Genomic DNA, 461,373 nt, shown 5'->3' with positions numbered 1-461,373 from the left:
AGCCGGTCCTTCTTCTGCGAGTAACGTCACAGCTAGCAGGTATTAACCACTAACCTTTCCTCCTCGCTGAAAGTGCTTTACAACCCTAGGGCCTTCTTCACACACGCGGCATGGCTGCATCAGGGTTTCCCCCATTGTGCAATATTCCCCACTGCTGCCTCCCGTAGGAGTCTGGGCCGTGTCTCAGTCCCAGTGTGGCTGATCATCCTCTCAGAACAGCTAGGGATCGTTGCCTTGGTGAGCCATTACCTCACCAACTAGCTAATCCCACCTAGGTTCATCCAATCGCGAAAGGCCCGAAGGTCCCCTCCTTTCCCCCGTAGGGCGTATGCGGTATTAGCAGTCGTTTCCAACTGTTATCCCCCTCGACTGGGCAGATCCCTAGGCATTACTCACCCGTCCGCCGCTCGACGCCGTTATCGTCCCCCGAAGGTTCAGATAACTCGTTTCCGCTCGACTTGCATGTGTTAGGCCTGCCGCCAGCGTTCAATCTGAGCCATGATCAAACTCTTCAATTAAAAGTTTTTACAGTCACTCTCTATAAAATAGAAAGAACTGACTCAATGAATTCTACTGTCATGCGTCAATTTAAATTGAATGAACAATTCAAATTAACTTGTGTCGTATGAACATCAATGAGTTTTAAATTTTGTGACTCATCAAAAGATGAATCTGTCGAATTTAACGCTCTGTGAATGTCCACACAGATATACTTGTCATATTGTTAAAGAGCATCCCGTTCGCGCTTGGCTCATCGGGTCAGGGCTGCGTATTCTACGCTTTCCCATCTCGGCGTCAAGTGTTTTTTCAAACTTTCTTTTCGCCTTGATTTGAGTGGCTTAAATGCCTTCAAATCAAACTGTCAGGTTCACTGCCTACACCTCGTGTTGGCCGCTGCGCCGTGCCTACCAAGCTTGTTCCAGACAAGCTTTGGCATTCCCTACGTCCTGTAGGTCAGTGGGTGCGCATTATAGGGGGCAGATTTATTTGCGCAAGCCCTTATATGCGATTTTCTTAAAAACACTGCTCAAGCGCGCACAATTTAAGCAACACCAGCCCTAAATGTGCATTACAGCTCCATTTCAGTACTAGCCAGGTACTAAACCATTACTAAAAGAGCCTAGCAAGCTATGCAAAAGAGCACTGAACTCGAGCGGGACAGATAAGCATAGACTAAAAATGACAAGTTATTTTTAGCCTTAGAGCATTACTCTGCTCTCAGATGGACGCAGCGAAGCTAAGCTACTGATTCAGGTAACTTTGCCTTCGAACAATTTTTATTAGATTATTTGTTGGCTTTATTATGCGGATATCCTATGTTGGGATAAATAACAAATAAGTTCATACAACCTGGACGTTACCATGAGCCGACAGCACTCTTTACTAATCAACATCACAGCAGCCTTATTTATCTTTGTAGTTGCAATACCACTCGCCTCTGCAGCAGTGATCTACACTTGGGTCGATGATAAAGGCGTGGTGCACTACAGCGAGCAACCGCCGAAAGGCGTCAACGCAACTAAAATATATAGCGAAGACATTGAACCAGCTAAGGCAGGGTATATTGCCCCAAAGAAACGCGAGCAAGTGCAAAAGCAATCTGAGTTAGAAAAATCAGCCGCTATCATTAACGCAACAGACAAAGAACAAGCCAAAGAGCTTTGCGAAAGTGCTAAGCACAGTTTAAGCGTATTAAAGAGCTACAACCGCCTGACTCGAAAGAATGAAAAAACCGGTGAGATGGAGCAAATGACCGCTGAACAAAAAACACAGGCAATAAACGAGAATGAGCAGAGGGTAAAACTCTTCTGTAAATAGTAGAGCTTGCCGATTCAAATTCTATATACAACAAAGGGAGCAATTGCTCCCTTTGTTGTTTCTATCATTCAGTAAAAAGCACTGAGGCTTCTCCAATAGCTATTGATTAAACATCAGCTGACTATCGACAACATCTACTTTTATCACTTTGCCCGGTACTAACTCACCTTTCAGTAGTAGCTGTGCCAGCGGATTTTCAACTTCTTGCTGTAAGGCACGCTTAAGTGGTCTTGCACCATAAACAGGATCAAATCCGGCTTGGGCAATTAAAGCTAACGCGTCTTTGCTGATCTCGATGTCGAAATCTCGCTCTGCCAAACGCTGCTTGAGATTATTTAGCTGAATACTTGCGATATGGGCAATATGCTCAGCGGCAAGCGGGTGGAATACCACACTTTCATCGACACGGTTTAAAAACTCAGGTCTAAATGAATGCGTCACCACGTTCATCACCTGCTGCTTCATGCTTTGATAATCCAACTGTTCAAACTGCTCCTGAATAACATCTGAACCTAGGTTAGATGTCATGATCACCACAGTATTACGAAAATCGACCGTGCGACCTTGGCCATCTGTTAAACGGCCGTCATCGAGCACCTGCAGCAAGATATTGAACACATCAGGGTGAGCTTTCTCAACTTCATCAAGCAAGATAACTGAATAAGGTTTACGTCTTACCGCTTCAGTTAAGTAGCCACCTTCTTCATAGCCGACATACCCTGGTGGTGCACCAACTAAACGCGACACCGCATGTTTTTCCATAAACTCAGACATGTCGATACGCACCATGGCTGACTCTGTATCGAACAGAAACTTTGCCAAAGATTTACACAGCTCAGTTTTACCCACACCTGTTGGACCGAGGAATAAGAAAGAACCAATCGGGCGATTCGGGTCAGCAAGCCCTGCGCGGCTACGGCGAATAGCGTTAGCTACCGCATCAACGGCCTCGTTTTGACCTATCACTCGCTCATGCAGTGCATCTTCCATGTGCAGCAATTTCTCGCGTTCACCTTCAAGCATTTTTGCAACTGGGATACCAGTCGCTTTTGACAGCACTTCGGCAATTTCAACATCAGTCACCTTATTACGCAACAAGGTCATGTCTTGCATTTCCGCTTGAGATGCAAGATCGAGTTGCTTCTCAAGTTCAGGGATGCGGCCGTACTGTAGCTCAGACATGCGCGTTAAATCACTGGCGCGGCGAGCAACCTCGAGGTCCATTCGTGCTTGTTCCAGATCGGCCTTAATATGCTGAGTACCGGCAAGCGCTGCTTTTTCTGTATGCCAAATTTCATTTAGCTCGTTAGCATTTAGCTCAACTTCTTTAAGCTCTGATTGCAAATGCGACAGACGCTTGCGGCTGGCTTCATCAGACTCTTTTGCCAATGCTTGCTCTTCTAGCTTTAGCTGAATCGCGCGGCGCTCCAACCTATCAAGCGTTTCTGGTTTAGAATCGATTTGTAACCGAATGCTCGATGCAGCCTCATCGATTAAGTCGATGGCTTTGTCTGGCAACTTACGATCTGAAATATAACGGTGCGACATACTCGCCGCAGCAACAATCGCCGGGTCTGTAATTTCCACATGATGATGCAGCTCATAACGCTCTTTCAGACCTCGCAAAATTGCAATGGTCGCCTCAACACTCGGCTCATCGACCACAACTTTTTGGAAGCGACGCTCAAGCGCAGCGTCTTTTTCGACATACTGACGGTATTCATCGAGCGTGGTTGCACCAACACAATGTAGCTCACCGCGAGCAAGCGCAGGTTTGAGCATGTTCCCCGCATCCATCGCGCCTTCGCCTTTACCGGCGCCAACCATAGTATGTAGCTCATCAATAAATAAGATGATTTGCCCTTCTTCTTGGGCAAGCTCATTTAATACTGCTTTCAGGCGCTCTTCAAATTCACCGCGATACTTAGCGCCTGCTATTAAGGCACCCATATCTAGCGAAAGCACGCGCTTATTCTTAATACCCTCAGGTACTTCACCATTAACAATGCGCTGTGCAAGTCCTTCGACGATTGCAGTTTTACCCACACCTGGCTCACCAATTAGCACAGGGTTATTTTTGCTGCGGCGCTGCAGCACTTGAATTGTGCGGCGGATTTCATCGTCGCGACCAATCACAGGGTCGAGCTTACCTTGCTCAGCGCGCTCAGTTAAATCGATAGTGAATTTCTTCAAAGCTTGGCGTTGATCTTCAGCATTAGGATCATCCACGTTTTGTCCGCCACGCATTTGCTCAATGCTTTTCTCCATCAGCTCTTTTGTGGCACCCGATTCTTTCAGAGCTTTGGAGAGTGCATCGTTCCCCTCAAGCGCAGCAATAATGAATAGCTCTGAGGAGATGTATTTGTCTTTGCGCTTTTGCGACAGCTTATCGCATAGGTTTAGCAGGCGGATTAAGCCTTGAGATAACTGCACATCTGCGCCAGTGCCTTCTACTTGCGGCAAGCGCTCCAACTCTTGGCTTAGTTTTGAGCGCAGCGCGCTAACCTGAATCCCCGCTTGAGTTAACAGCGGGTGAATTGAGCCAGAATCTTGATTAAGCAACGCCATCATAAGGTGGGTTGGTTCTATAAATTGATGGTCGCGCCCAAGCGCTAGAGATTGAGCATCAGAAATCGCAATCTGAAACTTATTAGTCATGCGGTCGAGTCTCATACTACCTCCTACTATCTAACATGGCTGCCACTACAAAGTTCTCTTTATTAAAAAGGCTTTTACTAAGAGCATGCGCACCAAAACATTAATCTAGTAAAGAAATGGGGACTGATGAAATAAATTCAAGTCTTCGATACAGCCAATAAACCAGAGTGTAAATGTCGGATATAAAATGGAGACAGAGCGCCAATAGCACAGTGGCTAATCAAAACTAGCTAGAAAGCTAAACAGATCAAGAAAAGCTAAAGAACAATACAAAGGATCAAGCTGACTAGCGTTTACTATCAGACGCTAATGCTTAGCATTCAGTTTAAGACTTTAACCACACAAGCGTCGCTTGGCGGCCAGTTTGCTTTTCGCGGCGATAAGAGAAAAAGTCAGTATTAGAGACTGTGCATTCATCACTACTATAAATAGTGTTAATACCTAGGGCGGATAAGCGCTGCTCAGCTAACTGATAAATATTAGCCAAATACTTATCACCAGATGCAGTAAAACAATTCGCGGCATTTGCATTATGAGCAACAAACGCTTGCTTGACCTCTGCGCCCACTTCAAATTTTTTAGGGCCAATTGCTGGGCCTAAATAGGCAATCAAGTTTTGATAGTCTGCAGCAAACTTATGTGTGGTCTGCTCAATAATGCCATCGCACAAGCCACGCCAACCGGCATGAATGGCTGCGACCTCGCTTCCTTGCTCATCACATAGTACGACAGGCAAGCAATCTGCTGTCATCACAGCGCAAACAATACCACTTCGATTAGCATAACATGCGTCGGCTTCAATCGGCTTTGACGAACAAGAAGGTAAGGCGGGGTTTTCAAGTACATGAGTACCATGTACTTGCTTGAGCCACACAGGCTTAGCTGGTAGCTCAAGCATAGATGTCACTAACTGCCGATTATGCTCAACCTTAGTTGGTGCATCACCCACATGATCGCCAAGATTCAAGCTATCAAAAGGTGTTTCGCTCACGCCGCCATGTCGGTCAGTAAAGGCTACGCCAACATTAGCGGGTACAGGCCAGTTAGTTTGCCACATTAAAGGTACTCGACCGGGTTTTCTTCCAGATCTTTACGCATGGCTTTGGTTAGCTTAACCATGTCATCAGGTATTGGCGCATGCCAGGTCATGATTTCACAGGTAAACGGGTGCGCTAATTCAAGACGCACCGCGTGCAGAGCTTGGCGTTTGAAATCTTTTAAAGTGTCGAAAAATTCTTCGCTAGCCTTTTTCGGCGGGCGCGGGCGGCCGCCATATACAGGGTCACCAACCAACACATGACCAATATGGGCCATATGCACACGAATTTGGTGAGTACGACCTGTTTCAAGGCGCAGACGTAAACGCGTGTGCGCACGAAACTTCTCAGCAACACGGTAATGTGTAACCGATGGACGGCCACCATGAACTACCGCCATTTGTGTGCGCTTAGTTTCATGACGATCAATTGGCTCATCGACTGTGCCGCCCGCTGTCATAGTGCCAGTGACTAGCGCTTCGTATTCACGAACAATGTCACGAGCCTGCAGCGCGGCGACTAAGTGAGTTTGCGCTTCAACGGTTTTAGCCACCACCATCAAACCTGTGGTGTCTTTATCCAGACGATGAACAATACCAGCTCTCGGTACATGTTCAATTTCAGGGTGATGATGCAACAAGGCATTCATTAACGTGCCATCGGCATTACCCGCACCTGGGTGAACCACCAAGCCAGCTTGCTTGTTGATAACTATAATGTGGTCATCTTCGTAAACAATGTTGAGGTCAATGTCTTGGGCTTCGGCATGGACTTCTTCTTCCAGCGTGGCGTCAATTGCAATTTCTTGCGACTCAAAAACTTTTTCGCGCGGCTTATCAACTGTGGTACCGTCAATGCTAACTGCACCAGATAGGATCCATTCTTTGATGCGTGTACGGGAATAATCAGGGAACAATTCGGCCAATGCTCTGTCCAATCTTAGGCCGGTTTGTGTTGCTGTGATCTCGCTTTTTAGATTAATCTGTTGTGTCATAGGAACCGTACCCCGATATTGGGGTCCAAAGTAAATGTGCTATCTGTTACAATCGGATGTTTTCTATTTTACCGTGAAATGGAAAAATTCTTAACTACAACTTATAAAAGAATTGAATTCAAGTATGTATAAATATGCAAAAGGTCTAGCGTTAATCGCAACATTGGCGCTAACTGCCTGTAGTAGCAATCAATCAGAAGAAGAACTCACAGCCAGTAAAGCCTCTCCAGAAGTACTTTATAAACAAGCTCGCACCTCAATGGAGCTCGGCAATTACTCAAAAGCAGTACGTTCGCTTGAAGCACTAGACTCGCGTTACCCATTTGGTGCGCACAAAACTCAAGTACAACTTGACCTCATTTTCGCTTATTACAAAATGGACGATGCAGCTTCAGGTATTGCTAACATCGACCGTTTTATTCGCTTAAACCCAACGCATCCAAACATTGATTACGTGTACTACATGCGCGGCCTAACCAACATGCAGGCTGATAATTATTTGTTCCATCAGATGATGAACATTGATCGCACCGATCGTGACCCTAAAAACGCCCAAGATGCATTCCGTGACTTTGAGCGTTTGATTAAGACCTACCCAAACAGCCCTTATGCAGCTGACGCGCAAAAGCGTATGCAGTTTTTGAAAAACCGCCTAGCGATGTATTCAATCAAGGTGGCTGAATATTATGTCAAAATGAACGCGTGGAGCGCTGCGGCAGTGCGTGCGCAAACTGTGTTAGAGAAATTCCCAGGGACACCTGCAACTGAGCGCGCATTGGAAATCATGACCATCGCTTACGATGAGTTAGGGCAAGACAAGCTAAAAGAACATGCACAAATGGTGATGCAGGTTAACTTCCCTGAAAATGAGTCGCTAAACCGATAAGCGTCATCAAAAGCTAGCCAGATAGAAAATGCCCGCTAACGACATCATCGTGCGGGCATTTTTGTATCTGTAATTCGAATGATTACACAGAACTTAAAATGAACTATTTATGGTGATAAACAAAACCGCCATACAAATACTTGGTCGCCTCTGCGCCGAGCACGGCAACTTTATCGCCCGAAGTTAACTTACCTGAGTGGATCAACCGAGACAAACTCACCCAAATAGCAGCAGAGCCTAAGTTACCTAAGTGCTTAGCATCATTAATTATCCGCTGTGGTTCTATGCCTAACTCTTTTGCCATTAAGCTGTCGATATGTCCATTGGCTTGATGAGGCAAAATATAAGCAAAATCGTCTAACTGATAACCTCGACTTTGCAGCGCTTGCCAGCCTAGTTCAAATAGCTGACTTCCTTGAGCCCGCACCGCAGCGGTATTGTGGTGAAAACGCGCCATGCGTTTCTCACCCACATCGTTTGAACCTGAATCTAGGTAAAATCCAGGCTGTTTGTCATGCCCTACCTGACCAAGATAAATATCGCTAAGCAATGCTAAGTTTGAATTGTCAGTGGCTTGCGGCCCAACAATACAAGCCGCAGCGCCATCGCCCATTTGCACATAATTAACCAACTGCTCAGTGTCGATAAACTCCTTGCTCATATCAAAATAAACAGAGCCAGTTTCAACCCCAACAATGGCGACAGGTTTTGGCGTGGTCGCGCAAAAAGCCGAGGCAATTTGTAGACTATTGGCAAAACCAGTACAAGCCTGCCGCAGCTCTAAATAAGGTCCATGATAAGCAAGCACATCGGCAAGCCAAGCAGCATTAGGTGGTACTTGAGTGTGTGGCGTACAGGTATGCGTCAGCAGGTAATCTAAATCTGCAGCTGTCATATCCGCATGAGCTAACGCCTGAGATATCACCTGCTTACTCAGTTCAATGCTTGATGGATTAGCACTACTTGTCGCTGTGGTTAAATCCCGCACCAAATAACGGCTTTCAATGCCTAGGTGTTTAGTGATGCTTTTAGCTTTACGAGCTGCAAAGCGGCCACATTTTTCTGCTAGTGCAGCAAGTAAATGGGCGTTATCAACACGCTCATTGGGCAACTGATGTGCGATGCCATAAACGGCTAAATCATTAGCGGCGAACTTTACTGCCATTTGTCCTCCAATCTTTGTTTAATGCTATCTAGACAAACACCCATAGATTCAAAAGAGCGCTGCTGAGTTAATAGTAAGGTAAATAGATCTGATGACACGCTCTCCTGCTGCTGAGCAAAATCATCAGCCGAAGCCCCTAGACCAATGGCGTGATGACGGCTCACATACACGTGCTTGGCCTCATCTTTTTTTATCATGGCGCAAAGCTGGCTAAAGCCATGTTCTCGTCCTAAATTGCTGTGCTCAAAACTATGCATAATTTGTGTCACACAGGTATCTAAGGTCGCGATACGCACAAAATGCTGCTGATAATTCTCAACACGACCCAACCCCATATAAAAACGCTTTGCTAACCTTTGCACCTTAGCTATTTCACTAGCAGCATCATTATGCTGAGGCAGGGAGTCGGCAACTTGTTGCAATGCAATATCGTGGCGACACTCATCCGCCTCTACAGCCTGTAGCGTGGCAATGGTACGCAAACGTTCTTTATCTGTGAGTGAAGGTTGCTGCTGGCCAAGGCGTTCAATCTCTTGGTTAAACACCAACTGAGCAGACTGTTCACCACACAGCAACAATGGCAATAAACGAGCTAGATGTTGTTGCTGAGCCTCAGTAAAAACAAGCGGCGACTTGGCTTGCTGCGCTATCCAGCGTGTTAAGCGCTCAGCGTTTTTCCCCTCGGTCACTTTAGGCGTAGCAGCGTGACCAAAACAGCGGCGCTGACTCATAGCGGCCTCCTTAGCAAGTATCGATAGACCACTGGTAAGACGATCACGTCAAACAACCAGGCAAACGAAATCACGATTACTGACAACAAACTCAATTGAATAATCGGCCCAAACTCAGAAATCAAGCCGATACCAAAACCCAGCACCAATGTCATAGTGGTAAAGCTCACCACAGGGATCACTCCTGAGTATTGTTGCCAAAATTGTTCGGTTAAACCTGGCACCTCGGTTTTATCATCGCTGGCTACCGGCAGTTTCAGCATCAAATGCAAGGTGTCATCAACAATGATCCCGAGCATGATCCCTAACACCACTGCTGTACCGATACTGATAAAACCGCCAGTGACTTGCCATAAACCAAACATCCACAGCAAAGGCAAAAAGTTAAGACTCAGCCCAGCTACGGCAAAAGCAAAACTGCGTTTAATCAACCCTAGAATGACCGACAGCAAGCTCAGTGCAATGGCAAACGAAAGCAACATGCTTTTGGCATTATCCAAGCAAAGATGAGCAAACATTAAATTGCTACTGGTGAGTTTACCCACTTGCAGCTGCCCTTGATTTTCACCAAGCCATAGCTCAACTTTCTGTTCAAACTCCACCATTTCTCTGGCCGTTAACGGCTTTAAGTAAATGGTGAGCAAGCTTGACTCAAAACCTGTTGAAATTTCTGCGCCCAAACCAAGCTCGGCAACCGTATTTTCGTGAGCAAGCCGTTTAAGTTGAGATGAAGAAAGACCGGCGCTTTTAACCCAATCACCAATATGACTGACTCGCTTAACCTCATCTTGGGATTGCAAGTAGCGCCCAAAGCGATACAAAAAGCTTAGGTATGCCTTGTCGTAAATGGCATAAGGAGAGGTAGGCACTTGGATGTGCAATAAATTAATGCCGTAAAAGTATTGCTGCACTTTTTGCTGCGAAATTGCCAACGGGTTATCGTCAGCAAAGTAGCTCATAGGGTCATCATTGAGCTTAAGTTTGAACGCACTAGATGCTGCAACCAAACTCAGCAAAACCACCAGAGCCATGACAGCTTTAGGGTAACCACTTATGCGTTTAGCCATTGTAGCGACCTTGCTAAAGCGAGTAACGCGGTCAAACGTCACAGCAGAGATTTGCGCTTTAGCAGCAACCGTCACCAGCAAGGTATGACATAGCAAATAGTGAATTAACACAGCGCAAGCAACCAACACGCCAAACGCTTGAATAGGAGGCGATGGACTCACCGACAGCAATGAAAAGCCAAAGGCCGTGGTGAGCGTGGCGTAAAACAAAGGTTTACGGTTATGTTCAAACGTCGCAGCTATTGCGTTGGTACCTGTGCCATCATCCACCTGGGTGCCAATACGCTGCCAACCAAGATACAAGTGTGCTGAATAGGCCAATGATAAGGTCACGATAATCACAGGTATAAACGCGCTAATTGCCGCCAAGGTTAAATTGAACCAGCCAGCGATCCCAAGAGTGAGCAACAATATCATCAAACAGTTTGCTGCAATTGCCATTAACCACCAGCGACTTTTAATAAACATCAACGCCATAAAAGTGATCACTAACAATAACCCTGGCGCAAACCAACTTAAGTCATGCCTCAATACCTTTGCATATTGCCAGTTAAGCGCTTCAGCCCCAGTTAGATGGACTTCAACTCCTTGCGAGCGCCAATAAAACTGGCTCAAACTCAACACACTATCAATGTGATGCTCCCGCCATAAGGTGGTGTTGCCAAACTTATCCTGATCATCCTGATTTAAATGCAGGGTTAACATAATCGCTTGCTCATCAGCCGATAACACCAAAGGCAAGCGCGGATGCTGCTTATAACTTAAAATGGGGGATTGACGCTGACTCTGATTAACAAACTCCACGTAACCACCTACCTCATCAATCGCCTGCTTACGCTGCAGTTGAGCCACAAAATTCATTAACTGGGTTTGTCGGTGTTCGCTACTCCAAGGCTCATCATTGATTTTTGACTCAAGCAACATCAAAAACTCATCATTGCGCTCAAACGAGTGTTGCATGCGCTTCGCATCAATAAACCTAGGATCATCTTTAGCAAAGTAATCGTTAAAGTTAACGTCCAAGTTCAAACGGGCGACGCCCATAAGCGCCCAAAGCAGTAGTACAAAAATGCCTATGCCCAAGGTGATTGGCGATGCCAGTGATAAACGGATTAACTTTTGTTGCCAACTCAAATGCTAGTTCTCAATTGTTATTAGTTGAAGGCCTTAAGAGTAAGTTAATTTAATAGACCGTAGAAGTGATAGAAAAATTTGCTAATTGATTGAATTAATTTCACTAAGCTTGGATAGTTAGTGTCAAGTGAGTGACCAAGAGATGGTTTAGCTCATTTGCGCTGAATTCCGGTTTCCTCAATTGTGAATACGCTCAATAAGACTGAGCACAACAAAGATTGGCAAAGCTGGGGAATTCTTGCGCAAACACACCAGTAAAAGCAGTTTTTTACAAAAATCGTTTGACTCCAAGCCATAAAACTCGTTTAATAGCGCCCGTCGCCCGAATAGCTCAGTTGGTAGAGCAGAGGATTGAAAATCCTCGTGTCCCTGGTTCGATTCCGGGTTCGGGCACCATATTCTTAAGGTGCTTGATAACTTCGACACCTGAAAAAGCCTCGCAATGCGAGGCTTTTTTGTTTTTGGCGTTTAATCATTCTTTTATTAGCGACTCTTGTATAAGCGACTTCCGTATAAACTATCAGCGCCTCTACCAAACCTCTTCTAAGCAACACAACTAAAAGGCCAACGCAATAACGTTAGCCCATAGAATATTCTCTCTTACTTCGGTGTCCCGCCTTGGTTACATAGGCTCAATATGTTCCACCATAAGTTGCACAGTTTGATTACCGCGATACTCATTTACATCAAGCTTATAAGCGATTCTGGCATGACTAATGGTGGCATCTGGCCAAACCTTTAAATCAATGTTGAATGCAATCGCATCAAGCATTAGCGCGCCGCACTCGGTTTCAACTAGCAGCTTTAAATGCTTCTCGCCAACAATGCGTTGCTGCACTACTCTAAAGTACCCATCAAACACCGGCTCTTCAAACGCTTGCCCCAAGGGCCAGCTTGACGCAGCAGATGCGCCGTCTCCAGATTTAACTCAGCGATAGCAAGCTCACCATCAGATAGCACTTCACCAGCCAATTGCTCTTTATCCAGTGTTTGCTTCACCATGGCATCATAAGCCAAACAAAAATCAGCAAAGCGGTCTGCGTGAATCGATAAGCCTGCTGCCATAGCATGACCACCAAACTTAATGATCATCCCGGGGTTTTGGGTGTTAATCGCATCGAGCAAATCACGCATGTGCAGGCCCTTAATGGATCTCGCACTGCCTTTAATTTCTCCCTCACCTGCATCAGCAAAAGCAATCACTGGGCGGTGATACCTATCTTTAATTCTTGACGCTAAAATACCAATCACGCCCTGATGCCAGTCATCCTGAAACAGTGCGATGCCCCAAGGTAGCTCAGCTTCATTGAGCGCCATCGCATCTAAAAACTTGAGCGCTTCTTGTTGCATGCCAGTTTCTAGCTCGCGGCGCTCTTGATTTAAGCCATCAAGTTCAGCAGCCATTTGCCTTGCTTTCATAATGTCGTCACACAATAAGGTTTCGACACCTAACGCCATTTCATCTAACCGCCCAGCCGCATTTAATCTAGGGCCGACAGCAAAGCCAAAATCAGCTGCAACAAGACGCTGAGGAGTACGTTTCCCCACTTCTAATAACGCAGTGATCCCCGGGCGGCAACGCCCTGCTTTTACCCTTTGCATACCTGCTTGTACCAAGCGGCGGTTATTAGCATCTAGCGCCACCACATCGGCCACAGTGCCTAAAGCTACGATATCCAACAAGTTAGATAGATTTGGCTCGGCAATTTGCTGAGCATCAAACCAGCCTCGTTTAGCAAGGGTTGCTCGCAGTACTGACATTAAATAAAACGCCACACCGACACCGGCAATGGCTTTACTAGCAAACTCACAGCCTTGCTGGTTTGGATTCACAATGGCATCAGCATCAGGTAGCTCACGTCCAGGCAAATGATGGTCGGTTACCACAACCTGCATGCCCGCAGCTTTAGCTGCGCTCACGCCTTCGATAGATGATATGCCGTTATCAACGGTAATCAATAACTGCGCCCCTTGCGCCGCAGCAACTGCAACAATCTCAGGGCTTAAACCATAGCCATACTCAAAGCGATTCGGGATCAGGTAATTAACCTTGGCAGCGCCCATCATTTTCAATGCCAGCATGCACACGCTTGTGGAGGTAGCGCCATCAGCGTCAAAGTCGCCAACAATCATAATGGCTTTATTGGCTTGGATTGCATCAGCAATAATCTGTGCGCCAGCGTCGATCCCCATCATGGTATTGGGTCTTAACAGATGCTTAAGTGAGAGGTCGTGATGCTCAGTGCAAACACCGCGGCGGGCGTAAAGCTGGCGGATTAGACGAGATTCAATAGCTGATAAATGTGAGTCATCAACCTGAGGGCGACGGACAATAGAATGCGACATGGAGACCTATAAAAGTGCGATAACTGAGCAATAAATATGCGATAGAAATTATACCAATTAGCACAAGAACGTGATCATTCTTACTGGTTAAAATCGCTTATAACTTCGTTAGAAGTTTTGTAGGTAGAACAACTAGCTAGCTGCAATTTCCGCCTTGTTTTAAACGATTTTTCCTGCCTAATATCCGATCACTTACTTATCCCAATTGGTATTAAGGCTAAATGTAAGCCAAATAAGCTAGCAACTAACTAGCAAAAGGTAAACAAAAGGTGAGCCTGAGCTCACCTTCAAGTAGTTTATTCACCCAGCTATGTGGGTATGTTTACGGCTGACGATTATAACGCGCGCTGAAGCGTTTTAAGTAAACGTTCTGGCGGCTGATAACCAGGAATAACAGAGCCATTTTCTAATACGATGGCAGGTGTACCTGAAATACCAAACTGTTGACCTAGGTAAAACTGCTTGCTGATATCAACATCACAGCTTGCTGCCTTAACATTACCGCCAGACTTAGCTTCAGTCATCGCTTTTAGCGGGTCTTTTGCACACCAAACGGCTTGCATCTCATCTGCGTTAGCTGAAGGCACGCCACGGCGCGGGTAAGCCAAGTAACGGATGGTAATGCCTAAATCATTGTAGCCTTGCATTTCGTTGTGGAGTTTACGGCAGTAACCGCAATCAACATCGGTGAATACGGTGACCACATACTTTTCGTTTTTTGCTTTGTAAACCAGCATGTCTTTTTCAAATGGCTTAAGCATTTCTAAACGTGGTGCGGCCATCGCAGCATTAAATGCGGTGTCACTTAGGTTTTCCATGTTGTTATCTAACGCATAGATATTACCGTGGATTAACTTGCTACCGTCTTCACTAATGTAAAGCATACCTTGTTTAGTTACCGCCTGGTAAAGCCCTTCGATAGGTGCTTTTTCCATGCTCACTACATCAACGTTTAGCTTATCTACAAGCTGCTCTGTTAGTTTGTCTTCGATGCTGCCAGTTGAGTTAGCGGCCAAAGTAACAGGCGAAAATATCAAACCAGCAATCAACGCCAGCGAAAAACGAACTTTCATGTTTATTCCTATTGAATGAGATCTAACTATTTAGACCTGAGTTGCTGAGCAAAACTTACAGAGAATGCCCAATTAACGCAACTTTAATAAAAAATTTTTAAGGCAAGAGTCACTCATTTAAGTTTCCTAACCCCGCGGGTGGTGACTCTGATGTAAAGATTGAAGCCTGGCTTTAGCCACATGGGTGTATATTTGTGTTGTAGATAAATCACTATGGCCTAGCAGTAACTGCACCACCCTTAAATCGGCACCATGATTAAGCAGGTGAGTGGCGAATGCATGGCGCAATGTATGAGGCGACAAATCAGCGGTTATGCCAGCGCGACTGGTGTATAACTTAATACGATGCCAAAAGGTTTGCCGAGTCATTTGCTTAGCACGTTTAGACGGAAACAATACATCTGATGGTTTATCATTAAGCAAAATTGGTCGCGCCAGTTTCAAATATTGCATCACCTCATCAACTGCAAGCTCGCCCATAGGAACTAGACGCTCTTTACCGCCTTTACCCACAATTTGCACAACACCTTGGCGCAAACTGATCTGCTCCATGGTTAAGCTGACAAGCTCAGTTACTCGCAGCCCTGTGGCATACAGCAGCTCAAGCATCGCCTTATCTCTATGCTCTATTGGGTCTTCGGTATCTGGCTCATTCAATAATGCATCAATTTGCGCTTCTGATAATGTATCGGGAATATGCCGCGCCTGTTTAGGTGACTCTAACAACGCACTTGGGTCATCTTCACGCTGCCCACTGCGCACCAAATAGCGATAAAAACGCCTAACGCTACTCAATAGCCTAGCACTGCTTGATTTGGCGTAACCCTGTTCAAAACGGTGTGCAAGATAATCGCGAATATCTTGAGTACCCGCATCCTGTAGCCTTTGCTTACGCTTAGCGAAAAATGCATTGAGATGGGCAAGATCAGTGCGATAAGACGCGAGCGTGTTGTCGCTTACACCGCGTGATGACCATAAATCATCTAAAAACGCATCGATAACGGGATTGCTTTGTGGCTTGGTGTCGTTTTTTACTGCTGACAATTTCGATTGTTTTGACAAAGAGAACTCATTAAAAAAGCGCTAGGTTATGCAAAACATAACATAGCGCCAATTTACAAGGCTAAAGCTTTATTGATAAACCCTATTGAGCGGTTTGTTTTTTACCAATAAACAAACTGGCAATCATCATTAGCGTTGTTGGGATCACCCAAGCCATACCCTGTGACTGCAGTGGCACCCAATCGAAGAAGTGCACTTCAAAACCAGCAGCTTTAATGCCATCAAAAATACCGAAGAATAAAGCCACAGCAAGTACCGCACGATGGGCAAATTGCTGATTAGGGAACAGGTGTCCAACCAGGGTAACCAATACCAGCGCAATCGCAACAGGATAAATGGTCATCAACACAGGTACGCTAATGCTAATTAGCTCTGCCAGTCCGACGTTAGCAATCGTTGCGCTCACAACGCTGAAGAACACAGCATATTGACTGTAGGTAAAGCGCGGCTGCAAGTCGTTGAAAAAGTCAGAACATGCAGACACTAAACCCACTGCGGTGGTTAAACATGCAAGTGTCACAACAGTTGATAACAACACAGTTCCCATAGTGCCAAACTCATGGGTGACATAATTGGTTAAAATTACCCCGCCGTTATCGGCACCGGCTGCTAAATCACCGGCTGTCGCACCCAAGAAGAATAGAGACACATACACAAAAGCTAAACCACCAGCAGCAATTAACGCTGCGCGAATAAGGTACTTGGTTTGCAGCTTGGTATCTTCAACCCCCTTTTTACGCAGCAGATCGATAATCAACATACCGAACATTAGCGAAGCTAGGGTATCCATGGTGTTGTACCCTTCAAGGAAGCCTTTGGTTAATGCGTTAGCTTGATAGTCGCCTACTGGGGCGCCGACTTCTGAGCCAGGAATAAACATTACCGACAAGGCCAAACCCACAAGTAGGATAATCAAAATTGGCGTGAGCACTTTACCTACATTATCGAGTAGCTTACCTGGGAATAGTGACAGCAGCATCACAATGCCAAAAAACACAATGGAATAAACCAGCTGCGAGATGTTAAACGTCGCACCAGCAATCACAGTAGTGGCATTTGGGTTTGATAAAAATGGTACAGCGCCAATCTCATAAGCCACCAGACCGGTACGAGGCGCAGCAAAGGCTGGACCAATAATAATATAAATTGCCACAGCAAGTGCTGTAGCAGCAAAGACTGGCAAATGCGCCATAATCTCGCCTTTAGCTTTGGCAACAGCAATCAAGCCGACCAATGGTAAACCCACCGCGGTAATTAAAAAGCCAAGCATAGCTAGAGACATGTTTTCGCCGGCCATCATGCCCGCAAAAGGAGGAAAAATAAGGTTACCTGCGCCTAAAAAGAAGGCGAAAGTCATAAAACCCAATCCTAACGTATCGGTTAGGGTCATTTGGCTGGTTTGCACGCTGTGTTTCCTATTTCTTCTTGTAAGTATTTTGTTAACTTAAGTGATTCGTTGCATTTAATCTAGCGCCTAGTTGTTGCAAGATGCGTAAACTAGGCAACCCGCCCTCATGATTCCTTGGCAACAAGTCGAATAGAAAACCTAGTCAAACCCTATGCATATTTAGCTTACGCAAGCAGTCTAACCCAACAGGTTTATTCAAGTTGTAATGCAGTAGCAGACACAAATAACAAAGATATTCGCTGCAAACAAGTTGATACAGTACATCCAACCAAAAACACCAAAAAGCGTTCAACAACCAATACAGAGCAGTAACTATAGCGATACATTAACGCCCAGTTTGCAACAAACAAGCCGCGGCATTAAGGCCCCTAGTTTCAGTTAATAGATAGAGGTAAACTGCGCGGCAACGACCAGCAGCAAATTGAATGCCTGAATGCCTTTTACGTTTAAACAGTTTCATATCGATGATGACAAGTGCGGTATGCGTGTAAGCACAGATGCGGTAGCACTTGGCGCATGGGCACCATTGCAGCAAGATTTGCTTGCGGGTACACCAAGCGATAAGCAAAGCATCAAACGCATTCTCGACATAGGCAGTGGTAGCGGCATATTAAGTTTGATGGCGGCGCAGCGAACTCACGAGTCAGTTGCTATCACAGCGGTTGAAATCGATGCAGCCGCAGCAGCGCAGTCAAAGCACAATGTGGCAAACTCCCCTGGCCCAATAAAGTTAGCGTGCTAAACGCAGCCATAGGTAGCAAGCATGGGCTTGGCAAGTTCGACCACATCCTATGTAACCCACCCTACTTTGACAATGGCCCGCAAACTCAGGAACTCAGGCGCGCTAACGCCAGACACACTAACAGCTTAAGTTTCAACGAGCTATTGCAACACATTCAAACCTTGTTAGCAGAAAAAGGCTTAGCAAGCTTAGTGTTGCCGAGTGAGTCACTTGATGCATTTACTAAGGCTATGGCTAACACTCAGCTGCAACTGGCGCAACGGGTTAATGTTTCCACTGTAAGCCATAAAGCACCAAGCCGAGTTTTGTTGTGTTTACGTCATGAATCTTACGCTGAAGAGCAACGTAATAGCGGCGAATTACCAGCGCATGCTGCTGAGTTATTGCAACAGCATATGCACATCCAGGATAAAAATGGTCTTTACAGCCAACAAATGCAGCAAATTTGCCGCGATTTTTACTTAAAACTTTAGTGAAACACTGCAGATAAGTTATACTGCTCGGCTAGTTTCCAGTGAGACATGTCCATGTTATTTGAAGATTTCGAACTTGACCATCGCCTTCTTGAGTCCCTAAAAGCGATGGGCCATAAAACCCCAACCAGCATTCAGCAGCAAACAATTCCGCTTGCAATGGAGCAGCAAGACATTTTAGCCCGCGCGCCCACTGGAACAGGTAAAACTGCAAGCTTCTTGCTGCCTGCAATGCAGCACCTAGTCGACTTTCCACGTCGCTACAAAGGTCAAGCGCGAGTGCTTATTTTAAGCCCTACCCGTGAGCTTGCTAGCCAAATTCATCGCTACGCCAGTCACTTGGCAACCAACTTAAACCTCGATATTGGTTTAATTACAGGTGGCGTGCCTTACGCACCACAAGAAGAAGCGCTTGAAGGTAACATTGATATCCTTATTGCAACGCCAGGCCGACTGCACGAATATCTGGACAAAAAGCTGTTTGATGCCACATCAGTTGAGCAACTAATCATTGATGAAGCAGACCGTATGCTAGATATGGGCTTTTCTTCAATCGTGCAGTCTATTGCGATTGAAGCTCAAGGCCGCAAGCAAAACATGTTGTTCTCAGCAACCCTTGAAGGTGGTGGAGTAAACCGTTTTGCACGCGAGCTACTAACTGAACCTGTATTGATTGATATTGACGATGCACCTCGTAGCGAGAAAGCCAAAATCCACCAGTGGATCCACCTAGCTGATAATCAATCGCACAAGTTTGCCTTGCTATGCAATCTACTGCAGCAAGAAGAAGTTAAACGCGCCATTGTGTTTGTAAAAACTCGCGAGGTTGTTGCTAGCCTTGAAGGTTTACTGCGCCAAGCAGGTATCCCATGTGCGTTTATGCGTGGAGACATGGAGCAAAAGAAACGCTTCCAAGCTTTAGGTAGCTTTACCAAAGGCGAGGTCAATGTACTGTTAGCAACCGATGTTGCCGCACGTGGTATCGACATTGAAGATATTAGTCACGTGATTAACTATGACATGCCTCGCTCAGCTGACACCTATGTTCACCGAATTGGCCGTACAGGTCGTGCTGGCGCCAAAGGCACGGCTATCTCATTGGTTGAAGCGCACGATATGCGCATAGTTGCCAAGGTTGAGCGCTATATTGAACAACCGTTAAAACGTCGCATCATCGAATCACTGCGCCCTAATAACAAAGAAGCACGCGTACCGACCAAGAAAAAAGCCAAAGGCACGAAGAAGAAAGCCAAGAAGCCTAAAAAGTCGAAAAAATGATTTAACTTTGATCAGCTAAAGACAATCTCAGAATAACGAAGCCTTGAGTAATATAAATTGCTCAAGGTTTTTTGCTTAAAAAGCAACCCACTTACGTCAGTAACAAACTAAAAAATCTAACGAATACATATCACTATACCGCTCTGCATTATCACCCACATTATCGAAGCTAATACCGCTTTGCGCGATTAACACCTAGGACAAAGTCAAATTCACCAACAAACTCACTAATTGAGCTTTTACTCAGCTTCCATTCTCCCCAACAAGCTAGTAACAAGGCGCACTAAATTGTATTAAATTCTGGTAGTTAAATATGTTCAATTCATGCATTTTTTTACAAAATAGCCGTTTTGTATAAACGTATACTCTGCTAATTTATAGAGTCAAATACGCTTGGCTGAGTTGTCAGGACAAAAAGGCCACAGCGACTACACTTTCTAAAAGCGCTAAACTCGTACGGATACATAATTAAGTATGTTAAAAAAACTATTCCGCTTTCTATTACCTTTCTTAATCATCTTTGTGTTTGTTGCTCTAGCAGGGATCTTACTGAGCACAAAACAAGAGCCTGAGAAAAAGCAAGAAACAACCGTGCTACCTGTAGTCGAGGTCATCAGTGTTGAGCCGCAAACAGTGTCCCTTAACCTACCTTCATATGGTGTAGTTCAGCCTAAACACAAAACGCAACTCGTCACCGAGGTTCAAGGACGTATTTTAGAAATTGCGCCTGCTTTTGTTGCCGGTGGCATTGTTAAAAAAGGCCAAAAACTGGCGTTATTAGAGCCTTCTGACTATCAGGCAGATCTAATGCAAGCACAAGCGGGACTCGCACAAGCCAAAGCAATCCTAGATGAAGAGATTGCTCGCGGTGAAGTAGCTAAAATTGAGTTTAAAGACTTCGATGGTGGTGTGGCACCTGAGCTTGGCCTTCGTATTCCACAATTAAAGAAAGAGCAAGCCAATGTTAAATCAGCTCAAGCAGCATTGTCCCGTGCCCAGCGCAATCTAGACCGCACCGTTATTCGTGCACCATTTGACGGTATCATTAAGGCCCGCAGCGTTGATTTAGGTCAGTACATCACTGTAGGCACTAAGCTAGGTGAGCTTTACGACATCGGTATTGCAGAGGTACGTCTGCCACTGCCTAATAAGGACCTGGCTTATCTTGAGTCAATCGAAAAGCCTGAAACCACCGTAACCCTCACAGCATCCCTAGCCGGTAAGCAAGTGAGCTGGTTAGGTAAAATTGTGCGTAACGAAAATGTGGTTGATGAGCAAAACCGTATGGTTTATCTGGTTGCTGAAGTGAATGATCCATACATGCAGCAAGAATCTGATATCAGAAAATTGCCGCTAAAGTACGGCAGCTTCGTTAACGCTGTCATCAAAGGGCGCTCGGTCGATGGAATTGTCAAACTGCCACGCTATGTGGTGCGAGATGACTCTGTGACTATCATTAAAGACGACAACACTGTAGAGCTTCGTGACGTCAATATCGTGCGCACCGACGTCGATAATGTATACATCAAAGGCAGTTTAAAGGTAGGCGAGCGCGTATCGGTTTCCAGCAACAACTCGCTACAAAACGGTCAGCAAGTCAAAGTGCTAGGTGAAGAAGGTCCAGAGGAGTTAATCGAGCAAGTCGCTGAAGATGACGCTGCAATCACTCAATCTGACACTAAAGAAGAGCAAGGTAACGATTAATGGAAAGCCAAAAAGGAATTATTGCCTGGTTTGCCCGTAACAATGTCGCGGCCAACCTGCTCATGGTATTGCTGATTGTCGGTGGTTTGTTTAGCGCGCAAATCATCAATAAAGAAGTATTCCCTACCTTTGAGTTGAACCTAATCAATATTCAGGTTGCCTACCCAGGCGCTGCGCCGCAAGAAATTGAAGAAGGCATTAACATCAAGATTGAAGAGTCAATTCAAGATGTAACGGGTATCAAGAAGGTCACGTCTGTAGCGAGCGATGGTTCTGGTACGGTGACCATCGAAGTCGAAGATGACTACGATGTGCAAAAAGTACTTGATGAAGCAAAGCTGCGCGTTGATGCCATTTCAACCTTTCCTGACAATATTGAAAAACCTAACCTTTACCAGATAAAACCTGAAAACAACGTGATCTGGATTTCTGTGTATGGCGATATGACCCAACACGAAATGAAAGAAACCGCTAAGCAAATTCGCGATGAAATTACCTCGCTACCCGCGGTAACCCGCGCCAAAGTAGCTGGCGTGCGTGACTATGAGATCTCAATTGAGGTATCTGAAGACAAGCTTCGAGAATACAGCCTTACTTTCGACCAAGTTGCGCAAGCTGTGCAGCGCTCGTCTATCGACTTACCTGGCGGCTCTATCCGCGCTGAAGATGGCGACATCTTGCTGCGCACTAAAGGTCAAGCGTATACAGGTGAAGATTTTGCTCGCATTGTAGTCAGTAGCCGTGCCGATGGTAGCCGGGTGATGCTGCCGCAAGTCGCTGATATTAAAGATGGCTTTGAAGAACGCATCGGTTATACCCGCTTTAACGGTAAGCCTGCAGCCATTATTGAAGTATTGAGCATTGACGACCAAAACGCGTTGGCTATTTCTGAGCAGGTAAAAGACTACATTGCCACCAAAAAAGACAAACTCCCACAAGGCGTTGAGCTTGATACCTGGGGAGATCTAACCCACTACCTCGAAGGTCGCTTAAACATGATGTTATCAAACATGTTTTACGGCGCCTTACTGGTATTTATTATCCTTGCGCTGTTCCTGGACCTTAAACTGGCGTTTTGGGTAATGATGGGTCTACCAGTGTGCTTCTTAGGCTCGTTACTGTTAATGCCAACCGAGCCAATTGGTATGTCAATCAACATGCTAACCCTATTTGCCTTTATTCTGGTGCTGGGTATTGTGGTCGATGACGCGATTGTAATGGGTGAAAGTGCTTATAGTGAAGTGGAGAAAAAAGGCCATTCACTAGAGAACGTAGTCGTAGGCGTTAAGCGCGTTGCTATGCCTGCAACCTTCGGCGTGTTGACTACTATCGCCGCCTTTGTGCCTATGCTGATGGTGTCGGGTCCTATGGGGATCATCTGGCAATCAATTGGCATGGTGGTGATTTTATGTCTTGCCTTCTCACTGGTAGAGTCAAAGTTAATCTTGCCGGCTCATCTGGCACACATGAAAGTATCTAACAAGCCAAAAGGCCCAAGCAAAAATCCATTTTCACGATTTAAACAGGGCCTGAACGACAAGCTGCAGTACTTTATTCATAACAAGTACCGCTACTTCCTTGAGTTTGCTATTAAGCATAGGTACGCCACTGTTGCGACTTTTATCGGCGTGTTGATCCTTGCGATGGCATTAGTTGCAAGTGGTAAAGTACGCTGGGTATTCTTTCCAGATATTCCGTCTGACTTCATTCAGGTTCAGCTTGAAATGGAGGAAGGCAGCTCAGAGCAAAACACCTTAAAAGTGCTTCAGCAAATCGAAGACTCACTGTATTCGATGAATATGAAAATGGAAAATGAATACGGAAGCGAAGTCGTTAAACACAGCTTCATCGCCCTTAACTCTCGTAGTTCAGCATTCATTTTCACAGAACTTACCAAGGCTGAAGACCGTGAAATTGATGGAGTAGCAATAGCTGAAGCCTGGCGTAAGCAGCTACCAGAGCTAGCAGCAGTCAAAAAGCTAAATATTAGTGCCAGTACCAACGATCAAGGTGGCGCTCTGTCATTTCGTTTAACGTCAAACGATCTTGATCAATTAGGGCTGGCATCGAAAGAGCTAAAAGCCAAGCTAGCAAACTATGAAGGTGTATTTGATATTTCAGATAACTTTTCATCGGGCAGCCAAGAAATCCGCCTCAACATAAAACCAGAAGCTCAGGCCCAGGGTTTAAGCCTATCTGACTTAGCTCGTCAGGTTCGTTATGGCTTCTACGGCTTTGAAGCCCAGCGTATTTTACGCAACAAAGAAGAAGTAAAAGTAATGGTGCGCTATCCACTTGAGCAGCGTCGCACCATTGGTCACCTTGAAAATATGATGATCCGCACACCTAACGGTGCTTCGGTGCCATTTTCAACGGTTGCTGAAATCGATTTAGGTGATTCGTATGCGTCAATCACCCGTGTAGATGGTCTGCGCGCGATTACGATTAATGCGAACGTCAACAAAGATAAAGTTGAGCCATCAAAAGTGGTAGAGGAAATTCAGGAGCAGTTCTTGCCTGAACTTACTCAGCGCTATCCTGAAGTAGCCTCATCTTTAGATGGCAGCAGTCTTGATGAGCAAAACGCTATGGTAGGTTTAATGCAAGGCTTCTTCTTTGCCATGTTTACCATTTACGCGTTGATGGCTATCCCGCTGAAGTCATACACCCAACCTATAATTATCATGTCGGTTATCCCATTTGGTATGATTGGCGCACTGGTGGGTCACTTTATGCTTGGCCTGTCAATGAGCGTCCTTAGCCTTTGCGGTATTGTCGCACTGGCAGGTGTGGTGGTTAACGACTCATTAATCTTGGTTGATTTTGTTAATCGCGCTCGCGCTCAAGGCGAGAGCATTAAAAAAGCGGCTATCGATTCAGGTTGTTTCCGCTTCAGGGCGATTATCTTAACCTCATTAACCACCTTCGTTGGTTTAGCGCCTATCTTGATGGAACAAAGCCTGCAGGCTCAGATTGTGATCCCTATGGCCGCATCGCTTGCCTTTGGTATCTTGTTCTCAACCGTGGTGACCTTAGTGTTGGTACCAGTGCTATACATCATTTTGGATGACACCAAACATATGCTGAATCGCTTCTGGCATTGGTGGTGGCCTTGGGCTGAAGATTTACCAGCTCAAGTTAACGCTGAAACTGCCGAACTTACCAGTCAAGGCGTGACACTTTCAGCTAAAGACTAATTGCTAAAGACAAATAAGCAGAGCTTCAGTTTTGCCAAGATAAATGGGTTAAGCCAGTAAACTTTAACGGCTTAGCCCTTTTTTATGTATGTTTGAGAGCAAGGCAACAGAACGAGTCCCCGTTAATCGCTATAATTTACGCCTGATATTCGCGCTAAGGCCCAAACATTTAAAGCAGTAAAGTCTAGCTTTTAAATTAATACGCCCACTTTAGTTGTAGCAAAAAGTACATGCCTAATACTCAATCGAACACTGCTGATACCGCGACACTGGTTTACGACATTCGCAACAGTCGCTATCTCAATATTACTGGTCGCTGCACGCTGCGCTGCCAATTTTGCCCAAAACAAAACGGTAGTAAACAGGTTCATGAGTTTGAGCTTAGCTTGAATAAGACAGTGACAGCGGAGGATGTGATCCCGCTACTTGGTGATGTCACTTCGTTTGATGAGTACGTATTTTGTGGTTATGGCGAGCCAACACTCAACCTTTCATGCTTAATCGGCATTGCTCAGGTCATCAAGGCCCGTGGTGGTAAAGTGCGTGTCAACACCGACGGTTTAGGCAATTTGTTCCACCGCCGTAATATCCTACCCGATCTCGCCGAAGTAGTTGATAGCCTGTCTATTTCACTCAATGCTGATAGCGAGCAAAGTTACCAGACTCATTGCCAACCTAAGCTGGCTCACTCCTATAACGCACTATTAGAATTTATAGAGCTTGCACCTAAGTATATTAAGGATGTGCAAGTAAGTGCCATTGAAGGCCTTGAAGGGGTAAACATCGATAACTGCCGTGAAATCGTAGAACGTGCAGGTTGCACGTTTAAGCATCGGCATTTAGATGTAGTTGGGTAAAGATGTTGCTCTATTGAGCAAGTGTTGGCGATTAAACAAATACTAACAGTTAGATATATGGCAAAATTCGTCAATATCTCAACGTCATGTTAGTATGCCGCATATCAATTTGTGCTTGCTGAAATTCCATGTTTAAACGCAAAAAAGCCACTAAGTCGTCTAAAGCACTACTTATTTCATCGCAGAAAGTTCGCTGGACTCGTAAACAGGTCCTGTCACTTGCGAGCCAGCTACTGCTACTCAATATTTCCATTATTATTGCTACTGCCATGTTTATCTCAATTGGTGAGCGCAGCTTGCAAGATGACTGGGCGCAGCAACGTTATAGCGAATTACAAACGGTTGGCACCTTAACCAGTGAACGAACCGACTTTTTTAAATTCCGTACCATTACCTTTTCCCGCGGCGAGCTGCTAAGACAGTATCTTGAAAACCCAACTGCAGACAAAAAGCAGCGCCTTATCACCCAATGGGACTCATTGTCGCGTAACATTCCAGAGTTACTTGGCGTAGCCCTGTTTAGCCCTCAAGGTAAGCTCAAGTTTTCCAGCTCAGACGAGTTTATCGACCTAACATTACCTCCATCAGTGATGGATCCAAACCGCGCCTTTGGTGGGAATGAGATTTACTCATCACCCATGGCGTTTACCCCAATAAATGGGGTGCTTGAACCATATGTTTATCAACTCGCTTGGATAGAAAACCCAGACCAAAGCATTAAAGGGTACCTAGTTACTTACAACTCGATTATTAAAATGCTGCAGTCAGTAAAACCGGCCTTCTTCGACCAGGCTTCACCGCTACTGCTGCTTGATACTAAAGGTTTTTTATATGCTGGCGCCGGTCAACCTAGGCCATTAAAAGGTATGCCTGATACTTTAGGCTCAAGTATCGCCCAGTCTTATCCTGAGCTTTGGCAAAACATGGCGCAAAATAACTATGGCCAGTTCCATAGTAATGAAGCCACTTTTGTGTTTTTAAAAATTGAAGTATCTAACCAGGCAGAGGCTCAGCGCGAGTACTACACCTTGTCGTACATTCGTCATTCCGACATCGCCGATAAGTTCTTTGAATGGAAGTTAGTGTTAATTGCAGTGGGTTTAGTGATTAGCTTATTGTCATCGCTTCTAGTCATACTCAGGCAGCTCTATAACCTTGAAGGGCAAGCCAAGGTCAACAGCATCTACCTTGCCAATGGGTTATTTAATAGTGAAAACTGCTGCATGCTCATCAACCGTAACGGTCGTATTGTTACGGCAAACCAATCGGCATACAAATATGTAAACTTGCCTGAGGAAGAAATTGTTGACCGTACACTGCAGCGTATTTTCAATATCCCAGAGCAGGTATATCAAGAAATTAATACTATCGTGAATAAAGGCGAGAATTGGACTGGAGAGCTTAGGCTTAATAACGATGAAAAGCGTTTATTCCACTTGTGTATTAGTTTGGAGCCTACTAATGATCGCCATTGGATTGTCACCTTCTATGATATGAGCTTATTCGCTAAGAGTCAGCGCCAGGCAAACCGCTATAAAATGCTCGCCGATGCAGCTGTACCTATCGCGCTAACAGATGCTGATGGCAAAATCTTAAAATTCAACCAGCAGTTTAATAAAGTGATGGGGCTAGCAGAGTCACCTGAGCGTAATATTATGGCGTTGCTTGGCCAGGATTTACAAAGCCAATGGCACAACATTATGACAGCATTGCCCATCCAGGGTAGTTGGTCAGCCCAATTATTGCCGTTTTCTAAAGCGAGATTTGACCAAAGCTATCGTCTGACAATCAACTGCCAGTTAAACCAAGACGGTGAAATCGACTATTTGGTATTTACTCTTGAAGAGGCAAACCCAAGTTCTGCCAACAGCAAGGGACAAAACATCATCGGCCAGGTAGGTAACTTTGTCATGCGCATGAGCGACTTTGAAGACAAATTTAATACGCTGTCTGAATCGACTAGAGCCCAGTCTAACTTAATGCTGATTGACATAAACCCCGACGGTTTATTTAGCCATATGGGCGACATCAATCAAATTGAGAAGCGCCAAAAAGAGATTGAACTGGCACTGTTAGTGGATATTCCAAGCCAGTACCAATTAGTAAGCTGGCAACTAGGCAAATTGTTAATCTTCTTACCTGAAACCAACGCCACCCAAACCCATCAGTACGCGATTAATTGCATCAAGCTGCTGGAAGAAAATGAGCTGGGCGAAGGAATTGATATCGGTATTGCCGGCTACCTTGAACCACAGAACTTTGAGCAATATTTAGCCAAAGCTGAAGTTGCACTTAGACGTGCCAAGCAATCGGGCGATCAAAATATTTGTCAGGCGTTTACACGGCCTATGTCGATAGATGGTTAAAGCCATAAATTAAGGGTGTTAATGCAAGCTAGCGTTAACATCCTTCTTATTACTTATCGCTGACATTAAACCGCATTTAACTCATCAGGCAAGCGACTTTCTGTTAACTCGACAATGCTCGAACGGTTCATCGTGATTTTATAGCGGGCGTACTCAACTGACTGCTTACCATCTTTCAGCGCGACCACCAGATTCACCTGATAACGTCGCTCAACAGACTCATTACTGACCTTACCATCTTGCTCACTGTAAATTTTTGCCTTGCCCCGCTCTAGGTGGCGCGCAAAGGGAATTAAGCTAAAAACAACTTGCTCTTGAAACTGAGTATAACCCGCGGCAAACTCCTTAGTGTTCACCTTACTTTGGATACGGTAATGCAGAACCTCAGATTCAACCTTATTCTGCCGATGCCTATGTTTCATAATTAGCGATACTGCATTAGGAATATCTTTAGGCCGCAAAAACTCCAGCCATATCAACTGCCTCGCGACTGGCTTTTTGGTTGAAGTGTCAGTTAAAGTGCGGCTCCATCTTGGTCTACCACGTTGGATGAGGCGCCACATGGCATTGCGAATATCTTCTTTAAAGATTTCCCTGAATGCGTAAATAACTGACAGCGCCATAATGAGCGACAAGGTTAAGCCACTAAAAAAGCCCTGCGCTTTAATAATCAACGCTGACACCACAATCATCACTAGCCCTGTCGCTAAGCCTGTAACAAACTTCTTTAGCCCTACGCCCAGCACTTTCAAATCTTCTTTAAGTACAACCCCTTGTTGAATTAGACGCCTAAGTAACAACATCTTATTCGAGATACGGTTTGCATCTTCTCTAGTGCGTTGTGAATTGTACTTACGCTCCAGCTCTCGGTAATGGTTTTCTTTTCGACAATATTGCACCACTTGATCTTTAATATCGGCAAACTCGGCGCTGCGAGGTCTGGTAGAGAGTGTTTTTAAAAGCTGCTGCTCACAAAACCAAGACAGATAATTGTCTGCATGCCCAAAGTACGACTGCCACTTGTCTTGTTCAGGCTCATTACGGCGAAACTTTTTCAATAGCTGTCGTGCCCTCTCACTTAGCTCCAACAATGCCGGGTAAAACTCTTCAGGCTCAGTAAGCTGCCTTACCTGTTTAGCATCAGTCTCGATCGCTACGGCAAACTGGTAAGCAAACAGGTTTAAATACAACCTGAACTCTTCAAGGGTTCGCTTGTTAAGGCTAACAAAACGTGATTGTACGAGCGGCAAATGCAGAGCATCTGAAAAGTATGAACGCCTACCAATAATATTCGCGTGATAGTACTCTTCTTCGTTTAGGGTATCGGCAGAGATCCCCATTTCCGTGGGAAGGTAAAAATATAAGTCTAGGGTGCGCTGATCCGCCACCGATAGTTGATGGCTGAATTTAATAGATAAGGATTCTTCTTGCTTGATGTTAACTTTGGTCAAAGCTTTCCTCTTGGTTAACCCGCTAGGAACTCTTATTATATCATCGACTAAGCGTAAGCTGTAACCAATTGCTACAGCTAAACCAACTTAGTTTACGTGGGTAAAATCAAGGCTTTTTAGGCAGGTTTAAGCGGGAGCAGGCCCATAAACTTGCGCTTGGGGTAAACTTAACTAGCATAAAATTAAGCTTGCTATCCATGTCTATTACGCTTAAATGCTGAGTAAATTTATAACCATAAGCTAGGCTCTTGTCAGCCATGTCTAGCTCGCTGGTAAGATAGGGATAAAGCTGACTGTTAGGCTGCAAATTCACTTCGATTGCTTCAAAGTCGATTTTATAGGTCATAGAGCCAACCTCTAGCTCTTGCAACTCACCTTCAAATGCCACGAACTCGCGAATGGTCTCTTCAAACGCTGAATAATAAGTCAACACTAAGTGCTGCTCACGCACTTCAAGTTTAAGAATCAAATTCCCTCGAAGCGGATCACCATCAAGCGAAGCGATATCCACTTTATAAGCCTCTGCCTGACATTCAAACTGATAGATTTCGCGGCTATCAGCCCAGCGCTGTAGGACCAAATAAATCAATAGCAAACCTGCGATAAAGCCGACAACCAGCAATATCTTGTCGTTGATTTGCTTTGAATAGCGTGACAAAGTTTTACTCACAGATATTCACCTCTTTTAACCAATCTAGAGTAAAGAAGCGCTCACCTTCCACCTCACGTAAAACCTTCACATTATGGAATTGCCAGCGGTCGTCCAGTACCCGCTTCAACACAAAGTTAATGGTGAATCTATCTTTCGATAAGGAAGCGGCAATGGTGTCCCATGGCAAAGACTCACATTGAGATAAGTGGTCAACAATATTAGCCTTATGAAACTCAATAAATTCGTGATTCGCGGGATCGGTATAAATATGCAATTGAGTAAAAGCGCCACTACGATCATAAATGGGTACGCTAAAATCAACATCATTCGATACTGAACTACGAATACCCGAATACATGTACATCAACGCACACAGCAGCACCATTACAATAGCCACAAACTGACCTAGCGACATAACTGCATTAGGGTTATCCAATACCTTTGTGTGCTGATGGGTATGACGATGATGCAGTACTACCCCACGAGTTGGCATATACTCTAGTAAGCAAATATGCTCATCGCCCAAGTAGTAATGCAATACAGAGATCGTTTCGGCGATTTGCTCCTCGGTGAGGGCTTGTGGGGCATTGCCCGACTCGTCAAGATGTGGATGCTTAAAGGTTGCTAAAGACAAAACTTGGCCGCGACATTTTACCACTTCAGAGAGTATCCAAAATGCTCTATCGTCTAACGACCAAGTTTTCTTATTAATTCGATTATTTAAGGTTTTAGCCTTAATATCGAACCAACAGCCACCAATCTGCATGTTTATTACCTTAAGCCTTTGCTAATACTCTCAAAATAATTTCGTTATTGAGAACATAAGTCAGCTGCTTATACCTATTTATTACAACAATTACACCTTGTGACAAAGTATATCCAATCCTATATATACCAAGTGTGATCAAGACTGAATTAACAAAATTCATTTAGCGTTAACAGCTTTACCGCCTAGCATACTGACAAATTATCTACTACCTTTAATTAACAAAAGCTTTACCTTTCATGCACTAACAATCCGCACAGCTTACTGTTTTACATACGTTACACTTTGTAATCATGAGTAAAAACAGCTGTATAGATTAATATTTAGCCTGTAGAGAACGGCATGTTTACACAAAAAGAAGCGCACTGTTTAAAAAGAATACTAGTCGAGTCAATTAATGCTCAACGAGCCATGATCACCTGCAGCGAAAATGAGTTTGATGAAGAGCAAGAGCAGGTGCTGATCAATTTGGTATCGGTACATAATAAAATCAAAATGATGCTAAATAAGCTCAATAAACAGCCTCACGTAAACTCCATGCCACGAATATTAATAGTGGATGATGCAGACTCAATGCTACAGGTAACGACTAAAATACTTGTAGAAATGGGGTTCACCAAGGTAGATATGGCGAAAAGCGCTGAGCGCGCGTTAACGATGTTGCTCGATGCAGCTAAGAAAAAAGCACCCTATCAGTTAGTGCTTACTGACTGGGAAATGGAAGGTAAAACAGGTTTAGATCTACTTAAAGACATTCGAGTCAGCGAACAACTATTAGAGACCGACGTGTACATCATAAGCTCCCACAATGAACAGTCTCATATCCTGCAGGCTATTCAATCTGGCGTTACTGGCTACCTGCTTAAACCTCTTAACTTTAAAGCGCTAGCGGCAAAACTTACCATCTATCTTCCAGCAGAGGCAAAGCAACAAACCCAGGACAAACAGAGTAAGCGTATTATTACTAGCCCGCTGATCTAATAAACGCGAACAAGCTAACTTCAAGCATTGATTTATCTTCATCAACCCACAAAAAAGCTGACCTTAAAGTCAGCTTTTGTATATCGTTCCCGAATTAGGCAGAGATTAGAACGCGTAAAGTAACGTCATATTCGTTTCTGTATCAGTGCTCTTCTTGCCTTCCACTGGTTTACTGTTGTAACGCACAACAACCGCAAACTTCATCGCTAATGCACCAACAATGTTTGCAGTAATAGAGGTTTCAGAGCGACCATCTAACTTCTCACCCCAGTCAGCAATAAACTCTTGCTTGAAGGTTGAGGTGTCACTAATTTTATGAGAAAAGTTCATGACCGCATGCGCAACTATACTGTCTTTTGACTCAACGCCTTCGGTTATAGCAGACTCATCATCTAAGCGCTGGTAAATGTAACCAGGACCGACTTCAGCTTTAAACAGGGTTGTACCATTATCAACAAATTTATGACCATAACCCGCTGCAGACTTAGAGGTGTAGTCAAAACCGGTGAACGGGTCTTTTTCTAAGTTAGTATTAACAAACACATAACTGTTGTCGTTAATCTGGTAATCACCTTGAATACCGCCATAATAGCGCTCAGCAGTAACGACATCTGTATCTTCTTTATATAGCGCCTCTAGTACGTACTGGTTTTCCCAGTTACCTAGTTCATGCTTAAGACCTAAACGACCTTTTAAAGAAGAAGTGTCAGTGTTACCTGTTGTTAGCGTCGCACCTAGCTCAGCTTCACCAGCCCAAGTTTTGTCACCTTCAACAAAGTCTGCGCCTGCATGAGCAGCAAACGGCATCGCAAAAGAAATCGCCGCAGCAAGTAGCAGTTTTTTCATGTCATCATTCCTTTAATTACAAATGTTTCTAATCGCCCCAAAAATCGAACCGAATACTAACATTTTGAATAACAAATTGAAAAACTACTAGGGCCTGTTGTTCTTTGCTGATTAGAATTTGTTCGAATTAAAAGCACTTTAATCAAGACGCGAGCTATACAGTTTAGTCAACTAAACAAGTGGCTCACAACGCAGAGCTCTTAGCTACGAACGTAAGCGCTTTTAAACGAACCTTTCAGGCAGCGCTTGTTGTCATTTCTACTGCGTTAACGACTTATCATGCGGAACCACCACACATCAAAGTCGTTGCCTTGTATAAATTTCCAACAAGCAGCTGCAAAAATAATCTTGAAAGAGCAACAGGTCCTATTGATAAAGCATACGAATAGGTTATTTACTCTAAACGAATCCACGCTTGCAGCCTTGCTGCAAGCTTAGGCATGAATCAAACTCTTGCTTCGCCATAACCCTGTACGCCAGCGCAACAACATAGCAAGGCCGCGAGTCCACTCATCAATCGCTAGCGCTATCCAAATACCGACTAAACCCATATCGAGGTAAACACCGAAGAAATACGCCCCGGGCACCGCGATACACCACATAGAAAACAACCCCATAAAGAATGGGAAACGAGCATCGCCACTGGCCCTTAGTGCATTTATCACTATCAAATTAAAAGTTCGCCCGGGCTCCATAACCAAGGTGAGCAAAAACAACTGTCCGACCATCAACAAGATGTCGTTATCGTCAATAAATAACGCCACTAAACCGCCACCTAACCAGGCTGCTAATGCGGCAACCAAGGTGGTCAACGCTAAGCCGATTTTTAAAGCACGGTACATCTGTTTCTCGGCGCAGTTGAATCGTTTAGCACCAATTAAGTGCCCCACCATGATCTCGTTACCAATACCAATTGATAAACCAAACAACAAAATAAACATACAGATTTGAAAATATAGCGACTGTGCAGCTAAGGCTTTATCACCCATCAAGCCAACGAATGAGGTCACCACCATAAACTGGAGCATCCAAGACACGTTTTCACCTGCTGCCGGTAAACCGATATGAAACACCTTAGCAAGCATGTCTTTTTTAGGCTGAAGAATCTCATTCAATTTCAACGGAATTTTGGTGTAATACAAGAACAGGTACACCATTAACGCTATGCCCAACAAACGCCCAACTACAGTGCTAATAGCAACACCTGCTACGCCCATTTGTGGTAGACCAAACCACCCATATAACAGCAGCAAGTTACCGCCAAAGGTGACTATATTCATCAGCAAGGTAACCCACATCGCCTGCTGAGTGAAACCATGGGCGCGCATGGCCGCAGCAATACACATCGCCATCGCTTCAGGTATTAAACATAAACCAACAATTTGCAGGTATAACTTGCCATCTGCAATCAACTCCTCAGGCAAATTCATTAGTTGCAAGATAAAACCTGCACCCAGCAATACTCCAGCCGCAGCAGCCACGCCCACCAGCAGGTTGAAACCCATAGCGGAATACACCACCTGACTGGCTGCCGCTTTATTTTTTGCCCCCAAATATTGAGTCATCACAACTGTGGCACCAATACTGACAAAGCTAAACAAGGTAATTGACAGTTCGAGCACCATATTGCCCACAGACAAGGCAGCTACACCTTGATACGACACTCGGCTTATCATCATGGTATTAAGCGCCGCAGTTAGAAAATGCAGCGCAAAATCAATGAACAAAGGCCAGGTTAAAGCGAATAGTGATAATGGTTTATCAGACTGAGGGCGCATGTATCTCTCGTACCAATTCGGGTCAAAAACTAAAGTGCTTATGGCAATTAAGCGCCCATATAAATCTGCTGATTTGTTGAGCGAAAAAAGGGCGGCAATAATGCAGCAATCACATCACCAAGACAAGTGATAATTTCATAGTATTGTTTAGTTTTAATACAGCTTGATGAAGCAGAGGAACCTACAATATGCGGCGAAAAAGGCGTGGGGCAAGCTGCTACTAATCTGATGTCAGTTGTAGATGATTGTAGCTTCTCTAAAAAACAAAAAACCCGCATTTAGCCTGCGGGTTTTCACATTGCTTTTAACTAAAAGCAATCTCAATACACAAACAAGGGTTAGTTGATTTGTGGGTCTAACTCACCAGCTTGGTAAGCTTTGTACATCGCCTGTAGCGACTTAGGCTTGATCTTAGAACCCATACCCGCACAACCAAACGCTTCGTAACGAGTAGTACAAATGTCAGCCATAGCTTCCATCGATGCTTTAAGGAACTTACGAGGGTCAAACTCAGTTGGGTTCTCAGCTAGGAACTTACGTACTGCGCCAGTAGATGCTAGACGTAGGTCGGTATCGATGTTCACTTTACGTACACCGTGCTTGATACCTTCAACGATTTCTTCTAGTGGTACACCGTAAGTTTCAGGGATCGCACCACCGTACTGGTTGATGATTTCTAACCACTCTTGTGGCACTGAAGATGAACCGTGCATTACAAGGTGAGTGTTAGGAATACGCGCGTGGATTTCCTTGATGCGGTCGATACGCAGCACGTCACCGGTAGGCTTACGGCTAAACTTGTATGCACCGTGGCTAGTACCAATAGCAATCGCTAGTGCGTCTACGTGAGTATCAGCAACAAAGCGCGCAGCTTCTTCAGGGTAGTTAGCAGTTGATCGTGGCTAAGTACGCCTTCTGCACCAACGCCGTCTTCTTCACCAGCCATACCGGTTTCTAGGCTACCTAGACAACCGATTTCACCTTCAACCGACACACCACAAGCATGCGCGAAAGCAACTGTACGACGGGTTACGTCTACGTTGTACTCATAAGATGCTGGCGTTTTACCGTCAGCCATTAGTGAACCGTCCATCATAACTGATGACATACCAAGCTGGATTGAACGCTGACAAATGTCAGGGTCGGTACCATGATCTTGGTGAATACATACAGGGATATCTGGGTACTGCTCAAGCGCCGCATTCATAAGGTACTTTAGGAACTGTGGACGCGCGTACTTACGTGCACCAGCAGATGCCTGTACGATTACCGGGCTGTCAGTCGCTTCAGCAGCTTGCATAATTGCACGCATTTGCTCAAGGTTGTTAACGTTAAACGCAGGAACGCCGTAACCATGCTCTGCAGCATGATCAAGCATTTGTCGTAGAGAGATAAGAGCCATTTTTTTCTCCAATAATAGGGTGATTTCTCACCTAGGTCGCTATCGCTTGGATTGATTTTTATATCGATTTAGCGCTTAAAGCGTTAAGTTCCCCTCACCCTTTAAGCGGCTAATCGACGGTTTTTATTTAATTATTATAATTTTGTACTCGTAGCACAGGGTCTATTGACCTTTGCTGATTAGATTTTGTTCGATTTTAAAAGCACTTTAATCGCGGCGTGAGCGATGACGTCTAGTCACCTACACGAACTCGCTCGCAACAAAGAGTAAAGTGCTTTTAAACGAACCTTTCAGGCAGCGCTTGTTGTCATTTCTACTGCGTTAACGACTTATCATGTGGAACAACCACACATCAAAGTCGTTGCCTTGTATAAATTTCCAACAAGCTGCTGCAAAAATAATCTTGAAAGGTCAACAGACCCTAGTTGCCACGTTGTTCTAGCATTGCTACTGCTGGTAGTTCTTTGCCTTCTAGGAATTCTAAGAAAGCGCCGCCACCAGTAGAAATGTAGGAAACTTTGTCAGCGATACCATATTTATCTACCGCTGCTAGGGTGTCGCCACCACCTGCAATTGAGAACGCACTTGAGTCTGCAATCGCTTGAGCGATACGCTTAGTACCTTCACCAAATTGGTCAAATTCAAATACACCAACTGGGCCATTCCAAACTACTGTGCCAGCGGCTTCAATGATTTTAGCCAGTGCTTCAGCGCTATCTGGGCCAATGTCGAAAATCATGTCTTCGTCAGCAACCTCAGTCACGCTCTTTAGTGTCGCCTGCGCCGTTGGGCTAAACTCGCCAGCAACCACAACATCAGTCGGCACAGGAATGTCGCCGCCGCGGCTTTGTGCATTGGCCACTAAGCGTTTTGCTTCATCAACGAGATCGGCTTCAAATAAAGACTTACCCACTTTGTGACCTGCCGCCGCAACGAAAGTATTGGCGATACCGCCGCCAACCACTAACTGGTCAACCTTAGTTGATAGGCTTTCAAGTACTGTAAGCTTAGTCGATACCTTTGAGCCACCCACAATCGCTACCATAGGGCGCGCTGGGTTATCTAGTGCTTTGCCTAATGCCGCTAACTCACCAGCTAGTAATGGGCCAGCACATGCAACTGGTGCGTGTAGACCAACACCATGAGTCGATGCTTGCGCGCGGTGCGCGGTGCCAAAGGCATCCATTACGTATACGTCACAAAGTGCGGCTAATTTTTTAGCTAGTGCTTCGTCGTTTTTCTTCTCACCTACGTTGAAACGTACGTTTTCAAAAACAACCACTTCGCCAACATTTGCTTCAACACCCTCTAGGTACTGCGTCGCTAATGTCACTGGGCAATCCAGGGCATCGTTTAGGTAGTCAACCACTGGCTGCATTGAGAACTCAGCATTGAACTCACCCTCAGTTGGGCGGCCTAGGTGCGACATCACCATCACTGCAGCGCCTTTTTCTAACGCTAGCTTGATGGTTGGTAGTGATGCGCGTAAACGTGCATCACTGGTGACCTTGCCGTCACTCACAGGTACGTTTAGATCTTCACGAATAAGCACGCGCTTATTTTGCAGATCTAAGTCACTCATATTGATAATTGCCATAATTAGCCTTTCCTTCGTAGTTTTAAAATAAAGCTTTTATAACAAAGCGCCGACGTAACGAAGGCGCTTTGTTTTGAATTCATTTTCTATTGGGCTGCTCGTTTAGCTTGGATCATCGCCAAGCTGGTGTCTAACATTCGATTGGCAAAGCCCCACTCGTTGTCACACCATAATAATAGTTTCACCAAATGCCCGGCGCTAACACGGGTTTGGGTCCCATCAACCACACTCGAACGTGGGTCGTGGTTGAAGTCGCACGACACTAGCGGCGCATCTGTGTAACCTAAAATACCGTTAAAGCGGCCATAAGACGCCAGCTCTAATACGCTGTTTACTTTTTCAATATCGACCTGTTTATCTAGCGTGACCGATAGATCAATCGCGGTAACATTAATGGTCGGCACTCTTACCGAAATCGCCTCAAACATGTCTTGCATGTGCGGCAAAATGCGCTCAATACCACGGGCAAGTTTAGTATCTACTGGAATAATTGACTGCCCAGCTGCGCGTGTACGGCGCAAGTCATCATGATAAGCGTCAATCACCTGCTGATCGTTCATTGAAGAATGGATAGTGGTAATCGCACCACTTTTAACCCCAAAGTGCTCATCTAAAATGCTTAGCACTGGTACCACACAGTTAGTGGTACATGAGGCGTTAGACACCACGGTATGCTCGGCTTTGAGTAAGTCATGATTCACGCCATAAACGATAGTGCCATCTACATCACTTGAAGATGGGTGACTAATCAGCACCTGCTTTGCACCTGCTTGAATGTGAGCTTCACAGTCACTGCGCGAGGCGAGCGCGCCAGAGGCTTCATAAACAATATCAATATCTAGCTTGTGCCAAGGCAGTTTGCTGGCATCTGCTTCATTGAACAGTTCAATGACGTCATCGCCAATCACTAGATTATTGTCTTTGAGCTTAACCGGCGTTTGAAAACGGCCGTGAGTGGTGTCGTACTGGGTAAGGTGGCAAATCGCTTCTGGCTTTGCCAACTCATTGATAGCAACAATTTGAATTTGATGACGCAACCCCGACTCATACAAAGCGCGGAGAATAGAGCGGCCTATACGACCATAACCATTAATTGCGACCCGGATCATTCACGTTCCATCAAGTGAGTAAAAATGCAGATAAAAAAACGACCAGCATTTGCATGCTGGCCGCTATTATACAGACTAACGCTAAATTTGCATCAAGCTGTCGCTAACAAAATAAGGCTTTTAGCGATTATTTAGCTTGGCTAATTAGCCTAGGCTTTTAACCGTATTTACTACGTTTTCAACAGTAAAGCCGAAGTGCTTCATTAGCTCGCCGCCTGGAGCAGACTCACCAAAGGTAGTCATACCTACAACCGCGCCGTTAAAGCCAACGTACTTGTACCAGAAATCAACGTGCGCCGCTTCAATCGCCACGCGCTTAGTTACTGCAGCAGGAAGTACAGACTCTTTGTAAGCCGCATCTTGCTTGTCGAATACGTTAGTTGATGGCATAGAAACCACACGTACTTTTTGACCTTGTGCAGTCAGCTCTTTGGCTGAGTCTAGTGCTAGTTGCACTTCAGAACCTGTTGCAATCAAGATTAGGTCAGCTGTGCCTTCACAATCAGCAATCACGTATGCACCTTTAGCTACGTTTGCTAGTTGCTCACCGCTGCGTTGCTGCGCAGGCAAACCTTGACGGCTAAATACTAAAGACGTTGGTGCTTTGCGGTTTTCAATCGCTGCTTTCCAAGCCACTGCTGTTTCAGCTGCGTCACATGGGCGCCATACAGTCATGTTTGGCGTCATACGTAAGTTAGCTAGCTGCTCAACCGGTTGGTGAGTTGGGCCATCTTCACCTTGACCAATAGAGTCATGGGTGTATACGAAGATGTTTTGTAGACCCATAAGCGCCGACATACGTACTGCGTTACGCGCGTACTCCATGAACATCATGAAAGTAGCACCATAGTTGATGAAACCGCCATGTAGTGAGATACCGTTCATGATACCGCTCATACCGAATTCACGTACACCGTGGAAGATGTAGTTACCGGCAGGGTCATCTTGAATACCTTTAGAGCCAGACCAAAGCGTTAGGTTAGAACCTGCAAGGTCAGCCGAGCCACCTAGTAGTTCAGGTAAGATAGCACCGAAGGTGCCAATAGCATTTTGTGATGCTTTACGGCTCGCAATGGCTTCGCCTTTTTCCTGACACTCTTGAATGAAGGCATTAGCTTTTGCTTCAAATTCAGCTGGCAGTTCACCAGTCACTACACGGCGCTTGTATTCAGCCGCTTCTGCTGGGTACGCAGCTTCATAAGCAGCAAACTTGTCATTCCAAGCGCTTTCTGCAGTGTTACCTGCATCTTTTGCATCCCAACCCGCGTATACGTTTTCTGGGATTTCAAATGCGTCATGATTCCAACCTAGGAACTCACGTGCCGCTGCGATTTCAGCATCACCTAATGGTGCACCGTGACAGTCGTGGCTACCTGATTTGTTTGGTGAACCAAAACCAATAGTCGTTTTACAGCAGATCATCGTTGGCTTGTTAGTTACAGATTTCGCCTGCGCAATCGCTTTAGCAATCGCATCGCTGTCGTGACCATCAACGTTAGCAATTACGTGCCAGCCGTAAGATTCAAAACGCTTAGGCGTGTCGTCAGTGAACCAACCTTCTACTTCACCGTCGATAGAAATACCATTGTCGTCCCAGAAAGCAATCAGCTTACCAAGACCTAAAGTACCTGCTAAAGAACAAGCTTCATGCGAGATACCTTCCATCAAACAGCCATCACCTAGGAAGCAGTATGTGAAGTGGTCAACAATATCGTGGCCTGGCTTGTTAAACTGTGCTGCTAGTGTTTTCTCAGCAATCGCCATACCAACAGCGTTACTGATACCAGCGCCTAGTGGGCCTGTAGTGGTTTCAACACCTGGGGTGTAACCATACTCAGGGTGACCTGGCGTTTTAGAGTGCAACTGACGGAAGTTTTTAAGCTCTTCAATTGGCAGTGCGTAGCCAGTTAGGTGCAGTAGAGAGTAGATAAGCATCGAACCGTGGCCGTTCGATAAGATAAAGCGGTCACGATCAACCCACTCAGGGTTGTTTGGGTTGTGCTTTAAGAAGTCGTTCCATAGCACTTCGGCAATATCAGCCATCCCCATTGGAGCGCCTGGGTGACCAGAGTTTGCCTTTTGTACGGCATCCATAGTCAGAGCGCGGATAGCGTTTGCGAGTTCTTTACGAGATGACATGCTCTCTCCTGCTTGAATTGAGGTATTTTCTTTAGCACTAGAGAAAGGACTCCGACATGCGCGGCGATCCTTTCGCTATAGCAATTTTCGGGGCATATTTTCGCCTAAATGCCCTAGTGGACGCAAATTTAAATTTGCCTAATTGGGAAATTTTCACCTAGTTTGTTGAGTTAGCTAACCTTTATCTACGATTTGTCGCCACTAATGCGCACAACCCTCAATAAGATTAACCGTAAGCAGCTCAATTACCGGTTAGCTTCGACTAATTGCAACATATTTTGCTGAGTCAGTCGGTAGCTGCGCATACTAAAATAAACGCCAATGCCACACACTGCTGAAACTAACGTGAAGATAAGCACGATGCCGTGCAGTGCATACGGGGTTTGCTCAGCATTAGCAACATAGCCAAAGTAGCTTAATAGCCAACCTACGGTTGCTCCGCCAATGGCGAGACCAAACTTAATTGCCAGCAAATGGGCTGAGTAGCTCATACCCATGATCCGCCGGCCTGTATTGAGCGCGCCGTAGTCCGCTGTATCTGGCACCATAGAGAACATTAGCGGCACCACAATCATTTGTGAGAACTGTGCAATCATCATTAATGCAAAACAAAGCAGCAGCTGATCGGCTGGCACAAAATACATCAGCGCATGGAACACTATGATGCCTAGCGTCCCCCAATGAAATAGCTTTACTTTACATACTCGCTGACTCAACCACATGGTCGCCAACGCACCCGCTAACGAGGCCAGCATTCCCGAGGTGATGAAGGTGCTGACTAAGTCTTCACGACCTAAAAAGTAAGTCACATAATAGGGCGCAACCGCGCCACGCATCGACACCAGCACTAACAAGAAAAACGCTGCACCCAGTAACATTAAAAACTGCTCGTTATGTCTAAGTGACGCGAGATCTTGCCACATACTGGCAGTAACTTGACTGCGGCTAGTATTTTGCTCAGTACGCTCTTTGGTAAAGGCAAAGCAAACTAGAAAGCACACAACAGCAAAGGCAGATAACACGCCTAGCGCCATAGTAAAGCCATAAGCTTCATCACCATTGCCAAAGTATTCAACCATAGGTAAGGTCAACGCCGTGACGATTGCGCCGCCAGTCATCGCCAGTGCAAACCGATAAGACTGAATCGAGGCGCGCTCTTTAGGGTCATCTGACAACACACCACCCAAGGCCGCATAGGGAATATTGATAACGGTATAAACTGTCATCAAGGCTGCGTAAGTTACATAGGCATAAACTAACTTGGTATTCTCTGATAGATCAGGCGTGCTAAAAGCAAGCACGGCCAAAATGGCATAAGGAATTGAACAATACAGTAAGTAAGGACGATAGCGACCAAAGCGAGAGCGGGTGCGATCAGCAAGCCCACCCATCACAGGATCGGTCACGGCATCTAGCATGCGCACGGCTAACATTAAAGTACCTGCAGCCGCAGCGGAAATGCCAAATACGTCGGTGTAGAAGAACACCATAAAATTGACTACAACCTGAAATACAATATTGCTGGCTGTGTCCCCTAGGCCATAAGCAACCTTTTCTCTGACTGTTAGCATTGATATACCTTTGTTATTGTTTTTTTAGATACTGTGCACCGCTATGCGTGATCTTCTTGATAACTGAAGTAATCAAACTCGGCTTCGAAATCACGCCCAGTTAAATCCTGACAACACATGCCAACAAAGGCGCCAGTAAAGTTTGCTCCCTCGCCTTTTCCTGCTTCATCGCTAACAATGCTGTAATCAAGCTTAGCGACGCTGTGCCATGTATTCCCATCAAGCGAGTAAGCAAACTCCAACTGCATTCCCACAACCACGGCGCTAAGGTGTACCTTCGCGCCGCGCTCAATGGCAATGCGGTCATCAAAAATAGGGAAGTGTGCGCTGAAACTTTGATCGCCCAGACAACTCATCACATCAAGGTGAAAGCCAAGCTGCTCATCAAAAGACAAATACAGATAATGGAATTTATGGCTGTTGTAGTAACACACTAACCCCGCCTGCTGCTGAAAACTGTCAGGGTTAAAGCTAACGCAGGTTTGCGCGGTAAAATTAAAGTGCTGCTGACGTCTTGCGATCAAGGCTTGCTCAAAACTGTTACCTAGCGACTGCTTGCCTTTTAAGATGAGTTTGCTATCTGCAATACGGTAGAAATTCTCAGGATAAGGCGTTCTCAGCCATTGAAAAGCTTGCGGCAGTTGCGAGCCACTGAAATCTTCATAGTGCGAATAGTCACGTGCAGGCGAGCTAGTTAGCCCAGGCGGCGTGAGCTGAGCTAACTGCCCTTCGCTGGCAAGTCTAAACCAACCATCATCTGTGTAACGAATGGCTTCTATGGCTGACTCGCGCCCCAGTGGGCTGCGGCCGTTGGCCAGTGGCCTTGAGGTGAGGTGTACCAAATACCAGTTGCCTTGCTCATCTTGCACTATGTCGCCATGGCCGTTGCGCTGCAGCGGATGGTGCGCCGCATCTTTTGAGGTCACGATATGTTCATTAGGGTCTAACTCGTAAGGACCAAAAATGCTTTTTGAGCGAGCCATAGTACAAGCATGGTTGTAGCCAGTGCCGCCCTCTGCGGTGAGCAAATAGTAATAGCCGTTGTGACGATACAAATGCGGCCCTTCAGTGAAGCCAAGCTCACTGCCTTTAAAAATGAGTTTGCGCTCACCAACCAAGGCTTTAGCTTGCTCATCGTATTGCTGCAATACAATGCCGCCAAAGAAGGTGCGATCTGGGCGGTGATCCCAAATCATGTTCAGCAACCATTTTTTACCATCGTCATCGTGAAACAAAGATGGGTCAAAACCACTGCTATTTAAATAAACTGGCTCACTCCATTCACCATCAATGGTGTCGCAACAGGTAAGGTAGTTTGGCGTGTCTTTAAAATTACCATCAAAGCGTTTTACGTCAGTGTAAATCAGGTAAAACTTGCCATTGTCATAACTCAAGCATGGAGCCCAAACCCCACAAGAGTCTGGTGCGCCGCGCATATCTAATAGTGCGGCGCGATTGAGCGGCCGAGCAACCAGTTGCCAGTTAACCAGATCAGTTGAATGGTAGATTTGTACACCCGGATACCATTCAAATGTAGACACAGCGACATAATAATCCTCGCCCACACGCACTATGCTTGGGTCAGGGTGAAAACCGGGCAAAATAGGATTAACCATCGCTGTTGTCCTTAAAGTGAATAAACCTAATCAATAAATCTAATTGGTAATAACGCCCAATGTTACCGCTAACATTAAGCTTCAAACAACATATTGCACAAATAACATTTCGTCAACATCTTTGTGGTGAAGATAATCGGTTTGAGCTCTTGAGCACATAGAAATACAGGTACAAAAAAAGCAGCCTTCGCTGCTTTTTATCTCTATGCTACAGATGCTTAACTGAGTCTCGCTGCATTAACTGAAACTCAATCACATGGCGCAGATCTGACAAGCGCTGACTTGGCGGCAAGGTAAGTTGCCCTGAGGTAAGCAAATCAATAGCTTGCTCAGCCATCTCAGTAATGGGTTGGCGAATTGTAGTGAGATGCGGCCAAATGGTGGTCGCCAGAGGTGTATCATCAAACCCCACCACACTGAGCTTTTCTGGTACGGGTAAACTCAATGAATTTGCCACCGACACCACAGCGGCTGCCATATCATCATTACTGGCAAAAATCGCGGTCGGTCGTAAATCTTGTTTCAGCATATTCTCAGCTGCCTGCAAACCTGATTTAAAGCTAAATTGCCCTTGCTCGATAAAACTTGGCGGAACAGCAAGTTGCGCTGAGCGCATCGCATCTAAAAAGCCTTGATACCTCAAGCGACTGGCACCTAGGTTTTGATGGCCAACAATAAAGCCAATCTGTTGATGCCCCTGATCAATGAGGTGGTTTGTCATGTCGAATGCCGCTTGATAGTCATCCATACATACAAAGGGTGACACTTCTAAATTGGCATCGGGTGACACGCGCACATAGGGCACCTTCAGCTCATCAAGTAATGCTAGTACCTGTAAGTTATTACAAAATGGCGGTAACAATATCACCCCATCTACACGGGTTTGTTCAACCAAGTCACGAGTAATTTGTAGCTTTTCTTGCTCACTACCTTGGCACTCATCAACCACTAGGTGATAACCGCGTTGACGACAGCTCTTTAACGCCGACAACAAAAACTGGCTTACATAACCCTCACTGGGGTTTTCATACAGCAGGCCAATAAAATACGATTTTGAGCTAGCCAGGCGTCTGGCAGAAATATTAGGCAAATAATTCAGTGATGCTGCAGCTTTTTGCACTTTCTCACGGGTTTTATCGCTCACCTTAGCGTCATTGTTCAACACGCGTGACACCGTCATTTTTGACACGCCCGCTAATTGGGCCACATCCTGGATGGTACTTTTGGTTTTCGCTGAAGCCATATTGTTATCTCAATCGATTTCCTTGATTGAATAAATGAATTATTCGATGTTACAAGGCAACAAGAGTAACCCTTGTAACATCATATTGTAAGAAAAAGTTTTACTCGCATTATCAAACCAGAAAATAACCACTAACAATCAATAAAATAGCGTAAACATACACAGTAATTCATTTTGAATTAGGGTTTAGGTTTGGCCGTATTTCTATTTGAAAACCCATCTTACCAGTAACACATAATTAACATTAGACTTGCTATTGCAATAAATCCATTGCTAAATTGTTACCGCTAACAAGAAATTTTTAAATAAAAAATATCGAAGTGAAAAATATCGAAGCGAAAAGTGTCGACATAAGAAGTGTCAATGTAAGAAAAGCGCATGATGCACTGATTTAAGTGTTCGTTGCTTTTACAATCATGGCAATAACAAGGGGATACCATGCTAACCAAGTTACAGCTTACTGGATTGATAGGATGTTTACTGACAGTCTCTACAAGTTGCGCAGGCACCAAGCCAATTGATGTGGGCGGTAATCATGCAGACAAAACTAGTGTCGCCAGTGCTGTTAACGATACGGCTAAAGCGGCTTTGCTACCCGCGCACACTAAACTATTGCCCGCCGACAATAAGCTGCTACTTTTTGTCGGCCAAGACTCAGACACGATTGCCCAGTATCAACAAGCGATCCCGCAAGACAAATTAGAAGGCGTGACCTTGTACACCACGCTCAAAACCGCTGATGCCAACGTAGCGCTGCCGGCGGTTTATCAAAGCGCTGATTGGAATTCTGGCGAAGTATCATTTAGCAAAACACTCAGTAAAGCACCTAAGGCAGCGTTAGCCATTGGTCTTGCGTTCGATAGCTGTAACGACGTTAACCACAGCGAGAATATTGCATCAGGCGCCTATGATGCCTCAATCGCTAAGCTTGCTGACTACCTCACAAGCCTTGCCCCAAGACAAGTGTTTTTACGCATTGGCTACGAGTTTGACGGCCCATGGAACTGCTATTCACCTAGCAGCTATAAGCAAGCCTTTAAACGTGTTGCCAGTCACCTCAATAAGCGCAACCTAGATAATGTAGCCACCGTATGGCAAAGCGCTGCCTGGCCAGATCCAACGATAGCTGGCGACAATAGGGCGCAATACAGCTTTAACAACAAAAACCATTTAAATGATTGGTATCCAGGCGATGAGTATGTTGACTGGATTGGTGTGTCGGTGTTCTACCGCGACCTAAAACAATGGGCATACACTCCGCCATATACCCCCGACTTTGCTCAGCAACAAATCTTGCAGTTCGCCCGTCACAAACAAAAACCTATTTTGATTGCAGAGGCTGCGCCGCAAGCCTACCGAACGGGCGCTCTGACCCACAGCTATATTCAGAAAAACACCCAAAAACCAATAAGCGCCGAGCAGCTTTGGCAAGACTGGTATCAACCCCTATTCGACTTTATCTACGCCAACCAAGACGTAATACGAGCACTTGCCTATATCAATACCCACTGGGAAACCCAGGGTATGTGGCACTGCGCCGAGGATGCCAGTCCACCCAATGATGACTGCCGCAACGGTAACTGGGGCGACTCGCGCGTTCAAGCAAATCCATACATACAGCAAAAATGGTTAGAACAAATCAGTAATCCACAAAAGTGGATTCAAGCCGAATAACAAGGGGACAGTGATGGATATCCAACAATTAGTCGCGCAGTTTCAACGTGATGGTTATTTAGTGCTAGATAACTTTTTTGATAAACAACTGATGCAAGACTGCAATGAAGCGATCCTCGATCATTTTGGTATGAGCCCAGAATTCTTACATAACGATGAGTTTCTCAGCCAAGCTGATACCGAGGTTATCCCCTGGTTTCCTGAGCGTGAAGGCGTAGCCCTGTTTAGCGAAGTTAATCGCCACGCTTTGCTGAGTGAATTGACCAAAGCCATACTCGGCGACGACTGGTATTCCCAATACTCCATGGTGATGTTTTCCAAACAAGGCACTAAAGGCCAGGCCTGGCACCAAGACTGCCCACCAGAAAACCCTGAGCAATTTAATTTGAATCGCTTGGTTTACACCATGGATATTAGCGAGCACACAGGCGGACTGACTCAAGTCATGCCAGGCAGCCATAAAGCCGGATTATTACCAAGCAATGGGCAACCTATGTCCGAGGATGATATGGTCACCTTAACGCCTAAGGCCGGCACTCTAGTGTTGCTGCACGGCCACTGCTGGCATAAGGTCACACCTGTCACTGGCAAGTACCGCGTGTCGACTAATTACCGCAGCGCGCCTCAGGGAACCCCTGAAGACATCACTGACATATGCGTTTATCGCAATATGCGTTACCGCTTTTCCACCAGCGAAACGATTGAGGTTAGAGGTTAGTACCGAAAACAAAGCCAATGTCATTCACAGCCTGAATCGACTGCTCTGAACTACCCTCCCCTCAAAAACATAAGTCCAGACGAGTTTATTCCCTCGTCTGGGCTTATTGCATCAATCTCTAGGTCCTACTCAGTTCAAACCCGGCAATGACCTACTTCAAACCTAGCGCATACTTAGCCAAAAAAGCTAACACAAACACAGCGCGCGCATTTCAGCAATTCGTTGCTGAAATGCCACCGTGTCCTCGGGAGTCACCACAGCGCAGGTGAGCTTACCTTGCTGGATTTCATCGGTAACAGCAGCAATTTCATACTCAAAGCCATGACCTTGATGAGGCTCGCTGAACTCTTCGAGACATTCATCAATCTGATATAGTGCACATTCACTGGCGCGAAAGAAGTCGGGAATAACAATATAGCCTTGCTCACCAATCAGATAAGCCTTATTACCTAAACGGCATTTAAATGATGTACCTAGCGTCGCTTTGACATCCCCGAAGCGCTGCAAACTGCATACATCATCTTCAACGCCATTTTGCGCCAATGTACTGTCCACTTGCAGCGATTGCGGTGCTTGTTTGCAAAATAGGTGGGTGAGCGCGATAGGATAAATGCCCATTTCAAACAAAGCGCCGCCTGCTAGATTAACGTCATATTCGCGGCGTCTAGGGTGATACTCAATAGGGTAACCAAAATCAGCTTTAATATGGCGTAACTTACCAATACGCCCTTGCTCGACCCAAGCTTTCGCTTTTTGAATTGCTGGCAAAAAGTAGGTCCACATACCTTCCATCAAATAGACTTGCTCGCGCTGTGCTAGCTCAAATAAAGTCTGCGCTTCAAGTGGCGACACGGTAAAGGGCTTTTCACATAGTACTGACTTACCGCCCAAAATTGCCGCTTTAGCTTGCTCAAAGTGCAAGTTATGGGGCGTGGCAATGTACACGGCATCCAATTTGGGATCGTCAAGCAACTGCTCGTAACTACCATAGGCCTGCTCTGCTTGATAGTCATCAGCAAAGGCTTGCGCCCGACTGAGTTCGCGCGCGGCGATGGCATATAGATGAGCGTTATCGACTAAGGCTATATCTGCAGCAAACTGCTGGGCAATGCGCCCTGCTCCAATAATTCCCCAATTTAGTTGTTTCATATTTATTCCTTAGGCGTAAGCCTGCTCGCGAGTCAACCGTTGCTCTAACTGCTCCAATGATACGCCGCGTGTCTCAGGTAAGATTCGGCTTACAAGTAACAAACCCACTAAGGCAAAACCTGCATATATTGCAAAGGTGACACTGGCACCGAGATATTCAAGCTGCCATGGAAATAACAGCTGCACGATATAACTGACGACACTATTAATCACGCCAACCACGGCAATCCCTAACGCACGAATATTATTGGGAAAAATCTCTGACAGCAGCACCCACATCACAGGTCCAAGAGAGATGGCAAATGAAGCAACAAAACCTAAAATGCCGCCCAAGATCAGCCTAGGGTCATATTGCGCTTGTGAGAAACCATAAGCACAGACCGACATGCTCACAGTCACCCCAATTAAGCCTATTATCATCAGGGGTTTACGACCTAAACGGTCTATCAATAACATAGCGATGATAGTAAACACCAAGTTGACTACACCGACCATCGCGGCTTGAGCAAACGCTGCATCTTTACCAATACCGGTTTGCTCAAAAATAGTAGGCGCATAGAAGTACACCGCATTGATACCAGTGATCTGCTGAATAATGCCCACCAGCAAACCTATGGTTAATACCATGCGCATTTTGCTGCTAAACACCTTAGACAACCCCAACTTTAACGGTAGTTGCTCACTACATTGACTGGCGCTGATCTCTTGCCACTGACGCTGCGCCTCCTCTGGCTGCATCATCCTGGCTAGGATTTGTTTCGCTTCTTTTGGACGGTTATTTAACACTAGCCACCTTGGGCTGCGCGGCACAAAGGCAAGCAAACACGCGTAGATAATGGCAGGCACGGCTTCAATACCTAACATCCAGCGCCAAATGTGCTGTTTAAAGTTAACTAAATCAAGTAGGTAAACATCCACTTGAGCCAGCTTGAGTATGAAGTAGTTAGCAAAATAGGCGGCGCTAAAACCAATCATAATATTGAGTTGATTAAGGGAAACAAAACGCCCACGTTTGGCCGCAGGAGAGATCTCAGCAATATACAAGGGCCCTAAAATTAATGATGCAAAGGCTAAACCGCCAATGAAGCGAGCAAGCACTAACATGCTGTAGCTAAAAGCAAAGGCGGATAGCAGCGCTGAGATGGAATATAAGATGGCAATGATGATCAACACAGGTTTGCGCCCTAAGCGATCGCTAAAGTACCCTGCGCCAAAGTTTGCCAAAATCGCCCCGAGTGTCGGTGCACTAACTACAAAGCCTTGCTGCCAACTGGTTAAATTAAACTCTTGCTCAACAAAACCAATCACCCCTGAAATGACAGAGGCGTCAAAGCCAAAGATAAACCCACCCAATGACACAACAAATGCAATGACCCAGCTAGATGAAAGTTTGTCAGTCATCCTTGCCTCCTAATCTAACCTGAACTAGCAGCCTGATTTACAGATAAAAAAACCGTTAAACGAGTTAACGGCTAAGGAAAAATGTACAACTTGGTCAAAATGCTGGCTATAGGGCCTGCTGACCTTTCAAGATTATTTTTGCAGCTGCTTGTTGGAAATTTATACAAGGCAACGACTTTGATGTGTGGTTGTTCCACATGATAAGTCGTTAACACAGTAGAAATGACAACAAGCGCTGCCGGAACGGTTCGTTTAAAAGCACCTACGCCCTTAGCGAAGAGCTTAGGTTGTTGCGAGCCCTGTTGTTAAAACCAATAGGTTTAGGTGACTAGACGTCATCGCTCGCGCCGCGATTAAAGTGCTTTTAATTCGAACAAATTCTAATCAGCAAAGATCAACAGGCCCTAATCATACCAGCATTTTTACTTACATCACCTTCAAATCGTGATACTGACAATATCTAGCGACCTACCTAGTTTGAGGATTGTCAGTACCATGTGACGGAACGTGCAATTAGAAAATGATACGGTTAACGTAATTTTCTAAACGTTCCTGCTCTCCACTAACTGGTTGCGGATCAAGCTTGCTAGCAGTGGCGTAGTCTTTTAAACCTGCCAAATCGACTTTACCAGACAAGATACGCTGCCCAAGCTCACCATCCCAATTGGCATAACGGCTAGCTACATTGCGTGACAAGCTGCCTTCTTCAAACATATCAGCCGCTTTTAATAGCGCCACGGCAATGGTATCCATGCCACCAATATGCCCATGGAATAGATCATTTGGGTTAATGCTTTGACGACGAATTTTAGTGTCGAAGTTGAAGCCACCATTGGTAAAGCCACCGCCCTTAAGGATCTCATGCATGATCAGGGTCATTTCTTCCACGCTATTTGGGAACTGATCCGTATCCCAACCCAGCTGTGGATCACCACGGTTAGCGTCAATTGAGCCAAACACGTCAAGTGCAAAGGCATTGGCAATTTCATGATGGAATGAGTGGCCAGCGAGTGTGGCATGGTTTGCTTCAATGTTGACTTTAAACTCTTTCTCAAGCCCGTACTGACATAAGAAGCCGTGCACTGTTGCCGTGTCATAGTCATACTGATGCTTAGTTGGCTCTTGCGGCTTTGGCTCAATCAACAAGTCACCGGTAAAACCAATTTTGTGTTTGTGCTCCACTACCATCGCTAGGAAGCGGGCAAACTGTTGGCGCTCTTTTTTAAGGTCTGTGTTAAGTAGTGTTTCATAGCCTTCACGGCCGCCCCACAGTACATAGTTTTCGCCGCCTAGGCGCTTGGTCGCATCCAGCGCCGTACACACTTGGGTTGCACCATAAGCAAAGACTTCAGGATCTGGGTTAGTTGCGCCACCCGACATATAACGCTTGTTGCTAAACAGATTCGCAGTGCCCCAAAGAAGCTTCATTCCGGTTTGCTCTTGTTTATGAGCTAACACCTCTTCCATCGCCGCGAAGTTAGCCAAATACTCACTAATTGAGTTACCTTCAGGCGCAACATCCACATCATGGAAACAGTAATAAGGCACACCAAGTTTGCTAAAGAACTCAAAAGCCACATCGGCTTTTTGCTTGGCACGCTCTAGCGCATCACCAGATTCCAACCATGGCCTGTCAAAGGTATTAGCACCAAAAATATCGAAACCATTCCAGCAGAAGTTATGCCAGTAACATGCGGCAAAACGTAGATGCTCTTTCATGGTTTTGCCAAGCACCACACGGTTTTCGTCATAGTAACGGAACGCTAACGGATTAGTTGATTCAGGGCCTTCGTATCGAATTTTGTCAATCCCAGTAAAAAATTCGCTCATTGTTTCCTCCAGGTAATCTTATCTGCGGTGCTGCGCCGCACCTTGTTATTCGTTAAAGTAAATCTTTGGTTCGCTGATATAGCTCGCTGAACTTAATTCGGCGTAATTGGTGGCGTTCATAGCGTGTTTGATCAGCTTGATATTCACCAAGCAGCGTTGGAACTGGACACACATCATCGATGCTAGCGTCAGTAACAGCTAACTGAGCTAACCTTGCTGCGCCTAGCGCTGGGCCAACGTCACCGCTTTCTCGGTACACTAGGTTTTGCCCCAAAATATCGGCAAGCATTTGTCGCCATAGCGGACTTTTAGCCCCGCCACCAATCAGCGATACCTCAGCAGGCATCACGCCTGAGTCATGCAATTTGTCGGCTCCGTCGGCAAAGGCATACCCCACTCCTTCAAGTACGGCCTTGGTCAAATCTGCACGGCTAGTGCTATGGCTCATGCCAAAAAACATGCCTTTTGCATAAGGATTGTTGTGGGGAGTGCGTTCACCACTTAAATAAGGCAAGAACATCACTTCATCACTGAGAGGTTGTTTGTGTGCTTGCAGCTCAAGTAATAAATCAGCCACTGAAGTTGCAGTTAACTGGGCTAACCAGCTAAGGCATGAGGCTGCGCTCAATACCACAGACATAAGATGCCAGGTGTTTGGCAGCGCATGACAAAAACTGTGCACGGCTTGATCAGGGTTAGCGTGGTAACCATCAGAAACCGCAAAGTACACCCCAGAAGTGCCCAGCGATAACATCGCCTGTTCTGGTTTGATGATGCCAACACCAATAGCACCAGCAGCGTTATCCCCAGCACCTGCAACCAGCGGCACAGATTTTATGCCCCAACGCTGAGCAAGCTCAGTCTTGAGGAAACCGGTAATTTCACTGCCTTCATATAGCTTTGGCATGTGCTCGCGGCTAAGGCCTGTCGCCGCTAGCAGCTCATCACTCCAGTCACGCTTGGCAACGTCTGTCCATACTGTGCCTGTAGCGTCAGATAGGTCTGAGGCAAATTCACCAGTTAGCTCATAACGTAGATAATCTTTTGGCAGTAATACCTTATCCACTCGTTCAAACACTGCCGGCTCAAATTGTTTGGTCCACAGCAGCTTTGGTGCAGTAAAACCAGGCATCACCTGATTACCGCAAATCTGTCTGGCGTTAGGGACTAATTGCTCTATTTGCTGACACTGCTCAGCACTGCGGCCGTCGTTCCACAAAATAGCTGGACGAAGCACTTTGCCCTGAATGTCTAACAAGGTTGCACCATGCATTTGCCCTGATAAGCCAATTGCCTGAAGACCATCGAGTGCTTTGTCGAACGCCAGCTTGTCCATCGCCTGATACAGACCGTCAACCCAGCTTTGTGGTGATTGCTCAGACCAAAGCGCTTGTGGACGAGACACCTCTAACGCAACGCTCTGTGTTGCTGTGACACGCCCAGTGTCACCCATCACAATCAGTTTGATACAAGAGGTACCTAAATCGATTCCTAAAAACACGTCAGCTCCTTACACCGCTGCAACAGTAACATTAATTTAACACTAAACTAGCACACAAATGTTACCGGTAACAGTAAAATGTTATACTTTTTTTTGGAATGATAATTAGCAAGGAAAAGCCAATAAAAAGCCACTCCAACCTTGGCTGGAGCGGCTTTGTAGCATTAGCTCATGACTTAGAAGCTACCTCGAACACCGAAGCTGAATCGAGGGCCAAATGACTGTGCGCTAACAAGTTGATTCTCAAAACGGCCATGCATACGCAGTGACTCATCAGTAAGATTCAAACCTTCAACAAACACAGTGAAGTTGTCGTTGATGTCGTAACTCACATTGGCATCTAGCTGGCCGTACTCTTCAGTGAAAATCGGCTCATCAGGCGCACGGAGTTGATCTGTGCTCGATAAGAACTTATCACGCCAGTTGTAGGCCAAACGTGCCTGGAAGCCGTAGTTTTCATAAAAGGCAACCAGGTTCGCAGAGTCACTCAAACCGGTAAGCGCGGTTTGGCGCTCGGTTTTATAAATGTCGTACTCAATATCACCATTTACATAAGTGTAGTTAGCTTGTATACCAAAGCCGGTATCATCAAACAGGTGCTGCACGGCAATCTCGAAACCATCAACTTCTGCAGACTCGCGGTTAACCGGTGTAGTGATCTGCCAATCAATAATTGGTGAATTAGGTACGTTGGTGCCATCACATGCTGGTACATCTTCACCATTTGCATTACAACCTGCTGCCGCTAAATCACCTTGGCTAGGGTCGGTGTACGCGACACCATCAGCGTTGTATAACGGACCTGAGGTGGTTTCGTTAGCAATATAGTTATCAACCCACTTCTTAAAGTAACCAATCGAGGTATAGCTACCCGGCGCGTAGTACCACTCTAGCGACAGGTCTAAGTTGTCAGAGATATAAGGCTTCAGGTTCGCGTTACCTTGGTAAGCTAGGTAAGGACCGTTTGGGCGAGAGTTAGCTAGACTCACCGCTGGGCGCAGCGCCGTTAAGTCATTACGGGTTAAGCTACGACCTGCTGAAAAACGCGCAATCACGTCATCATACACTTCTAAACTGGCATCCAGATTTGGTAAGAAGTAGGCGTAATCACCATCAATCGTGGTTTCACCATATACAGGTACATCATCAAACTGAGAACGTAGCTCAGTTAAGCTTACGTAACGCAGTGCATAAGGTGTTACCTGATTGGTACTGCCCGTCACATCGGTTTGTTCATAACGCACGCCAGTCACGATATTTAGCGGCATGCCGTTAAAATCAGATTGGAAGTTAAACTGCACATACGCTGAAGTCGTCGCCTCGTTTACTTTGTTGTAAACCTCAGGGTTAAAGCTAAAGCCTGCTTGCTCAAGCTCTGAATACATCTTAGCGACATCCCACTGGTAGAAGTGACTAAATAGCGATTGATGCCCTGAGAATGCACTGCCCACGTCACCGCGCTCAACTAGCGTTAAGTCATCAGCATTGGGCGTATAGCCCGCAATACCAGTGAAATTCATGCGCCATGTGGTGTCGTACTGGAAGTCAACATAGCCTGCACCAAACTTGATGCTTGCCAGCGCGTCGTCACTGTCATTAACCCATTCAAAGTCAAGTTGATACTGATCAATGGTGTTTTCTACTTCGTTACCACGGCCAATGACCAAGTTGCCACGTACCACGCGAGGATCGTAAGGGTTGAGCCCTTCATACGGCGTGCCATGAGCATCATAAAGGTGATGAATTAAACCATCAAAACCATGCTCCGCCATTTGTGCTGGGTCGTTTAAGATAGGTAGCTGAGTACCCTGACTGTAATCAAGGGTGAACTGACCTGCATAACATTGATCTGAAGTAGCACAGAAAAAATCTGCGTTAGTAAGTAGAATCGACTTTTCAGATAAGTTGCCATCTGGCTGAGCATGCGACACTGAATGATGATAATCGAAGTTGGCTTTTAGGTTGTCGCTTAGTTGCCAATCAAGGTTGAAACCAATTGAGTCGTTACGGGTTTCTAGCTCATCGTAATAACCAATAAAGTCGGTACCACCGGCGCCATTGTGAATTTTAGCAATAGTACCATTGGCATCCGTTGCGCCTTGAACCCAGTTACCAATCCAGTGCGCGGTTTGGTAACGCTCTACCGTGTTTTGGTAGTCAGATAAGAAGTAGTCAAGCGAAGCGACAATGTTGTCGTTTGGCGCAAACTGCACCACAAATTGCGCGTTTTGACGCACACGTTCGTGGTTACTAAAGTCCATATTGAAGTTCTGCGGTAACCAAATGGTGCCATTTGGGTTAGTGCTAGCACTGTCATCAATTACATTGCCGCCACAGTTATCAATTGAGGTGGTAAAGCCAAGCTCACAGTTACCCGCCGTTTGACGTAACCAACCGTCAGATGCAATGATTTCTTGCCCGGAATCACGGCGAGAGTATGAGTAAGCTGCCAACAGACCTAACTTGCCGTCAAGAAATACATCACTCACCAAGCCAGAAAATTCAGGTGTGACGCTACTGCCCTTATCAACGGAAGTGTCTGCATTGCCTTTTACGCTAAATGCGGATTTGAACTCACCATAATCAAATGGTTTAGCGGTTTGAATATCGACCGTAGCACCAATACCGCCCGATGCGATATCAGCTTTAGCCGTTTTATAAATATTGACGCCAGTGACTGACTCTGAGGAGATTTGGTCAAAGTTGAAGCTACGGTTTTGTGTGCCACCCGCGCCTTCTTGCTTTGGCGAGTCAGCAAACGGCATGCTACGGCCATTTAAGGTCACCAAGTTAAAGCTTGGGCCAAAACCACGCACAGTAACCTGATTACCTTCACCGTTTTTACGATCAATCGACACACCAGTAACACGCTGCAGCGATTCAGCTAGGTTGGTATCTGGGAATTTACCCATATCTTCAGCAGAAATCGCATCAACTACACCATCAGATGTACGCTTGATATCTTGAGCGCGCGACAAACTACTACGAATACCCTTTACCGCAATCACTTCCATTGGCTCGTCAGCTTGAGCTTGATCGGTTGCATCTTGCGCATGTGCCATTGAAATCGTGCCTAAAGCAGACGCAACTGCAAGCGCAGCTATGCTAGGGCTTAGTCTTGTACTTTTTTTCATATCCCCCCACAGGGCTAGGTCATTATTGAGTTTTTATGTTTTTTATCTCAACCGACATAATCTGAAAGCGTACATCAAAATCACTTTATAACACCAAATTGTTATCGGTAACATTTAGCTGTTACAAAAGTTAGCACTCAACAATTTAGTTTGCAACATTATTTAAACATGATTTTATTGTGACAAACGAAAATCAAGCCGAATGAAAGAGGTAACTCACTGTTATAAATAATTTTTAAATTTAGTAGAAAATTGAAAGTTTGAATAAAGAAAAGGCAGTTTAGCAAGCGTTCTCGTTAACAAAATAGCTAACACTTGCTTTGAAATGCAGACCTTTTACTCCAAAAAATACTGGCTAAATAGCTAGGGTCTGTTAGAGGAACTGTAATACAGGGCTGAAGCGATGAGGCTTTTATTCATTGACCTGAGTTCGGGATAAGGAAGTGTCAATAACGCTCTAGAATGGTGCTATACCCAGCTTAATATTTCTAACGAGATAGTTTTGTTTAGTTCAAGGAAAAGCTACGCGTCAATCGCTAGTCTGTTGCAAGTATCTTTAACGCACCCTTTTGCTAAGAGACGGACAAAAATAGCCGTTAGAAACCCATTTATTATCTAGGGTTCAGGTTATTTACTATCCTGAGTTAAGGTTTATTAGCACCCAGTAACGCCTATCCAAAACCATAATCACTGGATTAGTTGGCAACGCTTAAAAGCCAACCAATACTCGAAGACCACCTAGAGCTCTAAATCCAACCAACGCTCTAACCCCAACTAATGTCCAAGGCTGTAAACTAATAATTACCAAAATTAGCCATTTATCCACAAAGACAAAATTTACATTGTTTATTTTCTCGCACACTCACATTGATACGTCCCGTTAACAAAAACACTAACGCTTGTAGAACAAAGACTTATTCAGCCTGCTACTAAAACGCTGTTTTGGCTTAATTTAATTTTTATGCACCATTGCACAATTCTCAGGATTTATTCGTATAGAGGGGGTGTCATCATTGTTAAATTAATCTAGAATAGACGTCTAGATGTAGATACCTCTACACGTTCAAATGATTTAAAACGAGAATTTCCGACTATGGCAAAGCACTTGTTCACCTCTGAGTCTGTATCAGAAGGTCATCCAGATAAAATCGCCGATCAGATCTCTGATGCGGTACTAGACGCAATCCTCGAGCAAGATCCTAAAGCTCGCGTTGCGTGTGAAACATATGTCAAAACAGGCATGGTATTAGTGGGTGGCGAAGTGACCACTTCTGCTTGGGTTGATATCGAAGAAATTACCCGTAAAACCGTTCGCGAAATTGGCTATACCCACTCAGACATGGGCTTTGATGCTGACTCATGCGCTATTTTAAACGCGATTGGTAAACAGTCTCCAGACATCAATCAAGGTGTTGACCGTGCCGATCCAGCCGAGCAAGGCGCGGGTGACCAAGGTCTAATGTTTGGTTATGCAAGCAACGAAACTGACGTGTTAATGCCTGCACCTATTACCTACGCACACCAATTAGTGAAGCGTCAATCTGAAGTGCGTAAAGACGGCACACTTCCTTGGTTACGCCCAGACGCGAAAAGCCAGGTTACCTTCGCATATGATGAAGGCAAGATTGTGGGTATTGATGCAGTTGTACTATCAACTCAGCACAAAGAAGAGATTTCGCAAGACGACTTAATCGAAGGCGTGATGGAAACCATCATCAAGCCAGTTTTACCATCTCAGTGGTTAAACAAAGACACTAAGTTCTTCATCAACCCAACTGGCCGTTTCGTTATCGGTGGCCCTGTAGGTGACTGTGGTCTAACTGGTCGCAAGATTATTGTTGATACCTACGGCGGTATGGCACGTCACGGCGGTGGTGCTTTCTCTGGTAAAGACCCATCAAAAGTTGACCGTAGTGCAGCATATGCAGCACGTTATGTTGCTAAGAACATTGTGGCTGCAGGTCTTGCTGATCGCTGTGAAATTCAAGTTTCTTACGCAATTGGTGTTGCTGAGCCAACATCTATCAGCATCGAAACTTTCGGTACTGGTAAGGTATCAGAAGCCGTGCTTATCAAGTTAGTACGTGAGCACTTCGAGCTACGTCCTTATGGTCTAACAGCTATGCTAGATCTTGCACGTCCTATCTACCAAGAAACTGCAGCATATGGTCACTTTGGTCGTAGCCAGTTCCCTTGGGAGAAAACTGACAAAGCTGAAATCCTACGAGCAGACGCAGGTCTATAAAGACCACTGCCTAGGACTAAAAAAACCGCCTACATGGCGGTTTTTTTTTTGTTGCTGAGATTGTTAACTTGAGCTCGGGATAATAAATCGGTTTCTAACGGCTATTTTTGTCTATTTCTGTGTTGAAGCTACTTGCAATAGGCTAGCTATTGACGCGTAGCTTCGCCTTGAACTTAACAAAACTATCTCGCTAGAAACTTAATGCTAGGTATCACTCAAGACAGAACGACCATTGACACTTCCTTACCCCGAGTTCAGGTTAGTTAGTCCTTTAGGTTAATGAACCGCGCCTGCGCATCACAAGCGCCAACAAACCAAACAGCACCAACCCGAATCCGCCGCTACCGCTGTAGCCTTCTCGGCGCTCCACCTTGGCGACTTGTTCTTGTTTAACACGGGTCTTAAAACGACTGAGCTCGTCTTCTAGATTCACCACCATATCGTCTACGGCAAGGTTAAAGCCCTGCATGGCTATTTCGTCTAAGGTTCTATCTTTACCAATGGCAGTTGAACTGTCTTCAAGCTTGCTTATGCCCGGAGCGCGAAATAGCATCTTGCGGGTTTTAATATCAAATACCGCAGTATCAACAAAGGTTTGCGTGCTGTTTTCATTGCCAGGAATGGTGTACAAGCCAACAATTGTCCAATACAACAGCGCAATATTATTCTCATAGGATTGCTTAACCTGATCGTATGACACTAAAGCAATCACATCTATGTCATATAGCCGTCCAACCTGCTCTAACGCTTCAAAGCCACTGCCTTTAGACAAGTAAACCGACGGAATAATCTCAATGCGCTCAATATACTCCAGACCAACAAATGCCTGCTTAGCTTTATCTAACAGTCTTACCTGCTCAGCACTATTAAGCTGACCGCTCGCCGAAGAAATATTTGCAGGTACGAAGGCTACTCCAACGCGCATGGGTAAACTTAAGGTTGGAATTTCCGGAGATAATTGCTGGCGACTCGCCTCATCGGGATACAGATAATTGACGAGTGAACTAGAGACTTGCTTCTTTGAGCCATGTTCGCTGACAAGACCGCTACAACCACTTATCACAAGGGTTAAAGTTAGTGATAAAATAACTGGCAGAAAACGCATAGATGATCCTTATTCATGCTAGGTACCATCAAGAAAATATCATTAAAATTAATCACTAACAATCACACTTTAACTTAGTGAGACAGGCGAAATCACACTCTTGGTAAACTCAATAACCCATAACTGGTTAACACTTGCAAATAACAACCAATTGCAAACTCAAGCACAAAAAATGCTTTGGTCGCAGCTCAAGCACTTTTATCGTCAGCAACTCGCCTATGCAAAACCGGCGCTGTCAGAACTGATTGCTTTTTCGCTGCTACACCAAGCAGACATGCAACCAAGAATAGTCGCTGCGGTGCGCCTGCGACCATATGAAGGCAATTTACTATTAACTGGTTTAGTCACCCACAAAGACTTTCGCAACCAAGGTATCGCCGGCGAGTTGCTAACCTTGGTGCAGGAGAAGCTGGCCGCGCAGCCTAGCTTTTTATTTTGCTCACCTGAGCTAAATGACTTTTATCAGCGTTACGGCTTTGAGCGTGTAGATGTTGAGCAGCTTAATGCAGAGAGTACAGATACAAAAGAAGGGGCAGAACAAGCGACTCCGAGTGTGATACAACAGAAGTTTTTCACCTACAAAAAAGGTCAAGCTAACTTGACCCTGATGAGCTTCAAAGGCTGTGGGTAATAACCCCAGCACGTTTAACTTCTAACGTGCTGCCAGCTTATTAGCAGTGATCAAAATGCGCGCTTTCCATGCACATAAACTGCAACTGCTGCATATTTAAAATCGGTACTTCAATTAACTGACTCGCCTGAACAACTTCATCATCGGCAATCAATCTCAGGCTTGCTTGATAAGCATTAATCAAACCACAAACAATATGAGTTTGCTGCCAACGAACCAGATAATATCGTTTCGATTCAGTTTCTGACTCATCACCTATAGTGGTGTTATTGACGCTGCTACCGATACTGCCCATAACAAGCTCAGCTTCCATCACCTGAAACGTTTCACCTGCTTCGGTTAATACGGAGGCCACTAGCTTGGCATTATCAAAGGCTGATAGGGTTAAGTCTAAATACGGGGCAAACAGCTTGGTAAATTGGTTCATTTCTCACCCTCAGTATTAGTTGCTCGTGCCAATAGATAATAGTCGCTTTGTTGGTAACTGATGAAGTCAATCACCTGCATATTGGCTTTGTTGGTATGCGCGGCAAATGAGCGCTCATTGTCTTCAGCAATATAAGCCACAAGATAATCATAGTTTGCCGTAAGCTGCAGGCATAAATACTCCACCAGCTTTTGAAACACACCAGCTCCACGAACACTCGGCGCAACCCAAATAGGGCCATACTGACATGAATTGTTAGTCGTTAGCGCTCTGCCATCTAGACTAAGTTCAGGTAACTTTGCACTAATGTACTGATAGATGGATGATTGAGAGCGCTTAGTTTGTTTTTCATTGGCGGTATAAAACGACCAATCCGCAGCAATCACATAACCTATGATCTCGCCGCGCAGCTCAGCTATCGCAATCACATGCTCATCAATCAACTTGGTGAGCTGCACTTTAGTTAGCGCTTGTCCCTGCATCATATTGGCAGCCATTGAGCCGGCTTGCGACAGCTCATCATTAAGGTGTTGCTGCTCAAGTTTTAATAGCTGCGCGATATCGGCAGTCTTGGCATTACGATAGTGAATATTGGAATAAGTCATTTAAATTGTATTTGCGGGCTGTTAGCGGTCTTCGTCATTTGAGGAGTCTTGCGCCTCTTAATCCTGCTTTTGTTTATCTTGCGCCTGTTTATCCTGAGCTTGAGCCCACTCAATAAACAGCGCAACCGGAAAAGGCGACATTAATAATAAACCACCACCAATTAAACTAGCGGTAATGAGCATTCCCTGAGTTTGCAAAGACACGTCACTTAGCAACAGCAAACCTGCGCCAACAAGCAGCATAACGATGCCTATGACATGAAGAATCTTAAACACTTTCACTAAAACTACCCCTGAAGATGGCCTATCGCTCCGTTAGCCACCTAAATTAACATAAATTAAGCTGCTAGTTTGTGATGCCTAGTTACACTTTGGTGCAGCAATCGCTAAAATAGCCGCTAACGCGTGACTTTGATGGATTGCCCTTATGATAAAACAATTTTTAGCTGTCAGTGGACTTGTTGTCGCCTTAACAGCGTGCTCAAACCAACCTACTGCAGTTAATGCCGAGCAGCTATTTGAAACCTTGTCTGGACAATGGTCTGTAACAGATATTGCAGGTGAGCCAGTTGCATCCTACAGCAAGCCTAGAATCACATTCGAACAAGACGGCCAACTGTCAGGCAATAATAGCTGTAATCGTTTTAGCGGCAGGTATGAGTATCAACAGACGCAATTAACTCTACAAAGTCTTGGCAGCACCCGTAAAGCTTGTGTTGATGGGCTAGTGAAGCAAGAGCGGATGTTCATGGACTCACTGCCTAAGGTCAGCCAATATCAATTTGCTAAAACCAAACTGTACCTACTTGATGCACAAGGTCAGGTGTTATTTGAGCTAAATAAATCTCAGTAACATTAACTAAGAATTTACTAGATAAAAACAGACACTCCTGCAAAATAATAAAGGCCGTAATATCGATATTACGGCCTTTGTTTTGAATGCAGAAATCAGAGCTTATTATGCTTAACTGCAACTTTCTAGCGTTAGCTTTCCTTGCTTGATGTATCCGCTTGGTATTGTTGCACGTTCAGCTCATTTTCACTGCGAGCAATAATGGTGGTTGCGGTTAAGTCACCACATACATTAACCGTGGTACGCGCCATATCCAAAATGCGGTCGATACCAGCAATAATCGCCACACCCTCCAGTGGTAGACCAACAGTGGTTAATACTAGAGTTAGCATCACTAGACCTGCGCCAGGCACACCTGCTGTGCCGATAGATGCCAAAGTCCCAGTTAGAATAATGGTGACATAATCAACCCAGGTTAGATCAATACCAAAAGCCTGAGCGACAAACAAAGCGGTCACGCCTTGATACAGCGCGGTGCCATCCATATTGATGGTAGTTCCTAGCGGCAATACGAAACTAGAGATCTTCTTATTTACGCCAAGCTCATTAGCACACTTCATACTAGCTGGCAGCGAGCCTGCCGAACTTGAAGTGGTGTAAGCCACAACAATGGCATTGCTAATGCCTTTGAAAAAGTGCACTGGGTTGAGCTTACCCAGTAAGACTAATGCAGCGCTGTAAAAACCTACGATATGTAAAACACAGCCAATGTAAACTGCAGCGATAACTTTAATCAGTGGAAGTAACATGTCTAGACCATACTCTCCAGCAACCCAAGCCATTAAACCAAACACACCATATGGCGCTAGCTTCATCACCATGTCAGTTAGCTTGAACATAGCTTCAGCTAGACTTTCGAATACTTTAATCGCTGGCTGACCACGCTCGCCAATCAGCACTAACGCAATACCTAACGCAACCGCAAATACAATCACCTGCAGAATTTGACCACTAGCCAGTGCAGCAACAGGGTTAGTCGGCACTATGTTAATCAAGGTTTCCATCAACGACGGCGCTTGCTTTACGGTTTCATCAACGCCCGATTGCACTAAATCTAGCCCAGCTCCTGGCTGCAAAATATGCCCCACAAGTAAGCCAATTGTCATTGCGAACGCGGTCGTGCCAAGGTAGAACACGAAAGATTTGAAACCAATCCGTCCCATTTTGGCGGTGTCTTGCATGGAGGTCACACCAACAATTAACGAGCAGAACACCAGCGGCACAATAAGCATCTTAATAGTGTTAACAAAGATAGTTCCTATCGGCTTTAGGTAAGTTGCACTTTCTCCAAGCCCGACACCAACAGCAATACCTAGCGTCATACCAATAAGAATTTGCATCCAAAGCGGAACAGCCATCCATCGAGACCAAGCTCGCGAAAACACTGAAGGGGTTTGCGTTGACATATGTCTTTACCTTGATTTGTTAACTTGCAAAAAATGACGGGGCGCAAGTCTAGCAAGACATACAAAGGCAAAAGATGATCTACGTCATGTGACGCAGGCTGACTGAGAATTAGTCCACTTTGTAACGCATTTTTGCGACAAAGGTGTACTGCACACGCAAACGCTTGTCACACTTTAGTTAAATCAGTGAATTTTTATTCACCAACAAAGGGGTATTCTTGACTTTGATGCAATTTCTATTCAAAATACAGCGGTTTTTTGAATAACAATCATAAGAAGAAACTAACATTATGCCAGCAACCAAAAATCAGGATGAATTGGTAAGGACCTTTAAAGCGATCCTTAAAGAAGAACGCTTTGGTAGCCAGAGTGAAATTGTTAACGCACTTCAGGCGGAAGGATTCAGCAACATAAACCAATCTAAAGTATCGCGCATGCTAAGTAAGTTTGGCGCTGTACGCACACGTAACGCTAAGCAAGAAATGGTTTACTGCTTACCAGCAGAATTAGGTGTACCAACGGCCGGTAGCCCGCTTAAAAACCTAGTGCTCGATGTTGACCACAACCAGGCGATGATTGTAGTACGCACCAGCCCAGGTGCAGCGCAGCTAATCGCACGCCTATTAGACTCCATCGGTAAGCCAGAAGGTATTTTGGGGACGATTGCTGGTGACGACACCATCTTCATCTCACCATCAAATATCACCACCATTGATGACACGCTAGAGACGGTTAAATCACTGTTTAACTACAGCGAGTAAGTCTGAACACAATTGAGAAAGCCACCCTACTCTAGTCTAAGTGAGTCTAGCCAAGGTGGCTTTTTAGTTTCTAACGCAGGAAAGAGTATCAACTAATGCCGAGTTCTCGCTGGCGATACTCCACTCCAACCACTGTATGCCCGAATAAATGAGTTCGACTCTTTAAACCCAAGCAAGAACGAAATTTCGATTAACGGCAAGTCTGTTTGCTCCAAATAATAATCGGCTAAGTGTTGGCGTACCTGTTTAAGCACCAACTGATAACTTGAATCTTGCTCGGTTAATTTTCGCTGCAAAGTGCGCTTGCTCATTGCCAGCTCTGCTGCAACATCATCAATGGCTGATTTCCCTTGAGGCAACAAATCAAGCAAGCAACTAAATACCAGACTAGAAGTTGAGTCCTTTGCGCCGATAGCCTCTAACTGTTCAACTAACCCTTGCTCGTACATGTGCAACATGGTTTCGTTACTGGTTAAAAACGGCGCCTTAGCATCGCTGGCGCTGAACTTAATCGCGGTTTGCACACCTTGGCGAATACTGCAGCCAAAATAATCTTCGTAAGGCTGCATATCATCCAATTGCTCAGGCACGACTATATCAATTGGTTTAATGTGCTGGCGCGTCGCTAGCCTGGTAAGCTGAGTAAAAAACACCAGCTCAACTAAACTCAGTACCTTAGGCAGCTTACCACTATGGCCATAACAGCGTGTTGATAGCTCTGTATATTGCGCTGTTTGCTCTATGTCCAAAATCATCGGCCCTATTAGCGGTTTAAATTGCTTTAGCCGGCTGGCTGCGGCATTGAGATTAGGGCTGCAAATCGCAGCAAAAATTGGTGCATCAAACTGCTCAAAACTCATAACCTCGGCAAACTTGAGTGCAATATCGATATTAGCGGCCTCTGCGGCAGCCTCGATCCCAATCCATAATTGAAAGTACTGCTCAGGCGTTAGCTGCACCTTTGACCTTTTAAACAAACCAGCAGGGAGTTGACTGAATGCAAGAATTTGCTCAAGCTCAAGCCCTAAATCGTTAAATAGCACCAACCAATTACTCGGTATATTAAATTTACTGGCTGTTTTCATTGCAGTTAGCTCCACGGTTAGCTGATATATTAACTCGACTTTTCCATTGCCTGACGCGAAAACTTAAGCACAAGCTTGCGAGGCAGGAGTGGCATAATCCAGTTGAGCATGAACTTAAGTGATGACTCATTAAAGGCCACCAACTCACCTTGCTGCATAGCGTGATAGCCACATTCAGCTACCGAGCGTGGAGTTTTAGCTTTATCAAAAATCTCCACTCCTTCAAGATCACCAGCTTTAACAAAGCCAGTGGCAACCGCACCAGGGCAAAGTGCTGTCACAGTAATATTGTTTGCTTTAACCTCTTCCGCCAATGCCTGTGAGAACGAGGTTACATAGGCTTTCGTTGCGTAGTACACCGCCTGAAGCGGCCCAGGGATAAACGATGCGGTTGAAGACACATTTAAAACCTTGCCGTAATTACGCTCGACCATGCCTTGTAAGTAAAGGTGTGTCAGGTTGGTCAATGTGATCATATTTACCTGCATCATAGCTTGCTCTGCACTTAACTCTCGCTGATGAAACAAACCGTGGCCACCAAAACCAGCATTATTAATAAGCACATCTACTTGCAAACCTTTTGCCTGTGTTTGCTCAAATAACGCGTTTGCCGAGTCAGGTTCTGATAAGTCGCATGCAATAACCTCAACCTTTATCTGATAGCGCTTCTCTAGCTCGGTTTTAAGTTCAGTTAGCTTGCCTTCGGAGCGGGCCACCAAAATAAGGTCACCTCCCTTTTCAGCATGAATTGTTGCTAACTCGAGACCTATACCGCTTGATGCACCTGTCACCAACGCTGTACCTGCTTTAGATTTTGCTTGTGTCATTTGTTTGCTCTCCATTGTCGTCACCAAGTTGGCATTTGCGCCAATCGATGAGCAAATTTTATGCTATTCATTCACGCCATTTCATATCCAATCACGCCACAGTGCATTCCAATCACGCCAAACTGGTATCTTCAGGCCAATTTACAACTCATGTATCAAGATTTCGCGGCTTCAAGGCAACAAAAAAGCAATGCCTAGGCATTGCTTTATATCTACTTTAAGCGCGGTTAAAAAGGCTTTACACTTTAACCTTGCTCAAACTGCAGTAAAAAATCTAATGATGGCGCGAAAAACGACGAGCCAGTGAGCGCTTTAGTAAAGTTCATTAGGTGGTCAAAGTTACCATGCTCGTCACCGTGCACCATGCTCTTAAGCATCTCTTCAAAATGACTTGGTGTGCGGCAAACTGAGATAAACATGAGTCCTTGTTCTTTTACCGAGCCATAAGGCATGCTTTGACGCAAAATCTCTAACGACTTACCTTCAGCCGACTTCAAGTTCACACGCTTAATGTGGCTGGTAAGAGGCTTGTCTTCGCTTGCGTATTCAATGTTGTCTTCCTTGGTACGGCCAACAATGTCTTCTTGCTTGCGCACTGGCAGGCGATTCCACTTACTTAGATTGTGGGCAAACTTTTGTACATGCACATAGGTGCCTTGTTTGAATGCTTCGTCTTCATCGCCAACTAACGCTACTTCTTGACGGCCGCGACCCTTAGGGTTTTCAGTGCCATCAACAAAGCCTGTCAGGTCGCGGCTGTCCATAAATCTAAAGCCGCGCTCTTCATCAACTAGCTCAACGCTATCTTCTAGCATTTGGTTAATTTCATTGGCAACCAAGTGCAAGATGTCAAAACGGTCACAACGCAGGTGAACAAATAAATCAAACTCAATCGCTGGGGCATCGCGATTATCTTTTTGCATCGATGGAAACGGCTTTAATAATGCAGGGCGACCTTGCGGATAAAAGCTGTCCCAGAAGTTTGCACCAATCGCCACAAAGCCGTTAAAGGCGCTGTCTGAAAATTGATCCGTCAACTCATAAATATATTGAGCTACGCTAGCCAACGATGCACGTAGTTGAGCTTCGGCTCCCTCATTGACGTTAAACATTAAATACACACTGTGCAGGTTACCCTCAGCGCATATTCCAAGTTGTTCACGAGGCATAGTTTGATTATCCATTTTGAGATCTACCACCTTATCTATGTCGGCCTAAGTAACTAAAACTGCAATAATAAAAAATAGGGCTTAACCCAACATGAGAATCTAACTTACCGCTTTTGCTAATACATAGCTATATCTCACACTTTTAACATTAGGACAAACGTCGACTCTAAAATATCACCATGGGCTCAACTTTAGCAGTCAATTGCACTTTTTGTTGCGGTTTTAGGTTCAATTCTGAGCTTCGAACTTCGAATACTTGGTCTTCAACTTCTACCCAATATTGGCAAGCCGTGCCAATATAGCGTCTGTCTCGCACCACACCATTACCTTGTTCACAGGCTTCAATTTGTAATTGTTCAGGGCGCAGCAACAATTGCCCCTTACCAAAACCAAGCTGATTAATATCAATAACTTGGTCTGTGATCATCTCACCTAATACGCTAGATAACCGATGACCGTTAACCTGCTTCACATTAAGGTAATTACTTGCGCCTAAGAACTCCGCCACATAGCGGCTATTTGGTTGGTGATACAAGTCTTCAGCTAGACCAAACTGGGCGATAGCGCCGTGCTCAAATAGCGCTAGCTTGTCTGCAAATACGAAGGCCTCGTCTTTACTGTGGGTGACAAACACAGCACTTACGTTACGCTGCTTAAGGATTTGGCGTATCTCTAACATCATTTCACTGCGCACTTGACTATCGATGTTTGAAAACGGTTCATCTAACAACAACACATCTGGCTCATAAGCCAATGCGCGGGCTATCGATACCCTTTGCTGCTGGCCACCTGAAAGCTCGTGAGGATAACGCTCACCAAGGTCAGTTAACTTCACTAACTCAAGCATTTCATGCAAGCGCTGCTGACGCTGCGCTTTAGACAAGCCATTTACGCCAAAAAGAATATTGTCAGCTACTGTCATGTGTGGGAACAACGCATAGTCCTGAAAAATCATCCCTATGCCACGTTGCTCACTCGGTACAAATATGCCCTCATCGCTCAAGGTAGTACCATTGATAGCAATGCGCCCTTGGGTAATGGGTTGCAAGCCTGCAATCGCTCTGAGCAGTGTGGTTTTACCACAACCACTTGGCCCAAGTAGTGCGACTATCTCGCCTTTCTTTAGGGTTAGATTGAGCTTTTTTAAGATCAGCTCACCATCGTAAGCACTTGAGACATTTTCAATGGTTAACGTAGACATTTAGCTCTTTTGCTCCAGGGAACGATTCAAATAAATAAGCGGAATTAAACCAACCAGCACAATCACAATGGCAGATAGCGCACCTAGCTCTAGCTGCTCATCGGATACATATTGGAAAACATAGGTAGCTAAGTTTTCAAAGCCGATAGGCCTTAGCAATAGCGCTGCGGGCAACTCCTTCATGCTTTCGATAAACACTAACAGCGCGCCAGCAAAGATGCCCTTTTTCAGTAGTGGTAGGTGTACTCGCCACAACAACTGCTTAGGATTTTGCCCCATAGTAATACTGGCCATATCTAATGATGGCGAAATGCGTTTATAACTGTTCTCAATACTGCCAATGGTTATCGCCATAAAGCGCACACAAAAAGCAAATACCAGGGCGAACACACTGCCGGTAAACAACAAACCTGGTCCTTGCGCATCAAAGTACTGATATAAATCATTGATTGAAAAGTCGAGTAAAGTAAGCGGTGATAACACGCCAATGGCTAATACAGTACCGGGAATTGCATAACCTGTGCTACTTAAGCGCGAGGGCAGCGAGTCCATCGAGCGCGGGCTAATACGGCGAATAAACATCAATAGCAACGACAATGCTACACAGATAAAGCTCACAAGCGCAGCGATGTAAAGACTGTTCAAGCTGTACTCGAGAAACTCTGCGCTCCAGCTTTGCTCAAAGTAGTCAAAAGCATACTGGCACAAAATGGCGAACGGCCAAATAAAGGCAAACCATAGTAGTAGCGAACAGTATCCCGTCGCTGCAAACTTCTTCCAACCGGTTAGCAAGTATCTGTCAGCTTCATTAAAGTCAGACTGGCGCTGAAACAGTTTTTGTTTGCGCCTTGCAAAACGCTCAACCCCAACCATCACAAAAATAACCAACAGCATAATTGTCGACAGCTTTGCCGCTGCCGCCAAGCTGCCGTAGCCCAGCCATGTATCGTAAACCGCCGTGGTTAAGGTCGGTACGGCAAAATAGCTCACGGTCGCAAAGTCAGCTGCGGTTTCCATGGCGACTAGCGCAACACCGACAGCCAAGGCTGGTCTTGCCATAGGTAAGGCCAAGCGCCAAAAGCTCTTCCATGGGCTGCACCCCATAATACGTGACGCATGCAATAAGCTAGACGACTGCTCCATAAATGCAGTGCGAGCCAATAAGTAAACATAGGGAAACAGCACAAGCGACAACATAATGGCTGCGCCGCCTAAGCTGCGCACTTCTGGAAAGTAATAATCTTGAGGTGTTTGCCATTCAAACACACTACGCAGCGTGCGCTGCACCACGCCAGCATAATCAAACAAGTCAGTATAAACGTAAGCAACGATATAAGCGGGCATCGCCAGTGGCAGTAGCAGCAACCACTGAAATTGTTTTCGTCCGGGAAAATCACAGCGAGCAACAAACCAGGCTGCGGGAATGGCGATAATTAGAGAGCCGAAACCAACCAATAACATCAGCATCAAGCTGTTGTAAATGTAGGTTGGGAGAACCGTATCATAAAGATGAGAAAAGACTTCCTCATCCGGCATTGCTGCCTGCAGTAAAAGTGCAAAAAGCGGCAAAATAATAATTGCCGCTATCGTATAACCAGTAAGCGACCAGCCTCTGGTTAAGCCTAAAATCATATTGTTATCCGTTTTGCTGGCGCACTATAAAACAAAGTGCGCCAGAATAACTGAGTTTTATTAAACCATTTTTAATTAAAGGGCAATTACAGGTCGAATTTCACTTCATCAAGCAACTTGATTGCCGCTTGATGATTCTCAGCTAATTTGTGAATTGGTAGTGCGTCAGCTTTAAACTCGCCCCATGAAGCAACCAGTTTAGAAGGTTTAACGCTTGGGTTAACTGGGTATTCATAGTTCACTTCTGCGTATGCTTGTTGCGCCACGTTTGAAGTTAAGAACTCCATTAACTTAATCGCATTATCTTTGTTTTTTGAATGCTTAGCTAACACCATACCAGAAACATTCACGTGTGAACCACGGTTAGCTTGATTAGGGAAGTTTAAGAATACCGATTCAGCCCAGCTTACTTGCTTAGGGTCAGCTAGCATCTTACCTAGGTAATAGCTGTTGCCGATGGCAATATCACATAGGCCTTCTTTTACCGCTTTAACTTGTGCACGGTCATTACCTTGTGGCTTACGGGCTAGGTTATCTTTGACGCCTTGCAGCCAAGTTTTCGCCTCAGCTTCACCGTGATGAGCAATCATAGAAGCCACAAGTGCAGCATTGTATGGATGTTTACCACTGCGAGTACAAATCTTGCCTTTGTATTTTGGTGCGGCTAAATCTTCATAGTTGATATCAAGCTTACCTAAACGGTCGCGTGAAGAATAAACATTACGTACGCGTTGAGTTAACGCATACCAAGTATTGTCTGGCGCGCGGAATTGTGAAGGAATATTGCCGTTGATCACGTCACTGCTAACGGGTGCAACTAAGTCCTTTTCAACTAGTTCCATTAAGCGTGAGAAATCTGAAGTCAGTACCACATCGGCTGGCGATAATTGACCTTCGCGTTGAATTCGCTCTGCGATGCCTTTTTTAGAGAACACCACATCCACTTTGATACCTGTATCTTGGGTAAACTTTTCTAGGATCGGATCGATTAAGAAGGCTTGACGGTAAGAATAAACGGTTAAAGACTCAGCTGCATTGACCACACCAGCGACACTCGCTAGGCCTAAAATTGCAATGCTTTTTAAAAGCTTCATTATTAATTACTCCCTTAAATACTCGGTATAAGTGGTTAAATTGGTCCAGGATTATCACCTCAAACAGATGGGAATATCCGTTCGTGTTACCGGGCTGTTTCATTAGCAACTAACACTGAAAAACGCCAGTGTTTGCGCAAGTTCAGAAACCAACCTTATTCAGAAAATCCTAATCAACTTAAACAGTTACTTTAGCAACAGCTTAACCAACTTAAGTAATAATTCAAATTGAAGACCAATTAAAAATGATAACAATTATCAATTCGTGAAGAATAATTGATCCTTGCTTCACTGGCAATAATTAACGGTTAAAAGTTAATAGTATTGATGGTCAATTAAACAGCGATGATAGTTTAAATCCAAAACAAATTAGGTGATTACCAGTATTTTTCTACTGTAATTTGCCCTGGTGCTCGACGTAAATTCTTCGCCAAGCCCCGCTCAAGCAACAAGCTTTGCGCTTCAGAAATCATATCGGGATTGCCACAGATCATTACTTGCGAATCATCTGGGGTAATTTCAACACCTAGATAACGCTCAATTTCACCGCTTAACAAACCTTGAGGAATACGACTAGTTAAGCCATCTGGATTTGGCTCGCGGGTAATGCAGGTAACAAGCTTAAATTGCTGTGGATATTGTAATTCCATTGCCTTTAATTGCTCTAGATACGCTAGGTCATCGATAAAACGAGCGCCATATACTAGCAGTACACGCTCAAACCTTTTCCAGGGCTCAGCTGTTGACAGCATAGAAACAAATGGCCCAACAGCAGTACCTGTGGCTAATAACCATAAATCGCTGCCCTGTACAGCACCACTTGGGATTTCATCGAGCGTCATAAAACCAGTTGCCTTAGTGGAGACTTCAATTTCATCGCCTATTTCTAGCTCATGTAGCTTAGGTGACAACTGTCCATCCTGTACCTCAACAGCAAGCACCTCAACATAAGGCGCATCAGGTGCATTGACCAAAGAATATGCACGCGCTACCCGTTTATCACCTTGCATTTGGCTGAGCTTAATAAACTGCCCGGCAATATAAGGAGCGATATCAACTTCAATACGCAATGAGAACAACTTATCGTTCCAGTTTTGCTTCGCAATTACTTTACCTGTTGTCCACATAAGCGCTCCTTAATCTTATTCTAATGTTTATAGCGCTTTTCAACCTGAGATTAGGCTGTTAACGCTAAGCTTTATGTCTAGGACCTGTTGATCTTTCAAGATTATTTTTGCAGCGGCTTGTTGGAAATTTATACAAGGCAACGACTTTGATGTGTGGTTGTTCCACATGAGTAAGTCGTTAACGTAGTAGAAATGACAACAAGCGCTGCCGGAACGGTTCGTTTAAAAGCACTTTACTCATTGTTGCGAGCGAGTTTGTTTAGATGACTAGACGTCATCGCTCGCGCCGCGATTAAAGTGCTTTTAATTCGAACAAATTCTAATCAGCAAAGATCAACAGGCCCTAGTATCACTGACGAAATCAGATACATAAAAAAGGCATAGTTGAGTATAGTAAGTCTATCTCAACTATGCCTAATGACTTTGTTTTTATTGCGTTTGTCTGTGTCAATCCAATGGGCCATTTCCCCAGTTTGTAGTGGTCAAGTTAAATGGCATAAATGACTTCAGCTTTATGACTCAACGCATTTATGACTCTGTACCGCTACTACAAAGTACAATTACGCTTGGGCATTAGCCTCATCTGCTGGAGCATCATCTACTGGAGTGTCTTGCGAAGGCTGATTGGCTTCGAGAGTTTGCTCTCTAAATTTAGCTAAACCTTGCTGCACCAATTCATAGGTTTGCTCAACGCCTGCTGCAATATCACCATCAAGTACGCTTAAACCATCAAGGATTTCTTTAGCTTCTTCAAAGCCTTGGTCAATTGCACCAGAAATAATCTCCATAAAGCCATCAAGCTGTTCGTTAAACTCTAGATTACTGGTTTGCCCTTGATGTACAGAAAAGAAATTGGTTGCAAAGGAAACAATACGTTCAGCCGTTGCTTCAGGCGTGTAATCGACGCCAGCCTCTACACCTTTTTGAATGGCATTTTCGCCTAAGGTTGGTGCTAGTTCTTCATTAATGGCCTCAATCGCTGCGCGATAAAGTAATGCCATTGACTGATCGCCAGAAGCTATACTCACGCTTTCTTGCGCGGCTAAAATGCTGCTATTTTGCATCTGTTTGGTCACTTGACGTACCGTCTGAACACTCCCAGTTTGCTCGCTTCTGGTAGTCTGCGACGCAGCTGAACTTGCAGCTTTACCGGCATCGGTATCAACATTATTTGTCGCCGATACCTTAGGTTGGTTTGTCTGTTTAATTTCCATGGCTTACTACCTCAATCACTACAACACCTGTTAGGGCGTGTTTTATTACTTAACTCTATTATCGACCAATTTATAAACAACTTTATTAATTTAAATATTTGAGATTTAGCAAACCCTAAACTAAAGTCTAGTTGATACTACTTAAGTTATAAGTTTGTATAGCATGTTAAAACTAGGTAGTAAGAAGTGTGATGTGCTTTATCTAATTTTAGGTAGAACTTAAGTTTAGTTATTGCTCTAAAATGCACTTTCTGTACAATAAACTTTGATGCAGATCACTATTTTCCATTAAGGATAGACCTTGAGCACAAAAACTGACACACCGCTCGTTACAGATAAAGTTATGGGGCTAACTTGCCAAAGTTGTAGTCGCATGTCTGAGCTGGAAGGAGAAAAGATATGTTATGAAAAAGGTAAAATTACCCGGTTAGCGCCGGATAATCGACCTGTTCATCAACAAAAAATTGTGTGTGCTAGTTGGCAAAGGAAGTAGTTGAAGCAAGCTTAATCAAACCAGTATATCTTTTCCATCATCAGCACTTTTAATCACATCACTGCTATCATTATCGTTAATTTTAGATAGAGTTAAGCCGCGAGTCGTAACAATTAAGCCTGCACAAAGCTCATTGTACACATTTTGAATATCTGACGCTGGCACTTCACGTTTCTCAAGCATGGCTTTAATCGCAAACCAGTCTGTCGTAACTTCGTGTTGAGTACCTTCCAAGGCAGCTTTTAATGCAATATTTTGCACCTGTTCCTCCAATCCATGTCAGCAACACTGACATACCTATGTATGACTTTATTATTTTCGGATAATTATACCCATTATCGCCAAAGAATCGAGATGGCTTGTTAAAAATTGCTACAAGTTGTCTGTCAGACATCTCAGCTTATAAGTTAGCGCTCATACAACTACGATTCATTTTGAATTCGCCACAGTTTTGCATATAGACCATCTTGTTGTAATAAACCGTGATGCTGACCTTGCTCAACAATTTGCCCACCACTTAACACCACAATTAAATCGGCATCAACTATGGTCGATAATCTATGAGCCACCACTAGGCTTGTGTGCCCACGCTGAGCATCCTTAATTGCTGATAATATCGCTTGCTCCGAGCGGCTATCTAGTGATGACGTTGCTTCATCAAATACCATAATAGGCGCTTGCTTAAGCACGGCCCTAGCAATCGATACGCGCTGTTTTTCCCCCCAGACAATTTTAAACCACGCTCTCCTACTTTGGTGTCCCATTTATCTGGAAGTGACTCAACAAACTCACTTAAGTGAGCAATTTTAGCCGCGTGCTTAACCTCTTGCTCGCTTGCATCAGGGCGACCATAACGAATATTTTCATAAATTGAGCGATTAAATAACACTGTATCTTGCGGCACAATGGCAATAGCTTTACGCAAAGAGTCTAAACTCATGTCGCGAATATCCACGCCATCAATACAAATACGGCCACTGTTAACGTCGTAAAATCGGTATAACAACTTAATTAAGGTCGACTTGCCCGCGCCGCTATCACCAACAACTGCTACCTTCCTGCCTTTACTCACATTCAAGGTAACCTGCTTTAAAATCTCGCGCTGTTGATAACAAAACTCCACTTGCTCAAAGCTGATCTCACCCTGCTGAATATGTATAGTTTTCGCATCAGCGTTATCTGTGACTTGCGGCGAAATATCCAAAATATCAAACATACGCTCAATATTGGCAAAAGCGCCGCGGATCTCGCGATATACGAAACCCAAAAAGTTGAGCGGCATAAATAACTGCATCATAAATGCGTTAATCAGCACAAAGTCACCAATAGTCATGGTTTCATCAATAACTTCATACATGGCAAAGCCCATCATTGCAGTCATTGCTGCGGCAATAATAAGCGCCTGACCGCTATTTAACACCAATAATGATAAGCGATTTTTACGCTTTGCCTGCTCCCATTGACCAAGCGCAGTGTCATAGTGCTCGGCTTCTCGCTGTTCGTTATTAAAGTATTTAACGGTTTCAAAGTTCAATAAGCTATCAACCGCACGGGTATTAGCCTTTGAATCAGCAATGGCTGCGTCACGGACATAACTTGTACGCCACTCAGTTGCGACAATGGAGAATCCAATATAGGCGGCTACCGCCGCCAAAGTAATAATGGCGTACAACCAGCCATACTGGAAAAAGAAGATACCGATCACCAGGGCTATCTCTAGCAGAGTTGGCACGATATTAAACACCATAAAGCGCATTAAAAAGCTGACGCCACTAGTGCCGCGCTCAATATCTCGTGACAAACCGCCAGTGCGGCGCTCAAGGTGATAACTCAGATCAAGCACGTGAAGGTGATTGAATACGCCAAGACTAAGTCTACGAATCGCGCGCTCTGTTACCCTGCCAAACAAGGTATCTCGCACTTCGCCAATGATGACATTTAGAAAACGTAAACTTCCATAGGCAAAAACTAATGCGATAGGTGCGGCAACCAGTTGAACAGTTGAGGTATCGAGGGAGTCTACCAGCTCTTTTAAAATGAAAGGCAAGCCCACATTGGCAAGTTTAGCGATGACTAAGCAAAGTAGCGCAAGAGTGACTCGCCCTTTAAACTCAATAAGATACGGCCAGAGCATGACTAATACTTTCCAGTTGAGCTTACCTACTGGTCCGTCAATGTATGCCGTTGGTCTCATCCCTATTACCTCTTAATTACCAATATTTACACACTAAGCGTTAAGACCTCATATTACCCCAGTTTAAAGGCACTAACCTTTAACTATTTCAAACAATTATTTAAAAAAACTTTCTAACTAGGTACCTTGATTTAAGCTCACTAGGTAGAAAGTAGCCGATACACCTTTAGACTTAATCCTTTAGTCTGCGTATAATACCTAAGTGCTATTTTTGAAAATTATTTTTCAACAAGGTTAGATTTGCGATGTTTTAGAGTTATCAGTTTTTAAAGAATTTGATACTCTGCAGTCGAATTAGTTGTAGCTTTTGCTCTATGAAAAGCTAAATCTTTGAATCATTAGGAAGCTTTATGTTGGACACCACCAAAGTGCAGTACCCACCAGTTCAATTAATACAAACGTGGGTGTGGATGATGATTGAGTCTGGAAATCCTGAGTTACAAGATAAAGGTCGTAATAACTTGATTTCAGCCTTTGGCAGTTTGGCGAAAGCCAATGAATACTTAGCTGAGCAAACCAAACGTTAGTTTTTGGCAGTCGATGAGTCTAAGAGTTAACTTGTTCAGTTTTACTAGTAAAAAAGGCGCATAATGCGCCTTTTTTATTGCTTTCAAAACGATAAATTAAACGGCTTCACGGCGAGCAATCACTGCATCACTCAATTGCTGCAACAGCTTTTCAGTATCATCCCAACCGATACATGCATCAGTCACGCTTTGTCCGTAAACCAACTCTTTACCCGTTACAATATCCTGACGTCCTTCAACAAGATGACTCTCAACCATCACTCCAAAGATAGAATGGTTACCTTCGCTGATCTGTGCTGATACACTTTCAGCAACTACCATTTGACGACGATAGTCTTTGTTGCTGTTAGCATGACTAAAATCAATCATTATATTGCTTTCAAGCTTTGACTGCTCGAGCTGTTCGGTGATCACCTTAACGTGCTCAGCACTATAATTTGGCGTTTTACCACCGCGCAAGATGATATGGCAATCAGGATTACCCTTGGTTGATACAATTGCAGAGTGTCCAAACTTGGTCACTGACAAGAAGTGATGCGGAGCACTTGACGCGCCAATTGCATCAATCGCAACTTTAATTGTGCCGTCAGTACCATTTTTAAAGCCAACAGGACACGATAAACCTGACGCTAGCTCACGATGAACCTGTGACTCAGTAGTACGAGCCCCAATCGCGCCCCAACACATTAAATCAGCAACATACTGAGGCGTGATCATATCTAAGAATTCACCTGCTGTTGGCATACCACTGTCATTAAGATCAACAAGTAACTTGCGAGCGGTGCGTAAACCATCGTTTAACTTAAAGCTATTATCCATATAAGGGTCATTGATCAACCCCTTCCAGCCAACAGTCGTTCTTGGCTTTTCAAAGTAAACACGCATAACCACTTCAAGCTGGTCTTGATAACGCTCTCGCAACTCAACCAGGCGACGCCCATAATCAAGTGCAGCAACAGGATCATGAATCGAACATGGACCAATCACCACCAGCAAACGATCATCTTTTTTATTCAAAATACGATGAATACTGTCTCTTGCTTTAAAAACGGTTTCAGAAGCATTTTCAGAGGCCGGAAATCGCTCAAGAATCGCCACAGGTGGGAGCAACTCTTTCACTTCATTAATTCTTACATCATCATTTTGGTAATACATACAACAACTCCGGTCTGGCAAATCACTTACTGAAAAAATGCACTTTACCTAAACAGAATACGGCAATTCTGTTAAGTAATAGCGTCAATCTAAACCAGTTATAACAACTTTGGCAATCAAAGATTACTAATAGTAAAAATAAGTTTTTAAAACACTGATTTATTTAGATTAAAAAATCAAACCAAACACTTTATCTCATACTCTAATTGGTGACTCAAATAGGACGTTATTAAGCTCAAACTTATATTTAGCGGTTATACTTGAACTAACAAAGAAACAGTTAGACTAAAACATGCCAAAGCCTTTTTTCATTATTAGCTTACTTTTCATCAGCCTATACCATCTGCCAACTGCAATAACATCAGTTTTTGCTAACGAAGCAACTCCAACTGTCGGCCAAAGCAAATCGTATAGCTTCGCCACGAGTAATAGCATCGAGCCATTTTTCTTTGCTCATCAACACCGAGGGATCCAATACGATCTGTTAGTTGCCGCGCTCAATCAAAAAGGCATCGAATTAGATCACATTGTATTCGCACCCAACCTAAGAGCTTTACGTCTTGTAAACACACAACAAATCGACTGTATTATTAACGCTCCTGCAGATGCAGATGGCCTCCACTTCACTCAAAGCTTAATTGAATATCAAAATGCCTTGTTTTACCTTACAAACTCTAAGCTTGAGGTTGCTTCAATTGAAGATCTATTAAGGTACTCATTGAGCGGATTTCAAAACGCCAAGAAGTTTCTTGGAGAAGAATATGAAAACATGGTGGCGCGGCACTCGAATTATGAAGAGCTCAGCAATCAGAAAGGCCAGGTTGTCATGTTGTTTAACGGCCATGTAGAGGCGATTGTGATGGAAGAGAAAATCTTTAAATACTACAGCAAACTATTAGTCGGGAAACTAGACACCAAGCAACTTGTCACTCAGACAAACCTCTTCAAGCCCGCCCCAGGATTATCGGCTGCTACGACAGCGAAGTCGCCAAACAAATAGATGAGGCGATAACTTTGCTAAAAGCCACGCCTCAATACCAACAAATCTTACAAGCAGATTACTGAACTTGAATGGGCTTTTGCAGTAAGGCCATCCTATTGAGCTCGCATCGCGTTAAGCTTAGTTTGATAACGACTCTTAAACTCGTCATCTCGGGTTAAATCTAACGCTTTTGCCATATTCTTTTTGGCTAGCCTTTGCTCACCCGTTGCCCAATAGGCTCTTGAAAGCCCGAAATAAAACTCATGACGATAATCGGCTTTCGCCACAGCACGTTTATACCAGGTTAGCGCTTCATGATACTGCTTATCAAAGTATGCTTGCTGCGCCATGTCATAATAGTAAAAAGGATTATTGATCCTAGCCAGCTCCAACACTTTATGTACTTGATGCCACTCATCGAGTCTGTCTTGCTCACTTAGAATAAGCGCGAGGTTAAACAGGGTAGTCAAATCTTCCGGCTCCTGAGTTAATGCTGCGCGGTAAACGAGTTCTGCCTTATCATTCATACGCTTGTGGCGATAAATCACCGCTAAAGTATTTATAGAAGGAACATAACTGGTATCTTGACGTATAGCGGCTTTTGCTAGCGCATAGGCAAGGTCATAATCACCATCTACTAGCGCCTCTGCAGCCACATTGTTATAGTACATTGCAACTAAGGTTTGTTTATTAACCGTTGTCGCCTTGTAAGCCCTTACCGCCCGCTCAGGTAAAAAGTCCACCAAAACTTCATTTTCTGAAACCGAAATTCGATTAGCCTTTCTCACTGGCAATAAACGCAAATTCACGTGTCCGTTTACTAAATAAAAGCCGCCCCGTTTATCCCAAATGGGCTGAACTTCAATATCTTGGAATTTCACAGGAACATCGAATTGCTCTGCCAAAGCGGCAGAAAGCACCACTAGTGACATGCAATTTCCCTGACGATTTAAGGCGGTTATTGACGCTTTGCGCGTATAGTGGTCACGATATTCAAACGCGCCTTCTTGGGCTCCAACATACTCTGCTAGCCACTCGTTAGCGGAAAAATTAACTCCTTGCTTAAGCTTAGCACTGCGAAATTCAGAAGTGACTTGTGACTTGAAATCATTGGGTAGGCGAAAAATTTCTTCCACACTAGCAACACTCTGCTCCTCAAAGTGCTCGTCAAAGAATAGTGATTCAACATCCAGATCTGGAGTAGATTTTGCAGTTGACTGACAACCAGAGAGTATGGCACTCGCTAACAGTAAAATGCTTATTGACACCTTCGACGTTGCGCTAGTTATGTGACTGACTGATGTATCAATTAATGAATTGAATTGCTTACAAGCACCGTTTTTTAGACTTGTCATACTGCCTCCCTTGTGAGAAAGCCTGACTTAAGCCTAGTCAACAATCCGATTTATCGCCAAAGGTTACGAGCAGCGCAGTAACACCAACTTTGTTACAGAAGATTAAATGCCAATTTTAACGTTGTGGCCCTGCTTGAACTGGGGGGTCGACTTGTACAAAGTGAGTTATACCTTTGTATTCATAAGGCCGATAAAAGTTAAGCCCACAATGATAGTAACGATAAGGGGTAACCACGGTAATGCAACCCACTGGTAATGATTGAATTACCTTGATTTGCTCTTGAAAGCGGATAGATTCTTTCCATTGATGTAACTCACGAACATGGTCGCGAATAGCGAAAGCATCAAATGGCTCTGAGGATTTACGCACAACCACCTGGCCAGCATAAGCCTTGCTCATGCTCAAGGTCATTACCGCTAACGCGAGGCCAGCCAGCAGAGCAAAGTGCTTACATAGCATCCCATATCCTCCTTTAAACCATCCTAGTGATTAAAAGTTAGCACAAGTATAGGGTAAATATAACCGCCTTCAGGTTTGTAGCGCGTGGTGAGCCAAAGCTCAGTTTGGTGGATAACGCCCTAAAAATCATCCAAGTGAAGAATCCACCTTCTGAAGAACACTAAAAATTACAGTTAAAGGCGACTCGGTGATAACCACCTATTGAAGTAGATGGATTAGGGGTTGAAAACAAAAACAGGGCTATCAATAGCCCTGTTTTCTATCATTTAAGTTTGAAGCGTTAGCCTAACTCGCACCTTTAATGCTTACAAACTCAGGGTACGCATCAATACCACAATCTGATGCATCCATACCTGTGTACTCTTCTTCTTCAGTAACACGGATACCCATGGTCACTTTTAGCACTAACCAAACTACCGTTGAAGCAGCGAACACCCAGCCAAAGATAACGGCTGCACCAAACAACTGACTGCCAAAGCTTGCATCAGCGTTTGATAGAGGTACAAGCATTAAACCTAGGAAACCAGCTACACCGTGAACAGAAATCGCACCCACTGGGTCATCAATCTTAATGCGATCAAAACCAATGATTGAGAATACAACCAGACCGCCAGCAACCACACCAATCACGCCAGCCATTGCTAAAGATGGAGATAGTGGGTCTGCAGTAATAGCAACAAGACCTGCTAGCGCACCGTTTAGAATCATAGTTAGGTCTGCTTTACCCCAAACTACTTTACATACAATCAGCGCTGCTACCGCACCAAAGGCTGCTGCAGAGTTGGTGTTAACAAAGATTTTAGCCACTGCACTTGCGTTTTCAGCGTCAGAAACCAACAACTGAGAACCACCATTAAAGCCAAACCAACCCATCCATAGAATAAACATACCTAAGGTTGCCATTGGCAGGTTTGAGCCTGGAATTGGGTTAACCTGACCATTTGGGCCGTACTTACCTTTACGAGCACCTAACAGCAGTACGCCTGAGATTGCAGCTGCCGCGCCCGCCATGTGCACGATACCAGAGCCTGCAAAGTCAACAAAACCAGCCTCAGCAACAAAACCACCGCCCCAAGTCCAGTAACCTTCAATTGGATAAATAACACCAGTCAGTACTACTGCAAATGCTAAGAAAGCCCAAAGCTTCATACGCTCTGCAACTGCACCAGATACAATAGACATTGCGGTTGCAACAAATACCACCTGGAAGAAGAAGTCAGACTCAAGAGCATGATCAGCGCCTTCAGCTTGCGTACCAATTAATGAGCCAAAGCTTGGTAAAATACCGCCTTCAGCATTATCAACATACATAATGTTGTAACCTAGAATGAGATACATAATACAAGCGATTGAATAAAGACAAACGTTCTTAGTTAAGATTTCAGTGGTGTTTTTAGAGCGAACCAGACCCGCTTCTAGCATGGCGAAACCTGCCGCCATCCACATCACTAGTGCACCAGAAATTAAGAAATAAAACGTATCAAGGGCGAATCGTAACTCAGTTACGGTTAGGCCTAATTTTGTTAGTTCTTCCATTGCTTCCCCCTTAAAGCGCTTCGTTATCGTGCTCACCCGTACGAATACGGATAGCTTGTTCTAAATCAGTCACAAAAATCTTGCCGTCACCAATCTTGCCTGTATGTGCAGCCGACGTGATAGCTTCAACCAAGACATCTAGGTTTTCAGCCTTAGTCGCAATTTCTAATTTTACTTTTGGCAAAAAGTCGACCTGATATTCAGCACCACGATAAAGCTCTGTGTGCCCTTTTTGACGACCGAAGCCTTTTACTTCAGTCACTGTCATACCCTCAATACCCATGCCTGCAATGGCTTCACGGACATCATCGAGTTTAAATGGCTTGATGATTGCGCTGACGAGTTTCATCCCGACCTCCAAAATTAAAATTGTTGTTTTAAATTTATATTCACACTTGGAGTCAACTATTCAATCATTAGACCAATTATGTAAATCAATAATAAATATACAATTTTAATAATTCGCACTGATTTAGAACAAAACTGCAGCACCAATTGAGTGCATAAATTTTCAACAAATGTGATTTTTTGGTGCAAATCGAGAAGAAAACGGCTCATTGGGAACATCTGCACTGACTATGTGCACAGTGTAGGTAGTGAGCAGTCGGATTTAGGACTGACTACACTCGATTAAACCATGAGTTTGGGGCTAAAAATTAAGGGTGTATTAAGAGGAAGTACTAAAAAGTAGGGCTGGCTTCCAAAAGGCTGTCTTATACCGATCAAGATAAATCAGATTTCAGAGGTTTCGCAGAAAAAGCGCCAAGAACAAAGCTGGAATAGCCGCGAGCGAACAACTCTACTCTCAACATGTTTAGCACAGTTACAAGCTATGTTAACAACTAAGAGTTAAACGGTAAGAGTGTTCAAATACATGTATTGGTTAACATTAAATGACACCCAATAAAAAGGCCCTCATGATGAGGGCCTCTTGGTAATCAAAAAACTTTAAAATTTAAAGCTGTGATTACTTGTAAGTTGCTTCGCGTTTTTTAGCTTCCGCATCCCACTTAGGTAACATGTTCTTCTTGAACGCTTCTTTTTCAGCATTCATCTTCTTCATGTCCATACCAAGTGCAGCTTGTGCTTTCGCTTTGGTAGAGATATCAGGTAATGCAACTGGTTGCTTAACACCTTTAACAGCAAATAGCTGAGCTAATTGTAGACGAGCGTTAGCCGCCTTATCTACTGCTGTGCCTAAGATGCGCAGCGCTTCGTCAGCTGCGTGAGCTGCAACACCGTGAGAAGCTGTTGCATAATCCCAACGCCATTGAGCGTGACGGATATCCATAAGGATTGGCTTCATTTCTTTCTCAGTTGCACCAGCATCCCAAGCAGCTTTAGCTTCGAAGTGAGCGTGAACAAGTTGCTTTTCAGCGCTTGCTTTAAGCTCAGCAACTTTGTGCTTGCGCTCTTCAGTCAGGTTAACCATGAACTCTTTGCTTTGAGTGTGACAAGATGCACAAGTCTCTTCGAAGCGGTCGAATGGGTTACCCACTTTATGGTCAGTGAACTTACCTTTACCGTTTGCTTTTGCAACACGTGGCATGTGACAGTCAGTACAAGTTACGTTGTTCTTACCGTGTACACCTAGCTTCCAAGTTTCATAACCAGGGTGCTGTGCTTTAAGCATTGGCGTTTTAGAAACTGCATGAGTCCAGTCAGTGAAGTCCATTGCGTCATAGTAGGCTTCCATCTGCTCAACAGTGGTACCCATATCCCAAGGGAACTTAACAAAACCTTTCTTATCTGCAGTCTTCTCGAAGTAGTACTCTACGTGACACTGAGCACAAACCATTGATTGCTTGTCTTTACGAGAAGCTTTATCAAATGGAGTGCCGATAGTTTCTAATGCACGCTCAGCAAAAGGACGCGAAATGCGTAGTTTTGGTGAACCTTTAACGTGACAGTCAGCACAACCGATAGTGTTTACAATCTCAGCGCCGCCTTTAGCCCACTTACCAGAGAAGTAGCCATCTTCACCTTGCTCTTCGATTACGCGAGGTACGTCAGGGCTCTTACAGCTCCAACATGCCATTGGCATTGGGCCGTCTGTAGCATCTTTTGGTGCACCAGTACGTAATGTATTGCGGACATCTGCTACCGCATACATGTGACCACGTGGCGCATTGTAGTCTTTAGCGAAACCATAACCAGCCCATAAAACGACTAGCTCTGGTACTTCTTCAAGCATATCGACAATTTCTTCGCTTTCGCCAGTAGCGTGCCAAGATTCAAATTGTGCCGAATACTTCTTCTTATATACTTCACTTCTTGGCTCAGTCTTGTCGCTTGCATAAGCGCCTGAAGCCATAAGTGCTGCAGCAATCACTGCACTTAAAGCAGCTTTTTTTGCGTTCATCTTCATCATCACCGTTTCTCCGTGTTACATATTTTTATAACTAATAGCACGTCCATACACTGTCAAAATTATAGTTTTTCTAAGATTTTTATATACCCTAAGGGGTATAGCAGGCGAAACTTGCGCCAGATCAAAATGTAAACGTGTTGTAAATCACATTTTGACAAATCCTTTAACATTCACAAGCGAATGCTAATGTAAGTTACCGCATAAACTACTCTATTTTTGGGGCAAATTTAAGTAAACTCGAGGCGTTAAATTTGTTAATAAAGGCAGTTCATGATTAAACGCGGCAGTCTCACCTCAACTATTTTAGGGTTAATGTTAGTATTCATTTTGCTTTCTTCAAGTTTGGCGCTTTATGCCATCTTAAATTTGTCGATTAGCATTGGTGATGCAAAAGCCATTAACGCCTCAGGCTCATTGCGGATGCAGAGCTATCGACTCATGCTTGCTGCTCAAAACAAACCTGAAACAACCCCTGAAAAAATTATCTTTTTTGAACAAACTCTGCATTCTGAAGCACTGCAGCGCTCACTTAACTGGTATTCACCAGAACAGTTATCTGACCAATATTTGCTGGTAATCGAGCGCTGGCAAAGCATGAGAAAATTCATCGAGACAAAAGATTTAACCAGTTACCGTGACAGCTTAAAAGACTTTGTCGACACAATTGATACTTTGGTATTAAAGATGGAGCAGTTTGCCGCACTCAAACTGCGCTGGCTGGTCATCAGTCAAGTTAGTGGTTTGATATTAATGCTATTAATTGCAATCTTTGCAGTTTCATACACGCGAAAAAAAGTTGTAAAGCCACTAAAGCATTTAATGAACAGCGCTGAAACCATCTCTAAAGGTGTATTTGATGTTGATATGCCTAAAACGGAATACATTGAGCTTACGGCGTTAAGCCGCGCACTGAAAAAAATCACCACAGAACTATCGACTCTATACCGAGATCTTGAAGGTCAGGTCAATGAAAAAACCTTAGCGCTAACTCGTACCAACAACGAGCTCAATTTCTTGTATGACAGCTTAGTCAACCTGCACGCCGATCAACTTGAGTACAAGACGCTAAAAGAGTCACTTGACCAATTAAAACGGTTTGAGCGCATCTCACACTTACGCATTGTGATTGAACACACTGACGAGACCAGCGATGTCATTGAAGCGCAAGGCGGCTGGCCAGAAGATAACAACTATAAATCTGTGGCTTTCCCGCTAATGATTGACCAGAGACAGCTTGGTCAACTTGAAGTGATCTCAGATAAGCGCCCAAACCATCAGTTATTTGAAAACTTCGCCTTGATGCTCACCCGCTCCATTACCATTCACAATGCCACCGAGGAACGTCAGCAGTTGGCGTTAATGGAAGAGCGCGCAGTGATTGCACGAGAACTGCATGACTCATTAGGACAACTGCTGTCATTCTTGAAAATTCAGGTTAACTTGCTGACAAAATCGTTAAAGCGCCACGGCATGAACGAAGAGGTTGAAAAGCAAATTAACGAAATTAACTCTGGCGTAAGCACGGCATACAGCCAATTACGAGAGCTGTTATCAACATTCAGGCTCACCATTAAAGAACCCGATCTTAAACACGGTATTGAGGTCATGCTCGAACAACTAAAGAGTCAAACCAAGGCAGGCATCGAGCTGGATTACAAATTGCCGCCACATTTGATGCAAGCTAAACAGCACATTCATATCTTGCAGATCACTCGTGAAGCCACGCTTAATGCAATAAAGCACGCCAACGCGAGTGAAATCGTCATTCGTTGTCATGTAGATGACAAAGGCAATCCAAACATTTCTATCTGTGATAACGGTAAAGGCATCGAGCATATTAAAGAGCGAGATCAGCACTTTGGCATCGGGATCATGCATGAAAGAGCAAACAAACTTAACGGTAAGGTCAACTTTCATAGTAATATGGAAGGAGGTACAACCGTGAATCTTAGTTTTCCACCGCAGCAGGAGCCACTAAATGGGTAAACCATATTCAGTGTTGGTCGTCGATGACCACCCTTTACTTCGCCGAGGTATTTGTGAACTTATCTCATCCGACGAAGATTTCAACTTGTTCGGAGAAGCAGGCAGCGGGTTAGATGCGCTTAATATGTTGCAAGACAACGAGCCAGATATTGTGCTGCTCGACCTAAACATGAAAGGTATGTCGGGCCTTGATACCCTAAATGCACTACGTCAAGAAGGCGTAACAGCAAGAATTGTGATCCTGACTGTGTCTGACGCCAAACAAGATGTCATCCGCCTACTTCGAGCAGGTGCAGACGGTTACCTACTTAAAGATACAGAGCCGGATCTATTACTTGAGCAACTTAAGAAAGCCATGCTTGGTCATCGCGTAGTCAGCGATACAGTTGAAGAGTATATTTACGAGCTGAAAAACGCGTCAGAAGATGAACAATGGATTGAAAGCTTAACGCCAAGAGAGCTGCAAATTCTTAAAGAGCTGGCAGAAGGTAAGAGTAACCGCGTAATTTCAGAGGACCTGCACATCAGTGAAGGCACGGTAAAAGTTCATGTGAAGAACTTACTGCGCAAAGCAAACGCTAAGTCTCGTACTGAAATGGCTGTGCGTTACTTGAATCACTAAAGTTTGCGCAACATTGGCTAAGGCTCTTAGTTAAGAACACTGACTAAGCTCATACTAAAAAACCGCCTTGCATGGCGGTTTTTTTTGTTTCCTGCGTTATCTAGCGTGGAGCAATTAATCTTGCTCAATAAATGCTTGCCAGCTCAAAAGCACTTGTTCAAAATCTTCCAGTCCACAAAAAGATTCAGACTCAGCGTTGTAAAGTGACATCGACTCTTGAAGTTCAAGCTCCTCATCTTGAGCCATCACATTGGCGAAAACTCGTACCTGCTCTCGGTCTAAATCAATCGTGAGATCACCACCAACATGCCGCCAATGCTCAAGCGAGCCTGATTGCAGTAATAATACCTGAGCTAAAATGTGCTTGATTAAAGCCGCGTCACTGCCTAGCTCTTCACTAAACCAGCGCCCTAATACCACGTGCTCCATGCTAAATTCCGCGAAGACAGTCCCTTCTAAGCGATTACGACGAAACTCATACTCCATGATATATCCAAGCTTAATGTTTTTGATTAAAAGCTGTTAACCGAACTCGTGATTAACCAATACTGTCATTGTAATCCAAATCTACGACACGCGCTAAAAGTCAGTCATTCGACTGTTAACTTACTGCTATTCAATGGGATCAAAAAAGGGCGCTAAGCGCCCTTCATTTAGTAGTAAAGCTCGACTCAATTTAAGCTAATCGAGCTCTTACTAATTACTGCTCAGCCGGTACTTCAGGCTTAGCAACAGAGATTAGCTCAACTTCGAAAACAAGTGTTGAGTTTGGTGGGATAGAGCCACTACCAGTCTCACCATAAGCAAGCTCTGATGGGATAGTGAACTTATACTTAGCACCAGGTGACATTAACTGTACACCTTCAGTCCAACCAGGAATGACACGAGTAAGTGGGAACTTAGCAGTCTGGTTGCGAGAGTATGAGCTATCAAACTCAGTACCATCAATTAACGTACCACGATAGTGAACTTCAACGGTATCTTCTGCGTTCGGCTTATCACCTTCACCAGCTACTAACACTTCGTATTGAAGGCCAGATTCAGTCACTGTTACGCCTTCTTTAGCCTTGTTTTCTTCAAGGTACTTTTGGCTTTCTTCAACAGTTTTTGCAGCTAGCTCTTGTGCTTTAGCTTGACGCTTTTCGTTTAGCTTTTGATCAAGCGCTTGTAACACAGTTTGCATTTCTTCTTCGGTCAGCTTCATTTCGTCGTTCAAACCGTGCTCAAAACCTTTAACAATCAGCTTGCGATCAATAGGCATACCAAGCTCTTCTTGCTCTTTGATATGACCAGAAATGTACTTACCAATTGAGCCACCTACGCTGTAAGCTTCTTTTTGAGCTTCTGTTGTTAACTCTAGTTTAGCTTCAACAGGCTTAGCCGCTTGCTCTTGGTTACACGCACTTAAACCAACAACGGCCAATGCTACTAGCGATAGTTTATAAAAAGGTTTCATTAAAGCTTCCTCAGCAATTAATAGGGTTACTATTTGTTCATACCTCAAATAAATGAGCTATTTAAGTGAAATGTTAATCAGCCACTTTATACTAACTATCAGGCTTATACCAATACGCAATCATTAATATTTGCTAAGGTAAGGGTCCTAAACAACAAGCAGTTTGATTTAATAACTATTTCCAACAAGATAGCTATAAGACACCAACTTGAGGAGCAAGTTCATGCCACGCATTCTTTTGCTTATTTGTTGTGCACTCACACTTATGGCTTGCCAACCCAAGACTAAAGAATTTCAAGCCATCACCACAGATGCTGTCTACAATGCCGACCTATCCCAAGACGCACAATTGCTTTTAATTAGCACGGCAAACACCGGTTTACAGCTGTGGGATCTCAAACAAAAAAGCCCTCGCTACAACTGGAATCACGGTCAAGAGAACCAGGCTAACGACGTTATTGACGTAGCAATTTCGCCGAACAACCAATTTGCAGCATCCATGACCAAAGACTCACTAGTTATTTGGCAGATAAACGACGGACAAGCCGTTGGGTGGTGGAGCCTACCTGCAACAGCACGCAGCATCACTACTGCAGACAATGGCCATACCTTAGTTGGTTTGAGCAATGGCTCAGTCATGTCGCTGTCAGTTGTGCAAAATAAACTGATTGAGTTTTTAGGTCATCAGGAAAAAATCAATAGTGTCGCAATTAATGCCGCTGGCACCCTTGCCCTTAGTGGCGGTAATGATGGCAAAGTGATTTTATGGGAAACCCAAACAGGACAACCACTGCAGGAGTGGCAGCTAGACTCTCGCATCACTAAAGTGCTACTAAATAACGCCGGTACTCGCAGTTTTGCCAGCGACATCACAGGCAATGCCAATATTTGGCAGTCAGGTGATGGTAAAAAAATATCTTCCCTAGATATTAAGCGCAGACAAATCAACTTTAGTGCCGCTAAATTTGTCAGTGACGATAGCCAGTTACTGACAGGAACACCCGCTAAAGATGTGATGCTATGGGACAGCCAAACTGGTCAACTGCTAGGCAAATGGCAAGCTCAAGTGACTAAAACCACGAAAAACCGAGGCGCTGTAGTATACTCTGTAGCAATGACTCAGCCCGACAAAATAATCAGCTTTAGTAGCAAGGGCTTACTGGAAACATTCTCTCCTAAGTAACGGTTTTACATAGAAAGCCGCACAACAGAGACACACTGCACAGACAATAGAGCGCTATTTTTGAGGTAAGCATGCAACAACTGTGGGACAAGCTAGAAGATTTAGAAAGTAAAATCGCCTTCCAAGATATGACCATTGAAGAATTAAATCAGGAAGTGATTAAGCTTAACGAACTAGTGGCAACGCAGCAGCGCCAATTGGTGCTGCTAGTCGATAAACTAAAAACGATGGAACCAAGCAACATTGCCACTCAAGCAGAAGAAACACCGCCACCGCATTATTAAAAATGCTAGTGATGCAGGGTAATATGCTCTGCTGTATTGTTAGCCACTATTTTATTAGCTATTTTTTCGCCCACCCAATTGCCATAAGGACTATTAATGAGACAACTGCTGCAAGTGTGCTTAGCCTGTTTGACGCTAAGTGGCTGTGCCTTCAACAGTATCTTTATTAGTTATCCGTTGCAGATAGCACCATACAAGGCACAGCTAAGTAATGACCAAGCAAGCTCCCAATTGGCCGAGCTTGCCGAAAATATCGACACTAATGACGGCCTTTTGTATGCACAAGAGTCTGGGCGCATCGCGCAAATTTATGGCGATTTTGAGTCCAGTAAGACTTACTATGAGCGCGCAATTTCGGCTTATCGTGATTTTGACGACAGAGCCACCATCAGCGCCAGCGATGTAGGTGCGACTGCCAGTAGTATCATTCTCAACGATAACGCCATTCCCTATCGCGGCCCTGGCTATGAGCGTATCATGCTGCATCAGTACCAAGCGCTTAACTATTTGTTAATGGGCGACCCACAAGGCGCATTAGTTGAGGTACGCCGAAGCAATCAACTGCAGGCCAGTGAGCAAAGCCGATACCAAAAATCACAAGACTCAGTCAAAGCAATGGCAAACGGGACGGTTAATGCTGAGATGAAAAAGCTAAGCCGTGCTTCTGGTACGGTGACAAGTTCATTCTTAAATGCCTACAGCTACTACACCACTGGTCTACTGCACGAGCTTTTAGGCGAGCCAAACGATGCCTTTATTGACTACCGCAAGGCAGCGCAGATCTCCCCTGATAACCAGTTTTTGCAACAAGATTTGGTGCGCCTAGCAAAACAAATGTCGATGCCACAATACGACGAATTTAAAAAACGCTGGGGCGATGCGAAGCTGCCTAAGGCTGGCCAAGGGCAGGTCATTTTTATGGTTGAGCGTGGCTTTGCACCAGTAAAAGATAGCCTAACAGTCCCTTTTACTATCGATGGAAACTTTCAAACCGCATCGATTCCTACTTACAAGCCTCGCTCTGCGCCAACAAGCAAAACTGCAATTAGTGGCCTAGGTACAGTGCTACGCGCAGACACCATCGCCAATATTGATGCCCTAGCTTATAACGCGCTAAAAGAAGAGCTTCCAGCGATACTTTTACGTCAAGCAGCGCACGTAGCAGCCAAAGCGGAAATGAACGCTCGCGCAAACCCTGATGGCAAACGCTACAATCAAACTTCTGATGCCGGTGCGATTGCCATGCAAATTTTTAATGTGATTTCAGAGCAAGCCGATCGCCGTAGTTGGTTAACTCTGCCACAACAAGCACAAATAGCGCGTCAATTTGTTGATGCAGGCGAATATCAAGTGCAGGTTGCCAATGCACCAGCGACAGTTGTCAAAGTACAACCTAACCGAGCAACATTAATTTGGGTTATAGAGACTGGCAATCATACCCGTTTTTATTCGATAATCATCTGATCTAAATGTTTGCTGATTATCACTTTGGTTATTTAGCGTTTGCCGAATAGCCTAATGCAATTAAACTTTGCAATTAACTTAGCCAATTGAATCACCAATGGAATTTATTATGAAACACATGAAAGTCATATTTGTTTTAGCCGCTGTAATAGGCCTAAGTGCGTGTCAATCGAAAGTGGAATACGGTGATGCAACTGAAGTTGAAACGGTAAATGAGAACTTTGGTTCAACTGATCTTCAAGCCATCTCAGCAAAGATGGTTGATAGCATGCTGACCTTCCCACCAATTGTGGCGATTACGCAAAACGAACGCCCAATTATCTTTGTTGATAAAATTAAAAACAAAACTTCAGAGCACATTGATACTGAATCAATCACTGACACCGTCAGCACTAAGCTGCTACGCTCTGGTAAGTTCCGCTTCATCGACATGAGCAAGGTTGAATCAGTACGTAAACAATTGGACTACCAGAACAACTCAGGCATGGTTGACCCAAGCACAGCGATTCAGTTTGGTCGTCAAATTGGTGCCCAATACATGCTATACGGCAACCTATCTAGCATCGTAAAAGAAGCGGGCAGCACCAAAGATGTGTACTACAAAATGACCATGCGTTTGATGGACTTAGAAACAGGCCTGATTGAATGGCAGGATGAGAAAGAAATCCGCAAAGGTAAATCTAAATCACTGTTTGGCCTATAACGCCCGTTAATCTTATAGCGAGCTAAAAAGATTGCTAAAAAGTCGGCCTATGCCGGCTTTTTTTATGTTAATTTGAGGCACTCGAGAAAGAAGCTACACCAGATAAAAGAGCAAAAGCCTTTCATCGCAGCATTACTAATCAGGACGAAAGCCGTGACGCGCCCTAATAATGATAATAATACGCATCGCCAGCAGCACACATATTGCCAATCAAGCCAACAGCCAATGACGGCTAACATCCTTAAGCGCCTATCGATTACAGCAAGCCTTTGTTTTGCCGCTAGCTTACTAACTGCCTGTCAGTCGACCCAGCCAACGTCACCGCTTGAGCGTGACCAAAGCGCCAACATTACCCAAATACAGGCCATGGCGCGCTCAGAGGTAATTAGTAATGTCAGCTACGATTTAACCTTTAATATCACTGACGAAGCGCGCTTTAGCGCAAGCTCCAAAATTAACTTTGACCTTGCCCATACAGACACGCCACTCACTCTGGATTTAACTCAGGCGCAAATCGAATCTTTTGTGATTAACGGCAAGCGCATTTACCCAAACTATAACGGCGCCTACTTCAAGCTAAACCCTGCCTTATTAGCCCGTGGCAATAACAGCATTGAAGTAAAATTCAATCGCGCATACAACACCAATGCTGGAGGTCTGCAGCGCTTTGTTGACCCAGTTGATGGCAAGGTTTACCTACACTCTCACTTTGCACCTGCCGACGCGCAGCAAATGTTTGCGGTATTTGACCAGCCCGATCTTAAAGCGCAATTTACCCTTAGCGTAAATGCCCCTAAAGACTGGCAAGTGATCAGCGCCATGCGCGAAACTCAGGTAATGGATAATGGCAGCAGCAATACCTGGGTATTCCCACAATCGCCAAAGCTTAGCCCGCATAACTTTTCGATGCATGCTGGCCCGTATCGCATCTGGCAGGACAGCAGCGGCAAATACCCAATGCGCCTATTCGCCCGCCAGTCGGTTGCTGAGCACGTACCGCATCAAGACTGGTTTGCGTATACCAAACAAGGGCTCGCGTTTCTTGACGACTATTTTGCTATTGAATACCCGTTTAAAAAGTACGATCAGGTTTTAGTACCAGATTTACCCTCTGATACAACAAACAAAAGCGCGATAAAAAACGCGGCGGTCACCACCTTTGCGGAAGAACATTTCTTACATCAAGGGCAAATGACCAACACCCAAAAGCAAAGTCTTGCTGGCGCAATTATGCAAGGGGTGACACAGCAATGGTTTGGCAACCTCGTCACCATGAAGTGGTGGAATGAGTTATGGCTTAATGAGTCCTTTGCCTCATTCATGGGTACACTAGCGCTGAGCGAAAACGCCGAGTTTAGCAATGTCTGGCGTAGCTTTTATGCTACAGACAAACAAAGCGCATACTTTAAAGACAGCCTAGTAACCGCTAAACCACTGCAAGTACCAGTCGCAGCAATCTTCGACGCGTTTGATAGCACTAATGTATTTACCGACCACAAAGGTGCATCTGTGCTCAAACAATTAAGGTACTTGCTGGGCGAGGAAACATTCCGCCAGGGTGTAAACTACTATCTAAGCCAATTTAGCTACCAAAACGCTACCCTAGATGACTTCATCAACAGCCTGGCAACCGTTGCTAAGCGCGATTTAAGTCAGTGGACACAAGACTGGCTATATCATGCTGGCACTAACACCATTAGCGCTGAATACGTTTGTGGCAATGGCAAAATTAGCGAATTCAATCTACTACAGTACGCCGCAAGTGATGAGTTACCAACGCTCAGAGAACAAAAAGTGCAAGTGGGTTTGTTTAATCAGCATCGACACGGTATTGATAAAGAAAAGCTCATCACAGTCACCTACCAAGGTGAGAGCACTTCAGTACCAGAGCTTATAGGCACTAGCTGCCCTGATTTAGTTTATCCAAATATCAACGACTGGGGTTTGTCAAAGTCGCCCTAGATAAGCGCTCGTTTAACACAGCAACTGCGCAGCTAAGCAATATCAAAGATCCATTATTACGCTCTATGCTGTGGCAAAGCATGTGGGACAGTGTGATTGACGGCCATATTGGTATCGACCGCTACATTAATGTCGCCATGGTCAACGTACCACTTGAGACTGACTACAGTATTCTCAGTCAGGTGGTTGCCAACCTAAAACAAGCAAAAACCTATCTCGATAGAATGACGCCCAGCCACAAAGCATATACCGCCAAAGTGACCAAAGCGCTAGGGCAAGTGAGCCTGCGCATGGTAATGCAGAACCAGCGTGATAGTGATCTTCAACGCCGCTGGTTTAATGCTTACATTCAGTTCGCCCAATACAGTCAAGCGTTGGACCATTTAGATGACTTACTGCGTGGCCATACGCAAATTGCTGGAATAGAGCTAGATCAGACTACTCGCTGGCAAATCATTAAACAGTTAAATCGATTTGCTACCCCAACAAGCAAGCGCTGGCTCGCTCAAGAGCGTAGACAAGATAATTCAGCTACTGGACAAGAAGCAGCAATTGCTGCCGAGGTAAGTCGCCCAGATGCCAATGCCAAACGCCAGTGGTTAGCCCGAATTAAGCACGACAATAGCTTAAGCTTTGCCAAAAAACGTATTGCGATGAATGCGCTATACCCTAGTGAGCAAAAGCACTTTAGTCAGGCGACAGCAGAGCAAAGATTAGATGAGCTAAATGAGTTTGAGCAAAAAGGTATCGTGTTTATGCGTAGCTTCAATCAAAGCTTAATCCCACTGACCTGTAGCTCAGATAATATTGAGCGACTTACTCTAGCCATTAATCACTCCCAGGAGTTGAGCGCAATGACAGTGCGAGCACTTCAAGAAGCAAGACAGGAAGAACACCGCTGCGTTGATATGAAAGCTAAGCTGCAACCTTAAGCTGTAGCTACGAGTTTTACGGCGTATGATTGAAGGGCTTTCTTAAAGGATCTTAATTAATAGCGCTTGATTAAAGGCACTGGAGGACAGCGGCGTTGTGAAAGGCTATTGGTACAAACGCTAGCGCCTAAGCTCAAAAGTCATCATCACCGGAGCGTGATCGGTACTGTCTTTATCGCGCTCATAATCAGGCTTAATCAAATGACGATCAAAGGTTTGATAATCCACCACCTGAGCAAGATTTTGCAGTGCAGCAGGATTAAACTCGCTCGACACTAAAATGTAATCTAACACCGAGCCGACATTACCGTAGTAGTGCGTTGCACTGCGCTGGGAAGCACTATGTGACTCAAGCTGATTAAGCTCATCAAGGCTAGTTTCAAACTCATCCTGCGCCAGAGTTTTATTACATCTCGCTCCTTGGAAATGCAGCTCGTAACTATCAAACACCGCAAACTGCTGCAGACTCGCTTTAAGCTCGGTATCTGACTGTTTAGCAAGGTTTGCATCACTAATATCACTGCGGAAAATTCGCTGCGATTGCCGAAAAGCCGAAAACAAATCACTGGCCAGCTTGTCGTTAAAATCGCCCATCAATACATACGGATTTGTCGACTCAAAACGGCGTGCGAGCATGGCATAATAAAGCGCTGTTGCCTCACTGCCACGCTGCAGGCTTGCGCCCCATTTCCCAAGTACTTGTTTAGCAACAAACTCCGCAGTACCAGTCATCGAACTTCGATATTCGAGGTTATCATCTAATTGATTCCGCTTAGATTTAAAGTGGATAACATAGCAATCAAGCGCGCCAAATTCTGGCAGTTCAACCGTTGCCCTGAGTGGTCTGCGACTAAAGCTAAAATCACGGCTTAATCCCATTAGCTCGCAGGCATCCTTATCAATACTAACCTCGCCAAAGTCGGTGATAGGAAAGCGCGATGCAAACGCCACCACAGGGCTTTTGTAGGTGTAATCATTCACCAATGTTGGCTCATCAATTACTGCAAAATGCGGGTAACCATTGTCTTTTGCCCAGGCTGCTAACGCCTGCGGGCTAAACACTTCTTGAAAGCCAATCATGTCTGGGTTTGCTGACGTTACCCAATCAGAGAACCAGGCTAACTTACCCTGCCACTGCGCTTGGGTATAGATGTTTTCAAAGTCATAAAACGCTGCCGGTGGCTCAATAAAATTAAACAGATTAATACTGGCAACACGGTATCGCTTAGCTGACTGATTCAAACTAGAGTGCGGCAAGGTTATTCCCTTCAACAACATAAAAAAGTTACAAAATACAAGTAACAAAAATCAAGTAACCAAAACCTGATAACAATAAACCAAACAACAAAAAGCTGTATTAAACAAAGGCGATAATCAACAAATTTCAGCAAGTTCAAGTTTATCACAAGCGACTCATTGCTAAGGTTTTTTATTAACTTCAATACGGCCTAATTAACACCTAGATCGAACAAGTATGTAGATTTTTTGAACTTTTCAAAAAACCAAGGCGTATAGATTCCTCGACGATTTTCAACCAATGGCTTAAACAAGCCTTTAAGAGGAATTATCCCATGAAACGGATTTACCCAATTGCACTAGCTGCTTCACTTATCGCGCTTGCAGGTTGTAGCGATGACGACAACGACGTAATTACAATTGAACAAGACGAACCGCAGACAATGGCTTATGTGAGAGTCATTCATGCTGGTAGCGATGCACCAAAGGTCAATGTAAACGTCAATGGTAGTCAATTACTTGCAGATGTCGATTACGCTATGTCGAGTGGACTTATCCAAGTCGATACAGCGACTTATGATATTGACGTAGATGCGATTCTTGCTGACGGAACCACGGCAACGGTACTTGAGACTAATCTAAGTACAGAAGCGGATATGGAATACACCGCCGTAGCTGTTGGTAGTGTGGCAGAAGAAACTTTAGCGTTAAAACTCATCGCTAACCCAATGGCAGCCATCGCTAGCGGTTATGCTCGCGTTCAAGTGCTTCACGCCGCGGCAGATGTTGGTCTAGTCGACATTTACGTAACTGAGCCAGGTGCAGATATCGACATGATGTCGCCAACACTCAGCGCTAACTACATGGACAATAGCGAACAATTAGAGCTAGCAACGGGTGACTATCAAATCCGTATCACGGCTTCAGGCATGAAAGATGTAGTTTACGACTCTGGCACTATTACTCTTGGTGATATGACAGATTATCTCGTCAGTGCCATCACCAATACCTGGTCAGGTGATGCACCAGTAGCCCTGCACATCGCATTAGTTGAAGGCCAAGTTATTGTGAACGATGCAAACAGCGGCGCTGATTTACGTGTTATTCACGCGGTTGCTGATGCGCCTGAAGTTGACGTATTTTTAGATGACGCGACCTCTCCAGCGGTTGATATGTTGGCGTTCAAAGCGTTCACTCCATATGTGAATATCCCAGAGGGCATGCACACAGTGACAGTTGCAGCCGACGCCGACAATAGCGTAGTGGTCATCGATAAAGCGCCAATCGAGCCGATGATTGGCATGAGCTACAGCGCCTTTGCAGTTGGCTCACTGTCTGATGACATGATTGAACCGCTAGTGCTGATGGAAGACACTCGCCGCGTTGCTACTGAAGCTAAGCTTAATGTACTTCATAGTGCTTACAGCGCACCAGAAGTCGATATTTATCTAACAGATTCAGCTGACATTTCAGAGGCGACACCAGCGCTAACCTCAGTACCTTTTAAAATGGCGTCAGGTAGCCTTTCAATTGCACCGGGCAACTACACAATTTCAGTCGCCGTTGCCGGCACTAAAACAGTCGCAATTGGTCCACTTGATGTCACGCTTGAAGCTGGCGGCATTTATGGTGTTGCAGCAGTTGATAACATGGGCGGTGGTGCACCATTTGGTGTGATCTTGCTTGATGACTTTAACGCTGAGATGTAGCTCTAGGAGACTTTTGTAAAGTTCCCTGCTGATGATTATTCAATTTGAACCTTGAGTTAATTTGTTTTGGCGATTGGTATTAGTTTTACTTGATCTCAATGTTAAGTACAAACGTAATAAGTTTTGTTCGCACAGTACTTTTGGTTGTACTCGTCATTAAAGGCAAACTAATACCTCGCTCTGAGCAGACGTCATTAATCATCACCTTTGTGCTTGCCCACCCAGCAAGCACTTTTTTATGTCTGAATGAAACTGGCATTAATTGAAAAAGAGGTACATTCATGAATCCAGTCCACCCTAAAAAACTTCTCAATAGTAAATGGACCGCTTCTAAACCGGTTAACAAACTCAAACACTTCAGTGTTTGTCAGGTTGAATATGACGAAGACCAAAAAGTCAGCTTGTGTATATTGCGTGCAGAGTATAACGCTGAAGAATTAGCAATTGATTGGCGACAACTAAAAGACCCAACCTTATGGCGTCAAGGTTGGGTTTAAGATTAACAATGCGACAGCAAACGATTAAACCAACTTTGGCGCCAATGACTCTATGGTATTTAGCGCGGTATCGATTTGCGTATCGGTGATATAAGGTGCTGTACCTAAACGCAATTGATCGCCGCGGCTATCGGTTAATACATTATTTTGCGCCAGCAGCTTCACCCACTGCGCGGCTTTTGGTGTGGTAAGTGACAAGAAACCTGCGTTATCACCTAGGCTATGTTTTGGCAAAAGCAAACCACTGCGGCTCTCACCGATTGCCTCAATACCCTGCCACAAGCGTTTAATTTGCGCCTGATTAATTTGTCTTAGCTCAATATCATCAAGCTGCTGCTCAGTTAGAAAGTCGAACACAGCCGCTGCGCGGTAGTGACTTGTAGGGTCGTAAGTTGAGCCTGCAAATGCTGCTTGCCCTGCACCATAACCCACTTTGCCAGGCGCTTGATCAAGCACATCAAACTCTGCATACCAACCTGTGATAACAGGGCTCCCCTGATAGTCAGCAGGAATACGCATAAAGCAATTGCCTTCACCCGCCTGACAGTATTTATAACCGCCACCAACCACAAAGGCGCTTTCTAGCTCCCAGGTTTGCAGGTTAAACGGCACCACGTTGAGAGCATGATAAGCATCAACTAAACAAGGAATATTCAGATTGTGAGCCGCTTTAGCAACCTGGCCCACATCATAAAAAATCTGGCTTGAATTAAAGAACACTGCCGATAACATCACAGCATCGGTTTGATTGTCTAGCTTATCAATCACCCGCATAGCCAGTGTGTCACTAGGCTCAACCGGCACAACGTCAATCTGGCAGTTTAACTCTTGTAGACGCTGCAATTGACGGCGCAGCGAATGAAACTCGCTATCTGTAGTGACGATTTTCAGCGGTCGTGAACTGGCTTTGGCTTGCTTGAAATAATCAAGGTCTGACATAAAGCGCAATATCAACTCATGGGTTGATGAGCCTAGCGCAATTTGGCCATTAGCCTCGCCCATTAGTGTGCGATAAAAGTCACGCACTTCATCAGCCTTAGCAAGCGCTGCGCCCCACTTTTCATCAACATGTTTGGCCGCATCGTCATAGCACTGTAGTACACCTTGACGGGCAACATCAGGCCAAGCTTGATGTGAATGGCCTGAGAGTAAAATACGCTCGCTAACATTAAAGTCGCTATAGTGAGCCTGTAGCTGCTCAGCGGTTAATCTTGGCATGGATAATTCCCTATTTATATGGTTCATAGCTATGTGCTAATGGCAGCGATTACAACTGAGTACGCAGCTCAAATAACTCGGGGAAGAAACTGATATCCAGCGACTTCTTCAAGAACTCAACACCCGATGAACCACCTGTGCCCGCTTTATTACCAATAATGCGCTGCACTGTGTACATGTGTTTAAAGCGCCATTGTTGGAAACTATCTTCAATATCCACCAGCTTTTCTGCCAGCTCATACAGTTCAAAATGCTCATCTGCGTTTAAGTACACACCTTTCCAAGCTTCAAGCACTGAGGCATTGGTTTGATAAGGCTGAGTCACATCACGGTTCAATTGCTTATCATCAATTGCAAAGCCTTTTTGCTTGAGAGTTGCAATGCACACGTCATACAGACTTGGGGCTTCAAGCACTTGTTTTAGCTCTTGATAAATGACGTCATTACTCTTGTGCACCTCTAGTAACTGCGAATTTTTATTACCAAGCAAGAACTCGATTTTACGGTAGCCATACGACTGAAAACCTGACGAATGACCTAGAGCATCACGGAATTTTAAGTAATCAACTGGCGTGAGTGTCGCCAAAATATTCCAAGATTGTGTCAGCTGATTGAGGATTTGTTTGACTCGTGAGATCACCTTAAATGCATGACCAAACTCACCGCGCTGCAAGTTACCTACGGCGCAAGTAAGCTCATGTCCGGCAAGCTTTAGCCATAATTCACTCGCTTGATGGATAACAATAAACAGCATTTCATCGTGCTGATCTGACAGTGGATGCTGCGCCGATAAAATTTGCTCAAGACTGAGGTAATCGCCATAAGACATATCGTCTTTAAAATCGGTGTGGATAGAAGCTTCCATCTCACGAAAATTAGCTGTAGGTTGCGAGGCTGATGATGCGGCATCGCTTGTAGGGGCTGACTTATGACCAAGAGGGCACGCCATGTTCTGCTACTCCTTGTAGTATGCGTATAGGTCAATGCGCACCAGATTATTATTTTTGTATTCGCTATTGATAGATAGCTTAAAAGGAATTAGGCGCATTGTTCATGCGCCTAAATTATCACGCACCATGACATCTTCATAACTTAGGCAAACATTGGCTGTCAGCTAAGTTTTACAGGCTATAGGCCTTTTGATGAGTGAAAGCATAGGGGAATTGGCGGTCATCGCTACCAATGACCATGACAAGTACTTAAGCCAAGTACTTAAGACAAGTACTAAGACAAATACCAAAGCAATTAGCGCAAATGATTAAGCGCGTCGACAAGTGAGCTAGGGTTGTTAACGCCTAAATACACCTTGTCGCCAGAGTTAAGAACCAATTCAACATTGGGTGCGCCGGTCAGGTTGTAACGCTTAATACCTTTGCCGCGTTTTATATACTCCTTATTAAGATTAATCTCGGCAATATCTTCATAAGCTATGTATTGAGGGTTCCACACACTGTAACGCACAATCAATTTGTCGCGTTTTAGCGATACCGGCCGCTTGCCTAGTGCGCGATATTCGGCAATAAAAAATACCATACCAATCAAGGTTAATACGCTAACGACTGTGGCAGCCCAAGGCGAAACCATATAGTGAAGTAACAAGTGCACAATTGGCAGCTCAAACAACATAATCATGATAAAACCAAGTTGATTTGATTGAGTACCATCTTTTAAATCACTGTAAAAATGCCACTCACCTTCAAAGTGCTGCGGCTTAACCTTATGAGCGAACAACAGGTAACTCCATACTCTGGTTTCCACCATCAGCAAACGCCCCACGGCCTCTGGCACAGCGGAAAAATAGCGGCAGATAGAATCTTTGATTGCTTGATCTAAATCTTGTTCGCGAATAAACGCAGCTTTGATCGCCCACACCACAGTTGCAATACTGAGCAGTTCTAACAACACAAAACCAGCAACGAGCGCGTATCGCAGTGACTCAAACCAAGGCCAGATACGTTTCTCAGTTTCAGGAATAATAAAGCTACCAAGCAAAACTAGCAGCGAGCAGTATACCAATACCTTAAGGGCTGCCTGCTTAGTGTCACGAATATAAACAAAGCAAACCAAAGGCACAGTAATAAACACATCGACTAATAGCAGCCATTCAGGTCTATCCTGACCAAAGTCATTTAACGCACTATCAGCCAGGTAGAAGTAGCTCCAAAACAGACTTATCACAGCCAAAACTAGCAAAGGTAGCCGCTCTCGGTTATGACTGGTTATCAGGCTTAAGTTCATGACTCCTCCTTGTGGCTCTTGGCTCTTGTTTCTAGCTGCTGACTCTAGCTTTTGCCCCTTGCTTGCCCTTTTAGCTGTGACTATTCCTTATGTTCCCACTGGCTTTATAAGCCAATTGAAACCTGTCACAGCCAACGGCTTGAGCAGCTATAAAAAGTCACAGATTTCTTCTAACGATTTTTTCTCAAGCGCATGTGCTGGCACAGTGGCATCTTCAGCGGGGTAGCCAGCAACAATCAGCATGTATGGGCGCTCATTATCGTTATCGCGACCGCACACTTTCGATAAAAAGCTCATCGGTTTTGGCGTATGGGTTAAGGTGCCAAGGCCTGCATTGTGCAACGCTTGCAGTAAAAAGCCGGTCGCTATACCTACGGATTCATGCACATAATAATTTTGCTTTTGCTCCCCATTATCTTCACTGCGCTTTTTAGTAAACACGGCAATTAACCAAGGGGCATGCTCTAAATAGGGCTTGTTGGCATTGGTGCCTAAAGGCTTTAAGTTATCTAACCACTCTTCACCACCCCGGCCACCATAGAAGGCTTGCTCAATCGCTTCTGCTTGCTCACGAATCTGCGACTTCACGCTAGGGTTATTGATTGCCACAAAATGCCACGGCTGGTGATTAGCCCCATTGGGCGCAGTACCAGCCGCTAGAATACATTGCTCGATAATCTCTTGTGGTACCGCACGATCTGAAAACTTACGAATAGAATGACGACGCTTAACCTGCTGATAGTTTTCCTCGGCACGTTTGATCATTTCATCTTGCGGGTACTCAATAAAGTCCGTTAGCGGTAAGTGTTGTTCACTCATGACAATTCCTTGTTTATCTTGCTTTGTTGTTATCTGAAATCAGTGTTTTAAGTTTGAATGAGCATTTAAATTCACGAATGCGGCTGACCGCGACGCAAGCGCTACTCCTAAGAGCTGCAAGAGCACTTGAGTTTAGTGATAGGCTCTAGATTAAAAGCGTTGCATCTAAGCTAACAAAGCTATTATGAAAGATCATATTTAATTAGCAGCAAACAGAGCTTAAAATTTGCATCTTGAGTACAGAAACACAAAAGGTAATCTATGAATGCGGCAATTGTTGGTGCCACAGGCTTGGTTGGCAGTGCCATGTTAAAAATGCTTATTGAGCTACAGCGCTACAAATGCGTGTTTGTCATAGGCCGGCGTCAACCACAATGGCTATCTCAGTATGCTGAAGCACTTAAACAATCCCAACAAACTTTGGTGGTGTTCATTAAAGCTGAAATAGCCGACTTCCCCAATCTTGAGCTTGATGAGCCGATCGACACTCTGTATTGCGCTTTAGGTACAACCATTAAACAAGCTGGCTCACAAGACGCATTCATTGCTGTGGATAAAACAGCCATAATTGATATCGCTTCACGTGTTATTCAAATGAACCCAAACGCTAATAAACTGGTGCTCGTCAGCGCTCATGGCGCAAGCGCAGAGTCAAAAGTATTTTATAATCGAGTCAAAGGGGAAACGGAGCAAGCTGCAATAGCGCTTGGCTATCAACATGTAGTGATACTGCGGCCAAGTTTACTCATAGGAAAACGCAGCGAAACAAGAATACTAGAAGATATAGGTCAATCAGCATCACGCTACTTTGCCCCAATATTTCGCGGCCCGTTGCTTACAATCAAACCCATTGAGCATCAACAAGTTGCCGCTGCTATGTTGTATTTCTCAATGCACGCCCAGCAAAGTGTAGAAATCGTCAGCAACAAACAAATGCATTTGCTCGCCGATAAGCTGGCGGCGTTTAGTTAAATCATCGGACAACAAGAGTTGAGTTCAGGGCAGACTGTTAAATAGATAATAGAAGCTTTGCTTTAACAGCAAGTAACACTTAGCTTATGTTCTAGCCGGTTTATGTCCAAAAGTACGCTATATGTTTACGTAGCAAAAGTTCATTCAAAAACCAACCACCTTCAGAAACTATTTCCCCCAACCTAGACAAATCTAAAACTCCTATAGCACTCAGTCGCACTGACATTTAAAGTCTTGAAAAAATAGATGCTTTCGTCGATTTTATAGGGATGAGCTCGCTGCGTGCTTTAAATGTCATTGTAACGTGAGCTAATTATTAGAGCTAAAAGCCCTGAAGATAACTGGATATAACAAGCAAAGTCATTTTTGATGATAACCGCCCACTCAAGCCGTGGTTTAGAGGCAAAACAAAAAAGACGACCTAGGTCGTCTTTTTCATTTGCTTTAAGGCTAAGCTCTAATCACCAAAGTCATCGAGTAAGATGTTCTCTTGCTCAACACCTAGGCTTTCTAGCATATTGATAACCGATGAGTTCATGATTGGAGGGCCACACATGTAGAACTCGCAATCTTCTGGCGCTTTATGCTGCTTGAGGTAATTCTCATACAGCACGTTATGAATAAAGCCTGTGTAGCCAGTCCAGTTATCTTCTTCAAGGGATCTGATAGAGCCACATGCCACTCAAAGTTTTCGTTCTCTGCAGCCAGTTTATCGAAATGATCTTGATAGAAGATCTCACGCTTAGAGCGCGCGCCATACCAAAAACTCATCTTACGCTTGGTTTTAACGCCTTTAAGCTGATTAAAGATGTGTGAGCGCATCGGCGCCATACCTGCACCACCGCCAATGAATACCATTTCAGCGTCAGTTTCTTTTACAAAGAACTCACCAAATGGCCCTGAGATAGTGACCTTATCACCGGCTTTTAAGTTAAAGATGTATGATGACATTTGCCCCGGTGGTAAACCTTCTGCTGGCGGCGTTGCGATACGCACGTTCAGCATGATTAGGCCTTTCTCTTCAGGGTAGTTTGCCATTGAGTAGGCGCGCAGCACGTCTTCATCCACTTTCGATACTAGGTCAAACAACCCATATTTTTCCCAGTCGTCGCGATACTCAGCAGGAATATCAAAGTCGCTGTATTTTACCTCATGGGCTGGCGCTTCAATTTGAATATAACCACCCGCCTTAAACAATACTTCTTCGCCTTCAGGCACTTTAAGCAGTAGCTCTTTAATAAAAGTCGCCTGGTTATTGTTAGAAACAACCTCACACTGCCATTTTTTAACGCCGAAGATTTCTTCGTCGACCTCAAGCTCCATGTCAGTGCGCACCGCAACCTGACAAGCTAAACGACAGCCCTCTTTAGCCTCTTTTTTGGTGATATGCTCAAGCTCAGTCGCCAGAATATCACCGCCTCCAGATTTTACAGTTACCCGGCACTGGCCACAGGTACCACCGCCACCGCATGCCGATGGAATAAAGATATTTTTACCTGCTAGCGCACCTAGCAGTTTTTCACCCGCTGGCGTTTGCAGGCTTTTGTCGTCGTCGCCATTAATTCCAATGGTGACATCGCCAGTATTCACCAGCTTACTTTTGGCGAATAAAATCACCGCAACCAACACACATACCACAGTGGTAAACATGCCGATACCAATTGCCATTTCCATTTAATCTACCTTCTAATAATGCATTAACGAGTAAGGCGCGCCTTACAACGAAATACCAGCAAATGACATAAATCCAAGTGCCATTAGCCCTGTGGTGATAAAGGTAATGCCGATCCCCTGCAATCCGTCTGGAATTGCATGGAACTTCATTCTCTCACGCAAACCTGCCAACAACACAATGGCAACAGCCCAACCTACGGCACTGCCGCCAGCAAATACGACTGACTCAGTTAAGTTGTAGTCGCGGTTACTCATAAACAACACGCCAGCAAAAATAGCGCAGTTTACGGTTAGCAGAGGCAAGAAAATGCCTAGCGATTGATGCAGGGTTGGCAAGTAACGCTCAAGGAACATCTCTAAAATCTGCACCAGTGCAGCAATCACACCAATAAAGGTGATCAGCTTTAAGTAGCTAATATCAAGCTCAGCCATACCCGCCCATGCCAGTGCGCCAGGCTTTAATAGGTTGACGTAAATGAGCTGATTCACAGGCACAGCAATCAGCATGACAACAATCACAGCGATACCCAAGCCAAAAGCAGTAGAGACTTTTTTCGATACCGCCAAGAAGGTACACATACCAAGGAAGAACGACAGCGCCATGTTGTCGATAAACGCGGCCTGAATAAATAAATTAATATAATGTTCCATGATTAACCTCGCTTACGCTGAACAACGCGAATTGCCCAGATCATCACGCCAATCAAGAAGAAAGCACTTGGCGGCAAAGTGAACATTTCATTGGCAAGATACCAGCCACCGTTTTCCACGGTTTTGAATATCTCAGCGCCAAACAAGGTGCCTTTACCCAGTAGCTCACGCACAAAGGCAACACCAAGTAAAATCACACCATAACCTAATGAGTTACCTGCGGCGTCAACCAGTGCCAAATGCGGTGGATACTTCATCGCAAAGGCTTCTGCGCGCCCCATGATGATACAGTTGGTGATGATCAAGCTGACAAATACAGATAGCTGCTTTGACAACTCATAGGCCACATCTTGCAGCACCATATCGACAATAATCACCAAAGAGGCAATTACCGTCATTTGCGCAATAATCCGCACACTATTAGGGATGAAATTGCGAATGGTGGAGATGATGAGGTTAGAAAACACCAATACAAAGGTGACTGCCAGCGTCATAACTAGCGCGGTTTGCATTGAGTTACTGACTGCCAGCGCCGAACACACACCCAACACCTGCATAGCAACAGGGTTGTTAGTGAATACTGGCGTGAGCAATAAGTCTTTATTGGTAATCACTTTATTCATTACTGACCTCCCGCACTAGCAAGCTGGTTAAGGTAAGGCTGATAACCCTCTGGCCCAAACCAGAAATGCACCGCCTTTTGAATACCTACGCCGGTACGAGTCGCACCGCTCACGCCATCAACGCCGTGAACATCGCCCTCTTTCGCGCCGCCTTTAATCACTTTAATGGCAACCTTACCTTTGCTATCAAATACTTGCTTACCTTGCCACTTACCTAACCAGTCAGGATCAGTCACAAAATCAGCAATGCCAGGAGTTTCACCATGCTCGTAGAAGGTAATACTGCCAACGGTATTAAAGTCTGGCTCTATTGCCACATAGCCATAAAGAATTGACCATAAACCTTTACCGTAAATTGGTAGCACCAAGCGAGATAACTTGCCTGACTCGTCATACACCTCAAACACACGCACTTGATTAGCGCGGCGCTTGATTTTAGCTAAGTCTTTTTTCGGCTTAGTTGAGGTTTCAGGGTTAATTGCTGCCATACGCTCATCAAAATCAAGAATGTTTTCTTGCTCGCTAAGCTCGCCTGTCTCTAGGGTTAACAGCTTAGGTTTAACACGGTCGGCAAACAGAGTTTGAAAATTGCCCGCATTGCTGTCAACCCCTGCTGCACTAAGCACAATTTGTTGTAGCTCATTGCGTTTTTTCACCAGCTTGCGCTCTTTAAGCACCTCTGCGGTACCTGTGATCATAAATGAGCAAACAAGACTAAGGCTGATAACAAACACCATGGTGCCTAGCACTGAATCTTTATTTAATGCCATGACGTTTAAGCCTCCGCTTGATATTGGCGCGCGCCACTAAGTAGTCGAAAATCGGTGCCCATAGATTGGTAAACAAAATCGCCAGCATAATGCCCTCAGGCAATTTAGCGTTCATGCAGCGAATAAGAATGGTCATGAAACCAATCATGGCGCCATAAGCATATTTAGCATTACGGGTGTACGAGGCCGTCACTGGGTCAGTCGCCATAAACATCATACCGATGGCAAAGCCACCTGTGACTAAATGCCAAGTCCACGGCATCGCGTAGAGCGCGTTTTTGTTAGAGCCAACCAGATTAAAGATAACCGTAGTCGCAATCATGCCAAGCATAACGCCCGCGACAATACGCCAATCTGCCACGCGGGTTAGCAGTAAAATACCACCACCCAACAGCAGTAATAGCGTACTGGTTTCACCAACTGAGCCAGGAACAAAACCTAAAAAGCTGTTCCACCAATTAGCATCACTAAACACGCTGTACCAGCTAGTGTCAGCAAAAATCATCTTCTTACTGGCAGCAGCCATGCCTAAAGTCGTCGCGCCAGAGTAACCATCAACCGCAACAAACTGACTGATAGCAGCGACTTCACTTGGGTAGCCAAAGTAAATAAAGGCATAACCTGCCAGCGCTGGGTTTAAGAAGTTATAACCCATGCCGCCAAACATCTCTTTAGCGACAATCACGCCAAAGGTGACACCAAGGGCAATAATCCACAGCGGTGTTGATACCGGCAAAATGAGCGAGAACAATAGCGCGGTTACGAAAAAGCCTTCGTGCAGCTCTTGCCTTCTTACCCGAGCGAAAACCACTTCCCAGAACAAGCAAACCACTAGCGTGACTAGGTAAATAGGGACATAAAAGCTGGCGCCATAAATGAACTTACTAACAAAGCCAGACTCCGCAGTTAGCTCACCAAAAATGGCGTTAAATAAAAACAGCTGCCAACTTGTTGATTGGCTTGCACCATCAACAATGGCAACCTGCGCTTGCACGCCTAAGTTATACATACCAAAAAACAAAGCAGGCAGCAGACACATGCCGACAATGTGCATAGTACGTTTTACATCAATGGCGTCACGTACATGAACGCGACCTTTGGTGCTGCGACCGTGGGCAATCCACAACGAGCGCAAATAGGCGCGCATTGAGCCACCATGAGCGTAGTAGCTGTCTTGTACGTTTGGTTTTTTATCTTGCTTACTCATTAACCTTCCCTCTCGATAATGTCTAAACAAGCACGTAGCTCTTTACCAAAATCGTACTTACCTGGACACACAAAAGTGCACAAGGCTAAGTCTTCTTCATCCAACTCCAACGCGCCCAATAGCTGAGCTTCATCAGTATCACGCACTACAAGGTCGCGCACTAACAAGGTTGGCAGAATATCTAGCGGCATCACCCGTGCCAGCTGACCAAAGGCCATCATGGCGCGCGCAGAGCCACCAGCATGAGTGGTGAATTGGAATAGTTTGCGGGTGCGGCTAAAGCCAGACATCATCAAGCCAGTTAGCGAGAATTTTTCACTGTCAGGTTTTACCCAAGGTAGAACTTGCTGACCGTAATCTTCTGTCAGCACGGATATTTGCATATGGAAGCGACCAAGGTAGTCATAAGTATCTACTGCAGTATGGCCCGATAAGATAGAGCCTGATACTACGCGAGATATACTATCGTTTAGCTCACCAACAACCAGTTCAGATAGTTTAGCCCCCATTTGCATGCGCACATGACGAGGCTTAAGCACGTTTGGACCAGCTAGAGTAACTACACGGTCGGTGTAAAGCTCGCCAGTTAAGAACAACTTGCCGTAAGCAATAACGTCTTGATAGTTCAAATGCCATACCTGACGTTCAATGCTCACAGGCAGCAGCATGTGGATGTGAGTACCAACAAGACCTGCTGGATGAACACCTGCAAATGGATACAACTCAACACCGTCAATTGCCTGTTCAATTAGCGGCGCGTTATCGTCTTGGCACAAATAAACTTGACCACTGGTAAGCTTGGTAAGCACCTTAAGACCAGCTTCAAACGCAGCTTGCTCTGCAGCAATAATCGGTCTTGGATCAGCAGCCAATGGATTGGTATCAATAGCGGTAACAAAAATGCCAGCGGCTTCAGCGTCAAGTTGCGGAACGCGCGAAAATGGGCGAGTACGCAGCGCTGTCCACAAGCCTGAGTTAACAAGGTTATCAACTACTTGTTGTTTTTCTAGCTTGCTGACATCGCCAATAGCATCAAAGCTCAGCGCCTGTTGCTCACTATCGCAATCAATAACAACCGACTGTAATACGCGGCGTTCGCCGCGATTGATTGCACTGACAACACCACTTGCTGGCGCGGTAAATTTTACGCCTGGGGTTTTCTTGTCTTCAAATAGCAACTGGCCTTTTTTTACATGGTCGCCCTCTTCGACTGCCATGGTAGGTTTAAGACCAACGTATTCTTCGCCAATCAATGCAACTTGGGTGGGTGGAGTTGCCACATCAAGCTGCGCGCTTGGTTCACCCGCAATCGGGATATCCAAACCACGCTTGATCGTGATAACGGGTTTTGCAAAACTCGCCATTAAAATCACCATCCTGATAAAATAGATGGGCTAATTTTAATTCCTTGTTAAAAACTTTTCCTGATCGAGTTCACATTACCAGCGCTTTTTGTAATTTTAATACACCAAACCCCAGCCTAATTGTGACCATGGTCATGCAAAAACGTCGATTTACGGCCATTTTTGTAGTATTAAATACAAAAACTGCTTTATTTAGCAGTAACTTATGTACTTTTGACTGATGTTTTCGCCTGTAAGCAAGCTAAGTCATCAGACACTAGCTTGTAATTGACCGCCGTCCATATGGTAAATCTCATCCATATGCTCTAATGCGGTATGTCTGTGGGTGATCATTAACAAGGTTTTGTGACGAGCAAAGTCTAACAGCAAGGCCATAATATCTCTCTCGGTTGCCTTATCTAACCCTTCAGTTGGCTCATCAAGTAACAACAAGGGTGCATCGCGCAGCAAAGCTCTAGCCACACCAATGCGGCGGCGCTCACCTCCTGATAACTGCCTGCCACCTTCGCCAATCCACACATCCAAAGGTTTGTCAGCCTCTAACAATGTATCAAGGCCAACTTGCTTAAGCACGGCGACAAACTTGTCATCATGGGCTTTGCGCTTCTCGCCTTTTACATAAGGCATAGCTATGGCTAGGTTGTCACGCAATGTACCAGCAAATAGATGAATACGTTGGCTAACCAAAGTCATAGATTGGCGCAGCTGCTGTTCAGTAAACTGCTCGATAGCTTGGTCATTTAGCTTGATGCTGCCCGCCTGCGCCTGCCACTGACGGGTGATGAGGTTGAGCAAACTCGACTTACCACAGCCAGTTTTCCCCAAAATAGCCACCTTGCTACCAACATTAAGCGTTAACGACAAACCGTTTAGTACCTTGTTGTTATCAACTACGCTTTCTAAGTGATTCCCATTATAGGCAAAATGAATTCCGCTTAACTCAAGGCTCACGGCGGGTGAGTTTGTAGAAGCGCTTTTCTCGGTCGATGAGCTAGTCGGTTGCAGGGGAAATTGAATATCACTTTGCTGAGCAGTGACCTGATTTAAGCGTTTCGCAGCCAACACAGTTGACGATAAATGCTGAAATGCGCCAGCTATTGGCATCAACATTTCTAGGGTTGCCATCGCGGCAAACACCACCATCGCCATCATAGGTCCTGGCGGTACATACTCACCTACTCCTTGACTTGCCATAAACAAAATCAAAGTCACAATCGCGCCATTGGCAGCAATTACCATCGCCTGACTTAGCCCGGTAATCGTCGCCATTTTCGCTTGCGCATCAAATAATGCCTGTTGTGATTTGACTAGTTCAGCCTGATAGCGCTTATTGGCATTGAACAAGGTCAGCTCTGCCTGTCCTTGAATAATATCGAGTAGCTTAACGCGGTAGTGTTGACGGCTAGTAATTAACACCTCGCCAGGTTTGCGGCCCAATTGATAGAACACCACGGGCACAATTAGCCACACGGTAAGCAGCGCACTGCAAAGCGCGTTGGCAATGGCCAGATCAAACCAAGCGATAAAGGCGTACAACCCAGCAATCATCAATAGTGATGCCGCCATAGGCGTAAGCAAGCGCAGATATAAGTGATCTAGGGTATCAATATCTGCCACTAGGCGATTAAGCATGTCACCTTGGCGCAGCGACTGTAGGTTTTTATCCGATAGTGGTAATAGCTTTTGCCACGCCCATACTCTTAATTCAGTTAGTAGCTTAAAAGTGGCTTCATGAGTCGCAAGGCGCTCACCATAGCGACTCGCAGTTCGGGCGATGGAGAAAAACCTCACTCCACCTGCAGGTGTGAAATAGTTAAACGCTTGAGCTGCTGCTACGGTTAAACCAGCCACAGCGGTGGCGGATAAAAACCAGCCCGACAACGACAATAAACCTATCCCAGTTACTAACGTGGTAAAGGTCAGCAATAAGCCCACGCCCATCATGACCCATTGACGGCTAAACAGCTTTATAAAAGGCAGTAGAATTCGCATTACACCGCCTCCTTGCCAGCCACAAGCCGCGCAAATAAACCCGCCTCATCGGCAACCAACTCTTGATAACTGCCAGCCTGAGTTAGCTTTCCCTTACTAAGTACCAAAATTTTGTGCATGTCGCTTAACTCATCGAGCCTGTGAGTGACTGTGATGCAGGTTTTAGCGCTAATGGCTTGATTGATCGATTGCATTATTTGCATTTCACTGTGCTTATCTAAACTCGCCGTTGGCTCATCAAGTACAAAGACACTGGCATCTTGCGCAAATGCGCGCGCTAAAGCGATACGCTGCGCCTGACCAACCGAAACACCTGCCGCTTGATCGCTAATAGGCGCATCTAACCCTTGATGATGCTGAGCAACAAAATCAGCTAACTGAGCACGGCTAAGCAAACTCAAAATTTGCTCGTCAGTTAACTCAGGGTTAGCTAGCGCGACATTATCTCGCAGCGTGCCGTGGAATAGCTGTGGGTCTTGCCCGAGCCAAGCAAGATGTGAACGCCACTTAGCCAATGGAATTTGCTTTAGCTCAACACCATTAATCTTTAGTGAGCCTTGATATGGCAAAAAGCCAAGCAGTGCGTTAATCAGGCTAGTTTTACCCGCACCACTTGGGCCAACCACAGCCACATGCTCACCCGTATTCACCTCAAATGACACAGGCCCAAGCAGACACGCACCATCCTGACTAAAGACTTTTAAATCCGTAGCAGTAATCGCAACAGTAGCTAGGTCGATTTGATCCTGCGGCGTGCTCAACATGTCTTTATCTGGGCTACTGCTACTATTCGCTAAATAAGTCTCGGGCGTTTCCAATAGGTCAACTAAGGACTCTGCTGCACCAATGGCTTGCGCCTTCGCATGATAATGTGCACCTAAATCCCGCAGGGGCTGATAAAACTCAGGCGCCATGATCAACACAAACATGCCTGTGAACAGGCTAATTCCAGCCCCATAGTGACCAAAATTGAGATGACCCAAATAGCTAAAGCCAAAGTAAACGGCTAGCACGGCGATTGACACCGCGGCAAAAAACTCCAGCACAGCCGAGCTTAAAAATGCCATTCGCAGCACGGCCATGGTGCGAGTACGAAAATCCTCTGATGCCTGCTCTATCTTGCCAAGCTCAGCTTCAGCACGGTTAAATAGCTTGAGGGTTGCCATTCCCTGCAGGCGATCCATAAAGTGACCGCTTAAGCGTGCCAATGCGGTAAAGTTTTTGCGATTGGCATCAGCTGCGCCCATCCCAACTAAGATCATAAACAGCGGAATAAGCGGCGCAGTTGCCAGCAAGATTAACCCTGCAGCCCAATTGAGAGGAAACACACAGGCCAAGATAGTGATAGGAATAAAACCAGCTAGGATCATTTGCGGTAAGTACTTAGCATAAAAATCATGCAAGTCTTCCACCTGCTCGAACACGATACTTGCCCACGCCCCTGCTGGCTTACCTTTAATGAACACTGGCCCTAAAGCGATCAGCTTGTGCAGCACAGCCTGTCGAATATGCTCACGTAAGCGCCTGCCCGCTTCAAACGACACCCGCTCGCGCCCGAAAGCCAATATCGCGCGCAGGCCAAACAAGCCAATTAGCGAAATAAAATAGTGACTTAATTCAGATACCGCTAGCTGCTGCATAATAACGCCATCGAGAATAGTGGCTAAACAATAAGCCTGAGCAACAATGGCAAAACCGTTGAGAATACCTAATAAGATCGACAGCTTAAGGAAGTGACCACAGGCGCTTTTTTGGCCCCTAAGCCACTGGGTGAGAGATTTTTCTAACGACTTATCCATAACGTCCTAAATAAGTAGGCGGGCGATTATCGCGCAAGTATCGCAATAGTTATGCTGGGTTAACACCAAAAACCACATAAGTGTTAACTAACTCACATAAAACACTAGCTGAATGTGAGAGGTAAGCAGGTAGTCAACATACGAGTTAAGCCTTAATTAAGGTGAAGCTAAACTAGCGACACTATAGCGCTCGCCAAATTAAGAGTCTGCACCTAATAAATTCCTAGTTCAAAGGTGTTTACTCTGACCCAAATTTGACCAGCACGTGCCAGAGTAGTTTGAGGTTTTGTTGTTGCTGCCTGTGTGCGGTGCGCTCTTGCCAGGCAGGAAGATGCTGCTCACATTGAAGTGAAGACTGACCAAGCTTATATGGTGTGAGTATTTGCCGCTCATCGTCATTAAGCTCTTCACTCTTAAGCTCCTCTAAACCTAAGCAGTACGTGGCAACTTGAGGCATATCTGGGCCGCGAAAATCAACCGGCACGTCTGCAAGCGCCATTCGATAGCCGCTGTGGTAAGTCAGCTCAAGTTGATACACTCTTGCAACGGTTGCTAGCTGCTCACCAATTGATGTGCCTTGGTAGCTTGGGTCGACAACCAGTAAATCAATATCCCGCTCCAGAGTGACATCCGCATGCACCTGCGCCTCGATGTAATGGTCTAGGTTACTGCCACCGCCTTTGATGCCTGTTAGCTCACTGCGTTTATCAAGATTACATAAATGCTCAATTAACTGCGCTGGTGTTAATGGGTCTTTACCTATGGCAGATTGACGCTCAAAGGTTTCACTTAAAAGCGCAGCAAGCACGGCATCAAAGCAATTGAGGGTACCCCTTTCTTTTGGCAGTCGATAAGAGTCGAGATAGCAAAAACTGCAGCTATTTAACAGCTTAGGCTTAGACAATAAATAGCAACTGCCAAAACGAGGCGCGGGTCCAAAGCTGCTTAAGCCGAGATCTAGTGCGCCATATTTAGGCCGATGTTTAATGCCAGAATAAGCGTTACCAAACAGCTCGTTCTCCCAATGATCGCGACTACCACCAAGCTCAGGCGATAAATGCCCATTTGAGGTATGGGTTTCGAACTGACTTTTATAGATGCCGTCTTTCAACAATCCTTGCGCCACTGTCAGCCCACGGCTATCGAGTCTGTCAGGATGAAAATGAAATGCAATGCGCCCATGCGCGGCAAGCATTGCCATCGCTTGTTGCAACTGAGTAGATGGCACATTCGACATAGCCAACACGTTTTTAATAACGCTATGGCTTTGCTCGCGCAAACAGGCGACAGCTTTATCTATATGGGATAGCGCAAGCTTATTCATAGTTCGCCTTTGCAGGTTAAATTAACGATTGTAGATTGTTGTTATTTTAATCATAGATAAGATTAAGCTAAATTCACCAAATTATTGAATTAAAGCTAGTTTTCAAACTCAGATAACACTAGATAGCGACAGCAGTTAATTTCAATGGCTAAATTGCAAGCACTGATGTTTTGCGGCAAAGTAACAACTGGAATGACATTACATGGAAGCAAAATGAAGCACTCAACCGTTTTTATTACCGGGCTGTTCCTAGCGCTTGGCAGCCTTTTCGTCGGCTTACAAATAGGCAAAGCACAACTAAAACAAACCACGCCAGCAGGCACTATTCAAGCAATAGCTCCTGAGGTTGATGACAAGCCAGATAGCAGTTTACAAACCCAAAGTATTGCTCTGCTGCAACAGCAAATCATTACCCTGCAGAAACAGCTTGCCGATAAAGATGAACTAATCGCGTCAATGCAATCTTCAATGGGATTGTTAGAACAGCAAGTTGAAATTGCCGTTGAGGAAAACCAACAGTTTAGCGAGCGAGACGTCAGCGCGCAATCACCCTTTAAAGATGAGCCTTACACCTTATCGATAGACAACATAAAACAATGGACACCTGAGCCATTTGCCAATGTGATTGCCAGTCAATCTGGCGACATAGTAAAAGCTTACGAAAAACACCATCTAAGCGAGCGCAATGAAGATTGGGCTACAACTGAAGAAGAGCAAATTTTAGCAGCGATTAACCAGCACCCTCTAAGCGGCGACATTCAAATCGATAGCATCAGCTGCAAACAAAATACCTGCGAAATTCGCGCCTTCGAGCTTGCCCCACAAGCTTGGATGGAAGTGTCTAATGGTTTTCGCAACCTCAATGAAAACCGCAGCACTAGCAGTTGGTCTTATCTTGCAGGCTCTGAGCAAGGCACCTTGATTTATATGCTGACCGAGTACAAAGCCAAAGACGCTCAAGACTCAAGTGAAGATGGTGAGTAACGACTAAGCAAATCATGTGGAACCGGTTTGATAGCGCCGTTCATATAATCAACAATCAAAAGTGGTCATTTCGTTATGACCGCTTTACCAGCGCGATATCCCTAAACGTCGGTGAAAATACGAAAATCAGTGAAGAAGGGAGTATCAGTGACAATAGCCATGTCACTGTAGTGAGAAGCTTTAGTTACTTCGCTCCAAAGCGCAAGATTAACTTTAGCTACCAAGGTCAGCAATATCAGCTATCGATATCCTGGCTGCTCCTATGGCGCAGCCAGTTGCTTGAACACTCAGCTGAATCAACGAGTGTTGTCATCAAAGAGGTGTTTACTAAACGAAGACGCCGCTCAATCACTATCGGTTGCTATGTTGCGCTGCTCAGTGCAATCAAGCTAGGGCTAATGTATGCCCATGCTTAATAAACAAGCCACAGGCCCGAATAACCTTTAAAGCGAACAATCTTAACGCTAACCAGCTTTATACCAATTGAGATAAATAAGTGTTCAGAGATTACGCAGGAAAAATCGCTTAGAACAAGGCTGAAATTGCAGCTAGCTAGTTGCTCTACCTACAAAATTTCTAACGAAGTTATAAGCGATTTTAACCAGTAAGAATGATCACATACTTGTGTTAATTGGTATTAAACAAACCAAGCGCGGAAGGTGCGGTTTTTAAGGCGTCCTTTAGTGATTTTATTGAGCGCGGTTTTAGCCAAAGCTTGTGGCACTGCAACGTACGAGCGAATATCGGTCACTTTAATCTTACCAATCTGGTTACCCGCAATCTCTTTGCCATTCGTTAGACAACCAACAATGTCACCTGGGCGCAGCTTGTGCTTCTTACCGCCGTCAATTTGAATGGTAACCATTTCCGCCTGCAGCGGCTGTTTAGTTAACACGCTCATATCGGGTAACGCTTTTGGAGATACCTCAAGTTTCATGGCATCTTCAATGGCTGTGATCTTGTACATTTCTTCTAGGTTATAGAAGGTGTACGCCACGCCAGTACTACCTGCGCGCCCCGTACGACCAATGCGGTGAATATGCACTTCAGTGTCATAAGCAATTTGATAGTTAAACACGGCATCTAGCTCATCAATGTCTAAACCGCGGGCAGCAACATCAGTCGCCACTAGAATACGCGCACTCTTGTTGGCAAATTGCAGCAGCATTTTATCGCGATCGCGCTGCTCTAAATCACCATGCAGCGCCAAAACGCTAAAGCCTTTGTCTGCTAGACTGTCTGCTACTTTTTGAGTTTCACGCTTGGTATTACAGAACACCACAGCGCTACTAGGCTGCTTGTCTAGCAGCAATAGCTCTAACGCCTCAATCCGATTTTGCCCATCTTGCATCTCAAAGAACTGCTGCTCAATGGTGACATCATCGTGGGTCGTCTCAACCTTAACCATGGTTGGCTTAACCATAATTTGCTCAGCGATAGTTTGAATCTGCTCAGGGTAAGTTGCGCTGAATAATAGCGTCTGTCGGTGCTGCGGCATCTGGGCGATAATGTGGTCAAGATGATCTTGAAAACCCATTTCTAACATGCGGTCGGCTTCATCAAGCACCAACATGTTGACGTTATTTAGGTTCAAACGCCCGCTGTCAAGATGGTCAACAATACGCCCAGGGGTACCAACAATAATATGTGCGCCATGCTCAAGCGAGCCAATTTGCGGCCCCATTGGCACACCACCACATAAGGTCAACACCTTCACGTTGTGGGTACCACGCGCTAGTGTGCGGATTTCTTTAGCGACCTGATCGGCCAGCTCACGAGTCGGGCACAACACAATGGTTTGAATACGAAAGCGTTTTACATTGAGCTTGTTCAGCAACCCAAGGCCAAATGCCGCTGTTTTTCCACTACCGGTTTTGGCCTGAGCAATCACATCTTTACCCGACAAAATAGCTGGCAAGCTCTCAGCCTGAATCTGGGTCATCTGGGTGAAGTTCATCGTTTCGAGGTTGGCGAGTAAATCCGGCTTTAGCTGCAAAGATGCAAAAGAACTCGACGCCGCTTGGTTAGTTGATTGACTCACATATCCCCCTTAACAAAACTCACTTTACCATCAGGCAAAAACAAAAAGACCAAGGCAAATTAGGCTTAGATAGCGCCAACCTTGGTCGTCTACTGCTATTGTAACAAGTCTTAGCAATGAATGCCCGATTTTGATGCCGAGGCTTGAGCTTAAATTCGTAATCGGCAAAACAGTTTGACTGTTGGCAAGCCAATAATTGAGCGCAAGCAAAGTCCTCTGACAAAAGCGCGAATATAAGTTTAAAAACCAAGCAAGCTAGGTTGAAGTTTAGATACTCTAACAAGAAAGTTTGAGGTAATAATTAGGCTCAGCATTAGGGCCTGTTGATCTTTGCTGATTAGAATTTGTTCGAATTAAAAGCACTTTAATCGCGACGCGAGCGATGACGTCTAGTCACCTAAACAAATTCGCTCGCAACAAAGAGTAAAGTGCTTTTAAACGAACCTTTCAGGCAGCGCTTGTTGTCATTTCTACTGCGTTAACGACTTATCATGTGGAACAACCACACATCAAAGTCGTTGCCTTGTATAAATTTCCAACAAGCAGCTGCAAAAATAATCTTGAAAGGTCAGCAGGCCCTTATAACTACAACTCAAAAGCACGCGATTAAGACAGAAAAAACACCTTACCACATAATTAAAACATGATATTTTTTATAAACTTATGGTATTCGCAACCACTGGTTGACAAAAAACCAACTGAGCTTGCTAGTGTGCAACCAATCGTTTTTCTATTGTGATGGCTACATTACTGACCAAGGATAATCACAGATGATATTAGCGGACAAAATAATCAAACTAAGGAAGCAATTAGGCTGGTCGCAAGAAGAGTTAGCTGAAAAAGTGAATGTATCAAGACAGTCTGTTTCCAAGTGGGAGAGTGCAAGTAGCATTCCTGACTTAAACAGAATCATCATGTTGGCAGAGTTGTTTGAGGTATCAACTGACTTTCTACTAAAAGATGAACACGACACCTTTGAGCCAAGCTCACAAAGTAGCCATCAGGATGCCAACCTTCATCAAGTAACAATTGAAGAAGCGACGAGATACGTGGCAAGCAAAATTGAGGTAGCGAACATCAACACTAAAGGCGCCATATTATGTGTTTGCTCTGTTGTGCCGCTGTTTTTTTTCTTGGCAATGGCTGAGACGGGCCGCATGGGCATGACCGGTGATATTGCGGCAGCAGCAGGCGTGGTGGCTATTTTAGTTTTAGTCTCAATCGCTGTGAGTTTTTTCCTTAAAACCAATCAATTTGATAAGGATATTGAGTTAATCGACAACGAGAAATTTGAGTTATCTTACGGCGTACACAGCGTGTTTCAAGAAAAGTTAGAAAGCTACAAACCCGCTTACAACCGCAGATTATCTATAGGTATATTTCTATTTATCATTAGCTTTGTGCCGTTAATGTTGGGCGCTATTCTCAACTGCCAATCCGACACCATTTTAATGCTAATGGTAGTACTTATGATCATGATATCAACAGGCATATTCGTTGTATCACCTGCTTCAGCAACATTTGATGCCTACAATAATATTCTTAAAGAAAGTTTTGCTAACAAAGAAAAGAGCAAGCGGGCTAAGCGCGCCGAAAAACTAGCAGCCTTCTACTGGCCTCTTTTAGTCGCCGTGTATTTAGGTTGGAGCTTATGGACAATGAACTGGGGTATCACTTGGATAGTGTGGCCTGTTGGCTCAGTTTTATATGCCGCCTTGCTAGGGTTAATGGAGTTATTCGAAAAAGAAGACTAACCTGAAAGTGGGCAGATAAGCGTTATCTGCCCTCAACATCATAAAGTTTAAGTTAATCTAGTAAATACAATTGACCCAGTTAATCCAATTAATCAATAGTTCCAAACTTGCCAGACTCATAATCGGCAATCGCTTGCTGAATCTGTTGCTGAGTATTCATCACAAACGGCCCCATGTGCACAATATTCTCATTGATGGGATCACCGGCAAGCACCAGCATCCCAGCGCCATCGTCGGCGGCAACTAGCTCAACTAACTCTGCACTATCGACAACCAACAATTGACCATCAGTAAAACGAGTTTGCACGCCCTGATAAGTTGCGATAACTGCGCCGCTATAGACATAAATACTCACAGCACCATACTGCGATAGGTTCAATTTAGCGCTCGCATTCGCTGCTAAGTTCACATCGGCAATCGCCGCATTTCCTGCAAGCTGTGCAGCTAACTTCCCGTCGTAGCCACTTTGGCTAATGATGGCTGACACTGTTGATTCAGGTTGGTCTGCAAAGCGCCAATCTCCCGCCAGCGGCGTTAAACTTGCCCCATTTTTATTGGTCAAAACTTTCGCTTGTTGCTCACTTGAGTCGCGGTACTGCGGCGCCCGCATCTTATCTTTGGCTGGCATATTCAACCAAATTTGAAAACCATGTAGCCCATGGTCACTATCAGCAATGGGCATTTCAGAATGCACGACACCACGCCCAGTGCTCATCCATTGCACATCACCCGCCTTGATTTGCTTAACATTGCCAAGTTGATCCTTATGCTCAAAACCACCTTTACGAATGTAGGTAAAAGTTTCGATGCCGCGGTGAGGATGCGGTGGAAACCCAGCCATATAGTCCGACTCGTCATCTGATTTAAGCTCATCAATCATTAAGTACGGGTCAAAGCGTGTATTGCCAAAATCGGCAATACGACGAATTTTAACGCCGTCACCATCCATCGCAGCTCGGGCTGAAAATTTAGCAAGTAATTTCATCACTCTTCCTCCTGCGCATGCGCCAACGTAGGCATGCTCAATATTTGCAATGAAATTAGATTAGCAACCACAAATGCGAATAAAAAGCGCATAAAACCGCACTTTTAATTCGTAAAATTCGAATACAAATAGCTGTAACAGTAAAATCATTACTGCAGTTAAAAGGAAACACATCTAATCTGGATTAGTTTCAAACGTGGATCTGGGGTAAAGAAATGCCAATAGCGCTTAACATCTGGGCTAAACCTAGCTTGATGTTTCTACAAGATGCTGCTGTCTGATTAGAGGCATTTTCAACAACGCTTTAGTTGTGATAAAAATATTAATCACACTAAAAATAAAACGAAAACCCAAAAGACCATCACAGCAGTCATCGCTTTTTAGCCAAAGCGCTGTACATACAAAATAACGCAAAAACTAAAAGAAATAGTGCCCAGTTGCACAGAGCAAACAAGCAGTAGAGGTACCTTATGCCAGAAGCAGCTCACGGCGAATTCACCATTCAAGTAACAGGCAATTTAATCTGCACAAAAATGACAGGCTCTTATAACGAAGCTGGGGCTACCGCCTATACCCAAGCTGTCATGGAACAGGTAAAACGACTGAATGGCAAACCTTTTGGCATTGTAGCCGACAACCGCGGAGTATTAGGGGGTACGCCAGAAGCTTACGCAGTATTAGATGAATACAATGTGTGGATGGAAGACAACAATATGCACGCTAAAGCAGTGGTATTTAACGCTAAGATCATGGCTACGATTCTCAAAAATCAATCACCATCTATGCAGGCCGAGAATATTCAGATGTTTACTGATTTAAATCAAGCCAATCGATGGATCGAAAATAAACTTGAACAAATAAAGGCATAACGCTCATCCGATGCACGAACTTAACTGAGCGTAAACCAACTAAAACAAAGCCCCGCTTACTTGCGGGGCTTTGACGATAACAAACAAAAATGAATTAGTCGCAGCATTGCTTTTTACGGCACAATTTAAAATTACGCCAATGCGCCAGCGCGACAATCAATGCGCCAATTAAAGTCGCGATTTTTTCACCGACTTCGCCCAAAAAATCATGACCAAAGAAAGCCGACACCATCAAGACTGCCAACCCTGTTAATGCAAGTAACCACACTTTAGTATCTTTATGGCGCTTACAACCTAAGGTAACCGCCACTGCACTAGTTGGAAGTACTACCCAAACGAGCATTTCATGGAAATGATGGTCAGCAATTGGCAATGCAGACAAAGATGGGAGCAGCACCAGTAGAATCGGTGTGGCGACACAATGCACGGCGCACAGTGCTGAGACACCAATAGCCAGTCTATCCAATGCCAGTTGAGCTGTATTTGTCATGATACTTCCTGCGTCACTTAAAACCTTACTAAAATAATAGCGCTATATTAAACATTAAAAACTTGTTAAATGCTACTAAGTATCATTATCAACAGTAAATTTAATCAGCGAACTTAAGTGTTTTTCTAATCACAGGAATATTTAAATAGATCTTATTCTGTGGGTCTTCGTTATTAAAGCTCGCTGGCAATAGCTCAAAATCTGGCTTGTCGGCATATTCGTAATCACTCTTTGGCAACCAACTCCCCCAAATGTAGCGCAGAGTACTTTCTAGCTCCGCGATAGGTCCTACGTGGGTGAACTGCGCATAGGTTTGCGCCTCAAGTTCACGAGTGATCATCTGCTCAGGCACATCATCAAAGTTACTGACTTCCACCGAGCAAATATATACAAACTGGGTTTTATCATCAGCCTCTTGATACGACTCATATATGCCAAAAAAATCACTTCCTACTCGATTGGCAACACTGTCACGGTAGGGACGAAAGGCCGACCACAACTTAGGCAAGCTTAAATCGCCATCGTCATACTCTGCTGCAATGCCAACAATTTTCATTGCGGGGCGCTGAATTATCTCTGGCTCCATCGAAATACGCGATTGCAGGTAATCAAGATCTTGCTCAGTAAAAGGTCGCCGATACAGCAAGCGATAAGGCTCATTAAGCTTGCGGTACTTAGCTGGCGTCATATTAAACTGCGCCTTAAATGCCCTTGTAAAAGCCTCTTGCGAGTCAAACTGACTATCTATTGCCACCTCTAGTACACCGACATCCTCAGTAAGCAATCGTTTTGCTGCAAGAGTTAGCCTGCGCTTTCTTAAATACTCTTTAGGCGTATCACCCACTAACGCTTTAAAAATGCGGCTGTAATGATAGGTTGAATAATGCGAGGCGGCAGCAATTTGGTGGACACTTATCGCTTCATCTAGGTGTTGTTCAATAAAGTCGATACTATTAAAAAATCGCTGCATTATGCCTCCTAGCCAGGTTATCCATTTCATTAAACAACTGCCGACATTTGACGCGGCTGATGTTCAATGTTCTCTGCATAGTCTTTCAATCCACGCAATAACTTAGCAAAAACTTTTGGAAACATCAGCCTAAGCAAAGGGTACATAGGATAAGCAAACCACTTAAGTTGTGGCGAGGCTGTCCAGCTCACCTCGCATTGAGTCGGGCTTATCTCACGCACAGACATAGCAACATGATTTTGCTTAATGGGAATAATTGCCGGGTTATTAATCGGCAGCACATCAAAACTTAGCGTTCTCGCACTTTCACTATAGTGAGTAATCACCTCTTTAACTTGGGGGCCATTAGGCTTTTCGGTTAAATCACACATCCGCCCCACCATAGGCGCACCAAGCTTGCTGCCACCCGGTGCAATGGCTTTAGAAAATGGGATTGGCGCCATCCATAAATAGGCTTTATCAAAGTCATGGGCAATCAGTTTCCACATCTCAGTTGCTGATTTATTGATGGTGACTTTAGAAGTAATTTTCATGATGCTCTCCTGCAAATGTTTTAATTGCGGCTACCTATAAGTCATGTCTAACCGACATCATTTCTTGGGTAGCCTAGTTGTTTTGTTCACCACAAAGTTAAAACATCGGCAATCAGCATTTTTGATATTTCTTGCTATTGTCTACCCGTTCTTAATAAACCAGTCAACGACTAGCCATTATTAAGCTCAAATAACACAAGCTGACAATCGCCCACAAAAAAGAGCGCCAAAGGCGCTCTATTTGCTAAATCTGCCGTGAAAATTACTTCTCTAACGTCACCACATCGCCAATAAGCGCGACGCCAGCAATAACATTTCCTGCACCACATTTAAAAGTCTCAGCGCTGCTGGTTTGATGGTTATCATAGTTTGAGCGGATATTAACAACCGCATTACCACCTTCTTTTTGAGCGCGCTGCTTCAGCGACTTCATTGCAGAGGCAAATGCCCACTGGCATGCCTTTAAATCACTTTTACCGAACGCATTAGTCTTTTTACTGGTTTTAAACTCGCCGAGAGATTTAACGATGGCGCCATGTTGTTGACCGGCAAAATAAAATTCAACGCCTTCACCAATTGCTGACGAAATCTTATTAATAGCCATAGCCTCATTGATTGAAAAATCTTGGATATCTTCACGTGCAGTTGCCGTAGTTGAAATAGAGCCAAGCAACAGCAACATTAGTAACTTTTTCATTTCTTTTCCCTGAAAAATAAAACTGATATTTAGTCCACTAACTTATAATAAAAACAATCATTTAAGCAGCAGATGAATCAAGATAACAAAAGCGTGTTAATAATATAAGTGACCAAAATCAAAAAAGAGCGCCAAGGCGCTCTTTTTTGATTTTGTTTGCAATAGTCGTGAACTATTTCTATTTACTATTAACTACGCAGGCCAATGCCGCGTGAAATCAAATAGTAAGCAATAAACCATAGCGCACCACAAAAGCCAAGCATAATGGCAATGGACAAAGGCACGCTCATGTCAGCAAAACCTAAGAAGCCGTAACGGAACACGTTAATCACATACACTACAGGGTTTAGCGCAGACACACCTTGCCAAAAATCAGGTAGTAATGACAACGAATAAAATACCCCGCCCAAGTAGGTCAATGGCGTCAAGACAAAGGTTGGAATAATACTGATGTCATCATAGCTTTTGGCAAATACCGCGTTGATCAAACCGCCTAAAGCGAACAGCACTGAGGTTAGAAACGCTGTAAGCAGCACCAATCCGGCATGATGCAAGGTGATATCAACAAAGAACATGGCAACCAGGGTAACGATGCAACCCACCAGCAAGCCACGGGCAACACCGCCGCCTACGTAGCCTGCAATCATCACATAATGCGGCACAGGTGCCACCATGATCTCTTCGAGGTTGCGCTGAAACTTAGCACTATAAAATGATGATGCGACATTGGAGAACGAGTTGGTGATCACCGACATCATGATTAAACCAGGCGCAATAAACTCCATGTAGCTCACGCCGCCCATTTGCCCGATACGGCTACCAACTAGGTTACCGAAAATCAGAAAATACAGCGTCATGGTGATGGCTGGCGGCACCAGAGTTTGCACCCAAATACGGGTAAAACGGTTAATTTCTTTAGTTAAAATGCTCTTAAAGGCAATCAAATACAGCTGATTCATTATTTTGCCTCCTTGGCTTTTTCAACTAGCTCAACAAATAGCTCTTCCAGACGGTTAGCTTTATTACGCATCGACAATACTTCGATATTGGCAGCAGACAATAAACTAAACACATCATTAATGTTGTTATCTTTAGCCACATCCACTTCTAGCGTGTGAGCATCCACCAGTCGGCAACGAATGTCGCCTAAGTCCGGCGCACTGCTAATATCTTTTCGCAGGTCAAGAATAAAGGTTTCCATGTTGAGCTTGCTAAGAAGTGCTTTCATAGTCGTGCATTCCACCAGCATACCCTGGTCGATAATTCCTATGTTGCGACACAGCATCTCCGCTTCTTCAAGGTAGTGAGTAGTCAAAATAATCGTCACACCTTCGGCGTTGATTTGTTTTAAGAAATCCCACATTGAGCGGCGCAGCTCAATATCAACGCCAGCAGTAGGTTCATCTAAAATCAACAGTTTCGGCTCATGCATTAGCGCGCGAGCAATCATCAAACGACGCTTCATTCCGCCCGAAAGCTGACGCGCTTGTGAGTCGCGCTTATCCCAGAGATCTAACTGGGTTAAGTACTTTTTCGCTCGCTCCAATGCAACATCACGTTTAACACCATAATAGCCAGCCTGATTCACTACAATCTGCAGCACTTTCTCAAACTGGTTAAAGTTAAATTCTTGCGGCACGAGACCAATCTGCAGCTTAGCTTGCTCTAATTGTTTATCAATGTCATAGCCAAACACTTGCACACTGCCAGCGCTTTTTTGCACCAGCGAGCTGATCACGCCGATGGTCGTCGATTTACCCGCACCATTTGGCCCAAGCAATGCAAAAAAATCGCCTTGTTCCACCGTGAGGTTGAGGGTTTTAACCGCTTCAACTCCACCTTTATAGGTCTTTTTTAGACCTTCTATTACTAATGCATTGGCGCGCTCGCCCATGAAAATTCCCTCTACTACAACAAACAAAAACTCCCGCATGAGCGGGAGCTTTAACAATTACGCTTTTTTATCACTCTAATGGAATAACTTTGGCAATGTAAGGCAGGTTACGATACTGCTCGGCATAATCGATACCATAGCCAACGATAAACTCATCAGGAATGCTCATACCAATAAAGTCGACAGGTACATCAACTTCACGGCGCTCTGGTTTATCTAACAGGGTACACAAAGTTAAGCTCTTCGGGTCACGAAGCAATAACATTTCGCGCACCTTATTAAGCGTATTGCCTGAGTCAATCAGGTCTTCAACAATCAGTACATCACGACCGGCAATATCTGATTGAATGTCTTTTAGCACTTTAACATCACGTGAACTGGTCATCGAATTGCCATAGCTAGACACAGACATAAAGTCGATTTCAACGTGGCCTTTAATGCGGCGGCATAGATCAGCCATGAATACGACAGAGCCTTTAAGCAGGCCAACCATTAATAGACGCTCACTGTCGCCGTAGCGTTCATTAATACGCTGCGCTAAATCGTCTAACATGGTGTCGATTTCTTGGGTAGAAATCATCTCTTCAATGGTGTGCTTCATATGTTTCTCAGTTTTCAATATCATGAGCCTGAGACTGTCCGTAACCCCAGCGACTCGTCAGTGAGTGTGCGATCCCCAGATGGTCGAGAATTCGCGAAACCATGAAGTCTACCAGATCTTCAACCGATTTGGGATTATGATAAAACCCAGGTGCTGCAGGCATAATGGTCGCGCCGTTACGAGTTAGACTCAACATATGCTCTAAGTGTATGGCACTAAAAGGAGTTTCCCGCGGAACCAGTATTAATTGGCCACGCTCCTTTATCACGACATCGGCAGCTCGTTCTAACAAATTATTGCTCATACCAGTGGCAATGGCGGCTAAGGTGCCAGTTGAGCATGGACACACCACCATTTGCTTAGGTGCTGCGCTGCCTGATGCTGGCGGCGAAAACCATTCATCTTTGCCTAGCACCACCAATTCGCCCAAGCCTTGCTGCGATGGCATATCTTCACTTAAATGCGCCATTAATTGCGCTTGTGCTTTATCACTATTGGCACTGAGTTGCAGCCCATGCTCAGTCGCGAGCACCACGCGCGCAGCGCTCGAAATCATTAAAAACACCTGATAATCAGCTGCAAGCAAACAGCTAAGTAGCTTTAGACCATAAGGTGCGCCTGAAGCCCCTGTCCAGGCAAGACTAATGGCTTTATCGGCTTTTCTATATCCCATGAAATTTCCTGCTTAACGAGACAAGCTCAACTTGAGCCTGCTGTCGCTACTTACTATATTTATACCAGCTTAACTCAAGCGCAGTTACAGCCAACTTGAACTATAAGCTACTAGCTACTAGCTACTAGCTACTAGCTACTAGCTACTAGTACGTAGCAGATAACAAACTAGCTTAATGAGCTACTGTTAATGGCTAAAGTTAATTGCTATTTGCCAGCAATCGCGCTTATCAGTTTTTGATGAATGCCATTAAAACCGCCGTTACTCATCACCACAATGGTATCACCTGGACTCACCTGGCTAGCTACTTGCTCAACAATGGCATCAATATCTGTTTGTACGATAACTGGGATTTCAGCATGCGACATGTGTGCTGCGATATCCCAATCAACATTGCCAGCTTGATACAACCAAGCCTTATCAGCAAGGCGAAAAGAATAAGCTAAGGTGTCTTTGTGAATACCGCGTTTCATGGTGTTAGATCTTGGCTCTAGCACCACTATCACCTTGCTTTTACCTACTTTGGCGCGCAGCCCTTGTAAGGTCGTCTCAATAGCGGTTGGGTGATGGGCAAAATCATCATAAATTGCGATACCATTGACAGTGTCAAGCAATTCTAAGCGGCGCTTTGGCGGCGAAAACTCAGTTAAAGCCTCAATAGCTTGAGCTGGTGCAACGCCCACATGACGTGCTGCAGCAATCGCCATCACTGCATTTTCGACGTTATGCTGACCAATCAGTTGCCAGTTAAGTATGCCTTGAGGCTCACCATCAAACCAAACCTCAAACTCATGACCATCATCTGCGATCAGCTTAGTTTGCCACCCTTGCTCTTGCTTTTGCTGTTCAACTCGAGCGGGAGCTTGGCGGGTATAGGTTTCTTGCTCACTCCAGCAGCCCATTTCCATCACCAGTTTTACTGCATCAACATCTTTAGGCCAAATCACTTTGCCTTGCCCTGGCACGGTGCGAATAACATGATTAAATTGACGTTGAATAGCGGCAAGATCGGGGAAGATATCAGCATGATCAAATTCTAGATTGTTGATCACAAGTGTGCGCGGTTGGTAATGCACAAACTTAGAACGCTTATCAAAAAAAGCGCTGTCATATTCGTCTGCTTCAACCACAAAAAAGGGTGAGTTACCTAGGCGCGCTGACACGCCAAAGTTTTGTGGCACCCCGCCAATCAAAAAGCCCGGCTCGTAACCACAGTATTCTAAAATCCATGCCAGCATGCTTGAAGTTGAGGTTTTACCATGGGTGCCCGATACCGCCAATACCCAACGATTAGGCAAAATATGCTCAGATAAAAACTGCGGTCCAGAGGTATATTTAATCCCGCGATTAAGCACAGCTTCAACACACGGATTACCGCGACTCATGGCATTACCAATAACCACAATATCAGGCTGGTTTTCACCTTCTTTGCCAAGCTGCTGCGGGTCAAACCCTTGAATAAGCTCAATACCTTGCTCTTCAAGCTGGGTGCTCATCGGCGGATACACATTGGCATCACTGCCAGTGACTTTATGTCCCATAGCTCGGGCAAGCAGGGCAAGCCCTCCCATAAATGTGCCGCAAATCCCTAAAATATGTACATGCATGCAATAGCTCTTTCGCTAACGATTAATGGGCTCTATTCTAATCTAACTCAGCTTATGCTGTCAGTTAACTCAGGTTAACTTTTGCATAGGTAGTTCAATCTTATAACTATATCGTGGCGCTATCTTGGTTAAATAGAGGCACAAAAAAGGTGAACACCAAGGTTCACCTACCGGAAAAATGGAACAGTTAGTAACTGTAACTTGTTAACCAGCTTGCTATCACCTCAGATATTTGCGGCCACTTGTAAATAATCGCAGCAATCAAAGCCAAAATCATCGGTGACAGTATGAAAAGTCTCAACAACTTTAAACGTCTATATTGATATTGCAATTGGGCGATATCGCTATCCAATTTCACAATCTGGGAATGATATTCTTTCATCGGGTACTCCTTTACCACACGTGACAGCCTTGTATGACAAGTATAATCAATCTTGCCTAGAGCCTAGCTATTTTCGAACCACAAACAGTTGTCACAAATAAGAACGACATACACTCAAACGACGACTATTGCAGGTTTCTCGCCATAAATAAGTGGTTCTATCCTACTGATTTTCATCGTTAAATCCAGTTGTTAAACTTTTGTGATAATTTAGCGATAGACCAGTGATACCCCTTTCTCATACTTGATTGCAATTAAACACAAGGAGAAAGGTTATGAAACGCACACTAATCAACGCCAGCTTGTTAGCAGCAGGTTTAGTCAGCATGGCGAGCTCAGCTGCAGAAATCGAAGTCAGTGTTACCAACCTCACCCATGGTAATCATTTCACCCCTCTACTTATTGCAGCGCACAACAGTGATAGCCATCTATTCCATGTGGGCGACACAGCTACAGCCGCTCTACAAAAAATGGCTGAAGGTGGTGATGTTAGTGACTTAGATGCCGCAGTTATGGGTGCAAGCGGGGTCACCAGTGCAAACCCTGCTGGTGGTTTACTTGCCCCAGGCATGAGCGTAAATGACGTCATGCTAGATACTGGCGACAACATGTACTTGTCTATTGTCGCCATGCTGCTGCCAACAAACGATGCATTTGTTGGTCTCGATAGCTGGAAAATCCCTACTGAAGCAGGCAGCTACACGTTTTATTTGAATGCTTATGATGCAGGTACTGAAGCCAATGATGAAATCATCAATGGCGGCGGCATGTCAGGCGTACCAGGAATTCCTGCTGCACCAGGCGGTGACGGCGGCGCGAATGGTACAGGTGTAATGGATGGTGCAGGCAATACTTATGTGCACATTCATCCGGGCGTGTTGGGTGATACAGATCCAGCTGGCGGTGCCAGTGACCTTGATAGCCGTATTCATCGCTGGTTAAACCCAGTAGCCAAAGTGGTAGTTACCGTAAAATAAGGAGGCCATATGAAATTTTCACATGAGTCAATCAAACCCACTCTGGCGCTAGCCTTGCTATCTAGCCTACTACTAGCAGGTTGTGGTCACGACGATGATGATGTTGTGGTAAATAATGACCCAGAGCCAACGCCACCCGTGATGCTCTCTTATGAAATCGCGGTAAGTAACTTAACGGCTAATCAGCCACTATCGCCAGTTTTTGTAGCAACGCACAGTGCTGACATGCAACTGTGGATGGCAGGACAAGCATCTTCAGTAGCACTTGAAAAGCTAGCTGAAGGCGGTGACACCAGTGACCTAGCAGCAATTAGCGAGCTCACCAGTAACACAACTGGCGCCGGGGTAATTATGCCGGGCATGTCAGAAACATTAAGCTTTAGCATTGAGCAAGATGATGTCGCGAGCGTGAGTTTAGCCACCATGCTAGTTAACACTAACGATGCGTTTGCTGGGGTAAATAATTACGACTTAAGTCAGCTAGAAGTGAATATGCCAAGTAGCATGACCCTTAGGGTGTATGACGCAGGCACCGAAGCCAACAGTGAAGCCAAAGGCACGTTGCCAGGACCAGCTGATGGCGGTGAGGGCTATAACGCAGCGCGGGATGATGTCGATTTTATCCATATTCACCCAGGCGTTATCTCTATGTATGACGGTTTAGCAGACTCAGTGCTGACGCCATCACATCGTTTTGATAACCCAGCGATTAAAGTCACCATCACCCGAACTCAATAAGCTGACTTTTTACGCCTTAACTAGTGCATTTTCGGCGTGATGAAATCTACCGCTTGGTTTACCGCTTCCCAAAACCAATCGGTTTATTTTTCATCACGCTGAAATTTATTGCGCTCGATACAGGTCTGCTTGTCTATGAGCTTATGCTGATAAACACAGGCCGGAGAGATCGGGATGAACGCAACCGCACAACACGGACACACCACACAGCGCATTTTATTGGTCGAAGATGAGCAAGATTTAGCCCAGCTGGTGCAGCTTAACCTCAAGTCAATGAACTATGAGGTATGTCACGCCAGCACACTAAAGCAGGCAATACAGATACTTGAGAGTAAGCGTATAGATCTTATCCTACTCGACCGCATGCTGCCTGATGGTGACGGGATTATGCTATGTCAGCAGCTGCGCGAACAGAGTAAGGCGATGCCGATTATGCTGCTCACCGCGAAAGACTCAGAAGCGGACGTAGTCCTAGGGTTAGAAGCTGGCGCGGATGACTACCTAATTAAGCCATTTAGCGTGCTTGAATTGCGCGCCAGAGTTAAAGCGCTGCTCAGACGCGGCGTAGTGCAAACAGAGCAACAAGCAGAAGTGGCGTTTAACGGGCTCAGTATTAATGCGACCACCAGACAAGTGACTGCCTTTGACAGTGAGCTCGAACTCACTGCCAGAGAGTTTGACTTATTGCTGTTTTTGGCCAAACACCCGCAACAAGTATTTAGCCGCAATCAACTACTTGAGGCGGTATGGGGTTACAGCTATGAAGGCTATGAGCACACAGTTAACAGCCATATTAACCGCCTGCGTAGCAAACTATCGCAATGCAGCGGTGAGGCAGAGTTCGTTAAAACCGTTTGGGGCGTGGGCTATAAATTCTCACCACCGGAAGCGATGGCTCACTAGTGAAAACGACCTCCCATTAAAACCACTGAAAGCTAGCCTAAAGCTCAGTTCTAGCTTAAATGTATGCGAGCGCGAATATGAACCGACTCTTTAGCCGCTTATTTATCACTGCCACCGTTATCGTACTCGCACTGTTTATGGCGCTATGGCAGTGGTTGCAACTTAACCATGAATTTAGCCGCGATCAGGTGCAGCAAAACCTGCATCGTGAGCTTGCCGATCATATGGCGCACATCAACCCTTTATTGTCCCAAGGGATCACCTCTGACGCCGCATTAAAAGAGGCATTCCATGATTTTATGCTACTAGGACCTAGCTTTGAGATATATACCCTCGACCCAGATGGAAAAGTGATTGCTTACGACGCCAAAGAAGAAAAAATTAAACGTAAACGCGTGGATGTGGGGATTATTCAATCCTTTCTCGCAGGCAGCGAATTGCCGATTTTAGGCACAGATCCGCGTTCACTCGACACCAAGAAAATTTTTTCAGTAAGCAAACTCATCAATCAAGACGGACTGCATAGCGGTTATTTATACGTCATTATTGGTGGTGAAGATTACGACAGCTGGCAAGCCATGATCAGCGCTGAAAATCAGCCCAAGCTTTGGGGTGCAACTATCGGTTTTTGGGTTATCTTTGCATTAGTGCTATTTGTTATGTTGCTACGATACTTCACTCGCCCAATCGACCGTCTAGTAAAAGATCTTAATCACCTGCGCATTCAAGACTCACAAAGCCCAGCTTTAGCACACCAAAGCCTAGAAAATAACAGCCGGGAACATCAAAACTCGGAAGCTAAGCTAGCCCTGCCCAAACGCCATTTAGGTAGCAGTGAAATTACTGAGTTAACAGGCCATATCAATGACTTGCTCGCGCAAATTCAACAAAAACAACAACAAGTTAAGCGCCAGCAACAAGCAAAGCATGACTTTCTGTTGCACCTGTCTCACGATTTAAAAACGCCGCTAACCGCACTACTTGGTTACATAGATACCTGGCTGATTTTGCCAGAAGGCGAGCGAGATACAGCATTGATTCAATATGCGGCTAATTCGGGGCAGACACTTCAGCAATTGCTAGCCCAGCTACTTGAGCTAGCAGCACTTGAAAACGGCCAGATTAACGCCCAAATAAAGCCCGTATATTTGATTGAATTAACCAATGAGCTGCACAGCACATTTACCCCAAGAGCCAACAAACTGCAGATTAGCTTGTTATTTGATATTGAGCCGCAGCAAATTGTCGAAACTGACCCGCAATTAATGCGCCGGGTGATCAGTAACCTTATCGACAACGCTCTACGCTACACACCTAAAGGCGGCGAGATCCGTTTATACACCAAGCACGTTGGCGAGCAGCAATGGCTCACAGTGGAAGATACTGGCTCAGGTATGCATCAACATGAGGTTGAAGCATTAAGGCAATTGTCGCTTTCTCAGCAGCGTAAACAAGCAAGCTTGAGCTTTGAGCAAAACCAAACCCTGCCACAACTGGGTGTCGGACTCGCCATCGTCAGGCAATTATTGCAGCTGCTAAAATGTAAGATTGATATTCACAGCTCACCAGGACAAGGTAGCCAGTTTTTAATTGAACTTAGCAGCCCTAAATCAGTCCTTAGCTTGCCTTAAAATAGCCAAAAAGCTGCGTGCTAAATCTTACTGATTAAATTGAGCAGCTAATAATCTAGTTCTGGTTAGTTAACCACTAAATGCTAGCCACTAAAAAGGGGGCCTTAAACTCCCCTTTCATTGATGCGTCGTTAATTTGAAGCGCTCTAGATGAACTCACCCTTGATAAGCTCAGCCATGGTGAGATCAGTCTGGACCTGATTTAACCTTCTTTATAGCTACGTAGTAATTTCGGCACAAATGGACTAACAAATGCTGCGATCAGTGCGCCCCACATGATGCATATCAGGCCAGCCACTGCGTATTGACCGGTGATGGTGTCACCATAAGCGACATAGACGGTATGGGCACCTCCCATGATTAAACCTAAGAAAACCGCTATACAAACCAGACTAATAATAAGTGGTATTTTCATCGCTTTGTCCTCTCTCAATTTTTGGGTCAACTATAATATCTATAAAATGAAGTTCAATTTATAGTTAGATACTATTAACAACCTTAATAGGTTGCAACTCATAGCCTGCCAATACTCAGCAAGCATTAACGTCTTAATACGTAAAAAAGATGAAAAATGAGCACAAAAAAGCGAGCCTATTGGCTCGCTTTCAAATCACTGCTTTTCAGCAATGATTATCTTTAGTACAGGTTGTTACTACTTATGATACTTAGGCGATAACTCATGTACAGAGTTAATGAATGCGCCAGCGTGCTCAGGATTAACATGCTGGTGAATACCATGACCAAGGTTAAATACGTGACCAGTACCTTCACCGTATGAAGATAAAATTTGGTCAACTTCTTGGTGAATACGCTCAGGTGTACCATAAAGTACAGATGGATCCATGTTACCTTGCAGTGCAACTTTCTCACCTACACGGCGGCGAGCGTCACCAATATCAACAGTCCAGTCTAAACCTAGTGCGTCACAGCCTGTTTCAGCCATTGCTTCAAGCCATAAACCGCCACCTTTAGTGAACAGCGTCACAGGTACTTGACGACCGTCAGCGTGGCGAGTTAAACCATCAACGATTTTTTGCATGTAGCGCAGTGAGAACTCACGGTAAGCGTGGTGAGATAATGCGCCGCCCCAAGAGTCAAAGATCATTAGCGATTGCGCACCGTTAGCGACTTGAGCATTTAGGTATGAAGTCACTGAGTCAGCTAGTTTATCTAGTAATAGGTGCAGCGTTGCTGGCTCTTCGTAAGCCATTTTCTTAATTTTTTCAAACGCTTTGCTTGAACCACCTTCAACCATATAAGTTGCTAGTGTCCATGGTGAACCAGAGAAACCAATTAGTGGCACATCACCTTTAAGTTCACGACGAATCGTGCTTACGGCTTTCATTACATAGCCAAGCTCGTCCTCTGGATCAGGTACAGCTAACTTTTTGATGGCGTCGATAGTGTCGGTTGGACGCTCAAAACGCGGGCCTTCGCCAGTTTCGAAGTATAAGCCTAAGCCCATCGCATCAGGGATAGTTAGGATATCTGAGAATAAGATAGCGGCGTCTAAGTCATAGCGACGTAGTGGTTGCAGCGTCACTTCACACGCTAAGTCGTGGTTCTTACAAAGCGACATAAAATCACCCGCTTCAGCACGAGTTGCTTTGTATTCTGGTAGATAGCGACCAGCTTGACGCATCATCCAGATAGGAGTTCTATCAACAGGTTGTTTTAATAAAGCGCGTAAATAACGATCATTCTTTAGTTCTGCCATTTGGCTTTCTTCCTACTTATTGTGATATCCGCTGGCGCGTAGTTTAGCACTTACGTGATTAATGTAACCACTCAAGCTAAATTTATGTGAGCAATCCCTAAATCTCCCGCGCAAATAGCACACATAGGCTTAACAAGCTCACAAAACCCCCTACTTTTGCGTAAAACGACAAAATTAATCTTTAAACTGTTGCACCACAACAAAGCCTTTGATATAAAAACTGTGCGCTAGCAAGAACAATCAAGAAGCCCGATAAATCGAGCCCAACGTATCTTTACTTGCCCAGTGATAGGCGACTATCACTGGGTTTTTTATTGCCTTAATTCCAACATACGACTTTATACTGCATCATTAGACACATTTGCTTAAACTGTATTTGAGTGATTTTTGCGATAAAATAGTTGATCACTACAGGCATTTTTCAATACATTAGATGTTATGAGAAAGTTGCCGAGCGGGGTGTGTCATGCTGACTAAACTAGAGAAAGCTGAGCAAAGATGGGGCGGTTCAAACAAACTGATTGACCAGTGGCTTAACCACAGGCGTAAGCTGTTAATTCAGTACTTTATGCTTGCAGGCTTAGCACCCTACTCCCGCGATGACAAAACCTTGCCAACTGTAGATGAAGTTAAACAGTTCTGTGCGCAACTGGTTGATTATGTCTCTGAAGGCCACTTTGAGGTATACAACAATGTAGTGTCTGCTTGTGAGAAACATGGCGCAGAAAGCCATAACACAGCGCAACTACTACTGCCCCAGATCAGCAAAAGCACTGACACAGCATTAGACTTTAACGACAAATACTCCGAAATTGCAGACGAGAAAACCCTCTATCAACTTGATGGAGACCTATCTTCACTAGCACAAAGTATGGAATCTCGCTTTGAGCTTGAAGATCAACTGCTGGAGATTTTGCATTCACGCCATTCAATGACTGCGTAAATACGATTAGTTGACATCCCCCCTCATCGCAAAAAGCACACATAGGTGTGCTTTTTTGCTTTTTACTGAGTCATCCTATTGCTTTTTACGCCAGTTGTCGGGTAACTCGACTTGGTTCCATAGGTCATCACACAAGCTTCTTGTATCGTGCCAATCACCAGCGAGAATCCAATTCACTAGTGTATCCCCACTTGAGGGTAATCAATCGGTGCAGGTGATGGCTTTTTTAACCAGCGCTTGAGTACAGTTAAGTCCAATGACGCCATACTCTCAGCTGCAGCCAGTAATTCTAAGGCCGCTACATTAGCATATTGCTCAAATTGCCCAAGAAGAGGCTTAACCAGCAGCTTTTTCCCTAACGCCATGGCTTCACTTGCAAGCTCAAACCCGGCATTACCAATCACTCCACTGCACTGCGCCATATGACGTTTGAAACCGTCACGATCAAACCCGTTCCATTGAATATGTTCAGGCAAGGGTAAAGATGGTTTTTGTTTGTGATAAACAATAAATTCAACGCTGTCGACAGTTCGTAAAAAGGCGACGATTTCATCAGCGCTTTCAAACGGAAGGTAAACTAAAACCTTGTTACTATCACCGACACCTAGATGATCAACGTCAACAAAAGGCGGCAAGATTGGATAACCAAAATGATGCCAGTGACACCCTAACGATACATCCACTGGGGCAAAATGATTAATCAATAAATCATTAAACCAACTAGAGCTGCGCTTAGGTACCGGGTACTTAAGTGCAGCCTGATGACTTATCGCAATCGATTTTACTCCCTGACGTTTAGCCGCCCAGGCAGATACAGGTTCATAATCATTAAGCACTAAATCGTACTCAGATAAATCTAATTGATTCACCTCGGTGCGGATTGGCGACAATAAATTATGCTTACCCGTTTTTAGGTAACTAATGCGACCTTTGTCGCTGACAAAGGTCATGCCTTTTCGAGTTTGGTAATCACCAAAGCACTGCATATCGAAATACTGCGACTCGTCACGACCAGAAAATAGAAAATCGACATTGATATTTTGCTTTGCAAGTGACTTTGCCATCACTCGCGCGCGGCTGATGTGGCCATTCCCTGTGCCTTGAACACCATAGAGTAGATTCATTAACTCGTATTCCTTTTGCTAATCTATTGCTATATGACTGGACGGTTTTATCTATAGATTAATCGTGTGCCTGACCTGCTAAGCTCCGGTCTGCTTGCTAGTGAAACAGGTTATAAGCGCACCAAACTGAGCCCATTCCTAAACTCATACCCGCGACAATATCGAGCGGGTAATGCACGCCTAACATCACCCGTGATATGGCAATCAAGCTAGCCCAAGCAAAAGTAAGTGGTGCCATCACAGGAAAAAACCAATAAACCAAACTCGCCATGACAAACGCCGCAGCACTGTGACCCGAGGGAAGACTGAACTTGTCAGATGGCTCAAAGCTTGCACTAATACCAGCGAGACTATGACATGGCCGCGTACGGCGAATAGCATTTTTAAGCAGCAGATAAAGTGGTAATTCGATGGCAAAGCTCACCATGCCAGCGTAAAAGAACGCGCTGCCTTGCTCATGAATAAGCAGCAGTGCCAGCGCTGCGACAACATAAAGCGGCCCATTGCCGGTTGATGAGATGCGCAGCGCAAGAGCTTGTAAATCACGCATTTGCGCAAAATTAACCGTTTTATAAAACCACTGCTGATCCCAGTACCCTAACTGTTGCTTCATCGCTCACTCCTTGCTTGCAACCTTGCCTGAAGCTTGTGCTTCTTCGCTTGGATAACCCATATTCTGGCTAAATAACAGCAAGCCTTTAGTTATGCTTACAAGATAAAAATGAGCAATGACTAGTAAATGACAGTTTGCCTAAACATTTATGACAAGTGTCCAGTAAATGGTCGAGGGAGAACAACTGGCTCTCACAGAAAATGAGCTAGAGAAAAGACCTAGATAGCAGCAATATGCGACGTTGAAGAAGGCTCGCAGATCAAAAAAGCCCTAACCTTTGCGATTAGAGCTTTAAAGTATTCGTGTAGCGTTTAGCCTCAAGCAGTTTGCGCTTGAGTAAATTTACCGTGGTAAATCTTAGTTAGGTGATAGATGTTGATACAAGCAACAAAGGCGTTCATCCCTGCAACCGGCCATGCATCAATGGCGTAGCCATAGACGGTAAACAGTGCACAACCGATAAAATTAATCCAACGCAGCCAAATGATATCTTTCATCATTAAAGATATTGCTACCATTACCGACGCAAGATAACCCAATAATTCAACGTTATTAATATTTTCCATAAGAACCTCTTTCAGGCTCTCTGCCATCCATAAGCGTAACGAGGGGTCCGTGCCTCTAAAGCAAACTCAAAATTGCCCCCAACAGCATCAACCGCACTGTACCCAGGCAAACCTGTACGTAACTAGAAAACGGATTTAAGCAAGATTGACTGGCGAGCAGAGGCTCAAACCGCAATTTGTGAAAACAAATTACTCAAAAATCACGTTTTCGTCTTAATAATAAAACAAAGAGTTCCAAATAGTAAACAAATAATTAAAACCTTGACCACTAAGCCGTGATTAATACCTCTTTTATTTTCAGCAAAACCTCATATAATTCATTTAACTTTGCCTTATATAGCAGAGGATTACCTCGCTAATCACTAGGAGTTATCTATGGAATACAACACCTCAGAACTATGCGATATGTATATTGATGTGGTCGATGTCGTCGAACCTATGTTCAGCAATTTTGGTGGCTGCAGCTCTTTCGGTGGTGCAATTAGTACAATTAAGTGTTTTGAAGACAACGGTCTTATCGCCGAAGCACTTCAAGAAGATGGTGAGGGTAAGGTACTCCTAGTTGATGGTGGAGGCTCACTGCGCCGTGCCCTGCTAGACGCCGCTATTGTAGAAACAGCCGTTAACAATAACTGGGAAGGCATTATCGTCTACGGCACCGTGCGCGACGTTGATGCATTGGAAGATTTCGATATTGGTATTCAGGCACTCGCCTCTATTCCAGTTGGCGCTGATCAACACAGTGTTGGCGAAGTTGAAATTCCGGTTAACTTTGGCGGTGTGACCTTCCTGCCTGGCGATCACATTTATGCTGACAACACCGGCATTATCTTATCGCCTGAAGCATTAGATATTGACTAACGCTTTAGTTAAAATTGGCGCGATAACGCGGCACGTAAATGATTAAAAGCCAGCTTTGCTGGCTTTTTTTGTAGTGCTTTACACTGTCGCTGAGTACTGCTGCCCCAACGATTAGCTTTGTTTCTATGCAGTGATTTGACAATAACATAGCCCTGACAAAAAACAGCGAGCACAACTCAAGGATGTAACATGCTAATTCCCTATACTCAGTCTGATATCGACCAAGCTCTTTGCAAACGTTCGGGTGAACAGCGACTTGGCCAGCAAGTGCAGTTAATTGATACCAATACAGAGCTTACAAACGCTCTGTCTAATGCTAAAACCCAAGGGGCGCGCTTTGCCATCATTGGTATTGCAGAAGATGTTGGCCCGCAAGCAAACCTGGGGCGCGGCGGTGCCAGTAACGCATTTCAAGCGGCTATGCAGCAATGGTTAAACTTACAATCCAATCGCTTTTTATCAGGTAAACAGTGCTTAATCATGGGTGAAATCCAGCTTACCCCAAACGTAAAGCACAGCGAAGTTAACAGCAGTGAAGTTGAAGCTAATCAGGTGGATGCTTTGCGCGCTGCAACGGCCGAATTAGATAAACAGGTCGAGCCGATTATTCACGCTATTTTTGAGGCCGGTCTTGAGCCAATTATTATTGGCGGCGGCCACAACAATGCTCTGCCCATCCTCAACGCGGCCAAACAGCATTACAATCAAGGGCTCGCCGCAATTAATCTTGACCCACACAGTGACTTTCGTCCTAAAGAAGGCCGCCATAGTGGCAATGGTTTTAGTTATGCCGCGGCTAGCGGCGCATTAAATCACTATCATGTCCTCGGGCTGCATGAGCTAAAAAACAGCGAAGCGACACTAGAACAACTTAGCGTCTTTGGCGGTTCATGGCACACCTATCAACAAATCTGGGTTCGTCGTGAAGTTGGTTTTAGTGACGCACTCAAGCAAGCAGTTAGTAAGCTTAATCAAACGAGCAGTCCTGTAGGTGTTGAGTTAGATGTGGATGCCATTAATAAGATGCCAAGTAGTGCATCAACAATGGCAGGAATTCCACTTAGCGATGCGTGCCACTATCTCTATTACCTAGCGCTAAAATCTCCGGCTGCTTATTGCCATATCGCCGAAGCCGCACCAAGTTGTCATGACGCAGGCGAAGCAGCGGGTACTAGAGATGTAAGCCAAGCACTGAGCGAGTTGATTTATTCATATATCCAAGGACGTGAGCAAGCTAAATTGAGCTAGCTTACGTACAAACATCAGAAGCTACATGCGCTGGATTTTTGCTTGTTGACTGTGGTCTAATGCACAAAATTTAGCGTAACCATTTATGTTGGTGGCATAAGCCAACAAACAAAATAGCGCGAGAGTACACCAAAGTCGGAGCCAAGGCTCACTCATATTGGTTTAAGCACCATTGATTATCATCACAATCTCAATGCACAGAGATTCAGCATCTTGTTACAATGGCATACACTCGCACCACATATTTTTAAAAAAATAGGAAATGACCCATGTCTGAGGGCGATTCAAAAAACACCCACTTTGGTTATAAAACTGTCGAAGCAGAGAAAAAAGCCGACTTAGTTGCTGACGTGTTTCATTCAGTCGCCGCCAAGTACGACATTATGAATGACGTGATGTCATTCGGTATTCACCGTCTATGGAAACGTCACACCATTGAAACCGCCGCTGCGCGCCCTGGTATGAACATTCTTGACTTAGCTGGTGGTACGGGTGATTTAACCGCAAAATTCTCACGTATCGTGGGTGACACTGGCTCAGTGGTGTTAGCCGACATTAACGATTCAATGCTAAAAGTTGGTCGCACTAAACTGCGCGATAAAGGCATAGTGAATAACGTATCTTACGTACAAGCTAATGCCGAAGCACTGCCATTTCCTGATAATCATTTCGACATTATTACTATCGCATTTGGCTTGCGTAACGTAACAGATAAAGACGCAGCTTTGCGCTCAATGCTACGTGTACTAAAGCCAGGTGGTAAATTACTAGTGCTTGAGTTTTCTAAGCCAAAGCATGAAGTCATGCGTAAAGTGTATGACTTATACAGCTTCAAAGTACTACCCAAAATGGGCGCGGCTATCACTCAAGATGCAGAAAGCTACGAGTATCTGGCTGAATCGATTCGCATGCACCCAGATCAAGATACACTAAAGCAAATGATGCTTGATGCTGGTTTTGAGCAAGTGGATTACACCAATATGACTGATGGTATTGTCGCCTTACACCGTGGGTATAAGTTTTAATGGCGTTAAACCATTTCGCGCTGCTCACATGCAGCGCAATTGAAACCGCCTTTGCTGCTCTGCCTACCCAAGCAAAGATGGACTACGCCAAACTAAAAAACCTACATGGTAAGGTGTTTTGCATTCAGCTGAGTCAACTAAGTTGGCCAATGTACTTGGTGTTTGCTAAGCAACTTCAAGTACTTAGCCGCTATGAAGGTGAGGTCGATGTTCGGGTCGATGCCGATGCCTCGACGCTATATCAAATTAAGGAAGGCGCTAACCTCACCGAGTTGATTAAGCAGGATAAATTACGCTTAGAAGGCGATATCCAACTGTTGCAAACCTTCAGCCATTTTGTACAGCACATAGATTTTGATATTGCCGAGCCTCTGTCGAAATATGTTGGTGACGGCCCCACCCATATGCTCACAGAACACAGCAAATGGTTAGCGAAATCGGCGAAACAGGTATTTGGTAAAAGCCTGGATCATATAGGGCAATTAGCAACAGAAGAATTTAAAGTCGCTGTGCACAAAATTGAATACCTGCACTTTTGCGACAACCTTGAAGACCTAAGTAAAGATGCAGAATCGCTAGCTAATAGAGTCACTCTGCTGACCCGGCGACTAAGTTAATTGTATTCAGTTAGCATTGATAATTGCTCGCTAATTTAAGGCTCTTCAAGGACAAGCTACACGATAAAAAAGGACATTCATGACCATTGCAAGTATCAAGCGCGGCTATCAAGTCATCAAAACCATTCTCAATTATGGTTTAGACGACCTCATTTCTAAACACAAAGCGCCTTGGTATTTCCGTATGGCTCGCGCCAGCCTATTCTGGCTGCGCAACAAGCACAAAGACAAAACCTCAGCTGAGCGCCTAAAACTGGCGATGCAAGAGCTCGGGCCGGTTTACATCAAGCTTGGGCAAATGCTGTCAACCCGCAGAGACTTGCTTGATGACGAGTGGGCTTACCAACTCGCTATGCTGCAAGACAGGGTACCGCCCTTTGACTCCGCCTTAGCAAGGCAAGCCATCGAGGAAGAGCTAAAAGCGCCCATTGAATCACTATTCGATAACTTCGATGAGACACCTCTAGCATCAGCATCTATCTCGCAAGTACACACGGCAACCTTAAAGTCCAATGGTAAAGAAGTCGTTCTGAAAGTACTGCGCCCAAATGTGGAACAAAAAATCCGCGCAGACTTACTGATGATGTCTCAAGGCGCCAACATGCTTGAGCGTATTTTGGGTGAAGGCAACCGTCTACGTCCTGCAGAGGTCATTGAAGACTACCAAATAACAATTTTGGGTGAATTGAATCTCAAACTTGAAGCTTTAAACGCCATCAAGCTGCGCAATAATTTCCTCGATTCAGATGCGCTATACATACCTTACGTTTATGAAGAACACTGCTACCCTCGCCTGATGGTGATGGAGCGTGTTTATGGTATTCCTGTATCTGACACTGACGCATTAAAAGCCCAGGGGACCAACCTAAAACTGCTGGCTGAACGCGGCGTTGAACTGTTTTTCACTCAAGTATTTCGCGATAACTTCTTCCATGCTGATATGCATCCTGGCAATATTTTCATTAGCGAGGAGCACCCAGAAAACCCTTATTACATCGGGCTCGATTGCGGGATTATGGGTACCTTAACCGAACAAGATAAGCGCTACCTTGCAGAGAACTTCTTAGCCTTTTTCAACCGCGACTATCACCGCATTGCTCAGCTTTACATTGAGTCAGGTTGGGTATCTGAAAACACCGATGTGCTGGCGTTTGAACAAGCTGTTAAAGTTGTGTGTGAGCCTATGTTCAACAAGCCGCTTGATGAAATCTCATTTGGTCACGTGCTACTTGAGCTATTTAGAACCGCGCGTCAGTTTGACATTGTGGTACAACCACAGTTGGTATTACTTGAAAAAACCTTACTTTATATCGAAGGCTTAGGAAGGCAACTCTACCCACAACTTGATCTTTGGCAAACAGCAAAACCGTTTTTAGAAGAGTGGATGTCGGAGCAAGTTGGCCCTAAAGCTATGTATAATAAAGTAAAAGCCAATATCCCTTATTGGTCCGATAAGCTTCCGGAAATCCCTGAACTGGTTATCGATAACCTGAAAATGGGCCGAAAACTGCTGGGAACCCAGCAACAAATGTTAGATAGATACCTGAATTTCCAACAAAAATCTCACAAAAGCCAATATCTATTAATCACTTCTGCCGTATTGTTGATCTGTGGCACAATATTATTTACTCAAAGCGTTACACTATGGCCAGCTTATGTAAGCATTAGCTTAGGTACGGTGTTATGGCTGGTCGGATGGAGATCTAGACCAAAGAATCGTAAATTTTAGCTAGCACTTATTTATTAGAAGTTCATAATACTTAAATTATTTGGCACTATCATCTTACCCCAGTAACGAAAGTTGCCATTGTTTGACAATTTAAGTAACAAATTACATCTCATTTTTTAAGAGGAAATCTTCATGGGCGGCATCAGTATTTGGCAGCTTCTTATTATTGCGTTAATTGTCGTATTACTATTCGGAACGAAGAAACTACGTTCGCTTGGTGGTGATCTTGGTGGGGCAGTGAAAGGCTTCAAGAACGCCATGTCTGACGAAGACAAAAAAGCACTAGAAGAAAAAGAAGTTGCACAAACTTCACAACAGGCTGAAGAAAAAAAGCCTGAGTCTAAGGATAAAGAACAGGCGTAATCGATTATGTTTGACGGTATCGGCTTTATGGAGCTGCTGCTGATAGGCATATTGGGGCTAGTGGTACTTGGCCCCGAAAGATTACCCGTCGCAGTTCGCTCAATCACAGGTTGGATCCGTGCGATGAAACGCATGGCTAACTCTGTTAAAGATGAACTGGAGCAAGAGCTGCAGATTGAGCAGCTACACTCAGATCTGAAAAAGGCAGAAAACAAAGGTTTATCTAACCTTTCTCCTGAGTTGCAACAGTCTATCGACCAACTAAAAGAAGCGGCTCAATCGGTTAATCGTCCTTACCAAGTTGACGATGACTCATCAGCTACTACACCTAGTATCAAGCCAAAATCTACGGCAAGCGATACTCAGGAAACCTCGAGTAAAAGCGCTGACAACAGCGAGACTAGCTCAAAACCTAACGGATAATTCATGTCGCAACAGCAACCTCTTATTAGTCATTTGCTTGAATTAAGAACCAAGCTGCTAAGAGCAATTGCCAGCGTATTGCTAGTATTCGTCGCCACCGTATATTGGGCGAACGATATCTATCAATATGTCGCAACGCCATTGATGCAATCTCTGCCAGAAACCGGCAGCATGATTGCCACAGACGTTGCAGCGCCGTTCTTTGCGCCGTTTAAATTAACCTTAGTACTGTCATTTTTTGTGGCAATACCTTATGTGTTATTCCAAATCTGGTCGTTTATCGCCCCTGGACTTTATAAGCACGAAAAACGCTTAGTTGTGCCATTGCTCGTCAGTAGTACACTGCTGTTTTATCTTGGTATAGCATTCGCGTATTACGTGGTGTTCCCAGTGGTCTTTGGCTTTTTCACCAGTGTAGCTCCAGAGGGAGTTGAAGTCGCAACCGACATAAGCAGCTATTTAAGCTTTATTTTAAAGCTGTTTTTTGCCTTTGGTTTAGCCTTTGAAATCCCAGTTGCTGTGGTACTACTTTGCTGGGCAGGTGTGACAACACCACAAGAGCTACAAACAAAACGTCCTTACATTATCGTAGGTGCGTTTGTTATTGGCATGCTGTTAACACCGCCTGACATTATCTCGCAAACCATGCTGGCAATTCCTATGCTACTGCTATTTGAAGGCGGTTTGATTGCTGCTAGGATGTACACACCCAAAGGCGATGACGAAGAAGAGCCCACCGCAAGTGAGGATTCTTAATCAGTAATCAGGCTGACATAACAAGCATCGCGTTATCTAAAGGGTGGGTTTCCACCCTTTTTTATGCCATAACAAAAACAACAGGACGGTTTTTATGAAGCTTCGTTGGATAACCACCGCATTTATCACTTCTTTTTGTGCCATGCCAGTGTTGGCAAATACCTCGTTAGAGCAACAACTAATTCAGTGTGGTGGCGTACAAGATAAATTAGATAGGCTAATTTGTTACGACAAGCTAGCAGCTTCAGTGGGCACTATGTCCATTCAACCAGTTGCAAACTCGACCGAACAAGCCCCGCCAGTAGTTGTTGCAAATACAGCCTCGGTAAGCACAGCTTCAGTATCAGAATCAATCACTAGCCAGCAGCAAGAGTTTGGCCTCAAAAAGAAAGTAGAAGAGGAGGTTGAGAAAATCTCCGCCACCATAGTTAATGTAAAAAAAGACCCATATGACGCCTTTATTATTACGTTAGATAATGGGCAGGTATGGAAACAGAGTGAATCTCGCCGCTACAAGTTAAAACCAGGGCAAGTTGTCAGCATTGAAACAGGGATGTTTGGCTCATTTAATCTTGGCGTTGAAGACCGCAACAGCACCACGAGAGTAAAAAGAGTTAAATAGTGGTGCAGCATATCGACATCGCGGTGAACATCCTAAGCCCGCAATTAGCTAACCATATCGACAGTGTGATTAGTGACGCGGCTAATGTGGGTGTGTCTCCCTTGATTGTTATCGGTAGCGATATCGATGAGAGCATCGAGTCTCAACGACTTTGCTCTGCCCACCCCGGAAAACTGTTCAGCACTGCGGGCGTGCATCCACATCATGCTAAAGATTGGGATCAGCATAGCCGCCAAAGCATCATAACCTTGGCGGCAAAACCTGAGGTAGTTGCAATTGGTGAATGCGGCCTGGATTATAACCGCGATTTTTCACCGCGAGATCTGCAGCGAGACGTATTTGCTAAACAGCTTGAAATCGCCTGTGAGCTTAACATGCCAGTGTTAATGCATTGCCGTGAGGCGCACGATGACTTTATTGATATCCTCAAGGACTACCGACCTGAGCTGCCTAGAGCACTGTTACACTGTTTTACTGGCACTCAAGTTGAACTAGAAGCGTGCTTACAGCAAGACTTGTATATTGGTATTACAGGTTGGATATGCGATGAACGCCGCGGCCAGGAATTAGCACAGTTAGTTCCACTGATCCCAAACAACCGCCTAATGGCAGAAACTGACAGCCCTTACTTGCTGCCAAGAAGCATGCGCCCTAAACCAAAATCGAGTAAGAACTTGCCACAGTATTTACCCTATATTGTTGAAACTATGGCAAAGTTACGCGATCAATGCCCTGAACAATTGGCTAAACACTGCTATGATAATAGCCAAGCATTTTTTAATCTTGAAGATACTGTGTTGGAGACACAACGGGTTGAACGCTAAAGGACTTTTTGCGCTAGTTAGTTTATTTATCATCACGATATGGATAGGATTTTTTGCAACTTGGGCACAGGCTACTGCGCCTGATAACATCAATACTGCCAAACATAATGCGGCAAACCAAATCGAACACAGCCCAAAGGTAGCTTCGTCGCCTCAAGCAAGCTTTGTCCCACTGCGCTTAACCGCTGACTCAATCACCAAAATCGATTTACAAGACTGGCTGTATATTCATAAAACCCAAGAAATAAGTAAACTACCCTCCATTTTATCGGAACCCATTAGCCAATGGCAGGCGCTAAAACAAGATGCCAACCACAGGATTGGGGTGAAAAACATCTGGGTCGCCATGAGCATATACAATCCAGATGATGAGATGTTATCCCGAATTATTGCCCTAGATAACCCACTGCTTGATAGTATTAAGCTGTATCATTTCATTGATGGCAAAATCACTAACTTTGAACGCATGGGTGATACCTTGCCTTTCAATCAAAGGCCGCTGCACAGCAACATCTTCCTTTATCCTTTTGACATTGAGCCGCAGCAAACCCACACCTTTTACCTACGTATCGACACCAAAGGCAATATGAACTTGCCGATGACCCTGTGGTCGCCAAATGATCTAACTGAAACCATGGAAAGCAGCAACTTACTCCATGGCATTCAAATAGGTATGTTGCTCGCTATCGCTGTTTTCAGTTTGTTTATCGCACTGGCATCAGGCTCATATAGCTACAGTTACTACTGTGGGTATGTGCTAGGTATCTCATTGATGATCATCACTTTGCACGGGGTTGGTTTTCAATTTATTTGGCCTGAGTCACCTAAGCTGCAACAACACGTGTTAATCATTATATTGCCAATTATTCTGGCATTTTCATTAATGTTCACCGAAAAGGTCCTGCAGCTTAAATACCGTAATATCAATATGCTACGTACCTGTCGCATTCTGGCCGTCAGCTCACTAGCGCTTAGCCTATTACTGCCACTTATCGACTATAGCGTGAGTTTGTATATCGTATTTATCACCATCATGGTGACCCTGAGTTGGATGGCGGGAGTGGCACTCGTGCAATCACTTAGCGGTATTCGCAATGCCACCTTGTACTTTATTGCTCGCTTAGGTTTGCTAACGGGCGGTATGGTTAGCGGCTTATTGTACTTTGGTATTCTCGATCTAAACTGGAAGCTGCAAACACCTGTTACCTTCGGGTTAACCTTTGAAGTCATTATCATGGCGGCAGTGCTGGCCATTCGCTACAACGAAGAGCGTAAAGATAAGTTGCGCATTCAACAGAAAGCCTTAGAGCAAGCCGAGCGTATTCGCCAAAACCGCGAGGAAGCAGTTCGCATTGAAGAAGAGACCAATGAGCGCCTAGAGAATATGGTGCAAGAGCGCACCCTTGAGCTCGAAGTAACTTTACGCGAGCTAAATGACGTCAATCAAAAACTGACAGAGCAAAGCACCACAGATCCGCTCACTGGCGTTAAAAACCGCCACGCCTTTGACAAGCGCCTGGTTGCTGAAGGGCGTATCAGTCGCCGTCAACAAACCCCAATGGGATTATTGATGGTAGATATTGACAAATTTAAGCCTATCAATGATCAATATGGTCACCTTGCTGGCGACAGCACTATTCAAGCAATTGCTAAAACATTATCTGCACAAATAAAACGTCCAACCGATCTGGTGTCACGTTTTGGCGGCGAAGAGTTTGCTATCATACTGCCGAACACGACCAAACAAGGTGCCATGGTAGTGGCAGAGCAAATGCGCAAAGCTGTGAGTGAGTTACAAATTCACTGGCAAGGGCAATCGTTCCCACTGACCATTAGTATTGGCGTATGCGTAGCTATCATTGAAGATGAGACTCATCCAATGCAGCTGCTGGATCAGGCTGATAAAGCCTTATATGACGCCAAACGCAGTGGCCGAAATAAAGTTTGTTACTTTGAGCAAACAACAGAATAAATTGAACAGGAGTCGACAGTGAATCTTATAACTAGTGCTTTCCCTCAGCGCAGAATGCGCCGCATGCGTAAACATGACTTTAGCCGCCGTTTAATGGCTGAAAACCAGTTATCAGTCAATGACTTGATTTACCCAATGTTCATTCTTGAAGGTAACAACCGCACTGAGCAAGTTGCCTCTATGCCGGGCGTGCAGCGTTACTCTATTGATTTACTGTTAAAAGAAGCTGCAGAGCTAGTTGAGCTAGGTATTCCCTTAATTGCTTTATTCCCGGTAACACCAGGTGAGAAAAAGTCATTAATGGCCGAAGAAGCCTACAACCCAGAAGGACTAGTACAACGTGCGGTGCGTGAGCTAAAACATGCCTTCCCAGAACTAGGTGTGATGACCGACGTTGCACTTGACCCTTTTACTACTCACGGTCAAGACGGCATCATCGACGATACCGGCTATATTCTTAACGATGTCACCACTGAGATTCTAGTCAAGCAAGCGCTTTCACACGCAGAAGCAGGTGCTGATATGGTAGCGCCATCAGATATGATGGACGGCCGCATTGGCGCTATTCGCCAAGCGCTAGAAGAAGCTGGACACGTTAATACCCAAATCATGGCTTACTCAGCTAAGTATTCATCAAACTACTATGGTCCATTTCGCGATGCAGTTGGCTCAGCGGGCAACTTAAAAGGTGGCAACAAACATAGCTACCAAATGGACCCAGCTAACAGCGATGAAGCACTTCACGAAGTGGCTTTAGATATCCAAGAAGGCGCTGACATGGTAATGGTTAAACCTGGTATGCCATATCTTGATATCGTTCGCCGTGTGAAAACTGAACTAGCTGTACCAACGTTTGCTTACCAGGTAAGTGGTGAGTACGCAATGCACATGGCAGCAATTCAAAACGGTTGGTTAGCCGAAAAAGCAATTGTAATGGAATCACTACTTTGCTTTAAGCGCGCTGGCGCTGACGGCATTTTAACTTACTTTGCTAAGCAAGCTGCACAGTGGTTAAAAGAAGACCAAGGTTAAGCACGCTAGGACGCAAACTCAAAGAGAAACCATTGATATCACAGTTTTTTAAATAGTGTGATAACAAAATGAAATCAAAATTAAGGGAAGCTGATGCTTCCCTTTTTTTAGTGATACAGCTTACAAATCGTTCATCGATTACTTCTTAATTAGCATGTACAGTGATTGAATAATAGGTAAAGTTTCTTTTAAAGAAGTTGTAGAACTTATGCAAAAAATCACTAAAACTGTTTTCGTTTCCAGCGCTTTACTTTTATCATCCACACTATTCGCTGTACCAAGTTTTGCTGGCAGCGGCTGTGCATTCGACGCAGAAACCAACAAAGGCTTTATTGCCACTTGTAGTGAGGAGACTGAAGAAGTGATTATCACAGGAATTGTTAGCCAACAACAAATTGAGCAGCAGCTACCAGGCTATGCTGAGGAATATCAGCAATACCAAGCTGATCAGGCAATTATTGCTAAGCTAAAGAATATCGATAAACCAACGGACATCGTGGTAATTATTGGTACTTGGTGCCCAGATTGCCACCGTGAGACGCCGCGCTTCATGCGCATTCTAAACGAGGTAAACAACCCGAACATCACGGTAAAATACATTGGCATCGATCGCAGCAAAAAAGACCCAGAAGGTTTAGCCGCAGAATATGAATTCACCCGAATTCCAACCTTTATTGTCCATCAAGACGATAAGAAAATTGGCACTATTGTCGAGAGCCCAACGGACTCTTTAGAAGGTGATTTGTACCAGATTTTAGCTGACTAAAGCTGTAGCGTAAGGCAAAGTAGCCGAAAAAGAAAAAAGCCTGACTTATGTCAGGCTTTTCGATTTTTAGGGCGAACATAGGTTTTGGCAAAACTGCCACTTGAAAAACGAGTAATTCGTTGGCAGATGTTATGAGACTCTATCAGCCAACATCTGCAACACACCTTCACGTAGTGCACCGCCAGCAAGGTCGAGTTGCTTGATATCAAGCAATTCAAATAAGGCAAGCAAGATGGCAACGCCAGCGGCTAATGTCGGTGCTTGCTCAGCATCAACGCCTTCTATTTGCGCTATATCATGCTTACCCTGAGCAATCACTTCATCACGGACTTGCTCAAGTAATGCTGAATCAATTAGCTCTGCATTACCGCGATTTCGCTGCAGCGTCATCAAGGTCTGCACTGCACCAGATGCGCCAAGTACCTGCTGCCAGCCAAGCTCTCGTATCGCGCTGAGCTCATCACCAAGCGCAAGCCTCACAGCCTCTTTTGCTTGCTCAAAGTGCGCAAGTGCATAGGGCTGCTCGGTAAAAATGCTTTGATTAAAGCGCACACCACCCATGGCAACACTGGTTTTAAAAAGCACGTGTTTATCTTCGCCAACAATAAACTCAGTGCTGGCACCACCAATGTCGATGACTAAACACCGCCCCTGAACCTTGGTTGTTGCCGTCATGCCCTGATAAATTAGCTCAGCTTCACGTTGGCCTGTAATGATCTCAATGGCAAATGGGAATATCGGTTTAGCCTTAGTATCGAACTCGTCAGCATTGTTGATACTGCGCAGCGTTGCTGTTGCCAGCACAGCAACATTAGCCGCCTTAATTTGATGCTCATTTGCCTTTTGGGTAAACATGGCAAGGCAATCTAAACCGCGCTGCATGACATCGGCTGACAACGCACCATCAGCGTTGATCCCCTCAGCCAGACGCACCTTTTGCTTATACTTAGCAATGATGGTTGGCTTAGCATCTATGGTCTGCGCTACCAACATATTAAAGCTGTTAGAGCCTAACGTAATTGCTGCATAGAGTTCTGATGACATGGCGTATTCTTGTTCTCTTACCCTTGATACCAATCAGCACAAGTATGTGAACATTCTTACTGGTGAAAATCACGTATAACGTCGTTAGAAATTTTGTAGGTAGAGCAACTAGCTAGCTGCAATTTCTACCTTGTTCTACGCGATTTTTCCTGCGTAATCTCTGCTCACGTATTTATCCCAATTGGTATGAAACAAATTTTTTACGGATATAAAAAAACACTGACTCTAGCGAGGCGAGAGTCAGTGTTATGAGCTAATTATGCTTGGCGGCGACTGCGGTGACGTTGTGGGCGTTTAGCGCCGCTACGATGAGCACCTTGGCTACCTGCACCATCGCGAGTACGCGTGGTTGGATGTTTGCGATGAATACGCACTGGCGGTGGAATATCATCAAGTAAAGCTTCGTGATCGTAATTACTCACTGGGATCGCATGGTCAATGTACTGCTCAATAGCAGGCAAATTAAGCGCATACTCTTCACAGGCAAAACTCACCGACACACCTTTAGCACCAGCGCGGCCTGTACGACCAATACGGTGTACATAATCTTCGCAGTCATCTGGTAAGTCATAGTTATAAACGTGCGACACATCAGAGATATGCAGGCCGCGGGCTGCAACGTCGGTGGCAACCAATAAATCTAATTGGCCTTTAGTGAACTGCTCTAGAATGCGAATACGCTTTTTCTGCGGCACATCTCCGGTAAGCAAACCGACTCGGTGACCGTCACCCTCAAGCCATGACCAGACTTTCTCACAGCTGTGTTTGGTATTTGAAAAGACAATAGCTTTTTCAGGCCAGTCTTCTTCAATCAAACTCAGTAGCAAGCGCATCTTGTCTTCCATCGACGGATAGAACAGCTCTTCTTTAATATTCTTAGACGTCTTTTCAAGTGGCGCAATTTCAACCTTTTCAGGATCGTTCATGTGATCGTACGCCAGTTCTTGTACCTTCATTGAAAGCGTCGCAGAGAACAACATGTTCAAGCGCGCATTAGCGTCAGGCATGCGACGGAACAAGAAGCGGATATCTTTAATAAAGCCAAGGTCAAACATGCGGTCAGCTTCATCAAGCACCACAGCTTGGATATGATTAAGGCTAATTACGCCTTGGCGAACGTAATCGATAATACGGCCAGTCGTACCAATAAGAATATCAACGCCTTTATCAAGCACTTCACGTTGAGTCTCATAACTTTCACCGCCGTAAACGATGCCGACTTTTAAACCTGTATGTTTCGCTAGCAACTTGCCATCTTTAGCAATTTGAATCGCCAACTCACGAGTGGGCGCCATAATGATTGCGCGAGGCTGAGTAGGCGCTCGACCTTCAGGCGCGTCAACCGTAAGCAAGTGGTTAAAGGTGGCGACCAAAAAGGCCATAGTTTTACCGGTACCCGTTTGCGCCTGACCGGCAATATCTTTGCCTTGCAATAAAACTGGTAAAGATAACGCCTGAATTGGCGTGCAAAATTCAAAGCCGTTCTCGTTCAATGCTGCTTGCACTTTAGGATTAAGTGGAAATTCAGCAAACTTCTGTGTCGATAAATGTTTTTGGCTCATGGCACCTAGCTCGTAGCATTATGGCTCATAACCTTTCGTTATGAGCCTTGCCCCCTATTTAGGGTTGCAAAAAAAGAAACTTTCGTTTGAAATAGCGTCATTGTTCATCCGTGCTATTAAATTGCAACAACTTTGTTGCACTAATCGGAATATTTTTAAACATTGTTCCGGTCATTTATAAACGGATATTTCACTTGGTCACTTGAAAAGCGATTTAACTGACCCAATATACATGGTAAGCCATTAATAAACTAGCAATGGTACCAATTCTGGAGAACAACATGAGCGATAAAATTGTAACCTTGAGCGACGATAGCTTTGAAAACGACGTCATCAAATCAGAACTACCAGTGCTGGTAGACTTCTGGGCTGAGTGGTGTGGTCCTTGTAAAATGATTGCCCCAATCCTAGACGACGTAGCTCAAGAGTACGAAGGTAAACTAACTGTAGCTAAGTTAAATGTTGACCAAAACAACGTTTCTCCAGCTAAGTACGGTGTACGTGGTATCCCTACACTGCTTATGTTCAAAGGCGGTGAGCTAGTCGCAACTAAAGTTGGCGCACTTTCAAAAACTCAACTTAAAGAGTTTGTAGACGCTCAAGTCTAATCCCTGTCTCAACGACAAGTTAAAGTGATAAGTAGCGCAAGTTGTGAACAATTTGTGCTACTTTGTCTTTAAAAATCTGGACGTACTACCCAGATAGTGCTAATTTATTCAGCAGATTTTCCAACTAACCCATTTCTCCGCACATCAATCACAAAACTGTTCTATTAAATCTTACTGATTGATCGCGGTAAGCTTTGTCGCGTAACACAAGACCTCCTACTCATGAATTTAACAGAATTAAAAAACACCTCGATATCTGACCTGGTTTCATTAGCCGAAAGCATGAAACTTGAAAACATGGGCCGTTCTCGCAAGCAGGACATTATTTTCTCAATCCTAAAAGCTCATGCTAAAAGCGGTGAAGACATCTTCGGTGGCGGCGTTCTAGAAATCCTCCAAGACGGTTTCGGGTTCTTAAGAAGTGCCGACGGTTCATATCTAGCAGGTCCTGACGATATTTACGTATCGCCAAGCCAAATCCGCCGCTTCAACATGCGTACCGGTGATACCATTTTCGGTAAAATCCGTCCTCCGAAAGATGGTGAGCGTTACTTCGCGCTACTAAAAGTCTCAGAAGTTAACTTCGACAAGCCTGAAAACTCTCGCACTAAAATCCTCTTTGAAAACTTAACCCCACTGCATGCAGAAGACCGTTTGCGTATGGAGCGTGGTAATGGTTCAACTGAGGATATTACCGCACGTATTCTGGACTTATGTTCTCCAGTCGGTAAAGGTCAGCGTGGTCTAATTGTGGCACCGCCTAAAGCGGGTAAAACGCTACTACTACAGAACATTGCTCAAAGCATTACCTACAACAATCCAGAAGTTGTATTAATGGTGCTGCTAATTGACGAACGTCCTGAGGAAGTGACTGAGATGCAACGCCTCGTTAACGGTGAAGTAATTGCGTCAACGTTCGATGAACCAGCGTCTCGCCACGTTCAAGTTGCTGAAATGGTAATTGAGAAAGCTAAACGCCTAGTTGAGCACAAGAAAGATGTAGTCATCCTACTTGACTCAATTACCCGTTTAGCACGTGCTTACAACACTGTTATCCCATCATCAGGTAAAGTACTTACCGGTGGTGTTGATGCGAACGCACTGCACCGTCCTAAGCGTTTCTTTGGTGCGGCTCGTAACATTGAAAATGGCGGTAGCTTAACCATCATCGCCACCGCGCTAGTCGACACTGGCTCTAAGATGGATGAAGTGATTTACGAAGAATTTAAAGGTACAGGTAACCAAGAACTGCACTTATCTCGTAAAGCTGCTGAAAAACGTGTATTCCCAGCGATTGACTTCAACCGCTCTGGTACTCGCCGTGAAGAAAAGCTTACCACTAACGACGAGCTACAGAAGATGTGGATTCTGCGTAAGATCCTTAATCCAATGGATGAAGTGGGCGCAATGGAATTCCTTATCGATAAATTGGCAATGACCAAAACTAACGATGAGTTCTTCACAGCAATGAAACGCGCTAAATCTTAATATTTGCAAAGCGTTATACGCTTGCGCAGCTTTAAGCACTGAACACTAAAAAGCCGCTGTTAGTCAAACTAACAGCGGCTTTTGTTTTAATCCTTACTCTGTTGGCTGGTGTCAATATTACCTAGCGTTCTACGTTAGTAATCACTTACTGCGATAAGTCAATTAATCGTACAGAACCTTCTAGCTGATGTAACTTTGACCGGCATACACTACAAAGTGTCTCAGGGCTAATACCCCTAGAATAGTGCTGCACGATACCGTAACCAAAAAGCCTTTTGAGTGCTTCCAGCTTTGCGGCGCGAATAAACTCGCACTTAAAGGAACCACTAACCCCAAACCAACCACTCCTAGCCAAAATACGCTCGCCCAAGCACCCGAAGTGATTGCTGATGTCGCCGCTTGTGCTGCAGGGCCAGAAAAATTCAAACCGACAAACAACAGCACTAGACAAAGCGCTTCGTTAAAGGCAACCGGATATTCAATGCGATGCACCTGCTCAATACAGTCTGACTCTTTCTTACTAAAGAACAAGGTAGCAACCAGAATATTACCTGCAGAGCCTGCTGATAGCGCCGAAGCTAAAAACAGCGCTGGCAGCACCGCGGTATTGAGGATTGGATAACTGATCATCGCCGACAATAGGAAACCGGTATACACACCAACACATAGCGCTAATGCAAAAATGAGCTTATTTAGACTTCCTTCTAGCGAGCGACAAACCTTGAGCACACCGTTTAGTGCCGGCACGCAGCGACGAATGGGCTCCTCAAATACTAAACCTGCGAATACAAACACTAATGGAATGTAGACCAAAAGCGCTATCACCCCCCATGCCATTACCGAGGTTAAATTGTAATTGAGCAAGATATGATAAAACTCAAATGGCTTAGTTAAATCCAGCACAAGTAACGCCATACCTAAACAGATACTGACCGGCGCTATCACAGCTGCAGCCTTTACCACAGGTAAACCTTCTGTGGGTAAGCCGCGGCTTTGCTTGTACCATTTAAGTCCGATCGCCACCAGCATAGAACCAGCTGACAAACCTGCCATAAATAAATAGACCGCGATTATCCAGTTCCAGACGACTGGATCATATTGCTCCATTGAGCCCCAAATATTGTTCATGCTTTGATCCCTCCTTTGCGGCTAGGAATACGGTAAACCCTTGGTTGAGTACCCAGATTAGCCTTTTGCTGATAATTGGTTTTGGTATCCAATAGCTGGCTGACTTCTGATTGAGGATCGTTAGCATCGCCAAAACAAAGGGCATCGGTTGGACACACACTAACGCATGCTGGAGACTCGCCACGAGCAAGACGCGTTTTCTTACAAAAATCGCACTTATCCGGCACCTTAGTATCAGGGTTAATAAAGCGTACTTTATAAGGGCATGCAGCCACGCAATACAGACAGCCGACGCACTTTTTCTCGTTAATCGAAACTATGCCGTCATCCGCCACATAGGCTGCACCTGTTGGACATACTTTAACGCATGGTGCGTTTTCACATTGCTCGCAAGAAACGCGATTATATTTAAAATGTAAGTTAGGGAAGTTGCCGTGAGGCCCTTCAATACGCACCTGAATTCGGGTCACCGACTCAGGTACATTGTTTTCGCTTCGACAGGCGACATTACAAGCCTGGCAGCCAATGCACTTGTTTTCATCGTGCACAAGAACATAACGTTTAGTCATAATGAACTCCGATTAAAGCTTGGCAATTTTGACGCCGGTTGTGTGTAAATTCATACCTGTCACAGGTGAGATAACATGAGGCAGTAAGTTGCCGCAATGTACGCCGCGCCCAGTAGCACGAGACAGCTCTTTGTTTTTAGAACCAAAGCCCATGTAAGCAAAAACCGTGTCAGGACGAATGCCCGGAGTCACTAGCGCATGGCCTTCTTCGCTACCAGTGTCGTTGTATATGCGGACTTTATCGCCAGAGGTGATTTTTAAATGTCCGGCTGTCACAGGGTGGATCCATACGCCGTTGTTAGACATTAAATTCGCCAACATAGGAACGTTATGAGTAGCAGAGTTGGTATGCACGGCGACTTTACCTTGAATGAAAAACAACTCATCAGCTTTTTTCATGGTGACTTCGCGATATTTGATCACGCCACGCCCTGGCGCCATTTTCTCCACTTTACTTGAGCTCAACTCAATCTTGCCGCTTGGAGTTTTAAACGATAATTGACTGGCATAGGTGCCATCGGCATCAACGGGTTTTGCATTCGGATATTGCGCAGTAAATGCTTTAACCATGCTAGGTTCACGCAGCATCAGCGGCTTACCAAAGCTTACCCAACCATCTTGCTTGATTTTAGAAAGCAAGGCCGCGTCTTTATCAACTTGGAACAACTGCAATGTTTGCATGTTCTCCCAAGGGAAATATTGCGATAAGCCTAGCTGATGGCCTAACTCTTGCCAGATCAGCCAACTTGGCTTGGTATCGCCAATGGTATCAACGACTTGCTGCCGCACATAATAAGCAGGATTCTTACCCGATTTATCTGCGATTTCTTCATCACGCTCGAGATAGGTTGACTCTGGCAAGATGATATCGGCGTAGGCTGCGCTCTCACTAATATAAACATCACAGGCAACCACAAATTCCATCGCCTTAAGCGCTTCAACGACTTTGGCTCTGTCTGTCATGGTTTGCATTGGATTGGTACGACTCATCACCCATGCTCGCAGCTGATAAGGCTGTGCCTCTAATGCTGCGGTTAAAATGGACTGATAAATACCGCCAGATGACCATATCAATGCGTACTGCTCATCGACCATATCGATGCGCTTAGCTTCAATCTTAGGTAAGTTTTTCACCCCTGGTTTCGCTAATACTGGTGCAGCCATTTCACCAGCAAACTTGTTGTAATTTTTAGCCTTCTTACCAAAATACAGACCACCTTTACGCTCAATATTGCCTATAAGGACATTGGCCGCAAACAGCGCTCTGCGCAGCTCAAACTCTTCGGTGGTAAATGTCGCGCGGTGGCCAAAGTCGACAACCGCATGCGGCGCAGCGGCTGCTAATTCATGAGTAATGCGGCGAATATCTTCAGCTGGCACATCACAAATCGCTTCAGCCCATTGTGGTGTGTAAGCTTCGACTTCCTTGGCAAAATCGTCAAATCCCTCAACGTATTGCTCCACAAACTCGCGGTCATACAAATTATCCCGAATGAGTACATGACAGATTGACAGAGCTACAGCAATATCAGTGCCTGGCTTAATTGCATACCACTCATCAGCCTTATCGGCAACAATGGAGAACCTTGGCTCAAATACCACTAGCTTGGCACCCTTGTCGCTCTGCGCTTTCATTAAACCGCGGGTTTCGGTCATATTGATACCTTCATACAGGTTATGACCAAAATTGATAATGTATTTTGAGTTACCTAAATCACGCTTGGCTTTAGAGCCGAACATGGCCTTGGCAGCAACCACATAACCACCAGGGCAAGTCGTTGCGTGGGTAAAAGTATTTGGACTACCAAATGCTTTTGCTAGATGAAAGAAGTGATTTGACAACGAGCCTGATTTTGACGAGAAAGCAACCGACTCAGCACCGTGTTGCTGTTTAATGCGATTAAGATTCTTAGCAATGGTTTCATAGGCTTCTTGCCAATCAATTTCTTGCCATTTGCCTTCGCCGCGCTCACCGACTCGCTTTAATGGTTTTACAATGCGCTGCTTGTCATACAGCAAACTATGGCCAGCACCGCCGCGGGCACATACTGCACCGCCATATGATTTTGCTTTGTCGTTACCAAGAATCGATACGTTTTGCCCGTTAACAACTCGCGCAGAAATAGGACAGCGCGTCGAGCACATCTCGCAAATACTGGCAACATGCTTAGCGCTGCCGCTTACAGGCCCCGCACCTAACGCCGCGATTGAGCCAGGCAAACTTGCTAACATGCAACCTGCTGTGCTCGCTCCTGCTCCTTTAATAAAGGTTCGCCGATCAAGTTTCATACTTTCTCTCCCCATTGACATAAATCTCTAGAAGCACACCAAGCTATGGTTAACTTCTAGGCTTAACTCATTGTCAATGAGGTATGAGAACTTGAATATTGTGGTAAACCACATTTCGTACGTCGTATTATCGCGTTTGTGACTTCATTCACAAACGCGTTACTTATTGAAGGGAAACTAGGCTACAACAGGAGACTGGCTGCCGCGCTTTTTCAATGAAATCTGAGCCTTACAGCCGCGTTCATCCGTGTTATTTGCAAGTAAGAGAACACCCTCATGTTCATTGACCACCTCTTGACAAATTGCTAGGCCAAGTCCTAATCCATTTGCTTTAGTGGTATAAAAGGTAGCAAGTAGAGTGGCAAACTCCTCACTTAGCCCTGGGCCATTATCTTTAATGCTAAGGTCAACCTGCTCGGCTTTAAAATGCATGCCAATCTCAATCATTCCCTTGCCTTTAAACTCAGCATCACTCAGTGCATCTACGCTGTTTTTAATCAGGTTTATTAGTACCTGCAATAAACCAACTCTGTCACCGGTGATGAAAAACGGCTCGCCTTTAAAATGAGTTTTTATCTGAATATCTCGCTGCTCAAGCTCAAGTTTCAACAAAGATAAACTCTCATCTACTAAGGTTAGGATATTGACGTCTTCCATCACTGCTTCTCTGCGTTTAAGCAAACTACGAATACGGTGCACAACTTCCCCAGCTCGTTTTGACTGGCTGTGAATTTTATCAAGCAACAGCAAAATATCCGGAATATCTAACTGCTGCTGGCGCTGTAAACGCATCTTTGCTCCTTCACTGTAACTGGTGATCGCAGCAATTGGCTGGTTAATCTCGTGAGCAAGGCCAGCACCAATTTCACCAATAATGGCTGTACTTTGTAACTTTTCTAGGGCGACTTCCTGCCGCTTTAGCTGTCGCTCGGATTCGACTAATGACTCACTCTTTTGATGAAAGCGATACTCAATCCACAAGTGATATATCGTCGCCACGACAAACAGCAAAATAGCAAACACGCCCCAGTAGCGGTTTTCACCAAGCCACCCCAGAATTACCGACCAATAATTGGGTTTACTTGACTCTACTTGCAACTCACTGAAGAGCTGAATAACACCGAGTTGACTAACAGGCGATGTCCAACCCATAAACTGCGCTTTTATCGCTGCAGGGTGCTCAGCCGATATGCCCATCAAAGCTTGTGTAACCTGCTTAGTGATTTGGGTATCGACCCCCTCAATTACGGCAAATGACCAGTTTGGATACAGCTTAGTGCTGCACTGGCAATCAAAACCTGCAGGCCTACTCGGGTTTAATACCCTAAAGTCCTTTTCATTGATCACCCCCTTTGCAACCATATCTTCAAGGGTACATAAAGGGGTAATGGCGGCATCAACGTTGCCGTCACGTACTTGATACAACAAAGGGTCTAGCGGAAAGCCTAAAAACTTAATCTGTTTGAAAAAGTGTTGTGGGTCCATGCCACGTTTTTGCATTAACCCCACGGTTGCTTGATACCCGCCTAATGCGTGCGGCCCACTGGCGACGATCGATTTACCTTTGAGGTCGTAAAGCGTGCGGTAATCACTGTCTGCACGAACAATAATGGCTGAGCCAATGGCTGATGTTGCGCCGTTATGACGCCTTGAGCGCATAGTGGCCAACCAGGATAAAGGGTATTGATTTGATAAGAATAGATACTGCCCCGGATTGGTGACAATAAACTGAATTTTGCCCGACGCCATCGCGCGGTTAAGCTCTTCAAACTCACCAGGGTAGACATGAAACTGCGTGCCTGGCACTTGCTCGCTCAGGTATTGCATTAGCGGTGACCAACGCTCAATAGCCTGCTGATATCCCCAATTGCCAAGCACACCTACGTATAGATCTCGCTTATCAGCAAACACCGGCAATGCCATTAAAAGCATCAACAACCCAATCAAGGCGCGAACCACTGTTTAATCCCTCAAGTTTAATTAAGTACCCCAAATCAGCTTACTGCGTTCTCAAGCACACCTACGTGACTCGCCTCCAACTTTTACCACATGAAGTCGCGTATTTGTTTTATTTGCGATACTTATCAATTACCTCTCATGAAGTGTTTGGCGAACCTATGAATAACCAAGCTGTTTACCTTGTCGATGATGATGAAGCCATTTTGGACTCAATTAGCTTCCTAATGGAGGGTTTTGACTACCAACTAACTTGCTTTAGCAGTGGCGAGCAATTCCTTGAGCAGATAGATTTAGCTCAAGTTGGTTGCGTAATTTTAGATGCCAGAATGCCAGGATTTAGCGGCCCAGAAGTGCACAAACGCCTCACTCAAGCACAAAGCCCGTTAGCGGTTATCTTTCTCACCGCTCACGGTGACGTGCCTATGGCTGTCGAAGCCCTTAAGAGCGGCGCGTTTGAGTTTTTTCAAAAACCTGTCGACGGGCAAGCGTTAGCAAGCGCGATTACTAAAGGATTAACATACAGCCAGCAGCAATATGATCAGCTAGCTCAAAAAGCGCTGATTGAAGGGTTATCAAAACGAGAAAAACAGATTTTTTCGCTAATTGTAGCGGGCAAAACTAACAAAGAAATGGCCAACGAACTGTGTGTCGCCGTACGCACCATTGAAGTCCATCGCGCGAAGTTAATGCTCAAGCTTAACGTCAGTAACCTTGCTGAGCTGATGCAACTTTCTAAGCTTGCTTAGTCCGCGCTCAACTACAGAAATATTTAGGGCTTCAAAACGAAGCCCTAACGAATTACTGATAAGTTATTAATGAATTACTGATTAACCACCGCAATGCGTTCATGCTCAACCAATGTGGTTGCCATTTTACGGCGTAAATAAGCAATTTGTTGCATGTGGGGTAAATCTTTCGGGCAGTTGTCTTGGCAACCTAATAACGTCATGCAGCCAAATACACCATCTTGATTACCAATAACATGATAAAAATCCTCTGCACTGCGAGCATCGCGACTATCAAGCTCAAAGCGGGCTAGCTTCATCATGCCTACCGCGCCGACAAAGGTATCGCGCATTTGCTTGGTTGCACATGCTGACACGCACACGCCACATTCTACGCAACGTTCAAGCTCATACAATTTTGCTGCTTCTTCTGGTGCCATTGGTTTTTCTAGGCGATGAATATTGGCTTCATCTTGCAAAGGTTGTAGCCATAACTGCAAGCGCTCAGCAAGTTCACGCATAAACTTACCCGTGTTAACCGACAAGTCACCAATTAACTCAAAACCGGGCAGCGGCATGAGTTTAATTACGCCATCGCCATAGTTAGCGGTTAAGGTACGGCACGCTAATGTTGGTTTGCCATTGATCACCATAGCGCAACTCCCGCAAATACCCGCGCGGCAAACAAAGTCGAATTGCAGCGACGGGTCTTGTTGCTCACGCAGTAGGTTTAGCGCGATAAATACCGTCATACCTGGCGCTTCAGTAAGCTCATAAGTCACCATTTTCGGCTTGTCATTTTTATCTTGCGGATCGTAGCGAAAGATCTCAAAACGCAGTTTACGTCCCTGAGCTAACGCCTGGGTTTGATTTGCTTGAGTCATAGTTATCCCTCTGCTAGCTCGTTATCAGACAAACGTTGATTACCTGGGCGCAGCGCCTCTGGCAGGTCAAATGGCATTAATGCCGCCTGCTTTTGGTATTTGTCAGCCTCTTCACCCAGCTGGGCGACAATTTCTGCAATTTGTGCTTCCCGCTTAGCGGTATCAGGGTGAGCAATGGCATTATCAACGCCATAACCACGATATCCTGGCGGTAGCTCCATTTGCATTACATCAAGCTGCTCATAGCTAAGCGTTGGTTCAAGCGCGTTAGCATCTGGCCAGGATGCCAATGTGCGGCATAACCAGTCCTTGTCGTTACGTTGTGGGTAGTCTTCACGGGAATGAGCACCGCGGCTTTCGGTGCGAGCCTTCGCACCACAGGCAACTGTTAATGCAACTTTTATCATTCGCTTAACCCGCAGGGCTTCTACCAGCTCAGGGTTTGCATGACGTTTCTTGCATTTGAGGGTAATTTTACTTGCGCGCTTAAGTAACTCACTCAGCCCAGATACAGCTTGCTCAAGCTCAGGACCATTACGGAAAATCCCAACGCTGTCCATCATAATGCGCTGCATTTGCTGTTTAAGGGCAAATGCAGACTCGCCTTCTTCATGGGTCAATAGCTCAGTGATTTCCTGATCCACTTCTGCAGCAAATTTATCGACTAGATTGGTGTTGATTTCAAGCGGCGTTTGCTCGCAAAAATCTGCTACATACTTACCAATGATCATCCCTGCAACCACGGTTTCAGCCAATGAATTGCCACCTAGGCGATTAAAGCCGTGCATATCCCAGCAGGCTGCTTCCCCAACACTGAATAAGCCTTTAAGTTGCGGGCTTTGCCCTTCAGGAGTGGTACGAATGCCGCCCATAGAATAGTGCTGAGTTGGGCGCACAGGGATCCAATCAACGGCAGGATCAATGCCTAAGAAGTTCTCGCAGATCTCTTTGACTTCACGCAGATTGGTTTCTATGTGCTTACGACCAAGCAAGGTAATATCGAGCCATAAATGCGGCCCGTAAGGGCTATCAACCCCTTTGCCTTTGCGCATGTGTTCGGTCATGCGTCTTGAAACCACATCACGCGATGCCAGCTCTTTCTTTTCTGGCTCATAATCAGGCATAAAGCGATAACCGTCTTTATCTCGCAAAATACCGCCATCACCGCGGCAGCCCTCTGTGGTCAAGATGCCTACAGGCACGATAGCTGTTGGGTGGAACTGCACCGCCTCCATATTACCTAGGGTGGCAACGCCAGTATCTAGCGCTAGCGCCTGACCAATACCTTCACAGATAATTGCATTGGTAGACACTTCATAAATTCGACCATAGCCGCCAGTTGCTATAGTGGTTGATTTGCCAATATAGGCTCGCAGCTCACCTGTGATCAGGCAGCGAGCAATCACCCCATGACAGCGCTCACCATCATGGATAATCTTAAGCGCTTCTACTCGCTCATGAACGGGAATGCCCATTGAAATGGCTTTGTTATCTACTGCGTATAGTAACGAGTGACCAGTGCCGTCAGCGGTATAGCAGGTGCGCCATTTTTTGGTACCGCCAAAATCACGGGCATTAATTAAGCCATGAGCCTGCTCGGCTTCAGTAATCGTTACCTTCTCAGCGTTAACAATCACCTGACGGTCGCCCTTAGTGATGCGCGTCCATGGCACCCCCAGTTGGCTAACTCACGCACAGCTTTTGGTGCGCAGTGGGCAAACATACGAGCTACATTTTGATCGCAGCCCCAGTCAGAGCCTTTTACTGTATCTTGAAAGTGTACGTCTTCATTATCACCCATGCCTTTAACTGTGTTACCAAGGCTTGCCTGCATACCACCTTGGGCAGCTGCAGAGTGAGACCGTTTAGCTGGGATCAGCGACAATACAAGTGTGTCTTGTCCACGCTCTTTTGCAGCAATAGCAACCCTAAGCCCCGCAAGTCCAGCGCCAACAACCAGGGCATCTGTATATATAATCTTCATTACTATGTCCTTGTATTAAACGCCAGAGTAAGGCACAACGGGTAACGCTAAGCCATGACCAATGACTAAATAGGTCACTAGGCTGGCAATGCCTAACGCAATCAAATACACCACCATCACTTTGGCAAGTTTTAGCAGACCTACACGATTGCTAAAAATGCCCCACTTGATGACAACACGGTACAAGCCAAACATGGCGTGAATGACCACAGCAGGTAATAACACCAGATACAATAACCAGGCGTTGTCGTGGTACACCCGCTCGGCCGATAAGTGCGGCCCAATATCTGGTGTGGCGATAAGCGTGAAGAGGTGAACTGGCACTAAAAAGAACAAGATGAACCCGGTTAGCATCTGCCAAAACCAGATTTTGGTGTCTTGATGAGGAATAACATTCATCTGCTCACGCAGCTTGAACCATTGCTTGATTTGTGTGGGGAAGCGTCTCAAGGCAAATAAGGCATGCAGCATCACAATCAACAGCATGAATACAGAGAACACCTGGGTCAGAATAGGAAATCCATGACCCGATTCGCTAAATATACCACCTTCCAAAAATTGAACTACTGTATAAAACGCTTGTTTACCTAGCATAATGCTAGACTCAAAATGCAGGTGCACAATAATAAATAGTCCGAGTAGTAACCCAGTGATACTTTGCGCCCTGTCTGCTCTTGCAGCCCACACCGGATGTGAAAACATTCCGTTATATAAGGGTGCAAATTGATTGTGCTTATGCCTCACTTCCATAGCTGCATGCTCAACGTGTTTGAATTTTAGGGGATAAGAGCATAACAATTCAGCATACTTAATTAGGGCAGCCTTAGTTAAAGCGTGATCAACTTCACCAGTGCAACTTAGACAACAAGACATGGATCACAGACAAATCTGCTTTGGTTTAACCAATTACCCATGAAAATCCGCATTTTATCGCTTATTATTCACCCAAAATGAATATATATGCTACAAAACACTTAACATGCAGTTCACACTTTATATACTCAGTGAAGTGTCTTGCTCTTCTAGGTTTATGACTGGGCTAGCTTACAGTTATTCGAAAGCTTTATCGCTTTAAGGCGCATATCGTTTTTAGGCGCTAAGCCAAAATGGCGCTATAATGCCGCCTTTATCGCAATAACCTTAGTTGCAAAACCTAAATTGCTAACGCTAATCACTAGTAGGAAAAACCATGGCCTGGATCCAACTTCGCATTCACACCCACAGAGATCACGCTGACATGCTTGGCGATTTACTAATGGACCAAGGCTCGGTCGCAATCACTTATGAAGACGGGCAAGATGAGCCTATCTTTGAGCCTAAACTTGGTGAAACCCCTCTTTGGCAAGACACAGTTGTCATCGCGCTATTTGATGCGGGCACAGATTTAGCGCCAACGATTGAGTTTTTAGAATCTATGCCGTTTTTAGGTAAAAACTTCGAGCACAAGGTTGAACAAGTCGAAGACAAAGACTGGGTTCGCGAATGGATGGACAGCTTCCACCCTATTCAGTTTGGTGAGCGTTTATGGATTTGCCCAAGCTGGCGAGAAATCCCTGATGAAAACGCAGTCAACGTTATTCTCGACCCAGGCCTCGCTTTTGGTACCGGTACTCACCCAACCACCGCACTGTGTTTAGAGTGGTTAGATAGTGTTGATTTAAGCCAACAAGAAGTCATCGATTTTGGTTGTGGCTCGGGTATTCTGGCTATTGCGGCAATTAAATTAGGCGCTAAAAAAGTCACAGGGGTTGATATCGACCATCAGGCGATTGAAGCCTCTAAAGCAAATGCTGAGCGCAACGATGTTGTCGACCAACTTGCGCTATATCTTCCAGAAGATCAGCCAGAGAACTTACAAGCAGATGTATTAGTTGCCAATATTCTTGCGGGCCCGCTAAAAGATTTAGCGCCGCTTATTGCCGAAAAAGTTAAACCTGGTGGACTGCTGGCACTATCAGGTTTATTGAGAGAACAAGCAGACGAAGTATCAGAGTTCTATAGCCAATGGTTTGAGATGGAGCCAGCCACTCACAAAGATGACTGGAGCCGACTCAACGGTGTGCGTAAAGCATAATAATTAGTTAGCTAAGTCCAGAGTAAAACAAAGGGCACATTCCGTGCCCTTTATGATCCTCACGCCTTTCAACTTATCAGCCATTACTCTTTAATTTTGCTGCCGCATACCTGTTACTCACTAATTTGAGTGACTCAACAAAAAATAACGCCGGTTTGCTTGTTCTGCGACTTCAATATGCTACCTCACTTAGTAAACTAACCGTTTAGCGTTCCATCCAACAGCTTGGCGCCTAGGTATAAAAGATTAAATTTTGACCAAGCACGCAAATTTCAACTTTGGTGAATAAAAAGTTTTGCTGGTGATTTGGGCGATTTGAGTAACAAATTCAACAAAAAATTCACTCTGCAACGCCCGCCAGCCCTCAAAAGCCAACATATTTCACAAATTGCTCGTCTAATTTCGTCCTCAGTTAAAAGTCAAGCAAAAAAGTTTAATTTAGGTCATTTATTAACCTTTTCAAGCTGGATAAAAACGGATAATATAGCGCCCCTTTGACGAGCAAGGTGAGCTTCACAATGCAAATTGGCCCTTATCAATTGAGCAATCAGTTGATCGTGGCACCAATGGCAGGTGTCACCGATCAAGCCTTTCGAAACCTCTGTTTACGCTATGGTGCAGCCTTAGCAGTATCAGAAATGCTTTCATCTAATCCTGATGTTTGGGATACAGATAAAAGCCGCCAGCGCATGATGCATTCTGGTGAAGAAGGTATTCGCTCAGTTCAAATCGCGGGTGCAGATCCTGAGTTAATGGCTAACGCCGCTCAATTAAACGTTGAGCAAGGCGCGCACATTATTGATATCAACATGGGCTGTCCTGCTAAGAAAGTGAATAAAAAGCTTGCTGGTTCTGCATTGATGCAAAGTCCAGAGCTAGTAAAAGACATTTTACAAGCTGTGGTCGCTGCAGTTGATGTACCAGTAACTTTGAAGATTCGCACCGGGTGGGATCCAGAAAACCGTAATGGTCTTCAAATAGCCCAGATTGCCCAAGATTGTGGCATTCAGTCACTGGCAGTTCACGGTCGAACGCGCAAGTGCATGTACAAAGGCCATGCCGAGTACGACACAATCAAAGCAATAAAACAGAATATCTCGATTCCAGTTGTTGCCAACGGTGATATCGACACCCCAGAGAAAGCCAAATATGTGCTGGATTATACGGGTGCTGATGCCGTCATGATTGGAAGAGGTGCTCAAGGAAGGCCCTGGATTTTTAGAGAAATCCAGCACTACTTGGAAACAGGTAACCATTTGTCGCCAATCGAGATGCACGAGCAGCGCACTGTGATGCTTGAACATCTGGATAAATTATACGACTTGTATGGCGAATTTAAGGGTGTCCGTTTTGCTAGAAAGCACATCGGATGGTACCTAAATAATGAAGATCAGCGCCAAATTCGCGCCGAGTTTAATCGGTTAGAAGATGCCGCTGCGCAACGTTCTCTTATAGAACGTTATTTTGATGAATTAGTTTAGAAAATAAAGAGCAGAATAGAATGTTTGATCAGACTACTAACACAGAAGTTCACCAACTTACCGTAGGTAAAATCGAAACCGCAAACGGTACTATCAAACCACAATTATTACGTGACGCAGTTAAGCGTGCAGTTACCAACTTCTTCTCTCAATTAGACGGTCAGGAAGCTTCTGAAGTTTACGAAATGGTTTTATGCGAAGTTGAAGCACCATTACTAGACATCATCATGCAGCACACTCGCGGTAACCAAACTCGCGCAGCGAACATGCTAGGTATCAACCGTGGTACTCTACGCAAAAAGCTAAAGAAATACGGCATGAACTAAGAAGCAATTCTTAGCTTGCAGAAAACGGGCTTGTCAGCAATGACAAGCCCGTTTTTGTTAGCATTATTGTCATTATACGATAGCGCACACTGGTAACAGTTAGCGGAACAAGAGCTTTCGTACAAAGACAAAAGTTAGAGCTAAAACAACCCTGACAAATCCTGAGTTGCTATCACGCCAATAGCATCTTGCTCTAACGCGGCAACGCGCTCTGCTTCAGTTAATATACCGGTAAATGGGGTTCTGCGTCTTAATTTGCGCATCTTAGGTGAATCTTCTGTTAGTGCGTTAATGAACACTTCACTTTGGTCGATTAACTCCAGCGCGGATACCCAAGTAATATAGTGGCTATAACCTAGCTTGCCCTCTTCACGTTGCGCTTCTAAACGCGCCTTTACCTGCTCTGCTAGCTCAGGCTGTTTTAGCAATTTATGAGCAATAGCACGGTGAATAACAATAATTTGCCTATCGATATTCTCATCTTTAATGCTGGTCTTTTTTATACTGTAAGGCCGATTGCGGCGACTGCTCTTTTGCCTGTTATACATGTCTGCTGTACTCCTACTATCGCAAGCGCTGCTAATGATAAGTGCTGATGGCTAATAATAAGTGCTAATGGATAATGATAAATGCTAATGAAAGTCGCGCGATTTCGTTTTTAGAGATTGCAACTCATGGGTCAAATCAATCAGCTTGCCCGCAATAACATGCACCACCTCGCCTTCGCGCTCTAATATTCCTTTTACTTTAAGGATTTTTGCCGTCATATACGGCTGTTTTTGCGCGCGCGAAGTCGCTGACCACACCACTACATTAATGTTCCCCGTATCATCTTCAATAGTCATAAAGGTAATGCCGCCCGCCGTGCCCGGCGCTTGCTTACCCGTGACCACACCCACTATGGTCACCAGTGACTTATGCTGCTTCGTTTTAAGCTCGCTCATACGGGTAAACTTATCCAATAACCCAGCTTGTTCCATTAACAAAATCGGGTGTTTATTAAGGGTTAACCCAGTAGCGGCGTAGTCTTCATTAAGGGTATCAAACTCACTTGGGCCAAAATCAAACTCATCTTGATTGCTTATTTGTGTAAACAGCGGCATTTCATCTTCGCTATCCATCAACTGCCAGCGTGTTTGATAACGATTGCCGGATATACCATGAAAAGCATCAGCACTAGCAAGTTGTGCAATGGCATCACGTTTAATACCCAGCTTTTTGATATCACTTGCGTATTGATAGCCTTGTGCTGGGCGATATTCAACTAGGCATTGCGCCGCCTGCTTTGAAAAGCCATTAATAATGCGAAAGCCCAAACGCATGGCTTTATCGCCTTGATAATCCACCACTTGATGCTCATATAAGGAAGCATTTACACACACAGGAAGTATCTGAATATTATGACGCTTAGCATCTTGTACAAGCTGGGATGCCGAGTAAAATCCCATGGGCAAACTATTGAGCAAAGAGGTATAAAACACTTCAGGATAGTAATATTTAAGCCAGGACGACACGTAAGCTAGCACAGCAAATGAGGCTGAGTGGCTTTCGGGAAAACCATATTCACCAAAGCCAAGTATTTGATCAAACAAACGATTAGCAAACTCAGGTGAGTAACCCCGCTCACGCATGCCGTCAATCAACTTAGTTTTAAACTGCATTAGCTTGCCGTTTTTCTTCCAGCTTGCCATGGCGCGGCGTAGTTGATCAGCCTCACCACCACTAAACCCTGCTGCCACCATTGCCAGCTTGATCACCTGCTCTTGAAATATCGGTACTCCCATAGTGCGCGCCAACACGGCTTTGACCTCAGGTGTCGGGTATTCAATAGGCTCAATGCCGTCACGTCGCTTTAAAAACGGGTGCACCATGTCCCCTTGAATTGGGCCGGGGCGGACAATGGCAATTTGAATCACTAAGTCATAATAGTTAGCAGGCTTTAACCTTGGCAGCATGCTCATTTGTGCCCGCGACTCAATTTGAAACACGCCTACGGTATCGGCTTGCTGGATCATCCGGTACACGTTGGCATCATCTTGCATCCGGGTAATCCCCGCAATGGACAGCTCTCGCTGATAGTGCTGCTTAACTAGCTGAAAGCACTTCCGAATAGCACTCAACATGCCCAGCGCTAACACATCGACCTTAAGCAAGCCTAGCGTTTCTAAATCATCCTTATCCCATTGGATCACAGTGCGGTCTTGCATGCTGGCATTTTCAACTGGCACTAACTCATACAAGGGCCAGCCGAAATCACAAAGCCGCCCACATGTTGAGATAAATGGCGCGGAAAACCGCGAATTTCATTCACCAGTTGAATAAACAGCTTTCCCTTAGTCGACTCAGGGTTAAGCCCTAACTCAGACACCTGGGTTTGCCAGTCAAGGGAGCTGTCTCGGCGGTTAATGTTTTTAATAAAAAACTCAAGCTGAGTCAGGCTAATACCTAGCGCTTTACCCACTTCACGAATAGCGCTTTTAAGGCGATAGCTGATCACGGTTGCAGCCAGTGCTGTGCGCTCGCGGCCATATTTTTGATAAATATATTGAATCACTTCTTCACGCCGCTCATGCTCAAAATCGACATCAATATCTGGCGGCTCGTCGCGCTCTTTACTAATAAAGCGCTCAAACAATACATCAATCTGCCTTGGGTCAACCGAGGTGATCTCTAGGCAGTAACACACCACAGAATTCGCCGCTGAGCCGCGCCCTTGATACAAAATGCCTTTACTCTTGGCAAACATCACCACATCATGAATGGTCAAAAAGTAAAACGGATAGTCCAGCTCTTCAATTAGCTTGAGCTCTTTATCTATAGTGGCTTGTATATCGGCATCTATCCCTTCAGGAAAGCGCAGAGCAATGCCTTTAGCCACCAGCGCTTTAAGGTGCTCTATTGCACTTGTTCCTTGCGGAACTAACTCTGCTGGGTACTCATAACGCAGCTCAGTGAGCTTAAACTCACACAATCTAGCAATGTCGCAAGACTCAGCCAACCACTGCGGCTTAAACAGTTTGGATATTTTAGAAATAGAGCGCAGCGCCCGCTCTGCATTAGGCAAGCGAGTATGGGCAAGCTCGCTAACACTGCAACCGGCCTTAATTGCCGCGAGTGTGTGCTGCAGTGGTAAGCGACTGGCATTATGAAATAGCACGCCGCCACAGGCAGTAACTGGTAACGCTAGCTCTTTAGCTAAACTCAGACTGTGCTCGGTATAGCTTTGGTCATTATTAAGTAAACGCCGCTGCAGCCCAAGCCATAAGCGACCATCATGATACTTAGCAAGCCATTGTCCCCATTCAAGATCGGCCTTTTTGCCAGTGGGCAGCCATAACACCAAACAGTGCTTCAACGACATCAAATCCCACTTTTGTAGGTCGTAACTGCCCTTGTCACTGCGTCGCCTGGCATTGGTGATCACCCGGCATAGCTCGCCATAGGCCTGACGATTAGGGCACAACAGCACCACTTGTAAGTCGTTATCAAGCCAAAACATGCTGCCGACAATTAACTCAATATCTAGTTGATGCTCTTTAATTGCACTGTACGCCCGCACGACACCCGCAACCGAGCATTCATCGGTTATGGCGAGTGCTTGATAGCCTAAAAAGTGTGCCTGGATCACTAACTCCTCAGGGTGAGAAGCCCCTCGTAAAAAAGAAAAGTTAGTCTGACAAAACAGCTCGGCATAGTGCGTTAAGGGAGAAGTTGGATAGTGCATTAGCTAAACACTCCATGCACAAACCACTGTTTATCTGCATTACGAAATAACCACAGCCAACGCCCAGAATCACTGCGGCCAATAAAGTAATCTCTCACGGCTTGCTGGCTATCCCACCAGCCGGTGACAATTCGCTCAGGATAAGGCTGTAAGGTCACATGTTCATTGAGCGCAACAGGCGTTGCCAACATAACGCTGGGGCGTAGGGGAATATCACCATTTAACTCATTCGATACCGTAAAAGGTGGGCATAGCTGATTTGCCAGCTCAGGGCGATGGTCTTGACCTATGCTAAGTCCTTGCACTCTATCTTCGCCTAATTTAGCAGTTAAAATCGATACTAACTCAGTGGCGCTAAGGCTGCCTTGAGAGCCTTGAAATAAATCATTACGCTCAGCGTATTGATTCACCACCCGACTTGCCTTAACGCTAACGCCAATCACAGGCGCGGCTAGATCAACCGACTCCAGGCACAAATTAGTTAGCTGCCACCACTTACTGGCTTTGTACTCACCTTGCGCCGCAGCTACTGTTAATTGCAGATCATCTTTATCACGCAGATGCAGAGTAATTAATAACTCACAAGCTAGCTTGTCCCTTAGTTTTAAATAGGTTTCGAGTCGCTTATAGAGCTTGGTGATGGGCTTTTCTAGAAACTGTAAATTCGACACTTCATAATAAAGCTCAAGATATTGCTCAAAAGCCTCGGCAGGAATGTAAAACTCAACCTTGTGCTCAACCGTGCCTGTAAGCCGAGTAATATAATTAACCACATTAAGATTAAAACGCTTGGATAAATCAGCCAGCGGTAAGCGCAACAAGTCACTAAATTGCTGCACTCCAACCTTTTGCAAACTGGTAATGGCTTTAGGCTCAAGATCGGACTCAATCAAGGCGCATTTAGCTACCTGAGCGTTAAGCCAGTCTTTATTGTCACTGACCTGATTAACCCCCTTTCGCGCCAACATACGTGCGCCATAAGGCGATAAACCAGTGCAGTAGTGAAACTCCACCGTAAAGTGCTTTAAATGGCTCTGCAACTTTTGCCAGTACTGACCTAAGTCTTTATACAAGGTCAGCATATTACTGACTTTAACTAGCAAACCATTTGGTGGATAAAGGGCAATATCGGCCGTTACCAAATACAGCCAACGGGCGATTTGCTTAAGCGTTTTAGCTTCGGTGGCTTCATCATAAGGTAAGACTTGTAAACTAGTGCACAAGGATGCCGCGCTACCTAAACCCATACCCAGCTGTATGCCCTCTTGCTTAGCCGCGCTCGTTAACTGCACCACCTCATTTTGTCTGCCATCAACAATGATCAACGGCAGCTCGCAATCATGATACAAGGTGTCGCGCTGCAAAGAAGGAAAGTGAAGATACAACCACAAAGCCATAATACTCTCGCAATACTAACCAGTTTGCACTTGCGGAAATGGGATTAAATTATCTGGCAGTGCTTGCTGAGTTAAGCTTGGCCAGCGATCAACCATATTGATGTGAAATGCCTCAGACGGCCAACCGCACTTACGCTTATTAATTTTTACCGTCACGCCCTTAGCATGGGTTTGTAAAGATAGGCTTAAATCAAAAGGTAGCGATAACGACTCAGCCTTACCCTCACGTAGAATAAACTGCCGGCAATTACCGGTCTCACTTGCCACCTGCAAACGCTTAACATGATGAATTTCAAGCGCTTGATAACTCCACATCAACACGCTATGGCAAGCACCACTTCGCAGACACTGCTCCGCAGTCCACAGTGCCTGCTGCTGATCTTTTGGATAGATGGTCAGCACCTTATCTAGCTCAATACCTTGAGCCGCAAGCGCCTGCGCCGAAATCAGCCCTTGAGGAGCAATAAACACAATTAACCGTTGCTGCACTTTTGCCTCAGCCAAAACAGGCATAAGCAAACGCAGCTCGCCAACACCTGACTCACTCTGAATTTCAGTCACACCTGTCGTATGAAAACCACCAGCCAAATGCTCATCTAGCTCAGTAAACCCAGTCGTTGTTGCCTTAGGAGCAACCTGAGCTGAGCCCTGCCACACAAGGTGCTGATGTTGAAGTAGCTCAATTAAATTAGTCATCACAAATACCTGTATACTTATACAGTATAACTAATAATGAGCTATTTGCTAAATAAATATCTTTTCTATAAAAGGATGCCCTTATAGCAACTCTTTCAGCAAAGTTTTATCTGCAAACCATAGATAAAGTTATTCAGGGGAAAACATCTAGGGTATTAAAACCTTATGACGAACGTGGCTTTGTGTTAGCCAGATCTGAAGCACACTAAAAGTTATAGGCAAAGCCTAATTGATGATAACCACCGACTGAAGTAGATGGTTTAGGGGTCAAAACAAAAAAGGTGCCGAGGCACCTTTTATTTGTAACGCTAACTTTAGTCATAACATTGATTTTGGTTATGACGCTGACTTATGAAAACTTAACTAAGCAGTTTCTTCGCCGCAGCAACAACAATCGACACCGCACTGGTCTCGGTTTGCTTCATGGTCACTTCATCAGGAATTTCTTGCTGGGTACGGTTTACAATGACACCAGCAACACAAGCTGCGCGCCAACCTTGCGACGCACACATGGTAAATAACGTAGCTGACTCCATCTCATAGTTAAGTACGCCCATGGCTTGCCATTCTTTCATCGACCCTACAAAACGCTGAGTTACGCGACCAGACACAGTGTCATAACGCTCTTGTCCTGGGTAGAAAGTATCTGATGAGGCTGTGATACCAATATGAGGCTCAAGACCAGCATCACGACTCGCTGCAACCATGGCAGTAGTACAGTCAAAGTCTGCCGCGGCAGGGAACTCTAGCGGCGCAAAGTGCAAGCTGGCACCATCAAGGCGCACCGATGCTTGAGTCACAATCACATCACCCACGTTTACATGTGGTTGAATTGCACCTGTTGTGCCTACACGAAGGAAAGTATTAACTCCTAGCTGGGCTAGCTCTTCAACAGCAATCGACGTTGAAGGCCCACCAATACCTGTTGAACACACAACCACAGGCTTACCATCTATGTAAGCTAGGTATGAGGTGTATTCACGGTGGCTGGCAAGAAAAGTGGCATTTTCCATCAGCTCTGCGATGCGTTTAACCCGCTCAGGATCACCCGGCACAATTGCCAAAGTGGCACCATCTAACATGCTTTTTGTTAATCCTAAGTGAAATACATCAGACATGTTGAACCCCTATTATCTTATTTTTGAAACGACCGTTCACGAAACTTTAACTTAGTCTACACCATAAAAAGGTTAACTGGATCACACAAGTTGACTTAGCTAGTTTGAATGTTCGCGATATATCATGACAAGCTAATGACAGTTATAGGCTCAAAAGATAACTATCCCACTCGCATTTTTCACTTGCTAATCATTCACTAAAGGTTTTGTGTACTAAGGCGAACACGAGTAAGTAACACGCCAAATCCATTAACAAAAAACAAACAAAATTTTGATGTAAATCAAGCTAAACCTGACTGGATAAGCATAGTCTGAAGTTAACAGTCTTCGCTTTAACTTTGACCTATAACCTAACAGGAGTTGCCTATGTTTCCAGAGCATCGCGAGCTGATCACTAAACTAAAAACCACTGACGCCCACTTCCTTAAAGTATTCGACGAACACAATCGTCTAGATGAAGAAATCAAAAAGCAAGAGGCTCATGCGAGTAGTGACACTACGCCAGATGTGAAATTACTAAAGTCTAAAAAGTTACACCTTAAAGAAGAGATTTACGCCATCTTGCTGAAGCATCAAAACTAGTGAAAACACAGCGCAAGTTAAAACAAAAAAGGACGCATAAGCGTCCTTTTCTATTCTGAGTAAAATTAAGTTAAGTCAAACTAAGTTGACTAGCACTAAGGCTTCGAAGCCTATTTCAATGCTTGTTTAAGTTCATCAGCGCTTTCAAAAAAGCTAACACTTTTCACTTTGAAGTTATCAAGCTCAATTAAGGTCGCGGCTTTCTCCTCTACAGGTAGACTTGCTGTCACCTCACCTTCTCTATCAAGCCCAAGTACAAAGTCATAATCCTGCATCTTAGGGATAGCCACAAAACGCGCGATTAGCGATGGCATACCGCTAATATCGGCGAAGTAGACTAGCTTGCCACTTGCCGCCACTGGGTTTTCAGTTAACGCCTCTTGCACGACTTCACCGCCAGCCATGTCTTTACTAAACAACAAGTATTGGGTTTGCTCTTCTAGCTGCAAAGGTTTCTCAAATTGATCATTAAGCGCTAACGCAGCTAACTTCTCACCCGCTTCTAATGCAATGGCCTTACCGGCAACGCCGACAAAAAGCGCTAAAGCAACCAAACAATGACTCACAGTTTTCAACATGGCTAACCCTTAATTAATTCGCGAAATTGAGTTTCACTAATTTTACTATTTCCGTATAAGCAGCAAATGCGGTATTGCTGCTAGGCAATAGACCTAAACGCTCAATATAACCTAATTTCAGCCCCATAACAGCGCGCTTGGAATAGAGCTTGAAGCAACTCACAGCAATGATTATTGAGTGCTCGTTTTAAGTCTACATTCATAATAGGTCAGACTTGATCTAACCCAAACCAAAGCTAGGGTAAATACTCAAGCTAGATTTAGATCCTAGCTTTAAAGCTTGCTATCATCACAGGCATATTTTCCGCTTGATTGCGATAAAGGAACATCGAATGGATCAGCCAAGCCTAAACCAAGAAATTCAACAATTACAGAATGCTTACGACTTCATTTTAGAATTTTTGGTGCAATACAGTTTCCAGCTTGTTGGCGCTGTACTTATCTTTCTTATCGGCCTTTGGGTCGCCAACAAAGTTTCCAATCTGGTCACCAACTTGCTGACCAAACACAATATCGATGTCACCTTAACCACCTTCACCTCCAACCTAATTCGCATTGTGATTATTGTAATGGTCGGGGTCATTTGCTTAGGTAAACTGGGCATTAGCGTTACCCCAATGGTGGCAGCGATTGGTGCAGCATCATTAGGTGCAGGTTTAGCGCTGCAAGGTATGCTAGCCAACTATGCAGCGGGTATCACTATTATCGTGACTCGCCCTTTTGTCGTGGGCAACACCATTGAAATTAAGGGCGTTGCTGGCGTGGTTAAAGAAATTAAACTCGGGCTGACCATACTGACCAATGAAGAAGGTGAATGTATCAGTATTCCTAACAAACATATTGTTGGCGAAATTTTACACAACTCATTTGAATACAAGCTGGTTGAAACCAAGCTAAATGTCGAATATCAAGCTGATACCAATCAGGCTATCAGTATTATTGAGCAGCAATTAGCTAATGCAGAGCTAGTAAACCAACAGCAAAAGCCATTGGTTGGTGTAAACGGATTTAATAGCATAGGTATTGAAATTGGCATTCGTTACTGGGTACCAACGCCGCAGTATTTTGAAGCTAAATACCAAACTAACCTAGCGATTATTAATGCCTTGCAAGCAGCTAACATCACCATTCCTTGTCCGCTCAAATATGTGGCAAATAGCGAAAGTTAGTCGCTCGGGTAAACAGCCTGAGTTCAGGATAAGCAGCTTGAGCTTGTGATAAATAGTGTAGACTGAAGACCATCACTCATTCAGGTCAAGGAGAAGACATGAAGTATGCATTATTAATCTTAGGAGCAGCACTGGCTTTTGCAGGTACCAAATTAGCGATCGCAGACATTAACGATGTTAGCGCCTGAGGCATACTGCTGATTGCCGTTGTCGCACTGATTTGTGCTTTTATCATTCACCTCAAGTCATCTAATAGCAAAGTTAACAGGCGCGGTTCACTAGGAAGTGGCACTGGCACCTATGGGGCAAGTTACACTAGCTATGGTGACGGTAGCTCAGGAGGAGACTGCGGTGGCGGAGGTGGTGGCGACTGCTAACTGCCAAAGAACAACCGTAGTGTTCGGTATTGAGATTCGATTATTGCGTCATATCAAATAAGGCTTGCTGCTTGTTGCAGTAAGCCTTTTAGACCACGAAAGCTTCACACTAGCTGCTCACTGTAAGTCTGCAAACCACCAAATAACGCTGGCATATGCGCAGGTTTAATTTGCCAATGCTGGGCTAGTACGGTTGCCAACCATTGCAGAGAATTTGATGTAGGCATCAAATCACGTCCTTCAAACAACTCGCTTTTGGCAAGCCCTGGCCAATCACCGAGTATCCGGCCGCCTTTTATTGCGCCGCCAGCTAGTAGCATACAAGCTGCACTGCCATGATCGCTGCCGCCGGTGCCGTTTTCTTTAACTGTGCGGCCAAACTCTGTGGCAACGGCTACAACCGTATGTTGCCAACGCTCACCTAACTGAGCCTTAAGAGATGCCAGTCCATCATCTAGTTCTTTGAGTTGTCTTGCTAAACGCCCATGCTGATTATTGTGTGTATCCCAACCACCTAGCTCCAGCACGGCGCAGCTTAACTTGTTGTCAGCAAGCAAAAGATTAGCGCAGGCTTTAGTTAGGTTGGCAAACTTGGTTCGCTGTTTGCCGGACTGCTGAGCCATAGCATTTTTTTGCAGCTCTAAACCCTTTTGCAAACTCATACTTAATTTGGGTGAATCCTGATACATGTTCATCAACGCACTATAAATATCATCGCCCACGTCTTTTGCGTTTGACGGATACCAGGCATTGACGTCATCACTACCACGTAAACTAATCGGCACGGTTTGATCGATCGCAATGGCTTTATGATGATAGGCAGACATCTGCAAGGTGCGCCCCAGCCACCCTGAATGGGTGTCTATGGCATTAGAGTTTACTTTCGATTGCCCGCTTTCTAAAAAATCCTGACCGTCAAAATGTGAGCGACCATGATAACCACTACCTACCGCCACAATCGGCAGCAACTCACTATTTTGATACCAGCTATGCAGCTCAGCTAATGCTGGGTTTAAGCTAAATCCCTTCTCTAGCGGCAACCCTGTACCAAGCTGCTTAGCGAGCTTAGGGCGATGCTTGATATAGTTTTCATCAAACTCAGGAATTACTGTGTGCAAACTATCCAGCGCCCCTCGGAGCATCACCCAAATAAATAATGGCTGCTCAGTTTTGCTATAGCTTGTTGCATTTGCAGAGCTAATGAGTAATTGCGGGCTTTGCATAACCACTAAGCTACCACCAAACAGCTTCAGTAAATCGCGTCTATTCATCGTCATCTCCGCTTACCTTCTCAGTGTTTCAGGGCTCATTAGCAGTAAGGTAATGGCATCAACACGACTTTCAGCACGAGTAATACTGAGATAAGAGCGTTGACTTAACTGCTCACCCCACACTTGTTCAATAAGCTGTTTTACATCAAGTTTATTCACTTTAGCGGCGAGCATGCGTGACCAGGTAATACGGTCAATCATCACTTTATCGCTTAACCATTCACCTTCAGTGTCGCCATAACCTGCAGGTGAGCCGGCTTTAAATGGTCTCTGCCCAAGCTGATTTAATAGCCCAATCAGATTGCGTGTTTTTGGTAAGGGAGCTTCAGTAACTCGGTGAGCAAAAATCAAATGCTCTCTTGGTGTTATAAATTTAGCCCGCTCACTTTGCCAAGCAAGTGGATGCTCAATTAGCGCTTCAACCACTTGCTTCAAATTACCCTGTGTCTGTTGCCAGCGAGCAACTAAAGCATTAACTAACTCTTGCTCGGGCTCATCACTAATAAAGTGTTTGGCAAGCTTATAACTAACAAATTTTGCCGTACTTGGGTGTAAGGCAAGGTGCTTCAACATTGCTCTACCCTGAGCCTCACCTTTTTGTGTAAAACGTTTACCGACTAATTGCTGGCTGCCAGGCTCATGCCCTGCATCGCGATAGAAAAAACCATTACGACCACTGTGTTTAGACTTATTTGACACGCTCCAACCAGAAATCCCCTTAGCCAGCGCGATAACATCAGTCTGGTTGTAAGGGCCGTCAACGCCAAGAGTATGCAGCTCGAGAATTTCACGAGCGAGATTTTCGTTTAAGCCCTTGCCCTTGCGTTTACCAATTTTTGAATTAACGCCAAATGATTGTTGATTATTGAGGTAAACCAACATTGCGGGGTGATGCACGACCGCATCAAGCATGTCGGCAAAGCTGCCAAACAGGTTTGGCGCAATCGCTTCCCGCTCTAGGGTGGGCGCGAGCGCCGTCATCACAGGGCCTTGGGCAGTTACGCTAAAGTGATTTGAAAAGAAGTCTAACAATCGCCAGCTCAAGCTATTATCGGATTTAACCGCAGCCTTAAAGCTATCCTGGCAAAAGTCGCGATAAGCCTGTTGCTGCACCTTAGGCGACTTTTTAGTTTGATTATTATTTGAAGGTGATGTGGCTGACTCTTTATTTTGTGTCTGTTGTTTCTGAGACTCTTGCTTTTTTGACTCTAGCATTTTCGCTTGCTGACGCTGCTGATAAAGCTTTTGCATTAACTCAGATGCTGATGGCAACACGCGGTTAAATTCAGGCTGCTTTAGCTGCTGTTTTAGAAACCCTTGTGGATTGCTTATCGCTTTAGCAAGCTCGCCAGGCTTAGCGCCATAACCAAAGCGATTAACCGCAATCAACCCATGTACAGACATAACGACTCCTAAAATAAAGGCACCTGAATAAAGATTACGAGACGCCCTTTACATTGTTAGCATTATGTTTAAATTAACCCAGCATCGCCAAGTTTGCAGCGCTTTTACATGGTTTTACATTGGCTGACGTTTCTTGAGACTCAAATGCACTGTATTCATCTCGGCCTCAACCGCATCAAAGACACCGACTGTTTCAACAACATCAACTAAGCTACAGCCCTCGCTGCCACTCTTGCCTTAATGGCACCATGCCATGTAACGCTTGCTCTACCTGACCGAGCAAGGCAGTTTTGTCTTTGCCTAACACACCTTTTAATACTAGATAGTTAGAGGCATGGTCTGAGCGGAATATGGTTTTATCAAGCTCAAGATGACTGAGTAGCAATTGCATCTCTTCTAACAAGCCGCGCTGATCAGGCAGGGTAAACTCGCCATCATAGGCGGCATCCATTTTTACTGTGCCCAACGGCAAGGTAACCACTAAGGTAGATAAGTATTCAGGTTGAGCAGCGTTCATTAGCTGCGCAGAGGCAATAGCATGTTGCTTAGATAATTCTGTGCCGCCTAGCCCCATTAAGATCATCACGGACGACTTCATTCCAGCTTGCTTGATTTTATCTAGCGCCGCCAATGATGAAGTAAAGTCTTCACCTTTTTGAATACGTTTAAGCACTTCATCATCACCGCTTTCACAGCCAACATACATCAGCGACAGCCCCATTTCTCTAAGCTGTATTAATTGCTCAACGGTTTTGTTGGTTAGATTACGCGGCAAGCAATAGCTGCTAATTCGGGTAACACTAGGCAGATGTTTGTTGATTAGCTCACAAATGGCCTTTAGGCGATTAAATGGCAGCGTCATGGCATCGCCATCGGCAAGGAATACCCTAGATATAGGCGCGTCAGATTGCGCGGCAGCGATGATGTCAGCTTCTATCTTATCGAGTTTTTGCGCTCGAAATTGCTTTTGTGGCTGGGTATACATGTCGCAAAAACTGCAGTTATTCCAACTGCAGCCATTAGTGACTTGCAGAATAAATGACTTCCACTCCGACGGCGGACGGAATACTGGCTCAATGTACTGGATCACAATTTTCCCTTTGCTGTTAACTGGCGCGCATACTGATTAAATATATGTGTTATTTGCATGACAAACTCATACTTTTTGCTTAAAAATACTACACAAGCTAGTAATTATTGCTATATTAGCTGGCGTTAACCTTTAATTAACAACTATAAAAACACAGGTAACAGCTATTATGAACCAAGTCGCTTACCAGTTAAACGAACGTCGCGACACCTCGTTTACAAACGAAGAGTTTTGGGAGTTAACCACGGCAGATCAGAAAGTCGCTCTCTACGATCTGCACCGCTTCGGTTACCGTTTACTATTTGTGCGCCAAACCCGTAAAGGCCCGTTAGCTGTCGTTAAGCAGCAAGAAGATATTGCGGTGATCCATGCTGATGGCGAAGTCGACCTAAGACCAAAAATTACTATCCGCGAGCACTAAGCTGCACTAATGCTGATCGCCACAGACTACAATGCCGATCAGATACAAAAAATGCGTGAAGCTTAAAGCAACACGCATTTTTATTGGACTCTCACCACAACTAATCACTTTAGAGCGTTAAGCTATAACCTGGTTAAATACCTCAACATGATGTGACTCGACCAATTCAGGCATCACATTGTGGAAATAATCTTGAATGGCATCTTTGGCGCAATGTTTATCAAACGCTTCACGGTCAACAAACTTCTCAACAAAAGCAACCTTGTTATCGTCATCGAGACTGACATTTAGCTCATAACGAATACAACCACTTTCGCGGCGAGTATCAGGAATAAGCGCCGCTAATGCCGCCACTAATTCGTCTCGCTTACCAGCTTTAGCAGTAAACTGTGCAACGCAAACAAGCTGCAACGTATTGATCTTATAGTCCATCCTAGTAAGCCCTTTATTTATAATTTCAGATAATGATCGCAACCTTAATGTATTAAGTTTTAGTCAAAACATCAGCTTAACTTGAGCGCCCTGTACCAGGGCAGTTGTCGCCTTGATAAATCATATCGATATGCGGAATGTCATCTTCTAGGTACATCTCAGATGCCGCCACAAAGCCTAGCTCTTGATAAAAGCTTTCAATCGCATGCTGCGCACCAATTTGAATCCCAGCATCGGGCCAAGCATCTAACGCAATAGCAATTGATTTTTGCATTAAGGGTAAACCAAGCTTAGCGCCGCGAAAGTCTTGCGCGACAATGACTCGCCCAATACTGGCCTGCACATAGCTCATACCCGGCGCTAACACGCGGCTATAACAGGCAATTTTACCCAGCTCATTGGTGGCAAATAGGTGCCGAGTTTGGCTGTCTCTGTCTTTATCATCTAACTCTGGATAAGGGCAATTCTGCTCAACCACAAATACATCCACGCGCAGTTTTAACAGGTCATAAAGGTTATCTAGTGATAACTGGTTAAAGGCAAGATTATGCCAGGTTAAGGACATTTACACCCTCCAATGTCATTCCGCTTTTGCGCTGGCGACCATAGTAGTAGCTAACGAAACATTAGCCAAGCATAACGCAAGTAAAAGGTGTACTAAGAGCTGCACCGCAAACAACGTAAAAAAGGGAGCAATCGCTCCCTTTTAGGCTGTTGCTGATTTGAGCCTAATAACCCAAATGCAAATCTGTGTTTGGTTTAGTCACGATCAAACACATGGAACTTATCAATACCGAAAGACTTACCTTCAGCGTGACAGGTTACACAAGACTCACCAGTAGGCTGTGTGTACCAGTCTGGCGTAACTTCAGCATCAATCTCACCACCGTTTTGCTCCATGTGGTTGATAGCTTGTGCAGAGTCATGACAGGCAACACAGTTAGCCATGATTGGGCTTGCCATCTTGGTATTGTCACCGTTGTGGAAAGCTTTCGCACGGATGTATTGATCAGGAATAGCCTCAAGCTCAATACCATCAGCATGACAGGCTACGCAATTTTCAGCTGCCAGCTCAGTTGCAGAGTTTGGCTCGCCAGTAACAGCTGATGAACCTACACCCCAGTGCATTGAGTGAATCATAGGGCCAAAGCCAGGAGCTGAGTTTTTGGCGCTACGGTCTTGACCATTATTATGACAAGCTACACAGTCTAAACCGCCTTCCGCATAGCTACCGTTTTTATGGTAGTTAGTCTCGTTGTTGTGACAGGTAGTACAACTATCTGCAGTCACAGAATGACGGCGGTCATAGTCCATCACATTACCTAAATCGCTCAAAGAGCTAACAGGTGAATAAGCCGTGAATGACACACCATGCTTTCCATCTTCATCAACCCAGTTACCACCTTTAAAGGTCAAGCGCGAGCTTGCCATAATTTGCGGTGTATTTAGGTCAAGCACAGGGTGACAGAAAGTCTTGGTACCATCACCTTTGTAAGACTCATTGTAAGTGCGTGACTCACGACCCACTAGAGACTCATTATGGTAACCATGGATGTATGTGCTGGCGTAGCTTAGGGTGCCATCGGCGTACAGCGCTTCAATATCTAGCAACTCTTCGCCTTTGAACAAGCTAAGATCAGTACAGTACTCACCTTCAATGTTCATGTAGATAGCTGAAAGCTCAGTGGTATGCTCAGCGCGGATGGTAATGCGCTCATCTAAGCCAATATGTAGTGACTTAGCGTGGAATTCACGTGCATCAAACTCACCGCTTGCCATCATCGCCATAGCATTGTCTGACACCTCACTTGTGTGACAATCACTACAACCGTTGCCAGCAATACTCGTGTTAATCACAGGCTCAGCGTGACAGGTATAACAGTTGGTTGGAGTGAAGTCTTTTTCAAACTTCTGGTGATTAATATGACCTAGCTTTTGCATAGTATTGCGGGCATAACCACCGTGGTCACGCTCAACATTGTTATGGCATACCAAACAACCGGCAACTAAATCTGTTTCACCGTCGGCGTTAATGGCTGTATAGCTAGAGTGCTTAATATCAGATGCGTGGAAGTCAACGTGACAGCCCTGACAAGTCTCAGTAGTTGTGGTGTGCACATTCTCAGACTTAGCAACAATGGTATAACGCGATTTAGCAATGGCTTCACTACCACCTACCGCAAGACGAATAATGCCCTCAGTAGCCGCGTTAATGTTTTCCATTGGTGCAATAAACTCATACCGACCAGTCTCAATCTCAGTCAAGCTAGCGCCTGCTGTCGATTCACTAGCATTACCACCAGCACGCTCACCTTCAAAGTCATCGCGGCTGCGGGCAATACCCTTTTCAGTCAGCTCAGCTATTTCAACATTGGCTTTTTGCAGACCAGAAACGAGCTTGTCATCTTCGTTGGTGACTTCAAATTCAAATGTCGCCATACCCTCATCAAGGCTATGGGAAATCATGTTAATACTGGTTTCTAACGAGGTGCCAGACGATGGTGGCGGAGGCGTAATACCATCCTTACCGTCTTCCCCGCTACAGCCAACAATTGCCATTGCCGAAGCTATGACAAATGCGACTTTGCACTTGTTAAACTCTCTCATCGTTTCATCCTCTTATTACTACTTAGTGAGTATCTCCCGCGAATAAGTCTAAATAAGCAAAGGGATGGATTTGCGAGCAAAATCACGTGAAAACAGCCATATAACAAACTGTTATCAGCTTTCTATGGGAATAATGAGACAGATTGCAAACTAGCAAGATTAATTGAGACTTAAGGCTGCAGCGAGGAATGATATATATATAAATTTCAATAGCTTATTTGGTTAAAATAATATTAAGATTAAACTTAACTTAAAAATCCACCCCAAAAGCCAGTTTTACCATTGGTTAACTTGATGAACATCAATTGACTAACAAAAATTGAGCAGTTCAGTAATGCGCCTTAAACAAAAAAAGGGAGCAAAAGCTCCCTATAAAATCACAAGGTAAGGTTCTCTAGATATTGCCTAACTCACTGCGGCATGGGTTAGTAGAGAAGCGCCGCAGGAGTTAAGTTCTACGCTAAGTTAACGCTCAAACACGTGGTACTTATCGATGCCGAATGATTTACCGGTCGCGTGACAAGTAGCACAAGACTCAGCGGTAGGTACTGTGTACCAGCCATCGCCTTTCACTGTGTTTAGCTCGCCGCCATTTTGCATCATGTGGTTTAACGCAGCTTCTGAGTCATGACATGCAGAGCAGTTTGCTAATACAGGGCTTGTCATCACGCCAGAAGTACCATCATTAAGCGACTTAGACAGCATGTAACGATTTGGAATTGCGTCCATGTCGATACCATTGCTATGACAAGACACACAGTTATCAGCATTTAAGCTCGCCGCTGAGTTTTGAATGTTGTTGCCATCTTCGTCTTGACCCTTGTTGCCTGATAGTGCGTTACCCACACCCCAGTGCATGCTGTGGATCATAGGGCCAAAGCCTGGAGCAGACTTAGCAGCATTGCGGTCGTAACCATTGTTATGACATGCTACACAGTCCTGACCACCAGCATTGTACGAACCATTCTTATGATAGTTAGTCTCATTGTTGTGACAAGTAGTACATGCTTCATTGTCAATGATGAAACGACGACCATGAGCTTCATTGATATCAACTAGCGTATGCGGCACTGCAGGGTCCGCCGATACAGTTAGCTCTGAAATACCAGCAAAGCTAGTGAATGACACACCGTATTCACTGTCTGAGTCAATCCAACCTGCATCTTTAAAGGTTAGACGCGTGCTACCTGCTAGGTGAGCAAAGCCAGATTGGTCGCCAAAGTCGATGAAGGTGTAACAAACTGAGCGGGTTCCATCTTCACGATCATAGTAGCCTAGGCCAGTGTCATAACGGCTAATCGCACGTGCGACGATTGAACCAGTTTCTAGATCATATCCATCAATGTAAGCACCGGTATAGGCTAGCTCGCCAGCATCGTAAAGGTTCTTAATGTTTACTTGTACTGGTGTGTCAGTAGCGTTATCCCAAAGCTTAAGGTCAATACAATAACCACCGGTACCAGCATAGCCATTGCCATCATCATAGGTATAGGTATCGTCATAGTATGGTGCACTCGCTGTAGTACTGTACTGAGCACGGATAGCTTTACGCTCATTTAACGCTGAGATATCTGCGTGCATTTGGCGAACGTCAAAGCTGCTTGTGTCACTAGTGTATGCAGGCGAGCTCTTAGCCATTGCCATTACAGATTCAGTATTAGTACCGTGACAGTCGCTACACCCGTTACCAGTAATATTGGTATTCATGACTTCAGTTGCGTGACAAGTGAAGCAGTTAGTCACCTGGAAGTCCATTTCAAACTTCTGGTGATTGATATGACCCATGGCTTGCATCGTTAACTTAGCATAACCACCAGTGTCGAGAGATGAACCGTCTTCAGCAACATCACGTGCTACGTTGTTGTGACAAACTAAACAGCTACCCACGAAGTCTGTATTGCCATCAACATCTTGAACAACATAATAGTTATGGCGGATGTCAGACGTCGCAAAGTCAACGTGACATGAGTAACATGTTTCTGTTGTTGTAGTGTGAATCGTTTCTTCAGGCTTATGAACCAGCATACCTGCTGCAGCAATCGGACCTGGGTCACGTCTTAAATCACCAACAGTTAAGCGAACAATACCGTCTGTATCCGCTTGAACAGCCGACATAGGTGCAACAAACTCGTAGTTACCATTGTCTAACAGGGTTAAGCTTGCGCCTTCAGTTTCTAAATCAGCTGAGCCACCTACAGTGCCATCACGACTGCGCTGGATACCATTGTCAGTAACCGCGGCAAGATATACAGATACACCCACTTGCTCTAAACCGTTAATGACTAGGCCTGCTTCATCAGTAGCGTTGAACTCCACAGTTACCTGCCCTTCTTCAATCATGTGACTCACATAATTAAGCTCAGTAACTTCAGAAACCTCGACAACAGGTGGAGTCGGGCTCACACCATCTTCACCATTTTCACCATCTTTGCCGTCTTTACCATCTTCACCACTACAAGCCGCCAGAGCGAGTGCCGAAGCAACCACAAAGGCGATTCTGTGTTGGCTAAATCTTTTCATCGTTTTCATCCTCTTAATACCTCTTTATGAGTATCTCCCAATGACAATTCTATAAAACTTGCCCAAATAGGGTTGCGATAAGAGTCACGTGACGAAGTTGTGAATGATTGTTTATGCCAGAAACATGAATCACCACTCACAAACAAAAATTAAACCATTTACTAACCAACAAACCTTAAGGAAACTAACCACTAAAAATCAACCACTTAAAGCTAACAGACCCAAACAACCTTAAAATAATCTTAAAAAATACTTAATCAGCAATTCTTTACACTGTGCATAAAACGAAATTTCAATAATCGAAAGCTAATATTTCAATTGCTGAAAGATACTTAAAGTGCTTATTTATTAGTAACTTAAAAATGTAGCGAATAAAATTAGAGTAAAAGTTCGACAAAGGGAGGCTGATTTAGATGACGCTTAAACACAAAACCCCTAACTTAAAATTTTAAGTTAGGGGTTTTCAAAGGATTAGATTATTGCTTACAAAATATGCTTAGGTCGAACAATGAGTAAGCAAGTTATTAACAACACTCACTCCAACGGCTAACATAGTACTCAACCTTGGCATTTACGATGAGCAGCAGCTGTCTGTTTTTTGCTTGCGCGGCAGCTTGTCCCATAGCACTTTTAGCATGAGTGCAGCTAGCACCACGCCTGACAGCATCACCACGCCTTGAGGCAATAATTCATGTTCATGACCAATTTGCGGCATCACCTCAAATCCAAAGCTGGCAACCAGGTAATTGACCAACATACCAGCTGCTAACGCCACGCCCAATACGCCACCTAAATAGCCAAATAACGCACGTTTGCCTAGCTCATTAGTCACTACACCTAATGTAGCGATATTAGTCGCAGGGCCTGCCATCATAAACACCAGCACAGCACCTGGCGACACGCCAGCTAACAGTAAACCCGCTGCAATTGGCGTTGATGCCGTCGCGCAGATATACATAGGGATCGACACAAGCACCATGACTAACATAGCAAGAATGCCGTCGCCCCATTTGGCCAAGAAGTCTGCAGGTACGTAGGTTTGTACTAATGCGGCGAAGAACAAACCAATCAACAGCCAAATGGTTGTATCGCGAACAAGATCTGTCGCCGCATAATGCAAACCTTTACCAATTCGGCTAATTATCGACTCACCTTTAAGCTCAGTGGCAACATCCTGAGTTGAGGCGCAGCAGCTATCTGTTTGCTCGTTGTTTGCTACATCACTTTTGGTGCTACAACAGCTGCTCGTTGACTGTGCTTGTAGCTGCTCGTCAGTCGCGACTTTCGCTGAATTGCTAGCACAACATGATGAAGTCTTTGCCTGTTGTTGTTTGCTGCCACAACATGATGAAGCCTTTGCTTGTGATTGTGCTGCGGCGGTTGATTGCCCATCTGCAGTCACAGGTGTTAACAGCGGTGAATCTTCAGCCTTGGTCATACGCATCACATTTGCAGATTGCTTTGTACTGGCACAGCATGACTTGGCAGGCTGGCTATTCACTACTGACGAAGCGCTTTGGCTTGAGTCGGCTTTGGCTTGCTCATCACGGTCACCTTGTACTTTGCGATCATCTTGCTCCTCACGATCATCGCGCCCGACTAGCAAGCCAGCGACTACGGCACTGGTCACCGCAGCAATCGGACGCACTATCGCCATAAATGGTCCAAGTAACACATAAGATACCGACACCGAATCTACGCCAGTTTCAGGGGTAGCCACTAAAAATGAAGTAGTTGCAGCTTTCGACGCACCAGAGCGGCGTAGCCCCACTGCGGCAGGAATAACCCCGCATGAACACAATGGTAGCGGCGCACCTAAAATCGCCGCTTTAATCACGGTTTTAAATCCATGACCACCTAACTGCTTTTGCATCCATGCCATTGGCACAAACACCTTTAACAGCCCGGCTAACACTAAACCCAATAGCAACCAGGGCGCAGACTCTAAAAACAAATTGATAAAATTAGTCACTAACATATTACTTCTCCGACAGCTCTGCGGCTGCTGCTGGCGATAACTGCATGTTGTCGCAAGACTCTAGCGCTTCAAGAATCGAGCAATGCTCGGCGCTTTCAGGTCCGCCACAACAGGCATCTGACAAGCTTTGTAACGAGGTAGAAAAATGCGTGAGTTCGGCAATCTTGGCTTGAACCTGAGCAAGCTTAATATCGACTAAACCTTTTACATCGGCGCAGGCCCAGTTAGATTTATCTAGCTCAATCGACAACAGCTCAGCGATTTCGTTTAAGGTAAAGCCCACCGCTTTGGCACGCAGAATAAACTTGAGCCTGGCTTCATCGTCTTTGGTATACATACGATAGCCAGAGCTTGAGCGATGCGATGGCGTCAACAAACCATGCTTTTCGTAAAAGCGCAGCGTATCCGTTTTAATGTCACAAGCTTTTGCTAGTTCACCAATGCGATACATGATGTACTCACCCTCTGTTTAGTTAAGCGCTTAAACGCCTCAATTCTCCGAGCAAAACCACTCGAATTTACGCCAGTATAAACCTTGGAGTTTAATCTAAGGTCAAGGGTTGAACTGCGACATAACATCATATTTGTTGTTCTGATTTCAATATTGTGAAATCACGCATAAATTCACTGGAACTGTGAAGATTGAGATAAAATACGCGCGCCTGACAATAGCCACCTTAGATGACGGTTAAATGAAGGCTCACCTCATAACAACGAAAACGAAATCTGGGCATAGAGAAGATCTTTGGCAAAGCTCACTTATTTACTCTACTGAGTCTCAACTGAGTTTTGCGAAAGATCTTTAAGCTAAAACAAACTTTAAACTACCAATAGTGGACCCTGTACCTACATGAATAATGCCAGACCTATTCGTCGCGCGCTGTTAAGCGTATCTGATAAAACTGGAATCGTTGAGTTTGCACAAGCGCTGCACGCTCAAGGTGTTGAACTACTTTCAACTGGCGGCACAGCTAAACTGCTAGCCGACAACAACATTCCTGTGACTGAAGTTTCTGACTACACAGGTCACCCGGAGATCATGGACGGTCGTGTTAAAACTCTGCACCCTAAAGTACACGGTGGTATCTTAGGTCGTCGCGGTATTGATGAAGTGGTGATGGAGCAAAACGCCATCAAACCTATCGATCTAGTGGCTGTGAACCTATACCCATTTGCACAAACTGTTGCCAAAGAAGGTTGTACTTTAGAAGACGCAGTTGAGAACATCGACATCGGTGGTCCGACTATGGTTCGCTCTACTGCGAAAAACCATAAAGACACCACTATCGTTGTTAACGCGCAAGATTACGATCGCGTAATTGCAGAAATGCAAGCAAACCAAGGTAGCACGACGCTAGAAACGCGTTTCGACCTTGCAATTGCAGCATTTGAGCACACTGCCGCTTATGACGGCATGATTGCAAACTACTTCGGTACTATGGTGCCAGCACACTCAAAAGACGAGTGTCATGAAGACTCTAGCTTCCCACGCACTTTCAACACTCAGCTAGTTAAAAAGCAAGACCTGCGCTACGGTGAAAACAGCCACCAAAAAGCAGCGTTTTATGTTGACAGCAACATTGACGAAGCCTCTGTTGCCAGCGCAGTACAACTGCAGGGTAAAGCACTGTCTTACAACAACATTGCTGACACAGACGCAGCACTTGAGTGTGTGAAAGAATTCGACGCACCAGCTTGTGTTATCGTTAAGCACGCTAACCCATGTGGTGTAGCACTAGGCGACAACATTCTTGAAGCCTATGACCGCGCATTCAAAACTGACCCAACTTCAGCATTTGGTGGCATCATCGCCTTTAACCAAGAGTTAGACGCTGAAACTGCTAAAGCGATTGTTGATCGCCAGTTTGTTGAAGTCATCATCGCACCTGTCGTCAGCCAAGGCGCTCGTGACGTAGTTGCAGCAAAAGCTAATGTACGTTTACTTGAGTGCGGTCAGTGGGACACCAAAACAGTGAGCCAGGACTACAAGCGCGTTAACGGCGGCATGCTAGTACAAGATCGCGACCAAGGCATGGTTGGTTTAGACGACGTTAAAGTGGTATCTAAGCGTCAGCCTACCGCTGAAGAGCTAAAAGACTTAATGTTCTGCTGGAAAGTGGCTAAGTTCGTTAAATCTAACGCTATCGTTTACGCCAAAGATGGCATGACAATCGGTGTAGGCGCAGGCCAAATGAGCCGCGTTTACTCAGCGAAAATTGCCGGCATTAAAGCAGCTGACGAAGGTCTAGTGGTTGAGAACTCAGTAATGGCATCTGATGCCTTCTTCCCATTCCGCGATGGTATCGACGCAGCGGCAGCAGCAGGCATTAGCTGCATCATCCAACCAGGTGGTTCAATCCGCGATGAAGAAATCATTGCCGCGGCAGACGAGCACGGCATGGCGATGGTATTCACCGGCATGCGTCACTTCCGTCACTAATCAAAGTTAACACCGCTTATTGCTAGTAATAAGCGGTGTATGAGTTTTTTGCTTTAAACATATTAGAGCTAGCCATTGATTCAAGTTCACGCTAACTAGCAATGACTTCAATGGCTTAGCTATAAGAGGATTAAAACATGCAGGTATTGGTTATAGGCAGCGGTGGACGTGAGCACGCACTAGCGTGGAAAGCCGCCCAATCACAGCAGGTCTCCAAAGTATTTGTCGCTCCAGGTAACGCGGGTACTGAACTAGAACCCAAGCTAGAAAATGTCAGCATTAAAGTTGAAGCTATTTCTGAGTTAGTGGCGTTTGCCAAAGACAATAAAATCGAGCTAACCATTGTTGGCCCAGAAGTACCACTGTCACTGGGTGTGGTAGATGCCTTCAACGAAGCAGGTCTTGCTATTTTTGGTCCAACTCAAGGCGCAGCACAGCTTGAGTCATCTAAAGCCTTCACTAAAGACTTCTTAGCTCGTCACAACATCCCGACAGCCGCTTACTCAAATTTCACTGAAATTGAACCAGCAAAAGCGTATGTCACTGAAGTTACGGCAAGCACTGGCTTCCCTATCGTTATCAAAGCTGACGGCCTTGCAGCAGGTAAAGGCGTAATTATCGCCCAAGATCAAGCTGAAGCTGACGCTGCCATTGAAGACATGCTAGCAGGCAACAAGTTTGGCGAAGCGGGCTCACGCGTTGTTATCGAAGAATTCCTAAAAGGTGAAGAAGCAAGCTTCATCGTGATGGTTGACGGCAAAAACATTTTGGCAATGGCATCAAGCCAAGACCATAAAGCACGTGACAACGGCGACAACGGCCCTAACACAGGTGGCATGGGTGCATACTCACCAGCACCAGTGGTAACTCAAACCGTTCACGACTGGACCATTGACAATGTTATCCGTCCAACGGTTGATGGCATGGCAGCTGAAGGTAATGTTTACACAGGTTTCCTATACGCTGGCCTAATGATTGCGCCAGATGGCAGCGCTAAAGTACTTGAGTACAACTGCCGCTTTGGCGACCCAGAAACTCAGCCAATTATGATGCGCCTAAAATCAGACCTAGTTGAGCTTTGCCTTGCAGCAACACGCGGCGAGCTAAACACAGTAACTGCAGAGTTCGACTCACGCGCTGCTGTTGGTGTGGTGATGGCAGCAGGCGGTTACCCAGAAGCCTACAACAAAGGCGATGTGATTGAAGGTTTAGACCTAGGTAACAACGACGCTAAAGTCTTCCACGCTGGTACTGCAAGTAAAGATGGCCATATCGTTACCGCTGGCGGCCGCGTATTATGTGCAACTGCACTAGGCAATACGGTTACTGAAGCACAAGCTGGCGCTTACAAGCTAGTTGATGCTATTCACTGGGATGACGTGTACTTCCGCACCGATATCGCCTACCGCGCGATTGCCCGTGAGAATGGTCAAGGTTAGTTTGTTAGTAGCTATTTGTTAGTGAGTTAAAGCTTAGTTTTAACTTGTCAAAAGCCCTTTAGTTGCAAGACTAAAGGGCTTTTTGTATTCAAGTTTTGCTTGTCGATCACAAGTGGCGTGCATAGATTCCCGCTCAAAAGCATTGCGGGAATGACATGCTTGCCGTCACCCTCGAGGCGCTGTTAATCGAGGGTCCTCACTTTAACTAGCATAAGATTCCCGCTTAAAAGCACTGCGGGAATGACTGTGGAAATAAGCGTTGCGGGAATGACTACTTACTCGTCACCCTCGAGGCACTGTTAATTGAGGGTCTTCACTTTAACTAGCACAAGATTTCCGCTTAAAAACATAGCGGAAATGACTGTGGAAATAAGCATTGCGGGAATGACATGTCAGCCATCACCCTTGAGATGCTGTTAATCGAGGGTCTTCACTTTAACTAGCATAAGATTCCCGCTTAAAAACATAGCGGGAATGACTGTGGAAATAAGCATTGCGGGAATGACATGTCAGCCGTCACCCTCGAGATGCTGTTAATCGAGGGGCTTCACTGTAACTTGCATAAGATTTCCGCTTAAAAGTGTTGCGGGAATGACATGCTTGCCGTCACTCTCGAGGCACTGTTGGTCGAGGGGCTTCACTTTAACTAGCATAAGATTCCCGCTTAAAAACATAGCGGGAATGACTGTGGAAATAAGCATTGCGGGAATGACATACGTACCGCCACCCTTTAAGCACTGAGCTTACCTTCACCCCAACCTATCTCTTAGCCAACCGTAATGATAATACCCCCATTGACCCACTCGGCGTAAGTTAGCAAATGGCATTGCAGGTAATGGCTGCTGATAAAGCGGCAGATCAGGCACTTGTTGACCAGCTACTTGTTGCGCTAAACGATACGCCGCTTGGGCACTAAATGACACACCAGCGCCGCAGTAGCCTAAACTGTAGGCAGTATCACCATCCAAATAAACATGAGGCATGTCATCCATAGAGGCTGCAATCCACCCGTGCCATTGATAATCAACTTTTTTATGGGCACAAACAGGAAAGCACTTATCTAACGCGACTTTAAGGCGCTTGGCATAGACATCATCATTCGCATTTTTGCCCCAAACCGCCCCTCGACCACCAAACAAGATACGGTTATCAGGTAACAAGCGGTAATAATACTTCAGGATCCGAGTATCCATGGTCACCTGGTGGGTTTGTAACCCTGCTTGGTTAAGCTCCGCTGTTGTGAGTGGCTCAGTGACAATAATATTACTCATGATAGGTAAAAACTTATTATCGATGCTCGGGGAAAGTTGCTTCGAGCTATAACCATTGCCAGCACAAACAACCTTGTTGGCAAGTAACTCCCCTTGCGCTGTGATTAATCTATGCTGCCCCCTTGTTGTTGCCAATCAATGACGCAACTATGCTCAGACAATGTCACCTTGGAATTTAGCGCTGCTTGTTTATAGCCCAAGAGTAATTTTAACGGGTTAACACCAAAGCTATGCTTGACCCTTAACGCACCAAAGGCTTGCTGATTACGCATGTATTTATCATGCAATTGTTGCTGCGTGAGTGTATGTGCATCTTGCCCTAGAAAACGATTAATGAACTCATTTGCCTGAACCAGCTGCTGCATAGCCTTGGCATTATGTGCCACCTTAATGTAACCATTGGCTTGGGCATCACATTCAATTTTATGCTGAGCAATCAAGGATTCAACTCGCTCAACCGCTTCAGTAAACTCTTGATAAATACCTTGCGTGGTGGCTAAATCCCAGCGCTTAGCCATGGCAGCATAACCTAAACGCCCCGAGCCTTTCAGCACAAAACCTGCATTACGAGCACTGGCACCAAACCCTACTTGATTGGCTTCTAACACATGACAATCGAGATGATGCTCAGTCGCCAGATAATATGCCGTGAGCAATCCCGTATAGCCGCCACCAATAATGGCCACGTCACACTGCTGAGTTTGGGTTAATTTAGGTTGAGATTGGCCTAATGAAATAGAGTCAGCCCAGTAGCTATTTGCATTAGGCTGCCCTTGTGGAGATGAACTGATTAACGGATCATAATATGACATAAGTCGCCCGTTTTGGTGATTATCCATTCACTCTATCAGGTTAATTACTGTGCCCCAATTAGAATTTAAGGAGCATTTCACAGGCATCACAATGGCAGTCATTTCCACATAACACACAGTGATAATCTTCGCCTACATAACGCTGATTCCAACGCTCGGGGTGAACCTTAATGAGTTTCCCGCCCGCTTTAGTGAAGTATTTTACTGCAGCGTTGTTTGGACTTTGTTGCCATAAATGACTCACCCCCGCTTTAGCGCCTTGTGCTTTGACTGCCTCAATTGACGCGGCTAACAGCTTACCACCCAGCCCTTTACCCCTAGCATGCTCTGCGATGGTGTTAGATTTAAAATAACAGACGTCTTCAAACTCAACGCCCCATTGAGCAATACTGCACCATCTATCTTTTGGCCACTGCCCCGGCGCATAAGTTAAGCGGAATCCCACGAGCTCTTCTGTTTGACTGTCTAGTGCCACGAAATGAGCGTTTACGCCACATTTAATGCCCTGCTGGTATATTTTTTCCAGCTCCGCCTGATTCAAATAGCCAGCCCCATGAATCAAATTACCCAAGGTGATCACAGCTTGAAAATCGGCTGGCAGCAATTGCCTAATCAACATGTTAATCCCCCTGGTGAGTGCTAATACATGCTATTCAAATCAAGTTTGAAAAAACAAACCTACTTCTGCTGCGCTTTCAACAGCTCAGTCAACTCATCAATCTTAGCGTTAAGCTTGGCAATATCTGCCTCTGTAGCGACAGCAGGCTTGGGCTCAACAACAATCCCAGCTTCGGCTTGCTGCTTTTCAAACGCGGCTTGTTTTTGTTCACGCATTAACTGGGTTTCTTCACTCATAACATCCAGCACCGCGCCAACCATCATGTTTAAGAAAGTGAACGTGGTAAGGAAGATAAAGGTTAAATAGTAAATCCAACTCAGTGGGTAAACTTCCATGGTCTCATACATGATGGAAGTCCAAGACTCAAAGGTCGACACCCTAAATAATGTCAACATGGCAATGGAGACATCCCCCCATAGGAAGTCGTTTATCTCAGCAAAGAACATACTGCCCATTGCGCCATAAATATAGAAAATGACGAACATCAATAGGCCAATATAAGCCATACGTGGAATGGCTTTAATTAACGCATTAATCAACATTCTAAGCTCAGGCACCATAGACACTAAACGCAGCACCCTAAATATTCGTAGCAGACGTGCAAGCAAGATGGTTGAGCCACCAACGGGTAGCAGGCTACCAATCACGATCACTGTATCGAAGATATTCCAACCTTTGGAGAAAAACGCTTTATTGCTGTCTGATGCCATATAGCGGATCACCAGCTCAAATAAGAAAAAACCAGTAATGGCAAAATCGAGAATATATAAGCTTTTTTCAAGCCACAAAGGTAGTTGGTAGGTATGCGCACCAATAGATAATGCGGATACGACAATCACAAAAATGACGAAGCCTTGAAAGATTTTGCTTTGATCAATGCGCTTTAGAATGGGAAGAAAGCCCGATGCTTGCATGATGTACCTGGTCTCCAAAATTAGCAGGATTAAAAACGTCGCTATAATAACGTTTTCACGCTTGTGAAAGAAGCTATCACTTGATTAGCGTTTCTTCATCTATTGGGTTAAAGGGTGGGTTAAAAGTTGAGTTTAAGCCTTTCATTAAGGCGCTCAATATTACTCTATCTCGTACAACTCCAGCGGCAAATCATCTGGATCAGCAAAAAAGGTGAAGAGTTTATTGGTGTATGGGTCAGTGCGGACTGGCTCGACCGCGATATTTTGCTGAGTGAGATAATCCACAAAGGCGTGAATATCCTTTACCTTAAACGCTAGATGCCTCAATCCCTGTGCTTCAGGATAACTTGGCCTCGCGGGAGCCTTTGGCATAGAGAACAGCTCAATTTGCGAGCCATCAGGCAGGCGTAAATCAAGCTTGTATGAATCACGCTCAGCGCGGTAGTTCTCTGCAATTACCTCAAGCCCTAATATCTGGGTATAAAAGGCTTTCGAAACAGCATAGTCACTGCAAATAATCGCGGCATGATGAATGCCTAGTAGTTGATTATCTGCAAAAATAGATGTCTCGTTGTTTCGCATTTCTCTTCCTTGAACTGGATTATCAAACTCAGTTTAATCTGTCAGATAGCAGGTATCTCAATGCCCTTTGCCGATAGCACGACTAGCGTTTTTTAGCTGAGCGAGCAAGCGCGGCCTTTCTCGCTTGTTGTTTTAGCGAACCCTTTTTAGTCTTACGGGTTACTGGTGCAACCTGGGTTAAATCAGGCTCAAAACCTGGATACCATTGCTGCGGCAAACGTCTATCAAGCAAAGCCTCTAGCTTAATCAGTAATGGCTCATCATCGACACTTAATAGGGTGATCGCCTCGCCCGCTTGCCCCGCTCGGCCTGTGCGACCAATTCGATGAACGTAATCAGCACTTTGAAATGGCAGCTCCATATTAATCACAGCTGGAAGCTGCTCAATATCGAGCCCGCGCGCAGCCACATCGGTCGCCACCAAAACTCTAACTTCACCCGCTTTGAATTCTGCCAGTACATGCTCGCGCTTAGCTTGTGACAAGTCGGCATGAAACGCGGCAGCACTTGTACCGAGCTGATTTAAAAAGCTCACCGTTGCATCAACGTCCTGTTTTTTACGATTAAACACCAACACTTGCGACCAATCGTTAACTTTAAGCAGCTTATTGAGTAAATGCTGCTTTTTAGCAGCATCGACATTGAACACTCGCTCGGTAATTTTGGCTGCGGTTTGATTACGACTTGCCACTTCAACCACTTTGGGCGATTGCACTAGGCGGCGACTGAATTTATGGATGCGATCATCAAGTGTGGCGGAGAACAACAAAGTCTGCCTTTGCTTAGGCAAACGCTTTAAAACCTCAATGATTTCATCGCGAAAGCCCATATCCAACATGCGGTCAGCTTCATCAAGCACTAGAGTTTGCACCTTACGTAAATCAACTAAGCGCTGACGATTAAGGTCTAACAAACGCCCTGGCGTTGCCACCACAATATCAACCCCACCAGCAAGCTGTTGTTTTTGTTTATCGCTGCTGACACCACCATAAACCACCACGGTTTTTAGTGAGTGACCATTCACGTCAAGGTTTAGTGTAAACTGCTCAAATGCTTGCTGAACCTGCACAGCCAACTCCCTTGTAGGTGCAAGCACTAAGGCTTTGGGAGCATTTGTCTCAATGGCGGTTATCGTAGCGTTGTTAGCATTAACGTCGTCTGGTTGCTCAGCAATAGTTAACTCACCAACCTCAAGCAAACGGCTAATTATCGGCAAAGCAAAGGCAGCAGTTTTACCAGTTCCAGTTTGCGCGCCAGCAAGTAAGTCTTTCCCAGATAGTACTTCTGGAATGGCCTTTATTTGAATAGGTGTCGGCTTGAGGTAATTAATATCACTCAAACGCGCCATCAGTTGCGGCTGCAAGTCTAATTGAGAAAACGATACATCTTGGGTTTCCTGCGCTGTTTCTTGCATAGCTGTGACCTTTTGCACCGCTATGGCTTTTGGCACCGCTATGGCACTTGCTCGCGTTTGATCGGCTGACATAATTAACACTCATAAATAAATCTGCCGCGTATTTTAGCAATCTCACAGGGGTTTATCATCATAAGGCGCTTAAGTTGGGTCAGAGTAAAACCCTCATTTGGCTGATGTAAGGCGGGATATTACAACTTTGATATAAAGAGTATCAAAATTCAAACCTTCACTATAAGCACTACATTGCTCACAACATTCATCAAAGCTAAACTAACGCGCTTAATTTAATAGTTAATCAGTTAACCAACAAACCCAACTGACATTATTTATGACCACATTTCTCGCCGGTTTTACCCTTAGCCTTTCACTTATTTTCGCTATTGGTTCGCAAAATGCCTTCGTATTAAAGCAAGGATTAAAACGACAACATGTGTTTGCTGTCGCATTGGTGTGTGCAATTTCTGATGCAATTCTGATTAGCTTAGGGGTGGCAGGTTTTGGCGCTATCGTGAACCAGTTTCCGCAAATTGAAGTCTTTGCCCGCTATGGCGGCGCGCTGTTTCTCAGTGTTTATGCCTTACTGAGCTTTAAATCTGCATTTACCAGCAAGCATGCGCTGGTTGCTGATGACAAGTCGGCTAGCTCGCCAATGCAAGCCATTTTAATGTGCCTCGCTTTTACCTGGCTCAACCCGCATGTGTACCTCGATACCATGGTGTTGCTTGGCTCTATCTCGACTCAATATCAGCCAGATGAATTCTTGTTTGGCGCCGGAGCTGTACTGGCATCTTTGGTGTTCTTCTTCGCGTTAGCTTATGGTGCGCGCTTTCTCGCGCCGTTATTTAAGCAGCCAAGATCATGGCAAATACTGGAATTTCTTGTAGGCGTAATGATGTCAGTGATTGCGCTGTCGCTCGTTGTCGGCGGTTAGTTATTGATAGCTAGTTAGATTCGAAATGTCATAGGTAACAAAAAAGGGGTTGTAGCTTGGCTACAACCCTTTGTTCATATTTGCTGTTAACATTTTACTCTGACCCAATTGTTACTGAGACCCAAATGTTAACAGCTGGCCTTAACCCTTGGCGTTGTTCTTATACTCAATCCAGTGGGTGAGGGTTTCGAACAGCTCAGTCAATACAATTGGCTTAGTAATATGGGCATTCATTCCCGCAGCTAAGCTCTTTTCTCTATCGCCTGACATCGCATGGGCTGTCATAGCAATAATCGGCATTTCCTCTGGCGAGTATCGCTTACGCAGCTCAGCCGCCGCAGTTAAACCATCCATCACTGGCATTTGAATATCCATTAACACGGCATCAAATGGGCGGGTATCAATCAAATCAAGGGCGATTTGACCATTATCCGCCAGCACGACTTCATAACCTGCACTCTTCAACAGTTCTGAAGCCACTTGCTGGTTAATAAAGTTATCTTCCACCAGCAGTACTAAACCTGAGTCAGTCGCCTCAGTAGGCTCTTCCCTTACCGGTATCGCATTAAGCTTAGGCTCTTTAGCAAAGGCAGTGATGATTTCATCAAACAGAGCAGATGCTTTAAATGGCTTTTGCAACACGGCGTGAATTGAGTCTTGCTCGACCTCTTCTTCTAGTGGTTCAGAAGTATAAGCTGTCATTAAGAACACCACAGGGCGCTTGGCGATGCGGCCATCTGCCACCATGGCATCTAAGGCATCTAGCACGTCACGGCCCGACATTTCTGGCATCATCCAGTCAAGCAATAGCAAGTCGATATGCTGTTTTTGCAAGATATCCAATGCGCGCTGGCCACTGCTAGCTGTTGCGACATCAAAGCTAAAGTCTTCCATTACCGACGAGTAAATCTGCAGTGCACTTGGGTTATCGTCTACCACAAGCGTGGTGAGATTATTAAGCTGCTCTGGCACCACTAGCGGCGCAGCAGTATTTTCTTCAGCGATTTCAAAGCTAATGGTAAAGCTAAAGGTTGAGCCGACACCTAGCTCAGACTCCACTTCCATGGTGCCGCCCATCATAGAAACCAGATGTTTACTAATTGATAGACCTAGGCCTGTACCACCGTATTTACGTGTTGTAGAGCCATCCGCTTGCGAGAAAGCATCAAACAGACTGGCTTGCTGCTCTTTGCTGATACCGATACCAGTATCGCGGATCCAGAATTTCATGGTGATGCGGTGATCGCGCTCGCCCACATCTTCACAGCCCAGCTCAATCTCACCTTCCTGGGTAAATTTAACTGCGTTAGATAGCAAGTTAATCAATACCTGACCTAAACGCAGCGGGTCACCATTAAGAATCAGACCAGCAGTGACTGGTGCATAAAGCAGCAGCTCAACGCCTTTTTCTTGCGCCTTAATAGCGTTCATGTCGATAACATGATCAAGCACTTTATCGAGCGGGAACGATACTCTTTCAAGCTCCAGCTTACCCGCCTCAATTTTCGAAAAGTCGAGAATGTCATTAATAATGCGCAGTAGCGATTGCGCCGAGAAGCCAGCTTTATCAAGGTAATCTTGCTGCTGCGACGTTAGCTGAGTACGCTGCGCCAGCTGCAACATACCAATAATGGCGTTCATCGGCGTGCGAATTTCGTGACTCATGTTCGCCAGGAATTCACTCTTATACATGTTGGCCGATTCTGCATCCTGCTTAGCTTCAAGCAGTGCCACCTCGTTACTCTTCTGGCGAGTAATGTCTTTGTGAGTACCGACCATACGTTTGACTGCGCCAGTCTCGTAAAACTCGACCGCACGACCACGAGATAAGATCCACAAGTAGCTGCCATCTTTACCGCGCATACGAAACTCTACTTCATAAGCCCCTTGTGGGTCGTTTAAGTACTTGCCGCGCATTTCTTGCACGCGGTCTAAATCATCAGGCGAAATTAGCTTATCAATCGAGCTCATTAGCGCCGGGAACTCATTTGGCTGATAGCCAAGCATAGAGTAAAACGCCGGGTTACAAATGATCTGCTCTGAGTCTAAATACCAATCCCACAGGCCGTCCTCTACCGCATCCATCGCCAAATGGTAACGCTCTTCAGACAAACGCAGCTGCTCAGCAGACTCATACTCATGGGTAATGTCACGCCATACCGAAATCAAACCAAGCAGGTCGCCACGGCGGTTATAAAACGGCAGTTTCAGAGTGTCGAATAAGATTGGCTTACCAGAGATATCAATCTTCTCTTGATAGCGGAATGGTTTTTTATCCTGCAGTACGCGCTTATCTTCATTAAGACCGCGCTGACCTTGCTCTGGGCTATCAAGCTCAACCGAAGTCAAACCGATAATTTCAGACTCAGTAAAACCTAGCATGCGCTCAGCAGACTTATTACAGCCTAGGTATTTACCTTCTTTGTCTTTAAAGATAATCGCCTCTGGAATTGAGTCAATTAACGAGCGCAGCAATGCAAATTCGCGCTCTCGTCGCTCGGTCGATTCACGTAGACGTTGAGTACGGCGGGCAACCAAGTTATCAAGGCGCTTGTTCTGCTCAGCAAGGTTTTTGGTGTATTGCTCGTTCTCATCAAAAATGCGGCTAACCAAGGCAAACCACGGCTCCCAACCGGGAGTAATTTGCTGCGGTGGTTTTATTGGTGATTGTGAGCAAGCATCAAGGTGCGACAGTAGGCGCGATGCAGGGCTAACGAATGCGCGGCGAGTTTGCCAGTGCACAATGGTAACCAGAACAGATAGCGCTAAAACAACCATCAAGAAGGTAAGCTGCAGTTTTTCCCAAGAGTCTTTAAATAGCTCGTCTTTTTCTTGCAAATACAGTAAGCGCCAAGGCGCGTTATGCAGCGCAATCGCGTGAATATAATAACCGTTACGTAAGATGCCTTCGTTAGCTTCAAACAGCTCCTGCTCGGATAATGAGTGCAGCTCAGATGGAATGCGCTGGCTAATGTGGTATACACGGTTCATTTCGCTTGAATCAAAGTCACTGTGAGACACAATATTATTGCGTTGATCGAGCAAAATTACTGTACCCGGCATTCTAAAGTAGGTACGAATTTGTTTCGCCAGAGACGACAGCTTCATATCCAGGTTAATTGAGCCGATAAAGTCATCTTCTAAATAAACTGGAATACCTAAAGTGGTTAGCAGGCCCTGATCTACCTCGTTAACATACGCGCCGCTCCAAGCCACCGTGCGCTGTGGATTAATCTCAGGCGTAGTTAGTTTAAATTGCTGCTTATTGAGTAACTCTTCTCTAAATCTTTGCTCCTCAGTAGCCCAAGGGTATAGCGACATCATGCGGCGTTTAGAGATGTAGTAAATCGATGACGCTTTTGGCGCTGCTTCTTTCGCCACCGGGAAAGATAACGACAGCTCGAACAGCATTTCTAGCTCTTGATAAAACTGCTCACTGCGACCATCAAGGGAGCCAGTACCGGTAATGCGCCCCATGTTAGTAAAAGGCTCACCTGATTTGGCATAACTTGGCTCGAGGGTGAAGAATTGGCCATCTTCATTAAACTTTTCATACTGAGGTAAGCGCTCTTTGCGCACAAGTTCGCCCAAACGTAAATGGTCGACAGCCACATTGCGTAAGCTCTTCACCGCACGAATACTCGACTCTAACAATAAGTCAATTTGCAGTACGTGACGGGCAATTTGATCTTCGCGCAGCTCAATTTGCTGGGTTTTCTGTCTCTCAAAAAACACCACCGCAGTAAGCAACGCCATCACAATTACACCTATGTAGGTGTAAAATACAGCCCGGTTATAATTCTTTTGAATTGGAGCTTTTAACTGTAATTCAGATTCGTTCGGATTCATTTAGCAACCTTGGAAAGCGCACAAAGCCAGTCATGCTGGTCTAGCATAAAAATAAATAAGCCAGATAAGTATAGAACGCGCATACAAAAATCATCGCAGGAATAGTATCAAGAAGTTAGCAATAAACGCACCCTAATCAAGGGTAAATTAGACTAATTAATCAGTTTGTTGTGCGATTTGAGACGCAGTTGTTGAGCGCGGTATAGCTTAAGTAACGCGATTGCGCTTGTGCTGAGCGACCTGTGTCAATTTGACACAAGCTATTAACCCTTGTGTGTAGCCTGCTGACTACCTAGTTTAACAGCCATGTTACTAACCGAATCCAAGTCACTGTTTCTAATCCAAGTTACCGTCTCTAATCCAAGTTACGATCTAGGCTGCGTAGCTCACAGCTTGATTGTACTGTTTGAACGTAGATTAAAGGCGCTGCAACAGCGCCTACTCGATATAACAACACTTATAAATGCTCTTCTGCAAACTCAGCTAAACGAGAGCGTACCACGCCATTTAGATACACGTTGGCACTACCCTCAAAGTCTTTAAAACGCTCAACAATATAAGTCAGCCCTGAGGTCACTGCAGTTAAGTAGGTTGAGTCAATTTGCGCCAAGTTGCCGCTACAAATAAGCTTTGAGCCCTCACCCATACGGGTAATTAAGGTTTTAATTTGCGATGCGGTTAAGTTTTGGCATTCATCGAGGATCACTACAGAGTTTTGAATCGAGCGGCCGCGCATAAAGTTAATCGACTTAAACTGAATATTAGCCTTCTCCATAATGTAATTAACACTGCCAGTAGGGTTGACATCGTTTTTGTGCAGCACCTCAAGCGTATCGGTAATAGCCGCCAGCCAGGGCGCCATTTTCTCTTCTTCTGTACCAGGTAAAAAACCAATCGACTCGGCAATCTCAGGAGTATTACGGGTCACAATCACTTTATCGTAGCGTTTACGCTCAACCACTAACTCAAGGGCTGCTGCCATTGCCAACAAGGTTTTACCGCAACCAGCAGGTCCAGTTAGAATGACCAGTTCGATATCTGGGTCAAGCAAGGCATCAAGCGCCATGCCTTGATAAACATTTTTCGGTTTCACGCCCCAGGCTTCGTAGTTTTCTAGACGATCACGACCGCGATCGACGATGTCGATACTGCTTTCAGATTTAGCGCTGATCCTGCCGCAAAACTCAGTGTCTTGGTCTATCAAATACTGGTTGATATAAAACGGTTCATTGCCAAAGTGCTCTCTTGGCACTTGATGCACAGTGTGCCGCCCCTGGCGCTCGCTGGTCACATCATCGACATGCTGCCAAAAGTCCCCTCAACCTCGTAAAAGCCCTTAGCAAGGAAACGAATATCATCGATTAATTGGTCGGTGCGGTAGTCCTCTACCCGTTCAATGCCTGCACCTTTAGCTTTAAGGCGCATATTGATGTCTTTGGTAACCAGCACGACTTGGCGAGGTTGATATTGTTGCTGTAGGTAGTAGGCAGAGTTGATGATGCGGTTGTCGTTGTTGTCGTCGGGGAGAGAGTGGCTGTCAAATTCGAGTTGATGGTCGGGGAAGATGGATAACGTACCACTGGCGTCGGTTCTACCTGGACGCACAGGCAGTGGCACGCCGCTGACAATTTGCTCCGGGGTGATGGAGCCTCCTAAAATGTCTTCTAAGGCCCTAATGGCGACTCGGGCGTCGCGGCTGACATCGCGCTTTCTATCCTTAATGGTGTCAAGCTCTTCTAGCACTGTCATCGGAACAATCACATCATGTTCTTTAAACGAGTAAATCGCTAATGGCTCGTGCAGTAACACATTGGTATCCAGTACAAACAACTTCTTGTCGTTTTGCTTCATGGTGCCTCCACAGTGTTTATTGGGCTATTTTTATGGCTATTATTTATGACATTGTCGGTGTAGCAAGCTCCTAGGTTGAGGTTAGTCATGGGCAAGAAAAATCTAGCGCTAACTTCATTTAACATTAAAAAGTCCGATTAAGCTAGGAGTTCAAAACTGTGTTTGCTCAGCTTTTAATCTATTGAGTTCCTTTGTTATGGCAATAAATCCACACTAATATCTAGCTATGACATTTTTGTGTCTTAGATAATTTATGTTTTCAATAAAAGCCACAATCACAGCTTTTATCAATGCTAGAATTTCAATCTAGACTGCTTTGGTTTAACATACGCCCCCTTTTTTATTTGCCCGCTATTAAGAGAGTTGTTGAAGATGCCATTTGCCCTTGGTCAGCGCTGGATTAGTGATACTGAATCTGAGCTTGGATTAGGTACCGTTGTACAAATTGAAGGTCGCATGGTGACCGTGATGTTTCCTGCCACCGGCGAGAACCGCATGTTTTCTCGCGATGAAGCACCGCTAACCCGAGTGATATTCAATCCAGGCGACTCGATTGAGAGTGGCGAAGGTTGGACCATGACAGTGGCTGAAGTTGAAGAGTCAGACAAGCTAGTTATTTACCACGGTACTCACAACGAAACCCAAGAAACGGTAAGCCTGCGTGAAACCATGCTTAACCACAACATTCGCTTCAACAAGCCGCAAGATCGCTTATTTGCGGGTCAAATCGACCGTTTAGAGCGTTTTGGTATTCGCTACCAATGCCAAAAGTTGCGTCATCAATTGGCGACTTCAGATCTGCTAGGCCAGCAAGGCCCGCGCGTCGGGTTGATTGCTCACCAACAATGGATCGCCCATGAAGTAGGTCGCCGTTATGCACCGCGTGTATTACTGGCTGACGAAGTCGGTTTAGGTAAAACCATCGAAGCGGGTTTAATCATCCACCAACAACTGCTTACAGGCCGTGCTGAGCGCGTACTGGTTATTGTGCCAGACACATTACGCCACCAGTGGTTAGTGGAAATGCTGCGCCGCTTTAACCTGCGTTTTTCAGTATTTGATGAAGACCGCTGTGTTGAAGCATTTGCTGACAACGACAACCCTTTCTACACCGAACAACTGGTCATCTGTTCGCTCGAACTGCTGCGCAAAAAGCGCCGTTTAGAGCAAGCCATTGATGCCGATTGGGACTTAATGGTGGTCGACGAAGCGCATCACCTTGAATGGTCTGAAGACAAGCCAAGCCGCGCTTATCAAGTAGTAGAAGCCTTGAGCCAGGCGGTCCCAGGTGTGCTGCTGCTAACAGCTACTCCAGATCAACTAGGTCACCAAAGCCACTTTGCCCGTCTACGTCTGTTAGACCCAGACCGTTTTTATGACTATGAAGCCTTCTTAGCTGAGGAAGAAAGCTACAAAGATGTCGCCGATGCAGCCGAAGCACTCGATAGCGGCAACAAGCTAAACGATGGCGTGATCAACAGCCTAACTGAGCTATTGTCTGAAAAAGACATCATGCCAAGCATCAATCTTATTCAGGCTGATGATATTGATGAAGAGCAGCAGCAAAGTGCCCGAGAAGAACTACTACAAGAGCTACTAGACCGCCACGGCACAGGCCGCGTATTGTATCGTAATAGCCGCGCTTCGGTTAAAGGCTTCCCTGAGCGTCACTTCCACGCCCACGGCCAAACAATGCCAGACCAATACCTAACGGCGGCGCGCGTCAGTGCAATGATGAGCGATCATAAAACACCTCTGCAGAATGCTCAGCAAGCACTCAGCCCAGAGAAAATGTTCCAAGCATTTGATGCTAACACTCAATGGTGGAAGTTCGACCCGCGTGTTGACTGGTTGATTGATTTCCTTAAAGAACACCGCAGCAAAAAAGTGTTAATTATTGCCAGTCAGGCAGAAACCGCACTGAGCCTTGAAGAGGCGTTGCGCACCCGTGAAGGTATTCTTGCCACGGTATTCCACGAAGGCATGTCGATTATAGAGCGCGACAAAGCTGGCGCTTTCTTCGCCCAAGAAGAAGGTGGCGCTCAGGCACTTATTTGCTCAGAGATTGGCTCTGAAGGTCGTAACTTCCAGTTTGCTAGCCATCTGGTGTTGTTCGATTTGCCGCTAAACCCAGATTTACTTGAGCAGCGTATTGGTCGCCTTGACCGTATTGGCCAGAAGAATGACATTGAAATTCACCTGCCATACTTAAAAGACACAGCTCAAGAGCGCATTATGCGTTGGTACCATGAAGGCCTAAACGCCTTTGAACTAACTTGCCCAAGTGGTCACGTGCTGTTTAACGAGTTTAGTGAACAGCTGCTTGACGTTATCCAGTCGGATGACGAAGAAGCCATGACACTGCTGCTAAACCACACGCAGACACGCTACAAAGAGCTTAAACAAGCCATGGAGCAAGGCCGCGATAAACTGCTAGAGATTAACTCTCATGGCGGCGAGCGGGCTAACGCGCTTATCTACCGTCTAGCAGAGCGCGATAACGACACCGGCCTTATTGGCTCAGTGATCCGTTTGTGGGACATTCTAGGTGTTGAGCAAGAAGATAGAGGTGAAAACTCAATCATTTTGCGCCCAACTGAGCACATGATGTTCCCTACTTACCCTGGTCTACCTGAAGATGGCATTACCGTCACTTTTGACCGAGATACTGCGCTGTCACGTGACGATATTGCGTTTATCTCGCAAGAACACCCGCTAGTGCAAACTGGTCTTGATCTAATCACCAGCTCAGAAACCGGCACCACTAGCGTCGCAATCTTAAAGAACAAAGCTCTGCCTGCTGGCACTGTGTTCTTAGAGCTTATCTACATGGCTGATGCATCTGCGCCGAAATCAAGCGGTCTATACCGCTACTTGCCGCCTACCCCTATCCGCGTATTACTGGATAAAAATGGCAACAACATGGCAGACAAAGTCGATTACGACAGCTTTGATAAGCAGCTAAGCGCGGTAAACCGTCATATCGCTAGCAAGCTAGTTAATGCTTCACAGCCAATTCTGCACCCACTATTTACTCAGGCCCAAGAGCATGCTGAGCAGGCGCTGGCACAATTAGTTGATAACTCGCGTCACGCCATGACTGAGCAGTTAACAGGCGAGCTTGAGCGTCTTGAGGCACTAAAAGCGGTTAACCCGAATATTCGTGATGAAGAGCTCGACTTTATCCGTAATCAAATGGCCGAGCTAAGTGCTTATATGGATGACAGCCAATTGCAGCTAGACGCCATTCGTATGGTGTTAGTTAGTCACGCGTAAGTCCTGCTCTAAGACTTACAGGCTAACTTCTAACCTTAGCGACTAGTCAATCTTTCAAAGGCCTCGCAGCTCTGCAATGCGAGGCCTTTTTGTATTCAAAAGCTGTTTGCAATGGGTACGGAATAGCTCAAAAAGCGGTATAAATCACCGAATGAGTTGCTAGCGATTCGAATTTCCCCACAAAAGCGATACACTTATTGCATCGCCCGCACACGTGTTAACAGACATGAGGCATGCTTTGCTGAGTTTCACCAAGCATCACAACTATCAAAGAGTTATATTCCAGGCATTAAGCTTTGTTGCATTAGTCCTATTCCATCAAGCTGCTAATGCCAGTATTCACAAGGTTAATGCTGATGAAGTTAAGCAAATCACCATAGACAACAAGCCATCGACCGTATTGGTGCGCCCCTGGCAAGGCAAACTAAGGTTAGGCGCTGCCATAATCGTTGGCCGTTCAAATGCCAATGCGCAAGCTGCTGGTGTGGCTGGCTACTTGCGCACTCACCTAAATCAACATGGCTGGGCGACGGTGAGTGTCACTCCCACTATTGGCTTGTATTACCCTAACTTTGCCACAGCTGCAGATGAAGTCAGTAAAGCTGGCAAAAATCAGCTAAGTCTCGATACCACACAAGCGACGCCCAAATTTGATAGCGACCAACTGCTTGAGCAGCAAAACTTTCAGCACTCACAACTAACTGAGACCATCAATCAACTCGCTGAAATAGTTAAGCCTTATCCAGGAAAGCGCATGATTATTGCTCTTGATGACAGCGCGGCAATTGTCACCCAGCTGCTGTATCAAAGGAAAATTCCGACGCCCGATACCCTAGTCGTCATCAACCCGTATCGCGCATTTGAGCAAGAAATGGTGTCAGGCAAAGAAATGCTGTCAGTTGCACAGCAGCTACAAATTTTATCGATGCCAATACTTGATTTACAGTCACGCGACGGCCACCCTATCTCGCAAGAGCAAGCTCAAGAGCGCAAGATGAAGAACCAAATCAAGCCTGTGCGTTACTACAGCCAACATCAACTAGATTTGAATATCACTACAGAAACAGGCTGGCAGGAAGCGCTAAATTACATTCGCGGTTTTTCAAGAAGAACGGCGACCTATTAGGCCGCCGTTTTAAGGGTCAATGCTAAATACGATTGCTTATGGCTTCGGTTTATCTTTGGTTAGCATTAACGCCCCAGCAACCAGCACCACAACGACGCCCATATAAAGAAGGTCAAGCATGCTTTCTGGCTTCATCTCGTTAAAGTAAGAAAATACTTTAATCACTAGCATCATTAGGATGACTTTACCTAACTTGCTCTTTAGCGAGTCGATGTTGTTGATCACTAAAATTTTGCCGCCAGTTTCACTCTTTTCAGCCGCATCAATATTACTGATAAATAATTCATATAACCCGAACGAGAAAATCAGCATCACAGCACCAAGCAAGAAGGTATCTAGTAGCTCAACCACTACCATGACCAGTTCATTACGCACAGCATGACTCGCCGACATCATGTACTTAATCAATAAATCGAATAAGTGGATAAGATCAAACAATCCCATCACAAAAATCGCGACAGCGCCCATGGCACACGCCATCACGCCAAACAAAACTGTTAAACGACTACCCCACAGCATTCGCTCGAAAAACGCTTGCATCGTACTAATCCATTATTAACTGAAAATTTGAGGCGGCAATATAACAAGAAACAATGACAAATATGAATCTAAAAACACCCTGGTTAGCAAAATGTTACTAAGATCACGGCTTAGCTGAGCCAACTGACAATAATGAACCTATTACCTTCTTCTGTAGATAGCCTACAACAGAAACTAAAAAGCGATGGCTAATTGCCATCGCTTTACAATTCACTGTTATCTAAAAGCAAATTTACCAGCCAGACTGCCTCGGCTTATATTGCTTTTCAGGGTTCTTGGTCTGCCTAACCCCTGCAATACGCCAGTTTTTGCCCAATAAAATCTTCACCTGACTCAATGACTCACGGCTCAGCAAACGGCGTACGCTGCCGCTCCAACTGTAGTTAATGCTGAGTTTGATAGCGGCATTGGCGTCGGGCGACATATTAGCAATTTGCTTAGCAAGATTAAGCGCATGGGCGTGTGGGTCTGCAACGACGTCAGTGACTAAGCCGTGTTCTTTAGCCTCATTAGCTTCAATCACTTCAGCCAGCAGACTCAAGCGCATGGCTTTATCTTTGTCCATAATTTGTCTTAGCCCGGCGAGACCTGCCATGTCAGGCACTAAGCCCCAACGCGCCTCCATAATCGACAACTTAGCATCTGGTGCAGCGATGCGAAAGTCAGCGCCTAGCGCAATTTGCGTACCGCCGCCATAACAAACGCCTTCAATTACTGCGATGACTGGAATTGGCAAACGCTGCCAACCTATCGATACTCGTTGAGCAAGATTGGCATTTCCCGGCAGCCACTTAAACAACAGCTTAATCATTTGCATCGGCGATTTTGATACCGCTTTTATATCGATACCCGAGCAGAAGTTCGCATTACTACCAGAAAGGATCACTGCTGCCACGCCGCGCTGTTTAGCCAGTTTTTTAATGGTTTTATCAATTGCTTTAAACATCTCAAAGTTAAGCGCGTTGAACTTATCCGGGCGATTAAGCTCGACAAACGCAATGCTATCTTCAATCGTTACCTTGACAATGTTTCTCTCCATGAAATATTCCTTTACTGGTCAGTCCAGTTTTTAGACTAACACATTTGGTGTATGTAGCAATTAGTTATAACATGTCGAAATATTGTTATCTGTCATACTAATAGCTCGCAAAAGGGCTTAGAATGCAGGGTTCAAGTGCCTGACACAGGAATAATAAAACGGCTGCACACAAGGTTGTGGGTAAAAGCGGCTACAATTGATCCAAAATGTATTTTTAATTTGTAGCCTTCAGCAGTACAAACTAACTAGCAGTACTTTTGAGCAAGTAGTACAAGCCAGTGTCGTCAGAATAAATTAATTAAACCGCTCTGCTCCTAGCAATATCGGATTGATAAAACTCAATAACTGAGTGTTTTAGCTAGTCATCATTCTCGATTTCAAACGTTTTTAGAGCGACAAGGATAACCAGTCAACATGACCATCCCAGTATTGATATGTGATGACTCGGCCTTAGCACGCAAACAAATGGCACGTACCTTACCCAAAGAATGGGATGTTGAGGTGTCATTTGCGACAAATGGTGCTGAAGGTTTAGAAGTGATCCGCGCCGGTAAAGGTGAGATTGTATTTCTCGATCTCAACATGCCAGTCATGGACGGCTACGAAGTGCTGCAAACTGTGCAGCAAGAAGATCTTCCAGCCCTGATTATCGTGGTTTCCGGCGATATCCAAATTAAAGCCCATGAGCGGGTTAAAGCGCTTGGGGCTTTAGACTTTATTCAAAAACCCGTTAGTGCAGATGCCATTAGCCATATTCTGCAAGAATACGGCATCCTCACGCTGGCGCAAAAAGCCCCCGAAGATGAAAAACCATTAGTTAAAGTTGACATGCGCGATGCCTGTCAGGAAATTGCTAACGTGGCTATGGGGCGCGCGGCTGATTTATTGGCAAAACTGCTCGATGTATTCGTACTGTTACCGATCCCTAATGTTAATGTGCTCGAGGTGAGCGAGCTCACCATGGCGCTAAAGGCAACAGAAGAAAACGATACCGTCTCGGCTTTGTGTCAGGGTTTTATCGGCGCAGGCGTCGCAGGTGAAGCATTATTATTGTTCCATGACTCAAGCTTTGAAGACATGGCAAAACTGATGGGGCTGTCTAATCCTGAGAATCCAACCACTGAAATGGAAGTGATGATCGACACAGGTAATGTGCTGATCGGCGCGTTCTTAAATGGTATTTCTGAACAATTAGACATGAAGTTCAGCCAAAGCCACCCAGTGGTATTGGGCCGTCACTGCACAGTGAATGATTTAATCCACGACAACTCAGACAAATGGCAACGTACCTTAGCGATGGAAATCAACTATCGCATTGAAGATTACAACATCCAATGCGACCTGTTATTGCTATTTACTGAAGACTCAATCCCAACGCTGAATTACAAGCTTGGGTACCTACTTGATTAAGGCCGGACTATAGCGATGTCAAATGACCAAAGTGCAATGAATGAGCTGCATTGGCTAATCGATATGGTGCAAACCATTGAAGTCGGCTTAGTGGTACTCGATGCTAATTACAATATTCAGCTGTGGAATGGTTTTATGGAAAACCACAGCGGCGTGTCGCCAAACTCGATTAAAGGCAAAAACCTGTTCGAGCAATTCCCCGATCTGCCTGAAAGCTGGCTAAAGCAAAAAATGGAGTCGGTATTTTTACTTAAAAACCGCACCTTTATCAGCTGGGAACAGCGCCCGTATGTGTTTAAGTTTAAAAACTATCGCCCTATCACAGGCCGCGCAGATGCTATGTACCAAAACATCACTCTGCTGCCTCTGGCGTCACTCACAGGTAAGATTACCCATATCAGTATTATTGTTTATGACGTGACTGATATTGCGATTAACAAGCTACAACTTAAAACTGCCAACGAGCAACTTGAGCAGCTAAGCCAAACCGATGGCTTAACTCAGCTACACAATCGCCGCCACTGGCAACACTGTATGGAGCGCGAGTTTGAGCGCTTTGCTCGCTATCAAGACTCAGCTACCTTAGTGATGCTCGATATCGACCACTTCAAGCAAGTGAATGATAAGTACGGCCACCCTGCTGGCGACAAAGTGATTCAAAACATCGCCCATATTCTCAAGCAGTCACTGCGTGAGACCGATTGTGCAGGCCGCTATGGCGGTGAAGAGTTTGCAATTGTGTTAGCCAAAACCTCTGCAGAAGACGCGCTTAATTTTACTGAGCGTTTACGTCAGAAGATTGAAGCATCTGAGATCATTCACGACAATCGCAAAATTAGCGTAACGGTAAGCCTAGGTATTAACGAGCTAAATGATGGAGTGGTAAACACTTCTAACTGGCTATCAGGCGCTGATAAAGCACTTTATCAAGCCAAACAAGGTGGTCGTAACTGCTCACGTATTTATGTAGAAGGTAGCGACGAGTAGGCTGGCACTCACATACAACACAACAAAAACGCCCCAAGCAGTTTGGGGCGTTTTGATATCTGAATCACTGTGAGTGACTAGTGTAGCTGCTCGTCTTCTTCGAACTCTTCATCACCCATGAAGTATGTGCCCCAGCCGTCGTAATCGACTTTCTGCTTGGCTGCAAGTTCAAGTAGTTGTTTCGCCGCTTCATCAAGTAGCTCAACTTTTAGTTCATGGTGAGCAATAGCATCAAAACAGTAGATGATTGAGCCGTCTTCTAGTTCCATTTCTTCAGCGTCATTCACTTCATAACCCAGTTTAAAGGCATCAACTGCCGCCTTTTCTAAACGGTCAAAGTTAGTTGACGAAAAGTGGTGCTCGATAGTGTATTCAGCATCTGGCGCTGAGCCATCATCAAGTAGCGCGCTGACAATTTCGCGGTTTTCCGCTAGCTGCTCTTGTAGTTGACGTTCGATAGACATGAAACACTCCGTAATAAATAAACTGGCTTAAAGTGGGCAGATTATACCTTATGTCGCCGTGGCGAGTTAATGATATTTTGGACAACGTGCTGCGCCCTTAGCCCAAATAATTAAGCCGCTGAAGTTTCAGCGGCTTAATCAAAATCGTGTAGCGATATACAGCTAGCTTAAAGCACCTGCTCTACCTAAGAGAAGCTAGCTGATAGCGCCTTGCTTAGGTTGCATCATGGCTTTGGCTTCCTGATTCAAGGTAGCCAAACGCTCAGACATTTTATCGTGCACTTTTTGGCACAGCTCTTTCACATCCGCTTTATCTAAGCCTTTGGTTAAAATAGGCTGCATCATTTCAACAATCACTACGCCATTGTTCCAGCGGTTTAGGTTGATATGATTCTGGCACGAGGCAATCACCGGAATAATCGGCGCCTGTGCAGCAATAGCAGTATGGAATGCACCCACTTTGAATGGCAGTAAACCACGGCCGCGTGAACGGGTACCTTCAGGGAAAATCCACACCGACAGCAACTTATCTTTCATCTTCTTAACCGTGTTTGCCATGGTTTCAAACGCACTGTGGCGGTTTTTACGATCAATAAGAATGTTGCCAGACAACCAGTAAATTTGTCCAAATAACGGCATCCAAGCCAAGCTTTTCTTGCCTAGACTCACGGTAGATTTTGGCACCAATCTGGTTAGTGTAAATAAATCGAAGTTGTTTTGATGATTCGCAAGGAAAATCTTTGGCTGCTTTTGCTCAACCACAGACTCAACCGTTTGCCTCGCCTCAGTATCTGAATGCTCAGTGGTTGTAGCAAAACGCTTCACCACTTTAACGCCAAGTACTGGAGCTGCGGCTGAAAACACACGAGCAATAATATGCACATTATCGCGATGCATAGGACGAATGATGCAAAGGATCATAGAAAAGATAAACGCGAGGACTAACAACAGCCCAAGGATCAGGGATCGGATAATTAGCAGCACAACATACTCCTGCAGTAGAATTGGCGACAGTATAACCACGTGAGCTTAGCGACTCAACAACAAGTTTACACCTGTACGCTGAAAAAAGCCTATCACTGATCCCTGGCAATAGGCTATTTAGATTTACAAAAATATAATCGAGTAAATTAACTCTTTTTACTTGAGTAACTTACCAGTAATCGGCAAATAATTGCGCTGACGGCCAAACAAGCAACAATAGAAGCACCACTTGGTAAATCATATTGTGCCGAGACCAACAAACCTAGGCTATAGCCAATAATACCGACTAAGTATGCCCAACCTAAGCGCCCGTTGCCTTTAAATTGGTTTAGTGCCAATGCAGGCAGAATTAATGTGCTGAATACCAAGTACACACCAACAAGCTCTACCGATAAGGTAATGACTATAGCGAATAAAAAGTAAAACAGCTTGCCTTCAAGTAAGCCTGGACGCGCTATCAACAAAACTAAAATAGCGGCGTACACTATGCCTGGGAACACTAATTGTGGCCAGCTCGCCCACAAAATTTGCCCGTCCATTAACTGCTTAAGTAGCTCCCCACCATGCGGGTCGTTAGCAAGCAGTAGCATGGCAGCCACCGCGCTTAATACATAAAAGCAACCAATAAAGGCTTCGAGCTCTTCCTCAAAGCGCCCTGATAACCAAGAAATAATGCCAGCGCCGGCAAACGCAAACAGTGCGGGCATCCACACATTTGCATAAGCAACTTGCTCAAGATCATGGTTAATATGCGCCACAATGGCACCGACAGCAGCAATTTGGGCAATGGCTAAATCAATAAAGATAATGCCTCGCTTTAATACTTGCTGCCCAAGCACCACATGGGTTGATAGTACCAGTAAGCCAGCCGCAAAGGCCGGCAATAAAATACTTAAGAGCTCGAAATCTAGCACTTACTTCACCTCAAGAAGTTGAGATATAACGCTATCGTATAAGCTAAACAGATCTTTGCTTTGCTCATTACCGCCAATTGACATAGGTAAACGCTCAACCTTTAGCTTAGCGCGTTCGCCCAGCCATTTAGCGCCACGGTCACTTTGGTAAGAAGCAATAACTACCGCCATAATATCGCCTTGCTCGGCACGCTTTAACAAACTTGCAAGGTGCGAGCTGGTAGGCGCTAAACCCGGTTTTGGCTCTAGATCAGCAACCTGATCGATACCTAACCAGTTAAACAAGTAACGAAAGTTGGTGTGATAAGCAATCAGCTTTTTACCTTTTAATGGCTCGGCTTTGGCTTCCCACTTAGGAATAGCCTGCTTCCAACGCGTTTTAAAGTCAGCTAACGCTGCCTGATACTTAGCAGCATTGTCAGCATCAACCTGTGCTAATTTCGCCGTCAACGCATTCGCCACATCAACCATACGATAAGGGTCAAAATGCATATGCGGATTACCCAGCGCATGCACATCACCCATAGAGCGGTCGACCTCATCAAGCTGATCAAGGGTCATCGTATGCTCAGCAGCATAAAACAAACCTTGTTCAGTTGAGCGAACCTTAGCGTTAGATGCCTTCATCAACAGCATTGGCAGCCAACCTACTTCTAGGTCTGCACCAGCACACACGACAAGATCGGCTTGACGCATTTTGGCGATAAGGCTCGGACGAGCCTGCACCTGATGCGGATCTTGCATCGCTGTGGTTGCCGTATAAATATCAGCATCTGGCGCTAGCTCTTTAGTCAGCGAAGCATACTCAGGCTCGCAAGCAAAAACGTTAAGCTCTGCTTGTGCCTGAGAAGAGAAGGCAATTGCAGCAGCGGCTGTGATTGCTTTTAGCTTAGAATTGATGCGCACCATGTGCTCCTAGCGTCATGTTGTATTGCAATGTGAAGATGTTGTCATCTTCAATGCCAAAGTGGTTAACACCGTCTTGCTTAGTGTACTGCAGACGGATCACTGAGAAGTGACTTGGGTGATAAGCAACCATCACTTCAGTTTCTTTAAGCTTGAGCTTGTCTAGGTGATCTTCGTGAGCTTCATGTAGATCTACTTGGCCGTAACGTACACCAGCAGACCAGCTTGGTGAGAACTTATATACACCGCTTAAGTACCAGCCAGTGTTATATGCATCGAAGTCGACCTCATGCTCATGATGCTCTTCTTCATGCTCTTCGTGCTCGTGTTCTTCTTCATGCTCTTCATGCATGCCTTCAGCGAAAATATCAGTTACACGGAAGTACTCACCACTTAAGGTTAGGTTTTGGTACTTGTAGTTGCCATCTGGCGCCCACTTAAAGGTGAAGTCGGCAACAAACATGTTCTTACCTGTGTAAGCAGCACTGTGGCTGTGACCGTGGTCATCATGTCCATGCTCTTCAGCAGCATGTTCTTCATGCTCTTCATGTTCTTCTAGGTAGCTAACGCCGTTTTCGTTACGTAAGTAGCTTAAACCTAGCTGCCATGAACTTTCTTGACCAATGTCACCGCCAAACTTAGTGTAAGCCGTGTACACGCCAACGGTTTTAAAGTCGCGCTCGCCATGTTCATCTGCAGCGCGCATCTTGTCACCCGCAAATGCCTCTACGCCCATAGTCCAGTATAGATCTGTTGGCGCAACATAATTTAGGCGGATACCATCATCAAAGTAGTGGTTACCTAGGAATGAGCGGTATACAACAGGGCGGTCTGTGAAGCTATCTGTGTGCTTGTGTTGGTTGTTCAAGTAACCAATGTCTGACAGGAAGCGACCACCACGAACTGACAAGCCACCAGGCAATGCAAGCGTTTGAATAAAGGCTTCTTCAAGGTTGATCTCAGTTTCGCCATCATGACTTTCTAGAATCGCAGTAACCTTACCGTAAAAGCTATCATCAATATTAGCGCTGATAGCCAATTCAGTTTCACCTAAACCAAAACCTTCTGTACGCTCGGCCATTGGGCGCTCACCAGTTTGGTAGTAGCCATCTAAAACAGCGCTGATGTTAGGGTTAGATAAAGTACCAGTGTTAGCTTGTGCAGCTGTAGCAAACGCACATGACAGTGCAACAAGTGAAACGCGAGTAGTTAATGACATCTGTATCTCCAAATACAACAAGTAGTTTTGTCTTCATCAATGAGGACAAATTAATAATTATGGTTAAGCTCTTAATTCCTGAGCCTTTTATTATTAGCTGCCCGCCACAGTCAAAGCGGCAAAGCAATGGGATAAATCAATGACTAAAACTAGCCATTGAAAGGAGGGGCACGACAAAAATACGCGGTCGTTGAACTTAGAAGGGTTAAATAAACTTGTTGCTCGAGAGGCTCGAAACTTTGAGGGACAATAACAATACTTGGCGTAGCATGATGCAAAACTTGAGATAGCTGAATTGCGCTGCAGCACACTTCGCAATGGGGAGTTAACTCATCGTCATGATGGCTTTCATCATGGGCAGCAACCGCAAATGACATGCACATCACCATGGCGGTTAGCCACAATGCAATGGTTTGTCGGATAAGCGCGCTAAGTTTCATTACCGATTAGTAACAATTTGAGGTGATTTTAGTCACACATTTTAAAAGATGGCTAAACTATTGCAACCAAAAGAGTGTGACAAAATACGTTGCAACATAACAATTTGTCATTATTTAGACGATTTATTGTTACACAAGGCAATCCGCGCTTGAATTAGATATTTTTAATCTATCTTTAAGGAGTGAATTCTATACTTTACGTAAGAGTTGAGGTTGACCACAACAGAGAAACATCGCGATATTTTGATTGAGTAGACTGCCACATTTGTTGAACTGGCAAGCTGTTCAACAACGCACCATTGTTAAGGGGAGCAAGTCTATGAGCAAATTTATTAAAGACAACCTAGGCGTGATTATTACCATCGTGGGCTTAGGTATTTTAGTTTTAGGCGGCATTTATTATGTTGAAGCTGCGCTTGAAAGCCAGGTTCAGGTACTAGATTAAACCACACCATTTTCCGACTGAACGTTAGAACTCATCACCGCTAGCGTTTGGTCTCCTTCATAAAAACGGCGTTATCACCTAGTGATAACGCCGTTTTTGTTGATTCTTTTGCAGCATAACTTCTAAAACCAAGCTTTGATAAAAAACCGAGCTTTGCGTTAGTCGTTTGCAGCCTTTCTCGATTCATCATCGTCTTTGGCATCTTCAGCTGGAGCTTCAACCAATACCAAATGATCCATAATATGACAGCCAATCATTATGATGGCAGCAATAATCATCAGAGGGTGGTGACTTGAGAAGTATCGTCCATCACAAAGCTGCAGATCAACGCAATGATACCACCATAAAACGCCAATAATTTCGCCAGCGTGTACCCCATATGACGCGCGAGCCATGCCTGACAATGTGGGCAAGCGATATGCATTTTCAAGCCTTTACCACGATGGTCTTTTATTTCGGTAGGTAAAAACGATTTATGACAATGGCTGCATTTTAACTGCATGTCTGGCTCCAGTTTCGCCGATAGAAAATTCGCGCGAGAGTGTAGCAAAACCCAGGATGCATATACAGTTAACTGTGCTTTATGTTGCACCTAAATTCGCTAGCTCCTGCGCAATATTCGCCCTATGATAGGCGAGCATATTATTTATAGGGACATCATCATGCTAAGACCAATAATAACGTCATTGTTACTCATGGTTTGCTTTAGCATCTGCGCGCAAGTCAGTGCTAACGACAGCGCCGCTGAGCAAACACAAGTTACTGACAAGCAACGTATTGCTCACCTTGAGCGTGCAATAGCAAAAGACCTCAAAGCGCTAGGTAAAGCCAAAGGTGAAATGATTGATTTCACCGAGTACCGCATTAAAAACAAAACTTATTTACTACGAGAAGAAATCAAAACCCTCATCAACGCTGAGCCGCTTGATGTTGCCTATGTTAAACCCTTGGTGATGAGACAGTTTGAGTTTTTAGATCTCACCTCTGACTATCTGGATAATAAAATCAGTCACCTACAACAAAGCCTGGGCGGCAAACATGACCAGAAAATCATTGATGAGCTTATCGACCGCCAGTATATGCGCGATCACTTTTTACAGGCTCAATACCAAACCATAATTTGGGCAGAAAAATTAGCCTTAGATGTTAGCCAGCGCAAACAGCAATTAACCGAGCTATTAAGCCTGCGCGCAGATCGCCAAGAAAGCCTAGCAAATTACACCCAGACCCAATTAAAAGAAGCAGTAGATGATGTCGCAAACGCCGGTGCTGATGCTAGTGCAGAGCAAAAAGCCTTGGTTGTCGCCTTTAAAAACCGCCTTGCACAAAGCTCTAGCAGCCTTAGCGTAAGCGCTGAATTACTGGATAACCTAGGCCAGGACACCACACAAATCAGGCAAACCCTGTTTAATGTGTCAGGCGACATCACCAAAGATGTGCTCAATATCAGTCTAGTTTCTAGTCTGGTTAAACAATGGGGCGATGTCATTGCCACTCAAGCGATTGAACACGGCCCAGAGCTGACATTTAAAGTATTCATCTTTGTGTTGATATTAGTGTTGAGCGGCATGCTAGCAAAACTGGTTAATCGCATTGTGAGTAAAACGGTTCGCGCATCTAAGCTTAACTTTAGCCAGCTGCTACAAGACTTCTTTATCTCACTTTCCAGCAAAACCGTGTATGCATTGGGTTTATTAGTCGCCCTATCGCAACTCGGTTTCGAGTTAGGCCCATTGCTAGCCGGTTTTGGTATCGCGGGTGTAATTATTGGTTTTGCGCTGCAAGATACGTTATCTAATTTTGCCTCCGGCATGATGATCTTAATCTACCGCCCTTATGATGTCGGCGATTTGATTAACGCTGCAGGTGTAACTGGTAAGGTTAGCCACATGAGCCTGGTTTCAACCACCATCAAGACCTTAGATAACCAAAGATTGATCATCCCGAATAATAAGATTTGGGGCGACACCATCAACAATATTACTGTTGAGCGTCTGCGCCGCGTTGATATGGTATTTGGCATTAGCTACAGCGACAACATAGAACACGCTGAAGAAGTACTAAAGGACATCGTCAACAAGCATGAGTTAGTCTGCGCTGAACCTGAGCCTATGGTGAAACTGCACACCTTAAACTCATCTTCGGTGGACTTTGTTGTGCGCCCATGGGTAAAGCCTGCGGATTACTGGGAAGTATATTGGGACATCACTCGCTCAGTGAAACTGCGCTTTGATGAAGAAGGCATTAGCATTCCGTTTCCACAGCGCGATGTGCATGTGTATCAAACTGCAGAAGAATAATCACCAGCACCCAGTAAAAACTGCGAAAACAAAAAGCCAGCAAGTGATTAAGCTTGCTGGCTTTTTAATATGTTCTAACAGTGTTTAAGCTAGTGCGATAAATCCGACAAAGGTAATCGCCGCTGCAATTAGGGTATAAGGCAATTGCGTTACCGCGTGGCTCACCAAGTTACAACCTGCACCTTGCGCCGCCAGTACCGTAGAGTCTGAGTAGAAACAAGCCTGACTACCAAAAGATGATGCTGACAATAACGCGCCAATAACCAGTGGTGTGTCTGCGCCTACCGCATGTGATAAAGGCATCACAATCGGGATTGATACCGCAAAAATTCCCCAACTAGAGCCTGTGGCAAACGCCAAAATCGCCATCGCTACAAACACCACAGCAGGTAACAGTTGTGCTGTCATATATGGGCTTAGGCTATCAATCACGAATTGCGGCAATAGCAACTTGTCGCACACATCTTTAAAGATAAACGCTGCCACCACAGTACCAATTGCCGGCAACATGCTTTTAAAGCCGTCGATCATTTGGTCCATCATTTCAGACAATGGCATCAAACGCTGCACCGCATAATATGGAATGGTTAAGCCCATGGTGGCAATCAAACCGAGCCATACATCGATATCAAAATACACGGTAAAGCCAATCAGCATTAAAATCGGCACCAAAAAGTTATGCAATTTGCCCTGACGTTCAGCGCCAGCAAACTCATCTTCAATGGCCTTAACTGCATAGTCATCTGCCGTGCTAACGTCACTATCTTGCTCAACCGGAATATTATTGCCAGCTTGCGCTCGCTGCTGCGCCTTTTTCATCGGCCCAAATACAGGGATGATACCTAAGACAACCAAAGGCACCATAAACACTGCAACCCAAGCATAAAGCATGTAAGGAATAGCCTGCATATAAGCGCTTATCCCCTGCCCCTGCTCAGCGATTCCGTTGTCCACCAGCAAGCCACCAAAAAACACAGCCCAAGTAGAAAGTGGCACCAGCACACAAATTGGCGCAGCCGTTGAGTCAACTACATAGGCGAGCATTTCACGGGAGATTTTAAACTTGTCTGTCACCCGCTTCATGGTTTCACCCACGGTAAGCGCATTTAGGTAATCATCGATAAAAATCGCTACACCTAATACATAGGTCATTAGCAGTGATGACTTAGGCCCTTTGGCAACTCTAAGTGCATGCTTACCAAATGAAAATGCGCCGCCGGTGCGCACTAATAACGCAATGAGTGCTCCGAACGTACCACAAACCAAAATCAACCAACCTATGGTTTCATCGGCCATCACACTAAGCGAAATGTCAGAAAAATTGGTTAACACCTCACCTGGCGATAACAAAAGTAAGCCAACAACTGCACCAATGATCAGTGACAAAATAGGTCGCCTTAATGTCACTGCCAGTAACAACACCACCACAGGTGGAATAAGGCTAATGGAAGATGGCTCTGCCATTGATATTTATCCTTATTGTTTTAACGGACAGCTTACCTTTCAAGTGTTAATTGGCAGCAAAGAGCAGCAGTCCATATTGAGTATATAAATGTCGGTAAAGCGAAGTTAAAACCGACTAAAAATTAGGGGTTAAATTAAAGCTGAAAATTAATGTTGAATCGCACGCGAGTCAATAAAATTTTGTCCAACTTGAGCAAAAAATTTAACGCATGTGATTAGTTTGCTTATTCAGCAATTGTGAATAAACTTGCAGCGACTTCAAAAATCGGCCATAAAAAAGCCCGAAGTTAACTTCGGGCTTTAAAACTATTAACTAATCAGTCGTAATTACTAATCGTTCAAATATTTAAGCTCACCTTTAAGGTGTGGACGACGGCCTTTAGCATCGCGCATCTCAAAACACTTACCGCCTTCAATGCTTTCAAAAGCAAACGTCACCTCAGATGGCATAAATACCGGTAGCTTAAACTCAACGTCTAAGGTGAATGGCTTGTCACCAACAAACTGCATCAAATGCGCCATTGAGCGAGCCTTAGACCACATGCCATGAGCGAGCACTTTTTCAAAACCAAAGCGCTTTGACAATACTGGGTGTAAATGGATTAAGTTGTAATCGCCCGACGCTTTTGCGTATTGGCGACCTAAATCTTCAGACAATTGCCATTGCTGCACATTTTCCCACGCCATAGCTGAGGCTCTCGGCGGGCGAGTACGCTTTTTACCTTCAATACGGTACAAGTAAGTCGAAAGCGCCTGCCACACTAGCTCATCACCCGCATATACCTTAGACACTAAATCGAACTCTAACCCTGAATCTGTGGTGCGCGACTCAGTTAACTCACACTGCACGGTAAGTTTTTCATCAAGCTTCACCGGACGATGCACAGTAATACTGTTTTTAAGATGGATCATTCCGATTAGTGGAAAGGTAATCGCCTTATGAGTGAAAATGGTCGCATGCAGACGAAACGCCAATACATAAAGGTAAGTTGGCGGAATAATTTGCCCATCAAAATCAAACTCACACACCTTAGCGTAAAGCTTGACTTTCTCAGCCGACAACGCCACTTCTGGCGCTTTAACCACTATGGTTGGCAATGGCTGTTGATCCCAGCCTGGCTTACGACTAAAAAAGATCTTGCGATACAAAGTAAACAAAGATGGCATCGATTTTAATGCGATAGAAAAGTCGTGACTCAATGTATTACACCTATCCAATTCCACGAGGGCAAAAAGTAAATTAGCGCGCCATTATACCCGAGAGGATAAAATCGGTCTAACTCAGCTGAAATTCAATACAACTCGCTAACTAAACCCGACTAAAGCGTTGTTTTTACTAGCGCATTGAAAATCGAGTGTTTTATCAACATAAGATGACATCAACATCAGCTCAGATAAATCCATCCCACTCTTGGGCTTTAATCGGCTAAATGCGACAATAGCGCCCTAATTTATAAGCAGCATATCGACAGTAATGAGCGCGCAAGACCAAAACTTTGACAAGTTCACCCAAAAATTCACCAAGAATATCTATGGCACAACTAAAGGCGAGATCCGCGCTGCTGTGCTGTGGCGCGACCTGATCCCAGCAATTGAATCACTCGGCAAGCCTAAACTGCGTATTCTTGATGCTGGCGGCGGCTTTGGTTATCTCAGTCAAAAGCTCGCCAAGTTAGGTCATGAAATTGTGCTGTGTGACATTTCTGAAAACATGCTTGACCAAGCAAAAGCGCAAATCGCCGCATCCGATAGCCAACTTGATATCACGTTAGTGCATAGCGCGATTCAAGATTTATCAGTCGCTGAGCTTGGGCAATTTGACTTAGTCATGTGCCACGCGGTAGCCGAGTGGCTGCAAGATGCCCAGGCGACACTTGATGGTTTAAGGCAATTCATCAAACCCAATGGTTTGTTCTCGCTGATGTTCTACAACAAAGAAGCACTAAGATTTCACAGTCTAGTTTCAGGTAACCTCGACTATGTCGCCAAAGGGCTAAAGGTGAAAAAGAAGATCGGCCTGACACCCAACTACCCGCTATACATAAACGACGTACGCCAATGGTTTAACGACTGGCAAATGGAGCTAGTATGTCAATCAGGGGTGCGAGTGATTAACGACTACCTCAAACAAAGCCTGCCGGTGAACTTTGACAAAAATCAGCTAATTGAAATGGAGCTGAAATACTCGCAACGCGAGCCTTACCTGTCGCTAGGCCGATACGTTCACTTTATTGCGCGCTGAGTTAGTTAAACTGGCTCAAGTGTACGCGTAAAATAATTACTTTACGCGCACACTTGGTTGCTAAGCATCCTTTCGAATGATCTACCTCTTCCTAGCATTATCAACAAAATCTATATAGTCATTCATTATTTGCCGCTCTTATCATTTTTTTAACCACTGCTAAGCTGTATCCATCTAATCAACATCGACAACAGTTAAGGATGCACCATGAGCTACTACTCTATTTTAGAAGTCACACCTACCACGGATGTATGGGTTGCGGATTACATTGGCCCTGCTAATAAAATCGTAGCTAAATATGGTGGTAAGTATCTGGCACGTACGTCAACTCATGAGCGCGTTGAAGGACAAGGCAAAGAGCCAGCACTGCGGATTATTATTGAGTGGCCAACTCGTCAGGCTGCTATCGACTTTATGAATGACGCTGAATACGCGCCGCACTTAAAAGCACGCACAGAAGGCTCGATTAGTCGTCACCACTTAGTTGCGGCAAAAGACGATTTAGCCTAATACTGATAGCACGGACCTATTTACACTATTCGCAATAAGAGACATATTTTCGAAGAGGCAAAACTTAATGGATAACTTAGCACCAAAAACAATTTTACTTACCGGCGCAACTGACGGCATTGGTTTTGAAGCCGCGAAACAATTTGCTCAGCAAGGTCATCACCTACTGGTTCATGGTCGCAGCCCAGAAAAAGTTGAGAAAGTGATTAATCAGCTTAGCTGCATTAATAGTAACGCCAAGTTCACACCAATTATCGCTGATTTATCATCGATGACGGCTGTTGAAAATATGATTAGTGATGTGAAACAGCATGTAAAACAATTAGACGTACTGATTAATAACGCCGGCATTTTCAAAACACCAAACCCAGTAACAGATGAGGGTTTAGACATTCGCTTTGTGGTGAATACCTTAGCGCCCTATCGTTTAACCATGCAGTTATTGCCATTAATGAACACTAATAGCCGAGTAGTGAACCTGTCATCAGCGGCGCAGGCAAGCGTTGATTATGATGCGCTAGCTGGCAGTAAACGTTTAGGCGACAACCCAGCTTACGCCCAAAGCAAACTTGCTATCACCATGTGGACCAGCGCGCTTGCCAAGCAATATAAGGGCAAAGGACCAATGATGGTGTCAGTTAACCCTAAGTCACTACTGGCAAGTAAGATGGTAAAAGAAGCCTATGGTATTCAAGGCAGTGACATTAGCGTTGGCGGCGATATTATTGTACGTGCTGCATTATCTGATGAGTTCGCCGATGCCCACGGCAAATACTATGACAATGATATTGAAGCGTTTGCGCCGCCTCATAGTGACGCGACAGACATGGCAAAGAATGAACGCCTTGTAGAAGTTATTGAGCGTTTTTATAGCTAGTACTGCTTAAGCTAGTTACATCTCTAACTTTTATCGCAGCTATCATTCAATCGGGTTTCCTAAAGCACCTAAATCGATATTCGGTTTAGGTGCTTTTTATTGCCAGCTTAACTCCTAAGATTGCTGGGTTTTAAGTGATTATCAACAGAATCCATAAACTCATTCCACATACAGCTCAATTATCAACACTAAAAGAGATTGATACCATGACTTCGCGTTAACTCGTTCAATCAAGTTGCGCTTGATTAAAGCGAGTTAAACGACAGTTTTTCATTTATCGCTTGCTGGGCAATTTTATTAGCCAATCGGCAGATATCTTTAACAATGAGGTATCTCGGCCTGGCAATGCTGGAGACAATATTATGCGTTACGAGGGCAAAGTTTATCGACCTTGGCCAGAGGCCAAAAGTATTCTGATCCAAACCACACTAGGTTGCAGCATCAATACCTGCACTTTTTGCAGCATGTTTGACGACAAGCGTTTTAAGGTGCGCGATATTGACGATGTGATGCGAGATATCGAGCAAGCAAGAATCATCCACCCATTTGTGGAATCTATCTTCTTGATTGACGGCAATGTAATGGCGGCGCGCACAGACTATTTATTAAAAGTGTTCGATAAGCTCAAGCAAACCTTTCCTGAAGTGAAGCACATCTCGCTTTATAGCGGACTCAACGACTTTAGGCGCAAATCCATTAACGAGCTTAAAGAGCTCAAAAGCGCTGGGCTTGATATGGCTTACTCAGGATTAGAATCAGGCGATCCGCTTGTACTTGAGAAAATCAAAAAGCACATGAGCGCGGAGCAAGCTATTGAAGGCATGGCCATGGCAAAAGAAGCCGGCATTAAGGTGTTATTGTCGTTTATCTTTGGCTTAGGTGGCCGCCACCGTTCAATGGAGCATATTAAGGCGACGACCGATATTTTAAATATCACTCAGCCAGAAGAAATAGCTCCTATGGCACTGGCGATTCAACCAGGCACAATCATGGAGCAGGAGGTAAAAAGTGGTGAGTTTATTATGCCGACTAAAGGTCAGGTGCTCGCAGAAGAGCAATACTTACTGCAGCATTTGGACTTCCCAACTTATTACTGGGGCGATCACGGTAATAATTTAGTGCCGCAAAAAGGATTGCTGCCACAAATGCAAGATACGTTTTTACAGCGGGTGAATCACGCGGCTGAACATTACATTAAAGATCAGCAAAACGTTATTCAAACCTTCTCTTGGTAATAGGAATAACACATAGCTCAAGCTGGTCGTAAGCCAACTTGAGCTATTCCCACTTAGACACCAAACTAAGCCCGATATTTGGCTAGACTATTTACCTGCCAACCAGGGCGAGACCATGAACATTTATCACGCGCTTTCTTATGGGAGTAATGAGCTTTGAGTATGCAAGCCTCTTTAGCAGGGATGCTAAAGCGGAGCCATCAGGGATGATTTAACCGCGTCTTGCGCAATCAAAGTTCGTTAATTCTTAGTACATGGTTGATAATCAATCACTCATGCGCTCGCCCTGACCTGCCAGCTGTTTATCCCAATAAGGCGTTTCGCCATAGTACTGGGCAAAAAAGTCGATAAAGGCTCTCACCTTAGGCGCAATCAAACGCGAACTTGGGTAAACCGCCCAAATCGCGGCATCTGATACCAGCGGATAATCAGCCAATACTTGTACTAATTCCCCACTTAGCAACTGCTGATAAGCACTCCAGGTTGAGTTAAGTGATAACCCAAGCCCATCAACTGTTGCATCTCGAATAGCATCACCATTGTCACTTCTAAATCTGCCTTCGGTTTTAATGGTGACTTGTCCACTTGGGGTTTCAAAGGTCCAATTCTCGAGCCCCATGAGGTTCAAGCACTGGTGCTGATATAACTCTTGCGGCGTTTTCGGCGTGCCGTGTTTAGCAAGATAACTGGGCGCGGCGCAAATAATACGTTTGTCGCTGGCAAGCTTTCTTGCAACTAAAGTTGAGTCCTTTAATTGCGCATCGCGGATCGCCACATCAAAGCCGCCTTCTACCAGATCAATGATGGAGTCGGAATAACGAAAGTCTGCATGAAGCTCAGGATACTGACTTAAAAACTCACTCAGCGCTGGGGTAATATGCAAGCGCCCAAAAGAGGCCGGCGCAGAAATACGCAGCGTACCTGTTGGCGTGCTACTACCTGCACCTACAGCGCCGCGTGCGGCTTCCACACTTGATAGCACTTCAACCGCATGGGGTAAGAATGACTCCCCTCTTCAGTCAGCGATACCTTGCGGGTGGTGCGATGCACTAAGCGTACACCGAGACTGTCTTCAAGCTTGTGAATATGGGCGCTCGATACGGCGGGCGACAAGCCAAGCTCCTGGCCAGCTAGGCTGATATTTTGTGTTGCCGCAATGCGGACAAACAGCTTTATATGTTCAATATTCACAGCCTTTCCCTAAATAACCTAAAGCGATAACGGCGCAGCCTGATATTTTCCACAACCCAGTAAGCGCCAGATAGTGACAAGGTTAACGCCAAAAGTGCAAATATCCAACTGAAGGGATTGTTAAAGCTGCCCTGGTTCAAATAATCCATAAAGTGCAGTTTAAACATGAGATCAGCTAGATCTGAGTCAGCATTTTTATGGGCGATTACCAGCCCTGTTTTGCTATGCACATACACTCGTGTTTGTGCGCTAGCTGCAGATGGTGCTGAAGTAGCTGCAAGTTGTGGCTTAACATCATGATTTAACGTGATGCGCCAAAGCGGATCGCAAAACTTAGGTAACTCAGCATTAGGCGCTTGCATTAAACTTACGTCAGCAAGACTTGCTGCCCCTTAAAGCTCGCCAATGCTATGTTGGTTGCCGCAATTTCTGACAACCTAAATGGCTCACCAGTTTCTGCATCTAACATAGTTTGCTGCTGACACTGATGAATATAACGACTTGGTTGATGCTCAAACACATACACGCTGTTTGCGCCTATCTGTTTTAGCGTGAGTGTTGACCAGGGTTAGAGGTTAATATTTGCAGCTGCTTTGCAGCCTGCAAAGGTGTTAGTAGTCTATCTTTATCAGGTTGACTGTTGGCTAGCGCATGCGCCACAGCTTGTTGGTTGACGCTGCCTTTTTGCGCTTGCCCATCGCTTAAATTAAAATAAAGCCCGGTCGCGAGCCAAATCACAAGTTGCAGCGCAACAACTGCGCCAACTAGGTAGTGCAGCTGACGATTTAGATGCTTAGCGCGCCTTGATGATACTCGCAGCCGCGCACCTTTGGCATCAGCTCTAAAATAACCTTTGCGGCGCTGCCACAGTAATACCACACCAGCTAAAACGGAAACGAGCGCAGTGACAGCGGTAACCAGTAGTAAGCGATTATCAACCTCTTCGCCATGGTCATAGTCCATGATGTGCCACTTCCAAAACAAATCGAACCAGCGCCAAAACTCGTGCCGGCGCGTCACTAGCTCACCGCTGCTGGCTGAAATATACAAACTAGTATTCACCGCATCATTAACATCAACGCGCCACACGGGTAAATAGCGCGCCGAGAGTTCGCTAGGCGGATTGTCTGTGATTAGTTTGGTTGAAAAATCGTTTTGTTCGGATTCACCAGGCGGTGCACTGGCAACCGAGTGACGGGGTAAGTATTCACTAGCAATCACGGCAGCTTGCTGCACACTAATCTTGCCAAGTAACACATCAGGTTTGCTTGCGCTGACCACCTTTGGATGCCAGCGAGACTCACCTTGTAAATACAGCTTATAAACTAGCTCTCCTGCGCGCTCAGTCAGCTCTGCAGACTGCAAGCTTGGATATAAAGCTAATAGCTGCTCAGCAGTCGCCACCTTTTGTGTTTGCAGCTGTTTTACGGTTATCGGTGCAATCTGCGCGCGCTGATAATGATCGCCGCGGATATAACCTAGATCCATCAATACAAAGTAGCTACCAGTGACCACCCAAATCAGCATAGGCACCGCCAGCAGTAACATCAGATAACGATGAAGCGTGCGCGCCGAGGGCTTTTTAAGCCGATATAGTTTGCCCCTAAAGCGAGGCTCTTTGTTACTTTGGGAAGCTGAATAAGAAGTGATGACTTTAACCTTGGTACGTTATCTCGAACAGATAACAATATTTAACTAATAATAATCGCTAACATACTTGAGTTTTAACCGTTTTACACGATTAAAACGCGCAAATTTATTGCATTTTTATAGCGATAACCGCATATTCAGCTGTTCATACCTTGTCAGCATAAACTAGGGCGTGTTGATCTTTGCTGATTAGAATTTGTTCGAATTAAAAGCACTTTAATCTCGGCGTGAGCGATGACGTCTAGTCACCTACACGAATTCGCTCACAACAAAGAGTAAAGTGCTTTTAAACGAACCTTTCAGGCAGCACTTGTTGTCATTTCTACAGCGTTAACGACTTATCATGTGGAACCACCACACATCAAAGTCGCTGCCTTGTATAAATTTCCAACAAGTAGCTGCAAAAATAATCTTGAAAGATCAACATGCCCTATAACAAAAGGACTTATCATGCGAAGTTTTGCCATCACAGCCACGTTACTTTCGAGTGCAATTGCACTGACGCTTGTCACAAATGCACCTCATGTACATGCAGCTAAAAGGCCTCACTTCGCCAACCTACCAGAAGCCGTTGCCAATAACGGCGTAGCTAAAGTGACTACCAAAGATGGCAGCTACTTACTCAGCTTTACCGGTCTTGGCAGCAAGCGCGACTACACTGCAGTTCATAACCGCGCCTGGAAGCTAAAACTCGATGATGCTGCGCAGCGATGGCAACCAATCACTAGCGTGCCTTTTGTCGCGCCACTGGCAGGTAGACTCGCCAGCACCGCTATTGGTATTAAAGATAAAGCCTACTTTTTTGGCGGCTATACGGTCGCTAAAAACCATGAAGAGATAAGCACGGTTGATAACTATCGTTATGATGTCAGCTCAGACACTTATCAACGCATTGCCGATATGCCTGTGGCTGTGGATGACTCAACACCTGCAGTGTACCAGCAGCGCTATGTGTATCTATTTGGTGGCTGGCACAACGACGGTAACGTTAATCTAGTGCAAGTGTACGACACTCAAACCGACACCTGGCAACAAGCCAGCCCTATGCCTGCACCAGCTGTTTTTGGTCAAGCGGCTGGCATAGTTGGTGAGCATCTTGTGGTATGCGATGGCGTAAAAGTGAAAGCGAATCTTTTAAAACGCCGTAACTATCAAGCCTCACCAGTTTGCCTTTACGGCAAAATTAACCCGCAAAACCATCTACGTATTAGCTGGCAACTATTGCCGCACTTTAGCGAACAATTAGATAAAACAAAGCAGGTAGATAGAACAGAGCAGCTAGATAAGACAGCGCAGTTAGATAAAAGTGAGCATGCAAGTAAAGCAAACCACAAAGCAACTGCTTATTACCGCATGGCAGCGACAGGCATTAAAAATCAACGCCAAGGCATAATTACCTTTATTGGCGGCAGCGACAATCCATATAATTATGAAGGCATTGGTTATAACGGCGAGCCGAGCGAGCCAAGCCCTTGGCAACACAAGTTTGATATCCAGACTAAACAGTGGCTTAAACCTACAAAAGTAGAACAAGCTAGCATGGATCACCGCGGGCTGATCTGTCATCAAAATCAGCTACTACGCATTGGCGGTATGCTAGCCAATCAAACTGCCAGCAACCTAGTCTTAACCACTAAACTTGATGTTAACGAATCTTGCATCTGACAAGATATCGCACAGCATATTGTGAGCTAGCTAACAAAAACTCGTGCGGTAATTTGAGCTAGCCCTAAGTGGCAAATAAAATACAGCATCTCGTTTGGAGATTTGCCGCTGTTATAGGATAGCTATGTCTGATGCCACTGAATCTATGAGCCTGTGTGAACTAATTGAACACATTGAGGAAACTCATCACCAATTTGTTCGCCTTAATGCGCCTAAAATTGTGGAACTTGTCAATCTGCTATTAAAAAAGCATGGCCACACTGAACCCAACCTCAAACCCCTGCAGCTAACAGTTCAGGCGCTAGTAGAAGAAATGATGCCTCACTTGATGAATGAAGAGCGTATTTTATTCCCGGCAATTAAAGCGATGGAAGCTGGCGAGAAGTTAGATAACAGCTTTGGCGATATTGGCAATCCAATTAGTAATATGGAGCATGAGCACAAACACTCGGGTGAGTTACTGCTCAAAATCCGCAAGTTAAGTAACAACTACCAAGCACCAGAACATGCCTGTGAGCTTTGGATTAACTGCTATCAGGCATTAAAAGAGTTTGATATTGATCTGCAAGCACATATTGCTATCGAAAACGACGAGCTATTTAGCCGTACCATGCAGCAGTCCTAATAGCTTCAAGGTTAAATTAGCTGTAAAAGTCTAACGCACAATACTTTCAAGTTGCTGTAATTCAGAAAAGCTAAAGGTTGGTAATAGACCACTTCCAATTGACGTCGATTCATCACGGCCAAAAGCAGGGTTCAACCAGGCAGCCTGCGCATTCACCCCTCTTGCCCCTTGTACATCTGCGCTGTAGCTGTCGCCAACATGCAGTAAATCACTAGTTCGAATCCCTAAACGATCGGCACTGTATTCAAACATATCACTGCACGGTTTCATCTTTAAGCCATTGCCTGAGTGCACAACAAACTCTAGTACATCATCAAGACCAATGCGACTGGCATCGACATTACCGTTAGTAATGCCAATTAAAGGCATACGCTGTGCGAGCATTTGTAATAGCTCGAGGGTAGTTTCAGGTACGCTGAAGTTAGATCTATGAATCAAAAAATGCGCTAGCCCCTGCTCAGCGCCTTTTATTGCTCTTGCTTCATCACAGCCCGCTTGTCGCAATCCAGCCTCGAGTGTGGCTAAACGCGCAGCGCCAGTGTCGTGTCCAAGCTCAGGCTTTAGCGCAATCAACTTCATTTTTAATGCACGCCAGTCACCGAACTCCCAGCTTGCGACCTCAGGATAGTTGTGCTGTAAAAAACTAAGCAGCTCAGATTCAGCGGCGATGATATACGGCTTGTTGTTATACAAGGTATCGTCAAGATCGAAACTGATCGCTTTAAAGGGGCGTAAGGCTTGGTAAAAGTGCATTAAACTCTCCACAGGGTTAGGACTAAAATGACAAATTCTAGGTGGCGCTGCCCATACTTAAACTAAAACAACAAACTAAACACTATTTGCGCTTACGCGCTCTGGGGTGAGCACCGTCATAAACTTTAGCAAGGTGTTGGAAGTCCAAACTGGTATAAACCTGAGTCGTCGATAGGTTTTCATGGCCTAATAGCTCTTGAACTGCACGTAAATCTTGACTGGATTCAAGCATATGAGTTGCAAATGAGTGGCGTAGTTTGTGCGGGTGCACTTTGACTCCAAGCGCTTGCTCCTGCCCCCATTTTTTCATCCTAGCTTGAATACTACGGTGCGATAAACGTGTGCCCTTTTGGCTGAGAAATAAGGCATTTTCACCTTCAACAACAGCGAGTAAACCTCGGCTAGTTAACCAGGCTTTTATGGCGCTTATAGCTTTGCTGCCAATCGGTAGCAACCGCTGTTTATCACCCTTACCCTGTACCTTTACCTCGCAGGCCGACAAATCTATATCGCCACAGTCAAGCGCTGCCAGCTCAGCTAAACGTAAGCCGCTGGAGTAAAACAGCTCCATAATGGCTTTATCGCGCAGGGCTAGTGGGTCGTCTTGGTCGATGTCGAGCAAATGACTCACGGCATCGACATCCATGTTTTTTGGTAAGGGTTTAGCTTGCTTAGGTGCGCTGAGGTCATCAGCCGGATTCACGCTGATTTGCTCACGCTTAAGCAAAAAAGCAAAGTACTGCTTAAGCGCCGACAAACATAAAGACAATGAGCGTGGGTTTAACCCTTTTCGGTGCAATTTTGCGATAACACCTTGAATATCATGACGAGAAGCTTGCTCTAGCAACACTGACTCAGGCAGTATTTCCCGCGCCCGCTCGAGCTCGAATAAGTAATTACGCACAGTGTAAGAAGATAACTGACGTTCTGATTCAAGATATTGTTTGTAAGCGTGTTGCCAGTCCATAGTCGCGAGCGATTGCAATGTTGTATTGTCATTTAATGCTGTAAAAACAACAAAGTCCAGCAATGCTGGACTTTTAATGTATTAACTGCAGGCTTTACGCACGATAAAGATCAACTGGCACTATAACTTAGGTAGCATGTGCGCTAATACCCGTCTAATTTGGCTAAACAATAGCGAGTCCATTTCTGGCCTAAAGTGAGCCGGATCTTTACTGGCAATAGCAAAAATCACCTGTCCATTCGCCGTAGATAAGCGGGTTAATGCCACAGAGCCGACTTCATCCCCAAACAAGCGCTTAGCTTCCGACTGGGTAATGCGCCCAAAATAGTAGTCGTCACGAATACGGTTTCGCCAGATTTTAGCAAGCTCGCTGTCAGCATCACGCACACTAATTAAACGCACATGACTGAAGTTAAACTCGTCCTTTAAGCTGCGAGATAACAGCTGACGCAGCTCACCTAAGTCGTGGCATTCAAGTAGGTCAAAGCAAAGCTTGGTATTAAATTCAAATATCGCTTCATTACGGGTGGCGATATTCATCAGCGAGGTAATTTCTTCCTCAAGTTGGCTGACGCGCTGAGTCAAAATTTGCTGACGACGCTCCACCAATGACACCGCTCCGCGCTCATGGTGCGGTACGCGCATCGCCAATAATAGTTCTGGGTAGCGATTGAAAAAATCTGGGTTGTCGAGCAAATATTCACGGATCAGTAACTCATCAAATGGCTGCTCGCCTTGCTCGAGAATACCTTGTTCAAGATTAATCGTTAAATCCTGGCCCACAGTGTTAATGTCCTTGGCCTGCTCACTAATAATGGAGTTAGCGCTGTTTTTATTCATATCCGTATCTTGTTGTTTATCGCTTTTGTCCGCTGGAGATTTTGACCGACTCATAGCTGAATATGCCCGTCATATACGTGCTCAGCAGGTCCTGTCATCCACAAAGGTTTACCTTCGCCATCCCAGCTAATATTTAATTGTCCACCAGGCAAATCTACTTTTACCTGCCTGTCTAACTTACCTTGTAGCTGACCAATCGCCACGGCTGCGCAAGCGCCTGTGCCGCAAGCTAGGGTTTCACCCGCACCGCGCTCATACACCCTTAACTTAATATGACCGCGATCAATTACCTGCATAAAGCCAACATTTACGCCCTTTGGAAAGCGCTCATGATTAGTTAGCTCTGCGCCAATACTATCAACATCAGTTTCACTAATGTCATCCACCTCTACCACACAATGCGGATTACCCATGGAGATAGCGCCGCACAAGAAGGTTTGCATTGGCGTTTGCAAAAGGTAGGTTTTCTCAGTGCGCTTGGCTTTAAAAGGAATGCGATTAGGGTCGGTTACAGGCACGCCCATGTTGACCGTTACCTTGCCATCGCGCTCAATACGCAAAGTGATTTTGCCTGAGCTAGTGCTCACGCGGATTTTGGGCTTTTGAATTAAGCCTTTGTTACGTACAAAGCGGGCAAAACAGCGAGCGCCATTGCCGCATTGCTCTACTTCGCTACCGTCAGCATTAAAAATGCGATAGTGAAAGTCTAAATCTGGGTCGTAAGGAGGCTCAACCAGCAAGAGTTGGTCGAAGCCGACGCCAAAATTGCGGTCAGCTAAACGGCGAACTTGCTCTGGCGAAAAAAACACATTCTGAGTGACGCCATCAACTACCATGAAGTCGTTGCCCAAACCGTGCATTTTTGTAAAGTGGATCAATCTGCCTTCCTTTTATATTTACTGATTTCTTTAGCTGTTAGCGTTAACGGCTGCTTTCAGCTTACGCCATTAACGCATATTAGCGCTTAGCTTGCCTTGGCGCTATGGTAACAGTTGCTCACCTTGCCATAGCTGCTCTACATTTTCCCGTGCACGAATAACATAATGCTTATCTTTATCGACCATGACTTCAGCAGCGCGTGGGCGTGAGTTGTAATTAGATGCCATGGTAAAGCCATAGGCGCCACTTGAGCGCACCGCTAAATAATCACCTGATTGCACAGCTAACTCACGCTGCTTACCAATGAAGTCGCCCGTTTCACACACTGGGCCAACCACGTCATAGGTCAAGGTTGGTGCATCGGTGCGCTCAACAGCAATAATATTTTGCCAAGCGCTATATAAAGATGGGCGAATTAAGTCATTCATTGCGCCATCAACAATTGCAAAGCGCTTGTCGCTATTTTCTTTTAAATACAGCACTTGAGTAACAAAAATGCCGGCATTAGCTGCAATGGCTCGCCCTGGCTCAAAGATGAGCTTAAGTGGTCGGCCATTTAGGCGCTCTAATAGCGCTGCGGCGTATTTGTCTGGGTGCGGCGGCGTTTCATCATCATAAGTGACACCTAAGCCACCACCAACATCAAAGTGTTTAATCTCAATACCTTGCTCGGCTAAACGGTCAATCAATGCCAGCATTCTATCCATAGCATCAAGGAAAGGCTGAATTTCAGTAAGCTGTGAGCCGATATGGCAATCAACACCTTTCACCTCAAGGTTGCTAAGCTCGGCTGCGCGAGCAAATACTTGCTCAGCTTCATCCATTGAAATACCAAACTTATTCTCTTTCAGTCCGGTAGAAATATAGGGGTGCGTTCCGGCATCTACATCTGGGTTAACCCTTAGTGACACAGGCGCGACTTTACCTAAACGCCCTGCAACTAGGTCAAGCTGCTCAAGCTCGGCAGCTGACTCTACGTTAAAGCAGTAAATGCCAACATTAAGCGCTTGTTCCATCTCGGCGACCGTTTTACCAACACCAGAAAACACCACCTTGGCTGGGTCACCACCCGCTTGTAACACGCGAGATAACTCACCGCCTGACACAATATCAAAGCCACTGCCAAGGCGCGCGAGTACGTTAAGTACCGCAATATTGGAGTTCGCTTTAACTGCATAACAAATGAGGTGTGGATGATCTTTTACTGCGCTATCAAACGCATGCCAGTGTCGCTCTAACGTTGCGCGAGAATAAATATATAAGGGTGTACCATGTTTTTTAGCTAGCTCTGCCACCGGACAGTCTTCAGCAAATAGGGCATTTTGTTGGTAACTAAAATAATCCAAGGTACAACTCCTTCTCGTTGTTATTTATTGGTACATCACAGTGGAATTTGGCGGGCGTAAGATAAACCTTATTGCTCGGTTTGCTCTGATTTTTCTTGCGCTTTTTTAGCCGTATTGGCATCTGACTGAGCTTGTTGATTAGCCTCCGGTGCTGCAGGAATATACAAATCACCTTTTTGTCCGCAGGCCGTCATCAACACACTAGCAAGCAATATCGCAAAAAGCAGTTTCATTTTTCTCAACATCTGTTCATCAAGTACATAATAGCCTTATAATCGCATTCATCACGCAGAAAGCAAAGGATAGAAATGCATGGCTATGACAGATACTGAATTTCATCAACTCGCTGATGAAATGTTCGAAAGTTTAGAGACGGCCATCGAGAATGCCATCGACGAAGATGACGCCGATGTTGATATTGATGCCAGTGGTAATGTTCTGCAATTAACGTTTGAAGACCGCTCACAAATCGTGATCAACAAACAAGAGCCATTACATGAAATTTGGATTGCGACTAAGTTTGGCGGTTACCACTTCGGCTTTGAAGATGGCAAATGGCTAGATACCCGTAATAACTTAGAGTTTATGCCATTTGTGTTAGATTCAATCACTAAGCAAAGTGGTATTGTGCTCTCGCTTTAGGCTTGCAAACAGCAACAGACTAAAAATGGGCAGCCCACTAAAATGCGCTGCCCAAATCTTCCTCACTAATGCCAAATGGCACCACTCGTAAATCACCCTCAACCCGTTTTAACTGGAAAAACTGCGGCATATTAAAGTAGTGCTTATCAATAGTTGATTGTGCCTGAAACACATATTCGCGGCTCTTTTCTATCACTAGTTGCGACATGGACTGCTCTGAGTGCTCACTATGAATTAGCTGATTGTGCTCATCGACTAAAAACACATCCAAAATATCGCCGCGTTGGCGCAGGAAGAACTGCTCTGCACCAAGAGTAATGTATTGCAGCACAACACTTGGTAAGCTAGATAGAGGATCATCACCAAGGTCCGGGCGTGGCAACAGTACAGATTCAGGGCAAGCTGGCTGAGAGTAATTGTGAAATTTGGCAAGCGGCTGATCTTCTAGTTTTTTATAAACCATGCCTCGTGAATTAAAGTACAAGCCATAGCGTGACTTACCTAACTGCAACGGATACATCATGGTATTGGTGACGCCCACTTGCTTAATTAACGACTGACAATCATTAAACACTTGAGATAGCTGCGATTTAATATGGCTATTGAGCTTACTGGCACAGGATATAACCGTTAGCTTAACGTCCTCTGGCGCACTTTTTATACCGAGAGCAACGTAAGAAATCGCTTCAAGCAAATCTTCACCTTGGGCAAACTGATGACTTTGCCATTCGCCCCAACTGTTGAGACAAATGATGTTTACGTCACCTAGCATATTGTTTTTTGCTGGCCCAAGTGCCAACGGCGTGGCATTCATATAATCAAGCATGACTTCCTGGCCGCGCCAAGCATCTGTTGGGTCTTGCTCTAAATTGGCCACCACAATCACTTTTTTGAAGTAACACGGCTGACATAAATCACGCTTAGAGACTTTTGGTTTAAGCGACATAGGTACAATGAGCTGTTTTGATAATTGGCCCAGTTTATCTTTGCGCTTTTTACTGCGTTCAAACTCAAGCCAACGTGTATCCTCTGTAGCAATACCATTCATTGCTGCCCATGCCATCAGCGCGCAAACGTTATCGGCTTTCGCTAGCGCAGAATCATTCATAAAGCTGTATTTGCTAATGTGCTCTCGGTACAAGTAATACTGATTTTGTTTAGCAGACTTGACTATGGTTAATTGCTTCTCTTGTACCTGTTGGCTCCACAATGGATTGAGCGGCAACAACTGATGTTCATCTTCGCTAAAAAATGCGTGTAGTTTACGAGCAAGCAAACCTAATTCTTCTACACGCAAGGTGTCACTCAGCTCATGTTTTGAAGCAAACTGCAACAAGGTTCTATAGCTAGTCAACAGCAATTCATTAAGCTGCTGATTAAACCACTTTAATTGGCCTGAGTGCCAATTGGCACTGTCATCTAACGTAATAAGCAAGCTGTCTGGCCAGTTCCAACCATCAACCATCAACCGCATTGTTTGTCTACGCCAATCCTGCTCACCTTGAGTATTGTCTGATAATCGAATACCACACTTTAAATAAAAACAGCGCCTGACAATTTCAAGGCGTCGGATATCTCGCTTGTTAAGTAAATACGTTTCAATTCGCAAATAAAGCAAAAGGTATGCATCGTTATGACTAGAAAAATCGCCTCCGAGGCAGCGCTGCCAGATTTCCTGTGTAATAAGAAAGTTATTGGGATAATCAGCAGTGTAGGTTTCAAGCAAAAGTACTTTTAGCAGCGCCTTATGCGGCTTTTTCAAACTCTTATAAAGCTGCCATAGCGAGGCACCAAAATACTCGCTAGCAGGCAAAGCAAGCACTTCACCTAAAAACAGCAAATGTTCTGTCGGCTGATTGATTGCACAAGCATCTTGCCACCACGCCACAGTTTTACCAGCCAAACGAATGTGAGTGCGATAAAACTCTTCAAGCAGTAACCAATGCTGACTTGAACCACTGTGCTCAATGCCAAGAGAATGGGTCGCGCTGCTATATTGCTCGTCTATAAACTGCTTTGGATGCACTAAATAAAAGTTAACTTCAAAACCAGCATCGGCAAACCACTGACTGATAAGCCTTGCTTTGTAATCTATTGAGGCTAAATCTAGCTCACTAAGCTCTTGCGCATGCACCAACCAAACATCCACATCACTTTGGGGGTTTTGCCCAAAGCTCGCAGTGCTGCCCATAGCGTAGATTCCCTCAAACGCCCAGGGCTGTTTGCTAGACTGATATACTCGTGGCCAGTTAAATTGCGCAAACAAGTCACTTGCTTCTTGGCTATGGCAATAACTGGCGACACCCAAAGGCGTAGTTGGACTATGAAAACCGGGAAGGTAAGCCTGGTTATACTGAAATAAATGCGGGATGAGCTTAAGAAGGCGCGCTTGTTGTTCAGGCAAAACTTGTTCGACCCGAGATAAACGAGTCTGATTAAGTTGCTCTGCAATGTCAGAATAACTTTCCCACATCAAAGGCTTGGACAATTGTTGCTTCCTTCTATCAACTGCAGTCGCCAGTAACAAGCGCTCAAAATATGATCTACATCAACAATATTAATGAACTGTGATCATCCTAACAGTTATTTTTGATTACGCCAGTAATTGAGACAAAGATCACACTTTTATCCAGCATCGACTTCAAACATTTGCTGCGCGCCTGTGACAGGAAGCCTAAGGCAATGTTAGCATTATTGAAATTACCCGATTTTGATGGAATGTATTGGTATGTCTGAAAACCTGATCCGTATTGCGACCCGCAAGAGCCCGCTAGCTATGTGGCAAGCCGAATTTGTTAAAGCTGAACTAGAGCGTATTCACCCAGGCCTTGTAGTTGAATTATTACCAATGAGCACCAAAGGTGATGTCATTCTTGACACACCTTTAGCAAAAGTTGGCGGTAAAGGACTATTCGTTAAAGAGCTTGAAGTCGCTATGCTTGAAAACCGCGCCGATATTGCGGTTCACTCTATGAAAGACGTGCCAGTTGAGTTTCCTGAAGGTTTAGGTCTTGAAGTCATTTGTGAGCGTGAAGATCCACGTGACGCTTTTGTATCAAACACTTACAAATCAATTGATGAGTTACCACAAGGTGCTGTAGTCGGTACATCTAGCCTACGTCGCCAATGCCAAATTCGTGCATCGCGCCCAGATCTCGTGATTAAAGATCTTCGTGGTAACGTGGGTACTCGCTTAGCTAAGCTTGACAGCGGCGACTATGACGCAATTATTCTTGCAGCTGCCGGCCTTATACGCTTAGAGCTTGAAGAGCGTATCGCTAGCTTTATTTCTGCTGAAGAGTCTCTTCCAGCTAACGGTCAAGGCGCTGTTGGAATTGAGTGTCGCACTGATGACGAGCGTGTTAAAGCGCTACTTGCACCACTTGAGCATCTCGAAACGCGCTACCGCGTACTATCAGAGCGTGCAATGAATACTCGCCTTGAGGGTGGTTGTCAGGTACCGATTGGTGCTTACGCTGAAATTTCAGGTGACACCCTAACCCTGCGTGGTTTAGTGGGTAATCCTGATGGTAGTCAGGTAATAGAAGGCAGCGTAGCAGGTGATAAAACCAAAGCTATCGAGCTTGGTGAGCAGCTAGCAGATGATCTACTAAGCCGCGGTGCTAAAACTATTCTAGATGCGGTTTACAACAAGTAATCACCATAGATGAAAGTCTTGCTAACGCGCCCTGAGGGGCGCAATCAAGCCATGGTTGAGCAATTAACCCAACGCGGTATTGCTCACCTTGTAACGCCTATTATTGAGGTGGTTAGCTCAAACATCGTGCCGTCTGAAGCAGGCCTCAATCACGCTGATATAATGATTTTTATCAGCACCAACGCTGTTAGTCACGCTGCTAACCTTTGTAAACTTCCCACCCATTGCCAGAATTATGCCGTTGGTCAGGCAACCTTTGATGCACTTAGCGCTTTAGGTATCCAAGCTGAACAAGCACCGATAGACGCACAAGACAGCGAAGGCCTGCTAAGCTTGAGCTCACTTGCGAGTATTGAGGGTAAATCAGTCATCATCGTTCGCGGTAATGGCGGGCGTGAAACCTTGGCAGAGCAGTTAAAGCATAGAGGCGCTAAAGTTGACTACTGGGAAAGCTACGTGCGCAAAGCCATTGACCATAAGAAACCTACAGTTGCCAAGGCATGGATTGACTTTGGGATTGATACTGTCGTGGTGACCAGTGGCGAGATCTTAGCAAACTTAGTGAATCTATTAACAAAAGAACAGTTTGCATGGCTGCGCTCATGTCATATCATTGTTCCAAGTACGCGAGTAAAAGAACAAGCTCTTCAACTTGGGTTAGACAATATTTCCAATGCTAATGGCGCAAGCACCCAAGCGATACTAGCTCATATATAATAAAACTCCTCGACGTTCTATTTGTGCCGCAAATTACTTATTTTGCTTCAAGGACAGTTCATGGATAACAACAAGCCCCACTCTACTGCCAAAGATGACAAGAGCGAAGCACTTGAATCTAACGCTCAAGCATCAGAGTTAGAGCAAGCTGCTTCTCAATCTTCAACCAAAGATACTGGCCCAGAGGCTTCTACTACTAAAGAGGCTTCTCAAGAAGTGGAAACTTTTCAGCAAAGTGAACCACAGCCATCGCAAGCTGAAACAGTTCAAACAAGTGAATCTGGTGCTCCTGCAGCAGAGACGACAAATAGCGCAGCTAAGACCCATATTGGCGTGAAATTCAGTCTATTTTTACTGCTAATTATTGCAGTTGCTGCTGGCGGGTTATCAGCTTGGTTGTGGATGAGCTTGCAACAACAAAATGAAGCTAGCAGCCAGCTGCAACAACAAGTTAGCGCACAAGCGGCGCAGATTAATCAAGGTCAAAAGCAGCTTAACAATGCCCTTAATGCGACTCAGCAGCAACTCAGTCAATTGCAAAAACTTCAGCAAAACGACTCAAAGGCATATGGTCAGCTCGCTGAGCTTGAATCAGAAACTCAGGCATTGAAAGAGCGCGTGGCAGTTGTCGCCCGTCGCAGTCCTAATCATTGGATGGCTTCTGAAGCTGAGTATTTAGTTAGAATGGCTGGTAGAAAGCTATGGCTAGAGCGAGATCCTGTTACTGCTGCAGGCTTACTAGAAGCCGCTGATGAACGAATTAAGTCTATGCGAAATCCTGCTTTAATGCCTCTGCGTCAGGCATTGGTAAAAGACATTAAAGCCACTAAATCGATTAAGTCTACTGACGTGGTTGGCACGGTTTATACCCTGGATTCAATCATCGCTCAGCTCGATCAATTGCCGCTTAACCGCGCGAAAGATTACCAGGTAAATACAGGGTCAGAGATCAGCGACAACCTAGCAGACTGGCAAACTAACCTAGCTAAAACCTGGCAAGAGATCACTGAAAGCTTTATCACCATTCGCAAACGCACCACTGATTTAGAGCCGCTATTGGCACCTGAACAGCAATGGTATCTGGTTGAAAATATTCGTAATAAGCTCCTGCAAGCTCAGCTCGCTGTGTACAACTATGATCAAGTTAATTACCGTCAATCAATAACATTTGCCAGCAACTGGATTAAACAATATTTCGATTTGCAAGACAGCCGCACTCAAGATGCATTAACGTCTTTAGATGCCCTAAGCACCCTAAAAATTGAAACAGCGACTCAACATAAGTTCCACTCCACCAAGTTGCTACAACAACTCATTACCTATGGCGAAATCCTCCCTGATGAGGAGACAGAGCAATGATAAAAACCCTTGCTTACGTCATTATCATCCTAATTGGCTTGTGTGCTAGCCCATTGCTGATTGGGAATTTAGGTCATGTGTACATTGCCGCAGGTGACTATCAAATTGAAACTAGCTTAGTGGTTGCCATTATTGGCTTGATTGTATTTTATAGCCTACTTCAGCTCGCTGAATGGATCATTGTCGCTTTACTTAACTTGTTGATACATAGCCGCTATTTGCCAGAACGCTGGCGCAAAAACGCTGCTAAAAAGCATACTCTTTCAGGCGCATTAGCTCTAGCAGAGGAAGATTGGCCAGCAGCAGAAAAAGCCATGGCAAAAGGGGCCGACAAAGGTGAGATTCCAGCCCTAAACTTGTTTGCTGCTGCGCGCGCAGCTCAGCATCAACACAAGCCACAACAGCGTGATGAATACTTGGCAAGAGCGGCGAAAGATCCTCATGCGCAAACTGCTGTCAATACCAGTCGCACTCGTTACCTTATTCAACAAGGTGACTATGTTGGTGCTCGCGAAACCTTGAGTATGCTCAGCCCCACCAGTCGTAGTAAAGCCCCCGTATTGCTACTTGCCAAGGACTTGTACTTGCAGCAAGAGGATTGGCAGGCGTTAAAGTTACTATTGCCAATACTTAAAAAGCGTAAGCTTATTGAACCAGATGCATTAGCCAAACTTACTAGGAAAACTGACTGCGCTTTGATTGGTGACGCTGCTCGCGAGAGCGAAGCTGAGTTAGATAAATGCTGGCATTGGCTATCGAGTGCTGAAAAGAAAATCCCGGAAGTATTAACCCTATACCTGATGGGTTTATGCCGCTATGAGCGCAAGACTGAGGCGATAAAGCTGCTCAATAAAGCAATAAAATCAGGACTATCGGAATCTTTACTGGCTGCAATTCCAAAGATTGCGAATGCTGAAGATGACAGCGTAAGAAAGCAGCTTCAAACTCAAGCAGGTGCAGAAGATGCTAATCCATTATTCCATCAATGTATGGCGATACTCGCCGCGCAAACTCGCGATATAAAGCAAGCCAAAGTGCATTGGAAAAAAGTATGTGAATTATCCCCGAACAAAGATGCTTGGCTGTCATTAGCACAAATCCATGAGCAACTTGGAGATAATGCAAATGCCATGTATTGCTATCGAAAAGCGGCAAAAAGTTAAATAAACCATAACTTTAAAAAAACCTGCTGATTTGAAGCAGGTTTTTTTATACCCACATAAAAAATACTCCATTTTAGTTAGTACTAATGGGTATCGCAAAAATCAATCAAAAAATAAAGTCAATCAGCTACTTACAGCACTTACCCCCATAGTCAATAAATTGACCAAAAGCCGATCTTTAGTTAAAATTGTAAGATTAAAGTTATACAAAATCACATCCTATATAACATTGCTGAAATACGAGCATGTTTTCATTGATTTTTTATAAGCATTATTGATTTTTTATTGCGGTTGGGAGCAACAAAAATGGGATCTGTAACGACGTCTAAAGCAGGTGTTTTATCAAGTGCTGAAGGAGCGGTAACTATCGCCCTTGAGTTTGGCACAATTGAACTTTCTCCGGGAGATAGTATCCCAGCGGGTTCGAATTTAGCCTTTGACGATAGCCAATCTTTCACCATTTCTTTTGAAGATGGCACAGTGTTCAACTTCCCAGATGATGAAGTGCCAGCGCAGGCAGGCGACGCCGCTCCACTTGAAGATTTAGCTGCGCTAGAAGAAATCGCCGAGCTACAAGCTTTAATTGCCTCAGGTGAAGACCCAACTCTCGACCTACCTGAAACGGCCGCTGGCCAGACTGCTGCTGGTAACCAAGGTGGCACTAGCTACAGTCCGCTGGAGCGTAACGCTCAAGAAACCCTAGCCCAAGCAGGTTTTGATACCCAAGGCATTGCCAACCAAACTTTCACTCAGCCGACAGACACGACCATCATTGAAAACGATATCCCAACCATCGTTAGCAATGACACCGTGACTATTGCTGAAGACCAAATCGCAACCGGTAATGTGTTAGACAATGACTCAGACGCTGACACAGTACTCACCGTCGTTTCTTTTGAAATTGACGGTGAAACCTATCCTGCAGGAACTGAAGTTGAGATTGATGGCGGCACCATCATCATCAACGAAGATGGCAGTTTTATTTTTACCCCTAATGAAGATTTCAACGGGGAACTGCCACCTATCGGTTACGAAACTAACACTGGAGCGACAGGTGAACTGATCATCATTGTCACTCCTGTTGACGACCCGTCAGAGCTTAGTAACGACAGCAACATTATCGCTGAAGGCGAAGTCGCAACAGGCAATGTATTAGATAACGACTCAGATGTTGATAACGATTTATCGGTAGTGTCGTTTGAAATCAACGGCGAAACCTACGCAGCAGGCACTGAAGTGACCCTTGATGGTGGTGTACTGGTTATCAACGAAGATGGCTCTTACACCTTCACGCCAAATGAAAACTGGAACGGCACACTGCCAGTTATCACCTACACCACTAATACCGGTGATACTGCAACACTGACCATTGAAGTCACCCCAGTTGACGACCCAGCTAATCTTGTTGATGACAGCAACATTATCGCTGAAGGCGAAGTCGCATCAGGCAATGTGTTAGATAACGACTCAGATGTTGATAACGATTTATCGGTAGTGTCGTTTGAAATCAACGGCGAAACCTACTCAGCGGGCACTGAAGTGACTCTTGATGGAGGTGTACTGGTTATCAATGAAGATGGCTCTTACACCTTCACCCCAAATGAAAACTGGAACGGCACACTGCCAGTTATCACCTACACCACGAATACCGGTGATACTGCAACACTGACCATTGAAGTCACCCCTGTTGACGACCCAGCTAATCTTGTTGATGACAGCAACATTATCGCTGAAGGCGAAGTCGCATCAGGCAATGTGCTGGATAATGATTCAGACATCGACACAGATCTGTCTGTAGTGTCATTCGAAGTGGATGGCAATAGTTACGCAGCTGGCAGTGAAGTGACGCTTGACGGCGGCGTGCTAGTTATCAACGAAGATGGCTCTTACACCTTCACGCCAAATGAAAACTGGAACGGCACACTGCCAGTTATCACCTACACCACGAATACCGGTGATACTGCAACACTGACCATTGAAGTCACCCCTGTTGACGACCCAGCTAATCTTGTTGATGACAGCAACATTATCGCTGAAGGCGAAGTCGCATCAGGCAATGTGCTGGATAATGATTCAGACATCGACACAGATCTGTCTGTAGTGTCATTCGAAGTGGATGGCAATAGTTACGCAGCTGGCAGTGAAGTGACGCTTGACGGCGGCGTGCTAGTTATCAACGAAGATGGCTCTTACACCTTCACGCCAAATGAAAACTGGAACGGCACACTGCCAGTTATCACCTACACAACTAATACCGGTGATACTGCAACACTGACCATTGAAGTCACCCCTGTTGATGACCCAGCTAATCTTGTTGATGACAGCAACATTATCGCTGAAGGCGAAGTCGCATCAGGCAACGTGCTGGATAATGATTCAGACATAGACACAGATCTGTCTATAGTGTCATTCGAAGTGGATGGCAATAGTTACGCAGCTGGCAGTGAAGTGACCCTTGACGGCGGCGTGTTAGTTATCAATGAAGATGGCTCTTACACCTTCACTCCAAATGAAAACTGGAACGGCACACTGCCTGTTATCACCTACACAACTAATACCGGTGATACTGCAACACTGACCATTGAAGTCACCCCAGTTGACGACCCAGCTAATATTGTTGATGACAGCAACATTATCGCTGAAGGCGAAGTCGCATCAGGCAACGTGCTGGATAATGATTCAGACATCGACACAGATCTGTCTGTCGTGTCATTCGAAGTGGATGGCAATAGTTACGCAGCAGGCAGTGAAGTGACCCTTGATGGCGGCGTGCTAGTTATCAACGAAGATGGCTCTTACACCTTCACCCCAAATGAGAACTGGAACGGCACACTACCAGTTATCACCTACACCACGAATACCGGTGATACTGCTACACTGACCATCGAAGTGACCCCAGTTGACGACCCAGCTAATATTGTTGATGACAGCAATACGGTAGCTGAAGGCGAAGTCGCATCAGGCAACGTGCTGGATAATGATTCAGACATCGACACAGATCTGTCTGTAGTGTCGTTTGAAGTGGATGGCAATAGTTACGCAGCCGGCACTGAAGTGACGCTTGACGGCGGCGTGCTAGTTATCAACGAAGATGGCTCTTACACCTTCACCCCAAATGAGAACTGGAACGGCACACTACCAGTTATCACCTACACTACAAACACTGGCGATACTGCGACACTGACCATCGAAGTGACTCCAGTAGATGATCCTGCCAATGTGGTTGACGACAGCAATACAGTAGCTGAAGGCGAAGTCGCATCAGGCAATGTGTTAGATAACGACTCAGACATCGACACAGATCTGTCTGTTGTGTCATTCGAAGTGGATGGCAATAGTTACGCAGCTGGCAGTGAAGTGACGCTTGACGGCGGCGTACTAGTTATCAACGAAGATGGCTCTTACACCTTCACCCCAAATGAGAACTGGAACGGCACACTGCCAGTTATCACCTACACCACGAATACGGGTGATACAGCGACACTGACTATTGAAGTCACTCCAGTGGATGACCCAACTAATGCTGTCAACGATAGCATTAGCGTTGAAGAGGACGTCACTGCGACTGGTAACGTCTTACTTAATGATTCAGATGTTGATGATCAACTTTCTGTGGTTTCGTTCGAGGTAAACGGCCAAACATTTAATGCTGGTGAAACAACTGTCGTCGAAGGTGGCACGCTCACCATCAATGCGGATGGCAGTTACAGCTTTACCCCTGCACAGGACTGGAACGGTACGCTACCTATTATCACCTACACCACCAACACCGGTGCGACAGCAACATTAACTATTGAAATTACACCTGCTAGCGATCCAACAATCACTGTTGATGACAGCAACACTATTGCGGAAGATCAGGTTGCTACAGGCAACGTGCTGGATAACGATAGCGACGTTGACTCGGTACTCTCGGTTATTTCCTATGAAGTTAACGGGCAAACCTTTGCAGCTGGTGATTCAACGACTGTTGAAGGCGGCACATTAGTACTAAATGCCGATGGTAGCTACAGCTTCACTCCAGCTCAAGACTGGAATGGCACACTGCCGGTTATTACCTACACCACTAATACAGGTGAGACGGCGACACTGACGATTACTGTCACGCCAGATAACACGGATGTAGCTGATGATGCAGTGACGGTTGGCGAAGACACCCAGGCTTCAGGCAACGTACTGAGCAATGACGAGTCAGACAACACCTCTGTTGTCAGCTTCACCGTAGCTGGTGACAACACTGTCCATAACGCAGGCGACTCAGTCACCGTCCAAGGCGGCACATTAGTGCTGAACGCTAATGGCTCATACACCTTTGACCCTGCGGCTGATTGGAACGGCACACTGCCGGTCATCACTTACACCACTAACACTGGTGAGACAACAACCTTAACCATCACAGTGACGCCAGATAACACTGACGTAGCTGATGATGCTGTAACGGTTGGTGAAGATACCCAGGCTTCTGGCAACGTATTAACTAACGATGAGTCTGATAACACCTCTGTTGTCAGCTTCACGATCGGAACTGATAACACTGTCCACAACGCAGGCGATTCAGTCACCGTTCAAGGCGGCACCTTAGTGCTGAACGCTAATGGCTCATACACCTTTGACCCTGCGGCTGATTGGAATGGCACACTGCCGGTGATCACTTACACCACCAACACAGGTGAGACAGCAACCTTAACCATCACAGTGACACCAGAAGACACTGATGTGGCTGATGATGCAGTAACGGTTGGCGAAGATACGCAAGCTTCAGGCAACGTATTAACTAACGATGAGTCTGACAACACCTCTGTGGTGAGCTTCACCGTAGCTGGTGACAACACTGTCCATAACGCAGGCGATTCAGTGACTGTCCAAGGCGGCACCTTAGTGCTTAACGCCAATGGCTCGTACACATTCGATCCTGCTGCTGATTGGAATGGCACATTGCCGGTCATCACCTACACCACTAACACAGGTGAGACTGCAACCTTAACTATCACAGTGACGCCAGATAACACTGACGTAGCTGATGATGCTGTAACGGTTGGTGAAGATACCCAGGCTTCTGGCAACGTATTAACTAACGATGAGTCAGACAACACCTCAGTTGTCAGCTTCACGATCGGAACTGATAACACTGTCCACAACGCAGGCGATTCAGTCACCGTTCAAGGCGGCAGCTTAGTGCTGAACGCTAATGGCTCATACACCTTTGACCCTGCGGCTGATTGGAATGGCACACTGCCGGTGATCACTTACACCACCAACACAGGTGAGACAGCAACCTTAACCATCACAGTCACGCCAGATAACACTGATGTAGCTGATGATGCAGTAACGGTTGGCGAAGATACGCAAGCAAGTGGCAACGTATTAACTAACGATGAGTCTGACAACACCTCTGTGGTGAGCTTCACCGTAGCTGGTGACAACACTGTCCATAACGCAGGCGATTCAGTGACTGTCCAAGGCGGCACCTTAGTGCTTAACGCCAATGGCTCGTACACATTCGATCCTGCTGCTGATTGGAATGGCACATTGCCGGTCATCACTTACACCACTAACACAGGTGAGACTGCAACCTTAACTATCACAGTGACACCAGATAACACTGACGTGGCTGATGATGCTGTAACGGTTGGTGAAGATACCCAGGCTTCAGGCAACGTACTGAGCAATGACGAATCTAATAACACGAGCGTGGTCAGCTTCACCATTGCTGGTGACAACACCACTTACAACGCAGGCGATTCAGTCACTGTCCAAGGCGGCACATTAGTGCTGAACGCCAATGGTTCGTACACATTCGACCCAGCTGCGGACTGGAACGGCACATTGCCGGTGATCACTTACACCACTAACACAGGTGAAACGGCGACACTGACGATTACAGTGACGCCGGATAACACTGACGTGGCTGATGATGCTGTAACCGTGGGCGAAGATACGCAAGCAAGTGGCAACGTACTGAGCAATGACGAATCTGATAACACGAGCGTGGTCAGCTTCACCATCGCCGGTGACAACACCACTTACAACGCAGGTGACTCAGTCACCGTCCAAGGCGGCACCTTAGTGCTGAACGCCAATGGTTCGTACACATTCGATCCAGCGGCGGATTGGAATGGCACACTGCCGGTCATCACTTACACCACTAACACAGGTGAAACGGCGACACTGACGATTACTGTCACGCCAGATAACACTGACGTAGCTGATGATGCAGTAACGGTTGGCGAAGATACGCAAGCAAGTGGCAACGTACTGAGCAATGACGAATCTGATAACACGAGCGTGGTCAGCTTCACTATCGCCGGTGACAACACCACTTACAACGCGGGTGACTCAGTCACCGTCCAAGGCGGCACACTCGTGCTGAACGCCAATGGTTCGTACACATTCGATCCTGCTGCGGACTGGAATGGCACACTGCCGGTGATCACTTACACCACTAACACAGGTGAAACGGCGACACTGACAATTACTGTTACGCCAGATAACACTGACGTAGCTGATGATGCAGTAACGGTTGGTGAAGATACGCAAGCTTCAGGCAACGTATTAACTAACGATGAGTCTGATAACACCTCTGTTGTGAGCTTCACTATCGGAACTGATAACACAGTCCACACTGCAGGTGACTCAGTGACCGTTCAAGGCGGCACATTAGTGCTGAATGCTAATGGCTCTTACACCTTTGACCCAGCGGCGGATTGGAACGGCACACTGCCGGTGATCACTTACACCACGAATACAGGTGAAACGGCGACACTGACAATTACTGTCACGCCAGATAACACTGATGTGGCTGATGATGCAGTGACCGTGGGCGAAGATACGCAAGCTTCAGGCAACGTGCTGAGCAATGACGAGTCTGATAACACGAGCGTGGTCAGCTTCACTATTGCCGGTGACAACACCACTTACACTGCGGGTGCATCTGTTCAAGTGCTAGGCGGCACATTAGTGCTGAACGCTAATGGCTCTTACACCTTTGACCCAGCTTCAGATTGGAATGGCACATTGCCAGTCATTACCTACACCACCAACACAGGTGAAACGGCAACCTTAACCATTACAGTCACGCCGGATAACACTGATGTGGCAGATGATGCAGTAACGGTTGGCGAAGATACGCAAGCAAGTGGCAACGTACTGAGCAATGACGAATCTGATAACACGAGCGTGGTCAGCTTCACCATCGCCGGTGACAACACCACTTACAACGCAGGTGACTCAGTCACCGTCCAAGGCGGCACCTTAGTGCTGAACGCCAATGGTTCGTACACATTCGATCCAGCGGCGGATTGGAATGGCACACTGCCGGTCATCACTTACACCACTAACACAGGTGAAACGGCGACACTGACGATTACAGTGACGCCAGATAACACTGACGTGGCAGATGATGCAGTAACGGTTGGAGAAGATACGCAAGCAAGTGGCAACGTACTGAGCAATGACGAATCTGATAACACGAGCGTGGTCAGCTTCACTATCGCCGGTGACAACACCACTTACAACGCGGGTGACTCAGTCACCGTCCAAGGCGGCACACTCGTGCTGAACGCCAATGGTTCGTACACATTCGATCCTGCGGCAGATTGGAACGGCACATTGCCGGTGATCACTTACACCACGAATACAGGTGAAACGGCGACACTGACGATTACTGTTACGCCAGATAACACAGACGTGACTGATGATGCAGTAACCGTGGGCGAAGATACGCAAGCTTCAGGCAACGTATTAACTAACGATGAGTCTGACAACACCTCTGTTGTCAGCTTCACTATCGGAACTGATAACACTGTCCATAACGCTGGCGATTCAGTCACCGTCCAAGGCGGCACACTGGTGCTTAACGCCAATGGCTCGTACACCTTTGACCCAGCGGCGGATTGGAACGGCACACTGCCGGTGATCACTTACACCACGAATACAGGTGAAACGGCGACACTGACAATTACTGTCACGCCGGATAACACGGACGTGGCAGATGATGCAGTAACGGTTGGCGAAGATACGCAAGCAAGTGGCAACGTACTGAGCAATGACGAATCTGATAACACGAGCGTGGTCAGCTTCACTATCGGCGGTGACAACACTACTTACAACGCAGGTGATTCAGTCACCGTCCAAGGCGGCACACTCGTGCTGAACGCCAATGGTTCGTACACATTCGATCCTGCTGCGGACTGGAATGGCACACTGCCGGTGATCACTTACACCACTAACACAGGTGAAACGGCGACACTGACAATTACTGTTACGCCAGATAACACTGACGTAGCTGATGATGCAGTAACGGTTGGTGAAGATACGCAAGCTTCAGGCAACGTGCTGAGCAATGACGAATCTGATAACACGAGCGTGGTCAGCTTCACCATTGCTGGTGACAACACCACTTACAACGCGGGCGATTCAGTGACTGTTCAAGGCGGCACATTAGTGCTTAACGCCAATGGCTCGTACACCTTTGACCCAGCTGCGGACTGGAATGGCACACTGCCGGTGATCACCTACACCACTAACACGGGTGAAACGGCGACACTGACGATTACTGTTACGCCAGATAACACTGATGTGGCAGATGATGCAGTAACGGTTGGCGAAGATACGCAAGCTTCAGGCAACGTATTAACTAACGATGAGTCAGACAATACTTCAGTCGTGAGCTTCACCATTGCCGGTAATAACACTACTTACAACGCAGGTGATTCAGTTACCGTTCAAGGCGGCACATTAGTGCTGAACGCCAATGGTTCGTACACATTCGATCCAGCTGCGGACTGGAACGGCACACTGCCGGTGATCACTTACACCACTAACACAGGTGAAACGGCGACACTGACGATTACTGTTACGCCGGATAACACTGATGTAGCTGATGATGCAGTAACCGTGGGCGAAGATACGCAAGCAAGTGGCAACGTATTAACTAACGATGAGTCTGACAACACTTCAGTTGTCAGCTTCACCATCGCAGGTGATAACACCACTTACAACGCAGGTGACTCAGTGACCGTTCAAGGCGGCACCTTAGTGCTTAACGCTAATGGCTCTTACACCTTTGATCCAGCTGCTGATTGGAATGGCACACTGCCGGTCATCACCTACACCACTAACACAGGTGAGACAGCAACCTTAACCATCACAGTCACGCCAGATAACACTGATGTAGCTGATGATGCAGTAACGGTTGGCGAAGATACCCAGGCTTCAGGCAACGTATTAACTAACGATGAGTCAGACAACACTTCAGTTGTGAGCTTCACCATCGCCGGTGATAACACCACTTACAACGCGGGTGATTCAGTTACCGTTCAAGGCGGCACCTTAGTGCTGAACGCTAATGGTTCGTACACCTTCGACCCAGCTGCGGATTGGAATGGCACACTGCCGGTTATCACTTACACCACTAACACAGGTGAGAGTGCAACCTTAACCATCACTGTCACGCCAGATAACACTGATGTAGCTGATGATGCAGTAACGGTTGGCGAAGATACGCAAGCAAGTGGCAACGTATTAACTAACGATGAGTCAGACAGCACCTCTGTGGTGAGCTTCACCGTAGCTGGTGACAACACTGTCCATAACGCAGGTGACTCAGTCACTGTCCAAGGCGGCACATTAGTGCTTAACGCTAATGGCTCGTACACATTCGATCCAGCTGCGGACTGGAACGGCACACTGCCGGTGATCACTTACACCACTAACACAGGTGAGACAGCAACCTTAACCATCACAGTGACACCAGATAACACTGATGTGGCTGATGATGCAGTGACCGTGGGCGAAGATACGCAAGCTTCAGGCAACGTGCTGAGCAATGACGAGTCTGATAACACGAGCGTGGTCAGCTTCACTATTGCCGGTGACAACACCACTTACACTGCGGGTGCATCTGTTCAAGTGCTAGGCGGCACATTAGTGCTGAACGCTAATGGCTCTTACACCTTTGACCCAGCTTCAGATTGGAATGGCACATTGCCAGTCATTACCTACACCACCAACACAGGTGAAACGGCAACCTTAACCATTACAGTCACGCCGGATAACACTGATGTGGCAGATGATGCAGTAACGGTTGGCGAAGATACGCAAGCAAGTGGCAACGTACTGAGCAATGACGAATCTGATAACACGAGCGTGGTCAGCTTCACCATCGCCGGTGACAACACCACTTACAACGCAGGTGACTCAGTCACCGTCCAAGGCGGCACCTTAGTGCTGAACGCCAATGGTTCGTACACATTCGATCCAGCGGCGGATTGGAATGGCACACTGCCGGTCATCACTTACACCACTAACACAGGTGAAACGGCGACACTGACGATTACAGTGACGCCAGATAACACTGACGTGGCAGATGATGCAGTAACGGTTGGAGAAGATACGCAAGCAAGTGGCAACGTGCTGAGCAATGACGAGTCTGATAACACGAGCGTGGTCAGCTTCACTATCGCCGGTGACAACACCACTTACAACGCGGGTGACTCAGTCACCGTCCAAGGCGGCACACTCGTGCTGAACGCCAATGGTTCGTACACATTCGATCCTGCGGCAGATTGGAACGGCACATTGCCGGTGATCACTTACACCACGAATACAGGTGAAACGGCGACACTGACGATTACTGTTACGCCAGATAACACAGACGTGACTGATGATGCAGTAACGGTGGGCGAAGATACGCAAGCTTCAGGCAACGTATTAACTAACGATGAGTCTGACAACACCTCTGTTGCCAGCTTCACTATCGGAACTGATAACACTGTCCATAACGCTGGCGATTCAGTCACCGTCCAAGGCGGCACACTAGTGCTTAACGCCAATGGCTCGTACACCTTTGACCCAGCGGCGGATTGGAACGGCACACTGCCGGTGATCACTTACACCACGAATACAGGTGAAACGGCGACACTGACAATTACTGTCACGCCGGATAACACGGACGTGGCAGATGATGCAGTAACGGTTGGCGAAGATACGCAAGCTTCAGGCAACGTATTAACTAACGATGAGTCAGACAACACTTCAGTTGTGAGCTTCACCATTGCTGGTGATAACACCACTTACAACGCAGGTGACTCAGTGACCGTCCAAGGCGGCGCCTTAGTGCTGAATAGCGATGGTTCGTACACCTTCGATCCAGCTGCGGACTGGAACGGCACACTGCCAGTCATTACCTACACCACCAACACAGGTGAGACGGCAACACTGACAATCACAGTGACGCCAGATAACACTGATGTGGCTGATGATGCAGTGACCGTGGGCGAAGATACGCAAGCTTCAGGCAACGTGCTGAGCAATGACGAATCTGATAACACGAGCGTGGTCAGCTTCACCATTGCTGGTGACAACACCACTTACAACGCGGGCGATTCAGTGACTGTTCAAGGCGGCACATTAGTGCTTAACGCCAATGGCTCGTACACCTTTGACCCAGCGGCGGATTGGAACGGCACACTGCCGGTGATCACTTACACCACGAATACAGGTGAAACGGCGACACTGACAATTACTGTCACGCCGGATAACACGGACGTGGCAGATGATGCAGTAACGGTTGGCGAAGATACGCAAGCTTCAGGCAACGTATTAACTAACGATGAGTCAGACAACACTTCAGTTGTGAGCTTCACCATTGCCGGTAATAACATTACTTACAACGCAGGTGATTCAGTTACCGTTCAAGGCGGCACATTAGTGCTGAACGCCAATGGTTCGTACACATTCGATCCAGCGGCGGACTGGAACGGCACACTGCCGGTGATCACTTACACCACTAACACAGGTGAAACGGCGACACTGACGATTACTGTTACGCCAGATAACACTGACGTAGCTGATGATGCAGTAACGGTTGGCGAAGATACGCAAGCTTCAGGCAACGTATTAACTAACGATGAGTCAGACAATACTTCAGTCGTGAGCTTCACCATTGCCGGTAATAACACTACTTACAACGCAGGTGATTCAGTTACCGTTCAAGGCGGCACATTAGTGCTGAACGCCAATGGTTCGTACACATTCGATCCAGCGGCGGACTGGAACGGCACACTGCCGGTGATCACTTACACCACTAACACAGGTGAAACGGCGACACTGACGATTACTGTTACGCCAGATAACACTGACGTAGCTGATGATGCAGTAACGGTTGGCGAAGATACGCAAGCTTCAGGCAACGTATTAACTAACGATGAGTCAGACAATACTTCAGTTGTCAGCTTCACCATCGCCGGTGACAACACCACTTACAATGCTGGTGACTCAGTGACTGTTCAAGGCGGCACACTGGTGCTTAACGCCAACGGCTCGTACACCTTCGATCCAGCTGCGGACTGGAACGGCACACTGCCGGTGATCACTTACACCACTAACACTGGTGAGACAGCAACCTTAACCATCACAGTGACGCCGGATAACACTGATGTGGCTGATGATGCAGTAACGGTGGGCGAAGATACGCAAGCTTCAGGCAACGTATTAACTAACGATGAGTCAGACAATACTTCAGTCGTGAGCTTCACCATTGCCGGTAATAGCACTACTTACAACGCAGGTGATTCAGTTACCGTTCAAGGCGGCACATTAGTGCTGAACGCCAATGGTTCGTACACATTCGATCCAGCGGCGGACTGGAACGGCACACTGCCGGTGATCACTTACACCACTAACACAGGTGAAACGGCGACACTGACGATTACTGTTACGCCAGATAACACTGACGTAGCTGATGATGCAGTAACGGTTGGCGAAGATACGCAAGCTTCAGGCAACGTATTAACTAACGATGAGTCAGACAATACTTCAGTTGTCAGCTTCACCATCGCCGGTGACAACACCACTTACAATGCTGGTGACTCAGTGACTGTTCAAGGCGGCACACTGGTGCTTAACGCCAACGGCTCGTACACCTTCGATCCAGCTGCGGACTGGAACGGCACACTGCCGGTGATCACTTACACCACTAACACTGGTGAGACAGCAACCTTAACCATCACAGTGACGCCGGATAACACTGATGTAGCTGATGATGCAGTAACCGTGGGCGAAGATACGCAAGCAAGTGGCAACGTATTAACTAACGATGAGTCTGACAACACTTCAGTTGTCAGCTTCACCATCGCAGGTGATAACACCACTTACAACGCAGGTGACTCAGTGACCGTTCAAGGCGGCACCTTAGTGCTTAACGCTAATGGCTCTTACACCTTTGATCCAGCTGCTGATTGGAATGGCACACTGCCGGTCATCACCTACACCACTAACACAGGTGAGACAGCAACCTTAACCATCACAGTCACGCCAGATAACACTGATGTAGCTGATGATGCAGTAACGGTTGGCGAAGATACCCAGGCTTCAGGCAACGTATTAACTAACGATGAGTCAGACAACACTTCAGTTGTGAGCTTCACCATCGCAGGTGATAACACCACTTACAACGCGGGTGATTCAGTGACCGTTCAAGGCGGCACACTGGTGCTTAACGCCAACGGCTCGTACACCTTCGATCCAGCTGCGGACTGGAACGGCACACTGCCGGTGATCACTTACACCACTAACACTGGTGAGACAGCAACCTTAACCATCACAGTGACGCCGGATAACACTGATGTAGCTGATGATGCAGTAACGGTGGGCGAAGATACGCAAGCTTCAGGCAACGTATTAACTAACGATGAGTCAGACAATACTTCAGTCGTTAGCTTCACCATTGCCGGTGATAACACCACTTACAACGCGGGTGACTCAGTCACCGTCCAAGGCGGCACACTAGTGCTGAACGCTAATGGCTCTTACACCTTTGACCCAACGGCAGATTGGAATGGCACACTGCCGGTGATCACTTACACCACTAACACAGGTGAAACGGCGACACTGACGATTACAGTGACGCCAGATAACACTGACGTGGCAGATGATGCAGTAACAGTTAACGAAGATACGCAAGCTTCAGGTAACGTACTGAGCAATGACGAATCTGATAACACGAGCGTGGTGAGCTTCACCATCGCCGGTGATAACACCACTTACAACGCAGGCGATTCAGTGACTGTCCAGGGCGGCACACTGGTGCTTAACGCTAATGGTTCGTACACCTTCGATCCTGCTGCTGATTGGAACGGCACACTGCCGGTGATCACTTACACCACTAACACAGGTGAAACGGCGACGCTGACAATTACTGTCACGCCAGATAACACTGACGTGGCTGATGATGCAGTGACCGTGGGCGAAGATACCCAGGCTTCAGGCAACGTGCTGAGCAATGACGAGTCTGATAACACGAGCGTGGTCAGCTTCACTATTGCCGGTGACAACACCACTTACACTGCGGGTGCATCTGTTCAAGTGCTAGGCGGCACATTAGTGCTGAACGCTAATGGCTCTTACACCTTTGACCCAGCTTCAGATTGGAATGGCACATTGCCAGTCATTACCTACACCACCAACACAGGTGAAACGGCAACCTTAACCATTACAGTCACGCCGGATAACACTGATGTGGCAGATGATGCAGTAACGGTTGGCGAAGATACGCAAGCTTCAGGCAACGTATTAACTAACGATGAGTCAGACAATACTTCAGTCGTGAGCTTCACCATTGCCGGTAATAACACTACTTACAACGCAGGTGATTCAGTTACCGTTCAAGGCGGCACATTAGTGCTGAACGCCAATGGTTCGTACACATTCGATCCTGCTGCGGACTGGAACGGCACACTGCCGGTGATCACTTACACCACTAACACAGGTGAAACGGCGACACTGACGATTACTGTCACGCCAGATAACACTGACGTAGCTGATGATGCAGTAACGGTTGGCGAAGATACGCAAGCAAGTGGCAACGTACTGAGCAATGACGAACCTGATAACACGAGCGTGGTCAGCTTCACTATCGCCGGTGACAACACCACTTACAACGCGGGTGACTCAGTCACCGTCCAAGGCGGCACATTAGTGCTGAACGCTAATGGCTCTTACACCTTTGACCCAGCTGCGGACTGGAATGGCACACTGCCGGTGATCACTTACACCACTAACACAGGTGAAACGGCGACACTGACGATTACTGTTACGCCAGATAACACAGACGTGACTGATGATGCAGTAACGGTTGGCGAAGATACGCAAGCTTCAGGCAACGTATTAACTAACGATGAGTCTGACAACACCTCTGTTGTCAGCTTCACTATCGGAACTGATAACACTGTCCATAACGCTGGCGATTCAGTCACCGTCCAAGGCGGCACACTGGTGCTTAACGCCAATGGCTCGTACACCTTTGACCCAGCGGCGGATTGGAACGGCACACTGCCGGTGATCACCTACACCACCAACACAGGTGAAACGGCGACACTGACGATTACTGTCACGCCAGATAACACTGACGTAGCTGATGATGCAGTAACGGTTGGCGAAGATACGCAAGCTTCAGGCAACGTATTAACTAACGATGAGTCTGATAACACCTCTGTTGTGAGCTTCACCATCGCCGGTGACAACACCACTTACAACGCAGGCAATTCTGTGACAGTTCAAGGCGGCACACTGGTGCTTAACGCCAACGGCTCGTACACCTTCGATCCAGCTGCGGACTGGAACGGCACACTGCCGGTGATCACTTACACCACTAACACTGGTGAGACAGCAACCTTAACCATCACAGTGACGCCGGATAACACTGATGTAGCTGATGATGCAGTAACCGTGGGCGAAGATACGCAAGCAAGTGGCAACGTATTAACTAACGATGAGTCTGACAACACTTCAGTTGTCAGCTTCACCATCGCAGGTGATAACACCACTTACAACGCAGGTGACTCAGTGACCGTTCAAGGCGGCACCTTAGTGCTTAACGCTAATGGCTCTTACACCTTTGATCCAGCTGCTGATTGGAATGGCACACTGCCGGTCATCACCTACACCACTAACACAGGTGAGACAGCAACCTTAACCATCACAGTCACGCCAGATAACACTGATGTAGCTGATGATGCAGTAACGGTTGGCGAAGATACCCAGGCTTCAGGCAACGTATTAACTAACGATGAGTCAGACAACACTTCAGTTGTGAGCTTCACCATCGCCGGTGATAACACCACTTACAACGCGGGTGATTCAGTGACCGTTCAAGGCGGCACACTGGTGCTTAACGCCAACGGCTCGTACACCTTCGATCCAGCTGCGGACTGGAACGGCACACTGCCGGTGATCACTTACACCACTAACACTGGTGAGACAGCAACCTTAACCATCACAGTGACGCCGGATAACACTGATGTAGCTGATGATGCAGTAACGGTGGGCGAAGATACGCAAGCTTCAGGCAACGTATTAACTAACGATGAGTCAGACAATACTTCAGTCGTTAGCTTCACCATTGCCGGTGATAACACCACTTACAACGCGGGTGACTCAGTCACCGTCCAAGGCGGCACACTAGTGCTGAACGCTAATGGCTCTTACACCTTTGACCCAACGGCAGATTGGAATGGCACACTGCCGGTGATCACTTACACCACGAATACAGGTGAAACGGCGACACTGACAATTACTGTCACGCCGGATAACACGGACGTGGCAGATGATGCAGTAACGGTTGGCGAAGATACGCAAGCTTCAGGCAACGTATTAACTAACGATGAGTCAGACAACACTTCAGTTGTGAGCTTCACCATTGCTGGTGATAACACCACTTACAACGCAGGTGACTCAGTGACCGTTCAAGGCGGCACATTAGTGCTGAACGCCAATGGTTCGTACACATTCGATCCAGCGGCGGACTGGAACGGCACACTGCCGGTGATCACTTACACCACTAACACAGGTGAAACGGCGACACTGACGATTACTGTCACGCCAGATAACACTGACGTAGCTGATGATGCAGTAACGGTTGGCGAAGATACGCAAGCAAGTGGCAACGTACTGAGCAATGACGAATCTGATAACACGAGCGTGGTCAGCTTCACTATCGCCGGTGACAACACCACTTACAACGCGGGTGACTCAGTGAACGTCCAGGGCGGTACACTGGTCCTTAACGCTAATGGTTCGTACACATTCGATCCAGCTGCTGACTGGAACGGTACACTGCCGGTGATCACCTACACCACTAACACGGGTGAAACGGCGACACTGACAATTACTGTCACGCCAGATAACACTGATGTAGCTGATGATGCAGTAACGGTTGCCGAAGATACACAAGCTTCAGGCAACGTGCTGAGCAATGACGAGTCTGATAACACGAGCGTGGTTAGCTTCACCATCGCCGGTGACAACACCACGTACACTGCTGGTGCATCTGTGACTGTCCAAGGCGGCACACTAGTGCTGAACGCTAATGGCTCTTACACCTTTGACCCAGCGGCAGATTGGAATGGCACACTGCCGGTTATCACTTACACCACGAATACAGGTGAAACGGCAACCTTAACCATTACAGTCACGCCGGATAACACTGATGTGGCAGATGATGCAGTAACGGTTGGCGAAGATACGCAAGCTTCAGGCAACGTATTAACTAACGATGAGTCAGACAATACTTCAGTCGTGAGCTTCACCATTGCCGGTAATAACACTACTTACAACGCAGGTGATTCAGTTACCGTTCAAGGCGGCACATTAGTGCTGAACGCCAATGGTTCGTACACATTCGATCCAGCGGCGGACTGGAACGGCACACTGCCGGTGATCACTTACACCACTAACACAGGTGAAACGGCGACACTGACGATTACTGTCACGCCAGATAACACTGACGTAGCTGATGATGCAGCAACGGTTGGCGAAGATACGCAAGCAAGTGGCAACGTACTGAGCAATGACGAATCTGATAACACGAGCGTGGTCAGCTTCACTATCGCCGGTGACAACACCACTTACAACGCGGGTGACTCAGTCACCGTCCAAGGCGGTACACTGGTCCTTAACGCTAATGGTTCGTACACATTCGATCCAGCTGCTGACTGGAACGGTACACTGCCGGTGATCACCTACACCACTAACACGGGTGAAACGGCGACACTGACAATTACTGTCACGCCAGATAACACTGACGTAGCTGATGATGCAGTAACGGTTGGTGAAGATACGCAAGCTTCAGGCAACGTATTAACTAACGATGAGTCAGACAATACTTCAGTCGTTAGCTTCACCATCGCCGGTGACAACACCACGTACACTGCTGGTGCATCTGTGACTGTCCAAGGCGGCACACTAGTGCTGAACGCCAATGGTTCGTACACCTTTGACCCAGCGGCAGATTGGAATGGCACACTGCCGGTGATCACTTACACCACGAATACAGGTGAAACGGCGACACTGACAATTACTGTCACGCCAGATAACACTGATGTGGCTGATGATGCAGTGACCGTGGGCGAAGATACGCAAGCTTCAGGCAACGTGCTGAGCAATGACGAGTCTGATAACACGAGCGTGGTCAGCTTCACTATTGCCGGTGACAACACCACTTACACTGCGGGTGCATCTGTTCAAGTGCTAGGCGGCACATTAGTGCTGAACGCTAATGGCTCTTACACCTTTGACCCAGCTTCAGATTGGAATGGCACATTGCCAGTCATTACCTACACCACCAACACAGGTGAAACGGCAACCTTAACCATTACAGTCACGCCGGATAACACTGATGTGGCAGATGATGCAGTAACGGTTGGCGAAGATACGCAAGCTTCAGGCAACGTATTAACTAACGATGAGTCAGACAATACTTCAGTCGTGAGCTTCACCATTGCCGGTAATAACACTACTTACAACGCGGGTGACTCAGTCACCGTCCAAGGCGGTACACTGGTCCTTAACGCCAATGGTTCGTACACATTCGATCCAGCGGCGGACTGGAACGGCACACTGCCGGTGATCACTTACACCACTAACACAGGTGAAACGGCGACACTGACGATTACTGTCACGCCAGATAACACTGACGTAGCTGATGATGCAGTAACGGTTGGCGAAGATACGCAAGCAAGTGGCAACGTACTGAGCAATGACGAATCTGATAACACGAGCGTGGTCAGCTTCACTATCGCCGGTGACAACACCACTTACAACGCGGGTGACTCAGTGAACGTCCAGGGCGGTACACTGGTCCTTAACGCTAATGGTTCGTACACATTCGATCCTGCGGCAGACTGGAACGGTACACTGCCCGTGATCACCTACACCACTAACACAGGTGAAACGGCGACACTGACAATTACTGTCACGCCAGATAACACAGACGTGGCTGATGATGCAGTTACGGTTGGCGAAGATACCCAGGCTTCAGGCAACGTGCTGAGCAATGACGAGTCTGATAACACGAGCGTGGTCAGCTTCACCATTGCTGGTGACAACACCACTTACAATGCTGGTGACTCAGTGACCATTCAAGGCGGCACACTGGTGCTTAACGCTAATGGCTCTTACACCTTTGACCCAGCGGCTGACTGGAACGGCACACTGCCGGTCATCACTTACACCACTAATACAGGTGAGACTGCGACACTGACGATTACTGTCACGCCAGATAACACTGACGTAGCTGATGATGCAGTAACGGTTGGCGAAGATACGCAAGCAAGTGGCAACGTACTGAGCAATGACGAATCTGATAACACGAGCGTGGTCAGCTTCACCATCGCCGGTGACAACACCACTTACAACGCAGGTGACTCAGTCACCGTCCAAGGCGGCACCTTAGTGCTGAACGCCAATGGTTCGTACACATTCGATCCAGCGGCGGATTGGAACGGCACACTGCCGGTCATCACCTACACCACTAATACAGGTGAGACTGCGACACTAACGATTACTGTCACGCCAGATAACACTGATGTAGCTGATGATGCTGTGACCGTGGCGGAAGACGTCACAGCAACGGGTAACGTGCTAAACAACGATGAACCAGGTAATACCTCAGTAGTAAGCTTTACCATAGCTGGTAGCAATACGGTTCATAACGCTGGGTCTTCAGTGACAGTGCAAGGTGGTACGTTAATTCTAAATGCCAATGGTAGTTATAGCTTTACGCCAGCAGCAAACTGGAATGGCTTGTTGCCGGTTATCACCTACTTAACCAACACTGGCGCAACCGCAACATTAACCATTGAAGTCACACCTGAAAATGACGCTCCTGATGCTATCGATAACAACTATGTTGCTAACGAGAATCAAACGATTACCGGCAACCTAATTAGCGATGACTCAGGCTCAGGTGTTGATAGTGATATCGATGGCGATAACCTACAGATCACTCACATCAATGGCGTAGCCTTAGTCTTTAATGCTGGCGTAGCAACAGTGAATATTGATGGCGGTACCTTAACCGTGAACGAGAACGGCGACTTCAGCTTTACTCATGACGGTACAACCACCAGCATTCCAACGTTCGATTACACCATCTCAGATGGAAATGGCGGGAGTGACACAGCGACTGTCACGCTAAATTACAATGACGTAGATGCTGAAAACGATGGCGCGTCTGGTGCAGCGTACTCAGCAGTTGCAGACTTCACTTCTGGTCCAACAGTCCCTGTTGATGGCAATGGTAATCCACTATTCACTATCCGAGCGTTAACATACGATAGTAACGGCAATCTGATTGAAGGTAACTTCTCAACCATTAATGGCGAGGGGATCGGTGTTGCTGGCAGTATCCGTAGCGGTGGCCAAATCAGTAACCAAATTGAGTATGATCCAGCAACAGGTCTATCTGAAGGCATTGAAATCCAGTTCAATGAATTGGTTAACCAGGTTGAGTTCTCCGTCTCAAGGTTGTTTGCCAACGAAAATGGCGCAGAGCAAGGAGTTTGGAAGGCATACTACAATGGTGAACTGGTCGCATCAGGAATGTTCAGTAACGCCTCTGGCGATGAAGGTACCTTTAATATCGATACGGGTAACGCGGTATTCGATACGGTTGTTTTTGAGGCAACCAACAACGTCGACCCAATTTCAAGCGGCGATTCTTCAGACTATGTACTGACCTCAATCAACGCTACTGGCGCTGGCTTAGGTGAAGGTGCGATTGTCACAGGTGAAGACCAAACGCTAGCCATCAATGACCCTGCAAATGGCTTACTCGCAAATGATAGCGACCTGCAAGGGGACAGCTTTGTGATTACAGCGATTAATGGAACCATGGTAACGAATGGTTCAACCGTGCTACTGCCAAGTGGCGCTTTGTTAACAATTTACAGCGATGGTACTTATAGTTATAACCCTAACCAAGCGTTTGAAAGCTTAACTGCTGGAGAGCTTGCTCAGGACACCTTCACCTATACGATTACCGATGCAAATGGTGCAACCGACACGGCGACCGTGACTATCAATATAATTGGCGCCAACGATGCGCCGATTGGCAGTGCAGACACCTTCACTGCTGATGAAGGCTCGATACTTGCTCTGTCTGACACCTCATTCGTAGGTAACGATACTGACCTTGAGGGTAACCCACTAACTGTTACCGCATTTGCACAAGACTTGACTGGTACGGGTGAGATTGATGCCAATACACCTGGCAATGTAATTACCACTGCACTAGGTGGCACAATTACAATTAATCCAGATGGCAGCTTTAGTTACCAGGCTCCAGCTAATATTGACCATAGCAATGGCCCAGTAACTGATAGCTTCTATTACAAAGCAGGTAATGGTTATGAGGACAGTGCCTGGACTCAAGTTATCATCGACGTTACCGACACAGCTCCAGTCGCCAACAACGATATCGACAGTGTTGGCTTTAGCGGCACGGCTTATGGCAACGTTATTACCGGCGCAGGAGGCGATGGTAGTGGCGCTGATAATATCGGCGCTGACGCAACCGAGCTAACAAGTATCCGCATTGATGGGACGACCTATAGTAACTTTGATGCCGATGGTAATCTCACGGTCACTATAGCGGGTCGCGGCACATTTACCATCAATAAAGACGGTAACTATACCTTTGCATCTACTGTACCTGAGCAAAATGGCCAAATTGCACCTGCAAGCAACATTTTCTACACACTAACAGATGCCGATGGCAATACCAGTCAAGCACTGCTTAACATTGTTCAAGACTCAACGCCAACTGCAAATGACAACGTGGCTGAGGTCTTTGAAGCTGGTTTAGCGAGTGGTACAGATGCCGGCAGCGGCGTTAATGTGGTAACCGGCAACTTGCTCGATAATGATGAAGGAATTAGTGGCTCGACCGAAATCACTCAAGTCAATGGCGTCTCTCCAGTCAATGGCGTTATCACCATTACTACTGCGCTGGGTGAACTTAGAGTTTATACGCAGGATTCTGGAAGCAACCGCGCCGGCGACTATGAATACACGTTAAACAGCAACAGCAATGGCAACAATGTTTCTGAATCATTCAGTTATACAGTTGAAAATTCATTGAACGATTCAGACACTGGCTCACTTACCGTTAACGTGGTTGATGACGCTCCAGTAACTAATAACATTAGCCAAAACCTAATGGCATCTGCTGACCCAGTTACAACTAACATCACTATTGTGTTAGACGTATCAGGAAGTATGAACAACTCAGCGGGCAATGGTAAATCATATCTAGAAACTGCAGTAGAAGCACTTACTGCGCTTATCCATGAGGTGGATGCCACGGGTAATGTCAATGTGCAGCTGGTTAGCTTTGCTAGTGGCGCAACCACCACAGGCTGGATGGTTGATGACATTGCAGCAGCAATTGATGCACTAAATGCACTGATCGCCAACGGTGGTACCAACTACGCTAATGCGCTCAATGCTGTGATGAATAGCGGCACATTGCCACCAGCGGATCAAAGCTTCCTATACTTTATTTCTGACGGTGAACCTAACAACGGCGGCGAAGTCAATGCTAGCCAGCAAACAGCTTGGGAGAATTACCTCACGAATAATGGCGGCGCTGATGCCCTATACGATATTGCCTTTGGTATTGGTATTGGCAATGCTGCATTGGATGAAATCTTCCCAATTGCTCATCCTGAACCAAATGGCCAAGAAGAGTATGCGGTGCATGTTGATAATGCCGATGACTTAACCAGCACGGTTATCGACTACTTCGAAGGTAATACCATTACCGGTAACTTAGGTATTCTAAATGCATCGTCAACCAATGGCGTGCTAATTGGTGCCGATGGCGGCAATGTTTCTAGCGTAGTAATTGATGGTGTTACCTATAGCTTTGATAGTAACAACACCACGCAAACTATCACTACTGCGCTAGGCGGTGAGTTCACGATTAACTTCGAAACCGGTGAGTACAGTTATGCTATTGAAGTTGACCGCAATGTACTTAACCAGCAAGAGAATGTTGAGGTTAACGTTACTGATGGCGACGGCGATACTGCAAACCTAGATTTAGTGCTTAACATTGATTACTACGCGGGCGTCGATGCCAACACCAACAATGTCATCACTAATCTAGCATCTGGCGGCACTATCGACATTCCAGTTGAGTACCTAACCCATGGCGATAGAACACCATACGATACTCAAATCATTAACGTCACAGGCGATGGCAGCCTTAACGGCGATGTCATTACTGTTAGCAATGCCACTAACAATTCAAGTTTCAACTATGGACTTGACGGCAATGGTGCTACCGACAGCGCAGATGTCGACTTCGATTTTAGAAGCGGCGATAACCTAGTGGGCACAGCTGAAAACGACATTATCATCGCCCAAAGCTCGGGGAATCAGCCTCCAGCGGTGATCAACACCTTTGTTAAGCCTGGTAATACCTTCAACACTAATGGTAACAATCAAATTGGTTTCACCTTTAGCACAGCTGTTGCAGGCCTATACATTACCAGTATTAGCATTGACCTGCGCGCAGGCACTGACACCAATGCAGACTTTGACCCAGGAGACCGCTTCGGTGTAGGCGCAGACACAGTTGGTATTAACAACACCAATATCTTTAGCTACTCAAACAATAACTCAGTTATTACCGCTAACTTTGATAACGGCGACTTCACCAATGGTGATGAGCTATGGTTCTCTGTCGATACAGACTCACTAGGTAGCGACACTGGCGGCGACTTTGCCAATCACGCAGTGACCTTTACCGTGACCTTAAGTGATGGCACCACCCAAACCGGTGTTTACGTTAGCGATGGCAGTGGTGGCTCTACTGGTACTATTCTCATTGGCGGCGCAGTCCTTAACGGTGGCGAAGGTGACGATGTGCTAGTTGGTGGAGATGGTGCAGACTTCCTTGTCGGTGGCGATGGCGACGATATGCTTATTGGCGGTCTTGGTGACGACCTGATGGAAGGTGGTGAAGGTAAAGATGTCTTCGTTTGGACACAAAACGACACAGGTACCGACACCATTATTGATTTTGCCACTAATCAAGATTCACTCGACCTTAGCGACTTACTCCAAGGCGAAACCAGCAGCAATCTTGACCAGTATTTAACAATTACAGTTAATAATGGAGATACAACAATAGCAATTGATGCTGATGGAGACGGCAATGTAGACCAAACTATAGTATTAGACGGAGTTGATTTGTCAGCGACCTATGGAAGTAGTGATAATGGAACCATTATCAATGGCTTACTTGATGATGGTGCACTTGTAATTAGCGAGGATAATAGTAACAACGAACAAGCTGCGGCCTCAGCTAATGTGAACGCCATACCGGCCATGGAAGAGAATAACGGTAACATTATCCCTTAAAAAATTAAGCAATTAACTTACATCCTATAGTAATATGGGGTGTGAGTTTTATTGCAAGTAAAACAGCAATATACAATAACAATTATTCAACAATTATAGTTAACCTCAGCTTTGGGTTTGTGCATGCACAGCGCTTAATGGCAGCTATTTAATGCAGACTTACAAGCATAGCGAGAAGGTTAATGACTTAAGGAAAAGTTTTTGGCGCAACCTGCTGCAACAGAAAAACAAGAACAGTGGACGATTCAGGCCTCCCAGCGAGTGCATGTTGATCCGCTGCTAGATTCTCTTGTGATCCTGTCTGAACACTTTGGTAACCCTTGCTCGGTTGATTCATTAGCCGCTGGTTTGCCTTTGTCTGGTGCGATCATCACCCCTGAAATTTTTCCACAAGCTGCTGCGCGAGCGGGCTTAACCGCAAAACTATCACGTAAAAATCTCAATCAAATTTCCGATATCTTACTGCCATGTATCTTGCTGCTAAAAGACCAACAGGCTTGCATTTTGCGCCAACTGGATATCGAGTCAGACACTGCCACGATTCAATTACCTGAGTCTGCTGGTCAAAAGACCATGAGCATTGAAGAGCTTGAGTCGCTGTACGTGGGTTATGCATTTTTGGTTAAGCAGCAATATCGCGGCGACCAAAGTTTTGATGTTCATGTACATGACAACTCTACTCACTGGCTGTGGCAAAACATCAAAAGTGCAGCACCAATTTATCGCGACGTGCTAATTGCTTCAGTGTTGGTCAACCTATTTGCGCTGGTATCACCGCTATTTGTGATGAATGTGTACGACAAAGTCGTCCCTAACCTGGCATTTGAGTCTTTATGGGTACTGGCGATAGGAGCAGGCGTTGCTTACCTATTCGATTTAATTTTAAGGCAATTAAGAAGCTACCTAATTGATGTAGCGGGCAAAAAGATCGACATCATAGTGTCATCGCAACTATTTGCTAAAGCAATTGGCATTCCGCTATCAAAGCGTTCTCCTAGTATTGGTGGTATGGCAAGGCAGCTAGGTGAGTTCGACTCGATTCGTGAGTTTCTCACCTCGGCAACCATTACCGCCTTGGTCGATTTACCTTTTGCGCTACTATTTGTGATGGTGATTTACCTGGTTGCTGGTGATCTTGCCGTTATTCCTATTGTCGCCAGCATCATCATTATTGGTTACACATTAATAGTGCAGCCGAGACTAAAAGCAGCGATTGAAGAAAGCAACCGCTTTGCCAGCCTAAAACATGGTCACTTGGTGGAAAGCCTAACCGCGCTTGAATCAATTAAAGCCAACGGTGCTGAAGGTCTAGTGCAAAAAAGCTGGCAACAAATGATTGGCCATACAGCCAACTGGCAGCTAAAGACCAAAAAACTGACTAACTCGGTTACTAACGTGGCTAACTTTATCGTGCAATTTAGTGTGGTTTGTATTGTTATTTTAGGCGTATACCGTGTAGCTGACTTTGAGATTTCAATGGGCGGCATTATCGCCGCAGTAATGCTTGGTGGGCGCGCGATCAATCCAATGGCGCAAATTGCAGGGCTTATCACCCGCGGCAACTACACCGCAAGCTCACTGCGCCAGCTTGACCAAATCATGGATGAAGAAGATGAGTTTGAAAACAAGGGCAACCTGGTCAGCATTCAACGCTTAAACGGCAAAATAAATGCAGACAATGTTAGTTTTAAATTCCCAGAAACTGAAAAGCCAACAATACACCCCATATCACTGACAATTGAACCCGGTGAACGCGTCGCAATTATTGGCCGTAATGGTTCTGGAAAAAGCACCCTAGCTAAGTTGCTGGTCGGTTTATACCAACCTACTGATGGTAGCTTGCGTTACGATGGTCTTGATAGTGGGCAAATTCACCCTAGCGACTTGCGCCGCAACTTTGGTTATCTGCCGCAAGATATCACTCTATTTCACGGCAGTATTCGCGACAATATCTTATTTGGCTCGCGTCAGGTAAGTGAACACCAACTTATTCGCGCGGTTCAGCTGTCTGGTGTAAGCCACTTCACCAATTTAGAAGCCGAAGGGTTAGATCAACAAGTCGGTGAAGGCGGTTTTTCACTAAGCCGTGGTCAAAGGCAAACCGTTGCACTTGCAAGGGCAACCCTAAACGATCCGCCAGTACTGTTAATGGACGAACCAACGGCGAGTTTAGATGCCAGAGCAGAAAAGCAATTTGTACAATCAATGCGTCAGGTAAGTAAGAATCGCACTTTGCTGCTAATTACTCACAAAATGCACCTGCTTAATCTCGTGGATCGCATCATAGTAATGGATCGCGGACACATCATTGCCGATGGACCGAAGGACCAGGTACTGAAAAAGCTCAATGAAGGATTATTAGCGGGAGGTAAAGCGCGATGAGCAAACACCTCACCACTGAAGATTTAGAAATGGCTGATGATGTATACGGCGCAATGATGACTGATGCACCAAGTGGTCATCGCTTGATCATCTGGTCACTGGCCGCCATGATGCTGTGCTTTTTCGTTTGGGCATATTTCTCAGAGCTTGATCAAGTCACCACTGGTGAAGGCAAAGTCATCCCCTCATCACAGGTGCAAATAATCGAAAGCCTTGATGGCGGGATCTTACAAGAAATTTTTGTTCAAGAAGGTGTATTGGTCGAAAAAGGTCAGCCTCTCGCTCGTATTGACGACACCCGTTTTCGAGCTGACTTTGGTCAACAAGAGCAAGAAGTATTTGGTCTACAGGCTAACGTTATCCGTATGCGTGCAGAGCTCGACAGCATAGTAATTTCAGATATGAATGCTAACTGGCGTGAACAGATAAAAATCACTAAATCGCCCCTGGAATTTCCTCCAGCACTAGTTGATGAAGAGCCAGAACTAGTTAAACGTCAGCAAGAAGAATACTCGGTTAGATTAGACAACTTAAATAACCAGCTTGAGATCCAAGTCAGACAAATTCAGCAGCGCCAACAAGAAACCGAAGAACTGGCATCAAAGATCAGTACGCTGACAACAAGCTTCCAACTTGTCTCACGCGAACTTGAACTTACCCGTCCATTAGCGCAAAAGGGCATTGTGCCAGAAGTTGAGCTACTCAAGCTTGAACGCAGCGTTAACGATATTCAAGGCGAACTAAAAACTCTGCGCTTACTGCGCCCTAAAGTCAAAGCATCGATGGATGAAGCGATTTTGAAGCGCCGTGAAGCGGTATTTGTTTATGCATCAGACTTACGTGCCCAGCTCAATGAATCACAAAACAAATTAGCAAGAATGAATGAAGCACAGATTGGTGCATTTGATAAAGTCAGTAAGGCGGTTATTACCTCACCAGTCATTGGTACAATTAAGTCGATTCACATCAATACTTTAGGTGGTGTTGTACAGCCGGGTGAAGAAATTATTGAGATTGTACCGTCTGAAGACAAACTACTAATCGAAACCATGATTAAGCCTAAAGACATCGCCTTTTTACATCCGGGTTTACCAGCTGTGGTTAAGGTCACAGCTTATGATTTTACCCGTTATGGCGGCCTCAAAGGCGTGGTTGAACATATTAGCGCTGATACCTCACAAGATGAAGAAGGTAACAGTTTCTATACCATCCGTGTTCGCACGGAGCAGTCAAGTTTAGCAAAAGATGATGGTACACAGATGCCAATAATACCCGGTATGCTCACTTCAGTGGACATCATAACGGGACAGAAATCCATACTTGAGTACATTTTTAACCCAATTTTAAGAGCTAAGGACACCGCTCTGCGCGAGCGATGAAAACCTGGAGGTTTTTTAAATGATCACACTAAGTAACCAGCGTACTAAGCTCAGTGCCATTGCGCTAGCTGCGTCTATGCTGGTGTTGCCAACTGCCTATGGCCAGTCGTTAGAACAGGCAGTGGCGCATACTTTAGATACTCATCCGGATTTACGCATTGCGTTTAACCGTTTTAAAGTGCGCGAAGAACAAGTTAATCAGGCTTGGGCCGGTTACCTACCAACCATCGATCTCACTGCGGGATATGGCTGGGAGCAAACCGATAGCCCTTCTACACGTCGTAAGAAAAACCAAGGCGATGTTAACGAAGATGGCGTAATCGAACTCACACCTGGAGAGGCAGGTTTTAGCATTAAACAAATGTTGTTTGATGGTTTTTTAACGAGTAGTGAAGTCGACCGCTATTCATATGAAGCAAGCGCCGAACAATGGGCGCTGTTTGCTGCGGCGGAAGACATGGCATTAGATGTCGCCAAGGTATATGTCGACTACATTCGCGCAGAGCAAGTACTCACTCTTGCACAGCGCAACCTTGAAAGTCACAAAGAAATATACGACCAGATTAAGCAACGTACCGACTCCGGTCTTGGTTCAATTGCTGATCTATCCCAGATTTCAGGTCGTTTGGCCAGAGCGAATGCTAATGTTATTTCGGCTAAAAATAATCTTAATGATGCCCGTGCACAGTACATGCGCATTACAGAACTTGAGCCACAAGACCTAATCGTCCCCGTACCCGATATTGATATGCTGCCACAAGACTTGGGAAGCAGCATTACCTGGGCGACTAAAAACCACCCAGTGCTAAAGTCTGCAGAAAATGACATTTACGCCGCTAAGTATGAGCGTGAGTCTGCGATTTCAAACTACTACCCGAATGTCACGCTCGAGTTAAATGGTAACTGGAATAACGACAGTGGTGGTGAAGACGGCTATAGCGCCATTTCATCTCAGAATGTTAATGGTTACGACAATAATCTCATTGGTATGGTACGTATGCGCTACAACTTATACTCTGGTGGTAAAGACTTACACCGAGAAAAAGAAGCAGCCTACAAAATCAACGAGGCTAAAGAAATTCGCGAGCGCGCCAATCGCCAGGTATTAGAAGGCGTGCACCTTGCCTGGAATGCCTACGAATTACTTGAGCCGCAAAAAGACTATATTCGCGACCATGTCATTGCAGCTAAACAAACTCAAGTAGCCTATGCCCAGCAATTTAATTTGGGGCAGCGAACGCTACTCGACTTACTTGACACTGAAAACGAGCTGTTTGAGGCTCGCAAAGATTATTTGCGCGCCGAATACGATGAAATTTTGGCTCAATACCGCGTACTAAATGCCACAGGTAAGCTATTGGATTCGATGCGAGTGACTCGCCCTGAAGTATGGCAAGGTGAGAGTAGTTACGAAGGAGGAGTAAAATAATGAAGCCATTGATGATAATTTTGGCCATTATTTTGGCCTCAGGTTGCACCAGCCGTGACATCGTCACCATGGATACTACCACTAAGCAGAACTTTGATCTTAACGATAACGACAAAGATGGTGTGATTATGGCGCGCGAACGCTGTGAAGGCACCATCACAGGTGCCGACATTGATAACTATGGCTGCGGTACCCTTACCACCATCGACGAGCGCCAAAACTTAGAGATCCTATTTGCCAATAATTCACACTACATTGAACCCTTGTATTACGACCAAATCCAAAAGGTTGCTGACATTATGCAGCGTTACCCAAGCAGTAAGGTCACGATTGAAGGTCACTGTAGCCAGTCTGGTAGCTACGAGCTTAATCTTGCTTTGTCGCAGCGCCGCGCAAAAGCAGTCACTGAAGTATTAATTGATACTTATGGCATCGAACCTGATCGCTTAACGGCAATTGGATATAGCTTTGACCAACCGATTGCTGACAATCACACCGAAGAAGGGCGTCGCTTAAATCGCCGTGTAATTGCAGCAGTGAAAGGCGATGGCTCAGAAACAGAAATGAAATGGCACATCTATACTGTGGATGAGGAAACTGAGTAACACATAGGAATTTAGCTTGACCAATGTGAGCATATCTCGCGCTAACAGACACATGAAATCACTGGGCCACATCGTTATTGTGGCCTGTGTATTACTTGTATCTAGCTTATATGCTTCGCCAACTCAGTTAGATAAACCGAAAATAACCCAGGCGCTCAAGCGTCAATATGGTGATAGAGCTGAATTGCGAGCTAACGCCTGGTTTAAAGTACTGAATGAAGGCGCCAACCTCAGCGAGCGAGAAAAGCTAGAAAAGGTAAATAGCTTTTTCAATATGTTCCGCTTTGTCGACGATGCCATTCTTTGGGGGGACTCAAACTATTGGGCATCGCCAATGGAGTTTATTGGTGTTGGGGGTGGCGATTGTGAAGACTTCTCTATTGCTAAGTACTTCACATTGCTACAACTGGGTATTCCAGAAGAAAAGCTACGTATCACCATGGTTAAGGCAACCAGCCTTAATCAATATCACATGGTATTGGCATATTACGATAAACCCAGCTCTATCCCTCTGGTACTGGATAACCTGGACAAAAAAATTAAACCCGCGACCAAGCGTAACGATTTACTACCTGTGTACAGTTTTAACGGTACCCAGCTGTGGTTAAACAAAGAAAAAGGCCGAGGTGAACTTGCGGGTTCTTCATCGCGCCTCGAAAAATGGACTGACCTGAAGCATAGGTTGGGCGTAAAACGACTACGTAAACCGAAACTCAAAATGGAGTAGTGACACCATGACCCTGTTCCGGCAGATTTATGCGTTACTTTTCGGGCTATTCTTGTTAACTATTTCAAGTTTAGCTTATGTGCAAATCACTGAAACACAGAGCTTTTTGACAAAGCAAATGGAATCAGACCTCAACAACGCCAGCAACTCGCTTGGGCTCATGCTTGTGCCCACGCTTGAAGCCGGCGACCGAGCTGGCGCTGAAACCTTAGTCAACGTGATATTTGAAGGTGGTTACTATCAGCAAATTAAGCTGACATGGTTGGTAGATGGTGAACAGCAGGTTTGGAACAATGCGATTCGCATTCAAGACGTACCTCAATGGTTTATCGATCTTGATATCTTCCACACCATCAAAAAAGAGTCGACTATTACTTCTGGTTGGTTGCAACTTGCTACATTAGAGATTACCGCTCACCCAGGGTTTGGCTATCACGAGTTATGGCGGATTATCTCTAACACCATCATCCTATTTTCGATTCTATTCCTGATAGCCATCGTATTTGCGCGAGTTGGCTTAACCTGGATTTTGAAACCACTACATAACCTATCTGAGCACGCCAAAAAGGTTGCCGAGCGCCAATTTGGTCCAGATATGCCATCACCAAAAACCCGCGAGCTCAAAGAGCTAGTTGGTGCGTTTAACAGCATGTCTACTCAACTAAAACAGGTTTTCAACTCACTTGACTCAGAGGTTGCTGAGCTAAGAAACAAAAATCTGGTTGATCAGGTATCAAACCTACCAAATCGTCAATACATGGTCAGTCGCATTACTGGGTGGCTCAGTGAACCAAGCTCGGGTGCCTTGTTCCTTGCTAAGTTTGACTGGTTAGAAGAGGTCCATAGCAAATACGGTTATCAAGTACGTGATGAAACCATTCGTTTACTTGCAGAAAAAATGCAGCACCACCTCGATGAAATGAGCCCATCAGTTATTGCGCGTATCGCGGCTTATGAATTTGCCTTCTTAGTTGAAGAGCAGGAACATGATCAATTGTCTAAGTATCTGCAAACCTTAATACGCACAGTGAATCAAGAAATCACTAAGGCAGGTTGCCGCGCTAATGAAGACTTCGCCATAGGTATCGCCGAGCGCAGTGCCCAAACTAGTGTAGGAGAAATGCTTTCCCAAGCTGACAATGCCCTGCAATCAGCCATGAAGGCAAAAAAGGTCTTCCACTGGTATGAAAACAGCAACCAGCAAATGTTCTCTCGCGAGGAGTGGCGTAAAAACCTCACTCAAGCAATTGAGAATAAACAGTTTAAATTCCGTTGGCAGCCAATCATGCTCACTGAAAACGATGAGATTTGTCAGCGAGAAATTTACTGTCAATTGGATATTGATAACACGCCCGTACATGCTGGGCAGTTTATGCCGTACATTGAGCTATTATCGCTAGGTTCAATGCTAGATCGCTGCTTGATTGAATCCGTGAATGATAAGCACCTGGTCGATCGTAACTATGAGCCAATCGCGATTAACCTTACGGTTGAAAGTATCAATAACTTTGACTTCCACACCTGGTTGAAGCAATTCCTGCGTAGTTGTAGTCACCCAGAACGCATGTGTTTTGAAATTCCTGAGACGTGTGTATACGCAGATCTTGCCGCTTGCGAACATTTGTGTCACATCATTCGCGATTGCGGTGCACATTTTGGTATCGACCACTTTGGTCGTCAGTTTGGGTCAATGAGCTACTTACAAAGCTTGCGACCAACCTATGTTAAACTCGACCAGTCGTTCGCACATATTGAAGATAATCAACACAATAGCGAGCTATGCCGTGCACTGGTGAATGTAGCTAAGGGGTTAGATATTCAAGTAATAGTCACAGGTATTCAAGAGCAGGAACAACTTGCTCGCTTTGAAAACCTAAGGCTAGATGCATACCAAGGCTTCATCGTGAAACCAACGATGATTGAAGCCTAAGCGTTAGTGCTACACGTTAAAGACTAAAAACCACTCAAATGAGTGGTTTTTTATTTGGTCGCTATGAGCCATGATGCGCAACAGGGCTGCGATCTTTCTCAAACTCAGAAAAGCAAAAAGCTACTCGATTGAGTGGCTTTTGTTGTTTGGTCGCCATGATTAAAAGGGCGAGGGTTCGAACCTCTGACCTATCTCAAGCTCAGAAAAGCAAAAAGCCACTCGATTGAGTGGCTTTTTGTTGTTTGGTCGGTGATAGAGGATTCGAACCTCTGACCCTCTGCTCCCAAAGCAGATGCGCTACCGGGCTGCGCTAATCACCGGAATATATTCTACGAGCTTAATTAAACTCTGGATTACTCCCGTACTCAGTACCAAAGTAAATAAAGTGGTCGGTGATAGAGGATTCGAACCTCTGACCCTCTGCTCCCAAAGCAGATGCGCTACCGGGCTGCGCTAATCACCGAGAATATGTCGTTATTTTGAGTCTGATATTGAGGGAAACCCTCTGCTCCGCTCTCAACTAAGAGCCGTGATGCGCTAACTGACTGCGCTAATCACTGAATATTAATCACGAATGATTAAGAAGAGTTGAAGTGGGGTGACTGACGGGGTTTGAACCCGCGACAACCGGAATCACAATCCGGGACTCTACCAACTGAGCTACAGTCACCACTGATTTCAATCTTGCTGCTAACACGAACGTCGTTTCCGAATGGCGCGCCCAGAAGGATTCGAACCCTCGGCCTTACCCTCCGGAGGGGTACGCTCTATCCAGCTGAGCTATGGGCGCTCGCCTTGGTTAGCGACGCATATAGTAGGGATAAATCGCCCTTGAGTCTAGCTCTGATTTGCTTTTTTTTACTGACTGCTTAACTTTTAACTAATTCGGCGAATTTTTTATCCATAATCCGGGTATAATAAATGCTTGGTTCACGATTTGTCTTATGATAAAAAGTAATGCTAGCTTTATGAAAAATAATAACTTAGCGTTGAAGTTAAACACGCACTATTTTTAGCAGTTTTTTTGGGAACGGCCTTTAGGGAAATGGATACGGAAATTAAGCTCCCCACAGCACAGGCTAATAAACTTGATGCACTTGAGCAGCAAGTTTCACAACTCCAACAACTGAACGCTCAATACAAGCGTTCAACTATCATTCAAGATGCCTTATTAGGTATTTCTAATGTAGCAACCGAAGCCACTTCCCTTGAGCACTTTTACCAAGGCGTTCATCAATACTTAAAGCAAATTATACCTGCAGATAACTTCTATATTGCTTCACGTGATCAGCTATCAGGCGTGATTAGCCTACCTTTCTTTGCTGACGAAAAAGACTCACACCCATCAGACTTATACCCAGAAGAGGCACTTTCTAGCCTATTAGAAAGTGGCATTACTGGATACGTATTACGTCAGGGCAAACCCATATTAGCCGGGCAAGCTAAGTTTGACGAGCTAGTTGCCGATGGTTCGATTCGCAACTTAGGTACCAGTTGCCATCAACTACTTGCTATGCCGATCCGCAACCAGAGGTTTATTAGCGGCGTATTAGTCGTACAAACCTACAACGAGCAGATTAATTATGGTGAGCTAGAACTAGAGCTAATGAGCTTTATTTCGCACCATATTTCTGGGGTGATGGAAAGGCTGCAACACCAAGAGCAGCTTGAAGTCGCCATTGAGCAACGCACTAAGGAGTTAAGTCAGGCTTACGACAAACTTAAAGCCGAAGTTAACGAGCGCGTAAGAGCTGAACAACTACAAAAAGCCTTGTTTGAAATAGCTAACCTTTCAGCTGCCAATGAGTACGATGCACAGTTTTATGCTCAGCTTCATCTTATTATTAGCCGCCTATTACCCGCAAAGAACAGTTTTATCGCGCTTAAACAAGGCAATGAGTTAAGCTTTCCGTTTTATGTATCGCAAATTCACAAAAGCCGCCCAATGTCCAGACCACTAAAAGACGGCTTAACTGAGTATCTACTTGAGCTTAAAAAGCCAGTGCTACTTACTGTAGATGATATTCAGCAACTCATTGATACCAAGAAAATCTACTACGCCACACCTGAACTAAACAAAACCGCCAACATGCATCAGTGGATTGGTGTGCCGCTCATTATCGAAGGCGAAGTTAAAGGTATCTTCACGACTTTTACCTATGACGATCAGCATCAATATTCAACCACAGACGTCGACCTACTGGTATTTGTTAGCCAACATATCGCCAATGCTATTGAGCGTAAGCAAGCGGTTGAAAACTTAAAACGCAGCCACGAAGAACTAGAAGACAAAGTTAAGCAGCGCACCAAAGACCTTGCTGCATCTAACCAGCACCTGCAATCAGAAATTGCTCAGCGTAAACAAATGGAAGCTCAGCTAATTCATGATGCACAGCACGACAGTCTCACAGGCTTACCTAATCGCAGCTATTTGATCGACCGCCTCAATCAAGCCGTCAAACATGTAAGGCGCCATAGCAAAACCCAATTTGCACTACTGTTTCTTGATCTTGACCGCTTCAAGCAAATTAACGACACCCTAGGCCACCTTGCAGGTGATGAGTTCCTCATTGAAACGGCTAAACGGCTAACCACTTGTATTCGTGAGAACGATACCTTAGCGCGTATGGGTGGCGACGAGTTTGTGATCTTACTCGACTCAATTTCAAGTAAGCGCGACGCCAAAGACATTAGTGAGCGGATCCTCAAAGCGATAGCAGCGCCCTACTGGTTGGCAAATAAAGAGTTTATTTCAGGCGCCAGTATCGGTATTGCTTATAGCAGCACCAGCCAGTCAGATACCAGCGAGTCAATCCTTCGAAATGCAGATAAAGCCATGTACCAAGCTAAAGCTAACGGCAAAGGTTGTTATGTGGTATTTGATGAAAAACTTGGCTCTAATTCTCGCTGTGAAAAACAGCTTGAGCAGGACTATAAGCAAGCATTAGATAACCAGCTATTTGAAGTGAGCTGCCAAGAAATTATTGATTTAACCTCAGGGGAAATTGTTGCAATTGAGCCTAAGCTGAGTTGGACGACACCTGAAGATGAAACCCTATCTCACCAGCAAATCCGAGAACTTGCACAGCACTATCAGCTTTCTAGGCAACTCGATGGCTATGTGTTCGACCACTTAAACGCTAACTATAACGAACTAAAACAACAATATGGCTGCGCAACTCAATTGCACATGGTGGTTTCATGCAAGCATTTGAAGAACAAGTTTGCGTTTAGAGGGCTAAAAAAAGCAATCCGAAATAGCAAACTCGATTTAACTAAGTTGGTTCTGTTTTTCAATGAAAAGGCACTAGTGCAAGATTTACAAAATCACACCAATGCATTTGATACCCTAGCCAAGTTTGGCGTTAAGCTAGGTATAGGTAACTATGGACTAGGCTACAGTGCCATAACCAACCTGCATTACTTACCTGTTTACGCTCTCAAGCTAGATGACAACATTAGCCAGTCTGTCATGCAGCAACAGCACCAAAAGCTATTAAAAGCCTACAACCTAAGCGCACAAGCGATGGAATTTAAAGTATTCGCCGCTGGGGTTAACTCACATGAAATAGCCAAGCTACTAATCGAGCTTGGCTATCAATTTGGTCAAGGCAGTGTTTGTAAAACTAGCACCCTTGAATGTGCGTCGGCTTAGCTTCTAACGAGAGAGCTGCACTATAGCTGGATTTTACTTCTTAAACATCTCTCTTAAGTTGGCAATATTAGCCTTGCCTTTTTCTACGCGTTGTTGCTCGCTTTGCACAACTTTCCTTGTTTCCCAAACCAAGTCATCTTGGGGTAGCTCCATTAAGAAACGGCTAGGCTCACAACGCATGGTCTCACCAAATTGGCGGCGCTCGCGGCACAGCATAAACCACAACTCTTTCTGGGCACGGGTGATGCCTACATAAGCTAAGCGACGTTCTTCTTCAACATTGTCTTCATCAATGCTCGACTGGTGCGGCAAAATACGCTCTTCGGTGCCCACCATAAACACATAAGGAAATTCCAGGCCTTTAGAAGCATGCAGGGTCATCAACTGCACCTGATCGCCGCCCTCTTCCTCATTATTACGCTCCATCATATCGCGCAAGGTTAAGCGGGTGATCACCTCAGGTAAGGTCATTGGCTCATCTAACTCATCACCTTGCAGCATCTCCGTCACCCAGCGGTAAAGCTCTGAAATGTTCTTCATACGCATTTCAGCTGCTTTGGCGCTGGTACTGGTTTCGTACAGGTAATCTTCATAGTTAATTTTACGGATCAATACCTTGATGGCTTCAACTGGATCGCCGCGAGTCGCCATTTCACCGGTATCAACAATAAACTTGCCAAACTCATACAAAGACTTCATCGCACCAGGGGCAATATAATGGTTTAGTTCAGCTTCAAAAATTGCTGCAAACAACGAGATCTTCTTGTCATTAGCATAGTTACCTAAGCGCTCTAACGTTGCAGGGCCAATGCCTCGCTTAGGTAAGTTGATCACCCTAAGCAGTGCATTATCGTCATCTGGGTTTACCACTAATTTAAGGTAAGCCATGATGTCCTTAATTTCAGCGCGGGCAAAAAACGAGGTGCCACCGCTTAGCTTGTAAGGGATGCGGTTAGTCATTAGCGCGCGCTCTAGCAGGCGCGATTGATGGTTACCTCGGTATAAAATCGCGTAATCACCAAACTGAGTTTTACCCATAAACTTATGCTTAATGATTTCGGCAACGACACGCTCAGCTTCTTGCTCCTCGTTGGCTGCAAACAGCACTTTTAGTGGCTCACCATAAGCAAGCTCACTGAACAGCGACTTGTCATACACATGGGGGTTATTAGCGATCAGAATATTGGCACAGCGCAAAATACGCTGGCTAGAGCGATAGTTTTGCTCAAGCTTAATCAGCTTAAGTTTTGGAAAGTCTTTACCCAGTAATACTAGGTTTTGTGGTTTAGCGCCGCGCCATGAATAGATTGACTGATCATCATCGCCAACCACAGTAAAGCGAGCACGCTCGCCTACCAGTAGCTTAACCAATTCATATTGACTGGTATTGGTGTCTTGATATTCATCCACCAGCAAATATTGAATGCGTTGTTGCCAGCGACCACGGACCTCTTCATTCATTCTAAGTAACAAGGTGGGGATTAGAATAAGGTCGTCGAAGTCCAGCGCGTTATAGGCTTTCATTTGCTGAGCGTAACGCTGATAAAGGTGAGCAAACAAAATGCTTTGCTCATCTTTGGCTGTTTTAATCGCTTGCTGCGGGATCACTAACGCGCCTTTCCAATTCGAAATAGCCGCCGCTAGCGCTTTAATCAAATCTTTATCTTCATCTAACTCATCTTGAGTCAGTTCTTTAAGCAGTGCGAAGGTGTCCTGATCATCAAACAAGGAAAAGCCAGGCTTAAGCCCCAATACCTTATGCTCACGCTTAACGATTTCCAAACCTAAGGTATGAAAGGTCGATATCCACAACCCACGTGCCTGCTTGCGCCCCATGGACTGAGACACACGCTCTTTCATCTCACGCGCCGCTTTATTGGTAAAGGTTACTGCTGCAATATGACGAGCTTGATAACCACACTTCTCAACCAAGTAAGCAATTTTATTAATGATAACGCGGGTCTTGCCACTGCCGGCACCGGCAAGGACAAGGCAAGGTCCAGAAACATAGTGAACTGCATCATTTTGACCTGGGTTGAGTTTCATTAATTAATTCCAACGTAATGACTAAAAGCGAATGGCGGATCATAGCAGATGCCTACATTCCCGGTGAATCCCATATCGAGACAATTGGCAAATATTTCTCGCAAGCATTTGCCTGTTGCCATGGCTCAGTTACAATAACGCCATACACTACCTAGGAATAAGCCATGATCAATCCAAAGAAAATTGAAGAAGTTGCTAAGCAACTTAGCGACAATCTCCCTAATGGCGTTAAGCAGTTTGCCGGTGAGTTTGAAGAAAAAAGTAAACAGATCATACAGTCACAATTAATGAAACTTGATGTTGTTTCTCGTGAAGAGTTTGAAGTACAGCAGCATGTACTATTAAAAACTCGCGAAAAACTAGAAGCTTTGCAAACTCAGGTTAGCGCCCTAGAAGCCATGCTTGCTGAAAAGAATACAGAGAATGGTAATCAACCAGATTCAGCAGAGTAGCTTAGTCAAAGCTCCTTGCAACTGTGAATGATAAAGGGCACCTAGGTGCCCTTTATTGTTGTACTTGGCTCTAATATTGTTTTTCACAGCTCCAATATTGGTGTCAATGCCAGTGTCGTCTGGTAAATTAATGCCGATAATGACCAAGGTAGCGATCAGTTAATTGCTGGTATACACCATTTTGTTTGATCAAGCTTAAGCCTTTATCAAAGCTATCCCTTAAGCGCTCATCGTGAAACAGCACATGATAACCTTTGTTGGCAATCACATGGTCAAAAGCGAGTTCAGGACTCGTGTCCACTTCATCATTTATAAGCGTATTTAAGTGTTGAAACACATACTTGTCTGCTATTACAACATCCACTCTATCTAGATATAGCATCCTGTTTTGTCTATGTTGTGGCGAAATTTCCATATAGCTCAAATGCTCGCTAGCCATTTGTAAAAACTCGGGTCCCAATGTCTTGCTTGCGTTTAAAAAACTGGTCAACCTAAAGTCTCTTAGCTGCGCCAATCGGTCTATATGAAATTGTCTACTCGCCAAGCTTATCGCCACGTTTTGATAGGTAATATAAGGCTGTGACCAATAAGAAGATACCGACAAATGCGAGCTCATGGTCATCACTGCATCGACCTTATGTTGCTCAAAACTCAAGTGCTGGCGCTTACGAGAAGAAAAGCGAAAATCCACTTCAACCCCGACAACCTTAAATGCCTGACGAATAATCGCTAGCTCTAACCCTTGTTTATCATCCTCAATAATATACGGTGGGCGATTATGTGCAGATGCGATAATGACCTTGGGTGAGTTTTTGGTTTGCTCTATAGCCAACACCGGAGCACTCACTTGTGCGCCAGCTGCAATCGACAAGCTAACCGTCAGAAAAAAGCGGCCATCCAGCATAAGTGGCAAATTATGATCACTCTTTGACCTAGCGATAAGGAAAGACGTTAGAGAAGTAAAACGGGATAATACGCGATGTAAAAAGGCAAGCATCCATGAGTACGACATATAGAATCCTTTCTAACTCGTAGCAATCCCACTTAAGTGGGTAACATTTAAGCGAGACGTCACTTAACTATTCAATACTCAACAGCACAAGTATGTGAATATTGTTATTGGTTACCATCGCTTAGAAGATCAACGCTGAAGCGGTAGCATTTCAAAAAGGCCAGCTACTATCATCTACAAGTAGCTTCATATCGGCCCGTCACTATCAACTACAAGCGACACTTTAAAGGTAGAAAAAAAGGCGCTAATGCGCCAATTTTTTGGTGTAGTTTATTCAAACTGCGACAGACTGATAACCAAATGTTAACTAACTCAGCACTTCTTCCAATGCTCGCAAACAAAGTGCAACATTTTCGCGACGTGCACCATAGCCCATCAAACCGATACGCCAAGCTTTGCCAGCAAGATCGCCAAGACCGGCACCAATTTCCAAGTTATAGTCATTTAATAACCGCTGTCTTACCTCTGCATCATCAACACCTTGCGGGATATACAGTGCATTGAGCTGCGGTAAGCGACTATCTTCATCCACCACAAACTCAAGCCCCAATTTATTTAGCCCAGCCTTGAGAAGTTGATGCATATCTTGATGGCGCTGCCAGGCATTCTCTAGCCCTTCTTCTGCAAGCAGCCTTAATGACTCATGCAGCGCATAAAGAGCATTAACGGGTGCAGTATGATGATAACTACGTTTAGCGCCGCTATTACCCGCTCCCCAATATCCCATTACCAAGCTTTGATCTAAAAACCAGCTTTGAACAGGTGTGGTGCGATTAGAAAGTTTCTCAACCGCTTTCGGTGAAAATGACACAGGCGATAAACCCGGCACACACGATAGACATTTTTGGCTACCAGAATAAATCGCATCAATGCCCCAATCATCAACTCGCAGCTCAACACCGCCAAGGGAAGTAACAGCATCGACTATGGTTAGGCAATCGTGCTTCCGAGCTAGCTGACATAAGGTTTTTGCATCAGACAATGCCCCCGTAGAGGTTTCAGCATGCACAAAGGCTAAAAATTTAGCATCCGGGTTGGCAATTAGCGCTTGCTCAACCAACTCAGGAGAAACACTTTCGCCCCACTTGTTATCAACCACCACCGCTTTAGCGCCAACACGCTCAACGTTTTGGCGCATACGCTCACCAAATACGCCATTACGACAAACAATGACCTTCTCACCTGGCTCAACTAGATTAACAAAGCAAGTTTCCATCCCCGCACTGCCCGGCGCAGATACGGCTAATGTCATCTCATTTTTGGTTTGAAAAGCGTATTGAATAAGTGCTTTTAACTCGTCCATCATGGCAACAAATAATGGGTCTAAATGACCAATAGTCGGTTTCGACTGCGCGCTTAATACTTGTGGGTAAACATCGGATGGACCAGGTCCCATTAGGGTGCGACGTGGTGGAACAAAGGCATTAGTGGTCGGTACGGGTAACATCTATTTCTCCTTAAGAAATCACAAATACAACTGTGACCCAGCTTGCCTACTAAGCAAACTGCAGTCTTTACCCTACATTAAGTTATTGAGCCAACGAGTATATTCTCGTTTTAGCTTTTTATTATCGACCAAAACTGTACCACAACCGCAAATAAGCGAAAGTAGTACCGTTTAGTTAATTATGCCGCTACTAAGTCTTAGGCCTTATTAAGAAACAGTTGATAGGCCGGATTATCTGTCTCTTCTTGATACACAAACCCAAGCTCAGTTAAAAAGCGTGCAAAGGCGAGTGAGTCACTCTCTGGCACTTCAAAGCCCACCAGCACACGACCAAAAGCAGCGCCATGGTTACGATAGTGAAATAAACTGATATTCCACTGGCTTTGCGATGTGGTTAGAAACTTAAGTAAAGCACCGGGATGCTCTGGGAATTCAAAGCTAAAAATGCGCTCATTAATGGCTACAGGCGGCTGCCCGCCAACCATATAACGCACGTGTAACTTCGCGGTTTCATCATTGGATAAGTCCTGCACTTCAAAGCCTTCGGCTTCCAGCGTTGCTACAATCTGTTCTAGCTCGCGCTGACCATTGGTCAAGCGGATCCCGGCAAATACCACAGCGCGGTCACGACTTGAAAAACGATAATTACACTCAGTCATCGCCCGAGAGCCAAGTAGCTGACAAAAACGTAAAAAGCTGCCAGGTTTTTCAGGTACGGTAACAGCCAGAACTGCTTCTTTTTGCTCACCCAACTCACAGCGCTCAGACACATAACGCAAGCTGTGAAAATTGACATTGGCGCCGCTTAAAATCGCGGCAACAGGGCCAGTCATTTGCGTTTGCTGTTGATACTTTTTAAGCCCGGCAAGGGACAGCGCACCAGCAGGCTCAGCAATGGCGCGAGTATCTTCAAAAATATCTTTCACTGCCGCGCAAATTTCATCTGAGCTTACCGTCACCACATCATCAACGTATTGCTTAGCCAGCAAAAATGGCGCAGAGCCGATTTTTTTTACTGCAACGCCATCGGCAAACAGACCAACTTGGTCAAGCTCTACTTCTTCGCCCGCTTCCATAGCGGCTTTCAAACAAGCTGCATCTTCAGGCTCAACCGCTATCACCTTAACTTGCGGCATCACCGCTTTATAGTAAGCGGCAATACCTGCAACTAAGCCACCGCCGCCAACAGGCACAAACACAGCCTCAAGATCGCGGCGCTGCTGCAACATCTCTTGCGCAATAGTGCCCTGCCCTGCGATGACAGCTTCATCATCAAATGGGGCGATATACACTCGACCTTGAGATTGCGACAAATGCTGGGCATGGGCATTAGCTTGATCAAAACTTTGCCCGTGCAGTACCACAGTGCCGCCAAGGCGCTTTACCGCATCGACTTTAATATCTGGCGTGGTTTGCGGCATCACAATCACCGCATCGATACCTTTGGCACTTGCCGACATCGCCACACCTTGAGCATGATTACCCGCAGAGGCACAAACTACGCCCTTTTCAGCCTCTGATGCTGTTAGCTGAGCAATCCGGTTATAGGCGCCGCGCAGCTTGAAAGAATGCACTGGCTGCATATCTTCGCGCTTTAGCAGCACAGGGCAGGCTAACCTTGCCGATAGCTTTTTAAGCTCACTCAACGGGGTCACTTTTGCCACGTCATAGACACTGGCTAGCAAGATTTTTTGCAGATAGGTTTGTGCAAGAGACATAGGCTCTCCCTCAACTAAAGCATCTGTGCTGCGGGCTAACATGTTAGCCCTCCAGCTTAGTGCGATCGCGCACCGCGCCTTTGTCGGCACTAGTGGCAAGCATGGCATAAGCTTTTAACGCTAAAGACACATAACGCTGGCGCTCAAGCGGCTTCCAGGCAAGTGTGCCTTTAGCTTCCATTGCCGCACGGCGACGTGCAAGTTCATCATCAGCAACGTTTAAGCTAATTGCGCGACTTGGTATATCAATAGCAATCTCATCGCCGTTCTCAATTAAGCCTATGGTGCCGCCCGATGCGGCCTCTGGCGAGATATGACCAATTGATAAACCTGAAGTGCCACCGGAGAAACGTCCATCTGTGATTAACGCGCACTGAGTGCCTAAGCCGCGAGATTTAAGGTAAGAAGTCGGATAGAGCATTTCCTGCATGCCTGGGCCACCTTTTGGGCCTTCATAGCGAATAACCACCACATCGCCCGCAACCACTTCGCCCTCTAAAATACCGGCAACTGCGTCATCTTGACTCTCGTACACACGAGCGCTACCAACAAAGGTTAGGTTAGATTCATCCACTCCTGCAGTTTTGACAATGCAGCCATGCTCAGCGACATTGCCTGAAAGTACAGCAAGGCCACCTTCTTGTGAAAAGGCATTGTCGCGACTGCGAATACAGCCTTTAACGCGGTCACTATCAACGCTATCCCAACGACAGTCTTGGCTAAATGCGGTTTGGGTTGGAATGCCTGCAGGACCTGCGGCAAAGAATTGCTGCACAGCAGCATCGTCAGTATGCTTGATGTCGTATTTAGCTAGTACCGACTTTAGATTGCCGCCTTCATCGGCTGCTACGTGAGCCACATCATTGTGTAATAAGCCTGCACGGTCTAGCTCGCCAAGAATCCCCATTACACCACCTGCTCGGTGTACATCTTCCATATGATATTGGGGCGTAGCGGGCGCCACTTTACATAGATGCGGCACTTTACGTGACATGCGGTCGATATCTGCCATGGTAAAGTCGACCTCGGCCTCCTGAGCTGCGGCCAATAAATGCAGCACAGTATTAGAAGAACCGCCCATGGCAATATCTAACGCCATGGCGTTTTCAAAGGCTTTAAAGTTGGCGATATTGCGCGGCAATGCGCTGTCATCATCTTGCTGATAGTAACGCTTAGCCAAGCTCATAACTCTGCGCCCTGCTTCTAAAAATAGCTCACGTCTATCAGCGTGGGTTGCCAGCATTGAACCATTGCCTGGCAGAGATAAACCCAGCGCCTCGGTTAAGCAATTCATAGAGTTGGCGGTAAACATACCCGAGCACGAGCCACAGGTTGGACAGGCACTGCGCTCGATTTTATCGCTGTCTTCATCGCTAACATTACTATCAGCCGCTGCCACCATGGCATCAACTAAATCTAGCTTGATGATTTTATCTGACAGCTTAGTTTTGCCGGCCTCCATTGGTCCGCCAGAAACAAACACCACTGGAATATTCAGTCGTAATGCTGCCATCAACATGCCAGGGGTGATCTTGTCGCAGTTGGAGATACAAACTAGGGCATCAGCGCAGTGAGCGTTCACCATGTATTCGACGCTATCGGCGATCAACTCCCGCGATGGCAAACTATAAAGCATGCCGCCATGACCCATAGCAATACCGTCATCAACAGCAATGGTATTAAATTCTTTCGCGATGCCACCTGCTTCTTCAATGGCGCTCGCAACGAGTGAGCCCATGTCTTTTAAGTGAACATGACCCGGCACAAACTGGGTGAATGAGTTCGCAATCGCAACAATCGGCTTGCCAAAGTCATTATCTTTCACACCTGTTGCACGCCACAGTGCGCGCGCACCAGCCATGTTACGACCTTCGGTACTGGTTGCTGATCTTAGTTTCGCCATCGCCAAACTCCTTTGATTGTTTGCGGCTAAATATTTTATTTATTGTTTTACTGTTTTAACGTTTTATCGTTTCTGCATAACACTCGCAGGCGTTATGCGTGAGCACGCTGCTTAGCGGATGCTTGGGTTAACACCTCACAGTGCGTTACATCAATCAGCTTATCAAGCTGGTTGCTCAATAGCTCAATGGCGCGCTCGGCTTGTACCTGCATATCTAACGCCATGCTAGCATCATCAAGCAGGCGCATTTGCATATTAGTGACGGTAAAACCGCGGTGACGTGTGACTCGCAGCACACGCTCAAGCACTTCAGGACGCTGTTGTACAGTTATCGCTAGGGTATGCATCATCATCTTGTCTCCGTGTTTTCCATCATTTCAGAATTACTTGCCCCTGGCGGAACCAAAGGCCAAACGTTAAAGGCATCATCGATAGCCACATGCAGCATGTATGGGCCTGTGCTATTTAGCATGTCATCCAGTGCTTGCTCGACTTCACTTGCTTTAAAAATGGTGCGTCCTGGAATATCAAACGCGGCGGCCATTTTGACGAAATCTGGGTTATCAGATAAATCGGTTTCACTGTAACGCTCTTCAAAAAATAGCTGCTGCCACTGCTTAACCATGCCAAGTTTTTGGTTATCCAGTAACAAGATTTTTACCGGCAGCTTTTTGCGCTTAATGGTGGTGAGCTCTTGCACGTTCATCATAAAAGAGCCATCACCAGAAACCGTTACTACACAGGCATCTGTACGGGCGATTTGCGCGCCAATGGCTGCTGGTAAACCAAAGCCCATCGTGCCCAAACCTGCGCTTGATAAATGATCTTCAGGGCGACGAAACCACATATGCTGAGCAACCCACATTTGATGCTGGCCCACATCACAGCTCACCACACTATTGTTTGGCAGCTTGTTGGCTAGGCGGCGCAGCATAGCTGGTGCGTAAATTAGCTCGCCCGGATGCTCATAACGCCATTGGTGAGTTTGATACAGCTCGGCAACTTCCGCGCGCCACGGCTTAATGTTGATTTTTTCAGTTAATAGCTTAGTCAGCTGCGGCAATACCAAGCGCAGCTCAGCGCCAATAGCGACATCAGGCATACGTAGCTTGCCAAGCTCTGCTGCGTCGATATCAAGATGTACCACCTTGGCATTGGGTGCAAAGGTATCTAACTTGCCGGTAACCCGATCATCAAATCTTGCACCCACCACGATGAGTAAATCGCTATCTTGCACCGCCAGGTTAGCGGCTTTGGTGCCATGCATGCCTAACATGCCAAGGTAGCCTTCAGTGCCATGGGCAATTGCGCCTAAGCCTTTAAGTGTGGCAACACTTGGGATTTGCGTGGCATCGATAAACGCGCGTAAATGCCCTACTGCGCCCGCCATGCCCACACCGCCGCCAACATACAAGATTGGCTTAGTTGCATTCTGGATAAGCTCTGCAGCCTGGCTTAGCGCATCAAGTTTAGGCTCTTGCTCTTTAGCAACGGACTGCAGCGGCGCCTTGTACTCAAGCTGTGCCACTTGAATGTCTTTAGGGATATCAACTAACACAGGGCCAGGGCGACCAGAAGCGGCGAGTTCAAATGCCTGATAAAGCGTTGGGATCAGCTCATCAATGCTATTAACCATAAAACTATGCTTGGTGCATGACAGTGACATACCTAGTACGTCGATTTCTTGAAATGCGTCTGTACCGATAACCGCGGTTGGCACTTGGCCGGTAATTGCCACCACAGGAACAGAGTCAAGCAAGGCATCGGCAAGTGAGGTGATAAGGTTAGTCGCGCCAGGGCCAGAAGTGGCGAAGCACACACCGGTTTTTCCACTTGCACGGGCATAACCTAACGCGGCAAATGCGGCGCCTTGCTCGTGGCGACTGAGCACATGCTCAACACTGCTGCCATACAGGGCATCATAGATCGGCATAATCGCGCCACCTGGATAACCAAATACCGTGTTAACGCCATGAGCAGCTAACACCTTGATAACTGCATCTGCTCCGCGAATTTTCTGCCCTGATCCCATCATGTGTTTCAACCTAAGTTACGTTTTCCAAAGCCCTAAAACGAAAAAACCCCCGTTCCTTTCGGAGCGGGGTTTTGCAATCTTTTACTGACGTTAAGTCTGATTAGATGCCATACACCACCCCCGCTGTGATTTAATAATCACGACGGTAATAATCTCAATAATGAGTACAGTGGTTTGATTAAACATAATTTGGCTTGTTGTCCTAATCGAATAAACTTGGTGTCATTAACGCTATTGCGTTCTGAGCTACTACTAATACCAAAAGCAGCACCAGAAGCTGTGCTATTACAAGTACCACAAAAGCTTTTCGTGGCACAAGGGTTAATCTGCGTTGTAAAAAAAATTTCAGCGTCCTTGCCGAGACAATGCAAACAACAACAAAAAATATTGTATTGACGATCAATCATTTAAACTCTCCTAATCGACCATCAATACCAAAATATATTTGTTCTAAACTTGCCTGCCTGACTACTGAAATCTTTTCCTAAGCAGGTACCACTCGTTAGCTAGAAACAATTATTGGGCTTCAACAATGCGCTTCATGTCGGTCATGTAACCGCGTAACTCTGCGCCCACAAATTCAACATCAGTGTTGCGAATAGCCTGATTCACCTCGATTAAACGCAGGTTATCAACACTGTTTGAGCTATCGCTTAAGCCTGAACCTAATACCTCTGCTGGCATAGCGTTTACGTAATCTCGTAGCAGCGGCAGTGCAGCATGGTTAAATAGGTAACAACCATATTCAGCAGTATCTGAAATCACCACATTCATCTCGTATAGACGTTTACGGGCAATGGTATTGGCAATAAGCGGCGTTTCATGCAGCGACTCATAGTATGCAGACTCTTCAACAATACCTGCGGCAACCATGGTATCGAACGCTAACTCAACACCGGCTTTGATCATGGCAACAAGGAAAATACCTTTATCAAAGTAAGCTTGCTCGTCGATATGCTCATCGGTTACAGGGGCATTTTCAAATGCGGTGTCATTGGTTTCACTGCGCCAGCGAAGTAGATTCGCATCGTCATTGGCCCAATCTTCCATCATCACTTTTGAAAACTCTCCGCTGATGATGTCATCCATGTGTTTTTCAAATAACGGCGTTAAAATTTGCTTTAACTCTTCAGCCATATCAAAGGCTTTGATTTTGGCTGGGTTTGAAAGGCGATCCATCATGTGGGTGATACCACCATGCTTCAGCGCCTCGGTAACCGTCTCCCAGCCTTGCTGAATAAGTTTGGCGGCATAGCCAGGCTCAACACCATCAGCCACCATCTTGTCGTAGCCCAAGATGGCACCCGTTTGCAGCATGCCGCACAAAATAGTTTGCTCGCCCATTAAGTCAGACTTCACCTCAGCGATGAAAGATGAAAGCAAGACACCTGCGCGATCGCCGCCCGTTGCACTAGCATAAGCTTTGGCAATCGCTAAGCCATCTTCATTAGGGTCGTTTTCAGGGTGAACAGCAATTAAGGTCGGTACACCAAAGCCACGCTTGTACTCTTCACGAACCTCAGTACCTGGGCACTTAGGCGCTACCATGATCACGGTAATATCGTCACGAACCTGCATGCCCTCTTCAACAATGTTGAAGCCGTGAGAGTATGACAGCGTCGCGCCTTGCTTCATCAGCGGCATAACAGCATTCACCACATTAGAATGCTGCTTATCTGGCGTTAGGTTTAATACTAAATCAGCTTGTGGGATCAGCTCTTCGAACGTGCCGACAGTAAAACCGTTATCGGTGGCTTTTTGCCATGAAGCACGCTTTTCAGCAATTGCCTGCGGGCGCAATGCAAAAGAGATATTTAAACCAGAATCACGCATATTGAGGCCTTGATTTAAGCCTTGCGCACCACAACCGAGAATAACAATGTTCCAGTTTTTAATGTAATTACAACCGTCGCTGAACTCACTTGGGTCCATAAAACGACACTGCCCTAACTGGGCTAACTGCTGACGTAAATTTAAAGAATTAAAATAATTCGCCATCTCTGGTACCACCTTAAAAACAGATATTTTGGACACAATCTATTAGCTTCTAAATGCGTTTTAATTTGCGAGCTAATAGTGCGAATGACTTCAATATAGCGGATGCGAATGATTGCTTAAAATGATATATTCGAAACTTAACATTGCATTTTATGCAATATAATTGTTCGATATATTTGACTACGGCTCTCGCTCTCGAGCAGCACGCTCAAAGCAACTAATACAGGAAAGGGGTATCAATGGATATTAAGGCGCTCAAGTTGTACCTAACTTTATGTGATACCTTACATTTTGCCAAAACGGCAGAACAATCTCACATGAGTCCATCGACCTTAAGTCGGGCATTGCAGCGCCTTGAACAACAAGTTGGTAATAAGCTATTTGAGCGAGATAACCGCAGCGTTAGCATCACCCAGGCAGGGATTGAATTTAAGCACTTCGCCCAACAAACCTTGGCAAATTGGCACGAGTTGCAGCTCAAGGTCGACCCAGACCAAAGCGTTCTAAAAGGTAAACTCAACCTATATTGTTCGGTTACCGCAGCCTATAGTCATTTGCCTGCACTGTTAGATAAATTTCGCCGCGAGCACCCGCAAGTTGAAATCAACTTGATCACAGGCGATGCGGCAAACTCAGTGAGTGAAGTAAGAAACGGCCGCGCTGATATTGCCATTTCCGCCTACCCAGATGACTTCCCGAGCAACCTGCACTTCGCCCATATTGACGTAGTACCATTATTATTGCTTGCCCCTAATATGCCTTGTCAGGTGCAGCAAATGCTTAATCAGCCAGATATCGACTGGCAAGCTGTGCCGTTTATTGTGCCAGAGCATGGCCCTGGATTAAGGCGCGCCGAAAACTGGTTTAAGCAAATGGCAATCAAGCCAAATATATACGCTCATGTGTCAGGCCAAGAAGCCATGACCTCTATGGTGGCACTTGGCTGCGGCATCAGTATTACCCCAGATGTGGTGCTAAATAACTCACCGGTGAGAGACAGAGTGCAGATTATTGACTCACCAATTAAAATCCCCGCATTTGATCTTGGCTGTTGCTGTAAAGAAAAACGCTGCGACGAGCCACTTATTAAGGCATTTTTGGAAGTGATATAAGCCCGTAGGCTTATCAGCTAATACTGAGTACATGGAAACGCTAGCAGTTTAGACTCTAAAACGACTGAATATCGATATGATACAAGTACAAAGTAAACTGAAGCATAAGCCTCATTGTTCTACTACACTGATGATGGCTACACCATCAAGCTTATAATTTGTATCGAATAAATCATCAGCTTGAACGGTAGAATTTACCCACAAAGAAACAAAAGGATTTGTTTATGGCAATCGCCTGCGTTACCACTCGCGCAGCCTCTGGAGTCGAGGCTCCTAAAGTTACTGTTGAAGTTCACTTAAGTAACGGCTTACCTGCATTTAACCTTGTTGGACTGCCTGAAACCTCAGTGAGAGAAGCCAAAGAGCGGGTTCGCAGTGCATTAATTAACGCAGGCTTTGAGTTTCCACAGCGTAGGATAACCATCAACCTTGCCCTGCCGATCTCCCTAAACAAGGCGGCAGATACGACTTACCTATCGCCATAGGCATTCTGGCTGCGTCAGAACAGATTCCGCTTAACAGCATCAAAAATTGCGAGTTTATTGGCGAGCTTGCCCTTAACGGAGAGGTGCGCGCTTGCAATGGTTTATTGCCTGCGATTATCGCCGCCAAAGACGACCTGCATGGGTTATTTATTCCTGTTGATAATCGTCATGAAGCCGAATTAGTAGGCTATCGTGATACTTTTTTTGTTGCTCATTTACAGCACTTAAGCGCTTTTTTACAAGGCCAGGCGCAACTGCCACTTGTGGACACCACACCTCAGTGGATAGAACAAGAGGAACAGCAAACCTCGTTATGTTTAAGTGAGGTCATCGGCCAATATCAGGCAAAACAAGGCTTAGAGATCGCCGCAGCTGGCGGTCACAATTTGCTATTTGTTGGCCCGCCAGGTACTGGCAAGAGTATGTTGGCAAACCGCATTATGCCATTGCTACCCAAGCTCTCTTATGAAGAGGCAATTGAAGTTGCCGCAATTCACTCTGTTGCCGGATTACACATTAAGCCTCAAGCGTTTTTACAAAGGCCATTTCGCGCGCCGCACCATACCTGCTCGAATATTTCATTGATTGGCGGCGGCAGTAACCCTAAACCTGGTGAAATATCGCTATCTCATCGCGGGGTGTTGTTTTTAGATGAAGTCGCCGAGTTTCCACGGAAAATCCTCGACTGCCTGCGCGAGCCGCTGGAAACAGGCGAAATAATCATTTCCCGCGCTGCAGCTAAGCTAACGTTTAAAAGTCGCTTTCAGCTGATTGCGGCAATGAACCCTAGCCCATGTGGCGATGCCGATAATGCCCGTGCAACCCCAGATCAAATCTTGCGTTACTTATCTCGCCTCAGCGGCCCATTTTTAGACAGATTTGATCTCACCATTGACGTGCCCAAACTGCCAGCTGGCACCCTTGCCAATAATCAACAGCAAAAAGGTGAAACCAGTATTGAAGTTGCCACGCGTGTCGCGACAGCGCGCCAGTTGCAACTTAACCGCCAAGGTGTACTTAATTGCGAGCTTGGCCCTAAACAGCTTGAGCAAGTCACTCAACTTAGCCATGCCGATCTGCTATTTTTAGAGCAAAGCGTCACCGCTCTTGGATTGTCAGTACGAAGCTTTCACCGCATCCAACGGGTCGCGCGCACCATAGCTGACCTACAACACTCACCCAATATAGATAAAACTCATCTTGCCCAAGCTCTGGGGTATCGAGCCATGGATAAGCTACTCTCTCGGCTGACTAACCACTAAAAATTTGCTGTCACAGATTGAGCAATTGCTCTTGTGCGAGTAACATAAGCCTCCATTTAATTTAAGGAGGAATGAATGTCACTATTTGCCAAAATCCGCGGTGGATTCGCATTTTTAGGGTATGTATTAAATACCTTTTTTTGGATCGTACCGATCTTGATTTTCAGCATAGTGAAATTGATTCCAATCGCGTCACTGAGAACAGCTTGTAGTTATATTCTCGATAATTGTGCTTCAGCATGGATTAGCGTCAACACGATCATTGAGTCCGTTATGCACCCGTTGCGAATTAAGCAAACCGGTGACAGCAACTTCAGTGAAAAGCAGTGGTACATGGTGATAGCCAATCACCAGTCTTGGGTAGATATTCTGATCTTGCAGCGAGTACTTAACCGTAAGATCCCGTTTTTAAAGTTCTTTTTAAAACAAGAATTGATATACGTCCCAGTTCTTGGTTTGGCTTGGTGGGCACTAGACTTCCCGTTTATGCGCCGCTATAGCAATGCACAAATCAAGAAGAACCCTAAATTAAAAGGCAAAGACATTGAAGAGACGCGCCGCGCTTGTGAAAAGTTTAAATACAAGCCTGTTAGCGTGATGAACTTTGTCGAAGGTACTCGCTTTACCGATAAAAAGCACAGCAAGCAAGGTAGCCAATTTGACCATTTGCTCAAGCCCAAAGCTGGCGGCATGGCATTTGCGCTATCAATGTTAGGTGAACAAATTAACACCTTAGTTGATGTCACAATCCATTACCCAAACCGTGTGCCGACATTTTGGGAGTATATTTGTGGCGAACTTGACGAAGTCAATGTGGATATTCAGATTCAAGCGATACCTGACGCCATGCGCGGTGACTATATAAATGACCGCCAATTTAAAATTGACTTCCAGGAACACTTAAATCAAATCTGGCTAGCTAAAGATGAACGTCTAAGCGAGCTTAATCAGATATCGGCCCAACTCGATGCACCACTAAATGCATCTACTGAGCAAGTTAAACAAGAGGTATAAGGCTTAATGCTTTCGTTTCTACCTGGCCCAATTTTGTTTGTAATAAGTACTTTGCTACTTATTATCAATACCACCATTTGGGGCAGTATTATTAGTATTGGTGGGATAGTAAAACTGCTCATTCCTGTCCAGGCATTCCGAACACAATTATCCCGCCTAATGAACCGCTGTATGTGGTGTTGGGCGACCTGTAATGGCGGTATTTTAAAGCTTATCACTCATATTGAGTGGGACGTGGAAGGGCTAGAAAAGCTAAGCCCAAATGGTTGGTACTTGCTCATTTGTAACCATGTTAGCGGCTTTGATATTGCGGCCAAAACCTACTTGCTGCGTAACCATCTACCTATGCTAAAGTTCTTTTTGAAAAAAGAACTGCTATATGTGCCGATCATGGGCTTAGGCTGCTGGGCGCTTGATATGCCGTTTATGAACCGTACAAGCCCAGCCAAACTAAAAAAGAACCCAAAGCTCAAGGGCAAAGATTTAGAAACCACACGCAAGGTATGCGCGCGCTTTAAATATTTACCGACTGCCATCATTAACTATGTAGAAGGTAGCCGCTTTACTGAAGATAAGCGCAAAAGACAAAACTCACCCTATCGCTATTTATTGCGCCCGAAAGCAGGCGGTATCGCCTTTACCCTATCTGCCATGGGTGAGCAATTTGAAGGCCTAGTTAACATCACACTCGTTTACCCAGACGCGCAGGAGGATGTACTTTTTGGGGTGATGAATGGTCGAGTGAAAAAAGTCGTGATGAAAATTGAAGTGCTACCAGTACCTGAGGTGAACGCCGACGAGTATTTCTCACAAGCTGAATATCGAGTAGAGTTTCAGCGCCAACTAAACCAAATTTGGGAACAAAAAGATGCGCTAATCCATGAAGTGCTTACTGAGTATGATTCGCATCATTTAAAATCATAAACCTAAATTGACCATAAAAAGCGCACTAAAGTGCGCTTTTTTTTCGCCTGACACTAATTTACAAAAAAAGCTGCTAACAACCAGCTGCATTTTGATTAAAGAATTGAATTTTCACGGCTTACAAGTAAGATTATTGTAAGATGAATGTTCGCAATGTAAATGTTAACAGGTGCCGTTTGAAATTAAGTGATATAACTTGTTTGCTAAGTCGACTAATGACGTTTGCAGTGGTTTTTCTATCACTCGCAGCAACGGCGCAATCTCAATCCCGCTATAACGATATCGCTGAAGTAAAATTTCAGCGTTTTGTCAGTGCCAACAAGCTAAACCAGAACACCATTACCAGCCTGTTTATGGACAGAGCAGGCATGCTGTGGGTCGGTACTCAAGATGGTCTACACAGTTACAACGGTGTTGAGTATCAGCTTTTTATAAAAAACATCGACAACAATGCAAGTATCTCTGGCAACTATATTACTGACATTACTCAGTCACCTGATGGAAGCTTATGGGTGGGCACGTTTAATAGTGGTCTCAACCGGCTAGACATTACCACTGGCAAGTTCAACCACTTTGGTGAAGAGCAAGGTTTAAGCGAACTGCAGATCACCAGTCTAGATGTGATTGGCGATACATTATGGGTAGGGACTCAATCTGGGCTGTTCATTGTCTCGCTAAAAACTAACAAGGTTTCCCCCATTAGCCTAGGTAACACTGTGCATCCTCAGATCACTCAGGTTGCCAACATCGATGACAATTTTGTTATTGTGGGCACCCAAGATAGCGGCACCTTCGCTATTGACTCTAACACCATAATACGACTTGATATTCCATCAAGTATGTCAGTTAGAAAAATCCGCTCAAGCTCGATTTACTCAGTTTGGCTTGCTATCGATAACCAAATCTGGCGCTACAACCTCGACACCCATGAAAAACAACTCATCTGGACTAAAGACTACAGCTATAACGACTTAGGCTTTATTCAAGATTTTGTCGTTGTCAGCCCAACTCAAGTTTGGGCCATCAGCAATAATGAGGGTGTTTTCCAGCTCGACTTCGACGGCAGTAAATGGCAAACCAAAGTTCATACACATGACCCACAGCGACTATCAAGCGTCAAAGAAAACAGCGTGCAAAAACTGCTGCTAGACCGCAACGGCGTATTGTGGCTCGGCATGGGATACGCAGGAATTGATCAGCTCGACTTAAGCCATCAGTACTTTAACCATCTGTTTGACTACCGCAGCGAACGCCAGCGTATGGCGAACATGATCCGCGCAATCTATCGCGCCAATAACGGCAAGTTATGGATAGGTACTGAAGGGGCTGGAGTCAAATACCTCGACAATAACAATCAATACCAATACATCAATCAATTGTTTGCAAGAGCGCTTTCTACGCCTGAGTCACAGCTTAAAATCTCTATTGGCGACATCATTCAGGACCGTCAAGGTAGCCTATGGTTCGCCTCTAATTATGGCGTTGGTAAGTTAGACAAAAACAACCAATTCAAAATGGTAGTACAAGCCGACCCCAAGTTAAGAGCCGATACCAAAGCGATTAGCCTAGCGATAGATGATAAACACAGGGTTTGGGTTGCCACCAAGCTTGGTTTATATTTCATCTCTGAAAATACTGATGTCATGTACGCCTACAACTTTGGCTTTCAAGATGACTACTCACCCTTTAAGCACCGAATTATCAAAATTCATTACGATCAAGACCATTTATGGTTAGGCACTATGGGCGGCTTAGTTCGTTTAAAGCCAGAGGAAAAGCAGCTCGACTTTCTGCAACATGAGAAGAACAAGCCTGATAGCTTGAGCGATAATCGCGTGCGCGACTTCCTACTCACTAAAAATGGCGATTTCTGGGTTGCCACTCATGCCGGTATCGATCGCTTATCAACGGCCTATGGTGTGTTCTCATTTGAGCGTGTCGATGTAAATGCCGACAAAGTAAGCAACACTGTTTATGGCATGCTGGAAGACGATCAGGGTCACCTTTGGCTTAGCACTAATTCAGGGATCACCCGTTATAACCCAACAGATCAAAGCTTTATTAGCTACAACCAACATGAAGGCTTGCAGGCAAATGAATTTAATGGAGGTGTGACTCATAAAGATGCCAACGGCGATATGTGGTTTGGTGGCATCAATGGTATTAACCACTTCTCACCACAGCAAGTGCCAATCAAACGCCCGACAACTCCACTGGCGTTAACTCAATACACCATAGGTGAGACTAGCCATCCTATTCTCGACCTAGCATCTACGCCGCATATTGACATGCCTTACGAGAAACAAGTGATTAGCTTTGAAGTCAGCTCACTTAACTTCCTCTATCCTGGCCTGAATCGCTTTAGTTACCGACTCACAAACTTTGATCAGCGCTGGCATGACCTCAAAGATGGTAGCAAGATCACCTACACCAATCTGCCGCCAGGTGAGTACCAACTTGAAGTGAGACATGCACTTGGTAACAACCCATTCGCCGAGCCTGAGCTAACCGTGTCCGTATCGGTGATCCCACCATTTTATATGACCCGCTTTGCCTATCTGCTGTATACCTTGCTTGCGCTCACGGCTATCGCCATTTTGTGGATTTCACGCAGACAGAAGGTGCTACAGCGTAAAGAGTTCGAAACCAGTATTCGCGCCTCAGAAGAGCGATTAAAACTCGCGCTTTGGGCATCTGGCGATGGTATGTGGGACTGGAACATTAAAGAAGATGCGGTTTATCGCACCAACTTATCATTGCCAATTCAAATCGAAAGCGAAAATCAGCTGCTGATTAAAAATATTCACAACGAAGATAAACCTAAGGTACAGGCCCTACTTAACCAGCATCTTGAAGGTAACAGTGAGTTTTTTGAAGCTGAATATCGTATTGAGTCAGAGCCGGGTAAATGGATATGGCTGCTTGACCGAGGTCAGGTTGTAGAGCGTGACAACAAAAATGCCCCCGTACGTATGGCGGGCACTCACAAAGATATTACTAATCGAAAAGTCACGGAGAACGAACTCAAGCTGTCATCGCAAGTGCTGTTTAGTATGAACGAGGCGGTTGTGGTAGGCGAACTAGACTACCGCGTGCGCTCGGTTAACCCTGCCTTTAGCCGTATTACCGGTTTTAAGCCCAAAGAAGTCGCTGGCAAGCACTTCTTGTTCCTCGCTATGGGTAAACGCTCACGTGAATTTTATCAAGCAGTTGAACGTCAATTGCTGCGCCATAAGCACTGGGCTGGCGAGATTAAAATTCGCACCAAAGATCGCAAAGGTATTCTCGCTTGGCTTGAAATCAACCAGGTACTTGATAACAAGGGGGAAACCAGCCACTTTGTTGCAGTATTTACCGATATTACTGCACGTAAAAAAGCCGAAGAAGACCTGCGGGTACTGGCAAACTTTGACCCATTAACTGGTCTGCCAAATCGCACCTTATTCCAGGACAGGCTAAATCAAGCGCTCACTAAAGCCCATCGAGCCAATTCAATCGTCGCCTTGCTGTTCCTCGATCTGGATCGTTTTAAACACATTAACGACTCAATGGGTCACCACATTGGTGACTTACTGCTTAAAGCCGTGGCAAGTCGCTTACAAAACTCAGTGCGTGAAGGCGATACTGTCGCGCGTTTAGGCGGCGATGAATTTACCATCGTCCTTGAAGGGGTTGCCAAAACCAAAGCCGCCACTGTAATCGCTGAGAAGGTGCTGCACGCTTTCCAAACGCCATTTTTATTGGATGATAAGACGCTCACCATTTCGCCGTCGATAGGCATTAGCTTGTATCCAAACGATGCGACTGACACCACTAACCTAACCAAGTACGCAGATACAGCCATGTATCACGCCAAATCGCTTGGGCGTAACAACTTCCAGTTCTATACCGAGCAACTCAATAAGTATGCGACGCGCCATGTACAGCTTGAAGCAGGTCTAAAACAAGCCATGAGCAAAGAAGAGCTGTATTTGGTATATCAACCTAAATATGACGTTAAAACTCAGCAGATCATCGGCCTAGAAGCACTGCTTCGCTGGGAAAGCCCAGAGCTAGGCTTTATCTCGCCAGCAGAGTTTATTCCACTGGCAGAAGAAACAGGCATGATTAACCAAATCGGCCACTGGGCAATTAACCAGGCTTGCGGTCAGCTAGCACAATGGCATCAAGCCGGGTTTGAAGATATTTCAGTGGCAGTAAACCTGTCAGCCAGACAGTTAAAAGCTGATATTATCTCGACCATTGAGGTAGCCCTTGCGGTATCCGGTTTGCCAGCAAGCGCCTTAGAGCTAGAGCTTACTGAATCTATGATTATGGGTAACCCACAAGACTCGGTAGATATTTTGTCACAGCTCAAAGCGTTGGGACTTACCATTGCGGTTGATGATTTTGGAACCGGCTATTCAAGTTTGAGTTACCTAAAACGTTTCCCGATTGATACTTTGAAAATCGACCGCGAATTCGTACGTGATATTACTGAAGACCCAGATGATGCAGCAATTACCAGTGCAATCATTACCCTTGCTCACAGTCTTGAGTTAAATGTAGTGGCAGAAGGCGTAGAAACTCAGGCGCAGCTGTCATTCTTAAAAGAAGATGGCTGTGACCAAGTCCAAGGCTTCTTACTCAGCAAGCCACTATCACCTGAAGACTGTTTAGCCTTACTGACTGAAGAGAAGAAGAAACGCCTGGCACTACCAAAAGGATTGGCTTTAGAGTAGCAGCTAAGTAGCGGCGAAATAGGAACAAGCATTTCTTGTGCAGGTCTAGCAAACTCACATCAGAAATCACTCACATCAGAAATTGCTCACAAAAAAGGCGCCATCGGCGCCTTTTTCAATTTATATCTGCAAATTAACCTTGCGGTGCAACGCGCTCAACTTTTTGTACCCAGCCCTCAGGTGCTGCCATCAAGCCTTTTTGCATATCAGTATAAACCTGATAGATACGCTTAATTCGTGGGCCAACACTGCCATCACCAACCGTCACGATACGGCCATCTTCGAAGATATACGAGCTCACTGGAGAAACCACAGCTGCAGTGCCAAAACCGCCAGCTTCAACAATCTCACCAGCTTCAATATCAGCGATAAACTTATCGAGCATGACTGTTTCCTGGCGCACTTCGCAGCCAAGTTGCTCACCAAGCTCCATGATAGATTGCGAGGTAATAGATTTTAAAATGGTGTCAGTAAACTCAGGAATAATGACAGTGCCATCTTTTAGGATGTGGAAGTGATTCATCGCGCCCACTTCTTCAATCTGAGTATTGGTTGAGTCCAAATACAAAACCTGCGCTGCGCCGTACTCTGCAGCAGCCTTGCCAGCACGTAGTGATGCCGCATAGTTACCGGCAGCTTTAGAAGCGCCCGTGCCACCAGAAACAGCGCGGTGGAACTCAGTACTGATAAGTAAACGAATACCTTCATTAACGCCATCAGCTGAGTAATACGCGCCAGATGGACTTAACATGACGCAGAAGGTGTACTGCTCACTTGGGCTAACTGATAGACGGTCTTCTGTTGCAAAGATGAATGGACGAATGTACAAACAGGCACCATCTTGCTCTGGGAACCATAAGCGATCAACATCAATCAAAGCGTTGATGGCATCCACTTGGAGCTGCTCATCAATATTCGGAATACATACGATGTCTGCCGAGCGATTCATACGCTGGGCATTTTTGTTGAGACGGAAGGTATAGATTTCGCCATCATCATGCTTAAAGGCTTTTGCACCTTCAAAAATTGATTGGCCATAATGCAATGTCATTGCCCCTGGCGCCATTTCAAATGGTCCATAAGGCACAATACGCGGGTCGACCCACTCACCGTCACGATAATCCATCAAAAACATGTGATCAGTTCTAAGCTTACCAAAGCCAACATTACCTTCTGGCTTGAATTGCTCAGTGCGGCGCTCTGAAGCGGGTTTTAAATTATATTTTATTTCCATTGCATACCACCTTTAAAACAGAGCTTGCAGACTATGGAGGCTGACTAACAAAGTCAAGTTGTCGTGTTTAATCTTCAACTAAAATACGTCAATTGAAATGAACAAGCACCCAGATTCTACTCAAATCGCTAATGATGATTACTTGAACGAGCTTGCACTTACATATACCCAAACAACCTCAAGATGCATGTTCAGCGAGAATAGATTGGTTTTCAGGCTCGGCGAGGATTTGATACATAGTTACTCTACGTTAATAGTCAGCAACAAAGCATGAAAGACAATCAAAATCGCCCTTTGGGAGCGACTCATTAGGCCCATTTCTTTGTTGAAACGCCTAGAAAGAGAATGCCATTACGTCGACTTTTCGCCTCGAACTGAACCGAATCAGATGCTCTGCACCCTGTATATCGAAGTTGCTTGGGTATAAAGTCATTATTTTAGATTAATTTATCGTCACTTAACGTTTTCTGCTGTTCCTATCAGGGCTGGCACTGATAGAATCAAGACTCCACCATGAAACTGACAGGACGCGCCATGAGCCTTGAACTATTGTCCCAACTGGAAAGCAAGATCCAAGCAACACTTGAAAGTGTAGAGCTACTAAAAATGGAGCTCGAAGAAGAGAAACAAAAGAACGAACAGCTTACTGCTAAAAATGAGCAGCTTCAGCAAGATCTAAACTCATGGAATGACAAGGTGAACGGCCTTGTTGGATTGCTAAATAGCGAAACCTAATTAGCTGATTTCTAGCACTCGTGTCATACCCTCAGCTACTGAAATAGCGTGAGTAGTCAAAGCAACGACTGAGTGTCTAGCTAGCCCTTTGCAGTGAGGGCAAGATTAATATAAAAAGAGCAGGCAATGGCCTGCTCTTTTTATATTTACGAATTGTTGTTTATGAAGACTAACATGCTAAAAGCTGCGTGAAGCTCTCATATTATCTAAGCAGGGCTCGGACTCACCTTTTGCGACTCAAGTAGCGAGTTAAGCTCAGAAATAGCTTTTCTTACCTGTGGAAGACTACGTTTAGGCATCAAAAAGCGCCCATTTGAAAACTCAAGTTGACCGAGATCCTTGACCCAAATCACCCCAGTTAAGAAAATTCTGACATGCTTAGCGATGAGTTTAGGAGAATAAACGGGAAACATGCGCATACTGCCTCCGGCTGTAAAATTGTTCTATGTTTTTCCAATACTCAAATTAGACAGTATTGGTTTTCACAAGTTTCACGAAGCTTACGACTTTTTTATGAATTTGAGCTTAATCACAAGACGACAATAAAATGTCACTTGCCAAAAAATTGACACACTGTTACTATCTGTATCGTTACTCAGGGTAAAAACCGAGTCAATTGACTCTATTCCGTATCGCTTCGGCATACGGTTTTTTTTTGCCTAATGATTTATCTCTAACTAAATCATTAGCCTAGCTTTACTACATAAGACACAAACTCTCAATCTGCCTATCAGCATAACTTACTAAGACTATTCCAAGGTCTTAACGACTATAAACAACAATTAATGTTCGAGGCGATAAAAAAAGCAGCCATTTAGCTGCTTTTAATTAGTTAGATATCACTACTTGAGACTACTTGTTCTCAGCTAGGTAGTATGCAATCGCTAACAGCTCGTCGTAACTTTTCACTGCACCTGTTTCAACACGGTACTTACCATTAACCACTAAAGCCGGTACGCCACGAATTTGTGCGTTTTCAGTTTCTCGCTTCATTTTCGACATCTGCGCTTTCACCATGAAAGAGTCCGCTGCTGCATCGAAGTCTTTACCGTCAACACCGTAAGCGATAAATAGTTTACGAATATCGTCACGTGTAACAAAACGCTGCTTCTTATCGTGAATAGCCTGGAACAGTGCGTGTTCAATCTTCTTTTCCACTTTAAGCTGATGCGCTACTGCGAAAGCACGAGACATTTCAATACCCATGTCACGACCAATAAACTCAACGTGATTTTGATTGAACTTCACACCTTTAGGCAGAGTTTTCTCAATTGTTGGGATAACGTTTTTAGCAAAGTTGTAGCAGTGACCACAGTAGAAAGAGAAAAACTCAGTAATTTCAGGCTTGCTTGAACCTGGGCCATTGTTAATGACGGTGTAATGTACACCTTCTTCGTACTGAGCGGCATTGGCAGCTAGTGGCGCGAATAATAGTGCAGCCATGACCAATAAAACTTTTTTCATTTTAGTTCCTTAGTGTGTTCTACTGTTCGATTAGTAGCGGTTCGTGACTGTATCATAATAGAGCCGAGTCACTGAGCTCAATCGCTTTTTAAGAGTATTTGTAACAAAATACCCGCTTGCGGTTAAGTAAATTTTTATTAACCCTTTCATTGCAAGTTAGCAACTGAGCTCTACAAATTTGCGATTAGTATAAGGTTAAACATGGCTCCTGCAGTGCACTTAATTGCTCTTTAAAAGCCAGTGTTTGCTGTTCCCAGTATTTGACATCACCGAACCAGGGGAAGTTCATTGGAAATGCAGGATCTTGCCAACGTTTAGCCAGCCAAGCGTTGTAGTTAAGCATTCGCAAAGCCCTTAGCGGTTCAATCAGTGCTAATTCACGTTTATCAAAGTCGCTAAATTCTTGATAACCTTCAAGCAGAATATCTAACTGCAATGTTTGCTGCTGCCTATCACCCGTTAACATCATCCATAAATCTTGTACTGCTGGGCCTTGCTTGGCGTCATCAAGGTCAACAAAGCCTGGGCCGTCTGGGGTCCACAAAATATTGCCAGGATGTAAGTCACCGTGTAGGCGTAATGTCGTGCCTTGATAATTACGCCACTGCTGCTGAGTCAACTCAAGCACCTGATCTGTTACCGTAAAAAATGCCTGTTGCATGGCTTTGGCAACCATGTTCGATTGCTTTAAATATTCAAGCGGCTGCACACCTAAAATTTCAGGTGTCAGTGACTCGCGATAGTTAAATGGATTTTGCGCGCCGTATTGATGAATACGACCAATAAAGCGCCCTACTGATTCGAGCTGGTCAAGGTTATCCACTTCAAATGAGCGGCCGCCAATCGATGGGAACAAGGTAAATCGGTAACCTTGATAATGGTGCAATGTCTTGCCATCAACGCTAACCGGCACAGCGATAGGAACTTCGTTATCTGCCAGTGCCTGAGTATATTGATGTTCTTCTAATATTTGCTCGTCGCTCCAACGCTGCGGGCGATAAAACTTCACCACATAGCGATTACCGCGATCGCAACGAAACTGGTAAACCCGATTCTCGTAGCTATTAAGCGCCAATAATCCTGTTTCGGGATAAATATAGAGACTCTCAATGGCATCTAAAATCAAGTCAGGAGTGAGCGCCTGAAAATCAAAAGCGGCTGTCGATTCAGCCGTATTTGCACCGTTTCTTTCGGTCATAGTGTTATCTTCAATCATGCTATGATTTGACCTCAACTAGGCTTTCATCTCTAACAAGTAGGGTTGCAGCAAGCTCGCGAGGTAACTTACTACTTCAAAGTCTTGCTCACGCTCTGCTTTGAGCCAGCACACATTACCATAAAACTCGTATTCTAACGTTAGCGCGCAAGATTCAAAATCTAAACGCCATTGATGTCTGTCTGCACCCCATTGGCGCTGGAGGATTTGGCAATCAAGCGCTTTTGCCAGCGGCTCAGCAAATTGCTCAAAGCGATCGAAATCGACATCGGCTTCTAAAATCAAACTTTGGCTATCGGTATCTAGCTTTAATGCGTGAATGGTTAACATATGTGGTAGTTACATCTTAATTAATCTAGAGATGCTCAAGTGAGAAGCACCTCGGGGTAAAAACATCGGCGTTAAGTAGTGCTAACTACTGCAAGACAAAATCAGCCCTTCGCCCCACTGTGGCGGTCGCTGAGCAAAATGTTCAAACTCAGCCCGCTCGGTAAATGGCGTGGCTAATGCTCGCTGCAGTTGTTTTAGCTTACGGTTATCACCATGCTGCTCAATATCAATAATGGCTTCTTGGGCTAAATAGTTACGTAAAATATAGGCGGGGTTGCAGTTATCTCGCGCCTGTTGCCACAAAGCTAAATCATCCACGCAGCCTACTCGTTTTTGATAGGCTTGATACCAATCATCAAATCCAGCGAGATCAACAAAGTCATCCCTAAGACTGCTGTGCTGACTAGCTATATCAAGCTTGCCAAACTGACGAAACGCTAAGGTGTAATCAAGATGATTACGCTCAAGTAGCTCAGTAAATTGACCGATTAATTTTAAATCTTCGCTTTGCTGCTTTGTAAGCTCACTGCTTTTGCTGCTAGCGTTTTCAGAATTAGCATCACTGCCACCATCTAAGCCACTGAAGCCAAACTTATTCCCCATCAGCGCAAGATAGTGTTTCACTAACTCTGCTTGATAGGTGTTAAGGGCGGCGACTAAATCATCTGAGGTTAAGTCGTCTGAGCTAATGAGTGGTGTCAGTGCCTGAGCAAGGCGCTGCAGGTTCCACAGCCCAATGCCTGGCTGCTGACCAAACGCATAGCGTCCATTATGGTCGGAGTGATTACAAATAAAGTCTTCTTTGAAAGTGTCGAGAAATGAAAACGGTCCAAAGTCAAAACTGTCGCCAATAATCGACATATTGTCGGTATTCATGACCCCGTGAGCAAAACCGACAGATTGCCAATGAGCTATCATTTTTGCTGTTAGCGCGACAACTTCATTAAACCATTGCACGTAGCCTGCTCTATCACAGCTTAAGTGGGGAAAGTGCTGCTTAATAGTGAAGTCCACCAGCTGCTTTAACTTGGTGGCACTACCCTGCTCGCTATGACAAAAATACTCAAAGTGACCGAAACGAATATGAGTTTTGGCCAGCCTTACCGTTATTGCCGCGGTTTCTTGATCTTCACGATAAACAGGTAGGTCTGAACCAATTACCGCCAGCGCACGAGTCGTGGGTACGTTTAAAGCCGCTAACGCCTCGGAAATTAAGAACTCGCGCACAGCAGAGCGCATTACCGCGCGTCCGTCGCCATGGCGCGAATAAGGCGTCGGGCCGCCACCTTTTATAGCTACATCCCAAGCGCCAGCATCACCGAGTGCTTCACCTAGTATGATGGAGCGCCCATCGCCTAATCTCGGCGTATAACCGCCAAATTGGTGACCGCTGTAGACCTGAGCATAATAACTCGCGCCTGGGGCCGCGATATTGCCAGACAGTTGCATCAATAAGTCATCATCCGCAACTGGGTTACCAATCAACTTGGCAGCCTCCGCGCTCCAGCCTAACCAATGTGGATTAGAAATCGGCGTGGGATAAACTTGCGAGTAGAAGCCTTCAAGCTGCTCAAAAAAATCTTGTTTAAATTCCATCAAACGCACTCGCTTCAACTAGCTGCTGACAGCGCATGTTACCTGAGTCATCGGTTTGACATTGATGGCCACACACATAGGCTTGCTCTAGAGGCAGCTTACTCATTTTCAGCTTAACTAAACCTCGGCCTTTGGCCTGACATTGCTCGACAGTATCGTAATAGCCAGCGATAAATTTTTGCTCAAGATACTGAGCTGGCGCTTGCTGCTCATCACCAGCATAAAACAATGTCCATTCAGGAGTGCGAATACAGCCAGATAAACTCACAAGCCCTGCGATAACAACACCAAGGGTTAACTTTGATAACCATTGCGTTCGAGCATTGTCTGGTGTACTTGCAAACTGCTTCATAAACTTATCACCTTGTCGCATTTTTAGAGCTACTGAATTGTCATGGTGCAGATTATACGTAACACATATCAATAAACTGCAAATAAAAAACGCGAACCTAATGTTCGCGTTTTAGGGTTAGGTATTATCATACCTTATAGGTCAACTATTGTTGCATGAAACTCTGTAAATACTTGCGTCTTGCCCTAGAGTTGGTGCGACCTCAGCTAAGCACCCGCTTTAGCCTGAGCTTTTTCAATACGATTAATTCGACCTTCAAAGCCCGTTACTGTGCCATCGGTTAACTTATGGCTTAGTGCTTGCTGACAAACCTCAATCGCCTGGGAAAATTTAGCGGTATCAGTGAGTAGTGTCGCTAAGTGCATATGTACTAAGGATTTAGTATCTGCTTTATCACCGGCTTTATTAAGCTGGTCGTAGCTATCGATATAACCCTGAGCTAAGTCTGCACCAAACTGGCAATAATCAGCTTGCTTACGCATTTTATAGCAATGGGCGATTACGCTCGCTAAAGCTTGTTGTTGAGCTTCCGTGCCAGACTCAGCCTGCTGATACTGGGCAAAGGTTGCATTAAACGCATCACTCGCCCAATCGCCAGGGGTAGCAAGTGCATTGGTCTGGGTTTGTGGCTCTGGCTCTGGCTCTGGCTCTGGCTCTGGCTCTGGCTCTGGCTCTGGCTCTGGCTCTGGCTCTGGCTCTGGCTCTGGCTCTGGCTCTGGCTCTGGCTCTGGCTCTGGCTCTGGCTCTGGCTCTGGCTCTGGCTCTGGCTCTGGCTCTGGCTCTGGCTCTGCAGATTTAACCACATCCTCTGACGTTGCAACGTCTTGTTCTACTGCATGTTCAACAGAATCAGATTCAGCAGGTTCAGATTCCAGCTCAACCGCTTTATGCTCAGTTGCAGGTGCTTTTGGCGCCATTGGCGCTGGCTTGTCTTGTTGCTCTTGCTCTGCCACTTTTTTGGTGCGCTTAAATAGGTAAAACGCCACCACAACCAGAACAAGGATAAAAATAAATTTCATTGTTTCACCAATTCATCCAGATTGATTTGATTCTAAGACCCTAACCATAACGCTCGGTAATTAAGCACGTATTATTAATCTCGCGATGATAAGCATTACCAATGAATATCAACGTATCCGTTAGGCAGATGTTTTTTTAATCAAGCAACTCAGTTTTAAAGCATTTGCGGCTACTAAATCAAGTATTTACCCCCAACAACCAAGGAATTTACTTAAATACAGTGATCTAGCCCCTATCAGTAACACTTTAAGTGCTTTTGTGCGTTAGCTCATAAATCTACAAGGTTTAATTTGAGGCGACGATTTATCCCGCATAAACTGACAATAACCTAGTACTACGCTAGGTTATTTACAGAACGGTTCAACGACATTCTGATGAATAACCAGCATATCAAGTACTAGCATGTATGAGAGGTAGATGATGGCAGACACACAAGTACTTAGCGGCAAATTACTTTATGAATTCAATACCATTTCAGCGATGGTAGAGATTTACTGCAAGGCCCATCATAAAACCAACTCCAAATCAGGTGTGTGCGAGCAATGTCAGGACTTTTTAGCCTACGCAAATACCCGTTTAGATCGCTGCCCTTACGGGCAAGATAAACCTACTTGCAATAAATGTCCGGTACACTGCTACAAGCCACATATGAAACAAATGGCCAAAGAAATCATGATTTACTCAGGTCCTCGTATGTTGCTACCCCACCCAATCATGGCAATTAAGCATCTGCTCGCAGAACGCAAACCAGCACCTGGTAAACCACCAGCAGGCCAGTCTAATCGCCACATTCGCAAAGCAAGTCAGGCCTAGGCAAGTTTCATCATTAAGGTAATTGTCTTAAAGCTTAAGTTGCCAGCATAGAGTTGTTATTTCCCTTAGCCAATTTATGGTATCTTGAAGCAAACTATTCACAACGAGGTTGTTATGACACGAATCGTTAAACTTATCTCAGCGGCAGTGTTGATGACTGTTGCTGTATTTAGCTCTTACACCTGGGCAGACGACTATAGCGATGCCTTAAAGAACTTCAAAAAAGCAGAAGAATCACGCGAGTTTTTTGGTAACGCATATGGCTATGCCATCTTCCCAACAGTAGGTAAAGGCGGCTTCGGAATTGGCGCGGCTTACGGTAAAGGCCGGGTTTATCGTGGCGGTACACATACGGGCGACTCTACGCTGTCGCAAGTTTCTATTGGTTTTCAGTTAGGCGGACAGGCCTATAGCGAAATCATCTTCTTTAAAAACGCTGAGGCATACAATGACTTCACCAGCGGCAGCTTTGAGTTTAGTGCCCAGGCTTCAGCGGTAGCGATTAACGTTGGTGCTAGCGCTCAGGCGGGCACAACCGGTAACTCAGCAGGCGCAGGGCAAGCGGGTAGCAATCACAATGCTGCCGCGCAATATGTCAACGGCATGGCAATTTTTACCGCAGCTAAAGGCGGCCTAATGTATGAAGCTGCACTTGCAGGACAATCATTTACCTTTGACGCTAAATAACCTGATCACGGGATAACAAACCGAACTCCCGCAACTAAACGAGCAAAACAAGAGGCGACTCATTGAGTCGCCTTGTTATTTCTGCTTACTACCAAGTAGCTAACTACTCATGTCCCCAAGGTGTCGGCGGCGTGGAAACAGGCTTAGTTAAATCAAACTCGACTTTAAAATTTCTATTCTCACGAGTTAGTTGATAGGTAAATACCTTGTCATTAATGCCCATGTGCCACACATTGGTCACCGACTGAGTTAAACCGTTTTCTTTAAAGTTGTTGATTGAATAATCATCGACTGGAAATGACTGCCAGCTAGCACTTCCGCTATCAGCTGTGTCACCACCATACATAGTCACTTTATCTTCACTACCATCTTTGTGGCGGTGATCATGCTTTAGCTGTAAGCCTGATTCAGTTTTGGTTAACACCCAAGTGCGCGAGTGATCTTCCCCCACATGAAACGGCACTTTGATTTGCTTGTCACCACATTCACGTACATGCATCACCAAATAGTTGTTGGCGAAATCTGCATCAGCAGCATCGGTAGACACAACTTTGCCAGCATAGGCTTTACCACAATGCTTAGCAATCGCCGCCATAAACGCATCTTGCTCACTTGATTGTGCTAAAGCTTGAGTCGGTAATAATGCGCTCACCAATAGTGCAGCACCTGTCGCTGCGGTTAAAGTTTGACTGAATGTCATGACACTTCCTTGAAGTAGTTATACCAATTAGCACAAATATGTGAGCATTCTTACTGGTTAAAATCGCTTATAACTTCGTTATAAATTTTGTAGGTAGAATAATAGCTAGCTGCAATTTCTGCCTTGTTCTAAGCGATTTTTCCTGCGTAATCTCTGATCACTAACTTATCCCAATTGATATTATTCTAATTATTGGTTGCAGCATAATGGCACAAGATTAACCATGACTGAAAGTCGTTACTGCACAAATGACGATAAAAATTGGGAGCAAAGAGTAACTTTGAACGAAAGCATAAAAAAGGCCTGTAAATACGCTACATAGTTACAGGCCTATTGAATGTGCGCTAATAAGATTATTTAGTCGCTCTACGTTTGGCACTAGCACCAGAACTGTATTTGGATTTTGTCACCCAGCCATTGCCAGCTTTACCTGACCCTTTGCTTTTATTGCTTGATCCGCCTTTACCACTCGCACCTTGCCCACTGCTTTTGCCATGTGAGCCATTGGCGTTTGAACCCTTGGCATTTGAACTTTTGCCGTTACTCGCTTTGCCCTGAGATTTGCGATCATCAAATTGATTATCACTAAAGCGCGTTAAGCCTTTCTTAGCGCCTTTAGCCGACCCAGATTTGGGTGATGACTTAGGTTTTTGACCCCACTTAGCGCGATTTTGTTCATTACGAGTTTCTGGCGGCACCAGATGTTGCGGGCCATTACCGATTAAATGCGCCTTACCCATATTGGTCAGCGCCTCACGGATCATCGGCCAACCGGCAGGGTCATGGTATCGCAGTAAGAACTTATGCAGCTTACGCTGGCGACCTTTTTTCGGCACGCTGACTTGCTCACTGTCATGCTTAACATTACGCAGTGAATTTAACTCAGTGTGATAAATGGTAGTGGCATTGGCCATTGGCGATGGGTAGAAGTTTTGCACCTGATCAAGCTTGAACTTCTCACTCTTAAGCCATAGCGCCAAATTCACCATGTCTTCATCGGTAGTACCAGGATGAGCAGAGATAAAATACGGAATTAAGAACTGCTCTTTACCCGCTTCTTTGGAGAACTTATCAAATAACTCTTTAAAGCGATCATAAGTGCCCATCCCAGGCTTCATCATCTTAGATAATGGGCCTTCTTCGGTATGCTCCGGAGCAATTTTTAAATAGCCACCAACGTGATGACGAGCAAGCTCACGCACATAATCAGGATCTTCTGTGGCTAAGTCGTAACGCACACCCGATGCAATAAGCACTTTCTTAATACCCGGCACATCACGCGCGGCGCGGTACAAATCAATGGTGTGCTTGTGGTCAGTATCGAGGTGACCACAGATCGATGGATAGACACAAGATAAACGGCGGCAGGTAGTTTCAGCCTTTTCACTTGAACAGCCTAGGCGGTACATATTGGCCGTTGGGCCGCCAAGATCTGAAATCACCCCAGTAAAGCCCGGCACTTTATCTTGAATATCTTTGATTTCTTTAATAATCGACTCTTGTGAGCGACTTTGAATAATGCGCCCTTCATGCTCAGTGATAGAGCAGAATGAACAACCGCCAAAACAGCCACGCATAATGTTGATCGAGGTTTTGATCATGTCATAGGCAGGGATCTTTTCCTTACCATAACTTGGATGCGGCACACGCTGATAGGCTAAATCAAATACCGCGTCCATTTCATCGGTATTTAACGGCCATGCAGGCGGGTTAACCCAAACGCCGCGGTGCTGGTCGTGAGGCTGGAACAAAGCGCGAGCACAACCTGGGTTTTGCTCTTGATGCAAAATCCGCGAGGCATGGGCGTACAAATACTTATCGTCTTTTACCTTGTCATAAGCAGGCAATAGCACATAGGTTTTCTCCCATGGCTTAGGCCGAGGCGGCTGCACACTAATGGCTTTAGGCGCATCATTATCAAAAATCTTTTTATCCGTTGGCCCTGATAGCTTTTCACAACCGACATCGTCCGCGCCATAAGGGTTGGGAATAGGGTCAATCTTATGCAGCTGGTCAATTTTACGCGAGTCGACACCTTTCCACTCAGGCAATGCTTCACGGCGCATGACAGTTGTACCGCGCACATCTTGCATCTGTTTAATGCTCTCGCCCTTACCTAAGCGGTGAGCAATTTCCACCAGCGGACGCTCTGCATTACCGTAAACCAAGATGTCGGCTTTGGAGTCTGATATAACGCTTTTGCGCACTTTATCAGACCAGTAATCATAGTGAGCGATACGGCGCAAACTCGCCTCGATACCACCAATCACCACTGGCACTTCTTTAAAGGCTTCTTTACAGCGCTGGGTGTAAACGGTTACCGCACGGTCGGGGCGTTTACCGCCTATATTGCCTGGAGTATATGCATCGTCATGACGCAGCTTGCGATCAGCCGTGTAGCGGTTGATCATTGAGTCCATATTGCCCGCAGTTACACCAAAGAACAGGTTCGGGCGACCAAGGCGCATAAAGTCTTGCTTACTAGACCAATCCGGCTGAGAAATTATCCCCACTCTAAAACCTTGCGCTTCAAGCAAACGGCCAATCACTGCCATGCCAAAGCTTGGATGATCGACATAAGCATCACCGGTAACAAGAATAATGTCGCAGCTATCCCAGCCTAATTTTTTCATCTCTTTTACAGACATAGGCAAGAAAGGCGCAGCGTTAACGCTATGCGCCCAATACTTGGGATACTTAAATAATGTCGACTCAACTTGCATGAAATAACCTACCGCTGACACATGCTGTAAAAACAGCCAATCTAACAAACAGCGCGCGAGTATATAACTTAGCTAACAAATAAGCGAATTAGATTGCAGCGCTCAACCGCAGCACCTGTGCCTGCAAAGCTAATCCAATAAGTGACCAAGATAGAAACCAACGTTAACACCCGCTAGCGCAAACACCACAATCCAGGTCAGCGCCATGCCATAGTAACGCCCCCAATGAATGCCGCCGTTACTCTTCACTAACCCGTAAGGATGAATAATACGCGCAAACAACCAAACACAACCTAATAGGTGTAACCAAAGTATAGAAAGCCCATTGGCTTCTGCTAGCACCATGAGTAGCAGCACGATGGGCGCATTCTCAATCAGATTTGCCTGAGTGCGGATAGCAATCGACAACTCCCTGTGCTCACCATCACCTATTCCCACTCGGTGCTTACGGCGCATCTTAATGACGTATAAAGACAGCGCAATAATTAACAGCGCAGTAAGCGACACATATAACCCACTAACTAAAAATGACATACTCTTCCTTTGTTATTGTTCTTATACCAAATAGCTAACAGCACTTTCTCAAAGGTTGAAAACACGCTTGCTTGATTGGCATAGCTCCCGTTTCTTAACTATCGTGACAACTAGCGAGCAAATAATCTACAGTTTTTGGTCAAATTATCTATTTATCGACTATAAACAAATGCAGGATTCAGATAGAATCGCCGCCAAGATTTAACCCTATCGTCATCACATCACAATAAGAGTGTAAAACGCCAAGTGGACAATCAGGACTTTCTCGTAAAACGCAGATTTATCATTAAATTAGGTAAAGCGTTGCACAAGTTTGGTACGCCAGCATATCGACTAGAATCTCACCTGCAGTCGGTATCTAGCACCCTAGGTATTGAGGGTTATTTTCTGATCTCGCCAACTTCGATGACATTCGTGTTGCAACATGACACCGAGCAAGAATATAACCACGTCGCGAGGGTAAAACCGGGCGAGCTTGACCTAGGCTCACTTGCCCGCGCTTTCGATCTTGTTGAAGAGGTTAGCTCGGGGCAGCGCTCAGTTGATGAAGCCCTTGAGCGCTTAGATGAAATTATCAACAAGCCGAACCCTTATGGCCATGGTCTTAGCTTGCTCGCCTTTGGTGCTGGCTCCGGCGCCTTTGCCATGTTGATGGGCACAGGCTGGCATGATGTTATCTGGTCAGGACTATTAGGTTTAATGGTGTATGGACTGGTGTTTTGGGCAGAGCGCTCCAAGCGCGTGGCGGAAATGCTTGAGCCATTGTCAGCGATTGTTTGTGCCATTATCGCCTGTGGTATTGCGACTTTTGACCCCAGTATTAACATCCCTGTTGTTATTTTATCTGGCATCATCATCTTTATTCCGGGCCTCGCGCTAACGCTTGGTCTTGCAGAACTGGCCTCACGAGATTTGATCTCCGGCACCGCGCGAATTATGGACGCCGCCATGTTGCTGTTTAAGCTCTATTTTGGTGCGATTCTTGGCATGACGATCGGTTACGCCATATTCGGCAAAGTGCCATTTGTAGAGCCGCAAAAGCTGCCAACCTGGGCCATGTGGAGCGCAGTACCTATCCTGTCTATGTCGCTGGTAATTTTGTTTAAAGCGCGCCTTAAAGACTCTCCTTGGGGCATTTTTGCCGGCATTGTCGCCTTCTTCTCAGCTATGCTTGGCGGCATCTATTTAGGTGAATCGATTGGTATTTTTGTCGGCGCATTAGCTGTGGGGATTTATTCCAATCTGTATGCGCGCTGGATGAAGGCACCCGTCTCAATAGCACTGCTGCAAGGTATCGTAATTCTAGTGCCAGGCAGTAAAACCTATATTGGCCTAAACGCTTTGGTGTCTGGCGAGGTGATGCTTAATCAAATCCATATTGGCGCACAAATTTTCCTGATTTTCATGTCACTGGTGGCTGGACTTATCTTCGCCAACGTCGTGGTACCACCGCGTAAAACCCTGTAGTCGCCCTAACTAAAGCAAGCCTAGCGCTAACCAATCCAATTTAGCAATTGCTTATAAGTCATTGAGCCAATTAAGTTTGGCTCAAGCGACTATACTTAACTCAACCACTTATATTGCTTGACTCAAACCATTTTCACGTGTGTTATTAATGAACACCTTTTAAGCGTGTAATGGAATAACGACAATAATAAAAGGATGAGTAATGCTTCGATTAATTGCCCAATTAAGCTGTTTGGCTCTAGGTTTTAGCCAGCTTTCTGTGCAGGCTAACGACGCACAAACACAAGCAAAAACTCAACCTGACGACCTAATAAAATCCAAGGTTGGCAATATTATTGTGGTTAGCCACCCTATTTTTGACCTGTCAGATCCCGACTCGTTTTTCATCCACGAATGGGCTAATTTCCTTCATATCAACACTCTTGAAAGCACGACTCTAGCCAACCTGCCCTTTGAAGAGGGAGATGAGGTTAACCAAAGACAAATTGAAGAAGCCCAAAGGCTATTGCGAACAGAGGCATATATTCGTGACGCCAAAGTCACTATGAGTGACGTGGATGATCCTGATGCTGAAGAGTCAGCCAAGGCGCAAAAACAAGTCGTGGTAGAAACCTGGGATAACTGGTCGCTATTACCCACAGCCAGTTTTGGTACTAGTGGCGGTGAGACCAAATTCTCAATTGGGATCAAGGAAGACAACCTTCTCGGCACAGGTATTGCCACTCGCATTAAGTACAAATCTAACGCTGACCGCACTGGTTACTTGTTTTCTGCCAAAGCACCATTTCGCTGGATAAAACACGCTAAAGTCGGCTTTAACTTTCAAGATAACAGCGACGGTACCTCCACCCACTTCACCTTTAACAAGCCGTTTTATGCCCTCGACACTCAGTACATGTATGGCGGGCAAGTGTTCGACAACACACAAACCGATACCGTTAGGCAAAATGGTGTCGAAGTGAATCAATTTGAGCACCAGCAGCAATACCTAGATGCCAAGTTTGGCTACTTATTACAAAAGAGTCAGCAAGACTTACACAGACTATCGTTTGGTGTCACCTACGATAAAAACACCTTTAGCAATCTAGAAACTCTGCCTGATAGTGAGCTACCGAAAGATCGTGATTTTGCCTATCCTTGGATGGGCTATGAATATATTGAAGATGACTTTAAAGTCTTGAATAACATTTACCTTATTAACAATAACGAGGACTTCAATTTAGGTTGGTATCACTACTTTCGCTTAGGGTTAGAGCTAAATGATACCCGCAAAGACAACCAGCCAGGCTACCATCTTAACTGGTATTCCAGTAAAGGTTATGCCAGTGGCGATCACCTACTACTTAGCTCACTAAATGCTGAAGCTGTGCTGCAAACCACTCAAGATGATTACTACAAGCTGATTTTAAAGAGTGAGTATTTTTATCAAATCACCCCTAAGTGGACCGCTTACGCCAAAGCCAAATTGGCTAGCTCGCAAAATAACTTCCTCGACGAGACTTTCGCCCTAGGAGACGATACAGGTATTCGCGGCTATCCAAATGATTACCAGCATGGCGACAATCAATGGGCATTAACAGGGGAAATTCGTAACTATCCCAACATCAATCTCTGGCAGCTAGCAAGCTTAGGTTGGGCGGTGTTTACCGATATAGGGCAAGCATTTGGCGGCACTGATGAAAACAATGAAATTAATGATGTGATTGGCAGTATTGGTATTGGTGCCCGTATTTACTCATCTAAATCCAGTTATGGCAACATCGCTCATATCGACTTTGCCAGACCATTCACCCAAGGTGAGCAGATCAACAGCTGGGAGTTTCGCTTCCAGGTGCGTAACCATTTCTAATAGAATCTAACAGCATTAGCTAAAGCCCTTATACAAAGCGTCATTTCAATCAGCTTTATTAAGGGCTATAGCGCTACCATCACAGCGCACTTGATGATAGCTGCTGCAGTAACAGATCAAGACATGAAAGCACTAGCCTTTGAGCGCCTTAGCCGCAACCGCTAATTCAGTGGCGATGGCATCATCTTTAATTGACTGAGTAGCCACATCAAAGTTGTCGTAAAAACTTGGCAAAGAAATGCTCGCTTTAACATCAGCAGCAAAATAAGGGGCTGAAGTCGTCGCGGCGCCTAGCACGGATTTAGCACCACCAGGCCCTGGCGAAGTCGCAAGCAGCAGTGCTGGTTTACCTTGATACACCTTCATATCAATGCGCGATGTCCAATCAAATAGGTTTTTATACGCTGCAGTATATGAACCATTATGTTCGGCAAAGCTGATCACCAACGCATCGGCCTCACTAATTTTGTCGTAAAAGGCTTGGGCTAACGCTGGTTTTCCTAGCTCTTTCTCTCTATCTTCACTAAACAGTGGGATTTCAAAATCGTTGATATCCAGTACCTCAACCTCGGCACCTTCAACTAAATTTGCAGCATAAGTTGCAAAGGTTTTATTAATTGACTGACGGCTGCTGCTGGCAGCAAAAGCTAAAATTTTCATGGCGTGTCCTTATCTGTAACGGTTAACCCTAAGCTCTTATCACCTGAGTCTTAGTAGCCTGAGTAACCAAGGCTGGTAACCCCCAAACGGGCTGGAGTTGAATCGATATGTGTCTACTTTAACCACAATTATCGCGCTGATTAACCCAGTGATAAGAAAATAATTATTTCCATTTAACTAACAATAACTCACAATAAGTTAAGTTTATTTCCATACATTGCTATCTGAACAAACGAGAAGCTGTACCTGAAAGCTTGGTAAAACGGGGTTAATTAGAATGCAAGAAACGCAATTATTTGATGGCATGGTTATTTTTACCAAGATAGTCGAATTACAAAGCTTCTCTGCTGCCGCAGAAGCCACCGGACACTCAACCTCACATATCAGCAAAACCTTCAATAAGCTGGAGCAAAGAATTGGCACCCGCCTGCTCAACCGCACGACTCGCTCGCAAAGCTTAACCCCTGAAGGTGAGGTGTTTTATCGCCAATGCCAGCAAATGGTTAATGATGCCAAAACAGCGCTAGGGATGTTAGACAACAAGCTGCAACAACCTAGCGGCAAGCTTAAGATTAGTTGCCCAGTGTCACTGGGACTAAGGTACTTACAACCTGTACTGTCTAAATACTTGAACCTGTATCCAGATGTGACCCTCGACTTAGATTTAAGCGATCGTCATGTCGATGTCATTCAAGATGGATTTGACTTGGTCATCCGCGCCACAGCGCAGCTCGATGACTCGACTTTAGTTTGCAAGCGCCTACGCTCATTCAAAGGCTATACGGTGGCAACGCCTGAGTACCTCAAGCAATACGGCACCCCAACCGAGCCAGCGCAATTAGTCGATCATAAATGTATTTGTTATAGCAATCTCAAGCAGCCTACTCGCTGGCAATTTAGTCATGCCAATAAGCAAGATACCTTTGTAGACGTTGGGCAGTACGTTGGTTGTAACAGCTCAGCAATGGAAGTGGCGATGGTGTTAGATCACCACGGCATTTGCAGATTACCTGAGTTCACCTTGGGCAACTTATTGGATATAGGTCAATTAGTCACCCTGTTCGACGACTACCATCACACACATATCGATGTGTTTGCCATCTACCCGAGTAAGACTTATTTATCGGCTAAGGTTCGCGCCATGGTCGATTTGTTGGTCACAGATATGGCGAAAGAACAGCCCTAGTGAGCATTGCTCTCGCTAAAACATAACTAGTTCTTCAAGATTCACTGCGATTAGATAATCAAATACATGAGAAGGATTGGTCAGCATGGAGGCAAAGGTGATGTGATAGCAGCGAGATGCCTGGTTAGAGTTTCCAAGACAGTTTTAATCATCTAAAAAGGCTCATTTGTTTCTGATGAGCCATTGTCTCGATACCTATTGCAGATTAAATTTTAAGTATTAGCTCACTGAGCCATGGTTAACATCTTGCTTCAACGCCAAAAACGCCACGTAAATCAATCCTGCAAATGGAATAAAACTCACGAACATACCAATCACCGCAGTAATTATTGGGTGGTTTGTTTTTCGTCTACCGAGAAAATAACTAATAAGCCCAATTATCACCATGAACAGCAGGATAAATGAGCCAAAAACCGATACATCCAAAGCCATTATTAAAAGTCCTTTTTATGCAAAATTCCGTGAACACTTCATACGACAATACAATGCAGCTGCGATACCAACTCAGCTGAAAACAGCTAAACACAACAGTTATGCAACATACCAAAGCAGCGACTGTGTTCTCAAGAGGCTGCTACATTATGTAACATTCAAGCCAGACTCCAAGCAAATCAACACAAGCCCAAATATCCAACTCCTACACGCAATCCAAAACGCAAAGATCACATAAACTTACATTAACAATGTTACCTTATATCATTTTACTGTTATACTCCCGCCGTTTTTGTCAAAACCTGAAATAAATCTCATTTAGCAAATTCAATGCTCAGTAGAATTAGGGCGTTGGAATCGACAAATCATTGAAGCAACAACCTTTGCTTCAATAACACAAACTGAGTTTGCCCAGGCAAACCAAATAAGGAAGTTCGTCAAATGAAACATGCTTTCAAGAGCCCACTCAAGACACTCAGTCTTTGTATCGGCGCCGCGCTAGCGATACCCGGCACCACCTTTGCCGCAGAAACCACAACCAATGTAGATCAAGATGTTGAAGTCATTGAAGTGACAGGCTTACGTCAAGCGTATCGCGGTAACGTGCAAGAGAAAGATCTGCCTCAAGCCATTTCAAAAGTGACCTTTGAAAAGCTAGAAGCTGTGGGGATCACCAGTTTACAAGACTCATTAGAGCTAGTGAGTGGTGTTACGCGTCAAAATGACTTTGGTGGCTTATGGGACATGTTTGCAATCCGCGGCTTCGCGGGCGATGAAAATCTACCATCGGGTTACCTAATTAACGGTTTTAGCGCAGGTCGCGGCTTTAGCGGTAACCGTGATATGTCAAACGTTGAAGTCATGGAAGTCATGAAAGGCCCAAGCTCAGCGCTATACGGGCGCGGTGAGCCAGGCGGTACCGTCAACATCATTACCAAGAAACCGCAGTTTTTCGAGGAAGGTTACTTCAAATTAACCGGTGGTAGCTTCAATACCTACCGTGCTGAAGGCGATTACACTAACGAGCTAACTAAAGATTTAGCATTTCGTATTAACGGTGCTTATGAAGATGCTGAAAGCTACCGTGACACGGTCACCAAAAAGAAAACCGTACTTACACCTTCATTCTTGTATCAGCTAGGTAAAGACACCATCGTCAGCTATGAACTTGAATACCTCAATCAAGAAGCTGATATGGACCGTGGTATTGTGCACGTAGAAGGCAAAGACTTCTCAAGCTCACGTTTTTATGGCGAGCCAGCTGATGGTCCTGTTGAAATTAAAGCCCTTGGCCACCAGTTACAAATGCAGCATGACTTCTCCAACGATTGGGCATTAATGGCAGGGTTAAGCTACCGCACCTCATCATTTGAAGGCAGTGTGACTGAGCCTAGATGGTACGATGCAGACACTAACACAGTAGTGCGTCAACGCCGTTACCGTGAATTTGACGCCAATGATTTGTCCGCTCGCTTTGAATTTAGTGGCTCGGCAGAGCTGTTTGGTCTAACCCACAATCTATTAATTGGTGGTGATGCATACGAGTATGAATTAGACCGCTACATCTTACGTTACCGCCACGGCAAGGGAAATGACGACACTGCGGCTGACTACGCAGTAGATTACGATAACCCAGTATATCGTGACGTTTTGCCAGATATGATCGACAACACCTCTGACGTTGAAGAGCAAAGCGGTCAAGGCCTTTATGTTCAAGATCAAATCGACTTATCAGATGATTGGAAAGTTATGCTTGGCATGCGCTATGACCATTTCACGCAAGATATTACCTATCGATTAGATAACAACCGCAAAACCAGCACCTCAAAATCATACTTCAACCCTCGTCTAGGTTTGGTTTATGAGCTATCTGAACAGGCACGCATTTACGCTAGCTACTCTGAAGGTGCCCGCCCGAACTCTGGTACCAATGCACAAGGTAATGGTCACGACCCAGAGGAAAGTAAGTCTTACGAAATCGGAATGAAGTGGGATCTTGGTAGCTATGGATTCTCGGGCACAGCTTCGCTATTCACCACTGAAAAACGCAATATTCTTGCGAGTAGCCCAAATGGTGATGGCACAACCGAAGCCATTGGTGAGGCCACCAGTGAAGGTTTTGAGTTCGATATGATTTACAACCTTACCGACAATACTGAAGTGTCGATGGCTTATGCTTACATTGATGCTAAGAACGCCAAAGAGATCACCCTTTGGGACTGGTATGTAATTGAAGAAGGCGCACGCCTTGGCAACGTACCTAAGCACAGCGGTAACATCATGGTGCGTCACTATACTGATATCGCCAGCTATGAAGGTAGCGGTGGTTTCTTGGTGAAATACGTTGGCAAGCAATTAGGTGACTTCCTCGAGCAGGATTTTGATTTACCTAGCTACACTGTGGTTAACCTATTTGCCAACCTACAGATCACAGATAATCTAGAAGTTAACCTCAACATCGACAATATTCTTAACGAAGAATACTACGCCAACTCTTACTCAGACGCATGGGTAATGCCTGGCGCACCACGCTCATTTAAAGCAAGCGTCAAGTACGCTTTTTAAAGCGCGCTTGCTGACAAGCTAAAAACAAAAAGCCCTCGCATTGCTGCGAAGGCTTTCATTTGAATTTAGTGAGTTGGCCGAAAGCCGCCAGTTCTTGATCAAGGGTGGAGTGGACAGTTATTCGTCTATCTCTTTTATTCGAGCCAATTTGAGAAACAAAAAGCCCTCGCATCGCTGCGAGGGCTTTCGTTTGAATTTAGTGAGTTGGCCGATAAGCCGGGTCCTGTCGTGGACAGTTATTCGTCTAGGCCTGCAATCGCTCACAGGCTCGAGCGACCTACCCGGTTCCAACGCGAGCCACGCATTAACTATAAATAGTAGTGGAACCCTATTTGGTCTTGCTTCGGGTAGAGTTTACCTTGCAACCAACTGTTACCAGTGGCCCGGTGCGCTCTTACCGCACCCTTTCACCCTTACCAACCCTGTAAAAACAGTGCTGGCGGTCTTCTCTCTGCTGCACTTGTCGTCGGCTCACGCCGCCCAGGCGTTACCTGGTACCCTGCTCTATGAAGCCCGGACTTTCCTCCCCGTTCTTGCGAACGCAGCAACTGTCTGGCCAACTCGGCGCGGATTATAGCTTAAGCCTTGCCATCACACCAACTTAATCTTTGTTTCTGCCAAGTATCGGCGCAAACATAGAGTTATAGGCCGATTTCTAAACCGTATTTATACAAGGCATTCTTCTTAATGTCGTACATCTGCCCTGCTAGCGCTGCAGCTTTTTTCAATGGCAATTCCTGACAAAGAATTTTTAAAGTATCAATTACCACAGGCGAGAACTCGCTGGTTTCTTCACTGCGGTAACCATGACACATAAGTACAATTTCGCCGCGCTGTTGATTAGCATCATCTTTCACAGTTTGTAGAACATCTGCCGCACTACCTGACAAAAAGGTCTCAAAGGTTTTGGTCAGCTCACGGGCCATCACAATTTCACGTTCGCTGCCAAAAGCGGTAACGATGGACTCTAGACTATGAACAATGCGGTGCGGAGATTCATAGAAAATCAAGGTGCGAGGGTCTTCTTTAAGGGCATTTAGCTTATCTAAGCGGCTTTTTTCTTTAGCTGGCAAAAAGCCCTCAAACGAGAATCTATCAGATGGTAAGCCTGAGCCGCTTAATGCCGTAATCGCCGCGCAAGCTCCCGGCAGAGGGATCACTCTATGCCCAGCTTCACGCACATGATTCACTAAATGGTAGCCAGGGTCTGAAATGAGGGGCGTGCCGGCATCAGAAATTAGGGCAACCGAGTGTCCCTCGGCTAATTGCGACACAATCCACTTGGCGCGGTCACGCTCGTTATGATCATGTAAGGCGGTTTTGCGGGTTTCAATACCAAAATGGCTCAACAACTTACCGCTGTGGCGCGTGTCTTCACAGGCAATGAGGTTAACATGCTTTAATACATCTAAAGCGCGAGTGCTGATATCATCTAAATTACCGATCGGAGTCGGCACAATGTAAAGAGCGGTGGTGAGCTCCATAACTACCTCATAATCAATGGACCTGAGACTTTCGCCAATTGAAAGAGCAGGTTAAACTATTGCCAGCATTTTAACAGAGTGAAGCCTTGTGTTGAAAAGACCAACAACAGCAAAAATCGTTTGTGTGGCGCTATTATCAGTGTTTTTAGCTGCCTGTGCTAGCAAAACCCCGCAGCCAACCGCCAAGATTGATACTTCTTTGGTATCAGTTGAACATTCCGCCAACGTTTATTTAAACCAGGCTAAGCTCACTCAAGTCGCTGAAGAGCGCGACCGTTATTTATTGCTTGCGGCCCATGCCTATATTAATGATGGCAATGTAGCGGCAGCTAAATCTATTCTAACTTCAATGCGTGCAACCATGGTCACGGTTGACACCATTAACGCTGAGCACTTATATCTAAGCACGCGCATTATCGATAAAACCGAGTCTCCTGCTGCGGCGCTTCAGCAATTTAATTACCCAAGTCAGTGGCGCTTACCTAAATGGCAGATGGCGACTTACCATCAATACAAAGCCAAGCTTTACCAACAAAACCAGCAGCCTATTGATCAAGTGCGCCAACTGAGCCTGTTAAGCCAATACCTGCCTAAGTCAGAAGCCGTATTAGTTAATGATGATATTTGGCACCGCTTGCAGCCACTACATGAAGAAACTTTAAAAGCCTTTATGAATGACACTAGCAATCCGATTTTTTCAGGCTGGCTGCAACTAACTTATATTGCTAAACACTATGCTGTGGCGCCAAGCCAATTAGTAAAATACCTAGGTGAATGGCAACAACAAAACCCAAGCCATCCAGGCGCGATTAAGCTACCGACTGATCTGGAAAATGCACTAAGCGCCAGACCTTTTAACCCACAACATGTCGCTGTAATGCTGCCGCTTTCAGGTAAGCGTGCGCGTGTTGCTGAGCCGATTCGCCAAGGCATTCTTGCCAGCTATTTAGCTGAGCATAATCAAGGCGTGGAAGTACGTTTTTACGATACCGAAAACGGCATCGCTAACGCTTATCAGCAAGCTCAGGAAAACGGCAGCGACTTTATCATTGGGCCGCTATTTAATCAGGACGTTGAGCAAGCCCTTAATATCACTCAAGAGCTTGAAATTACCACCCCACAACTGTTTTTGAACCAGCCAGATGAAGCAAGCCAAAACCCAAATCAGTTCTTCTATTCATTGTCTCCGACTCAAGAGGCAAGTGATGCGGCGCTGAAAATGGTGAATGACGGCATTAAAAAACCGCTAATTTTTGCCAGTAATGACAGCATTGGTAAACGCATGGCCGATAGCTTTATTCAAGAGTGGCAGGAGCAAACCCAAGAGCAGGTAGAAGTGCACTATTTTGATTCTGGCGATAAAATGAAGGTTACCGTGCAAGCCGCTCTAGGTGTTAAAGACAGCCAAGAGCGCATCTCACGTATGAAGCAAATTTTAGGCAGTAAGCTTGAAGCTGACTTCCGCTCTCGTCAGGATATCGACGCCATTTATATGATTTCAGGTGCTAAAGACCTTATCTTGCTTAAGCCATTTTTAGATGTGAACTTTAGCGTATTTTCACGCCCAATTGCCTTGTATACCAGCAGTCGAGGCCGAGTGACGACTCGCGGCAGTCAAAATGTCCCTGAGTTAAATGGCACCTTATTAAGTGACATTCCATGGCTGATGCAAAGCAGTAACGAAACCCGCATGGTGTCTGAATTATGGGGCAGCTGGAATAACAGCAAAAAGCGTTTGTACGTAATGGGTTATGACGCTTTTGAACTCATCAATCGCCTAGCGCAAATGCGCGCCTTCCCTGGGTATCAACACAATGGTCGCAGCGGTATATTAACCGTCACACCTGAAGGCGTATTAGAGCGTCAGCTATCCTGGGGCAAGTACCGTAACGGCCAGTTAAAGCCGCTTTAAAGCACAAGCATAAATATAAGGCTAATAGGTGAATCAAGGACAAGCGGCGGAGCAACAAGCTCGACATTACCTTGAGCAACAAGGCCTAAGCTTTGTTGCAGCCAATGTGTCTTATCCGTTTGGTGAAATAGACCTTATCATGCGGGAACAACAAACCTTAGTGTTTGTCGAAGTTAAGTATCGCTCTTCAAGCCAATTTGGCGGTGCGATTCAGGCATTAAGCCAGGCACAAATCCGCCGAATTAGAATGGCTGCAAGCCACTATTTGCAGCAAAACAAGATTAACCCTAGCTGCCGTTTTGATGTTATGGCTATCACTGCTAATGACATTAATTGGCTAAAAGGGTGCTTTTAAGCTCAAATTGCTAACGCAAGGCGTAAAATATAGTCACAATTTGTGGCATCATAGCGCCAATATGCTCGCATATCGCAGTTTTAGATATGCTCAATAAAGGACAATCAAATGTTAGATCGAATTAAAGATAGCTTTACTGAATCAATTCAAACCAAAATCGATGCAGCCGAAGCACTACCTGAGTCTATTGAAAAAGCTGCCGAAATGATGGTGCAGTGCCTACTCAATGGCAAGAAAATTCTATCTTGTGGTAACGGCGGTAGCGCTGGCGATGCGCAGCATTTCTCAGCTGAATTACTTAACCGCTATGAAATTGAGCGTCCACCGCTACCAGCAATCGCCTTAAGCTGTGACACTTCAACTATTACAGCTATCGCCAACGACTACAGCTATGATGAAATCTTCTCTAAGCAGATTTTAGCACTGGGCCAACCTGGCGATATCTTGCTTGCCATTTCAACTAGTGGTAATTCTGGCAACGTCATCAAAGCAATGGAAGCAGCACTTAGCCGCGATATGACCATTGTTGCCCTAACCGGTAAAGATGGCGGTGCGATGGCTGGCTTAATGAGTGATAGCGACGTTGAAATCCGTGTGCCGTCTAATGTGACTGCGCGTATTCAGGAAGTTCACCTATTAGCTATTCACTGCCTATGTGACAACATCGACCGCACACTATTCCCGCAAGGCGAGCAAGCATGATAAAACCTGCTGCACTCATTACGATTGCTTTATTGCTGCAAGGCTGTGCGGGCGCGCTAATGGTTGGCGCTGTCGGCGGCGCAAAAATGGCAAATGATGAGCGCAGCATGATGACCCAGTTTAACGATACCGATGCTGGGTTTAATATCATTAACGCTTTATCGCAGGATAAAGAGCTTAGCGAGCGCACTAATATCTCTGGCGTAGTGGTTAACACCAATGTACTGCTAATTGGTCAAGCACCGAGTTCAGCATTGCGTGACCGCGCAGTAAACATAGTTCAAGGCTTAGAGATTGGCGGTAAGCTGCACAATCAAATCCGCATTGGTAATCCAACCTCATTTACCAGTCGCAGTAACGATGCCTGGATCACCACCAAGGTGAAAACCAGAATGCTCAACAACAATGATTTGGATATCACTAGAGTTAAAGTGGTCACCGAAAATGGCGAAGTCTTTTTACTTGGCCTAATTGAGCGCTCACAAGCGGATATTGCGGTTGATATTGCACGTAACACTACTGGTGTGCGTAAAGTGATTAAAGTATTCGAGTACGTTGAACCGACGAGCTAATTGTTATGCAGTTAAGACGCTGTTGCTAAGGTATATAGCGCTAAGACATACAACAGACAACAAAAAGGCACCTTGCGGTGCCTTTTTAGTAGCTATCGCTTTTAGATGAAGCTAGTTCTTGTGAAGCTAGCTCTTTTGAAGCAGTTCTTGTAAAGCTAGTCAGCTGTTTTCGCCAAGCTCACGTCAGTTTCGGGCAATACATCTAACGCTTTTGCTTGCTTAGACAGCTTACGTGCTTTAGCGACCAACCAAGGCAATACTAGTGACGGCAACACGATTAACGCCGCACCAAACCAGCTCAATGCATCTAACCATTCATCAAACCACAACCAACCAAGGAATACGCAAAACAGTAATCCTGTGTACTCAGCAATGGCAATATCACTCGCCTGTGCTTGACGATAAGCTAATACGCAAAACCAATGATAGGTCAGCAAGAAAGTGTTACTTAGTAAGGCTACGCCAACCATTTCCCAAGATATTGAAATACCGCCAAATAGCTGGGTCATCACGAGCACTAGCGGAATACTCAGTAGGTTGTAATACATTAGCGCGTTGGTTGGGCACTCGGTTTTTGGCAGCCCTTTCAGCGTTAATTGACCAACTGCAAAGGTAAAAGCTGCAACGAGCACAATAACGCCATACCAGTTAATTTCACTTGGGCGCAGCAAAATCAAAATACCAATAAAGCCTAAGGTAATGGTTGCCCACTGCACTGGCGATACCTTTTCTTTTAAAAACAACGCGCCCATGACCATAATCATAATAGGGCCAGAAAAGAACAAGGCACTCGCGGTAGCAAGCGGCAACATCATTAATCCCATGATGAAACACACTGCGCCAATACAACCTAAATTTGAGCGGAAGAAATGCAGCTTAAAGTGTTTAGTCGCGGTATTTTTACTCGCCAACCAAAATGGCAACACCATTAATACCGACAAACATTGTCGTACTAATAAGAAACTCGCGGCATCGGCGCCATCAGGCAACCACTTGACCGATACGTCATATAATGCGCTAAATACATTGCCTAGGATTAACAATCCCATGCCCATCATTACAGCCTTGTTCATCTTTACCCCCAACTCAATCAGGCGGCTATAGTAGCGATCAACCAAGCACTAAAAAAATGATGATTTTTGTCAGAGTATGAATTAAATTAATACTTAAATAACTTGTTATTAGATAAGTTAAAAAACAACAAAAAGTCAACACATCATGCGTAAACTGCCACCACTAAGAGCGCTGCAAGTATTCGAAGCTGCCGCAAGACATCTCAACTTTTCCCACGCAGCTACTGAGCTGTGTGTCACCCAAAGTGCGGTGTCACATCAAATTAAGCAGCTAGAGAACTACTTTGGCGAAGTGTTATTTATTCGCGATGGCAAAGGGTTCAAGTTGTCAGAAAAAGGCGCGCTGCTGTTTAGTGAGCTTGAAAGCATATTCAATCAGCTTAATGACTTAAGCATGAAGGTGACGGGTGAACAGAATCTAAACCTTCGTTTAGCCGTATTTAGCTCATTTGCGATTAAATGGCTGATCCCGCGTTTAGGTGAATTCAAAAAAAGCTATCCGCAGTACAATATCCGCCTCAATATGATCACCGACGAGCCACAGCTGACGGATTCAGTAGCAGATATGTTTATCTGCGGGCGCAGCAACCAAGCCGGCTTTTGGCAAACCACCTTACACAATGAAAGACTGATCCCTGTTTGTAGCCCAGAGTTGATTGAAACTGTCACTCAAGTGGATACCAACTGGTTAGGCAAGCAGTCGTTGCTGGTCGTGGATGAGCCAGATCAGGGGTTAGATTGGGACACCTGGCAGCAGCAAAATCAAATTAGCCTGCCAGACGAGCAGCAAAGGCATATTTTCAGCCATGTGCTGTTAGCGATTGAGGCGGCAACCGCAGGCCAAGGCATCGCACTGGCGTCAGACTTTATGGTCGAAACTGACATCAAATCAGGCAAACTGGTGGCGCTGAATTTGCCCGATGTATTCACCGACTTTCAGTTCAACTTCTTGTGTAAGCATAGGCATAAAAAACATCCGGCCATTGCGGCATTTATTAAATGGCTTGAACAACAAGTTGCAGACGAAAAAAAAGCCAACATCTTGTAGATGCTGGCTTGATATCTCTTTAGCTCACTTCAGTTGAGTCGAAATGCTTGAGCCGAATAAATTGAGCCCAAATAGTTGAACCCAAATACCTGGGCTCAAATGATTAGCTGACTATACGATTAAACCAATTTTCTCATAAACGGTTTTTAGCGTAGCGGCCGCGCGAACACGTGCTTGCTCAGAACCTTGCTTCATCACCTGATCAAGGTAAGCTGTATCTGCGCGCAGCTCTTTATAACGTGCTTGAATTGGCTCTAGCATAGCAACAACGGCTTCACCGGTTGCCACTTTCAAGTGACCGTACATTTTGCCTTCAAAGTCTTTCTCAATCTGCTCGATTGATTGACCATTACAGCCCGACATTAAGCTCATTAGGTTAGAAACACCTGGCTTTTGCTCTTGGTCAAAGCGCACGACTGGCGGCTCTTCACTGTCGGTCATCGCTTTTTTCACTTTCTTTAGAATAGCTTTAGGATCTTCCAGCAGACCAATCACATTGTTGCGGTTATCGTCTGACTTAGACATCTTCTTCATTGGATCTTGCAGTGACATCACTTTAGCACCTTGCTTAGGCATAAATGCTTGTGGGATGGTGAAAGTGTCGCCGTAAGCATTGTTAAAGCGGTTAGCGATATCACGGGTAAGCTCAAGATGCTGCATTTGATCTTGCCCTACTGGGATTTCATTTGCTTGATATAGCAAGATATCAGCCGCCATCAATACAGGATAACCAAATAGACCCACGTTAATGTTGTTGGCGTGCTTTTGTGATTTGTCTTTAAACTGGGTCATGCGGTTAAGCTCGCCCATTTGGGTGTAACAGTTTAATGCCCAGCTAAGTTGCGCATGTTCTGGTACATGAGACTGAATAAATACTGTGCTCTTTTGAGGGTCAACACCACAAGCAAGGTACAGTGCTAACGTATCTAAACAGGCTTCACGCAGTGCTTTAGGGTCTTGGCGCACGGTAATGGCGTGTAGGTCAACCACACAGTAGATACAATCATGACTATCTTGCATTGATACCCATTGACGTAGTGCGCCCATATAGTTACCTATGGTTAACTCGCCTGAAGGCTGCGCGCCGCTGAAAACGATGGGTTTAGTCATGAAAGTCTTGCTCCAATAAAATTAATCTAAAAGTAACTCGCCAACTTGCGCAAAATCTTCGCACACGGCTGTTGGTGAACTTAATCCAATATGTTCGCCGTAGTTATAGCCATAGGTCAACCCTATCGCCGCTACATTTGCTGCTTGGGCGGCTAGAATATCATTTTTCGAGTCGCCAACCATCAAAAGCTGCTCATTTGTTAGTTGCCAATGCGCTAATAAGTGATTAAGAGGCAGCGGATCTGGCTTCATCTTTTCAAGTGAGTCGCCACCAAGCACCACTTCAAAGAACTCATCGATTGCAAATGACTTCAATAGTGGAATGGTAAACTGATATGGCTTGTTAGTGACAATGGCCATCTTATAGCCAGCTTGCTTGAGCTTAGTTAGCGTATCAAACACGTTAGGGTAAAGATTGCTGTGCTTTTCTAGGTGGAGGCCATAGTGGTGCATAAAACGCGGCATCACAGTAGCTAACATATCTTCGAGCTGGGTTTTATTTTGCTCAAGCGCTAACTCAGGCTTAGCAAATTGTAGCGCGCGTTGCATTAACACCCGTGCGCCGTTACCAACCCAGGAACGCACCTGCTGCTCGCTCGTTTTAGGTAGCGATAATTCAACCAAGGTGGCATTGGTTGCCGCGGCTAAATCCGGCACGCTATCAACCAGAGTGCCGTCTAAATCAAATGCGATGGCTTTAATGTTATTAAACTGAGTCATTGTCTACCTCTTAAAGCTTTAGCTTTAAAGACAACAAAGCTGTGGCGGCGCGTTGGCAGCAACAGCTTTGAGAACCGATAAAATTATCCGACTTTTGCAAGCTCAGCGCGCATATCGTCAATCACAGCTTTATAGTCAGGCTGATTGAAAATAGCGCTACCCGCTACAAACATATCAGCACCAGCGGCGGCGATTTCAGCAATATTGTCGGTCTTAACACCACCATCAACTTCAAGGCGGATGTCATAGCCGCTGGCGTCAATACGCTCACGGACTTGACGCAGCTTATCTAACGTCGATGGAATAAATGACTGCCCGCCAAAACCAGGGTTAACTGACATAAGTAAAATCACATCTAGCTTGTCCATAACATGGTCAAGGTAATGTAGTGAAGTTGCCGGGTTAAAGACTAAGCCAGCTTTACAGCCTGATTCTTTAATCAGTTGCAACGTACGATCAATGTGCTCAGAAGCTTCTGGATGGAAAGTAATGATAGATGCGCCAGCTTTAGCGAAATCTGGAATGATGCGATCAACCGGCTTTACCATTAAGTGCACGTCAATATCAGCTGTCACACCGTAATCACGAAGCGCCTTACACACCATAGGGCCGATAGTTAAGTTTGGCACATAGTGATTATCCATCACATCAAAGTGCACAACATCTGCACCAGCTTTGAGTACAGCATCAACGTCTTCACCCAAACGAGCAAAGTCTGCAGATAAAATCGATGGAGCAATTAAGTATGGACGCATGGTGATCCCTAAAGGCTTGAAAATAAGTGACGCGGCTCTGTAAATAACGCCGTAAATTGCGCGCTATTTTACCCCTTGCGCCCCAAGTGCTCTAGTAAAGATTGCCGTTTTTATTACACAACACTCTTTCCCGTGGTGAGCTAATCGCATATTTATGCACAGTGACATGAAAAAAATTGAACCGATTCATATACTGGCAACGTACTGGACATTCGAGTGAATTGTTTAAAGTAAGACGCAATAATCTATGGTGTACCGGATAAAAAACTACAAAACGTAAACAGATAGCGAATTCTACCAAAGAGTATCTACGCAAAAAGTACAATATATGCAACAAACTGTGTTCATTCTCTATACGGCTTTGCTATAATATGCCTACTTTATATAGGTTTATTCTGTATTGAACGTTTGCCAACAACACAGCAAGGATTTCGCTATGGAACAACATAACAAGAACACGAAATTATCAAAGCTTAGTAATCAATTACTTAAGCCCGCTTTCGCGTTTGCGGCTGTTGGCAGCGTGGTAGCATTTAGCTTCAATAATGCTCAGAGCGAAAACCTACAAACCAAAGCTTGTGTGTGTGATTCTGGTACAACCTACAACACTAGCTTACCAAGCAGTCACCCTAATAACCGATGCGCATCTGAAGTGACCGACTTAAGTTGGGGTAGCTGGTTAACAGGCAACAGCCGCTCGACTCAATTCCACTTTATCGATCTTATCGAATTACTGCACGGACACGAAGATAAACCCCTTTCAGATCTTCCAAGTAACACAAACCACGCTGAATAGCGCTCGAATATCATGAACTTTTGGCAGGTGTTGACCAGCACTCTTGCTGCGTTTTTTGGTGTGCAAACCGAACAAAGACGTGAGCTCGACTTCAGCAGTCAATCCCCAGTTCCCTTTATTGTTATGGGAATTATCCTTGCGCTGTGTTTTGTATTAGGGTTGATTTTAGTGGTTAAGTTAGTGCTAGCTAATTAGCTGCCAAGACGCAGCTTTAACTGAGCTAGATAGGGTAAAATCGCTAAGCTTAATACTCTTCATCCTGATAATGGTGGTCGTATAAAGCAATGATTTCATCAACTTTATTACGCCCGCTTCCCTTTTGACTAATATTACGCTGTACAGCAACTGTGGCGTGATTTGCCCCTCGATATAGCTCTCGTGTTAACGGAATATCATGGTTGCTGATCACCACGGGAATATTACTTCTATGGGCAATATGGCGCGAATGACGCGCTAATAATGCCTGGTCATCAAGAGAGAAGCCTTTACCCACATAGGTAGTAAAGCTTGCTGTCGTCGACAAGGGAGCATATGGCGGATCGCAATAAATAACATCACCGTTTTGAGCTAACTCAAAAGCTTGTTCGTAGCCAATACACTTAAATTCGGCTTTTTGTGCTTTTTCAGCAAAGTAGCGAATTTCTTGCTCAGGGAAGTAAGGTTTCTTATATGAACCAAACGGTACGTTAAAGCCACCTTTACGGTTATAACGGCATAAACCATTGAAACCATGACGGTTCATATATAGGAAGTAAACTGAGCGCAGGAAAGGATCGCTGGATTGATTAAACTCTTCACGAATTTTGTAGTAAGCCTCTTTGTTATTCATGCTCTCAACAAACAAGGCTTTCGCTGCCACGATGTATTCATCCGGTCGCGACTTTACAATTTCGTATAGGTGGATTAAATCTTGGTTAATATCGCAAAGTAGATAACTGTCATAGTCAGTGTTTAAAAATACCGAACCAGCACCCACAAATGGCTCCACCAAACGCTCACCATTAGGTAAGTGTTTAGCTAACTCATCAACCAGTTTGTATTTACCACCTGCCCATTTAAGGAAGGCTCTGTGCTTAGTATTCATTAAATGGGGTTGCGCCAAAAACGGTTTTTCACCAAAATTCAAAGGTGACGATTGTACTCTGTTTACCCTGATTTATCACCGCTAAATATCAATTAAATTGCTTGGTATTACAGCTGATTGGACGAAATTTGATAATCTGATAAATCTTGCCACTTGCGCACCCAAGGCGCTGCAAAGCCAAACTCACTTTGCAGCTGCTTAGCTTTTTCGCTGGCATCTGTTGCCGAAGCAAAATTACCAACAAACAACACAAACTTAGATTTATGCTCACTTAAGTACCAACTGCTATCATTTGCCAGAGCTGACAAAAATGGCTTAAGTGATTTTTGCTGAGTCACACTGGCCAGCTGTAAAGTATAACCATTGCGTGGCACACGATTATCTTGCTCTGTAAGTGTCTCAATCGGCTCAGCGCTTGCGAGCTCAACTTCTGCAAGCTCATCTTGTGAGATTTGGGCAGAGTTAGCAGCGATGACAGAGCCTTCTTCAGGTGTACCGTACTGCAATTCAATCTCCTGACTCTCACTATTAACCAGATCATTAACTGAGTTATTCATGGGAGTCTCAGTATTTACCAACTCATGCTTAACCGGTTCAGCTACAAGGAGATGAGCGTCAACTTGGTTGTTCTCCTCTACATACTCATGCTCGACTATAGGTGCTTTTACCTTGGCAATGACTTGCGCTTGAACTATCTCATCTGCGTCAAACCTTGACTCAACATGCAATAACCCAAGTAAATTCGGTTGAATTGATAAACTCACCTGCTCACCTTCAACCTCAAATAAGCGGCTTGCCCAGTTTAGGTTCGCTTGCTGCGCCCGCTTGTGTTGCAGAGTTTGTAGTGCAGTAAGCTCAATGCTGTTTTTTACAGGCTGATTTGCAGCACTGTCTACAGGTAAGGAATTAAGCTCATTTAAGCCCTGTCCTGTTTGATACAGATATCCAAACACTGCAATAGCGGTAATCACCATTGTTATTGCCACATTGCGTATTGGCTTTAGCCATTGGCGCCACCTTGCCACCTCGACCTCTGGCTCAGCTAAAGCAACACCTAGTAACTCAATCACCTCAGCAGGGCTGCCCAATTGCTTCTCTAGTTTGCCACTGACAATCTCTCTAGGGATAAATGGTGATTGCCCACTTTGTGTTAGCAAAGTTCGATACAAGCCTTCGCGCTCAGCAATGGGCAAAGGGTCAACATCTACCTGCAGTAGATGCTCAGCCATTGATTGCCCAAGCTGAGTGGATAGCGCACTCCAAGGCTCGTATAAGCAAGTCAAAGTGACGGTAACCAGCTTACCTGCGCAGCATAGCTGGCTTAACAGAATACATTCCACCCATATTTCTAGCGGCAGCAGGTGAGCATCATCAATAATAATGTGCAGTGGTTTTTGCAGGCTAGATTGAACTTTGAGTAGGGTTTCGGGCAATGGAACTTCGTCATCAAAAATTGGCGCACTGAGTAACTGCACCAATATTTTGCGTCTGATCTCTGCGGCATCTACATGAGCAGGACACACAATCAAAGCCGAATTGTGGTCGTCTAGTTCTGTCGCTAATACTGTTGCTAGGGTAGATTTTCCCGAACCTTTGGCGCCACAAAGCACGGTGACTTGCTCACCATAGCTTGCCAAATGCTGTAAGCGGTTAACTACCGATTCTTGAGTGGGTAACAGTAAAAAATGTTCAGCCGACACATGCTCACCAATAAGGTTTATGCGCCGTGCTCAATCACCTGTTGAAGAAGAGATTCTGCAACATCACCAAATACGTCAGCGGTGCCGATGGATGTCGGCAAAATTAAGCGTATTTGACCCGCGAGTACTTTTTTGTCGCGGCGCATATGTTTTATAAAGCTGTCAAAATTCATTGAATCTGGCGCTAGGACCGGAAGATCAAACGCACTGTGAATGTCTCGAATACGACAAACAATTGACTCATCAATGAGATTTAAACGATTCGCCGTTTGTGCAGCAAGAACCGTACCGACAGCAACAGCTTCACCATGCAACCACACGCCATAGCCCATTTCAGCTTCAATGGCATGACCAAAGGTGTGCCCTAAGTTAAGCAAAGCACGCACGCCACGCTCGGTTTCATCTTGTGCTACGACTTCCGCCTTAATTTGGCAGCAACGTTCTATCGCATAACTTAGCGCCTTAGCATCCAAGGATTGCAAAAGTTGAACGTTATCTTCTAGCCATTGGAAAAAGTCTGCATCCCAAATGACACCATACTTGATCACTTCTGCCATTCCCGCAGCAAATTCGCGCTTTGGTAAGGTTTTTAAGCAATCTGTATCTATGATGACTTGTTTAGGCTGGTAAAACGCACCAATCATATTCTTGCCAAGCGCATGATTGACCGCTGTTTTTCCACCTACTGAGGAGTCAACTTGAGACAATAATGTGGTTGGAATTTGAATAAAATCCACACCGCGTTGATAGCTTGCAGCAGCAAAACCTGCCATGTCACCAACGACGCCGCCGCCTAAGGCAACGATGACACAGTCTCGAGCAAAATTGTGCTCTAACAATGCAGTAAAGATATGGTTTAAGTGAATTAAGTCTTTGAACTGTTCACCGTCAGGTAAAATTACAGACTCAACACTAGAGCATGCCACCAAAGCCGCTTTGAGTAGTTCTACATACAAAGGGGCAATGGTGTCATTAGTGACGATCAGCGCTTTTTTATTCGCTAGGGTTTGCGAATACAGCTCACTTTGATGCATCAAACCTTGGCCAATAAAAATGGGATAACTTCTCTCACCTAAATCGACCTTAATTTGTTGCATAAAACCGTTCCTAAAAGCCTAATTGATCAATGATTTGATTTGCGACGACTTTCGCACTTTGCTCGTCAGTCTTAACAATAACGTCTGCAATCTCTTCATACAGAGGGTTACGGACTTCAGCTAAGTTCTCTAGTACTTCTCTTGGGTCGTCAACCTGAAGAAGTGGGCGACGTTTGTCACGTTGAGTACGTGCAACTTGCTTATCAATGGTTGTTTCAAGGTATACCACGATACCGCGAGCAGAGAGAAAGTTGCGGATATCTTTGCTTTGTACAGAGCCACCGCCGGTTGCCAGTACAATACCTTGTTTTTCAGATAAATCTGCGATGACTTGCGCCTCGCGACGTCTAAAGCCTTCTTCGCCTTCGACATCGAAAACCCAGGCGATATCTGCGCCTGTACGCTTCTCAATCTCTTGATCTGAATCGTGGAAATCTAAATGCAGCATTTGCGCCAAGTGGCGACCAATTGTGCTCTTGCCTGCGCCCATAGGGCCTACCAGAAAAATATTACGTTTTTCAGCCATTTCGGATACGTCTGAATCTTATTTTGAAAAGAGTGCCTTATCGACTTTTCGATGAAAGCCGACCTATATATTACCTTGCTCTATTGAGACTTGACGGGGATTATCTCAGTTATGCCCTATTGCTGGCAAGTCATCATCCGAATTATGTGAAATTTTTATTAGTAGCCTTGTACAAGGCGTTGATAGGAAAAAGATTAATGGCGCTTAACTGCATTGGATGCTAGTTATTAAACCTTGCATTGCGTGAGTCTTTGCCAGCAAAAAGCCAACCCTAAGGTTGGCTTTACTAAGTCTATCATTTAGCCGAGGTGGCTAGTCATTCGTTACAGCTCTTCAGATACAATCTTAGGCGTGACGAAAATTAACAATTCCTGACGCTCATTTTTATCTGAGGTATTTCTAAACAAGAATCCGACTAGTGGAATGTCGCCCAGTACAGGAACCTTGCTAACACTGCTAATCAGGTTCTGCTGGTAAATACCACCAAGAACAATAGTTTCACCATTATCAACCAGCACTTGGGTACCAATACGTTGAGTATCAATGGCAACAGCTTCACCTGTTGCCGTTTGCACCGTTTCACCTTGCGAGTCTTGAGTAATCTCTAAATCAAGGATTACACGGTTATCTGGTGTAATCTGTGGTGTCACCTTAAGTGAAAGCACCGCTTTTTTAAAGGTTACTGACGTTGCACCGCTCGAAGCAGACTCAACATATGGAATTTCGACACCTTGCTCAATGTAAGCTGACTTTTGGTTAGAAGTAGTAATACGTGGGCTTGCAATAATTTCACCCTTGTTTTCCTGCTCTAACGCACTTAGCTCCATGTCTAAAACCGTACCGTCAGATAACTTAGCAACATGGAATGCGATACTAGCAGAGTTAGTTGCAGCCGATGGCAGATTAACGTTTAAGCGGTCATTCAAGGCTGGAACTAGGCCTGCAGCAATTGACTCAGCACCTTCTAGCGAACCAGACGTACCTTTAGTACCTTGCTGATCGGTAATCCCCAGCGAATACCTAAATCTTCAGAGATATTGTCTTTTACAGTCACCATGCGTGACTCGATCAATACCTGACGAATTGGAATATCCAATACGTCTGTAAGTCGATGAACATTCTCTAGAATCTCAGCCGTGTCCTTCACCAATAATGTATTGGTACGCTCATCCACAGCCACACTACCACGGCTAGAGAGTAAGCTTGAGCCTTCACTCTTAAGTAGCTCTGCAATGTCAGCCGCTTTGGCATAGTTAATCTGAATATACTCAGAATACAGTGGTGCTAGCTCTTTTACTTCTTGTTGATTCTTAAGGTCGTTGCTCTCGCGCAGCGCAAGCTCTTCAGCTGGCGCAACCATCAAGATGTTACCTTCAATACGCTTATCTAACCCTTTAGTTTGCAGAATTAAATCCAGCGCTTGATCCCAAGGCACATCGTCTAAACGCAGGGTAATGTTACCCTCAACAGTATCGCTGGTTACCAGGTTGAAATTGTTGTAATCAGCAATAATCTGCAGCACGGTACGAACAGAAATATTTTGGAAGTTTAGCGATAGCGATTTACCGTTGTACTTCTTATCTTCTTTAGTAACCGAGACGCGCTCAACCTTGTTAATGCTTACTTGGAAAACGTTACCATCTTGCTTTGAGTTAAACTCATAATTACCTTCAACATCAATTAAGATGCGCGAAGTTAGATCTTCTTTAAAGGTTTCAAAACTAGTGACAGGCGTAGCGAAATCCTGAACGTCCATAACATAAAGTAGGTCGTCACTAATGCCTGTGTTGTATAGCTTAACCTGAAGTTTCGCACCAACCTGCTCAACATTAGCTGCAACGGTTGGATTGTTCAGATTAATGAGTAGTTCACCACCACCGGTTTGGTTGCGACGAAAATCGATGCTATCAATAGCATTAACGAACGGGTTAGGACCTGCAGACTGATCAATCACATCGTCATTAATCGTCAAACGATAAGTATTGCCTACAACCTTACCTTGATATGGCTTGATACTATTTAGTGCAACTGTCACCTTCAGATCATCAGCGACCTGTTTAGTGGTAATAGACTCCACACCGATTAAATCAATCGGCAGGTCGTCCTTTGCTAAGTTTGAGATTGTATCGTCAAAACTTAGGCTGATTTCAGTTGGCTTTGCAGATAGGTCTAATTGAGGATCGCCAATATCCGACTCGAACACCAATTCAACTTCAAATTGATGATCAACAACAGTGTGATATTTAACGTCAAGTAAACGATTCGCAGCAAGTGCATTTGGTAACACGCCAACAGCTAAAAAGACACTAAACAGTGTTTTAAGGATAGTTGCGCTCTTGCGTGTTTTTGTCGTGGCAGAAGATTTCATTATTCCCTCATCCTTCGCACGTTATTGTCCAGAAAGCTCTAAGCTACTTGGACGCTCTGCCCAGCAACCTGAACCATCAGGAATTAATTCTAGAATCTCAATGTATTTAGGTGTCACTTTTGCGATACGACCATGGTAAAGACCTAAATACTCTCCCTGGCCAACTCGATAAACACTTGAGTCAGCGGTTTCAACCAGCGCCCAGATTTCATCATCTTCGCTCAAAGTGCCTCGCATTCTTAAGTTATCCAATGCGTAGGTTTCAAGGCGACTCTTACGACGCTTCAAATCAGGTTGTAAGCAATCCTTTGATGTATCAATGACTTCTTCAGTTAATTCCCTTGAAGGTGGAACAAACGGGCTGCGCATTAACTCTGCTTGATATGCAAAATGCTCAAACTTAGGCGTTTCTTTAAGCGGTGGAATACGTGCCACATGCTGCGCTTTAGTTGTGGTTACAAACAATTCCAGATCACTATGATCACCAATACAGCCGGTTAAAAATACCAGTGGGGCGACTAAAAGAGGCTTAAATTTCACTATTTACCCCCTTTTTCGCTTCTGTTGATAACTCAGCACCTTCTTTGAATCGGTAGGTCTTTGCCAAGATGTCCATGGATAAACTGCCGCTTTCACCACGCTTAATTACAAAGTCATGCAAGCTCACAATACGTGGCAATTTCGCAATACCACTAACCATATGTCCAAGCTGGTGATAATCACCCTCAACAATCATTTTGATAGGGAATTCGATATAGAAATCACGTACGATCTCTTCTTCCCAATCAAGACTATTGATCCGCAAACCTGAATCTGTCGCCACAAAGGTCACGTCGTCTAACAGGCCAGGCATCTCATTTTCAGATGGCAACATCTTTAATAGCTCAGCGAACTGCGCTTCCATGATGACCAACTGCTCACGGTATAACTTTAGATTAGCTGCGAGTCGATATTTATTTTCGAAATCTGTGCGTAACTCTTGCTCTTTACGTTGCTCAGTTTCCATCACGTCAATTGCATCTGAAATAAACAGATAGTAACTAGCAGCAATAACACAAATCGATAAAAACGCAGCAAAAACTATTTTAACTAGCTTTGGCCAAGAACCTATGTTCTCAAAATCAATATCATTAAACTGGTCTAGATCGAGATTCATTTTCTCGCTCCTTTAGCATCACTCCCTTGCCCAGATTCCAGTTCTTTAATGGTTACTCTGAGTCTAAAACGTTGTAACTGTCTCAAATTTTCGTTCTGAGTTACAATCGACTGCATACTCGGGTCGTGCAGATAATTAGAGGTTTTCACTTTACGCATCATGTTAGCGACATTGTTATTTGATTCACTGCGACCTTCTATCCACAGTAAGCTACCTTTCTTCTCAATACTCGAAAGATAAATGCCCGTAGGCACAATACGCACTAACTCATCTAATACATGTGTCGGCAAATTACTCGATTGCTGAAGGTCTAAGATAATCTCAGTTCGACGCTCAATGTCCTTCTTACGTTCGGTAATCTTGCGGATTTCAGCAATCTGCTTATCTAACAAGCGAATCTCTGAGTTTAGGTATTCATTACGTTGGCGCTGATCATCAGTTACAAGTTCAATAAAGCCTAAAAACAGGTAAATAGCTAATGATGTAAGCAAAAAAACTAGCGCTAAAACACCAATATAATCGCGTTTTTGCTTCTCTCTGGCCTCTTCACGCCAAGGCAGTAAGTTTATGTTCGCCATTGAGCATAACTCCTTAACGCAAGTCCGCAGGCCACCATATATTTACCGATATGTGGCTGCACATCATTCTTAACACTGTCTTCAGCATGCAAGCAGCCCTGGAAAGGATCTGCGACAATGGTATGAACGCCGAGTTCGGAAGTGATAAGTCCCGCCATACCTTCAAGGGTAGCAGTACCGCCAGAAAGCACGATGTAATCGACCTTCTCTTTACCGCTTGAAGTACAATAAATCTGAATAGTGCGCTTAATTTGCTGCAGTAACTGAGTTTGAAATGGAGATAACACTTCAAACATATAGTTGCGCGGCAGCTCTCCGGCAAGCTTAGCCGACTCGGCTTCATCGTAAGTCATGCCGTAAAACGACAAAATAGATTGGGTATAGAGCTCACCACCAAACGCTTGCTCGCGAATAAAGCTAGTCTCACCATTTTCAACAACTGCAAACGTGGTCATATTGGCACCTACGTCTACCATGGCTATTGAGGACTCTTTCGCGCCATCTGGTAATTGAGCGTAAATAAGCTCAGCCGAGCGTCCTAACGCATACGCCTCGACATCCACTACTTTTGTATCGAGTTCAACCATATCAAGCACATCGATACGTGAATCAATGTTCTCGGTGCGACACGCACTCAACAACACATCTACCTTGGTTGGATCTGATGCATTTTGGTTTAAGGTTTCAAAATCGATACTAACTTCATCGAGGGAATAAGGAATGAGGTTATCTGCCTCAATTTCAATTTGCGCTTCCATTTCTTCCTCATTTAATGAGGCATCCATGTAAATCACTTTGGTCATCACTGCAGAACCTGAAACTGCTACAGCGGCAAATTTGGCAGATTTAGGGAGGCCGCGCCTTATTTGTTCTAATGACTCTTGTACGGCTTCGGCATCACGAATTTCATGATCGACAACAGCGCCTTTTCTCACTGGCGCGGTCAAGTAATTTTGAATCTTGTATCCATCCGCAGTCTTACTCAACAAAATGGCTTTGATCTCATGGGATCCGATATCGATCCCCACCATTTGTGGAGCCTGACGCTTCCATAATTTAGAAAGCATAGTCCTTCATCACATTTTTTCTCTTTTTTAAAAGAGATTAGCACAAAATCAACTCGTTATAAGTATTTGTATAAAATGTTTCAACAATTTACAAATACTATTTCAAGTATACATGTTTTTGCTTCAACTAAAACTATCTCGCTTATATACTATTGCCTTTCTTTAAGTTTTTGGGATTTTGCCGTGAAATGGTTTAAACGTTTTCTAATTGCTTCGTTCAGTCTCGCCCTTTTGGGTGTGGGAGCGATCGCAGCTGCTTATTTTTACGTATTACCAGACCTTCCTGACGTCAATACTCTAAAAACCGTAAAGCTACAAACACCACTTCGAATATACAGTCAAGATGGATTGCTTATTTCGCAGTTTGGTGAAAAAAGACGGATCCCGGTTGAATATGAAGATGTACCGCAACAGTTAATCAATGCAGTTTTAGACACTGAAGATGCACGCTTTTTTGAGCATAAAGGTATTGATCCAATTGGTATTGTTCGTGCCGCAACCATTCTAATTACAACCGGTAAGAAAAGCCAAGGTGCCAGTACCATTACTCAGCAAGTAGCACGAGGATTCTTTTTATCTAACGAAAAAACCTATATTCGTAAAATTAAAGAAATTTTTCTGGCACTAAAAATTGAAAAAGCACTAACAAAGAAAGAGATTTTAACTCTTTACTTAAATCGTTCATTTCTTGGTAACCGTGCCTATGGTGTGGGAGCTGCTGCCCAAGTCTATTATGGTAAAGAACTCGATGAGCTAACATTACCTGAGATGGCAATGATAGCCGGTTTACCTCAGGCACCATCTGCTGCAAACCCTATCCGGAACCCTCAGCGCGCAACCAATCGTCGTAACTGGGTGTTAAGCCGCATGCTTGAAAAACGCAACATTACCCAAGCCGAATATGAAGAAGCGGCAGCTGCTCCAGTAACTGCGCGTTACCACGGCGCCGAAATAGACCTTTATGCTCCTTATATTTCGGAAATGGCGCGTGATTATATGATTCAAAAATATGGTCGCGAGGAAGCTTATACACATGGCTACAACGTTTATACCACGATAAATTCAGACTTACAGCGCAAAGCACAGACTGCGTTGCGTAACAATGTATTTGCCTATGACCAACGCCACGGCTATCGCGGCCCTGGTAAAGTGTTGTGGACAGAAACCCCAATTAACAACGAGCAAATCCTAGAGGCTTTAAAAGCTAAGCCTGTTATTCAAGGTATTATTCCCGCAGCAGTAATGGCAGTGTCTGAGCAGTCTGCTGAATTTTTAACAAAACATGGCGAGCGAGTGACAGTTGAATGGAGCGGCTTAAAATGGGCGCGTAAATTTATCACTGACAAGCGCCAAGGACGAGTACCAAAAACAGCGAGTGATATCCTCAACGTCGGCGAACAAGTCTGGGTTCGTCATAACGGTGACGAATGGCAACTATCGCAAGTACCGCAAGTATCAAGCGCAACAGTATCGCTTGACCCAGTCGATGGCGCAATTCAAACATTAGTCGGTGGCTTTAGCTTTAGTCAAAGCCAGTTCAACCGAGTAACGCAAGCTAAGCGTCAACTCGGTTCAAATATTAAGCCATTCATTTATGCCAGTGCGTTGGAGCATGACTACACGCTTGCAACGTTAATTAATAATGCACCAATCAATAAGCCTGACACCCGACAAGGCACAGCTTGGCGCCCGAAAAACTCACCGGATGTATATGGCGGTCCAACAAGATTAAGAGTCGGCCTAGCACAATCGATTAACGTTATGTCGGTACGTGCCCTGCGCCACATTGGTATTGATGATGCTGTCGATACGCTAGTTAGCTTTGGTTTTGATGCACAAGATTTACCGCGCAACGAATCACTGGCACTAGGTTCACCGTCAGTCACCCCGCTGCAAGTTGCGAGCGCTTTTAACGTGTTTGCTAATGGCGGCTACCTAGTTGAGCCTTATTACATTACTAAGATTACTGACTCTTATGACAATGTGATTGAACAAGCTGAACCAACGTATGCCTGCAAACCTATGCCGGTCGACGTTGAAGCTTCACAAGATCTCAACTCTGACGACCCATTTACAGCCATTCCACAAGACTTTGAGCAGGTAGCAGAGTTAGATATTAACGATACTGACAGCATGGCTGCCAATGTTGATGAGCCTCAAGTTGAAGGGCCTAAGGTTATCGACGGCTACTGCCAGCAAGATAATTTGCGTAAGGCCAAACAAGTGATTTCAGAACAAACCGCTTTCTTAATTACTGAAGCACTAAAATCAGTAATTTGGGGCGGTGGTGACTGGAGTAAAGGTACTGGCTGGAACGGCACTGCATGGCGCGCAGCGAGATTAATTAAACGACGTGATATTGCCGGTAAAACAGGTACTACAAACGAATCAAGAGACACCTGGTTTAGTGGTTATAATCCAAGTTTAACCTCAACGTTTTGGGTTGGGTTTGATGACCATACCCGTCAACTAGGGCGAACAACCTGGATTGCTGATGGACCAGAAGGGCAAATTTCTGGTGCCGAAGCAGGTGCAAAAACAGCAGGACCCGGCTGGAACCACTTCTTCAATGAAGCGTTAAAAGGCACTCCAGAAATTATTAAAGAGCCACCTCAAGGAATTGTTAGCGCTCGAATAGATCTTACAACCGGTAAGCTCACACGCAAAACCGATCACACTACCTCGTTTGAGTACTTTATTGATGGTACTCAGCCGACAGAGTTTGTTGCTGATGCGCCAGAAACTGAAGATATCTTTATCGACAACTCTGAAGAAGATTTATTTCAGTAGCGCCCCTAACTAGGCTAAAGCTTTAACTTTAGCTTGAGCTAAAAACAACAACGCCTCGGATAGTACCGAGGCGTTTTTATTTTCAACTTGCTTGTTGTCTGTTTTTGCCGAATGAATCATACCAATTGGGATAAATAAGTGATCAGAGATTACGCAGGAAAAATCGCTTAGAACAAGGCAGAAATTGCAGCTAGCTAGTTGTTCTAACTACAAAATTTCTAACGAAGTTATAAGCGATTTTAACCAGTAAGAATGATCAAATACTTGTGTCAATTGGTATTATCTGTTGGAAAACAACCATTGATGCAGCTGACTGATATTACGCACTTGCAGCGTAGGTTCAATACCTTGCTCTGTTAACGCACCATGATGATTGAGCCAGCAGGTTTGCATCCCAGCTTGTTGGCCACCAATGATATCTGAATGCAGGTTGTCACCAACCATGAGCACTTGTTCAGGCTCAACTTCTCCCATCAAGCTTTGTGCATGGCGGAATATCTTTTTATCGGGTTTAGCTGCCCCTACCTGCTCTGAAATCACCACATGGCTGAAATATTTATCTAAACCGGTTTTTTGTAGGCGAACAGCTTGAAGCTCGGTAAAGCCATTAGTAATAATCGCCAGCTCCGCATATTCTTTTGCCTGCTCTAATAACTCAACCACGCCGCACATCGGCTGACAAATATCCGCCATCGCCTGCAAAAAGCCTTGGTTCAACTCTTGAGTGCTACAACCAATGTTATCCGCCCATTGTGAAAAGCGATTTTGCTGTAAGGTTTGCGCGTCAATATGGCCATCTTGATAGGCCACCCATAACGGCTTGTTGACGGTTTGATACTGGATAAAGTCGTCGCGGGAGAAGTCAATTTGATAATTAGCAAACAGTGCGCGCAATCCAGCAAACGCATCAAAGTGGAATAAGGTTTCGTCCGCGTCAAATAACAGCCAGGAAAATTGCTTAATGTTCATCTAAACGACTACTCAAACTCATGTGGTTTGCTAAAAATCTAACTAAACAGGGCTTGTAGTTGCGACTCTTGCGCTAACAACGATTGATAAATGGTTAACTGATTGGCAGCGCGGTCTAAATTATGCTGGGGTCTGTGCACAGCAAAATAAACATCGCCATTAAGGTGATCAGTTAAAAAGCGGCAACCTAACATCAGTGCCATTGCCTTTAAACCCACCCATAAACTTTGCTTTTCAAGAGCGGTCATCACTCCATCCAGCTGCTCAATGTAACTATTCGCCGCTGCAGTGATAACCTCAGGCCTTGCTATTACGCTTGCCAAGTTAGTGGAATCTTCTGCTTCTGGCGAACAAAAAGCACGTACCATGTCGCCAAAGTCATACATCAAATACCCTGGCATACAGGTATCTAAATCAATCACGGCCAGGCTACTCATATCCTGTTTGTTGAACAGCATATTGTTGATTTTGGTGTCGTTATGGCAAATACGCAGCGGCAATTGCGCCTCTAGCTGGGCAACATGTTCAACAAAACCTTGCTGAGACAGCACAAAATCAGCCCAAGGTTGACATTGTGCTAGCCGACCAGCAGCATCATTTTCTATCGCTTGTTTTAACTGATCAATGCGATTGCCTAAGTTGAGAAAGTTAACAATCACTTCATCAATTAAGCTCGGGTCTAAGTCACTTAACGCTGCCGCAAAATGACCAAAGGCTTTGGCAGCGGTTTGCGCATCTTGCTGGTCTTTAACCACCTCAATGGTGTGACTGCCAGGCAAGAAGGTAATGGCTCGCCAAAAACCTTGCTGATTAAAGTCTAAGTAAGCCTGGCCATCGACCGTCAATACAGGCTTAATGATCGCTAATTGATACTCGTTATTAGCTTGTTTTTTGGTGAGGTGAGCAGCAATGCTCAAGGCATTCTTCACCAGGAGTTCAGGCTGAGGAAAAACCTGAGTATTGATATGCTGCAGCACTATGGTGCGTTGGTCACTTTTCACCAAGTAAGTACGGTTAATATGACCATTACCCAGCGGGGATACGCTGGCATCGGCCAAATCGTACATTGGTAAAACGTGCTTGCGAATAAATTCCATTAACCTGTCACCCTTAGCTTACCCGAGTAACAGCTTTTTATAGCGCTCACTGGATTTCCTGTAACTTTTGCGGCTATTACACACCTTTTACAACAACTTGGCAAACTCAGGTTGCCTCATCAACGCAGCTTGACTGCCTTTTAAGCTAAAGTCATAACCACATAGCTTAAAACTGCCGCGAAGTGCGATGTCTTTAATAATTGCACCATTATCTAACGGTGAGAAACGCGCTTCAGTGCCAGAGTCATCGACTAAATCTACGGTCATTGGACGATACTGATTACCGTTATTAAACCTAAGATGACTGCAGCTGCTATCCCCTGATGCCGCAGCTAATTGCCATAGATTTTGCGGTGTGCCCTCAGCACCCAGCCAGCGAATAATTAGTATCTCACCTTCTTGTACCACCCAAAAACCATCAGGCACTTTTACAGACACCCGCGGCTGAATCTGGGTTTGTTGTTGATTTGTCGCTTGCTCTAGGCTGTCGGTTTGTCCCTCATTATCAGATGATAAAAACTGCACCGCGACGAAGGTAATAATGCCAATAACCATCACCCCACTACATACTTGCGCCGCAAGCGTAAGTGACTTTTGATGCTCACGAGCCCATACCAACCAAGTCTTTGCTAATTCGGTAACCGAGCCAGACTCTTTTGCTTCATGGTCAATATAAAATCCGCGAGGTTCAGCACTCTCGGCTTCAGGGCTTATTTCTTGCTCATCATTATCTACCCCGACGTGTTCAAAGCTGGCTTCTGCAGACTTCTGCCCGGCTTCGTAGCTAACTCCTTCACCGCCAATTTCTGCACCTAAAGTAGGGTCGCGCCTCACACTTGGTGAGCTGACTAGCTGCTCAAGTTTAGGGCCAAAGTAGCCTTGGACGTAATTGCGCAGCTGGGCACTAGGTTTGATTGCCAGTAAGATAATACAAACGACAGCCAAGACCACCAAAATCGCTAGCAGCACATTTGGCGATGCAGTAAATTGCAGCACGGAAGCCAAAAGCAATAGTACTGGTAAGGGAGCACTGTAAAATTTTGCTCCTTGGTAGTCATTTAAGCGGCGCAAACTAGCGAGACCGGACGCAATCACAAACACAATGCTTACTAGTACCGCAAATAAACTCTGAGGAAAGATAACGCCGCACAACAAGGTCAACACTAAGCAACCTAGGCTAATCGCGGCAAAACGTCCGCGGCTATCAAAGCCTTTTATGCAAAATAGTGTCGACAACATACTTAGCGCTCCTTATTGGTAACTTTCACTTATTCAAACTCAATCAAATACAGGGAGTTTGGATTTCTAGGATTTATTTTTAAGATTTCTGACGCAATTTCTCATTGCAGGGCAAAGCCTACACAATACAGGCCTCACAATACCAGTGGCATAAGGCAAAATCTTGCACTTAGGCATTACGCAGGCTCAACTTTGCAATGAAGTAAGCTTAATATTGTTAGCAAAGCTACCGAATCAACATTAATGAATGGCACTAACTTTAAGTGATTAGCACGACTACCTATTAACTCGAGTATTGTTTATCTAGCCTTACTAAGGTGCAACAGACTATAATATTAAGTTTTCTTCATCCGAATAATATCCAACCTAAAGACGCTCAATATATGAACACTCGTGGTAATTTATTTATTGTTTCAGCGCCAAGTGGCGCCGGTAAATCTTCGCTTATCTCGGCTTTGTTAAAAGACAAACCAGCAGACAAGCAAGTCTCTGTCTCGCACACCACACGCCAACCACGTCCAGGTGAAGAGAACGGTGTGCATTACCATTTTGTCTCTGTCGATGAGTTTAAAGCGCTAATTGCTGACAACGCATTTTTTGAGTGGGCAGAAGTATTCGGTAATTACTACGGCACTTCGCGCCAAGTGATTGAGCAAACGCTCGCGCAAGGCATCGATGTATTTTTAGATATCGACTGGCAAGGCGGCGAACAAGTTAAAAAACTCATGCCAGAAGCAGTTGGCATCTTTATTTTGCCACCATCAAAAACTGAACTTGAGCGCCGCCTAACCGGTCGCGGTCAAGATTCACAAGAAGTGATCGACAAGCGTATGGCACAAGCCGTGTCAGAAATGTCGCACTATAAACAGTATGATTTCGTCATTGTAAATGATGATTTTGACACTGCCCTGCAACAATTTGAGACTATCATTGCCAGCCAACGACTAACCTGTGCTAGTCAGAGCTATACTCACAATGATATGATTGTCGATCTATTGGCAGAATAAACGCCTTAGTGTACAATTTTGCGTCATTTTTTCACTGTAAGAGATAACTGGAGTTTTAAGATATGGCTCGCGTAACTGTAGAAGACGCCGTAGAACAAATCGGCAACCGTTTTGACATGATCCTGGTTGCAGCGCGTCGTGCACGCCAAATCGCCGTTCAAGGTAAAGACCCAATGGTTGAAGAGATGAACGATAAGCCAACTGTACTTGCGCTACGCGAAATCGAGTTAGGCTTAGTGACCTCAAGCACTCTAGATGCTGATGAGCGTCAATCTGTTCGTGAACGTGAAGCTGCAGAAATCGCAGCTGTAGCAGCCATTGCTGAAGGTCGTACAATCTAAGGAGTAGCACCACTTGTATCTGTTTGAAGGTCTAAAGGAGTCTGCATCCAGTTATTTAGAACCGGAGCAAGTAGAATTACTCAAGCAGGCCTATAAGGTTGCGCGAGATGCCCACGAAGGTCAAATGCGCACAAGTGGTGAGCCTTACATTACCCATCCTGTTGCCGTAGCCCGCATCCTCGCGGACATGCGTCTTGATTATGAGACGCTAATGGCAGCATTGCTGCACGACACCATTGAAGACACCCCAGTCACCAAAGAAGAGCTCGCCGAACTGTTTGGTATGACAGTCGCAGAGTTGGTAGAGGGTGTCTCCAAGCTCGACAAGCTAAAATTCCGCGACAAGAAAGAAGCGCAAGCAGAAAACTTCCGCAAAATGATGATGGCGATGACCCAAGACATTCGCGTCATTTTAATTAAGCTTGCCGATCGCACCCACAATATGCGCACCCTAGGTGCTCTGCGCCCAGATAAGCGTCGCCGTATTGCCCGCGAAACCCTCGAAATTTACGCACCTATTGCTAACCGCCTTGGTATTCACAATATTAAGACTGAGCTTGAAGACCTAGGTTTTCAGGCATACTACCCGATGCGTTATCGCGTCATTAAAGAGGTAGTAAAAGCGGCGCGCGGCAATCGTAAAGAGCTGATCAACAGCATCGAAACGGCTATTGAAAGTCGACTCGAAGAAGCTGGCATCAAAGGCTCAGTAAAAGGCCGCGAGAAAAACCTCTATTCCATCTACCGTAAGATGCGCAGTAAAGAGCTGCAATTCCAAGAAGTAATGGACATTTATGCATTCCGGGTCATTGTCGATACCATCGACACTTGCTACCGAGTGCTTGGCGCAATGCATGGCTTATATAAGCCGCACCCTGGGCGCTTTAAAGACTATATCGCCATTCCCAAAGCTAATGGCTACCAGTCTTTGCATACCTCACTGTTTGGCCCGCATGCGGTGCCAGTTGAAGTACAAATTCGTACTGATGAAATGGACCAAATGGCAGACAAGGGTGTTGCCGCGCACTGGATGTATAAGAGCAACACTGATGCTCAAGCGCAATCAACTACTCAGGTTCGTGCGCGTAAGTGGATGCAAAGCCTGCTTGAGCTGCAGCAAAGTGCCAGCAGCTCATTTGAGTTTGTTGAGAACGTAAAAACCGAGCTATTCCCTGACGAGATTTACGTATTCACCCCAGAAGGGCGTATTCTCGAACTGCCGGTTAATGCCACCCCGGTTGATTTTGCCTACGAAGTACACACTGACGTAGGTAACACCTGTGTGGGAGCAAGAGTTAACCGTCAAGCTTACCCGCTTAGTCAGCCGCTAATCTCAGGGCAAACCGTTGAGATTATTACCGCTAAAGGCGCTAGGCCAAATGCAGCATGGCTTAACTTTGTGGTGACAGGTAAAGCCCGCGGTAAGATTCGCCAGGTGCTTAAGAGCATGAAAGGCGATAACGCGGTCGGTCTTGGTAAACGCCTGCTAAACCATGCGTTAGGTGATAAAGATTTAAGCGACTTGCCAGCAGAGCAAATTCAAAAGGTCATTGAAGAAACCAAGCATGATTCACTTGAGTCACTGCTGTCCGATATTGGCCTAGGCAATGCCATGAGCATTGTTATTGCTCAGCGCCTTCTTGGGCAAGACTTACAATCAAGTGATGACAAAGATGCCAAGGTTATGCCTATTCGCGGCGCCGAAGGCATGCTGGTTACCTATGCTAACTGCTGTCGCCCTATTCCAGGTGATGCGGTCATCGCCCATGTGAGTCCAGGTAAAGGCTTAGTGGTGCACATGGAAAACTGCGCCAATATTCGCGGTTATCAGGGTGAGCCTGACAAGTACATTTCTGTGCATTGGGATAATGTCGAAGGCCTTGAGTATCAAGCCAATTTGCGGGTTGAGATTGTTAACCATCAAGGCGCCCTGGCTAAAATCACCTCAATTATCGCATCGGCTGACTCTAATATTCATAACCTCAGCACCGAAGAACGTGATGGTCGAGTCTACTTAATTAACTTACGTATTTCGGTCAAAGATCGAGTACATCTTGCAAATGTGATGCGTCGAATTCGTGTACTTCCTGAAGTATTACGAACCTCGAGAAACAGATAATAAAAGTCAGCAAAGACTGGCAATAAGACCAAACCTTAACGCCCCTATCGAAAGAGAGAAACAACATGGCAAATAAAACCATTATCGCAACAGACAAAGCGCCGCAAGCTATTGGTACCTATTCACAAGCAGTTAAAGTAGACAATACCGTGTACCTTTCAGGCCAAATCCCGCTTGTGCCAAGCACAATGGAAATGGTATCTGAGCAGTTTGAAGAGCAAGTCGTGCAGGTTTTCGAAAACCTAAAAGCGGTATGTGAAGCAGCAGGCGGTAGCTTAGAAGATATCGTTAAGCTAAACATCTTCTTAATCGACTTAGCTAACTTTGCCACGGTAAATGAAATCATGAGCCGTTATTTCTCTCAACCATACCCAGCACGTGCAGCAATTGGCGTTCGTCAACTACCTAAAGGCTCATTGGTTGAAATGGACGGTGTAATGGAGCTGTAACAGCTCGTGTAAGTGAGCTTTCACTCACTCCTACATTTATATCTTTAAAGGCGCATAATGCGCCTTTTTGTTTGCCTTTTTCTGCCACTCAATAGAGCTTTTACTCAATCAAAGCCCAATATCCAATATAAATCCCTCTTTAGATTGATTAAATCTTGCTTAATAAGCTGGGCAAAAGTTTGCGCCAGCTCACAAAAATCGCCATACTGGATTTAGAAATTCTGTAAACGTATTCAACCAAATCGCCTGAAGTCGAATCTCGAAAACGGGTGAAATAAAAACAAGAACATGGAATTGTCGATGGAAAATGTAATCAAAAATCCCCTCGAGATGCTGTCCCATTGGGTAGATACACAAGGCGATAAAGTCTATTTACGCCAGCCAATCAACGGACAATATGTTGAGTTCACCTGGAAGCAAGTTAAGCAACAAGTTGAGCTTATTGCTGGTGCGCTGCATCACCTAGGTCTAAAACGTGGCGACAAAGTCGCTATCTTGTCAAAAAACTGTGCTGAGTGGTTTATTACCGACCTTGCCCTTATGCATGGCGGCTTTATTAGCGTACCGATTTACCCAACAGCCAACGCTGACACCATTCGTTACGTACTTGAGCACAGTGGTAGTAAAGCCATTTTCTCAGGTAAGTTAGACTATTGGGCCGAGCAAGAAACAGGTGTTGGTGGCGATATTCTGCGTTTATCCATGCCTTATGACACCATGCCGTGCCAATATAGCTGGCAGCAACTTTTAGACTTTAACGACCCACTATTAGACGCGCCTAACCCAGAGCCAGAACAAACCATGACGCTGATTTACACCTCTGGTTCAACTGGTAAACCTAAAGGTGCGATTCAAACCTTCGCCAGCTACGCCTGGACATGTAATGCCGTTGTGCGTGACTTGAAAACCACGGTGGATGATCGCTTATTGTCTTATCTGCCGCTTGCTCATATTACAGAACGCGTAGCAATGGAAGGTTCATCATATTACTCAGGCTCGAGTGTCGCCTTTGTAGAAAGCCTAGATAGCTTTGTTGAAGACGTACAACGTTGCCGCCCAACGGTATTTTTCTCAGTACCGCGATTATGGACACTATTCCATCTCAACATCGTCAACAAAGTCGGCGAGAGCAAGCTTAACTTCTTGCTTAAAATCCCGATTATTTCGAGCCTGGTTAAACGCAAAATCCACAAGGGTTTAGGGCTTGAACATTGTCGCCTACTGGGTTCGGGTTCAGCACCAGTACCAGCATCATTATTACAATGGTATAGCGATATTGGGCTTAATATTTGCGAAGCCTGGGGCATGACAGAAAACTGCGCATACTCCATCATCAATCATCCATTTAATGCCAACAAAATTGGCAGTGTGGGTCGCCCAATTGAAGGCTGCCAAGTTCGCCGCACAGATGAAGGTGAGCTAATGGTGAAAAGCCCAGGCCTGATGCAAGGCTATTACTTGCAAGAAGAAGCCACCGCTGCCGCATTTGATGAAGATGGCTTTTTCTACACCGGTGATATTTGTGAGATTGATGATGACGGGTACATCAGCATCACAGGCCGCGTGAAAGACAACTTTAAGACCTCTAAGGGTAAATATGTTGCACCAGTGCCGATTGAGCGTAAGCTCGCACAAGATTCACACCTTGAATTGATTTGCGTAATTGGTTCAGGGCTGCCGCACCCAGTTGCATTAGTACAGCTATCTGAAGGTGCAGCAAAACAGCCTCGTGAAGAGGTGCGCGCGTCACTTAAAGCAACGCTTGATAGCGTCAACCCTAATCTAGAGTCTCATGAGCACGTTGATGCCATGATTGTCACTACAGATACCTGGACGGTTGAGAACGATATTCTCACCCCAACGCTTAAAATCAAGCGCCATGTGCTTGAAAAGCAATTCAACGCTAAAGCCGAGGGTATTCGCGGCGCTAAAGTGATGTGGGAAGACGAAATCTAATCAGACGATTTCGTTCACAACGCCTCAGTGCTAAACACTAATAACGCCAGCAATTTGCTGGCGTTATTTTTATATGTAACAGCCAATTAGCCCAACATCATGCCTCAAATAATCTATTAATGACATTTGTCATCTGCATCTCATTACCTTTGTCCATACGTTTATGAAGTTGATTTTTCAATAATGAACTCATCCCAACAAGGTGTTGGGCAAACAAATGGAGATGATTGAGATGAAACACTTACTTTTACTATCAAGCCTAACTTTCGCGACTTTTACTGCACAGGCAAACATTGAACAAATCGATCTGGCAGCGAGTCAAGTAAGCACAACTAAACTGGCACAGCTAGTTGAGCAAACCAGCAGTTATGAACAGGCCTATGCTAACTATCGCCTAGCTATCACGGCCAACATTACTGGGCAATCTCAGCTAACTAAAACCGCACTTAAAGATGCCCGTGAAAGCCTTGAAGCAATGAATCAACAACAGGCAACGGCTGATTCTCTAGCACTGTTGGCATCGGTTTACGGCATGGTTATCGCAACCGACTACTCACAAGCAGCGATTTTAGGCCCGCAATCTGCAGTGTTGCTTGAACAAGCTCAAGAGCTTGAGCCTGAGAATCCAAGAGTATGGTTAGTCAAAGCCATTAGTGCCTTTAACACACCAAGCATGTATGGCGGCGGCAAAGATAAAGCGCAAACACTGGCGACCCAAGCCATCAGTTACTTCGAGCAACCATGTAGTGATATTTGCTGGGGACATGCTGAAGCTTATACCTGGCGCGGTCTAGCGAAACAAGAGCAAGGAGATATAGCTGGTGCACAGGCCGATTGGCAACAAGCACTGCAGGTTGAGGCTGACTATGGCTGGGCCAAGTTTCTTTTATCTCAGCAGACCGCTAATCAGTAATCACTGCATTCAGCACATGCGACAAGTCCCAAGCAAGACTTGCGAGTATCAGTCAAGCACGGTTAAGCTAACTTAGCCGTGCAAGGAGGCTTCATGAATCAAAGCTTGACCAAAAATAAGCTCAGAGAAAAACCTAAAGCAAACCATAATATCTCAGCAGGGAGTACAGCTGAGCCTAAATCTTATGAGCAAAAAATCGCCTGGGTTTACTTACTTAACCTAGTGTTCTTTTTTGTGCCCCTGTATTTTGTGCGTGAACAATGGCTAAACGTCGCGGTCAGCCTAACCTTACTTATCCCATTTATTTACAGCTATTTCTGGGCGTATAAGTCCAATGCTGACAATGCTAAATACCCACTGTTACTAATGCTAGCAAGCGCTGTCGCAGCGGCGCCATTTTCCAGCGGTAGCTTGTCATTCTTTAGTTTTCTCAGCTTTTTTATTGGTTTTTTCTACCCACTAAAACGCGCCATTTCACTTTACCTAGGTTTGGTCGCTATCCTATTCACGCTCAATTATTTAATAGGTTATCCCCAATTATACTTCGCGCTTTATGGCAGCGGCATCTGCCTGGTGGTGGGCATGTTTGGTGTGATTGAGCATAATCGGCAGAAAAATATTCGTGAGCAACGTCAATCACAAGATGAAATTGCCCAGTTAGCTAAGTCGTTAGAGCGCGAGCGTATTGGCCGCGATCTGCACGATATTGTTGGCCATCAGCTAGCGTCCATCGCTCTCAAAGCCGAACTGGCTGAAAAACTCATCAATGCCGGTAAAACCGAACAAGCACAAACGCAAATCCAACAACTAGCCGATATCAGCCGCGAAAGCCTATCGCAAATTCGCCAGGCGGTTTCAGACTATAAGCTACAAGGGCTGCAACAAGTCATCCTCAACCTGATTGCGATTTTGCGCGATAAAGGCATCGCGGTGACATTAAATGGCGAGCTGCCTAACCTAACTGAGCTACAACAAAGCCAACTCGGTTTAATCATGACAGAAGCGGTTAATAACATGCTTAAACACAGTCGAAGTGAAAGCTGTGTTATCAACTGCCAAGTGATAGAAGATACTCTGATACTTGAACTTATCGAGTCAGCAGCAGCTAAGTCCATTGCTGCAGGTAATGGGGTTAATGGCATGCATGAGCGTGCACAAATGATAGGCGCAGAATTGGTGATTGAAGCTAAACCCGTCATGCGACTAACTGTGTCGTTGCCACTGCAAGCGAGTTAACGTCAATCGATTGCCTACAGTGGTCTAGGTTCGCAGCTTAGCTAATAACAAATTTATCAGCAAGGAAGATAAACACATGAGTCAAACAATTAAAGTGTTACTAGCAGAAGATCAAGCCATGGTGCGCGGCGCACTAGCAGCATTGCTTGAGCTAGGCGCTGATGACTTTAGTCAACTTGAAGTAACAGAAGCTGAGGATGGAACGCAAGCGTTAGCCGCGCTCAAACAAACTCAGTTTGATTTACTGCTCACCGATATTGAAATGCCAGGCAAAACCGGGCTCGAATTAGCCCAATACATTCAGCAAAACCAACCAAGCACTAAAATCATTATTTTGACTACCTTTGGCCGAGCAGGCTACATCAAACGCGCCTTAGAATATGGTGTCGGCGGCTTTTTATTAAAAGATGCCCCAAGTGATGACTTACTGGCAGCCATTACGAAGGTGATGCAAGGTAAAAAGGTCATCGACCCAGAGTTAGCCATTAGCGCAATTGGCGACAGCGACCCGCTAAACGATAAAGAACGTCAAGCACTTCGTCTCGCGGGTGACGGGCGTAGCACCTCTGATATCGCTCAAACACTATTCATTGCCGAAGGTACAGTGCGCAACTACCTGTCAGAAGCGATCAGTAAATTAGGCGCAAGTAATCGCATTGATGCCGCTAGAATCGCTAAACAAAAAGGCTGGCTGTAAATTGTTAGCGCATTTGCTAACACATGAAACTCTGATAAGATAAAAACACATGTATAAATTTACAGTAATCAGGTCTAACTAATTGTCACAGCTTGATCTTACACCCGTTACCGAGTTGAAAGGCGTTGCCAAAAAAATGGCCGAACGTCTAAATAAACTTGGCATTCACACAGTGCAAGACTTGCTATTTCATTTGCCGCTTCGCTACGAAGACAGAACGCAAATCTATCCGATTGCGGCGCTGCAATTTGGTGGCTACGGCACCATCGAAGCCGAGATCCAATCCACACAAGTTATTCCAGGTCGCAGGCGTATGCTGACCTGCACAGTTCGCGACAACACAGGTTCACTGACGCTGCGCTTCTTTAATTTCTCTATGGCGCAGCGTAACGCCATGCAGGCAGGTTCAATTATCCGCGCCTACGGTGAGATCCGCCGCGGTAAGCATCAAGCTGAGATTATTCACCCAGAATACAAGATTATAAAAGCCGGTGAGCATGCTGCGCTTAGCGAAACCTTAACGCCGATTTACCCAACGACCGAGGGCTTAAAACAAGCAAGCTGGATAAAACTGACCGATCAAGCATTAAGCTTGCTCAGCCACGGCGGCCTACCTGAATTATTGCCAAGTCATCTACATCCAAATAATTTAAGCCTGCAGCAGGCTTTGCAAATGGTGCATCGCCCACCAAGTAACACCGACCCGACTGAATTTGAGCTAGGTAGCCACCCAGCCCAACAACGATTAATTCAAGAAGAACTGCTAGCCCATAACCTGAGCATGTTAAAACTCAGAGCTCGCAGCAATAAAGACAGTGCGATTGCCCTTAACGCGAGCGACAAGCTAATCAAACCATTTTTAGCGTCGCTACCTTTTAGTCCCACTGGTGCCCAAGCGCGAGTAGTGCAAGACATTAGCGCAGATATCGCTAAACCACAGCCAATGATGCGACTAGTTCAAGGTGACGTGGGTTCGGGTAAAACCCTAGTTGCCGCCCTTGCTGCATTAAGAGCAATTGAAAATGGCTATCAGGTCGCCATGATGGCGCCAACCGAGCTGCTCGCTGAGCAACATGCAGCAAACTTTGCCAGCTGGTTTGAGCCACTTGGGCTAAAAGTAGGCTGGCTCGCAGGCAAACTAAAAGGCAAAGCCAGAGCGCAAGCGTTAGAAGATATCGCATCGGGCGATGCTCATATGGTGATTGGCACCCATGCTATTTTCCAAGAGCAAGTATTATTCAATAAACTGGCGCTGATTATCATTGATGAGCAGCACAGGTTTGGTGTCCATCAACGTTTGGAGCTGCGAGAAAAAGGCGTGAAACAAGGCTTTCATCCGCATCAATTGATCATGACAGCAACCCCCATTCCGCGAACTCTGGCAATGACAGCTTATGCTGACCTCGATACTTCAATTATTGATGAGCTGCCACCGGGGCGAACACCTGTTACTACAGTCGCATTGCCAGATAGCCGCAGACAACAGGTGATTGATCGCGTACGCCAGGCTGCATTAGAAGATAAGCGTCAGACTTACTGGGTTTGCACCCTTATTGAAGAGTCTGAGGTGTTAGAGTGTCAGGCGGCAGAAGATACTGCGCAGGAGCTTGCACAAGCACTGCCCGAGCTAAAAGTTGGCCTAGTTCATGGGCGCATGAAAAGCACTGAAAAGCAGGACATTATGGCGCGCTTTAAATCTGGCGAATTGCATCTGCTAGTTGCTACGACCGTTATCGAAGTAGGTGTTGATGTCCCTAACGCGAGCTTAATGGTGATAGAGAACCCCGAACGGCTCGGACTTGCTCAGTTGCACCAGTTACGAGGACGAGTTGGCCGTGGTGCCGTAGCGAGCCATTGCGTACTTATGTATAAAGCTCCCCTATCGCAAACCGCGACCAAACGTCTTGGGGTTTTACGCCAAAGCAATGATGGCTTTGTTATCGCGCAAAAAGATTTAGAAATCCGCGGTCCTGGTGAAGTGCTCGGCACCAGGCAAACAGGCTTAGCCGAGCTAAAAATTGCTGACCTTGTGCGCGATCAACATCTTATCTCTGGAATCCAAAAATTGGCGGTACATGTAAAGCAACAAGCACCTGAAAACGTCGACGCTATTATTCACCGCTGGCTCGGCGATCGCGAGCAATTTGTGCAAGCATAGCGATATCACCTGTGAAGCTATGCAATCTTGCATAATCTGCGGTTTTCAGGGTGATCAAGATTATATATTTTTAATTTAGCTAGCTAAGAGCTAGACAAGCCTTATGAATATTGCAGAATGAACAAGCTGTCGCTGATTTGAATAAAAATCAAACAGACACAAATATGTAGTGAGGCACAATTGACTCTTATAAATATGTCGTTGAAAAGGAAGTAGTATGCAAGTCAATCAAGATGACAGAATATCACCGAGTTCTCCATCAAGCAGCGGTAATAACCTCGCCTTAGTTATTGTTGCCATTGTGGTCATCGCAGTCGCAAGCTTTTTCTTCTTCTCCAGCGATGATGAGCAAAGCGCCCCGGAGCCTGTTGAGCCAACTCCCATTCAGTTACCTGAAATAGCACCAGAGCAGCCAATTGAGCAACAGCCGATTGAAGAAGTGATAGAGCCTGTTGACGAAGTGGTGCCACTTGGCGAGCCCGAAGTTGACGAACCTCAGATTACCGAGCCTCAAGAGCCAGAGCTACCTGCTCTGAGTGAATCAGATGACTTCTTAGCTCAGAAAACAGTCGAAGTCGCCGATGGTATGGACATTGCGCCACTGCTACTAAAAAAAGACTTAGCTCGCCAGTTTGTGGTGTTTGTTGATAACCTTGCTCAAGGTGAGTTAATCCGTAAAGCTAGCCCACTTAAAGGCCCTGAACGCCAGTTCATTGTGAGTGATGTCACCAACAAAACTTACCTAAACCCAGATAGCTACCGCCGCTATGATGTGTATGCAGACTTTATTAGTGAACTGGACCCACAAACGCTGGTAGCGACCTACAAACAAATCACGCCTTTATTTAACGATGCCTTTGACGAACTAGGCTATGGCGATCAACTCAGCTTTGATGAGCGCCTGCAGCAAGCCTTTAGCCAAATGCTAGATGCACCGATCATTGAAGACCCAATTGAGCTTTCGACCATTAGCGTTAACTATGAGTTTGTTGACCCTAACCTGGAAGCGCTGCCGAATGCACAAAAACTGATGATCCGCATGGGACCTGAAAATACCCGCAAGATTAAACAAGCAATTCGCACCCTGCGCTCACAGCTGAACTAACAGCCCTTAATAAAGCGCAGATTGCTCACGCTAATAAATACAAAGCCCGCAAATGCGGGCTTTCATTCTGATTACTAGCTTGAAACGCTACTTTGGCAAAGACACGTAACGCCCAGAGAATCTAGCGCAAACGTTACCATCACAACTAAGCTCTACCTCAAGATTAACTCGCAGGCGCTTACCTCGGCTCAATGCGCCAACATCAACACCACTAGGCCAACTAACCTTCGCCACGGGCTGAGCCGTCACTGGCGCTAAATATTTCACGTCGGCATCTGCCAGTACAATATCCCCGCCAACGCCAGCAAGACGTTGCTGCAGCCACACCATTCCCCAACCTGTAAGCGTCATCAGGGTATAGATGCTGCCCGCAAACATAGTTTGGTGCAGATTAATGTTGGGCGCTAATGGTGCAGTGACCGTTAGCAACTGAGTATCTTCCTGGTAACCCTGTGGCGTGACTTGCATGAACTGACTTAAAGGAATGGTTTGATGCCAGGTGTTGGTGAGCTCTGTCAGCGCTTGTTCAATCTGTAATGTCATAAGGTAATCAACTTAGCTTTGCTACGCCGTTAGATTAAAAGTCACCGGGCCATCATTGACTAAACTTACCTGCATATCAGCAGCAAAACTTCCGGTGGCAACTTCAATACCTTGAGCTCGACATTCAGCCACAAACGCTTGATATAAGTCTTTAGCTTGTTCTGGGGTCGCCGCTTTAGAAAAGCTCGGCCGTAGCCCACGAGTCGTATCAGCAGCTAATGTAAATTGCGATACCACCAACAACTTACCGCCAATCTGCTGCACATTAAGGTTCATCTTGCCATTTTCGTCACTAAATACCCGATACTTCAGCACCTTTGCTGCTAGCTTGCGCATACTCTCATGATCATCTTGCTTTTCTACCCCTAGCAGCACCAGCAGCCCCTGGTCGATGGCACCAATCAGCGATTGCTGAGCGCTGTCATCTTGATGAGTCCCATCAAGCTCAGTGCCAACGGCGACGCTGACACTTGCTTGTTTTACTCTTTGAATCAATGCAATCACAATTTTCCTTAAATATCTTGCGGGTGCTGCATCACAGGAACCGGTTTAATTAGCTCAGCAGCTTGCTCTGGGAATGACTTACCCACCTGGCGTAAACCTTCATCCGTCCAAATCATGAAGCGGCGTAATTCTTCAAGTTCAATTTGCTGAACAAAGGTTGCTGAGCTTTGCACCTGAATAATTGAGCCGTTCTTACGGATAAAGAACTTGGCAAAATTTAGCTTTTGATTTAACTGACCTATGGTCACCAGTAGCTCTTTACTACCGTGAAGCTGCGGATGAACCGCAAAAAAGCGGTTTGCCAGAATACGATCAACCCCTTTTTCATTCATACTCGCTTGAAGTACAAACTGCTGGTCACCAATTTGAATCGCCACGCGATTCGGACCAACCTTAGTCACCAAGTAATTTGCTTTTAGTAACGACTGATAAAGCTCGTCAGCAGCTTGCTCATTGGTCATACCGCTAAGGTTGATAGTACTTGGCACTTGATTTGCCACTGCTGCAGCTTCCGTGTCGGTTGACTCACCAGTGGCGCTACATGCTGTTAACCCTAAAATGCAGCTTGCCAATATCAGTTTTCTCATTGTTTTTCCTCATCTATTTATGCATTCCCCCAGCGCTCTAGAAACTGCATTAGGGGTTTATTTCGTCTAGTAAACTAACCACCTCATTGGTCGCTAGCTCTGTTGTGACCACACTTAGATGCCTCTCATCTTATATGGTTGCAATTGAATCAGCGCTGAACGAATCCTCAGTTCCAATCAGCGACTAGCATTTTGTTATTGACGCCTAACTGTTAGCTAATAGCTATTAACGTTTAGATGTTAGCGATAAGACTGCGCAGCTAAAACAAGTCTTGTCTGCTCGCCCGAATTACTCGGCAGCTTTGGCATCACCTGTCATAGCTTTATCAGATCCACTTCGTCCGGCTAAATATTCGGGTACAGATGCCGTGATTTCAGCGCCAAGCAGCACAATAAGCCAAGATAAATACACCCAAACAAACAAAATCGGTATAACCGCTAATGCCCCGTAAATCGCCTCATAACTTGGGAATTGGGTAACATAAAACGCAAACGCCTTTTTACCGCCTTCAAACAATGCTGCGGCGACAATGGCTCCAGAGAACGCATGCAAAAATTTAACCTTGCAGTTAGGTACTACCATATAAAGCAGCAAGATTGACGCTAACGAAAACAGCATAGGTAAACGCTCAACCAACCAGGTCACTACACCTGATAACTCTGAGCCAGCAAAGAATTTCAGCGACACCACGTAAGATGTGGCAGCCAGACTTGCGCCAACTAACACAGGGCCAAGTGTTAGCACCATCCAATACATAGAGAACGACACAACATATGGACGCTTTTCAGTGACCCGCCAAATACTATTTAACCCTTTATCTATAGCTGAAATCAGCATGATGGCGACCACACCTAACGCGACAATACCGACGAACGTCCCTTTAGACGCATTGGCGACAAACTCGTTAATGTATACCTGCACCGTATCACCTGCTGCAGGTAGAAAATTGTTGTAAATCAGATCTTCAATCTTCTCGCGCACGCCTCTAAATACCGGGAACGCCGACAACATCGACATCATTACTGCCACCATAGGCACAAGCGACAACAGAGTCACATACGCAAGGTGACCGGCACGAATGTTAATCTGATCTTCTTTTAGCCTTTGTTTGAGGTGAAGAAAAAACTGCCACAATCCCTGCCCTAGCTGGCGGTAGGCGGCAACATCAAACTTGTACGGCATACGAATCCTTTGTATTGATAAAGTGAATTAAACATTTGTAATCACTGGGTAACTTCGTACAATGTTATAACACAATTTGCACGACTATAGGGAGTTACTCCATGTCGCAACAAGGTTCTGCTGGTAATGTGCTGGCAGCTGTCGCAAGCATTTTCTGGCCAGGTCTAGGCCAATTACTACAAGGGCGTATTTTAGCGGCACTGATGTTCTTCGTGATCACTGTGGTTGGCTACTTCTTCTGGGTTCTGATTATCCCGGCAATCATCGGCGGTATTTTCCACCTATGGTCAATCATTGACGCAGCTAAGTTTCGCTCACCAACCAGTCAATAGTTAAGAGAGCATAATATGAAAAAATGGATTTCAGTGGCGCTAATTTCTAGCAGTTTACTTCTAGCAGGCTGCCAAAGTGCTTACTACGGCGCGATGGAAAAAGTCGGCTACCACAAGCGCGATATTATGGTTGACCGCGTTCAAGACGCAAAAGAATCTCAAGAAGAAGCCCAGGAGCAATTCAGCTCAGCCCTTGAAGAAATGCAAGCGCTCCTCGCCTTTGATGGTGGCGATTTAGAAGCCGCCTACAACAAAGCAAAAGACGAGTATGAATCAGCGCAATCAGCAGCTGATGATGTAAGCAGCCGTATTGGCAAAGTCGAAGATGTCGCTGAAGCACTATTTGATGAATGGGAAACTGAAATTCAAGAGATCAGCAAAGCCAGTTTGCGCCGTAATAGTACCAATAAACTTAATGAGACCAAACGCTCATACAATTCGCTGGTAAAAAGTATGCGCCGCGCAGAATCAAAAATGCCGCCAATCTTAACCGCCATGAAAGACAATATGCTGTACTTAAAACATAACCTTAATGCCCAGGCGATTGGCGCAATTAAAGGTGAATTTGCTAGCTTACAGACCGACATTTCTAGCCTAATTAAAGAAATGAATAAATCGATTGCTGAATCAAACAAGTTTATCGAGTCGATGGAAGGTAAAGGAAGTTAGTCCTGATTCAAACCTGATCACTTATTTATCCCAATTGGGATAAAACAAAACCGCAGCCAGCAAGCTGCGGTTTTTTGTTTACATAACAGTTTGATTAACGGCTAGCTAGCGTCTTAACACTGACTGGTATCAATCTCAATAAGCGGCGTATCACCTGCCGATTGAGGCTGCGAGTAGCGTACCTCACACTCGTTAGTTCCATAATCACCGTTTGGGCGAATACGCAGCCCTGGCCTGCTTGCCAGCGTATAGCTAGTAATTCTAAACTCACCGCCATCGCTTATATCAGCTATATTAATCGCCCGGGCAATACCCGCTTCAGTATGTCTTGGGTAGCCATAAGCAAGAGTGACCAGTTTATCTTGTACCAAAATACTGTTACCTAAGCCGTTTCCTGCAGCCGCTGGCGCGGTTTCATCACACTGAGAGCTCACCAAGCAGCCTGAGTGAACTAGGTCTTTTGCGCTTTTAATCGCCCCTGCACACCTTCAATGGCACTCTTATTGGCATCAGAGCTCAAATTAATGAACTTAGACGCAGCTACCACAGCAAGAATAGCCAGCACAATAATCACCACCACTAGCTCAATTAAGGTAAAGCCAGCTGCAGTTTTGCTTGTGCGAGTAAATGCCATAACGACTCCTTATTTTGGCAACAATAACTAGACAGAACTTGGAAAACGTAAGTTCCATAGAATACAGTAACTAAAACATAACACAGCGATAAACAAGTTAATATACAGCAAAGACTTAACTCGCTTTCACTGTGTAAATCCAGACAGACAGAAAAAAGCCCCGGCAAATGCCAGGGCTAATAGGAAGTCTCAACTCAGCTTATAGGCTGTAGTAAAGTTCAAATTCCATTGGGTGAGTAGTACGAGATACTTTCTCACATTCAGCAGACTTGATTTCAATGTAAGACTCGATGAAGTCTTTAGTGAAGACGCCACCTTTCATTAGGAACTCGTGGTCAGCTTCTAGGCTTTCCAGTGCGTTCTCTAGTGAAGTTGCAACTTGTGGGATCTCAGCTGCTTCTTCTGCTGGTAGGTCATATAAGTCTTTGTCCATTGCATCACCAGGGTGGATCTTGTTTTGGATACCGTCAAGACCAGCCATTAGCAATGCAGAGAATGCTAAGTATGGGTTAGCAGTTGGATCTGGGAAACGAGTTTCAATACGGCGCGCTTTCGGGCTTGGTACCACTGGGATACGGATTGAAGCACTACGGTTACGCGCAGAGTAAGCTAGCATTACTGGCGCTTCGAAGTGAGGAACTAGACGCTTGTACGAGTTAGTACTTGGGTTAGTGAATGCGTTTAGTGCGCGAGCGTGCTTGATGATACCACCGATGTAGTAAAGTGCAGTTTCACTTAGGCCAGCGTACTTATCACCAGAGAATAGGTTAACACCGTCTTTCGCTAGAGATTGGTGAACATGCATACCGCTACCGTTGTCGCCAACGATTGGCTTAGGCATAAAGGTTGCTGTTTTACCGTAAGCGTGTGCAGTGTTATGTACTACATACTTAAGGATTTGGATTTCATCAGCCTTGTTTGAAAGCGTGTTGAAACGAGTTGCGATTTCGTTTTGACCACCAGTAGCTACTTCATGGTGATGCGCTTCAACAACTTGACCCATTTCTTCAAGGATCAAACACATTGCGCTACGTAAATCTTGTGAAGAGTCAACTGGAGCAACTGGGAAGTAACCACCTTTAACGAAAGGACGGTGACCAGTGTTGCCATCTTCATAACTAGTAGATGAGTTCCAAGCTGCTTCTTTCGCATCAACTTTTACGAAAGTACCTGACATGTCAGTACCAAACTTAACATCGTCAAATAAGAAGAACTCTGGCTCAGGACCAATTAATACAGTGTCAGCAATACCCGTAGACTTTAGGTACTCTTCAGCTTTCTTAGCGATTGAACGTGGGTCACGCTCGTAGCCAGTCATAGTGCTTGGCTCAAGAATGTCACAACGGATAAGACCAGTGACTTCTTCAGTGAAAGGGTCAAGAAGGAATGAAGAAGGGTCAGGCATTAGCACCATGTCAGATTCGTTAATACCTTTCCAACCATTAATAGATGAACCATCAAACATCTTACCGTTTTCGAAGAAGTCTTCGTCAACTTGGTGTGAAGGAACAGAAACGTGCTGCTCTTTACCTTTAGTGTCGGTAAAACGTAAATCTACAAACTTTACTTCTAGTTCTTCAATTTGTTTTAGTATTGCTTCAACTGACATTATCAAGCCTCCAGTAGGGTGTAGGGTATTCCCCAAATGTAATCTTTTTAGTGCGATAAGCTGACTGTTTCAACTTATCTGGAATCGATTTCATAATTTGCACACTTTAAAGCGAGTATCATGCCAACATAATAAGATACTGAAATATATACCATTAAATTTACACAACTCACCACAATGCAGCGCATTGCACAATTCCAGTGCATCAATATGCGCCCATTTGGTGCAAAAGTCCATTTGTGTGCACCTTATTAAATCAGTCATCAAAATCGCATCACCAAACTGTCATCAGTTATGGAGTAAAATGCGCAAATATCTGCCAAGTCCCTGCCAAAAAAGGTTTATTTTTTGTAAAAAATTGAGTGTTCAAAAATAATCCTATCTACTGGAGTCACTCTAGAGTAGAATGGCACGCTTTTTTATGACAGCTATACTTGTGACAGCTGATTTTCGCTTGGTTTTTACCGTGCGAGTCACCTGACCTAAAGCTGCATTAAACTCATAATTTTTATTTGATGGTATAGAGGTTTTATCCGTGTTAGAGAATTTACGTAACATCGCCATTATTGCTCACGTTGACCATGGCAAAACGACCTTGGTAGACAAGCTATTGGCTCAATCAGGCACCCTTGAAAGCCGAGGCGAAGCCGAAGAACGTGTAATGGATTCTAACGATCTTGAAAAAGAGCGTGGTATCACCATTCTGGCAAAGAATACTGCCATCAAATGGAACGACTATCGCATTAACATCGTAGATACTCCAGGCCACGCCGACTTTGGCGGTGAGGTTGAACGTGTACTTTCTATGGTTGATTCAGTACTACTGCTGGTTGACGCTGTTGACGGTCCAATGCCGCAAACGCGCTTTGTAACGAAAAAAGCATTCGCTCAAGGCCTAAAGCCAATCGTTGTTATCAACAAGATTGACCGTCCAGGCGCACGTCCTGACTGGGTTATCGACCAAGTATTCGACCTATTCGACAACTTAGGCGCAACTGACGAACAGTTAGACTTCCCAATTGTTTACGCATCTGCACTAAACGGTTTCGCAAGCTTAGATCCAGATGAGACTAGCGAAGACATGACGCCACTGTTCCAGTCAATCGTAGAAAAAGTTTCTTCACCAGATGCTGACGCTGAAGGTGAGTTCCAAATGCAGATCACCCAGCTTGACTATAACTCTTATGTAGGTGTTATCGGTGTAGGCCGTATCAAGCGCGGTAGCGTTAAAGTAAACCAACAGGTAACTGTTGTTGGTGCTGACGGCAAAACTCGTAACGGTAAAGTCGGTCAGGTACTTGGTTACATGGGTCTAGACCGTCACGAAGTTGCTGAAGCTAACGCGGGTGACATTGTGGCAATTACTGGTCTAGGTAACCTACAAATCTCAGACACTGTTTGTGGTGTTAACCAGGTTGAAGCACTGCCTGCACTATCTGTAGATGAGCCAACACTCACCATGACCTTCCAAGTAAACACTTCTCCGTTTGCTGGTAAAGAAGGTAAGTATGTTACTTCACGTAATATTCTTGAACGTCTAGAGCAAGAGCTGGTTCACAACGTAGCACTACGCGTTGAAGAAACTGACTCACCAGACCGTTTCCGCGTATCAGGCCGTGGTGAGCTTCACCTAGGTATCTTGATTGAGAATATGCGCCGTGAAGGTTACGAGCTAGCAGTATCGCGCCCAGAAGTTATCACCAAAGAAATCGACGGTGAAATGTGCGAGCCATACGAAACCCTAACGGTTGACGTAGAAGAAGATCACCAAGGTACTGTGATTGAAAAATTAGGTATCCGTAAAGGTGATATGAAAGATCTACAACTTGATGGTAAAGGTCGCGTGCGTATCGACTTTATCATTCCAAGCCGTGGTCTAATCGGTTTCCAAACTGAGTTCATGACAGCGACGTCTGGTACTGGTCTTATCTACCACTCATTCGATCACTATGGCCCAGTAAAAGGCGGTGACATCGGTCAACGTCAAAACGGTGTGCTTATCTCGAATGCAACCGGTAAAGCACTAACATTCGCACTATTTGGTCTGCAAGACCGTGGTCGCCTAATGATTGGTCACGCTGCAGAAGTATATGAAGGCCAAGTCATTGGTATTCATGCTCGCGCTAACGACCTTACAGTTAACTGTTTGAAAGGTAAGCAGCTAACCAACATGCGTGCATCAGGTACTGACGAAGCGCAGGTACTGACTCCACACATCCAAATGACGCTTGAGCAAGCGCTTGAGTTCATCGACGATGACGAGCTAGTAGAAGTAACACCTGAGAACATCCGTGTTCGTAAGAAGCTACTGACTGAAAGCGAGCGTAAACGCGCTAGCCGCGAGCCAAAGTAATTAACCCAGTTAATTATTCGCTTATTAAGCCCGCATTATGCGGGCTTTTTGTTGGCTTAGTTTTTACTAACTTAACTTCCAAGACTCGAAACCCTTAGAGGTACTGTGCTTACTTTTAACATGCTCAATGCTAAACACTAGGCATTGGCCGCAATGGCTGATTTTTAATCGAGAAAGCGCTAATATAGACCTGAGAGCATCAACTTAGGACAGACTATGCGACTTCTACTATTAATCAGCTTAATCACAATTAGCCTTAGCAGTGTTGCCGCCGTATACCGATGGGTAGATGAAAATGGCAAGGTTCACTATTCTGACGAGCCGAGAGAAAATGCCACCGAAGTCCAGCTAAACGACAATACCCAAAACAATATTACCGTGGTGCAGCCCACACCTATCACCCGCTCCACCAAACCAAGTCCAGGTGCACAGCCAAACTACAAAGTCGTTATCGCCTCCCCTGCCGAGGAAGCCACGATTCGTGACAATAACGGTAATATTACGGTCACCGCTAATATTGAGCCTAAATTACCTAAAGGCGCATTTTTCACTCTGTCACTCAATGGCCAGCTAAAAGTGCAGCCGCAAACCTCAAGCATTTTCCGCCTAACCAATATTGATCGCGGCGCACATACCATTGTGGTGAATGTCGTGACCCAAAACGGCAAAGTCCTTGCATCTAGTCCAGCTAGAACTGTTTTTCTGCATCGGGCATCAGTTATCGGTCGTGGTTAACAAATTAAAGATCTCTTTTTAAATCTTTAATTTCATATAGTTAAGCCAGAAAACCTCAGATAATGATTTAAATTCATGTCCGGTGAAGTCAGTTGCGCGACGCACCAAGTTGGTGCACCATAGTGGTGCAACCCAATAAATGGACGATGAATGGACAGCCAAAATCTACTCAATCACCTAGTTACCGCCGTCTTGGTCATTGATAAGGACTTAAAGCCTTGCTATGCCAATGCTGCGGCTGAGCAGCTGTTAGGGATCAGCCAGCATAAGTTACTGGAGTTATCGCTCCCTGAGCACTATCAGCTGATGGGCGTAGAAAGCCAAATATTGATTGATGCAGTAGACTCCAGCCAGGGGCTTACCGTTAATACCGCGCCACTTATTACCCTTGATGGCCAGCATCACACCATAGATTTAACCTTAATCCCATTAGAGGACGAGCGTCATTTAAGCTTGCTTGAATTGCGCCAAGTCGATCAGCAACGACGCATTCATCAGCAGCTTAACCAAGATGCCCAGCAACAAGCAGCACAGTTTTTAGTGCGTAACCTGGCCCATGAAATCAAGAACCCATTGGGAGGCCTTCGCGGCGCAGCGCAATTACTTTCACGAGAGCTAAAGTCTCCTGACTTAAAAGAATTTACCAGCTTGATTATTGAGCAAGCTGACCGTATGCGCAGCCTGGTTGACCGCTTACTCGGCCCTCAGCGCCCAACAGAGCATACTCAACACAATATTCATGAAGTGATCCAAAAGGTGATGGCACTGGTTGAGTTTACCCTACCAAATAATGTCACCTTGAGCCGCGACTATGACCCGTCGATTCCCGACATCGCCATGGACGCAGATCAGATGCAGCAAGCAGTGCTCAACATAGTGCAAAACGCCATTCAAGCGCTCGAAAGCAGTGGTGGCGACATAGTGATTAAAACCCGTACCCAGCACCAAATCACCATAGGTAACAAACGCCATAAGCTCGTGCTAACGCTGTCAATTATCGACAATGGCCCTGGTATTCCGCCAGAGCTAATGGACACCTTGTTTTACCCTATGGTTACAGGTAGAGAAGATGGCTCAGGCTTAGGGCTATCGATTGCGCACAACATTGCACGCCTACACGATGGCCGAGTTGACTGCACATCTGCGCCAGGGCACACAGAGTTTACTATTACCCTACCTTTGCAAGCTGGCAACACTTGCTAAAGTAACCCGAGATTTTGAGGAAGTAGAATGAATATCAGCGAAAAAGTATGGATCCTCGATGACGATAGCTCGATACGTTGGGTACTTGAAAAAGCCCTAAAAGGCGCACGAATCACGACAGCAAGCTTTGCCGCAGCAGAGTCGCTTTGGCAAGCGCTTGAGTCATCACAGCCACAAGTGATCGTTTCTGATATTCGTATGCCAGGCACAGATGGGTTAACCCTGCTTGAGCGCCTGCAGATGCATTACCCACATATTCCAGTGATCATCATGACAGCGCATTCCGATCTCGATAGCGCAGTCAGTGCCTATCAAGCTGGTGCATTTGAATACCTGCCAAAACCTTTTGATATTGACGAAGCCATTGCCTTAGTCGAGCGCGCACTAACTCATGCCAATGAGCAAACGCCGACTAGCGACCCTGACGAGACGGTAGTCAAAGCGCCAGAGATCATTGGTGAAGCGCCAGCAATGCAAGAAGTGTTTCGCGCCATTGGCCGCCTATCGCGCTCATCAATAAGCGTGCTGATTAATGGCCAATCCGGTACAGGTAAAGAGTTAGTTGCAGGCGCACTGCATAAACATAGCCCGCGCAAAGACAAACCCTTTATTGCCCTTAATATGGCGGCAATTCCAAAAGATTTGATTGAATCAGAGTTATTTGGCCATGAAAAAGGTGCATTTACCGGGGCAGGTAACGTGCGTCAGGGCAGATTCGAGCAAGCAAATGGTGGCACGCTATTTTTAGATGAAATTGGCGACATGCCGCTTGATGTGCAGACTCGACTATTGAGGGTATTAGCGGACGGTCAGTTTTATCGCGTCGGCGGCCATCAAGGCGTACAAGTGGACGTGCGCATTATCGCCGCCACCCATCAAAACCTTGAGAATCTGGTACAAAAAGGCGAGTTTCGTGAAGATTTGTTCCACCGTTTAAATGTAATTCGTGTTCACCTGCCACCACTTTCCCAGCGCCGTGAAGATATTCCACAGTTGGCAAGTCACTTCTTAACCTCAGCCGCCCAGGAAATTGGCGTTGAAACCAAAATTCTTACCAAAGAAACCGCTACTAAACTGTCGCAACTACCTTGGCCGGGCAATGTAAGGCAACTTGAAAACACTTGCCGTTGGCTAACGGTCATGGCATCAGGGCAAGAGATTTTACCGCAAGACTTACCACCAGAATTGCTAGAAGACAAAACAAACCCAAGCCATGCGCCCGTGGAGCACGGCAGTTGGCAGTCGGCGTTAGCGGCATTGGTTGATGAAAAACTCTCGGCTGGTGAGTCTGATCTACTCACTGACATTCAACCCGCATTCGAGCGCACCTTGTTAGAAACCGCCCTAAAACACACTCAGGGTCACAAACAAGAAGCGGCTAAGCGCCTTGGCTGGGGCCGAAATACCTTAACTCGTAAGCTCAAAGAACTGGCAATGGACTAGCAGTGATGAAGTTAGGCAATCAAGTCATTATCGTTATGGGTGTCAGCGGCAGTGGCAAATCAACTTATGCTCAAAGGCTCGCGCAACACTGTCAGGCAAAGTTTATTGATGGTGACGACCTACACCCTAGAGCTAACATCGACAAGATGACGGCTGGCACGCCGCTTACTGATCAAGACCGCAAGGAATGGCTAACTCGCATCAACGATGCCGTTTACAGTTTGCAGCATAAAAACGAGTCAGGGGTAATTGTGTGTTCAGCGCTCAAACAAGCCTATCGCGAGCAAATTAGGCTTAATAATCAGCCGTTATTGTTACTCTACCTAAAAGCCGACAAGCTACTGATTGAAAAGCGCCTTACAGAGCGGCAAGGGCACTTCATGAAATCTAGCATGTTAGCAAGCCAGTTTGCCACACTAGAGTCGCCAGAGGCTGAAGCGCTAACGATAACCGTTAGCGCTGACTTACCTACTGGTGAGCAAATACAGGTAACACTAGAGGCGATAGCTAAACTAACCTAAGCTCAGGTTAACTAACGATTAATCCACAAGAATGCGGCAATATCCCTAGCTGCGTGAGCCTAATACTCTCGCGTGATCAGTTGAATAATTGAGAATACTGCCCCTTGTGGGTCATTAATGACCGCGAAACGGCCCACTTGCGGAATGTCGGTTGGCGGCACACACACTTTGCCGCCTATCTCAGCCGCTCTAGCGGCCATGGCATCACAGTCATCCACATCAAAATAACTCATCCAATGGGTTGGCATATCGCCCCACTCTTCTGTCATCGCCATCATACCGCCAATAGGCGTGTCTTTTGCGTGCCACTCGGTATATTCAAAATCAACACTATCATTAAGCTTGGTGTTTAACCCTAACGCCTGACTATAGAACTGTTTCTCAACACCGGTGTCAGAACAGGCCAGCTCCACCCAGCACAGAGTATTTGCCATTTGCCTATGTTGAATACCTGAATGTTCCATGGCCTGCCACACTGCAAAGCTCGCGCCTTCTGGGTCAAGAAACACAGCCATACGCCCTGCATCACCGACATTATGCGGCCCAATAACCAGCTGACCTCCAGCTTGTTTGACGCGCTCAATGGTTTCATCAACATTATCGACTGCAAAGTAGATGGTCCAATGGCTTGGGGTGTCTTTAGCTATCTCTGCCGACATTTGATACATGGCCGCCACATCACCGCCATCTATCTGCATTGTGGTGTAATGACCATCAGGCGTTTCCATATCGACAAGTTGCCAGTTAAATAGTTGCTGATAAAACGACTTTCCCGCTTGCCAATCATGGGATGCAAGCTCAACCCAACATGGCTGGCCTTGAATATATGACTCAACTTTCATCAACCTCTCCTTAGGTAACTTGAAATCTGGCTACATAACCTGAAATCACCGAGTGAAATAGCGCGATTAAACTACGTATACAAACAAGCTAAACATAGACTAATTTACCCATTTTAGCAGTCAACTTTCATCGTCAATTCTTATGTTATTATGTCTGCAGACAGTAAAGAATCCACCTTTTGAAAAAGGTGGGTTTCAATTATTTAGTATTCTCAATAGCATCTATAAGTAATGATATTTAAAGCCTTTGAAAACATGGATGTTTTCGTTGAGCCCACAAGGATGTGCTTGCTGCGTGCTTTAAATATCATTACATAGCAGGCTCAACCTAAACATGTCATGTAAACAAAAATACAAGCAAAGCCTATACGATGATAACCTAATGAAGTAGGTGGCTTGGGAAAACAAAAAAGGCCTTCCGTAGAAGACCTTTACTATTCATACAAATCTGTAAATTCGCTATTTGTATACTGGCAAAATATCCGCCATCGCTAACAAGTGGCACGCAGCCGTAATCACACCAAAGGCAATCACTAGCCAGATAATGCCATTACCACCTGGCACCTTAAAGCCGTCGCTATTTGGATACAGTTTACGTACCTTGTATGCCAATAACCCCGGCACAATAACCGCCCAAATAGTTGCTGCCAACGCGGCAAAACCAATCGCAATCAAAAAGCCATTAGGAAACAGTAAGCCTAGAATGGTTGGTGGAATGAAGGTCACAGCCGCGGTTTTAGCACGGCCTGTTGCTGAATCATCAAAACCGAATAAATCCGCTAAGAAGTCAAACAAACCAAGAGTTACACCAAGGAATGAAGACGCCACAGCTAGGTTTGCAAACAAGGTAAGTAAGTTATTCAACCAAGTGCTTTCAATCACATCAGACAGCGCAGCAACTAGCACGCCCATGTTACCGCCTTTAGCGATAATATCAGGGAAAATACTACGGTCGATATTGCCCATAGTGGCGACTAACCAACACACATAAATCAGCAAGGCGATACCGGTACCAATAAATATCGCCTTAGTGATCTTAGCACCATCTTTACCATAATATTTAACTAGGCTTGGCACGTTACCGTGATAACCAAAGCTAGTTAAACCAAACGGTAAAGCGGCCAACATAAAGGGGAGATAACTTGCTTGAGAATCACTTTGCGCAAGCTTGCTAAAGTCTACTTCAATGAGCAGATTACCAATCGCCAGGAAAAAGGTAATCACCATACCACCAAGCATAACGGTGGTAATTCGATCGACTGCTTTAGTACTGATAACAACAATTGCAGCCAATACCAAAGCAAACACAAGACCTGCGACACTTTGCGGCAATTCAACACCGATTGAATTTAGGCTGTGATTGACAATGGACCCGCCGCCACTGATGTAAGCGTACGACAAGATATACAACACAAACGCGATAGACAAGCCATTGACCACTCGCCAAAATTGCCCAAGAGTCTCTTTGGTCAGCGTGTCAAAGCTCGCACCAGGCTTAAAATGCAAATTAGCTTCAAGCAAATACAAGCCAGACATCAGCATGCAAAACCAAATGCCAACAAGCATGACCAATGACCAACCAAACCACATACCAGCGCCCACAACTGGCAGAGAAAACATACCCGCGCCAACTGTGGTGCCTGCAATAATCATTGCACCACCGAGTAGCGATTTAGCTTGTGGGCTAGCCGTTTGGCCACCTTCGTGTTGAATTGTCATTGAGTTTAACCGTGCTCCGCAGCAACGCTGTCTACAATTGTTTGTTTTACCGATGAGCGCTGTAATTGATTGACATGCTCACGAATTCGAATCACATCTTCATTAGCTTGCTCTGCACTCAAATAACCAAGATCTTTAAGCTTCACGCTTAGGGTGTTGTACAATTTCTTGTCATAGAATTCAGGTGCCGTTACCCCATGTAACTTACCTAAACGCTGCGCAAGTTGGTAGCTGTCGCTTTCGAGTTCACTGCGCTCAAGATCAGGTTTAATGGCAAGCAAATTGAAAATGATTGCGTAACGTTGCATGGTTTCGCTGACAGTTTCAGCAAGCAGGTTTAACTGTGTGACGTGTGCCTCATTGACTTTAAACAGCTCTGTGCCATCTATTAACTGCTCTGCTGTCATTAGCGCCAAAATGTTATCAATGTAAGCATCAAGATCATCGATATTCATAAACAGCTCAGCTTTCAATAGCGGATATAAATCCGCCACAATCGCTTTTATTTGCTCACGCTTACAATTTTCGATATAAACCAGGCAACTGGCGATAAGTGAAGGCACAATCAACAGGTGAATGATGTTGTTGCGATAGTAGCTCATGGTGATACTTGTTTGCTCATCAAGTGAGATAATCTCACCCATGGTGTCTTTTTCAGAGACAAACTTATTCAGCGCTAATCCTTGGTCGATAACCGAAGCGCCATCACCGTCCACCACAGAGGTGTAGCCTGTGTATGGCACCTTGTTGAGTAGATTGAGATAAAGATTTAACTGCTTCTCTAGCTGGCTGCGCTCTAGTGCATTTTGCTCAGTCGCCAGTAACGCTAGACTACCTAAAGTGACGGCAGAAACCGCCGCGGCGCCGTTAATATTGGTCATCACGCGATTGGCTAAATCATTGACGGCTGGTGTTAACCAGCTTGGCTTTTGCTCTTTATCTTTTGCCATTTCTTCGCGCCAATCAGGTGATTGCTGAGTTAAGAAATTTTGCAGGTTAATTGGCTCACCGAAGTTAACATAGCCATGGCCAAAGTTACCCAGTTTGCGGATAATGCCGAATACTTGCCAAACCGACTCTTTCTTTTTCTTCTTGCCGCTTAGCTCTTTATGATAAGTCGCCACTTCCATCACGTGGTCGTAACCCAGATAAACTGGTACTAGCGTGACAGGTCTTTCAATGCCGCGCAGCACACTGTTAACTGTCATCGCCAACATACCGGTTTTTGGTGCTAGCAAGCGCCCGGTGCGTGAACGACCACCTTCGGTGAAGTACTCTACAGAGTAGCCCTTGGTAAACAGCTGATCTAAATACTCACGAAATACTGCGGTGTATAACTTGTTTCCGTTAAAGCTGCGGCGAATGAAGAAGGCGCCGCCGCGGCGGAACATAGGTCCTGCTGGCCAGAAGTTAAGGTTAATACCTGCAGCAATATGCGGCGGTACCATACCTTGATAGTAAAGGATGTACGACAGCAGCAAGTAGTCCATGTGGCTGCGGTGACAAGGTACATACACAATCTCGTGGCCGTCATGGTGTAATTGGCGAACTTGCTCAGCGCCGCGAATTTTAATGCCACTGTAGAGCTTATTCCACAGCCAGGTTAAAAAGCGCTCAGCGATACGAATTAAACTGTCTGAATAATCTGCCGCTATCTCATCAATATATTTAACCGCAGTTTCCTTTGCCTTCTCCTCTGATACTTTCTTGTTGGCAGCCTCTTCCTTAATCGCTTTTTGTACCGCTTCAGACTTCAGTAATGAGTCAAACAATGAGTTACGATTTGGCAGCTGTGGCCCGGTCATCACCTTGCGTTGACGACCAAAGTGTACCCGAGCAACACGGGTAAGCTTTTGCGCGATGGCTTTATCACTGCCATGCTCATCTGCCATAAATCTAAGTGATACAGCATTTGAGAACTGCACGAAGTTATGACGACCTAAAAACATAATCATCAGCCACTTGCGTAACCAGGTTGGACTCTGACGCTCTAGTACTGCCGCTTTCATGGTGTCATCTTCTTTGCCCGGCGTACGCCCCCAATACAGGCTCACTGGCACCAGCTGAATATCTAATTCAGGACGCTGGCGGTGCACAGTTAACAGATTGGTAAAATAGCTCAGGAACTTGTCACCACTTTCTCGGCGACCAAAAATCGGCTTACGTCCTTCAAGGCAAACAATCCTAGGCACCGTCAAACCGTCAATTTCTAGCGGCTCATAGGGGCTTGGCATACCAAAGCCTGAGGTGATTTCACTTAATGCAGCGGTGTCGCTAATCGACTCCGTCTTCATCACGTAAACAATGGGCTTATCTTTATCGAGATTTAAGTCATCAAAAGGATCTTCAGGAACAACAATCGTGTGTACCATCCACTTTTGAACCCAGCGCAACGCGCGTAATACTAGCGAATCTGGTTTTGACATAGTTGTGATTATGAATTCTACGGACAAATAATGCCGCATAGGATAACAGAATATCGTCGGCTAACACTATGAGTTATCAATCGTTAATCAAACCACCAGCACACAGTAGTTTTCAGAGCACACTGACTCAGAGTTCGCTAACTCACTAATAGCCTTTCGAAAAAATAATATTGGTTAATACTTGCACGAACCCAAACACTGTATATAATGACAGTCACTGTATAAAAAAACAGGATTCAACATGAGACCATTAACGCCGCGCCAAGCAGAAATTTTAGAGCTAATTAAAACCAATATTGCAGAAACTGGCATGCCACCTACTCGTGCAGAGATTGCCAAGCGTCTTGGGTTTAAAAGTGCCAACGCTGCTGAGGAGCACTTAAAAGCGTTAGCTCGTAAAGGCTGTATTGAAATCATGCCTGGTACATCTCGCGGTATTCGCCTCCCTCAAGACGAAGAAGCGCAAAACGATGGTCTGCCGTTAATTGGTCAAGTTGCTGCGGGGGAACCGATTTTGGCGCAGGAACATGTTGAACAGCATTACCAAGTTGACCCAGATATGTTTAAACCTTCTGCTGACTTTTTACTACGCGTGCGCGGCGACAGTATGAAAGACATTGGTATTTTAGAAGGCGACTTACTTGCGGTGCATAAGATGCAACAAGCAAGAAATGGTCAAGTGGTTGTCGCTCGTGTTGAAGATGATGTCACAGTAAAACGTTTTGAAAAGAAAGGTAATACAGTACTGCTACATGCTGAGAATGAAGACTACTCTCCAATCAAGGTCGACTTAACCTGTGAGAGCTTAACCATCGAAGGCTTAGCGGTTGGTGTGATTAGAAATGGAGATTGGTCATGAATAACTTAATGGGAAATTCACCTCGCCACCCTGGTATGTGGACTGATAGCTCAACAAGCTGCACCGATCTTCAAGTACAACCTAGCATTAATACTGTGCGCTCAAACACTCAAGGTGAGCAGGAGCTAAAAGCCCTTGCACCACAACTTGCTACGCTGAGTTTTCAAGGTCGCTGGATTGTACTTATCAATCCTCCACATATTAGCTACAAACAACTGCTTGCTAACGCAGGCGTCCGCACTGACCGGGTATTGTTGGTGCATGCAAAAGATGAAATTGAAACCCTCTGGGCCACTGAAAAAGCCCTTACCAGTGGTACATCTAGCGCGGTCGTTAGCTGGACCAGCAATCTAGATGACCGCGACAGTCGCCGTCTGCAACTGGTAGCAAAAAGTGCTCGCGCGCTTGGTCTAGTTATCCAGGAGCAACAAGCAAGCGAACATGCTAATCAAGCTGTTAACCCAGCAAGTATCACTGGCAAAATGAATAATTTCGCAGCAATTCATTAATTTTTTATTGCGAATAGAACTCAAGCCCTGCCACAGTTGCAGGGCTTTTTGTTGCTTTTTTTAAGCCATTTTTCAAGCTATTACCGACAAAAGTGATCTTGATCAATATTTAAACTGCAAGTAATGTTAAATCAAGGTGGCTGATTTTTACGCGCCATCTGAATATAAAAAACGTGAATCCACATAGATTGGAACACGTCAAATCAGAGTTGATAAATTCAGTCGTAGGTATCTCGAGCGGTAAACACCCGTAGTCGTGCAGCAGTAATGCTAACCAAGCCATAGTGCTTATTAGCATCGAAGTATTCTCACCGCCATCGATACTTTGAAGTCATCAAGCTTTTTTGGGAACCGAAGAGTTTGCATAGAGCAGAGACTTACTGTGTGACTCTTCTTTGTAGTTGCTATTCGCAATTGGCAGAGGAGAAGTCTTGTGAAGCAATGGTTGTATTGTGCGCTATTGGGGTTACTAGTTGTAGTAGCACCGCGCCTTGGGGCAAGCGAAATGCCCCTAAACATGACCCAAGGTGTCACTAATATTAGTGGTCAAGTGTATGACCTACACATGATCATTTTGTATATTTGCTGCGCCATTGGTTTTTTGGTGTTTGGAGTAATGATTTACTCCATGATATTCCACCGCAAATCAAAAGGCGTTGAACCCGCTAAATTTCACCATAGCACCAAAGTTGAGGTGATATGGACGGTTATCCCTTTCCTTATCCTTATCGGTATGGCTATTCCAGCGACCAAAACTTTGATCGCCATGGAAGACCCATCGAATGCTGACTTAACGATTAAGGTAACGGGTTCACAATGGAAGTGGCATTACAGCTACTTCAATGAAGACGTCGAGTTTTTCAGCGTACTATCGACCCCAAGAGATCAAATCGAGGGCGACGCCACCAAAACCGATACCTACCTACTGGAAGTAGATAAACCTCTAGTCATCCCTACCAATCGTAAAGTGCGCTTTTTAATGACTTCAGATGATGTGATTCACTCCTGGTGGGTACCCGCATTTGCCGTTAAAAAAGATGCTAACCCAGGATTTATTAATGAAGCCTGGACCAAGGTTGATAAGCCTGGCACTTACCGCGGGCAATGCGCCGAGCTATGTGGTAAAGACCACGGCTTTATGCCGGTGGTGGTTGAAGTATTACCAGAAGCTGAATTTGATGCTTGGTTAGCTGACCAAAAACTAGCAGCTAAACAGGCCGAAGTAGAAGCCGCCGCATCGCTTAATAAGACCTTGTCGATGGAAGAGCTGATGGCTCAAGGCGAGCAGGTTTACCTTGCGAGCTGCGCGGCTTGTCACCAACCTAACGGCGCTGGCCTTCCGGGTGTGTTCCCATCACTTATTGGCAGTCCGCTGATTAAGGGCGATGTGTCAGCTCACATTGATATCGTAGTTAACGGTAAACCCGGCACGGCTATGCAGGCATTCAATAAGCAGCTAAGTGCAACTCAAATTGCCGCTGTCGTCACTTATGAGCGCAATGCCTGGGGCAACAACAGCGGCGACTCAGTGCAGGCGATCGATGTTAGCAACCTTACTACAGGAGCTGCCACCAGCTCGAGCGCTGAAACTGAAGCAACCCAAGCGGTACCTGACGCAACCTCGGCTGTCGAAACCATAGAGCAAGCAGCTGAAACTGTGGTTAGTGAAGTCCAAGAGATCGCCAGCGAAGTTGCTCAGGCAGTTGAAGCCGACCTTTCCGAACTCACCCATGAACAGCTAATGAGTGAAGGTGAACAAGTTTACATGGCAAGCTGTGTTGCCTGTCACCAAGCCAATGGCGCAGGTCTTCCTGGTGCTTTCCCATCTCTGATTGGCAGCCCTATCATCAAAGGTGATGTAAGCGGTCATATTGAAGTAGTCAAAAACGGTGCTCCTGGCACGGCAATGCAAGCGTTTGGCGCATTACTGACGCCAAGACAAATCGCTGCGGTAGTGACTTATGAGCGCAACGCTTGGGGTAATAACTCAGGCGATACCGTGCAAGCGAAAGACGTTGACAGTCATGGTCAGTAGGAGAGTGGAACAATGAGCACAATGACACACGAACAAACTGCCGACCATGTACACCATGATGATCATCATGGCGCCCCAAAAGGGCTCATGCGTTGGGTTTTAACCACCAACCACAAAGACATAGGTTCACTCTATCTGTGGTTTAGTTTCTTAATGTTTTTAACTGGCGGCGCAATGGCGATGGTTATTCGCGCCGAACTATTCCAGCCAGGTCTACAACTAGTTGACCCCAACTTCTTCAACCAGATGACCACGGTTCATGGCCTCATCATGGTATTTGGCGCAGTGATGCCAGCCTTTACAGGGTTAGCAAACTGGCTGATCCCCATGATGATTGGCGCGCCAGATATGGCGCTGCCGCGAATGAACAACTGGAGTTTTTGGATCCTACCATTCGCGTTTTCTCTGTTGATAGGCTCGCTATTTATGGAAGGCGGCGGACCTAACTTTGGCTGGACCTTCTATGCACCGCTGTCGACAACCTATAGTCCAGATACCACAGCACTATTTGTATTCTCTGTGCATATTATGGGTATCAGTTCAATCATGGGTGCAATTAACGTTATTGTCACCATCGTCAATATGCGCGCTCCAGGCATGACCTGGATGAAGCTGCCACTGTTTGTGTGGACTTGGTTAATCACGGCATTCTTGCTTATTGCCGTTATGCCTGTCCTCGCCGGTGTTGTCACCATGGTATTGACCGATAAATACTTCGCCACCAGCTTCTTCGATGCTGCCGGTGGCGGTGACCCAGTAATGTTCCAGCATATTTTCTGGTTCTTTGGTCACCCAGAGGTATACATCATGATTCTGCCATCCTTTGGCATTATCTCAGCCATTGTCCCAGCGTTTTGTCGCAAACCGCTGTTTGGTTACGCATCAATGGTCTACGCCACCGCCAGTATCGCAATCTTGTCATTCCTGGTTTGGGCGCATCACATGTTCACTACAGGTATGCCAGTATTTGCTGAGCTATTTTTCATGTACTGCACCATGTTGATTGCAGTGCCAACTGGCGTGAAGGTATTTAACTGGGTAGCCACCATGTGGCGCGGCGCGATGACCTTCGAAACACCTATGTTATTTGCACTGGCATTCATCATCCTGTTTACCATTGGCGGCTTTTCAGGACTGATGCTGGCAATTACACCAGCGGATTTTCAATATCATGACACCTACTTTGTAGTGGCTCACTTCCACTATGTACTGGTATCTGGCGCGGTATTCTCCATTATGGCAGCCGCTTATTACTGGCTACCTAAATGGACAGGTCACATGTACAGCGAGACGTTAGGGCGCTGGCATTTCTGGTGCTCAGTGATTTCGGTCAACGTGCTGTTCTTCCCAATGCACTTCTTGGGTCTTGCGGGTATGCCAAGACGTATCCCTGATTACGCTATTCAGTTTGCAGACGTTAACCAAATCGTATCGATTGGCGGCTTCGCCTTTGGTCTGTCGCAGCTGATTTTCTTAGCTGTGGTGATTAAGTGCGTACGCGGCGGAGAGAAAGCACCAGCAAAACCTTGGGAAGGTGCCGAAGGACTTGAATGGGAAATCCCAAGCCCAGCACCGTATCACTCGTTCACGACTCCACCAGAGGTGAAATGATATGACAGCAAGCCCAAAGTCAAATCGTAAACTACTCACGCTACTGGTGCTTGGCTCAGTGGGTATGTTCGGCTTTGGATTTGCGTTGGTGCCACTTTATGACGTGCTTTGTGATGCGCTAGGCATCAATGGTAAACCTCAAGGCACGGCAAGTACTTATGAAGCTGTGGTTGTCGATGAGAGCCGCACTGTCACTGTCGAGTTTATCGCACATGTACAGTCAGGCATGGCGTGGGACTTTACTCCGCAAGTTAATCGGATTGAGGTACATCCGGGCAAACTTACTCACGCCAAATTCATCGCCCACAATAAGTCTGCTAAAGACACCGTCGGTCAAGCAATTCCATCTGTGTCACCCGGTCAAGGCGCGGCTTACTTTAATAAAACCGAATGTTTTTGCTTTAACCAGCAACCACTAGCCGCGCAAGCAAGCGCCGAGTTACCTCTGATTTTTTATGTGGACCCAGATCTTCCTGAGTCCATCACCACATTGACTCTCTCTTATACCCTCTATGACATCACAGGAAAGGTGGTGAGTGCGATAGAGCAAGGAGCAGCAAAATGACAACAAAACATGAAACCTATTATGTACCCGCCCAGAGTATTTGGCCGATTGTCGGCGCCATAGGGCTATTTTTAATCGCGTTTGGTGCAGGCAGTTATATTCAACAGTTATCAACTGAGCAAAGCTCAGGCGGCTATATCCTGATCGCCGGTATTGGCGTGATTATATTTATGCTATTTGGCTGGTTTAAAAATGTTATCGACGAGTCGATGGCTGGCCTATATTCAGCGCAAATGGATAGATCATTTCGTCAAGGCATGAGCTGGTTTATCTTCTCAGAAGTGATGTTCTTTGGCGCGTTCTTTGGCGCGCTGTTTTACGCGCGCATGATTTCAGTCCCTTGGCTTGGCGGCGCATCAAATAACGCCATGACCCACGAAGTACTGTGGCCGACATTCGAAGCGATGTGGCCACTGATTAAAACTCCAGATGGCACCACAACTGAGGCTATGCCTTGGACCGGCTTGCCGCTAATTAACACCATCATTCTGGTGACCTCGTCAGTCACTTTGCACTTTGCCCACACAAGTCTTGAGAAAATGAAGCGCACACCACTTATCGTGTGGCTCGCAATCACCATTATTCTTGGCTCAGTGTTCTTATACCTGCAGGTGCTGGAGTATACCCACGCCTATCATGATATGGGACTGACGTTAGAGTCGGGTATTTACGGCAATACCTTCTTCTTGCTAACCGGGTTTCACGGCATGCACGTGACCTTGGGCACCTTGTTCTTACTCATTTTGTTCTTGCGAGTATTGAAAGGCCACTTCACCCCAGACAAGCAGTTCGCCTTCGAGGCGGGAAGTTGGTACTGGCACTTTGTTGATGTGGTGTGGCTAGGACTATTTATCTTCGTCTACGTGCTGTAGATACGTGGTGAATAGCTAATAAGGTCTTGGGTTAGGTGCGATAAAACCAAACCCAAGCGCCAGAAGCAACAAGATGACGGCGATAGCTGAAAACAGCACGCGTTTTCCCAAAAATGGCGCCATTGATTGTTTATTTTCGCCTTTAACCAAAATAAACAGCGCCCTAGCTAAGTTAAACATAATGAATATGAGCAGTAGCACTAACACTAACTTAACGATGAATGGGGTTGTCACAGGCAGTCCTTGGAAACGTTATGGTTGGTCAATTGTCGCGTTCATATTAATTACTGTGGCGGTATTTAGCGCTCTGGTCAAGCTGGGCTTATGGCAGTTAGACAGAGCTAAACAAAAGCAAACATGGCAACAAACCTTGAGTGAGCGTCAGCAGCAACGCCAATTAAGCTACAGCGAAATACTGGGGCAGCTGGCTAAGCAACAAACAGATGAGTTTAGCCTACTAAGTGGCTACCAACTTGCCCTTAGCGCGACACCAGTAAGCGAGCAAATCTTGCTACTCGATAATCAAGTCTACCAAGGACAGGTGGGTTATTTAGCATTTCAGCTGCTAACGGTAGCGCCATCACAACCTAGGCTATTGCTTGAATTAGGCTTTGTTGCAGGCAGTAAAGACCGCCGCATATTACCAAGCGTACAGCCGCTACCTTTAGAGCAAGTTGAGTTAACAGGTCGGGTTTATCAAAAACAAATCAACCCAATGAGCCAACAACTGCAAGCCGAGATGGGCAACCCGCTGCGATTTCAAAATCTTAATATTGCTGAGCTAAGTGAATTGCTACAAACACCAATCGCCAATCTAGTGCTGCAGCCCAACTCACTTGCTAACCAACAATTACCTCAGCCATGGCAGCCTATTCCATTAGGGGTGCAAAAACATCAAGGTTATGCCCTGCAGTGGTTCACTATGGCAGCCGTGTTCTTAAGCTTGATGCTATGGCTAGCTGTTAGGTTTATTCGTAAACAACAAACAGGTTTCCTTAAATAAAAAGTACTCGTAAACAAGTATTCATAAACAACAAGCATTAACCCAAAACTAAATTTGATATAAAGAGGAGCAAATATGAACTCCCCAACAACACCGACTAGCGCTAATGTAAAACGCAGCAGAAAAACACTCATCATTGTTTTAGCGGCTTTTATTGTGCCCGTTTTGGCCGCCAAACTTGTACTGTATTTTGACTGGTACCAAGGCGGCGTCACCAACCAAGGGCAACTGCTCGATAGCAGCATGAGCTATCAAAGCATGCAGATGACCAACCCAGCACCTCAGCTATGGCAAATGGCCTACTTATTACCAGAGCAATGTGACCAGTCATGCTTATCACGCCTATATGTACTTAACCAAACTCATGTTGCACTGGGTCGTCACCGAGACCGAGTGACTCCAGTAATTATCACCACCAAACGCAGTGATACCAAAGCATTAAGCCAGTTCGATGTCGACTTTGAAACCGTGCGCGCCTCAAAAGATATGACGGCTCATCTGACTAGTAATCAATTTGTCATTATCGACCCACTTGGCAGCATGGTGATGCAATACCCTGGCGTTGTTGGCCAGCAGCAAAATATCGCCCTAGGTAAAGCCATGATTGCCGATCTACGTAAGATGTTAAAACTCTCGAGGGTTGGCTAATGACGATTAATCGACTACTCAAATTCACCTTAGTTTTTACCCTGGCAGTGATTTTAATGGGCGCCTACACTCGCCTGTCTGACGCTGGCCTTGGCTGTCCTGATTGGCCAGGCTGCTACGGTCAACTAACCGTGCCGTCTACCGCTCAGGATGTTGCTAGTGCAAACCAGCAGTTTCCAGAGCGCGCATTAGAGCAAGATAAAGCTTGGTTAGAGATGATCCACAGATACATTGCAGGTTTATTAGGCTTGATGGTTTTAGCCATTTTAATTATCAGCTTGCGTACTCGTGATGCCCCCAAAAAGCTACCTATGGCCATCGCAGCTTTAATTCTATTTCAGGCGGCCCTTGGTATGTGGACCGTCACCATGAAGCTAATGCCAGTGATTGTAATGGCGCATCTAATTGGTGGTTTTAGCTTATTTTGCCTGTTGTTTTTACTCTATTTACGTCATCAGCCACTTGAAGCTGCTCACGCAGATATTCACGCTAATCCGAATCTAACAACCAACGCCCGCAATCTAGCACCACTGGCGCTAGCTAGCCTGGCAATCTTGGTCATACAAATCATTCTTGGCGGCTGGACATCATCAAACTATGCCGCGCTGGCCTGTACCAGCTTGCCCATTTGTGAAGGTAATTGGATGGACAACCTGTCACCAATACAGGCGTTTTCACTGTGGCAAGGCGAACATGACAGCTATGAATTCGGCGTACTGGACTACGCGGCGCGAATGACTATTCATGTGAGCCATCGCATCTGGGCGGTGGTCACCGCTGTAGCCCTTGGTTATCTAGCATTCAAATTGATCGGCACGGGTTCAACTACCCTGCGTAAAAGTGCCTGGGTATTGCTTGGTCTATTAACTTTGCAACTGCTGCTGGGTGTGTCGAATATCGTAATGCATTTACCTTTAGGTATTGCGGTATCACATAACGGCGGCGCCGCACTACTGCTGCTTTCAGTGGTCTTCATCAACTATTCACTTTGGCGCAAAGCCTAGGTCGAATTTGAGGAAATAACTATGTCGAAACCTATCGCACTTTCTCAGGCAAGCTTATCCAGCTCGCTGCAATGGCGCGCCTATTTTGAAATGACTAAACCTAAAGTTGTGGCGCTGATGCTGCTCACTGTAGTTGTTGGCATGTGCCTGGCGGTGCCAGGCGCTGTGCCACTGCAACCGCTAATTGTCGGACTTGTGGGTATTGGTTTAATGTCAGGCTCCGCTGCCGCGTTTAACCACCTAATTGATCGCCGCATCGATGGCTTAATGGCGCGCACCTATAATCGCCCGCTTCCCAAAGGAAAAATTTCATCAATGCGTGCAGGCATATTTGCCACAGGAATAGGCTTACTTGGCTTTATCTTACTTTACGCCTTGGTGAATCCGTTAACAGCCTGGCTTACCTTTGCCAGTCTCATTGGTTACGCGGTGATTTATACCGCTTACCTTAAACGTGCAACTTCGCAAAACATTGTCATTGGTGGTCTTGCCGGCGCTATGCCGCCACTGCTAGGTTGGACAGCTGTGACCAATGAGCTCCACGGCAATGCACTATTGTTGGTGATAATCATCTTTGCCTGGACCCCACCGCACTTTTGGGCGCTAGCAATTCATCGTCAGAAAGAGTACGCCAAAGTCGATATTCCAATGCTACCGGTCACTCACGGAGTGGAACTCACCAAAACCTGCATCTTGCTATATACAGTGTTGCTGGCATTAGCTTGCTTATTGCCAGTTTTGGTTGGCATGTGTGGACCAGTTTATTTAGTTGGCTCAACACTGCTTAGCTGCGGTTTTATTTATAAAGCATGGCAACTCAAGTTTCATGACGAGCCAGGGTTAGCAATGAAGGTATTTAAGTTCTCTATCTATCACCTAATGCTGCTGTTTATTGTGCTGCTCGTGGACCACTACTTGTGGTAGCAAGGACAAGTCAAATGACAATGAGGTTATCAATGAAGAAGTTACTGTTATTGGCAATGGTGATGTGTGGACTAGGAGCCTGGTTTGCGACTCAGGCTTCAAAACAAACAATTCCAAATTTGAGTACCAGCTATATCTTTGATAACCCAAGAGGCTTAGCGCCATTTGCGCTACGCGACCAATATGGCAATAAATTTGATAATCAGGATCTACAAGACAAGTGGAGCCTATTTTTTATTGGTTTCACTTCTTGTCCTGATATCTGCCCCACTACACTTAATAAGCTGTCTGCTGCCTATCCGCAACTGCAACAAATTGCTCCAAACCTGCAAGTGGTGTTTGTCTCGGCCGACCCTAAGCGCGACACCCAGGCTAAAATGCTCGATTACATCAACTTTTTCAACAAAGACTTCAAGGCCGTCACTGCCGACCACGCCCAGCTATTTCCATTTAGCCGCGATTTAGGTTTCACCTATGCCATGGTGGGTGACGATGCCAATTATCAGGTCGATCACAGCGCCTCTTATGTGCTGGTTTCACCTAAAGGCGAAAAGTTTGCCGTATTTAAAACTCAACAACAGCCGGGTAAAGCGCCACAAATCATCAATGCACAGCTGATCAGCGACTTTGAAAGAATTGTCCGTTTCCAACAAGGATAGGCGCGAGTGTTAAACAGCAAAACACTTTGCTACAACTTTCGGTTTACATACTACTTGTTGCTAAGGTAATTTAATCCAATATTTTTGTTAGTTTTCAATAAATCACCACAATATAGGTCTATATTTAGCAAAGTGGAGATAAACCCTAACTGGATTGAGCATGGCAACAACGACGATTGATTTAGGCTCTGAGATAACCATCAGGAATATTCAGCCTATATACAAGCAGTTACTGTCCCAACAGCAACAAGCCTCTCCAGTCACGCTCGATGCCAGCCAGCTTAATAAAGTTGATACTGCTGGTGCGCAAATGCTGTTCTTTTTTGACCGAACATGCGCTGATAAAAACATCGAACTAACCTGGTTAAATCTCCAGTCCAGCTTAATGCAGCAACTCGCCCATTTAGGGATACGTCTTGTGGATGTAGACGCGTAAGAATGAATGCAAAGGATGAAGTCTAATGAAGAAAATTCTCGCCGTAGATGATTCGACCTCAATGCGACAAATGGTTAGTTTCACGCTTAAAACGGCTGGTTATGAAGTAGCAGAAGCTGCAGACGGTCAAGAAGCGCTGTTATTGGCAAAAGCAAATCAGTTCGATCTCGTCATCTCTGACATTAATATGCCAGTGATGGACGGTATAACCTTGATCAAGGAGCTCAGAGCATTAGATGCCTACAAGTTTGTGCCCTTGCTCATGTTAACCACAGAATCTAGTCCCGAGAAAAAACAAGAAGGCCGCGCCGCAGGAGCAACAGGATGGATAGTAAAACCTTTTAATCCAGATCAGCTCCTTGCCACTGCTCGTAAAGTTTTAGGATAGGTAAATCAAATGGATATTGATTTAAGCCAGTTCAGTCAGGTTTTTTTTGAGGAAAGCCTCGAGGGGCTGGATATCATGGAATCTGAGCTGCTTGAAATTAATATCGACAACCTAAATCACGAGTCCATTAATACCATTTTCCGCGCGGCGCACTCCATCAAAGGCGGCAGCGCAACCTTTGGCTTTAACCAAGTCGCTAACTTTACTCATCTGCTCGAAACCCTGCTAGATGACATTCGCGATGGCAAACGCCAACTTAGCGCCTTGCACGTAGACATGTTATTGCAATCAGTCGACATTCTGCGTGCGATGATCGATGCGCTAATGAACGACAGTGAATACCAAAGTGAGCAGTTACAGAGTTTATCTGCACAATTTGAACAACAACTGGCTCAGCAGCCAACATCAGAACAATCAGAACAACTTCTTGAAGCCAATACTCAAGAATCAGAGGCTCAGGAAACTAACACTCAGGAAACTAGCACTGAAGAAAAGGCGCAACTAGATGCCGCCGATACACAGGCAACCCTGTGGCAAATCAGGTTTGTTCCAGGTGTTGATATTCTGCGCTGCGGTAACGACCCTAGCTATATGTTCACCGAGTTGCAGCAGCTCGGAAAATACCACATTAAGCTCAACGATGTGAGTTACCCAGGTTTTGATGACTTCGACCCAGAAGTTTGCTCACTGCAATGGACGATTACCCTGCTGACAGACAGCCCGCTTGATAGGCTTAAAGAAGTGTTTGAGTGGGTTGAAGATGAATGCCAGCTTGATTACCTCACCCTAGAGCGCAACCCTGAGCAAGAAGCGACTTGGTTTAGTCAGCAGCCAAGCCAGACAGCTGAAGCAAATAACAATGATCAAGCTACCGAGCAATTGGATCTGGGCGCAACAGAAACCTCAAATGCGAATACAGATGGCATTGCAGAATTTGATTTCAGCCAAGCAGTTGCCGAAGCCTTTAATTTTGACGATGAGATAACCAGCAGCCTCAATGATGCGATAGAGCCTTCAGCGCCAATAAAAGAGCCCTCAGCTAAATTGAGTAAGCCTTCAGCTCAACAAGAGCAAGCGAGCACCGCGCCAGCAAACAACTCGCTACTTGCGGAAGTTGCTGACTTAACAGTCATTCAAGCAATCGATGCCGATAACCCCACACAAGCTACGTCTACAAATGATGGGGCGGCAAAACAAACGAGCACAGCAACAAAACAAGCTGTCACTAAAACGAGCGAATCTAGCAGTACTATTCGCGTTGGCATCAATAAAGTCGACCAGCTGATCAATATGGTTGGTGAACTAATTATTACTCAAGCAATGCTAGGTCAAATCGGTCAACAGGAAACCATTGACGACGACATGATGCTTGATTTGCGTATGGGTCTCGAGCAGCTATCGAACCACACCCGTGAGCTACAAGAAAGCGTCATGAAAATCCGCATGTTGCCAATCTCATTCGCTTTTAACCGCTTTCCTCGGCTTATCCATGACATAAGCAAACAGCTGGGTAAAAAAGTCGATCTGGTATTTAACGGTGAAGAAACCGAACTCGACAAAACCGTGATGGAAAAAATTGTCGATCCATTGGTGCACCTTGTGCGTAACGCACTTGACCACGGTATTGAAATGCCTGAGGTAAGGCGCGCTCAAGGTAAGTCAGAAATGGGCACCATTAGTCTCAATGCCTATCATCGCGGCGGCGCGATCATCATTGAAATTATTGATGATGGCGCTGGCTTAAATACCAAAAAAATCCGTGCTATTGCTGAGCAAAAGCAGCTTATTAGTGCCAGCGATAATCTTGCTGATGATGAGATTAACCAGCTTATTTTCCACCCAGGTTTTACCACAGCCGACGAGGTGTCAGATCTATCAGGACGCGGCGTAGGCATGGATGTGGTTAAACGCAACATCACCGACCTTAATGGCACTATTAACCTGCAATCGCAATCAGGCCAAGGCTGCAAAATCACCATTAACCTGCCGCTGACTCTAGCCATTCTTGACGGTCAGCTAGTACGAATTGGCGAGCATATTTATGTGGTGCCATTGGTTGCCATCCATGAGTCTTTGCAAGTTACAGCCAATCAAGTTAATCAGCTCGGCAATAATCAAGAAGTGATCCATCTGCGAGAAGAGTTCATTCCCCTGGTGAGAATTTATCAGCAGTTTAATCACGCCCCAGATGCCAAGCAGCCACAAGATGGCATTGTAATGATTGTCGACAACAACGACAAAAAGGTCGGGTTGCTGGTAGATGAACTGCTATCTCAACAGCAGGTAGTGATTAAAAACTTAGAAGATAATTACACCAAAATTGCCGGCGTTTCTGGCGCGACCATTTTAGGTGATGGCACTGTAGCACTTATTATCGACGTAAACAGCCTGGCACAACTGGCTGGCATTGGCGTCAACAAAGATCATGCTGCGTAGGAGAACAAAGCATTGGAAATGACACATCAACAATCTCAAGCATCACAGGGCAATGTTAATCAGCAGTATTTAACATTTGTTATGGGACGCGAGGAGTATGGCGTTGAGATCTTATGTGTACAAGAAATTCGCGGCTGGCAAAACACCACAGTATTGCCTAATGCACCTGCGCATATCAAAGGCGTAATCAACCTGCGCGGCATTATTGTGCCCATTATCGACTTAAGGCAACGCTTTGGTATTGAGGAGCTAAGTTATGGCCCAACTACCGTCGTCATCGTGGTCAAAATTGCTGTCGAAAAGCAATTCAAAGTCATTGGTATCGTTGTTGATGCAGTATCAGATGTGATTATTGTCGATGACGATGAGCTTAGAGCCACCCCAGACTTTGGTCTTGAAACCGATATCCGCTTTATTAAAGGCTTAACGAGCATTAACGACAACATGGTTATCTTGCTCGATGTACACATGCTTTTAGGCAACGAGATGCTCCCAAGTGCATCTCAGTTATCCAGTATTATCAACCAATTAGAAATTGATTCGTCCGCGACTGAATCAGAATAACTTTACGCGTTACTCGCCGAGGAAGAGAGTATGGAACCAACTCAGTCACACCAAAAAGGATACGTCCCCTTTGCCGCATTTGGTGCCCTAGGAACAGGGGTGATTGCTATCGCAGTTACCTTATCCGATGTCAGCAGCGGCCTTAGCGCGATACTTATGACCGCCTGTGTCGCCCTTATTGTGATGCAAATGTATGTTAGTGGTCAGCGTCAGGCTAACTTAAGTCGTATTATTGACGAGATAACTAACGCCTACTCTTCTGTCGATGAGCCTGAGCTACCAAGCTTGCAAAACCCTGAGTGGCAAAAGATGGACACACTGGTCAAAGCCTGGTGGCAGGACACGCAAAACAGTCGTTTTTACAAACAAGCGATTGATGCCTGTCAGGGCAATGTAATGGTGGCAGATTCTCAATTTGATATTGTCTATTGCAACCCATCGCTGTCTGCCATGTTTAAGGCCAATGAGACAAAGCTTAAGGCTAGTCTCACTCAACTTGACGCCGATAACCTAGTTGGTTGCAACATGGATATCTTCCATAAAAATCCAAACCACCAGCGAAAATTAGTCTCGGCAATGACAAAGGCATTCCAAAGTATCTTTAGCGTTGAAGGGCTCACCTTTCGTCTCACAGCGACCCCGATTACCCGCGATGGAAAACGCATAGGCACAGTGGTTGAGTGGCTAGATATGACAGAGCAAGTCGAGCGCGAAAAACAGGAAAAAGCCCAAGCTGCTGAAACGGCGCGCATTAAGCAGGCACTGGATTGTGTAAGCGCCAATACCATGGTTGCAGACAATAATAACGATATTATTTACACCAACCGTGCACTACAAGCCATGTTCGAAGAAGCTCAAGAAGATGTGCGCGAAGGCTTACCCGCATTTAACGCTAAAAATCTAGTGGGCGAGAATATTGACGTATTCCACAAGAACCCAGTGCATCAACACAATATTTTGGCAAGCCTGCAAGACACTCACCATGCACAATTTAGAGTGGGCAAACGCTTCTTTAAATTCACCGCTAACCCAATTAAGAATGCCGACGATGAACGTATTGGTACTGTGGTTGAGTGGGAAGACCGCACCTCAGAGGTGCGCATCGAGAAAGAGGTGAGTCGCTTAGTTGAAGCCGCGAACCGCGGCGATTTAAGTCAACGTTTAAGTCTGGACGATAAAGACGGCTTCTTCCTGTCATTATCTCAAGGGTTAAATAGCCTGCTCAAGGTATCTGACTCAGTGATTTCTGATGTTGTGGCGCTATTTGATGGCCTTGCGAAAGGAGATTTGAGTACAACGTTATCGGGTGAATATGAAGGTGAATTCAGTAAACTACAGCGCGACGCCAACGCAACCGTTAGCCGATTGACAGAAGTGCTAAGCGAGATCCGTGAAACCGCGAATACAGTCACCGCCAATGCGGAAGAAATTGCTCAGGGCAATATTGATTTGAGTCAGCGCACTGAAGAGCAAGCCGCATCACTTGAAGAAACCGCTGCCAGCATGGAGCAAATGACAGGCACAGTTAAACAAAGCGAAAACAACGCGGCACTTGCTAATAAACTGGCTCAGGAAGCCAGTAGTCGTGCGGAGCTTGGCGGTAGCGTCGTCAAGCAAGCTGTTAGCGCCATGGATGAAATCACAGAATCAAGTAAGCGTATTGCCGACATTATTACCGTAATTGATGAAATTGCCTTCCAAACCAATCTGCTGGCGCTAAATGCTGCAGTAGAGGCCGCAAGAGCGGGCGAGCAAGGACGCGGTTTTGCCGTAGTTGCTGGTGAAGTGCGTAACCTTGCCCAGCGCAGTGCGGGCGCAGCCAAAGAGATTAAAGAGCTTATCCGCGACAGTGTTAGCAAGGTTACTGACGGTACTACGCTTGTAAATCAATCGGGTGACACCCTGAAAGACATTATGAGCTCTGTAAGTAAAGTGGCGGAAATGATCTCTAACATCAGTATTGCCGCCGAACAGCAGTCAGTTGGTATCTTGGAAGTGAACAAGTCTATTTCACAAATGGACCAAATGACCCAACAAAATGCCGCATTAGTTGAAGAGATCTCGGCAGCAGGCGACACCATGACAGAACAAGCTCGCAATATGCGCGGGAAACTCAACTTCTTTAATACTGGACAAGAGTTTGAACCCCACAAAGTCAAAGGTATGAAAGCCAGCGCACAGAAACTGCCTTTTGATGTAAGCCAAGAGGACTGGCATGAGTTCTAATTTGAGCTCACAACTTCAACAACAAACCGATACTGCATTCGACATGGACAAAGAGTTCCCTATGTCGAGTGCAGATTTTGAGGCTATCCGTCAACTTGCATATAAAAGTACCGGAATTGTGCTACCTGCACGCAAAAAACATATGGTTTACTCAAGGTTATCTAGGCGCCTGCGCCAGCTTGGTGAAACAAGTTTTGCTGATTATGTACAACGCTTACAACGGGATGAAACCGAGCTACCTGTATTCATAAATGCACTCACCACTAACCTCACCTACTTTTTTCGCGAGGGGCATCATTTTGAATATCTTAAAGATAAAATTACTCAGCAATGGCTGTCTCGCCCCAATAAACGCCTGCGAGTTTGGTCAGCGGCTTGCTCTACAGGAGAAGAACCATACAGTATCGCAATGACTCTCGCTCACCCATTTGCGACTAACGAATGGGACTTAAAAATTCTGGCGACAGATTTGGATACCAACGTACTAAACACTGCCAAACGTGGCATTTATAGCGATGAAAAGCTGTCTTCAATCCCATCTGAATATGCCAATAAATATGCAAAAAGACAGGGTGAGCATGACTTCACACTAAGCCCACTTATTAGGCAGCTCGTGCATTTTAAACAACTTAACTTGCTAGATGCATGGCCAATGAAAGGTCCGTTTGACGTCATCTTTTGTCGCAATGTATTTATCTATTTTGACCATGAAACGAAAAAGCGCATCATCGCCAGGTTCAGACAACTACTTGCCGACGATGGCTACCTGATTGTTGGTCATTCAGAAACATTGATGCAGCTGAGTGACGAGTTTGTATTTGAAGGGCAAACGATTTATCGCCCAAAACTTTGAGCAACAGAATGCTTTTAAATAACAAAGAGCTTTAAACCAACCATAGCGTTAGATCGCCTCGAATTTTACACAACAGCATTAGGCCAAACAGCGGTGCAGCAACCATAGGAGAGCGAAAAAATGATCAAAGTGCTAGTCATTGACGACTCGGCTCTTATGCGCAAACTGCTGAGCCATATGCTGGAGCAGGCTGAAGATATTGAGGTGGTTGGCACTGCTGAAGATGCCTATCAAGCCCGCGAGCAAATTAAAAAGCTTAATCCTGACGTCATTACTCTAGATGTAGAAATGCCCAAAATGGATGGGCTGGCATTTTTGCGTAACCTAATGCGCCTAAGGCCAATGCCTGTGGTGATGGTGTCATCGTTAACCGAGAAAGGTGCAGCTGTCACCTTAGAGGCGATGGAGCTAGGCGCGGTAGACTTTATTGCCAAACCCAAAAACAATCAGCCACAAGATTTAACTCAGTTCCACCACTATTTGGTGCATAAGGTTCGCGGAGCTAGCCAGGCTAAATATCAGATTAAGCCCAAGCATAAAACGCCGGTTAAGCCACCACGCAAACGTTTTCATAACCGCCTGATAGCCATTGGCGCGTCAACTGGAGGCACTGAGGCAATTCAATATTTGCTAAAGCAAATGCCGCTCACTTGCCCACCTATTTTAATTGCCCAGCACATTCCGCCAGTCTTTAGCGCCTCATTCGCGAAACGGCTTAACAGCAACTGTGAAATTGAGATTATTGAAGCTCAAGGCGGCGAAATGCTCACTCCTGGTACAGCCTATATAGCCCCCGGAGATAAACACCTCACCATAGATGTGCGCCTAGGGTTTGCTTATTGTAAGCTCATCGACAGTGATCCCGTTAACCGCCATAAACCTTCTGTAGATGTATTGTTTGACAGTATCGCTGAGGTACAGGCTAAGTCTGCGGTCGGTGTGTTGCTTACAGGCATGGGGCAAGATGGCAGTAAAGGCTTACTTAAGCTCAATAAAGCCGGAGCCTATACAATTGCTCAAGACGAAGCATCCTCGGTTGTATGGGGCATGCCTGGAGCAGCTGTGGCATTGGGTGCCTGCAATGAGCAACTCAATTTAGAAGACATTGCACCTAAGCTATTTGAGCTACTCGCAATTGAGTAGCTCATAAAGTTGAGATTTGATTGGTGCTAAACAAACGCTAGAACTTATTCTGCAACCCAGGTGCCATCATTTTTAGGTCTAACCCAGGCTTGAGAAAACCAATAGTAGCCTTTACCTGATTTACTCGGCGCAGTGCAGTTGTATCGCGAGCGCCCCGCAGGTAAGTCTGTCACCGCCTGAATCGTAAACTCATCTTCATTCAACCACTCAGGCTTGTTTGCACCCTGCCCTTGCACAAAACACATCAACTGATGAGGATGGATATCACTCATATCTAATTTGACCGTTAACCTAGGTCGCCACTGACCTTGCTCTAAAAGCGGATCGGTTTTGTTTTGGGTAATTACGGGCATATTCAAGCTAGTAAACTTCACTTTCAGCTCGTTAATATCAGCGTAAGCATGTGCCACAGGAAAACGCGGCAGCGCAGTTAAAATTGAATGTGGGCCAGCTGCGCCTGACTGCTGACCAAAGCCAATATAACCAAGATCTTTTATCAAGCTTGCCACTTGACTGTTATATTCTCCGTAAGGATAAGCTAGCATTTTCACGCTTTGCCCAGTTTCTTTGAGGATTTTCTCTTCAGTGTCAACAATACTCTTCTCAACTCGCTGCAACCATTGTGAATCACTTTCACCATCAAGCTTACGAATTAAATGCTCATGCTCCCAAGTGTGGTTAGCTATCGTCGCGCCGCCTTGGGCAAGCTCACGAATTTGCTGCCAACTCATCATGCCTTTATAACCCGCAGCAATGGGCTCAGCTGCAACAAATACAGTATAAGGAAACTGGTATTTATCAAGAATCGGCGCAGCGTTGTTGATTATATTGTCATAGCCATCATCGAAGGTGATCACAATCGATTTAGCTGGCATCGCCTTGCGAAATTTAATAGCTTCAACGGCATCAGTAATGCTAACAACATTAAAATCATTATCTGCCAGATACGCCATTTGCTCGGCAAATTGCGCTGGGGTAACACTGGTACTTTTAGGTGTAGTGTCAGAGACGTGATGATACTGTAAAATAACCACCGCATGCGCTGAATAGCTCAGCAGCATACCAATACTGCAAAGCAATAAACCTAACTTTTTGAGCATGACTTTCACCCTATGTCTGTAACGTCTATTTTGTTCGACCGCCAAAAGAATCGCCAGCTCCTGCTGCTAGCGACACCGATGATTTTGTCTAATATCACTGTCCCATTACTTGGACTGATTGATACAGCGGTCATTGGTCATCTAGAGCACGCATATTACCTTGGCGGCGTGGCGCTAGGTAGTACTATGCTCACTTTGATTATTTGGTTGCTTGGCTTTTTACGCATGTCGACCACAGGGTTGGTCGCCCAAGCTTATGGCGCAAATGATAATGCGGCACAGCAACAATTATTAGCGCAAGGCAGTTTGATTGCCATCATTCTGGGTATATGCGCCATTATTTTGCAACAACCCTTGCTTGAATTGGCACTGAGCTTAAGTGATGCCAGCGACAAGGTACAGTTTTATGCGCAGCAATATGTCGAAATTCGTATCTGGTCGACTCCTTTTGCACTACTCAATTTAGTGCTACTAGGTTGGTTGCTGGGGCGCCAGGCACCAAAAGCAGCCATGTGGCAATTGATTATTGCCAACTCGGTCAATATCGCACTCGATTTATTGTTTGTCATCGGCTTTGGCTGGCAGGTACAAGGGGCAGCTTGGGCATCGGTGTGCGCCGACATTAGTGCCTTTGCCGTGGCTGCAACACTAGTGCGCCAGCAACTCCTGCTCGATAAACAATTTTCATGGCAGCAACTCATTAAATATTGCCGCTTTAAAGGTATGTCAGGACTGTTGTCACTCAATCGCGATATCTTTATTCGCAGCTTATGCTTACAAGCCGCATTTAGTTTTATGGTGTTTTACGGGGCAGGTATTGGCGATAACACCATTGCTGCCAATGCGGTACTGCTCAACCTAGTATTGCTGATCTCATACGCCCTAGACGGCATAGCATACTACGCTGAAGCTGAAGTAGGTAAAGCCTATGGCGCAAAAAAACCTAAATTGATGACCGACTCAGTCACACTCGCATTTTTTTGGTCGGCGTTGACAGCAATATTGTTTAGTTGCAGCTTTTTACTGTTTAAGCAGCCCTTGATTGCCATGCTCACCAATATAGAGCAAGTGCAAACCACCGCGATGCAATACAGTATCTACTTAGTGTTGATGCCGATTGTCGCGTTTAATTGCTACCTGTTTGACGGCGTTTATATTGGCGCAGCCAAAGGCAAGATTATGCGCAACAGCATGATGCTCGCAACTTTTGGTGTCTACTTTCCGCTGTGGTATTTGCTGCAAGACATGGGCAATCACGCACTTTGGCTTGCTCTAGCTGCTTTTATGTTAATGCGAAGCATAAGCTTAGGTGCTCACTACCTGCTGCGACTCAGGCATCAGCTGCAAGGGTAATTTCTGCAAGATAAATCGTGAACTTACAATACATATATTTTGGAAATCTTACCGATACCGTGCATCATGCGATTGAATCTTACTGCCAAACCAAATAAAGTAAGCAATTCATAAATATGAAAAAAGTGGAGTAATATGAAACGGAACTTCCTTGGGTTATTGGCAGCAATAGCCAGCACAGTTATGTGCGCTTATCACACTCAAATCGCTCATGCTGAGCAACCCACATCAAACCAAACTGTGCAACAACTCCCAGCAGAGGCCTTTGGAAGTCTTCCGGATGTAAGTAATGTAAGACTCTCCCCTGATGGAAATCATATTGCCTTTGTGCAGCGCTTAGATGGCAAAGAGCCAGGCAGCGTAATCAGCATTTTTAATGTGGCTGATAAAAGCCAAATCTACCCTATTCGCACCGACAACAAACGTTTTCGCATTACCAATCTAACCTGGGCAAACAACGATATTTTGCTGGTAAAAGCCAACTTCCCAGCAACTCGCTATGGCACACCAGTAACTGAATCACGCTTGGTTAAGTACTCACTTACAGAAAAGAAGATGAGTAATGTGCTGAAAAAATCAGTAATGAAGCGCTTTAAGTGGATACCGCAATTTCAATCTAACGTGATTGATTACCTGCCTGAAGATGACGAGCATATCCTGATGCAGTTTCGCGGCATGGGGAATACCCCAGAATATCCGTCAGTAATGAAAGTAAACTTAGCTGGTGGACGCTCGCACTGGGTACAACCATCTCGCCGCGATGTCTGGGACTGGATAACCGACCGTCAACACACTGTACGTATTGGTATCTACCGCGACGACACAGCTTATCGCATCTATGAGCAATCTGAGAACAAAGGCGATATGCGAGTGCTGTGGGAGTTTGAGGCATTTGAAGAGAACGTAATTTGGCCAGTAGGCTTTGATCACGACCCAAACATCTTATACGTCAATTCCTACGTTGATGGTTATAAGGCCTTATCTAAAGTTGATCTGCGCGATCCTGAACTGAAGCTTGAGCTAGTATTTAGCCGAGAAGGCCGTGATGTAAACCCATCACTTGTCTATTCGCGGGCGAAAAAGAAAGTCATTGGCTTTACTGATGGCGATGACTCTGATTACACCTTCTGGGACAACGACCTAACAAAACTCGCCAATGGTCTGGACAAAGCACTACCTGATTTTAATAACGAGATTATCAGTTTAAGTGATGATAACCGCCGCTATATCTTGCTTACCACCAACCAAACAGAATCTGGCACCTTCTTCTTTGGTGATCGCGATACCCAAGACCTAGCGCCATTTGCCTATCGCTACCGGGCACTGCCACCAGAGCTAATGGCGAAAACCAAGAGTCACATTTATAAAGCAAGAGATGGCCAAGAAATCCAAGCCTTCTTAACAACACCAAAAGGCGTTGAGGCGAAAAATTTGCCGTTAATAGTTCACCCTCACGGCGGGCCAATCAGCTTCAGTAATGCAGGCTTTAGCAACTGGAGTCAATTCTTTGCAAACCAGGGTTATGCCGTACTACAAATGAACTATCGCGGCTCTATTGGCTATGGTTTTGATTTTATGAAAGCCGGTATTGCCAAGTGGGGCCAACAAATGCAAACCGACGTAGAGGACGCGACTCGCTGGGCAATCGAGCAAGGCATTGCTGACCCTAAACGTATTTGTATTGTGGGAGGGAGCTACGGTGGCTATGCAGCCATGATGGAAGTGGCAACCACCAAAAACCTCTATCAATGCGCGGTTAGTTTTGCCGGGGTGATGGATGTGGAAGATTTAGTCAAAAATCATCGTAATTTTACCAACTATGACATAGTCAAAAAACAAGTTGGTGATGACTTTGACGTGCTCTACGAAAACTCACCGGTGTACCATGCTAAAAATGTCGACGTACCTGTGTTACTCATTCACGGAGAAAAAGACCGTGTGGTGCGAGTCGATCACAGTGAAGACATGTACGACGCGCTCAAAAAACATAATAAGGATGTTGAGTACATCGAATTGGAAAACGGCACTCATTACCTTACCAACAATAAAAATCGAGTTGCCACCTTTAAGGCAATGGAACGCTTTCTAGCTGAAAACCTAAAATCCACGACCCAGCTGTAGTTCGCTGCGAGTCTATTAAACAAGGTTCGTTAAATGACCTGGTCACTGACTAGGTCATTTTTATTCCCCCTTTTACCCAGCTCAAGCAACCAAGATCAACTTGGTGCTTGTGTGATCTCACTAACACCTTAAGTAAATAAAGCCAATCTTTACACTTCTTTAATTGAACACACAAATAGGAGTAATTATCATTCTCGAAATTTTATTGTGGTTTGATAGCCACAAGTCTCGTTAATTACTGATTCATATTGGGAATAATCAGAATAACCTAGGTAGTAATATGAACATTGTCGCAGCGCTAAAGTGGTTCCATAACTGGGTAGGGTTTGTCATCACCTTAACCATGTTAATCGTCCTGTCCACCGGGGTTTATCTCGGTGCTATGGATATTTTAAAACGTATTGATGATAAAGGTCAGGTTTACGCACCTATGACAACTGAGCAAAAAGCTCAATCTGTCGCGGCAATTTTTGAACGCTACCCTGAAATGAGTTCGGTGAACTTCCCAACTGAATATCGCCCTTATCTACAAGCTAGCACCCGTGGTAAAGCTATTTTCCTTGACCAAGAGCTCAATGAAATTGGCGATTACAACATGCGGGAAATACCATTTTACAGCACCATTTTCTGGCTGCACCGTAACTTCTTGCTGGATGATTTTGGTAAATACACCAATGGCATCGCATCTTTATTAGGTGGCGTGATCACCCTAGTCGGTATTTACCTATGGTGGCGAGTACGTAAAGGCTTTCGCCTTAAACAGTCTATTCCAAGTAACACCCGCTCAAGCAGCCTGGTAAAAAGCCATATTCAACTGGGCTTATTTATTTCAGTGCCGCTATTTATCTTATGTATTTCAGGCTTTTTAATTACTTATAAAGGCCTATGGTTTGGTGCACTAAAACACACGCCAGCAGTGGAAATGCAATACCCAACTGCTACGGCGAAAGATTGGCATAGTCAGCTGACCCTAGCACAAGCGCAATGGCCAGAGTCAGACCTAGTGAGTGTCAGCAAACAGCGTGCTAAAAAACCAAAAGACGGTGAAAAGCCAAAGCCACAACCACTGCGTTATAACGTACGTTTTGACGAGCATAGTGGTGTATGGCTACGTAACGCTGATAATATCGCAATGAACTTTGATACAGGCGCAATGACTTCAAAGCTTAAGCACAGTGAACGTGACTTAAGTGGTCGTGTGGCAACCTTTGTTCGCCCTCTGCATGATGCGATGAACATGCCGCTTAGCTACTCAATCTTCATTACCCTGATTGCAGTCGTAGGCACAGTTATCTTGCTGTTCAGTACTGTTACCTTCTACCGCCGTACCTTTAAAAAGCGTAAAAGCTGATTGAGAAAGTAATATATAAATAAAAAGTGGCTCTCCGTGAGCCACTTTTTATTGGGATATAGCTAATTTGTTGAGGTACAGATAAGGGCTGCAATAGGAGAGCCTTTAACAGGCTAGTGCAAGCGCATGAGATCTCACCCGCTTAACAGCTACATAAACTTACCAATCATTTATTACTGAATAATCAGTTTGGCCGTACCGCCAACTGAGTCATATTGAATTTTGATTTCGGCATTGCGCCGCCCACGAGTTTCACCCAATGTGCGCAGAACATAAGTGCATTGTGAGGCATGACCAGAATTAGAGTTATCATCCTGATGACGATACGACTGGTAGTCACTACCATCATCATTGCGCGATACGCTTGGTGGGTCGGTAAGTAGGTTATTCCACAAATCAATACAGCCTTGCTGCCCACGACCGACATTATCGGGGTTGCCCATAGGATTGCCCTTATCGATACCTAATGGGTATCCATTAGCATTGACATCAAAATCATCATTACCAAATCCGGGCAAATCATTAGTAAAGGTGTTAATACCTAACATTTGCCAGCGCGTGTGCACAAACGACACTGACTGCTGATACGCTGCAGCGACAGCCTTAGCGCGGCTAATTTCAGCATCACGCTTCACATCGAGAAACTTAGGCGCAGCAATCACTGCTATCACCGCCAAAATAATGATAACGACAACAAGCTCGATTAAGGTAAAGCCGCGCTCAACATCTTGCCTAGATTTCATTGCACCTACTTAAATTTAACCTGAACTCTGTACTAGAGGTCTCAACACTTCCTTATTCAGAGTTAAGGTTATTAAACATCCATATAATAAGATTAGCATATTACGCTCATAAGTGAACGAACGTGATCTGCCACAAAAAAACCGCCAACTGGCGGTTTTTATAATTATCTCAGCGAGTTATTGCTGAGCTTACCAATGCAATTAAGCGTAAGAATGAGCACCGTGCTGATGGTCAGTTACGTCGCGCACGCCAGTTAGCTCATTCGGAAAGCGTTCTAGTAACTGCTTTTCAATACCATCTTTTAGAGTGATATCAACTTGTGAGCAACCATTACAGCCACCACCAAATTGCAGCACTGCAGTGCCTTCATCAATTTCAACCAGCATGATGTTACCACCATGGCTAGCTAGCTGAGGGTTAATCTCAGACTGAATAATGTACTCAATACGCTCAGCAAGTGGTGCATCGTCAGCCACTTTACGCATTTTGGCGTTTGGCGCTTTAAGCGTTAACTGCGAACCCAGTTGGTCGGTAACGAAATCAATTGATGCTTCTTCCAAAAATGGCGCGCTTTTTTCATCAACCATAGCGCTGAAACCATTAAATGGTAATTCAGTATCGTCAGCTTCAACGGCATCAGGTGGACAGTAAGAAACGCCGCACTCTGCTTGAGCTGTACCTGGACTAATCACAAACACACGAATGTGCGTACCTTCTGGTTGATCTGCCAGTAGCTTAACAAAATGAGCTTGAGCGGCTTCGGTAATGCTGATCATAAAACGTGCTCCGTCAGGGGATACCTGAGTGAATTAGTAAGAATTAGGCTAATGATACTCCTAGTTGCCATGGCTTTGTAGCCCTTAACCCAACTTGGCGATGAAAATATAGCCCATATCGCATTTCTTAATGGTAGTTTCAGGTTAATAGCAGTATGGTTATGCTCATAATTAATAACAAATATCTCAGTGATGGGCAGGTAATGAGCATTAATCTTAAGCAATTAGCAAACCAGTGTATTTCTCATGTTTTTCGCTCATTTTTTGTCGTAACTCTACTTTTTGGCGTCTCAGCTGTCCAAGCCAATAGCGATACACGCATTAATCAGTTGTTAGCCAACTCGGCAATTGATCAAACGATCACTACGCCTGAACAACACTTAGGCTACCCTTTAGGTGAGTGGCATCTACGCCACGACCAAATCAATCAATACCTGCGTAAACTTGATGCACAAAGTGAGCGTACATCATTAGACTCAGCCGGCTTCAGCGCCGAGCGCCGAGAGCAGCTGTCTCTGGTGATCACCAGTAAATCTAATCAACAAAACCTAGCGCAGATACTGACTCAACGCGCCAAAGTAAAACAAGGCGACGAAAGTCAGGCACCACTGGTGATTTGGCTTGCCTACTCTATTCACGGTGATGAACCTAGCGGAGCCCACGCGGCAATGGCTATCAGCCACTACCTAACGGCAAGTAACGATGCCTGGGTAAAACAATTATTAGAGCAAGCTATCGTTCTTATCACGCCAGTACAAAATCCAGATGGATTCGATCGTTTCTCGACCTGGGCTAACAATCATCGTGGACAAACTCTGGTAAGCGATCCACAGCATAGAGAGCACAAACAAAATTGGCCTAGTGGCCGTGGCAACCATTACTGGGCTGACATGAACCGTGACTGGCTTTTCTTACGCCATGACTCAAGTCAGGGGCGAGTAGCATTTTTCCATAAATGGCAGCCACATCTCGTAGGTGATTTTCACGAGATGGGACACAATCGCTCTTACTTCTTCCAACCAGGGGTGCCAACTCGCGTGCACCCATTAACCCAGGATAAAAATCAACAACTGACCAACGAGCTAGCTAACTTCCACCGTAAAGCACTCGATGAAGTCAAGCAGGTGTACTTTTCTAAACAAAGATTTGATGACTTCTTTTACGGCAAAGGCTCAACCTACCCAGACATTAATGGCGCCATTGGTGTACTGTTCGAGCAAGCTAGCGCTAGAGGGCAGCAGCAACATACAGATTCGGGCTTGCTTACCTTTAGTCATGCCATCGACAATCAATTCACTACCTCAATCTCTAGCTTAAAAGGTGCAATGGCACTAAAAACAAAGCTAGTGGATTACCAAAGAGATTTTTATCAAGGTAAGCAAACTAAAACTGCCAGCAAACCTAAAGGCCGCTTAGTATCAACTAAAGGTGACTCGCTGCGACTTATTGAGCTTGCAAGCTTGCTCGAGCAGCATCAAATTCAATTCCACTATTTAAAGCAAACTCAGCAGCATGCTCAGCATCAATACTTGCCACAAGACAGCCTGTTCATTCCTGTTAAGCAACCACAATCTGATTTAGTAAAAGCCTTATTTGATAAGCGTACTGAATTTGAAGATGCTACCTTCTACGATGTATCGAGCTGGGATATGAGCGCGGCCTTTGATCTAGCTAGCGTAACCAATGTTGCCATTAGCCAAAAACAATTGACCGATACGCTCGCGCCATGGAGCAGTGCTACTGAGCCATGGCGCGAAAGTACTGTTGCCCTACTCATTGACTGGCAACAGACAGGAGCCGCGATGCTAGTTAGCCAACTGCATAAGGCAAAGATAAAAGTGAAGTTCGCCAGTCAGCCCTTTGCCATCAACACTGCAGCAGGCGAGCGCAGCTTTGGTGCAGGAACATTGCAAATACCGGTGAAGCAACCTGAGTTAACATCACAAGTACTACTAGAGACGGTAGCCAAGCTGGTCGATAAGCAGCGACTTGAAGTGGTGGCTGTCACTACAGCGATGGCGAACACCAATATGGATTTAGGCAGCGATGACTTTAAATACATCGCCGAAGTAAAACCACTATTAATCACAGGTCGCAGCGTCAGCTCAACTGAATCGGGTGAGATTTGGTATTACATGGACAAAACGCTCGGACAACCACTGTCGATGATCAATGCAGATCGCCTGCTTGAAAGCGACTTAAGCCGTTACAGCCACATCTATATCGCTGACGGTAGCCTAAATCACTTTGGTGACCAAGCCGCCAGCAAATTGGAGCGCTTTGTCAAAGACGGCGGTGTGATTGTGGCGCAAAAGCGCGCCTTAAGATGGCTTGATGCCCATAACCTATTAGATGCTAAACCCCAATCTACTGGTTTTTATCGCAAACTTTTTGATACCGAAGGTCTTAACTTCAATCAGCGCAGCGAGCTGCGCGCCAAGCAATCTATTGGCGGCGCAATTGTGTCACTGGATCTTGATTTATCACACCCAATAAACTTTGGTTTAAGCTCGCCATTGTCGGTGTTAAAGAATCGCCCAATGGCATTTAGCACAGTCACGACACCTTTTACTCTTGCCGCGAGTTATAGCGATAATGTGTTGAAGAGTGGCTATATGGCGAAAGAATACCAGGGCGCGTTTTCGAATCAGGGTGCCATTGTGGTTGAGCGTAAAGGTAAAGGTGCAGTAGTTGCGTTAAGTGACAACCTGGTATTTCGTAATATTTGGCTCGGCAGCGAGAAGATTTACGCAAACGCGCTGTACTTTATGCCAGGTGGCTTACGTTAGCTTAAAATCCGCTTGCTAAATCGGTTACTAAAATCAGCCTTTTTAAAACTTGAGCAAGGGCGCTTCAGCCCTTGCTAGACACCAAGCCTGACAATAAATACCTTTGGTATAGAGTAAATCTGCAATCGCCTCTACTGTGCTCCCAGTCGTTACCACATCATCAATAATCGCCACTCGCTGCATCGATAACTCGCCAACAACTTGATAGGCTTTTGCGTTCAATTGCCGGCGCTGCTTACCGTCTAGCTGAGCTTGTGGCGGTGTATCGAGCACCTTAATAACGCAATCGTCTATTACTGGAATTGACAACCTAGCACCAAGTTTTTCGGCAATCATATGTGCCTGATTAAAACCTCGGTGGCGCTGACGATTTTGATGCAGTGGTACCGGGATCAGTACTTGTGGTAGTTTGATCAGATCACAACTCAGCAAATATTCAACTCTTGCAGCTAACAGCTCAACTAAAGCATCGAGTGCGGCAAAGTTTTGTTGATACTTTATCGCGGTAATAAGCGGCGCAATACCATCATGGTAACTACAAGGCGCAACAACCGGAATCGGCATGGTTCGCTGGCACTTACCACAATAATCAGCGGTCGTTGTGAGCTCGTAACCACAACCTAAACATGCATCATACTGATAGCGACAAGCGCTGAGGCATTCATGGCAAATCCCGCTGGCAAACTTGTATGATTGTGACGGGTGAAAATGCGAGGAGTCTAAGTGCACTTGGCGAGAATGGGGTTGATGCAGATGATGCGCTGAACTGACAGATTCAATCTGCTGCTGGCACAGCATGCAGCGGTTGGGTAAACTAACGCGAAGCCAATAACTGAGTTGGCGCCAACCTTTGGTTAATCCCTTAGTCACTCTGTTGGCAAATATCTTGGCAATAGTGCGGCTTTCTTCCGATACATGCGAGTCCATACATTAGCCCTTAACCTTATCTCTTCCTTGAAATACGAGCGTTATTTTATGCCAACACAGTCTCAGCAACACTCTGCTTTAACCCCACAACTTGCAATTGAAAGCATAGGTTCGGGAAAAGATGTGATATTACTGCACGGTTGGGGCGTAAACAGCGCGGTATTCAACCGCCTTGCAAAAGCCTTAACGCAATTAAACTATAGAGTACATTTGGTCGATTTGCCTGGTTTTGGTGACAGCCAATTCGAAGGTCAAGAGTTTAATCAACAAAGTTTCGCCGCTTGGGCACAAACCTTAGTCAATCAATTACCACAAAATGCGATTTGGGTAGGCTGGTCATTAGGTGGTTTACTGGCAAGCCATATTGCAATTAACCATCCAGATTCAGTTAGCGCACTAGTGACTGTGGCTTCATCACCTTGCTTTATGGCGCGTGAGCAACAAGATGAGCGAAGCTGGCCTGGCATACAGGCGAAAGTGTTAAAGCAATTCTCTCACTCACTACAACAAGACCTAGCCAAAACGGTAGAGCAGTTCCTGGCAATTCAGGCCATGGGCAGCCCTCATGCAAAGGCTGACATCAAGCAACTAAAGCAACTGGTTTTAGCCAAGCCTTTACCTAACCCACAAGCTTTGAGCATAGGGCTGACGTTTTTAGCTGAGGTGGACTTACGCGCGCAGCTTGAGCGAATTGATCAGCCATGGCTGCGACTGTGGGGAAAATTAGATGGTTTAGTGCCTTTTAAAATGGTGCCTATGCTAACAACGCGTCCTAACATCAAAGATATTAGCTTTGCTAAAGCCTCCCATGCGCCGTTTATTTCTCATGCCGAAGAGTTTGAATCTGAGCTAGCTAATTGGCTACAAACACAAACTTAACTGGCTACAAACACAAAGTTAACTGGCTACAAACGCGCAGCTATTCTGTAGTATCCAAGCAAATATTTGGTTATAATTTAAGCGAAGTACAAGTTTGAATTAAGTTAGCTTTGGCTGAGTGAGCAAACATTTATGCTGATTAATACCAATTATCCTCAGGTGCCAATCGCAACCAGCAATGTTGCGACAGACCTTGCACGCACGGATAATCAGCAAAGACCACCAATCATTCCTCCCCAAGAACCGACCAAAGGCCACGAAGAGCGCGCTTTTAACCCGCAACATGAACGAGCTCCAGCCCACAGCATCGCTGAGAAACAACAACAGCAATCAGCCAAACAGCAGTCGCAAGAGCAAGGGGCGCAGCAACAAGCGGCCAAACACAACCCATTAGTGGCGAAAGCGCAAGCGCAAGCGCAGGCCAGAGCTCTAAAAGCCAACCGTAATGCACCAGCACTGCAGCGAAAAGATATTTTTGTCGCAAATCAAAACCCGCAATCACAGCAAAAAGCGCCTGCGCAGCGGCAATTGAACAGCCAAAACTTGCGCGGGCAATCTCCGCAGGTGATTAAGCAGCTAGCGCAGCACGTGCAGAGCTTTTATCAGCAGCAAACTGTTACCAGCTTGCCTGCCAACATTAGCGCGACAATTTAGGGCGCACTTGTTTAACCCTCTTGTCTAACCTGAGCTTATTTAGCTAACACCTGACTGCTTTCGCTTAATTCAGATGTCGAATCCTGGGATTTATACAGATAATTGTTATAGGCATGACTGCCCCAAAGAATCCATGCCAATGCTCTTTCAGCTTGTTGCTCATCCACAGGTAAACTCGTTAGCTGTTCAGTGTCTCTTTCATAAGTATAGGTTTCTGCCGGGCCCTGAGGTTGCAACATAGTCACCTGATTACCTTCCATCAAGCCAAAGTTTTGCCCGTACTGCATCAAGGCTCTACCAGGCCAATCTTGCGGCTGTTTGGTTAAATCACGCCCCAGCATTGGATAATTGCCAGATGCACCGATAAGCGATAGCAATGTAGGCCCCATATCAATTTGACTCACAACGCGTTCATCAAGTTTGGGCTCAACGCCGCCACCAATAATTAGCCCCGGAATACGAAAACGCGGAATGGGCACTAAATTATTACCACCAACTCGGTTATCGTGATCGGCAACTATCACAAATACAGTGTCCTTCCAATAATCGGCTTGCTTAGCTTTTTTGAAAAACTCACCCACAGCATAGTCTGCATATTTCACCGCATTTTTGACCGTAAACGCTGGCTCTTCATAAGGTTCAATACGCCCCTCAGGATAGTCATATGGCTCATGATTGGTTGAGGTAAACACTAAGCTAAAGAAAGGCTGACCTTGCTGATGCTTCTGCTCAAATTCTTCATGAGCTCTAAACAGTAAATCTTCATCTGACACGCCCCATGAGGCGACATAGGCTGGGTTTGGATAATCATCTTGATCAACAATCTCGGTAAAGCCGTTACCCAAAAAGAAACTGCGCATGTTATCGAAATGGCTTTCACCGCCATAAATGAATTGGGTCGAATAACCTTTGTCAGCTAGAAACTCTGCCAAGCTGAAAAAGCCAGTTTGACTCTTACCTAACTTCACTACCGCAGCCGCAGGTGTCGGCGTAAAGCCTGTGACAACGGCCTCAATACCGCGCACACTGCGAGTACCTGTGGCGTAGAGGTTATCGAAAAACCAACCCTCTTTAGATAATTCATCGATATTCGGCGTTAGTGGTAAGCCGCCCAAACTACCAACATATTGCGCGCCCATACTCTCTTGCAGAATAATCACTAAATTCTTTGGTTTACCCTGATAGCTTGCCTCATTATATGTCAGTGTAGGAATAGACTCAGAAACAAACGCACTTGCTGGGCGGCCGCTTTCTTGGCGCACAATATCAATAATGTCTTGAGTCGGCATACTTGAATAAACATTGCTGGCATCTTTTTCACCACTCATTTGCTTAATCGCGAAGAATAGTGAGTAATTTGAATTGACCACTAAAGAGTTAACTAACGGATCGCTAGAAAATGACACCAGTGCGGGGTTAAGCGGTCTGTGGCCTAAAGTCGAGCGCGCACCAAGCAGGGACACTGCAATGACTAAAATAGCGAGAACTGGTCGCCAGTGCCATTTAGGGAACGAGAGTTTGCTGGTAAATTTTCCAGACAAGTGCCAACCAGCCCAAAGAGTAAGCACCGTTATCACCCCGGATAAAATCATCTCCAGCTTGCGACTCGTCCACAGCATAGAGAACACTTCTTTTGGATAAATTAGGTATTCCACGTACAAGCGGTTAGGTCTAAACCCATACTCTTCTAGAAACGACGGTGTCGACGCTTCAAGAAACACCACTAACCACAAAAGTGCCACTAACCAAATTCTTAAAACCCAGTTCCATACTCGGCCTACTAGATGATCGCCAGAGAATAAAGCTGTACCTAAAGCTGCAATACCAAAAGCCCAGCAAAGTGATGCAAAATCGACCCTTAGACCTTGGGTGAACAAATGCAGCCAACCATCAGCTTCGCTTATACGATCGGCATACAAAAACGCTAAACCTAAACGGCTCACGGTCATGACAGCTAGAGCGATAATGGCAAAATAGAAAATAACGGCAAATGGGTTGCGTGAAGGACTATCACCAAAGGTGACAGTGCTGGGTTTATTACCAAGCAGCATAAGATCTCCAAGACAGAGTAAAAGTACAGCAAACTATCGTTTTTATTATGCTGAGACCAATTAGCTGCTATTCATTATTTATATATGAGCACTTATGAGCAGCCAGGTATGGTTTCAGCTGTTAGGTGTAATCACTGTTTCGCAGCTAACATCTTGCAGCGTAAACTTGAAACAAGGCAGTTACAATACTGCACCTACAACATAATGATTACAATTCGGTTAAGATACAGTTACAACATTAAGAATTCAATCAATGCATCTAAACTGAAATTTTATTGTGTGAACTCAGGTCTAGTTTTGCAGGTAAGCAAATTTATGAGGCAACAATGAACAAACTACTAATCGGATTTATCGCACTATTATTAATGGGCTGTACCAGTTTGGCTAAGGAGCCTGTTTATAACGACGAAGGTGTAGCGGTAAATGGCTATGATGTTGTCGCGTATTTCACTCAAGATAAAGCAGTGAAAGGCTCCAGCGATTTTGCCAGCAGTTATAATGGCAATCAGTGGTATTTCGCCTCTGCACAGCACAAAGCCTTATTTGATAAAACGCCAGAAAAGTATGCGCCGCAGTATGGTGGCTACTGCGCTTATGCGATGAGTAGTGGTTTTGTTGTCAGTACAGATCCTGAAGCATTCACTGTATTTCAAGACAAGTTGTACCTGAACTACAGCCTCAGCGTGCGTGAGAACTGGTTAAAGAATAAAGTGCAGTTTATTGAAGAAGCTGACGGCCACTGGCAGGAAAAGCTCAGCAAGTAAGAGATTACATACTTCTCAGTCAAACACATCAACAACTAAAGCAAGTGTCATAGCCAATGCGCAGAGCTATAGGACTAACGCTGAGCCTAGAAACACTGAGCATAGAAACACAGCTCCTAAAAACAAAAATGGCCGCTAATTTAATTAGCGGCCATTTTATTGTACTGATTGCATAAGCAATCTAGCTTGTTACTTCGCCAGATTTTACTTCTTTGGGCTTTTTACTTCTTCAGCTTAGCAAACGCATCAGCAAAGGCATTGCCCATGGCTGCGTTGGCTGGGGCTTTTTGCGCCTTATAGTTAGACTTCTTACCATGAGCTTTATGCTGAGGTTTGCTCTTATTGGCACCAGTTTTCGCCCCAGGTTTTGCGGCAGATTTGGCAGCGCTAGCTTTATCATCTAAGCGCATACTTAGACCAACACGCTTACGCTCAATGTCCACTTCCATCACTTTCACTTTCACCACATCACCCGCTTTCACTATGGTGTGTGGGTCACTTACAAACTTGTCAGTTAGCGATGAAATATGCACTAAACCATCTTGATGCACGCCGACATCGACAAAAGCACCAAAGTTAGTCACATTGGTAACCACGCCTTCTAAAATCATATCGAGTTTTAGGTCAGCTAGAGTTTCAACGCCTTCTTTAAACGCAGCAGTTTTAAACTCACCACGCGGGTCGCGCCCAGGCTTATCTAGCTCGGCTAAGATGTCACTAATAGTCGGCAAACCAAACTGCTCGGTTACATACGCTTTAGCATCAATGGCGCTTAAGGTTTGGCTGTCACCAATCAATTTGGCCAATGGCAGCTGTTTATCCGCAGCAATCGACTCGACTACACTGTAAGCTTCAGGGTGTACAGCAGAGGCATCAAGCGGGTTTTGCGCATTTGGGATACGCAAGAAGCCAGCGGCTTGCTCATAAGCTTTAGGGCCTAAGCGGGTCACTTTTAGCAGTTGCTTGCGCTCGCTAAAGCGGCCATTTTGGTCACGGTAATCTACAATGTTTTTCGCCAGTGTCTTATTAAGGCCTGCCACTTGTGCAAGTAGTGGTGCTGACGCCATGTTTACATCTACGCCTACGCGGTTAACACAATCTTCAACCACACCTTCAAGTGACTGGGATAACTGACTTTGGCTAACATCGTGCTGATACTGCCCCACACCGATTGACTTAGGCTCAATTTTAACCAACTCAGCAAGCGGGTCTTGCAAACGGCGGGCAATAGATACCGCGCCGCGAATAGAGACATCTAAATCTGGGAACTCATTGGCGGCAAATTCTGATGCTGAGTACACAGATGCGCCCGCCTCGCTTACCATCACCTTGTTTAATTGGGGCTGCTTGTCTTTGACCATCGCCATTAGCTCACTAGCTAATTTATCTGTCTCACGCGAGCCAGTACCATTACCCACAGCAATTAAATCAACCTTATGCATGCCGACTAAATTAGCTAAGGTACGCAGTGATTTGTCCCATTGATTTTGCGGTGCATGAGGGAAAATAGTCGTGTGAGCCACTAGCTTGCCTGTGGTGTCGACAATCGCCACTTTCACGCCAGTACGCAACCCTGGGTCTAAGCCCATGGTCGCTTTGGCGCCTGCAGGTGCGGCCATCAACAGGTCATTAAGGTTGCGGGCAAATACGTTAATCGCTTCAGCTTCTGCTTGCTCGCGCATTTTGCTAACAAACTCAGTTTCCATCTGCAGCGCAATCTTAATGCGCCAGGTGCCATTAACCACTTGTTTTAGCCACTGATCAACACTGGAGTCAGTAAACTTAAGATTAAAGTGTTCAGCAATAATTACTTCGCAGTAGCTGCCCTCACCTTCATAGTTAGGATCGGCATTCAGAGACAAACTTAACACGCCTTCATTGCGGCCACGCAACATCGCCAGCGCACGGTGAGATGGCACCTTAGTAATGGCTTCGTCGTGCTCAAAGTAATCGCGGAATTTAGCGCCTTCTTTGTCTTTGCCTTTCACCATGCGGCTTTTAAGCTGAGCTTGAGAGTTTAGATGCTTACGGATTTTGGCAATAAGCTCCGCATCTTCTGCGTAGCGTTCCATCAAAATAAAACGTGCACCGTCTTTTACTGCCTGCACATCTGCAAAGCCTGCTTGCTCATTGAGATAGTTTACTGCTACTGCATCAATATCTGCACTGCGATCTTGCAGCAGATCATCAACCAAAGGCTCAATGCCCGCTTCTATCGCAATTTGCCCTTTAGTGCGGCGCTTTGGCTTATATGGCAGGTATAAATCTTCTAATCGGGTTTTACTATCTGCGCTTAAAATGGCTTGCTTTAACTCTGGGGCTAGCTTTCCTTGCGCCTCAATGCTCGACAAAATCACCTGACGACGATCTTCCATGTCACGTAAATAGGTCAGGCGTGAATCTAATTGACGCAGTTGCGTATCATCCAAGCCGCCAGTTGCTTCTTTACGATAACGCGCCACAAACGGCACGGTTGCGCCATCATCCAAGAGGGCGATTGCAGACTCAACTTGCTGCTGACGAACTTGCAACTCAGTTGCAATTAGGTGCGAGATAGATTGCATATATAAAAAGAATGTCTCGTGAAATAGTGGCGTAAAAGATAGCACAGACAAAGCTAATAAATTAACCCGCCTCTATAGCCAAACCTGCGCTTTTTAGTAAAAAGAGTGACCTAGAGTTACATCAGTTTAATTTGGCGCACTTGGCAAGCGACAAGGTTTAAGCTTTAACTCAGCTTTTGGGTATAAAGTAGCCGATAGCTTAGGTGATAACTTTAGTAACAACTCGCAGATACAGCTCAATAGTTTGGGCAGTTAATGACAGTTCTTAGCTGTAATAGTCAGTTAACTAGCCAGCATGTAGAAGCCAAATGAAAACTAATTACAAATAACAACCACTCTCATTAAAACCAGTTGTAGTAAGGGTTTAAGCGTAATTTTAATGCGCACGCATGAAGGTATTGTTCGACATATAGACAAGCAGCCAGCCAACTAGATCACAATTTTGAAAGTTAATAACCAGCATCAAAAATACCTCTTTATAGCTAGAGATACATTCCTTAACATTTGCCTCACCCAACAGTTACATGCATTAAATAACACAAATAAAAATTCGCACACAAGCTACTGAATATATTAATTAAAACTTAAAAACGCCTACCTTTACAATTTCAATATCGACCATTCCAAAATGTGGTTTATATCACTTTTTGGATATTATTCTGCGCAAGCAAACAAAAAAGGTCGCCCATATTGTAACAATCCAGGTTTTTAGCATTTATCTCTTAATATATAGCCATTACAAAGTACACGCTTTTCGTATTGCTATAGACCTATAGGCAAATGCACCATGAAATCAATCGTTAAATCACTCGCAGTTACTGCGCTACTTGGCCTTGCCCTGGTTAGCAGTGCCCACGCAACACCGTGGAAAAATCTAGATGCTGAACAGTTAGAGGCCACTTTGGTTAAAAAGTTCAGCGAAGGTAAATATTCCTCTAAAGGGGCAGACTCCTGCCTCATGTGTCACAAGAAAAACGACACAGTGACCGCCATCTTTGATGGTGTCCACGGCCAAATCAATAACAGCAAATCGCCTATGGCGGGGTTGCAGTGTGAAGCCTGCCACGGCCCACAAGGTAAGCATAATCGTGGCGGTAAAGAGCCGATGATTAGCTTTGGTAAAGACAGCAAGCTGAGCGCCAGTGCACAAAACAGCGTATGTCAGGGCTGTCACAACGACCCGAAACAAATGGCTTGGCATACCAGTACCCACAATCTTGAAGAGATTGCCTGTGCTGATTGCCATGTGGTTCATGCTGCCAACGACCCTGCGCTAGATAAACTCAGCGTCAATGACACCTGCACCTCATGTCACACCAAAGAAAAAGCCGACATGAACAAACGCTCATCACACCCAATGAAGTGGGACCAGATGACCTGTGTTGATTGTCATGCTCCGCACGGCTCAATGAACGAAAGCGCCTTGATGCAACCAACGGTTAATGACACCTGTTACAGCTGTCACGCTGAAAAACGTGGCCCATTCCTATGGGAGCATGCGCCAGTGACTGAAAACTGCGTCTCATGTCATAACCCACACGGCAGCGTCAACGACAACATGCTTGATAACCGTGCACCTCAGTTATGTCAGCAATGTCACGCGCCAGACGGTCACGCTTCTCGCGTGGTACCTGAGCCAGGTATGGATGCATTTGGCGGCGCTAAGAGCTGCTTGAACTGCCACAGCCAAATCCATGGCTCTAACCACCCATCTGGCAGCCTGCTGCAACGCTAATGGAGAGCAAGAGAATGTCATTTAAATTAAACATGATTACCTTAGCCATGACCTTTGCAGCCACCCCTGCAATGGCCGCTAACTTTGCGGTGGGTAATGCCAATACTGACGCGGTGAACTTTGGCAAATATGAGTGTAAGCGTTGCACTCAGGCCCAAGGTTACACAGGTGAAGTGAGTGTGCACGCAGGTTACAACAATGTGGATGATATCCATGCGGGTAATGCCCTCGGCACAGCAGAAGATGGCGCCATTGGCGCAGTTAGCGGTGATGTGCGTTACCAAAACGATGAAGGCTACCAAGCTAAGCTGCAAGCCCATCAGTTAGGTATGGATAACGGCTTTGCCCGCTTTAGCGCCGGTAAGTCGGGTGTGTACAGCGTCAATCTTGACTACGACAGCATCAAAACCTATCAAGCTGGTAATGTTGAAAGCCCATTTTGGCACAACAACGGTATGCTGACGCCATCAGATACGATGCGTGTCTTTGACCTCGCCAAACAGCGCGAGAAAATCGGCCTAGGTGTAGAGTTAAAACAAGACCTGTTTGATGCCTATATCGGTTACAGCCAGGAAGATAAAACCGGTCACCAATCAAGCTCACTGGTTGCCCCTAACCCAATCAACTTTGGCTTGCCGATTGATGCGCGCACTAAGCAATTAGATGCTGGCATTAACGTCTCGGGCGATAACTGGTTAACGGAGCTGGCTTATCAAGGCAGCTACTATGAGAACAAAATGAACCACATCAGCTTGCCACACCTTTACGATGTGCAAGCCGCAACCCCTGACAATCAAGCCCATCAGGTGTCACTGTCGGGTCAGTACCAGCTTAACCGCACCGTCATGAGTGGCCGTGTCGCCACGGGGCGCATGATTCAAGATGAAGACTTAGTGAATGTCTCTGGTAGCCCACTACAAAGCTGGGATGGCCAGGTTGATACCCTTGATGGCCGCTTTGCTATCAGCTCGATGCTCACTAATCGTCTGCGCCTTGGGGCAAGCTTTGCCTACAGCGACCGTGACAACCAAAGCTCAACCGCTGAGTTTACCCAGTACAACTACAACAGTGTGACGGGCACCTTTAGGCAGAATAAGCCACAAGACATTACCCGTCATACCTACAAGTTAAACGCTAGCTACCGCATTGCTAGCGGCTACCGTTTGCAAGCCGGTTACGACCGTAAAGAAGTCGAGCGCACCTTTAGCGACCGTGAGCAAACCCATGACGACAGTCTATGGATGAAGCTGAACGTTCGTGCCTTTGACAAGTTCAATGTCAGCATCAAAGGTGAGCACGCTAACCGCAGCGGCAGTGAGTATGAGGCAAGCAAAGACACCTCATCTGAAAATAATGCCCTGCTACGCAAATACTACCTTGCTGACCGCAAACGCAATGCAGTCGAGTTAACCATTAATCACACGCCTAACAACTGGATAAGTGTCGACTTAACCACCCGTTATGCCAATGACGATTACCACAACACCCAAATCGGCTTAACTGAAGCGCAAGACTATGGCTATGACCTCAACGTCAATCTGCAATTCAGTAAGAACCTAAGCGGTTACGGTTTTGGTGGCCAGCAGTGGATTAACTCAAACCAGGCCGGTAGCCAAAGCTATGGCAGTGCCGACTGGCAAGCAGATGTAGAAGACCAATTTATCAACCTGGGTGCTGGACTTAACTATGCCGGCCTTATGCAGGACAAGCTCAGCCTAGGTATCGACTATCTGTTTAGTAATTCGATAAGTGACACTTATCCAACAACCACAGATGGCCAAAGCCTCTACTACGGCGACTACTACTCGTATAACCACAGCGCGACAGCCTATGCCAATTACGCCATCAGTGATGAGATGGCGCTAAAACTGAGCTACCGCTATGAACGCTATTTCGATACCGACCCAGCCAATGTAGAGATCAATGGTATTCCGGGGATGATCACCCTAGGCGATATCAACCACAACTATAACGCTCACCAAGTGATGCTGTCGTTTACCTACAAGTTGCGTTAACGCACTTCGGTAACGATTTGAGAGGATAAAAAATGGAACGTAGAAGCTTTTTAAAAGCCAGTGCAGCACTGGGTTGTGCTGCAACCGTAACTGGTTGTAAAACCAGTTCTGATGACCCAAACGTTAACCCACCGCAACCACCGGTAAAAGAAGACCTAACCTGGTCAGCTTGCTTGGTTAACTGTGGCTCTAACTGTCCAGTTCGCGTGTATAGCCGTGATGGTGTTATCACACGTGTTGAAACTGATCATGAAGTTGAAGATGAATACGGCATGCATCAGGTACGTGCATGTGCTCGTGGTCGCTCGTTGCGTCAGCGCACTTATGCACCAGATCGCTTAAAAAGCCCAATGAAACGAGTGGGTAAGCGCGGTGAAGGTAAGTTTGTACCTATTACATGGGACGAAGCTGCAAGCACAATTGCTGGCAAAATGAAGTCAATCATTGACACCCACGGCAACAAGGCGCTTTTCCGCAGCTATGGTTCTGGTGCTTACTACGGTTTTGCATCAAATGCTTGTTTCAACCGTTTATTCAACCTCGTTGGTGGCTGTCTGCAATACTACGGTAACTACTCTTGGGCACAGCAGCAAGAAGCTGCTAAGCACATGTACGGTAGCAGCTCAACCAAAGGCTCATCGACTGTTACACTAGACAGCAGTGACTACCTACTTGGTTTTGCATACAACCCAAGTGAGATCCGCCAATCTGGTTCAGGTGAAGGTTACGACTACCTGCAAGCACTGCAACGTAGCAATGGTTTGAAAGTGACCCTAATCGACCCTCGTTACACTGACTCTATGTTAGGTAAAGAGTCTGACTGGTTACCTATCCGCCCTGGTACTGACGCGGCATTAGCTGAAGCAATTGCTTACCAAATGATCAGCTCAGGTTGGGTTGACGCTAACTCACTCGACTTTATCAACAAGTTCTCAGTTGGTTACGACGCAGCTTCTATCCAGGCTCAAAAAGACCTATTCGCAGCTAGCAGTGATGCGAAAGAGCAAGAATACGCTCAGCACATGGACCCTGCGCAAAACTACCATGACTACATCTTGGGCCTTAATGCATTTGCCGACCAGGGTGCGCGCACACCGGATTGGGCAGCGAAGATCACTGGTATTTCTGCAACTAAAATCAAACAGATTGCAGACGACCTAATGGGTTCACAAGCACCTTACATCATTGCTGGTGCTGGTGTTAACCGTCAGGCAAACGGTGAGCAAACTGTACGCGCAATCTACATGCTAAGCGTACTTGCCGGTAAGATTGGTGTTGATGGTTCATCAAATGGTGAGCTTCCGAAAATGACCAGCATGTACCGCGCCGGTATTCCTTCTGGTTCAAACCCAGTTAAAGAGCGCATTTCATTCTTTACCTGGAGTGAAGCAATCCACAACGGCGAGAACATGACTGCTCGTACCCACGGTATTACAGGTACTGATGACCTAGACACGCCACTTGGTACTAACATCAAGATGATCATCTCAGCTTCTGATAGCTCACTATTGAACCAACACGCTGAAATCAATCACACAGCCAACATTCTGGCTGATGAAAGCGGCGTTGAGCTAATCGTATCTTGTGATTGCTGGATGACTCCAGGCGCCAAGTTTGCCGACATCATCATTCCAGATACCACATGGTTAGAGTCGAACGATCTCGTCAACGACTCATACGCTTCAGGTTCACTAGACTACATCACTGCCATGAGCGCAGCGGTAGAGCCTATTTGGGACTGTAAGTCGATGTACGAAGTTGCAGCGCTTATTGCTGAAAAAATGGGCGTAGGTAACGAGTTTACTGAAGGTCGCACTGAAGAAGAATGGTTAGAGCACCTATACCAACAGACTCGCGATAGCGCATCAAATGCCGGTGTTGAACCAGCATTCCCAGCAACTTATAAAGAAGCACAAGAAATTGGTTTCTTCCGCCGCAACAAGCATGAGCGCTTTGTTGCTATGGACAGCTACGTTAACCAAGGTCAAGCGTTATCTACTCCATCAGGCAAGATTGAGATCTACTCAGCTGAGCTTGCATGGCGCGCGGCTAACTGGACGCAAAACAAGTGGAAAGGTGACACCATCACAGCTATCCCTCAGTACACAGTGACTTGGGATGGTTATGAAGACGAAGACACCAAAGATGCATACCCACTGCAGTTAGCGGGTTACCACACTAAAGGCCGTACTCACTCAAGCTACCACAATGTACCTTGGCTGCGTGAAGCGGTTGAAGATGCGGTTTGGATGAACCCAATGGACGCACAACAATACGGCGTAACTTCAGGTAGCAAGGTTGAGATGTACAACGACCGTGGCTCAATTGAAGTTGTGGTTCGTGTAACACCACGCGTTGCGCCTGGCATTGTTGCCCTAGGTCAAGGTGCTTGGTACCAAGCTGATGAAAACGGCAGAAAAGGCACGACAGGCAAGGTAATCGACGTGGGAGGCGCTATCAACTCGCTAACTCGCTATGCCCCTAGCCCTGTGGCGAAAGGTAACCCACAGCACACTAACCGTGTTCAAATTCGCGCAATCGTTTAATGGAGTCCACTATGAGCGAAAATAAACAATACTGTTTCTATGTTGACACCACTAAATGTACTGGTTGCAAAGCGTGTCACGTATCTTGTAAAGATCGCCAAGGCGACATCGTTCGCAAAGGCAACAACCCAAAAGAGCAAGGCGTTCCTGCACTTAATGGCGTTAACTGGCGTCGTGTGTACGAATATGGCGGCGGTGTTTGGAGCGTAGACCCAAATACTGGTACGTTTGAGCAAGACGTATTTACCCACTACACCTCAATTGGTTGTAACCACTGTAGCGAGCCTGTGTGTGTCAAAGCATGCCCTACAGGCGCAATGCACAAACGTCGCGAAGATGGCCTAGTGCACGTAGCCACTGAGTTATGTGTAGGCTGTAGCAGCTGCGCTAAAGCGTGCCCATACGATGCGCCACAGCTCGATACTGAGCGCAAGGTAATGACCAAGTGTGACGGTTGTTTTGACCGTCTACAAGAAGGCAAGCAGCCTATCTGTGTTGAATCTTGCCCAATGCGCGCTATCGACTTTGGTACTCGCGAAGAGCTTGAAGCAAAATACGGAGTCGGTGACAACCACGCTGCGCCGCTTCCGCCAGAGAGCATCACATCACCGAACCTGATTGTGAAAGCAAATAAAAACTCTGGACGCCAAGGCCAAGTACTAAACTTCGCTGAAGTGTAAAGCAACTATGGCGCCTCGCCTGAGGCGCCACGTTTTTAAAGGTGCATCATGAGCAACCAACAAACCTTACTCGAACTCCAAGCAATCTCCCGTTTACTGCATAACCTGCTAATCGACTACCCAACTCAAGAAAGTATTGAGTATTTAATCGAACATCAAATCGCCCAGCAATGGCCTGATTTAACGAGCAACCAGCACAACAAAACCGGAAAACTATTGCTAGAAGCATACTTGGCAAGTTGGACGCCTGAGCAACTTAACCAAACTAAGCTCGACTATGGTCAGTTGTATTTTGGGCCTGGTGAACCTAAAGCCATGCCATGGGGCTCAGTGTATTTAGGTGAGCAAGGTATTTTAAACGACGACTCCACCATTAAGCTGATGGATTTTTACAAGCAGCAAGGCGTGAGTTTCGAGTTGAAGCACCAGCAACCTGTTGATCATATCGCATTATTCTATGCCGTGATTGATCAACTACTTGAGGTGTTATTGACGCCACAGACACAAAGCGGCAGTGAAAATGACAGCGAAAACGACAGTCATGCAGCTGAGCGCACCTTGTGCATTTTACTGCAACAGCATCTGCTTACCTGGTCGGGTCGTTGCCACGAGCTTGCCCAGCAACATGCGCAAACCGACTTTTATCGCGCCATCGCTATGTTAGCTACAGACTTTGAACAAGTGCTAGCAAGCGCCCTAAACGTGGTGCCTGTTAGCCAACGTCTATTTCGCTAACCTATAATTACCAGCATCCAGTTATGAGTCTAATTCAGTCCACTAAGCAGCAATAGAAATGTAGACTTTTCTTACAGTTGCAATGTTTTATCCATCGCGATACTGAATTAGCTCAGCAAGTCAAATATGGGGAGTTATTAGCCCTAAATCGATGCGTTAAATTTATCTTTATACAACCAGCAGTTCATTTAAATGAGAATTATTGCTGTTCTTTATAATATTCACTTGGCGATTGGCCTGATATCTGGCTAAATATTTTACTTATTCTGCCTTGGTCGGTATATCCACAATCACAAGCAGTGGCTTTAACATTGCCGTCATTGATCACTAACAACCTTCTCGCCCGCTTATACTTAACATGATTAATCAGCGTTTTCAGAGAAATACCCATCTCTTCACAATATTTTGTCAATGTTCGCTTTGACATACTTAAAATAAAAGATAAAGAAGTCACATTTAATTCAGATACAGGAATCATATTACACGCGGCAATAATTAAGTCATAATCCGACATAATTCTATTTAAAAATAATGGATTAATCATTTTACCTGCAGACTCTTTAGCCACAACCAACTCAAACCTGCCATTATCAAAATTACAATAAGGCAACAAATTATACTGACTGTAACTAGCTATATCCTTAGCAAACTTTATTTCTACTTCATCATAACTAACATCAATCCTAGCTAGCAAAGCAGCAAAGAAATGATACAAAACCAACTCTTCGTAAACCGATCCATATGCAGGATTAACAATAAACCTAAGCTGATTTTCATCTTCTTGCAGACGCCAATCTAGGTTAGTTCTCACCCCACCATGTTAATAAAGAAGTCATAAATTTGATTCGCTATCGACTTATCACACGACTGCGACAATATAGGCTCCATATGAATTAGCCACTGACCAGCTGAATAACAAAACAGCTGTTCAATAAATAACGCATCTACATCTTCATGTTGAGATAAATACTCTAACAACCTAATTGGCGAACTTGCATTTGTTAAATCAAAATCAAGCAAACCTTTAAAAACGGCATATTCATCAGGCACAGAAATACCTTTAGCCTGACAAAAATCCAACATACTTTTTGTTGTTAGTGCTGGCCTAACCTGAAACTTAATCATATTTCTCCTCCCACCAACAACTATAAGAAGATCTGTGTTTATTTTGATATGTAAATCCAAGCCATTTGTGATCGACTTCAATTAATGCTTTTTTAAGCAAACGAATCAGCATGACGTTTTAAATAACATACATACAATGTAAATAGTTCAATAACGCAAACAATTATTAACCAATACCAAGGTAGAAAATGCTATGGACGCACGCAGTCATCTTGTTATAGCAACGCTCGCCATATTTTGTTTTTGGAGTAGCCACACCCTAGCCACTCCTTGGCAAAATTTAACAAGCGAGCAACTTGAAACTAAGCTCGAACAAAAGTTCAGCGAAGGTAAATATTCCTCTAAGGGGCAGACTCCTGCCTCATGTGTCACAAGAAAAACGACACAGTGACCGCCATCTTTGATGGTGTCCACGGCCAAATCAATAACAGCAAATCGCCTATGGCGGGGTTGCAGTGTGAAGCCTGCCACGGCCCACAAGGTAAGCATAATCGTGGCGGTAAAGAGCCGATGATTAGCTTTGGTAAAGACAGCAAGCTGAGCGCCAGTGCACAAAACAGCGTATGTCAGGGCTGTCACAACGACCCGAAACAAATGGCTTGGCATACCAGTACCCACAATCTTGAAGAGATTGCCTGTGCTGATTGCCATGTGGTTCATGCTGCCAACGACCCTGCGCTAGATAAACTCAGCGTCAATGACACCTGCACCTCATGTCACACCAAAGAAAAAGCCGACATGAACAAACGCTCATCACACCCAATGAAGTGGGACCAGATGACCTGTGTTGATTGTCATGCTCCGCACGGCTCAATGAACGAAAGCGCCTTGATGCAACCAACGGTTAATGACACCTGTTACAGCTGTCACGCTGAAAAACGTGGCCCATTCCTATGGGAGCATGCGCCAGTGACTGAAAACTGCGTCTCATGTCATAACCCACACGGCAGCGTCAACGACAACATGCTTGATAACCGTGCACCTCAGTTATGTCAGCAATGTCACGCGCCAGACGGTCACGCTTCTCGCGTGGTACCTGAGCCAGGTATGGATGCATTTGGCGGCGCTAAGAGCTGCTTGAACTGCCACAGCCAAATCCATGGCTCTAACCACCCATCTGGCAGCCTGCTGCAACGCTAATGGAGAGCAAGAGAATGTCATTTAAATTAAACATGATTACCTTAGCCATGACCTTTGCAGCCACCCCTGCAATGGCCGCTAACTTTGCGGTGGGTAATGCCAATACTGACGCGGTGAACTTTGGCAAATATGAGTGTAAGCGTTGCACTCAGGCCCAAGGTTACACAGGTGAAGTGAGTGTGCACGCAGGTTACAACAATGTGGATGATATCCATGCGGGTAATGCCCTCGGCACAGCAGAAGATGGCGCCATTGGCGCAGTTAGCGGTGATGTGCGTTACCAAAACGATGAAGGCTACCAAGCTAAGCTGCAAGCCCATCAGTTAGGTATGGATAACGGCTTTGCCCGCTTTAGCGCCGGTAAGTCGGGTGTGTACAGCGTCAATCTTGACTACGACAGCATCAAAACCTATCAAGCTGGTAATGTTGAAAGCCCATTTTGGCACAACAACGGTATGCTGACGCCATCAGATACGATGCGTGTCTTTGACCTCGCCAAACAGCGCGAGAAAATCGGCCTAGGTGTAGAGTTAAAACAAGACCTGTTTGATGCCTATATCGGTTACAGCCAGGAAGATAAAACCGGTCACCAATCAAGCTCACTGGTTGCCCCTAACCCAATCAACTTTGGCTTGCCGATTGATGCGCGCACTAAGCAATTAGATGCTGGCATTAACGTCTCGGGCGATAACTGGTTAACGGAGCTGGCTTATCAAGGCAGCTACTATGAGAACAAAATGAACCACATCAGCTTGCCACACCTTTACGATGTGCAAGCCGCAACCCCTGACAATCAAGCCCATCAGGTGTCACTGTCGGGTCAGTACCAGCTTAACCGCACCGTCATGAGTGGCCGTGTCGCCACGGGGCGCATGATTCAAGATGAAGACTTAGTGAATGTCTCTGGTAGCCCACTACAAAGCTGGGATGGCCAGGTTGATACCCTTGATGGCCGCTTTGCTATCAGCTCGATGCTCACTAATCGTCTGCGCCTTGGGGCAAGCTTTGCCTACAGCGACCGTGACAACCAAAGCTCAACCGCTGAGTTTACCCAGTACAACTACAACAGTGTGACGGGCACCTTTAGGCAGAATAAGCCACAAGACATTACCCGTCATACCTACAAGTTAAACGCTAGCTACCGCATTGCTAGCGGCTACCGTTTGCAAGCCGGTTACGACCGTAAAGAAGTCGAGCGCACCTTTAGCGACCGTGAGCAAACCCATGACGACAGTCTATGGATGAAGCTGAACGTTCGTGCCTTTGACAAGTTCAATGTCAGCATCAAAGGTGAGCACGCTAACCGCAGCGGCAGTGAGTATGAGGCAAGCAAAGACACCTCATCTGAAAATAATGCCCTGCTACGCAAATACTACCTTGCTGACCGCAAACGCAATGCAGTCGAGTTAACCATTAATCACACGCCTAACAACTGGATAAGTGTCGACTTAACCACCCGTTATGCCAATGACGATTACCACAACACCCAAATCGGCTTAACTGAAGCGCAAGACTATGGCTATGACCTCAACGTCAATCTGCAATTCAGTAAGAACCTAAGCGGTTACGGTTTTGGTGGCCAGCAGTGGATTAACTCAAACCAGGCCGGTAGCCAAAGCTATGGCAGTGCCGACTGGCAAGCAGATGTAGAAGACCAATTTATCAACCTGGGTGCTGGACTTAACTATGCCGGCCTTATGCAGGACAAGCTCAGCCTAGGGCTTGATTACAACTTCAGTAACTCAATTAGCGATACCTACCCTATTGGCAGCGACACAGGCGTGCTTTATGGCGATTACTACTCATATCGTCATAGTGCCAGTGCTTATGCCAACTATGCCATTGATGAGCAAATGGCGTTGAAACTCACTTACCGCTATGAACGCTATTTCGATACCGATGCAGCAACCGTAGGGGTTAATGACATCCCAGGGATGATCACCTTGGGCGATATCAACCATAACTACAACGCGCACCAAGTGATGCTGTCGTTTACCTACAAGTTGCACTAATACGCATCGATTTATTCCCGGAGGAGAAGATTATGGAACGCAGAAGTTTTTTAAAAGCCAGTGCTGCACTAAGCTGTGCTGCTACTGTGGTCGGATGTAAAACGAGCTCTGATGAAGCTAATGTTAATCCACCAGAGCCGCCAGTTGCAGATGAAGTCATCAACTGGTCTGCATGTCTAGTTAACTGTGGCTCAAACTGCCCAATTAAAGTGTTTAGCCGTGATGGGGTGATCACACGTATTGAGACAGATCACGAGACCACCGACGAGTATGGTGTCAACCATCAAATCCGTGCTTGTGCTCGTGGCCGTTCACTTAAACAACGCACTTATGCACCAGATCGCTTAACCACACCGATGAAACGCGTGGGTAAACGTGGCGAAGGCAAATTTGTGCCTATTACGTGGGACCAAGCTTACTCAGAAATTGCAGCTAAACTTCAGTCTGTTGCGCAAGAGTACGGTAATGAGTCTATCTACTTTAACTATGGTACTGGCGCATACTACGGCTTTGCGTCAAACACAGCGACTTGGGGTCGCCTGCTAAACCTTAATGGTGGCTTCTTAAATCACCACTGGGATTACTCTTGGGCACAGGTATATTCAGCCTGTATGGCGACCTATGGCGATCAGTGGGACTCAATCGGTGGTTCTAGCCTGTCTGAAATCGAAAACAGCGACCTCTTCGTTGGTTTTGGCTACAACCCAAATGAAATTCGCCAATCTGGTTCGGGCGAAGGCTACGATTTCATCAAAGCACTTGAAGCCAACACCAATAACATTGAAGTGTACATGATTGACCCTAAGTACACTGACTCTATGCGCGGTAATGAAAACAAATGGCTTGCTATTCGTCCTGGTACAGATGCGGCAATTATTGAAGCCATTATTTATCAAATGATCAATTCAGGCTGGGTTGATACCAATGCTAAGTCGTTCCTTGATAAATACTGTGTCGGTTATGACCAAGCATCTCTTGAAGCAACCAAAGCCGACTTAGAAGCAAAAGGCGACCGTCATGCTGCCCATATCGACGTAACTGATAACTACCACGACTACATCCTAGGTTTAGGTAAATACCAAACTCAAGGTGCACGCACACCAGAGTGGGCAGAGTCAATCTGTGGTATTACCGCAGACGATATTCGCGAACTTGCTGATAAAATCATGGCAGCGAAGGCACCTTACATTATCGTAGGTGGCGGTGTAAGTCGTCACTCCAACGGTGACCAAAACACTCGCGCCGCGTACATGCTAGCAATCATGACAGGCAAAATTGGTACCGCAGGAGTGAATACTGGCGCCATGAATAGCAGCTACTCATTCCCAATTAGTGGTATGTCAGCCGGTAGTAACCCAGTTGATGTAACGATTCCTGTTTTCTCTTGGAGTGACGCGATTGTGCGCGGCGAAGAGTTTACAGGCACGACTGACGGTGTGCGCTTTGCAACCAGTGGCACTAATGAGTTAGCCGACAACAACGAAGCCAAGCTAAATAGCAATATCAAAGTTATTATCAACGCATCTGGTAATGCGCTTATTAACCAGCACTCAGACAGCAACGGCACTGCTGCCATCTTACAAGATGACACTATGTGCGAAATGATCATTGTTACTGACTGCTGGATGACACCATCAGCAAAATTTGCAGATATCTTACTGCCTGACACCACTTGGCTGGAGTCAGAGGACGTCGCTAACGACAGCTATGCATCAGGCCAAATGGCATATGCCACGATGATGAGTACCTCGCTAACGCCAGTGGGTGATTCTAAGTCAATGTACGACATCTGCGCCGGCATTGCTGAGAAGATGGGTAAAGGTGGTGAATATACTGAAGGTCGCACAGGGCGTGAATGGTGTGAGAAAATCTATGATGAAACCAAAGCGGCGAACTCTGATATCTCAATGCCTGCAACCTACAGCGAAGCGCAAGAGGTCGGTGTCTTTAGAAAGTATGCACCAACGTCAAATGTTGCGCTGCAAGGCTTTGTTGCTGACCCAGTAGCAAATCCTCGTCCGACCGTCACAGGTAAAATCGAGATCTACTCACTGTCTAATGCCTACAAAGCGGGTACCTGGACAATCAAAGAGGGGGAAACGATTTCGCCACTACCTAAATACGTTGTCACTGCTGAAGGTTTTGAAGACAACGAAAGCGCTAAATCTTACCCGCTGCAACTATGTGGCTTCCATACTAAAGGTCGCACTCACTCAAGCTATCACAATGTGCCTTGGTTACGTGAAGCCGTTGAAGATGCAGTTTGGATGAACCCGGTTGATGCTAATGCTCGCGGGCTAAATCAAGGCGAGCTAATCCACCTGTACAACGATCGCGGCACAGTGGAACTTCCAGTGCGCATCACATCACGTGTAACACCAGGCGTTGCCATGTTAGGGCAAGGTGGCTGGTACACTCCAGACCCTGATGGCCGAGTAGGTCCATCAGGCCATGTGATAGACATTGGTGGCTGTATTAACACCTTGACCAAATACGCCCCAACCCCTGTTGTTAAAGGTAACCCTCAACACACCAACCGCGCACAGGTTGCGAAAGCTTAAGGAGCAGCATCATGACTACTAACGTTCAATATGGCTTTTATATCGACACAACTAAGTGCACAGGTTGTAAAGCTTGCCAGGTGGCGTGTAAAGACCGCAAAGACATTCCTGTCGGTATTAACTGGCGCCGAGTTTATGAATACGCGGGCGGGGATTGGGTAACCAATGCAAATGGCACCTATAACCAAAACGTGTTTGCTTACTACACGTCTCTAGGTTGTAACCACTGCAATGAGCCAGTTTGTGTCAAAGCTTGCCCAACCGGCGCTATGCACAAACGCCGTGAAGATGGCTTAGTACATGTAGCAAGCGACCTATGTATTGGTTGTAGTAGCTGCGCCCGAGCCTGTCCTTACGATGCGCCACAACTTGATACTGAGCGCAAGGTAATGACCAAGTGTGATGGCTGCTTCGAGCGCCTCGCTGAAGGTAAGAACCCAAGCTGTGTTGACTCTTGTCCGCTACGTGCCATCGACTTTGACACTATGGACAATCTAAAACAGAAATACGGTAATGGTGACGGTCATATCGCGCCACTACCACCAGAAAGTATCACCTCACCTAACCTGATCATTAAAGCCAATGTGAATGGTCACCGTGACGGCGATATAGTTAACTACTCAGAGGTATAACAGTACCCTGCCGGCTAGCGTCTGCGATTTTGGGCGCTAGCCACCCTTTCTACATTTTTCGCACATTTTTTGAGTGATGACACAGTCTTGCATTAAGCCAATGTCATCCTTTTTGCCTAATCAGTATGATGGCAGCTATAGCACCCAACCATATCATCAAGGCGCCTTATGTTATCCGACAGCACTCAACATGGTTTTTATTTCGATACCCGCAAATGTATCGGCTGTAAAAAGTGCCACCGTGTGTGTAAGGCCAAATTTGATAGTGAACACAGCGTTAACCCAAGACGCGTCTACAAAAGCGACGGTGATGTCATTTACAAAAACCGTCATCAGCAAGTGCATTGCAATGTACCCACCTTCTTTATGTCGTTAGCGTGTAACCATTGCAGTGAGCCAGTTTGCGTGTTGGCGTGCCCAAGTGGCGCAATGCACAAGCGCAGTGAAGACGGACTAGTGCACGTCATTCAAGACATGTGTACCGGCTGCGGAGCCTGCGCCCGTGCTTGCCCCTATGATGCGCCGCAGCTCGACCCAGTAAAAAAGGTCATCGTAAAATGTGATGGCTGTTTTGAGCAGGTACAGCATGGCGACCGCCCATTATGTGTCGCCGCCTGTCCTAAGCAAGCGCTCGACTTTGGCACCATAGAACAGCTCAAACTAAAGCATGGTCAAAAGGCCCATATATCGTCAATTCCGTCATCGCAAATTACCTCACCTAACACCTTATTGGGCGGTCTAGAGCCAAGGCGTAGCGCTAATCGTCGCAAAGGTAATATGGGCAAGAAGTACCCTGCTAGTGACTATGCCAAAGGGTTACTAACGAGCCCTAAATAGGAATAAAATAAGTGAATATACCAACAGAACAACTTCAAGAGCTTCAAGCGGTAGCGCGTATTCTGCACAATGTATTAATTGATTACCCAAGTGAACAGTCAGTTAACTATTTTGTTAAGCACAACCTTGCCCAGCAATGGCCAAATTTTCACGATGAACACACCGCGAATACCGCTGATTGCGATCAAGGTAAGTTACTGCTGCAAAAGTACCTTACCAATTGGCACGCAGACAAAATTACCGACCTTAAACTCGACTACGGTCAACTGTATTTTGGTCCAGGTGAGCCTAAAGCTATGCCATGGGGTTCAGTGTATTTAGGTGAACAAGGGATTTTAAATGATGACTCCACCATAGCGCTGATGGATTTTTACAAGCAGCAAGGGGTGAGTTTCGAGTTAAAGCACCAGCAACCTGTTGATCATATCGCCCTGTTCTATGCAGTCATTGACCAGTTAATTGAAATGATGCTCACGGCAGTTGCTGACAACGAAGACAGTAATGACACCCAGCGCACCTTGTGCATTTTACTTCAACAACATCTGCTTACCTGGTCGGGTCGTTGCCACGAGCTTGCGCAGCAACATGCGCAAACCGACTTTTTCCGCGCTATTGCCATGTTAGCGGCCGACTTTGAACAAGCACTTGCTAATACTTTGAAGGTGATACCTGTCACTCAGCGCTTATTTCGCTAAAATCAAGGCACCAAAAGGCTAGTAAGTAAAAGTCTGATAATAGACACCAAGAGAACCAATCATGAGCGTTATTAAGTCCATTGGACAGCAATGGCAGAAAGCAGAATATGCCCACCAGCTAAATCACTTTTTTGCCAAGCAATCCAGTGTGCGTGAGCTGTTTGTCGCAGCAACACCTGCAACAACCGTCTGCAACTTGATTGCGGCTATGTGCCAGTTACCAAACAAGTCAGCAGAAGATGCACACCTTAGCTTGAATGAGGTATTCCCAAGGCTGTTTGATTGCTACATTTTGCTGTTTGTAAAACAAGCTGAACATCAACAACTGAGTCAGGCTGAGCAGCTGATTTGCTCCATCACTTTGATCTACGCTAAGCAGATACTTAATGATGCCCAGTCAACAACCGAGCAGACTCAAACAGATGAGCTAATTGAGCAAGCCAAACGCGTTGTCGCCGCCGATCAACAATTGGCAAAATCAGTGCAGGCGATGCGCCGTAGTCAAAGCAATATGGGAAAATATTAGCTCTCACAACAAATAAAAAAGGAGCTGTTCAGCTCCTTTTAATAAATCAGTAGTTTAGCCCAAACCTTAGTGAAACAAAGTTATGCTGGCGACTAGTACCAAATCTTATTGATGTACCACACCTTTTCACCATCTGGTGTTTTCACTACCGCCTCATCATCAACCTGCTTTTTTAGTAGCGCTCTAGCCATTGGTGAATCGATAGAGATGTAATCTTTACGACCAAAAATCTCGTCGTAACCGACAATGCGAAAAGTTAAGGTTTCACCATCGTCATTTTCAATCTCAACCCAGGCACCAAAAAACACACTGCCATCTTGCTCAGGTGCGTAATCAACTACCTTGGTATTTTCAATGGTTTTTCTTAAGTAGCGCACCCTACGGTCAATCTCACGCAGGCGCTTTTTATTATATTGGTAGTCAGCGTTTTCACTGCGATCACCAAGGCTTGCTGCCCACGCGACCTTCTTGGTGATTTCTGGGCGCTCTTCACGCCACAAAAAATCCAGTTCTTGTTTTAGTTTGTTAAACCCTTCTCGGGTGACAATTTGAGTTCGCATATACCTAAACTCGTATTCCTTTTAGCCTGGCTTGAAAGCCACGTCATTTATCTCTATTGATATTGGCATGCAATATAGCATACTCGCTGCCTACTGCGACTAGGGTAAGCTTGGCTACCACCATGCAGTAAACAACAAAAAGAGCGAGGAAATGTCATTAATGTGATCGCGATTACGCTCAGTTATACAGCTTTGATGTCAGGTCACAACGCGATGATTTTGAGTAATTTAAGATATGCTAAAGCTCTTAAAAACCAAGTCATTTTGCTAAATCTAAAACCAGAGTCCACCAGCTTAACCACTCAGCTTTTACCCTTGCGTGTCATGTTCTGGCTACTAAAAATAGGCCTAGTACATTTTGCTGCAGACTTGTTTGGTTTATCTGCACCGCCCAAAGACATTTACCTGCTATTTGCTGCAGAAGCATTCTACCTTGCCGCCAGCTTTATCTTGCGTAGCTATCAACACAAACATTGGGTTTTCATTTCTTTAGTCATCGATAGCATATTTTGGCTGATTTGGCTGCATCTCACAGGCGGCGCAACTAACGCCTTTGTCTCACTAATGCTGCTACCCATTGCCATTGCTGCAGTCACTCAGCCAGCATGGGCGCCCTGGTCGCTGACCTTACTCACCACATTGGGCTATAGCTTGATGATCTACGCTATTCCCGAGCATCATATGAACCATCATGGCATGGACATGCGCTCACACTACGTTGGTATGTGGTTTAACTACCTTATTTCAGCGCTGGTACTCACCATGTTTGTGGGCTTTATTGCCCATAAAATTCGCCAAAAAGATGCAGAGCTAAGCTACATGCGTGAATCACAGTTGCGTCAGGAAAAACTATTAGCTTTAGGCACATCCTCGGCACAAATGGCGCATCAACTCGCTACACCACTTGCCTCATTGCAATTACTCGTCGATGACCTTAATGAAGGCGAGCAACCAGAAATAATCGCCCCTGAAATGCAGCAGGCACTCAGCCGTTGTCAGCACACTTTGGATAACTTACGCCATGCCACCAACGCCATTCGCGAACAAAAACAAATAGTGATGCCAGTCACCGAGCTTGTAGGGTCAATCAAAAGCCAGGTGTTGCTGTTAATGCCTGAGTTAAACCTGGAAACTCACATCAGCGAAGCTGCGCAAACCAGTATGATAACGACCGATGTCAGTCTGATACCTGCGCTACTATCACTAATTGAAAACGGCGCTAGAGCCAGTGCCGAAAATGGCCTTGGTCATAAAGTAAGCTTTGATATTGACCAGGAAAGTGAGCAACTGTTTATCTCGGTGACAGACTATGGCAAAGGCATTGATAAAAGCTTAATCAAACAGCTCGGGCACAGAATAATTGAAGCGCCCAAAGGTATGGGCATTGCCCTGTTATTATCCCATGCTAGTTTTGAGCGCCTTGGTGGGCAGCTCATTATGAGCAGTCTTCAACAAGGCGGCGTTGAAGCTAGAGTGACATTACCCGTGTATGAAAAATAAAATCCTAATCATTGAAGATGACCAATCACTGGCGAATATTTTGAGTCGCCGCCTAGCCCGACATGAGTTCGAAAGCCATCCGTGCACAGATGCAAGTCAAGGTTTACTGCTGGCGCGTCAGCTCAAACCTAGCCATATTCTGCTAGATATGAAACTTGCTGAGCACAATGGCCTAAACCTGATCACGCCACTTCGGAATTTGCTACCCAACAGCGTGATAGTGCTATTAACCGGTTACGCCAGCATAGCAACGGCAGTAGAAGCGATTCGCCTCGGCGCCGATAACTATCTAGCCAAGCCAGTAGACACCCAAACCTTATTAACTGCCTTGACTGAAAAATCGCCATCACAACTTGGTAGTCAAGCCAATCAAGCAACAATATGCGAACCCGATGAGCAACCTCTAACCACGAAGCGTTTAGAGTGGGAGCATATTCAGCAGGTTCTCAACGCTAATGATGGCAATGTGTCTGCTACCGCAAGACAGCTCGGCATGCACAGGCGAACCTTGCAACGCAAGCTAGCAAAAAAGCCCTGCGCAGAAAGTCGCAGCGCTATAGCTTAATGACGCTCAGGTTAAACGGTAATTAGATTTAATGGCACTTAGGCTAATTGGCAGTTTGATTTAAGCGTAGTTTTAAGTAAAAGCACTTGGGCTGGGTAGCGCTTTTGTCAAACATAGCTACTCTTAGTTCTACCTAATATGTTTCTCATGTAAAAACTTGTACAAATAAAAGGACTTATATGTACAACTCAAACCTTTTCAATATTTGTAGCTTATTGTTTAGCTCAACGCTAAAGAGTAGCTTCCTGCTCCGTGTTAGTTTACTTGTCCCGCTTGCCTGCTCAGCAAACATTACCTTTGCCAACACCTTCAAGAATCAAAATCTGCCCACTACCTACAATCAACTAAATCCTCTTTATCGGTTACAACCTCTCATTATGAATCTTGACTCTGATACTAGGCAGCAATGGATCTATCTACTGGCAACAAATGAATACTGGCTATTTGAATTTGAGCTTTGGCACGGTGAGCCGTTAAGCATTATTCCTACGACTGTCGAGTTTGGCTCGTACCGTATTGAAGGTGAGAGCTTTTCGTTATCACCTGCATTTTTTGCCAAGTTAACAGACTATTGCCGGTCAAACCTATTTGGCCGCAGTACTATGCCTCAGCCGCTAAAGTGTAACTACCATCAAATAGCGCACCCAAGACTCAATCAAATAAGCATGCTTTACTACACATTACCAAGCAGGCTATTCATTCAGCATAGGGTTGAGCCTCAGTTACAAGTAGGTGATGGGTCTGCACCAGGGCAACTAACATTATTGCCTACAGCTCTCCATCAAGATAATGCAAGCGCTCTGATAACAATGGAACACCTATTCATTTTTCAACTCAGCTATCAAACCGATAGTCAGCTAGCCGTAATACCAATGAACTACTACCAATGATCCAATACCATTAAGCAGCGACTATCGAACTGATATAAACATCTGGCCCAAAGCACTGCCTTGCAAAATCTGTTTAAGCATCAGCCTGATTTACTTAGCAATAAACCCCTCGGTCAATCTTTTTAACCGGCTCCTACGGGGCTACAAATCGATACATGAGTAACAAAAATGTAGCAATATTCTACTGCTGTGATTTAATTATAGGGCGACTCTAAATTAGTGATTAAGTATGACTTAGTTTTTATACTGTTTTAAGGAGAGAACATGTCTAAAAAACTACTTGCCCTGATGATCTCAGGTATTCTTTTCGGTTGTGGCAGCAGTGATGACAGCCCTGAACCTCAAAAAGAACCTGATCCAACCCCAGATCCAGTCACCATTACGGGTAAATTCCTAGATAGCGCAGTCATAGGTATCGGTTACACTACTGCGACTCAATCGGGAACAACCAATGAAAATGGTGAATTTAACTATGTTGAAGGCGAAAGCGTGACGTTCGCAATTGGCGACCTAACCTTCCCTGAAACATCAGCAAAAGAAGCGGTTACCCCGCTAGATATCGCTAACACTGAAGATGTAACCAATAACCAAGTGGTTAACATGGCGCGTCTACTGCAAACGCTAGATAAAGACGGCGACCCGAGTAACGGTATTACCATCACTGAAGATGCGGCAGCCGCTGCTGAGCCAGTCGACTTTAGCCAAAGCCCTGACGAATTTGCTGCAAGTAATGCGGTAAATGCGGTTATTACTAACGGCGGTCAAGACACACCTGTTGCAGAGCTTGTATCGGAAGAAGCTGCAGTAGATCATTTAGATGACACCCTAATCGAAGAAGGTATTCAGGTAGGTATTGTTGGTACTTGGACACCCGTTGAAGATGAAAATGAACTACTTGGTTTAGTCTTCTTTGATGACGGTACTTACATTCACTATGAAGTTGACCGTAATGATGAAGAAGAAGTTTCAGGTATGGAATGGGGCACCTACTCACGCACTGCTGATGATGGCCGCGTAGTTGCCGCTCAAACTTTCGATGAAAACGGCGACACCGGTTTAACCGACTTTGTTGTGGGTGACACCACACCGCGCCTATTTGCTAACGTTAATGAACAGGGGCAATTAGTTGCGGAATTTGACGAAGATGCTGACGGTACTAACGACGGTTCTTTATCCTTCAACAAGCAAGCAAATGACGGCCTAGTCGGCACCTGGGTTGCAGAGACTATCTCTGAAAACGATGGCGAGCCAATGCCTGATGAAAACGACATTCTCGCGTTTGTATTCAATGCAGATGGTAGCTACGTTCATTTAGAAGTTGACCTAGATGACGAAACAGAAGAGTCAGGTATGGAATGGGGTACTTACACTATCGATAGTGAAAGTAACCAAATTTCAGTGTCGATTACATTCGACGCAAACGGCGACACTGGCTTTAACGACATCACTATGGAAGGTGGTCCAAACATTATGTTGAATGTGGACGGTAACCGCCTAACTGCAGATGTTGACGAAGACAACGATGGCACCGTTGATACAAAAGTGATCTTCAAACGCCAATAATCGCTTGTTAGCAATGACTTAATTCAAAGGCCACGCTCAGTCGTGGCCTTTTGTTTTGCCGCGTTTTCAGCATAAAGTTAATTGAATTGTTACAATTTCAACCCTTGCGAAATATTAAGCTAAACCATTAAATTACAGTTAGTTAGGGTGAAAAATGTGGCTTAGATTAAAAATATCACCACTGATGATAAATTTACGCTACTAGGCTGCAACAAAAGTCGCTATATTGGCTAGGGCTATAAACGATAGAACCCCTGAAAGTAAAAGGAAAAACCATGGGCCAGGAAACATCTAAAATTCTTGTTGTTGACGACGATATGCGCTTACGCTCACTACTCGAGCGTTACCTTGTTGAGCAAGGCTATCAAGTTCGCAGCGCTGCCAATGCAGAGCAAATGGATCGTTTTCTTGAGCGTGAAAACTTTCATTTAATCGTACTCGACCTAATGCTACCTGGCGAAGATGGCTTATCTATTTGCAAACGCCTACGCCAACAAGACAATGCCATCCCAATTGTCATGCTTACCGCCAAAGGCGATGAAGTTGACCGCATCATCGGCCTTGAACTTGGCGCTGACGATTACCTCCCAAAACCATTTAACCCACGTGAATTACTTGCCCGCATTAAAGCAGTCATGCGCCGTCAAACGCTTGAAGTACCAGGTGCGCCAGCGCAGCAAGAAGAAACTGTCGAATTTGGTCAGTTCTCGCTTAACCTGGCTACTCGAGAGATGTTTAATGGCGAAGAAAGTATTTCACTTACCAGTGGCGAGTTTGCAGTACTGAAAGTATTGGTTTCACATCCACGTGAACCACTATCGCGCGACAAACTCATGAATCTTGCCCGCGGGCGTGATTATTCTGCCCTTGAGCGCTCTATTGACGTACAGGTTTCACGCCTACGCCGCTTGATTGAAGTTGATGCTGCCAACCCAAGGTACATTCAAACCGTTTGGGGTCTGGGCTACGTATTTGTGCCAGATGGCACCGCAAGATAATCCACTGCAATTATGAAGCTAAAGCTAAAATGGTGGCAACGCCTGTTGCCCCGCAGCGCTTTTAGCCAAACAGTCATGCTGATTGGCAGCTTGCTGCTGATCAACCAACTCGTATCCTACTGGTCTGTAGCGGTTTATTTTATTAAGCCATCATACGAGCAAATCAACCAGCTGATCGCCCGCCAAATTAACATCCTATTTGTTGATGGCGTGGTGATTGACCGCGAAAACCTCACCCTAGTCGATGCGCTAAACGCCAAAGTACGCGACGATGTCATGACAATCTACAACCAGCAGCAAGCACGCCAAGCGGGGGTAGAGAATGCCACTTACTATGGTTTTTTATCCGATCAAATGTCGGTATACCTTAACGGTCCTGCCGAGGTCAGGTTCTCTCAAGACGAGCGCCTGAACGTATGGATTAAGCCTCCGCAAGCTCCGTCGGTGTGGATTAAAGTGCCACTGACTGGCATGAATGAGTCGGACTTATCTCCCCTCACCCTATACTTACTAGTTATCGGTGCGCTCAGTGTTGCTGGCGGCTGGCTGTTTGCTCGCAAGCAAAACCGTCCGCTAAAACGATTACAAAAAGCGGCAATGACCGTGTCTCAAGGAGACTTCCCTAAGCCACTTCCTCTAAACGGCTCGAGCGAAATTGTGGAAGTAACCCACGCTTTCAATCAAATGTCGCAAAGTATGCAGCAATTGGAGCAAGATAGAACCTTATTGATGGCAGGTATTTCCCATGACATCCGCACACCGCTCACACGCATCCGTTTAGCAACAGAGATGATGGGTGAAGAAGATGCCTACCTCAAAGAAGGTATCGTTGCCGACATTGAAGATATGGATGATATTATCCAACAGTTTATCGCTTATATTCGTAACGATCAGGAACACGAAAAAGAGCCGGATCAAGTCAATCGACTCATCCAAGAAATCGCTCAGCAGGAAGCTTATCGCAGCGTCAAAATCGAGTTAGACCTCAAGCAAACCTCCGACACACTGATGCACAGTGTTGCCATTAAACGTGTACTCAGTAATCTGGTTGAGAATGCCTATCGCTATGGCGAAGGCTGGGTAAAAATCAGTAGTTTTGAAAGCAGCAACTATGTCGGCTTTGATGTAGAAGATAACGGCAGCGGTATTGATGAGTCACAAATAGAGCAGCTGTTTTTACCTTTCACCCAAGGTGACAGCGCCCGTGGCAGTATCGGCTCTGGCTTAGGCTTGGCGATCATTAAACGTATTGTCGACAGGCATCAGGGCAAGATATTACTAAGCAATCGTGAGCAAGGCGGGCTAAAAGCCACCGTATTGCTGCCAAAAAACCTGTAGCAGGGATAGACAACCTGAATTGATCATCTAGGTAAGGCTCAAACGCTGCTGATACCTTGATAAATGGAACCCACCAAAAACTGAGAGCGCCACTATGTATAACTTAATAAAAACCGCCCAGCTTGGCCTATTATTCGCGACCACAGTTAGCCTTAGCGCTCAGCTATACGCACAGGATGATTCGCCTTTTGCGGTGTCGCTCATTTCTGGAATGGAAGCCTACCCAGAGTCGCCCGATAGCTCGTTGTCACGCGGCGTTGGCGCTCGGTTAATATATAGCAACCTTCGCTATGTTGACCCATATCAACTGGGTGCCAACCATTATGACATTCGCCTAAGTTACTTTTACGAGAAAGACTCAGAGAAATACGATGAAGACCGTTATCGTGACTCAATGGACTGGAAACTAAGATACCAGCGCCCATTAATGGCCTTTGGCGACAATGACGATTACTTACTGAGTATTCACGCTCGTCATGAAGGCCATTACAACAGCCAACAACTTGAAGAGTTCGAAATGCTCACCCTTGCGGGTGTGGCGCTTGATCGCCGCTTTGGTAGCGACAATTATTATGATCTAGGTTTTGTTGCCGCCCTTGGTTACAGCAACGAAGAGAAAGACGATGATTGGCCACGGGAAAATGGCGGCCATGGTGAAGATGTACTTGGACGCAAAGGTTATGGCTACTATTTAGAGTGGAACAATGCCTACACCTTCGCCCACTCTGGTGTGCAGCTCAATGCTACCCTGCGTACTTTCCAGGGTAACTGGAAGTATGACGCTGGCCAGTTTTATGTACAGGATCAGCTAAACATCAATGTTATCGTACCTTTGGCAAACCAAAATCACCTGCTAACTTTTGCAACACAGTACATTAAACGTGACTATGAGTTAGATCTTATTGGCTTTGAAGATGTGTTATATCGCGCAGCAGCTTCGTACACTTACTACTTTTAGTTAGATTCTACTTTTTTGTATGCAAAAACCTAAAAAGCAAAAAGGTCACAGCTATTAACGCTGTGACCTTCTCGCTTATATCGTCTAGCTATCCTCTAAACGACAATTTGGTGATTAATAACCTTTCTTTAGCTTTTTACTTTCACCTTGTATCGTGCGATACATCTTGCCTAATGCTTTATCTTTAGCGCGGCGCTCTGCCAAACTCGCTGCGTTCAATGCTTGCTCACGGGAAAGTTTTAAATAGTTAGTTAAGCGCCTTAGCTCCAATTCGCCTGATTCTATCGCTTGTGTGACCGCACATCCTGGCTCACCTTGATGGCTACAATCACTGAAGCGGCAATGCTGAGCCAAAGCCTCGATATCGGCAAAAGTCGTTGCTATACCCGACTCCACATCAGAAAGCTGTAGCTCACGCATGCCTGGTGTGTCCAGCAACAAACCACCAGCAGCCATCACATGTAATGAGCGCGATGTGGTGGTATGGCGGCCTTTACTGTCGTCTTCACGAATGCTGCCAGTTTGCAGGGTTTCTTCACCTTGCAAACTGTTGAGTAAAGTTGACTTACCCACACCCGATGAGCCCATCACAGCTAAGGTTTGCCCAGTTTTACAGTAGATAGCTAGCGCACTGACACTAGATTGGTCCAACGCATTAACGCAAACAACATCTAGTAAAGGGTCAAGCGCTTGTACTTGCGACTGATAACTATAAATATCATCACAGAGATCTGCTTTAGTAAGCACCACAACCGGCCTTGCTCCAGTTTGGTTTATCAGCGCCAAATAGCGCTCTAAGCGGCTTAAACTAAAGTCATGGTTAAGTGACATCACCACCAGCACGGTATCTAAGTTTGCGGCAATGAGTTGCTTGGCAAGCTTTGAACCCGGTGCTTTACGACTAAACTCAGTGGCACGCTCAAGTAATCGCACGAAACCATCATCGTTAATTAGCAGCCAGTCACCAACACAAATGCTGGGCATGTTTGGTGTCACTTGAATTGACCGGGCACCTTGTTCTGTAAGCAGTTGTAATTGGCTACGATGCTGCTCGCTCACGCGTGCAACAGAGCAAGACTCAAGTTCTGCTAAAGATAATTGTTGTTGAAAATATGGTCGCCAACCTAATTCGGCAAGCGAGTATGAAGTTAACATGGTAGATCTACCCCTACGCGATGCTCAGCACCTGCGTATAACAAAATTCAGTTTGGGGCATAATGTGCCCCGGTGACAGCACCGGGTATTGCAGGAATTAAGCGCTTAGCGCTCCAACAACACCGGCGTAGTGGATGACAATCATCAAAAATCCTCGCTCAGTGATTAATGGCGGCATACTAACAGCTCATATTCTACATGGCTAATGTAGCTGTATAAAATGTCGACGTAACTCACGCAAATCTTACCTTGTCAGCTGCACATACCTCACTAATGCTCATAGCCAAACATTCATTACCACTCCTCGTAACCACATCATCAGGTTGCATATGCAACAATATACTAACTAATTGAACATTATCACTCATTCCATTACAGCAACAGAACACTAAAAACACACCAATTCAAACTATTAGCGTTTTTTTGGCTCATTAAACCGTCTAGCGTTCCGCTTTGCGACTAATTGGATAAAATAGCGCCGATCTGACAAGTTGGTCTGATTTTTACCTTCTCATTGACTCAGAGTTGCTCAAGCCGTTGTAGGCAAGCTGTATTTAATTTACTAAAAAGGTTTCCAATGAAGTACTCACTCAAAAAGCAGCAGGGCGTTGTACTGTTTTTCGCTTTAATAATTTTAGTACTGATGACAATTATTGGCGTCACGCTAGCCAGTAACTCTAGTCAATCACTGCGCATGGCTGGCGCCAGCTCTGAACGCGTAGGCGCTAAATCTGCTGCTATTGGTGCACAAACCCTTGTGCTTAAGAATCACCAAGGCGAATCCATGGCAAGCATTAAAACGCCAATCGACATTGAAGATGAGCAATTTAGAGTGAGCTCTAAAATCGAGCCTATGACTTTGGTGGATGTGAGCTGCCAGCGCAGTAGTAAAGCCTATTCAGTTGATTTGGTTAATTGCCGCCGCGCAGAAGTGACTAGCACTGCTAAATTTGGTCGTAATGACAATGGCAGGCTTACTGTAGTGAGTGGAGTTGAGCAGGAAGTTTTCACTGGGAGTGAGTCATGATCGCACGCTTAATCTACTGCGCGCGAGTTGCCTGCAGCGCTATCAGCTTCTTTAGCCTAGGTGTTGCGAGTCTGGCTTTTACTAGCCTTACTTTTACAGGCTTTGCTGTGGCTGATGACACCGAACTTTATGTAACAGAGTCGAGCATTCGTTTGAACGAACGCCCGCAAGTACTGGTTATCTTTGATACCTCTGGCTCAATGGAGTACGTCGGCACTATTGGCCGCCGTAATTTTGGTAAAGTGGTATTCAAAGCGGATGAGCTTTACGATCAGCAAAAAGAAAATCTCAGTGACAGCACAACCTTGTATTACAGCAATGATGTTGAAACTATTCCTACCTTAAACAGCGCCCAGAAAATTCAATATCGTTTTAACGGCTGCGGCCAATCAAAAGATTATTTAAAGCGCTATGGTATGTTCACAGGCTACCTGCGCCACTATGACAGTCAAACTCGCACCTGGTCAGAGCTACCAACTGGTGATGGCAGCAGCATTGACACCCTAGACTGCTACGAAGACATAGCCGAGAAAAACCCAGTTAACGCCCATGGCGCCATTAGCAACAAACGCTATACGAATGGCTTTCCGGTAGATGGTTTTGACAAACCTTACCTTACGCCTGCCAGCAAAAAACCAAGTGACATTGACGATGTAATTGCTAAGTCAATGAACACCGAATTTGGTATCGGCAAACCAGTCACCTTGTATACCAAAAAGTACATCCAGTGGTATCACTCAAAACGTAAAACTCGTGACTATACCCGTATGGATGTCGCTCGTCGCGTTATTGAAAACACCATTATTAACACCCCAGGTGTTGAGTTTGGCTTGGCTATATTCAACAAAAACGACACCAATCGTGGTCGCAACACCAACACAGGTGGACGTGTGATCCACGGCATTAAACCTTTTACAGATCAAAACAAAAAGTCGCTGCTCGATAAGGTGCAAAACCTGCATGGTGTATATCGAAATTACACTCCTTTGTGCGACACCATGTATGAGGCTTACAGTTACTTTAGTGGCAGCGAAGTGCACTTTGGTAAAAACCCTGTTCGCCCTTATCCACAGCCTCGCCCATGGGGACGTGAAGCCGACACTGGCGACATTAACAGCCCGCGTGACACTAGCGTAGAGAAAGGCGGCAAGTATATCTCGCCATTCATAGGCAAAGTTTGCCAGCCAAACGCCTCTATTGTGTACATCACCGACGGTTACCCAACTCGTGATGAATACTCACGTGCGCGTATCGCCAAACTCGTGGGTAAACACATAGGTAAAAACCGCGGTCTGCCAGAGCTTGCTAAATGGATGTATGAGAATGACGTTAATCCATCGATGCAAACCAAGCAAAACATCACCACCTACACCATTGGCTTTAGTCGTGATGCAGACAAAGCCCGTGGCTTGTTAATGGAAACCGCGAAAAATGGCGGCGGCTCATATTTTTCAGCTAACAGTGCCGAAGCGCTGCAAAAAGCACTGCAAAAGGTATTTGCCGAAGTCAGCAATAAACCGGCAACCTTTAGCTCGCCTGCGGTATCTGCAGGTCGAATTGACACCAACAATGGTGCCTTTTACTCGATGTTCTTGCCATCAAAAGGCCCGCGCTGGTCAGGCAATATCAAAAAACTGCAAGTGAATAACAAAGGCAAGGTAACTGATGCCCGTGGTAAACCTGCACTAGATGATAGTGGTTTACTCAAAGACTCAGCCTGCAGCTTGTGGACTAAAAACTGCGCCAGCATGCCAAGTGGTGGTGATGGCAGCGACGTAAAGCTTGGCGGCATCGCCCAACACTTACAGAGCAACTACAGTCGCAAACTGTATAGCGACCTAGGCGCACGAGGTGAAATTCAGCCTTTAACACAGAGTAATGCGCGGCGCTCACTTGGCGGCGAAAAGCAACTAGCCAATTTCATGCGGGTTGATAAAACTAAGGTCAATAAGCTATTTAAGTGGATCCAGGGTTACGACGTTAATGATGACAATAACGACAACAACACCAATGATTTGCGTAAAGACATTATGGGCGACTCACTGCACTCTAAGCCTATAGTGATTAACTATGGCAGCGCTGAGAGACCCGATACCCGCATTGTAGTGAGCACTAACCATGGTCTGATGCACATGTTTAAAGACAATGGCACTTCTGTGTCTGAATCTTGGGCTTATATGCCCAAAGAACTGCTGCCTAACGTGCGTGAGCTAACCAATAACCCTAACTCAGGTGTGCACTCAGTATATGGGCTAGATAGCTCACCGGTTGCGCACATTAAACGCAACGCTACAGGCAAAGTCACTACAGCCTGGTTGTTCTTTGGTATGCGCCGTGGCGGCAATGCATATTACGCGCTAGATATTACCAACCCAGATGCGCCTAAATTTAAATGGCGAGTTTCGCCGCACACAGCTGGATTTGAAGGTCTGGGGCAAACCTGGTCAACTCCTGTGATCACCCATATTCCGGGTTATCCCAAAAACAGTGCCAGCATAGCAACTGCAAAACCTGTGATGATTGTTGGTGGCGGTTATTCTCCGGCAACAAAAGACAGCGCAGCAGTGGGAATTAGCGACACCATAGGTCGCAGTGTTTACATTATTGATGCCGATAAAGGTAATCTAGTACATACCTTTAGCAATGAGCACGGCCGAGGTAAAACACAGCTGCCAGGGATCGCTGACTCTATCCCTAACAAGGTTGCCGTGCTTGATAGTAACAATGATGGGCTAACCGATCGTATCTATGCCACAGATACTGGCGCCAATATTTGGCGTATGGACTTGCCAAGCCCTGATGCCAACGGCCGTGAAGCGCCATGGACAGGGTTTAAGCTTGCCAGTCTTGGTGGTAAAACTCAGTTTAGCGACCGCCGCTTTTTCTCAGAGCCTGCTGTCGCACAAACCATGGTCACCACAGCGCAGCAAGTGAATAAAAACGGTAAAACATTTAGAACGACCCAGAACATCCCATACGATGCCATTGTGATCGGCAGCGGCCACCGTCCTCACCCGCTCGACAAGACACGTGACGACAAGTTCTTCGTAGTACAAGACCGTAACGTCAATACCAAGTCATTTAATGGCAGAGCGCATAAAGTACCTGAACCACTAATGCTCAGTGACTTATACAATGCCACTAAAGCTGCGCCAGCGTCTGAAACCGACTACTTCCGCTTTGCCAATAAGCGTGGCTGGTACTACAGCCTACCGCGCACTGGCGAGAAAAGTTTATCTGCAGCCGTCGTAGCGAAAGGTCGAGTGTTCTTCACCACTTATGTACCAGGCGACTATACCGACCAAGAGCAGTGTATGACCACAGGTAAAGGCTATCTGTATGGTTTCGATTTACACCATGGCAGACGCGCCTATAAGAGCGAGTCTTATGAAACGGGTGAAGGCATTCCCGACACGCCAAAAATCGTGGTGCCAAAAGGTGGCAACAGCATGTACTTAATCGGCATTGGTCTTGCCGCTGAGCGTATGCAAAAAGCCGATGATTTTGATGATGGCTGCGCTGAGGGCGACGAAAGCTGTATTGGCAGCGGCCTTAATATGAACCGCATTTACTTCCACTCAGCGAACTAGCCGTTAGCGATAATGCTGAATGCTAGCAGTAGTCATAACAAAAAACCGAAGCTCAAGGGCTTCGGTTTTTTATGCATTGAATTCTCGTATAGTCAATAGGGCTAATTTACAGATCTAACACCAACACCTTGGAATTACGTTGGAAGTTATACAGCTGCTTTTTCTTTGCGGGTAATTGCTCTACATCCACAATATTAAAGCCATGCTCTAAAAACCAATGAATACTACGAGTAGTCAAAGCAAATAAGCGCTCGTACCCGCGCAGCCTTGCCTGAGCGATAATATTGTTGAGCAGCACACTGCCTCTATCAGCATCACGATACTCAGGGTGAACTACAAGACAAGCAAACTCACCAGCATTGTCTTCCTCAAACGGATATAGTGCCGCACAGCCGATCACTAGGTTATCGCGTTCAATCAACATAAACTGCTCAATTTCCATCTCAAGCTGCTCACGGGAGCGACGCACCAGAATCCCCTGCTGCTCAAGTGGACGAATAAGGTTAAGCACGCCGCCAATATCGCTAATTGTCGCTCTACGGAGCTGCTCAGCGCTTTCTGTGACGATTTGCGTACCAATGCCTTCACGGGAGAATAATTCTTGTAGCAAGGCACCATCATCCAGGTAACTGACCAGGTGACAACGCGGCACGCCGCGACGACAGGCATCAATACTGGCCTTAACAAAGGCGTCACTGCAGGTACACGCAGCTTGTTGCTCACAGCGGCTGTCCAGCCAAGTCTGCGCTTCATTGGGCATCATCTCGGCTATCACTCGCCCTTGAGCGTCAATCAAGCCACTAGTTTGGCTAAAGCCTATCATCTTGTCGGCTTTAAGTTTCACGGCGACCTGAGTCGCAACTTCTTCTGCGGTGAGGTTAAAACTCTCACCTGTAACCGAAGCTGCAATCGGCCCCATTAGCACAATGTCGTTATCATCAAGTTGGCGGCGGATCCCTTGCGTATCAATCCGCCTAACTTTACCGGTAAGACAATAGTCAACGCCATCATCAATACCCAGTGGCTGAGCAATAATGAAATTACCGCTAACGACGTTAATCTGTGCGCCTTGCATCGGCGTGTTACCTAGGCTCATAGATAAACGCGCGGTGATATCAAACTGCGCCTCACCCGCGACCTGCTTAATCGTCTTTAAGCTCTCATCGTCGGTAATACGTATCGCATTGTGATAGTGCGGCTCAATCCCGGCACGCATTAGCCCTTCATCGATTTGCGGACGCGCGCCGTAAACCAGCACGATTTTAATCCCGACCGAATGCAACATGGCGACATCATTTAATATCGCTTTAAAGTGGCCATTAGCTATCGCCTCACCGCCTAACATGATGACAAATGTTTTGCCCCTATGTGCATTCACATAAGGAGCTGAATGACGAAAGCTGTCGACCAGCTCAGTGGTTCTCAATTTATTTACCCTTAGCCGCATAAGCTGAATAGATACCTAGTTAAAACGCATAATATTTCATTTATATTTATTTGGAAAGAATTTTTATCTAACTAAGGATTATTATTACAGTAGACTATTAAGATATAATTACGGGATAGGCAGAGGTTGAGGAAAAGCACTAAAGCCCAAGTAATTATTGACGATGCGAGGATATTGACCGCAACTAACTTAGCCTATAATTCGAGATAGCTAAGTCAAACCAAGATTGAATAATAATTCAATTACACCAACTATATTTGCCAAGAATGAGTCGCCAGCGGTGCACTCGGCTCAATGCCAGCGGCTTAATGAAGATGAGAGCCCTGCATTGAGTGAAACTTGAAAGCCCGACTGGCGGATACTAATCCAGAGCAGAGTTTCACTGCATGTCAAATTTTGGGCAAAAAAAAGCCTCCATGAAGGAGGCTTTTAAAAGAGTAAAATCAATTACTTGATTTTAGCTTCTTTGTACATAACGTGCTTACGAACAACTGGATCAAATTTCTTGATTTCCATTTTTTCTGGCATGTTACGCTTGTTCTTTTCAGTCGTGTAGAAATGACCAGTGTTAGCGCTAGATACTAACTTGATCTTCTCGCGGTTACCTTTAGATTTAGCCATTTTCTATTATACCTTTTCGCCACGTGCACGAAGTTCTTTAACTACAACTTCAATGCCTTTCTTGTCGATGATACGAATACCTTTAGTAGAAACGCGTAGTTGAACAAAACGCTTTTCTTCTTCTAACCAAAAACGGTGGTTTTGTAGGTTAGGTAAAAAACGACGACGAGTCGCGTTTTTAGCGTGCGAACGGTTGTTACCAACCATTGGCTTCTTGCCAGTTACTTGGCATACTCTTGACATGTCAATCTTCTCCAAAACAATTTTTTAACGCTCGAGCATTAATGTACCTCGTATGGCCGTCGCCCGAGGCACAAAGAGGGCGCATTTTATACACGATATGTCGTGTAAGATCAAGCAATCTTTATTAAATCCATCCACGCTCAGCGAACGAGACTACCTGTAGATCCCCTACAACCATATGATCTAGTAGAGAAACATCGATAGTTTCCAATGCATTTTTTATCCGCCTAGTTATTCGCCGATCAGCTTCACTAGGCTCTGCAATGCCTGACGGGTGGTTATGGCACACAATCACAGCTGCTGCGTTTTTTTCCAGCACAAGCGCAACTATATCGCGAGGATATACCGACGCGCAGTTTATGGTGCCACGGAATAGTTCTACAAATTGAATGACTCTATGTTGGCTATCCAACAATAATAAAGCGAACACTTCATAGGATCGGTCTGCTAATTGTCTCATTAAATAGTCCCGAGTTAAATCAGGATTTGTCAAAATTTGCCCTTTTTGCAAACTTTCTTTGGCAATCCGCCTAGCAATCTCTGCTGTAGCTTGCAACTGAGCATATTTTACCGGCCCAACCCCAGCAATTTCACATACTTGTGGCTGAGACGCCGAGAATAGCTTTCTTAAGCCGCCAAAGTGATTAAGCATGTTGCGTGACACATCTATCGCATTTTGCCCAACCAGACCGCTACGCAGAATCACAGCTAGTAGCTCTGCATCACTGAGCATTTGCGCGCCTTGTGATAGCAATTTATCTCGCGGCCCTTCTCCATCTGGCCATTGTTTTATGGTCAAAGTCTTTTCCATATCGATTAGTCCATTAATCTGCTGTGATTGATTATTTACGCTTTTATCTCAATGACGACTGAAGCTTGCGTAAACACGAAATTGGTTATGTAGTATGGTCGATATTTTTGAAAACGGATCTCGCTCCAATTTGACCGCTTATGGTAAGGTAGCGGCATCATCCAAGCTGGACATGTAACATGCTGACAAATAAAAAAGTGTTATTAGGAATTGGTGGCGGTATTGCCGCGTTTAAAAGTGCCGATCTTATTCGTCGCTTAAAAGAACGCGGCGCAGAAGTGCGCGTAATGGTAACCCAAAGCGCCATGGAATTTATCACCCCGCTAACTTTACAAGCTTTGTCAGGCAATCCTGTTTCAAGCGATTTATTAGACCCTACAGCAGAAGCCTCTATGGGACACATTGAACTCGCACGTTGGGCTGATGCTGTCGTTATTGCACCAGCTACAGCCAACGTGATCGCGCGTATCAATGCCGGCATGGCAGATGAACTACTTACCACAGCAGTGCTAGCAACAAGCGCGCCCGTGATTATTTGCCCAGCCATGAATCAGCAGATGTACCAAAACATCACCTCTCAGGAAAACCTTGCCAACATTGCCCGTAAAGGCTTAACCATTTGGGGGCCAGATTCAGGCTCGCAAGCTTGCGGTGAAGTTGGCCCAGGGCGCATGTTAGAGCCAACCGACATTGCTGAGCGCTTAGTGAAGTATTTTCAGCCTAATGCACAAGAAAAGCCGCTTGCAGGCAAAAAGCTAATGTTAACAGCGGGTCCTACGCGTGAAGCGATTGACCCGGTGCGTTATATCTCTAATCACAGCTCAGGCAAAATGGGCTTTGCTCTAGCGACTGCCGCTGCTGAAATGGGCGCGGAAGTCACCTTAGTCTCAGGCCCTGTTAATCTAGCCACACCAGCAAATGTTACCCGTATTAACGTAGAATCAGCTGAGCAAATGTTAGATGCGGTAATGGCTGATGTTGAAAGCCAAGATATATTCATTGGCTGCGCCGCAGTCGCGGACTATCGCATCACTCAAGTTGCTAATGAAAAAATTAAAAAAGATGCAGATGAGATGCAGCTTGCGCTGACTAAGAATCCTGATATCTTAGCCACCGTCGCCAGCCACAAGCAACGACCATTTACCGTGGGCTTTGCTGCTGAGACCAGTAACGTAGAAGAGTACGCAACAGGTAAATTGCAGCGTAAAAAGCTGGATATGATTGCCGCCAATGATGTGTCACAACAAGGTTTAGGTTTTAACTCTGACAGCAATGCACTGCAGGTGTTTTGGCAGCAAGGTAATCAAGCGCTACCAGCTACAGATAAGCTAACACTGGCAAAGCAACTGTTAGAGTTAATCGTCGAGCGATATCAACAAAAATAACAAAGTAGATTGGCGTAACGTATTGGACTTGTTACGCCAGCTCTTAAGGTTTGAGGCAACCCCAAGCCTGTCTACCCGAGTAAACAAGTTTTACCGCCCAGAATAAGCAATACTGCGAAATAATCGTGCATGCTTAAGCAGTTCTGAGCCCAAGGAAATAACAATGGCGTCTAGCCCAAAAATAAACCGTCGCGAACATATTTTACAGTGCCTTGCACAAATGCTGGAAACCAGTCCAGGTCAGCGTATTACCACAGCTAAACTTGCCGCAGAAGTTGGCGTGTCAGAAGCTGCGCTTTATCGCCACTTCCCGAGTAAAGCACGCATGTTTGAAGGCTTAATTGAATTCATTGAAGATGCGTTGCTTTCACGTCTCAACATCATCATGAATGAAGAAAAAGACACCATGATGCGTTGCCGTCAGGTATTACAGTTGCTACTGGTATTCTCAGAGCGAAATCCAGGCATTTCACGTATTTTAAATGGTGACGCCCTGCTTGGTGAAAATGAGCGTCTGCGTAGCCGTGTAAATAGCGTATTCGCCAAGATTGAAACTCAGCTGAAGCAAATTTTACGTGAGAAAACCCTTCGTGAAGGACAAGGTTTTAACCTAGATGAAGCCATTCTAGCTAACCTGCTTTTAAGCTTTGCAGAGGGCAGGATAGCGCAATATATTCGCAGTGAGTTTACCCAAAAGCCAACGCAGCACTTTGACCAGCAATGGCAGTTTATTGAGCAACAACTACTTAGAAGTTAACTGCTTATTTGTCCCACACATGCCAATATCGCCTGATACAAAAATGCACTATTCTCGGTGCATTTTTTGTTTTCTTTCTCCTTATAAAATAATAAAATTTAACAAAACAACATAAAATGCAACATCGATAGCTACAACATAAACAAGGACGTACATGAAAAATATCTTGCTACTTGCAGCAAGCTCACTGCTTGCGTGCACCTCTTTTTCTGCTCTCTCAATTTCACTATCAAAAGCTGAACTGTTCACCAAAGGCGCAGAATATTCCAATGTAAAAATATCTCCCGAAGGCGACTATCTTAGTGCCCTTACAACTCACGACGGTAAAAAGGTACTGATCTTTTTGGAAACGGACACCAAAAAATTAATTAACGCAGTAAACTTCCCAGGTAATTCAGAAGTAGGAAACTACGAATGGGTCAATGATGAGCGTGTTGTATTGCAAAAAATGTATAAAAAGGGTTGGTCTGAGCAACCTATTTATTATGGTGAACTCATGGCTGTTAATGCCGACGGGTCACAACCTAGATACTTATTTGGCTACCAAGGAGGGGGACAAACCGGCTCTCATATCAAAAAGAACACTGCAATTAGAGCAACGGCTTACATTCTAGACCCTTTACCTGAAGACAATAAGCATATGTTAGTCAATGCGGTACCTTGGGGAAATGGTAGCTCGCTAGACTATAGCCGCCTTCAAAACGTATATCGCGTAAATATATTTAACGGTAAGCGACAAAAAGTAGTTACAGCTCCTGTTGGTTATAGTCAGTTTATGACTAATCATGCAGGCCAAGTCAAATTTGTATCAGGTAAAAACTCAAAAAATGAGATTGAACTGTATTATCGTGAAGAAGGAGAATGGATAAGCAGTGATAAACTAAACTTAGGTCTTAATGACTTTAGTCCTATTGCTTTTGGTCAACAAACCAATACCATCTTTGCCTCAGGCAGGATAAATTCTGAGCCTAAAGGTGTTTATAAAATCGATCTTACAACTGGGAAAAAAAGTAAGATTTCCCAAGATGATAAGGTTGACCCGAGAACCTATTGGATAAACCAGCAAACCAAACAACTCTATGCTGTCGAGTATGAAAACGGTTACCCTACATACGAATTTACCAGCAAAGAAGATAAGCACAGCAACTTACTGAAACAGCTACTCGCTGCGATACCAGGCCATCAAATCCACATAATAAGTGAAACCCGAGACTCCAAAGTATCTATCGTTAAAGCATTTAACGATAGAAATCCTGGCGATTACTATCTCTTTAATGCTGAAAAAATGAAGCTAGAGTACTTAGCATCTCAAAGAAGCTGGCTTGACCCTGAACTGATGGCAGAAGTAAAACCCATCAGCTTCACTAATCGTGATGGAATAGAAATTAATGGCTATCTAACCTTACCAAACGGCAAAGAAACAAAAGACTTGCCTCTCATCGTAAATCCACACGGCGGCCCTCATGAGCGAGATTGGTGGGGCTTTAATGAGCAAAATCAACTTCTCGCTCAAGATGGATTCGCTGTGCTTCAAGTGAATTTCCGCGGCTCCACAGGATATGGCCAAGCATTTAAAAATGCAGGAAAGCAAAAATGGGGCAGCGATATCCAACATGACATTATCGACGCAACTAAATATGTCATTAGCGAAGGTATCGCCAACAAAGACAAGATATGTATAGTAGGCGGCAGCTTTGGTGGTTATAGTGCGCTGCAAAGTTCTATTATCGAACCAGATATGTACAAGTGTGCGGTTGGCTTTGCGGGCGTTTACGACCTCGAGCTAATGTTTGAAGAAGGTGATATTGCCGATAGACGCTCAGGCGTCAGCTATTTGAAAGGAGCTCTAGGTGAAGACAAAGCTGTTTTACACGCCATGTCGCCGACTAAACATGTCAACAAGCTCAAAGCCAAATTAATGCTAGTACACGGAGAGGACGATGAGCGTGCACCTATCGAGCAACTAGAAGCACTGGAAGAGTCATTAAAAGCTGCTGACTATCCTTACAAAAAGCTTGTTATGGATAATGAAGGTCATGGTTTTTATAACGACAAACACCGTGCAAAGTACTACCATGAAATGATCAGCTTTATTAAAGATAGCCTAGCCCTTTAACTTTAAGCATTTTCAAATCATAAAGCCGATACTTGACTAACAAGGTCGGCTTTTTTGTTTCAATAATATTAATTTGCTTCAATTCGCGGTATGATCGCCGCCCGCAACGAATTAAGACAACGCTGAACCACATGGCTGGCACCAGCGTACAATATTAAAATATAAGTTTGCACCTGGAGAATTTTATGGCACTTAGCGAAGCCGCATTAACAGTACAAGCCGCACTCAAAGAGCATGGTTTAGAAACCCCGATGCTGCCAACGACTATGCCTAAAGACGAGCGCAAAGCGCAAATCGAACATCATATGACGAAGATTTTGCAATTGATGTCGCTCGACTTAACAGATGACAGCCTGGCTGAAACCCCCAAGCGCATCGCAAAAATGTACATTGAGGAAATCTTCTCTGGCTTAGACTACGAGAATTTTCCTAAAATCACAGTCATTGAAAACAAAATGGGCGTGGATGAAATGATCCGCGTGCAAGACATTAGTCTAACCAGCACCTGTGAGCATCACTTAGTTACGATTGATGGTTTAGCAACGGTTGCATACTTACCTAAAACCAAGATTATCGGCCTGTCAAAGATAAATCGCATCGTACGCTTTTTTGCTCAACGCCCACAGGTGCAAGAACGCCTAACTCAACAGGTATTAGTTGCACTTCAAACACTTCTTGATACCGAAGACGTCGCAGTAAAAATGGATGCAGTGCACTACTGCGTTAAATCTCGTGGCGTGATGGACTCAACAAGCTCGACAACCACTACTGCGTTAGGTGGTGTTTTTAAATCAAACCCAGCAACCCGCGCTGAGTTTTTGCAGCAAAGTAAATAGCCCAAACTCTGCTTAACGAACCTAAGTTCGGGATGACCAATATCCCTAGAGCTAATAATTAAAACGCCTCGCTATCTAGCGATAACGAGGCGTTTTAATTATTGTAGTCACAATGACAACTAATCAGTTATTACTCGATGCCATACTGCTCGCGATACGCACTTACTGAAGCGAGTTCAGCCTCCATTCCTGGCTTTTCAGAAAGATAGCTAATTAGGTCGGCCAGCTTAACAATAGAGACAATCTCACAGCCAAAATCACGCTCTACTTCCTGAATAGCTGAAAGCTCGCCCTTACCTTTCTCTTGACGATCCAAGGCGATAAGCACACCCGCTAGTTTGGCATCGTTAGCGTTAATGATTTCCATTGATTCACGAATCGCAGTACCTGCGGTGATCACATCATCAACCAGCATCACTTTGCCCTCAAGCGGACTACCAACTAGATTGCCACCTTCGCCGTGAGTTTTCGCTTCTTTTCGGTTAAAGCAATAAGGCACATCACGGTCGTGATGATCACATAAAGCGACTGCGGTCGTTGTGGCAATAGGAATACCTTTATAAGCAGGACCAAACAGTAAATCGAACTCGATACCAGAATCCGCCAACGCTGCTGCATAAAAGCGGCCTAAACGCGCTAAATCCTTACCCGTGTTGAACAAACCCGCATTGAAAAAATAAGGGCTTGTACGGCCAGATTTCAGGGTGAACTCACCAAAACGTAATACTTGGCGCTCTAGAGCAAATTCAATAAACTCGCGTTGATAGGCTTTCACTTTATATCCTCAATAATCAATCTTAAAAAAGGGACCACTAAGGGTCCCTGATTTGTCGGCAATTTTAGCTCAATGCTGCTTTTTGGACATCGACAATTTCACGAATACTGTTTTTAGACAGGGCAAGTAGCTCCAATAGCTCTTCGTGGCTAAATGGTTCACCTTCTGCAGTACCTTGGATCTCGATAATCTTACCGGTCTCAGTCATCACCACATTCATATCTGTTTCAGCAGCGCTATCCTCTACATATTCAAGGTCGCTAATTGCCTCACCTTCATAAATGCCAACACTCACTGCAGCAATCAGGAACTTCAGCGGGTTAGTTTTGATAATACCTTTACCGCGCGCCCAATTAAGCGCATCAACCAAAGCAACACATGCACCGGTAATCGCTGCTGTACGGGTCCCACCGTCAGCCTGGATCACGTCACAATCAATTACAATGGTATTTTCGCCTAGTGACTTCATATCAACCGCCGCGCGCAATGAGCGGCCAATCAGGCGTTGAATTTCTTGTGTACGACCAGACTGTTTACCACGGGCCGCTTCACGGTCCATACGGCTGTGTGTCGAGCGTGGTAGCATGCCGTATTCGGCTGTCACCCAACCTTGCCCCTGACCTTTTAGGAAGCGTGGTACGCCTTCAGTAAAACTCGCAGTACACAGAACTTTAGTGTCACCAAACTCAACTAATACAGAACCTTCGGCATGAGCGGTAAAGTTACGAGTAATAGTAATAGGACGAGTTTGAGCGGGAGTACGATTGCTAGGGCGCATTGGCATTTCCTGTAGGTGAATTGCAAACAAAATAGAGGGGCTATTATAGAGTGTGAACGCCGTATATGCCATGCAAATACAAACCTTTAATCCCATAGCATTAAGCGGCTATAATCTACAGCACATTCGATAATACACATGGGACTTTTCATGATCCAAAGCATGACCGCTTACGCTCGTATCGAGCACAAAGCACAATGGGGCACAGCCTCTTGGGAAATTCGTTCTGTAAACCAGCGTTTTCTTGAAACCTACTTACGTTTGCCTGAGCAGTTTCGTAGCTTTGAGCCGGTATTAAGGGATCGACTCAGAAAACGTCTTAACCGAGGTAAAGTCGAAGTCAACCTGCGTTATGAAATC

The 461,373-nt window shown here is 45.4% G+C and carries 363 protein-coding genes, 5 tRNA genes, 1 rRNA gene, 1 other RNA gene and 13 pseudogenes (2 of these 383 cut by a window edge); 177 read left to right on the top strand and 206 right to left on the bottom strand.

Translation table 11 applies throughout. The features are described from left to right. A 16S ribosomal RNA gene (locus tag EXU30_RS14020) occupies window positions 1-518 on the bottom strand; it reaches 1,034 nt to the left of the window's first position. A gap of 844 nt (window positions 519-1,362) precedes the next feature. On the opposite strand from EXU30_RS14020, the gene EXU30_RS14015 reads away from it, so the two are divergent. After that, window positions 1,363-1,818 (top strand): DUF4124 domain-containing protein, encoded by a 456-nt coding sequence (locus EXU30_RS14015; protein WP_130601045.1) that lies wholly within the window; start codon window positions 1,363-1,365, stop codon window positions 1,816-1,818. Window positions 1,819-1,917: 99 nt separating this feature from the next. On the opposite strand, the gene clpB is transcribed toward EXU30_RS14015, so the two are convergent. The 3 genes from clpB to rluD all read right to left on the bottom strand — a co-directional run bounded on the left by clpB (window position 1,918) and on the right by rluD (window position 6,507). Then, on the bottom strand, window positions 1,918-4,491 hold the full coding sequence (gene clpB / locus EXU30_RS14010) for an ATP-dependent chaperone ClpB (protein ID WP_130601043.1): 2,574 nt from the start codon (window positions 4,489-4,491) through the stop codon (window positions 1,918-1,920). A gap of 310 nt (window positions 4,492-4,801) precedes the next feature. Next, a complete protein-coding gene (pgeF, locus tag EXU30_RS14005) occupies window positions 4,802-5,533 on the bottom strand; it encodes a peptidoglycan editing factor PgeF (protein WP_130601041.1) in 732 nt (243 codons plus the stop codon). Then, window positions 5,533-6,507 carry a 23S rRNA pseudouridine(1911/1915/1917) synthase RluD gene (gene rluD / locus EXU30_RS14000; RefSeq protein ID WP_130601039.1) on the bottom strand — a complete coding sequence of 325 codons (975 nt, stop codon included), beginning with the start codon at window positions 6,505-6,507 and terminating at the stop codon, window positions 5,533-5,535. The genes pgeF and rluD overlap by 1 nt, the downstream gene beginning before the upstream one ends. A gap of 124 nt (window positions 6,508-6,631) precedes the next feature. Here rluD and EXU30_RS13995 point away from each other — a divergent pair, with 124 nt between their 5' ends. Further along, window positions 6,632-7,393, top strand: a complete 762-nt coding sequence (locus EXU30_RS13995) for an outer membrane protein assembly factor BamD (RefSeq protein WP_130601037.1) — start codon at window positions 6,632-6,634, stop codon at window positions 7,391-7,393. Between the two features lie 103 nt (window positions 7,394-7,496). On the opposite strand, the gene EXU30_RS13990 is transcribed toward EXU30_RS13995, so the two are convergent. Genes EXU30_RS13990 through EXU30_RS13980 form a run of 3 tightly spaced genes read right to left on the bottom strand, consistent with a single transcriptional unit; the run spans window position 7,497 to window position 11,490 of the window. Beyond that, complete coding sequence (locus EXU30_RS13990; RefSeq protein WP_130601035.1) at window positions 7,497-8,558, bottom strand: 3-oxoacyl-ACP synthase III family protein; 1,062 nt, start codon at window positions 8,556-8,558, stop codon at window positions 7,497-7,499. After that, window positions 8,549-9,289 carry a hypothetical protein gene (locus EXU30_RS13985; RefSeq protein ID WP_130601033.1) on the bottom strand — a complete coding sequence of 247 codons (741 nt, stop codon included), beginning with the start codon at window positions 9,287-9,289 and terminating at the stop codon, window positions 8,549-8,551. Before EXU30_RS13985 ends, EXU30_RS13990 begins: the two co-directional genes overlap by 10 nt. Then, on the bottom strand, window positions 9,286-11,490 hold the full coding sequence (locus EXU30_RS13980; RefSeq protein WP_242620214.1) for an efflux RND transporter permease subunit: 2,205 nt from the start codon (window positions 11,488-11,490) through the stop codon (window positions 9,286-9,288). The genes EXU30_RS13985 and EXU30_RS13980 overlap by 4 nt, the downstream gene beginning before the upstream one ends. 320 nt (window positions 11,491-11,810) lie before the next feature. On the opposite strand from EXU30_RS13980, the gene EXU30_RS13975 reads away from it, so the two are divergent. After that, window positions 11,811-11,886: transfer RNA gene (locus tag EXU30_RS13975), tRNA-Phe, on the top strand. Between the two features lie 226 nt (window positions 11,887-12,112). On the opposite strand, the pseudogene recJ reads toward EXU30_RS13975, so the two are convergent. From recJ to brnQ, 4 genes and pseudogenes are all read right to left on the bottom strand, one after another. Beyond that, window positions 12,113-13,836 (bottom strand): annotated as a pseudogene (gene recJ, locus EXU30_RS13970) (single-stranded-DNA-specific exonuclease RecJ). A gap of 335 nt (window positions 13,837-14,171) precedes the next feature. After that, the gene (dsbC, locus tag EXU30_RS13965; protein WP_130601031.1) at window positions 14,172-14,909 is read right to left on the bottom strand and encodes a bifunctional protein-disulfide isomerase/oxidoreductase DsbC; all 738 of its coding nucleotides are present in this window, start codon (window positions 14,907-14,909) and stop codon (window positions 14,172-14,174) included. 126 nt (window positions 14,910-15,035) lie between these two features. Beyond that, window positions 15,036-15,971 carry a site-specific tyrosine recombinase XerD gene (xerD, locus tag EXU30_RS13960; protein ID WP_130601029.1) on the bottom strand — a complete coding sequence of 312 codons (936 nt, stop codon included), beginning with the start codon at window positions 15,969-15,971 and terminating at the stop codon, window positions 15,036-15,038. A gap of 82 nt (window positions 15,972-16,053) precedes the next feature. Next, window positions 16,054-17,361, bottom strand: coding sequence for a branched-chain amino acid transport system II carrier protein (gene brnQ, locus EXU30_RS13955; protein ID WP_130603487.1), 1,308 nt, complete (start codon window positions 17,359-17,361; stop codon window positions 16,054-16,056). A gap of 451 nt (window positions 17,362-17,812) precedes the next feature. Between brnQ and EXU30_RS20860 the strand changes: the two genes are divergently transcribed. The 7 genes from EXU30_RS20860 to EXU30_RS13925 all read left to right on the top strand — a co-directional run bounded on the left by EXU30_RS20860 (window position 17,813) and on the right by EXU30_RS13925 (window position 27,996). Beyond that, window positions 17,813-18,121 (top strand): methyltransferase, encoded by a 309-nt coding sequence (locus tag EXU30_RS20860; protein ID WP_341274630.1) that lies wholly within the window; start codon window positions 17,813-17,815, stop codon window positions 18,119-18,121. After that, window positions 18,115-18,594 carry a hypothetical protein gene (locus tag EXU30_RS20855; protein ID WP_341274629.1) on the top strand — a complete coding sequence of 160 codons (480 nt, stop codon included), beginning with the start codon at window positions 18,115-18,117 and terminating at the stop codon, window positions 18,592-18,594. The genes EXU30_RS20860 and EXU30_RS20855 overlap by 7 nt, the downstream gene beginning before the upstream one ends. Before the next feature lie 54 nt (window positions 18,595-18,648). Further along, window positions 18,649-19,872 carry an ATP-dependent RNA helicase SrmB gene (gene srmB, locus EXU30_RS13945; RefSeq protein WP_130601027.1) on the top strand — a complete coding sequence of 408 codons (1,224 nt, stop codon included), beginning with the start codon at window positions 18,649-18,651 and terminating at the stop codon, window positions 19,870-19,872. A 474-nt stretch (window positions 19,873-20,346) separates the two neighbouring features. After that, window positions 20,347-21,576: an efflux RND transporter periplasmic adaptor subunit gene (locus EXU30_RS13940; RefSeq protein WP_130601025.1), complete on the top strand. Its 1,230-nt coding sequence runs from the start codon at window positions 20,347-20,349 to the stop codon at window positions 21,574-21,576. After that, window positions 21,576-24,773: an efflux RND transporter permease subunit gene (locus tag EXU30_RS13935; RefSeq protein ID WP_130601023.1), complete on the top strand. Its 3,198-nt coding sequence runs from the start codon at window positions 21,576-21,578 to the stop codon at window positions 24,771-24,773. Before EXU30_RS13940 ends, EXU30_RS13935 begins: the two co-directional genes overlap by 1 nt. Window positions 24,774-25,003: 230 nt before the next feature. Further along, window positions 25,004-25,630, top strand: coding sequence for a TatD family nuclease-associated radical SAM protein (locus tag EXU30_RS13930; protein ID WP_130601021.1), 627 nt, complete (start codon window positions 25,004-25,006; stop codon window positions 25,628-25,630). A gap of 128 nt (window positions 25,631-25,758) precedes the next feature. Next, on the top strand, window positions 25,759-27,996 hold the full coding sequence (locus EXU30_RS13925) for a PAS domain-containing protein (protein ID WP_130601019.1): 2,238 nt from the start codon (window positions 25,759-25,761) through the stop codon (window positions 27,994-27,996). 65 nt (window positions 27,997-28,061) lie between these two features. Here the strand turns inward: EXU30_RS13925 and EXU30_RS13920 are convergent, their stop codons facing one another. The 3 genes from EXU30_RS13920 to EXU30_RS13910 all read right to left on the bottom strand — a co-directional run bounded on the left by EXU30_RS13920 (window position 28,062) and on the right by EXU30_RS13910 (window position 30,865). Then, complete coding sequence (locus EXU30_RS13920; RefSeq protein ID WP_130601017.1) at window positions 28,062-29,447, bottom strand: hypothetical protein; 1,386 nt, start codon at window positions 29,445-29,447, stop codon at window positions 28,062-28,064. 106 nt (window positions 29,448-29,553) lie between these two features. Then, window positions 29,554-30,117, bottom strand: coding sequence for a hypothetical protein (locus EXU30_RS13915; RefSeq protein WP_130601015.1), 564 nt, complete (start codon window positions 30,115-30,117; stop codon window positions 29,554-29,556). Next, window positions 30,110-30,865 (bottom strand): acetate and sugar kinases/Hsc70/actin family protein, encoded by a 756-nt coding sequence (locus tag EXU30_RS13910; RefSeq protein ID WP_130601013.1) that lies wholly within the window; start codon window positions 30,863-30,865, stop codon window positions 30,110-30,112. The genes EXU30_RS13915 and EXU30_RS13910 overlap by 8 nt, the downstream gene beginning before the upstream one ends. A gap of 342 nt (window positions 30,866-31,207) precedes the next feature. Between EXU30_RS13910 and EXU30_RS13905 the strand changes: the two genes are divergently transcribed. After that, window positions 31,208-31,846, top strand: coding sequence for a response regulator (locus EXU30_RS13905; RefSeq protein WP_130601011.1), 639 nt, complete (start codon window positions 31,208-31,210; stop codon window positions 31,844-31,846). A gap of 105 nt (window positions 31,847-31,951) precedes the next feature. On the opposite strand, the gene EXU30_RS13900 is transcribed toward EXU30_RS13905, so the two are convergent. The 9 genes and pseudogenes from EXU30_RS13900 to EXU30_RS13850 all read right to left on the bottom strand — a co-directional run bounded on the left by EXU30_RS13900 (window position 31,952) and on the right by EXU30_RS13850 (window position 45,147). After that, window positions 31,952-32,692, bottom strand: coding sequence for a DUF481 domain-containing protein (locus tag EXU30_RS13900; RefSeq protein ID WP_130601009.1), 741 nt, complete (start codon window positions 32,690-32,692; stop codon window positions 31,952-31,954). Window positions 32,693-33,126: 434 nt separating this feature from the next. Next, complete coding sequence (locus tag EXU30_RS13890; protein ID WP_130601007.1) at window positions 33,127-34,470, bottom strand: MATE family efflux transporter; 1,344 nt, start codon at window positions 34,468-34,470, stop codon at window positions 33,127-33,129. Between the two features lie 338 nt (window positions 34,471-34,808). Next, a pseudogene (gene fba, locus EXU30_RS13885) lies at window positions 34,809-35,872 on the bottom strand (class II fructose-bisphosphate aldolase). Window positions 35,873-36,293: 421 nt separating this feature from the next. After that, window positions 36,294-37,469: a phosphoglycerate kinase gene (locus EXU30_RS13875; RefSeq protein ID WP_130601005.1), complete on the bottom strand. Its 1,176-nt coding sequence runs from the start codon at window positions 37,467-37,469 to the stop codon at window positions 36,294-36,296. An 86-nt stretch (window positions 37,470-37,555) separates the two neighbouring features. Then, window positions 37,556-38,578, bottom strand: coding sequence for an erythrose-4-phosphate dehydrogenase (epd, locus tag EXU30_RS13870; protein WP_130601003.1), 1,023 nt, complete (start codon window positions 38,576-38,578; stop codon window positions 37,556-37,558). Between the two features lie 144 nt (window positions 38,579-38,722). After that, a complete protein-coding gene (tkt, locus tag EXU30_RS13865; RefSeq protein ID WP_130601001.1) occupies window positions 38,723-40,717 on the bottom strand; it encodes a transketolase in 1,995 nt (664 codons plus the stop codon). A 245-nt stretch (window positions 40,718-40,962) separates the two neighbouring features. Beyond that, the gene (locus EXU30_RS13860) at window positions 40,963-42,288 is read right to left on the bottom strand and encodes a glycoside-pentoside-hexuronide (GPH):cation symporter (RefSeq protein WP_130600999.1); all 1,326 of its coding nucleotides are present in this window, start codon (window positions 42,286-42,288) and stop codon (window positions 40,963-40,965) included. 41 nt (window positions 42,289-42,329) lie between these two features. Next, window positions 42,330-43,904, bottom strand: a complete 1,575-nt coding sequence (locus EXU30_RS13855; RefSeq protein WP_130600997.1) for a glycoside hydrolase family 43 protein — start codon at window positions 43,902-43,904, stop codon at window positions 42,330-42,332. Window positions 43,905-44,112: 208 nt separating this feature from the next. Beyond that, window positions 44,113-45,147, bottom strand: coding sequence for a LacI family DNA-binding transcriptional regulator (locus EXU30_RS13850; protein ID WP_130600995.1), 1,035 nt, complete (start codon window positions 45,145-45,147; stop codon window positions 44,113-44,115). 438 nt (window positions 45,148-45,585) lie between these two features. Between EXU30_RS13850 and EXU30_RS13845 the strand changes: the two genes are divergently transcribed. Together EXU30_RS13845 and EXU30_RS13840 are read left to right on the top strand one after the other, a co-directional pair. After that, on the top strand, window positions 45,586-46,821 hold the full coding sequence (locus EXU30_RS13845) for a glycoside hydrolase family 26 protein (protein WP_130600993.1): 1,236 nt from the start codon (window positions 45,586-45,588) through the stop codon (window positions 46,819-46,821). 13 nt (window positions 46,822-46,834) lie between these two features. Next, the gene (locus EXU30_RS13840) at window positions 46,835-47,539 is read left to right on the top strand and encodes a phytanoyl-CoA dioxygenase family protein (RefSeq protein ID WP_130600991.1); all 705 of its coding nucleotides are present in this window, start codon (window positions 46,835-46,837) and stop codon (window positions 47,537-47,539) included. A 186-nt stretch (window positions 47,540-47,725) separates the two neighbouring features. Here EXU30_RS13840 and EXU30_RS13835 read toward each other — a convergent pair whose 3' ends face one another. The 5 genes from EXU30_RS13835 to EXU30_RS13815 form a co-directional block, all read right to left on the bottom strand. Continuing rightward, window positions 47,726-48,688 (bottom strand): Gfo/Idh/MocA family protein, encoded by a 963-nt coding sequence (locus EXU30_RS13835; RefSeq protein WP_130600989.1) that lies wholly within the window; start codon window positions 48,686-48,688, stop codon window positions 47,726-47,728. Between the two features lie 9 nt (window positions 48,689-48,697). Continuing rightward, the gene (locus tag EXU30_RS13830; protein ID WP_130600987.1) at window positions 48,698-50,089 is read right to left on the bottom strand and encodes a sugar porter family MFS transporter; all 1,392 of its coding nucleotides are present in this window, start codon (window positions 50,087-50,089) and stop codon (window positions 48,698-48,700) included. 513 nt (window positions 50,090-50,602) lie between these two features. After that, window positions 50,603-51,919 carry a xylose isomerase gene (gene xylA, locus EXU30_RS13825; protein WP_130600985.1) on the bottom strand — a complete coding sequence of 439 codons (1,317 nt, stop codon included), beginning with the start codon at window positions 51,917-51,919 and terminating at the stop codon, window positions 50,603-50,605. A gap of 52 nt (window positions 51,920-51,971) precedes the next feature. Beyond that, on the bottom strand, window positions 51,972-53,420 hold the full coding sequence (gene xylB / locus EXU30_RS13820; protein ID WP_130600983.1) for a xylulokinase: 1,449 nt from the start codon (window positions 53,418-53,420) through the stop codon (window positions 51,972-51,974). A gap of 176 nt (window positions 53,421-53,596) precedes the next feature. Next, window positions 53,597-56,554, bottom strand: coding sequence for a TonB-dependent receptor (locus tag EXU30_RS13815; protein WP_130600981.1), 2,958 nt, complete (start codon window positions 56,552-56,554; stop codon window positions 53,597-53,599). A gap of 1,093 nt (window positions 56,555-57,647) precedes the next feature. Here EXU30_RS13815 and metK point away from each other — a divergent pair. After that, entirely contained in the window at window positions 57,648-58,799 is a 1,152-nt protein-coding gene (gene metK / locus EXU30_RS13810) for a methionine adenosyltransferase (protein WP_130600979.1), read from the top strand. A gap of 271 nt (window positions 58,800-59,070) precedes the next feature. Here the strand turns inward: metK and rhlP are convergent, their stop codons facing one another. Beyond that, window positions 59,071-59,904: a rhombotarget lipoprotein gene (rhlP, locus tag EXU30_RS13805; protein ID WP_130600977.1), complete on the bottom strand. Its 834-nt coding sequence runs from the start codon at window positions 59,902-59,904 to the stop codon at window positions 59,071-59,073. Window positions 59,905-60,076: 172 nt separating this feature from the next. On the opposite strand from rhlP, the gene EXU30_RS13800 reads away from it, so the two are divergent. Next, a complete protein-coding gene (locus EXU30_RS13800) occupies window positions 60,077-60,535 on the top strand; it encodes a GNAT family N-acetyltransferase (protein WP_130600975.1) in 459 nt (152 codons plus the stop codon). Between the two features lie 40 nt (window positions 60,536-60,575). Here the strand turns inward: EXU30_RS13800 and EXU30_RS13795 are convergent, their stop codons facing one another. The 3 genes from EXU30_RS13795 to EXU30_RS13785 are packed head-to-tail and all read right to left on the bottom strand — an operon-like array spanning window position 60,576 to window position 61,849. Then, complete coding sequence (locus tag EXU30_RS13795) at window positions 60,576-60,962, bottom strand: hypothetical protein (protein ID WP_130600973.1); 387 nt, start codon at window positions 60,960-60,962, stop codon at window positions 60,576-60,578. Further along, the gene (locus EXU30_RS13790) at window positions 60,959-61,567 is read right to left on the bottom strand and encodes a GNAT family N-acetyltransferase (RefSeq protein WP_130600971.1); all 609 of its coding nucleotides are present in this window, start codon (window positions 61,565-61,567) and stop codon (window positions 60,959-60,961) included. The genes EXU30_RS13795 and EXU30_RS13790 overlap by 4 nt, the downstream gene beginning before the upstream one ends. Before the next feature lie 57 nt (window positions 61,568-61,624). Next, window positions 61,625-61,849 (bottom strand): hypothetical protein, encoded by a 225-nt coding sequence (locus EXU30_RS13785; protein ID WP_130600969.1) that lies wholly within the window; start codon window positions 61,847-61,849, stop codon window positions 61,625-61,627. Between the two features lie 145 nt (window positions 61,850-61,994). On the opposite strand from EXU30_RS13785, the gene EXU30_RS13780 reads away from it, so the two are divergent. Further along, window positions 61,995-62,420, top strand: a complete 426-nt coding sequence (locus EXU30_RS13780; protein ID WP_130600967.1) for an META domain-containing protein — start codon at window positions 61,995-61,997, stop codon at window positions 62,418-62,420. A gap of 131 nt (window positions 62,421-62,551) precedes the next feature. Here the strand turns inward: EXU30_RS13780 and EXU30_RS13775 are convergent, their stop codons facing one another. Further along, on the bottom strand, window positions 62,552-63,826 hold the full coding sequence (locus EXU30_RS13775) for a dicarboxylate/amino acid:cation symporter (protein WP_130600965.1): 1,275 nt from the start codon (window positions 63,824-63,826) through the stop codon (window positions 62,552-62,554). A gap of 290 nt (window positions 63,827-64,116) precedes the next feature. On the opposite strand from EXU30_RS13775, the gene argR reads away from it, so the two are divergent. Continuing rightward, window positions 64,117-64,587, top strand: coding sequence for a transcriptional regulator ArgR (gene argR / locus EXU30_RS13770; RefSeq protein WP_130600963.1), 471 nt, complete (start codon window positions 64,117-64,119; stop codon window positions 64,585-64,587). 92 nt (window positions 64,588-64,679) lie between these two features. Here argR and EXU30_RS13765 read toward each other — a convergent pair whose 3' ends face one another. The 11 genes and pseudogenes from EXU30_RS13765 to EXU30_RS13720 all read right to left on the bottom strand — a co-directional run. Beyond that, window positions 64,680-65,672 (bottom strand): AraC family transcriptional regulator, encoded by a 993-nt coding sequence (locus EXU30_RS13765; protein WP_130600961.1) that lies wholly within the window; start codon window positions 65,670-65,672, stop codon window positions 64,680-64,682. Window positions 65,673-65,701: 29 nt separating this feature from the next. Next, window positions 65,702-66,499: an SDR family NAD(P)-dependent oxidoreductase gene (locus tag EXU30_RS13760; RefSeq protein WP_130600959.1), complete on the bottom strand. Its 798-nt coding sequence runs from the start codon at window positions 66,497-66,499 to the stop codon at window positions 65,702-65,704. A gap of 245 nt (window positions 66,500-66,744) precedes the next feature. Then, window positions 66,745-67,683: a Dyp-type peroxidase gene (locus EXU30_RS13755; RefSeq protein ID WP_130600957.1), complete on the bottom strand. Its 939-nt coding sequence runs from the start codon at window positions 67,681-67,683 to the stop codon at window positions 66,745-66,747. Window positions 67,684-67,834: 151 nt separating this feature from the next. Then, window positions 67,835-68,869, bottom strand: a complete 1,035-nt coding sequence (locus EXU30_RS13750; RefSeq protein ID WP_130600955.1) for an ABC transporter ATP-binding protein — start codon at window positions 68,867-68,869, stop codon at window positions 67,835-67,837. After that, complete coding sequence (locus EXU30_RS13745; RefSeq protein ID WP_130600953.1) at window positions 68,870-70,501, bottom strand: ABC transporter permease; 1,632 nt, start codon at window positions 70,499-70,501, stop codon at window positions 68,870-68,872. An 86-nt stretch (window positions 70,502-70,587) separates the two neighbouring features. Beyond that, complete coding sequence (locus EXU30_RS13740) at window positions 70,588-71,595, bottom strand: Fe(3+) ABC transporter substrate-binding protein (RefSeq protein ID WP_130600951.1); 1,008 nt, start codon at window positions 71,593-71,595, stop codon at window positions 70,588-70,590. Between the two features lie 377 nt (window positions 71,596-71,972). Next, a complete protein-coding gene (locus EXU30_RS13735) occupies window positions 71,973-72,722 on the bottom strand; it encodes a ferredoxin--NADP reductase (RefSeq protein ID WP_130600949.1) in 750 nt (249 codons plus the stop codon). A gap of 560 nt (window positions 72,723-73,282) precedes the next feature. Beyond that, on the bottom strand, window positions 73,283-73,936 hold the full coding sequence (locus EXU30_RS13730) for a DUF5610 domain-containing protein (RefSeq protein ID WP_165399022.1): 654 nt from the start codon (window positions 73,934-73,936) through the stop codon (window positions 73,283-73,285). Between the two features lie 508 nt (window positions 73,937-74,444). Next, window positions 74,445-74,690, bottom strand: a complete 246-nt coding sequence (locus tag EXU30_RS13725; protein WP_130600947.1) for a hypothetical protein — start codon at window positions 74,688-74,690, stop codon at window positions 74,445-74,447. Window positions 74,691-74,851: 161 nt separating this feature from the next. Next, on the bottom strand, window positions 74,852-75,097 hold the full coding sequence (locus EXU30_RS20910; protein ID WP_423213392.1) for a hypothetical protein: 246 nt from the start codon (window positions 75,095-75,097) through the stop codon (window positions 74,852-74,854). 36 nt (window positions 75,098-75,133) lie between these two features. Then, window positions 75,134-76,563, bottom strand: a pseudogene (locus EXU30_RS13720) (ABCB family ABC transporter ATP-binding protein/permease); the annotation flags it as partial. 410 nt (window positions 76,564-76,973) lie between these two features. Here EXU30_RS13720 and EXU30_RS13715 point away from each other — a divergent pair. Then, window positions 76,974-77,150 carry a hypothetical protein gene (locus tag EXU30_RS13715; RefSeq protein ID WP_130600945.1) on the top strand — a complete coding sequence of 59 codons (177 nt, stop codon included), beginning with the start codon at window positions 76,974-76,976 and terminating at the stop codon, window positions 77,148-77,150. Between the two features lie 96 nt (window positions 77,151-77,246). Here EXU30_RS13715 and aroG read toward each other — a convergent pair whose 3' ends face one another. Further along, a complete protein-coding gene (gene aroG / locus EXU30_RS13710; RefSeq protein WP_130600943.1) occupies window positions 77,247-78,305 on the bottom strand; it encodes a 3-deoxy-7-phosphoheptulonate synthase AroG in 1,059 nt (352 codons plus the stop codon). A 292-nt stretch (window positions 78,306-78,597) separates the two neighbouring features. Between aroG and EXU30_RS13705 the strand changes: the two genes are divergently transcribed. Next, window positions 78,598-79,305: an amino acid ABC transporter gene (locus EXU30_RS13705; protein ID WP_130600941.1), complete on the top strand. Its 708-nt coding sequence runs from the start codon at window positions 78,598-78,600 to the stop codon at window positions 79,303-79,305. A gap of 95 nt (window positions 79,306-79,400) precedes the next feature. On the opposite strand, the gene EXU30_RS13700 is transcribed toward EXU30_RS13705, so the two are convergent. The 5 genes from EXU30_RS13700 to nrfA all read right to left on the bottom strand — a co-directional run bounded on the left by EXU30_RS13700 (window position 79,401) and on the right by nrfA (window position 85,012). Continuing rightward, on the bottom strand, window positions 79,401-80,642 hold the full coding sequence (locus tag EXU30_RS13700; RefSeq protein ID WP_130600939.1) for a tetratricopeptide repeat protein: 1,242 nt from the start codon (window positions 80,640-80,642) through the stop codon (window positions 79,401-79,403). 115 nt (window positions 80,643-80,757) lie between these two features. Next, window positions 80,758-81,102: a hypothetical protein gene (locus tag EXU30_RS13695; RefSeq protein WP_130600937.1), complete on the bottom strand. Its 345-nt coding sequence runs from the start codon at window positions 81,100-81,102 to the stop codon at window positions 80,758-80,760. A gap of 285 nt (window positions 81,103-81,387) precedes the next feature. Beyond that, window positions 81,388-82,638, bottom strand: coding sequence for an ammonium transporter (locus EXU30_RS13690; protein WP_130600935.1), 1,251 nt, complete (start codon window positions 82,636-82,638; stop codon window positions 81,388-81,390). 10 nt (window positions 82,639-82,648) lie between these two features. After that, window positions 82,649-82,987 carry a P-II family nitrogen regulator gene (locus EXU30_RS13685; RefSeq protein WP_130600933.1) on the bottom strand — a complete coding sequence of 113 codons (339 nt, stop codon included), beginning with the start codon at window positions 82,985-82,987 and terminating at the stop codon, window positions 82,649-82,651. A gap of 618 nt (window positions 82,988-83,605) precedes the next feature. Then, on the bottom strand, window positions 83,606-85,012 hold the full coding sequence (gene nrfA, locus EXU30_RS13680; protein WP_130600931.1) for an ammonia-forming nitrite reductase cytochrome c552 subunit: 1,407 nt from the start codon (window positions 85,010-85,012) through the stop codon (window positions 83,606-83,608). 267 nt (window positions 85,013-85,279) lie between these two features. Between nrfA and narQ the strand changes: the two genes are divergently transcribed. Together narQ and EXU30_RS13670 are read left to right on the top strand one after the other, a co-directional pair. Next, window positions 85,280-86,995, top strand: a complete 1,716-nt coding sequence (gene narQ, locus EXU30_RS13675; RefSeq protein ID WP_165399020.1) for a nitrate/nitrite two-component system sensor histidine kinase NarQ — start codon at window positions 85,280-85,282, stop codon at window positions 86,993-86,995. After that, a complete protein-coding gene (locus tag EXU30_RS13670) occupies window positions 86,988-87,617 on the top strand; it encodes a response regulator (RefSeq protein WP_130600929.1) in 630 nt (209 codons plus the stop codon). The genes narQ and EXU30_RS13670 overlap by 8 nt, the downstream gene beginning before the upstream one ends. Before the next feature lie 114 nt (window positions 87,618-87,731). On the opposite strand, the gene EXU30_RS13665 is transcribed toward EXU30_RS13670, so the two are convergent. Beyond that, window positions 87,732-88,103, bottom strand: a complete 372-nt coding sequence (locus EXU30_RS13665; protein WP_130600927.1) for a YacL family protein — start codon at window positions 88,101-88,103, stop codon at window positions 87,732-87,734. A gap of 214 nt (window positions 88,104-88,317) precedes the next feature. Beyond that, on the bottom strand, window positions 88,318-89,073 hold the full coding sequence (fkpA, locus tag EXU30_RS13660; protein ID WP_130600925.1) for an FKBP-type peptidyl-prolyl cis-trans isomerase: 756 nt from the start codon (window positions 89,071-89,073) through the stop codon (window positions 88,318-88,320). Between the two features lie 223 nt (window positions 89,074-89,296). Between fkpA and EXU30_RS13655 the strand changes: the two genes are divergently transcribed. The 5 genes and pseudogenes from EXU30_RS13655 (at window position 89,297) to pepN (ending at window position 95,601) form a co-directional block, all read left to right on the top strand. Next, window positions 89,297-90,256, top strand: a complete 960-nt coding sequence (locus tag EXU30_RS13655) for a WD40 repeat domain-containing protein (protein WP_130600923.1) — start codon at window positions 89,297-89,299, stop codon at window positions 90,254-90,256. Window positions 90,257-90,327: 71 nt separating this feature from the next. Continuing rightward, window positions 90,328-90,540, top strand: coding sequence for a SlyX family protein (locus tag EXU30_RS13650; protein WP_130600921.1), 213 nt, complete (start codon window positions 90,328-90,330; stop codon window positions 90,538-90,540). A gap of 96 nt (window positions 90,541-90,636) precedes the next feature. Then, window positions 90,637-92,004, top strand: coding sequence for a COG3014 family protein (locus tag EXU30_RS13645; RefSeq protein WP_130600919.1), 1,368 nt, complete (start codon window positions 90,637-90,639; stop codon window positions 92,002-92,004). A 109-nt stretch (window positions 92,005-92,113) separates the two neighbouring features. After that, on the top strand, window positions 92,114-92,707 hold the full coding sequence (gene lpoB / locus EXU30_RS13640) for a penicillin-binding protein activator LpoB (protein ID WP_165399019.1): 594 nt from the start codon (window positions 92,114-92,116) through the stop codon (window positions 92,705-92,707). Between the two features lie 225 nt (window positions 92,708-92,932). After that, window positions 92,933-95,601: pseudogene (pepN, locus tag EXU30_RS13635) on the top strand (aminopeptidase N). Between the two features lie 120 nt (window positions 95,602-95,721). Here the strand turns inward: pepN and EXU30_RS13630 are convergent. Further along, a complete protein-coding gene (locus EXU30_RS13630; protein ID WP_242620211.1) occupies window positions 95,722-96,858 on the bottom strand; it encodes an endonuclease/exonuclease/phosphatase family protein in 1,137 nt (378 codons plus the stop codon). 314 nt (window positions 96,859-97,172) lie between these two features. On the opposite strand from EXU30_RS13630, the gene EXU30_RS13625 reads away from it, so the two are divergent. Both EXU30_RS13625 and EXU30_RS13620 read left to right on the top strand, forming a co-directional pair. Then, on the top strand, window positions 97,173-98,546 hold the full coding sequence (locus EXU30_RS13625) for a DUF4397 domain-containing protein (RefSeq protein WP_130600913.1): 1,374 nt from the start codon (window positions 97,173-97,175) through the stop codon (window positions 98,544-98,546). Window positions 98,547-98,827: 281 nt separating this feature from the next. Next, complete coding sequence (locus EXU30_RS13620; protein ID WP_130600911.1) at window positions 98,828-99,043, top strand: TIGR02450 family Trp-rich protein; 216 nt, start codon at window positions 98,828-98,830, stop codon at window positions 99,041-99,043. 24 nt (window positions 99,044-99,067) lie between these two features. Here EXU30_RS13620 and EXU30_RS13615 read toward each other — a convergent pair whose 3' ends face one another. The 4 genes from EXU30_RS13615 to EXU30_RS13600 form a co-directional block, all read right to left on the bottom strand. Then, entirely contained in the window at window positions 99,068-100,261 is a 1,194-nt protein-coding gene (locus tag EXU30_RS13615; RefSeq protein ID WP_130600909.1) for an aminotransferase class V-fold PLP-dependent enzyme, read from the bottom strand. Between the two features lie 49 nt (window positions 100,262-100,310). After that, window positions 100,311-101,210 (bottom strand): tryptophan 2,3-dioxygenase, encoded by a 900-nt coding sequence (gene kynA, locus EXU30_RS13610; protein WP_130600907.1) that lies wholly within the window; start codon window positions 101,208-101,210, stop codon window positions 100,311-100,313. A gap of 296 nt (window positions 101,211-101,506) precedes the next feature. Further along, window positions 101,507-102,499, bottom strand: a complete 993-nt coding sequence (locus EXU30_RS13605) for a hypothetical protein (RefSeq protein ID WP_130600905.1) — start codon at window positions 102,497-102,499, stop codon at window positions 101,507-101,509. A 147-nt stretch (window positions 102,500-102,646) separates the two neighbouring features. Continuing rightward, the gene (locus EXU30_RS13600) at window positions 102,647-103,318 is read right to left on the bottom strand and encodes a nitroreductase family protein (RefSeq protein WP_130600903.1); all 672 of its coding nucleotides are present in this window, start codon (window positions 103,316-103,318) and stop codon (window positions 102,647-102,649) included. Window positions 103,319-103,579: 261 nt separating this feature from the next. On the opposite strand from EXU30_RS13600, the gene EXU30_RS13595 reads away from it, so the two are divergent. Next, the gene (locus EXU30_RS13595) at window positions 103,580-104,290 is read left to right on the top strand and encodes a Rossmann-fold NAD(P)-binding domain-containing protein (RefSeq protein ID WP_130600901.1); all 711 of its coding nucleotides are present in this window, start codon (window positions 103,580-103,582) and stop codon (window positions 104,288-104,290) included. Between the two features lie 457 nt (window positions 104,291-104,747). On the opposite strand, the pseudogene nqrF reads toward EXU30_RS13595, so the two are convergent. From nqrF to EXU30_RS13550, 9 genes and pseudogenes are all read right to left on the bottom strand, one after another. Further along, window positions 104,748-105,964, bottom strand: a pseudogene (gene nqrF / locus EXU30_RS13590) (NADH:ubiquinone reductase (Na(+)-transporting) subunit F). Between the two features lie 42 nt (window positions 105,965-106,006). After that, the gene (nqrE, locus tag EXU30_RS13585) at window positions 106,007-106,615 is read right to left on the bottom strand and encodes an NADH:ubiquinone reductase (Na(+)-transporting) subunit E (RefSeq protein ID WP_130600899.1); all 609 of its coding nucleotides are present in this window, start codon (window positions 106,613-106,615) and stop codon (window positions 106,007-106,009) included. 2 nt (window positions 106,616-106,617) lie between these two features. Then, the gene (locus EXU30_RS13580) at window positions 106,618-107,238 is read right to left on the bottom strand and encodes an NADH:ubiquinone reductase (Na(+)-transporting) subunit D (protein WP_130600897.1); all 621 of its coding nucleotides are present in this window, start codon (window positions 107,236-107,238) and stop codon (window positions 106,618-106,620) included. Then, complete coding sequence (locus EXU30_RS13575; RefSeq protein ID WP_130600895.1) at window positions 107,238-108,008, bottom strand: Na(+)-translocating NADH-quinone reductase subunit C; 771 nt, start codon at window positions 108,006-108,008, stop codon at window positions 107,238-107,240. The genes EXU30_RS13580 and EXU30_RS13575 overlap by 1 nt, the downstream gene beginning before the upstream one ends. Beyond that, window positions 107,995-109,215 (bottom strand): NADH:ubiquinone reductase (Na(+)-transporting) subunit B, encoded by a 1,221-nt coding sequence (locus EXU30_RS13570; protein WP_130600893.1) that lies wholly within the window; start codon window positions 109,213-109,215, stop codon window positions 107,995-107,997. Before EXU30_RS13570 ends, EXU30_RS13575 begins: the two co-directional genes overlap by 14 nt. Continuing rightward, on the bottom strand, window positions 109,215-110,579 hold the full coding sequence (locus tag EXU30_RS13565; RefSeq protein ID WP_130600891.1) for a Na(+)-translocating NADH-quinone reductase subunit A: 1,365 nt from the start codon (window positions 110,577-110,579) through the stop codon (window positions 109,215-109,217). The genes EXU30_RS13570 and EXU30_RS13565 overlap by 1 nt, the downstream gene beginning before the upstream one ends. Window positions 110,580-110,828: 249 nt before the next feature. Beyond that, window positions 110,829-112,571 (bottom strand): heme ABC transporter ATP-binding protein/permease CydC, encoded by a 1,743-nt coding sequence (cydC, locus tag EXU30_RS13560; protein ID WP_130600889.1) that lies wholly within the window; start codon window positions 112,569-112,571, stop codon window positions 110,829-110,831. Continuing rightward, the gene (cydD, locus tag EXU30_RS13555) at window positions 112,571-114,370 is read right to left on the bottom strand and encodes a heme ABC transporter permease/ATP-binding protein CydD (RefSeq protein ID WP_130600887.1); all 1,800 of its coding nucleotides are present in this window, start codon (window positions 114,368-114,370) and stop codon (window positions 112,571-112,573) included. Before cydD ends, cydC begins: the two co-directional genes overlap by 1 nt. Before the next feature lie 238 nt (window positions 114,371-114,608). Next, window positions 114,609-115,694, bottom strand: coding sequence for a DUF3626 domain-containing protein (locus EXU30_RS13550; protein ID WP_130600885.1), 1,086 nt, complete (start codon window positions 115,692-115,694; stop codon window positions 114,609-114,611). 213 nt (window positions 115,695-115,907) lie between these two features. Between EXU30_RS13550 and EXU30_RS13545 the strand changes: the two genes are divergently transcribed. Both EXU30_RS13545 and EXU30_RS13540 read left to right on the top strand, forming a co-directional pair. Then, on the top strand, window positions 115,908-116,678 hold the full coding sequence (locus EXU30_RS13545; protein WP_130600883.1) for a hypothetical protein: 771 nt from the start codon (window positions 115,908-115,910) through the stop codon (window positions 116,676-116,678). Between the two features lie 14 nt (window positions 116,679-116,692). Beyond that, entirely contained in the window at window positions 116,693-117,094 is a 402-nt protein-coding gene (locus EXU30_RS13540) for a hypothetical protein (RefSeq protein WP_130600881.1), read from the top strand. A gap of 221 nt (window positions 117,095-117,315) precedes the next feature. On the opposite strand, the gene dbpA is transcribed toward EXU30_RS13540, so the two are convergent. Then, a complete protein-coding gene (gene dbpA, locus EXU30_RS13535) occupies window positions 117,316-118,719 on the bottom strand; it encodes an ATP-dependent RNA helicase DbpA (protein WP_130600879.1) in 1,404 nt (467 codons plus the stop codon). Between the two features lie 770 nt (window positions 118,720-119,489). Between dbpA and EXU30_RS13525 the strand changes: the two genes are divergently transcribed. Then, window positions 119,490-120,473 carry a helix-turn-helix domain-containing protein gene (locus tag EXU30_RS13525; protein WP_130600877.1) on the top strand — a complete coding sequence of 328 codons (984 nt, stop codon included), beginning with the start codon at window positions 119,490-119,492 and terminating at the stop codon, window positions 120,471-120,473. Window positions 120,474-120,561: 88 nt separating this feature from the next. On the opposite strand, the gene EXU30_RS13520 is transcribed toward EXU30_RS13525, so the two are convergent. Then, window positions 120,562-121,458, bottom strand: coding sequence for a pirin family protein (locus tag EXU30_RS13520; RefSeq protein WP_130603483.1), 897 nt, complete (start codon window positions 121,456-121,458; stop codon window positions 120,562-120,564). Window positions 121,459-121,928: 470 nt separating this feature from the next. On the opposite strand from EXU30_RS13520, the gene EXU30_RS13515 reads away from it, so the two are divergent. After that, window positions 121,929-122,327 (top strand): hypothetical protein, encoded by a 399-nt coding sequence (locus EXU30_RS13515; protein WP_130600875.1) that lies wholly within the window; start codon window positions 121,929-121,931, stop codon window positions 122,325-122,327. A gap of 94 nt (window positions 122,328-122,421) precedes the next feature. Here the strand turns inward: EXU30_RS13515 and EXU30_RS13510 are convergent, their stop codons facing one another. The 9 genes from EXU30_RS13510 to mpl all read right to left on the bottom strand — a co-directional run bounded on the left by EXU30_RS13510 (window position 122,422) and on the right by mpl (window position 129,792). Beyond that, window positions 122,422-122,817, bottom strand: coding sequence for a MerC domain-containing protein (locus tag EXU30_RS13510; protein ID WP_130600873.1), 396 nt, complete (start codon window positions 122,815-122,817; stop codon window positions 122,422-122,424). A 100-nt stretch (window positions 122,818-122,917) separates the two neighbouring features. Beyond that, window positions 122,918-123,787 carry an AraC family transcriptional regulator gene (locus tag EXU30_RS13505; protein ID WP_130600871.1) on the bottom strand — a complete coding sequence of 290 codons (870 nt, stop codon included), beginning with the start codon at window positions 123,785-123,787 and terminating at the stop codon, window positions 122,918-122,920. A 29-nt stretch (window positions 123,788-123,816) separates the two neighbouring features. After that, the gene (locus EXU30_RS13500) at window positions 123,817-124,320 is read right to left on the bottom strand and encodes an SRPBCC family protein (protein WP_130600869.1); all 504 of its coding nucleotides are present in this window, start codon (window positions 124,318-124,320) and stop codon (window positions 123,817-123,819) included. A gap of 262 nt (window positions 124,321-124,582) precedes the next feature. Next, window positions 124,583-125,017: an excinuclease ABC subunit A gene (locus EXU30_RS13495; RefSeq protein ID WP_130600867.1), complete on the bottom strand. Its 435-nt coding sequence runs from the start codon at window positions 125,015-125,017 to the stop codon at window positions 124,583-124,585. A gap of 188 nt (window positions 125,018-125,205) precedes the next feature. After that, on the bottom strand, window positions 125,206-125,976 hold the full coding sequence (locus EXU30_RS13490; RefSeq protein WP_130600865.1) for an ABC transporter permease: 771 nt from the start codon (window positions 125,974-125,976) through the stop codon (window positions 125,206-125,208). Beyond that, the gene (locus EXU30_RS13485) at window positions 125,976-126,911 is read right to left on the bottom strand and encodes an ABC transporter ATP-binding protein (protein WP_130600863.1); all 936 of its coding nucleotides are present in this window, start codon (window positions 126,909-126,911) and stop codon (window positions 125,976-125,978) included. The genes EXU30_RS13490 and EXU30_RS13485 overlap by 1 nt, the downstream gene beginning before the upstream one ends. Before the next feature lie 70 nt (window positions 126,912-126,981). Next, complete coding sequence (gene hpt / locus EXU30_RS13480) at window positions 126,982-127,512, bottom strand: hypoxanthine phosphoribosyltransferase (RefSeq protein WP_130600861.1); 531 nt, start codon at window positions 127,510-127,512, stop codon at window positions 126,982-126,984. A gap of 7 nt (window positions 127,513-127,519) precedes the next feature. Beyond that, a complete protein-coding gene (locus EXU30_RS13475; RefSeq protein ID WP_130600859.1) occupies window positions 127,520-128,185 on the bottom strand; it encodes a flavin prenyltransferase UbiX in 666 nt (221 codons plus the stop codon). A 206-nt stretch (window positions 128,186-128,391) separates the two neighbouring features. Next, the gene (mpl, locus tag EXU30_RS13470) at window positions 128,392-129,792 is read right to left on the bottom strand and encodes a UDP-N-acetylmuramate:L-alanyl-gamma-D-glutamyl-meso-diaminopimelate ligase (protein WP_130600857.1); all 1,401 of its coding nucleotides are present in this window, start codon (window positions 129,790-129,792) and stop codon (window positions 128,392-128,394) included. Window positions 129,793-130,449: 657 nt separating this feature from the next. Here mpl and EXU30_RS13465 point away from each other — a divergent pair. From EXU30_RS13465 to EXU30_RS13450, 4 genes are all read left to right on the top strand, one after another. Beyond that, complete coding sequence (locus tag EXU30_RS13465) at window positions 130,450-131,151, top strand: spondin domain-containing protein (protein WP_130600855.1); 702 nt, start codon at window positions 130,450-130,452, stop codon at window positions 131,149-131,151. A 9-nt stretch (window positions 131,152-131,160) separates the two neighbouring features. Continuing rightward, complete coding sequence (locus EXU30_RS13460) at window positions 131,161-131,889, top strand: spondin domain-containing protein (protein WP_130600853.1); 729 nt, start codon at window positions 131,161-131,163, stop codon at window positions 131,887-131,889. A gap of 174 nt (window positions 131,890-132,063) precedes the next feature. Next, window positions 132,064-132,792 carry a response regulator transcription factor gene (locus EXU30_RS13455; protein WP_130600851.1) on the top strand — a complete coding sequence of 243 codons (729 nt, stop codon included), beginning with the start codon at window positions 132,064-132,066 and terminating at the stop codon, window positions 132,790-132,792. Between the two features lie 77 nt (window positions 132,793-132,869). Then, window positions 132,870-134,423, top strand: coding sequence for a sensor histidine kinase (locus EXU30_RS13450; RefSeq protein WP_130600849.1), 1,554 nt, complete (start codon window positions 132,870-132,872; stop codon window positions 134,421-134,423). 202 nt (window positions 134,424-134,625) lie between these two features. Here the strand turns inward: EXU30_RS13450 and EXU30_RS13445 are convergent, their stop codons facing one another. Beyond that, window positions 134,626-134,838, bottom strand: coding sequence for a hypothetical protein (locus tag EXU30_RS13445; RefSeq protein WP_130600847.1), 213 nt, complete (start codon window positions 134,836-134,838; stop codon window positions 134,626-134,628). A gap of 237 nt (window positions 134,839-135,075) precedes the next feature. After that, entirely contained in the window at window positions 135,076-136,140 is a 1,065-nt protein-coding gene (gene hemE / locus EXU30_RS13440) for a uroporphyrinogen decarboxylase (protein ID WP_130600845.1), read from the bottom strand. Between the two features lie 466 nt (window positions 136,141-136,606). Here hemE and rsd point away from each other — a divergent pair, with 466 nt between their 5' ends. Continuing rightward, window positions 136,607-137,083: a sigma D regulator gene (rsd, locus tag EXU30_RS13435; RefSeq protein WP_130600843.1), complete on the top strand. Its 477-nt coding sequence runs from the start codon at window positions 136,607-136,609 to the stop codon at window positions 137,081-137,083. A 75-nt stretch (window positions 137,084-137,158) separates the two neighbouring features. Here the strand turns inward: rsd and EXU30_RS13430 are convergent. The 3 genes and pseudogenes from EXU30_RS13430 to EXU30_RS13420 form a co-directional block, all read right to left on the bottom strand. Next, window positions 137,159-138,207, bottom strand: a pseudogene (locus EXU30_RS13430) (MJ1255/VC2487 family glycosyltransferase). Between the two features lie 97 nt (window positions 138,208-138,304). Beyond that, complete coding sequence (locus EXU30_RS13425; RefSeq protein WP_130600841.1) at window positions 138,305-138,820, bottom strand: phosphatase PAP2 family protein; 516 nt, start codon at window positions 138,818-138,820, stop codon at window positions 138,305-138,307. A gap of 317 nt (window positions 138,821-139,137) precedes the next feature. Continuing rightward, window positions 139,138-139,386, bottom strand: a complete 249-nt coding sequence (locus EXU30_RS13420) for a YgjV family protein (RefSeq protein ID WP_130600839.1) — start codon at window positions 139,384-139,386, stop codon at window positions 139,138-139,140. A gap of 375 nt (window positions 139,387-139,761) precedes the next feature. On the opposite strand from EXU30_RS13420, the gene rraA reads away from it, so the two are divergent. The 13 genes from rraA to EXU30_RS13355 all read left to right on the top strand — a co-directional run bounded on the left by rraA (window position 139,762) and on the right by EXU30_RS13355 (window position 151,624). Beyond that, on the top strand, window positions 139,762-140,247 hold the full coding sequence (rraA, locus tag EXU30_RS13415) for a ribonuclease E activity regulator RraA (RefSeq protein WP_130600837.1): 486 nt from the start codon (window positions 139,762-139,764) through the stop codon (window positions 140,245-140,247). Window positions 140,248-140,436: 189 nt separating this feature from the next. Beyond that, window positions 140,437-141,495, top strand: coding sequence for a formimidoylglutamase (locus EXU30_RS13410; protein WP_130600835.1), 1,059 nt, complete (start codon window positions 140,437-140,439; stop codon window positions 141,493-141,495). A 269-nt stretch (window positions 141,496-141,764) separates the two neighbouring features. After that, window positions 141,765-142,520 (top strand): bifunctional demethylmenaquinone methyltransferase/2-methoxy-6-polyprenyl-1,4-benzoquinol methylase UbiE, encoded by a 756-nt coding sequence (gene ubiE / locus EXU30_RS13405; protein ID WP_130600833.1) that lies wholly within the window; start codon window positions 141,765-141,767, stop codon window positions 142,518-142,520. Continuing rightward, window positions 142,520-143,137, top strand: coding sequence for a ubiquinone biosynthesis accessory factor UbiJ (locus tag EXU30_RS13400; protein WP_130600831.1), 618 nt, complete (start codon window positions 142,520-142,522; stop codon window positions 143,135-143,137). Before ubiE ends, EXU30_RS13400 begins: the two co-directional genes overlap by 1 nt. A 79-nt stretch (window positions 143,138-143,216) precedes the next feature. After that, window positions 143,217-144,866 (top strand): ubiquinone biosynthesis regulatory protein kinase UbiB, encoded by a 1,650-nt coding sequence (gene ubiB, locus EXU30_RS13395; protein WP_130600829.1) that lies wholly within the window; start codon window positions 143,217-143,219, stop codon window positions 144,864-144,866. A 132-nt stretch (window positions 144,867-144,998) separates the two neighbouring features. After that, entirely contained in the window at window positions 144,999-145,229 is a 231-nt protein-coding gene (gene tatA / locus EXU30_RS13390) for a Sec-independent protein translocase subunit TatA (protein ID WP_130600827.1), read from the top strand. Window positions 145,230-145,235: 6 nt separating this feature from the next. Continuing rightward, entirely contained in the window at window positions 145,236-145,652 is a 417-nt protein-coding gene (gene tatB / locus EXU30_RS13385; protein WP_130600825.1) for a Sec-independent protein translocase protein TatB, read from the top strand. Window positions 145,653-145,655: 3 nt separating this feature from the next. Continuing rightward, on the top strand, window positions 145,656-146,408 hold the full coding sequence (gene tatC / locus EXU30_RS13380; protein ID WP_130600823.1) for a twin-arginine translocase subunit TatC: 753 nt from the start codon (window positions 145,656-145,658) through the stop codon (window positions 146,406-146,408). A gap of 94 nt (window positions 146,409-146,502) precedes the next feature. Then, a complete protein-coding gene (locus tag EXU30_RS13375; RefSeq protein ID WP_242620210.1) occupies window positions 146,503-147,030 on the top strand; it encodes a hypothetical protein in 528 nt (175 codons plus the stop codon). After that, the gene (locus EXU30_RS13370; RefSeq protein WP_130600821.1) at window positions 147,030-147,854 is read left to right on the top strand and encodes a TatD family hydrolase; all 825 of its coding nucleotides are present in this window, start codon (window positions 147,030-147,032) and stop codon (window positions 147,852-147,854) included. The genes EXU30_RS13375 and EXU30_RS13370 overlap by 1 nt, the downstream gene beginning before the upstream one ends. Beyond that, window positions 147,844-149,826 (top strand): sensor domain-containing diguanylate cyclase, encoded by a 1,983-nt coding sequence (locus tag EXU30_RS13365; protein ID WP_242620209.1) that lies wholly within the window; start codon window positions 147,844-147,846, stop codon window positions 149,824-149,826. Before EXU30_RS13370 ends, EXU30_RS13365 begins: the two co-directional genes overlap by 11 nt. 18 nt (window positions 149,827-149,844) lie before the next feature. Further along, window positions 149,845-150,858: a porphobilinogen synthase gene (gene hemB / locus EXU30_RS13360; protein WP_130600817.1), complete on the top strand. Its 1,014-nt coding sequence runs from the start codon at window positions 149,845-149,847 to the stop codon at window positions 150,856-150,858. A gap of 208 nt (window positions 150,859-151,066) precedes the next feature. After that, entirely contained in the window at window positions 151,067-151,624 is a 558-nt protein-coding gene (locus EXU30_RS13355) for a thioredoxin family protein (RefSeq protein WP_130600815.1), read from the top strand. Between the two features lie 129 nt (window positions 151,625-151,753). Here the strand turns inward: EXU30_RS13355 and EXU30_RS13350 are convergent, their stop codons facing one another. Both EXU30_RS13350 and rhlB read right to left on the bottom strand, forming a co-directional pair. Further along, window positions 151,754-152,668, bottom strand: coding sequence for a Ppx/GppA phosphatase family protein (locus tag EXU30_RS13350; protein WP_130600813.1), 915 nt, complete (start codon window positions 152,666-152,668; stop codon window positions 151,754-151,756). A 257-nt stretch (window positions 152,669-152,925) separates the two neighbouring features. Next, window positions 152,926-154,230, bottom strand: coding sequence for an ATP-dependent RNA helicase RhlB (gene rhlB, locus EXU30_RS13345; RefSeq protein WP_130600811.1), 1,305 nt, complete (start codon window positions 154,228-154,230; stop codon window positions 152,926-152,928). A 281-nt stretch (window positions 154,231-154,511) separates the two neighbouring features. On the opposite strand from rhlB, the gene trxA reads away from it, so the two are divergent. Together trxA and rho are read left to right on the top strand one after the other, a co-directional pair. Further along, window positions 154,512-154,838, top strand: coding sequence for a thioredoxin TrxA (gene trxA / locus EXU30_RS13340; RefSeq protein WP_130600809.1), 327 nt, complete (start codon window positions 154,512-154,514; stop codon window positions 154,836-154,838). Between the two features lie 222 nt (window positions 154,839-155,060). Beyond that, entirely contained in the window at window positions 155,061-156,326 is a 1,266-nt protein-coding gene (rho, locus tag EXU30_RS13335; RefSeq protein WP_130600807.1) for a transcription termination factor Rho, read from the top strand. Window positions 156,327-156,506: 180 nt separating this feature from the next. Here rho and nrfD read toward each other — a convergent pair whose 3' ends face one another. The 4 genes from nrfD to EXU30_RS13315 form a co-directional block, all read right to left on the bottom strand. After that, on the bottom strand, window positions 156,507-157,454 hold the full coding sequence (nrfD, locus tag EXU30_RS13330; RefSeq protein WP_130600805.1) for an NrfD/PsrC family molybdoenzyme membrane anchor subunit: 948 nt from the start codon (window positions 157,452-157,454) through the stop codon (window positions 156,507-156,509). Further along, window positions 157,451-158,023, bottom strand: coding sequence for a 4Fe-4S dicluster domain-containing protein (locus EXU30_RS13325; RefSeq protein WP_130600803.1), 573 nt, complete (start codon window positions 158,021-158,023; stop codon window positions 157,451-157,453). Before EXU30_RS13325 ends, nrfD begins: the two co-directional genes overlap by 4 nt. 12 nt (window positions 158,024-158,035) lie before the next feature. After that, entirely contained in the window at window positions 158,036-160,312 is a 2,277-nt protein-coding gene (phsA, locus tag EXU30_RS13320; protein ID WP_130600801.1) for a thiosulfate reductase PhsA, read from the bottom strand. A gap of 177 nt (window positions 160,313-160,489) precedes the next feature. Beyond that, window positions 160,490-162,271, bottom strand: a complete 1,782-nt coding sequence (locus tag EXU30_RS13315; protein WP_130600799.1) for a sensor histidine kinase — start codon at window positions 162,269-162,271, stop codon at window positions 160,490-160,492. A gap of 158 nt (window positions 162,272-162,429) precedes the next feature. Between EXU30_RS13315 and EXU30_RS13310 the strand changes: the two genes are divergently transcribed. Then, a complete protein-coding gene (locus tag EXU30_RS13310; protein ID WP_130600797.1) occupies window positions 162,430-163,017 on the top strand; it encodes a response regulator transcription factor in 588 nt (195 codons plus the stop codon). 74 nt (window positions 163,018-163,091) lie between these two features. Here EXU30_RS13310 and EXU30_RS13305 read toward each other — a convergent pair whose 3' ends face one another. From EXU30_RS13305 to EXU30_RS13295, 3 genes and pseudogenes are all read right to left on the bottom strand, one after another. Then, window positions 163,092-163,880: a fumarate reductase iron-sulfur subunit gene (locus EXU30_RS13305; protein WP_130600795.1), complete on the bottom strand. Its 789-nt coding sequence runs from the start codon at window positions 163,878-163,880 to the stop codon at window positions 163,092-163,094. Window positions 163,881-163,882: 2 nt separating this feature from the next. Continuing rightward, a pseudogene (locus tag EXU30_RS13300) lies at window positions 163,883-165,864 on the bottom strand (fumarate reductase flavoprotein subunit). 15 nt (window positions 165,865-165,879) lie between these two features. Next, complete coding sequence (locus EXU30_RS13295; protein ID WP_165399018.1) at window positions 165,880-166,566, bottom strand: fumarate reductase cytochrome b subunit; 687 nt, start codon at window positions 166,564-166,566, stop codon at window positions 165,880-165,882. A gap of 487 nt (window positions 166,567-167,053) precedes the next feature. On the opposite strand from EXU30_RS13295, the gene prmA reads away from it, so the two are divergent. From prmA to fis, 3 genes are all read left to right on the top strand, one after another. Further along, a complete protein-coding gene (prmA, locus tag EXU30_RS13290; RefSeq protein ID WP_130600791.1) occupies window positions 167,054-167,938 on the top strand; it encodes a 50S ribosomal protein L11 methyltransferase in 885 nt (294 codons plus the stop codon). A gap of 518 nt (window positions 167,939-168,456) precedes the next feature. Continuing rightward, on the top strand, window positions 168,457-169,419 hold the full coding sequence (gene dusB / locus EXU30_RS13285; protein ID WP_130600789.1) for a tRNA dihydrouridine synthase DusB: 963 nt from the start codon (window positions 168,457-168,459) through the stop codon (window positions 169,417-169,419). Window positions 169,420-169,439: 20 nt separating this feature from the next. Then, a complete protein-coding gene (fis, locus tag EXU30_RS13280; RefSeq protein WP_011635942.1) occupies window positions 169,440-169,745 on the top strand; it encodes a DNA-binding transcriptional regulator Fis in 306 nt (101 codons plus the stop codon). A 140-nt stretch (window positions 169,746-169,885) separates the two neighbouring features. Here fis and EXU30_RS13275 read toward each other — a convergent pair whose 3' ends face one another. The 5 genes and pseudogenes from EXU30_RS13275 to udp all read right to left on the bottom strand — a co-directional run bounded on the left by EXU30_RS13275 (window position 169,886) and on the right by udp (window position 176,680). Next, window positions 169,886-170,293, bottom strand: coding sequence for a hypothetical protein (locus tag EXU30_RS13275; RefSeq protein WP_130600787.1), 408 nt, complete (start codon window positions 170,291-170,293; stop codon window positions 169,886-169,888). Between the two features lie 84 nt (window positions 170,294-170,377). Next, window positions 170,378-173,469: pseudogene (locus EXU30_RS13270) on the bottom strand (error-prone DNA polymerase). Then, window positions 173,469-174,866 carry a Y-family DNA polymerase gene (locus EXU30_RS13265; protein WP_130600785.1) on the bottom strand — a complete coding sequence of 466 codons (1,398 nt, stop codon included), beginning with the start codon at window positions 174,864-174,866 and terminating at the stop codon, window positions 173,469-173,471. The pseudogene EXU30_RS13270 and the gene EXU30_RS13265 overlap by 1 nt, the downstream one beginning before the upstream one ends. A 15-nt stretch (window positions 174,867-174,881) precedes the next feature. Then, window positions 174,882-175,562: a translesion DNA synthesis-associated protein ImuA gene (imuA, locus tag EXU30_RS13260; RefSeq protein ID WP_130600783.1), complete on the bottom strand. Its 681-nt coding sequence runs from the start codon at window positions 175,560-175,562 to the stop codon at window positions 174,882-174,884. Window positions 175,563-175,921: 359 nt separating this feature from the next. Then, entirely contained in the window at window positions 175,922-176,680 is a 759-nt protein-coding gene (udp, locus tag EXU30_RS13255; protein WP_130600781.1) for a uridine phosphorylase, read from the bottom strand. 366 nt (window positions 176,681-177,046) lie between these two features. Between udp and EXU30_RS13250 the strand changes: the two genes are divergently transcribed. Continuing rightward, on the top strand, window positions 177,047-177,262 hold the full coding sequence (locus EXU30_RS13250; protein ID WP_130600779.1) for an HP1242/YdcH family protein: 216 nt from the start codon (window positions 177,047-177,049) through the stop codon (window positions 177,260-177,262). Between the two features lie 110 nt (window positions 177,263-177,372). Here the strand turns inward: EXU30_RS13250 and EXU30_RS13245 are convergent, their stop codons facing one another. Continuing rightward, window positions 177,373-177,840 carry a hypothetical protein gene (locus tag EXU30_RS13245; protein WP_130600777.1) on the bottom strand — a complete coding sequence of 156 codons (468 nt, stop codon included), beginning with the start codon at window positions 177,838-177,840 and terminating at the stop codon, window positions 177,373-177,375. 332 nt (window positions 177,841-178,172) lie between these two features. On the opposite strand from EXU30_RS13245, the gene EXU30_RS13240 reads away from it, so the two are divergent. Next, window positions 178,173-179,009 (top strand): mechanosensitive ion channel family protein, encoded by an 837-nt coding sequence (locus EXU30_RS13240; protein WP_130600775.1) that lies wholly within the window; start codon window positions 178,173-178,175, stop codon window positions 179,007-179,009. A gap of 481 nt (window positions 179,010-179,490) precedes the next feature. On the opposite strand, the gene EXU30_RS13235 is transcribed toward EXU30_RS13240, so the two are convergent. From EXU30_RS13235 to EXU30_RS13225, 3 genes are all read right to left on the bottom strand, one after another. Beyond that, window positions 179,491-180,657, bottom strand: coding sequence for a DUF1501 domain-containing protein (locus EXU30_RS13235; RefSeq protein ID WP_242620208.1), 1,167 nt, complete (start codon window positions 180,655-180,657; stop codon window positions 179,491-179,493). A gap of 12 nt (window positions 180,658-180,669) precedes the next feature. Further along, entirely contained in the window at window positions 180,670-182,061 is a 1,392-nt protein-coding gene (locus EXU30_RS13230) for a DUF1800 domain-containing protein (protein WP_130600771.1), read from the bottom strand. Window positions 182,062-182,272: 211 nt separating this feature from the next. After that, complete coding sequence (locus tag EXU30_RS13225; RefSeq protein WP_130600769.1) at window positions 182,273-183,154, bottom strand: radical SAM protein; 882 nt, start codon at window positions 183,152-183,154, stop codon at window positions 182,273-182,275. Window positions 183,155-183,320: 166 nt separating this feature from the next. On the opposite strand from EXU30_RS13225, the gene EXU30_RS13220 reads away from it, so the two are divergent. Next, on the top strand, window positions 183,321-183,572 hold the full coding sequence (locus EXU30_RS13220; protein WP_130600767.1) for a hypothetical protein: 252 nt from the start codon (window positions 183,321-183,323) through the stop codon (window positions 183,570-183,572). 117 nt (window positions 183,573-183,689) lie between these two features. Here EXU30_RS13220 and EXU30_RS13215 read toward each other — a convergent pair whose 3' ends face one another. The 6 genes from EXU30_RS13215 to zntR all read right to left on the bottom strand — a co-directional run bounded on the left by EXU30_RS13215 (window position 183,690) and on the right by zntR (window position 191,560). Beyond that, window positions 183,690-184,004: a putative quinol monooxygenase gene (locus EXU30_RS13215; protein WP_130600765.1), complete on the bottom strand. Its 315-nt coding sequence runs from the start codon at window positions 184,002-184,004 to the stop codon at window positions 183,690-183,692. Between the two features lie 76 nt (window positions 184,005-184,080). Further along, complete coding sequence (locus EXU30_RS13210; RefSeq protein ID WP_130600763.1) at window positions 184,081-184,569, bottom strand: GNAT family N-acetyltransferase; 489 nt, start codon at window positions 184,567-184,569, stop codon at window positions 184,081-184,083. 194 nt (window positions 184,570-184,763) lie between these two features. Further along, window positions 184,764-186,611, bottom strand: coding sequence for a multiheme c-type cytochrome (locus EXU30_RS13205; RefSeq protein ID WP_130600761.1), 1,848 nt, complete (start codon window positions 186,609-186,611; stop codon window positions 184,764-184,766). Between the two features lie 465 nt (window positions 186,612-187,076). Continuing rightward, a complete protein-coding gene (locus EXU30_RS13200; protein ID WP_130600759.1) occupies window positions 187,077-189,131 on the bottom strand; it encodes a multiheme c-type cytochrome in 2,055 nt (684 codons plus the stop codon). A gap of 571 nt (window positions 189,132-189,702) precedes the next feature. Then, window positions 189,703-191,109, bottom strand: coding sequence for an SO_0444 family Cu/Zn efflux transporter (locus EXU30_RS13195; protein ID WP_130600757.1), 1,407 nt, complete (start codon window positions 191,107-191,109; stop codon window positions 189,703-189,705). A gap of 1 nt (window position 191,110) precedes the next feature. Then, complete coding sequence (gene zntR / locus EXU30_RS13190) at window positions 191,111-191,560, bottom strand: Zn(2+)-responsive transcriptional regulator (RefSeq protein WP_130600755.1); 450 nt, start codon at window positions 191,558-191,560, stop codon at window positions 191,111-191,113. Window positions 191,561-191,959: 399 nt separating this feature from the next. On the opposite strand from zntR, the gene purH reads away from it, so the two are divergent. Together purH and purD are read left to right on the top strand one after the other, a co-directional pair. Next, the gene (gene purH / locus EXU30_RS13185) at window positions 191,960-193,549 is read left to right on the top strand and encodes a bifunctional phosphoribosylaminoimidazolecarboxamide formyltransferase/IMP cyclohydrolase (RefSeq protein ID WP_130600753.1); all 1,590 of its coding nucleotides are present in this window, start codon (window positions 191,960-191,962) and stop codon (window positions 193,547-193,549) included. A 137-nt stretch (window positions 193,550-193,686) separates the two neighbouring features. Further along, window positions 193,687-194,988 (top strand): phosphoribosylamine--glycine ligase, encoded by a 1,302-nt coding sequence (gene purD, locus EXU30_RS13180; protein ID WP_130600751.1) that lies wholly within the window; start codon window positions 193,687-193,689, stop codon window positions 194,986-194,988. 749 nt (window positions 194,989-195,737) lie between these two features. Here the strand turns inward: purD and EXU30_RS20850 are convergent. From EXU30_RS20850 to EXU30_RS13155, 6 genes are all read right to left on the bottom strand, one after another. Next, on the bottom strand, window positions 195,738-196,394 hold the full coding sequence (locus EXU30_RS20850) for an NAD(P)/FAD-dependent oxidoreductase (RefSeq protein ID WP_341274628.1): 657 nt from the start codon (window positions 196,392-196,394) through the stop codon (window positions 195,738-195,740). Further along, complete coding sequence (locus EXU30_RS20845; protein WP_341274627.1) at window positions 196,364-197,071, bottom strand: NAD(P)/FAD-dependent oxidoreductase; 708 nt, start codon at window positions 197,069-197,071, stop codon at window positions 196,364-196,366. The genes EXU30_RS20850 and EXU30_RS20845 overlap by 31 nt, the downstream gene beginning before the upstream one ends. Window positions 197,072-197,129: 58 nt before the next feature. After that, a complete protein-coding gene (locus EXU30_RS13170) occupies window positions 197,130-197,690 on the bottom strand; it encodes a GNAT family N-acetyltransferase (protein ID WP_130600749.1) in 561 nt (186 codons plus the stop codon). A 59-nt stretch (window positions 197,691-197,749) separates the two neighbouring features. Next, window positions 197,750-198,604, bottom strand: a complete 855-nt coding sequence (locus EXU30_RS13165) for an ion transporter (protein ID WP_130600747.1) — start codon at window positions 198,602-198,604, stop codon at window positions 197,750-197,752. Window positions 198,605-198,763: 159 nt separating this feature from the next. After that, complete coding sequence (gene gloA2, locus EXU30_RS13160) at window positions 198,764-199,186, bottom strand: SMU1112c/YaeR family gloxylase I-like metalloprotein (protein WP_130600745.1); 423 nt, start codon at window positions 199,184-199,186, stop codon at window positions 198,764-198,766. 82 nt (window positions 199,187-199,268) lie between these two features. After that, window positions 199,269-200,600, bottom strand: a complete 1,332-nt coding sequence (locus EXU30_RS13155; RefSeq protein ID WP_130603479.1) for a DEAD/DEAH box helicase — start codon at window positions 200,598-200,600, stop codon at window positions 199,269-199,271. 331 nt (window positions 200,601-200,931) lie between these two features. On the opposite strand from EXU30_RS13155, the gene EXU30_RS13150 reads away from it, so the two are divergent. Continuing rightward, window positions 200,932-201,534, top strand: a complete 603-nt coding sequence (locus EXU30_RS13150; RefSeq protein ID WP_130600743.1) for a LysE/ArgO family amino acid transporter — start codon at window positions 200,932-200,934, stop codon at window positions 201,532-201,534. Window positions 201,535-201,675: 141 nt separating this feature from the next. Here EXU30_RS13150 and EXU30_RS13145 read toward each other — a convergent pair whose 3' ends face one another. Both EXU30_RS13145 and EXU30_RS13140 read right to left on the bottom strand, forming a co-directional pair. After that, window positions 201,676-205,383 (bottom strand): response regulator, encoded by a 3,708-nt coding sequence (locus EXU30_RS13145; RefSeq protein WP_130600741.1) that lies wholly within the window; start codon window positions 205,381-205,383, stop codon window positions 201,676-201,678. A 457-nt stretch (window positions 205,384-205,840) separates the two neighbouring features. Further along, a pseudogene (locus tag EXU30_RS13140) lies at window positions 205,841-207,234 on the bottom strand (PhoH family protein). Between the two features lie 372 nt (window positions 207,235-207,606). On the opposite strand from EXU30_RS13140, the gene rapA reads away from it, so the two are divergent. Together rapA and EXU30_RS13130 are read left to right on the top strand one after the other, a co-directional pair. Next, entirely contained in the window at window positions 207,607-210,510 is a 2,904-nt protein-coding gene (rapA, locus tag EXU30_RS13135) for an RNA polymerase-associated protein RapA (RefSeq protein WP_130600739.1), read from the top strand. Window positions 210,511-210,748: 238 nt separating this feature from the next. Continuing rightward, complete coding sequence (locus tag EXU30_RS13130) at window positions 210,749-211,636, top strand: DUF3530 family protein (protein WP_165399017.1); 888 nt, start codon at window positions 210,749-210,751, stop codon at window positions 211,634-211,636. A gap of 36 nt (window positions 211,637-211,672) precedes the next feature. Here EXU30_RS13130 and EXU30_RS13125 read toward each other — a convergent pair whose 3' ends face one another. Then, the gene (locus tag EXU30_RS13125; RefSeq protein WP_130600735.1) at window positions 211,673-212,176 is read right to left on the bottom strand and encodes a YqhA family protein; all 504 of its coding nucleotides are present in this window, start codon (window positions 212,174-212,176) and stop codon (window positions 211,673-211,675) included. Window positions 212,177-212,408: 232 nt separating this feature from the next. After that, complete coding sequence (locus EXU30_RS13120; RefSeq protein ID WP_130600733.1) at window positions 212,409-213,215, bottom strand: crotonase/enoyl-CoA hydratase family protein; 807 nt, start codon at window positions 213,213-213,215, stop codon at window positions 212,409-212,411. A 414-nt stretch (window positions 213,216-213,629) separates the two neighbouring features. Here EXU30_RS13120 and EXU30_RS13115 point away from each other — a divergent pair, with 414 nt between their 5' ends. Together EXU30_RS13115 and EXU30_RS13110 are read left to right on the top strand one after the other, a co-directional pair. Then, window positions 213,630-214,625 carry a response regulator gene (locus EXU30_RS13115; protein WP_130600731.1) on the top strand — a complete coding sequence of 332 codons (996 nt, stop codon included), beginning with the start codon at window positions 213,630-213,632 and terminating at the stop codon, window positions 214,623-214,625. Window positions 214,626-214,640: 15 nt separating this feature from the next. After that, window positions 214,641-215,612 carry a sensor domain-containing diguanylate cyclase gene (locus EXU30_RS13110; RefSeq protein WP_130600729.1) on the top strand — a complete coding sequence of 324 codons (972 nt, stop codon included), beginning with the start codon at window positions 214,641-214,643 and terminating at the stop codon, window positions 215,610-215,612. A 77-nt stretch (window positions 215,613-215,689) separates the two neighbouring features. On the opposite strand, the gene rraB is transcribed toward EXU30_RS13110, so the two are convergent. From rraB to EXU30_RS13080, 6 genes are all read right to left on the bottom strand, one after another. Next, window positions 215,690-216,076 carry a ribonuclease E inhibitor RraB gene (gene rraB / locus EXU30_RS13105; protein ID WP_130600727.1) on the bottom strand — a complete coding sequence of 129 codons (387 nt, stop codon included), beginning with the start codon at window positions 216,074-216,076 and terminating at the stop codon, window positions 215,690-215,692. A 195-nt stretch (window positions 216,077-216,271) separates the two neighbouring features. Continuing rightward, window positions 216,272-217,060, bottom strand: coding sequence for a 1-acylglycerol-3-phosphate O-acyltransferase (locus tag EXU30_RS13100; RefSeq protein WP_130600725.1), 789 nt, complete (start codon window positions 217,058-217,060; stop codon window positions 216,272-216,274). 146 nt (window positions 217,061-217,206) lie between these two features. Further along, window positions 217,207-217,974, bottom strand: a complete 768-nt coding sequence (locus EXU30_RS13095) for a metal ABC transporter permease (RefSeq protein WP_130600723.1) — start codon at window positions 217,972-217,974, stop codon at window positions 217,207-217,209. Then, window positions 217,975-218,880 carry a metal ABC transporter solute-binding protein, Zn/Mn family gene (locus EXU30_RS13090; RefSeq protein ID WP_165399075.1) on the bottom strand — a complete coding sequence of 302 codons (906 nt, stop codon included), beginning with the start codon at window positions 218,878-218,880 and terminating at the stop codon, window positions 217,975-217,977. After that, the gene (locus tag EXU30_RS13085) at window positions 218,864-220,099 is read right to left on the bottom strand and encodes a hypothetical protein (protein ID WP_130600719.1); all 1,236 of its coding nucleotides are present in this window, start codon (window positions 220,097-220,099) and stop codon (window positions 218,864-218,866) included. Before EXU30_RS13085 ends, EXU30_RS13090 begins: the two co-directional genes overlap by 17 nt. 149 nt (window positions 220,100-220,248) lie before the next feature. Beyond that, window positions 220,249-220,539, bottom strand: a complete 291-nt coding sequence (locus tag EXU30_RS13080; RefSeq protein ID WP_130600717.1) for a hypothetical protein — start codon at window positions 220,537-220,539, stop codon at window positions 220,249-220,251. A gap of 319 nt (window positions 220,540-220,858) precedes the next feature. Here EXU30_RS13080 and EXU30_RS20800 point away from each other — a divergent pair, with 319 nt between their 5' ends. After that, the gene (locus EXU30_RS20800; RefSeq protein WP_278044714.1) at window positions 220,859-220,984 is read left to right on the top strand and encodes a hypothetical protein; all 126 of its coding nucleotides are present in this window, start codon (window positions 220,859-220,861) and stop codon (window positions 220,982-220,984) included. A 277-nt stretch (window positions 220,985-221,261) separates the two neighbouring features. Here the strand turns inward: EXU30_RS20800 and EXU30_RS13075 are convergent, their stop codons facing one another. Further along, window positions 221,262-221,486 (bottom strand): hypothetical protein, encoded by a 225-nt coding sequence (locus EXU30_RS13075; RefSeq protein WP_130600715.1) that lies wholly within the window; start codon window positions 221,484-221,486, stop codon window positions 221,262-221,264. Between the two features lie 160 nt (window positions 221,487-221,646). Between EXU30_RS13075 and EXU30_RS13070 the strand changes: the two genes are divergently transcribed. Beyond that, entirely contained in the window at window positions 221,647-223,284 is a 1,638-nt protein-coding gene (locus tag EXU30_RS13070; protein WP_130600713.1) for a mechanosensitive ion channel family protein, read from the top strand. 84 nt (window positions 223,285-223,368) lie between these two features. Here the strand turns inward: EXU30_RS13070 and EXU30_RS13065 are convergent, their stop codons facing one another. Further along, the gene (locus EXU30_RS13065) at window positions 223,369-224,748 is read right to left on the bottom strand and encodes a Na+/H+ antiporter NhaC family protein (protein ID WP_130600711.1); all 1,380 of its coding nucleotides are present in this window, start codon (window positions 224,746-224,748) and stop codon (window positions 223,369-223,371) included. Between the two features lie 330 nt (window positions 224,749-225,078). Further along, window positions 225,079-225,915 (bottom strand): MaoC family dehydratase, encoded by an 837-nt coding sequence (locus tag EXU30_RS13060; RefSeq protein WP_130603477.1) that lies wholly within the window; start codon window positions 225,913-225,915, stop codon window positions 225,079-225,081. Window positions 225,916-226,222: 307 nt separating this feature from the next. On the opposite strand from EXU30_RS13060, the gene EXU30_RS13055 reads away from it, so the two are divergent. From EXU30_RS13055 to EXU30_RS13040, 4 genes are all read left to right on the top strand, one after another. Further along, entirely contained in the window at window positions 226,223-226,990 is a 768-nt protein-coding gene (locus EXU30_RS13055; protein WP_130600709.1) for a methyltransferase domain-containing protein, read from the top strand. A 207-nt stretch (window positions 226,991-227,197) separates the two neighbouring features. Beyond that, window positions 227,198-227,500: a DUF1330 domain-containing protein gene (locus tag EXU30_RS13050; protein WP_130600707.1), complete on the top strand. Its 303-nt coding sequence runs from the start codon at window positions 227,198-227,200 to the stop codon at window positions 227,498-227,500. A 67-nt stretch (window positions 227,501-227,567) separates the two neighbouring features. Next, window positions 227,568-228,377, top strand: coding sequence for an SDR family NAD(P)-dependent oxidoreductase (locus EXU30_RS13045; RefSeq protein WP_130600705.1), 810 nt, complete (start codon window positions 227,568-227,570; stop codon window positions 228,375-228,377). Window positions 228,378-228,739: 362 nt separating this feature from the next. After that, on the top strand, window positions 228,740-229,612 hold the full coding sequence (locus EXU30_RS13040) for a radical SAM protein (protein WP_130600703.1): 873 nt from the start codon (window positions 228,740-228,742) through the stop codon (window positions 229,610-229,612). A 265-nt stretch (window positions 229,613-229,877) separates the two neighbouring features. On the opposite strand, the pseudogene EXU30_RS13035 reads toward EXU30_RS13040, so the two are convergent. From EXU30_RS13035 to EXU30_RS13025, 4 genes and pseudogenes are all read right to left on the bottom strand, one after another. Continuing rightward, window positions 229,878-230,803: pseudogene (locus EXU30_RS13035) on the bottom strand (LysR family transcriptional regulator). Further along, on the bottom strand, window positions 230,800-231,165 hold the full coding sequence (locus tag EXU30_RS13030; RefSeq protein ID WP_130600701.1) for a hypothetical protein: 366 nt from the start codon (window positions 231,163-231,165) through the stop codon (window positions 230,800-230,802). Before EXU30_RS13030 ends, EXU30_RS13035 begins: the two are co-directional and overlap by 4 nt. A gap of 5 nt (window positions 231,166-231,170) precedes the next feature. Further along, window positions 231,171-231,323, bottom strand: a complete 153-nt coding sequence (locus EXU30_RS20285) for a hypothetical protein (RefSeq protein WP_165399015.1) — start codon at window positions 231,321-231,323, stop codon at window positions 231,171-231,173. 26 nt (window positions 231,324-231,349) lie between these two features. After that, window positions 231,350-232,330, bottom strand: a complete 981-nt coding sequence (locus EXU30_RS13025) for a PepSY-associated TM helix domain-containing protein (RefSeq protein ID WP_242620207.1) — start codon at window positions 232,328-232,330, stop codon at window positions 231,350-231,352. Window positions 232,331-232,903: 573 nt separating this feature from the next. On the opposite strand from EXU30_RS13025, the gene EXU30_RS13020 reads away from it, so the two are divergent. Both EXU30_RS13020 and EXU30_RS13015 read left to right on the top strand, forming a co-directional pair. Next, window positions 232,904-234,118 carry a Kelch repeat-containing protein gene (locus EXU30_RS13020; protein WP_130603475.1) on the top strand — a complete coding sequence of 405 codons (1,215 nt, stop codon included), beginning with the start codon at window positions 232,904-232,906 and terminating at the stop codon, window positions 234,116-234,118. A 124-nt stretch (window positions 234,119-234,242) separates the two neighbouring features. After that, entirely contained in the window at window positions 234,243-234,743 is a 501-nt protein-coding gene (locus tag EXU30_RS13015) for a hemerythrin domain-containing protein (protein WP_130600697.1), read from the top strand. 30 nt (window positions 234,744-234,773) lie between these two features. Here the strand turns inward: EXU30_RS13015 and EXU30_RS13010 are convergent, their stop codons facing one another. The 6 genes from EXU30_RS13010 to lptM all read right to left on the bottom strand — a co-directional run bounded on the left by EXU30_RS13010 (window position 234,774) and on the right by lptM (window position 239,761). Further along, window positions 234,774-235,496, bottom strand: coding sequence for an HAD-IA family hydrolase (locus EXU30_RS13010; RefSeq protein WP_130600695.1), 723 nt, complete (start codon window positions 235,494-235,496; stop codon window positions 234,774-234,776). An 82-nt stretch (window positions 235,497-235,578) separates the two neighbouring features. Then, window positions 235,579-236,463: a tyrosine recombinase XerC gene (xerC, locus tag EXU30_RS13005; protein ID WP_130600693.1), complete on the bottom strand. Its 885-nt coding sequence runs from the start codon at window positions 236,461-236,463 to the stop codon at window positions 235,579-235,581. A 120-nt stretch (window positions 236,464-236,583) separates the two neighbouring features. After that, window positions 236,584-237,357, bottom strand: coding sequence for a DUF484 family protein (locus tag EXU30_RS13000; protein ID WP_242620206.1), 774 nt, complete (start codon window positions 237,355-237,357; stop codon window positions 236,584-236,586). After that, a complete protein-coding gene (gene dapF / locus EXU30_RS12995) occupies window positions 237,354-238,181 on the bottom strand; it encodes a diaminopimelate epimerase (protein WP_130600691.1) in 828 nt (275 codons plus the stop codon). Before dapF ends, EXU30_RS13000 begins: the two co-directional genes overlap by 4 nt. Window positions 238,182-238,283: 102 nt before the next feature. Beyond that, window positions 238,284-239,528: a diaminopimelate decarboxylase gene (lysA, locus tag EXU30_RS12990; protein WP_130600689.1), complete on the bottom strand. Its 1,245-nt coding sequence runs from the start codon at window positions 239,526-239,528 to the stop codon at window positions 238,284-238,286. Window positions 239,529-239,596: 68 nt separating this feature from the next. Further along, window positions 239,597-239,761, bottom strand: a complete 165-nt coding sequence (gene lptM / locus EXU30_RS12985) for an LPS translocon maturation chaperone LptM (RefSeq protein WP_207234069.1) — start codon at window positions 239,759-239,761, stop codon at window positions 239,597-239,599. Between the two features lie 79 nt (window positions 239,762-239,840). Here lptM and cyaY point away from each other — a divergent pair, with 79 nt between their 5' ends. Next, window positions 239,841-240,170, top strand: coding sequence for an iron donor protein CyaY (cyaY, locus tag EXU30_RS12980; RefSeq protein WP_130600685.1), 330 nt, complete (start codon window positions 239,841-239,843; stop codon window positions 240,168-240,170). A 37-nt stretch (window positions 240,171-240,207) separates the two neighbouring features. Here cyaY and EXU30_RS12975 read toward each other — a convergent pair whose 3' ends face one another. Further along, complete coding sequence (locus EXU30_RS12975; RefSeq protein WP_242620205.1) at window positions 240,208-242,658, bottom strand: class I adenylate cyclase; 2,451 nt, start codon at window positions 242,656-242,658, stop codon at window positions 240,208-240,210. Window positions 242,659-242,898: 240 nt separating this feature from the next. Here EXU30_RS12975 and hemC point away from each other — a divergent pair, with 240 nt between their 5' ends. From hemC to EXU30_RS12920, 11 genes are all read left to right on the top strand, one after another. Next, window positions 242,899-243,828, top strand: coding sequence for a hydroxymethylbilane synthase (gene hemC, locus EXU30_RS12970; RefSeq protein WP_130600683.1), 930 nt, complete (start codon window positions 242,899-242,901; stop codon window positions 243,826-243,828). Window positions 243,829-243,837: 9 nt separating this feature from the next. Further along, on the top strand, window positions 243,838-244,545 hold the full coding sequence (locus EXU30_RS12965; RefSeq protein ID WP_130600681.1) for a uroporphyrinogen-III synthase: 708 nt from the start codon (window positions 243,838-243,840) through the stop codon (window positions 244,543-244,545). Between the two features lie 60 nt (window positions 244,546-244,605). After that, window positions 244,606-245,904, top strand: coding sequence for a uroporphyrinogen-III C-methyltransferase (locus EXU30_RS12960; protein ID WP_130600679.1), 1,299 nt, complete (start codon window positions 244,606-244,608; stop codon window positions 245,902-245,904). Next, entirely contained in the window at window positions 245,901-247,067 is a 1,167-nt protein-coding gene (locus tag EXU30_RS12955; RefSeq protein WP_130600677.1) for a heme biosynthesis HemY N-terminal domain-containing protein, read from the top strand. The genes EXU30_RS12960 and EXU30_RS12955 overlap by 4 nt, the downstream gene beginning before the upstream one ends. A gap of 306 nt (window positions 247,068-247,373) precedes the next feature. Next, window positions 247,374-271,772, top strand: a complete 24,399-nt coding sequence (locus EXU30_RS12950) for an Ig-like domain-containing protein (RefSeq protein ID WP_130600675.1) — start codon at window positions 247,374-247,376, stop codon at window positions 271,770-271,772. A 201-nt stretch (window positions 271,773-271,973) separates the two neighbouring features. Further along, window positions 271,974-274,154, top strand: a complete 2,181-nt coding sequence (locus EXU30_RS12945) for a type I secretion system permease/ATPase (protein WP_130600673.1) — start codon at window positions 271,974-271,976, stop codon at window positions 274,152-274,154. Then, window positions 274,151-275,533 (top strand): HlyD family type I secretion periplasmic adaptor subunit, encoded by a 1,383-nt coding sequence (locus tag EXU30_RS12940; protein WP_130600671.1) that lies wholly within the window; start codon window positions 274,151-274,153, stop codon window positions 275,531-275,533. Before EXU30_RS12945 ends, EXU30_RS12940 begins: the two co-directional genes overlap by 4 nt. Before the next feature lie 19 nt (window positions 275,534-275,552). Then, the gene (locus tag EXU30_RS12935) at window positions 275,553-276,962 is read left to right on the top strand and encodes a TolC family outer membrane protein (protein WP_130600669.1); all 1,410 of its coding nucleotides are present in this window, start codon (window positions 275,553-275,555) and stop codon (window positions 276,960-276,962) included. Next, complete coding sequence (locus EXU30_RS12930) at window positions 276,962-277,567, top strand: OmpA family protein (RefSeq protein WP_130600667.1); 606 nt, start codon at window positions 276,962-276,964, stop codon at window positions 277,565-277,567. The genes EXU30_RS12935 and EXU30_RS12930 overlap by 1 nt, the downstream gene beginning before the upstream one ends. Before the next feature lie 52 nt (window positions 277,568-277,619). Beyond that, window positions 277,620-278,294 carry a transglutaminase-like cysteine peptidase gene (locus tag EXU30_RS12925; protein WP_130600665.1) on the top strand — a complete coding sequence of 225 codons (675 nt, stop codon included), beginning with the start codon at window positions 277,620-277,622 and terminating at the stop codon, window positions 278,292-278,294. A 7-nt stretch (window positions 278,295-278,301) separates the two neighbouring features. Then, window positions 278,302-280,224: a bifunctional diguanylate cyclase/phosphodiesterase gene (locus EXU30_RS12920; protein ID WP_130600663.1), complete on the top strand. Its 1,923-nt coding sequence runs from the start codon at window positions 278,302-278,304 to the stop codon at window positions 280,222-280,224. A 243-nt stretch (window positions 280,225-280,467) separates the two neighbouring features. Here EXU30_RS12920 and EXU30_RS12915 read toward each other — a convergent pair. From EXU30_RS12915 to EXU30_RS12900, 4 genes are all read right to left on the bottom strand, one after another. Next, window positions 280,468-280,544 (bottom strand) — tRNA-Pro (locus tag EXU30_RS12915). A 66-nt stretch (window positions 280,545-280,610) separates the two neighbouring features. Continuing rightward, window positions 280,611-280,687: transfer RNA gene (locus EXU30_RS12910), tRNA-Pro, on the bottom strand. Window positions 280,688-280,818: 131 nt separating this feature from the next. Then, window positions 280,819-280,894, bottom strand: a tRNA-His gene (locus EXU30_RS12905). Window positions 280,895-280,937: 43 nt separating this feature from the next. Continuing rightward, window positions 280,938-281,014, bottom strand: a tRNA-Arg gene (locus EXU30_RS12900). A gap of 255 nt (window positions 281,015-281,269) precedes the next feature. On the opposite strand from EXU30_RS12900, the gene EXU30_RS12895 reads away from it, so the two are divergent. Then, entirely contained in the window at window positions 281,270-283,879 is a 2,610-nt protein-coding gene (locus EXU30_RS12895) for a sensor domain-containing diguanylate cyclase (protein WP_130600661.1), read from the top strand. A gap of 33 nt (window positions 283,880-283,912) precedes the next feature. On the opposite strand, the gene rep is transcribed toward EXU30_RS12895, so the two are convergent. Beyond that, on the bottom strand, window positions 283,913-285,925 hold the full coding sequence (rep, locus tag EXU30_RS12890) for a DNA helicase Rep (protein WP_130600659.1): 2,013 nt from the start codon (window positions 285,923-285,925) through the stop codon (window positions 283,913-283,915). A gap of 164 nt (window positions 285,926-286,089) precedes the next feature. Between rep and ubiK the strand changes: the two genes are divergently transcribed. Continuing rightward, on the top strand, window positions 286,090-286,377 hold the full coding sequence (gene ubiK / locus EXU30_RS12885) for a ubiquinone biosynthesis accessory factor UbiK (RefSeq protein ID WP_130600657.1): 288 nt from the start codon (window positions 286,090-286,092) through the stop codon (window positions 286,375-286,377). Window positions 286,378-286,504: 127 nt separating this feature from the next. Here ubiK and EXU30_RS12880 read toward each other — a convergent pair whose 3' ends face one another. The 7 genes from EXU30_RS12880 to ilvC form a co-directional block, all read right to left on the bottom strand. Continuing rightward, a complete protein-coding gene (locus EXU30_RS12880) occupies window positions 286,505-287,389 on the bottom strand; it encodes a substrate-binding periplasmic protein (protein ID WP_130600655.1) in 885 nt (294 codons plus the stop codon). A gap of 307 nt (window positions 287,390-287,696) precedes the next feature. Then, complete coding sequence (locus EXU30_RS12875) at window positions 287,697-288,836, bottom strand: pyridoxal-phosphate-dependent aminotransferase family protein (RefSeq protein WP_130600653.1); 1,140 nt, start codon at window positions 288,834-288,836, stop codon at window positions 287,697-287,699. 197 nt (window positions 288,837-289,033) lie between these two features. Next, complete coding sequence (gene ilvA, locus EXU30_RS12870) at window positions 289,034-290,596, bottom strand: threonine ammonia-lyase, biosynthetic (RefSeq protein ID WP_130600651.1); 1,563 nt, start codon at window positions 290,594-290,596, stop codon at window positions 289,034-289,036. A 1-nt stretch (window position 290,597) separates the two neighbouring features. Further along, window positions 290,598-292,457, bottom strand: coding sequence for a dihydroxy-acid dehydratase (ilvD, locus tag EXU30_RS12865; protein WP_130600649.1), 1,860 nt, complete (start codon window positions 292,455-292,457; stop codon window positions 290,598-290,600). Window positions 292,458-292,549: 92 nt separating this feature from the next. Then, window positions 292,550-292,807, bottom strand: a complete 258-nt coding sequence (gene ilvM, locus EXU30_RS12860) for an acetolactate synthase 2 small subunit (protein WP_130603469.1) — start codon at window positions 292,805-292,807, stop codon at window positions 292,550-292,552. Further along, complete coding sequence (gene ilvG / locus EXU30_RS12855; RefSeq protein ID WP_130603467.1) at window positions 292,807-294,489, bottom strand: acetolactate synthase 2 catalytic subunit; 1,683 nt, start codon at window positions 294,487-294,489, stop codon at window positions 292,807-292,809. Before ilvG ends, ilvM begins: the two co-directional genes overlap by 1 nt. Before the next feature lie 519 nt (window positions 294,490-295,008). Continuing rightward, complete coding sequence (gene ilvC, locus EXU30_RS12845) at window positions 295,009-296,490, bottom strand: ketol-acid reductoisomerase (protein WP_130600645.1); 1,482 nt, start codon at window positions 296,488-296,490, stop codon at window positions 295,009-295,011. Window positions 296,491-296,729: 239 nt separating this feature from the next. On the opposite strand from ilvC, the gene ilvY reads away from it, so the two are divergent. From ilvY to EXU30_RS12820, 5 genes and pseudogenes are all read left to right on the top strand, one after another. Next, entirely contained in the window at window positions 296,730-297,602 is an 873-nt protein-coding gene (gene ilvY, locus EXU30_RS12840) for an HTH-type transcriptional activator IlvY (RefSeq protein WP_130600643.1), read from the top strand. 224 nt (window positions 297,603-297,826) lie between these two features. Beyond that, window positions 297,827-299,349: pseudogene (locus tag EXU30_RS12835) on the top strand (YifB family Mg chelatase-like AAA ATPase). A gap of 75 nt (window positions 299,350-299,424) precedes the next feature. Next, on the top strand, window positions 299,425-300,363 hold the full coding sequence (locus tag EXU30_RS12830; protein WP_130600641.1) for an acyltransferase: 939 nt from the start codon (window positions 299,425-299,427) through the stop codon (window positions 300,361-300,363). Window positions 300,364-300,369: 6 nt separating this feature from the next. Beyond that, entirely contained in the window at window positions 300,370-301,287 is a 918-nt protein-coding gene (locus EXU30_RS12825; protein WP_130600639.1) for an acyltransferase, read from the top strand. Between the two features lie 215 nt (window positions 301,288-301,502). Next, on the top strand, window positions 301,503-306,008 hold the full coding sequence (locus EXU30_RS12820; RefSeq protein ID WP_242620203.1) for an EAL domain-containing protein: 4,506 nt from the start codon (window positions 301,503-301,505) through the stop codon (window positions 306,006-306,008). A 133-nt stretch (window positions 306,009-306,141) separates the two neighbouring features. On the opposite strand, the gene EXU30_RS12815 is transcribed toward EXU30_RS12820, so the two are convergent. Then, the gene (locus tag EXU30_RS12815; protein WP_130600635.1) at window positions 306,142-307,242 is read right to left on the bottom strand and encodes a branched-chain amino acid aminotransferase; all 1,101 of its coding nucleotides are present in this window, start codon (window positions 307,240-307,242) and stop codon (window positions 306,142-306,144) included. A 534-nt stretch (window positions 307,243-307,776) separates the two neighbouring features. Here EXU30_RS12815 and EXU30_RS12810 point away from each other — a divergent pair. Next, on the top strand, window positions 307,777-307,977 hold the full coding sequence (locus EXU30_RS12810) for a cell division protein ZapB (RefSeq protein WP_130603465.1): 201 nt from the start codon (window positions 307,777-307,779) through the stop codon (window positions 307,975-307,977). A 206-nt stretch (window positions 307,978-308,183) separates the two neighbouring features. Here the strand turns inward: EXU30_RS12810 and EXU30_RS12805 are convergent, their stop codons facing one another. The 7 genes from EXU30_RS12805 to EXU30_RS20280 form a co-directional block, all read right to left on the bottom strand. Then, window positions 308,184-308,396 (bottom strand): DUF1107 domain-containing protein, encoded by a 213-nt coding sequence (locus tag EXU30_RS12805; RefSeq protein WP_130600633.1) that lies wholly within the window; start codon window positions 308,394-308,396, stop codon window positions 308,184-308,186. 433 nt (window positions 308,397-308,829) lie between these two features. Then, a complete protein-coding gene (locus EXU30_RS12800; RefSeq protein WP_130600631.1) occupies window positions 308,830-309,441 on the bottom strand; it encodes a thiol:disulfide interchange protein DsbA/DsbL in 612 nt (203 codons plus the stop codon). A 184-nt stretch (window positions 309,442-309,625) separates the two neighbouring features. Then, a complete protein-coding gene (locus EXU30_RS12795) occupies window positions 309,626-310,639 on the bottom strand; it encodes a serine/threonine protein kinase (protein ID WP_130600629.1) in 1,014 nt (337 codons plus the stop codon). Between the two features lie 36 nt (window positions 310,640-310,675). Beyond that, window positions 310,676-310,987: a DUF3630 family protein gene (locus EXU30_RS12790; protein WP_130600627.1), complete on the bottom strand. Its 312-nt coding sequence runs from the start codon at window positions 310,985-310,987 to the stop codon at window positions 310,676-310,678. A gap of 81 nt (window positions 310,988-311,068) precedes the next feature. Further along, window positions 311,069-312,583, bottom strand: coding sequence for a protein adenylyltransferase SelO (locus EXU30_RS12785; RefSeq protein WP_130600625.1), 1,515 nt, complete (start codon window positions 312,581-312,583; stop codon window positions 311,069-311,071). Further along, window positions 312,573-312,935: a hypothetical protein gene (locus EXU30_RS12780; protein WP_130600623.1), complete on the bottom strand. Its 363-nt coding sequence runs from the start codon at window positions 312,933-312,935 to the stop codon at window positions 312,573-312,575. Before EXU30_RS12780 ends, EXU30_RS12785 begins: the two co-directional genes overlap by 11 nt. Window positions 312,936-313,141: 206 nt before the next feature. Continuing rightward, window positions 313,142-313,954 (bottom strand): hypothetical protein, encoded by an 813-nt coding sequence (locus EXU30_RS20280; RefSeq protein WP_165399014.1) that lies wholly within the window; start codon window positions 313,952-313,954, stop codon window positions 313,142-313,144. Window positions 313,955-314,375: 421 nt separating this feature from the next. Here EXU30_RS20280 and EXU30_RS12765 point away from each other — a divergent pair, with 421 nt between their 5' ends. Then, the gene (locus tag EXU30_RS12765) at window positions 314,376-314,768 is read left to right on the top strand and encodes a nitrous oxide-stimulated promoter family protein (RefSeq protein ID WP_130603463.1); all 393 of its coding nucleotides are present in this window, start codon (window positions 314,376-314,378) and stop codon (window positions 314,766-314,768) included. A 153-nt stretch (window positions 314,769-314,921) separates the two neighbouring features. Then, a complete protein-coding gene (locus tag EXU30_RS12760; protein ID WP_423213384.1) occupies window positions 314,922-315,455 on the top strand; it encodes a lipid-binding SYLF domain-containing protein in 534 nt (177 codons plus the stop codon). A 103-nt stretch (window positions 315,456-315,558) separates the two neighbouring features. On the opposite strand, the gene EXU30_RS12755 is transcribed toward EXU30_RS12760, so the two are convergent. The 3 genes from EXU30_RS12755 to EXU30_RS12745 form a co-directional block, all read right to left on the bottom strand. Beyond that, on the bottom strand, window positions 315,559-316,155 hold the full coding sequence (locus EXU30_RS12755; RefSeq protein ID WP_130600617.1) for a hypothetical protein: 597 nt from the start codon (window positions 316,153-316,155) through the stop codon (window positions 315,559-315,561). 353 nt (window positions 316,156-316,508) lie between these two features. Further along, on the bottom strand, window positions 316,509-318,878 hold the full coding sequence (locus EXU30_RS12750) for a YgiQ family radical SAM protein (RefSeq protein ID WP_130600615.1): 2,370 nt from the start codon (window positions 318,876-318,878) through the stop codon (window positions 316,509-316,511). A 129-nt stretch (window positions 318,879-319,007) separates the two neighbouring features. Next, entirely contained in the window at window positions 319,008-319,412 is a 405-nt protein-coding gene (locus EXU30_RS12745; protein ID WP_130600613.1) for an MAPEG family protein, read from the bottom strand. Window positions 319,413-319,658: 246 nt separating this feature from the next. Here EXU30_RS12745 and EXU30_RS12740 point away from each other — a divergent pair, with 246 nt between their 5' ends. Both EXU30_RS12740 and EXU30_RS12735 read left to right on the top strand, forming a co-directional pair. Continuing rightward, the gene (locus EXU30_RS12740) at window positions 319,659-320,879 is read left to right on the top strand and encodes a threonine/serine exporter family protein (RefSeq protein ID WP_130600611.1); all 1,221 of its coding nucleotides are present in this window, start codon (window positions 319,659-319,661) and stop codon (window positions 320,877-320,879) included. 202 nt (window positions 320,880-321,081) lie between these two features. Beyond that, window positions 321,082-322,728 (top strand): BamA/TamA family outer membrane protein, encoded by a 1,647-nt coding sequence (locus EXU30_RS12735; protein WP_242620202.1) that lies wholly within the window; start codon window positions 321,082-321,084, stop codon window positions 322,726-322,728. Between the two features lie 132 nt (window positions 322,729-322,860). On the opposite strand, the gene EXU30_RS12730 is transcribed toward EXU30_RS12735, so the two are convergent. Beyond that, complete coding sequence (locus EXU30_RS12730) at window positions 322,861-323,388, bottom strand: NADPH-dependent FMN reductase (RefSeq protein ID WP_130600609.1); 528 nt, start codon at window positions 323,386-323,388, stop codon at window positions 322,861-322,863. Window positions 323,389-323,665: 277 nt separating this feature from the next. On the opposite strand from EXU30_RS12730, the gene EXU30_RS12725 reads away from it, so the two are divergent. Beyond that, window positions 323,666-324,574 (top strand): LysR family transcriptional regulator, encoded by a 909-nt coding sequence (locus EXU30_RS12725; RefSeq protein WP_165399013.1) that lies wholly within the window; start codon window positions 323,666-323,668, stop codon window positions 324,572-324,574. Between the two features lie 219 nt (window positions 324,575-324,793). Here the strand turns inward: EXU30_RS12725 and EXU30_RS12720 are convergent, their stop codons facing one another. Continuing rightward, complete coding sequence (locus EXU30_RS12720; RefSeq protein WP_130600607.1) at window positions 324,794-325,006, bottom strand: hypothetical protein; 213 nt, start codon at window positions 325,004-325,006, stop codon at window positions 324,794-324,796. Window positions 325,007-325,447: 441 nt separating this feature from the next. Here EXU30_RS12720 and EXU30_RS12715 point away from each other — a divergent pair, with 441 nt between their 5' ends. After that, window positions 325,448-327,571 carry a TonB-dependent siderophore receptor gene (locus tag EXU30_RS12715; RefSeq protein WP_130600605.1) on the top strand — a complete coding sequence of 708 codons (2,124 nt, stop codon included), beginning with the start codon at window positions 325,448-325,450 and terminating at the stop codon, window positions 327,569-327,571. A gap of 196 nt (window positions 327,572-327,767) precedes the next feature. Here EXU30_RS12715 and rnpB read toward each other — a convergent pair. Both rnpB and rsmI read right to left on the bottom strand, forming a co-directional pair. Beyond that, an RNA gene (gene rnpB / locus EXU30_RS12710) (RNase P RNA component class A) lies at window positions 327,768-328,135 on the bottom strand. Window positions 328,136-328,212: 77 nt separating this feature from the next. Next, the gene (rsmI, locus tag EXU30_RS12705) at window positions 328,213-329,055 is read right to left on the bottom strand and encodes a 16S rRNA (cytidine(1402)-2'-O)-methyltransferase (RefSeq protein WP_130600603.1); all 843 of its coding nucleotides are present in this window, start codon (window positions 329,053-329,055) and stop codon (window positions 328,213-328,215) included. A gap of 88 nt (window positions 329,056-329,143) precedes the next feature. Between rsmI and EXU30_RS12700 the strand changes: the two genes are divergently transcribed. The 4 genes from EXU30_RS12700 (at window position 329,144) to dolP (ending at window position 332,596) form a co-directional block, all read left to right on the top strand. After that, a complete protein-coding gene (locus EXU30_RS12700) occupies window positions 329,144-330,967 on the top strand; it encodes a penicillin-binding protein activator (protein WP_130600601.1) in 1,824 nt (607 codons plus the stop codon). 28 nt (window positions 330,968-330,995) lie between these two features. Beyond that, a complete protein-coding gene (locus tag EXU30_RS12695; RefSeq protein WP_130600599.1) occupies window positions 330,996-331,322 on the top strand; it encodes a YraN family protein in 327 nt (108 codons plus the stop codon). A 108-nt stretch (window positions 331,323-331,430) separates the two neighbouring features. Further along, window positions 331,431-332,024 (top strand): phosphoheptose isomerase, encoded by a 594-nt coding sequence (locus EXU30_RS12690; protein ID WP_130600597.1) that lies wholly within the window; start codon window positions 331,431-331,433, stop codon window positions 332,022-332,024. Next, entirely contained in the window at window positions 332,021-332,596 is a 576-nt protein-coding gene (dolP, locus tag EXU30_RS12685; RefSeq protein WP_130600595.1) for a division/outer membrane stress-associated lipid-binding lipoprotein, read from the top strand. The genes EXU30_RS12690 and dolP overlap by 4 nt, the downstream gene beginning before the upstream one ends. Window positions 332,597-332,751: 155 nt before the next feature. Here the strand turns inward: dolP and EXU30_RS12680 are convergent, their stop codons facing one another. Then, window positions 332,752-333,669, bottom strand: coding sequence for a DMT family transporter (locus EXU30_RS12680; protein ID WP_130600593.1), 918 nt, complete (start codon window positions 333,667-333,669; stop codon window positions 332,752-332,754). Between the two features lie 145 nt (window positions 333,670-333,814). Here EXU30_RS12680 and EXU30_RS12675 point away from each other — a divergent pair, with 145 nt between their 5' ends. Further along, entirely contained in the window at window positions 333,815-334,717 is a 903-nt protein-coding gene (locus EXU30_RS12675; RefSeq protein WP_130600591.1) for a LysR substrate-binding domain-containing protein, read from the top strand. A 111-nt stretch (window positions 334,718-334,828) separates the two neighbouring features. Here EXU30_RS12675 and trpS read toward each other — a convergent pair whose 3' ends face one another. From trpS to rpe, 3 genes are all read right to left on the bottom strand, one after another. Then, complete coding sequence (trpS, locus tag EXU30_RS12670; RefSeq protein WP_130600589.1) at window positions 334,829-335,827, bottom strand: tryptophan--tRNA ligase; 999 nt, start codon at window positions 335,825-335,827, stop codon at window positions 334,829-334,831. A 21-nt stretch (window positions 335,828-335,848) separates the two neighbouring features. After that, window positions 335,849-336,547 carry a phosphoglycolate phosphatase gene (locus EXU30_RS12665; RefSeq protein ID WP_130600587.1) on the bottom strand — a complete coding sequence of 233 codons (699 nt, stop codon included), beginning with the start codon at window positions 336,545-336,547 and terminating at the stop codon, window positions 335,849-335,851. Window positions 336,548-336,630: 83 nt separating this feature from the next. Continuing rightward, complete coding sequence (rpe, locus tag EXU30_RS12660) at window positions 336,631-337,302, bottom strand: ribulose-phosphate 3-epimerase (RefSeq protein WP_130600585.1); 672 nt, start codon at window positions 337,300-337,302, stop codon at window positions 336,631-336,633. 436 nt (window positions 337,303-337,738) lie between these two features. Between rpe and EXU30_RS20400 the strand changes: the two genes are divergently transcribed. Both EXU30_RS20400 and EXU30_RS12650 read left to right on the top strand, forming a co-directional pair. After that, window positions 337,739-338,098: a hypothetical protein gene (locus EXU30_RS20400; protein WP_207234068.1), complete on the top strand. Its 360-nt coding sequence runs from the start codon at window positions 337,739-337,741 to the stop codon at window positions 338,096-338,098. A 12-nt stretch (window positions 338,099-338,110) separates the two neighbouring features. Then, entirely contained in the window at window positions 338,111-338,293 is a 183-nt protein-coding gene (locus EXU30_RS12650; RefSeq protein WP_130600583.1) for a DUF2970 domain-containing protein, read from the top strand. A gap of 49 nt (window positions 338,294-338,342) precedes the next feature. Here the strand turns inward: EXU30_RS12650 and EXU30_RS12645 are convergent, their stop codons facing one another. The 9 genes and pseudogenes from EXU30_RS12645 to EXU30_RS12605 all read right to left on the bottom strand — a co-directional run bounded on the left by EXU30_RS12645 (window position 338,343) and on the right by EXU30_RS12605 (window position 347,674). Next, window positions 338,343-339,182 carry a Dam family site-specific DNA-(adenine-N6)-methyltransferase gene (locus EXU30_RS12645; RefSeq protein WP_130600581.1) on the bottom strand — a complete coding sequence of 280 codons (840 nt, stop codon included), beginning with the start codon at window positions 339,180-339,182 and terminating at the stop codon, window positions 338,343-338,345. A gap of 107 nt (window positions 339,183-339,289) precedes the next feature. Further along, window positions 339,290-340,882: an AAA family ATPase gene (locus EXU30_RS12640; RefSeq protein ID WP_130600579.1), complete on the bottom strand. Its 1,593-nt coding sequence runs from the start codon at window positions 340,880-340,882 to the stop codon at window positions 339,290-339,292. 17 nt (window positions 340,883-340,899) lie between these two features. Further along, window positions 340,900-341,979 carry a 3-dehydroquinate synthase gene (gene aroB, locus EXU30_RS12635; RefSeq protein WP_130600577.1) on the bottom strand — a complete coding sequence of 360 codons (1,080 nt, stop codon included), beginning with the start codon at window positions 341,977-341,979 and terminating at the stop codon, window positions 340,900-340,902. 10 nt (window positions 341,980-341,989) lie between these two features. After that, on the bottom strand, window positions 341,990-342,505 hold the full coding sequence (gene aroK / locus EXU30_RS12630) for a shikimate kinase AroK (protein ID WP_130600575.1): 516 nt from the start codon (window positions 342,503-342,505) through the stop codon (window positions 341,990-341,992). Window positions 342,506-342,828: 323 nt separating this feature from the next. Further along, window positions 342,829-344,873: pseudogene (locus tag EXU30_RS12625) on the bottom strand (type IV pilus secretin PilQ). 21 nt (window positions 344,874-344,894) lie between these two features. Further along, window positions 344,895-345,413: a pilus assembly protein PilP gene (locus tag EXU30_RS12620; protein ID WP_207234067.1), complete on the bottom strand. Its 519-nt coding sequence runs from the start codon at window positions 345,411-345,413 to the stop codon at window positions 344,895-344,897. Continuing rightward, a complete protein-coding gene (locus tag EXU30_RS12615) occupies window positions 345,403-346,029 on the bottom strand; it encodes a type IV pilus inner membrane component PilO (RefSeq protein WP_130600571.1) in 627 nt (208 codons plus the stop codon). The genes EXU30_RS12620 and EXU30_RS12615 overlap by 11 nt, the downstream gene beginning before the upstream one ends. Further along, complete coding sequence (locus tag EXU30_RS12610) at window positions 346,026-346,607, bottom strand: PilN domain-containing protein (protein WP_130600569.1); 582 nt, start codon at window positions 346,605-346,607, stop codon at window positions 346,026-346,028. Before EXU30_RS12610 ends, EXU30_RS12615 begins: the two co-directional genes overlap by 4 nt. Next, on the bottom strand, window positions 346,595-347,674 hold the full coding sequence (locus EXU30_RS12605) for a pilus assembly protein PilM (protein WP_130600567.1): 1,080 nt from the start codon (window positions 347,672-347,674) through the stop codon (window positions 346,595-346,597). The genes EXU30_RS12610 and EXU30_RS12605 overlap by 13 nt, the downstream gene beginning before the upstream one ends. 183 nt (window positions 347,675-347,857) lie before the next feature. Here EXU30_RS12605 and EXU30_RS12600 point away from each other — a divergent pair, with 183 nt between their 5' ends. After that, window positions 347,858-350,464: a penicillin-binding protein 1A gene (locus EXU30_RS12600; RefSeq protein ID WP_130600565.1), complete on the top strand. Its 2,607-nt coding sequence runs from the start codon at window positions 347,858-347,860 to the stop codon at window positions 350,462-350,464. A 279-nt stretch (window positions 350,465-350,743) separates the two neighbouring features. Here EXU30_RS12600 and yjjG read toward each other — a convergent pair whose 3' ends face one another. The 3 genes from yjjG to EXU30_RS12585 all read right to left on the bottom strand — a co-directional run bounded on the left by yjjG (window position 350,744) and on the right by EXU30_RS12585 (window position 353,769). Then, the gene (yjjG, locus tag EXU30_RS12595; RefSeq protein ID WP_130600563.1) at window positions 350,744-351,433 is read right to left on the bottom strand and encodes a pyrimidine 5'-nucleotidase; all 690 of its coding nucleotides are present in this window, start codon (window positions 351,431-351,433) and stop codon (window positions 350,744-350,746) included. A gap of 38 nt (window positions 351,434-351,471) precedes the next feature. Next, window positions 351,472-352,530, bottom strand: coding sequence for a phosphotransferase enzyme family protein (locus EXU30_RS12590; RefSeq protein ID WP_130600561.1), 1,059 nt, complete (start codon window positions 352,528-352,530; stop codon window positions 351,472-351,474). A gap of 87 nt (window positions 352,531-352,617) precedes the next feature. Further along, window positions 352,618-353,769 (bottom strand): hypothetical protein, encoded by a 1,152-nt coding sequence (locus tag EXU30_RS12585; protein WP_130600559.1) that lies wholly within the window; start codon window positions 353,767-353,769, stop codon window positions 352,618-352,620. A gap of 383 nt (window positions 353,770-354,152) precedes the next feature. Here EXU30_RS12585 and gmk point away from each other — a divergent pair, with 383 nt between their 5' ends. The 10 genes from gmk to EXU30_RS12535 all read left to right on the top strand — a co-directional run bounded on the left by gmk (window position 354,153) and on the right by EXU30_RS12535 (window position 365,750). Next, window positions 354,153-354,776 (top strand): guanylate kinase, encoded by a 624-nt coding sequence (gene gmk / locus EXU30_RS12580; protein WP_130600557.1) that lies wholly within the window; start codon window positions 354,153-354,155, stop codon window positions 354,774-354,776. Window positions 354,777-354,838: 62 nt separating this feature from the next. Then, window positions 354,839-355,117, top strand: coding sequence for a DNA-directed RNA polymerase subunit omega (rpoZ, locus tag EXU30_RS12575; protein WP_130600555.1), 279 nt, complete (start codon window positions 354,839-354,841; stop codon window positions 355,115-355,117). Window positions 355,118-355,130: 13 nt separating this feature from the next. Continuing rightward, on the top strand, window positions 355,131-357,236 hold the full coding sequence (gene spoT, locus EXU30_RS12570) for a bifunctional GTP diphosphokinase/guanosine-3',5'-bis pyrophosphate 3'-pyrophosphohydrolase (protein WP_130600553.1): 2,106 nt from the start codon (window positions 355,131-355,133) through the stop codon (window positions 357,234-357,236). Window positions 357,237-357,301: 65 nt separating this feature from the next. Beyond that, window positions 357,302-357,685, top strand: coding sequence for a RidA family protein (locus EXU30_RS12565; RefSeq protein WP_130600551.1), 384 nt, complete (start codon window positions 357,302-357,304; stop codon window positions 357,683-357,685). A gap of 300 nt (window positions 357,686-357,985) precedes the next feature. After that, the gene (locus EXU30_RS12560) at window positions 357,986-359,641 is read left to right on the top strand and encodes an AMP-binding protein (RefSeq protein ID WP_130600549.1); all 1,656 of its coding nucleotides are present in this window, start codon (window positions 357,986-357,988) and stop codon (window positions 359,639-359,641) included. 232 nt (window positions 359,642-359,873) lie between these two features. Next, window positions 359,874-360,554 (top strand): tetratricopeptide repeat protein, encoded by a 681-nt coding sequence (locus tag EXU30_RS12555; protein WP_130600547.1) that lies wholly within the window; start codon window positions 359,874-359,876, stop codon window positions 360,552-360,554. A gap of 93 nt (window positions 360,555-360,647) precedes the next feature. Then, a complete protein-coding gene (locus EXU30_RS12550; RefSeq protein ID WP_130600545.1) occupies window positions 360,648-361,790 on the top strand; it encodes a sensor histidine kinase in 1,143 nt (380 codons plus the stop codon). Between the two features lie 88 nt (window positions 361,791-361,878). Beyond that, window positions 361,879-362,487, top strand: coding sequence for a response regulator transcription factor (locus EXU30_RS12545; protein WP_130603457.1), 609 nt, complete (start codon window positions 361,879-361,881; stop codon window positions 362,485-362,487). Window positions 362,488-362,569: 82 nt separating this feature from the next. Beyond that, window positions 362,570-364,645, top strand: a complete 2,076-nt coding sequence (gene recG / locus EXU30_RS12540) for an ATP-dependent DNA helicase RecG (protein ID WP_130600543.1) — start codon at window positions 362,570-362,572, stop codon at window positions 364,643-364,645. Window positions 364,646-364,862: 217 nt separating this feature from the next. Further along, window positions 364,863-365,750: a DUF3014 domain-containing protein gene (locus EXU30_RS12535; protein WP_130600541.1), complete on the top strand. Its 888-nt coding sequence runs from the start codon at window positions 364,863-364,865 to the stop codon at window positions 365,748-365,750. 87 nt (window positions 365,751-365,837) lie between these two features. On the opposite strand, the gene EXU30_RS12530 is transcribed toward EXU30_RS12535, so the two are convergent. The 4 genes from EXU30_RS12530 to EXU30_RS12515 form a co-directional block, all read right to left on the bottom strand. After that, on the bottom strand, window positions 365,838-366,293 hold the full coding sequence (locus EXU30_RS12530) for a thioesterase domain-containing protein (RefSeq protein ID WP_130600539.1): 456 nt from the start codon (window positions 366,291-366,293) through the stop codon (window positions 365,838-365,840). A 21-nt stretch (window positions 366,294-366,314) separates the two neighbouring features. After that, a complete protein-coding gene (gene dtd / locus EXU30_RS12525) occupies window positions 366,315-366,797 on the bottom strand; it encodes a D-aminoacyl-tRNA deacylase (RefSeq protein WP_130600537.1) in 483 nt (160 codons plus the stop codon). A gap of 8 nt (window positions 366,798-366,805) precedes the next feature. After that, window positions 366,806-367,384, bottom strand: a complete 579-nt coding sequence (locus EXU30_RS12520) for a hypothetical protein (protein ID WP_130600535.1) — start codon at window positions 367,382-367,384, stop codon at window positions 366,806-366,808. 289 nt (window positions 367,385-367,673) lie between these two features. After that, a complete protein-coding gene (locus tag EXU30_RS12515; RefSeq protein ID WP_130600533.1) occupies window positions 367,674-368,567 on the bottom strand; it encodes a virulence factor BrkB family protein in 894 nt (297 codons plus the stop codon). Between the two features lie 101 nt (window positions 368,568-368,668). On the opposite strand from EXU30_RS12515, the gene EXU30_RS12510 reads away from it, so the two are divergent. Together EXU30_RS12510 and EXU30_RS12505 are read left to right on the top strand one after the other, a co-directional pair. Then, entirely contained in the window at window positions 368,669-368,899 is a 231-nt protein-coding gene (locus EXU30_RS12510) for a hypothetical protein (protein ID WP_130600531.1), read from the top strand. A 15-nt stretch (window positions 368,900-368,914) separates the two neighbouring features. Further along, the gene (locus EXU30_RS12505; protein ID WP_130600529.1) at window positions 368,915-369,568 is read left to right on the top strand and encodes a DUF2959 domain-containing protein; all 654 of its coding nucleotides are present in this window, start codon (window positions 368,915-368,917) and stop codon (window positions 369,566-369,568) included. Between the two features lie 113 nt (window positions 369,569-369,681). Here the strand turns inward: EXU30_RS12505 and EXU30_RS12500 are convergent, their stop codons facing one another. The 3 genes from EXU30_RS12500 to glnA all read right to left on the bottom strand — a co-directional run bounded on the left by EXU30_RS12500 (window position 369,682) and on the right by glnA (window position 371,811). Then, the gene (locus EXU30_RS12500) at window positions 369,682-370,002 is read right to left on the bottom strand and encodes a hypothetical protein (protein WP_130600527.1); all 321 of its coding nucleotides are present in this window, start codon (window positions 370,000-370,002) and stop codon (window positions 369,682-369,684) included. Between the two features lie 17 nt (window positions 370,003-370,019). After that, entirely contained in the window at window positions 370,020-370,202 is a 183-nt protein-coding gene (locus EXU30_RS12495) for a type II secretion system protein (protein WP_130600525.1), read from the bottom strand. A gap of 199 nt (window positions 370,203-370,401) precedes the next feature. Then, window positions 370,402-371,811, bottom strand: a complete 1,410-nt coding sequence (gene glnA / locus EXU30_RS12490; protein WP_130600517.1) for a glutamate--ammonia ligase — start codon at window positions 371,809-371,811, stop codon at window positions 370,402-370,404. A 535-nt stretch (window positions 371,812-372,346) separates the two neighbouring features. Here glnA and typA point away from each other — a divergent pair. The 5 genes from typA (at window position 372,347) to EXU30_RS12465 (ending at window position 378,066) form a co-directional block, all read left to right on the top strand. Then, window positions 372,347-374,164, top strand: coding sequence for a translational GTPase TypA (gene typA / locus EXU30_RS12485; protein ID WP_130600515.1), 1,818 nt, complete (start codon window positions 372,347-372,349; stop codon window positions 374,162-374,164). A 216-nt stretch (window positions 374,165-374,380) separates the two neighbouring features. Further along, window positions 374,381-374,899: a DUF4124 domain-containing protein gene (locus tag EXU30_RS12480; protein ID WP_130600513.1), complete on the top strand. Its 519-nt coding sequence runs from the start codon at window positions 374,381-374,383 to the stop codon at window positions 374,897-374,899. Window positions 374,900-375,049: 150 nt separating this feature from the next. Then, entirely contained in the window at window positions 375,050-376,102 is a 1,053-nt protein-coding gene (glnL, locus tag EXU30_RS12475) for a nitrogen regulation protein NR(II) (RefSeq protein ID WP_130600511.1), read from the top strand. Between the two features lie 27 nt (window positions 376,103-376,129). Next, on the top strand, window positions 376,130-377,545 hold the full coding sequence (glnG, locus tag EXU30_RS12470) for a nitrogen regulation protein NR(I) (protein WP_130600509.1): 1,416 nt from the start codon (window positions 376,130-376,132) through the stop codon (window positions 377,543-377,545). A gap of 5 nt (window positions 377,546-377,550) precedes the next feature. Further along, window positions 377,551-378,066: a gluconokinase gene (locus EXU30_RS12465; RefSeq protein ID WP_242620412.1), complete on the top strand. Its 516-nt coding sequence runs from the start codon at window positions 377,551-377,553 to the stop codon at window positions 378,064-378,066. Between the two features lie 59 nt (window positions 378,067-378,125). On the opposite strand, the gene EXU30_RS12460 is transcribed toward EXU30_RS12465, so the two are convergent. The 3 genes from EXU30_RS12460 to plsB all read right to left on the bottom strand — a co-directional run bounded on the left by EXU30_RS12460 (window position 378,126) and on the right by plsB (window position 383,053). Beyond that, window positions 378,126-378,908, bottom strand: coding sequence for a VOC family protein (locus EXU30_RS12460; RefSeq protein WP_130600507.1), 783 nt, complete (start codon window positions 378,906-378,908; stop codon window positions 378,126-378,128). 459 nt (window positions 378,909-379,367) lie between these two features. Then, the gene (gene mtr / locus EXU30_RS12455; RefSeq protein WP_130600505.1) at window positions 379,368-380,627 is read right to left on the bottom strand and encodes a tryptophan permease; all 1,260 of its coding nucleotides are present in this window, start codon (window positions 380,625-380,627) and stop codon (window positions 379,368-379,370) included. A 5-nt stretch (window positions 380,628-380,632) separates the two neighbouring features. Beyond that, on the bottom strand, window positions 380,633-383,053 hold the full coding sequence (gene plsB, locus EXU30_RS12450) for a glycerol-3-phosphate 1-O-acyltransferase PlsB (protein WP_130600503.1): 2,421 nt from the start codon (window positions 383,051-383,053) through the stop codon (window positions 380,633-380,635). A gap of 241 nt (window positions 383,054-383,294) precedes the next feature. On the opposite strand from plsB, the gene lexA reads away from it, so the two are divergent. The 6 genes from lexA (at window position 383,295) to EXU30_RS12420 (ending at window position 389,504) form a co-directional block, all read left to right on the top strand. Then, the gene (gene lexA / locus EXU30_RS12445) at window positions 383,295-383,912 is read left to right on the top strand and encodes a transcriptional repressor LexA (protein ID WP_130600501.1); all 618 of its coding nucleotides are present in this window, start codon (window positions 383,295-383,297) and stop codon (window positions 383,910-383,912) included. Beyond that, a complete protein-coding gene (locus EXU30_RS12440; RefSeq protein WP_130600499.1) occupies window positions 383,909-384,421 on the top strand; it encodes a SulA-like leucine-rich domain-containing protein in 513 nt (170 codons plus the stop codon). The genes lexA and EXU30_RS12440 overlap by 4 nt, the downstream gene beginning before the upstream one ends. Window positions 384,422-384,854: 433 nt before the next feature. Beyond that, window positions 384,855-386,456, top strand: coding sequence for a cytochrome c oxidase subunit II (gene coxB, locus EXU30_RS12435; protein ID WP_130600497.1), 1,602 nt, complete (start codon window positions 384,855-384,857; stop codon window positions 386,454-386,456). 12 nt (window positions 386,457-386,468) lie between these two features. Beyond that, window positions 386,469-388,067, top strand: coding sequence for a cytochrome c oxidase subunit I (gene ctaD, locus EXU30_RS12430; protein ID WP_130600495.1), 1,599 nt, complete (start codon window positions 386,469-386,471; stop codon window positions 388,065-388,067). A 1-nt stretch (window position 388,068) separates the two neighbouring features. Beyond that, on the top strand, window positions 388,069-388,632 hold the full coding sequence (locus EXU30_RS12425; RefSeq protein ID WP_130600493.1) for a cytochrome c oxidase assembly protein: 564 nt from the start codon (window positions 388,069-388,071) through the stop codon (window positions 388,630-388,632). Next, the gene (locus EXU30_RS12420; RefSeq protein ID WP_130600491.1) at window positions 388,629-389,504 is read left to right on the top strand and encodes a cytochrome c oxidase subunit 3; all 876 of its coding nucleotides are present in this window, start codon (window positions 388,629-388,631) and stop codon (window positions 389,502-389,504) included. Before EXU30_RS12425 ends, EXU30_RS12420 begins: the two co-directional genes overlap by 4 nt. A gap of 15 nt (window positions 389,505-389,519) precedes the next feature. On the opposite strand, the gene EXU30_RS12415 is transcribed toward EXU30_RS12420, so the two are convergent. Further along, window positions 389,520-389,738 (bottom strand): DUF2909 family protein, encoded by a 219-nt coding sequence (locus tag EXU30_RS12415; protein ID WP_130600489.1) that lies wholly within the window; start codon window positions 389,736-389,738, stop codon window positions 389,520-389,522. Here EXU30_RS12415 and EXU30_RS12410 point away from each other — a divergent pair. The 12 genes from EXU30_RS12410 (at window position 389,683) to EXU30_RS12350 (ending at window position 401,788) form a co-directional block, all read left to right on the top strand. After that, on the top strand, window positions 389,683-390,507 hold the full coding sequence (locus tag EXU30_RS12410) for an SURF1 family protein (RefSeq protein WP_242620411.1): 825 nt from the start codon (window positions 389,683-389,685) through the stop codon (window positions 390,505-390,507). The genes EXU30_RS12415 and EXU30_RS12410 overlap by 56 nt on opposite strands. Window positions 390,508-390,582: 75 nt before the next feature. Beyond that, the gene (locus tag EXU30_RS12405) at window positions 390,583-391,155 is read left to right on the top strand and encodes a hypothetical protein (protein ID WP_130600485.1); all 573 of its coding nucleotides are present in this window, start codon (window positions 390,583-390,585) and stop codon (window positions 391,153-391,155) included. After that, window positions 391,155-392,159: a COX15/CtaA family protein gene (locus EXU30_RS12400; protein ID WP_130600483.1), complete on the top strand. Its 1,005-nt coding sequence runs from the start codon at window positions 391,155-391,157 to the stop codon at window positions 392,157-392,159. Before EXU30_RS12405 ends, EXU30_RS12400 begins: the two co-directional genes overlap by 1 nt. Window positions 392,160-392,180: 21 nt before the next feature. Then, complete coding sequence (cyoE, locus tag EXU30_RS12395) at window positions 392,181-393,083, top strand: heme o synthase (RefSeq protein WP_130600481.1); 903 nt, start codon at window positions 392,181-392,183, stop codon at window positions 393,081-393,083. A 14-nt stretch (window positions 393,084-393,097) separates the two neighbouring features. After that, the gene (locus EXU30_RS12390) at window positions 393,098-393,742 is read left to right on the top strand and encodes an SCO family protein (RefSeq protein ID WP_165399012.1); all 645 of its coding nucleotides are present in this window, start codon (window positions 393,098-393,100) and stop codon (window positions 393,740-393,742) included. Between the two features lie 160 nt (window positions 393,743-393,902). After that, entirely contained in the window at window positions 393,903-394,178 is a 276-nt protein-coding gene (locus EXU30_RS12385) for an STAS domain-containing protein (RefSeq protein WP_130600479.1), read from the top strand. A 25-nt stretch (window positions 394,179-394,203) separates the two neighbouring features. Continuing rightward, window positions 394,204-394,566 (top strand): response regulator, encoded by a 363-nt coding sequence (locus EXU30_RS12380; RefSeq protein WP_130600477.1) that lies wholly within the window; start codon window positions 394,204-394,206, stop codon window positions 394,564-394,566. Window positions 394,567-394,575: 9 nt separating this feature from the next. Beyond that, window positions 394,576-397,002 (top strand): chemotaxis protein CheA, encoded by a 2,427-nt coding sequence (locus tag EXU30_RS20395; RefSeq protein WP_207234066.1) that lies wholly within the window; start codon window positions 394,576-394,578, stop codon window positions 397,000-397,002. Window positions 397,003-397,020: 18 nt separating this feature from the next. Next, window positions 397,021-397,566: a chemotaxis protein CheW gene (locus EXU30_RS12365; protein WP_130600475.1), complete on the top strand. Its 546-nt coding sequence runs from the start codon at window positions 397,021-397,023 to the stop codon at window positions 397,564-397,566. 30 nt (window positions 397,567-397,596) lie between these two features. Then, on the top strand, window positions 397,597-399,792 hold the full coding sequence (locus tag EXU30_RS12360; RefSeq protein ID WP_130600473.1) for a methyl-accepting chemotaxis protein: 2,196 nt from the start codon (window positions 397,597-397,599) through the stop codon (window positions 399,790-399,792). Next, a complete protein-coding gene (locus tag EXU30_RS12355) occupies window positions 399,782-400,645 on the top strand; it encodes a CheR family methyltransferase (RefSeq protein ID WP_341274626.1) in 864 nt (287 codons plus the stop codon). The genes EXU30_RS12360 and EXU30_RS12355 overlap by 11 nt, the downstream gene beginning before the upstream one ends. Before the next feature lie 120 nt (window positions 400,646-400,765). Then, a complete protein-coding gene (locus tag EXU30_RS12350) occupies window positions 400,766-401,788 on the top strand; it encodes a protein-glutamate methylesterase/protein-glutamine glutaminase (protein WP_130600471.1) in 1,023 nt (340 codons plus the stop codon). 44 nt (window positions 401,789-401,832) lie between these two features. Here EXU30_RS12350 and EXU30_RS12345 read toward each other — a convergent pair whose 3' ends face one another. Further along, window positions 401,833-402,888 (bottom strand): polysaccharide deacetylase family protein, encoded by a 1,056-nt coding sequence (locus EXU30_RS12345; protein WP_130600469.1) that lies wholly within the window; start codon window positions 402,886-402,888, stop codon window positions 401,833-401,835. A 12-nt stretch (window positions 402,889-402,900) separates the two neighbouring features. Here EXU30_RS12345 and EXU30_RS12340 point away from each other — a divergent pair, with 12 nt between their 5' ends. The 3 genes from EXU30_RS12340 to EXU30_RS12330 all read left to right on the top strand — a co-directional run bounded on the left by EXU30_RS12340 (window position 402,901) and on the right by EXU30_RS12330 (window position 407,713). Continuing rightward, window positions 402,901-404,241, top strand: a complete 1,341-nt coding sequence (locus tag EXU30_RS12340; protein WP_130600467.1) for an MATE family efflux transporter — start codon at window positions 402,901-402,903, stop codon at window positions 404,239-404,241. 135 nt (window positions 404,242-404,376) lie between these two features. Continuing rightward, window positions 404,377-406,362: an alpha/beta hydrolase family protein gene (locus tag EXU30_RS12335; RefSeq protein WP_242620201.1), complete on the top strand. Its 1,986-nt coding sequence runs from the start codon at window positions 404,377-404,379 to the stop codon at window positions 406,360-406,362. A gap of 280 nt (window positions 406,363-406,642) precedes the next feature. Beyond that, window positions 406,643-407,713 carry a PepSY-associated TM helix domain-containing protein gene (locus tag EXU30_RS12330; protein ID WP_130600465.1) on the top strand — a complete coding sequence of 357 codons (1,071 nt, stop codon included), beginning with the start codon at window positions 406,643-406,645 and terminating at the stop codon, window positions 407,711-407,713. A 173-nt stretch (window positions 407,714-407,886) separates the two neighbouring features. On the opposite strand, the gene EXU30_RS12325 is transcribed toward EXU30_RS12330, so the two are convergent. After that, complete coding sequence (locus EXU30_RS12325; protein WP_130600463.1) at window positions 407,887-408,456, bottom strand: prepilin-type N-terminal cleavage/methylation domain-containing protein; 570 nt, start codon at window positions 408,454-408,456, stop codon at window positions 407,887-407,889. A gap of 201 nt (window positions 408,457-408,657) precedes the next feature. Then, on the bottom strand, window positions 408,658-409,233 hold the full coding sequence (gene nfuA / locus EXU30_RS12320) for a Fe-S biogenesis protein NfuA (RefSeq protein WP_130600461.1): 576 nt from the start codon (window positions 409,231-409,233) through the stop codon (window positions 408,658-408,660). A 203-nt stretch (window positions 409,234-409,436) separates the two neighbouring features. Here nfuA and EXU30_RS12315 point away from each other — a divergent pair, with 203 nt between their 5' ends. After that, window positions 409,437-412,022 (top strand): M14 family zinc carboxypeptidase, encoded by a 2,586-nt coding sequence (locus tag EXU30_RS12315; protein WP_165399011.1) that lies wholly within the window; start codon window positions 409,437-409,439, stop codon window positions 412,020-412,022. A gap of 42 nt (window positions 412,023-412,064) precedes the next feature. Here EXU30_RS12315 and EXU30_RS12310 read toward each other — a convergent pair whose 3' ends face one another. Then, window positions 412,065-412,949, bottom strand: coding sequence for a ComF family protein (locus EXU30_RS12310; protein WP_242620200.1), 885 nt, complete (start codon window positions 412,947-412,949; stop codon window positions 412,065-412,067). A 48-nt stretch (window positions 412,950-412,997) separates the two neighbouring features. On the opposite strand from EXU30_RS12310, the gene bioH reads away from it, so the two are divergent. After that, the gene (bioH, locus tag EXU30_RS12305; protein WP_130600457.1) at window positions 412,998-413,828 is read left to right on the top strand and encodes a pimeloyl-ACP methyl ester esterase BioH; all 831 of its coding nucleotides are present in this window, start codon (window positions 412,998-413,000) and stop codon (window positions 413,826-413,828) included. A 132-nt stretch (window positions 413,829-413,960) separates the two neighbouring features. Further along, window positions 413,961-414,482: a hypothetical protein gene (locus EXU30_RS12300; RefSeq protein ID WP_130600455.1), complete on the top strand. Its 522-nt coding sequence runs from the start codon at window positions 413,961-413,963 to the stop codon at window positions 414,480-414,482. 35 nt (window positions 414,483-414,517) lie between these two features. Here the strand turns inward: EXU30_RS12300 and EXU30_RS12295 are convergent, their stop codons facing one another. Beyond that, the gene (locus EXU30_RS12295; protein ID WP_130600453.1) at window positions 414,518-416,533 is read right to left on the bottom strand and encodes an LTA synthase family protein; all 2,016 of its coding nucleotides are present in this window, start codon (window positions 416,531-416,533) and stop codon (window positions 414,518-414,520) included. Window positions 416,534-416,859: 326 nt separating this feature from the next. Between EXU30_RS12295 and EXU30_RS12290 the strand changes: the two genes are divergently transcribed. Then, window positions 416,860-417,297 carry a YHS domain-containing (seleno)protein gene (locus EXU30_RS12290; protein WP_130600451.1) on the top strand — a complete coding sequence of 146 codons (438 nt, stop codon included), beginning with the start codon at window positions 416,860-416,862 and terminating at the stop codon, window positions 417,295-417,297. 221 nt (window positions 417,298-417,518) lie between these two features. Here EXU30_RS12290 and EXU30_RS12285 read toward each other — a convergent pair whose 3' ends face one another. Then, complete coding sequence (locus EXU30_RS12285; RefSeq protein ID WP_130600449.1) at window positions 417,519-419,861, bottom strand: Tex family protein; 2,343 nt, start codon at window positions 419,859-419,861, stop codon at window positions 417,519-417,521. A 787-nt stretch (window positions 419,862-420,648) separates the two neighbouring features. Here EXU30_RS12285 and EXU30_RS12280 point away from each other — a divergent pair. From EXU30_RS12280 to EXU30_RS12260, 5 genes are read left to right on the top strand one after another with little or no spacing between them, the layout of a single operon-like run. Beyond that, complete coding sequence (locus EXU30_RS12280) at window positions 420,649-421,596, top strand: DmsE family decaheme c-type cytochrome (protein ID WP_130600447.1); 948 nt, start codon at window positions 420,649-420,651, stop codon at window positions 421,594-421,596. A 14-nt stretch (window positions 421,597-421,610) separates the two neighbouring features. Further along, a complete protein-coding gene (locus EXU30_RS12275) occupies window positions 421,611-423,611 on the top strand; it encodes an MtrB/PioB family decaheme-associated outer membrane protein (protein ID WP_130600445.1) in 2,001 nt (666 codons plus the stop codon). Window positions 423,612-423,643: 32 nt separating this feature from the next. After that, window positions 423,644-426,157 carry a DMSO/selenate family reductase complex A subunit gene (locus EXU30_RS12270; RefSeq protein ID WP_130600443.1) on the top strand — a complete coding sequence of 838 codons (2,514 nt, stop codon included), beginning with the start codon at window positions 423,644-423,646 and terminating at the stop codon, window positions 426,155-426,157. Between the two features lie 11 nt (window positions 426,158-426,168). Then, window positions 426,169-426,837 (top strand): DMSO/selenate family reductase complex B subunit, encoded by a 669-nt coding sequence (locus tag EXU30_RS12265; protein WP_130600441.1) that lies wholly within the window; start codon window positions 426,169-426,171, stop codon window positions 426,835-426,837. 48 nt (window positions 426,838-426,885) lie between these two features. Further along, entirely contained in the window at window positions 426,886-427,572 is a 687-nt protein-coding gene (locus tag EXU30_RS12260) for a TorD/DmsD family molecular chaperone (RefSeq protein WP_130600439.1), read from the top strand. 199 nt (window positions 427,573-427,771) lie between these two features. Here the strand turns inward: EXU30_RS12260 and EXU30_RS12255 are convergent, their stop codons facing one another. Continuing rightward, window positions 427,772-428,383, bottom strand: a complete 612-nt coding sequence (locus EXU30_RS12255) for a helix-turn-helix transcriptional regulator (protein WP_130600437.1) — start codon at window positions 428,381-428,383, stop codon at window positions 427,772-427,774. Then, a complete protein-coding gene (locus EXU30_RS12250) occupies window positions 428,380-428,697 on the bottom strand; it encodes a hypothetical protein (protein ID WP_130600435.1) in 318 nt (105 codons plus the stop codon). Before EXU30_RS12250 ends, EXU30_RS12255 begins: the two co-directional genes overlap by 4 nt. Window positions 428,698-428,890: 193 nt before the next feature. On the opposite strand from EXU30_RS12250, the pseudogene EXU30_RS12245 reads away from it, so the two are divergent. From EXU30_RS12245 to EXU30_RS12215, 7 genes and pseudogenes are all read left to right on the top strand, one after another. Further along, window positions 428,891-429,837, top strand: a pseudogene (locus tag EXU30_RS12245) (DmsE family decaheme c-type cytochrome). A gap of 14 nt (window positions 429,838-429,851) precedes the next feature. After that, the gene (locus EXU30_RS12240) at window positions 429,852-431,849 is read left to right on the top strand and encodes an MtrB/PioB family decaheme-associated outer membrane protein (protein ID WP_130600432.1); all 1,998 of its coding nucleotides are present in this window, start codon (window positions 429,852-429,854) and stop codon (window positions 431,847-431,849) included. A gap of 32 nt (window positions 431,850-431,881) precedes the next feature. Further along, the gene (locus EXU30_RS12235; protein ID WP_130600430.1) at window positions 431,882-434,410 is read left to right on the top strand and encodes a DMSO/selenate family reductase complex A subunit; all 2,529 of its coding nucleotides are present in this window, start codon (window positions 431,882-431,884) and stop codon (window positions 434,408-434,410) included. An 11-nt stretch (window positions 434,411-434,421) separates the two neighbouring features. Further along, a complete protein-coding gene (locus EXU30_RS12230; protein WP_130600428.1) occupies window positions 434,422-435,042 on the top strand; it encodes a DMSO/selenate family reductase complex B subunit in 621 nt (206 codons plus the stop codon). 168 nt (window positions 435,043-435,210) lie between these two features. After that, window positions 435,211-435,879, top strand: a complete 669-nt coding sequence (locus EXU30_RS12225; RefSeq protein WP_130600426.1) for a 4Fe-4S dicluster domain-containing protein — start codon at window positions 435,211-435,213, stop codon at window positions 435,877-435,879. A gap of 11 nt (window positions 435,880-435,890) precedes the next feature. Then, the gene (locus tag EXU30_RS12220; RefSeq protein ID WP_130600424.1) at window positions 435,891-436,574 is read left to right on the top strand and encodes a TorD/DmsD family molecular chaperone; all 684 of its coding nucleotides are present in this window, start codon (window positions 435,891-435,893) and stop codon (window positions 436,572-436,574) included. 61 nt (window positions 436,575-436,635) lie between these two features. Continuing rightward, entirely contained in the window at window positions 436,636-437,100 is a 465-nt protein-coding gene (locus EXU30_RS12215; protein WP_130600422.1) for a hypothetical protein, read from the top strand. Window positions 437,101-437,192: 92 nt separating this feature from the next. Here EXU30_RS12215 and greB read toward each other — a convergent pair whose 3' ends face one another. Beyond that, a complete protein-coding gene (gene greB / locus EXU30_RS12210) occupies window positions 437,193-437,660 on the bottom strand; it encodes a transcription elongation factor GreB (protein ID WP_130600420.1) in 468 nt (155 codons plus the stop codon). 219 nt (window positions 437,661-437,879) lie between these two features. On the opposite strand from greB, the gene EXU30_RS12205 reads away from it, so the two are divergent. The 7 genes from EXU30_RS12205 to EXU30_RS12175 all read left to right on the top strand — a co-directional run bounded on the left by EXU30_RS12205 (window position 437,880) and on the right by EXU30_RS12175 (window position 445,472). Then, a complete protein-coding gene (locus tag EXU30_RS12205; protein ID WP_242620199.1) occupies window positions 437,880-439,160 on the top strand; it encodes a sensor histidine kinase in 1,281 nt (426 codons plus the stop codon). Beyond that, complete coding sequence (locus tag EXU30_RS12200) at window positions 439,150-439,725, top strand: response regulator transcription factor (RefSeq protein ID WP_130600418.1); 576 nt, start codon at window positions 439,150-439,152, stop codon at window positions 439,723-439,725. Before EXU30_RS12205 ends, EXU30_RS12200 begins: the two co-directional genes overlap by 11 nt. Before the next feature lie 377 nt (window positions 439,726-440,102). Then, on the top strand, window positions 440,103-440,615 hold the full coding sequence (locus tag EXU30_RS12195; RefSeq protein ID WP_130600416.1) for a hypothetical protein: 513 nt from the start codon (window positions 440,103-440,105) through the stop codon (window positions 440,613-440,615). 264 nt (window positions 440,616-440,879) lie between these two features. Continuing rightward, the gene (locus EXU30_RS12190) at window positions 440,880-442,178 is read left to right on the top strand and encodes a hypothetical protein (protein ID WP_130600414.1); all 1,299 of its coding nucleotides are present in this window, start codon (window positions 440,880-440,882) and stop codon (window positions 442,176-442,178) included. A gap of 275 nt (window positions 442,179-442,453) precedes the next feature. Then, window positions 442,454-443,176: an osmolarity response regulator transcription factor OmpR gene (gene ompR, locus EXU30_RS12185; RefSeq protein ID WP_130600412.1), complete on the top strand. Its 723-nt coding sequence runs from the start codon at window positions 442,454-442,456 to the stop codon at window positions 443,174-443,176. A gap of 12 nt (window positions 443,177-443,188) precedes the next feature. Further along, window positions 443,189-444,514 carry a two-component system sensor histidine kinase EnvZ gene (gene envZ / locus EXU30_RS12180; RefSeq protein WP_130600411.1) on the top strand — a complete coding sequence of 442 codons (1,326 nt, stop codon included), beginning with the start codon at window positions 443,189-443,191 and terminating at the stop codon, window positions 444,512-444,514. 94 nt (window positions 444,515-444,608) lie between these two features. After that, a complete protein-coding gene (locus tag EXU30_RS12175) occupies window positions 444,609-445,472 on the top strand; it encodes a hypothetical protein (RefSeq protein WP_130600410.1) in 864 nt (287 codons plus the stop codon). A gap of 114 nt (window positions 445,473-445,586) precedes the next feature. On the opposite strand, the gene rsgA is transcribed toward EXU30_RS12175, so the two are convergent. After that, window positions 445,587-446,627: a ribosome small subunit-dependent GTPase A gene (rsgA, locus tag EXU30_RS12170; protein WP_130600409.1), complete on the bottom strand. Its 1,041-nt coding sequence runs from the start codon at window positions 446,625-446,627 to the stop codon at window positions 445,587-445,589. Between the two features lie 577 nt (window positions 446,628-447,204). Between rsgA and EXU30_RS12165 the strand changes: the two genes are divergently transcribed. Together EXU30_RS12165 and EXU30_RS12160 are read left to right on the top strand one after the other, a co-directional pair. After that, a complete protein-coding gene (locus EXU30_RS12165; RefSeq protein WP_130600408.1) occupies window positions 447,205-447,654 on the top strand; it encodes a pilus assembly PilX family protein in 450 nt (149 codons plus the stop codon). Next, a complete protein-coding gene (locus EXU30_RS12160) occupies window positions 447,651-451,244 on the top strand; it encodes a pilus assembly protein (protein ID WP_130600407.1) in 3,594 nt (1,197 codons plus the stop codon). The genes EXU30_RS12165 and EXU30_RS12160 overlap by 4 nt, the downstream gene beginning before the upstream one ends. Before the next feature lie 106 nt (window positions 451,245-451,350). Here the strand turns inward: EXU30_RS12160 and argA are convergent, their stop codons facing one another. From argA to radC, 4 genes are all read right to left on the bottom strand, one after another. After that, window positions 451,351-452,670 carry an amino-acid N-acetyltransferase gene (argA, locus tag EXU30_RS12155; protein ID WP_165399010.1) on the bottom strand — a complete coding sequence of 440 codons (1,320 nt, stop codon included), beginning with the start codon at window positions 452,668-452,670 and terminating at the stop codon, window positions 451,351-451,353. A 468-nt stretch (window positions 452,671-453,138) separates the two neighbouring features. After that, window positions 453,139-453,312 carry a 50S ribosomal protein L33 gene (rpmG, locus tag EXU30_RS12150; protein ID WP_130600403.1) on the bottom strand — a complete coding sequence of 58 codons (174 nt, stop codon included), beginning with the start codon at window positions 453,310-453,312 and terminating at the stop codon, window positions 453,139-453,141. 6 nt (window positions 453,313-453,318) lie between these two features. Continuing rightward, the gene (gene rpmB / locus EXU30_RS12145) at window positions 453,319-453,555 is read right to left on the bottom strand and encodes a 50S ribosomal protein L28 (protein WP_130600401.1); all 237 of its coding nucleotides are present in this window, start codon (window positions 453,553-453,555) and stop codon (window positions 453,319-453,321) included. A 124-nt stretch (window positions 453,556-453,679) separates the two neighbouring features. Beyond that, window positions 453,680-454,354 (bottom strand): RadC family protein, encoded by a 675-nt coding sequence (gene radC, locus EXU30_RS12140; RefSeq protein WP_130603443.1) that lies wholly within the window; start codon window positions 454,352-454,354, stop codon window positions 453,680-453,682. A gap of 191 nt (window positions 454,355-454,545) precedes the next feature. On the opposite strand from radC, the gene coaBC reads away from it, so the two are divergent. From coaBC to folE, 4 genes are all read left to right on the top strand, one after another. Then, the gene (gene coaBC, locus EXU30_RS12135; protein WP_130600399.1) at window positions 454,546-455,751 is read left to right on the top strand and encodes a bifunctional phosphopantothenoylcysteine decarboxylase/phosphopantothenate--cysteine ligase CoaBC; all 1,206 of its coding nucleotides are present in this window, start codon (window positions 454,546-454,548) and stop codon (window positions 455,749-455,751) included. A gap of 163 nt (window positions 455,752-455,914) precedes the next feature. After that, window positions 455,915-456,508 (top strand): nucleoid occlusion factor SlmA, encoded by a 594-nt coding sequence (gene slmA, locus EXU30_RS12130; protein WP_130600397.1) that lies wholly within the window; start codon window positions 455,915-455,917, stop codon window positions 456,506-456,508. Between the two features lie 154 nt (window positions 456,509-456,662). Then, window positions 456,663-458,624 (top strand): alpha/beta hydrolase family protein, encoded by a 1,962-nt coding sequence (locus tag EXU30_RS12125; RefSeq protein WP_130600395.1) that lies wholly within the window; start codon window positions 456,663-456,665, stop codon window positions 458,622-458,624. A 185-nt stretch (window positions 458,625-458,809) separates the two neighbouring features. Continuing rightward, entirely contained in the window at window positions 458,810-459,460 is a 651-nt protein-coding gene (gene folE / locus EXU30_RS12120; RefSeq protein WP_130600393.1) for a GTP cyclohydrolase I FolE, read from the top strand. A gap of 130 nt (window positions 459,461-459,590) precedes the next feature. On the opposite strand, the gene pyrE is transcribed toward folE, so the two are convergent. Together pyrE and rph are read right to left on the bottom strand one after the other, a co-directional pair. After that, window positions 459,591-460,235, bottom strand: coding sequence for an orotate phosphoribosyltransferase (gene pyrE, locus EXU30_RS12115; protein ID WP_130600391.1), 645 nt, complete (start codon window positions 460,233-460,235; stop codon window positions 459,591-459,593). A gap of 64 nt (window positions 460,236-460,299) precedes the next feature. Beyond that, entirely contained in the window at window positions 460,300-461,013 is a 714-nt protein-coding gene (gene rph, locus EXU30_RS12110) for a ribonuclease PH (RefSeq protein WP_130600389.1), read from the bottom strand. A gap of 150 nt (window positions 461,014-461,163) precedes the next feature. Here rph and EXU30_RS12105 point away from each other — a divergent pair, with 150 nt between their 5' ends. Next, window positions 461,164-461,373 carry the 5' portion of a YicC/YloC family endoribonuclease gene (locus EXU30_RS12105; RefSeq protein ID WP_130600387.1) on the top strand. Its footprint extends 654 nt past the window's final position, so 210 of the gene's 864 nt are visible here — the first part of the coding sequence; it begins with the start codon at window positions 461,164-461,166; its stop codon lies off the right edge, out of view.

The sequence above is a fragment of the Shewanella maritima genome, assembly GCF_004295345.1.
Lineage (GTDB): Bacteria > Pseudomonadota > Gammaproteobacteria > Enterobacterales > Shewanellaceae > Shewanella > Shewanella maritima.
This window is presented reverse-complemented; position numbering and strand designations above follow the sequence as displayed.

Excerpts from the sequence above, each read along its gene's own strand:
- EXU30_RS14015 (WP_130601045.1), top strand. The coding sequence starts at position 1,363 with ATGAGCCGACAGCACTCTTTACTAATCAACATCACAGCAGCCTTATTT.
- clpB (WP_130601043.1), bottom strand. The coding sequence starts at position 4,491 with ATGAGACTCGACCGCATGACTAATAAGTTTCAGATTGCGATTTCTGAT.
- pgeF (WP_130601041.1), bottom strand. The coding sequence starts at position 5,533 with ATGTGGCAAACTAACTGGCCTGTACCCGCTAATGTTGGCGTAGCCTTT.
- rluD (WP_130601039.1), bottom strand. The coding sequence starts at position 6,507 with ATGACACAACAGATTAATCTAAAAAGCGAGATCACAGCAACACAAACC.
- EXU30_RS13995 (WP_130601037.1), top strand. The coding sequence starts at position 6,632 with ATGTATAAATATGCAAAAGGTCTAGCGTTAATCGCAACATTGGCGCTA.
- EXU30_RS13990 (WP_130601035.1), bottom strand. The coding sequence starts at position 8,558 with ATGGCAGTAAAGTTCGCCGCTAATGATTTAGCCGTTTATGGCATCGCA.
- EXU30_RS13985 (WP_130601033.1), bottom strand. The coding sequence starts at position 9,289 with ATGAGTCAGCGCCGCTGTTTTGGTCACGCTGCTACGCCTAAAGTGACC.
- dsbC (WP_130601031.1), bottom strand. The coding sequence starts at position 14,909 with ATGAAAGTTCGTTTTTCGCTGGCGTTGATTGCTGGTTTGATATTTTCG.
- brnQ (WP_130603487.1), bottom strand. The coding sequence starts at position 17,361 with ATGACCCTAACCGATACGTTAGGATTGGGTTTTATGACTTTCGCCTTC.
- EXU30_RS20860 (WP_341274630.1), top strand. The coding sequence starts at position 17,813 with ATGCCTTTTACGTTTAAACAGTTTCATATCGATGATGACAAGTGCGGT.
- srmB (WP_130601027.1), top strand. The coding sequence starts at position 18,649 with ATGTTATTTGAAGATTTCGAACTTGACCATCGCCTTCTTGAGTCCCTA.
- EXU30_RS13940 (WP_130601025.1), top strand. The coding sequence starts at position 20,347 with ATGTTAAAAAAACTATTCCGCTTTCTATTACCTTTCTTAATCATCTTT.
- EXU30_RS13935 (WP_130601023.1), top strand. The coding sequence starts at position 21,576 with ATGGAAAGCCAAAAAGGAATTATTGCCTGGTTTGCCCGTAACAATGTC.
- EXU30_RS13930 (WP_130601021.1), top strand. The coding sequence starts at position 25,004 with ATGCCTAATACTCAATCGAACACTGCTGATACCGCGACACTGGTTTAC.
- EXU30_RS13925 (WP_130601019.1), top strand. The coding sequence starts at position 25,759 with ATGTTTAAACGCAAAAAAGCCACTAAGTCGTCTAAAGCACTACTTATT.
- EXU30_RS13910 (WP_130601013.1), bottom strand. The coding sequence starts at position 30,865 with ATGCAGATTGGTGGCTGTTGGTTCGATATTAAGGCTAAAACCTTAAAT.
- EXU30_RS13905 (WP_130601011.1), top strand. The coding sequence starts at position 31,208 with ATGTTTACACAAAAAGAAGCGCACTGTTTAAAAAGAATACTAGTCGAG.
- EXU30_RS13900 (WP_130601009.1), bottom strand. The coding sequence starts at position 32,692 with ATGAAAAAACTGCTACTTGCTGCGGCGATTTCTTTTGCGATGCCGTTT.
- EXU30_RS13890 (WP_130601007.1), bottom strand. The coding sequence starts at position 34,470 with ATGCGCCCTCAGTCTGATAAACCATTATCACTATTCGCTTTAACCTGG.
- EXU30_RS13875 (WP_130601005.1), bottom strand. The coding sequence starts at position 37,469 with ATGGCAATTATCAATATGAGTGACTTAGATCTGCAAAATAAGCGCGTG.
- epd (WP_130601003.1), bottom strand. The coding sequence starts at position 38,578 with ATGATCCGGGTCGCAATTAATGGTTATGGTCGTATAGGCCGCTCTATT.
- tkt (WP_130601001.1), bottom strand. The coding sequence starts at position 40,717 with ATGTCATCTCGTAAAGAACTCGCAAACGCTATCCGCGCTCTGACTATG.
- EXU30_RS13860 (WP_130600999.1), bottom strand. The coding sequence starts at position 42,288 with ATGCTAACAGTCAGAGAAAAGGTTGCTTATGGCCTAGGGGACACAGCC.
- EXU30_RS13855 (WP_130600997.1), bottom strand. The coding sequence starts at position 43,904 with ATGGTTAATCCTATTTTGCCCGGTTTTCACCCTGACCCAAGCATAGTG.
- EXU30_RS13850 (WP_130600995.1), bottom strand. The coding sequence starts at position 45,147 with ATGGCTTCAGCGAAAACCAAAAGTACCATCCAGGATGTGGCCCAATTA.
- EXU30_RS13845 (WP_130600993.1), top strand. The coding sequence starts at position 45,586 with ATGCTAACCAAGTTACAGCTTACTGGATTGATAGGATGTTTACTGACA.
- EXU30_RS13840 (WP_130600991.1), top strand. The coding sequence starts at position 46,835 with ATGGATATCCAACAATTAGTCGCGCAGTTTCAACGTGATGGTTATTTA.
- EXU30_RS13835 (WP_130600989.1), bottom strand. The coding sequence starts at position 48,688 with ATGAAACAACTAAATTGGGGAATTATTGGAGCAGGGCGCATTGCCCAG.
- EXU30_RS13830 (WP_130600987.1), bottom strand. The coding sequence starts at position 50,089 with ATGACTGACAAACTTTCATCTAGCTGGGTCATTGCATTTGTTGTGTCA.
- xylA (WP_130600985.1), bottom strand. The coding sequence starts at position 51,919 with ATGAGCGAATTTTTTACTGGGATTGACAAAATTCGATACGAAGGCCCT.
- EXU30_RS13815 (WP_130600981.1), bottom strand. The coding sequence starts at position 56,554 with ATGAAAAAAAGTACAAGACTAAGCCCTAGCATAGCTGCGCTTGCAGTT.
- metK (WP_130600979.1), top strand. The coding sequence starts at position 57,648 with ATGGCAAAGCACTTGTTCACCTCTGAGTCTGTATCAGAAGGTCATCCA.
- rhlP (WP_130600977.1), bottom strand. The coding sequence starts at position 59,904 with ATGCGTTTTCTGCCAGTTATTTTATCACTAACTTTAACCCTTGTGATA.
- EXU30_RS13800 (WP_130600975.1), top strand. The coding sequence starts at position 60,077 with ATGCTTTGGTCGCAGCTCAAGCACTTTTATCGTCAGCAACTCGCCTAT.
- EXU30_RS13795 (WP_130600973.1), bottom strand. The coding sequence starts at position 60,962 with ATGAACCAATTTACCAAGCTGTTTGCCCCGTATTTAGACTTAACCCTA.
- EXU30_RS13790 (WP_130600971.1), bottom strand. The coding sequence starts at position 61,567 with ATGACTTATTCCAATATTCACTATCGTAATGCCAAGACTGCCGATATC.
- EXU30_RS13780 (WP_130600967.1), top strand. The coding sequence starts at position 61,995 with ATGATAAAACAATTTTTAGCTGTCAGTGGACTTGTTGTCGCCTTAACA.
- EXU30_RS13775 (WP_130600965.1), bottom strand. The coding sequence starts at position 63,826 with ATGTCAACGCAAACCCCTTCAGTGTTTTCGCGAGCTTGGTCTCGATGG.
- argR (WP_130600963.1), top strand. The coding sequence starts at position 64,117 with ATGCCAGCAACCAAAAATCAGGATGAATTGGTAAGGACCTTTAAAGCG.
- EXU30_RS13765 (WP_130600961.1), bottom strand. The coding sequence starts at position 65,672 with ATGAAAACAGCCAGTAAATTTAATATACCGAGTAATTGGTTGGTGCTA.
- EXU30_RS13760 (WP_130600959.1), bottom strand. The coding sequence starts at position 66,499 with ATGACACAAGCAAAATCTAAAGCAGGTACAGCGTTGGTGACAGGTGCA.
- EXU30_RS13755 (WP_130600957.1), bottom strand. The coding sequence starts at position 67,683 with ATGGATAATCAAACTATGCCTCGTGAACAACTTGGAATATGCGCTGAG.
- EXU30_RS13750 (WP_130600955.1), bottom strand. The coding sequence starts at position 68,869 with ATGTCTACGTTAACCATTGAAAATGTCTCAAGTGCTTACGATGGTGAG.
- EXU30_RS13745 (WP_130600953.1), bottom strand. The coding sequence starts at position 70,501 with ATGATTTTAGGCTTAACCAGAGGCTGGTCGCTTACTGGTTATACGATA.
- EXU30_RS13740 (WP_130600951.1), bottom strand. The coding sequence starts at position 71,595 with ATGAAGCTTTTAAAAAGCATTGCAATTTTAGGCCTAGCGAGTGTCGCT.
- EXU30_RS13735 (WP_130600949.1), bottom strand. The coding sequence starts at position 72,722 with ATGTGGACAACAGGTAAAGTAATTGCGAAGCAAAACTGGAACGATAAG.
- EXU30_RS13730 (WP_165399022.1), bottom strand. The coding sequence starts at position 73,936 with ATGGAAATTAAACAGACAAACCAACCTAAGGTATCGGCGACAAATAAT.
- EXU30_RS20910 (WP_423213392.1), bottom strand. The coding sequence starts at position 75,097 with ATGGTATTTGATGAAGCAACGTCATCACTAGATAGCCGCTCGGAGCAA.
- EXU30_RS13715 (WP_130600945.1), top strand. The coding sequence starts at position 76,974 with ATGTTGGACACCACCAAAGTGCAGTACCCACCAGTTCAATTAATACAA.
- aroG (WP_130600943.1), bottom strand. The coding sequence starts at position 78,305 with ATGTATTACCAAAATGATGATGTAAGAATTAATGAAGTGAAAGAGTTG.
- EXU30_RS13705 (WP_130600941.1), top strand. The coding sequence starts at position 78,598 with ATGCCAAAGCCTTTTTTCATTATTAGCTTACTTTTCATCAGCCTATAC.
- EXU30_RS13700 (WP_130600939.1), bottom strand. The coding sequence starts at position 80,642 with ATGACAAGTCTAAAAAACGGTGCTTGTAAGCAATTCAATTCATTAATT.
- EXU30_RS13695 (WP_130600937.1), bottom strand. The coding sequence starts at position 81,102 with ATGCTATGTAAGCACTTTGCTCTGCTGGCTGGCCTCGCGTTAGCGGTA.
- EXU30_RS13690 (WP_130600935.1), bottom strand. The coding sequence starts at position 82,638 with ATGGAAGAACTAACAAAATTAGGCCTAACCGTAACTGAGTTACGATTC.
- EXU30_RS13685 (WP_130600933.1), bottom strand. The coding sequence starts at position 82,987 with ATGAAACTCGTCAGCGCAATCATCAAGCCATTTAAACTCGATGATGTC.
- narQ (WP_165399020.1), top strand. The coding sequence starts at position 85,280 with ATGATTAAACGCGGCAGTCTCACCTCAACTATTTTAGGGTTAATGTTA.
- EXU30_RS13670 (WP_130600929.1), top strand. The coding sequence starts at position 86,988 with ATGGGTAAACCATATTCAGTGTTGGTCGTCGATGACCACCCTTTACTT.
- EXU30_RS13665 (WP_130600927.1), bottom strand. The coding sequence starts at position 88,103 with ATGGAGTATGAGTTTCGTCGTAATCGCTTAGAAGGGACTGTCTTCGCG.
- fkpA (WP_130600925.1), bottom strand. The coding sequence starts at position 89,073 with ATGAAACCTTTTTATAAACTATCGCTAGTAGCATTGGCCGTTGTTGGT.
- EXU30_RS13655 (WP_130600923.1), top strand. The coding sequence starts at position 89,297 with ATGCCACGCATTCTTTTGCTTATTTGTTGTGCACTCACACTTATGGCT.
- EXU30_RS13650 (WP_130600921.1), top strand. The coding sequence starts at position 90,328 with ATGCAACAACTGTGGGACAAGCTAGAAGATTTAGAAAGTAAAATCGCC.
- EXU30_RS13645 (WP_130600919.1), top strand. The coding sequence starts at position 90,637 with ATGAGACAACTGCTGCAAGTGTGCTTAGCCTGTTTGACGCTAAGTGGC.
- lpoB (WP_165399019.1), top strand. The coding sequence starts at position 92,114 with ATGAAACACATGAAAGTCATATTTGTTTTAGCCGCTGTAATAGGCCTA.
- EXU30_RS13625 (WP_130600913.1), top strand. The coding sequence starts at position 97,173 with ATGAAACGGATTTACCCAATTGCACTAGCTGCTTCACTTATCGCGCTT.
- EXU30_RS13620 (WP_130600911.1), top strand. The coding sequence starts at position 98,828 with ATGAATCCAGTCCACCCTAAAAAACTTCTCAATAGTAAATGGACCGCT.
- EXU30_RS13615 (WP_130600909.1), bottom strand. The coding sequence starts at position 100,261 with ATGCCAAGATTAACCGCTGAGCAGCTACAGGCTCACTATAGCGACTTT.
- kynA (WP_130600907.1), bottom strand. The coding sequence starts at position 101,210 with ATGGCGTGCCCTCTTGGTCATAAGTCAGCCCCTACAAGCGATGCCGCA.
- EXU30_RS13605 (WP_130600905.1), bottom strand. The coding sequence starts at position 102,499 with ATGAACTTAAGCCTGATAACCAGTCATAACCGAGAGCGGCTACCTTTG.
- EXU30_RS13600 (WP_130600903.1), bottom strand. The coding sequence starts at position 103,318 with ATGAGTGAACAACACTTACCGCTAACGGACTTTATTGAGTACCCGCAA.
- EXU30_RS13595 (WP_130600901.1), top strand. The coding sequence starts at position 103,580 with ATGAATGCGGCAATTGTTGGTGCCACAGGCTTGGTTGGCAGTGCCATG.
- nqrE (WP_130600899.1), bottom strand. The coding sequence starts at position 106,615 with ATGGAACATTATATTAATTTATTTATTCAGGCCGCGTTTATCGACAAC.
- EXU30_RS13580 (WP_130600897.1), bottom strand. The coding sequence starts at position 107,238 with ATGAATAAAGTGATTACCAATAAAGACTTATTGCTCACGCCAGTATTC.
- EXU30_RS13575 (WP_130600895.1), bottom strand. The coding sequence starts at position 108,008 with ATGGCATTAAATAAAGATTCAGTGCTAGGCACCATGGTGTTTGTTATC.
- EXU30_RS13570 (WP_130600893.1), bottom strand. The coding sequence starts at position 109,215 with ATGAGTAAGCAAGATAAAAAACCAAACGTACAAGACAGCTACTACGCT.
- EXU30_RS13565 (WP_130600891.1), bottom strand. The coding sequence starts at position 110,579 with ATGGCGAGTTTTGCAAAACCCGTTATCACGATCAAGCGTGGTTTGGAT.
- cydC (WP_130600889.1), bottom strand. The coding sequence starts at position 112,571 with ATGCGAATTCTACTGCCTTTTATAAAGCTGTTTAGCCGTCAATGGGTC.
- cydD (WP_130600887.1), bottom strand. The coding sequence starts at position 114,370 with ATGGATAAGTCGTTAGAAAAATCTCTCACCCAGTGGCTTAGGGGCCAA.
- EXU30_RS13550 (WP_130600885.1), bottom strand. The coding sequence starts at position 115,694 with ATGAATAAGCTTGCGCTATCCCATATAGATAAAGCTGTCGCCTGTTTG.
- EXU30_RS13545 (WP_130600883.1), top strand. The coding sequence starts at position 115,908 with ATGAAGCACTCAACCGTTTTTATTACCGGGCTGTTCCTAGCGCTTGGC.
- EXU30_RS13540 (WP_130600881.1), top strand. The coding sequence starts at position 116,693 with ATGTGGAACCGGTTTGATAGCGCCGTTCATATAATCAACAATCAAAAG.
- EXU30_RS13525 (WP_130600877.1), top strand. The coding sequence starts at position 119,490 with ATGATATTAGCGGACAAAATAATCAAACTAAGGAAGCAATTAGGCTGG.
- EXU30_RS13520 (WP_130603483.1), bottom strand. The coding sequence starts at position 121,458 with ATGAAATTACTTGCTAAATTTTCAGCCCGAGCTGCGATGGATGGTGAC.
- EXU30_RS13515 (WP_130600875.1), top strand. The coding sequence starts at position 121,929 with ATGCCAGAAGCAGCTCACGGCGAATTCACCATTCAAGTAACAGGCAAT.
- EXU30_RS13510 (WP_130600873.1), bottom strand. The coding sequence starts at position 122,817 with ATGACAAATACAGCTCAACTGGCATTGGATAGACTGGCTATTGGTGTC.
- EXU30_RS13505 (WP_130600871.1), bottom strand. The coding sequence starts at position 123,787 with ATGCAGCGATTTTTTAATAGTATCGACTTTATTGAACAACACCTAGAT.
- EXU30_RS13500 (WP_130600869.1), bottom strand. The coding sequence starts at position 124,320 with ATGAAAATTACTTCTAAAGTCACCATCAATAAATCAGCAACTGAGATG.
- EXU30_RS13495 (WP_130600867.1), bottom strand. The coding sequence starts at position 125,017 with ATGAAAAAGTTACTAATGTTGCTGTTGCTTGGCTCTATTTCAACTACG.
- EXU30_RS13490 (WP_130600865.1), bottom strand. The coding sequence starts at position 125,976 with ATGAATCAGCTGTATTTGATTGCCTTTAAGAGCATTTTAACTAAAGAA.
- EXU30_RS13485 (WP_130600863.1), bottom strand. The coding sequence starts at position 126,911 with ATGGGCGAGCGCGCCAATGCATTAGTAATAGAAGGTCTAAAAAAGACC.
- hpt (WP_130600861.1), bottom strand. The coding sequence starts at position 127,512 with ATGAAGCACACCATTGAAGAGATGATTTCTACCCAAGAAATCGACACC.
- EXU30_RS13475 (WP_130600859.1), bottom strand. The coding sequence starts at position 128,185 with ATGGGATATAGAAAAGCCGATAAAGCCATTAGTCTTGCCTGGACAGGG.
- mpl (WP_130600857.1), bottom strand. The coding sequence starts at position 129,792 with ATGCATGTACATATTTTAGGGATTTGCGGCACATTTATGGGAGGGCTT.
- EXU30_RS13465 (WP_130600855.1), top strand. The coding sequence starts at position 130,450 with ATGAAACGCACACTAATCAACGCCAGCTTGTTAGCAGCAGGTTTAGTC.
- EXU30_RS13460 (WP_130600853.1), top strand. The coding sequence starts at position 131,161 with ATGAAATTTTCACATGAGTCAATCAAACCCACTCTGGCGCTAGCCTTG.
- EXU30_RS13455 (WP_130600851.1), top strand. The coding sequence starts at position 132,064 with ATGAACGCAACCGCACAACACGGACACACCACACAGCGCATTTTATTG.
- EXU30_RS13450 (WP_130600849.1), top strand. The coding sequence starts at position 132,870 with ATGAACCGACTCTTTAGCCGCTTATTTATCACTGCCACCGTTATCGTA.
- EXU30_RS13445 (WP_130600847.1), bottom strand. The coding sequence starts at position 134,838 with ATGAAAATACCACTTATTATTAGTCTGGTTTGTATAGCGGTTTTCTTA.
- hemE (WP_130600845.1), bottom strand. The coding sequence starts at position 136,140 with ATGGCAGAACTAAAGAATGATCGTTATTTACGCGCTTTATTAAAACAA.
- rsd (WP_130600843.1), top strand. The coding sequence starts at position 136,607 with ATGCTGACTAAACTAGAGAAAGCTGAGCAAAGATGGGGCGGTTCAAAC.
- EXU30_RS13425 (WP_130600841.1), bottom strand. The coding sequence starts at position 138,820 with ATGAAGCAACAGTTAGGGTACTGGGATCAGCAGTGGTTTTATAAAACG.
- EXU30_RS13420 (WP_130600839.1), bottom strand. The coding sequence starts at position 139,386 with ATGGAAAATATTAATAACGTTGAATTATTGGGTTATCTTGCGTCGGTA.
- rraA (WP_130600837.1), top strand. The coding sequence starts at position 139,762 with ATGGAATACAACACCTCAGAACTATGCGATATGTATATTGATGTGGTC.
- EXU30_RS13410 (WP_130600835.1), top strand. The coding sequence starts at position 140,437 with ATGCTAATTCCCTATACTCAGTCTGATATCGACCAAGCTCTTTGCAAA.
- ubiE (WP_130600833.1), top strand. The coding sequence starts at position 141,765 with ATGTCTGAGGGCGATTCAAAAAACACCCACTTTGGTTATAAAACTGTC.
- EXU30_RS13400 (WP_130600831.1), top strand. The coding sequence starts at position 142,520 with ATGGCGTTAAACCATTTCGCGCTGCTCACATGCAGCGCAATTGAAACC.
- ubiB (WP_130600829.1), top strand. The coding sequence starts at position 143,217 with ATGACCATTGCAAGTATCAAGCGCGGCTATCAAGTCATCAAAACCATT.
- tatA (WP_130600827.1), top strand. The coding sequence starts at position 144,999 with ATGGGCGGCATCAGTATTTGGCAGCTTCTTATTATTGCGTTAATTGTC.
- tatB (WP_130600825.1), top strand. The coding sequence starts at position 145,236 with ATGTTTGACGGTATCGGCTTTATGGAGCTGCTGCTGATAGGCATATTG.
- tatC (WP_130600823.1), top strand. The coding sequence starts at position 145,656 with ATGTCGCAACAGCAACCTCTTATTAGTCATTTGCTTGAATTAAGAACC.
- EXU30_RS13375 (WP_242620210.1), top strand. The coding sequence starts at position 146,503 with ATGAAGCTTCGTTGGATAACCACCGCATTTATCACTTCTTTTTGTGCC.
- EXU30_RS13355 (WP_130600815.1), top strand. The coding sequence starts at position 151,067 with ATGCAAAAAATCACTAAAACTGTTTTCGTTTCCAGCGCTTTACTTTTA.
- EXU30_RS13350 (WP_130600813.1), bottom strand. The coding sequence starts at position 152,668 with ATGTCATCAGAACTCTATGCAGCAATTACGTTAGGCTCTAACAGCTTT.
- rhlB (WP_130600811.1), bottom strand. The coding sequence starts at position 154,230 with ATGAGCCAAAAACATTTATCGACACAGAAGTTTGCTGAATTTCCACTT.
- trxA (WP_130600809.1), top strand. The coding sequence starts at position 154,512 with ATGAGCGATAAAATTGTAACCTTGAGCGACGATAGCTTTGAAAACGAC.
- rho (WP_130600807.1), top strand. The coding sequence starts at position 155,061 with ATGAATTTAACAGAATTAAAAAACACCTCGATATCTGACCTGGTTTCA.
- nrfD (WP_130600805.1), bottom strand. The coding sequence starts at position 157,454 with ATGAACAATATTTGGGGCTCAATGGAGCAATATGATCCAGTCGTCTGG.
- EXU30_RS13325 (WP_130600803.1), bottom strand. The coding sequence starts at position 158,023 with ATGACTAAACGTTATGTTCTTGTGCACGATGAAAACAAGTGCATTGGC.
- phsA (WP_130600801.1), bottom strand. The coding sequence starts at position 160,312 with ATGAAACTTGATCGGCGAACCTTTATTAAAGGAGCAGGAGCGAGCACA.
- EXU30_RS13310 (WP_130600797.1), top strand. The coding sequence starts at position 162,430 with ATGAATAACCAAGCTGTTTACCTTGTCGATGATGATGAAGCCATTTTG.
- EXU30_RS13305 (WP_130600795.1), bottom strand. The coding sequence starts at position 163,880 with ATGACTCAAGCAAATCAAACCCAGGCGTTAGCTCAGGGACGTAAACTG.
- EXU30_RS13295 (WP_165399018.1), bottom strand. The coding sequence starts at position 166,566 with ATGTTTTCACATCCGGTGTGGGCTGCAAGAGCAGACAGGGCGCAAAGT.
- prmA (WP_130600791.1), top strand. The coding sequence starts at position 167,054 with ATGGCCTGGATCCAACTTCGCATTCACACCCACAGAGATCACGCTGAC.
- dusB (WP_130600789.1), top strand. The coding sequence starts at position 168,457 with ATGCAAATTGGCCCTTATCAATTGAGCAATCAGTTGATCGTGGCACCA.
- fis (WP_011635942.1), top strand. The coding sequence starts at position 169,440 with ATGTTTGATCAGACTACTAACACAGAAGTTCACCAACTTACCGTAGGT.
- EXU30_RS13275 (WP_130600787.1), bottom strand. The coding sequence starts at position 170,293 with ATGTATAACAGGCAAAAGAGCAGTCGCCGCAATCGGCCTTACAGTATA.
- EXU30_RS13265 (WP_130600785.1), bottom strand. The coding sequence starts at position 174,866 with ATGGCTTTGTGGTTGTATCTTCACTTTCCTTCTTTGCAGCGCGACACC.
- imuA (WP_130600783.1), bottom strand. The coding sequence starts at position 175,562 with ATGACTAATTTAATTGAGCTACTTCAACATCAGCACCTTGTGTGGCAG.
- udp (WP_130600781.1), bottom strand. The coding sequence starts at position 176,680 with ATGTCTGATGTATTTCACTTAGGATTAACAAAAAGCATGTTAGATGGT.
- EXU30_RS13250 (WP_130600779.1), top strand. The coding sequence starts at position 177,047 with ATGTTTCCAGAGCATCGCGAGCTGATCACTAAACTAAAAACCACTGAC.
- EXU30_RS13245 (WP_130600777.1), bottom strand. The coding sequence starts at position 177,840 with ATGTTGAAAACTGTGAGTCATTGTTTGGTTGCTTTAGCGCTTTTTGTC.
- EXU30_RS13240 (WP_130600775.1), top strand. The coding sequence starts at position 178,173 with ATGGATCAGCCAAGCCTAAACCAAGAAATTCAACAATTACAGAATGCT.
- EXU30_RS13235 (WP_242620208.1), bottom strand. The coding sequence starts at position 180,657 with ATGAATAGACGCGATTTACTGAAGCTGTTTGGTGGTAGCTTAGTGGTT.
- EXU30_RS13230 (WP_130600771.1), bottom strand. The coding sequence starts at position 182,061 with ATGTCTGTACATGGGTTGATTGCGGTTAATCGCTTTGGTTATGGCGCT.
- EXU30_RS13220 (WP_130600767.1), top strand. The coding sequence starts at position 183,321 with ATGAACCAAGTCGCTTACCAGTTAAACGAACGTCGCGACACCTCGTTT.
- EXU30_RS13215 (WP_130600765.1), bottom strand. The coding sequence starts at position 184,004 with ATGGACTATAAGATCAATACGTTGCAGCTTGTTTGCGTTGCACAGTTT.
- EXU30_RS13210 (WP_130600763.1), bottom strand. The coding sequence starts at position 184,569 with ATGTCCTTAACCTGGCATAATCTTGCCTTTAACCAGTTATCACTAGAT.
- EXU30_RS13205 (WP_130600761.1), bottom strand. The coding sequence starts at position 186,611 with ATGAGAGAGTTTAACAAGTGCAAAGTCGCATTTGTCATAGCTTCGGCA.
- EXU30_RS13200 (WP_130600759.1), bottom strand. The coding sequence starts at position 189,131 with ATGAAAAGATTTAGCCAACACAGAATCGCCTTTGTGGTTGCTTCGGCA.
- EXU30_RS13195 (WP_130600757.1), bottom strand. The coding sequence starts at position 191,109 with ATGTTAGTGACTAATTTTATCAATTTGTTTTTAGAGTCTGCGCCCTGG.
- zntR (WP_130600755.1), bottom strand. The coding sequence starts at position 191,560 with ATGTATCGCATTGGTGAACTAGCAAAAGCTTGTGACATTAAAACGGAT.
- purH (WP_130600753.1), top strand. The coding sequence starts at position 191,960 with ATGAATAATGCCAGACCTATTCGTCGCGCGCTGTTAAGCGTATCTGAT.
- purD (WP_130600751.1), top strand. The coding sequence starts at position 193,687 with ATGCAGGTATTGGTTATAGGCAGCGGTGGACGTGAGCACGCACTAGCG.
- EXU30_RS20845 (WP_341274627.1), bottom strand. The coding sequence starts at position 197,071 with ATGTCATATTATGATCCGTTAATCAGTTCATCTCCACAAGGGCAGCCT.
- EXU30_RS13170 (WP_130600749.1), bottom strand. The coding sequence starts at position 197,690 with ATGTTGATTAGGCAATTGCTGCCAGCCGATTTTCAAGCTGTGATCACC.
- EXU30_RS13165 (WP_130600747.1), bottom strand. The coding sequence starts at position 198,604 with ATGCAAGCATCGGGCTTTCTTCCCATTCTAAAGCGCATTGATCAAAGC.
- gloA2 (WP_130600745.1), bottom strand. The coding sequence starts at position 199,186 with ATGCGAAACAACGAGACATCTATTTTTGCAGATAATCAACTACTAGGC.
- EXU30_RS13155 (WP_130603479.1), bottom strand. The coding sequence starts at position 200,600 with ATGCAAGAAACAGCGCAGGAAACCCAAGATGTATCGTTTTCTCAATTA.
- EXU30_RS13150 (WP_130600743.1), top strand. The coding sequence starts at position 200,932 with ATGACCACATTTCTCGCCGGTTTTACCCTTAGCCTTTCACTTATTTTC.
- EXU30_RS13145 (WP_130600741.1), bottom strand. The coding sequence starts at position 205,383 with ATGAATCCGAACGAATCTGAATTACAGTTAAAAGCTCCAATTCAAAAG.
- rapA (WP_130600739.1), top strand. The coding sequence starts at position 207,607 with ATGCCATTTGCCCTTGGTCAGCGCTGGATTAGTGATACTGAATCTGAG.
- EXU30_RS13125 (WP_130600735.1), bottom strand. The coding sequence starts at position 212,176 with ATGCAAGCGTTTTTCGAGCGAATGCTGTGGGGTAGTCGTTTAACAGTT.
- EXU30_RS13120 (WP_130600733.1), bottom strand. The coding sequence starts at position 213,215 with ATGGAGAGAAACATTGTCAAGGTAACGATTGAAGATAGCATTGCGTTT.
- EXU30_RS13115 (WP_130600731.1), top strand. The coding sequence starts at position 213,630 with ATGACCATCCCAGTATTGATATGTGATGACTCGGCCTTAGCACGCAAA.
- EXU30_RS13110 (WP_130600729.1), top strand. The coding sequence starts at position 214,641 with ATGTCAAATGACCAAAGTGCAATGAATGAGCTGCATTGGCTAATCGAT.
- rraB (WP_130600727.1), bottom strand. The coding sequence starts at position 216,076 with ATGTCTATCGAACGTCAACTACAAGAGCAGCTAGCGGAAAACCGCGAA.
- EXU30_RS13085 (WP_130600719.1), bottom strand. The coding sequence starts at position 220,099 with ATGTCATTAACTACTCGCGTTTCACTTGTTGCACTGTCATGTGCGTTT.
- EXU30_RS13080 (WP_130600717.1), bottom strand. The coding sequence starts at position 220,539 with ATGAAACTTAGCGCGCTTATCCGACAAACCATTGCATTGTGGCTAACC.
- EXU30_RS20800 (WP_278044714.1), top strand. The coding sequence starts at position 220,859 with ATGAGCAAATTTATTAAAGACAACCTAGGCGTGATTATTACCATCGTG.
- EXU30_RS13075 (WP_130600715.1), bottom strand. The coding sequence starts at position 221,486 with ATGCAGTTAAAATGCAGCCATTGTCATAAATCGTTTTTACCTACCGAA.
- EXU30_RS13070 (WP_130600713.1), top strand. The coding sequence starts at position 221,647 with ATGCTAAGACCAATAATAACGTCATTGTTACTCATGGTTTGCTTTAGC.
- EXU30_RS13065 (WP_130600711.1), bottom strand. The coding sequence starts at position 224,748 with ATGGCAGAGCCATCTTCCATTAGCCTTATTCCACCTGTGGTGGTGTTG.
- EXU30_RS13060 (WP_130603477.1), bottom strand. The coding sequence starts at position 225,915 with ATGCCATCTTTGTTTACTTTGTATCGCAAGATCTTTTTTAGTCGTAAG.
- EXU30_RS13055 (WP_130600709.1), top strand. The coding sequence starts at position 226,223 with ATGAGCGCGCAAGACCAAAACTTTGACAAGTTCACCCAAAAATTCACC.
- EXU30_RS13050 (WP_130600707.1), top strand. The coding sequence starts at position 227,198 with ATGAGCTACTACTCTATTTTAGAAGTCACACCTACCACGGATGTATGG.
- EXU30_RS13045 (WP_130600705.1), top strand. The coding sequence starts at position 227,568 with ATGGATAACTTAGCACCAAAAACAATTTTACTTACCGGCGCAACTGAC.
- EXU30_RS13040 (WP_130600703.1), top strand. The coding sequence starts at position 228,740 with ATGCGTTACGAGGGCAAAGTTTATCGACCTTGGCCAGAGGCCAAAAGT.
- EXU30_RS13030 (WP_130600701.1), bottom strand. The coding sequence starts at position 231,165 with ATGCAAGCGCCTAATGCTGAGTTACCTAAGTTTTGCGATCCGCTTTGG.
- EXU30_RS13025 (WP_242620207.1), bottom strand. The coding sequence starts at position 232,330 with ATGCTGATTTGGGTGGTCACTGGTAGCTACTTTGTATTGATGGATCTA.
- EXU30_RS13020 (WP_130603475.1), top strand. The coding sequence starts at position 232,904 with ATGCGAAGTTTTGCCATCACAGCCACGTTACTTTCGAGTGCAATTGCA.
- EXU30_RS13015 (WP_130600697.1), top strand. The coding sequence starts at position 234,243 with ATGTCTGATGCCACTGAATCTATGAGCCTGTGTGAACTAATTGAACAC.
- EXU30_RS13010 (WP_130600695.1), bottom strand. The coding sequence starts at position 235,496 with ATGCACTTTTACCAAGCCTTACGCCCCTTTAAAGCGATCAGTTTCGAT.
- xerC (WP_130600693.1), bottom strand. The coding sequence starts at position 236,463 with ATGGACTGGCAACACGCTTACAAACAATATCTTGAATCAGAACGTCAG.
- EXU30_RS13000 (WP_242620206.1), bottom strand. The coding sequence starts at position 237,357 with ATGAGTCGGTCAAAATCTCCAGCGGACAAAAGCGATAAACAACAAGAT.
- lptM (WP_207234069.1), bottom strand. The coding sequence starts at position 239,761 with ATGAAACTGCTTTTTGCGATATTGCTTGCTAGTGTGTTGATGACGGCC.
- cyaY (WP_130600685.1), top strand. The coding sequence starts at position 239,841 with ATGGCTATGACAGATACTGAATTTCATCAACTCGCTGATGAAATGTTC.
- hemC (WP_130600683.1), top strand. The coding sequence starts at position 242,899 with ATGTCTGAAAACCTGATCCGTATTGCGACCCGCAAGAGCCCGCTAGCT.
- EXU30_RS12965 (WP_130600681.1), top strand. The coding sequence starts at position 243,838 with ATGAAAGTCTTGCTAACGCGCCCTGAGGGGCGCAATCAAGCCATGGTT.
- EXU30_RS12960 (WP_130600679.1), top strand. The coding sequence starts at position 244,606 with ATGGATAACAACAAGCCCCACTCTACTGCCAAAGATGACAAGAGCGAA.
- EXU30_RS12955 (WP_130600677.1), top strand. The coding sequence starts at position 245,901 with ATGATAAAAACCCTTGCTTACGTCATTATCATCCTAATTGGCTTGTGT.
- EXU30_RS12950 (WP_130600675.1), top strand. The coding sequence starts at position 247,374 with ATGGGATCTGTAACGACGTCTAAAGCAGGTGTTTTATCAAGTGCTGAA.
- EXU30_RS12940 (WP_130600671.1), top strand. The coding sequence starts at position 274,151 with ATGAGCAAACACCTCACCACTGAAGATTTAGAAATGGCTGATGATGTA.
- EXU30_RS12935 (WP_130600669.1), top strand. The coding sequence starts at position 275,553 with ATGATCACACTAAGTAACCAGCGTACTAAGCTCAGTGCCATTGCGCTA.
- EXU30_RS12930 (WP_130600667.1), top strand. The coding sequence starts at position 276,962 with ATGAAGCCATTGATGATAATTTTGGCCATTATTTTGGCCTCAGGTTGC.
- EXU30_RS12925 (WP_130600665.1), top strand. The coding sequence starts at position 277,620 with ATGAAATCACTGGGCCACATCGTTATTGTGGCCTGTGTATTACTTGTA.
- EXU30_RS12920 (WP_130600663.1), top strand. The coding sequence starts at position 278,302 with ATGACCCTGTTCCGGCAGATTTATGCGTTACTTTTCGGGCTATTCTTG.
- EXU30_RS12895 (WP_130600661.1), top strand. The coding sequence starts at position 281,270 with ATGGATACGGAAATTAAGCTCCCCACAGCACAGGCTAATAAACTTGAT.
- rep (WP_130600659.1), bottom strand. The coding sequence starts at position 285,925 with ATGAAACTCAACCCAGGTCAAAATGATGCAGTTCACTATGTTTCTGGA.
- ubiK (WP_130600657.1), top strand. The coding sequence starts at position 286,090 with ATGATCAATCCAAAGAAAATTGAAGAAGTTGCTAAGCAACTTAGCGAC.
- EXU30_RS12880 (WP_130600655.1), bottom strand. The coding sequence starts at position 287,389 with ATGTCGTACTCATGGATGCTTGCCTTTTTACATCGCGTATTATCCCGT.
- EXU30_RS12875 (WP_130600653.1), bottom strand. The coding sequence starts at position 288,836 with ATGTTACCCGTACCGACCACTAATGCCTTTGTTCCACCACGTCGCACC.
- ilvA (WP_130600651.1), bottom strand. The coding sequence starts at position 290,596 with ATGTTAGCCCGCAGCACAGATGCTTTAGTTGAGGGAGAGCCTATGTCT.
- ilvD (WP_130600649.1), bottom strand. The coding sequence starts at position 292,457 with ATGGCGAAACTAAGATCAGCAACCAGTACCGAAGGTCGTAACATGGCT.
- ilvM (WP_130603469.1), bottom strand. The coding sequence starts at position 292,807 with ATGATGCATACCCTAGCGATAACTGTACAACAGCGTCCTGAAGTGCTT.
- ilvG (WP_130603467.1), bottom strand. The coding sequence starts at position 294,489 with ATGGGATCAGGGCAGAAAATTCGCGGAGCAGATGCAGTTATCAAGGTG.
- ilvC (WP_130600645.1), bottom strand. The coding sequence starts at position 296,490 with ATGGCGAATTATTTTAATTCTTTAAATTTACGTCAGCAGTTAGCCCAG.
- ilvY (WP_130600643.1), top strand. The coding sequence starts at position 296,730 with ATGGATATTAAGGCGCTCAAGTTGTACCTAACTTTATGTGATACCTTA.
- EXU30_RS12830 (WP_130600641.1), top strand. The coding sequence starts at position 299,425 with ATGTCACTATTTGCCAAAATCCGCGGTGGATTCGCATTTTTAGGGTAT.
- EXU30_RS12825 (WP_130600639.1), top strand. The coding sequence starts at position 300,370 with ATGCTTTCGTTTCTACCTGGCCCAATTTTGTTTGTAATAAGTACTTTG.
- EXU30_RS12820 (WP_242620203.1), top strand. The coding sequence starts at position 301,503 with ATGACGTTTGCAGTGGTTTTTCTATCACTCGCAGCAACGGCGCAATCT.
- EXU30_RS12815 (WP_130600635.1), bottom strand. The coding sequence starts at position 307,242 with ATGGAAATAAAATATAATTTAAAACCCGCTTCAGAGCGCCGCACTGAG.
- EXU30_RS12810 (WP_130603465.1), top strand. The coding sequence starts at position 307,777 with ATGAGCCTTGAACTATTGTCCCAACTGGAAAGCAAGATCCAAGCAACA.
- EXU30_RS12805 (WP_130600633.1), bottom strand. The coding sequence starts at position 308,396 with ATGCGCATGTTTCCCGTTTATTCTCCTAAACTCATCGCTAAGCATGTC.
- EXU30_RS12800 (WP_130600631.1), bottom strand. The coding sequence starts at position 309,441 with ATGAAAAAAGTTTTATTGGTCATGGCTGCACTATTATTCGCGCCACTA.
- EXU30_RS12795 (WP_130600629.1), bottom strand. The coding sequence starts at position 310,639 with ATGACCGAAAGAAACGGTGCAAATACGGCTGAATCGACAGCCGCTTTT.
- EXU30_RS12790 (WP_130600627.1), bottom strand. The coding sequence starts at position 310,987 with ATGTTAACCATTCACGCATTAAAGCTAGATACCGATAGCCAAAGTTTG.
- EXU30_RS12785 (WP_130600625.1), bottom strand. The coding sequence starts at position 312,583 with ATGGAATTTAAACAAGATTTTTTTGAGCAGCTTGAAGGCTTCTACTCG.
- EXU30_RS12780 (WP_130600623.1), bottom strand. The coding sequence starts at position 312,935 with ATGAAGCAGTTTGCAAGTACACCAGACAATGCTCGAACGCAATGGTTA.
- EXU30_RS20280 (WP_165399014.1), bottom strand. The coding sequence starts at position 313,954 with ATGAAATTTATTTTTATCCTTGTTCTGGTTGTGGTGGCGTTTTACCTA.
- EXU30_RS12765 (WP_130603463.1), top strand. The coding sequence starts at position 314,376 with ATGGCAGACACACAAGTACTTAGCGGCAAATTACTTTATGAATTCAAT.
- EXU30_RS12760 (WP_423213384.1), top strand. The coding sequence starts at position 314,922 with ATGACTGTTGCTGTATTTAGCTCTTACACCTGGGCAGACGACTATAGC.
- EXU30_RS12755 (WP_130600617.1), bottom strand. The coding sequence starts at position 316,155 with ATGACATTCAGTCAAACTTTAACCGCAGCGACAGGTGCTGCACTATTG.
- EXU30_RS12750 (WP_130600615.1), bottom strand. The coding sequence starts at position 318,878 with ATGCAAGTTGAGTCGACATTATTTAAGTATCCCAAGTATTGGGCGCAT.
- EXU30_RS12745 (WP_130600613.1), bottom strand. The coding sequence starts at position 319,412 with ATGTCATTTTTAGTTAGTGGGTTATATGTGTCGCTTACTGCGCTGTTA.
- EXU30_RS12735 (WP_242620202.1), top strand. The coding sequence starts at position 321,082 with ATGCTTCGATTAATTGCCCAATTAAGCTGTTTGGCTCTAGGTTTTAGC.
- EXU30_RS12730 (WP_130600609.1), bottom strand. The coding sequence starts at position 323,388 with ATGAAAATTTTAGCTTTTGCTGCCAGCAGCAGCCGTCAGTCAATTAAT.
- EXU30_RS12725 (WP_165399013.1), top strand. The coding sequence starts at position 323,666 with ATGCAAGAAACGCAATTATTTGATGGCATGGTTATTTTTACCAAGATA.
- EXU30_RS12720 (WP_130600607.1), bottom strand. The coding sequence starts at position 325,006 with ATGGCTTTGGATGTATCGGTTTTTGGCTCATTTATCCTGCTGTTCATG.
- EXU30_RS12715 (WP_130600605.1), top strand. The coding sequence starts at position 325,448 with ATGAAACATGCTTTCAAGAGCCCACTCAAGACACTCAGTCTTTGTATC.
- rsmI (WP_130600603.1), bottom strand. The coding sequence starts at position 329,055 with ATGGAGCTCACCACCGCTCTTTACATTGTGCCGACTCCGATCGGTAAT.
- EXU30_RS12690 (WP_130600597.1), top strand. The coding sequence starts at position 331,431 with ATGTTAGATCGAATTAAAGATAGCTTTACTGAATCAATTCAAACCAAA.
- dolP (WP_130600595.1), top strand. The coding sequence starts at position 332,021 with ATGATAAAACCTGCTGCACTCATTACGATTGCTTTATTGCTGCAAGGC.
- EXU30_RS12680 (WP_130600593.1), bottom strand. The coding sequence starts at position 333,669 with ATGAACAAGGCTGTAATGATGGGCATGGGATTGTTAATCCTAGGCAAT.
- EXU30_RS12675 (WP_130600591.1), top strand. The coding sequence starts at position 333,815 with ATGCGTAAACTGCCACCACTAAGAGCGCTGCAAGTATTCGAAGCTGCC.
- trpS (WP_130600589.1), bottom strand. The coding sequence starts at position 335,827 with ATGACTAAACCCATCGTTTTCAGCGGCGCGCAGCCTTCAGGCGAGTTA.
- EXU30_RS12665 (WP_130600587.1), bottom strand. The coding sequence starts at position 336,547 with ATGACTCAGTTTAATAACATTAAAGCCATCGCATTTGATTTAGACGGC.
- rpe (WP_130600585.1), bottom strand. The coding sequence starts at position 337,302 with ATGCGTCCATACTTAATTGCTCCATCGATTTTATCTGCAGACTTTGCT.
- EXU30_RS20400 (WP_207234068.1), top strand. The coding sequence starts at position 337,739 with ATGGAACAACATAACAAGAACACGAAATTATCAAAGCTTAGTAATCAA.
- EXU30_RS12650 (WP_130600583.1), top strand. The coding sequence starts at position 338,111 with ATGAACTTTTGGCAGGTGTTGACCAGCACTCTTGCTGCGTTTTTTGGT.
- EXU30_RS12645 (WP_130600581.1), bottom strand. The coding sequence starts at position 339,182 with ATGAATACTAAGCACAGAGCCTTCCTTAAATGGGCAGGTGGTAAATAC.
- aroB (WP_130600577.1), bottom strand. The coding sequence starts at position 341,979 with ATGCAACAAATTAAGGTCGATTTAGGTGAGAGAAGTTATCCCATTTTT.
- aroK (WP_130600575.1), bottom strand. The coding sequence starts at position 342,505 with ATGGCTGAAAAACGTAATATTTTTCTGGTAGGCCCTATGGGCGCAGGC.
- EXU30_RS12615 (WP_130600571.1), bottom strand. The coding sequence starts at position 346,029 with ATGAATCTCGATCTAGACCAGTTTAATGATATTGATTTTGAGAACATA.
- EXU30_RS12610 (WP_130600569.1), bottom strand. The coding sequence starts at position 346,607 with ATGGCGAACATAAACTTACTGCCTTGGCGTGAAGAGGCCAGAGAGAAG.
- EXU30_RS12605 (WP_130600567.1), bottom strand. The coding sequence starts at position 347,674 with ATGCTTTCTAAATTATGGAAGCGTCAGGCTCCACAAATGGTGGGGATC.
- yjjG (WP_130600563.1), bottom strand. The coding sequence starts at position 351,433 with ATGAACATTAAGCAATTTTCCTGGCTGTTATTTGACGCGGACGAAACC.
- EXU30_RS12590 (WP_130600561.1), bottom strand. The coding sequence starts at position 352,530 with ATGGAATTTATTCGCAAGCACGTTTTACCAATGTACGATTTGGCCGAT.
- EXU30_RS12585 (WP_130600559.1), bottom strand. The coding sequence starts at position 353,769 with ATGTTGTCGACACTATTTTGCATAAAAGGCTTTGATAGCCGCGGACGT.
- gmk (WP_130600557.1), top strand. The coding sequence starts at position 354,153 with ATGAACACTCGTGGTAATTTATTTATTGTTTCAGCGCCAAGTGGCGCC.
- rpoZ (WP_130600555.1), top strand. The coding sequence starts at position 354,839 with ATGGCTCGCGTAACTGTAGAAGACGCCGTAGAACAAATCGGCAACCGT.
- EXU30_RS12565 (WP_130600551.1), top strand. The coding sequence starts at position 357,302 with ATGGCAAATAAAACCATTATCGCAACAGACAAAGCGCCGCAAGCTATT.
- EXU30_RS12560 (WP_130600549.1), top strand. The coding sequence starts at position 357,986 with ATGGAAAATGTAATCAAAAATCCCCTCGAGATGCTGTCCCATTGGGTA.
- EXU30_RS12555 (WP_130600547.1), top strand. The coding sequence starts at position 359,874 with ATGAAACACTTACTTTTACTATCAAGCCTAACTTTCGCGACTTTTACT.
- EXU30_RS12550 (WP_130600545.1), top strand. The coding sequence starts at position 360,648 with ATGAATCAAAGCTTGACCAAAAATAAGCTCAGAGAAAAACCTAAAGCA.
- EXU30_RS12535 (WP_130600541.1), top strand. The coding sequence starts at position 364,863 with ATGCAAGTCAATCAAGATGACAGAATATCACCGAGTTCTCCATCAAGC.
- EXU30_RS12530 (WP_130600539.1), bottom strand. The coding sequence starts at position 366,293 with ATGACATTACAGATTGAACAAGCGCTGACAGAGCTCACCAACACCTGG.
- EXU30_RS12520 (WP_130600535.1), bottom strand. The coding sequence starts at position 367,384 with ATGAGAAAACTGATATTGGCAAGCTGCATTTTAGGGTTAACAGCATGT.
- EXU30_RS12515 (WP_130600533.1), bottom strand. The coding sequence starts at position 368,567 with ATGCCGTACAAGTTTGATGTTGCCGCCTACCGCCAGCTAGGGCAGGGA.
- EXU30_RS12510 (WP_130600531.1), top strand. The coding sequence starts at position 368,669 with ATGTCGCAACAAGGTTCTGCTGGTAATGTGCTGGCAGCTGTCGCAAGC.
- EXU30_RS12505 (WP_130600529.1), top strand. The coding sequence starts at position 368,915 with ATGAAAAAATGGATTTCAGTGGCGCTAATTTCTAGCAGTTTACTTCTA.
- EXU30_RS12495 (WP_130600525.1), bottom strand. The coding sequence starts at position 370,202 with ATGGCATTTACTCGCACAAGCAAAACTGCAGCTGGCTTTACCTTAATT.
- glnA (WP_130600517.1), bottom strand. The coding sequence starts at position 371,811 with ATGTCAGTTGAAGCAATACTAAAACAAATTGAAGAACTAGAAGTAAAG.
- EXU30_RS12480 (WP_130600513.1), top strand. The coding sequence starts at position 374,381 with ATGCGACTTCTACTATTAATCAGCTTAATCACAATTAGCCTTAGCAGT.
- glnL (WP_130600511.1), top strand. The coding sequence starts at position 375,050 with ATGGACAGCCAAAATCTACTCAATCACCTAGTTACCGCCGTCTTGGTC.
- glnG (WP_130600509.1), top strand. The coding sequence starts at position 376,130 with ATGAATATCAGCGAAAAAGTATGGATCCTCGATGACGATAGCTCGATA.
- EXU30_RS12465 (WP_242620412.1), top strand. The coding sequence starts at position 377,551 with ATGAAGTTAGGCAATCAAGTCATTATCGTTATGGGTGTCAGCGGCAGT.
- EXU30_RS12460 (WP_130600507.1), bottom strand. The coding sequence starts at position 378,908 with ATGAAAGTTGAGTCATATATTCAAGGCCAGCCATGTTGGGTTGAGCTT.
- mtr (WP_130600505.1), bottom strand. The coding sequence starts at position 380,627 with ATGACAATTCAACACGAAGGTGGCCAAACGGCTAGCCCACAAGCTAAA.
- plsB (WP_130600503.1), bottom strand. The coding sequence starts at position 383,053 with ATGTCAAAACCAGATTCGCTAGTATTACGCGCGTTGCGCTGGGTTCAA.
- lexA (WP_130600501.1), top strand. The coding sequence starts at position 383,295 with ATGAGACCATTAACGCCGCGCCAAGCAGAAATTTTAGAGCTAATTAAA.
- EXU30_RS12440 (WP_130600499.1), top strand. The coding sequence starts at position 383,909 with ATGAATAACTTAATGGGAAATTCACCTCGCCACCCTGGTATGTGGACT.
- ctaD (WP_130600495.1), top strand. The coding sequence starts at position 386,469 with ATGAGCACAATGACACACGAACAAACTGCCGACCATGTACACCATGAT.
- EXU30_RS12425 (WP_130600493.1), top strand. The coding sequence starts at position 388,069 with ATGACAGCAAGCCCAAAGTCAAATCGTAAACTACTCACGCTACTGGTG.
- EXU30_RS12420 (WP_130600491.1), top strand. The coding sequence starts at position 388,629 with ATGACAACAAAACATGAAACCTATTATGTACCCGCCCAGAGTATTTGG.
- EXU30_RS12405 (WP_130600485.1), top strand. The coding sequence starts at position 390,583 with ATGAACTCCCCAACAACACCGACTAGCGCTAATGTAAAACGCAGCAGA.
- EXU30_RS12400 (WP_130600483.1), top strand. The coding sequence starts at position 391,155 with ATGACGATTAATCGACTACTCAAATTCACCTTAGTTTTTACCCTGGCA.
- cyoE (WP_130600481.1), top strand. The coding sequence starts at position 392,181 with ATGTCGAAACCTATCGCACTTTCTCAGGCAAGCTTATCCAGCTCGCTG.
- EXU30_RS12390 (WP_165399012.1), top strand. The coding sequence starts at position 393,098 with ATGACAATGAGGTTATCAATGAAGAAGTTACTGTTATTGGCAATGGTG.
- EXU30_RS12385 (WP_130600479.1), top strand. The coding sequence starts at position 393,903 with ATGGCAACAACGACGATTGATTTAGGCTCTGAGATAACCATCAGGAAT.
- EXU30_RS12380 (WP_130600477.1), top strand. The coding sequence starts at position 394,204 with ATGAAGAAAATTCTCGCCGTAGATGATTCGACCTCAATGCGACAAATG.
- EXU30_RS20395 (WP_207234066.1), top strand. The coding sequence starts at position 394,576 with ATGGATATTGATTTAAGCCAGTTCAGTCAGGTTTTTTTTGAGGAAAGC.
- EXU30_RS12365 (WP_130600475.1), top strand. The coding sequence starts at position 397,021 with ATGACACATCAACAATCTCAAGCATCACAGGGCAATGTTAATCAGCAG.
- EXU30_RS12360 (WP_130600473.1), top strand. The coding sequence starts at position 397,597 with ATGGAACCAACTCAGTCACACCAAAAAGGATACGTCCCCTTTGCCGCA.
- EXU30_RS12355 (WP_341274626.1), top strand. The coding sequence starts at position 399,782 with ATGAGTTCTAATTTGAGCTCACAACTTCAACAACAAACCGATACTGCA.
- EXU30_RS12350 (WP_130600471.1), top strand. The coding sequence starts at position 400,766 with ATGATCAAAGTGCTAGTCATTGACGACTCGGCTCTTATGCGCAAACTG.
- EXU30_RS12345 (WP_130600469.1), bottom strand. The coding sequence starts at position 402,888 with ATGCTCAAAAAGTTAGGTTTATTGCTTTGCAGTATTGGTATGCTGCTG.
- EXU30_RS12340 (WP_130600467.1), top strand. The coding sequence starts at position 402,901 with ATGTCTGTAACGTCTATTTTGTTCGACCGCCAAAAGAATCGCCAGCTC.
- EXU30_RS12335 (WP_242620201.1), top strand. The coding sequence starts at position 404,377 with ATGAAACGGAACTTCCTTGGGTTATTGGCAGCAATAGCCAGCACAGTT.
- EXU30_RS12330 (WP_130600465.1), top strand. The coding sequence starts at position 406,643 with ATGAACATTGTCGCAGCGCTAAAGTGGTTCCATAACTGGGTAGGGTTT.
- EXU30_RS12325 (WP_130600463.1), bottom strand. The coding sequence starts at position 408,456 with ATGAAATCTAGGCAAGATGTTGAGCGCGGCTTTACCTTAATCGAGCTT.
- nfuA (WP_130600461.1), bottom strand. The coding sequence starts at position 409,233 with ATGATCAGCATTACCGAAGCCGCTCAAGCTCATTTTGTTAAGCTACTG.
- EXU30_RS12315 (WP_165399011.1), top strand. The coding sequence starts at position 409,437 with ATGAGCATTAATCTTAAGCAATTAGCAAACCAGTGTATTTCTCATGTT.
- EXU30_RS12310 (WP_242620200.1), bottom strand. The coding sequence starts at position 412,949 with ATGGACTCGCATGTATCGGAAGAAAGCCGCACTATTGCCAAGATATTT.
- bioH (WP_130600457.1), top strand. The coding sequence starts at position 412,998 with ATGCCAACACAGTCTCAGCAACACTCTGCTTTAACCCCACAACTTGCA.
- EXU30_RS12300 (WP_130600455.1), top strand. The coding sequence starts at position 413,961 with ATGCTGATTAATACCAATTATCCTCAGGTGCCAATCGCAACCAGCAAT.
- EXU30_RS12295 (WP_130600453.1), bottom strand. The coding sequence starts at position 416,533 with ATGCTGCTTGGTAATAAACCCAGCACTGTCACCTTTGGTGATAGTCCT.
- EXU30_RS12290 (WP_130600451.1), top strand. The coding sequence starts at position 416,860 with ATGAACAAACTACTAATCGGATTTATCGCACTATTATTAATGGGCTGT.
- EXU30_RS12285 (WP_130600449.1), bottom strand. The coding sequence starts at position 419,861 with ATGCAATCTATCTCGCACCTAATTGCAACTGAGTTGCAAGTTCGTCAG.
- EXU30_RS12280 (WP_130600447.1), top strand. The coding sequence starts at position 420,649 with ATGAAATCAATCGTTAAATCACTCGCAGTTACTGCGCTACTTGGCCTT.
- EXU30_RS12275 (WP_130600445.1), top strand. The coding sequence starts at position 421,611 with ATGTCATTTAAATTAAACATGATTACCTTAGCCATGACCTTTGCAGCC.
- EXU30_RS12270 (WP_130600443.1), top strand. The coding sequence starts at position 423,644 with ATGGAACGTAGAAGCTTTTTAAAAGCCAGTGCAGCACTGGGTTGTGCT.
- EXU30_RS12265 (WP_130600441.1), top strand. The coding sequence starts at position 426,169 with ATGAGCGAAAATAAACAATACTGTTTCTATGTTGACACCACTAAATGT.
- EXU30_RS12260 (WP_130600439.1), top strand. The coding sequence starts at position 426,886 with ATGAGCAACCAACAAACCTTACTCGAACTCCAAGCAATCTCCCGTTTA.
- EXU30_RS12250 (WP_130600435.1), bottom strand. The coding sequence starts at position 428,697 with ATGATTAAGTTTCAGGTTAGGCCAGCACTAACAACAAAAAGTATGTTG.
- EXU30_RS12240 (WP_130600432.1), top strand. The coding sequence starts at position 429,852 with ATGTCATTTAAATTAAACATGATTACCTTAGCCATGACCTTTGCAGCC.
- EXU30_RS12235 (WP_130600430.1), top strand. The coding sequence starts at position 431,882 with ATGGAACGCAGAAGTTTTTTAAAAGCCAGTGCTGCACTAAGCTGTGCT.
- EXU30_RS12230 (WP_130600428.1), top strand. The coding sequence starts at position 434,422 with ATGACTACTAACGTTCAATATGGCTTTTATATCGACACAACTAAGTGC.
- EXU30_RS12225 (WP_130600426.1), top strand. The coding sequence starts at position 435,211 with ATGTTATCCGACAGCACTCAACATGGTTTTTATTTCGATACCCGCAAA.
- EXU30_RS12215 (WP_130600422.1), top strand. The coding sequence starts at position 436,636 with ATGAGCGTTATTAAGTCCATTGGACAGCAATGGCAGAAAGCAGAATAT.
- greB (WP_130600420.1), bottom strand. The coding sequence starts at position 437,660 with ATGCGAACTCAAATTGTCACCCGAGAAGGGTTTAACAAACTAAAACAA.
- EXU30_RS12200 (WP_130600418.1), top strand. The coding sequence starts at position 439,150 with ATGAAAAATAAAATCCTAATCATTGAAGATGACCAATCACTGGCGAAT.
- EXU30_RS12195 (WP_130600416.1), top strand. The coding sequence starts at position 440,103 with ATGAATCTTGACTCTGATACTAGGCAGCAATGGATCTATCTACTGGCA.
- EXU30_RS12190 (WP_130600414.1), top strand. The coding sequence starts at position 440,880 with ATGTCTAAAAAACTACTTGCCCTGATGATCTCAGGTATTCTTTTCGGT.
- ompR (WP_130600412.1), top strand. The coding sequence starts at position 442,454 with ATGGGCCAGGAAACATCTAAAATTCTTGTTGTTGACGACGATATGCGC.
- envZ (WP_130600411.1), top strand. The coding sequence starts at position 443,189 with ATGAAGCTAAAGCTAAAATGGTGGCAACGCCTGTTGCCCCGCAGCGCT.
- EXU30_RS12175 (WP_130600410.1), top strand. The coding sequence starts at position 444,609 with ATGTATAACTTAATAAAAACCGCCCAGCTTGGCCTATTATTCGCGACC.
- rsgA (WP_130600409.1), bottom strand. The coding sequence starts at position 446,627 with ATGTTAACTTCATACTCGCTTGCCGAATTAGGTTGGCGACCATATTTT.
- EXU30_RS12165 (WP_130600408.1), top strand. The coding sequence starts at position 447,205 with ATGAAGTACTCACTCAAAAAGCAGCAGGGCGTTGTACTGTTTTTCGCT.
- EXU30_RS12160 (WP_130600407.1), top strand. The coding sequence starts at position 447,651 with ATGATCGCACGCTTAATCTACTGCGCGCGAGTTGCCTGCAGCGCTATC.
- rpmG (WP_130600403.1), bottom strand. The coding sequence starts at position 453,312 with ATGGCTAAATCTAAAGGTAACCGCGAGAAGATCAAGTTAGTATCTAGC.
- rpmB (WP_130600401.1), bottom strand. The coding sequence starts at position 453,555 with ATGTCAAGAGTATGCCAAGTAACTGGCAAGAAGCCAATGGTTGGTAAC.
- coaBC (WP_130600399.1), top strand. The coding sequence starts at position 454,546 with ATGCTGACAAATAAAAAAGTGTTATTAGGAATTGGTGGCGGTATTGCC.
- slmA (WP_130600397.1), top strand. The coding sequence starts at position 455,915 with ATGGCGTCTAGCCCAAAAATAAACCGTCGCGAACATATTTTACAGTGC.
- EXU30_RS12125 (WP_130600395.1), top strand. The coding sequence starts at position 456,663 with ATGAAAAATATCTTGCTACTTGCAGCAAGCTCACTGCTTGCGTGCACC.
- folE (WP_130600393.1), top strand. The coding sequence starts at position 458,810 with ATGGCACTTAGCGAAGCCGCATTAACAGTACAAGCCGCACTCAAAGAG.
- rph (WP_130600389.1), bottom strand. The coding sequence starts at position 461,013 with ATGCGCCCTAGCAATCGTACTCCCGCTCAAACTCGTCCTATTACTATT.